The sequence below is a fragment of the Serratia proteamaculans genome (assembly GCF_013337185.1).
Taxonomy (GTDB): domain Bacteria; phylum Pseudomonadota; class Gammaproteobacteria; order Enterobacterales; family Enterobacteriaceae; genus Serratia; species Serratia proteamaculans_D.
This window is the reverse complement of record NZ_SWDE01000001.1, coordinates 859,439-1,320,811: the sequence shown is the minus strand read 5'-3', so window position 1 is coordinate 1,320,811 and position 461,373 is coordinate 859,439. Positions and strand designations below refer to the sequence as shown.

At 54.6% G+C, this 461,373-nt stretch carries 439 protein-coding genes, 7 tRNA genes, 4 pseudogenes and 1 other annotated feature (2 of these 451 only partly in view); of the genes and pseudogenes, 230 read left to right on the top strand and 220 right to left on the bottom strand.

The window, feature by feature from the left end; all coding sequences use genetic code 11:
* The 5 genes from rpsA to lpxK all read left to right on the top strand — a co-directional run.
* On the top strand, positions 1–1,106 hold the 3' portion of the coding sequence (rpsA, locus tag FCL49_RS06205) for a 30S ribosomal protein S1 (RefSeq protein ID WP_012006139.1). The gene continues 574 nt to the left of window position 1, outside the view; 1,106 of the gene's 1,680 nt are visible here — the last part of the coding sequence; its start codon lies off the left edge, out of view; its stop codon occupies positions 1,104–1,106.
* Between the two features lie 62 nt (positions 1,107–1,168).
* Positions 1,169–1,453, top strand: a complete 285-nt coding sequence (gene ihfB, locus FCL49_RS06200) for an integration host factor subunit beta (RefSeq protein ID WP_004942652.1) — start codon at positions 1,169–1,171, stop codon at positions 1,451–1,453.
* Positions 1,454–1,718: 265 nt separating this feature from the next.
* Positions 1,719–3,983 carry a ComEC family protein gene (locus tag FCL49_RS06195; RefSeq protein ID WP_174352837.1) on the top strand — a complete coding sequence of 755 codons (2,265 nt, stop codon included), beginning with the start codon at positions 1,719–1,721 and terminating at the stop codon, positions 3,981–3,983.
* Positions 3,984–4,018: 35 nt separating this feature from the next.
* Positions 4,019–5,767 carry a lipid A ABC transporter ATP-binding protein/permease MsbA gene (gene msbA, locus FCL49_RS06190; RefSeq protein WP_174352836.1) on the top strand — a complete coding sequence of 583 codons (1,749 nt, stop codon included), beginning with the start codon at positions 4,019–4,021 and terminating at the stop codon, positions 5,765–5,767.
* Positions 5,767–6,747, top strand: a complete 981-nt coding sequence (gene lpxK / locus FCL49_RS06185; RefSeq protein WP_174352835.1) for a tetraacyldisaccharide 4'-kinase — start codon at positions 5,767–5,769, stop codon at positions 6,745–6,747. Before msbA ends, lpxK begins: the two co-directional genes overlap by 1 nt.
* A 1-nt stretch (position 6,748) precedes the next feature.
* On the opposite strand, the gene hglS is transcribed toward lpxK, so the two are convergent.
* On the bottom strand, positions 6,749–8,155 hold the full coding sequence (gene hglS, locus FCL49_RS06180; RefSeq protein ID WP_153857309.1) for a 2-oxoadipate dioxygenase/decarboxylase HglS: 1,407 nt from the start codon (positions 8,153–8,155) through the stop codon (positions 6,749–6,751).
* A gap of 527 nt (positions 8,156–8,682) precedes the next feature.
* Between hglS and cspE (FCL49_RS06175) the strand changes: the two genes are divergently transcribed.
* The 6 genes from cspE (FCL49_RS06175) to FCL49_RS06150 all read left to right on the top strand — a co-directional run bounded on the left by cspE (FCL49_RS06175) (position 8,683) and on the right by FCL49_RS06150 (position 12,934).
* On the top strand, positions 8,683–8,892 hold the full coding sequence (gene cspE, locus FCL49_RS06175; protein WP_085116076.1) for a transcription antiterminator/RNA stability regulator CspE: 210 nt from the start codon (positions 8,683–8,685) through the stop codon (positions 8,890–8,892).
* A 221-nt stretch (positions 8,893–9,113) separates the two neighbouring features.
* A complete protein-coding gene (locus tag FCL49_RS06170; protein WP_006320799.1) occupies positions 9,114–9,335 on the top strand; it encodes a cold-shock protein in 222 nt (73 codons plus the stop codon).
* Between the two features lie 110 nt (positions 9,336–9,445).
* Complete coding sequence (locus FCL49_RS06165; RefSeq protein ID WP_174352834.1) at positions 9,446–10,672, top strand: winged helix-turn-helix domain-containing protein; 1,227 nt, start codon at positions 9,446–9,448, stop codon at positions 10,670–10,672.
* A 288-nt stretch (positions 10,673–10,960) separates the two neighbouring features.
* A complete protein-coding gene (locus FCL49_RS06160) occupies positions 10,961–11,143 on the top strand; it encodes a Trm112 family protein (RefSeq protein ID WP_012006145.1) in 183 nt (60 codons plus the stop codon).
* Entirely contained in the window at positions 11,140–11,889 is a 750-nt protein-coding gene (kdsB, locus tag FCL49_RS06155; protein ID WP_174352833.1) for a 3-deoxy-manno-octulosonate cytidylyltransferase, read from the top strand. The genes FCL49_RS06160 and kdsB overlap by 4 nt, the downstream gene beginning before the upstream one ends.
* Positions 11,890–12,037: 148 nt before the next feature.
* The gene (locus tag FCL49_RS06150) at positions 12,038–12,934 is read left to right on the top strand and encodes a YcbJ family phosphotransferase (protein ID WP_174352832.1); all 897 of its coding nucleotides are present in this window, start codon (positions 12,038–12,040) and stop codon (positions 12,932–12,934) included.
* A 6-nt stretch (positions 12,935–12,940) separates the two neighbouring features.
* Here the strand turns inward: FCL49_RS06150 and elyC are convergent, their stop codons facing one another.
* The gene (elyC, locus tag FCL49_RS06145) at positions 12,941–13,714 is read right to left on the bottom strand and encodes an envelope biogenesis factor ElyC (protein ID WP_174353475.1); all 774 of its coding nucleotides are present in this window, start codon (positions 13,712–13,714) and stop codon (positions 12,941–12,943) included.
* 151 nt (positions 13,715–13,865) lie between these two features.
* Here elyC and cmoM point away from each other — a divergent pair, with 151 nt between their 5' ends.
* The 7 genes from cmoM to FCL49_RS06110 all read left to right on the top strand — a co-directional run bounded on the left by cmoM (position 13,866) and on the right by FCL49_RS06110 (position 24,635).
* The gene (cmoM, locus tag FCL49_RS06140; protein WP_174352831.1) at positions 13,866–14,651 is read left to right on the top strand and encodes a tRNA uridine 5-oxyacetic acid(34) methyltransferase CmoM; all 786 of its coding nucleotides are present in this window, start codon (positions 13,866–13,868) and stop codon (positions 14,649–14,651) included.
* Entirely contained in the window at positions 14,648–15,970 is a 1,323-nt protein-coding gene (mukF, locus tag FCL49_RS06135) for a chromosome partition protein MukF (RefSeq protein WP_135315937.1), read from the top strand. Before cmoM ends, mukF begins: the two co-directional genes overlap by 4 nt.
* Complete coding sequence (gene mukE, locus FCL49_RS06130; protein WP_174352830.1) at positions 15,951–16,679, top strand: chromosome partition protein MukE; 729 nt, start codon at positions 15,951–15,953, stop codon at positions 16,677–16,679. The genes mukF and mukE overlap by 20 nt, the downstream gene beginning before the upstream one ends.
* On the top strand, positions 16,676–21,124 hold the full coding sequence (mukB, locus tag FCL49_RS06125) for a chromosome partition protein MukB (protein WP_174352829.1): 4,449 nt from the start codon (positions 16,676–16,678) through the stop codon (positions 21,122–21,124). Before mukE ends, mukB begins: the two co-directional genes overlap by 4 nt.
* 225 nt (positions 21,125–21,349) lie before the next feature.
* Positions 21,350–23,191, top strand: a complete 1,842-nt coding sequence (gene ldtD, locus FCL49_RS06120; RefSeq protein WP_174352828.1) for a L,D-transpeptidase — start codon at positions 21,350–21,352, stop codon at positions 23,189–23,191.
* Positions 23,192–23,372: 181 nt separating this feature from the next.
* Positions 23,373–23,921 carry a YcbK family protein gene (locus FCL49_RS06115; protein WP_020826147.1) on the top strand — a complete coding sequence of 183 codons (549 nt, stop codon included), beginning with the start codon at positions 23,373–23,375 and terminating at the stop codon, positions 23,919–23,921.
* Positions 23,922–23,987: 66 nt separating this feature from the next.
* A complete protein-coding gene (locus tag FCL49_RS06110; protein ID WP_174352827.1) occupies positions 23,988–24,635 on the top strand; it encodes an MBL fold metallo-hydrolase in 648 nt (215 codons plus the stop codon).
* A 68-nt stretch (positions 24,636–24,703) separates the two neighbouring features.
* On the opposite strand, the gene FCL49_RS06105 is transcribed toward FCL49_RS06110, so the two are convergent.
* The 5 genes from FCL49_RS06105 to FCL49_RS06085 form a co-directional block, all read right to left on the bottom strand.
* On the bottom strand, positions 24,704–25,894 hold the full coding sequence (locus FCL49_RS06105; protein WP_174352826.1) for an amino acid aminotransferase: 1,191 nt from the start codon (positions 25,892–25,894) through the stop codon (positions 24,704–24,706).
* A 244-nt stretch (positions 25,895–26,138) separates the two neighbouring features.
* Entirely contained in the window at positions 26,139–27,248 is a 1,110-nt protein-coding gene (ompC, locus tag FCL49_RS06100) for a porin OmpC (protein WP_272931544.1), read from the bottom strand.
* 303 nt (positions 27,249–27,551) lie between these two features.
* Positions 27,552–28,952 carry an asparagine--tRNA ligase gene (asnS, locus tag FCL49_RS06095; protein WP_153857303.1) on the bottom strand — a complete coding sequence of 467 codons (1,401 nt, stop codon included), beginning with the start codon at positions 28,950–28,952 and terminating at the stop codon, positions 27,552–27,554.
* A 227-nt stretch (positions 28,953–29,179) separates the two neighbouring features.
* Positions 29,180–30,385, bottom strand: a complete 1,206-nt coding sequence (pncB, locus tag FCL49_RS06090; protein WP_174352825.1) for a nicotinate phosphoribosyltransferase — start codon at positions 30,383–30,385, stop codon at positions 29,180–29,182.
* Between the two features lie 254 nt (positions 30,386–30,639).
* Positions 30,640–32,340 carry a GGDEF domain-containing protein gene (locus tag FCL49_RS06085; protein WP_174352824.1) on the bottom strand — a complete coding sequence of 567 codons (1,701 nt, stop codon included), beginning with the start codon at positions 32,338–32,340 and terminating at the stop codon, positions 30,640–30,642.
* 447 nt (positions 32,341–32,787) lie between these two features.
* Between FCL49_RS06085 and pepN the strand changes: the two genes are divergently transcribed.
* The gene (gene pepN, locus FCL49_RS06080) at positions 32,788–35,403 is read left to right on the top strand and encodes an aminopeptidase N (RefSeq protein ID WP_174352823.1); all 2,616 of its coding nucleotides are present in this window, start codon (positions 32,788–32,790) and stop codon (positions 35,401–35,403) included.
* A 31-nt stretch (positions 35,404–35,434) separates the two neighbouring features.
* Here the strand turns inward: pepN and ssuB are convergent, their stop codons facing one another.
* Genes ssuB through ssuE form a run of 5 tightly spaced genes read right to left on the bottom strand, consistent with a single transcriptional unit; the run spans position 35,435 to position 39,745 of the window.
* Positions 35,435–36,208, bottom strand: coding sequence for an aliphatic sulfonates ABC transporter ATP-binding protein (gene ssuB, locus FCL49_RS06075; RefSeq protein WP_174352822.1), 774 nt, complete (start codon positions 36,206–36,208; stop codon positions 35,435–35,437).
* Positions 36,205–36,999 (bottom strand): aliphatic sulfonate ABC transporter permease SsuC, encoded by a 795-nt coding sequence (ssuC, locus tag FCL49_RS06070; RefSeq protein WP_174352821.1) that lies wholly within the window; start codon positions 36,997–36,999, stop codon positions 36,205–36,207. The genes ssuB and ssuC overlap by 4 nt, the downstream gene beginning before the upstream one ends.
* A gap of 11 nt (positions 37,000–37,010) precedes the next feature.
* Positions 37,011–38,159: an FMNH2-dependent alkanesulfonate monooxygenase gene (ssuD, locus tag FCL49_RS06065; protein ID WP_135315949.1), complete on the bottom strand. Its 1,149-nt coding sequence runs from the start codon at positions 38,157–38,159 to the stop codon at positions 37,011–37,013.
* Positions 38,160–38,175: 16 nt separating this feature from the next.
* The gene (locus FCL49_RS06060) at positions 38,176–39,141 is read right to left on the bottom strand and encodes a sulfonate ABC transporter substrate-binding protein (protein WP_174352820.1); all 966 of its coding nucleotides are present in this window, start codon (positions 39,139–39,141) and stop codon (positions 38,176–38,178) included.
* Between the two features lie 25 nt (positions 39,142–39,166).
* Positions 39,167–39,745: an NADPH-dependent FMN reductase gene (gene ssuE / locus FCL49_RS06055; RefSeq protein WP_174352819.1), complete on the bottom strand. Its 579-nt coding sequence runs from the start codon at positions 39,743–39,745 to the stop codon at positions 39,167–39,169.
* A 259-nt stretch (positions 39,746–40,004) separates the two neighbouring features.
* Here ssuE and pyrD point away from each other — a divergent pair, with 259 nt between their 5' ends.
* Both pyrD and FCL49_RS06045 read left to right on the top strand, forming a co-directional pair.
* The gene (gene pyrD, locus FCL49_RS06050) at positions 40,005–41,015 is read left to right on the top strand and encodes a quinone-dependent dihydroorotate dehydrogenase (RefSeq protein ID WP_174352818.1); all 1,011 of its coding nucleotides are present in this window, start codon (positions 40,005–40,007) and stop codon (positions 41,013–41,015) included.
* Positions 41,016–41,190: 175 nt separating this feature from the next.
* Positions 41,191–41,739 carry a cell division protein ZapC gene (locus tag FCL49_RS06045; protein WP_012006168.1) on the top strand — a complete coding sequence of 183 codons (549 nt, stop codon included), beginning with the start codon at positions 41,191–41,193 and terminating at the stop codon, positions 41,737–41,739.
* A 5-nt stretch (positions 41,740–41,744) separates the two neighbouring features.
* On the opposite strand, the gene FCL49_RS06040 is transcribed toward FCL49_RS06045, so the two are convergent.
* A complete protein-coding gene (locus tag FCL49_RS06040; protein ID WP_174352817.1) occupies positions 41,745–42,848 on the bottom strand; it encodes a YcbX family protein in 1,104 nt (367 codons plus the stop codon).
* A gap of 103 nt (positions 42,849–42,951) precedes the next feature.
* Between FCL49_RS06040 and rlmKL the strand changes: the two genes are divergently transcribed.
* The 6 genes from rlmKL (at position 42,952) to rmf (ending at position 50,999) form a co-directional block, all read left to right on the top strand.
* The gene (gene rlmKL / locus FCL49_RS06035; protein ID WP_012006170.1) at positions 42,952–45,072 is read left to right on the top strand and encodes a bifunctional 23S rRNA (guanine(2069)-N(7))-methyltransferase RlmK/23S rRNA (guanine(2445)-N(2))-methyltransferase RlmL; all 2,121 of its coding nucleotides are present in this window, start codon (positions 42,952–42,954) and stop codon (positions 45,070–45,072) included.
* Between the two features lie 5 nt (positions 45,073–45,077).
* On the top strand, positions 45,078–46,982 hold the full coding sequence (locus FCL49_RS06030; protein ID WP_174352816.1) for an ABC transporter ATP-binding protein: 1,905 nt from the start codon (positions 45,078–45,080) through the stop codon (positions 46,980–46,982).
* Between the two features lie 74 nt (positions 46,983–47,056).
* Positions 47,057–48,373: a membrane integrity-associated transporter subunit PqiA gene (pqiA, locus tag FCL49_RS06025; RefSeq protein WP_174352815.1), complete on the top strand. Its 1,317-nt coding sequence runs from the start codon at positions 47,057–47,059 to the stop codon at positions 48,371–48,373.
* Positions 48,360–50,003, top strand: a complete 1,644-nt coding sequence (pqiB, locus tag FCL49_RS06020; RefSeq protein WP_174352814.1) for an intermembrane transport protein PqiB — start codon at positions 48,360–48,362, stop codon at positions 50,001–50,003. The genes pqiA and pqiB overlap by 14 nt, the downstream gene beginning before the upstream one ends.
* Positions 50,000–50,557 (top strand): membrane integrity-associated transporter subunit PqiC, encoded by a 558-nt coding sequence (gene pqiC / locus FCL49_RS06015; RefSeq protein WP_099061712.1) that lies wholly within the window; start codon positions 50,000–50,002, stop codon positions 50,555–50,557. Before pqiB ends, pqiC begins: the two co-directional genes overlap by 4 nt.
* A 271-nt stretch (positions 50,558–50,828) precedes the next feature.
* A complete protein-coding gene (rmf, locus tag FCL49_RS06010; protein WP_013812328.1) occupies positions 50,829–50,999 on the top strand; it encodes a ribosome modulation factor in 171 nt (56 codons plus the stop codon).
* Between the two features lie 65 nt (positions 51,000–51,064).
* Here rmf and fabF (FCL49_RS06005) read toward each other — a convergent pair whose 3' ends face one another.
* From fabF (FCL49_RS06005) to FCL49_RS05990, 4 genes are all read right to left on the bottom strand, one after another.
* On the bottom strand, positions 51,065–52,339 hold the full coding sequence (gene fabF, locus FCL49_RS06005) for a beta-ketoacyl-ACP synthase II (RefSeq protein ID WP_174352813.1): 1,275 nt from the start codon (positions 52,337–52,339) through the stop codon (positions 51,065–51,067).
* Positions 52,336–52,863, bottom strand: coding sequence for a winged helix-turn-helix transcriptional regulator (locus FCL49_RS06000; RefSeq protein WP_174352812.1), 528 nt, complete (start codon positions 52,861–52,863; stop codon positions 52,336–52,338). Before FCL49_RS06000 ends, fabF (FCL49_RS06005) begins: the two co-directional genes overlap by 4 nt.
* 115 nt (positions 52,864–52,978) lie before the next feature.
* Entirely contained in the window at positions 52,979–53,497 is a 519-nt protein-coding gene (gene fabA / locus FCL49_RS05995; RefSeq protein WP_037419266.1) for a bifunctional 3-hydroxydecanoyl-ACP dehydratase/trans-2-decenoyl-ACP isomerase, read from the bottom strand.
* A gap of 68 nt (positions 53,498–53,565) precedes the next feature.
* The gene (locus tag FCL49_RS05990; RefSeq protein WP_174352811.1) at positions 53,566–55,317 is read right to left on the bottom strand and encodes an AAA family ATPase; all 1,752 of its coding nucleotides are present in this window, start codon (positions 55,315–55,317) and stop codon (positions 53,566–53,568) included.
* 209 nt (positions 55,318–55,526) lie between these two features.
* Between FCL49_RS05990 and matP the strand changes: the two genes are divergently transcribed.
* Positions 55,527–55,985 (top strand): macrodomain Ter protein MatP, encoded by a 459-nt coding sequence (gene matP / locus FCL49_RS05985; protein WP_174352810.1) that lies wholly within the window; start codon positions 55,527–55,529, stop codon positions 55,983–55,985.
* Between the two features lie 111 nt (positions 55,986–56,096).
* Here matP and ompA read toward each other — a convergent pair whose 3' ends face one another.
* Complete coding sequence (gene ompA, locus FCL49_RS05980) at positions 56,097–57,176, bottom strand: porin OmpA (RefSeq protein ID WP_174352809.1); 1,080 nt, start codon at positions 57,174–57,176, stop codon at positions 56,097–56,099.
* A 358-nt stretch (positions 57,177–57,534) separates the two neighbouring features.
* Positions 57,535–58,041 carry an SOS-induced cell division inhibitor SulA gene (gene sulA / locus FCL49_RS05975; RefSeq protein WP_174352808.1) on the bottom strand — a complete coding sequence of 169 codons (507 nt, stop codon included), beginning with the start codon at positions 58,039–58,041 and terminating at the stop codon, positions 57,535–57,537.
* A 232-nt stretch (positions 58,042–58,273) separates the two neighbouring features.
* Here sulA and FCL49_RS05970 point away from each other — a divergent pair, with 232 nt between their 5' ends.
* A complete protein-coding gene (locus FCL49_RS05970; RefSeq protein WP_174352807.1) occupies positions 58,274–58,933 on the top strand; it encodes a TfoX/Sxy family DNA transformation protein in 660 nt (219 codons plus the stop codon).
* On the opposite strand, the gene yccS is transcribed toward FCL49_RS05970, so the two are convergent.
* Together yccS and FCL49_RS05960 are read right to left on the bottom strand one after the other, a co-directional pair.
* Positions 58,934–61,069 carry a YccS family putative transporter gene (gene yccS / locus FCL49_RS05965; RefSeq protein ID WP_174352806.1) on the bottom strand — a complete coding sequence of 712 codons (2,136 nt, stop codon included), beginning with the start codon at positions 61,067–61,069 and terminating at the stop codon, positions 58,934–58,936.
* 26 nt (positions 61,070–61,095) lie between these two features.
* Positions 61,096–61,548 (bottom strand): YccF domain-containing protein, encoded by a 453-nt coding sequence (locus tag FCL49_RS05960; RefSeq protein ID WP_017892313.1) that lies wholly within the window; start codon positions 61,546–61,548, stop codon positions 61,096–61,098.
* A 165-nt stretch (positions 61,549–61,713) separates the two neighbouring features.
* Here FCL49_RS05960 and helD point away from each other — a divergent pair, with 165 nt between their 5' ends.
* Positions 61,714–63,768, top strand: a complete 2,055-nt coding sequence (gene helD / locus FCL49_RS05955) for a DNA helicase IV (protein ID WP_174352805.1) — start codon at positions 61,714–61,716, stop codon at positions 63,766–63,768.
* Positions 63,769–63,802: 34 nt separating this feature from the next.
* Here the strand turns inward: helD and FCL49_RS05950 are convergent, their stop codons facing one another.
* Positions 63,803–64,261 (bottom strand): methylglyoxal synthase, encoded by a 459-nt coding sequence (locus FCL49_RS05950; RefSeq protein ID WP_135315988.1) that lies wholly within the window; start codon positions 64,259–64,261, stop codon positions 63,803–63,805.
* A 125-nt stretch (positions 64,262–64,386) separates the two neighbouring features.
* Positions 64,387–65,058, bottom strand: a complete 672-nt coding sequence (locus FCL49_RS05945; RefSeq protein ID WP_174353473.1) for a DUF2057 family protein — start codon at positions 65,056–65,058, stop codon at positions 64,387–64,389.
* Between the two features lie 259 nt (positions 65,059–65,317).
* On the opposite strand from FCL49_RS05945, the gene FCL49_RS05940 reads away from it, so the two are divergent.
* Positions 65,318–65,731 (top strand): CoA-binding protein, encoded by a 414-nt coding sequence (locus FCL49_RS05940; RefSeq protein WP_174352804.1) that lies wholly within the window; start codon positions 65,318–65,320, stop codon positions 65,729–65,731.
* Positions 65,732–65,790: 59 nt separating this feature from the next.
* Here the strand turns inward: FCL49_RS05940 and hspQ are convergent, their stop codons facing one another.
* The 4 genes from hspQ to FCL49_RS05920 form a co-directional block, all read right to left on the bottom strand.
* Positions 65,791–66,108, bottom strand: coding sequence for a heat shock protein HspQ (gene hspQ, locus FCL49_RS05935; protein WP_012006190.1), 318 nt, complete (start codon positions 66,106–66,108; stop codon positions 65,791–65,793).
* Between the two features lie 61 nt (positions 66,109–66,169).
* Positions 66,170–67,354 carry a 23S rRNA (cytosine(1962)-C(5))-methyltransferase RlmI gene (gene rlmI, locus FCL49_RS05930; RefSeq protein ID WP_174352803.1) on the bottom strand — a complete coding sequence of 395 codons (1,185 nt, stop codon included), beginning with the start codon at positions 67,352–67,354 and terminating at the stop codon, positions 66,170–66,172.
* A 233-nt stretch (positions 67,355–67,587) separates the two neighbouring features.
* A complete protein-coding gene (locus FCL49_RS05925) occupies positions 67,588–68,703 on the bottom strand; it encodes an acyltransferase family protein (RefSeq protein ID WP_174352802.1) in 1,116 nt (371 codons plus the stop codon).
* 127 nt (positions 68,704–68,830) lie between these two features.
* The gene (locus tag FCL49_RS05920; RefSeq protein WP_174352801.1) at positions 68,831–69,655 is read right to left on the bottom strand and encodes a phytanoyl-CoA dioxygenase family protein; all 825 of its coding nucleotides are present in this window, start codon (positions 69,653–69,655) and stop codon (positions 68,831–68,833) included.
* Between the two features lie 628 nt (positions 69,656–70,283).
* Here FCL49_RS05920 and FCL49_RS05915 point away from each other — a divergent pair.
* Both FCL49_RS05915 and yccX read left to right on the top strand, forming a co-directional pair.
* Positions 70,284–71,252, top strand: coding sequence for an acyltransferase family protein (locus FCL49_RS05915; protein ID WP_174352800.1), 969 nt, complete (start codon positions 70,284–70,286; stop codon positions 71,250–71,252).
* 125 nt (positions 71,253–71,377) lie between these two features.
* Complete coding sequence (gene yccX / locus FCL49_RS05910) at positions 71,378–71,656, top strand: acylphosphatase (protein ID WP_174352799.1); 279 nt, start codon at positions 71,378–71,380, stop codon at positions 71,654–71,656.
* Positions 71,657–71,660: 4 nt separating this feature from the next.
* On the opposite strand, the gene tusE is transcribed toward yccX, so the two are convergent.
* Together tusE and yccA are read right to left on the bottom strand one after the other, a co-directional pair.
* On the bottom strand, positions 71,661–71,990 hold the full coding sequence (gene tusE / locus FCL49_RS05905) for a sulfurtransferase TusE (protein WP_153857275.1): 330 nt from the start codon (positions 71,988–71,990) through the stop codon (positions 71,661–71,663).
* 269 nt (positions 71,991–72,259) lie between these two features.
* Positions 72,260–72,919: an FtsH protease modulator YccA gene (gene yccA, locus FCL49_RS05900; RefSeq protein WP_004942825.1), complete on the bottom strand. Its 660-nt coding sequence runs from the start codon at positions 72,917–72,919 to the stop codon at positions 72,260–72,262.
* A gap of 228 nt (positions 72,920–73,147) precedes the next feature.
* On the opposite strand from yccA, the gene FCL49_RS05895 reads away from it, so the two are divergent.
* Positions 73,148–73,235 (top strand) — tRNA-Ser (locus FCL49_RS05895).
* A gap of 116 nt (positions 73,236–73,351) precedes the next feature.
* Here FCL49_RS05895 and FCL49_RS05890 read toward each other — a convergent pair.
* Positions 73,352–75,346: a BCCT family transporter gene (locus FCL49_RS05890; protein WP_174352798.1), complete on the bottom strand. Its 1,995-nt coding sequence runs from the start codon at positions 75,344–75,346 to the stop codon at positions 73,352–73,354.
* Positions 75,347–75,806: 460 nt separating this feature from the next.
* Here FCL49_RS05890 and FCL49_RS05885 point away from each other — a divergent pair, with 460 nt between their 5' ends.
* A complete protein-coding gene (locus FCL49_RS05885; protein ID WP_012006231.1) occupies positions 75,807–76,022 on the top strand; it encodes a hypothetical protein in 216 nt (71 codons plus the stop codon).
* Positions 76,023–76,126: 104 nt separating this feature from the next.
* On the opposite strand, the gene FCL49_RS05880 is transcribed toward FCL49_RS05885, so the two are convergent.
* The 9 genes from FCL49_RS05880 to FCL49_RS05840 form a co-directional block, all read right to left on the bottom strand.
* Positions 76,127–77,536: a cytochrome c gene (locus tag FCL49_RS05880; RefSeq protein ID WP_174352797.1), complete on the bottom strand. Its 1,410-nt coding sequence runs from the start codon at positions 77,534–77,536 to the stop codon at positions 76,127–76,129.
* Positions 77,533–79,188: a GMC family oxidoreductase gene (locus FCL49_RS05875; RefSeq protein ID WP_174352796.1), complete on the bottom strand. Its 1,656-nt coding sequence runs from the start codon at positions 79,186–79,188 to the stop codon at positions 77,533–77,535. Before FCL49_RS05875 ends, FCL49_RS05880 begins: the two co-directional genes overlap by 4 nt.
* A 15-nt stretch (positions 79,189–79,203) precedes the next feature.
* Entirely contained in the window at positions 79,204–79,764 is a 561-nt protein-coding gene (locus FCL49_RS05870) for a sorbitol dehydrogenase family protein (protein ID WP_174352795.1), read from the bottom strand.
* A 231-nt stretch (positions 79,765–79,995) separates the two neighbouring features.
* Positions 79,996–80,793, bottom strand: a complete 798-nt coding sequence (locus FCL49_RS05865) for a DNA/RNA non-specific endonuclease (RefSeq protein ID WP_012006235.1) — start codon at positions 80,791–80,793, stop codon at positions 79,996–79,998.
* 169 nt (positions 80,794–80,962) lie between these two features.
* A complete protein-coding gene (locus FCL49_RS05860) occupies positions 80,963–82,423 on the bottom strand; it encodes a TrkH family potassium uptake protein (protein ID WP_174352794.1) in 1,461 nt (486 codons plus the stop codon).
* A 137-nt stretch (positions 82,424–82,560) separates the two neighbouring features.
* Complete coding sequence (locus FCL49_RS05855) at positions 82,561–82,872, bottom strand: hypothetical protein (protein ID WP_174353472.1); 312 nt, start codon at positions 82,870–82,872, stop codon at positions 82,561–82,563.
* A gap of 239 nt (positions 82,873–83,111) precedes the next feature.
* Positions 83,112–83,711: an NAD(P)H:quinone oxidoreductase gene (gene wrbA, locus FCL49_RS05850; protein ID WP_135315999.1), complete on the bottom strand. Its 600-nt coding sequence runs from the start codon at positions 83,709–83,711 to the stop codon at positions 83,112–83,114.
* A gap of 137 nt (positions 83,712–83,848) precedes the next feature.
* Complete coding sequence (locus tag FCL49_RS05845; RefSeq protein WP_174352793.1) at positions 83,849–84,322, bottom strand: helix-turn-helix domain-containing protein; 474 nt, start codon at positions 84,320–84,322, stop codon at positions 83,849–83,851.
* A gap of 130 nt (positions 84,323–84,452) precedes the next feature.
* Positions 84,453–85,028, bottom strand: a complete 576-nt coding sequence (locus FCL49_RS05840; protein ID WP_174352792.1) for a helix-turn-helix domain-containing protein — start codon at positions 85,026–85,028, stop codon at positions 84,453–84,455.
* A 67-nt stretch (positions 85,029–85,095) separates the two neighbouring features.
* On the opposite strand from FCL49_RS05840, the gene FCL49_RS05835 reads away from it, so the two are divergent.
* Entirely contained in the window at positions 85,096–86,013 is a 918-nt protein-coding gene (locus tag FCL49_RS05835; protein WP_174352791.1) for a DMT family transporter, read from the top strand.
* A 16-nt stretch (positions 86,014–86,029) separates the two neighbouring features.
* On the opposite strand, the gene rutG is transcribed toward FCL49_RS05835, so the two are convergent.
* From rutG to FCL49_RS05800, 7 genes are read right to left on the bottom strand one after another with little or no spacing between them, the layout of a single operon-like run.
* Positions 86,030–87,349, bottom strand: a complete 1,320-nt coding sequence (rutG, locus tag FCL49_RS05830; RefSeq protein ID WP_174352790.1) for a pyrimidine utilization transport protein G — start codon at positions 87,347–87,349, stop codon at positions 86,030–86,032.
* A 56-nt stretch (positions 87,350–87,405) separates the two neighbouring features.
* Positions 87,406–87,933, bottom strand: coding sequence for an NADH-dependent FMN reductase RutF (gene rutF, locus FCL49_RS05825; RefSeq protein WP_174352789.1), 528 nt, complete (start codon positions 87,931–87,933; stop codon positions 87,406–87,408).
* A 14-nt stretch (positions 87,934–87,947) separates the two neighbouring features.
* Complete coding sequence (rutD, locus tag FCL49_RS05820) at positions 87,948–88,751, bottom strand: pyrimidine utilization protein D (protein WP_174352788.1); 804 nt, start codon at positions 88,749–88,751, stop codon at positions 87,948–87,950.
* Between the two features lie 24 nt (positions 88,752–88,775).
* Positions 88,776–89,162, bottom strand: a complete 387-nt coding sequence (gene rutC, locus FCL49_RS05815; RefSeq protein WP_174352787.1) for a pyrimidine utilization protein C — start codon at positions 89,160–89,162, stop codon at positions 88,776–88,778.
* 48 nt (positions 89,163–89,210) lie between these two features.
* Positions 89,211–89,957: a pyrimidine utilization protein B gene (gene rutB / locus FCL49_RS05810; protein ID WP_174352786.1), complete on the bottom strand. Its 747-nt coding sequence runs from the start codon at positions 89,955–89,957 to the stop codon at positions 89,211–89,213.
* A complete protein-coding gene (gene rutA, locus FCL49_RS05805; RefSeq protein ID WP_174352785.1) occupies positions 89,957–91,057 on the bottom strand; it encodes a pyrimidine utilization protein A in 1,101 nt (366 codons plus the stop codon). Before rutA ends, rutB begins: the two co-directional genes overlap by 1 nt.
* Before the next feature lie 30 nt (positions 91,058–91,087).
* Positions 91,088–91,354, bottom strand: a complete 267-nt coding sequence (locus tag FCL49_RS05800; RefSeq protein ID WP_174352784.1) for a hypothetical protein — start codon at positions 91,352–91,354, stop codon at positions 91,088–91,090.
* On the opposite strand from FCL49_RS05800, the gene rutR reads away from it, so the two are divergent.
* Positions 91,344–92,018, top strand: a complete 675-nt coding sequence (rutR, locus tag FCL49_RS05795; protein ID WP_174352783.1) for an HTH-type transcriptional regulator RutR — start codon at positions 91,344–91,346, stop codon at positions 92,016–92,018. The two genes, FCL49_RS05800 and rutR, sit on opposite strands and share 11 nt — an antisense overlap.
* 42 nt (positions 92,019–92,060) lie before the next feature.
* Here rutR and cycA read toward each other — a convergent pair whose 3' ends face one another.
* From cycA to FCL49_RS05780, 3 genes are all read right to left on the bottom strand, one after another.
* Positions 92,061–93,461 carry a D-serine/D-alanine/glycine transporter gene (gene cycA / locus FCL49_RS05790; RefSeq protein ID WP_174352782.1) on the bottom strand — a complete coding sequence of 467 codons (1,401 nt, stop codon included), beginning with the start codon at positions 93,459–93,461 and terminating at the stop codon, positions 92,061–92,063.
* Between the two features lie 679 nt (positions 93,462–94,140).
* Positions 94,141–95,007: an excinuclease Cho gene (gene cho / locus FCL49_RS05785; protein ID WP_174352781.1), complete on the bottom strand. Its 867-nt coding sequence runs from the start codon at positions 95,005–95,007 to the stop codon at positions 94,141–94,143.
* 125 nt (positions 95,008–95,132) lie between these two features.
* Positions 95,133–95,627 (bottom strand): DedA family protein, encoded by a 495-nt coding sequence (locus FCL49_RS05780; RefSeq protein WP_174352780.1) that lies wholly within the window; start codon positions 95,625–95,627, stop codon positions 95,133–95,135.
* Between the two features lie 154 nt (positions 95,628–95,781).
* On the opposite strand from FCL49_RS05780, the gene FCL49_RS05775 reads away from it, so the two are divergent.
* Positions 95,782–96,081, top strand: coding sequence for a putative quinol monooxygenase (locus FCL49_RS05775; RefSeq protein WP_174352779.1), 300 nt, complete (start codon positions 95,782–95,784; stop codon positions 96,079–96,081).
* A 104-nt stretch (positions 96,082–96,185) separates the two neighbouring features.
* On the opposite strand, the gene FCL49_RS05770 is transcribed toward FCL49_RS05775, so the two are convergent.
* Genes FCL49_RS05770 through FCL49_RS05750 form a run of 5 tightly spaced genes read right to left on the bottom strand, consistent with a single transcriptional unit; the run spans position 96,186 to position 102,047 of the window.
* On the bottom strand, positions 96,186–96,908 hold the full coding sequence (locus FCL49_RS05770) for an enoyl-CoA hydratase-related protein (RefSeq protein ID WP_174352778.1): 723 nt from the start codon (positions 96,906–96,908) through the stop codon (positions 96,186–96,188).
* Positions 96,901–98,073 (bottom strand): MFS transporter, encoded by a 1,173-nt coding sequence (locus FCL49_RS05765; protein ID WP_174352777.1) that lies wholly within the window; start codon positions 98,071–98,073, stop codon positions 96,901–96,903. The genes FCL49_RS05770 and FCL49_RS05765 overlap by 8 nt, the downstream gene beginning before the upstream one ends.
* Complete coding sequence (hemA, locus tag FCL49_RS05760) at positions 98,070–99,281, bottom strand: 5-aminolevulinate synthase (RefSeq protein WP_174352776.1); 1,212 nt, start codon at positions 99,279–99,281, stop codon at positions 98,070–98,072. The genes FCL49_RS05765 and hemA (FCL49_RS05760) overlap by 4 nt, the downstream gene beginning before the upstream one ends.
* A 15-nt stretch (positions 99,282–99,296) precedes the next feature.
* On the bottom strand, positions 99,297–100,508 hold the full coding sequence (locus tag FCL49_RS05755) for an acetyl-CoA C-acyltransferase (protein ID WP_174353471.1): 1,212 nt from the start codon (positions 100,506–100,508) through the stop codon (positions 99,297–99,299).
* Between the two features lie 9 nt (positions 100,509–100,517).
* Positions 100,518–102,047, bottom strand: coding sequence for a 3-hydroxyacyl-CoA dehydrogenase NAD-binding domain-containing protein (locus FCL49_RS05750; protein ID WP_174352775.1), 1,530 nt, complete (start codon positions 102,045–102,047; stop codon positions 100,518–100,520).
* 347 nt (positions 102,048–102,394) lie between these two features.
* Here FCL49_RS05750 and FCL49_RS05745 point away from each other — a divergent pair, with 347 nt between their 5' ends.
* On the top strand, positions 102,395–103,111 hold the full coding sequence (locus FCL49_RS05745; protein WP_174352774.1) for an autoinducer binding domain-containing protein: 717 nt from the start codon (positions 102,395–102,397) through the stop codon (positions 103,109–103,111).
* 177 nt (positions 103,112–103,288) lie between these two features.
* On the top strand, positions 103,289–103,717 hold the full coding sequence (locus FCL49_RS05740; protein ID WP_174352773.1) for a universal stress protein: 429 nt from the start codon (positions 103,289–103,291) through the stop codon (positions 103,715–103,717).
* 46 nt (positions 103,718–103,763) lie between these two features.
* Here the strand turns inward: FCL49_RS05740 and FCL49_RS05735 are convergent, their stop codons facing one another.
* The 5 genes from FCL49_RS05735 to FCL49_RS05715 form a co-directional block, all read right to left on the bottom strand.
* Complete coding sequence (locus FCL49_RS05735) at positions 103,764–104,777, bottom strand: Ldh family oxidoreductase (RefSeq protein ID WP_174352772.1); 1,014 nt, start codon at positions 104,775–104,777, stop codon at positions 103,764–103,766.
* A 12-nt stretch (positions 104,778–104,789) separates the two neighbouring features.
* Positions 104,790–106,355 (bottom strand): APC family permease, encoded by a 1,566-nt coding sequence (locus FCL49_RS05730; protein WP_174352771.1) that lies wholly within the window; start codon positions 106,353–106,355, stop codon positions 104,790–104,792.
* Between the two features lie 44 nt (positions 106,356–106,399).
* Positions 106,400–108,010 (bottom strand): aldehyde dehydrogenase (NADP(+)), encoded by a 1,611-nt coding sequence (locus FCL49_RS05725; RefSeq protein WP_174352770.1) that lies wholly within the window; start codon positions 108,008–108,010, stop codon positions 106,400–106,402.
* A gap of 57 nt (positions 108,011–108,067) precedes the next feature.
* Positions 108,068–108,988, bottom strand: coding sequence for a dihydrodipicolinate synthase family protein (locus FCL49_RS05720; RefSeq protein ID WP_174352769.1), 921 nt, complete (start codon positions 108,986–108,988; stop codon positions 108,068–108,070).
* Between the two features lie 208 nt (positions 108,989–109,196).
* On the bottom strand, positions 109,197–110,042 hold the full coding sequence (locus FCL49_RS05715; protein ID WP_174352768.1) for an AraC family transcriptional regulator: 846 nt from the start codon (positions 110,040–110,042) through the stop codon (positions 109,197–109,199).
* Positions 110,043–110,327: 285 nt separating this feature from the next.
* On the opposite strand from FCL49_RS05715, the gene FCL49_RS05710 reads away from it, so the two are divergent.
* The 4 genes from FCL49_RS05710 to FCL49_RS05695 are packed head-to-tail and all read left to right on the top strand — an operon-like array spanning position 110,328 to position 113,896.
* Complete coding sequence (locus FCL49_RS05710; RefSeq protein WP_174352767.1) at positions 110,328–111,275, top strand: 4-hydroxyproline epimerase; 948 nt, start codon at positions 110,328–110,330, stop codon at positions 111,273–111,275.
* Positions 111,275–112,399: an NAD(P)/FAD-dependent oxidoreductase gene (locus FCL49_RS05705; RefSeq protein ID WP_174352766.1), complete on the top strand. Its 1,125-nt coding sequence runs from the start codon at positions 111,275–111,277 to the stop codon at positions 112,397–112,399. The genes FCL49_RS05710 and FCL49_RS05705 overlap by 1 nt, the downstream gene beginning before the upstream one ends.
* Positions 112,396–112,641: a (2Fe-2S)-binding protein gene (locus FCL49_RS05700; RefSeq protein WP_174352765.1), complete on the top strand. Its 246-nt coding sequence runs from the start codon at positions 112,396–112,398 to the stop codon at positions 112,639–112,641. Before FCL49_RS05705 ends, FCL49_RS05700 begins: the two co-directional genes overlap by 4 nt.
* On the top strand, positions 112,634–113,896 hold the full coding sequence (locus FCL49_RS05695; protein ID WP_174352764.1) for an NAD(P)/FAD-dependent oxidoreductase: 1,263 nt from the start codon (positions 112,634–112,636) through the stop codon (positions 113,894–113,896). The genes FCL49_RS05700 and FCL49_RS05695 overlap by 8 nt, the downstream gene beginning before the upstream one ends.
* Before the next feature lie 260 nt (positions 113,897–114,156).
* Here FCL49_RS05695 and FCL49_RS05690 read toward each other — a convergent pair whose 3' ends face one another.
* On the bottom strand, positions 114,157–114,513 hold the full coding sequence (locus FCL49_RS05690) for a hypothetical protein (protein WP_174352763.1): 357 nt from the start codon (positions 114,511–114,513) through the stop codon (positions 114,157–114,159).
* Between the two features lie 420 nt (positions 114,514–114,933).
* Between FCL49_RS05690 and FCL49_RS05685 the strand changes: the two genes are divergently transcribed.
* Positions 114,934–115,293: a hypothetical protein gene (locus tag FCL49_RS05685; protein WP_174351921.1), complete on the top strand. Its 360-nt coding sequence runs from the start codon at positions 114,934–114,936 to the stop codon at positions 115,291–115,293.
* 230 nt (positions 115,294–115,523) lie between these two features.
* Positions 115,524–115,955 carry a hypothetical protein gene (locus FCL49_RS05680; RefSeq protein ID WP_135316031.1) on the top strand — a complete coding sequence of 144 codons (432 nt, stop codon included), beginning with the start codon at positions 115,524–115,526 and terminating at the stop codon, positions 115,953–115,955.
* A gap of 77 nt (positions 115,956–116,032) precedes the next feature.
* Here the strand turns inward: FCL49_RS05680 and FCL49_RS05675 are convergent, their stop codons facing one another.
* The gene (locus FCL49_RS05675) at positions 116,033–116,257 is read right to left on the bottom strand and encodes a DUF2594 family protein (protein WP_020826235.1); all 225 of its coding nucleotides are present in this window, start codon (positions 116,255–116,257) and stop codon (positions 116,033–116,035) included.
* Between the two features lie 766 nt (positions 116,258–117,023).
* Here FCL49_RS05675 and uvrY point away from each other — a divergent pair.
* The 6 genes from uvrY (at position 117,024) to FCL49_RS05645 (ending at position 120,560) form a co-directional block, all read left to right on the top strand.
* Positions 117,024–117,680 carry a UvrY/SirA/GacA family response regulator transcription factor gene (uvrY, locus tag FCL49_RS05670; RefSeq protein ID WP_012006273.1) on the top strand — a complete coding sequence of 219 codons (657 nt, stop codon included), beginning with the start codon at positions 117,024–117,026 and terminating at the stop codon, positions 117,678–117,680.
* Positions 117,673–119,505, top strand: coding sequence for an excinuclease ABC subunit UvrC (gene uvrC, locus FCL49_RS05665; RefSeq protein WP_174352762.1), 1,833 nt, complete (start codon positions 117,673–117,675; stop codon positions 119,503–119,505). Before uvrY ends, uvrC begins: the two co-directional genes overlap by 8 nt.
* Positions 119,506–119,563: 58 nt before the next feature.
* Entirely contained in the window at positions 119,564–120,112 is a 549-nt protein-coding gene (gene pgsA, locus FCL49_RS05660) for a CDP-diacylglycerol--glycerol-3-phosphate 3-phosphatidyltransferase (RefSeq protein ID WP_174352761.1), read from the top strand.
* Positions 120,113–120,257: 145 nt separating this feature from the next.
* Positions 120,258–120,333: transfer RNA gene (locus FCL49_RS05655), tRNA-Gly, on the top strand.
* A 57-nt stretch (positions 120,334–120,390) separates the two neighbouring features.
* Positions 120,391–120,464, top strand: a tRNA-Cys gene (locus FCL49_RS05650).
* Positions 120,465–120,474: 10 nt separating this feature from the next.
* A tRNA-Leu gene (locus FCL49_RS05645) sits at positions 120,475–120,560 on the top strand.
* A gap of 348 nt (positions 120,561–120,908) precedes the next feature.
* Here the strand turns inward: FCL49_RS05645 and FCL49_RS05640 are convergent.
* On the bottom strand, positions 120,909–121,139 hold the full coding sequence (locus FCL49_RS05640; protein ID WP_174352760.1) for a hypothetical protein: 231 nt from the start codon (positions 121,137–121,139) through the stop codon (positions 120,909–120,911).
* A gap of 216 nt (positions 121,140–121,355) precedes the next feature.
* Entirely contained in the window at positions 121,356–122,498 is a 1,143-nt protein-coding gene (locus FCL49_RS05635; RefSeq protein ID WP_174352759.1) for a MurR/RpiR family transcriptional regulator, read from the bottom strand.
* 403 nt (positions 122,499–122,901) lie between these two features.
* Between FCL49_RS05635 and FCL49_RS05630 the strand changes: the two genes are divergently transcribed.
* From FCL49_RS05630 to eptB, 5 genes are all read left to right on the top strand, one after another.
* Positions 122,902–123,207, top strand: a complete 306-nt coding sequence (locus FCL49_RS05630; protein ID WP_012006280.1) for a PTS sugar transporter subunit IIB — start codon at positions 122,902–122,904, stop codon at positions 123,205–123,207.
* A 111-nt stretch (positions 123,208–123,318) separates the two neighbouring features.
* Positions 123,319–123,645, top strand: coding sequence for a PTS lactose/cellobiose transporter subunit IIA (locus FCL49_RS05625; protein WP_012006281.1), 327 nt, complete (start codon positions 123,319–123,321; stop codon positions 123,643–123,645).
* Positions 123,638–124,939, top strand: a complete 1,302-nt coding sequence (locus FCL49_RS05620) for a 6-phospho-beta-glucosidase (RefSeq protein ID WP_174352758.1) — start codon at positions 123,638–123,640, stop codon at positions 124,937–124,939. The genes FCL49_RS05625 and FCL49_RS05620 overlap by 8 nt, the downstream gene beginning before the upstream one ends.
* A 55-nt stretch (positions 124,940–124,994) precedes the next feature.
* On the top strand, positions 124,995–126,356 hold the full coding sequence (gene celB, locus FCL49_RS05615; protein WP_017892384.1) for a PTS cellobiose transporter subunit IIC: 1,362 nt from the start codon (positions 124,995–124,997) through the stop codon (positions 126,354–126,356).
* A gap of 232 nt (positions 126,357–126,588) precedes the next feature.
* The gene (gene eptB, locus FCL49_RS05610) at positions 126,589–128,241 is read left to right on the top strand and encodes a kdo(2)-lipid A phosphoethanolamine 7''-transferase (protein ID WP_174352757.1); all 1,653 of its coding nucleotides are present in this window, start codon (positions 126,589–126,591) and stop codon (positions 128,239–128,241) included.
* A gap of 301 nt (positions 128,242–128,542) precedes the next feature.
* On the opposite strand, the gene proP is transcribed toward eptB, so the two are convergent.
* The 4 genes from proP to FCL49_RS05590 all read right to left on the bottom strand — a co-directional run bounded on the left by proP (position 128,543) and on the right by FCL49_RS05590 (position 134,937).
* Positions 128,543–130,045 (bottom strand): glycine betaine/L-proline transporter ProP, encoded by a 1,503-nt coding sequence (gene proP / locus FCL49_RS05605; RefSeq protein ID WP_174352756.1) that lies wholly within the window; start codon positions 130,043–130,045, stop codon positions 128,543–128,545.
* Between the two features lie 405 nt (positions 130,046–130,450).
* Positions 130,451–131,815: a TolC family protein gene (locus tag FCL49_RS05600; protein ID WP_174352755.1), complete on the bottom strand. Its 1,365-nt coding sequence runs from the start codon at positions 131,813–131,815 to the stop codon at positions 130,451–130,453.
* 3 nt (positions 131,816–131,818) lie between these two features.
* The gene (locus FCL49_RS05595; RefSeq protein WP_174352754.1) at positions 131,819–133,759 is read right to left on the bottom strand and encodes a MacB family efflux pump subunit; all 1,941 of its coding nucleotides are present in this window, start codon (positions 133,757–133,759) and stop codon (positions 131,819–131,821) included.
* On the bottom strand, positions 133,756–134,937 hold the full coding sequence (locus FCL49_RS05590) for an efflux RND transporter periplasmic adaptor subunit (RefSeq protein WP_174352753.1): 1,182 nt from the start codon (positions 134,935–134,937) through the stop codon (positions 133,756–133,758). The genes FCL49_RS05595 and FCL49_RS05590 overlap by 4 nt, the downstream gene beginning before the upstream one ends.
* Positions 134,938–135,191: 254 nt before the next feature.
* On the opposite strand from FCL49_RS05590, the gene FCL49_RS05585 reads away from it, so the two are divergent.
* The 4 genes from FCL49_RS05585 (at position 135,192) to FCL49_RS24760 (ending at position 136,604) form a co-directional block, all read left to right on the top strand.
* Positions 135,192–135,286: transfer RNA gene (locus FCL49_RS05585), tRNA-OTHER, on the top strand.
* Between the two features lie 187 nt (positions 135,287–135,473).
* Entirely contained in the window at positions 135,474–135,773 is a 300-nt protein-coding gene (locus FCL49_RS05580) for a hypothetical protein (protein WP_174352752.1), read from the top strand.
* Between the two features lie 127 nt (positions 135,774–135,900).
* Positions 135,901–136,404, top strand: a complete 504-nt coding sequence (locus FCL49_RS05575; RefSeq protein WP_174352751.1) for a YlaC family protein — start codon at positions 135,901–135,903, stop codon at positions 136,402–136,404.
* Positions 136,405–136,472: 68 nt separating this feature from the next.
* Positions 136,473–136,604, top strand: coding sequence for a hypothetical protein (locus FCL49_RS24760; RefSeq protein ID WP_017892391.1), 132 nt, complete (start codon positions 136,473–136,475; stop codon positions 136,602–136,604).
* A gap of 82 nt (positions 136,605–136,686) precedes the next feature.
* On the opposite strand, the gene FCL49_RS24755 is transcribed toward FCL49_RS24760, so the two are convergent.
* From FCL49_RS24755 to mdoC, 5 genes are all read right to left on the bottom strand, one after another.
* Positions 136,687–136,815, bottom strand: coding sequence for a hypothetical protein (locus FCL49_RS24755; RefSeq protein ID WP_017892392.1), 129 nt, complete (start codon positions 136,813–136,815; stop codon positions 136,687–136,689).
* Between the two features lie 274 nt (positions 136,816–137,089).
* Positions 137,090–138,811, bottom strand: coding sequence for a potassium/proton antiporter (locus FCL49_RS05570; RefSeq protein ID WP_174352750.1), 1,722 nt, complete (start codon positions 138,809–138,811; stop codon positions 137,090–137,092).
* Positions 138,812–139,096: 285 nt separating this feature from the next.
* Positions 139,097–139,321, bottom strand: a complete 225-nt coding sequence (locus tag FCL49_RS05565; RefSeq protein WP_017892394.1) for a hypothetical protein — start codon at positions 139,319–139,321, stop codon at positions 139,097–139,099.
* A gap of 318 nt (positions 139,322–139,639) precedes the next feature.
* Positions 139,640–140,656 (bottom strand): acyltransferase family protein, encoded by a 1,017-nt coding sequence (locus FCL49_RS05560; protein ID WP_174352749.1) that lies wholly within the window; start codon positions 140,654–140,656, stop codon positions 139,640–139,642.
* 216 nt (positions 140,657–140,872) lie between these two features.
* Positions 140,873–142,003, bottom strand: a complete 1,131-nt coding sequence (gene mdoC, locus FCL49_RS05555) for a glucans biosynthesis protein MdoC (RefSeq protein WP_174352748.1) — start codon at positions 142,001–142,003, stop codon at positions 140,873–140,875.
* A gap of 258 nt (positions 142,004–142,261) precedes the next feature.
* On the opposite strand from mdoC, the gene FCL49_RS05550 reads away from it, so the two are divergent.
* The 3 genes from FCL49_RS05550 to FCL49_RS05540 all read left to right on the top strand — a co-directional run bounded on the left by FCL49_RS05550 (position 142,262) and on the right by FCL49_RS05540 (position 146,792).
* Positions 142,262–143,830, top strand: coding sequence for a glucan biosynthesis protein G (locus tag FCL49_RS05550; protein ID WP_174352747.1), 1,569 nt, complete (start codon positions 142,262–142,264; stop codon positions 143,828–143,830).
* On the top strand, positions 143,823–146,384 hold the full coding sequence (gene mdoH / locus FCL49_RS05545) for a glucans biosynthesis glucosyltransferase MdoH (protein ID WP_174352746.1): 2,562 nt from the start codon (positions 143,823–143,825) through the stop codon (positions 146,382–146,384). Before FCL49_RS05550 ends, mdoH begins: the two co-directional genes overlap by 8 nt.
* A gap of 162 nt (positions 146,385–146,546) precedes the next feature.
* Positions 146,547–146,792 carry a YceK/YidQ family lipoprotein gene (locus tag FCL49_RS05540; RefSeq protein WP_174352745.1) on the top strand — a complete coding sequence of 82 codons (246 nt, stop codon included), beginning with the start codon at positions 146,547–146,549 and terminating at the stop codon, positions 146,790–146,792.
* A gap of 2 nt (positions 146,793–146,794) precedes the next feature.
* On the opposite strand, the gene FCL49_RS05535 is transcribed toward FCL49_RS05540, so the two are convergent.
* Both FCL49_RS05535 and FCL49_RS05530 read right to left on the bottom strand, forming a co-directional pair.
* A complete protein-coding gene (locus FCL49_RS05535; RefSeq protein ID WP_174352744.1) occupies positions 146,795–147,343 on the bottom strand; it encodes a GNAT family N-acetyltransferase in 549 nt (182 codons plus the stop codon).
* A gap of 65 nt (positions 147,344–147,408) precedes the next feature.
* Positions 147,409–147,786, bottom strand: a complete 378-nt coding sequence (locus tag FCL49_RS05530; RefSeq protein WP_174352743.1) for a MysB family protein — start codon at positions 147,784–147,786, stop codon at positions 147,409–147,411.
* Between the two features lie 207 nt (positions 147,787–147,993).
* Here FCL49_RS05530 and leuA point away from each other — a divergent pair, with 207 nt between their 5' ends.
* A complete protein-coding gene (leuA, locus tag FCL49_RS05525) occupies positions 147,994–149,664 on the top strand; it encodes a 2-isopropylmalate synthase (protein WP_174352742.1) in 1,671 nt (556 codons plus the stop codon).
* Here leuA and FCL49_RS05520 read toward each other — a convergent pair.
* On the bottom strand, positions 149,649–150,410 hold the full coding sequence (locus tag FCL49_RS05520) for an AraC family transcriptional regulator (RefSeq protein WP_174352741.1): 762 nt from the start codon (positions 150,408–150,410) through the stop codon (positions 149,649–149,651). The two genes, leuA and FCL49_RS05520, sit on opposite strands and share 16 nt — an antisense overlap.
* 142 nt (positions 150,411–150,552) lie before the next feature.
* On the opposite strand from FCL49_RS05520, the gene FCL49_RS05515 reads away from it, so the two are divergent.
* The 4 genes from FCL49_RS05515 to FCL49_RS05500 are packed head-to-tail and all read left to right on the top strand — an operon-like array spanning position 150,553 to position 152,116.
* Positions 150,553–150,864: an ArsR/SmtB family transcription factor gene (locus FCL49_RS05515; RefSeq protein ID WP_174352740.1), complete on the top strand. Its 312-nt coding sequence runs from the start codon at positions 150,553–150,555 to the stop codon at positions 150,862–150,864.
* Positions 150,861–151,295: a YeeE/YedE family protein gene (locus tag FCL49_RS05510; protein ID WP_174352739.1), complete on the top strand. Its 435-nt coding sequence runs from the start codon at positions 150,861–150,863 to the stop codon at positions 151,293–151,295. Before FCL49_RS05515 ends, FCL49_RS05510 begins: the two co-directional genes overlap by 4 nt.
* 4 nt (positions 151,296–151,299) lie before the next feature.
* Positions 151,300–151,731: a YeeE/YedE family protein gene (locus FCL49_RS05505; RefSeq protein ID WP_174352738.1), complete on the top strand. Its 432-nt coding sequence runs from the start codon at positions 151,300–151,302 to the stop codon at positions 151,729–151,731.
* On the top strand, positions 151,718–152,116 hold the full coding sequence (locus FCL49_RS05500) for a VOC family protein (protein WP_174352737.1): 399 nt from the start codon (positions 151,718–151,720) through the stop codon (positions 152,114–152,116). The genes FCL49_RS05505 and FCL49_RS05500 overlap by 14 nt, the downstream gene beginning before the upstream one ends.
* 49 nt (positions 152,117–152,165) lie before the next feature.
* Here FCL49_RS05500 and FCL49_RS05495 read toward each other — a convergent pair whose 3' ends face one another.
* The 4 genes from FCL49_RS05495 to FCL49_RS05480 all read right to left on the bottom strand — a co-directional run bounded on the left by FCL49_RS05495 (position 152,166) and on the right by FCL49_RS05480 (position 156,939).
* Positions 152,166–153,719: a peptide MFS transporter gene (locus FCL49_RS05495; protein ID WP_174352736.1), complete on the bottom strand. Its 1,554-nt coding sequence runs from the start codon at positions 153,717–153,719 to the stop codon at positions 152,166–152,168.
* A gap of 477 nt (positions 153,720–154,196) precedes the next feature.
* Positions 154,197–155,432 (bottom strand): multidrug efflux MFS transporter MdtG, encoded by a 1,236-nt coding sequence (gene mdtG, locus FCL49_RS05490; protein WP_174352735.1) that lies wholly within the window; start codon positions 155,430–155,432, stop codon positions 154,197–154,199.
* 200 nt (positions 155,433–155,632) lie between these two features.
* Positions 155,633–155,917, bottom strand: a complete 285-nt coding sequence (locus tag FCL49_RS05485) for a YciI family protein (protein WP_174352734.1) — start codon at positions 155,915–155,917, stop codon at positions 155,633–155,635.
* 101 nt (positions 155,918–156,018) lie between these two features.
* A complete protein-coding gene (locus FCL49_RS05480) occupies positions 156,019–156,939 on the bottom strand; it encodes a Kdo(2)-lipid IV(A) acyltransferase (protein ID WP_174352733.1) in 921 nt (306 codons plus the stop codon).
* Between the two features lie 276 nt (positions 156,940–157,215).
* Between FCL49_RS05480 and FCL49_RS05475 the strand changes: the two genes are divergently transcribed.
* The gene (locus FCL49_RS05475) at positions 157,216–157,377 is read left to right on the top strand and encodes a histidine kinase (RefSeq protein WP_174352732.1); all 162 of its coding nucleotides are present in this window, start codon (positions 157,216–157,218) and stop codon (positions 157,375–157,377) included.
* A gap of 18 nt (positions 157,378–157,395) precedes the next feature.
* Here the strand turns inward: FCL49_RS05475 and FCL49_RS05470 are convergent, their stop codons facing one another.
* On the bottom strand, positions 157,396–158,493 hold the full coding sequence (locus FCL49_RS05470) for an NADH:flavin oxidoreductase/NADH oxidase (protein WP_174352731.1): 1,098 nt from the start codon (positions 158,491–158,493) through the stop codon (positions 157,396–157,398).
* A gap of 176 nt (positions 158,494–158,669) precedes the next feature.
* On the opposite strand from FCL49_RS05470, the gene trhO reads away from it, so the two are divergent.
* On the top strand, positions 158,670–159,731 hold the full coding sequence (gene trhO / locus FCL49_RS05465; protein WP_174352730.1) for an oxygen-dependent tRNA uridine(34) hydroxylase TrhO: 1,062 nt from the start codon (positions 158,670–158,672) through the stop codon (positions 159,729–159,731).
* A gap of 53 nt (positions 159,732–159,784) precedes the next feature.
* Here the strand turns inward: trhO and FCL49_RS05460 are convergent, their stop codons facing one another.
* Both FCL49_RS05460 and FCL49_RS05455 read right to left on the bottom strand, forming a co-directional pair.
* Complete coding sequence (locus FCL49_RS05460; RefSeq protein WP_012006312.1) at positions 159,785–160,363, bottom strand: YceI family protein; 579 nt, start codon at positions 160,361–160,363, stop codon at positions 159,785–159,787.
* Between the two features lie 23 nt (positions 160,364–160,386).
* On the bottom strand, positions 160,387–160,941 hold the full coding sequence (locus FCL49_RS05455) for a cytochrome b (RefSeq protein WP_012006313.1): 555 nt from the start codon (positions 160,939–160,941) through the stop codon (positions 160,387–160,389).
* A 424-nt stretch (positions 160,942–161,365) separates the two neighbouring features.
* Between FCL49_RS05455 and FCL49_RS05450 the strand changes: the two genes are divergently transcribed.
* Complete coding sequence (locus FCL49_RS05450; protein ID WP_174352729.1) at positions 161,366–162,418, top strand: AI-2E family transporter; 1,053 nt, start codon at positions 161,366–161,368, stop codon at positions 162,416–162,418.
* 109 nt (positions 162,419–162,527) lie between these two features.
* Here FCL49_RS05450 and FCL49_RS05445 read toward each other — a convergent pair whose 3' ends face one another.
* From FCL49_RS05445 to pyrC, 7 genes are all read right to left on the bottom strand, one after another.
* Complete coding sequence (locus FCL49_RS05445) at positions 162,528–162,644, bottom strand: DUF2770 family protein (RefSeq protein WP_135316076.1); 117 nt, start codon at positions 162,642–162,644, stop codon at positions 162,528–162,530.
* 120 nt (positions 162,645–162,764) lie between these two features.
* The gene (locus FCL49_RS05440; RefSeq protein WP_174352728.1) at positions 162,765–163,391 is read right to left on the bottom strand and encodes a LuxR C-terminal-related transcriptional regulator; all 627 of its coding nucleotides are present in this window, start codon (positions 163,389–163,391) and stop codon (positions 162,765–162,767) included.
* Between the two features lie 226 nt (positions 163,392–163,617).
* Positions 163,618–164,733 (bottom strand): N-methyl-L-tryptophan oxidase, encoded by a 1,116-nt coding sequence (gene solA / locus FCL49_RS05435; protein WP_174352727.1) that lies wholly within the window; start codon positions 164,731–164,733, stop codon positions 163,618–163,620.
* 142 nt (positions 164,734–164,875) lie between these two features.
* Positions 164,876–165,130 (bottom strand): biofilm formation regulator BssS, encoded by a 255-nt coding sequence (gene bssS, locus FCL49_RS05430; protein ID WP_012006318.1) that lies wholly within the window; start codon positions 165,128–165,130, stop codon positions 164,876–164,878.
* A gap of 198 nt (positions 165,131–165,328) precedes the next feature.
* Entirely contained in the window at positions 165,329–165,607 is a 279-nt protein-coding gene (locus FCL49_RS05425; RefSeq protein WP_174352726.1) for a hypothetical protein, read from the bottom strand.
* 137 nt (positions 165,608–165,744) lie between these two features.
* On the bottom strand, positions 165,745–165,984 hold the full coding sequence (gene dinI, locus FCL49_RS05420) for a DNA damage-inducible protein I (RefSeq protein ID WP_153857159.1): 240 nt from the start codon (positions 165,982–165,984) through the stop codon (positions 165,745–165,747).
* Positions 165,985–166,064: 80 nt separating this feature from the next.
* Positions 166,065–167,111 (bottom strand): dihydroorotase, encoded by a 1,047-nt coding sequence (gene pyrC / locus FCL49_RS05415; RefSeq protein ID WP_174352725.1) that lies wholly within the window; start codon positions 167,109–167,111, stop codon positions 166,065–166,067.
* Between the two features lie 224 nt (positions 167,112–167,335).
* Here pyrC and FCL49_RS05410 point away from each other — a divergent pair, with 224 nt between their 5' ends.
* Complete coding sequence (locus FCL49_RS05410; protein ID WP_174352724.1) at positions 167,336–167,623, top strand: putative quinol monooxygenase; 288 nt, start codon at positions 167,336–167,338, stop codon at positions 167,621–167,623.
* A gap of 61 nt (positions 167,624–167,684) precedes the next feature.
* On the opposite strand, the gene rne is transcribed toward FCL49_RS05410, so the two are convergent.
* Entirely contained in the window at positions 167,685–171,074 is a 3,390-nt protein-coding gene (rne, locus tag FCL49_RS05405; RefSeq protein WP_174352723.1) for a ribonuclease E, read from the bottom strand.
* A 552-nt stretch (positions 171,075–171,626) separates the two neighbouring features.
* Here rne and rluC point away from each other — a divergent pair.
* Positions 171,627–172,589 (top strand): 23S rRNA pseudouridine(955/2504/2580) synthase RluC, encoded by a 963-nt coding sequence (gene rluC, locus FCL49_RS05400; protein WP_174352722.1) that lies wholly within the window; start codon positions 171,627–171,629, stop codon positions 172,587–172,589.
* Positions 172,590–172,597: 8 nt separating this feature from the next.
* On the opposite strand, the gene FCL49_RS05395 is transcribed toward rluC, so the two are convergent.
* Positions 172,598–173,179 (bottom strand): Maf family protein, encoded by a 582-nt coding sequence (locus FCL49_RS05395; protein ID WP_174352721.1) that lies wholly within the window; start codon positions 173,177–173,179, stop codon positions 172,598–172,600.
* A gap of 141 nt (positions 173,180–173,320) precedes the next feature.
* Between FCL49_RS05395 and yceD the strand changes: the two genes are divergently transcribed.
* From yceD to ptsG, 14 genes are all read left to right on the top strand, one after another.
* Complete coding sequence (gene yceD / locus FCL49_RS05390) at positions 173,321–173,842, top strand: 23S rRNA accumulation protein YceD (protein WP_012006326.1); 522 nt, start codon at positions 173,321–173,323, stop codon at positions 173,840–173,842.
* 16 nt (positions 173,843–173,858) lie between these two features.
* Positions 173,859–174,026: a 50S ribosomal protein L32 gene (gene rpmF / locus FCL49_RS05385; protein ID WP_012006327.1), complete on the top strand. Its 168-nt coding sequence runs from the start codon at positions 173,859–173,861 to the stop codon at positions 174,024–174,026.
* A gap of 11 nt (positions 174,027–174,037) precedes the next feature.
* The gene (plsX, locus tag FCL49_RS05380; protein ID WP_174352720.1) at positions 174,038–175,072 is read left to right on the top strand and encodes a phosphate acyltransferase PlsX; all 1,035 of its coding nucleotides are present in this window, start codon (positions 174,038–174,040) and stop codon (positions 175,070–175,072) included.
* Positions 175,073–175,078: 6 nt separating this feature from the next.
* Positions 175,079–176,032, top strand: coding sequence for a beta-ketoacyl-ACP synthase III (locus FCL49_RS05375; RefSeq protein ID WP_174352719.1), 954 nt, complete (start codon positions 175,079–175,081; stop codon positions 176,030–176,032).
* A gap of 17 nt (positions 176,033–176,049) precedes the next feature.
* Positions 176,050–176,979, top strand: coding sequence for an ACP S-malonyltransferase (gene fabD / locus FCL49_RS05370; RefSeq protein ID WP_174352718.1), 930 nt, complete (start codon positions 176,050–176,052; stop codon positions 176,977–176,979).
* Positions 176,980–176,990: 11 nt separating this feature from the next.
* Complete coding sequence (fabG, locus tag FCL49_RS05365; RefSeq protein WP_012006331.1) at positions 176,991–177,725, top strand: 3-oxoacyl-ACP reductase FabG; 735 nt, start codon at positions 176,991–176,993, stop codon at positions 177,723–177,725.
* A 154-nt stretch (positions 177,726–177,879) separates the two neighbouring features.
* Entirely contained in the window at positions 177,880–178,116 is a 237-nt protein-coding gene (gene acpP / locus FCL49_RS05360) for an acyl carrier protein (protein ID WP_004719003.1), read from the top strand.
* Between the two features lie 81 nt (positions 178,117–178,197).
* Positions 178,198–179,439 carry a beta-ketoacyl-ACP synthase II gene (fabF, locus tag FCL49_RS05355; protein ID WP_012006332.1) on the top strand — a complete coding sequence of 414 codons (1,242 nt, stop codon included), beginning with the start codon at positions 178,198–178,200 and terminating at the stop codon, positions 179,437–179,439.
* A gap of 175 nt (positions 179,440–179,614) precedes the next feature.
* Entirely contained in the window at positions 179,615–180,412 is a 798-nt protein-coding gene (gene pabC / locus FCL49_RS05350) for an aminodeoxychorismate lyase (protein ID WP_174352717.1), read from the top strand.
* Positions 180,413–180,425: 13 nt separating this feature from the next.
* Positions 180,426–181,451 (top strand): endolytic transglycosylase MltG, encoded by a 1,026-nt coding sequence (gene mltG, locus FCL49_RS05345; protein ID WP_174352716.1) that lies wholly within the window; start codon positions 180,426–180,428, stop codon positions 181,449–181,451.
* A complete protein-coding gene (gene tmk / locus FCL49_RS05340) occupies positions 181,441–182,079 on the top strand; it encodes a dTMP kinase (protein ID WP_174352715.1) in 639 nt (212 codons plus the stop codon). The genes mltG and tmk overlap by 11 nt, the downstream gene beginning before the upstream one ends.
* Complete coding sequence (holB, locus tag FCL49_RS05335; protein WP_174352714.1) at positions 182,079–183,086, top strand: DNA polymerase III subunit delta'; 1,008 nt, start codon at positions 182,079–182,081, stop codon at positions 183,084–183,086. Before tmk ends, holB begins: the two co-directional genes overlap by 1 nt.
* Before the next feature lie 14 nt (positions 183,087–183,100).
* Positions 183,101–183,877 carry a metal-dependent hydrolase gene (locus FCL49_RS05330; protein WP_174352713.1) on the top strand — a complete coding sequence of 259 codons (777 nt, stop codon included), beginning with the start codon at positions 183,101–183,103 and terminating at the stop codon, positions 183,875–183,877.
* A 339-nt stretch (positions 183,878–184,216) separates the two neighbouring features.
* Entirely contained in the window at positions 184,217–185,650 is a 1,434-nt protein-coding gene (ptsG, locus tag FCL49_RS05325; protein ID WP_135316092.1) for a PTS glucose transporter subunit IIBC, read from the top strand.
* Positions 185,651–185,706: 56 nt separating this feature from the next.
* Here ptsG and mntR read toward each other — a convergent pair whose 3' ends face one another.
* Complete coding sequence (gene mntR, locus FCL49_RS05320) at positions 185,707–186,177, bottom strand: manganese-binding transcriptional regulator MntR (RefSeq protein WP_135316093.1); 471 nt, start codon at positions 186,175–186,177, stop codon at positions 185,707–185,709.
* Between the two features lie 228 nt (positions 186,178–186,405).
* Between mntR and FCL49_RS05315 the strand changes: the two genes are divergently transcribed.
* Positions 186,406–187,710 (top strand): Nramp family divalent metal transporter, encoded by a 1,305-nt coding sequence (locus tag FCL49_RS05315; protein WP_174352712.1) that lies wholly within the window; start codon positions 186,406–186,408, stop codon positions 187,708–187,710.
* Between the two features lie 54 nt (positions 187,711–187,764).
* Here FCL49_RS05315 and FCL49_RS05310 read toward each other — a convergent pair whose 3' ends face one another.
* The gene (locus FCL49_RS05310; RefSeq protein WP_174352711.1) at positions 187,765–188,040 is read right to left on the bottom strand and encodes a hypothetical protein; all 276 of its coding nucleotides are present in this window, start codon (positions 188,038–188,040) and stop codon (positions 187,765–187,767) included.
* Positions 188,041–188,332: 292 nt separating this feature from the next.
* Positions 188,333–189,079, bottom strand: a complete 747-nt coding sequence (locus FCL49_RS05305) for an SDR family oxidoreductase (protein ID WP_174352710.1) — start codon at positions 189,077–189,079, stop codon at positions 188,333–188,335.
* 99 nt (positions 189,080–189,178) lie between these two features.
* On the opposite strand from FCL49_RS05305, the gene FCL49_RS05300 reads away from it, so the two are divergent.
* Positions 189,179–189,556 (top strand): winged helix-turn-helix transcriptional regulator, encoded by a 378-nt coding sequence (locus tag FCL49_RS05300; protein ID WP_174352709.1) that lies wholly within the window; start codon positions 189,179–189,181, stop codon positions 189,554–189,556.
* Here the strand turns inward: FCL49_RS05300 and FCL49_RS05295 are convergent.
* Positions 189,553–190,458, bottom strand: coding sequence for an ABC transporter substrate-binding protein (locus FCL49_RS05295; protein ID WP_174352708.1), 906 nt, complete (start codon positions 190,456–190,458; stop codon positions 189,553–189,555). The two genes, FCL49_RS05300 and FCL49_RS05295, sit on opposite strands and share 4 nt — an antisense overlap.
* 254 nt (positions 190,459–190,712) lie before the next feature.
* Here FCL49_RS05295 and hinT point away from each other — a divergent pair, with 254 nt between their 5' ends.
* The 9 genes from hinT to FCL49_RS05250 all read left to right on the top strand — a co-directional run bounded on the left by hinT (position 190,713) and on the right by FCL49_RS05250 (position 197,907).
* Complete coding sequence (gene hinT, locus FCL49_RS05290) at positions 190,713–191,063, top strand: purine nucleoside phosphoramidase (RefSeq protein ID WP_174352707.1); 351 nt, start codon at positions 190,713–190,715, stop codon at positions 191,061–191,063.
* A gap of 12 nt (positions 191,064–191,075) precedes the next feature.
* The gene (locus FCL49_RS05285; protein WP_174352706.1) at positions 191,076–191,465 is read left to right on the top strand and encodes a YcfL family protein; all 390 of its coding nucleotides are present in this window, start codon (positions 191,076–191,078) and stop codon (positions 191,463–191,465) included.
* A 27-nt stretch (positions 191,466–191,492) separates the two neighbouring features.
* Complete coding sequence (lpoB, locus tag FCL49_RS05280; protein WP_174352705.1) at positions 191,493–192,080, top strand: penicillin-binding protein activator LpoB; 588 nt, start codon at positions 191,493–191,495, stop codon at positions 192,078–192,080.
* Positions 192,061–192,930 (top strand): phosphotransferase, encoded by an 870-nt coding sequence (locus FCL49_RS05275; RefSeq protein WP_174352704.1) that lies wholly within the window; start codon positions 192,061–192,063, stop codon positions 192,928–192,930. Before lpoB ends, FCL49_RS05275 begins: the two co-directional genes overlap by 20 nt.
* 31 nt (positions 192,931–192,961) lie before the next feature.
* A complete protein-coding gene (gene nagZ, locus FCL49_RS05270; protein WP_174352703.1) occupies positions 192,962–193,981 on the top strand; it encodes a beta-N-acetylhexosaminidase in 1,020 nt (339 codons plus the stop codon).
* Between the two features lie 72 nt (positions 193,982–194,053).
* On the top strand, positions 194,054–194,596 hold the full coding sequence (gene ycfP, locus FCL49_RS05265; RefSeq protein WP_017892435.1) for an alpha/beta hydrolase YcfP: 543 nt from the start codon (positions 194,054–194,056) through the stop codon (positions 194,594–194,596).
* Between the two features lie 332 nt (positions 194,597–194,928).
* Positions 194,929–196,233 (top strand): NAD(P)/FAD-dependent oxidoreductase, encoded by a 1,305-nt coding sequence (locus tag FCL49_RS05260; RefSeq protein WP_174352702.1) that lies wholly within the window; start codon positions 194,929–194,931, stop codon positions 196,231–196,233.
* Positions 196,234–196,594: 361 nt separating this feature from the next.
* Positions 196,595–197,131 (top strand): glycine zipper 2TM domain-containing protein, encoded by a 537-nt coding sequence (locus FCL49_RS05255; RefSeq protein ID WP_174352701.1) that lies wholly within the window; start codon positions 196,595–196,597, stop codon positions 197,129–197,131.
* A 290-nt stretch (positions 197,132–197,421) separates the two neighbouring features.
* Positions 197,422–197,907 (top strand): RrF2 family transcriptional regulator, encoded by a 486-nt coding sequence (locus tag FCL49_RS05250; RefSeq protein WP_174352700.1) that lies wholly within the window; start codon positions 197,422–197,424, stop codon positions 197,905–197,907.
* A gap of 82 nt (positions 197,908–197,989) precedes the next feature.
* Here FCL49_RS05250 and sdeB read toward each other — a convergent pair whose 3' ends face one another.
* Positions 197,990–201,136, bottom strand: coding sequence for a multidrug efflux RND transporter permease subunit SdeB (sdeB, locus tag FCL49_RS05245; RefSeq protein ID WP_174352699.1), 3,147 nt, complete (start codon positions 201,134–201,136; stop codon positions 197,990–197,992).
* Between the two features lie 23 nt (positions 201,137–201,159).
* Positions 201,160–202,347 carry an efflux RND transporter periplasmic adaptor subunit gene (locus FCL49_RS05240; RefSeq protein ID WP_174352698.1) on the bottom strand — a complete coding sequence of 396 codons (1,188 nt, stop codon included), beginning with the start codon at positions 202,345–202,347 and terminating at the stop codon, positions 201,160–201,162.
* A 295-nt stretch (positions 202,348–202,642) separates the two neighbouring features.
* On the opposite strand from FCL49_RS05240, the gene FCL49_RS05235 reads away from it, so the two are divergent.
* Complete coding sequence (locus FCL49_RS05235) at positions 202,643–202,999, top strand: helix-turn-helix domain-containing protein (protein WP_135316110.1); 357 nt, start codon at positions 202,643–202,645, stop codon at positions 202,997–202,999.
* Positions 203,000–203,224: 225 nt separating this feature from the next.
* On the opposite strand, the gene FCL49_RS05230 is transcribed toward FCL49_RS05235, so the two are convergent.
* Both FCL49_RS05230 and FCL49_RS05225 read right to left on the bottom strand, forming a co-directional pair.
* Positions 203,225–203,314, bottom strand: a tRNA-Ser gene (locus FCL49_RS05230).
* Positions 203,315–203,535: 221 nt separating this feature from the next.
* Positions 203,536–203,625 (bottom strand) — tRNA-Ser (locus tag FCL49_RS05225).
* 411 nt (positions 203,626–204,036) lie between these two features.
* On the opposite strand from FCL49_RS05225, the pseudogene FCL49_RS05220 reads away from it, so the two are divergent.
* The 6 genes and pseudogenes from FCL49_RS05220 (at position 204,037) to FCL49_RS05195 (ending at position 210,997) form a co-directional block, all read left to right on the top strand.
* Positions 204,037–205,540 (top strand): annotated as a pseudogene (locus FCL49_RS05220) (peptide MFS transporter).
* Between the two features lie 126 nt (positions 205,541–205,666).
* A complete protein-coding gene (gene ghrA / locus FCL49_RS05215) occupies positions 205,667–206,608 on the top strand; it encodes a glyoxylate/hydroxypyruvate reductase GhrA (protein ID WP_174352697.1) in 942 nt (313 codons plus the stop codon).
* Positions 206,609–206,694: 86 nt separating this feature from the next.
* Positions 206,695–207,432 (top strand): phosphatase, encoded by a 738-nt coding sequence (locus tag FCL49_RS05210; protein ID WP_174352696.1) that lies wholly within the window; start codon positions 206,695–206,697, stop codon positions 207,430–207,432.
* A 43-nt stretch (positions 207,433–207,475) separates the two neighbouring features.
* Positions 207,476–208,072 (top strand): TorD/DmsD family molecular chaperone, encoded by a 597-nt coding sequence (locus FCL49_RS05205; protein WP_174352695.1) that lies wholly within the window; start codon positions 207,476–207,478, stop codon positions 208,070–208,072.
* A gap of 169 nt (positions 208,073–208,241) precedes the next feature.
* A complete protein-coding gene (locus tag FCL49_RS05200) occupies positions 208,242–208,895 on the top strand; it encodes a tellurite resistance TerB family protein (RefSeq protein WP_012006360.1) in 654 nt (217 codons plus the stop codon).
* Between the two features lie 68 nt (positions 208,896–208,963).
* A complete protein-coding gene (locus FCL49_RS05195; protein WP_174352694.1) occupies positions 208,964–210,997 on the top strand; it encodes a S9 family peptidase in 2,034 nt (677 codons plus the stop codon).
* 33 nt (positions 210,998–211,030) lie between these two features.
* On the opposite strand, the gene exoX is transcribed toward FCL49_RS05195, so the two are convergent.
* Positions 211,031–211,699, bottom strand: coding sequence for an exodeoxyribonuclease X (exoX, locus tag FCL49_RS05190; protein WP_174352693.1), 669 nt, complete (start codon positions 211,697–211,699; stop codon positions 211,031–211,033).
* 437 nt (positions 211,700–212,136) lie between these two features.
* On the opposite strand from exoX, the gene dksA reads away from it, so the two are divergent.
* Positions 212,137–212,562, top strand: a complete 426-nt coding sequence (dksA, locus tag FCL49_RS05185; RefSeq protein WP_135316118.1) for an RNA polymerase-binding protein DksA — start codon at positions 212,137–212,139, stop codon at positions 212,560–212,562.
* A 172-nt stretch (positions 212,563–212,734) separates the two neighbouring features.
* Positions 212,735–213,688 (top strand): prolyl aminopeptidase, encoded by a 954-nt coding sequence (gene pip, locus FCL49_RS05180; RefSeq protein ID WP_174352692.1) that lies wholly within the window; start codon positions 212,735–212,737, stop codon positions 213,686–213,688.
* 31 nt (positions 213,689–213,719) lie between these two features.
* Here pip and FCL49_RS24660 read toward each other — a convergent pair whose 3' ends face one another.
* Positions 213,720–213,950, bottom strand: coding sequence for a DNA polymerase III subunit theta (locus FCL49_RS24660; protein ID WP_012006365.1), 231 nt, complete (start codon positions 213,948–213,950; stop codon positions 213,720–213,722).
* A gap of 374 nt (positions 213,951–214,324) precedes the next feature.
* Between FCL49_RS24660 and ftnA the strand changes: the two genes are divergently transcribed.
* The 4 genes from ftnA (at position 214,325) to FCL49_RS05155 (ending at position 216,845) form a co-directional block, all read left to right on the top strand.
* Positions 214,325–214,837 (top strand): non-heme ferritin, encoded by a 513-nt coding sequence (gene ftnA / locus FCL49_RS05170; protein WP_174352691.1) that lies wholly within the window; start codon positions 214,325–214,327, stop codon positions 214,835–214,837.
* Between the two features lie 328 nt (positions 214,838–215,165).
* On the top strand, positions 215,166–215,549 hold the full coding sequence (yobA, locus tag FCL49_RS05165; RefSeq protein WP_012006367.1) for a CopC domain-containing protein YobA: 384 nt from the start codon (positions 215,166–215,168) through the stop codon (positions 215,547–215,549).
* A gap of 3 nt (positions 215,550–215,552) precedes the next feature.
* Complete coding sequence (copD, locus tag FCL49_RS05160; protein WP_174352690.1) at positions 215,553–216,434, top strand: copper homeostasis membrane protein CopD; 882 nt, start codon at positions 215,553–215,555, stop codon at positions 216,432–216,434.
* Between the two features lie 69 nt (positions 216,435–216,503).
* Positions 216,504–216,845: a YebY family protein gene (locus FCL49_RS05155; RefSeq protein WP_174352689.1), complete on the top strand. Its 342-nt coding sequence runs from the start codon at positions 216,504–216,506 to the stop codon at positions 216,843–216,845.
* A gap of 282 nt (positions 216,846–217,127) precedes the next feature.
* On the opposite strand, the gene FCL49_RS05150 is transcribed toward FCL49_RS05155, so the two are convergent.
* From FCL49_RS05150 to FCL49_RS05140, 3 genes and pseudogenes are all read right to left on the bottom strand, one after another.
* Positions 217,128–218,216: a phage integrase gene (locus tag FCL49_RS05150; RefSeq protein WP_174352688.1), complete on the bottom strand. Its 1,089-nt coding sequence runs from the start codon at positions 218,214–218,216 to the stop codon at positions 217,128–217,130.
* A gap of 11 nt (positions 218,217–218,227) precedes the next feature.
* Positions 218,228–218,359, bottom strand: a pseudogene (locus FCL49_RS05145) (GPW/gp25 family protein); the annotation flags it as partial.
* The gene (locus FCL49_RS05140) at positions 218,356–218,949 is read right to left on the bottom strand and encodes a phage baseplate assembly protein V (RefSeq protein WP_174352686.1); all 594 of its coding nucleotides are present in this window, start codon (positions 218,947–218,949) and stop codon (positions 218,356–218,358) included. The gene FCL49_RS05140 and the pseudogene FCL49_RS05145, both read right to left, overlap by 4 nt.
* A 133-nt stretch (positions 218,950–219,082) precedes the next feature.
* Between FCL49_RS05140 and FCL49_RS05135 the strand changes: the two genes are divergently transcribed.
* On the top strand, positions 219,083–220,003 hold the full coding sequence (locus tag FCL49_RS05135) for a hypothetical protein (RefSeq protein ID WP_174352685.1): 921 nt from the start codon (positions 219,083–219,085) through the stop codon (positions 220,001–220,003).
* 104 nt (positions 220,004–220,107) lie between these two features.
* On the opposite strand, the gene FCL49_RS05130 is transcribed toward FCL49_RS05135, so the two are convergent.
* Genes FCL49_RS05130 through FCL49_RS05100 form a run of 7 tightly spaced genes read right to left on the bottom strand, consistent with a single transcriptional unit; the run spans position 220,108 to position 222,500 of the window.
* Positions 220,108–220,554, bottom strand: a complete 447-nt coding sequence (locus FCL49_RS05130; RefSeq protein ID WP_174352684.1) for a phage virion morphogenesis protein — start codon at positions 220,552–220,554, stop codon at positions 220,108–220,110.
* Positions 220,547–220,924 (bottom strand): DNA adenine methylase, encoded by a 378-nt coding sequence (locus tag FCL49_RS24850; protein WP_174352683.1) that lies wholly within the window; start codon positions 220,922–220,924, stop codon positions 220,547–220,549. Before FCL49_RS24850 ends, FCL49_RS05130 begins: the two co-directional genes overlap by 8 nt.
* A 3-nt stretch (positions 220,925–220,927) precedes the next feature.
* Positions 220,928–221,146: a TraR/DksA family transcriptional regulator gene (locus FCL49_RS05120; RefSeq protein WP_174352682.1), complete on the bottom strand. Its 219-nt coding sequence runs from the start codon at positions 221,144–221,146 to the stop codon at positions 220,928–220,930.
* Positions 221,146–221,319 carry a DUF2732 family protein gene (locus tag FCL49_RS05115; protein WP_174352681.1) on the bottom strand — a complete coding sequence of 58 codons (174 nt, stop codon included), beginning with the start codon at positions 221,317–221,319 and terminating at the stop codon, positions 221,146–221,148. The genes FCL49_RS05120 and FCL49_RS05115 overlap by 1 nt, the downstream gene beginning before the upstream one ends.
* A 27-nt stretch (positions 221,320–221,346) precedes the next feature.
* On the bottom strand, positions 221,347–221,556 hold the full coding sequence (locus tag FCL49_RS05110) for a phage filamentation protein Fil family protein (protein ID WP_174353470.1): 210 nt from the start codon (positions 221,554–221,556) through the stop codon (positions 221,347–221,349).
* Positions 221,557–221,566: 10 nt separating this feature from the next.
* The gene (locus FCL49_RS05105) at positions 221,567–222,076 is read right to left on the bottom strand and encodes a phage regulatory CII family protein (protein WP_060430006.1); all 510 of its coding nucleotides are present in this window, start codon (positions 222,074–222,076) and stop codon (positions 221,567–221,569) included.
* A 31-nt stretch (positions 222,077–222,107) separates the two neighbouring features.
* The gene (locus FCL49_RS05100) at positions 222,108–222,500 is read right to left on the bottom strand and encodes a hypothetical protein (RefSeq protein ID WP_174352680.1); all 393 of its coding nucleotides are present in this window, start codon (positions 222,498–222,500) and stop codon (positions 222,108–222,110) included.
* 115 nt (positions 222,501–222,615) lie between these two features.
* Here FCL49_RS05100 and FCL49_RS05095 point away from each other — a divergent pair, with 115 nt between their 5' ends.
* The 5 genes from FCL49_RS05095 (at position 222,616) to FCL49_RS05075 (ending at position 226,707) form a co-directional block, all read left to right on the top strand.
* Positions 222,616–223,461 (top strand): phage repressor protein CI, encoded by an 846-nt coding sequence (locus tag FCL49_RS05095; RefSeq protein ID WP_174352679.1) that lies wholly within the window; start codon positions 222,616–222,618, stop codon positions 223,459–223,461.
* Positions 223,462–223,467: 6 nt separating this feature from the next.
* The gene (locus tag FCL49_RS05090; RefSeq protein WP_174352678.1) at positions 223,468–223,968 is read left to right on the top strand and encodes a hypothetical protein; all 501 of its coding nucleotides are present in this window, start codon (positions 223,468–223,470) and stop codon (positions 223,966–223,968) included.
* A 225-nt stretch (positions 223,969–224,193) separates the two neighbouring features.
* Positions 224,194–225,102 carry a hypothetical protein gene (locus tag FCL49_RS05085; RefSeq protein WP_174352677.1) on the top strand — a complete coding sequence of 303 codons (909 nt, stop codon included), beginning with the start codon at positions 224,194–224,196 and terminating at the stop codon, positions 225,100–225,102.
* 12 nt (positions 225,103–225,114) lie between these two features.
* A complete protein-coding gene (locus tag FCL49_RS05080; RefSeq protein WP_174352676.1) occupies positions 225,115–225,723 on the top strand; it encodes a hypothetical protein in 609 nt (202 codons plus the stop codon).
* 270 nt (positions 225,724–225,993) lie between these two features.
* A complete protein-coding gene (locus tag FCL49_RS05075) occupies positions 225,994–226,707 on the top strand; it encodes a GNAT family N-acetyltransferase (protein ID WP_174352675.1) in 714 nt (237 codons plus the stop codon).
* 128 nt (positions 226,708–226,835) lie between these two features.
* Here FCL49_RS05075 and FCL49_RS05070 read toward each other — a convergent pair whose 3' ends face one another.
* Entirely contained in the window at positions 226,836–227,336 is a 501-nt protein-coding gene (locus tag FCL49_RS05070) for a DUF4136 domain-containing protein (RefSeq protein ID WP_254611677.1), read from the bottom strand.
* Between the two features lie 201 nt (positions 227,337–227,537).
* Here FCL49_RS05070 and FCL49_RS05065 point away from each other — a divergent pair, with 201 nt between their 5' ends.
* The 3 genes from FCL49_RS05065 to FCL49_RS05055 all read left to right on the top strand — a co-directional run bounded on the left by FCL49_RS05065 (position 227,538) and on the right by FCL49_RS05055 (position 230,094).
* Positions 227,538–227,888, top strand: coding sequence for a DUF4377 domain-containing protein (locus FCL49_RS05065; RefSeq protein ID WP_174352673.1), 351 nt, complete (start codon positions 227,538–227,540; stop codon positions 227,886–227,888).
* Positions 227,889–228,106: 218 nt separating this feature from the next.
* Positions 228,107–229,306 (top strand): enoyl-ACP reductase FabV, encoded by a 1,200-nt coding sequence (gene fabV, locus FCL49_RS05060; RefSeq protein ID WP_174352672.1) that lies wholly within the window; start codon positions 228,107–228,109, stop codon positions 229,304–229,306.
* Positions 229,307–229,737: 431 nt separating this feature from the next.
* Complete coding sequence (locus FCL49_RS05055; protein WP_174352671.1) at positions 229,738–230,094, top strand: hypothetical protein; 357 nt, start codon at positions 229,738–229,740, stop codon at positions 230,092–230,094.
* A gap of 44 nt (positions 230,095–230,138) precedes the next feature.
* Here the strand turns inward: FCL49_RS05055 and FCL49_RS05050 are convergent, their stop codons facing one another.
* On the bottom strand, positions 230,139–231,071 hold the full coding sequence (locus tag FCL49_RS05050) for a LysR family transcriptional regulator (RefSeq protein ID WP_174352670.1): 933 nt from the start codon (positions 231,069–231,071) through the stop codon (positions 230,139–230,141).
* Between the two features lie 117 nt (positions 231,072–231,188).
* On the opposite strand from FCL49_RS05050, the gene FCL49_RS05045 reads away from it, so the two are divergent.
* Together FCL49_RS05045 and FCL49_RS05040 are read left to right on the top strand one after the other, a co-directional pair.
* Positions 231,189–232,286 carry an NAD(P)-dependent alcohol dehydrogenase gene (locus tag FCL49_RS05045; protein ID WP_174352669.1) on the top strand — a complete coding sequence of 366 codons (1,098 nt, stop codon included), beginning with the start codon at positions 231,189–231,191 and terminating at the stop codon, positions 232,284–232,286.
* Positions 232,287–232,305: 19 nt separating this feature from the next.
* Complete coding sequence (locus tag FCL49_RS05040; RefSeq protein ID WP_174352668.1) at positions 232,306–232,854, top strand: nuclear transport factor 2 family protein; 549 nt, start codon at positions 232,306–232,308, stop codon at positions 232,852–232,854.
* Positions 232,855–232,893: 39 nt separating this feature from the next.
* Here the strand turns inward: FCL49_RS05040 and dcuR are convergent, their stop codons facing one another.
* The 3 genes from dcuR to FCL49_RS05025 form a co-directional block, all read right to left on the bottom strand.
* Positions 232,894–233,607: a two-component system response regulator DcuR gene (dcuR, locus tag FCL49_RS05035; protein ID WP_174352667.1), complete on the bottom strand. Its 714-nt coding sequence runs from the start codon at positions 233,605–233,607 to the stop codon at positions 232,894–232,896.
* 3 nt (positions 233,608–233,610) lie between these two features.
* On the bottom strand, positions 233,611–235,212 hold the full coding sequence (locus FCL49_RS05030) for a sensor histidine kinase (RefSeq protein WP_174352666.1): 1,602 nt from the start codon (positions 235,210–235,212) through the stop codon (positions 233,611–233,613).
* A 122-nt stretch (positions 235,213–235,334) separates the two neighbouring features.
* On the bottom strand, positions 235,335–236,177 hold the full coding sequence (locus FCL49_RS05025; RefSeq protein WP_174352665.1) for a class I fructose-bisphosphate aldolase: 843 nt from the start codon (positions 236,175–236,177) through the stop codon (positions 235,335–235,337).
* A 535-nt stretch (positions 236,178–236,712) separates the two neighbouring features.
* On the opposite strand from FCL49_RS05025, the gene FCL49_RS05020 reads away from it, so the two are divergent.
* The 5 genes from FCL49_RS05020 to FCL49_RS05000 all read left to right on the top strand — a co-directional run bounded on the left by FCL49_RS05020 (position 236,713) and on the right by FCL49_RS05000 (position 243,469).
* A complete protein-coding gene (locus FCL49_RS05020; protein WP_174352664.1) occupies positions 236,713–237,642 on the top strand; it encodes a sugar ABC transporter substrate-binding protein in 930 nt (309 codons plus the stop codon).
* Between the two features lie 77 nt (positions 237,643–237,719).
* The gene (locus tag FCL49_RS05015) at positions 237,720–239,204 is read left to right on the top strand and encodes a sugar ABC transporter ATP-binding protein (protein ID WP_174352663.1); all 1,485 of its coding nucleotides are present in this window, start codon (positions 237,720–237,722) and stop codon (positions 239,202–239,204) included.
* A gap of 17 nt (positions 239,205–239,221) precedes the next feature.
* Positions 239,222–240,250: an ABC transporter permease gene (locus FCL49_RS05010; protein ID WP_174352662.1), complete on the top strand. Its 1,029-nt coding sequence runs from the start codon at positions 239,222–239,224 to the stop codon at positions 240,248–240,250.
* Between the two features lie 61 nt (positions 240,251–240,311).
* A complete protein-coding gene (locus tag FCL49_RS05005; RefSeq protein WP_174352661.1) occupies positions 240,312–241,229 on the top strand; it encodes a sugar ABC transporter substrate-binding protein in 918 nt (305 codons plus the stop codon).
* Positions 241,230–241,375: 146 nt separating this feature from the next.
* Positions 241,376–243,469: a right-handed parallel beta-helix repeat-containing protein gene (locus FCL49_RS05000; protein WP_174352660.1), complete on the top strand. Its 2,094-nt coding sequence runs from the start codon at positions 241,376–241,378 to the stop codon at positions 243,467–243,469.
* Positions 243,470–243,529: 60 nt separating this feature from the next.
* On the opposite strand, the gene lhgO is transcribed toward FCL49_RS05000, so the two are convergent.
* The 5 genes from lhgO to FCL49_RS04975 all read right to left on the bottom strand — a co-directional run bounded on the left by lhgO (position 243,530) and on the right by FCL49_RS04975 (position 249,434).
* The gene (gene lhgO / locus FCL49_RS04995) at positions 243,530–244,720 is read right to left on the bottom strand and encodes an L-2-hydroxyglutarate oxidase (protein WP_174352659.1); all 1,191 of its coding nucleotides are present in this window, start codon (positions 244,718–244,720) and stop codon (positions 243,530–243,532) included.
* Positions 244,721–244,722: 2 nt separating this feature from the next.
* A complete protein-coding gene (locus FCL49_RS04990; RefSeq protein WP_174352658.1) occupies positions 244,723–245,439 on the bottom strand; it encodes a FadR/GntR family transcriptional regulator in 717 nt (238 codons plus the stop codon).
* Positions 245,429–247,387, bottom strand: a complete 1,959-nt coding sequence (locus FCL49_RS04985; RefSeq protein WP_174352657.1) for a TRAP transporter permease — start codon at positions 247,385–247,387, stop codon at positions 245,429–245,431. The genes FCL49_RS04990 and FCL49_RS04985 overlap by 11 nt, the downstream gene beginning before the upstream one ends.
* Before the next feature lie 9 nt (positions 247,388–247,396).
* A complete protein-coding gene (locus FCL49_RS04980; protein ID WP_174352656.1) occupies positions 247,397–248,431 on the bottom strand; it encodes a TAXI family TRAP transporter solute-binding subunit in 1,035 nt (344 codons plus the stop codon).
* A 193-nt stretch (positions 248,432–248,624) separates the two neighbouring features.
* The gene (locus tag FCL49_RS04975; protein ID WP_174352655.1) at positions 248,625–249,434 is read right to left on the bottom strand and encodes a MetQ/NlpA family lipoprotein; all 810 of its coding nucleotides are present in this window, start codon (positions 249,432–249,434) and stop codon (positions 248,625–248,627) included.
* A gap of 238 nt (positions 249,435–249,672) precedes the next feature.
* Between FCL49_RS04975 and FCL49_RS04970 the strand changes: the two genes are divergently transcribed.
* The 3 genes from FCL49_RS04970 (at position 249,673) to FCL49_RS04960 (ending at position 252,505) form a co-directional block, all read left to right on the top strand.
* The gene (locus FCL49_RS04970) at positions 249,673–250,191 is read left to right on the top strand and encodes a hypothetical protein (RefSeq protein WP_174352654.1); all 519 of its coding nucleotides are present in this window, start codon (positions 249,673–249,675) and stop codon (positions 250,189–250,191) included.
* A gap of 334 nt (positions 250,192–250,525) precedes the next feature.
* A complete protein-coding gene (locus FCL49_RS04965; protein ID WP_174352653.1) occupies positions 250,526–251,923 on the top strand; it encodes a cytochrome-c peroxidase in 1,398 nt (465 codons plus the stop codon).
* Between the two features lie 156 nt (positions 251,924–252,079).
* Positions 252,080–252,505: a universal stress protein gene (locus FCL49_RS04960; RefSeq protein WP_017892470.1), complete on the top strand. Its 426-nt coding sequence runs from the start codon at positions 252,080–252,082 to the stop codon at positions 252,503–252,505.
* 50 nt (positions 252,506–252,555) lie between these two features.
* Here the strand turns inward: FCL49_RS04960 and ygjK are convergent, their stop codons facing one another.
* Positions 252,556–254,928: an alpha-glucosidase gene (gene ygjK / locus FCL49_RS04955; RefSeq protein ID WP_174352652.1), complete on the bottom strand. Its 2,373-nt coding sequence runs from the start codon at positions 254,926–254,928 to the stop codon at positions 252,556–252,558.
* A gap of 17 nt (positions 254,929–254,945) precedes the next feature.
* Positions 254,946–256,013, bottom strand: coding sequence for a protein YgjJ (gene ygjJ / locus FCL49_RS04950; RefSeq protein WP_174352651.1), 1,068 nt, complete (start codon positions 256,011–256,013; stop codon positions 254,946–254,948).
* A 375-nt stretch (positions 256,014–256,388) separates the two neighbouring features.
* Between ygjJ and ebgR the strand changes: the two genes are divergently transcribed.
* The 7 genes from ebgR to FCL49_RS04915 all read left to right on the top strand — a co-directional run bounded on the left by ebgR (position 256,389) and on the right by FCL49_RS04915 (position 264,125).
* Entirely contained in the window at positions 256,389–257,369 is a 981-nt protein-coding gene (gene ebgR, locus FCL49_RS04945) for a transcriptional regulator EbgR (RefSeq protein ID WP_174352650.1), read from the top strand.
* 188 nt (positions 257,370–257,557) lie between these two features.
* Entirely contained in the window at positions 257,558–260,653 is a 3,096-nt protein-coding gene (gene ebgA / locus FCL49_RS04940) for a beta-galactosidase subunit alpha (RefSeq protein ID WP_174352649.1), read from the top strand.
* A complete protein-coding gene (locus FCL49_RS04935) occupies positions 260,650–261,102 on the top strand; it encodes a beta-galactosidase subunit beta (RefSeq protein WP_174352648.1) in 453 nt (150 codons plus the stop codon). The genes ebgA and FCL49_RS04935 overlap by 4 nt, the downstream gene beginning before the upstream one ends.
* Before the next feature lie 120 nt (positions 261,103–261,222).
* Positions 261,223–262,713 carry an amino acid permease gene (locus FCL49_RS04930; protein ID WP_174352647.1) on the top strand — a complete coding sequence of 497 codons (1,491 nt, stop codon included), beginning with the start codon at positions 261,223–261,225 and terminating at the stop codon, positions 262,711–262,713.
* A gap of 124 nt (positions 262,714–262,837) precedes the next feature.
* Positions 262,838–263,152: an ArsR/SmtB family transcription factor gene (locus FCL49_RS04925; protein WP_174352646.1), complete on the top strand. Its 315-nt coding sequence runs from the start codon at positions 262,838–262,840 to the stop codon at positions 263,150–263,152.
* Positions 263,149–263,487 (top strand): SRPBCC family protein, encoded by a 339-nt coding sequence (locus FCL49_RS04920; protein ID WP_174352645.1) that lies wholly within the window; start codon positions 263,149–263,151, stop codon positions 263,485–263,487. The genes FCL49_RS04925 and FCL49_RS04920 overlap by 4 nt, the downstream gene beginning before the upstream one ends.
* 56 nt (positions 263,488–263,543) lie before the next feature.
* Positions 263,544–264,125 (top strand): ATP-dependent Clp protease proteolytic subunit, encoded by a 582-nt coding sequence (locus FCL49_RS04915; protein WP_217434349.1) that lies wholly within the window; start codon positions 263,544–263,546, stop codon positions 264,123–264,125.
* A 210-nt stretch (positions 264,126–264,335) separates the two neighbouring features.
* Here the strand turns inward: FCL49_RS04915 and asrC are convergent, their stop codons facing one another.
* From asrC to asrA, 3 genes are read right to left on the bottom strand one after another with little or no spacing between them, the layout of a single operon-like run.
* Positions 264,336–265,352, bottom strand: coding sequence for a sulfite reductase subunit C (asrC, locus tag FCL49_RS04910; RefSeq protein ID WP_174352643.1), 1,017 nt, complete (start codon positions 265,350–265,352; stop codon positions 264,336–264,338).
* An 11-nt stretch (positions 265,353–265,363) separates the two neighbouring features.
* Positions 265,364–266,182: an anaerobic sulfite reductase subunit AsrB gene (gene asrB, locus FCL49_RS04905; RefSeq protein ID WP_174352642.1), complete on the bottom strand. Its 819-nt coding sequence runs from the start codon at positions 266,180–266,182 to the stop codon at positions 265,364–265,366.
* The gene (gene asrA / locus FCL49_RS04900) at positions 266,179–267,231 is read right to left on the bottom strand and encodes an anaerobic sulfite reductase subunit AsrA (protein WP_174352641.1); all 1,053 of its coding nucleotides are present in this window, start codon (positions 267,229–267,231) and stop codon (positions 266,179–266,181) included. The genes asrB and asrA overlap by 4 nt, the downstream gene beginning before the upstream one ends.
* 157 nt (positions 267,232–267,388) lie before the next feature.
* Between asrA and FCL49_RS04895 the strand changes: the two are divergent.
* A pseudogene (locus tag FCL49_RS04895) lies at positions 267,389–267,481 on the top strand (ATP-dependent Clp protease proteolytic subunit); the annotation flags it as partial.
* Between the two features lie 70 nt (positions 267,482–267,551).
* Here the strand turns inward: FCL49_RS04895 and FCL49_RS04890 are convergent.
* Positions 267,552–268,088, bottom strand: a complete 537-nt coding sequence (locus tag FCL49_RS04890; protein ID WP_174352640.1) for a dihydrofolate reductase family protein — start codon at positions 268,086–268,088, stop codon at positions 267,552–267,554.
* Positions 268,089–268,212: 124 nt separating this feature from the next.
* The gene (gene ychF / locus FCL49_RS04885) at positions 268,213–269,304 is read right to left on the bottom strand and encodes a redox-regulated ATPase YchF (RefSeq protein ID WP_135316160.1); all 1,092 of its coding nucleotides are present in this window, start codon (positions 269,302–269,304) and stop codon (positions 268,213–268,215) included.
* Between the two features lie 976 nt (positions 269,305–270,280).
* Here ychF and FCL49_RS04880 point away from each other — a divergent pair.
* Positions 270,281–271,810 (top strand): SulP family inorganic anion transporter, encoded by a 1,530-nt coding sequence (locus FCL49_RS04880; RefSeq protein ID WP_174352639.1) that lies wholly within the window; start codon positions 270,281–270,283, stop codon positions 271,808–271,810.
* 39 nt (positions 271,811–271,849) lie between these two features.
* On the opposite strand, the gene pth is transcribed toward FCL49_RS04880, so the two are convergent.
* Positions 271,850–272,440 (bottom strand): aminoacyl-tRNA hydrolase, encoded by a 591-nt coding sequence (gene pth, locus FCL49_RS04875; protein ID WP_174352638.1) that lies wholly within the window; start codon positions 272,438–272,440, stop codon positions 271,850–271,852.
* Positions 272,441–272,753: 313 nt separating this feature from the next.
* Here pth and ychH point away from each other — a divergent pair, with 313 nt between their 5' ends.
* Positions 272,754–273,032, top strand: a complete 279-nt coding sequence (ychH, locus tag FCL49_RS04870) for a stress-induced protein YchH (RefSeq protein WP_174352637.1) — start codon at positions 272,754–272,756, stop codon at positions 273,030–273,032.
* A gap of 186 nt (positions 273,033–273,218) precedes the next feature.
* Here ychH and prs read toward each other — a convergent pair whose 3' ends face one another.
* From prs to lolB, 3 genes are all read right to left on the bottom strand, one after another.
* Positions 273,219–274,166: a ribose-phosphate diphosphokinase gene (prs, locus tag FCL49_RS04865; protein ID WP_012006410.1), complete on the bottom strand. Its 948-nt coding sequence runs from the start codon at positions 274,164–274,166 to the stop codon at positions 273,219–273,221.
* A gap of 169 nt (positions 274,167–274,335) precedes the next feature.
* Entirely contained in the window at positions 274,336–275,202 is an 867-nt protein-coding gene (ispE, locus tag FCL49_RS04860; protein WP_174352636.1) for a 4-(cytidine 5'-diphospho)-2-C-methyl-D-erythritol kinase, read from the bottom strand.
* Entirely contained in the window at positions 275,199–275,822 is a 624-nt protein-coding gene (lolB, locus tag FCL49_RS04855; protein ID WP_174352635.1) for a lipoprotein insertase outer membrane protein LolB, read from the bottom strand. Before lolB ends, ispE begins: the two co-directional genes overlap by 4 nt.
* Before the next feature lie 715 nt (positions 275,823–276,537).
* Between lolB and hemA (FCL49_RS04850) the strand changes: the two genes are divergently transcribed.
* The 6 genes from hemA (FCL49_RS04850) to kdsA are packed head-to-tail and all read left to right on the top strand — an operon-like array spanning position 276,538 to position 281,899.
* Positions 276,538–277,800 (top strand): glutamyl-tRNA reductase, encoded by a 1,263-nt coding sequence (hemA, locus tag FCL49_RS04850; RefSeq protein WP_135316165.1) that lies wholly within the window; start codon positions 276,538–276,540, stop codon positions 277,798–277,800.
* A 33-nt stretch (positions 277,801–277,833) separates the two neighbouring features.
* Positions 277,834–278,919 (top strand): peptide chain release factor 1, encoded by a 1,086-nt coding sequence (gene prfA / locus FCL49_RS04845; RefSeq protein WP_012006414.1) that lies wholly within the window; start codon positions 277,834–277,836, stop codon positions 278,917–278,919.
* Positions 278,919–279,755 (top strand): peptide chain release factor N(5)-glutamine methyltransferase, encoded by an 837-nt coding sequence (prmC, locus tag FCL49_RS04840; protein ID WP_174352634.1) that lies wholly within the window; start codon positions 278,919–278,921, stop codon positions 279,753–279,755. The genes prfA and prmC overlap by 1 nt, the downstream gene beginning before the upstream one ends.
* 51 nt (positions 279,756–279,806) lie before the next feature.
* Positions 279,807–280,205, top strand: coding sequence for a SirB2 family protein (locus FCL49_RS04835; protein WP_174352633.1), 399 nt, complete (start codon positions 279,807–279,809; stop codon positions 280,203–280,205).
* Positions 280,202–281,011 carry an invasion regulator SirB1 gene (gene sirB1, locus FCL49_RS04830; RefSeq protein WP_085116314.1) on the top strand — a complete coding sequence of 270 codons (810 nt, stop codon included), beginning with the start codon at positions 280,202–280,204 and terminating at the stop codon, positions 281,009–281,011. Before FCL49_RS04835 ends, sirB1 begins: the two co-directional genes overlap by 4 nt.
* A 33-nt stretch (positions 281,012–281,044) precedes the next feature.
* Complete coding sequence (kdsA, locus tag FCL49_RS04825) at positions 281,045–281,899, top strand: 3-deoxy-8-phosphooctulonate synthase (RefSeq protein WP_012006418.1); 855 nt, start codon at positions 281,045–281,047, stop codon at positions 281,897–281,899.
* A 48-nt stretch (positions 281,900–281,947) separates the two neighbouring features.
* Here kdsA and dauA read toward each other — a convergent pair whose 3' ends face one another.
* Positions 281,948–283,636 carry a C4-dicarboxylic acid transporter DauA gene (gene dauA / locus FCL49_RS04820; protein ID WP_174352632.1) on the bottom strand — a complete coding sequence of 563 codons (1,689 nt, stop codon included), beginning with the start codon at positions 283,634–283,636 and terminating at the stop codon, positions 281,948–281,950.
* Positions 283,637–283,866: 230 nt separating this feature from the next.
* Positions 283,867–284,352 carry a heme-degrading domain-containing protein gene (locus FCL49_RS04815; RefSeq protein ID WP_174352631.1) on the bottom strand — a complete coding sequence of 162 codons (486 nt, stop codon included), beginning with the start codon at positions 284,350–284,352 and terminating at the stop codon, positions 283,867–283,869.
* 200 nt (positions 284,353–284,552) lie between these two features.
* On the opposite strand from FCL49_RS04815, the gene FCL49_RS04810 reads away from it, so the two are divergent.
* Positions 284,553–285,653, top strand: a complete 1,101-nt coding sequence (locus tag FCL49_RS04810; protein ID WP_174352630.1) for a GGDEF domain-containing protein — start codon at positions 284,553–284,555, stop codon at positions 285,651–285,653.
* A gap of 33 nt (positions 285,654–285,686) precedes the next feature.
* Here the strand turns inward: FCL49_RS04810 and mfd are convergent, their stop codons facing one another.
* Both mfd and FCL49_RS04800 read right to left on the bottom strand, forming a co-directional pair.
* Complete coding sequence (mfd, locus tag FCL49_RS04805) at positions 285,687–289,169, bottom strand: transcription-repair coupling factor (protein WP_174352629.1); 3,483 nt, start codon at positions 289,167–289,169, stop codon at positions 285,687–285,689.
* Positions 289,170–289,320: 151 nt separating this feature from the next.
* Positions 289,321–290,304 carry a threo-3-hydroxy-L-aspartate ammonia-lyase gene (locus tag FCL49_RS04800; RefSeq protein ID WP_174352628.1) on the bottom strand — a complete coding sequence of 328 codons (984 nt, stop codon included), beginning with the start codon at positions 290,302–290,304 and terminating at the stop codon, positions 289,321–289,323.
* Positions 290,305–290,390: 86 nt separating this feature from the next.
* On the opposite strand from FCL49_RS04800, the gene FCL49_RS04795 reads away from it, so the two are divergent.
* The 7 genes from FCL49_RS04795 to FCL49_RS04765 all read left to right on the top strand — a co-directional run bounded on the left by FCL49_RS04795 (position 290,391) and on the right by FCL49_RS04765 (position 296,950).
* Positions 290,391–291,032, top strand: a complete 642-nt coding sequence (locus tag FCL49_RS04795) for a helix-turn-helix transcriptional regulator (protein ID WP_174352627.1) — start codon at positions 290,391–290,393, stop codon at positions 291,030–291,032.
* Between the two features lie 118 nt (positions 291,033–291,150).
* The gene (lolC, locus tag FCL49_RS04790) at positions 291,151–292,353 is read left to right on the top strand and encodes a lipoprotein-releasing ABC transporter permease subunit LolC (protein WP_174352626.1); all 1,203 of its coding nucleotides are present in this window, start codon (positions 291,151–291,153) and stop codon (positions 292,351–292,353) included.
* Positions 292,346–293,050, top strand: a complete 705-nt coding sequence (lolD, locus tag FCL49_RS04785) for a lipoprotein-releasing ABC transporter ATP-binding protein LolD (protein ID WP_135316175.1) — start codon at positions 292,346–292,348, stop codon at positions 293,048–293,050. The genes lolC and lolD overlap by 8 nt, the downstream gene beginning before the upstream one ends.
* A complete protein-coding gene (lolE, locus tag FCL49_RS04780; RefSeq protein WP_174352625.1) occupies positions 293,050–294,297 on the top strand; it encodes a lipoprotein-releasing ABC transporter permease subunit LolE in 1,248 nt (415 codons plus the stop codon). The genes lolD and lolE overlap by 1 nt, the downstream gene beginning before the upstream one ends.
* A 55-nt stretch (positions 294,298–294,352) precedes the next feature.
* Complete coding sequence (gene nagK / locus FCL49_RS04775) at positions 294,353–295,273, top strand: N-acetylglucosamine kinase (protein WP_112362595.1); 921 nt, start codon at positions 294,353–294,355, stop codon at positions 295,271–295,273.
* An 11-nt stretch (positions 295,274–295,284) separates the two neighbouring features.
* Complete coding sequence (gene cobB, locus FCL49_RS04770; RefSeq protein ID WP_174352624.1) at positions 295,285–296,121, top strand: Sir2 family NAD+-dependent deacetylase; 837 nt, start codon at positions 295,285–295,287, stop codon at positions 296,119–296,121.
* Positions 296,122–296,236: 115 nt separating this feature from the next.
* The gene (locus FCL49_RS04765; protein WP_017892496.1) at positions 296,237–296,950 is read left to right on the top strand and encodes a MurR/RpiR family transcriptional regulator; all 714 of its coding nucleotides are present in this window, start codon (positions 296,237–296,239) and stop codon (positions 296,948–296,950) included.
* Between the two features lie 16 nt (positions 296,951–296,966).
* Here the strand turns inward: FCL49_RS04765 and FCL49_RS04760 are convergent, their stop codons facing one another.
* Genes FCL49_RS04760 through FCL49_RS04750 form a run of 3 tightly spaced genes read right to left on the bottom strand, consistent with a single transcriptional unit; the run spans position 296,967 to position 300,191 of the window.
* A complete protein-coding gene (locus tag FCL49_RS04760) occupies positions 296,967–298,352 on the bottom strand; it encodes a glycoside hydrolase (RefSeq protein WP_174352623.1) in 1,386 nt (461 codons plus the stop codon).
* Positions 298,353–298,377: 25 nt separating this feature from the next.
* Complete coding sequence (locus FCL49_RS04755) at positions 298,378–299,937, bottom strand: PTS transporter subunit EIIC (protein WP_174352622.1); 1,560 nt, start codon at positions 299,935–299,937, stop codon at positions 298,378–298,380.
* A gap of 20 nt (positions 299,938–299,957) precedes the next feature.
* A complete protein-coding gene (locus tag FCL49_RS04750; protein WP_174352621.1) occupies positions 299,958–300,191 on the bottom strand; it encodes a hypothetical protein in 234 nt (77 codons plus the stop codon).
* A 107-nt stretch (positions 300,192–300,298) separates the two neighbouring features.
* Between FCL49_RS04750 and pepT the strand changes: the two genes are divergently transcribed.
* A complete protein-coding gene (pepT, locus tag FCL49_RS04745) occupies positions 300,299–301,528 on the top strand; it encodes a peptidase T (protein WP_174352620.1) in 1,230 nt (409 codons plus the stop codon).
* An 85-nt stretch (positions 301,529–301,613) separates the two neighbouring features.
* The gene (locus tag FCL49_RS04740; RefSeq protein WP_174352619.1) at positions 301,614–302,702 is read left to right on the top strand and encodes a malate/lactate/ureidoglycolate dehydrogenase; all 1,089 of its coding nucleotides are present in this window, start codon (positions 301,614–301,616) and stop codon (positions 302,700–302,702) included.
* A gap of 50 nt (positions 302,703–302,752) precedes the next feature.
* Here FCL49_RS04740 and FCL49_RS04735 read toward each other — a convergent pair whose 3' ends face one another.
* The 6 genes from FCL49_RS04735 to FCL49_RS04710 all read right to left on the bottom strand — a co-directional run bounded on the left by FCL49_RS04735 (position 302,753) and on the right by FCL49_RS04710 (position 310,213).
* A complete protein-coding gene (locus FCL49_RS04735; RefSeq protein WP_174352618.1) occupies positions 302,753–303,874 on the bottom strand; it encodes a ribosomal protein uL16 3-hydroxylase in 1,122 nt (373 codons plus the stop codon).
* 84 nt (positions 303,875–303,958) lie between these two features.
* Positions 303,959–305,416 carry a two-component system sensor histidine kinase PhoQ gene (gene phoQ, locus FCL49_RS04730; protein ID WP_174353469.1) on the bottom strand — a complete coding sequence of 486 codons (1,458 nt, stop codon included), beginning with the start codon at positions 305,414–305,416 and terminating at the stop codon, positions 303,959–303,961.
* A gap of 5 nt (positions 305,417–305,421) precedes the next feature.
* Complete coding sequence (gene phoP / locus FCL49_RS04725; protein WP_012006437.1) at positions 305,422–306,093, bottom strand: two-component system response regulator PhoP; 672 nt, start codon at positions 306,091–306,093, stop codon at positions 305,422–305,424.
* A 325-nt stretch (positions 306,094–306,418) separates the two neighbouring features.
* Positions 306,419–307,699, bottom strand: coding sequence for a cytochrome c (locus FCL49_RS04720; RefSeq protein ID WP_174352617.1), 1,281 nt, complete (start codon positions 307,697–307,699; stop codon positions 306,419–306,421).
* A gap of 18 nt (positions 307,700–307,717) precedes the next feature.
* Complete coding sequence (locus FCL49_RS04715; protein WP_174352616.1) at positions 307,718–309,496, bottom strand: GMC family oxidoreductase; 1,779 nt, start codon at positions 309,494–309,496, stop codon at positions 307,718–307,720.
* The gene (locus FCL49_RS04710) at positions 309,497–310,213 is read right to left on the bottom strand and encodes a gluconate 2-dehydrogenase subunit 3 family protein (RefSeq protein ID WP_174352615.1); all 717 of its coding nucleotides are present in this window, start codon (positions 310,211–310,213) and stop codon (positions 309,497–309,499) included.
* Between the two features lie 294 nt (positions 310,214–310,507).
* Between FCL49_RS04710 and FCL49_RS04705 the strand changes: the two genes are divergently transcribed.
* From FCL49_RS04705 to FCL49_RS04695, 3 genes are all read left to right on the top strand, one after another.
* Positions 310,508–312,025 (top strand): PLP-dependent aminotransferase family protein, encoded by a 1,518-nt coding sequence (locus tag FCL49_RS04705; RefSeq protein ID WP_174352614.1) that lies wholly within the window; start codon positions 310,508–310,510, stop codon positions 312,023–312,025.
* A gap of 123 nt (positions 312,026–312,148) precedes the next feature.
* Positions 312,149–312,601 (top strand): GNAT family N-acetyltransferase, encoded by a 453-nt coding sequence (locus FCL49_RS04700; protein ID WP_174352613.1) that lies wholly within the window; start codon positions 312,149–312,151, stop codon positions 312,599–312,601.
* A 20-nt stretch (positions 312,602–312,621) separates the two neighbouring features.
* On the top strand, positions 312,622–313,323 hold the full coding sequence (locus tag FCL49_RS04695) for a GNAT family N-acetyltransferase (RefSeq protein ID WP_174352612.1): 702 nt from the start codon (positions 312,622–312,624) through the stop codon (positions 313,321–313,323).
* Between the two features lie 90 nt (positions 313,324–313,413).
* Here the strand turns inward: FCL49_RS04695 and FCL49_RS04690 are convergent, their stop codons facing one another.
* Positions 313,414–314,343, bottom strand: a complete 930-nt coding sequence (locus FCL49_RS04690) for a hydroxyacid dehydrogenase (protein WP_174352611.1) — start codon at positions 314,341–314,343, stop codon at positions 313,414–313,416.
* Positions 314,343–315,035 (bottom strand): RraA family protein, encoded by a 693-nt coding sequence (locus FCL49_RS04685; RefSeq protein ID WP_174352610.1) that lies wholly within the window; start codon positions 315,033–315,035, stop codon positions 314,343–314,345. The genes FCL49_RS04690 and FCL49_RS04685 overlap by 1 nt, the downstream gene beginning before the upstream one ends.
* A 171-nt stretch (positions 315,036–315,206) precedes the next feature.
* On the opposite strand from FCL49_RS04685, the gene FCL49_RS04680 reads away from it, so the two are divergent.
* Both FCL49_RS04680 and FCL49_RS04675 read left to right on the top strand, forming a co-directional pair.
* Positions 315,207–315,914 carry an IclR family transcriptional regulator gene (locus FCL49_RS04680; protein WP_174352609.1) on the top strand — a complete coding sequence of 236 codons (708 nt, stop codon included), beginning with the start codon at positions 315,207–315,209 and terminating at the stop codon, positions 315,912–315,914.
* 381 nt (positions 315,915–316,295) lie between these two features.
* Positions 316,296–317,636: an MFS transporter gene (locus tag FCL49_RS04675; RefSeq protein WP_174352608.1), complete on the top strand. Its 1,341-nt coding sequence runs from the start codon at positions 316,296–316,298 to the stop codon at positions 317,634–317,636.
* Positions 317,637–317,700: 64 nt separating this feature from the next.
* Here FCL49_RS04675 and purB read toward each other — a convergent pair whose 3' ends face one another.
* The 5 genes from purB to rluE form a co-directional block, all read right to left on the bottom strand.
* Positions 317,701–319,071, bottom strand: a complete 1,371-nt coding sequence (gene purB / locus FCL49_RS04670; RefSeq protein WP_153860803.1) for an adenylosuccinate lyase — start codon at positions 319,069–319,071, stop codon at positions 317,701–317,703.
* Positions 319,072–319,093: 22 nt separating this feature from the next.
* Positions 319,094–319,720 carry a high frequency lysogenization protein HflD gene (hflD, locus tag FCL49_RS04665; RefSeq protein ID WP_012006445.1) on the bottom strand — a complete coding sequence of 209 codons (627 nt, stop codon included), beginning with the start codon at positions 319,718–319,720 and terminating at the stop codon, positions 319,094–319,096.
* A 2-nt stretch (positions 319,721–319,722) separates the two neighbouring features.
* Positions 319,723–320,826 (bottom strand): tRNA 2-thiouridine(34) synthase MnmA, encoded by a 1,104-nt coding sequence (gene mnmA / locus FCL49_RS04660; RefSeq protein WP_174352607.1) that lies wholly within the window; start codon positions 320,824–320,826, stop codon positions 319,723–319,725.
* Positions 320,827–320,921: 95 nt separating this feature from the next.
* On the bottom strand, positions 320,922–321,368 hold the full coding sequence (locus FCL49_RS04655) for an NUDIX hydrolase (protein ID WP_153860800.1): 447 nt from the start codon (positions 321,366–321,368) through the stop codon (positions 320,922–320,924).
* 34 nt (positions 321,369–321,402) lie between these two features.
* Positions 321,403–322,029: a 23S rRNA pseudouridine(2457) synthase RluE gene (gene rluE, locus FCL49_RS04650; protein WP_174352606.1), complete on the bottom strand. Its 627-nt coding sequence runs from the start codon at positions 322,027–322,029 to the stop codon at positions 321,403–321,405.
* 132 nt (positions 322,030–322,161) lie between these two features.
* Here rluE and icd point away from each other — a divergent pair, with 132 nt between their 5' ends.
* Together icd and tolA are read left to right on the top strand one after the other, a co-directional pair.
* Positions 322,162–323,415, top strand: coding sequence for an NADP-dependent isocitrate dehydrogenase (icd, locus tag FCL49_RS04645; protein WP_112348290.1), 1,254 nt, complete (start codon positions 322,162–322,164; stop codon positions 323,413–323,415).
* 88 nt (positions 323,416–323,503) lie between these two features.
* Positions 323,504–323,947 (top strand): cell envelope integrity protein TolA, encoded by a 444-nt coding sequence (gene tolA, locus FCL49_RS04640; RefSeq protein ID WP_174352605.1) that lies wholly within the window; start codon positions 323,504–323,506, stop codon positions 323,945–323,947.
* A 158-nt stretch (positions 323,948–324,105) separates the two neighbouring features.
* Here the strand turns inward: tolA and FCL49_RS04635 are convergent, their stop codons facing one another.
* The 6 genes and pseudogenes from FCL49_RS04635 to FCL49_RS04610 form a co-directional block, all read right to left on the bottom strand.
* Positions 324,106–324,435 carry a DUF1493 family protein gene (locus FCL49_RS04635; RefSeq protein WP_174352604.1) on the bottom strand — a complete coding sequence of 110 codons (330 nt, stop codon included), beginning with the start codon at positions 324,433–324,435 and terminating at the stop codon, positions 324,106–324,108.
* Positions 324,429–324,887 (bottom strand): annotated as a pseudogene (locus FCL49_RS04630) (STM2901 family protein). The gene FCL49_RS04635 and the pseudogene FCL49_RS04630 overlap by 7 nt, the downstream one beginning before the upstream one ends.
* Positions 324,888–325,034: 147 nt before the next feature.
* Entirely contained in the window at positions 325,035–326,156 is a 1,122-nt protein-coding gene (locus tag FCL49_RS04625) for an AI-2E family transporter (RefSeq protein WP_174352603.1), read from the bottom strand.
* Positions 326,157–326,428: 272 nt separating this feature from the next.
* On the bottom strand, positions 326,429–326,647 hold the full coding sequence (locus tag FCL49_RS04620) for a tautomerase family protein (RefSeq protein ID WP_174352602.1): 219 nt from the start codon (positions 326,645–326,647) through the stop codon (positions 326,429–326,431).
* 17 nt (positions 326,648–326,664) lie between these two features.
* Positions 326,665–327,411 (bottom strand): SDR family NAD(P)-dependent oxidoreductase, encoded by a 747-nt coding sequence (locus FCL49_RS04615; RefSeq protein ID WP_174352601.1) that lies wholly within the window; start codon positions 327,409–327,411, stop codon positions 326,665–326,667.
* A 107-nt stretch (positions 327,412–327,518) separates the two neighbouring features.
* Positions 327,519–328,742 carry an MFS transporter gene (locus tag FCL49_RS04610; RefSeq protein WP_174352600.1) on the bottom strand — a complete coding sequence of 408 codons (1,224 nt, stop codon included), beginning with the start codon at positions 328,740–328,742 and terminating at the stop codon, positions 327,519–327,521.
* 215 nt (positions 328,743–328,957) lie between these two features.
* Between FCL49_RS04610 and FCL49_RS04605 the strand changes: the two genes are divergently transcribed.
* From FCL49_RS04605 to FCL49_RS04595, 3 genes are all read left to right on the top strand, one after another.
* The gene (locus tag FCL49_RS04605) at positions 328,958–329,995 is read left to right on the top strand and encodes a LacI family DNA-binding transcriptional regulator (protein ID WP_174353468.1); all 1,038 of its coding nucleotides are present in this window, start codon (positions 328,958–328,960) and stop codon (positions 329,993–329,995) included.
* Between the two features lie 208 nt (positions 329,996–330,203).
* Positions 330,204–331,127 (top strand): TIM barrel protein, encoded by a 924-nt coding sequence (locus FCL49_RS04600; protein ID WP_174353467.1) that lies wholly within the window; start codon positions 330,204–330,206, stop codon positions 331,125–331,127.
* Between the two features lie 14 nt (positions 331,128–331,141).
* Positions 331,142–332,314 carry a Gfo/Idh/MocA family protein gene (locus FCL49_RS04595; protein ID WP_174352599.1) on the top strand — a complete coding sequence of 391 codons (1,173 nt, stop codon included), beginning with the start codon at positions 331,142–331,144 and terminating at the stop codon, positions 332,312–332,314.
* A 33-nt stretch (positions 332,315–332,347) separates the two neighbouring features.
* Here FCL49_RS04595 and aldA read toward each other — a convergent pair whose 3' ends face one another.
* Positions 332,348–333,787, bottom strand: coding sequence for an aldehyde dehydrogenase (gene aldA, locus FCL49_RS04590; protein ID WP_174352598.1), 1,440 nt, complete (start codon positions 333,785–333,787; stop codon positions 332,348–332,350).
* Between the two features lie 303 nt (positions 333,788–334,090).
* Between aldA and rhaT the strand changes: the two genes are divergently transcribed.
* Positions 334,091–335,125 carry an L-rhamnose/proton symporter RhaT gene (rhaT, locus tag FCL49_RS04585; RefSeq protein ID WP_174352597.1) on the top strand — a complete coding sequence of 345 codons (1,035 nt, stop codon included), beginning with the start codon at positions 334,091–334,093 and terminating at the stop codon, positions 335,123–335,125.
* Here rhaT and rhaR read toward each other — a convergent pair whose 3' ends face one another.
* Both rhaR and rhaS read right to left on the bottom strand, forming a co-directional pair.
* Positions 335,126–335,998, bottom strand: coding sequence for an HTH-type transcriptional activator RhaR (rhaR, locus tag FCL49_RS04580; protein WP_174352596.1), 873 nt, complete (start codon positions 335,996–335,998; stop codon positions 335,126–335,128).
* A 6-nt stretch (positions 335,999–336,004) separates the two neighbouring features.
* Positions 336,005–336,835 carry an HTH-type transcriptional activator RhaS gene (gene rhaS, locus FCL49_RS04575; protein WP_174352595.1) on the bottom strand — a complete coding sequence of 277 codons (831 nt, stop codon included), beginning with the start codon at positions 336,833–336,835 and terminating at the stop codon, positions 336,005–336,007.
* A 287-nt stretch (positions 336,836–337,122) separates the two neighbouring features.
* Here rhaS and rhaB point away from each other — a divergent pair, with 287 nt between their 5' ends.
* The 4 genes from rhaB to rhaM are packed head-to-tail and all read left to right on the top strand — an operon-like array spanning position 337,123 to position 341,005.
* A complete protein-coding gene (gene rhaB, locus FCL49_RS04570) occupies positions 337,123–338,595 on the top strand; it encodes a rhamnulokinase (RefSeq protein ID WP_174352594.1) in 1,473 nt (490 codons plus the stop codon).
* Positions 338,592–339,848, top strand: coding sequence for an L-rhamnose isomerase (locus FCL49_RS04565; protein ID WP_174352593.1), 1,257 nt, complete (start codon positions 338,592–338,594; stop codon positions 339,846–339,848). Before rhaB ends, FCL49_RS04565 begins: the two co-directional genes overlap by 4 nt.
* 9 nt (positions 339,849–339,857) lie before the next feature.
* Positions 339,858–340,694: a rhamnulose-1-phosphate aldolase gene (gene rhaD, locus FCL49_RS04560; protein ID WP_174352592.1), complete on the top strand. Its 837-nt coding sequence runs from the start codon at positions 339,858–339,860 to the stop codon at positions 340,692–340,694.
* Positions 340,691–341,005 (top strand): L-rhamnose mutarotase, encoded by a 315-nt coding sequence (rhaM, locus tag FCL49_RS04555; protein WP_174352591.1) that lies wholly within the window; start codon positions 340,691–340,693, stop codon positions 341,003–341,005. Before rhaD ends, rhaM begins: the two co-directional genes overlap by 4 nt.
* 34 nt (positions 341,006–341,039) lie before the next feature.
* Here rhaM and FCL49_RS04550 read toward each other — a convergent pair whose 3' ends face one another.
* Positions 341,040–341,390, bottom strand: a complete 351-nt coding sequence (locus FCL49_RS04550) for a GFA family protein (RefSeq protein WP_174352590.1) — start codon at positions 341,388–341,390, stop codon at positions 341,040–341,042.
* A 174-nt stretch (positions 341,391–341,564) separates the two neighbouring features.
* Between FCL49_RS04550 and FCL49_RS04545 the strand changes: the two genes are divergently transcribed.
* The 4 genes from FCL49_RS04545 (at position 341,565) to FCL49_RS04530 (ending at position 344,775) form a co-directional block, all read left to right on the top strand.
* Positions 341,565–341,774 carry a hypothetical protein gene (locus FCL49_RS04545; protein WP_012006479.1) on the top strand — a complete coding sequence of 70 codons (210 nt, stop codon included), beginning with the start codon at positions 341,565–341,567 and terminating at the stop codon, positions 341,772–341,774.
* 258 nt (positions 341,775–342,032) lie between these two features.
* Positions 342,033–343,064, top strand: coding sequence for an SMP-30/gluconolactonase/LRE family protein (locus FCL49_RS04540; protein ID WP_254611019.1), 1,032 nt, complete (start codon positions 342,033–342,035; stop codon positions 343,062–343,064).
* A gap of 197 nt (positions 343,065–343,261) precedes the next feature.
* On the top strand, positions 343,262–344,005 hold the full coding sequence (locus FCL49_RS04535) for a DUF3658 domain-containing protein (protein ID WP_174352588.1): 744 nt from the start codon (positions 343,262–343,264) through the stop codon (positions 344,003–344,005).
* A 125-nt stretch (positions 344,006–344,130) separates the two neighbouring features.
* Positions 344,131–344,775, top strand: coding sequence for a Qnr family pentapeptide repeat protein (locus FCL49_RS04530; protein WP_174352587.1), 645 nt, complete (start codon positions 344,131–344,133; stop codon positions 344,773–344,775).
* A 35-nt stretch (positions 344,776–344,810) separates the two neighbouring features.
* Here FCL49_RS04530 and FCL49_RS04525 read toward each other — a convergent pair whose 3' ends face one another.
* Positions 344,811–345,209, bottom strand: a complete 399-nt coding sequence (locus FCL49_RS04525) for a hypothetical protein (RefSeq protein WP_174352586.1) — start codon at positions 345,207–345,209, stop codon at positions 344,811–344,813.
* 444 nt (positions 345,210–345,653) lie between these two features.
* On the opposite strand from FCL49_RS04525, the gene cspE (FCL49_RS04520) reads away from it, so the two are divergent.
* Positions 345,654–345,866, top strand: a complete 213-nt coding sequence (gene cspE, locus FCL49_RS04520) for a transcription antiterminator/RNA stability regulator CspE (RefSeq protein ID WP_012006483.1) — start codon at positions 345,654–345,656, stop codon at positions 345,864–345,866.
* A 682-nt stretch (positions 345,867–346,548) separates the two neighbouring features.
* Entirely contained in the window at positions 346,549–347,304 is a 756-nt protein-coding gene (locus FCL49_RS04515) for an SDR family NAD(P)-dependent oxidoreductase (RefSeq protein ID WP_012006485.1), read from the top strand.
* Between the two features lie 46 nt (positions 347,305–347,350).
* On the opposite strand, the gene FCL49_RS04510 is transcribed toward FCL49_RS04515, so the two are convergent.
* The 4 genes from FCL49_RS04510 to puuD are packed head-to-tail and all read right to left on the bottom strand — an operon-like array spanning position 347,351 to position 351,470.
* Entirely contained in the window at positions 347,351–348,631 is a 1,281-nt protein-coding gene (locus tag FCL49_RS04510; protein WP_174352585.1) for an NAD(P)/FAD-dependent oxidoreductase, read from the bottom strand.
* 11 nt (positions 348,632–348,642) lie between these two features.
* Positions 348,643–350,139, bottom strand: a complete 1,497-nt coding sequence (puuC, locus tag FCL49_RS04505; RefSeq protein ID WP_174352584.1) for an aldehyde dehydrogenase PuuC — start codon at positions 350,137–350,139, stop codon at positions 348,643–348,645.
* 15 nt (positions 350,140–350,154) lie between these two features.
* A complete protein-coding gene (gene puuR, locus FCL49_RS04500; protein WP_153860738.1) occupies positions 350,155–350,712 on the bottom strand; it encodes an HTH-type transcriptional regulator PuuR in 558 nt (185 codons plus the stop codon).
* A complete protein-coding gene (puuD, locus tag FCL49_RS04495) occupies positions 350,709–351,470 on the bottom strand; it encodes a gamma-glutamyl-gamma-aminobutyrate hydrolase (protein WP_174352583.1) in 762 nt (253 codons plus the stop codon). Before puuD ends, puuR begins: the two co-directional genes overlap by 4 nt.
* Positions 351,471–351,709: 239 nt before the next feature.
* Here puuD and FCL49_RS04490 point away from each other — a divergent pair, with 239 nt between their 5' ends.
* From FCL49_RS04490 to FCL49_RS04470, 5 genes are all read left to right on the top strand, one after another.
* Entirely contained in the window at positions 351,710–353,128 is a 1,419-nt protein-coding gene (locus FCL49_RS04490; protein WP_012006490.1) for a glutamine synthetase family protein, read from the top strand.
* 317 nt (positions 353,129–353,445) lie between these two features.
* Positions 353,446–354,816: an APC family permease gene (locus tag FCL49_RS04485; RefSeq protein WP_174352582.1), complete on the top strand. Its 1,371-nt coding sequence runs from the start codon at positions 353,446–353,448 to the stop codon at positions 354,814–354,816.
* A gap of 223 nt (positions 354,817–355,039) precedes the next feature.
* Positions 355,040–355,933 carry an aromatic amino acid DMT transporter YddG gene (gene yddG, locus FCL49_RS04480; RefSeq protein ID WP_174352581.1) on the top strand — a complete coding sequence of 298 codons (894 nt, stop codon included), beginning with the start codon at positions 355,040–355,042 and terminating at the stop codon, positions 355,931–355,933.
* Positions 355,934–356,005: 72 nt separating this feature from the next.
* Positions 356,006–356,278 (top strand): hypothetical protein, encoded by a 273-nt coding sequence (locus FCL49_RS04475; protein WP_174352580.1) that lies wholly within the window; start codon positions 356,006–356,008, stop codon positions 356,276–356,278.
* 387 nt (positions 356,279–356,665) lie between these two features.
* On the top strand, positions 356,666–357,547 hold the full coding sequence (locus FCL49_RS04470; RefSeq protein ID WP_135316228.1) for a nucleoside-specific channel-forming protein Tsx: 882 nt from the start codon (positions 356,666–356,668) through the stop codon (positions 357,545–357,547).
* A gap of 55 nt (positions 357,548–357,602) precedes the next feature.
* Here the strand turns inward: FCL49_RS04470 and FCL49_RS04465 are convergent, their stop codons facing one another.
* Entirely contained in the window at positions 357,603–357,782 is a 180-nt protein-coding gene (locus FCL49_RS04465; protein ID WP_017892577.1) for a hypothetical protein, read from the bottom strand.
* Positions 357,783–358,243: 461 nt separating this feature from the next.
* On the opposite strand from FCL49_RS04465, the gene FCL49_RS04460 reads away from it, so the two are divergent.
* Both FCL49_RS04460 and FCL49_RS04455 read left to right on the top strand, forming a co-directional pair.
* Positions 358,244–358,714, top strand: coding sequence for an anti-virulence regulator CigR family protein (locus tag FCL49_RS04460; protein WP_174352579.1), 471 nt, complete (start codon positions 358,244–358,246; stop codon positions 358,712–358,714).
* Positions 358,715–358,829: 115 nt separating this feature from the next.
* Complete coding sequence (locus tag FCL49_RS04455; protein WP_174352578.1) at positions 358,830–359,360, top strand: chorismate mutase; 531 nt, start codon at positions 358,830–358,832, stop codon at positions 359,358–359,360.
* Between the two features lie 9 nt (positions 359,361–359,369).
* Here the strand turns inward: FCL49_RS04455 and FCL49_RS04450 are convergent, their stop codons facing one another.
* The 4 genes from FCL49_RS04450 to hutC all read right to left on the bottom strand — a co-directional run bounded on the left by FCL49_RS04450 (position 359,370) and on the right by hutC (position 364,115).
* Positions 359,370–360,905: a serine hydrolase domain-containing protein gene (locus tag FCL49_RS04450; protein ID WP_174352577.1), complete on the bottom strand. Its 1,536-nt coding sequence runs from the start codon at positions 360,903–360,905 to the stop codon at positions 359,370–359,372.
* 272 nt (positions 360,906–361,177) lie between these two features.
* On the bottom strand, positions 361,178–361,981 hold the full coding sequence (gene hutG / locus FCL49_RS04445; RefSeq protein ID WP_174352576.1) for an N-formylglutamate deformylase: 804 nt from the start codon (positions 361,979–361,981) through the stop codon (positions 361,178–361,180).
* A complete protein-coding gene (hutI, locus tag FCL49_RS04440; protein ID WP_174352575.1) occupies positions 361,978–363,201 on the bottom strand; it encodes an imidazolonepropionase in 1,224 nt (407 codons plus the stop codon). The genes hutG and hutI overlap by 4 nt, the downstream gene beginning before the upstream one ends.
* A 158-nt stretch (positions 363,202–363,359) precedes the next feature.
* Positions 363,360–364,115, bottom strand: a complete 756-nt coding sequence (hutC, locus tag FCL49_RS04435; protein WP_012006500.1) for a histidine utilization repressor — start codon at positions 364,113–364,115, stop codon at positions 363,360–363,362.
* A 177-nt stretch (positions 364,116–364,292) separates the two neighbouring features.
* Here hutC and FCL49_RS04430 point away from each other — a divergent pair, with 177 nt between their 5' ends.
* The 3 genes from FCL49_RS04430 (at position 364,293) to FCL49_RS04420 (ending at position 367,295) form a co-directional block, all read left to right on the top strand.
* Positions 364,293–365,663: a formimidoylglutamate deiminase gene (locus FCL49_RS04430; protein WP_174352574.1), complete on the top strand. Its 1,371-nt coding sequence runs from the start codon at positions 364,293–364,295 to the stop codon at positions 365,661–365,663.
* Entirely contained in the window at positions 365,663–366,226 is a 564-nt protein-coding gene (locus tag FCL49_RS04425; RefSeq protein ID WP_174353466.1) for a HutD/Ves family protein, read from the top strand. Before FCL49_RS04430 ends, FCL49_RS04425 begins: the two co-directional genes overlap by 1 nt.
* A 67-nt stretch (positions 366,227–366,293) precedes the next feature.
* Positions 366,294–367,295, top strand: a complete 1,002-nt coding sequence (locus tag FCL49_RS04420) for a LacI family DNA-binding transcriptional regulator (protein ID WP_174352573.1) — start codon at positions 366,294–366,296, stop codon at positions 367,293–367,295.
* A gap of 52 nt (positions 367,296–367,347) precedes the next feature.
* Here the strand turns inward: FCL49_RS04420 and FCL49_RS04415 are convergent, their stop codons facing one another.
* The 11 genes from FCL49_RS04415 to galB form a co-directional block, all read right to left on the bottom strand.
* Positions 367,348–368,790 carry a glycoside hydrolase family 32 protein gene (locus tag FCL49_RS04415; RefSeq protein WP_174352572.1) on the bottom strand — a complete coding sequence of 481 codons (1,443 nt, stop codon included), beginning with the start codon at positions 368,788–368,790 and terminating at the stop codon, positions 367,348–367,350.
* Positions 368,787–370,046, bottom strand: a complete 1,260-nt coding sequence (locus FCL49_RS04410) for an MFS transporter (protein WP_174352571.1) — start codon at positions 370,044–370,046, stop codon at positions 368,787–368,789. Before FCL49_RS04410 ends, FCL49_RS04415 begins: the two co-directional genes overlap by 4 nt.
* A 173-nt stretch (positions 370,047–370,219) precedes the next feature.
* On the bottom strand, positions 370,220–371,530 hold the full coding sequence (locus tag FCL49_RS04405) for an MFS transporter (protein WP_174352570.1): 1,311 nt from the start codon (positions 371,528–371,530) through the stop codon (positions 370,220–370,222).
* A gap of 130 nt (positions 371,531–371,660) precedes the next feature.
* Positions 371,661–372,959 (bottom strand): c-type cytochrome, encoded by a 1,299-nt coding sequence (locus FCL49_RS04400; protein ID WP_174352569.1) that lies wholly within the window; start codon positions 372,957–372,959, stop codon positions 371,661–371,663.
* Positions 372,956–374,572 carry a GMC family oxidoreductase gene (locus FCL49_RS04395; RefSeq protein WP_174352568.1) on the bottom strand — a complete coding sequence of 539 codons (1,617 nt, stop codon included), beginning with the start codon at positions 374,570–374,572 and terminating at the stop codon, positions 372,956–372,958. The genes FCL49_RS04400 and FCL49_RS04395 overlap by 4 nt, the downstream gene beginning before the upstream one ends.
* Positions 374,565–375,086 (bottom strand): sugar dehydrogenase complex small subunit, encoded by a 522-nt coding sequence (locus FCL49_RS04390; RefSeq protein WP_174352567.1) that lies wholly within the window; start codon positions 375,084–375,086, stop codon positions 374,565–374,567. The genes FCL49_RS04395 and FCL49_RS04390 overlap by 8 nt, the downstream gene beginning before the upstream one ends.
* Positions 375,087–375,120: 34 nt before the next feature.
* Positions 375,121–375,576 carry a GlcG/HbpS family heme-binding protein gene (locus FCL49_RS04385; protein WP_438827226.1) on the bottom strand — a complete coding sequence of 152 codons (456 nt, stop codon included), beginning with the start codon at positions 375,574–375,576 and terminating at the stop codon, positions 375,121–375,123.
* Positions 375,577–375,719: 143 nt separating this feature from the next.
* The gene (locus FCL49_RS04380) at positions 375,720–376,607 is read right to left on the bottom strand and encodes a DUF1932 domain-containing protein (protein WP_174352566.1); all 888 of its coding nucleotides are present in this window, start codon (positions 376,605–376,607) and stop codon (positions 375,720–375,722) included.
* 13 nt (positions 376,608–376,620) lie between these two features.
* Positions 376,621–377,712, bottom strand: a complete 1,092-nt coding sequence (locus FCL49_RS04375) for a 4-oxalomesaconate tautomerase (protein ID WP_174352565.1) — start codon at positions 377,710–377,712, stop codon at positions 376,621–376,623.
* A 1-nt stretch (position 377,713) separates the two neighbouring features.
* Positions 377,714–378,427 (bottom strand): 4-carboxy-4-hydroxy-2-oxoadipate aldolase/oxaloacetate decarboxylase, encoded by a 714-nt coding sequence (locus FCL49_RS04370; RefSeq protein ID WP_174352564.1) that lies wholly within the window; start codon positions 378,425–378,427, stop codon positions 377,714–377,716.
* On the bottom strand, positions 378,424–379,164 hold the full coding sequence (gene galB / locus FCL49_RS04365) for a 4-oxalmesaconate hydratase (protein ID WP_174353464.1): 741 nt from the start codon (positions 379,162–379,164) through the stop codon (positions 378,424–378,426). The genes FCL49_RS04370 and galB overlap by 4 nt, the downstream gene beginning before the upstream one ends.
* Positions 379,165–379,292: 128 nt before the next feature.
* Here galB and FCL49_RS04360 point away from each other — a divergent pair, with 128 nt between their 5' ends.
* Positions 379,293–380,513 (top strand): LysR family transcriptional regulator, encoded by a 1,221-nt coding sequence (locus FCL49_RS04360; RefSeq protein ID WP_174352563.1) that lies wholly within the window; start codon positions 379,293–379,295, stop codon positions 380,511–380,513.
* Here the strand turns inward: FCL49_RS04360 and aroQ are convergent.
* The 9 genes from aroQ to FCL49_RS04315 all read right to left on the bottom strand — a co-directional run bounded on the left by aroQ (position 380,510) and on the right by FCL49_RS04315 (position 391,634).
* A complete protein-coding gene (gene aroQ / locus FCL49_RS04355; RefSeq protein ID WP_174352562.1) occupies positions 380,510–380,938 on the bottom strand; it encodes a type II 3-dehydroquinate dehydratase in 429 nt (142 codons plus the stop codon). The genes FCL49_RS04360 and aroQ overlap by 4 nt on opposite strands.
* Positions 380,939–380,949: 11 nt before the next feature.
* Complete coding sequence (locus FCL49_RS04350; protein WP_174352561.1) at positions 380,950–381,780, bottom strand: amidohydrolase family protein; 831 nt, start codon at positions 381,778–381,780, stop codon at positions 380,950–380,952.
* Positions 381,777–383,039, bottom strand: coding sequence for a gallate dioxygenase (locus FCL49_RS04345; RefSeq protein ID WP_174352560.1), 1,263 nt, complete (start codon positions 383,037–383,039; stop codon positions 381,777–381,779). The genes FCL49_RS04350 and FCL49_RS04345 overlap by 4 nt, the downstream gene beginning before the upstream one ends.
* A 24-nt stretch (positions 383,040–383,063) precedes the next feature.
* Entirely contained in the window at positions 383,064–384,443 is a 1,380-nt protein-coding gene (locus FCL49_RS04340; RefSeq protein WP_174352559.1) for an MFS transporter, read from the bottom strand.
* Between the two features lie 298 nt (positions 384,444–384,741).
* Positions 384,742–386,388 (bottom strand): HAL/PAL/TAL family ammonia-lyase, encoded by a 1,647-nt coding sequence (locus FCL49_RS04335; protein WP_174352558.1) that lies wholly within the window; start codon positions 386,386–386,388, stop codon positions 384,742–384,744.
* 51 nt (positions 386,389–386,439) lie between these two features.
* Positions 386,440–387,783 (bottom strand): MFS transporter, encoded by a 1,344-nt coding sequence (locus FCL49_RS04330; RefSeq protein WP_217434285.1) that lies wholly within the window; start codon positions 387,781–387,783, stop codon positions 386,440–386,442.
* Complete coding sequence (locus tag FCL49_RS04325; protein WP_174352557.1) at positions 387,783–389,435, bottom strand: urocanate hydratase; 1,653 nt, start codon at positions 389,433–389,435, stop codon at positions 387,783–387,785. Before FCL49_RS04325 ends, FCL49_RS04330 begins: the two co-directional genes overlap by 1 nt.
* Positions 389,432–390,523 (bottom strand): DUF917 domain-containing protein, encoded by a 1,092-nt coding sequence (locus FCL49_RS04320; protein WP_174352556.1) that lies wholly within the window; start codon positions 390,521–390,523, stop codon positions 389,432–389,434. Before FCL49_RS04320 ends, FCL49_RS04325 begins: the two co-directional genes overlap by 4 nt.
* A gap of 214 nt (positions 390,524–390,737) precedes the next feature.
* Positions 390,738–391,634, bottom strand: coding sequence for a LysR family transcriptional regulator (locus FCL49_RS04315; RefSeq protein WP_135316253.1), 897 nt, complete (start codon positions 391,632–391,634; stop codon positions 390,738–390,740).
* 174 nt (positions 391,635–391,808) lie between these two features.
* Between FCL49_RS04315 and FCL49_RS04310 the strand changes: the two genes are divergently transcribed.
* Complete coding sequence (locus FCL49_RS04310; RefSeq protein WP_174352555.1) at positions 391,809–393,188, top strand: dihydroorotase; 1,380 nt, start codon at positions 391,809–391,811, stop codon at positions 393,186–393,188.
* Positions 393,185–394,435 (top strand): Zn-dependent hydrolase, encoded by a 1,251-nt coding sequence (locus FCL49_RS04305; protein ID WP_174352554.1) that lies wholly within the window; start codon positions 393,185–393,187, stop codon positions 394,433–394,435. The genes FCL49_RS04310 and FCL49_RS04305 overlap by 4 nt, the downstream gene beginning before the upstream one ends.
* Before the next feature lie 123 nt (positions 394,436–394,558).
* On the opposite strand, the gene pckA is transcribed toward FCL49_RS04305, so the two are convergent.
* Positions 394,559–396,178, bottom strand: coding sequence for a phosphoenolpyruvate carboxykinase (ATP) (gene pckA / locus FCL49_RS04300; protein WP_135316256.1), 1,620 nt, complete (start codon positions 396,176–396,178; stop codon positions 394,559–394,561).
* A 489-nt stretch (positions 396,179–396,667) separates the two neighbouring features.
* Between pckA and FCL49_RS04295 the strand changes: the two genes are divergently transcribed.
* Together FCL49_RS04295 and FCL49_RS04290 are read left to right on the top strand one after the other, a co-directional pair.
* Positions 396,668–398,011, top strand: coding sequence for a 2-hydroxycarboxylate transporter family protein (locus FCL49_RS04295; RefSeq protein WP_174352553.1), 1,344 nt, complete (start codon positions 396,668–396,670; stop codon positions 398,009–398,011).
* A 305-nt stretch (positions 398,012–398,316) separates the two neighbouring features.
* Positions 398,317–399,747, top strand: coding sequence for a serralysin family metalloprotease (locus tag FCL49_RS04290; protein ID WP_174352552.1), 1,431 nt, complete (start codon positions 398,317–398,319; stop codon positions 399,745–399,747).
* Positions 399,748–399,897: 150 nt separating this feature from the next.
* Here the strand turns inward: FCL49_RS04290 and FCL49_RS04285 are convergent, their stop codons facing one another.
* The gene (locus tag FCL49_RS04285; protein ID WP_135316259.1) at positions 399,898–400,107 is read right to left on the bottom strand and encodes a hypothetical protein; all 210 of its coding nucleotides are present in this window, start codon (positions 400,105–400,107) and stop codon (positions 399,898–399,900) included.
* Between the two features lie 165 nt (positions 400,108–400,272).
* Here FCL49_RS04285 and FCL49_RS04280 point away from each other — a divergent pair, with 165 nt between their 5' ends.
* The gene (locus FCL49_RS04280) at positions 400,273–400,443 is read left to right on the top strand and encodes a hypothetical protein (RefSeq protein WP_174351920.1); all 171 of its coding nucleotides are present in this window, start codon (positions 400,273–400,275) and stop codon (positions 400,441–400,443) included.
* Between the two features lie 33 nt (positions 400,444–400,476).
* On the opposite strand, the gene FCL49_RS04275 is transcribed toward FCL49_RS04280, so the two are convergent.
* A complete protein-coding gene (locus tag FCL49_RS04275; RefSeq protein ID WP_017892602.1) occupies positions 400,477–400,614 on the bottom strand; it encodes a hypothetical protein in 138 nt (45 codons plus the stop codon).
* A gap of 18 nt (positions 400,615–400,632) precedes the next feature.
* Complete coding sequence (gene yniD, locus FCL49_RS24645; protein ID WP_012144841.1) at positions 400,633–400,740, bottom strand: small membrane protein YniD; 108 nt, start codon at positions 400,738–400,740, stop codon at positions 400,633–400,635.
* A gap of 329 nt (positions 400,741–401,069) precedes the next feature.
* On the opposite strand from yniD, the gene FCL49_RS04270 reads away from it, so the two are divergent.
* Entirely contained in the window at positions 401,070–401,462 is a 393-nt protein-coding gene (locus FCL49_RS04270) for an ASCH domain-containing protein (RefSeq protein ID WP_012144842.1), read from the top strand.
* 1 nt (position 401,463) lies between these two features.
* Positions 401,464–402,066, top strand: a complete 603-nt coding sequence (locus tag FCL49_RS04265; RefSeq protein WP_174352551.1) for a C39 family peptidase — start codon at positions 401,464–401,466, stop codon at positions 402,064–402,066.
* A gap of 54 nt (positions 402,067–402,120) precedes the next feature.
* Here the strand turns inward: FCL49_RS04265 and FCL49_RS04260 are convergent, their stop codons facing one another.
* The 10 genes from FCL49_RS04260 to yebS all read right to left on the bottom strand — a co-directional run bounded on the left by FCL49_RS04260 (position 402,121) and on the right by yebS (position 414,000).
* Entirely contained in the window at positions 402,121–402,360 is a 240-nt protein-coding gene (locus FCL49_RS04260; protein WP_012144844.1) for a YebV family protein, read from the bottom strand.
* A gap of 137 nt (positions 402,361–402,497) precedes the next feature.
* Positions 402,498–403,430: a Csu type fimbrial protein gene (locus tag FCL49_RS04255; protein WP_153860708.1), complete on the bottom strand. Its 933-nt coding sequence runs from the start codon at positions 403,428–403,430 to the stop codon at positions 402,498–402,500.
* Between the two features lie 18 nt (positions 403,431–403,448).
* Positions 403,449–405,938 (bottom strand): fimbria/pilus outer membrane usher protein, encoded by a 2,490-nt coding sequence (locus FCL49_RS04250; protein ID WP_438827225.1) that lies wholly within the window; start codon positions 405,936–405,938, stop codon positions 403,449–403,451.
* 7 nt (positions 405,939–405,945) lie between these two features.
* Complete coding sequence (locus FCL49_RS04245) at positions 405,946–406,710, bottom strand: fimbrial biogenesis chaperone (RefSeq protein ID WP_174352550.1); 765 nt, start codon at positions 406,708–406,710, stop codon at positions 405,946–405,948.
* Between the two features lie 23 nt (positions 406,711–406,733).
* Positions 406,734–407,282, bottom strand: coding sequence for a Csu type fimbrial protein (locus tag FCL49_RS04240; RefSeq protein ID WP_174352549.1), 549 nt, complete (start codon positions 407,280–407,282; stop codon positions 406,734–406,736).
* A gap of 5 nt (positions 407,283–407,287) precedes the next feature.
* On the bottom strand, positions 407,288–407,791 hold the full coding sequence (locus FCL49_RS04235) for a Csu type fimbrial protein (RefSeq protein ID WP_174352548.1): 504 nt from the start codon (positions 407,789–407,791) through the stop codon (positions 407,288–407,290).
* A 2-nt stretch (positions 407,792–407,793) separates the two neighbouring features.
* The gene (locus tag FCL49_RS04230) at positions 407,794–408,333 is read right to left on the bottom strand and encodes a Csu type fimbrial protein (RefSeq protein ID WP_174352547.1); all 540 of its coding nucleotides are present in this window, start codon (positions 408,331–408,333) and stop codon (positions 407,794–407,796) included.
* Between the two features lie 277 nt (positions 408,334–408,610).
* Positions 408,611–410,047, bottom strand: a complete 1,437-nt coding sequence (rsmF, locus tag FCL49_RS04225; protein WP_174352546.1) for a 16S rRNA (cytosine(1407)-C(5))-methyltransferase RsmF — start codon at positions 410,045–410,047, stop codon at positions 408,611–408,613.
* Between the two features lie 106 nt (positions 410,048–410,153).
* Positions 410,154–412,784: a PqiB family protein gene (locus tag FCL49_RS04220; RefSeq protein WP_174353461.1), complete on the bottom strand. Its 2,631-nt coding sequence runs from the start codon at positions 412,782–412,784 to the stop codon at positions 410,154–410,156.
* Positions 412,753–414,000, bottom strand: a complete 1,248-nt coding sequence (gene yebS, locus FCL49_RS04215; RefSeq protein ID WP_174353460.1) for a membrane integrity lipid transport subunit YebS — start codon at positions 413,998–414,000, stop codon at positions 412,753–412,755. The genes FCL49_RS04220 and yebS overlap by 32 nt, the downstream gene beginning before the upstream one ends.
* A 246-nt stretch (positions 414,001–414,246) precedes the next feature.
* Between yebS and FCL49_RS04210 the strand changes: the two genes are divergently transcribed.
* The 4 genes from FCL49_RS04210 (at position 414,247) to htpX (ending at position 418,773) form a co-directional block, all read left to right on the top strand.
* Positions 414,247–414,744 carry a GAF domain-containing protein gene (locus FCL49_RS04210; protein ID WP_174352545.1) on the top strand — a complete coding sequence of 166 codons (498 nt, stop codon included), beginning with the start codon at positions 414,247–414,249 and terminating at the stop codon, positions 414,742–414,744.
* 95 nt (positions 414,745–414,839) lie between these two features.
* Positions 414,840–415,550, top strand: coding sequence for an RNA chaperone ProQ (gene proQ, locus FCL49_RS04205; protein WP_012144854.1), 711 nt, complete (start codon positions 414,840–414,842; stop codon positions 415,548–415,550).
* Between the two features lie 19 nt (positions 415,551–415,569).
* Positions 415,570–417,606 carry a carboxy terminal-processing peptidase gene (prc, locus tag FCL49_RS04200; protein WP_174352544.1) on the top strand — a complete coding sequence of 679 codons (2,037 nt, stop codon included), beginning with the start codon at positions 415,570–415,572 and terminating at the stop codon, positions 417,604–417,606.
* Between the two features lie 288 nt (positions 417,607–417,894).
* Positions 417,895–418,773: a protease HtpX gene (gene htpX / locus FCL49_RS04195; RefSeq protein ID WP_012144856.1), complete on the top strand. Its 879-nt coding sequence runs from the start codon at positions 417,895–417,897 to the stop codon at positions 418,771–418,773.
* A 48-nt stretch (positions 418,774–418,821) separates the two neighbouring features.
* Here the strand turns inward: htpX and FCL49_RS04190 are convergent, their stop codons facing one another.
* On the bottom strand, positions 418,822–420,216 hold the full coding sequence (locus tag FCL49_RS04190; protein WP_174352543.1) for an MFS transporter: 1,395 nt from the start codon (positions 420,214–420,216) through the stop codon (positions 418,822–418,824).
* 233 nt (positions 420,217–420,449) lie between these two features.
* Here FCL49_RS04190 and kdgR point away from each other — a divergent pair, with 233 nt between their 5' ends.
* Entirely contained in the window at positions 420,450–421,241 is a 792-nt protein-coding gene (gene kdgR / locus FCL49_RS04185; RefSeq protein ID WP_174352542.1) for a DNA-binding transcriptional regulator KdgR, read from the top strand.
* Positions 421,242–421,368: 127 nt separating this feature from the next.
* Here the strand turns inward: kdgR and FCL49_RS04180 are convergent, their stop codons facing one another.
* The 4 genes from FCL49_RS04180 to FCL49_RS04165 form a co-directional block, all read right to left on the bottom strand.
* Positions 421,369–422,760, bottom strand: a complete 1,392-nt coding sequence (locus tag FCL49_RS04180; protein WP_174352541.1) for an L-cystine transporter — start codon at positions 422,758–422,760, stop codon at positions 421,369–421,371.
* A 184-nt stretch (positions 422,761–422,944) separates the two neighbouring features.
* Entirely contained in the window at positions 422,945–423,493 is a 549-nt protein-coding gene (locus FCL49_RS04175) for a metal-dependent hydrolase (RefSeq protein WP_037422530.1), read from the bottom strand.
* 394 nt (positions 423,494–423,887) lie between these two features.
* On the bottom strand, positions 423,888–424,553 hold the full coding sequence (hxpB, locus tag FCL49_RS04170; protein WP_174352540.1) for a hexitol phosphatase HxpB: 666 nt from the start codon (positions 424,551–424,553) through the stop codon (positions 423,888–423,890).
* 65 nt (positions 424,554–424,618) lie between these two features.
* Complete coding sequence (locus FCL49_RS04165; protein WP_174352539.1) at positions 424,619–425,899, bottom strand: HdeD family acid-resistance protein; 1,281 nt, start codon at positions 425,897–425,899, stop codon at positions 424,619–424,621.
* Between the two features lie 195 nt (positions 425,900–426,094).
* On the opposite strand from FCL49_RS04165, the gene FCL49_RS04160 reads away from it, so the two are divergent.
* Positions 426,095–426,655: a YniB family protein gene (locus FCL49_RS04160; protein WP_174352538.1), complete on the top strand. Its 561-nt coding sequence runs from the start codon at positions 426,095–426,097 to the stop codon at positions 426,653–426,655.
* 55 nt (positions 426,656–426,710) lie between these two features.
* Here the strand turns inward: FCL49_RS04160 and FCL49_RS04155 are convergent, their stop codons facing one another.
* Positions 426,711–427,571, bottom strand: a complete 861-nt coding sequence (locus FCL49_RS04155) for a fructosamine kinase family protein (protein WP_174352537.1) — start codon at positions 427,569–427,571, stop codon at positions 426,711–426,713.
* Positions 427,572–427,835: 264 nt separating this feature from the next.
* Between FCL49_RS04155 and FCL49_RS04150 the strand changes: the two genes are divergently transcribed.
* A complete protein-coding gene (locus FCL49_RS04150) occupies positions 427,836–428,285 on the top strand; it encodes a GNAT family N-acetyltransferase (protein WP_174352536.1) in 450 nt (149 codons plus the stop codon).
* Between the two features lie 38 nt (positions 428,286–428,323).
* On the opposite strand, the gene FCL49_RS04145 is transcribed toward FCL49_RS04150, so the two are convergent.
* The 5 genes from FCL49_RS04145 to ghoS all read right to left on the bottom strand — a co-directional run bounded on the left by FCL49_RS04145 (position 428,324) and on the right by ghoS (position 432,306).
* A complete protein-coding gene (locus tag FCL49_RS04145) occupies positions 428,324–429,184 on the bottom strand; it encodes a metal ABC transporter permease (protein WP_174352535.1) in 861 nt (286 codons plus the stop codon).
* Positions 429,184–430,044 (bottom strand): iron/manganese ABC transporter permease subunit YfeC, encoded by an 861-nt coding sequence (yfeC, locus tag FCL49_RS04140; RefSeq protein WP_153860691.1) that lies wholly within the window; start codon positions 430,042–430,044, stop codon positions 429,184–429,186. Before yfeC ends, FCL49_RS04145 begins: the two co-directional genes overlap by 1 nt.
* Positions 430,044–430,934, bottom strand: coding sequence for a manganese/iron ABC transporter ATP-binding protein (locus tag FCL49_RS04135; protein ID WP_012144868.1), 891 nt, complete (start codon positions 430,932–430,934; stop codon positions 430,044–430,046). The genes yfeC and FCL49_RS04135 overlap by 1 nt, the downstream gene beginning before the upstream one ends.
* The gene (locus tag FCL49_RS04130) at positions 430,931–431,875 is read right to left on the bottom strand and encodes a metal ABC transporter substrate-binding protein (RefSeq protein ID WP_254611020.1); all 945 of its coding nucleotides are present in this window, start codon (positions 431,873–431,875) and stop codon (positions 430,931–430,933) included. Before FCL49_RS04130 ends, FCL49_RS04135 begins: the two co-directional genes overlap by 4 nt.
* Before the next feature lie 131 nt (positions 431,876–432,006).
* Positions 432,007–432,306: a type V toxin-antitoxin system endoribonuclease antitoxin GhoS gene (gene ghoS, locus FCL49_RS04125; protein WP_174352534.1), complete on the bottom strand. Its 300-nt coding sequence runs from the start codon at positions 432,304–432,306 to the stop codon at positions 432,007–432,009.
* 109 nt (positions 432,307–432,415) lie between these two features.
* On the opposite strand from ghoS, the gene FCL49_RS04120 reads away from it, so the two are divergent.
* The 6 genes from FCL49_RS04120 to FCL49_RS04095 all read left to right on the top strand — a co-directional run bounded on the left by FCL49_RS04120 (position 432,416) and on the right by FCL49_RS04095 (position 440,059).
* Positions 432,416–433,081: a transglycosylase SLT domain-containing protein gene (locus FCL49_RS04120; RefSeq protein ID WP_174352533.1), complete on the top strand. Its 666-nt coding sequence runs from the start codon at positions 432,416–432,418 to the stop codon at positions 433,079–433,081.
* A 308-nt stretch (positions 433,082–433,389) separates the two neighbouring features.
* On the top strand, positions 433,390–434,115 hold the full coding sequence (locus FCL49_RS04115; protein WP_174352532.1) for a gluconate 2-dehydrogenase subunit 3 family protein: 726 nt from the start codon (positions 433,390–433,392) through the stop codon (positions 434,113–434,115).
* Between the two features lie 2 nt (positions 434,116–434,117).
* On the top strand, positions 434,118–435,899 hold the full coding sequence (locus FCL49_RS04110) for a GMC family oxidoreductase (protein WP_174352531.1): 1,782 nt from the start codon (positions 434,118–434,120) through the stop codon (positions 435,897–435,899).
* 12 nt (positions 435,900–435,911) lie between these two features.
* On the top strand, positions 435,912–437,231 hold the full coding sequence (locus FCL49_RS04105) for a c-type cytochrome (protein ID WP_167796641.1): 1,320 nt from the start codon (positions 435,912–435,914) through the stop codon (positions 437,229–437,231).
* Between the two features lie 260 nt (positions 437,232–437,491).
* Positions 437,492–438,775 (top strand): HAAAP family serine/threonine permease, encoded by a 1,284-nt coding sequence (locus FCL49_RS04100; protein WP_174352530.1) that lies wholly within the window; start codon positions 437,492–437,494, stop codon positions 438,773–438,775.
* Between the two features lie 150 nt (positions 438,776–438,925).
* A complete protein-coding gene (locus FCL49_RS04095; RefSeq protein WP_174352529.1) occupies positions 438,926–440,059 on the top strand; it encodes an ABC transporter substrate-binding protein in 1,134 nt (377 codons plus the stop codon).
* Between the two features lie 35 nt (positions 440,060–440,094).
* Here the strand turns inward: FCL49_RS04095 and FCL49_RS04090 are convergent, their stop codons facing one another.
* The gene (locus FCL49_RS04090) at positions 440,095–440,784 is read right to left on the bottom strand and encodes a MarC family NAAT transporter (protein ID WP_174352528.1); all 690 of its coding nucleotides are present in this window, start codon (positions 440,782–440,784) and stop codon (positions 440,095–440,097) included.
* Positions 440,785–440,911: 127 nt separating this feature from the next.
* On the bottom strand, positions 440,912–441,121 hold the full coding sequence (locus tag FCL49_RS04085) for a hypothetical protein (protein ID WP_254611021.1): 210 nt from the start codon (positions 441,119–441,121) through the stop codon (positions 440,912–440,914).
* 392 nt (positions 441,122–441,513) lie between these two features.
* Here FCL49_RS04085 and thrS point away from each other — a divergent pair, with 392 nt between their 5' ends.
* The 8 genes from thrS (at position 441,514) to ihfA (ending at position 448,741) form a co-directional block, all read left to right on the top strand.
* Positions 441,514–443,442: a threonine--tRNA ligase gene (gene thrS / locus FCL49_RS04080; RefSeq protein WP_174352527.1), complete on the top strand. Its 1,929-nt coding sequence runs from the start codon at positions 441,514–441,516 to the stop codon at positions 443,440–443,442.
* A gap of 3 nt (positions 443,443–443,445) precedes the next feature.
* Positions 443,446–443,997 (top strand): translation initiation factor IF-3, encoded by a 552-nt coding sequence (gene infC, locus FCL49_RS04075; RefSeq protein WP_013812633.1) that lies wholly within the window; start codon positions 443,446–443,448, stop codon positions 443,995–443,997.
* 98 nt (positions 443,998–444,095) lie between these two features.
* Positions 444,096–444,293, top strand: coding sequence for a 50S ribosomal protein L35 (gene rpmI / locus FCL49_RS04070; protein ID WP_135316296.1), 198 nt, complete (start codon positions 444,096–444,098; stop codon positions 444,291–444,293).
* A 44-nt stretch (positions 444,294–444,337) separates the two neighbouring features.
* On the top strand, positions 444,338–444,694 hold the full coding sequence (gene rplT, locus FCL49_RS04065; protein ID WP_004943595.1) for a 50S ribosomal protein L20: 357 nt from the start codon (positions 444,338–444,340) through the stop codon (positions 444,692–444,694).
* Positions 444,695–444,808: 114 nt separating this feature from the next.
* Positions 444,809–444,932 (top strand) — a sequence feature (Phe leader region).
* Positions 444,815–444,859, top strand: a complete 45-nt coding sequence (gene pheM, locus FCL49_RS24570; RefSeq protein WP_197724622.1) for a pheST operon leader peptide PheM — start codon at positions 444,815–444,817, stop codon at positions 444,857–444,859. (Overlaps the previous feature by 45 nt.)
* Before the next feature lie 122 nt (positions 444,933–445,054).
* Complete coding sequence (gene pheS, locus FCL49_RS04055) at positions 445,055–446,038, top strand: phenylalanine--tRNA ligase subunit alpha (RefSeq protein WP_174352526.1); 984 nt, start codon at positions 445,055–445,057, stop codon at positions 446,036–446,038.
* 14 nt (positions 446,039–446,052) lie between these two features.
* Positions 446,053–448,440: a phenylalanine--tRNA ligase subunit beta gene (gene pheT / locus FCL49_RS04050; RefSeq protein ID WP_174352525.1), complete on the top strand. Its 2,388-nt coding sequence runs from the start codon at positions 446,053–446,055 to the stop codon at positions 448,438–448,440.
* A gap of 4 nt (positions 448,441–448,444) precedes the next feature.
* Positions 448,445–448,741, top strand: coding sequence for an integration host factor subunit alpha (ihfA, locus tag FCL49_RS04045; protein ID WP_004943604.1), 297 nt, complete (start codon positions 448,445–448,447; stop codon positions 448,739–448,741).
* A gap of 214 nt (positions 448,742–448,955) precedes the next feature.
* Here the strand turns inward: ihfA and FCL49_RS24745 are convergent, their stop codons facing one another.
* Complete coding sequence (locus FCL49_RS24745) at positions 448,956–449,087, bottom strand: hypothetical protein (protein ID WP_261410430.1); 132 nt, start codon at positions 449,085–449,087, stop codon at positions 448,956–448,958.
* Between the two features lie 231 nt (positions 449,088–449,318).
* Here FCL49_RS24745 and FCL49_RS04040 point away from each other — a divergent pair, with 231 nt between their 5' ends.
* From FCL49_RS04040 to FCL49_RS03980, 13 genes are all read left to right on the top strand, one after another.
* Positions 449,319–449,759, top strand: a complete 441-nt coding sequence (locus FCL49_RS04040) for a DUF2502 domain-containing protein (RefSeq protein ID WP_174352524.1) — start codon at positions 449,319–449,321, stop codon at positions 449,757–449,759.
* A 175-nt stretch (positions 449,760–449,934) separates the two neighbouring features.
* Positions 449,935–450,942, top strand: a complete 1,008-nt coding sequence (gene btuC, locus FCL49_RS04035) for a vitamin B12 ABC transporter permease BtuC (protein WP_174352523.1) — start codon at positions 449,935–449,937, stop codon at positions 450,940–450,942.
* Positions 450,943–450,983: 41 nt separating this feature from the next.
* Complete coding sequence (locus FCL49_RS04030; protein ID WP_174352522.1) at positions 450,984–451,535, top strand: glutathione peroxidase; 552 nt, start codon at positions 450,984–450,986, stop codon at positions 451,533–451,535.
* Positions 451,536–451,560: 25 nt separating this feature from the next.
* On the top strand, positions 451,561–452,316 hold the full coding sequence (gene btuD, locus FCL49_RS04025) for a vitamin B12 ABC transporter ATP-binding protein BtuD (protein WP_174352521.1): 756 nt from the start codon (positions 451,561–451,563) through the stop codon (positions 452,314–452,316).
* A gap of 400 nt (positions 452,317–452,716) precedes the next feature.
* The gene (arnB, locus tag FCL49_RS04020) at positions 452,717–453,871 is read left to right on the top strand and encodes a UDP-4-amino-4-deoxy-L-arabinose aminotransferase (RefSeq protein ID WP_174352520.1); all 1,155 of its coding nucleotides are present in this window, start codon (positions 452,717–452,719) and stop codon (positions 453,869–453,871) included.
* The gene (gene arnC / locus FCL49_RS04015; RefSeq protein WP_135316305.1) at positions 453,858–454,838 is read left to right on the top strand and encodes an undecaprenyl-phosphate 4-deoxy-4-formamido-L-arabinose transferase; all 981 of its coding nucleotides are present in this window, start codon (positions 453,858–453,860) and stop codon (positions 454,836–454,838) included. The genes arnB and arnC overlap by 14 nt, the downstream gene beginning before the upstream one ends.
* Positions 454,838–456,820 carry a bifunctional UDP-4-amino-4-deoxy-L-arabinose formyltransferase/UDP-glucuronic acid oxidase ArnA gene (arnA, locus tag FCL49_RS04010; protein WP_174352519.1) on the top strand — a complete coding sequence of 661 codons (1,983 nt, stop codon included), beginning with the start codon at positions 454,838–454,840 and terminating at the stop codon, positions 456,818–456,820. The genes arnC and arnA overlap by 1 nt, the downstream gene beginning before the upstream one ends.
* Entirely contained in the window at positions 456,817–457,722 is a 906-nt protein-coding gene (gene arnD / locus FCL49_RS04005) for a 4-deoxy-4-formamido-L-arabinose-phosphoundecaprenol deformylase (protein ID WP_174352518.1), read from the top strand. The genes arnA and arnD overlap by 4 nt, the downstream gene beginning before the upstream one ends.
* Positions 457,719–459,386: a lipid IV(A) 4-amino-4-deoxy-L-arabinosyltransferase gene (gene arnT, locus FCL49_RS04000; protein WP_174352517.1), complete on the top strand. Its 1,668-nt coding sequence runs from the start codon at positions 457,719–457,721 to the stop codon at positions 459,384–459,386. Before arnD ends, arnT begins: the two co-directional genes overlap by 4 nt.
* Positions 459,383–459,730 (top strand): 4-amino-4-deoxy-L-arabinose-phosphoundecaprenol flippase subunit ArnE, encoded by a 348-nt coding sequence (arnE, locus tag FCL49_RS03995; RefSeq protein WP_135316309.1) that lies wholly within the window; start codon positions 459,383–459,385, stop codon positions 459,728–459,730. The genes arnT and arnE overlap by 4 nt, the downstream gene beginning before the upstream one ends.
* Positions 459,727–460,116: a 4-amino-4-deoxy-L-arabinose-phosphoundecaprenol flippase subunit ArnF gene (gene arnF, locus FCL49_RS03990; protein ID WP_174352516.1), complete on the top strand. Its 390-nt coding sequence runs from the start codon at positions 459,727–459,729 to the stop codon at positions 460,114–460,116. Before arnE ends, arnF begins: the two co-directional genes overlap by 4 nt.
* Before the next feature lie 176 nt (positions 460,117–460,292).
* Positions 460,293–460,757, top strand: a complete 465-nt coding sequence (locus FCL49_RS03985; protein ID WP_135316311.1) for an NlpC/P60 family protein — start codon at positions 460,293–460,295, stop codon at positions 460,755–460,757.
* Positions 460,758–460,814: 57 nt separating this feature from the next.
* A protein-coding gene (locus FCL49_RS03980; RefSeq protein ID WP_174352515.1) for a lipoate--protein ligase A crosses the window boundary here: on the top strand, positions 460,815–461,373 show its 5' portion. It continues 455 nt past the right edge of the window; 559 of the gene's 1,014 nt are visible here — the first part of the coding sequence; the start codon lies at positions 460,815–460,817; its stop codon lies off the right edge, out of view.

The window sequence follows — 461,373 nt, the reverse complement described above, 5'->3', positions numbered from 1 at the left end:
GCATGGAAGTTAAAGGTATCGTTAAGAACCTCACTGACTACGGTGCATTCGTTGATCTGGGCGGCGTAGACGGCCTGCTGCACATCACTGATATGGCTTGGAAACGCGTTAAGCATCCGAGCGAAATCGTCAACGTTGGCGACGAAATCACTGTTAAAGTGCTGAAGTTCGACCGCGAGCGTACTCGTGTTTCCCTGGGCCTGAAGCAACTGGGCGAAGATCCATGGGTTGCTATCGCGAAACGTTACCCAGAAGGCACCAAGCTGACTGGTCGTGTAACCAACCTGACTGATTACGGCTGCTTCGTAGAAATCGAAGAAGGCGTTGAAGGTCTGGTACACGTTTCTGAAATGGATTGGACCAACAAAAACATCCATCCGTCCAAAGTTGTTAACGTGGGCGATGTAGTGGAAGTTATGGTTCTGGACATCGATGAAGAACGTCGTCGTATCTCCCTGGGTCTGAAGCAGTGCAAAAACAACCCATGGCAGCAGTTTGCAGAAACCCACAACAAGGGCGACCGCGTTGAAGGTAAAATCAAGTCTATCACTGACTTCGGTATCTTCATCGGCCTGGACGGCGGCATCGACGGCCTGGTTCACCTGTCTGACATCTCCTGGAACGTTGCAGGCGAAGAAGCAGTTCGTGAATACAAGAAAGGCGACGAAATCGCAGCGGTTGTTCTGCAAGTTGACGCAGAGCGCGAGCGTATCTCCCTGGGCGTGAAGCAACTGGCTGAAGACCCGTTCAATAACTACCTGTCTATGAACAAGAAAGGTACTATTGTTACTGGTAAAGTCACTGCAGTTGACGCCAAAGGTGCTACAGTTGAATTAGCAGGCGGCGTAGAAGGTTACCTGCGTGCTTCTGAAGCCTCTCGCGACCGCATTGAAGATGCAACTCTGGTTCTGAATGTGGGTGACGACGTTGAAGCTAAATTCACCGGCGTTGACCGTAAGAACCGCGTAGTAAGCCTGTCCGTACGTGCTAAGGACGAAGCTGACGAGAAAGATGCAATCGCTACTGTTAACAGCAGCAGCAAGCAAGAAGAAAGCAACTTCTCTAACGCAATGGCTGAAGCTTTCAAAGCGGCTAAAGGCGAGTAATGACGGGGGGCGGTTTTTGACCGCCCCGATACGGTAGTTTAGCTGCAAAGCTTGGAGGAACTATGACCAAGTCTGAACTTATTGAAAGACTTGCTGGCCAGCAATCTCATGTACCGGCGAAAGCCGTTGAGGATGCAGTGAAAGAGATGCTAGAACATATGGCTGCTACGCTAGCCGATGGTGAGCGCATCGAGATCCGCGGATTCGGCAGTTTTTCTCTTCACTACCGTGCTCCGCGTGTGGGTCGCAACCCGAAAACTGGTGATAAAGTTGAGTTGGACGGCAAGTACGTCCCTCACTTCAAGCCAGGCAAAGAGCTGCGTGACCGCGCCAATATCTATGGCTAGTCGCTGACTACCCATAGAGTTGTTGCTTGTAAAGAAATATAAAACGGTGCCCTAGGGCGCCGTTTTTTTTGTCAATTTTCCCGATGTTTCTGCGTAGTACGCCGCAACATATGTTTAACCCTGGTAACGGCCGCCGCTATTGTGCGGCGACGTTCGCGAACCCTCAGATTGTTAATGGCGAGTTTTGGTCGATAGGTAAACAATCACGTGATGTCGGCTGCCTGGATAGCGGCCTTATATCGGGAGAGTACCTATCAGAACCTCGTTGGATTTGGCGGTAAGTGGGGTGATCTGCGGTATTTTACCGCTGCTTTTCATGCCGCAATTACCCGATGGGCGTATTGCCTTGTTGGTAACCTTACCCGTTTGTCTCTGCCTGTGGGGGAGGGGCTGCGCAGGCCGTTTTATGGCGTGGGGGGCATTGGGTTTTCTTTGGGCGGTATTCACTGCCGGGACCCTGGTGAATCAAATCAACCGTCTGAGCCAGGGCCCGGTGGTGAACGCCGTGGTTCAGGTCAGCAGTATTGCACTGGCTGGCGCGACACGAAAGCAGACGGTTATGCGTATCGAACGGCTCAATGGCCGGTGGCTGGTGCCTTCCATCGCTTTCTCAACCCTCTGGCAGCCCAAAGAGCGGCCCTTGTGTGCCGGGCAACGTTGGCTGTTGAAACTGCGCATGCGGCCGATACACGGCAATCTTAATGAAGGGGGCTTTGACAGCCAGCGCTGGGCGATGTCGCAGCGTCAACCACTGACGGCACAGGTGAAAAGCGCTGCCCTCCTGGATCAAAACTGTGGTTGGCGGCAACGGATTATCACTTATGCCGAAAACAATATTGGCACTCTTCGTTTTAAAGCGGTGCTGCTCGCGTTGGCATTTGGTGAGAGGGCTGCGCTGGAACCGGCGTTACGAACCTTGATGTTGAAAACCGGCATTGCTCACCTGATGGCTATCTCTGGGTTGCATGTGGCGATGGTGGCCATTTTGATTTGGGGCCTGCTGCGGGCGATGCAATTTTTTCTGCCGGCAAAGCTGATTGACTACCGCTTTCCGCTGATTGTCAGTTGGCTCGGCGCGTTAGGCTACGTTTGGTTGGCTGGCGCTCATCCGCCGGCGGTAAGAACGGGCCTGGCGCTGACATTGTGGATGCTGTTACGCATACGCGGCATCCATTGCTCGTCCTGGCAAATTTGGCTGTGGTGCGTTGGCTTAATTCTGGTTTGCGATCCTCTGGCAGTACTATCCGACAGCTTCTGGCTATCGGCCACCGCGGTATTTTGCCTGATTTTCTGGTTCGAATGGGTGCCGCTGAATCCTCGTTTTCGTTCGGGATGGCACTGGGCGCCATTGCGCTGGCTGCATATCCAGCTTGGTATTACGCTGCTACTGGTGCCCATGCAGGCCGGATTGTTTCATGGCCTGACACTTAGCGCCATACCGGCCAATCTGTGGGCGGTGCCTTTGGTTTCGTTGATAACGGTACCGCTGATCCTGCTGGCAGTGGTGGCTGGTATTTCCCCGACGTTGAGTGCGGGACTATGGTGGTTGGCGGATCTTACGTTGGCAGGGGTATTTGCCCCATTACACTATCTGCAGGACGGCTGGGTTGATCTCGGTGCGGCATCTTTGGCTGTCAGTCTTGCCGGCTGGTTACTGGTGATTTTTTGGCGTTTCCACTGGTGGCTGCGTTATGCAACGGCGCTGGCAACTTTGGCACTGTGTTGCGTACTGTGGCGTGAAAGAGAAGCCCAATACCGTTGGCGCGTAGACATGCTTGACGTTGGGCATGGCCTGGCTATGGTGATCGAAAAGAACGGCCGGGCAATATTGTATGACACCGGCCCCCGCTGGGGCACCGGCAGCGCTGCCAGGCGGAATATTTTGCCATTTCTTAACTGGCGAGGATTACCTGTGGAACAAATTATAATCAGCCATGATCATCTGGATCATATCGGTGGTCTTGAAGAGATACAGCGTGCATTTCCGCAAGCGACGGTAAGGAGCCCACGTCTTGATGCCGGCCACTTACCCTGCGTGGCGGGAGAGCGCTGGCAATGGCAATCGCTTCAGTTTCGAGTGCTGTGGCCGCCAAAGGCGGTAAAAATGGCGGGGAATGATGATTCATGCGTCATCCGTATCGATGATGGCAAATACAGTTTGTTGCTGACGGGGGATGCAGAAAAAAGGACGGAGGCACAGTTGGTAAGATATCAACGCCCTTCATTGAGCGCTACAGTGTTACAGGTTCCGCATCATGGCAGTAAAACCTCGTCTACCCCGCCTTTTTTGCGTGCTGTAGCACCGAAAGCGGCAATCGCCTCGGCATCACGTTACAATAAATGGCGATTACCTGCGGTTAAAGTGGTTGCCAGATATCTGGCAAATGACATCATTTGGCACGATACTTCGCGCTCCGGTCAGTTATCCGTACTTTTTTTCGACAACGATTGGCAAATTAATGGCTTTCGTGAACAATTAATGCCCCGTTGGTACCATCAGCGGTTTGGCGTAGAGGGTGATAATGAGTAAAATGGGCCGCTATTTCTTCCGATGCTGGTATTTGCATGATGAATGATAAAGATCTCTCCACCTGGCAGACTTTCCGTCGCCTCTGGCCGATGATCACACCTTTTAAGACCGGGCTGATCGTGGCGGCTATTGCGTTGGTACTGAACGCGGCCAGCGACGCCTTTATGTTGTCTTTGCTTAAACCTTTATTGGATGACGGTTTTGGGAAAACGGAAAGCAGCATTCTGCTGTGGATGCCATTGGCAGTAATTGGCCTGATGGTGGTGCGTGGAGCGACTGGCTTTGTCTCCAGCTACTGCATCTCATGGGTATCCGGCATGGTGGTGATGCATATGCGCCGCCGGCTGTTTGGCCACATGATGAGAATGCCGGTATCGTTCTTCGATCAACAGTCCACCGGTACCTTGCTGTCACGAATCACCTATGATTCCGAACAGGTAGCGTCATCGTCTTCCAGCGCGCTGGTGACCGTGGTGCGTGAAGGGGCGTCGATAATCGCGCTGTTCACCATGATGTTCTACTACAGCTGGCAGCTGTCGGTGATCCTGATCGTTCTGGCTCCGGTTGTGTCTATTGCTATCCGCGTTGTTTCCAAGCGCTTCCGTAATATCAGCAAAAACATGCAGAACACCATGGGGCAGGTGACGACCAGCGCAGAGCAGATGCTCAAAGGCCATAAGGAAGTGCTGATTTTTGGTGGCCAGCAGGTTGAAACCGATCGTTTCAATTCAGTCAGCAACCGCATGCGCCAGCAGGGCATGAAACTGGTTTCTGCATCCTCGATCTCTGACCCTATTATTCAGCTTATCGCTTCGCTGGCGTTGGCCTTTGTGCTGTATGCCGCCAGCTTCCCGAGTGTGATGGCTACCCTGACAGCCGGTACCATCACCGTGGTGTTCTCTTCGATGATCGCCCTGATGCGTCCGCTGAAATCACTGACCAACGTTAATGCCCAGTTCCAGCGTGGGATGGCGGCGTGCCAGACCCTGTTCTCCATCCTGGATATGGAACAGGAAAAAGATACCGGTACCCGTGAGGTCGCACGAGCGAAGGGCGATATCGAATTCCGTAACGTCACTTTCTACTACCCAGGGAAAGAAACGCCTGCGCTGCGTGATATCAATCTGAGTATTTCAGAAGGTAAAACGGTGGCGCTGGTAGGTCGTTCCGGCTCGGGCAAGTCAACCATCGCCAATCTGCTGACCCGTTTTTATGATGTCCAGGAAGGCGAGATCCTGATGGATGGTCACGATCTGCGCGAGTACACATTGGCATCGCTGCGTGATCAGGTGGCGCTGGTTTCGCAAAACGTGCATTTGTTTAACGACACTATTGCCAACAACATCGCTTACGCGCGTGAAGAACGCTATAGCCGCGAAGAGATCGAGAAGGCTGCGCGCATGGCTTATGCCATGGACTTCATTGAAAAAATGGAGAACGGCCTGGATACGGTGATCGGTGAAAACGGGGTGATGCTGTCCGGTGGTCAACGCCAGCGTATCGCTATTGCCCGCGCCTTGTTGCGCGACTGCCCAATACTGATCCTCGATGAAGCCACCTCGGCACTGGACACTGAATCGGAGCGTGCTATTCAGGCGGCGCTGGATGAGTTACAGAAAAACCGTACTTCACTGGTGATTGCGCACCGCCTGTCGACCATTGAGAAGGCTGATGAAATCCTGGTGGTTGAGGATGGCCGTATTGTGGAGCGTGGTGAACATGCGGTATTGATCGAAAAGCAGGGGGCTTATGCCCAGCTCCACCGCATGCAGTTTGGTCAATAATGATCGAGCGCATCTGGTCAGGCAGTTCGTTGGTTTACTTGCTGTTGTTACCGCTGTCCTGGCTGTATGGCCTGGTCAGCGGCCTGATTCGGCTTAGCTACCGTTGCGGCCTGCGTAAAAGCTGGCGCGCACCGGTACCGGTCGTGGTGGTGGGGAATCTGACTGCCGGTGGCAACGGTAAAACCCCGATGGTGATCTGGCTGGTGGAACAGTTGCAGCAACGCGGATACCGGGTGGGCGTGGTTTCTCGTGGTTATGGTGGCAAAGCAGAGGCTTATCCGCTGTTACTTGACGCGAGCACTACCACTCAGCAGGCGGGTGATGAGCCGGTGCTGATTTATCAGCGTACCGCTGCGCCAGTGGCAATTTCACCAAAGCGTTCTGAAGCGGTACAAGCACTGCTTAAACAGCAGCCACTTGATGTGGTGATTACCGATGACGGCCTGCAGCATTACGCTTTACAGCGTGATTTTGAACTGGTGGTGATCGATGGCGTTCGCCGTTTTGGCAATGGGTGGTGGTTGCCGGCAGGGCCAATGCGCGAACGCGCTTCGCGTCTGAACAGTGTTGACGCCCTGATTGCCAACGGGGGAGTGGCGCAGCCCGGTGAAATCGCTATGCGATTGCAGGCGCGCGACGCGGTCAATGTTGCCAGCGGTGAGCGCCGGCCGGCAGTCGAACTGCCACACGTGGTGGCAATGGCCGGTATCGGCCATCCTCCGCGTTTTTTCGCCACGTTAGAAAAACTGGGTGTAGAGGTCGAAAAGGAAGTGGCGTTTGCCGATCATCAGGAATATCAGCATGGCCCATTGGCGGCACTGGTTTCTTCAGAGCAAACGTTGTTGATGACCGAGAAAGACGCGGTTAAATGCCGCGCTTTTGCTCAGCCCAACTGGTGGTATTTACCCGTCGATGCGGTACTTCCCCCCGATCAGGCTGAGCAATTGTTGCAAAGTATTGAAGCCCTGCTGACAAAGTAATTCAGACTGCCAGCGCGTGAAGCCCCAGTGCTTGCGCGCAGGCATCTATCGAACGCTGCTGCGTTTGCTGATATAACGCCAATTCATCGATCACTTCTGCACCCAATGCCAGTTCAAATGCCGCCCTGCTTGAGGCTGCGTTGTACTGAGTGTGCCCGCTGTCGCCCAAATTCGATTGGAAAATGCCTGCGGCACTGACTGGCAGAAAATCTTCATAGACCAGCGGCTGAAAGCGAATGTATTCCTGGGCGATCAGCTGTTCCAGTGTGCTGTGTTGATCCAGGGTTTCCTTGGCCGCCAGCCCACACTCGGTCGGGAAATAGCGGAACCAGGCCAACTGTTGCTCACGCAGGGTGGCGTAATCATCTGGAAACGCCTGGAAATTTTCCGCCAGCAACTGATTGTAGCGGTCAGCATTTTTTTCACTCGGCGGTGCCTGCAATGCGTCGTTGGTAGCCTGTAGCAGGCGATCGTACAGTGCACGGCCTTTGGTTGTCAGCGCGACACCGCGTTGCTCAATCTCGCCGAAGCGCGCAGTGTGGTGCCCGGCAACGGCGCTACCGTCATGTTCAACAAAGTCGACGTTTTCTTCCAGCGCTTTGAAACTGGTCTGGCGCAGCAGAATAGGGCGGCGACGTGGTGGCGGGCCCTCAATCACGGCTTTAGGGGTGATACCTCGGCCGGGCATGGCCATTTGGACACGGTCAATATCGAGAGTGCGTGGCGTCAGATGGTTGATATGCGGGCCTTTAAAGGCCACTACGTCGGCGATCAGACGGTGCTGGTCGTGCAACTGCTGATATTCGGCTGCGCTAACCGTCGCCCGGCTGTGCCAGCGGAAGGTTTCCAGTGCCTGTTCGACAAATTCATCCGCCTGACTGTCGTCCAGTCCGCCCTGAGCTTCTTGCAGTACGATCAGTTCAAGTGCCCGTTCAGTAAATATACGGCGACGAGCCAACAGGCGTTGCGCCAGTTCGCGCAGTTCCGGGTTTTCAATCAGTTCCAGCCGCAATAAAGAGGTGAATACCCGGAATGGACTGATCTGTAGCGCATCCTCATGTTCTGCCCGAAATGCGGTAGAGTGAACCGGAACCCCGGCCACGGCCAGATCGTAATAGCCCACCGGAGACATGCCCATCACGTTAAACAGCCGTCGCAGGGTGGAAAGTTCCTCTGCGGTGCCAACCCGAATGGCCCCGTGGCGCTCCATGGCCAGCCGTTCGACTTCGCCGGTAATTTGTAATTGATGAGCCAATGCGGCATCTTCGCGCAGGACCTGTCGGTTGGTTTCCGCTACCAGTTCGAGTAAATCGCCATACAGAGGTACCTCTTTCTGGTACATATCTGACATGGCGTGGGAGAATCTGGCGCGGATTTCATTCGGTGAGACGAACTGCTGGGCGGTCATGCGCATAGCTCCTTTATTCAGTATAATCTGAAAAATATCATTCTTGGCGGCAAACGTGCTGGTTGAAAGGCCATTCGCCTTGTTTTCACCTCAAGTTTAGCTAGGTCGATTAGGTTTTGTTATAGCCTGGGCAAGCATATTAGATTTTTATGCGTTAGCTCTCATTTGAGCAGCGAATAACGGAAAGTACGGCCGTCCAGAAGGCAACAACGCTAAAGGTTTTAAGTAAAAAAAGATAAATTAATCCATTAATAATCATGGGCATAAAAATAAATATGGCGAAATGGTAAAAACAGGCCAATAAACCTCTTGTGCAAAAGATAGATTTATGAGTAAATGCAAGTCGGCCTGTGATACAGACCTATTTATGTTCGAGTTTAGAATTAAGCAGTTCCTCCAAAAACGTTATCATCTGATTCCGCTTCAAAGACGAACCTTCTAAGTACCTCCCATAAGTAATGTTTCTAAGAACGGCCAAAATTGCCTTATGGCATGTTTTGTATATATATTTAAAAGGTAAATAAGTAATGTCTAAGAAGACGGGTCAAGTGAAGTGGTTCAATGAAAGCAAAGGTTTTGGTTTTATTGAACAGAACGACGGTGGTAAAGATGTATTCGTACACTTCTCCGCAATCGCGACCGACGGTTTCAAAACTTTGGCTGAAGGCCAGCGTGTTGAGTACACCGTAGAAGACAGCCAGCGCGGGCCGGCTGCCGCCAACGTTGTTGCTCTGTAAATAAACAGGGAATAACGTAAAGAGATCTTAATACAACCATGATAAGGCGTTTGCGCCGATTCATTGCGGAAGATATTAAGTTCAACAAGCCCGCCAGAGTGCGGGTTTTTTATTTTTTGCTCACGAGAGGTTTGTTACGAAAAACTTTAGGATGGGCTGGTAGCGTCCAACAATAATAAAAATGACGTTGTTAAGGATGCTCAAGTAAAAGGATATAAGTTATGTTTAAAAATACTGTGTTACAAATGGGCCGTGTGAAATGGTTTGATCAGGCTGCAGGCTATGGTTTTATTTCACCGGTAGATGGTAGCGACGAAATTTATGTAAGCCGTCGTTCTATCGCCAATACTAAAAATAAATCGTTAAACGAAGGTCAGAACGTTGAGTTCTCGATCTATCGCAGCTCCCACGGGCTGTCAGCGGCAGACGTTATCGCGTTCTGACCCACCCCCTTCCTCGCCAGTGCCGGTGCCGCCACCCCAAGCACTGGCGAAGATAAATTCCCCGATATCCACTATTATCAAGCGATTGCTCAATCACTTCGGATGTCAGGATGAACACCCCAGTTATTTCTCTTGCTGCCGCTCGTGCGATCCACCTCGCCGCGCAGGGGCTGCTATCCCCGATGAAACGCAAAGCCAGGCCCGACGACGTGGTTGCCGCCATTACACGTATGGGTTTACTGCAAATCGATACCATCAGCGTGGTCGCACGCAGCCCCTATCTGGTGCTGTTCAGCCGCCTGGGCGACTACCGGCCGGAATGGCTGGAACAGGCACTGGCTGGCCGCCAGCTGTTTGAGTACTGGGCGCACGAGGCCTGCTTTTTACCCATAGAGGATTTTGGCTTGCTGCGTCATCGAATGCTACAGCCGCAAGGCATGGGCTGGAAGTATTCCGAACAGTGGATGCAGGAACATCAGGCGGCAATAGATGCCCTGTTACAACATATTGAAACCGCTGGTCCGGTGCGTTCGGCGGATTTCAGCGCCGAGAAGAAGGGCAACAGCGGCTGGTGGGATTGGAAGCCGGAAAAACGCCATCTCGAAATCCTGTTCACTGCCGGTAAATTGATGGTAGCCGAACGGCGCAATTTCCATCGCGTTTACGATCTGACGGAAAGATTATTACCTGACTGGGATGATAGTCGGGATGTATTATCTGTCGATGATGCACGGCAGGAAATGCTCAGCCGCAGCTGTCGTTTCCTGGGTATCTTCAGAGCCGAATGGCTGGCAGATTACTACCGTTTGAAGCGGGTTGCGCCGAAAGCGCTACTGGCGTCGTTGCAACATCAGGGCGAAGTGCTGCCCGTGAGGATCGACGGTTTGGACGGGGAGTTTTACGTGCACCATTCGCTGGCGGCAGAGCTGCAGCTGGCAGAGCAAGGAGCGTTAAAATCCAGCGTGACCACTTTGCTTTCTCCATTCGACCCGGTGGTTTGGGATCGCCGTCGTGCGTTGGAGCTTTTCAACTTTGATTATCGTTTGGAATGCTACACGCCGAAAGAAAAACGGCAGTATGGTTACTTTACGCTACCGGTGTTGCAACGCGGTGAGTTGATTGGCCGCATCGATGCAAAAATGCATCGTCGTCAGGGCATTTTCGAAATCATCAGTTTCCACCCACAGGCCAAGGTTCGCTTTGGTAAGCAACGTGTGCAGGATATTCGGCAGGCAATCACCCGCAGTGCAAAATGGCACGGTGCGTCACAGGTTGTTTTGGGGGATATTCCGGCGGTGCTGGCCCACGAGTGGGGAACTGGCTGGCAAGTGGAATAACGAACGGCGTTGTCGGCTTGGGTAAAACGAATGTTCAGCGCCGTTCGTTACAAGGGGGGCCTCAGTTGCTGAAGTTGGCAAACAGGGCGATGATTTTATGAAGACGTTTGATCATGAGAATGTCTTTTTGTGACTTGCATCACAAAATTCTACGCCTGCACCGGGGGCAATTCAATCCCTCTGACAGATTAAAATGCAGCGACAACACAGCCGGTGATTAACCTGGCGCATAGCGTTATGCTATCCTCACGCACTTTCCTGACGTTAAATCTCCACCCTGGAGGAAGCATGGATCACCGTTTACTCGAAATCGTCGCCTGCCCGGTCTGCACCGGTAAGCTTTATTTCAATAAAGAAAACCAGGAATTGGTCTGCAAAGTGGATGGCCTGGCCTATCCGTTGCGTGACGGCATTCCCGTGCTGTTGGAAAATGAAGCGCGAGCGCTGTCATTGGATGAGAAACACGCATGAGTTTTATCGCTATTATTCCAGCCCGTTATGCATCAACCCGTTTACCGGGCAAACCGCTGGCCGATATCCACGGCAAGCCGATGGTGCTGCACGTAATGGAGCGCGCACGCGAGTCGGGTGCCAGTCGCGTTATTGTCGCGACCGATCACCCGGCGGTGGCCGAAGCGGTCAAAGCGGCAGGCGGTGAAGTCTGCATGACCCGGGCCGATCACAATTCCGGTACCGAGCGTTTGGCAGAGGTGATCGAGCATTATGGTTTTGCTGATGACGAAATCATCGTTAACGTTCAGGGTGACGAGCCACTGATCCCACCGGTGATTGTGCGTCAGGTAGCTGAAAATCTGGCGGGCAGTCAGGCCGGGATGGCCACCCTGGCGGTGCCGATCGAAAGCGCAGAAGAAGCGTTTAACCCCAATGCGGTCAAAGTGGTGATGGATGCGCAGGGTTATGCGCTCTATTTCTCACGCGCCACCATTCCATGGGATCGCGAACGTTTTGCCCAATCCAAAGAAAGCATCGGTGATAGCCTGTTGCGCCATATAGGTATTTACGCCTATCGCGCCGGTTTTGTTCGCCGTTACGTGACCTGGGCACCAAGCCAATTGGAGCAAATTGAGCTGCTGGAACAGTTGCGGGTGCTGTGGTACGGCGAAAAAATTCACGTGGCGGTTGCCAAGGCAATGCCGACCGTGGGTGTCGATACGCCAGAAGATTTGCAGCGCGTACGCGACAGTATCAAAGGCTGAGCATTGAACGTCGGCGCGTCACGCAACGCGCCGGCGACATAATTTCCCATCTTTATATCCCCATTTTGTTGATCTGCGTTGAAGAATTTTTCTGCTCAGCGTTCGATGATGTCAGCGTCTCTTCTCTTTCTCTTGAGGCTATTCCCTTATGGAGCAGTTACGCGCCGAACTGAGTATTGTGCTGGGTGAATCCATCAGCCGGCTGGAACGCGTCAGCGAACAACCTTATGCCCACATGTATTCACTGTATGACCAACAGGGCCACGCGATCCCGCTGATGGCGAAAAGCTTTGTCTGCCAGGGCATTGCCCAACAGGAGGCTTACAAGTTATCGATGCTGTCGCGTGAAGGGGATATCCGCTTGCCGACGGTGTATGGCGTGGTCTATACCCACCAGGCACCTTATAAAGAAATATTGTTGATCGAGCGCTTGCGTGGCGTATCCGTAGAGGCCCCTACGCGCACGCCGAACCGATGGAATACGCTGATGGAGCAGATTGTCGATGGCGTATTGGCCTGGCACCGCATTGACAGTCACGGTTGCGTGGGCACGGTAGACAGCACCCAGGAGAACGACTGGTTCTGTTGGTATCAACAGCGGGTCGAAGTGCTATGGTCAACCTTGAGTAATCTCAATTCACCGCTGCTGACAATGGATGACCGCCGCTTGTTGTACCGCACCCGTGAAGCATTGACTCATTTTTTTGTCGGCTTCGACGATCCTTGCGTATTGGTGCACGGTAACTTGTCGCTGCGCAGTATGTTGAAAGATCCGAAAAGCGATCAACTTTTGGCGATGCTCAACCCCGGAATGATGCTGTGGGCACCGCGTGAATATGAGTTATTCAGGTTATGTGAAGCGGGAATGCCGAGCCAGTTGCTGTTTTATTATTTGCAACGAGCGCCGGTAGCGGAGTCCTTCCTGATGCGGCGTTGGTTGTATGTGGTATGGGAAGCGGTAGGGCGGTTGATTCATACCGGCAAACTGGAGCGGCAGCCATTTGACTATGCGTCCAAACAACTGCTGCCCTGGATTACCGGTTAACGCCGACTAGTCGACAGATACCTCATCGGACCCTTTCAGCCTTTGCCACAGGCTGCCCAGCGTTTCATACCAGGCCCGTTCGCTGTGGCCGAGGAACATCGCCGACGGCACTACGCGATCCCAGATATTCAATCGTGAACTGATAGCCAACTGATTGGCCGGCGCTGGGATCGGGTGCAGTCCCTTGGCTTCAAAGAAGCGCATGGCGCGCGGTAAATGATTGGCTGAAGTCACCAGAATAAACGGCTGCTGGCCGACCAGCTTCGACACCTGCAATGCCTCCTGCTCGGTATCCAACGGGCGATCCAACAGAACGATATCACCGCGGGGGACTCCCAGACTCTCCGCCACCTGCGCAGCGGTCGCCGCATTACTCAGGGTTTTAGGACTCCCGGCACCGGTGAACACCATTTTCGCTCCTGGGTGGGCGAGATATAAGCGCACACCTTCCGTGACTCGTGGCAGGCTATTGCCGATCAGATTGGAACTGGGTGCCCAATCCGGATTAAAGGTATAGCCGCCGCCCAGCACCACGATATAATTCACCGGGTCATTGCCACGATAGGTGACATACTCCGATTCTATCGGGCGCAGTAACCTGTCGGCCACCGGCTGCAGGCTGAAAAGCAGTAAAAACAGCCAGCTCAGCGTGAAAATGACCTTGCCGCTTTTTTGCCAACGGGTGAACCACAGCAGTAACAGCGCCAGTCCCATCAGCAGCAACAGCGCAGGCAACGGCATTAAAATGGCGCCAATGAACTTTTTCAGGTTAAACAGCATCAAAAATCAGGTCCTTTTGGGCGAAAAAACGACATCCGGGCACAATCAGGCCGCAAGAAGATTCATTCTAAGCCAGTCTGTGCCAAAATAGCAGGTTTGAATGGGCTGGTACTTTGCCCCCAGCCGGATAAGATCAGCGGAGCCGTTGTCCATGCAGGATCGCAATTTTGACGATATTGCTGAAAAGTTTGCGCGTAATATTTACGGCACCACCAAAGGGAAAATCCGCCAGGCGGTAGTTTGGCAGGATCTGACCACGCTGTTGGCCCAGTTGCCGCAGCGGCCGCTGCGCATTCTGGATGCCGGCGGTGGCGAAGGCCATATGGCCTGCCAATTGGCAGAATTAGGACATCAGGTGTTGTTGTGCGATCTTTCTGGTGAGATGATCCAACGCGCCGCGTTGCTGGCTGAGCAGAAAGGTGTGAGCCAGAACATGCAATTCATACAAAGTTCAGCTCAGGATATTGGTCAACACTTGGAACAGCCGGTTGATCTGATATTGTTCCATGCGGTGCTTGAATGGATCGCCGAACCTGAGGCTGCGTTGCAGGCGTTATTTCATTGCCTGCTGCCGGGTGGCGCATTGTCATTGATGTTCTTTAACGCCAATGGCCTCTTGATGCGTAACGTGGTGTTGGGTAATTTCCAACTGGTGAACCCAGAGGTCAGAAGACGCAGAAAGCGTTCGTTGTCGCCGCAGTATCCGCATAGTCCGCCGCAGGTGTACGGCTGGCTGGAACAGTTGGGCATGCGCATCAGCGGGAAAACCGGCGTGCGGGTGTTCCACGACTATCTGCAGAGCAGGCAGTTACAGACACAAAAATTTGAAGAGTTACTGGCGCTTGAACAGCACTATTGCCGGCAGGAGCCGTACGTGAGTTTGGGGCGCTATATTCACGTCATGGCGCATAAACCAAACCTGAAGGACGAACTATGAGTGAATTTTCCCAGACAGTACCCGAACTGGTCGCCTGGGCACGGAAAAATGATTTCTCTATTTCGCTCCCTACGGAGCGTCTCGCGTTTTTGCTTGCCATCGCCACTTTGAACGGCGAGCGGCTGGACGGCGAGATGAGCGAAGGTGAGCTGGTTGATGCATTTCGCCATGTCAGCAAGGGTTTCGAACAGACGCATGAAACGGTGGCCGTGCGCGCCAACAATGCGATTAACGACATGGTGCGCCAGCGCCTGTTAAACCGTTTTATCAGCGAACAGGCGGACGGTAACGCGATTTACCGTCTGACGCCGCTGGGCATCGGTATCACCGATTACTATATCCGTCAGCGCGAATTCTCCACGCTGCGTTTGTCGATGCAGCTGTCAATTGTGGCGCAGGAGCTCAAACGCGCTGCCGACGCCGCCGATGAGGGCGGTGATGATTTCCACTGGCACCGTAACGTGTTTGCACCGCTGAAATATTCGGTGGCGGAAATCTTCGACAGTATCGATTTGACCCAGCGGATTATGGATGAACAACAGCAGGGCGTGAAGGACGACATCGCAGCGCTGCTGAACAAAGACTGGCGTGCGGCGATCTCCAGCTGTGAGATGCTGTTGTCCGAAACCTCGGGTACCCTGCGCGAACTGCAGGATACGCTGGAGGCGGCGGGCGATAAACTGCAGGCCAACCTGTTGCGTATTCAGGATGCCACGCTGGGTGGAGCAGAACTGGGCTTCATCGACAAACTGGTGTTCGACCTGCAAAGCAAGCTTGACCGCATAATCAGTTGGGGCCAGCAGGCGATTGACCTGTGGATTGGCTACGACCGCCACGTGCATAAATTTATCCGTACCGCGATCGACATGGACAAGAACCGGGTATTTGCCCAGCGTTTGCGTCAGTCGGTGCAAAACTATTTCGACAACCCATGGACACTGACCCATGCCAATGCCGACCGTCTGCTGGATATGCGAGACGAAGAACTGGCGTTGCGCAGCGAGGAAGTGACCGGGGAACTGCCGCCGGATCTGGAGTTCGAAGAGTTCAGCGAAATCCGCGAGCAGCTGGCGGCAATGATCGAACAGGCACTGAAGATTTATCAGGAACAACAGATGCCGCTCAATTTAGGGGCGGTAATGCGCGATTATCTGGCGCAATATCCGCGTGCTCGTCATTTCGATGTGGCACGTTTAGTGGTCGACCAGGCAGTGCGCCTTGGTGTGGCTGAAGCAGATTTTTCAGGGTTGCCGGCACAGTGGCAGGCAATCAATGATTACGGAGCCAAGGTCCAGGCCCATGTCATCGACAAATATTGAACAAATAATGCCAGTCAAGCTGGCCAAGGCATTGTCTAACGCGCTGTTCCCGGCGCTGGACAGCCAACTGCGTGCGGGTCGTCACATCGGTATCGATGAACTGGACAACCACGCTTTCTTAATGGATTTCCAGGATGAACTGGAAGAATTCTACACCCGCTACAGCGTAGAGCTGATCCGCGCGCCGGAAGGATTCTTCTACCTGCGTCCACGCTCTACCACGCTGATCCCGCGTTCGGTACTGTCCGAGCTGGATATGATGGTGGGGAAAATTCTGTGCTTTCTGTATCTCAGTCCGGAGCGTCTGGCGCATGAGGGCATTTTCAGCCATCAGGAGCTGTACGACGAACTGCTAAGCCTGGCGGACGAGAGCAAATTGCTGAAGTTCGTTAATCAGCGCTCTACCGGTTCGGATCTTGATCGCCAGAAGCTGCATGAAAAAGTACGTACTTCACTGAACCGCCTGCGTCGTTTGGGCATGGTCTATTTCATGGGCAACGACAGCAGCAAATTCCGTATTACCGAGGCGGTGTTCCGCTTTGGCGCCGATGTACGCAGCGGCGACGATCCGCGTGAAGCGCAGTTGCGTATGATCCGCGACGGCGAAGCAATGCCGGTTGAAAACAGCCTGTTGCTGAATGATGAGAGCGATGCAGAAGACGCGGCGCCTGATACCACACCGGACAGTGCAGAGGATGAACAGGAATGATTGAACGCGGTAAATTTCGCTCGCTGACGTTGGTTAACTGGAACGGCTTCTTTGCCCGCACCTTTGATCTCGATGAGTTGGTGACCACGCTGTCCGGCGGTAACGGGGCAGGGAAATCCACTACCATGGCGGCCTTCGTCACTGCGCTGATCCCCGATTTGACGCTGTTGCACTTTCGTAACACCACTGAAGCCGGCGCCACCAGCGGCTCACGCGACAAAGGCCTGCACGGTAAACTGCGCGCCGGGGTATGTTATTCGACTCTTGACGTGCTCAACTCGCGCCACCAACGTGTGGTCGTTGGTGTTCGTCTGCAGCAGGTCGCCGGCCGTGACCGCAAGGTCGACATCAAGCCGTTCGTGATCCAGGGCCTGCCGACGGCCGTGCAGCCGACGGAGCTTTTGACCCAAACGGTAGGTGAGCGCCAGGCGCGCGTACTGTCGCTGCAGGAACTGAAAGATCGCGTCGAAGAGATGGAAGGGGTGCAGTTCAAGCAGTTTAACTCCATCACCGATTACCACTCACTAATGTTCGATCTGGGCGTGATCCCGAAACGCCTGCGTTCATCGTCCGATCGCAGCAAGTTCTATCGTCTGATTGAAGCCTCGCTGTACGGCGGTATTTCCAGCGCCATCACCCGCTCGCTGCGCGACTACCTGTTGCCGGAAAACAGCGGTGTGCGCAAGGCCTTCCAGGACATGGAAGCGGCGCTGCGTGAAAACCGCATGACGCTGGAAGCGATCCGCGTGACCCAATCCGACCGCGACCTGTTCAAACATTTGATTTCCGAGGCCACCTCTTACGTGGCGGCGGACTACATGCGTCATGCCAATGAGCGGCGCATTCATTTGGACGGGGCACTGGCGCTACGCAGCGATCTGCTGGGCAGTCGCAAACAGTTGGCCGCCGAGCAATTCCGTCATGTTGAAATGGCGCGTGAACTGGCGGAGCAAAGCGGTGCGGAATCCGATCTGGAAACCGATTATCAGGCCGCCAGCGATCACCTGAATCTGGTACAAACGGCGATGCGTCAGCAGGAAAAGATCGAGCGTTATGAAGGCGATCTGGAAGAGCTGACCTACCGACTGGAAGAACAGAATGAAGTGGTTGCGGAGGCCAGCGAACAACAGGCCGAAAACGAAGCGCGTGCCGAGGCCGCCGAACTGGAAGTGGATGAGCTGAAAAGCCAACTCGCCGACTACCAGCAGGCGCTCGACGTGCAGCAGACCCGCGCCATTCAGTATCAGCAGGCGTTGCAAGCGTTGGAACGTGCTCGCGCGTTGTGCCAACTGCCGGAACTGACCGCCGAAAATGCCGAACACTGGCTGGATACTTTCCAGGCGCGTGAGCAGGAAGCCACAGAAGCGCTGCTGATGCTTGAGCAAAAACTGAGCGTGGCCGACGCCGCGCACGGTCAGTTTGAACAGGCTTACCAACTGGTGGGTAAAATCGCCGGCCAGGTCAACCGCAGCGAAGCCTGGCAGTGTGCGCGCGAATTGCTGCGCGACTGGCCATCACAGCAACACCTTGCCGAACGCGTGCAACCCTTGCGTATGCGCCTGAGCGAGCTGGAACAGCGTCTGCGCTCCCAGCAGGACGCCGAGCGTCTGCTGCAGGAGTTCTGTAAACGCCATGGACAGCAGTATCAGCCGGACGAACTTGATGCTCTGCAACAAGAACTGGAAGAGCGTCTGGAATCGCTGTCGCAGGGCGTTAGCGATGCCGGTGAGCGTCGGATGGAAATGCGCCAGGAACTGGAGCAAATTCAGCAACGCATCCGCGAACTGACCACCCGCGCACCTGTCTGGTTGGCCGCGCAGGATGCTCTGAGCCAGCTTGGCGAGCAAAGCGGTGAAGCGCTTGAAAGCAGCCAGCAGGTGACTGAATACATGCAGCAACTGCTGGAGCGCGAACGTGAAACTACCGTTGAGCGTGACGAAGTGGCTGCCGGTAAACGTGCTGTTGAAGCGCAAATTGAACGTCTCAGCCAGCCTGGCGGTGCCGAAGATCAGCGTCTGGTCACGCTGGCCGAACGTTTTGGTGGCGTGCTGCTGTCCGAAATCTACGACGACGTCACCATCGACGATGCACCGTATTTCTCCGCCTTGTACGGCCCGTCGCGCCACGCCATCGTGGTGCCGGATCTGTCGTTGGTGCGTGAGATGCTGGAAGGGTTGGAAGACTGCCCGGAAGATCTCTATCTGATCGAAGGGGATCCGCAGTCGTTCGATGACAGCGTATTCGCCGTCGAAGAACAAGACCGCGCGGTGTTGGTTAAAACTGCCGAGCGCCAGTGGCGTTACTCACGTTACCCGGCAGTGCCGCTGTTTGGCCGTGCCGCACGTGAGAATCGCCTGGAAATATTGCATGCCGAGCGGGAAAAGTTGGCAGAGCGTTATGCCACACTGTCGTTCGACGTGCAGAAAACCCAGCGTTCGCACCAGGCCTTCAGCCGCTTTATCGGTAACCATCTGGCGGTAGCCTTTGACGCCGATCCGGAAGCCGAGATCCGTGGCCTCAATACCCGCCGTGGTGAAATCGAACGTGCGCTGAATAACCATGAAGCGCAGAACCAGCAGCAGCGTCAGCAGTACGATCAGGCGAAAGAGGGCATTTCTGCACTGAACCGTCTGACGCCGCTGGTTTCATTGCTAAACGATGAAACCCTGCAGGATCGGGTGGAAGAAATCCGTGAAGAGCTGGAAGAGGCGCAGGATGCCGCGCGTCATATTCAGCAGCACGGCGTTTCCCTGACCAAGCTGGAGCCGCTGCTGTCGGTACTGCAGAGCGATCCGCAGCAGCATGAGCAGTTGCAGCAGGATTACACTCAGGCGCAGAGCGTGCAGCGTCAGGCCAAGCAGCAGGCGTTTGCCCTGATTGAAGTGGTGCAGCGTCGCGCGCACTTCAGCTATACCGACTCTGCCGGCATGCAAAATGCCAATAACGATCTGAACGACAAGCTGCGCCAGCGTCTGGAACATGCGGAAGCGGAACGTACCCGTGCCCGTGAGCAACTGCGCCAGTATCAGACCCAGTTCACCCAGTACAGCCAGGTGTTGGCATCGCTGAAAAGCTCGTATGACGCCAAGCGCGACATGCTCAAAGAGCTGAGCCAGGAACTGGTAGACATCGGTGTGCAGGCGGATGCCAATGCCGAAGCCCGTGCGCGCACTCGTCGTGATGAATTGCATACGGCCCTGAGCACCAACCGCGCGCGCCGAAACCAACTGGAAAAACAGCTGACCTTCTGCGAAGCGGAAATGGACAGTCTGCAGAAGAAACTGCGCAAGCTGGAGCGCGATTATTATCAACTGCGCGAGCAGGTGGTCACCGCCAAGGCGGGTTGGTGCGCCGTGATGCGCCTGGTGAAAGACAATGGCGTTGAACGTCGTCTGCACCGCCGCGAACTGGCCTATATGGACGGTGACGAGCTGCGCTCAATGTCGGATAAGGCGCTCGGTGCGCTGCGTCTGGCGGTGTCGGATAACGAACACCTGCGCGATGTGCTGCGCCTGTCGGAAGATCCCAAGCGTCCGGAACGCAAGATCCAGTTCTATATTGCGGTCTATCAGCATCTGCGCGAGCGTATTCGTCAGGATATCATCCGTACCGACGATCCGGTTGAAGCCATCGAACAGATGGAGATCGAACTGGGCCGCCTGACCGAAGAGTTGACCGCGCGTGAGCAGAAGCTGGCAATCAGCTCCAAGAGCGTGGCGAACATCATTCGCAAAACCATCCAGCGCGAACAGAACCGTATCCGCATGCTCAACCAGGGCCTGCAGGCGGTTTCCTTCGGACAGGTGAAGAGCGTGCGGTTGAACGTCAACGTGCGTGAAGCGCATGCGACGCTGCTGGACGTGCTTTCCGAACAACAGGAACAGCATCAGGACTTGTTCAACAGCAACCGACTGACCTTCTCGGAAGCCTTGGCCAAGCTGTATCAGCGTCTGAACCCACAGATTGATATGGGGCAGCGTACGCCACAGACCATTGGTGAAGAGCTGCTGGATTATCGCAACTACCTGGAGCTGGAAGTGGAAGTCTTCCGCGGCTCTGATGGTTGGCTGCGTGCAGAGAGTGGCGCGTTATCGACCGGTGAAGCGATCGGTACCGGGATGTCGATTTTGGTCATGGTGGTACAGAGCTGGGAAGAAGAGTCGCGCCGTCTGCGCGGTAAAGATATTTCTCCTTGCCGGCTGTTGTTCCTCGATGAAGCGGCGCGACTGGATGCCAAATCCATCGCTACGCTGTTCGAGCTGTGCGATCGTCTGGAAATGCAGCTGATCATCGCAGCACCGGAAAATATCAGCCCGGAAAAAGGCACGACTTATAAACTGGTGCGTAAAGTGTTCCAGAATCATGAACATGTACACGTAGTAGGGCTGCGCGGTTTTGCCAATGAGCCGCCGGTTCTGGGTGTTACTGCGGCAGAAACGCCGTAAACGCAAAAAAAGCCCGCTAATAATCTGAAAATAGCCGCCCAAGGGTGGCTATTTTTTTGTGCGGGAGGATGATAGTCCTGCTTTTTTCTGCGCTGAAAACCGAGTAGCCTAATGAAATAACAGTTATTCATAGGCACCCAAAGGGCAAAATGGCTTTTCTGTTCGTATACTGAAACTAATAAGTTGTCTTGGTTATATTTTTTGTGAGCATACAGGGGGCAATGGATGTTGCTTAGAAATGGAAACACTGTACGGCGGCTGGCGTTAAGTTGCGCAATCGCATGTGGTCTTGCGTCGTCTTTACCCGTATGGGCAACCGTTCCTGCGTTTCCGGTAGCGTCATCCGGCATGTCAGTGGCGCAAAGCCGTTCGGAAATAGTGGCGGCATTACCGAAAGGTATCACACCCTATTATCTTTCGACGCTGGCTCCTTTGTACGCGGCGAACCGGATGCAATTGATGTGGCAGGATCGCGAAGCGGTTCAGCAATTTCAGCAGCAACTGGCCGAGTTGGCGATGTCCGGCGTACAGCCGCAGTTTACCCAATGGGTGAAGCTGTTGACCAACCCGGCAATTACCGACGTGGCGCGCGATGTGGTGCTGTCTGATGCGATGCTGGGCTATTTGCAGTTCGTTTCGTCCATCGGTGCCAACGGTAATAATTGGCTCTACAGCAATATTCCCTACAAACTCGGTCTGCCGCCCAATACGGTGATTAACCAGTGGCAGCTGGCGGTGCGTCAGGGCAAAACGCTGGCTTATGTCAACAAGCTGGCACCGCAGCACCCGCAATACGTCAAGATGCATCAGGCCCTGCGGGACATGCTGGCCGATGGCCGTCCGTGGCCGCAAATGGCCAATGGTCCAAGCCTGCGCCCCGATCAACTGAGCGATGATATCCCAGCCTTGCGTGAGATCCTGGCGCGTAACGGCATGCTGACGCCTTCTACGGCACCGGTGGAAGCGCAGGATCCCCCTGCGGTTTTGACCGGTTCGCGTAATGAGCCTGACGATGGTGGCCTGTCGGTTGATGAAGAAAAAAGTCGCGAGAGCCAGAGTGCCGTTGTCAGCCCGGCCGCCGCTCCTGTCAAAGATCTGGTCCCAACGCCGCAATCGCCTTTTTCGCAGCAACAGGAAAGCCCGGTTACCGTCACCGATAATCGCTATACCCCCGATCTGGTCGAAGGCGTTAAGCGCTTCCAGAAATGGCAGGGGCTGAGTGCTGACGGCGTGATTGGCGTTCGCACTCGCGAGTGGCTTAACGTAACGCCGCAAATGCGCGCCTCGCTGTTGGCACTGAATATCCAGCGTTTACGGATACTGCCCGGCCATGTTGATACCGGTATTATGGTTAACATTCCCAACTACTCGTTGACCTACTATCAGAACGGCAATGAAGTGCTTTCCTCGCGGGTGATCGTTGGTCGACCTAGCCGCAAGACGCCGTTAATGAGCAGTGCGCTGAATAATGTGGTGGTGAACCCGCCGTGGAACGTACCTACTACGCTGGTGCGTGAAGATATCGTACCGAAGGCGATGCGTGACGGCAGCTACTTCCAGAAGCATGGCTATACCGTGCTTTCGGGCTGGAGCAACGATGCCGAAGTGATTAACCCGGCGATGATCGATTGGAATATGGTGTCGGCCCGCAATTTCCCGTACCGGATCCGTCAATCACCAGGCGCGACCAATTCATTGGGGCGTTTTAAATTCAATATGCCGAGTTCGGACGCTATCTATCTGCACGATACGCCCAACCATAATTTGTTCCAGAAAGACATCCGCGCCTTGAGTTCCGGTTGTGTTCGGGTCAACAAGGCTTCGGATTTGGCGAACATGCTGCTGCAGGATGCCGGCTGGAACAACACTCGTGTTTCTTCCACTCTGAAACAGGGGAATACCACCTTCGTAAATATCCGCCAGCATATTCCGGTTAAATTGTATTATTTAACCGCCTGGGTCTCTGATGATGGAAAGCCACAATTCCGCACAGATATTTACAATTATGATGACACGGTGAGATCGGGCGCACAAATTTTGGCTCAGGCCGAAAAATTAATGCAATAAATGCAGTAATTATAAATAAATAACGGTCAGAATATCGGGCCATGATGCAGGCACTCATTGCGTGAGTGCCTGCAAACCGCGGGACATCACGGGTTGACTCAGCCAGTGTGGGCGGTTATGGTTCGGGCAGTGCGCTGTTTTGTGCATATATTTTGATATTCTTGCCGGGTTTAACAGAAACATGGACAAAATTGATCATCATCGCCGTAAATGGCTGGCGTTAGGTAGCGCCGCCGTAGGCATAGCGCTGCTCCCTGGGCAAGCCTTTGCCAGTCTTTCTACTTCTCGTCCGCGTATTTTGGTTGTAAATAATATGCATACGGGCGAATCGCTTAAAGCCGAATTCTTCGACGGCAAGGGATATAATAAAGACGAGTTAGTCCGTCTTAATCATCTCTTCCGTGATTATCGAGCCAATAAGGTCAAGTCAATCGATCCTCGTCTGTTCGATCATCTCTATCGTCTGCAAGGTCTGTTGGGTACCAACAAGCCGGTGCAGTTGGTTTCAGGTTATCGCTCCCTGGACACCAACAATGAGCTGCGTGAACGCAGTCGCGGTGTGGCCAAACACAGCTACCACACTAAAGGCCAGGCGATGGACTTCCATATCGAAGGCATCCAACTGAGTAATATCCGTAAAGCGGCGTTAAAAATGAGCGCCGGTGGTGTAGGATATTACCCACGTAGCAACTTCGTACACATCGATACCGGCCCGGTGCGGACCTGGTAATCGCTGTGCACCATAAGTGAGTCGCGCCAGCCCGGCAGGGTGTGGCGCCGTTGTCGTTGGAGCCTTATGAAATACCACATTATTCCCGTTACCGCTTTTAGTCAGAACTGCAGCCTGATCTGGTGTGAGAGCACCCAGCAGGCGGCTTTGGTCGATCCCGGCGGTGAACCTGAAAAACTGAAGGCCGAAATAGCCAGGCAGGGCGTAACTGTTACGCAGATCCTGCTGACGCATGGTCATCTCGATCACGTTGGCGCGGCCGCTGAGCTGGCTGAGCATTACCAGGTGCCGATCTACGGCCCGGATAAGAGAGATGCTTTCTGGCTGGACGGGCTGCCTGCGCAGAGCCGCATGTTTGGGCTGGAAGAGTGCGCACCGCTGACGCCTACCCGGTGGCTGGAAGAAGGGGATAGCGTGCAGGTGGGCGAGATGACGCTCAAGGTGCTGCATTGCCCTGGCCATACTCCTGGCCATATCGTGTTTATTAATGAGCGGGCGAGATTGGCGCTGGTGGGCGACGTGCTGTTTAATGGCGGCGTTGGGCGCAGTGATTTCCCACAAGGCGATCACCAGGCGTTAATCAACTCAATCCGCACCAAGCTATTGCCGCAGGGTGATGACATGGCGTTTATTCCAGGTCATGGGCCAATGTCGACCTTCGGTCAGGAACGTGAAACCAACCCGTTCCTGCGTGAAGAGCCGGCCATCTGGTAGGTTATTTCCGGCAGAAATAACTAAGGGGCGCTTTGAGCGCCCCTTTTGCTATGTGTCGCGCGAAGGTTTTACAGCACGGCGACGATGGCTTCGCACAGCGGTGCCATATTGTCCGGTGTCATGCCGGCAACGTTAACGCGACCGGAGTTAACGGCGTAGACGCCAAACTCGTCACGCAGACGCAGCACCTGTTCTTTGGTCAGCCCGCTGAACGAGAACATGCCGTTCTGATTGATGATAAAGCTGAAGTCCTGCTCAGCGCCTTTCTCCTGCAGGGTATTCACGAACAGCTGACGCATACGGTGAATGCGTTGACGCATGTCGGTCAGCTCCTGCTCCCACAGCGCACGTAACGCATCGTCGCCCAGGATGGTTGCCACAATGGCAGCACCGTGTGACGGTGGGTTAGAGTAGTTGGCGCGGATGGCGGCTTTCACCTGGCTGAAGGCGCGGTCGGCGGTTTCTGCATCAGCAGCAACCACCGTGCAGGCACCCACGCGCTCGTTGTAAAGACCGAAATTCTTCGAGTAAGAACTGGCGACGATCAGTTCCTGGTGCTTGGCGGCAAAAATACGCAGGCCCTGGGCATCTTCTTCCAGGCCATTCGCAAAGCCCTGGTACGCGAAGTCGAACAGCGGCAACCAGCCGTTAGCCACAGACAGCTCGGCCAACTGGGCCCACTGCTCTGGCGTTGGGTCGATGCCGGTTGGGTTATGGCAGCAGCCGTGGAACAGCACCACATCGCCGGCCTGAGCCTGTTTCAGGCTGTTTAGCAGACCATCAAAGTCCAGTGCATGATTGGCGGCGTCGTAGTAGGCGTATTCCAACACTTCCAGACCGACCGCACCGAACACGTTGTTGTGGTTCGGCCAGCTTGGGTTGCTGATCCAGATGCGTTTCGCGCTGGTCTGGTTGGCGATGAAGTCAGCTGCTACACGCAGGCCGCCGGTGCCACCAGGAGTTTGTGCGGTGCGCGCACGCTTGTCGGTAATGATTGGGCTTTGTTTGCCGAACAGCAGCTCTTGCGTGCAGTTGGCGAACGCCGGAATACCTTCAATGCCGAGATAGTTTTTGGTGGTCTCATTTTCCAGCAGATACTGTTCAGCTTTTTTAACGCTGGTCAGCACCGGAGTTTTACCGGTTTCATCTTTATAAACGCCAATCCCTAGGTTGATTTTGTTAGGGCGGGCGTCAGCGCGGAAAATGTCGGTCAGACCCAGGATCGGATCGGCAGGTGCAGCAGTGATTTTTTCAAACATGTCAGGTGCTTCCATGGCTCGGAGTTAAGCAGACAGAAGCATCAGGGTAGCGCCAGTTATGCCCTTTGCCAACCGTTTGCGAGAAAAACACCTCGATCTTGTGAAGGACGCATATTCGGCATAAAAAATGAGGGGGAAGGGGGATTTGGCAGGATAAAAAGTTAGGGGAACGCAAAAACAAAAACAGGGCCGAAGCCCTGTTTTTTAACTTGTCCGGCGGTGAACCACCGTTAAGTTTGACAACTTAGAACTGGTAAACCAGGCCTACACCAACGATGTCATCGGTAGCGATGGCATTGGCTTTGGTGAATTCGTTGTCGTCCAGCAGGTTGATTTTATAATCAACATAGGTAGACATGTTTTTGTTGAAGTAGTAAGTGGTACCAACAGAAACATATTTAACCAGGTCGGCATCGCCGCCACCGAAGCTAGAACCGTTCGCGGTACGGCTAGACAGGTTTTTACCTTTAGACTGCAGGTAAGAAACTTCTGGACGCAGACCGAAGTCGAACTGGTACTGTGCAGTCACTTCGAAGTTCTGAGTTTTGTCAGCGATAGTGAAGTCAGATTCGCCGTATGGAGTCATATTACGGGTTTCTGAGTACATGGCTGCCAGGTAAACGTTGTTGGCGTCGTATTTCGCGCCCACAGTCCATGCGTCAGCCTTGTCGCCTTTAGCGGTAGCATTCAGTTTCTGATCGTCTGTACGATTAGAAGATGCATATGCAGCACCGAAGCTTACGCCTTCGCCGATGTCATAAGTAGAAGACAGGCCCCAACCGTCGCCGTTTTGTTTCTTCAGATCACGATCGTCGTTCTGGTTTTTGCCCTGGTACTGAACGGCGAAGTTCAGACCGTCAACCAGACCGAAGAAGTTGTTGTTACGGTAAGTAGCAACGCCGTTGGTACGGCCAGTCATGAAGTTGTCGGTGTAGGTATAAGTATCGCCACCGAACTCTGGCAGCATATCTGTCCAGCCTTCCACGTCGTACAGTACGCCGTAGTTACGGCCGTAGTCGAATGAACCGTAGTCAGCAAATTTCAGACCTGCGAAGCCCAGACGAGTCTTGGTGCCTTCGGTGCCTTGAGATTCAGCGTGGTTAGCCTGAACGTTGTATTCCCACTGGCCGTAACCGGTCAGTTGGTCAGTAATCTGGGTTTCACCTTTGAAGCCGAAACGAACATAGGTCTGATCGCCATCATTACCTTTGTCGTCTGAGAAGTAGTGCAGACCGTCAACTTTACCGTACAGATCCAGTTTGTTGCCGTCTTTGTTGTAGATTTCAGCAGCGTTTGCTGCACCAGCTGCTAACAGAGCCGGGATTACCACTGCAAGAATGTTGCGCTTCATCATTATATTACCCTCATTGGTGTTATTCGGACACCTTTGCCACTGCCGCCAATAATTCTTTTGGAACTATTGTTGATAGATTGGTGTCGTCCTGTGTCTGCACGCAGTGTTCCATTCACTGGCGGGTTAATCTAGAACGAAAATGCTACCAATGTCGCAATGAGGTTTCAAAAAGAAAGTATTTGTAACAAAAAGTAATATTCGGGGAACTTTGTGACGTGGGTCAATATTAAAAAATGCGAAAGGCCAGCAAAGCTGGCCTTGGTTTTGTAACTAAATTAATTAGAAAATGTATTATCTGATTAATTAAAAGGTTGCATTACGTGGCGTCCGCGGGAACGGAATGACATCACGCACGTTTTGCACACCGGTTACATAGGCGATTAAACGCTCAAAACCCAAACCGAAGCCGGCATGAGGTACGGTGCCGTAACGACGCAGATCGCGATACCACCAGTAGTCTTCTTTATTCAGGCCCATGGCTTCCAGACGCTGATCCAGTACGTCCAGACGTTCTTCACGCTGAGCACCGCCGATGATTTCACCAATGCCCGGAGCCAGAACGTCCATTGCGGCAACGGTTTTACCGTCATCGTTCATACGCATATAGAAAGCTTTGATGTCTTTCGGGTAGTTTTTCACCACTACCGGCGCTTTGAAGTGTTTCTCAGCCAGATAACGCTCATGTTCGGAAGACAGGTCGATACCCCAGGAAACCGGATTTTCGAAAGTCTGGCCGGAGGCGATCAGGATTTCTACCGCTTCGGTGTAATCAACCTGAGCAAAATCGGAAGAAACAAAACGCTGCAGGCGGTCGATGGCGTCTTTGTCTACGCGCTCGGCGAAGAACTGCATGTCATCCATACGCTCGTTCAATACGGCCTGGAATACATACTTCAGCATTTTTTCCGCCAACTCGGCGATGTCTTCGAGATCGGCAAACGCCACTTCCGGTTCAATCATCCAAAACTCTGCCAGGTGGCGGCTGGTGTTGGAGTTCTCGGCGCGGAAAGTGGGACCGAAAGTGTAGATTTTCGACAGCGCACAGGCATAGGTCTCGCCGTTCAACTGGCCGGAAACGGTCAGGAAGGCTTCTTTGCCGAAAAAGTCCTGGCTGAAATCGACCGCACCTTTATCGGTACGCGGCAGGTTTTCCAGATCCAGGGTTGAAACGCGGAACATTTCACCGGCGCCTTCGGTATCGGAGGCGGTGATCAGCGGGGTGGAAACCCAGAAGAAGCCGTTCTCGTGATAGAAACGGTGAATGGCCTGTGCCAGCGTATGACGTACGCGGGCAACCGCACCGATCAGATTGGTGCGTGGGCGCAGGTGAGCCACTTCGCGCAGGTATTCAATGCTGTGACGTTTGGCCGCCATCGGATAGGTGTCCGGATCGTCAACCCAGCCAACCACTTTAATCGCGGTTGCCTGCAGTTCGAAACTCTGACCTTCGCCCGGAGATGCCACCACAATGCCGGTGACTTCAATGGAACAGCCGGTGGTCAGATGCAGCACTTCATCCTGATAATTCGGCAGAGAATTATTAACGACGGCCTGTAACGGATCAAAGCAGGAACCGTCATAGACGGCCAGGAAGGAGATACCAGCTTTAGAATCTCTCCGGGTACGCACCCAACCGCGCACGGTGACTTCACTGTCAACCGCAGCACGGCCTTGCAGTACGTCGACTACAGGCACTACGCTCATAGATTTCTCTCTTTAATAATTTGGTTTAGAAATAGCTTATAACCCAAGAATATGGGGATGTTGCTATGTTACTTGGCACGGTGCAGAGCACAAGTAGAAATCGCCGTATCGGCGCAACATTTCTTGGGGCTGGGCGAAAAGGGAGCAACGAGAAGGACTATATAAAGAAGAAAAAGCCGGCGTGAGGTCTTCAGCCGGCTTTTTAGCGTGCATAGGGCAGGGGGAACTTAGCTCGCTTTTTTTACCAGCGGCAGATCGAAGGCTTTGCGTAACGCTTTTACAAAGGCCTGATCCTGACAGATGGTTTTACCTGGGCTATCGGAGAGTTTAGCCACCGGTTTGCCTTTGCATTCGACCAGTTTGATAACGATATTCAACGGTTTAACCCCTGGAATATCACAGGTCAGCCGCGTGCCTATACCGAACACCAGGTTGACGCGCTGGTAAAAGTGGCGATAAAGCGCCAGCGCCTTGTCCAGATCCAGGTTGTCGGAGAACACCAGCGTTTTGCTCATCGGATCAATTCCCAGCTTCTGGAAATGCGCGATGGCTTTTTCGCCCCATTCGAACGGATCGCCCGAGTCATGGCGCAGGCCCTGATAGCGCTGGGCAAACTGCGGGCCGAAATCACGCAGGAAGGCATCCATAGTGATGCAGTCGGTCAATGCGATACCGAGCTGATCGGGGTATTCGTCCAGCCAGGCCTGCAGTGCGGCTCGTTGACTGTTGGCCAACACCGGGCTTATCTGCTGATGCGCCTGGAACCATTCATGGGCCTGGGTACCGACTGGCGCAAGATCAAGCTGGCGTGCCAGATCGTAATTGCTGGTACCCACCAGATAAGGGAATTCGCTTTTCAGCGTGCTGACGATAGCTTGCTGTACAGGCTGGGAAAAACGGCGGCGGGTACCGAAGTCCATCAGCTTGAAGCGAGAAATATCCACATCGCTACTCATGGCTTTAAACTGCGCGAGTTTGTTGCGCAGGTGAGCTACTGCCATATCTGGCGTAACATCCGGTGAGCGGTGACGATGTACCACTTCGCTGATCACCGCCAGTAGCGGGACTTCCCACATGATCACTTCGCGCCACGGGCCGGCAATACGAATATGCAGCTTGCCCTGGCGGTTTTCGATCTGGACCTGTTGCGGATCGTAGCGGAAATCGCGCAGCCAGTTCAGGTAATCCTCACGGAAGAAGGGCAGCCCTGAGAGATAGTTGAACTCAGCGTCTGTCAGCGCCAATTGGCTCATCAGTGCGATTTGCGCACTAATTTCGTCGGCATATTCGCCAAGCAGCTCATCACCACGGCAGCGGAATTCTGCCGCCACGCTGATAGCGGGGTAGCGATGAAACACTGCTTGCTGCATATGAAGCTTGTAGGCATCAGTATCAAGCAGTGATGTCAAAATCGGGGAGGCGTATTGAGTCATAGCGCGTTACTGCATCCTCGTCAGGCGCGTGTCCAAATCCGGATAATCAAAAAAAGTGGGGGGAGTATACCCGGATTATCCTGTTATTGAAGCTGCATCACACCACAATTCATCGGAGCGGGTCGAGGATTAAACGTGCCTTTATGTTGGCTTGCCATCAGGATAGCGGTAGAAAAGTCAGATAAGCCTGTAAGGTGAATGACTTAGGCTAATTAGTCATAAAAATTATAATGTTAATTATTTTAAACAACAATTCAGATAAAACCGGTCGCGGTGTGAATGCCGATCCGGTCCTTGCCGTTATTTTTGCTGAAATAGAGCGCTTCATCCGCTTGTTTGATTGCCATCGGCAACAGCCGGATGTCGCTCACCTGGGCAATGCCGCAACTGGTGGTGAAGCGAACATTTTGCCCATTGGCTATGGTCAGGGTTAATTGGTGGGTGCGTTCGCGTAGCTTGGACATCACTTCGCGTGCATTCTCCAGCGTACAATTTCCGAGGATCACGGCGAATTCTTCACCGCCATAGCGACAGAAAATATCACTGGAGCGGAAGGTGCTCTGCAGCAGTTTACCGAAGGCGACCAACACCAGATCGCCGACATGGTGGCCGTAGCTGTCATTGATATTTTTAAAGTTATCAATATCAATCAGGCAAAAGGCCAGCGGGTAGCTGCTGGCGGCCAGCGATTCACACTCGCGGAAAAATTTGCGCCGATTATAGATGTTGGTCAAGGGGTCAAGAAATGAAGAGGCTTCCAGTTCTTTGATCAGCAAGTGTTTTTCGTTTTCCAGCGTCACTTTTTCCATCTGATACTGTTTGAGCTGTTTAATGGCATCGCTAATAGCCATTAACTCCTGACCGTAGAACACCTCATTGCGATCGATGTTCATATTACCGCGCGACAGCCGCAAAATATTATTATGTGTTTTCGTTAACCAGCGGCTGATATTGGAACAATAAACCAGCGTCGGCAGAAAAATAAACAGTGCGATCAGACCGGCCAGGGAAATCATGCCGTAAATGGCGGTTTGGCTGCCATAGATTTTATGCTGAGAGGCGGTGACCTCCAGCTCAAAACTACGCTGAAAAAGCCGCTGGGACAGCTCGCTGAGGTTTCTCACGTAGTGATAGATAGATTCAGTGGGATAAGCCGTATGGGTATCCACGGCGGTATACAGCCCGGTGGTAATACGGCCGATCTGCCGGGTCGACAGATGCTCGAGGATCTCATTGACCAGCAAGGTGGTCTGCACATCATTATAGGTCAGCTTCATAAATATCAGCCGGGTGCTTAGCGCACTCAATACCCCAGTCAACTGAACGGCTTTCAGATAGGCGCCCTTACGCTCTAGGGGGTTGGTATTGACGTCGATCACCTGATCGACCAGTTCAGTGACCGACATGTTCAGTCGGTTATTTAACCGCACGGCTTCCAGGAATAAAAACGAGTCGGCATCGACCATGCGGTTGTCGTAGCTATAACGGTAATAGCTCTTGCTGGCCTGAGAAATATAGTAGGCGCTATTGATATTAAACAAATTGGCATTGGCGTCCGTAATATGAGAAAGCTGCAGGTTGTCGTTATTCAGCAGTTGTTCCATCAGGCTGAGCATGGAAAGTGCCGCGACTTTTTGCCGAATGCCAAGCTGTTGCGATATTGCACTGTCGATATGCGGCCGAAAACGGGCGATTTTTTCCCGCGCCAATCGATCGGCGTCTTGCCACTGCTGTGGGGTAATTTCAGGATCTATCAGACTCAGACGTTTTAAACGGTGCGCTAATAAAGTGGCTTGAAAAGCTTCGGAAATCTCTTTGGCGCGGGTAATTTTGTACAGGTTAAGCTGGTTGTCGCGATAATCGGTATTGGCCTCGGCCAGCTCATCAGAAATGAACAGGGCGAAAGAGGACATCAGGGCAAAGGTAAAAAAATAGATCAGATATTTTACTTTCATATGCGCCGCGCGTCCTTGAGCCAGATTTGTTAATTATATCATTGTGGCTCCCAGGCTGTCTTGACTATACCCGCCGGGGCGCTACGACCCGCAAAGCGCTACTGATTAAGAGTTGCTTGCCCGCGGGCCCTGAGAAAGTCGTGCTGTTTACCCAGCGACTGACGCTTGGGAAATATAAAACCCTCAAGTTATTTTTTAGCATTAAATGCTGATTTCCATACCGCATCAGGTCAAGGTGCCTGAGTGAGTGGGCAATTCGTCGACAATATTAGGATCCACCTCCGATTTCTCCGCTCTGGTAGCCCGGCATCTCTGGGTTTTTTTTGTAGCTGTGATACAGTTTATTTACAATCAGGCTCATCGAGATTTCTGCTCTTTCCCCACGGCGAAATAACCCCAAGATGAAAGCCTGGCACCTGTAACTCACTGAGACGTCAAAGGGTTTTTATGACACAACAGCCACAGGCGAAGTATCGCCACGATTATCGCGCGCCAGATTACACCATCACTGACATTGACCTGGGTTTTGAGCTGGACGCAGAGACCACTCGTGTCACCGCCGTCAGCAAGATTAAACGCCAGGGCGCAGCCGACGGGGCACTGGTACTGAACGGTGAAGACCTGACGCTGGTGAGTATTGAGATCGACGGCCAGCCATGGACTGCCTATCAGTTGCAGGATAACAAACTGGTTATCGAGCAACTGCCAGCACAATTTACCATGACCATCGTCAATGATATTCACCCGGCGAAAAACACCGCGCTGGAAGGGTTGTACCTGTCCGGTGAGGCGCTGTGTACTCAATGTGAGGCCGAAGGTTTCCGCCACATTACCTATTATCTGGATCGCCCGGACGTACTGGCCCGCTTTAGCACCCGCATTGTGGCTGACAAGGCTCGTTACCCGTTCCTGTTGTCAAACGGTAACCGCGTAGGCCAGGGTGAGCTGGAGGACGGACGTCACTGGGTGCAGTGGCAAGATCCGTTCCCAAAACCTTGTTACCTGTTTGCGCTGGTGGCCGGTGACTTCGACGTGCTGCGCGACAGCTTCACCACTCGCTCCGGGCGTGAAGTAGCGTTGGAGCTGTTCGTTGACCGTGGCAACCTGGATCGCGCCGATTGGGCGATGACCTCGCTGAAGAACTCGATGAAATGGGACGAAACTCGTTTCGGACTGGAATACGATCTCGACATTTATATGATCGTCGCGGTCGACTTCTTCAACATGGGGGCGATGGAGAACAAAGGGTTAAATATTTTTAACTCCAAATACGTGCTGGCAAAAGCCGAAACCGCCACCGACAAAGATTACCTGAATATTGAAGCGGTGATTGGCCACGAATACTTCCACAACTGGACCGGCAACCGCGTGACCTGCCGCGACTGGTTCCAGCTCAGCCTGAAAGAAGGGCTGACGGTGTTCCGCGATCAGGAGTTCAGTTCAGATCTGGGTTCACGTCCGGTTAACCGCATCGATAACGTACGCGTGATGCGTGGTGCACAGTTCGCCGAAGATGCCAGCCCGATGGCGCACGCCATTCGTCCGGACAAAGTGATCGAAATGAACAACTTCTACACCCTGACGGTGTATGAGAAAGGGTCTGAAGTGATCCGCATGCTGCACACGCTGCTGGGTGAAGAGCAATTCCAGAAAGGCATCCAGCTGTATTTCGAGCGTCATGACGGTAGCGCGGCCACCTGCGATGATTTTGTACAGGCGATGGAAGATGCATCCAACGTTGACCTGTCACTGTTCCGCCGCTGGTACAGCCAGTCCGGTACGCCGTTGCTCACCGTGCGCGATGAATACGATGCCGAGCACCAGCAGTATCGCCTGCACGTCAGCCAGAAGACCGAACCGACCGCCGATCAGCCGCAGAAATTGCCACTGCATATTCCGCTGGATATCGAACTGTACGACGCGCAAGGCAATGTGATTGCTCTGCAGAAAGACGGCTCTGCGGTCAATAACGTCTTGAACGTGACCGAAGCGGAGCAGACATTCGTGTTCGACGGTGTGGCGCAAAAGCCGGTACCGTCCCTGTTGCGCGAGTTCTCCGCGCCAGTGAAGCTGGATTATCCGTACAGCGATCAGCAACTGACCTTCCTGATGCAGTATGCGCGCAATGAATTTGCCCGCTGGGATGCGGCGCAGAGCCTGCTGGCCACCTACATCAAACTGAACGTGGCCAAACATCAGCAGAAACAACCGTTGTCGCTGCCACTACACGTTGCTGATGCGTTCCGCGCCGTGCTGTTGGATGAGACGCTGGATCCGGCATTAGCCGCGCAAATCCTGACGTTGCCATCTGAAGGTGAAATTGCCGAACTGTTCGCAACTATCGATCCTGAAGCAATTGCTGCGGTGCATGAAGCGATCGTCCGTTGCCTGGCGAAGGAAATGGCCGACGAGTGGCTGGCGGTTTATAACGCCAATAAAACCGACGGTTACCGGGTGGAGCACGCTGACATTGCCAAGCGTTCGCTGCGCAATGTGTGCCTGGGCTATCTGGCCTTCGGCGATGAAGCGCTGGCCGATCGCCTGGTGTCCGAGCAATATCGTCAGGCAGACAATATGACCGACTCACTGGCGGCGCTGGCGGCGGCCGTAGCGGCACAGTTACCTTGCCGCGATGCGCTGTTAACGGCATTCGATGAGCGTTGGCACCAGGATGGTCTGGTGATGGACAAGTGGTTCGTGCTGCAGGCGACCAGCCCGGCGGCGGACGTGTTGACCAAGGTGCGTAGCTTGCTGAAACACCGTTCATTCAGCCTGAGCAATCCCAACCGTACGCGTTCGTTGATCGGCGGTTTCGCTTCCGCCAACCCGGCGGCATTCCACGCGGCAGACGGCAGTGGTTATCAGTTCCTGGCCGAGATCCTCAGCGATCTGAACCAGCGCAACCCGCAAATTGCCGCACGCCTGATTGAGCCGCTGATCCGCCTGAAACGCTATGATGCTTCACGTCAGGCATTGATGCGCAAAGCGCTTGAGCAGTTGAAGGGGCTGGAGAATCTGTCCGGCGACCTGTTCGAGAAGATCACCAAAGCGCTCGACGCGTAAGTCTGGAAAGGGACGGCATGCCGTCCCTTTTTTAATTCGCTACCCGGCGCGAAGCTTCAGCCAATTGCGGCGGTGACAATACTCGATCCAGCACTTCGGCCTCCAGTTCCGCCAGCCTGGCCGATCCCTTACGGCGTGGACGCGGCAGGTCAATGGTCAAATCCAACCCGATACGCCCTTCCTCAATCAAAATCACCCGATCCGCCAGCGCAATGGCTTCACTGACGTCGTGCGTCACCAGCAGTACGGTAAAACCATGCTGTTGCCATAGCCCTTCAATAAGCCCCTGCATTTCAATCCGCGTTAACGCATCCAGCGCGCCCAATGGCTCATCCAGCAGCAACAGGCGTGGACGGTGGATCAGTGCGCGAGCCAGTGCCACCCGCTGCTTTTGCCCGCCGGACAAGGCTGCCGGCCATTCATTGGCGCGATCGGCCAGCCCAACGGTTTCCAGCGCTTGCAGTGCGTCAGCTCGCCAATCACCCCGCAGGCCGAGGCCGACATTGTCGATCACCTTTTTCCACGGCAGCAGGCGTGCATCCTGAAACATCAGGCGAGTATCGTCCCTGGCACTGGCGAGGGGGGCATTGCCGGTTAATAACGCGCCGCTGCTGGCATTTTCCAGCCCGGCCATCAGACGCAGCAGCGTGCTTTTGCCGCAACCACTGCGGCCAACCACGGCGACGAACTGACCGGCGCTGATACGTAACTGGATATTGTCCAGTACCTTGCGGTTACCGTATTGCTTGGCAATGGATTCCAGCGTGACCGGCGTCCCCTGGGGAATACGTGCGGGAGTCGTCATAGCGCTTCTCCTTGCTTGAGTTGATAGGCCGGATGCCAGCGCAGCCAGACGCGTTCCAGCAATTGGGCGCTGACGTCCGCCAGCTTGCCGAGCAGGGCGTACAACACAATGGCCACCACCACCACGTCGGTCTGCAGGAATTCACGGGCGTTCATCGCCAGGTAGCCAATCCCCGAATTGGCGGAAATGGTTTCGGCGACGATCAGCGTCAGCCACATAAAGCCCAATGCGAAACGCACGCCGACCATGATCGAGGGCAGGGCACCCGGCAAAACCACCTGGGCGAATAACTGGAAACCACTGAGGCCGTAGCTGCGTGCCATTTCAAGCAGGCCCCGATCGATATTCTTGATACCGTGATAGGTATTCAGATAGATAGGGAACAGGGTGCCCAACGCCACCAGAAAAATCTTGGCGGACTCATCAATGCCAAACCACAGGATCACCAGCGGGATTAATGCCAGATGCGGCACGTTACGGATCATCTGTACGGAACTGTCCAGCAAGCGTTCGCCCCAGCGTGACAGACCGGTGATAAAGCCCAGCGCCAGCCCGATGCTGCCGCCGATGCTAAAACCGATCAACGCGCGCCAGCTGCTGATGGTCAGGTGTTGCCACAGTTCGCCGCTCTTGGTCAGCGACCAGAACGCGGTCACTACGGCGCTTGGCGCCGGCAGAATACGGTTCGACAGCCAGCCCGCTTCCACGGATATTTGCCAGACTGCCACCAGCGCTACCGGCAATGCCCAGGGGGCCAGGCGGTGCAAGATTCGTTGTGTGCCGTTTGCCATAGTGCGGCTCCTCAGCTTTGCGATGCTTTTTGTGGAATATAAATATTGGCCACCACTTCGCCCTGTGCTTTGGCGGGTCGGCGTGGCGCGGGCGCCTGGGTTTCCACCAGATCAAGATGCGGGAACAGCAGCTCGCCAACGCGATAGGCTTCTTCCAAATGCGGGTAACCGGACAATATAAAGGTGTCGATGCCCAGATCGGCGTATTCCTGCATACGCGCTGCCACCGTTGGGCCATCGCCAACCAGCGCGGTACCGGCACCGCCGCGTACCAAACCTACCCCAGCCCACAGATTGGGACTGATCTCCAGATGGTCTTTTTTGCCGCCGTGCAATGCCGCCATCCGTTGTTGCCCTACGGAGTCAAACCGGGCGAAGGCCTGCTGGGCATCGGCGATGGTCTTTTCATCCAGATTGGCAATCAGCCGGTCGGCAGCTCGCCAGGCTTCCTCGGTAGTTTCGCGCACGATGACGTGCAGGCGGATACCGAAACGCACCTGGCGACCTTTGGCTGCGGCCTTGGCACGAACCTCGGCAATTTTTTCTTTTACCTGCGCCGGCGGCTCGCCCCAGGTGAGGTACATTTCAACCTGATCGGCTGCCAGATCCTGTGCCGCGGCGGAGGATCCGCCAAAGTAGAGCGGTGGGCGCGGCTGTTGCACCGGCGGGTAAAGCAGTTTTGCGCCCTTTACCTGAATATGTTTACCGTTAAAATCGACGGTTTCTCCTTCCAGCACCTTGCGCCAGATATGGGTGAACTCCGCCGAGGCCTCGTAGCGTTCTTCGTGATTCAGGTGCAGACCTTCCGCCGCCAATTCATCAGGATCGCCGCCGGTGACCAGATTAAACAATGCCCGGCCGTTGGAAAGACGATCCAGCGTCGCCGCCTGGCGAGCCGCCAGAGTGGGCGAAATAATACCGGGGCGCAGGGCGACCAGAAATTTCAGTCGTTGGGTGACGGGGATCAGCGAGGCGGCCACCAGCCAGGAGTCTTCACATGAGCGGCCGGTAGGGATCAGCACGCCACCGAAACCCAGTCGATCGGCAGCCTGGGCGATTTGCTGCAAATAACCGTAATCGACGCTGCGGGCACCTTCCGTGCTGCCAAGATAGTGACCGTCACCGTGGGTGGGTAAAAACCAAAATACGTTCAGGCTCATCGTCAGTTCTCCTAAATTATTGTGCGCTTGGGTGCCAGATGCGTTGCGAAATATCGACTTTCACCGGCACCAGGTGGTTGGCATAAAACAGATCGGCGGTTTGCTGCTGAGCGGCGATGGTGTGTGCGTCCAGCGGTTTGATGGCGGTGGGTGGACGGTGATCCAGATAGGTCGAAATCACTTTCTCCGGCAGGCCCATGGCATTGGCCAGCAGCGTGACGCTTTGCGCACGATCGCTCAGGGTCAGCGCATCGGCCTGGGTCAGCGTATCGAGCACCTGTTGAATAAACGGCCCGTTGGCCTCGGTATAAGTTCGCACCGCCAGATAGAAGGAGCCGGTTTGATTCAGGTCGGTACCGTCACCCAGTACCCGTACGCCGCCCTGCAACAAGGCCGCGGAGTAGTAGGGATCCCAAATCGTCCAGGCATCGACATTGCCCTGCTGGAAAGCGGCGCGGGCATCGGCCGGGGTCAGATAGACAGGCTGAATATCGGTGAACTTCAGCCCGGCTTTTTGCAATGAGCGCAGCAGCAGATTGTGGGAGCTGGAGCCTTTCTGGAAGGCCACCTTGTGGCCCTTTAATTCTGCGACGGTTTTGATCGGGCTGTTCTCCGGCACCAGGATCACTTCTGCCTTGGGTTTTGGCGGCTCTACGCCAACATACAGCAGGTCCGCTCCGGCAGCCTGGGCGAAGATCGGCGGGATATCACCGGTACTGCCCAGATCGATACTGCCGACGTTCAGCGCTTCAAGCATCTGCGGGCCGGCGGGGAATTCGATCCAACTGATTTTGGTATTGGGAAAACGCTGTTCCAGCAGCCGGTGGGTTTTTGCCAGAACCAGACTGACCGATCCTTTTTGGTAGCCAATGCGAAACTGCGCCGGATCCTGTGCGCTGGCGGCATTGATCCATGCCAATGAGATGATGCCCGCCAATGCGCTGGTGCCAAGCCAACGGCCCAATGAAGAAAGTCGTTTCATATTTATTTCCTTATATGCTGTGCCGTCAGGCGGTTTGGCGGGCAAAAAGCGAGGGCGATAGCTTGGCTTTCGGCGGCTTGCGGCGGCCCAATGCCAGATAAAAGCTTTCCAGGGCTTCTTCCAGCCGGACCGTCAGATTTTCGGCCAGGGTGATTTTTTCGCCGTCCAGCACCACCTGACTGTCATCGGCAAATACCCCGTGTAGCACTTCCTGCGCTTTCAGCGCCGCCAGAACGGGCTTGAGGGCGTAGTCCACTGCCAACATATGGCCAATGGAGCCGCCGGTGGCCAGCGGTAATACCACCTTGTGGTCCAGCGCTCGCTCTGGCAGCAGATCCAGCAGGGTCTTCAGCGCGCCGGAAAACGAAGCCTTATACACCGGTGTCGAGACCAGCAGGCCATCGGCCTGCGCCAGTTGCTCGGTAAAGGCTTTGATCGCCGGGCTGTTAAAATTGGCATACAGCAAATCTTCGGCATCAAAATCGTGCAGGGTGTAGGAGATCACCTCCACGCCTTGCTGCTGCAACCAGTTTTTACTCAGAGAAAGCAGTGCTGCCGATCTTGATGGGATGCGAGGGCTGCCGGCCAGTGATATAACGCGCATTACCACTCCTTATAACTAAAAGTTAGGTTTAATCAGAAAATATTCGAGAAGTGTTTTAAACCTATCAGCAATAAGGTGGGTTACTTAAATCTCATTTTTTGATTTTGTTATGCGTAAATGAGGATTGGCGGCGGTTTGAGCCCAGGCTGGGGAAAACGATTGCGTAAAAAACGCTTTTTTTGCTTTTAATCAATTCCAATTGGTCAGGGGATACCGGATAATACGCCCCCGGTTTGCAACCGGGAAATCAGGAGAGTACATGTACTACCCCCTCATCAGAAAAGCGTTGTTCCAGCTCGATCCCGAGCGTGCGCATGAATTGACTTTTCAACAGCTTCGCCGTGTCACCGGCACCCCGTTAGAATTCCTTATTCGTCAGTCTGTGCCGACCAAGCCGGTAAGCTGCATGGGGCTCTCTTTTAAAAACCCATTGGGTTTGGCCGCCGGTCTGGATAAAGACGGCGAGTGTATCGATGCGTTTGGCGCCATGGGCTTTGGTTCTGTCGAAGTCGGCACCGTAACGCCACGCCCGCAGTCGGGCAATGACAAACCGCGTCTGTTCCGCATTGTCGAAGCCGAAGGCCTGATCAACCGCATGGGGTTTAATAACCAGGGTGTGGATAATCTGGTTGAAAACGTTAAGAAATCTCATTTCGGCGGTATTCTGGGGATTAATATCGGCAAGAATAAAGACACCCCGGTTGAGCAAGGAAAAGACGATTATCTAATCTGTATGGATAAAGTTTATCCGTATGCCGGTTATATCGCGATTAACATTTCGTCACCAAATACCCCGGGATTACGATCCTTACAGTATGGTGAGGCTTTGGACGATCTTCTGGCTGCGATTAAAAATAAGCAGCAGGAATTGCATGAGCGTCATCACAAATATGTGCCGGTGGCAGTAAAGATCGCGCCGGATCTTTCTGAAGAAGAATTGATCCAAATAGCCGACAGCCTGGTACGTCATAATATAGATGGCGTGATCGCGACCAATACCACGCTGGATCGTAAATTGATCCAGGGGCTGAATTATTGTGAGCAAATGGGTGGCCTGAGTGGCCGTCCGCTGCAGGCGAGCAGCACCGAAGTGATCCGTCGTCTGTCCCTGGAGCTGCAAGGGCGCTTGCCGATTATCGGTGTTGGCGGAATTGATTCCCTGATGGCGGCGCGGGAAAAAATGGCGGCAGGGGCTTCGCTGGTGCAAATTTATTCCGGATTTATCTTCAAGGGTCCGCGCCTGATTAAAGATATCGTTAACTACATCTAATATTTTTTCTTTCATTTTCCGCCGGGGGTTTATTTCTTCCCCCGGCTCGTCTATATTTTGTCCACTAGCATAAATATCGTTCGCGGAATTATCCGATGTTTAAGCGACTTGAGTGGTGATAAAATCACCTTTTAGGGTAAATATTGCGTGGCATGGGCAGCGAGAAGGATAAGAGATGAAGATAAAACCTGACGATAATTGGCGTTGGTATTTTGACGCTGAACACGATCGGCTAATGCTGGATTTAGCCAATGGGATGATCTTTCGCTCGCGTTTCCCAGCCAAAATGTTAACCCCGGATGCTTTCGATGAATGCTCTTTCTGTGTCGATGACGCCGCACTTTATTTTAATTATGAAGAGCAGTGCAAACAGATAAAGCTTAGCCATGAGCAGCGTGCTGAACTGGTATTAAATGCCCTGGTGGCTTATCGCTTCCTGAAACCGCTGATGCCTAAGAGCTGGCATTTTTCTCAGCAGCATTATCCGTTGCAGCCGAAGAACGGCGAACTGGCGGCGGTGAAAGTGATGGAGAGCGGCATTGAAGCCCGCCTGCTGGTGGTGGAAGCCGGTGACAACGCCAGCCTGTGCCTGCTGGCGCAAAATCAGCTTTCGCTGGCCGGCCGTACCATGGTGCTGGGCGATGCCATCAAAGTGATGCACGATCGCCTTAAACCCTGCGCGCAAGATGAAGCCTCAGCCCCGGCTTACGACAGGGCGATGTAAGGCCATTACGCCAACGTCAGATCGCTTTTGGGAATACAGCTGCAGCAAAGAATGGTGCCATTGTTGGCCACCGCACTTTTCTTCAGCGGTGCCACTTCGCCATTGACCAAAGTAATACGACAGCTTCCGCAAATCCCCGCGCGGCATGAATAAGGCACGCGGAGCCCTTGCTGTTCCAACTGCTCTAGTAATATCTGCTGATTGTTGCCGGTAAACACCGTTCCCGCGTAGTCAATAGTGACGCTCTGCGTACTGTCCTGCGGTGCCTGCACGCTTTCAACCACTTTACCTGCGCCATAAGGGCGTGGCGGCTTGGTGGATAACACTTCAACGGCATCGCCAACGCGGATAATACCGCTGTTGCGTGCCACCATATTCTGGCCAAAATCGACATCGCCATTATCGGCGGTGCGGAATTTCTGCAGGGTACTCAGCGGTTCACCACTTGGATGTTTACGTCCACGTTCGGTGCTGACGGTGGTCAGCACGCAGCGGCTGCAAGGTTTCACCAGATCAAACATCACGTCACCGACGCGGATCACCTGCCAGCCATCTTCGGCCCAGGCGCTGGCACCGGTCACCACCAGATTGGGGCGAAACTGTTCAAGCTTGATGCTGCCGGGGCAGCGCTGTTGCAGGTCGTTGAATGAGGCTTCGTTAATTAACAGGTAGGGATAACCGTCGGCGAAGGACAGGGGAATTTCCGGGTGCTTTTTAACGCGGCGGGTCAGTTCCGGGCCGAGCCAACGCAATTGCACTTCACGCTGGAAATAGCCGCTCAGCCAGCTATTAATTGCCTGCGGTGCAATCAGGGCGGTGAAATGGTTGCCCCAGACTTCGGTCGGCTGCGCTTCGGCGGCGAAATCGCTAAAGCGGATGGCGGCACTTTCTCCGTCCGGCGCGGTCAGGAACAGGCCGTCTGCCAGCAGTGCCGGAGTGAATAACACCATTTGCGGATATTGCCGCGCGGTAATAAAGGTGCCATCCGGCTCGGTGATCATAAAGGTGCGATCGAAAGCCAGGCCGCTACTGGAAACCTGAGCGTGGGAAAGTTGCAAACCTCGAAGCGATTTAACCGGATGAACGTAAAGTTTAGCTAGCGTAATCACCCTGATCCCCGTGCGATTAGTAAATAGAAGGGAGCAACTTTATGACAAGCGGTCTGGATTAGCTATAATGCGCAACAATTTTCTTTTTGGTGATAAGTACGATATGAACTCTCTGTTTGCCAGCACGGCGCGTGGACTGGAAGAACTGTTAAAAAGCGAACTCGAAGCGCTGGGCGCTCACGCCTGTAAAGTGGTACAGGGTGGGGTACATTTTCAGGGTGACGATCGTCTTCTGTACCAAAGCTTGCTGTGGAGCCGCTTGGCCTCACGTATTTTGCTGCCGTTGAATGAATTCCGCGTACACAGCGATCTGGATTTGTACCTGGGCGTACAGGCGATCGACTGGACGAGTATTTTTGGTGTGGATAAAACTTTCGCCGTTCACTTCAGTGGCGTTAACGAAGAGATCCGCAACAGCCAGTATGGCGCACTGAAGGTCAAGGACGCCATTGTCGACAGCTTTACCCGCAAAATTGAACAGCGCCCGACGGTGGCGAAGCAGCAGCCGGACATTCGCGTCAATGTGTTCCTGCAGCGCGATATGGCCAGCGTAGCGCTTGATTTGAGCGGTGAAGGCCTGCACCAGCGTGGCTACCGTGACCTGACCGGCCAGGCACCGCTGAAAGAAAGCCTGGCAGCGGCGATTGTGCAGCGTTCCGGCTGGCAGCCAGGCACGCCGATGCTGGATCCCATGTGTGGTTCGGGCACCCTGTTGATTGAAGCGGCGATGATTGCTTCCGATCGCGCACCTGGCCTGCATCGTCAACACTGGGGCTTTACCGCCTGGAATGGTCACAACGTCGATCTGTGGCGTGAAGTGATCACCGAAGCGCAGGTACGCGCTCGTCGTGGCCTGCAGGAAACCACCTCGCGTTTCTTCGGCTCTGATATCGATCGCCGGGTGATTGAAATGGCGCGCGGTAACGCCCGTCGTGCCGGCGTCGCCGAACTGATTACCTTTAACGTCAACGACGTAGCCAAACTGACCAACCCGCTGCCGGAAGGCCCAACGGGTACCGTAGTCTGCAACCCGCCGTACGGTGAACGTCTGGAAAGCGAACCGGCGCTGATTGCCTTGCATAATATGCTGGGTCGTATCATGAAAAGCGCTTTTGGTGGCTGGCAGTTGTCACTGTTCAGTGCCTCACCGGAGCTGTTGAGCTGTCTGCAACTGCGTGCCGAGCGCCAGTTCAAGGCTAAAAATGGCCCGTTGGACTGCGTGCAGAAAAACTACCAACTGGCAGAAAACCCATTGGGTGCCGGTGGCGTGCAGGTGGCAGAAGATTTTGCCAACCGTCTGCGCAAAAACCTGAAGAAGCTCGACAAGTGGGCCAAACAGCAGGGTATTGAGTGCTACCGCCTGTACGATGCCGACCTGCCGGAATATAACGTGGCGGTGGATCGCTACGGCAGCAAAGTCGTGGTGCAGGAATATGCACCGCCGAAAACCATTGATGCGCAGAAGGCGCGTCAACGTCTGTTCGACGTGATCAACGCCACGCTGGCGGTGCTGGAATTGCCGTCCAACCAGTTGATCCTGAAAACCCGCGAGCGCCAGAAAGGCAAAAACCAGTACGAAAAGCTGGCGCAGAAGGGCGAGTTCCTGCTGGTGGAAGAGTTCAACGCCAAGCTGTGGGTTAACCTGACTGACTATCTCGATACCGGTCTGTTCCTCGACCACCGTATTGCCCGCCGCATGCTGGGTGAGATGAGCAAAGGCAAAGACTTCCTCAACCTGTTCGCCTATACCGGCACCGCTAGCGTGCATGCCGGATTGGGTGGGGCGCGCAGCACCACTACCGTGGATATGTCGCGCACCTATCTGGAATGGGCAGAGAAGAACCTGCGGGTTAACGGCCTGACCGGCAAACAGCACAGATTGATCCACGCGGATTGCCTGTCATGGATGCAAAATGCCGACGAACAATTCGACGTGATCTTTATCGATCCGCCGACCTTCTCCAACTCCAAGCGGATGGAGAACACTTTTGACGTTCAGCGCGATCACCTGGCGCTGATGCAAGATTTGAAACGGTTGCTGCGTCGTAACGGGACCATCATGTTCTCGAACAACAAGCGCGGTTTCCAGATGGATATGGCTGGCCTGAGCGCATTGGGTCTGGAGGCGAAAGAAATTACCGCCCAGACGCAGTCGCAGGACTTTGCCCGTAACCGTCAAATTCATAACTGCTGGCTGCTTACCCATGCCGGCGAAGGAAAATAATTACTATGTCGTTAATTAGCATGTCCGGTGCCTGGCTTTCTTTCAGCGATGCACCCCTTTTAGACAACACCGAAATTCATATTGAAGACAACGAACGCGTTTGTCTGGTTGGGCGCAATGGTGCCGGTAAATCCACGCTGTTGAAGATCCTCGGTAAAGAAATTCCGCTGGATGATGGCCGGGTGATTTATGAGCAGGATCTGATTGTGGCTCGTCTGCAACAGGATCCCCCGCGCAATATCGGCGGAACCGTGTTTGATTTCGTGGCCGAAGGCGTCGCCGAACAGGCGGAACACCTGAAAGCCTACCACGCGATTTCACACCTGGTAGAAACCGACCCAAGCGAAAAAAACCTGACGCGCATGGCGCAGATTATGGAGATCCTCGATCACCAGGGCCTGTGGCAACTCGACAGCCGCATCAGCGAAGTGCTGTTGCAGTTGGGCCTGAACGGGGATGCGGAACTGACCTCGCTCTCTGGCGGCTGGTTGCGTAAAGCGGCGCTGGGCCGTGCGCTGGTTAGTTCTCCGCGCGTACTGTTGCTCGATGAACCGACCAACCACCTGGATATTTCAACCATCGATTGGCTGGAAGGCTTCCTGAAAGAGTTCCAGGGTAGCATCGTGTTCATTTCCCACGACCGTTCCTTTATCCGCAATATGGCGACGCGCATTGTCGATCTCGATCGCGGCAAGCTGGTGTCCTGGCCGGGCAACTATGATTTATACCTGCTGAGCAAAGAAGAAGCGCTGCGGGTAGAAGAGCTGCAAAACGCCGAATTCGACCGCAAGCTGGCGCAGGAAGAAGTGTGGATCCGTCAGGGCATCAAGGCGCGTCGTACCCGTAACGAAGGCCGTGTGCGTGCGCTGAAGGCGTTGCGTAACGAGCGTTCCGAACGCCGTGAAGTGATGGGCACCGCCAAGATGCAGGTGGAAGAAGCCGTTCGCTCCGGCAAAATCGTGTTTGAGATGGAAGACGTTAACTATCAGGTTGGCGGCAAAGTGTTGGTGCGTAATTTCTCCGCCCAGGTGCAGCGTGGCGACAAAATTGCGTTGGTCGGCCCGAACGGCTGCGGTAAAACTACGCTGCTGAAACTGATGCTCAGCCAGTTGAAAGCCGACAGCGGCCGCGTGCACTGCGGGACCAAGCTGGAAGTGGCTTACTTCGACCAGCACCGCGCGGATCTGGATCCGGAGCGCACGGTAATGGACAACCTGGCGGAAGGTAAACAGGAAGTGCTGGTCAACGGCCGTTCCCGTCACGTGTTGGGGTATCTGCAGGACTTCCTGTTCCACCCTAAACGGGCGATGACGCCGGTGAAAGCCTTGTCGGGCGGTGAGCGCAATCGTCTGTTGCTGGCCAAGCTGTTCCTGAAGCCTAGTAACTTATTGATCCTCGATGAACCTACCAATGACCTGGATGTTGAAACACTGGAGTTGCTGGAAGAGCTGATCGACGGCTACCAGGGCACCGTGATGTTGGTAAGCCACGATCGTCAGTTCGTTGATAACTCGGTAACCGAGTGCTGGATCTTCGAAGGCAACGGTGAGATCAGCACCTTCGTCGGCGGTTATTTCGATGCGCACCATCAACGCGCGACGGCAAAACCGATCCGCCAGGTCGCTGCCGATCAGAACAAGCCTGTGGCAGAAAAAAAGGCTGAACAGCCAAAGAAAACAGCAGCTAAACTGAGCTATAACCTGTTACGTGAACTTGAGCAGTTGCCGCAACGCCTTGAACAGCTGGAAGCGGAAATTACGGCGCTGCAGGCGCAAATGAGCGATGCTGATTTCTTCACTCGTCCTCACAGCGAAACGCAACAGGTGCTGACAGCACTGGCCACGGCCGAAGGGGCGCTGGAAGAGGCGTTCGCCCGTTGGGAAGAGTTGGAAGCGATGAAAAACGGCTAACCGTTGAAAATACCGCTCGCGCGCTGCTGCGGGCGGTATTGCCGTACCGGTGAGCAACGTTATTAAGGAGGAATATGGTGTGTTCCCACGAGAATCACGAGCAGCACAGCCATGCAACGCATGCTACACAGCAACAGGACAATCTGATGCTGTGCCCGCAGTGCGACATGCTGGTGGCATTGCCGCCGCTGGCATATGGTTCAAAAGCGGTATGCCCGCGTTGTAAGACTACCCTCAGCTCCCGCTGGGAGGAACCGCGCAAGCGGCCGATCGGCTACGCCCTCAGCGCCTTGTTTATGCTGCTGCTGGCGAATATTTTCCCGTTTATCAATATGCGCGTTGCCGGTCTTGGTAACGAAATCAAACTGATCCAAATCCCGCAGGTGATGGTGGCGGAAGACTACGCCAGCATGGCCACGCTGTTTATGGTGTTTGTCCAACTGATCCCGGCATTCTGTATGCTGGCGATCATTCTACTTTGCGCCAAAGTACCCATCCCCACCGGTTTGAAAGAGTGGATGGCCAAAATGCTGTTCCAGTTTAAAACCTGGTGCATGGTGGAGATTTTCCTGGCCGGGGTACTGGTCAGCTTCGTTAAGCTGATGGCTTATGGTGATATCGGCGTCGGCAGCAGCTTTGTGCCGTACTGCCTGTTTTGCCTGCTACAGGTACGCGCCTTCCAGTGTGTCGATCGCCGCTGGCTGTGGAATGACATTGAACCTGCACCGCAGCTTGATCGTCCGATGGAAGTCGGGCGTACCGGGCTGCGTCAGGGGCTGCGTTCCTGCCAGTGTTGCACGGCCATTTTACCGGCGGAACTGACCTCGTGTCCGCGCTGCCATTCCCGTGGCTATGTGCGTCGCCGGCACAGCCTGCAATGGACGCTGGCGCTGCTGCTCACCTCTATCTTATTGTATATTCCGGCAAACCTGATGCCGATTATGGTCACCGAGGCGCTGGGCAACAAACTGACCTCCACCATCATGGCCGGGGTGATCCTGCTGTGGGGAGAAGGATCTTACCCGGTGGCGATGGTGATCTTCATCGCCAGTATTATGGTGCCTTCGCTAAAAATGTTGGCGATTGGTTGGCTGTGTTGGGATGCCAATGGCACCGGCAAGGCGCGGGCCGACAGCGAGCGAATGCATCTGATTTATGAAGTGGTTGAATTTGTTGGCCGCTGGTCAATGATTGACGTGTTTGTGATTGCCGTGCTTTCGGCATTGGTACGGATGGGACAATTGATGAGCATTTATCCTGACATTGGCGCACTGCTGTTTGCTATGGTGGTGATCCTCACTATGTTTGCAGCCATGACGTTTGATCCCCGGCTAACCTGGGATCGCGTAAACGAAACAATAAAAAAGGAGCCGCAAGGTGACGGAAAATAATCATAGCGTCGCGGACGTTGAGAAGATCAAACGCTGGTCACCAGTGTGGATCATCCCGATTGTCACCGCACTGATCGGCGCCTGGATCCTGTTTTACCATTTCAGCCACCAGGGGCCGGTGGTCACGTTGGTCACCACTACCGCAGAAGGGCTGGAAGCGGGTAAAACCAAAATCAAAAGCCGTAGCGTTGACGTCGGGGTCGTGGAAACGGTGACCCTGAGCGAAGACTTGAGCAAGGTGGTGGTCGAAGCGCGTCTGAATTCCGGCATGGAAAAACTGTTGCGCCAGGATTCTGCCTTCTGGGTTGTGAAGCCGCAGATTGGTCGCGGTGGGGTATCCGGCCTGGGTACGCTGCTTTCCGGTGCCTATATCGAGCTGCAGCCGGGCAATAAAGGCAAGGCAGGCAAGGACTACCAACTGCTGGACGCGCCGCCATTGGCATCGCCAGACGCTAAAGGGCTACGCATTGTGCTGGACAGCGAAAGGTCCGGTCAGTTGAATGCTGGCGATCCGGTACTGTTCCGTGGTTATCGCGTTGGCTCGGTGGAAACCAGTTACTTTGATCCCAAGATGCGCGCCATGCGTTACCAACTGTTTATCTCCGCACCTTACGATCAGTTGGTGACCAGCAACGTACGCTTCTGGAAAGACAGCGGTGTGGCGTTTGATATGTCGGCACAGGGGATGCGGGTGGAAATGGGCTCGCTGGCGACCTTGTTCAGCGGCGGCGTCAGCTTTGACGTGCCGGATGGTTGGGATCGCGGTGAACTGGCGCAACCGAAAGCGGAGTACCACCTGTTCGACAACCAGCGCAGCATTCAGGATTCGCTGTATACCGTGCATAAAGACTACCTGTTGTTCTTCGCTGATTCGGTTCGTGGCCTGCAGGCTGGCGCGCCGGTGGAGTTCCGAGGTATTCGCCTGGGGACCGTTGGTCAGGTACCGTTCTACCAAAAAGGCATGGTTCAGCGGCTGGATACCGACTACCGTATTCCGGTATTGATCCGCATCGAACCGGATCGCTTCCAGAAAGAATTGGGCGGCAACTTCGATATCGAGCGCCATTTGAAAGATGCCGAGTCACGTGGCATGCGCGCTTCGTTGAAATCTGCCAACCTGTTGACGGGGTCGCTGTATGTCGATCTGGACTTCTATCCACAAGTGAAAGCCTGGAATGGGCCGCGAGAGATGTTTGGCTATCCGTTGATGCCAACTACCAGCGGTGGTCTGGCGCAGATCCAGCAGAAACTGATGCAGACGCTGGATAAGATCAACTCGATGCCGCTCAATCCGATGATCAATGAGGCGACTAAAACCCTGGCGGAAAGTCAGAAAACCATGCAGACGACGCAGAAAACCATGCAATCGCTGAATGATATTATCGCCAGCAGAGAGATGAAGGCGCTGCCGCAGGATATGCAGAAAACCTTGCAGGAACTGAACCGCAGCATGAAAGGGTTCCAGCCTGGCTCTCCGGCTTACAACAAGATGGTCGGCGATATGCAACGTCTTGATCAGGTATTGCGTGAACTGCAGCCGGTGCTGCGTACCCTGAACGAAAAGAGCAACGCGCTGGTATTTGAAGCCGCGGGCAGTAACGATCCTCAGCCGAAGAAGGCCAATAAATGATGAAATGGATCCCGGTAGCCCTGGCGCTGTTACTCAGCGCCTGTAGCAGTACTCCACAGAAGACCTACTATCAACTGCCGGCGTTGGGCACGCCGGCACAGGTCAGCGGTAGCACGACGTCGCGCCAGCTTTGGCTGGAGCACGTTAGCGTGGCAGATTACCTGGCGCAGAGCGGGGTGGTTTACCAGACCAATGACGTGCAGTACGTGATTGCCCAGAACAACCTGTGGGCCAGCCCGCTGGATCAACAGTTGCAGCAGACGCTGGTCACTAACCTGAGCAGCGCGCTGCCGGGTTGGGTGGTGTCCTCGCAGCCGATGAGCAGCGAGCAGGATGTGCTCAACGTCACCATCAGTGGTTTCCATGGCCGCTTTGACGGTAAGGCGATCATTCGCGGCGAGTGGGTGCTGAACCATCAGGGCAATCTGACCAAGCGTCCATTCAGCCTGGAGCTTAAACAGGGTGAAGACGGCTACGACGCGTTGGTGCGGACGTTGGCTCAGGGCTGGCAACAAGAAGCCCAGGATATTGCCGCGCAAGCCGGTCGTTTTTAGAAATAATTTGTACTAAATCGGTCTAACCCCTTTCGATGAGAAATATTGGAATTTTTCGTTGGAAGGGGTTTTTATTTGATTTCAATAAGTTAACTTCTTTCCTTCATATCAGCCACTTAGCAAATTCTGCGTGCGTAGCTCACAAATATGACATTGGCGTGAATTTTGCGCATTGATCTTCGCTCCATTTAGCGCTATTGCTTAAACGTGGCTGCACAAAAAGCAGCCATTGTTTTCTTTCCACCAGACCAAAAATTGAGGGAAACGAGGCATGAAGAGACAGAAACGCGATCGTCTGGAAAGGGCGCATTCGAAAGGTTATCAGGCAGGTATTTTAGGACATCCGAAAGATCTTTGTCCTTATAAAACGACTGTGGACAGCCGGTCTCAATGGCTGGGAGGTTGGCGAGAAGCCATGGAAGACAGGGCTGTGACCGCTTAAGCGGCTCCCTGTCAAATAAAAGGAACAACCTCCGCCCAGCGCGGAGGTTTTTGTTTCAGGCAATATTACCCCTGCCAGCGTTTCAGCAAAATACTCGCATTCACACCACCGAAGCCAAAGCCGTTTGACAGCGCATAGTTTATGGCCATGGGTTGCGGTTGGTTCGCGACCAGGTGCAGCCCTTCTGCTGCTGGATCCGGACTTTCCAAATTCAATGTGGCTGGTGCAATCTGATCGCGCAGCGCCAGTGCAGTAAAGATGGTTTCCAGCCCGCCAGCGGCACCGAGCAAATGGCCGGTCGCTGATTTGGTTGAGGTGACCGCTACGCTGCCGTTAGTACCGAACAGATGTTTGATGGCATTAATCTCGCCTAAATCACCCACCGGTGTGGATGTCGCATGCGCGTTCAGGTGCTGAACCTGCTCTGGCGTTACGCCAGCCTGTTTTAGGGCAATCTTCATGGCACGGTAGGCACCGTCACCATCCTCGGCGCCAGAGGTCATATGGTAGGCATCTGCGCTGGTGCCATAACCGACAATTTCAGCCAGCGGCGTTGCTCCACGGGCCAGTGCATGCTCCAGTGTCTCAATCACCAGCATGCCGGCGCCTTCACCCATAACGAAGCCATTGCGTGCGCTGTCAAAAGGTCGTGAAGCGGTGGCTGCAGCTTCTGCAGGCGTTGTGGACATGGCTCGCGCTGCCGCAAAGCCACCCAGGCTAACGGTGTCGATAGCCGCTTCCGTACCGCCACACAGCGCGATATCCGCCTCATCGTTACGGATCATGCGCACAGCATCGCCAATGGCTTGTACCCCTGCGGCACAGGCCGTCACGGGGGCGCCAATCGGGCCCTTGAACTGATGTTTAATCGATACATGGCCAGCGGCCAGATTAACCAGGAACGAAGGGATGGTGAAAGGTGACAGGCGTTTGGCACCACGGCTGTCGGTGGTGCGTACCGCGTGGGCGATAGCCGGGAAACCGCCAATGCCGGATGCGATCACGGTTGCGGTGCGTTCCTGCTTATCTTCAGTGTCTGCCACCCAACCGGCCTGACGGATAGCCTCATCGGCCGCTGCCATGGCGAGCAGGATAAAGCGGTCCATTTTCTTCTGGTCTTTTGGCGCAACCGAAAGGTCGGGATCGAAGCCCGCTTCGGGATCCTGTTCCAAAGTAGGTACCTGACCACCGATTTTTACCTGCAGGTCGGCGACGATCTCTTCTGGCAGCGGACGAATGCCGGACTGGCCGTTCAGCAGACGTTGCCAGATAGCCTCTACGCCGCATCCCAGTGGCGAAACGGCGCCCATGCCGGTAATGACTATACGACGAGTGTTCATAGTGACTCCTTGGATGATTCAGGGGGGAATGCAGAAAGATTCTGCAGCATCAGGGCAGCGCGCTGACGCATGCCGTCGGTCGCCGCCGGCCCTGGCGCTAAAGTAATATTATGCAGCGCAATGGGCTGCTGAGTAATGCTGTCGATCAGCTGTACGCGTATGGGTTGCCCGGTACGACGATCGACCAGTTCGGCACTGATGCCGTCATCGGCCAGGTGGGTGTTCCCCCAATGAAACAGGGCTGCAAGCACCGGGAAAAAATCTTTGCCGCGCTCAGTTAGCAAGTATTGATAGCGTACCGGGCGTGTTTGATAGCGCTGTTTATGCAGTATGCCGCTTTCCACCAGATACTTCAGGCGACGGGTCAATATGGTGGGCGAAAGCCCAAGGCTCTGCTGGAATTCGTCAAACCTGGACAAACCATGAAACGCATCGCGAAGTATCAGGATGCTCCACCATTCCCCGACGCGGTCCAGTGAGCGAGCTACCGGGCATGGCATGTTATCAAAACGAGTTTTTTGCATGGCATACCTCCTGGTTACTACAATTATTGTAGTTACTGTTTAGCCGCTATGGACGCAACGATTAAAAGATAACTAAGGAAATAAACGGCGACCGGGAAGGCCGCCGTGATTGCGGTTAGAACGCCGCAGTGTCCTTGAACAGGCCCACTTTCAGATCGCTGGCGGTGTAAATGACCTGACCGTCGACCAGGACTTCACCATCAGCCACACCCATAATCAGTTTACGGATGATCACACGCTTGAAGTTAATGCGGTAGGTGACTTTCTTCGCGGTTGGCAGAACCTGGCCGGTGAATTTAACTTCACCCACGCCCAGTGCACGACCTTTACCTTCGCCACCCAGCCAGCCGAGGTAGAAACCTACCAACTGCCACATGGCATCCAGACCCAGACAGCCTGGCATCACCGGATCGCCGATAAAGTGGCAACCAAAGAACCATAGGTCCGGATTAATATCCAGTTCCGCTTCCACATAACCCTTGTTGTAGGTACCACCGTCTTCGGTCATTTTGACCACGCGGTCCATCATCAACATGTTACCTGCCGGCAACGGCGGGCCACCAGCGCCAAACAGTTCGCCACGGCCGGATGCTTCGAGGTCTTCTTTCGTATAGGAGTCGCGTTTTTCTACCATGTTCTCAGTAAACCTTATTTTATTGAAGGGCGCAGATTAGCTTACACGTGTACGCTGAACAAGTCCGATCAGCCGTGGTTGAACCAGTTGAGCCAACGAAGTGGCCATGGCCAGCGCCGGCGTTCCTGCGGATTCACCTGTGCTATCCGCTCCTGAATGGCTGCTAACAAGTTCGGTTGCTGTTCATCAGAGTAGGGGTAACCAGTGAGTAATGGCAAGGCTTCCGCAGCGCTATTGACGGCCCACAGGTGGAATTGCCCCTCGCGCACCGCATCGACCACGTCCTGATGCAGACACAGATGGCGCACATTGGTGGCGGGCAGGATAATCCCCTGTTTGCCAGTCAAACCACGACGTTGGCAAACTTCGAAAAAGCCTTCGATCTTCTCGTTAACGCCGCCAATCGGCTGCACATTACCGAATTGGTCGACAGAGCCGGTTACCGCAATCTGCTGGGTGATTGGCTGCAGCGACAGTGCGCTGATGAGTGCGCACAGCTCAGCCAATGAGGCGCTGTCACCGTCCACTTCGCCATAAGACTGTTCAAACACGATCGAGGCGGAGAAGGGCAGCGGTTGGTCCAGCTCGAGTTCGGAAATCAGGAATGCCTGCATAATCATCATGCCCTTGGCATGCAGATTACCGCCAAGCTCGGCCTTGCGCTCAACGTCGGTGAATTCACCATCGCCAAGATGCACGACACAGCTGATACGGGAGGGTTCACCGAAGCTGCGTGGATGGCCAGGGTATTCCAACACCGACAGACCGTTGATCTGGCCGACGACTTCGCCTTCGGTTTCAATCAGGATTTGGCCCAGCTCAATTTCATCCTGCATCCGCTCGGCAAGATAACTTTCACGCCACTCGCGCGCATTCAGCGCGGCTTCAAACGCTTTGGCGGTGATGCTTTCTTCTTCGACGTACAGCGCGGCTTCGGAAAGTTGCTGGCCAAGCCACAGTGGGGACAGCGGCAAGTTGCCCTGATCACCACTGTGACGAACTGCCTGTACCATCAATGGATACCAGGCATCGGCTGCCAGTGGTGGTAGTTGCTGCTCTTCGATGAGGCTATTGACGTAACCGCACCATTGCACCATGTCATCGATTTCGGTGAGTTGCAGGTCTTCTTCGTATTCACCGTAGACTGACTGCTCACTCAGCTCCGGTTCAATATCATGGAAATCGGCAAGGCCGTGACGATCACCTACCACAATCAACCGTAATTCCAGCGGCATGGCAGGAATGGTGATCGGCAATGGGCGTGTTTCATCCGGGGAAACCCAGTGGAACTGACGTTGGGTGATCATCTGCTTCAAACGCAGCCACAGCAGCGGCTGAGCCAGCAGAGAACGCGCAGACAGGATCAGTACACCACCGTTGGCCTGATGCACCAGACCGGGCTGCAGGTTGATTTCATCATTGTGGATCCGGACGCAGCCAAACAGCTGCTCAGGTTCAACCCACTCTTGAAACACGCAGGCACCACCGGCGGCAAAGGGTTCATCACCCTGGCTGGCGGGTTCTACGCTGACCTTGCTGCCCTGGATCACATAGTGACTGCCCTTGAATGCGGTATTCTGCGGCTGCAGTTGTTCAACTGCCTGGGCGATCAGCGCCAGATACTCACGCGTTTCCTGCGCTTTCAACAACATGAAACGCGGTGGTGACTGTGGATGGCAAAACAGCGTCAGTGCGTTTTCCAGCCGAGGCTGAATAGAGGCAAAGGACACGGGGGCCAACTGCGCGGCGGTATCAAATATCGCTTGATAAGGCGTAACGTCCGGCAACAGTGATTGCCATTCAAGTCGGTTATTGGTCAAAGTGTTAGATGCAATCGTCAAAAAGGGAAAGGGCGATTATACAAGAATAACGGCAGCTTGATAGATGCAGAGTTACAGTTGATGTCAGGGAGTTTGACATCGAGCGATGACTGTGCAAAAAACAGTCTAAAACGAGGTGTAATTGCCGGGGAAATTCGGCGTAAAGCTGTTATGCTTAATAAAGTTACGCGGTCACTGAAGAGCTCACGATGAAATATCAGCAACTGGAAAATCTGGAGAGCGGTTGGAAATGGAAGTACCTGGTGAAAAAGCACCGGGAAGGGGAAGCTATTACCCGCCACATTGAAAACAGCGTTGCTCAGGAAGCCGTTGACGAGCTGCTGAAGCTGGAAAATGAGCCGGTAAAAGTGCTGACGTGGATAGGCCACCATATGAATCCGGAACTGGATAACCGGATGAAGCAAACTATCCGCGCACGGCGTAAACGTCATTTTAACGCAGAACACCAACATACGCGTAAAAAATCTATCGATCTGGAGTTTCTGGTTTGGCAGCGTTTGGCCGCGCTGGCCCGTCGCCGTGGAGTAACTCTGTCAGAAACTGTGGTGCAGTTAATCGAAGATGCGGAACGTAAAGAGAAGTACGCCAGCCAAATGTCATCTTTAAAACAGGATTTAAAAGCTATTCTCGGTAAAGACAAAGAGTAAACCTACTAGCCCGCCAGTTCCTGCAATGGAAAGGGCTCTTTGTTGCCAATACCACTTAGTTTAGCCAAAAAAAAACCCCGCATTGCGGGGTTTTTTACTAAGAGTGGTAGCTTAGCCTTGTGGCTGAGTTACAACGTCTTTGATACCTTTAACTTCGATCTCTACGCGACGATCTGGTGCCAGGCAAGCGATCTGTGCTTTGGTAGCACGACCAGCTTTGTAGCCACAGGTGTTGCCAGTGACGGAATCAGCTTCGCCCATACCACGTGCAGAGATTTTGTCTGAAGGGATACCTTTAGATACCAGGTAATCAACAACGCTCTGTGCGCGTTTTTCAGACAGTTTCTGGTTGTACTGGTCAGAACCAACGGCGTCGGTGTAACCCAGAACTACAGCAGAACCATCTTTAGGATCCATTGCGCTCAGCTGAGTGTACAGCTGGTCAAGAGCCTGTTGGCCTTCAGCTTTCAGGGTAGATTTGTTGAAGTTGAACAGCACGTCAGACTTCAGAGTGAAACGCTTGGTTTCAACAACTGGAGCCGGAGCTGGAACTGGTGCTGGAGCAACAACATCATCCTGACCGAAACGGTAAGAAACACCCAGGCTCAGCATGGTGTTGTCTGGACGTGCGCCGACAGTACCTGCATCACCGATGTTGCTAACGAATTGGTAGTCCAGGCGAGTAGCCCAGTTTTTGGTCAGTGCGTATTCAACACCAACTGCTGCCAACGGAGAAACGCCAGTGTCGTGATCGCTCAGACGTTGGCCAGTTGCACCGTAGTTAGCTTTGGAATCTGCACGCCATACCATGCCGCCCAGACGAGTGTAGATGTCCAGATCGTCCATGATTGGGTAGCTCAGTTTAGCGGCCAGTTGAACGCCCTGCGCTTTGAAAGCACCGTTGTTCACGCTGCCTTTGTAAGGCATACGGCCAAGCCAGTCATAGCCCAGCTCGAAGCCCAGGTATTGGTTCGCTTGGTAACCCAGGAACGCGCCAGCACCCAGTTGATCTTTATGGTTCGGACCATTGCCGATACCATTCTCGTAACCGTTGCCGTAGAAACCAGTGTCATGGTACTGGGACCAGCCCAGTTTAGCACCAGTGTACCAGGTATTATCTTTTGGGGCGGCTTGCGCTACGGTAGCGAAACCAGCCAGTGCCACTGCTAATGCGATAGCTGTCTTTTTCATTTTGCGCCTCGTTATCATCCAAATAGGCAATGAGCTTTAAAGCTGTTTTAAGCCCTTGGTTAAATTCCTTCGCCAAGGTTTGAGCCCTCGTTTGTTACTCTGCCAGTTTATCTGGCGTTATAGAGCAACCTTGGCGATGTAAAGTCTACAACGTGGCGCGAAAGTTACAAGTGTGATGTGATAAAGCTCTAAAAAAAAACGCAGAAATATACATATTTACTAACATTAACCGGCAAAAAAACGAGCATTTTAACCTTGGTTTTGGGTCGCGGAACCGCAGCCACACTCGCTTTGTCCCTGATCCCATAAAGGTTCCCTTGCAGGGAGATGAAAATGATGGGAAAAATCCTAAATTTACTTAATGATACAAAGAAGAGTGAATTTTTAGGGTAGAACAGTGTCCGTGAATCGGGTTTATGTCACGTTGAGGACGCATAATGAACCCATAAGCGTTACCTAATTCTGCCGCACGCCTTAATTTTAGACGATCTTCTTCTGTAAGATCGGGCAGCCATCCAAGTACTACACTGTAGTTACCTGTCAGCAGCGCTTTTTCCATCGCTTCAACCGTGTCCAGCGGGTTAATTTGGCTCAGCTGTATCACTTTTCCAACCGGCAAGCCGGACTGTTGTAGCCATAACTTACTCAGTTTTTGCTGTGGCGTCAGCCATAACAACCAACGTGACTGCATTCCCAGTTGTTGCAGCAGAGGTAGCAACAACTGCGCTACTGCGGGCTGATGCTCGTTGTAAACAAGTTCACTGATAAGGCCATTCGCTTTGCCAGCATCGGTGCTCTCTGCAGCATTATTCAGCGCAAAAGAGGTGTGGCTGAAATGGGGTTTGTAGAGTGATTGAGTACGCATAAAGTATCCCGCCCGTAGTGTCACTGTATGTTTATACAGTACATCCAGTTGTGATTAAGATCAACTCAAATCTTCGTAGTACCTCGCATAATTGCGATCATTTTTCATACACCGGACGTTTGTGATTGGCATGACTGCAGATAGTGCGTATTTTTCTAATTACTTGTTCACGTTACTTTTATTTCATTGATGTGGGGAATGATAGATCACTAATCTACACAAGGAGAAGGCTATGAAAGGGACATCAAGTGGAAGGATCGTGCAGGCCAAAGCGTATTTTTACGCATTAGGCGGCATTACTACACGCTCGCAATTTGGCGGTTATGGGCTGCTGGCTGATGGCGTCATGTTCGCTGTGATTGCCGAAGGGGAGCTGTATCTTCGTGCGACGGAAAGCCTGGAGCCAGCTTTTCGCTCTCGCGGCATGGTCAATATGGTGTACTCCAAGCGAGGGGTACCTATTACCATGCGTTATTACTGGGTCGATGAAACGCTGTGGCGCGACAGGAGGGAGCTTGTGGGGTTAGCCTGGCAGGCTATTCGTGAAGCGCGCCGAGAACTTAAGGTTAAAACGGATAATCAGGGGCGGCTGAAAACCTTACCCAACATCGACATCAATATGGAACGGTTACTTTGGCGTGCAGGCATTCGTAATGTTTATGATTTGCGCCTGAATGGCGCCAAACGCAGCTATCTTCGTCTGTTGCAGCAGCAGCGCAATTTAGGATTGCGGGTACTGCTTTCTCTGGGCGGGGCCATTGCCGGTTATCATCATGAGGCTCTACCTTCGGAAATACGCAGTGAGCTGACGCATTGGTTTGAACGTACCATGTCATTGCTTAGTCACGGACATAATCCGGGAGTCCGGGGCCTGATAAAAGGCCCCGGGTGATCAAGCCGATTTGCTGATTTGGGTATTAAGTAGGGTAAGTTCCGGCAGCAGCTCAATGACCAGTCCAATTTGCTGCAACACCAACTGATCTTTGCTTTCCGGTTCCGGCGCAGCGTGCACAATACGTTCAGCCAGGCTTTCCAACGCCTGAGTGATGCGCCGGTCGTCCAGTTCTTCCTGATGCAGGGCGCCATCGACATAACAAACCGCATCATTTAACAGATCCAGCGTAGCAGGGTTGTTCAGACGCTCACGGTGCGCACCCAGCGCAGAGATATAACTCAACAAGGTGTGGTTTAAACACAACAGGCGGAATGCGGCTTCCTGAACCTCTTTATCAGCTTTTGGATCGGCAGACATATTTGATATCACCGAAGCCAGCTCTGCATCACTGTTGTGTGCATCCCGGCGAGCGATACGATAGGGAAGGCCGTTGTCTTTACCCTGATGATATTGCACCAGGATGGCATCCAGATAACGGCAGTTGGCGTCCAGCGTTTTAGTGACGACTGCCGGTAATTGGCGGAACTTCCAGTCTGGCCAGATAAAACTGACTGCCGCCCAGGCGATGGCGCATCCCAAAATCGTGTCATAGACCCGAGGCGCGGCCACCTCAAAACCTTCACCCAGCAAGTTAAAGCACAGCAACACCAGCAGGGTAATAAACATGGTGGCATGTGCGTATTGCACGGTTCGAAAAGCGAAGAACAGAACGCCGCTGATGACGATCAGCACCATCTGGCCTTCCAGCGAGGGCACAAAATAGAGGATCGGCAGGCCGATAAGAATACCGGCCAGCGTGCCGATAATTCGCAGAGCCAGCCTGCGACGCGTGGCGTTGTAATTGGGTTGACAGACAAACAGGCTGGTTAACAGGATCCAATAACCGTGCTGCATGCCGGTAAACTGAATCAAGGCGTAGCCCACGCACAGTACCACTGACATGCGGATGGCATGGCGGAACAAGGCAGACTGAGGTGTTAGATGGCGGCTGATACGCAAGCGAATATCGCTCCAGCCAGTGAGTCGGTCATCCGACAGACTATTCTCTTCCGCCAGGCCACTGGCCAGCGCCTGCTCGGACTCAATATTTGCCAGTTGGGCGTCAATCGCGCGCAAATTTTTCAACAGGTGCCATAACGCCTTGGTCAGTTCACGGTTTTCTGGGGTGATGGTAATGCGAGTCAGAGCTTCTTCAATACGGCCAAAGGTCGGTTCAAAGCGAAGGTTGTGCTGATATTTTTGCCGCAGCAGAATCGACTGAGCCAACTGCTGGCAGGCGCGAGCCTGCATGCTGAGCAAGCGCTGGAAACGAAACAGAATATCACTGTGACGAAACTGTCGACTCAGTGCCTGATATTGAACGTGGGAGGAACTTGCACGCTCATGGATATCCTGGGCAACGAAATAATAATGCAGCGTTCGGCGGGTACCGCGTTGGCCTCGGTCGCCTTTTAATCGGGTCAGTAATGAAACTTTGGCCTGGTTAAGCGTGGTCATCAGCGCGCTGTTGGCCATGGCAACGTCCATCCACGGCAGGTCTGCATCATGCTCGACGTCAGGGTCAAACAGGTTGGCCTTGGCATCCAGGTAACTTGCCAATTGATTGTAACAACGTGCCAGATTTTCCTGCAGAGGTCGGATAGGAAAGATCAGGTGGCCAATCAGCGTCAGCAGGTTGTACCACAGGGCTCCAATGATCAGCAGCGTCGGCTGTTGATACCAGGCGTCATACATTGAGGTGCCGAGCATGGTATAGACCGCGATCAGCAAGGCACCAAACGCAATGGTGGCATAACGTTGCCCCAGGGCACCCAGCAAAATAAAACCGCAGGTCGAAGCGGTGAGACCGAGAGCGAACAGCCACGGATAAGGGAACAGCAGTTCAATGGAGGCGGAAGCTACAAAAAAACACACCAGGGTGATCAACAGATTGCGCAGCCTGCCAGCCAGGCGATCATCCAGATCGGTCAATGCCGCTGCCACCACCCCCAGAGTCAGGGGAATGGTGAGCTTTGGAATGGCTAGCCACCAGGGTACGGCGGCCGCGCCAGCCAGCGCAATGAAGATGCGCAGATCATAAAGCAGATTGCTGTTGTAGGCATAACGGCGTATTGCTGGTGCAAAAGAGAGCACGAAAAACTCCTCAGGCGGAGAAAAAATTAACGCTGCTGATACTGACGTCGGGCATTTTCAGTTCTGGCCTGTTGCGCCATCTCAACAGATACCACACGGCGCCCAACCGGCCACAGGGCAATGGCGGCGATTTTGAAATTGGCTATGCCTACCGGGATGCCGATAATGGTTACACACTGCACAATCCCGGCGGCAATATGCGACAGGCACAGCCACCAGCCGAACAGGATCAGCCAGATAATGTTCAGCAGTGAACCGCTGGCGGAAAGCAGCGCATTGCTTTTTTCCGGGTACAATTCATTAACGTGAATGGCTTCGTTACCGAATGGCAGTAACGATAGCTTGGTGATTTCCCAGCAGGAGCGGGTTAACGGCAGGGTGATGATCAGCACCACGCTAAACACCGTTGCGACCAGCCAGCCGAGGGTGGTGAAAAAGCCGCCTAACACAAAATTAAGAATATTCAGTACAGTACGCATAGTCGTCATTCTGCTCTAATGATGGTCAAACCGCGATGCGGTGCGTTTGCTATCAAAACGCAAAATCTATTCTACCCTTTTTTTAGCGCTAGAGTGCCACTGCTTATCGCAGGTAAACTGGCAGATATCCGTTATTTAATCTCAACATAGTCATGGCGCGACGATATGGAACTTAAAGCGACATCGCTGGGGAAACACCTGGCTCAGCATCCTTATAACCGTGTGCGGTTGCTGCACGCCGGTGTAGAGGTGAGCGGTGAAAAGCATGAATATCTTATTCCTTTCAATCAGTTGATTCATGTCAGGTGTAAGCGGGGCATCGTCTGGGGCGAGCTGGAGTTTGAGCTGCCGGATGAGAAAGTGGTGCGCCTGCATGGAACCGAATGGCAGGAAACCCAACGCTTTTATCATTATCTCCAGCAGGCCTGGCAACAGTGGAGCGCCGAAATGAGCGAGGTCAGCGCCGGCGTGTTGCAGCAACAGGTTGAACATATCCAGCGTATTGAACAGCAGGATAAGTGGTTTAAAAAATCCGAACTGGGCAAGTTACAGCAACAAATCCGCGATTCTTTCGGCGCCTTACCCATGCCGGTGGCGCGGTTGGAGCAATTCGACAATTGTCGGGATGATTATCTGATTTGTCAGCAATGGCTACAGCAGGGGTTGCACAGTGTCGGGCAGCGTAATCAGCAGTGGACCGAACGTATGCTGGAGAGCTACCACGATTTCTTCCAGAACATCGAAACTTCCCCCCTGAACGATTCACAAAGCCGCGCAGTAGTTAATGGCGAAGATTCAGTGTTGGTACTGGCCGGGGCTGGCAGTGGGAAAACCTCGGTGCTGGTGGCGCGAGCTGGTTGGCTGCTGCGTCGTCAGGAGGCTGAACCGGGGCAAATCCTGTTGCTGGCGTTTGGCCGTCAGGCGGCGGAAGAGATGAACGAGCGCATTCAGGAGCGCTTGGGCAGCGTGGCTATTCAGGCCAAAACCTTCCACGCGTTGGCACTGCAGATTATCCAGCAGGGCAACCGCAAGGTTCCGGCGATCAGTAAGCTGGAAACCGACAGTAAGGCTCGAAGAGCTTTGTTGATAACCCATTGGCAGCAGCAATGTGCAGAAAAAAAAGCACAGGCCAAAGGGTGGCGCCAGTGGTTGCTCGAAGAACTGGAATGGGAAGTGCCGGAAGGTGATTTTTGGCAGGATAAACGCCTGGCAGAACGGCTGGCCGGCCGACTGGAACGTTGGCTGGGGTTGATGCGGATGCACGGCGGTAGCCAGGCGGAAATGATCGAACAGGCGGATGAAGAGTTCCGTGACCTGTTTTCAAAACGTATCCGGCTGATGGCACCTTTGCTCAAGGCCTGGAAAGGCGCATTGAAAGAGGAAGGGGCGGTAGACTTCTCCGGCCTGATCCATCAGGCGGTCAATATTCTGGAGAAAGGGCGTTTTGTCAGCCCATGGAAACATATCCTGGTCGATGAGTTTCAGGATATCTCACCGCAACGGGCACAGCTGCTGGCGGCGCTACGCAAACAAAACAAACAGACTTGCCTGTTTGCCGTGGGTGATGACTGGCAGGCCATTTACCGTTTCAGCGGTGCCGAACTGACGCTGACCACTGCGTTTGCCGAGAACTTTGGCGAAGGGGCACAATGTGCGCTCGACACCACTTACCGTTTCAATGAGCGCATCGGTGAGGTGGCAAACCGCTTTGTACAGCAGAACCCGCACCAGTTGAAAAAACCGTTGAACAGCCTGAGTAAAGGCAACAAGAAATCGGTAGTCCTGCTAGCGCATGAACAGCTCGAAAATTTGTTGGATAAGCTGAGTGGCTATGCCAAGCCCGAAGAGCGGATTCTGGTGCTGGCACGCTACCATCATCTGAAGCCGCAAGTGTTGTCAAAAGCGGCAACCCGCTGGCCCAAGTTGACCATCGAGTTTATGACCATTCACGCCAGCAAAGGGCAGCAGGCCGAGTATGTGATTATCGCCGGTTTGCACCAGGGTAACGACGGTTTCCCTGCGGTTGCGCGTGAGTCGATATTAGAAGATGTTCTGTTGCCACAGCCGGAAGATTTCCCGGATGCCGAAGAGCGGCGGCTGCTGTATGTAGCGCTAACTCGCGCCAAGCATCAGGTGTGGTTATTGCAGGACCGCGAGCGTCCGTCGGTGTTCGTTGAGCAACTGCAGGATCTCGGCGTACCGTCGCAGAAAAAACCCTAAACTTAGGGCCTGGCGGCAACCAGGCCTTTTATAGTTACTTCAGACGATCCTGCAAGTAGCGTTGGTAGTCAGGGATGGCGATTTCCACTTCGCTCTTGAACAGCGGGGAGTCAATCAGGAAGTCTGCGGTAGAGCGGTTGGTGGCGACGGGGATATTCCATACGGTCGCCAGGCGCAGCAGAGCTTTCACGTCCGGATCGTGGGGTACCGCGTTCAATGGATCCCAGAAAAAGATCAGCATATCGATTTTGCCTTCGGCAATCAGTGCACCCACCTGCTGGTCGCCCCCCATAGGTCCGCTCAACATACTATGCACCGGAATGCCGCTGGCTTGTTGGATCAGGTTGCCGGTGGTCCCGGTGGCATAAAGTTGGTGTTGTTCCAGCACGGACTTGTTTTCTTCAACCCAAGCCAGCAGGGCTTGTTTACGGTGATCGTGAGCTACCAGCGCAATGTGCTTGCGCGCGGCGATAGTGCGGGTGGTAAATTCCATCTGGATTTCCTTCGCTAATCAGGTGATATGCGACAGATTACTGAAACTGTTTTTCACTGCCTAGCGTTTACACCTGAAAATGCGAAGAAAGCGCGCCTTTAAATAAAAGGCGTCAACAATCTTGCTTAATGCACTGGCTGTTTATTTGCCCAATGAAGAAAACGCTTTTGCGTTTCTTTATCTGCCTGCTGGAACCAGTATTGCAGCATCTGCTCGGAAACGTTTTCACCTTTCAGTGTCACCGTGGGTGAGTTTAACGCTGCGCTCGCCAGCGGTGAGCTGGGCGTAGTAGTGCGAACATGAGTAAACGCCGGTACAGAAGCCGGGTGTTTCTGACTGTTGTAATCCGCCATCAGCTTTTCCAGATCGATGGTAATCGTATTGTCATCGGGACGTAATACGTCATGTTTCATTGCCAACGCATTGCCGCTTTTATCAATCACCTGATAATTAAATGTTTTATCAAATCGCTGACCATCCCGGACATTTTCAATGCGTGGCAGCTCAATGGCGACGGAACTGACATTTTGCGTATTGAAGGTGGTGATCAGGGGTGGTGAAGTATAGACAGTTTGATCGCTTTGGCCTGAACGTACAGACTTGACCACTTTAAACAGTAATTGATGTTGCCCGCCATCCAGCTCCAGGCTGTCAGCGCCTTTTAACAACGAACCTGTCATTTTCTTGCCGTCGACCACCAGCAGGTCGATGTCAGGGGAGAGTTTCAGGGTCGTAGCCACGGCAGGCATGCTGATACTGATGCTAAGCAGCCCCGCAACCATCAGACCAAATTTCATTGTTATCTCCTTATAAGTGGCAACGATATTAGTGTTGAACACGCGACAGATTGTGTCAAAATTTTTCAGCATCCGGATTTGAGTTACAAATATACACATTTATTTTTATTTTGACACTTTTTGACCCACGGATGCTGGCAGTGACAGCATCAGACCGCAAAAGTCGCCAGGAGTTTCCGTGACCCTGGGTTTAGCCGATTTAAGGTCAATGGGTTACACTCGAGATAGGGAAATCACCGTCGAAAATTGGGAGCGAAAGATGCAAGACAACGATATTGCCGACCTGCTGCAACAAGTGAAAACCATTGCACTGGTGGGAGCCAGTGATAATCCGGCGCGGCCGAGTTTTGGCGTGATGGCTTATCTGCTTGCCCAGGGATACAAGGTTACGCCGGTCAGCCCAAAACTGGCGGGGCAAACTTTGCTGGGTCAGCTGGCCTATGCCACGTTGAAAGATATTCCGCATCCGGTGGACATGGTCGACGTGTTCCGTAATTCAGAGGCGGCGTACGGGGTAGCGCAAGAGGCGATTGCGATTGGTGCCAAAGTATTATGGCTGCAAATCGGCGTCATTAATGAACAGGCCGAGGCACTGGCAAACGAGGCGGGGCTGAAGGTGGTGATGGATCGCTGCCCTAAAATCGAAATTCCGCGTCTGGGGCTGGAGCGCTGAAAAAGAGAAGGCCTGGCATTGTGCCAGGCCTTCGTCGTTTGTTTCTCAGGCCTGACGCATCAGTTGCGCAGGCGTGGGGCTTGCAGCTGGTGACGGATAGACTCCGCCAATTCGTCCAGCGAGGGTTGTTCAGGGTGAGCTTCCTGGGCTTCCCCATCCAACTGTGCTTCCGCCAGATAAGTATGCACCGGTTGGCCTTCTTCGTCTTCCATCACCACGTGGTACCAAGGGGCGAAACGTAGATCGGTATTCGCTGCTATTTCATCAGCTTTAGGCTGTTCCATAGAGTATTCAGGGTCGATATCAATCACCACCCCCAAATACCCCAGCAGCTTATGCCGAACCTGTTGTCCGATACCGAATTTGCTGGCAATCATGATGACCTCCTGAGAAACAGTGCTTTGCTCTCTATATGAGGGCAAAACAGCGTATTTCAAGTTACATCACCCGACACGCAAACCCTTTCAAATACAGCCCTTCAGGATAAGTCGCGATAACCGGGTGATCGGCAGCCTGACGATACTGCTCTATAAATTGTACATCACGCCCGGCATCTACAGCGGCATCGGCCAAAATTTTCTGGAATAAATCGGTTGGCATCAGACCGGAACAAGAGAAGCTAAGCAAAATGCCGCCTGGGTTCAGCAACTGCAGCGCCAACATGTTGATATCTTTGTAACCGCGGCAAGCACCGGCCAGTTGGTTCTTGTTTTCGACGAACTTCGGCGGATCCATAATGATCAGGTCGAATTTTTCCCCCTGTGTGCGATAAGCACGTAACAGTTGGAACACGTCATCGCGGACAAATTCGGCTTTGCTCAGGTCTAACTGATTCAGCTCGACGTTCTGTTTGGCAATATCAAGCGCAGCTTGCGATGTATCAACGCTGATCACCTGAGTACAACCGCCCATCAAGGCTGATACGGCGAAGGCACCAGTATAGGAGAAGCAGTTAAGCACGCGGCGGCCGGCGGAATAGTTACGTGCGGCCAAACGGCTGTCGCGCTGGTCGAGGTAAAAACCGGTCTTATGACCTTGCTGAATATCCACCAGCAGTTTCATGCCATGTTCGGTGATAGGCAGCAAAGCAGGGGGAAGATCGCCCACAACCTGGCCCTGGGCTAACGGTAAGCCTTCTTTCTTGCGTACTGCTACGTCGGAGCGGTCGTAAATGGCACATTCCGGGTAACAATGCTGCAAAGCGGTAATCAACGCGGCACGTTGATATTCGGCACCCGCGGACAACAACTGCAACACCAGGAAGTTCTGGAAGCGATCGATAGTGATGCCCGGCATGCCGTCGGATTCACCGGCGATCAGGCGGTAACCGTCCAGCCCATCACGTTTGGCAACCCAATCACGCCAGCTTTGCGCCTGTTGTAAACGGCGGATGAAGAATTCGATGTTAATCTCTTCGTCTGGCTGGAAGGTCCAGACGCGGGCGCGGATTTGCGACTCCGGTGAATAGGCACCGCGTGCCAGCCATTTGCCCTGGGCGTCGTAAATATCGATGGTTTCGCCAGAAAGGGCTTTACCTTCAATACGTTGAACAGCGCCGGAAAACACCCATGGGTGGCGACGGAGTAAGGACTTTTCACGTCCTTTGGCGAGAAATAAGCGCATTTTTAAACTTCTTTATAATCAATATGTTAAATGACTAAGGTCATTTTTAGTCAAAAAGTAAGTTCATAATCATATCTGAATCTCGTCCTATTCACTACCGTGCGGGATTTTACTCGCCGTACTTAGAGGTGTGGGAGTCAGCTTGCTGCACGTCACAAATGTTGATGATTATAGGGATCGCCGAACAAGGGCCCGTGCTGTCACCGATCCATTCACAAAGTTAATTGTACCTGTCACTTAACCAAATTTTGAACTGACATTTCTTCCTTCTTCAACCATAAAGCAATGTTGGCTCCGACACGCATCATTGGCTTTTCAATCAGATAATAGGTAATGAAACCAATAAATATTACACAAATAAACGACGCAATATATCCATAGCTTATAGGGATACCTGTTTTTTTTGCTAAAAATATAACTGGTATGGCGACGATTGGGTGCATTAGGTAAATTGAATAAGATATTTCACCAAGTTTTCCTAATGCATTTGTTAAGAAGTTATCGTAACTAGGATTAATTTTATAAAGTGAGAAAGAAAATAATATGCAGAGAACTGAAATTAAAATTCTGTTAACACCTGAAACCAGGTTTATTTTGTCACCATGTACGGGGTATAAAATGAAAGATAAAGCAGATAAAAATATGATCAATAGTAGTATCGATTTGCTTACATTAAGTTTTGGTGCGTACTTTCCTATCGCTGCACCACACATGAAAAGGAAAAGTTGATTGAATGGATTAATATAAGTTGGCCACTGTTCTGAAAGTGGTAGTGATGAATTCATACCATAAATTGAGAAATAGACTCCTGTCGCAATACTTAAGATGACCACTGTTGGGAATATTAATTTATAACTTGAAGAGATAAAATAGGTAAGGCAGAGTATTGAGTAGAAAACCAACTCATTCCCTATAGACCAGGCCCCGGTAGATAAATAAGCTGTTGGGTCAATAAATCCAAATGAAAGCGTGTAGTTTAAAAAAGCTTTATAGTAAGGGAAGTCAAAATCCTGACCGTTAACGGTTGCTAAAAGCCAGCTAAAAATAATCATTCCGGTAACGGCAATCCAGAATAAAGGGAATATTCTAAATACTCGTTTTACGGCAAAAGCGGCAACGTGTCGAGTCGATGTTATTTTTCCATCATAGATGTAAGCCAGGCTAATACCGCTCAGTATATAAAAAACAGAAACAGCATAGATGCCAAGCTTACCCAATAAGTACTGACTGCCAATAACGTCAACCGATGATCCGGATGACAGGGACCATGAAGTGTAGTGATAAATAACAACTGAAAGCGCCATCAGCCCACGTAAGTAGTCTAACGATTCCACACGATTATTTTTCATTCAAAAACTCGTTTAAATGGCGATCAGCCAATATGAAGAAGACATGGGAATATTGTGAATTAAGTTAATAATTCACCATGAATTTTTCTTTTTAATAAAATTTAAAGAATTAAATAATCGGCCTGATTTACACTTCACCATCAAATGTTAGTGTCATTACACCTTTGCTATTGAGTGAGGTTGATAGCTTTTCAGATAAAACACAAACGTTTCTACCGGACTGTTCAACTTGACGTTTCATATTGGTTTTAGAGAAATCATAAGTGTAAATATTTGATGCGCCAAATGTGAAAAACAGACTGCGTTTGGGCTTTCCGGTTTTAAAACCACAATAAATATCACGTACTTTTCTACCTATATTTGACTTTCCAGTATGATCGCCAAATATACGTCCGAGTTTTAATAATCCACGCTCAACAACATCATACTCTTTTCCTGCATGAGTAATTCTTACGTCAAAAATGACTACGTCACCAGGTTTTGTTGCCAGTGAAATAGCCTCTCCCTCGGTTAGATTATTCTTAAGGTGAGAGCCTACTCGAACAGACATGCCATTGCCGTCGGTTGAATGGTCATTCATATAAACGCCCATTTTGTAAACTCTGCACTCAGGTGTAAAATAAGGCTCCGTGAAATAAGATCCTTTACCATCATCCTTATGCCATCCAAAGCCCATATTATGATGAATGTCAGCGTGTGATGTAAAAACGAACTCCTCTTGTCCAAATGCAGATCTATAGGCCTCCAAAACTTTAGGGTGATCAAAAACCCAAGAAAACTCTGGCTCTTCGACCGCAATATTGGGTTGGGTAAGCCCATATCTGTATGTCACACCTTTACTTTTGAAAAAATTGTCAATGGATTGATTCATTTGATTCATTTCTTCAGGCGTAAAAAGTCCTCTGATGACCACAAAGCCGTCACGTTCTATAGAATCCTTAATTGTGCTCATTATTCACCTCGCTAATAAATTTACATTTGTACATTTTTGTAAACATAATATTTACATAAAATCACATTTTGTAAACATGGCGAACACGGATTAGTCTGCTCTTGAATGATAGAGTCCAGTTTTTGGCATCTGACGGAAAAGACCGATTTTTGAGATGGTGGTGACAGTGCGGCAGGAGAAAAAAAATGGGGAAGAGGGAAGGGTAAGTATCAGTAACGATAAGAAAAATCTTGGTGGCGCCTCTTGACCAGGTTGTTGCTTAACTCCGTTAAATGATGACATTACTTATGGCTTTCTTCAGATTTCCTCCTCAGTGCAGGAAACGACATAATTATCTGATTAATAAAGTTTTTATTTGATGTCTTTTTTTGGTGAGAAAAGCGTCAATACGCAAAAATTAAGAATTATGCCATAGGAGTAACATGAGACTGTTTGGGTGCCATTGCAAAAGACGATTCTGGATCGCTTACCTGCCAACCTACCTGAGGTAACGGATTAATCTGGATTTTGTAAGTTTATTGTGAGTTTTTTGTAATTTTAAGGTTTTTTCGCATTGACAAAAATCGTGTAATCTCCTGTTATTAAGCGCTTTACTACCTTTTTTGTATTTGCTTAGGATGTAGGTTACATGTCAAAAAAAAGAGACTTATCATTCGATTTATTGAAAGGAACTCTTATATTACTCGTGATTATTGGGCATGTGCTGCCTGGCAGTGCTAGTTCAGGTCTACGTGGGGCGATCTATTTTTTCCATATGCCGCTTTTTTTGGGGGTGACGGGCTACTTTATTCGTCGTTATTTTCTTGATGCCGGAGTTGCGAACATATTAAAAAAATACAAATGGCGGATGATTATTCCTTACCTTCTGGCCTTTGTTGTTTATAGTGCATACGACTTATATATGGCAGCTAAGGCTGGTGGGATCAGTGTGAAAACATTGATTGGTTTGGGACTCTACCCTTATTATCACCTGTGGTATATCCCGGCGGTTATTATCTTTGTTTTCTATACATTAATCATCTATCGTAATAATATTTTACTGGGTTTGTTTTTGTTGTTATCTGCCGCACTATCCATTTGGTGGTATTGTTACGCAGATGTTATGGAAGATAAATATGCGCTGTTGAAATTTATTGGGGATAAAAGGTTCTATTACTATTATTCTTTCTTCCTGTTGGGATTTTGCATTTCTGATTGGAGTGTCATGTTTAAACCTTTGTTTTTAATGCCAATAGTTATAGCTTCTGGTATGCTGAGCTACTATGTGGCCAATGAGACTTTGGTTGATGCAATATTGTGGTATACGTTTAATGCATCACTGCTGTGCATGTTGCTAGGCATATGTAAAAGTCTTGACCTGCAGAAAGAAAATTTATTGGTGAAAATAGGGCAGGTTTCACTGCCTATATATCTCTGGCATGTTCTACCAATTATAATTGTAGGTATGGTGTTAGACACAAATTCACCAGCGTTTTATGTCAGCGTAGTTGTTATTATTTCTGCCCTTGTATTTTCTTTCATCGCGCTGCGTGGGAAAAGTCGCTTCCTTGATTCTTATTTTTATGGGGAGCGTTCTAAGTGGTACCCTGAAAAATAATTTTTTGGAATATTAACTAAATGGCTGAATGGACTCAGCCAAATGTAACTCGCCTCGAACCTTCCCCCTTGTCTTTTTCCTATCGACTATAATTATTAATTGAATAAATTTATTAGGGGCCGATTATGGCAGAGGTTTGCATTGCTGCGTATGTCTATGGCGTGGTGCAAGGGGTGGGGTTTCGTTACAACACCCAGCATCAGGCGACGGCGTTGGGGTTAAGCGGCTACGCGCGTAATCTTGATGACGGCAGCGTTGAAGTACTGGCCTGCGGCGAACAACCGCAGGTGGACAAGCTGGTGGAATGGCTGAAAAATGGCGGCCCGCGCAGTGCACGGGTCGATCGCGTGCTGGTGGAGCCGCGAGGCACGGCCGATTATCAGGGCTTCAGCATTCGCTACTAGCATTTCAGATACATTTTACCGGTTTCGGCAGGCCGGCTATCTTGGTTGCCTGCTTGGCCGGGCCTTTGGGGAATAAACGGTAGAGATAACGGCTGTTGCCTTTCTCTTCACCGTATTTCTGTGCCATGGCTTTGACCAGCATGCGGATCGCCGGTGAAGTATTAAATTCCAGGTAAAAGCCCCGTACAAAACGCACCACTTCCCAATGTGCTTCGGTCAGCGTTATTTCTTCCTGTGCGGCCAGCAGGGGGGCCAGGGCTTCATGCCAATCGGCGCTGTTTTTCAGGTAACCCTGAGCGTCAGTTTCAATAATCTGACCTTGATACTCCAACATACTGCCTCGGTAATGGGTAATTCAGAACGGCCGTCAGTTTAGCAAACTTTTGTCGCTGCAAAAACAAAGCCCCGCCGGAGCGGGGCCAGACTGATGACAAACCTCATTCCTGCCCAGAGCGAGTAGAGGTCGATAAATAAAAATCAGGAAAATCAATTTATTGATTTTCGGCTGATCACCACAAAGCAGGAAAAACCACGCTTTTTCCTGCTTTGTCAGCACCCAAAGCCCCGCCGGAGCGGGGCTTTGGGTCTTTCTCAGGTGTTAAATCAGTTGCTGCGCGCGAAGCCCAGAATGCTCAACAGGCTGATGAACATGTTGTACAGCGATACATACAGGCTAACGGTAGCGCGGATGTAGTTGGTCTCGCCGCCGTGGATAATGTTGCTGGTTTCCCACAGGATGGCACCGGCGGAGAACAGAATAAACAGCGCGCTAATGGCCAGATGCAGGGCAGGGATCTGCAGGAACAGGTTGGCGATGACGGCAACCAGCAGCACCACAAAACCGGCCATCATCATTCCGGACAGGAACGACATATCCTTGCGGGTGGTCAGCACATAGGCTGAACAGCAGAAGAACACCACTGCGGTGCCACCCAGCGCCAGCATGATCAGGTCACCGGCTCCGGTATTAATGAACGAACTGAGGATTGGCCCCAGGGCATAGCCCATAAAGCCGGTCAGCGCGAAGGCCGCCAGAATACCGGCCGGGCTGTTTGCCAGCTTATGAGTCAGGAACATCAGCCCATAGAAACCGACCAGCATCAGCAACAGGCCCGGTGCCGGCAGCCCCAGCATGGTGCTGGCGGTAGCGGTAAGCGCCGAGAATGCCAGCGTCAAAGAAAGCAGGAAGTAAGTGTTACGCAGAACCTTATGCGTACTCAGTAACGAGTCGCGTGAGGAGGATGAGACGACAATGCGGTCCATAATGATCTCTCTTATCAGGTCATCACAAAATTAGTGACGATGATAGGCAGCGCAAGCGTTTGATTAAAGTTTGTTTACCAATCTTTACCCTTAGTTATCATTGTTGCAACCTTGAGCCAGAGTTGGCGCTTTATTCAACGCTTACTCGCCAAGTGCTGTTTTTTCGCTCGGTTGAACGGTAATGGGCTTTACAAGCGGATCGGCTATGTTTATAGTTCGGCTCGTTGCGGAGGGGTGGCCGAGTGGCTGAAGGCAACGGTCTTGAAAACCGTCGACGGGAAACCGTTCCAGAGTTCGAATCTCTGCTCCTCCGCCATAAATTATGACCCCGTGCTCTATGAGCGCGGGGTTTTTTGTTATGTGCGGAAAATGGCTTGACCAAGCCTAAAAAAAACCGCCCCGGATGGGGCGGCAGAGTAATAGCGAAAAGAACTAGCGAACCAAATGCAGGAAGTGCAGATGTTTCTCGTACTGGTCGAGAATATCGTGAATGATCTGTTCTTGCGTCCAGCCCATCACATCGTAATCCTGGCCTCCTTCTTTCAGGTGTACCTCACCCCGATAGTATTTATGTTCTTCATCGCGTTCTTCGTCTTTCAAGCCCGCCAGAGCAAAGGCCGGTTGAATGTAGGCCCGCAGGCGAACCTCGTAGACAAAGTTCAGGTCTTCACCCAAATCGACTTCGAAACGGATGCGATCGTCCTGTGTGTCATCAATCGAGGAAGTGGTGTTTTGCTTGGCTAACTCAGCCTCCACCAGTGCCATGGCCGGTTGAACCACCTCACTAACAAACCGTTTTACCTGAGAACGTTTCGGGAAGTAGGCGATATTGCGTAAGCGTCGTTGCCATGAGATCGGGTTGCGTGCGGCCGTCGGTGCAATAGTGGTCATCACCTGGCTGTCACGCTTATAGGCGTCGATACGCAAGGCCTTCAACAGCCCGTAGATAGACACCAGCAATATCATCGAGAACGGCAGGGCACTGGCGATGGTCACGGTTTGCAGCGCGCTCAGCCCACCGGCGAGCAGCAAGGCAATGGCGACCAGGCCCATCATAGCGGCCCAGAAAATCCGCTGCCAGACCGGAGTTTGGTCGGTACCGCCGGAAGCCAGGGTATCGACCACCATCGCCCCTGAGTCCGCTGAGGTGACGAAGAAGACTACGACCATGGCCATAGCGATAAATGACAAGATATTAGAGAACGGGAAATGTTCCAGGAAGTTGAACAACGCCAGCGCCACGTCATTTTGCACCGTGTTAGCCAAATCGCGCGCACCCTCTGCCATGATCAGATTAATGGCGCTGTTACCGAACACGGTCATCCACAGCAGCGTAAAGCCGGCAGGGACGAACAGCACGCCGGTAACGAATTCACGGATGGTACGTCCGCGTGAAACACGGGCGATAAACATGCCGACGAAAGGCGACCATGACAACCACCAGCCCCAATACAGCAGCGTCCAACCGCCCAGCCAGTTACTGGATTTCGGCTCATAGGCATACAGGTTAAAAGTCTTGCTGACGATGTCAGAGAGATAACCGCCGGTATTTTCGACAAAGGATTTTAACAACAGCACCGTCGGGCCGAGCGCAGCCACCAGCACCAGCAGCAACACCGCCAGGCCGAGGTTCAATTCGGACAGAATACGGATGCCTTTATCCAATCCGGAAACTACCGACAGCGTAGCCAACCCGGTGATCACCACGATCAGAACCACCTGCACCGTTGTGTTGATCGGCAAACCAAACAGGTGGTTAAGGCCGGCATTAACCTGCAACACGCCGTAGCCCAGCGAGGTTGCGACACCGAACACGGTACCGATCACCGCAAAAATATCTACCGCGTGGCCAATCGGCCCATAAATGCGATCGCCGATAATGGGGTACAGCGCGGAACGCAGCGTCAACGGCAGGCCGTGGCGATAGCTGAAGAAGGCCAGAATCAGCGCCACGATGGCGTAAATCGCCCAGGCATGCAGGCCCCAGTGGAAGAAGGTTAGGCGCATGGCCTGTTTGGCCGCTTCCACTGTTTCCGGCGTGCCGACTGGGGGGGAAAGGTAATGCATTACGGGTTCGGCGACGCCAAAGAACATCAGGCCAATGCCCATCCCGGCGGAAAACAGCATGGCGAACCATGAAACATAACTAAAGTCTGGCTGGGCGTGATCCGGTCCGAGCTTGATATTGCCGTAACGTGACAAACCCAGATAGGTCACGCTCATCAGGATCAGTGCCACCGCCAGAATATAAAACCAGCTGGCGTTGGTGAAAATACCCTGTTGCAACGCTTTGAATTTGCGGTCGGCCAACTCGGGATACAGGGCGGCAAAGGCCACCAGGACGATGATTAAAGCGGCAGAGATAAAAAATACCGGAGGATTGATATGGCTACGACGTGCCACAATTTCAGTGTCGTTTTGGCTCATAGAATACCTTCTAGCTAGTCCGTTAGGAAATGAGGGGTTAATCCGTTAAAACAGCTCCATAAAAAGTGGGCGAAACTGGCTGCCCGAGAAATCTAACCGGGTGAGTATAGCGAAAAAACGGCGCTATTAACATTTTTTGGTTGAAACGGCTATTTTAAGTGGTTTGGTTAGACGTTTTAGCTATATGAAAACAGAGCCTGTCCGGAAGGGTAATTTGTTCTTTTCGCAGGGAAATAACACAAGCCGTGCCGGCAGTAGCAGCAGGCCGACAAACAGAGTCTCTGATGGGGAGTCGGGGCCGTGCAAGATGCCGGTGGCGGCAAGGTAGAGCAATTGATGATAGAAACGCCTATAACAGCGGCTCTGACCCAGGGGGATCGGTCGTTGACTATTGATCGCGACAATGCAGAGGGTAAAATAGGCAAACGCGATCGCGTTTAACTCTTTCATGGAGATAGAGATGACCTGGTATCAAATAGCCTTGTGGACCATGATCTTTCTGAAGTCCGGTGCGTTTCTGGTGTTCGTTTGGTGGTGGATGTTCAAGCGCGCGACCAAACCTTATGTTCGTCCGCAAGATGTTGTCATTGATGAAACACCGGATGATGAAAATCTGACCATGGAAGAAGTCATGAAGAAACACGGTATCACCCGTGTGGAAAATCAAACTCAATAAAAACGCCCATGCCAAATTCCTCAGGATGAAGGCAGAAACTATCCCTGTGTGACTTGCGGTAAAACCTGCAAGCCGGGGATAGCCCCAGCCTGCAGTCACAGGATTTAACGCCTTTTTCTCCCCACCAGCCAAACCAGAATAAGCAAGACCAGTACTGCAAAGCCGATTGCCGGAGCCATATAAGGCTGCAGACGGGCCAGCAGCGGGATCGGGCCACCTTGCCGCAATACGGCAACGTCCGTGGCGCTGACCTTAACCGCAGGATTGCCGTACTGCTGCAGGACATAATTGCTGATAGCGGCGATCTGCTGGTCGCTCAGCGGATTAACATACGACTGTGGGCCAAAGTTCGGCATCAGTACGTGTTCACCGCTAACCCTTCTCTCAACGCCGAACAAAATCGCCGAAATCAGGTTAGCCGGGTTGCCGGCGCCGGTGGCCGTGTTATTGAACAGCGAAGGGTAAGCCTGGTTTTTACTGCCGCTGCCGTCCGGCTGGTGGCAACTGGCGCAGTTGCCGCTGAACAGAGCGGCACCGTCGGTCAGGGTGTTATTGGCCGTGGCAGGGTGTAGCCCGCGCAACTGAGGCTCAACGTTTGTTGGCTTGCCATAGCTGTCGGCCGCCTGGCTGTCATGGGGGTCCCTGATCGGGGCAGAGCTTTTCAGGTAAACGGCGATGGCCGATAAATCCTCATCGGAAAAATACTGCAGGCTGTTTTCGATAGCTTCCGCCATGCCGCCTGCAGCCTGGTTCTTACCGGCCATCTGGCCAGTTTTCAAATACTGCACCAATTGCTGCTGGCTCCAGCCACCAATACCGCTGATGGGATCTGAGGTGATGTTGGGCGCATACCAACTGCCGACCATACCGCCCGCCAGCGCCTGACTATCGTCTTCAGCCATCAGCAGGTTGCGTGGGGTGTGGCAGGTATCGCAGTGCCCTGGGCCATTGACCAGATAAGCTCCCCGATTCCATTGTTCGCTTTTGCCGGTGTCTGGCGCAAAGCGACCCTCTTTCAGAAACAGCAAGTTCCAGGCCGCCATACTAAAGCGCAGATTAAATGGGAAAGGCAGGTCGGTCAGCGTGTTTTTCTGATCGACAGCTTTCACGCCATGCATAAAGTAGGCATACAGCGCCTTGATGTCCTCATCGCTCAAGCGGGTGTAGGAGGTGTAGGGCATGGCAGGGTAGAGGTGGGTGCCGTCGGCACGGATGCCGTCCCTGACCGCACGGGAAAACTGCTCTTCGCTATAGCCGCCAATGCCATCAATGTTGGACGGGGTGATATTGGTGGCGTAAATCACCCCCATGGGGGAGCTGATGCCATAGCCGCCGGCAAACGGCGTACCGCCCTCCGGTTTGGTATGGCATGCCTGACAGTCGGAGGCGATGGCAAGCTGCTCGCCTTTTTTAATCAACGCCGCGCCGCTCAAATCATCTTCTGCACTCGCCTGCGCGGCGCTACTGCCGAGTAACAGCAGGGACAAAAGCGTCAGCTTTAGCTGTTTCTTCATGATTTCACCGCCAGCTGGCGCGCAATATCATCGGCGGCCTTGATGCCCAATGCGGCCATGGTCAGAGTACTGTTCACCACGCTGGCGGAGGGAATGGCACCGCCGCCCGGCAACCATAGGTTGGCATGGTCATGAGCACGGCAATTGCCGTCCACCACCGAGTCTTCGGGGCTGTGGCCCATAATGGTGCCACCCATAATATGGTTATTGGCGTTCAGGCTGGTGGTGATGTTGAATTCATCGGCATCAAACAGTTGGCCGATGTGTTCCAGCTGTTTATGCGCAGCCTCCGCGCCTTTGCGCACATAGTCGCCGACGTCGTAGTGGATGTCCGGGCAAGGCAGGCCATGAGCATCTTTACGGGTTTTACTCAGGGTCAGGCGGTTGTTGGGGTCTGGTAACGGTTCCAGGCTGATGGATAAATCGACGCCATAGGCGGCGCGCCGACGGATTTCTGCGTCCAACTCTTTGCCGACCAGGCCTTTTTCCAACGCTTTCTGGGTAGCCGGTACCACCCGGTTGATATTGTTGAGGATCATTTTGTTGGCCGAGTAGTCCTTACGGAACTCGCCGTCACGCGGGCCAACCAGACAGCTGCTTTGCGCCGGACCACGCCCCAGCCACAGAGGTTCTTTCGCCAGGAAAGTGCAGTGAAAACCTGAATGGTCCATCATATTGCGCCCCACCTGATCGGAAGCGTTGGCGATGCCGTTCGGATTGCGCTCATTAGCCGCCATCAGCAGCAGGCGTGGGGTTTCTATACCGTTACAGGCCAGCGCGAAAGCCTTGGCCGTGGCCTGGTGAGACTGCTTTTTGTTGTCCAGCCAATGGACTGCCGTCACCTGATTGTGCTCATCGGTATCGATCTTGTAGACCACCGCTTCTGCCAGCACCACCGCGCCTTTCATTTCAGCACGTTCAATATGATGAATGCCGTTGTACATGGCGCCTATCGGGCAAATGGGCTGGCAGTTGTTGTTGCCGCAGCAGGTCGGACGGCCTTTCCACGGGTGGATGCTGCGCCCCTGTGGGATGGGAACGGAGCGGTAACCGTGTGGGTTTACCACCTCGGCAAAACGGATGTCGCCATGTGCCCAGGGCACCATATCCATTGGGTAAGGTTTACTGCGCTCAACCGGGGATTGCTGTTGCGGATCGTTGGGGCCGGCGACGCCAATTTCTTCTTCGGCCCGGCAATAGTAGGGTTCAAGCTCGCCATAGGAAATCGGCCAGTCGCGGCCAACGCCGTACAGCGTTTTCATTTGGAAATCACTGGGCAGGTGGCGCCAGCAGGAGGCGGCCCAGTGCCAGGTGGTGCCGCCGACGGTACGCAGATAACCCTGTTTGAAACTACCGGCGCTCGGGCCGCTTAGCGCCACATAGTTGTTTTCCGGGAAATAGAGCGGCGCGGTGGCGAATTCAGATTGGGGGTAAAGCCCCTGGTAATCTGAACCGGCGCGGTTGTCAAAAGGCATATTGCGCCAGTTTTCCACCGCCTGGCCGCGTTCGATGCGCAGGCCCGCTTCCAGCACCAGCACAGAATAACCCTGGCTGACCAATTGATCGGCCATCATGCCGCCGACGATGCCGGAGCCCACGATCACAATATCGGCCGAGGCGTTGCCATCGGCGGTAAATACAGGTTTTTTCATCAGAAAGCTCTCAGATCACAGGGAAACATTGACGGCAGGCGGGGCTGCGGTCCACCACAGTGGTCCATTGCCACAGTAGGTGGGAACGATTAGCGCGTCGCTGGCGGGGCGATACATCAACGCGTCTTTGTAGGCGATCAGCTGCGCCGTTTGGCCATGGCCGACGGTGCCGGTATACCAGGCGGTGATGATTGCGGTGACCACATCCTGCAAGCCAACCTGAACGGCCTGCTGCTGCAACTGTTTAGCACTCTGGCCCGGTTGCAGCAGGCCGCCGAGTTGCTCAACTTGCGTAGTGAACTGGGCATTCTGATTATGCAGTGCAGTAAATATACGAGCCGACATCCCCTGATCGATATCGTTATGTTCGGTCAACGTCTGGGATATTTTGAAGAAGCGGGCAAATTGCAGCGGGTTGGCCGAGGCAGTTTGCTGTTCAGCCAGACTGAGGAAAGGATAACTGAGCAGCGAGCTTGCCAGCAGGGTTGAAGCCAACCCCAGCAGGACTTCACGCCGACTGAAACCGGTTCCATTTTTGGCTGGTAGCCCACCATCGTCTGATAACAAATTTTCCATGTGTTTTTCTCACAACAGGTGTTAGTGCCGAATAAGGCAAAAGGGAGCGGGTAAAGAGGGATAAAAAATAATCAACAATGGAATAACTCCATTGCTTATGGTTTTGTTTCTAATAATTTGGCGGAATATTAACTTGGCGATAACTTTCCGGCAATAAACTTGCTTAGGTATCCTGACAAAACAGCACGTAAAGAATAAAAAACCCGCCGCAGCGGGTTTCAGGTTTATGCGTTAGCTCTTGCAGCCCATCAGTTCCGGCAGCACGCCCGGCTTGGCCTTCAGCGATGCCTGCACGTCTTCCGGCAGACCCGCCCAGATAATCAGTCCGGTGCGCTTCTCAATTTCGTTAACCGTTACGCGGTACTGACAGAAATCGGCGTTTTTTGGGGTGTTCTGATCAAATAGAAACGCCGCGTAGTGGTTCACTTCCGGGCTGTTATTGATAAAAATCACCTTCCAGTAAGCGCTGGGGATGGTATGTGCTTTTTGGGTGCCCGGCAGTTTACCCATATTGCGCTCGTACAGCGGGCCGGTCACGGTATACACCGAACTGATGTCTGCCCGGTCAATCAGCTTGCGTTCCTGATCTTCCAACCGTGCCCAGGAACCCTGGTTCAGGTCGGCCATCTGCGGGGTGATGTTGGAAAGGTAGTTCAGCGATTCCCAGTCAGAAACCCCGGCCAGCGAGGCCAACGGTGCCTGATGCCCACGGTCGACCTTCAGCGCCGCGTTGGCACCGGTGTAATCCGCCGGGATCAGCGTATCCGCTGGGTTCAGCGCCGGATCGGTCTTCCAGTTGCGCGTTTTGCCACTGGCTGGCGTGTCCTTGGTGATGTGATAAGCCACCCAGTTGGCGAACTTGGTGGTGCTGTTGTTGTTCAGCGTATAGGCGTGGCGAACGATCGACACATTGCTGCTGCCGCCGGTTGGGCAACCGACCGCACAGTTGTCGATCGATTCCAGCGCCTCGGCGGAAGCCTGAGCAGTAAACAGCAGGGCGGCCAGAGCTAACATCTTGTTAAAACGCATATTCATATCCTCAATAAGTTAAAATAATACTGTATGTATTTACAGTAAAGTTAACTTATCGCAATGAAACGAATACAACAATGCAACACATTCACGTTACGAATGTGTCAGCGTTGGTACAGCAAAGTTGAGGAAAAACAGGCTACACGGCGACAGGGCCGCGAAGGTATCAAAAACGCCAAAAAGCGCGTGAGCACAAAATCAGCATAGGGTAAATCTCAAGACGGCCCAGCAGCATGGCCGAGCACATTAGCCATTTGGCCGCATCGCTGAGCGTACCAAATCCGGCGGCGGTTTCACCGAATCCCAATCCCATATTATTGATACAGGCGGCGACGGTAGCGAAAGAAGTGACCAGGTCATAGCCCATCAGGTTCAGCAGCCAGACGAAGAAACAGCTGAAGAAGACATACAGAAAGAAGAAGCTCCAGACCGAACGCAACACGCGATCCTGAATCGGCGCGTTACCAACCTTGATGGTGAAAATGGCGTTGGGATGAACCAGCTGGTTAATCTCATGACGGCTCTGCTTGTACATGATCAGAAAACGCAGTGCCTTGATACCGCCGCAGGTTGAACCGACACAACCACCAAAAAAGCTCGCCGCCAACAGCAGCATAATGGTGTGCGAAGGCATTTTGGCATAGTCGGCGGTGGCCAGCCCGTTATCGGTCATCATCGAACTGGTGAGGAAAAAGCCGTGTACGAAGGAGTCTTTGGCTCCGTACATGCCCGAGCGGTACAGCTCGAAGCAGACAATCGCCACGATAATCGACAGCACCAGCAGGAAAAAGCGTAGCTCCGGGTTGTTAAACAGCGGTTTCAGGCTGCGGCGTCCCACGGCGACGAAATACAGGGTGAAGTTCACCGCCGCCAGAATAGAGAAGATCCCGCCGACCATTTCCACCGCCGAGCTATCGTAATAACCCAGGCTCTCATTACGGGTAGAAAACCCGCCGAGCGAAACGGTGGAAATCCCATGGCAAAGGGCATCAAACCATGGCATGCCCGCAATGCGGAAGGCCACCGTACAGGCCAGTCCCAGGCCGAGATAAATCAGCCACAGGTTTTTTGAGGTGTCGGCCAGCCGCGGGGTCAGGCGTTCTTCCTTGAACGGCCCGGGCATTTCCGATTGATAAAGCTTGGCCCCCCCGATGCCGAGCAACGGCAGCACCGCGACGGCTAATACAATGACACCGAGGCCGCCGATAAAATTGAGCTGGGAGCGGTAGTAGAGGAAAGATTTGGGCAGGCCGGAGACATCATTAAGCACCGAAGCGCCGGTGGTGGTGATGCCGGAAACGCCTTCGAACATCGCGTCCGTCAGGCTGATGTTTAGCGTGTCGTCCATCCATAACGGCAGGGCGCTGACCATCGAAAACAGCAGCCAGAACAGCACAATGATCAGAAAACCGTCCTGCGTGCGCAGTTGTACCTTGGACTGACGGGTACTAAACCAGCCCAAACCGCCGAGCGAACCGGCGATAACCAGCGTATAGAAGAAAGAAAAAACGCTTTTTTCTTTATACAACAACGCCACCAACAGGGGGGGGATCATTGACAGGCTGTAAAGGAACACTAAAAAACTGCAAAGATGAATAACGACCAGGATCTGCTTATTCTTGACCATACTTGCGCCCGGGTTGCCTGTCGGCAATGAGTCAATTTATTCTTTAAGTATATAAAGAATAAGGCAGACGATATAAAAAAAGCGTAAAAATTCATATCGCCTGTGAAAGTTGGCGCGTTTTTTAACCGTGCTGGCGATTATTCCAACAGGTTATTGACCGTGCGACGCACGTATTGTGTCATCTGCGCCAGATCCTCGGGTGACACTGGACCGCCACCGGCATGGACTACCTGCTGTTCAATCTGGGCAATTTCCTGCTCGACCTTATTGGCAATCTGTACCTTGACGATTTTATCCACCGACGAGAGCAAAACCTTCAACACCACTTTCAGCGCCACATTCTCGCAGAACGAATCGTAGTGATGGACCACAGGCGGTGCCGCGGGAGGCTCGGGTGCGCGCGGGGCCATAGCCTTGAAACTGTCTACATTCTCAATAATAAGATCCAGGTCCCTTATTAGTTCATCAAAATCTTTAGACACTGACTTATTTCCCTTCGCTATGCGCAAAAACAGAACGCCCGTCATCAGGGCACAGGGCGGTGATTGACGGGCAGAACGAATTTCGACCGTGACGTTCAGGTAGTGAATGGCAGGCTGAGCGGCATTTTAACCTTGCTGCGGGTTGGCAACAAGATGGGGCCGCAGGAATCAACGACCCCGCAGTGCAGGTAACAGAAGGTTATCGCTTAACTTTTCAGCTTGGCGGTGATTTTCGCCACGTGTTCGCCCTGATAGCGAGCAATGGTCAGTTCTTCCTGGCTCGGCTGGCGTGAACCGTCACCCCCGGCGATGGTGGTTGCGCCATAAGGCGTACCGCCGCGCGTTTGGGAAACGTCAAACAGCTCCGGGGTGGCGTAACCGATCGGCACAATAATAAAGCCATGGTGCGCCAGGGTGGTCCAGGTGGAGGTAATGGTATGTTCCTGCCCGCCGCCGGTACCGGTGGAGGAGAAGACGCTGCCCACTTTGCCGTACAGCGCGCCTGAAGCCCACAGGCCGCCGGTTTGATCGAGGAAGGTGCGCATTTGTCCGGCCATGTTGCCAAAGCGGGTCGGCGTCCCGAAGATAATGCCGTCGTAATCGGCCAATTCCTGTGGGCTGGCCACCGGTGCTTTTTGGTCCTGTTTACCGCCGGCTTTGGCAAAGGCTTCTGCCGGAATGGTTTCCGGCACGCGTTTCAGGGTCACTTCAACGCCACTGACCCGGCGAGCGCCTTCCGCTACCGCCTCCGCCAGGGTTTCAATATGTCCGTACATCGAGTAATAAAGGACCAATATTTTCGCCATGTTCCGTTCTCCGCTTTGGTGATTGAACGATATACCCCCCTAAGCATAGAAGTGAATGCTGAACTTATCTTCGCGGTATTATTTTATTCCAGCCACCTTCAGTCGTGCGCTGGCCCGGTTGGAGGACTGGCTACAGCTTATGGCATGCGCCTGAGTTTTTCTGCCAGGCGTTGTTGTTGCCAGCGACTGAAAACATCACGCAACAGCAGGGTACGTGTGGCACGCATCACCAGCGCGATGCTCATGCCGCCGATGGCCCACAGCGACCACAGATATTGCGGATGGGTAAACCAGTTGATGGCAAACAGCATCAGGCCGATGCAGGCAAACCGTACCGCCATGCTCAACAGCCTGGTTTCCGCTTCTACCTGTCGGCGAATAGCCTGTTCTGCCTGATTGTTGTTGTCACTATTGTCCGGCTGCGCCGGCTGATAAAGATCGCCGATCTGTAGCCCCATGGCTGCGGCAATGGCGGTCAGGGTCTCGAGACTGGCTTGCTCGCCATTTTCAATACGTTGAACCGTGCGGGTACTGAGGCCGGCAATGGTGGCCAATTGCTCTTGTGACCAGCCCTTTTCAAGTCGCAATTGCCTGATGCGGTAGGTTTGCATGCTGTTCTCCAAAATGAACGTTCACTGAGCTCAAGTGTAGGGGCTGCTACCCTCGGCCGCCACGACAGTAGCATGACATGGGGACGACAGAGGGGTGACAGCCCGCTGAAAATGCGGGCTGACGTGGTGACTAGAAGGTGACGTTGCGGATAAAACGTAATGGCAGCTCGCTGCGGTTGGCATAGGCATAGTGCTGATCGCTGTTGAACACCTGGGTTTGTCCGGCCTCCAGCGTCAGGGTTTGCTGTTCCAGTATCAGCGTCAGGCTACCGGCGATCACGTAGATAATTTCGCTCCAGCCTTCGGCATCCGGCACCGAGTCGTAGTGCTCTCCCGGCATTAGCGTCCATTCCCAGAGTTCAACCCGCTGGCGCGCAGGCACGCTGGCGGCGAACAGCGCCTGGCTTGCAGGTTGTACTCCCTGCCAGGCCAATTCACCCACCAAATGGCTGCCGCGCGCTTCGGGCGCCTGGATCAGATCGGTGAAGGCGATATTCAGGGCGTCGGCCAGCTTGTCCAGCACCGCCAAACTAACGTTACGGTCACCGGCCTCAATACCGGCCAGCATGCGGCGGCTGACGTCGGATTTTTCTGCCAACGCCACCTGGCTAAGCCCCGCCTGCTGGCGATAACTGCGCAGGTTGCTGCTCAGATATTGCAGTACCTTGGGAGCTTCATGTTTACCGTTGTTCACTGTATTGCCCATCCGCAGGCTTTACCTCATACTGGCAGGATCTGTGCATTATATTGCACCCAGCAGGAAGGGCAAGCCGGTGTCCGCAGTAAAAAAATCCTTTATTTCCACGTACATTCCCAAGATAAAGCGACAGGAAGCGGTGCTGATTTTCATCACCATGATCTGGGGCGGCACCTTTTTGGCAGTGCATCTTGCCATGCAGGTCAGCGGGCCGTTCTTTTTCGTTGGCTTGCGTTTTGCCGCGGCCACGCTGGTACTGGTGTTGTTTTCGCTGCGCAGTTTGCGTGGGCTGACCTGGTATGAGCTGAAAGCGGGCGTGTTTATCGGCGTTGCCATTATGTTCGGCTACGGTCTGCAAACCGTGGGGCTACAAACCATCAGCAGCAGTCAGTCGGCGTTTATTACCGCCATGTATGTGCCTATGGTGCCGCTGCTGCAATGGTTGGTATTGGGGCGTTTTCCCGGAGTGATGGCCTGGGTCGGCGTGTTACTGGCATTCTCCGGCCTGATGTTACTGGCAGCGCCGAGCAGCAGCGATATGACGCTCAGCCTGGGCGAGATACTGACGCTGATTGGTACCTTGGGCATGGCCGCCGAGATCATTTTGATCGGTGCCTATGCGGGCAAGGTCAATGTCAAGCGGGTGACGGTGGTGCAATTGGCTACCGCCTCAGTGGCCTCGTTCCTGATGATGGTGCCGACCGGTGAGTCGGTACCGCCGTATAGCAGCTACTTGTTGTATAGCGCGATGGGTCTGGGGCTCGCCAGTGCCATCATTCAGGTGACGATGAACTGGGCGCAACGCAGCGTTTCGCCAACGCGTGCCACGGTCATCTATGCCGGTGAGCCGGTCTGGGCCGGGTTGGTCGGGCGTATTGCCGGCGAGCGTTTGCCCGGTGTCGCTCTGTTGGGGTGCGCACTGATCGTGCTGGGGGTGCTGGTTAGCGAACTGCGTATTCGCCGCAAAGAGAAAGCGGCGGCGCTGGCCGAATAAGACCAGCGCCGATTAATTAACGTACGGCACTGTCTGCCAGCGGCAGCGCTTTACGCTTGCGCAGCAGGGCATTAAGGATAATGGCGCCGAAAGTGGCGGTGCCTATCCCGCCCATGGTGAAGTTGCCAATAGTCAGTGCAAAATCGCCCGCACCCAGCACCAGCGTGACGGCAACCATAATCAGGTTGCCGTTATCGCCCAGGTCTACTTTGTTTTGCACCCAGATACGCGCACCGGCGACGGCGATCAGACCGAACACTACCACCGAGGCGCCGCCCAAAACCGGGCCGGGAATGGTGTGGATCAGTGCGCCGAATTTCGGTGAAAACCCCAGCACAATCGCTACCAACGCCGCTGCGACAAACACCAGCGTAGAGTAAATTTTGGTCACCGACATTACGCCGATATTCTCGGCATAGGTGGTCACCCCGGTACCGCCCACCGAGCCGGAGAGCATGGTCGCCAGTCCGTCCCCGACGAAGGCACGGCCGATATAAGGGTCGAGATCGCGACCGGTCATGCCCGCCACCGCTTTGACATGCCCGAGGTTTTCCGCCACCAGAATGATTGCCACCGGGGCAATCAGCAACATGGCGTGCAGGTGAAACACCGGCGTGGTGAACTGGGGCAGGCCGAACCAGGTTGCCTGGCTTAGTGCGCTGTAATCCACCGATTTGCCAAGCCCAAAGCCGTTGGTGGCTATCACGTAAATTAAATAGGCGGCGATCAATCCCACCAGGATCAACAGCCGTTGCATCAGCCCGCGGGTAAATACCGCGACCGAGCCAATACACAAAATAGTGGTCACCGCCATCCAACTGTCAAAGCTGGAAGCTGAAACGCTGCGCACCGCGATAGGTGCCAGGTTAAGGCCAATCGCCATCACTACCGCACCGGTTACCACTGGCGGCATCAGGCGTTCGATCCAACGGGTCCCCACGCTCATCACCACCAGGCCGATCAGCAGGTACACCAGGCCACAGGCGATGATGCCGCCAAGCGCCAGCGCAATATTCGGGTTAGCGCCCTGGCCACTGTAGCCGGTCAGGGTGATCACCAGCCCGACAAACGCCGCGCTGGACCCGAGATAGCTGGGTACCCGGCCGCCAACCACCAGGAAAAACAGCAGCGTGCCGATGCCGGACATCAGAATGGCCAGATTGGCGTCAAAGCCCATCAGCAGCGGCATCAGTACCGTGGCACCAAACATCGCCACCGCATGTTGCAACCCCATCACCAACGTTTGCGCCAGCGAAAGCCGTTCATCGGGCGCAACAATCGAACCGTCCAGACTGCCTTGTTTCATGCGCCATTGGGGAAACCAGGTATTCGCCATCGTTATCTCCAAAATTTCAGGGTGCAGGTGAATGTGTTTGAGCGGTTATGCGCCGATCATTGTTTCAACAGCGAGTGGTAGCGCCGGTCGAAATAGGCCAGGCCGTGGCTGTCGTCATTACGCGTTAGCGCCACTGCCTGGCAGAACAAAATGTCGTGGGTGCCGACGCTGACAATCTGGCTGATCTGGCAGTCGAATGAGACCACCGCCCCGTGCAAAATGGGGGATCCGGTCGCCAACGTAGACCAGCGTGCCGCGGAGAAACGCAGGTCCATCGGGGTTTTGCCGCCGAACAGATTCGACAGCGACTCGTGTTCCGCGGCCAGCGTATTGACGCACAGCGTCTGGTTTTGCTTGAACACCGAATAGACCGACGCGGAGCGGTTCAGGCACACCAACAAGGTTGGCGGCGTGTCGGTGACGCTGCAGACGGCCGAAGCGGTAAAACCGGCTCGGCCGGCAGGGCCATCGGTAGTGATGATATTGACCGCCGATCCCAGGCGTGCCATGGCGTCGCGGAAGTCCTGTTTTTCTACATACGGCGGCGGTAGTGGCGCATCGGCAAGCAGCGTTTGGCTTTGCATATTGTGTCTCCGGGCTAGGGTTGCAGGCGGGCTTGGGCGTTTTGCGTTTTCAACAGCCAACCCAGCAGGATGCGGTTAAAGTGCTCGGTGTTGGTCACGCTCATGGCATGACCCCCGTAGGCCATCTCGGCCAGTTCGCCGTTCGGCAGGCTGGCCGCCAATTGATGCGAGCAGTGGTAGGGCACCAGCAAATCGTCGCGGGAGCACAGCGCCAGGGTTGGCGTGGTAATGTCCGCCAGGTGCGGGCGGAAATCGGTGTTCATCAAGGCATGCAGACGGCGCAGCAGGTTTTCGGTGCCCTGAAAATGCGCGGTCTGATGCTGCAACTCTTCATCCAGCAAACTCTGGTGGTGCGACAGCCAGTCGGCGGGGAACAGGAACAGCGGTTGGGCACGCACGTAGGCTTCCACGCCGCTGTTGAGCAGCAGATCCTGACGTACTTTAAAGCAGCGCTGGGTCTGACTGTCCAACGCCGACCAGCCGTTAACCACCACCAGCTTTTCGACCAGTTGCGGATACGTGAGCGCCAGTTGCAGGCCAATCATGCCGCCGAGTGCATGGCCGACGAAGTAGCAGCGTTCTACATTAAGTGAGCGTAGCAACTGCGCCACCTCATCGGCCATGTCGGCCATGCTGTAGCCATTCGGCACGCTGCCTTTGCTGTGTGCGGTACCGAAGTGATCGTAAACCACCACCCGGAAATGCTCAGTCAGCGCGTTAATCTGCGGTTGCCAAAAACTGCCTGCGCCACCCAGCCCGGCAGACAGCACCAGCGTGGGTGCCAACGGCGTGTCTTTTCCCAAAATCTCAAAATACATGCTCAGTCCTCAGCGGGTAATGACTCAGCGGCCCAGATGGGCCACGGTGGCAATTTCAATCAGGGCGTCCGGTTTTACCAATCCGCACTGAATGCAGTAGCGTGCCGGTTTGTCGCCGGGGAAATATTCGGCATACACCTGATTGATGGCGGCATAGTTTTGCCAGTCGGTGAGGAATATCGAGTTAAAGGTCACGTCGTCCATGCTGCCGCCGGCGGTTTCAATCACGCTTTTGATGGTCTCCAGCACGTGACGGGTTTGCGCCGCCGCGTCACCGACGTGTACCACGTTATTGTTTTTATCGAATGCCAGCGTGCCCGAGACGTAAACCACGCCGTCGGCCAGGGTGCCGGGCACGAAAGGGGCCAGCGGTTTGCCGGTGCCCGGCGGGGTAATAATGGTTTTTGGCATAGTGGCGCTCCTGGTGAAAATTTAATTTTGGTTAAAGGCGAGCAAAACTCATGCCGTCTGGCTGAGCGGGGCGGCGAGCACATCACAGAAACTGTCGACATCCGACACCCAACCAAAGAAGGTTTCGATGTTGTACAGCGCCGCCTGCTGGGCGAACGGCGGCCCGGCCTGGTGGGTGGCGTCGGCCAGCACGACGCCGAAATATTCGAGGAAAAAGCCGTCGCGCAGCGTGGATTCCACACAGACGTTGGTGGCAATGCCGGTAAACACCAGATGATGAATGCCGTAAGAGCGCAGCAGGCTGTCGAGTTGGGTGTTGAAGAAGCCGCTGTAGCGCGGTTTCGGGATCAGAATGTCGCCGGGCTGCGGTTGCAGTTCATCCACCAGATCGTAATCCCAGTCGCCCTTGGCCAGCAGCTTGCCCATCAGTTCCGGGCGTTTACGCATGGTTTTCAGCGCGTTGGATTTATGCCAGTTGGGGGAGCCCTGGCCACCGGCTTCGACGTACTGGTTGTCCCAGCCATTTTGGAAAAAGATCACCTTGATACCGGCGGCACGGGCAGCGCTGATGGCGCGTTTGATGTTGGCGATCACCGGTGCGGTGGCCGAGACATCAAAACCGGCGAGATCCAGATAGCCGCCCTGCGAGGCGTAGGCATTTTGCATATCTACCACAATCAGCGCGGTTTCCTGCGGCGCAAAGGCGATAGCCTCCGGCCGGGCGGGCAGGGTGAGGGTTGCCCCGGCCTGCGGTGACTGGCGGCGCACTACCGTTTGGTTTTCAACAATTTTCATTATGCTACCTCGCGGTTTGCGGCAGTCTGTGGGCAAACGTCGGCGCGACTTTTCATCAGTGGCTGGATGCGCTCGCCGAAGTCTTCCACCCCTGTGACGAAATCATCGAAGGTCAGTAGCACACCTTCGGTGCCGGGGACGGTGGCGATTTCATCCATCATGCGCGCCACGTTGGCGTAGGAGCCGACCAGCGTGCCCATATTGATATTGACGGCGGAGGTGGGATCCGCCATCTGGCGTACGTTGGTGTCGGCACCGGATTTGGTGTCCTTGCCGCTTTGCTCAGTCAGCCAGGCCAGGGCTTCGGTATCGGCCCCCGCTTTATAACTTTCCCACTTGGCGCGGGCGGCTTCGTCGGTTTCATCGGCAATGATCATAAACAGTACGTAGCAGGCCACGCTGCGGCCTTCGCTATCCGCCGCAACTTTTAAGCGTGCTGCGGTTGGCGCAAAGGCGGTCGGCGTGTTGACGCCCTTGCCGAAGCAGAAGTTGTAATCGGCATATTTGGCCGAGAAGGCCATGCCCGCGTCGCTTTGTCCGGCGCAGATCACCTTGATGTCCGCCTGCGGCTGTGGGCTGACGCGACAGTCGTCCATCTGGAAGAACTCGCCTTTGAAATCGGATTTACCGGTGCCCCACAGATCGCGCAGCACATTGACGTACTCCGCCAGATAGTCGTATCGACGGCCGAAGTAATCGTCGCCCGGCCACATGCCCATCTGCTCGTATTCCGGCTTCTGCCAACCCGTCACCACATTCAGGCCAAAACGCCCGTTGGAGATGGAGTCAATAGTGGAGGCCATGCGGGCGACAATTGCCGGGGGCATGGTCAACGTGGCTGCCGTGGCGTAGATCTTGATGCGTGAGGTGACGGCGGCCAGCCCGGCCATCAGGGTGAAGGACTCCAGGTTGTGGTCCCAGAATTCGGTTTTGCCCCCGAAACCGCGCAGTTTGATCATCGACAGAGCGAAATCGAAGTTGTAGTGCTCGGCCTTCTGCACGATGGTTTTGTTGAGTTCAAACGTCGGTTGGTACTGCGGGGCATTGCTGGAAATCAGCCAGCCGTTGTTGCCGATCGGGATAAATACGCCAATTTTCATTTGAACATCTCCGGTTGCTAGTGGAACGGATCATGCGTCGCCTGAATGTTTTCTGCGGGCGGCGCTGGATACGGAGGCTTTTGCAAAGGCGATGCCAGTTTTTAAAATGGCTGATTTATCAATGAATTGTTTTTCTTTCGTGATTTTCATGTTGAGTGAGTGGTCTAAAACAGACCATTTGGTCAAAATGGCATGCACAAAAAACAGGCGCAACTGCTCATTAAAGGTGCAGAAAATCACTCGGAAGGGGTAGGTAAAAGCGTGGGTTTCACCCAGTGGCTTTGTTATGCTGGCCAAAATCTGGTTGTGCCAAGGAGCCGTAGTGAAGCCACAAGCCGTTAAACCCCCTACGCGCCGCTCGCGTGCGGTGGCCGCAAAACGTAGCGCTATCCTGGATGCGGCACTGGAGTTTTTCTCGCTGTACGGTATTCATGGCACCAGTCTGGACCAGGTGGCAGAACGTGCCGACGTGTCCAAAACCAATCTGCTGTATTACTTTCCTTCCAAAGAAGAACTGTATCTGGCGGTGCTGAAAGATATTCTCGACGTCTGGCTGGCGCCGTTGAAGGCGCTGCGCGCCGATCAGGAGCCCCTGCAGGCGATCCGCGAATATATCCGCCTGAAACTGGAGGTATCCCGTCATCACCCGCAGGCATCGCGGCTGTTTTGTCTGGAAATGATCCAGGGCGCACCCTTGTTGAAACAAGAGCTGCAGGGCGGGTTAAAGTCTCTGGTGGACGAGAAGTCCGGGATAATTGAGCGCTGGATCGCCGCAGGCCATATCGCGACGGTCGAGCCGCACCATCTGATTTTTATGCTGTGGGCAACCACTCAGCACTACGCAGATTTTTGGGTGCAGGTGGAGGCGGTGACCGGCAAGACCCTGGACGATGAGGCGTTTTTTCAGCAGACGGTGGAGAACGTGCAGCGGGTGATTATCGAGGGTATTCGGCCGCGCTAAGCGGATGAGAGCAGGGGATAGCGGACTATCCCCCGAGGAGTGTTAAGCGGTTTTCTTTTTGCGCAGGAACACGTAGGACAGACCGAGCACCACAAACCACAGTGGCGTGACGATTAGCGCCTGGCGGGTGTCTTCGCGCAGCGTCAGCAGCACCAGCACAAAGGCGAAGAACGCCATACAGACCCAGCACATCAGCTTGCCGCCTGGCATCTTGTAGATTGATTTCTGGTGCAGCGCAGGGCGTTGCTTACGGTAAACCAGGTACGAACACAGGATAATGGTCCAGACAAACATAAACAGGATCGCCGAGACGGTGGTCACCAGCGTGAAGACCGTCATCACGTTCGGGATCAGGTAAATCAGGACTACCCCACCGAGCAGGCAGATACAGGAGAAGGTCAGGCCGTTAGCCGGTACCGCACGCTTGGAGAGGTGGGCGAACGACTTGGGCGCATCCCCTTCCTGTGCCAGACCAAACAGCATGCGGCTGGTGGAGAACACCCCACTGTTAGCGGAAGAGGTGGCGGAGGTCAGCACCACAAAGTTGATCACGCTGGCCGCAGCAGGCAGGCCAATCAGCACGAACAGTTCTACGAACGGGCTTTTGTCGGCGACCACGGAACTCCATGGCGTGACCGACATAATCACAATCAGGGCGAACACGTAGAACATGATGATGCGGATAGGAATCGAGTTAATCGCGCGCGGCAGCACTTTTTCCGGGTCTTTGGTTTCAGCCGCGGTGGTACCCACCAGCTCAATGCCGACAAAGGCGAACACCGCAATCTGGAAGCCGGCGAAGAAGCCGCTGATGCCTTTCGGGAACATACCGCCATCATTCCACAGGTGCGAGAACGACGCGACGGTACCGGTCGGTGACTGGAACTGCATGGCGATCATCACCAGTCCGGCGATGATCAGCCCGACAATGGCGACGATTTTGATCATCGCGAACCAGAATTCCATCTCACCAAACATCTTCACCGTCGCCAGGTTCAGGCCCAGCAGCAGCAGGATACACAGCAACGAAGCGATCCACTGTGACAGTCCGGGGAACCAGAACTGTGCATAGGCGGTGATCGCCACCACGTCGGCAATACCGGTGACCACCCAGCAGAACCAGTAGGTCCAGCCGGTAAAGAAGCCGGCCCAGGGGCCGAGCAGGTCAGCGGCGAAATCGCTGAAGGATTTATATTCCAGATTGGAGAGCAGCAGCTCGCCCATGGCGCGCATCACGAAGAACAGCATAAAGCCGATAATCATATATACGAAGATGATCGAAGGGCCAGCCAGGCTAATGGTTTTGCCGGAACCCATAAACAAACCCGTACCTATGGCACCGCCGATGGCGATCAGTTGAATATGTCGGTTTGTTAGGTTTCGGCGTAGATGATCTTCTGATTCGGGCGATGCCTCAGCGGCTATTTTAGATTGATCTACCATCTGATGATGTCCTGTTTTACCTGTCATGAGTGAAATAGTGAGCTCTGAAGTGGCTCTTTTTTATACGATTATCCGGTTGTGCCAGATTTAGTAAGGTAGTGCAATAACGCCACCTTTGTGCAACATGTTTACAACATTTATGCGAGGGATAAAAGTCGATTGTTCTTTACACTGCGGAGGCAAATCGGACGTCTTGGGGGCGGAAGATTACTCTGGGTCTGGGCAGATTAACAGCACTAATGCGACTTATCTTGTTGATAAAACAGGGGGTTAAAAACACCGCATGAGAAAAACTAATGGGTGTAAGCGTTTGACATTCGGGGGCCGAGATGAATAAGTCAGCGGCTAGGGCCGCAAGCCGGGGGTGAGCATTCTGGGCACTGTATCAATTGATTACAGAGCTGGGGTATGTAGTATTTATAAATTAAATCAATGTTTTATTGGGTTTTTACCTGCGCGTTTTTTTAAGAATAATACTTAATTGAGACTCGCCCCACAAAAACGGCATCCTCCCAGCGTGAATATTCAGTTAAGTGATCTGACGCAAGCTGAGTCTATCTACCCACCCTTTATCTCGATTCCCATCCGCCAATTCCTGCAAAATTGATAATGGGACTTTTGGCGGGATGAGCCGGTTGGCACAATCGTACCGCAAGGCGTGAACCGGTTTGCGCACTTGCTAGGGCGTATCAATCAAGTGAATGTGCTCTCGGTTTTCATGGAATAGCCGTCGACAAAGAATGCGGTAACAGTCTCTGTCGAATTCATCAGCCGGCAGGCTGAGTTTTTCAGCTGCATGCAGAGAAGGGGCGGTACCGAGGTAGAACCAATTGCTGATGACATGGAAAGCCTTGAGTTGGCCTTGTCGTTCCTCGATGGCGATCCTGCCGGGGAATGGCCAGTGCCGCACCTGGGCCTGCGTCAGGGCCGCAAGCAGTCGGGCTTGGTGCGCTTGTGGGCTCTCTTTGCCGCAGCAGACTCCGGCGCACTTGCCCAATTGGTGGCGAAAACAGGGGCGTCCAGGACGGCCCTTTTCAATATCCAGATACGTCAGGCAGAGCCGTTCCCGATCGGCAATCTCGAGTAGAAAGTCGACGGCCGCCGTACGCCGTAGAAACAGGCCGTACAAGTCCGGCGTTCGCGAGAAGTCCAGCGCGTCACTGTATACGATGCGCGTTTGGGTGTCGTTAACCTGCAGGGCGCAGAGCCGACGAATTTTACGCAGTCGCTTGTTGTAGAGGGGACTTTGCTGTTTCACCAGGGAAGATTCCAGCAGCAGCGCACCAATCTCACCGACCGTCTCGATAAAGGTGATGCGACGGGTGGCGGAAAGCAACCGCGCTTCGCGCGGATTACGCAGGTGAGACTGAACCCGGCGGCGAATGTTGACGCTCTTACCGATGTACAGCGGATGGGCTCGGTTTTCACCGTGAAAGAAATAGACCCCGCAAGTCTGCGGCAAGTTGGCGACCTCTCCGGTCAGATGTTCAGGGTATTGATACATGTGGTCTATCAGGAACTCACGGTTTGTGGTGACGTGGCGCATTATGCCAAAGATAATATTTTCTTATTATAAGCCGCGTCAGCCTATCAGGTAATGCCAAAATTTACGTCAAAGCCTATATCCATCAGAACTGAATCAGTAGAAACCCATTTGCGGGTTTGTTGTTTTCAAAACACCCGGCTAACCAACATCAGGGCCAGCGCCCAAATCCCGGCGGACAGCGCGCTGGCGCAATACACCTGCCTCAGGGGCAAGGCAATGATGCCGGCAACCAACGGCACGCTGTAGCGCATCACCGCCAAAAAACGCGAGATAAACAACAGCGGCATGCCTTTTTTCTGCAGTGCCGCTTGTGCTTTGTGCAGTGGTGCCTGAAATCTGACCGGTAGCCTTTTGAACGATCCCCGGCGGCAGAACAGCGCGCCACAATGGAAGGACAGAACCGAGCCGAGCAGGGCGCCCAGGGTAATGGCCGCCCAGACATGGACGTCGGGGAGCTGGGTTTTACCGGCAACGATGCCCAGCATCAGCGTGACCGACGCAGGCGGCAGCAGTGAGGAAATAAAAATCACTGACTTTCCCAGCGAAAATAAAAAGATAATCAACAACAGGAATTCAGGTTCCGGGCTGTATTTGGCGATAATCTGTGTGAGTTGTTCCATCGGCCACCTTTGAAAATGTCTCCTCTGGTGACCAGTGTCCCATTGGTAACTTCAATAAATGGTAAATTAGGTTTTGTTAGCTGAATAGGTTCATCCTGATGAGATAGCGCGGTTACCCTGATGGTACGCCTGAGATAAAACAAGGAAGGTAACAATGTTAAAAGTGATTGCTGAAGATTTTATCAAGCTCGATTGTGTTGAAACCGTGATGCCGTTGTATCAGGAACTGGTGGAGAAAACCCGGCAGGAGCCGCTTTGCCTCTCCTATGAATTGTTTATTGATCACCAGGATGCCGGGCATTTTATTTTTGTCGAGGAGTGGCCCGATCGCGCCGCACTGGACGCCCATTGCCAGACGGAGCACTTCAGGCGTTTGGTGCCCTTGATTAATCAGCATCAAAGCAAACCCTGTACCTTCCTGTTTATGCAGCCTTTTTCCACCGTGAAAGCCTAATCAGTAAAAAAAGCCCCGCAGAGCGGGGTCAATGGCTTCTCAAACACTGTCTTGTAGTGATTAAAAATCAGACTGCGAATGATTGCCATTCACTAAGAACGTTCTCAAAAGGACTTTACCGCGGCCTGGCGCACCCGTTCTACCCAACTTTGCTGATAGTCAAAGGAAGGGGCTTCATGCCGGTGCAAACCTTGGCGGACGATGGCCTTCACCGCCTGACTTGCCAGCGGATTTTTTTGCGCAATTTGTCGGGCGAGTGTCAGCGCCTCCTCGCGTGCGCTGCCCTCACTGATGCGGGAAATGGCCCCCTGTTGCCAGGCTTCCTGCGCGCTGATGACTCGGCCGGTCAGCAACCAGTCGAGAGCGATGTAGGGGGAGATGCGCGCCGGCAGCCGTGAACATCCGCCCTGCGCGGCAATCAATCCCAATCCGGTTTCCGGGAAACTGAACTGTGCATCGCGGCTGGCGACGATCAGGTCGCAGGCCAGCGCTATCTCGAAGCCGCCGCCGAAGGCGATGCCCTCCACGGCGGCAATAATCACCTTGGTAAGCTGGGCATGCACCAGGCCGCCAAATCCCCCCGGTTCGACCACCGGCAGTTCGCCCTGCTGGAAGGCCTTAACGTCCATGCCGGCGGAAAACACCTGCGGCAGGCCGGTCAGCACTATCACCCGAACGGCATCATCCTGTTCGGCCCGTTGCAGATAACCCTGGATCAGCTGCGCCATCGCCAGATTGATGGCATTCTTTTTTTCCGGCCGGTTCAGGACGATCACCGCAATGCCGTCATTTTGCTCATACAGCACCGGGAGCGGCAGGTCACTCATTGGCTTTTTCTCCCTGGAAGAACACCAACGTCAGCAGCAGGGCGATAGCCCCCAGCGGCAGCGAGAACAAGGGGAGATAAAAGGCTGGCAGCGCATACAGCGTCAGGCCTCCCAGCATGCCACCCGCCGCGATACCGGCATACAGCACCGAGCTGTTGAGTGAAACGGTCAGTGCGCCAAAGCGTTTGGACAGCGACAACAGGTGGTGCTGGATTGGCACCAGATACATCCAGCCGGTAATGCCCCAGACCAGAAAAATCGCCAGTACCCACCAGGGGGAACTGACGTAAAAGGCCAGCAGGAACAGCGAAACGGTTTGCACCGATACCGAAAACAGCAGCACAAACTTGCTGCCGAAGGTATCGGTCAACAGGCCGGAAACGAAGTTACCAATGACGGCGCCAATACCGAACACCAGCAACGCGATCGGTAAAATAGCCTCCGGGCCAAACTGGGTGTTTTTCAGCAATACGCTCACGTAGCTGTAAACGATATGCTCGGAGCAGACGGCGAAAAAGGTGATCAGCAAGGTGGTCAGTACCGCTTTTTGTCGCAGCGGAGCAAGTCGCTCTTTCAGCGTGTGTTTACCCGGTGCCGCGATGGTGCTCAGCGCCAGCGAAAGCCCCAACAGTGAGACCGCGCCCAACAGGGCGATCAGCAAAAAGATCTCCCGCCAGCCGATCAACTTTGCCAGGAAGGTGCCGAAGGGAATACCGAGGGCAATAGCCAGGGTCATGCCGCCGTAAACGATAGATATCGCCAGCCCGCGACGCTTTTCTGCGACCAGCCCAACCGCAGCCGCCGCGGCCTGCGGCGTATAGCAAGCTGCGCCCAGCGCCGCCAGCACCCGCCCGGCAGACATTTGCAAAAAACTGTCGGCATAGGCGCAGACCAGATTACCGGCGATAAATAACACCAGGGCCAACTGCAAAATATGTTTGCGATTGAGGTTACCCAGCAGCCAGGCGGTCAGCGGGGCAAACAGCATATAGGCCAGGGCAAATACCGAGATTAACTGCCCCGCTTGCGCGGGGCTGACGGCAAAGGTGCCGGAAATCTCGTCGAGGATGCCGGCGACAATAAACGCGTCGGTTCCGATGGCAAAGGTGCCGGTCGCCATCAGACACAGCGTAAGAAAATGGCCGTTATAGTCCGTCAACTTCATCCTGCTCTCCGTAACTGATTAGCGTCCCAGACTTTGCTTAACGCCGCCAGGAAATATTCCACGTCTTCATGAGTATGAGCAGAGGTCGGCGTAACGCGCAAACGCTCACTACCGGCCGGTACCGTTGGGGCGTTCACCGGCTGCACGTAAATATCGTACTCATCAAGCAGTTGCTTGCTGATGTGCTTGTTGCGGTGTGGATCGCCGACCAGTACCGGCAGGATGTGGCTGTCCTGCGAGACCAGCGGAATGCCGGCGTCGCGCAGGCCGGATTTCAAGTGGTCGATAATCGCCAGCAGGTGCTTGCGCTGGGTGTCATGCTCCAGGTTGTATTTGAAGCTGGCCAGCGCGGCCGCCACCACAGGAGCCGGGGACGAGGTGCTGAAGACAAACGCCGGTGACCAGCTACGCACCGCTTCAACCACTGCGCGGGGGGCGGCGATGTAGCCACCGGCAGCTCCGTAAGATTTGCCAAAACCGCCCTGGATAATGGTGATCTTGTCCAACAGGCCAAGTTGTTCGGCATAGCCCAACCCACGATGACCGTAAACGCCGGCGGAGTGGATCTCGTCCAGGTAGGTCAGCGCCTGATATTGCTCCGCCAGTTCCACAATTTGTGCCAGCGGCGCAAAGTCACCGTCCATCGAATACAGCGACTCGAAGGCGATCAGCTTGGGCCGATGCGGATCGGCGGCCTGCAGTAGTTCGGCCAGATGGGCCACGTCATTGTGGCGGAAGATTTTTTTCTCCGCCTTGCTGTAACGGATGCCGTAAATCATCGAGGCGTGGTTCAGCTCATCGGAAAACACAATCAGATCGGGAATGGCATCGCACAGGGTGGACAAGGTGGCGTCATTGGCACCGAAACCGGTGGTGAACAGCAGCGCCGACTCTTTGCCGTAGGCGCTGGCTAACAGGGTTTCCAGCTCAGTGTGGTAGACAGAAGTGCCGGAAATGCTGCGTGCGCCGCAGGTGCCCAGCCCGACGCGGTTCACCGCTTCAGTCGTGGCCAGGATAACTTTAGGGTGATGGCTCATGGCCAGATAGTCATTGGAACACCAGACGTTCAGACGGCGTTCACCGTTCTGACCATGGCTGGTGGCCCAGGGTTTATCCAGCACGCTGCGTTCCAGATTGAGGAACTCACGGAAGCGGCCCTGTTTTTTGGTTTCGGCCAGTTTTTCTTCAAGAATGTTCAATACGCTCATTCGGAATTCCTTGTATTAGAGGGCTTTAATGACCAATGAAACACCCTGGCCGACACCGACACACATTGTCACCAGCGCATGCTTTAATTGCCGGGTATGCAGCTCCAGCGCGCTGGAAAGCACCAGTCGCGCGCCGGACATGCCCAGCGGATGCCCGAGGGCGATGGCTCCGCCGTTGGGATTGACCCGGGTATCCTTGAAGTCGATACGCCAGCTTTGTAGCGTCGCCAACACCTGGGCGGCGAACGCCTCATTAATTTCAATCACGTCAAAATCGTTCAGGGTAAAGCCGGTTCGTGCCAGCAGCCGATCGGTGGCGGCGATCGGCCCAATCCCCATCAGCGACGGGGCGACACCGGCGCTGGCGCTGTGACCAATCTCCGCCAACGGCTGCAGCGATTTGCGTTTCACGTAGCGGCCGCTGGCCAGCAACAGCACCGCAGCGCCGTCATTAATACCGGAGGCGTTACCGGCGGTGACCGAGCCGTCGGGGGTAAAGGCCGGTTTCAGCGCCTGCAATTTTTGCAACGTGGTCTGACGCGGGAACTCATCCTGTTCGAAGGTTTTGCGGGTTTTACGGTCGGCCTGTACCTCAAGCGGCGTTATCTCTCGGGCCAAGCGGCCATTTTCGATCGCCCGCCAGGCCTTCTGCTGCGAGGCCAGTGCAAAAGCATCCTGATCTTCACGGGATATCCGATACTGCTGTGCGACGTTCTCCGCCGTTATGCCCAGCGGATCGCTGCCATAGCGCTGTGCCAACTGCGGATTGATAAAGCGCCAGCCCAGGGTGGTGTCGTAGAGTTTGACCCCCTTGTCGAAAGGCGTTTCACTTTTACCCATCACGTAGGGCGCGCGGCTCATGCTCTCCACACCACCGGCCAAGACCAGATCGCTCAGGCCGCTTTTTATTTTTGCGCTGGCGTAGATCACCGCATCCAGCCCGGAGGCACACAAGCGGTTAAGGGTAATCGCCGGCACGCCCTGATCCAGGCCGGAGAGCAGGGCTGCCATCCGGGCTACGTTACGGTTGTCTTCTCCGGCCTGATTGGCGCAGCCAAGGATCACTTCATCAATATCCGGTTCGGTTTCAGGATGTCGTTGCAGCAGCGCCCGGATAATCGAGGCCGCCATATCGTCCGGACGGGTTAACGCCAGGCTACCGCCATAGGCGCCAATGGCCGTGCGCGTGCCGTCGATCAGATAGACTCCATCGTCTTTAATCGTCATCATTTTTCCTTAGGGCGCGACGGCCAGCTCTGGCCGGGTAGTATTGAGCAAAGAGTAATGCGGGTAGTAGCGGGCGGAATGCAGCAGTTGCGCCATATTGTCCAGCGTCGACTTCACGTTTTTTTGCCCAAGCTGTGCCAGCCAGCTAAAGATGCCATCGGCATAGTTAACCCCGGCCACCGCGGCGGTATCGATATCCGCCCGGCTGCAAACCCCGCTCTCCACCATAATCACTGACTCATTGATCAGGCTGCTCAGGACGCGGGCGACAATCAGGCCCGGGGAGTCTTTAATAAACTCCACCTGTGGGATCAACGTTTGCAGCAGCGTCAGAAATAGCGCTTTATTGGCCGTGCTGGCGTCCTGGCTGTGGGCAGCCACCAGATAGGCGGTATCGGCGTAATTGAGCGCGGCGTCTATCACGAAGGTATCGAGTTCGGTCAATTCAGCCAGCAGATTGGCCGTGCGACCATCGGTGATTTTGACGGCCATGGCGTCATTTACCTGGATAAAGCGGCCCAGCTTTGGCCGTTCCGGCTGGCGATTAATCTGCAGCCCTGGCCAGAGCGCTAAAGCGCGCTGTTGCAACAGGTCGAACAGGCTATGTTCACCATAAAAATGCAGTGAGGTCAGCGTACCGCTGCCTGCATCGGCGGTGCTGGGCTCGACGGAAGAGGGGGTAAAAAAGGATCGGCCGTTTTTCTTCCCCAGCAGCCCGGCATCCACCAGCGAACGTTGCAAATGGCCGGGGGTATAGCGGGGGTCGTACTGCATGTCCTGCCAAATCTGGCTGCTGACCTGATAGTTAATATCCTGGCCGATAAAATCGGTCAGCTCCAAAGGCCCCATGCGAAAGTGGCCACCGGCCTTGAGCGCACGGTCGATCTGCGGTGCCAGCGCCACGTTCTCTTCCAACAGCCGGAACCCTTCCAGATAAAAAGGTCGCGCCATCCGGTTGACGATAAAGCCCGGTGTGGCTTTGCAGACCACAAACTGTTTGCCAATCGCCGTCACCAGCTGCTGACAACGCAGGCTGGTGGCCCGGCTGGTAAAGTAGGACGGAATAATTTCGATCAGTTTCATCAGCGGGGCCGGATTAAAGAAGTGCAGGCCGATAAAACGGGCGTTATTTTCGACGCCTGCCGCCAGCTTATTCAATGACAGCGAGGAGGTATTGGTGGCGATAATCGCCTCTTTTTTCACCGTGGCGGCAATCGCCGCGAGGATCTCATGCTTGGTTACCTCATGTTCCGCGATGGTTTCAATCACCAGATCGCTGTCGGCGATAGCGTCGAAAACGGGAGAGAAAACCAGATTGGCCAATATCTCACCTTTTTTCTGCGGGCTTATTTTCCCGCCGTCTATTTTCTTATCCAGGTCGCGGAGAATATAGTCCCTGGCCTGATTCAGATTATTACCGCTACGATTATAAAGCAGGGTTCGTATGCCGTTTTGCGCCAGAAGATAGGCAATACCTCTGCCCATGGTTCCGGCACCAATAACAGCGACCGAATGGATTGCCGAATTATTCTCTGCCATAAAACTCCCCGTGAGTATTTTTCTGCCTTGCGAAATTCGCAAATGCTTATTATTTATTTGGCTTTTAAAAGCACCCGATGCCTATGGCGAAGGTAAGGGGCATAGCTGTCAGTGTCTAACGGTAGAAGTGACAGGTTTACAATAAATCGGCTTTGTGTTATTCGCGTAATTTCCGCTATTAATACAATTTAAAGGTGTTATTTATTAATATCCAAGCGGGCATAGCTGTTTTTGATATAGGCATGGTACTTTTTATACTATGAAACGGCTGTTGCCGCTCCAGCCCCTCCACTATAGTTAACCTTACTTATCGATAACCCGGTGCGGCCTTCTGGAGAATCTGTTTTATGGACACCCACCTTCAGCCTTTGATGGATGCCTTACTGACCAGTCTGCCAGACCGCGAGGCTTTTTTAAGCCAACTGGCACCTTGTGCCCAGGCGTTGGGATTTGAATACTTTTCTTATACGGTTTTTTCCTGCTACCCGGCCAGCCGCCCCAAAATGCTGATAGAGGGCAATTTCCCCGAATCCTACCTGGAGGACTACCGCAAGCTGCGGGTCTACCTGCAGGATCCGGTGATTGAGCAGGCCCATCACTCCACGCTGCAATTTTACTGGGATGAACATTTCTACCAGGACAAGCCAGAGCTGTGGTGGCGTATGGCCCAGTTTGGTATTCGCGAAGGCTGGTCGCAGTCGGTCAAAGATTGCTATGGCCGGCTGGGCATTCTCACCTTTGCCGGAAAAAATATTCCCGTTCAGTCGCCGCAGGCCAGTGCGCGTAACGAAACCTTCTTTCTGTGGTTGGCGCAGATGGTTCATAAAACGCTGCGTGAAGCATTAATATCGGTAAACGACGAGGCGATCAAAGATGTGCTGACGCTGCGCGAAAAGGATATTTTGCGCTGGTGCAGCGAAGGTAAAACCTCAGAGGAAACCGCTCTTCTAATGGGGCTGAGTGAACGGACGGTGAATTTCCACATTGGCAATTCGATTAAAAAACTGTCGGTGGCCAATAAAACCGCCGCCACGGCGAAGGCGGTGTATTTACAGCTTATTTAACCGCGTTTGAAATAGTTAATCGGCTAGCCGTTGGGAATGTGATGTTTATATTTTGTTAAATAAGGAATTATCCTGGTCAGTATTTACCGCCGATCACAAAAGCGCGAGAAAGCAGTTCACCCTTATCCTTCTCGGCAGTACCCTGTAGGCACCAAGGTTGCATAGAAGGGATGTGATATGTACAAGACCATATTAGTGCCGATAGATATTGAAGAAGATCTGTTGACCGAGCATGCGCTGGAGCATGTTGAGTACCTGGCGAAAATATCCGGCGCCAAAGTGCATTTCTTCCATGCGCTGCCGGATGCTTCGGCATTCGTTACCGCTTATTCTTTCGGTATCAAGGAATTCGAGAATCAGGCGGAAGTGAAAGCGGTAGATAAGCTCAAGAAGATCATGTCGGAAATCGACATTCCCCTGGATCGCCTGGATTACACCATCAGCTTTGGTTCGCCGCGCGATGAGGTCCTGCAGTTGGCGGAGGAGATCAAGGCCGATCTGATCATCATCGGCTCGCGTCGCCCGAGTGTAAAAACCTACCTGCTGGGTTCCAACGCCGCGGCCATTGTGCGCCACGCCAATATCTCGGTAATGGTGGTCAGGTAATCCCGTTAAATCAGGCCCGCAATATTGCATTGCGGGCCTGATTCGTTCATCGGCAGAGTGCCACAATCTCGTCATACAGCGTCTGCGGCAAGCTAATGCCGTGCTGCTCACTGTACTGTCGACGTTCAAAACGCCGTTCCCCCGGAATACGCGCCCCTTGTTCGCTCATATCCGCGAATAAGGCTTCCGCCCTGGCCAAATGCGCCGCTTTGTCCGCCCCCAGAAAACGATCGGGATCCATCGCGATAATCAGCTCACCGCCGTAAGGTGAGGAGCCGGTCTGGCCATCGTAGGCCAGCGACTCCTTACTGGTCATATCGCCAATCAACGGCCCGGCGATCAGCTCCACCATCGCTGCCAGCGCCGACCCCTTATGCCCGCCAAAGGTCAGCATCGCCCCCTGCAACACGCTGGCCGCATCGGTGGAAGGTTCCCCTTGTTGATCGATGCCCCAACCCGGCGGCAGCGGCGTACCGGCACGGCGATGCAGCTCGATTTCGCCGCGTGCCGCCGCGCTGGTGGCCATATCGAAAATAAAGGGCGGTCGCTGCGGACGCGGCCAGCCGAAGGCTATCGGATTGGTACCAAACAGCGGCCGGGTTCCTCCTGCCGGCGTGACCCAGGCATGGCTGGGGGTACAGGCCAGTGCCACCAACCCCTGATCGGTCAGGGGTTCGATATCGGCCCACAGCGCCGAGTAATGCACACAGTGGTTAATCGCCAGTGCAGCTATGCCGTTGGTGCGTACCTTGTCGATAAACGCCGGCAGCGCGGTACGGTAGGCCAGCAGCGAAAAAGCCTCGTGAGCGTCCACCCGCAAGATAGCCGGGGCTTGATCGACAACTGTCGGGAGCGCATCGGCGGATACCTTGCCGGCCAGCAGCGAACGCACGCAGCCAAGCACCCGGTACAAACCGTGCGAGGCGCAGCCGTCGCGTTCACCGGCCGTCACATTTTGCGCGACGGCATCTGCATGTTCGGTGCTGAAACCGTTGCTGCGCAATGCGCGCAATGCTAGTTCATAGGCTTCTTTCAGCGTCAGATTCTGGGTTTGCGTCATTACATATCTCCTTTACTCTTCCTCATCACCGGCAAAATTCGCCTGAGGTAAACAGGTATAGGCGCCCCAGTAGTAGATCGCCAATGCAATGACCGCTACGGTGAGGGTGTCCCACGGGTGGCCAATGGCATTAATGCCACCAAAACTGCCGAGATAGGACGCGATAATAATCAGCGCATAAAAGGCTATCAGCCACAGCGACGACCAAATCTGTTGCTTCAGACTGACCGCGTGGGTTGGCACCTTGTTTTTGAACAGGATATAGACCACGAACATCAGGATCTGCAGACCCAGCAGCCAGGAAACGGTGTTCCAGCCGGACCAATAGACAATCAGCGCAGAAATGATAAATGACACCGGACCGAGTACGCAGAAGCCGCGCACGAAGAAGGGGCGCGGCAGATCCGGTGCATTGCGGCGCAGACCGGCAGCCGTCACCGGCGCAATGGCGTAGCTCAGCACCAGCGCGGCAGACACCACGCCGATCAGCTTCTCCCAGGAGGGGAAAGGCAGCGTCCAGAAGATTGACAGCGCAAAGGTCAGCCACAGTGCCGGGCGTGGAATGCCTGACTCACCGTCGACGCGGGTAAAGATTTTAAAGAAAGTGCCGGCACGAGCCCAGCCGTACACCACGCGCGGCGTGGCGTTCATGTAAATATTGCCGGTGCCGCTCGGTGAGATAATGGCATCGCTTACCACCAAAAACGCCAGCCAGCCCATCCCCAGGGTGATGGCGATATCACGGTAAGGCAGTGAGAATTGCTGACTAATACCGGCCCAGCCGCCGCTCAGCATCTCACTGGGAATACTGCCGAGGAAGGCCACCTGCAGCAGCACATAAATGATGGTGGAGAGCACCACCGACAGGATCAACGCGATAGGAATAGTGCGCTGGGGATTTTGCACCTCGCTGGCGACCGAGATAATTGGCGTCAGACCCAGATAGGCAAAAATAATGCCCCCGGCGGAAATGGCTGCTTCCACCCCGGCGGAGCCAAAGGGCGCAAACCCCTGGCTGTGCAGGTTTTCGGGTTTGAAGAAGCTGAACAGCACCACAATCACCAGCAGCGGTACCACAAATTTAATCACGCTGATCAGATTGTTGGATTTGGCAAAGGTTTTGACGCTGTAGTAATTCAGGGCGAAGAAAAAGCACAGCAGCAGCAGTTGGACCAGCCAGCCGATCAGCGTCGGGTTACCGGAACCAGGCTGGCTCAGAAAGGGAAACCAGGCGGCGGCGTACTGGCGGGCCGCGACGATCTCAATCGATATCAGGCTGGAGAAGGCGATAAGGGTAATAAACCCCAGCAGATAACCCATCAGTTCGCCGTGGGAAAATACCGGGTAGCGGATAATGCCGCCCGCACGGGGCAGTGCCGCACCCAGCTCACAGTAGACAATGCCCAGCAGCAGCACGGCCAAACCGCCGATCAGCCAGGAGTAGATGCCGGCGGGGCCGGCAATGGAGGAGACGTGGCTGGCGGCGAACAGCCAGCCGGAACCAAAGATTGCGCCCAGGCCGATAAACGTCAAATCGGTGAGCGTAAGCTGCTTCTTGAATTTGCCTTGGGTTGTCATGGGTTTACCCTTTTGTTATTAGGTGGCATGCAGATGCGGCCGGGCTAGTTGTTGGCAGGTGAGGGGATCGGATCTCGGGTGTAAATACCGTTAACCAGCCTTAGCAGGCCCAGTGGATTACCGTCTTGTAACGCTGGCGGCAACAATGCGGCCGGGTAATTTTGCAAACAAACCGGGCGCAGGAAGCGTTCGATCGCCAGGGTACCGACCGAGCTGCCGCGTGCATCGCTGGTGGCCGGATAAGGGCCGCCGTGTACCATGGCATCGCACACTTCGACCCCGGTCGGGTAGCCGTTGAACAGCACCCGACCGGCCTTGCGGGTCAGCAGCTGCGCCAGCGGTGCGGCATCGTCCAGATCCTCTGGATCGGTCAACAGCGTGGCGGTCAGTTGGCCTTGCAGGCTTTCCAGTGCGGCGGTCAGTTGCTGGTGATTTTCCACCGCAATCAAAATGGCTACCGGGCCAAACACTTCCTCCTGCAGCAAAGGATTGCCGCCGAGCAGTAAGCAGATATCGGCCTGATACAGTTGCGGTGCGGCCAAATAGGGCTGCTGCTCGCGGCTGCCGGCCAGATGACGAATGCCCTCTTGCTGCTCCAGCTCCGCCAGACCACGGCGATAATGTGCCAGTGTGCCGGCATTCAACATTGCCTGAGGGGGGGCAGCGTCCAATTTTGTACTTAGCTCACGAGTAAATTGGCTGAATGCCTCGCCGCGTATACCAATGATCAACCCCGGCTTGGTGCAGAACTGGCCGCAACCCAGAGTGAAAGAGGCCAGTAGGTCGCTTGCAATCTGCTGGCCACGTTGGGCTAACGCCCGTGGCATGATGACCAGCGGGTTGATGCTCGACATCTCGGCAAAGACCGGGATCGGCTGCGGACGGCGCATCGCCAGATCGAACAAGGCTCTGCCGCCGCGCAGCGAGCCGGTAAAGCCGACCGCCTGAATGGCCGGATGCTGAACCAGATCCGCGCCGATGCGGTTGCCGTAAATCATGTTGAACACCCCGGCCGGGATCTGTTGCTGCTCTCTGGCCCGTTCAATCGCCTGTGCGGTCAGCTCGGCGGTGATCATATGGCCGCTGTGCGCTTTGAATACCACCGGGCAGCCTGCGGCCAGGGCGGCGGCGGTATCACCGCCGGCGGTGGAGAAGGCCAATGGGAAATTGCTGGCACCAAACACGGCGACTGGCCCGAGGGCGGTGCGGTATTGGCGTAGATCCGGACGTGGCAGCGGTGCTCGCTGCGGCAAGGCGCAGTCTATGCGTACACCATGTACATCGCCACGACGTAACAGGCTGGCAAATAACCGCATCTGGCCACTGGTTCTGGCGCGTTCGCCGCTCAATCGGGCCAATGGCAGGGCGGTTTCCTGCATGGCGAAGTTGAAGAATTCTTCATCCAGTGCATCCAACTGTTCGGCAATCGCCTCAAGAAAGTCGGCCCGACGTTCGGCGCTGAGCTGTGAATAGGCGGTGAATGCCTGTGCGGCGGCATCGGCGGCGGCGGCGGTTTCTGCGATGCTGGCCGAGAAAAAACGGTGGCCGGTCGGCTGGCCGTTATCGGCACGCAGGCTGACCAGTTCGGCCTCACCGCTGGCGCGGCGTTGGCCGCCGATAAACTGTTGACCACGGATGGTATAAGCGTTGGACATGGGTTCCCCCGATTGGCTGGTGTTCAGGCCCGGCAGGCGGCCGGGCGAGGGTGGCAATTACAGGCCGACGTCCGGCAATTCTGGGCGGTTTGCCAGTGCTTTTTTAACCACGGCGGTGACTTCGGCCAGAGTATCGCCTTGTAACGCCAGGCGCGGCGGGCGAGTGATTGAACTGCCACGGCCGACCAACTCTTCACACAGCTTGATGCACTGCACCAGATCCGGACGCGCGTCCAGATGCAGCAACGGCATAAACCAGCTATACAGCGCCAGCGCTTCCTCAAAGCGTTTTTGCTTCGCCAGACGGAACAGCGTTTCCCCTTCTCGCGGGAAGGCGTTGGACATGCCGGAGATCCAGCCTTCGGCACCGACGGCGATACTTTCCAGCACCACGTCATCGAGCCCGGCGAACAGCACAAAGCGATCGCCCACTTCGTTACGCAGGTCGATAAAGCGGCGGGTGTCGCCGGAAGAGTCTTTGAAACAGACAATGTTTTCGCAATCGACCAATGACGTCAGGATGTCGGGCGTCACGTCGTTTTTGTAAATTGGCGGGTTGTTGTAGACCATGATCGGCAGATCGGTGGCACCGGCAACGCTGCGAAAGTGGGCGGCAGTTTCATGGGGTTTGGCAGAGTAGACCAGCGCGGGCATGACCATGATGCCGTCGACGCCGACCTTTTGCGCTTCACGCGCCATGTCACGCGCAAAGGCAGTAGTGAATTCCGCAATACCGGCAATCACTGGTACTTTGCCCTGTGCCGCATCGCGTGCCACTTCAATCACCGACAATTTTTCCTGAACGGTCATCGAGGTGTTTTCGCCCACGGTGCCACACACCACCAGGCCAGAAACGCCGTCTTTGACCAGGTTTTTGATCACCGTATGGGTGGCATCGAGATCCAGAGAGAAATCGCTACGAAACTGAGTGCTGACCGCCGGGAACACGCCGCTCCAGCTAATGGCTTTATGGCTCATAGTGTTTATCCTGTCGTCCAAGTTTGTTAATCAATGGTGAATTATTGGTAAAATCCAATCACAGATTGACCTGTATTGTCCGCAGGGGCTTGACGGTTTTCTCCGAATGCCATGACGAAATTGGCACAGTGGCGCAGAGTATCAGGCAAGCAAAAAACGGGCCGTCAAAGCGCCGAAAATAAACTGTTTGATAAAATAAATCAGTGGGTTATGAATTGATGCTAATGCGGAAGTCACGTGGCGTGGAGCCGGTCATGGCTTTGAATTGGCGGCTGAATGCGCTGTGATCGGTGTAACCGCACTGCAGGGCAATGTCGGTTATGGGTAAATCGCCGGCCAGCAGTTCGGTGGCTTTTTCCAGCCGCACCTTGTGGATCATTTGCCGTGGCGTGAGGTGGAAAATACGTTTGCAGTAGCGCTCGATCTGCGCCACGGAAAGGGCGGTGAGGGCGGTTAATTCCTCCAGGGCAATCGGTCGGGCATAGTGCTGACGGATATAGACGTCGATCGCCGCCAGCCGCTGATAGGCAGGATGATTGGCTTTGGCCTCCTGCAGATCGTGCGAGATGCCCGCCATACCGATGATCTTGCCCCGAACGTCATAGAGCGCCAGTTTTTGTGTCAGGCACCAACCGGTCTCTCGCCCACTGTACAGGTGCATTTCCAGTTGGTCCTGAATCAAGGCTCCCTGCTGCAGTACCCGCAGATCCTGTTCGGTATAACCCGAGCCAAGCTGGGTCGGGAACACCTCCGCCGAGGTTTTTCCCAGCAGCGGCGTGACGGTTTTAAAACCGCAGCGCTTGGCCAGCGTCAGGTTGGCCAGCAGGTAACGCGCTTGCAGATCCTTGATAAAAAACACCACGTTGGGAATAGCATTGAGCAGCGGTGCGATCAGAGCCAGAGAGTTGAGCAGATCATGCAGGGTATTCGGACGCTGTTGTGCCAGGCCATCGCACCAGCGTGACAGTTGTTCAACGGCAAAAATGTCTTCTTCCGGTTCCTCGATAACCGGACGGGAAGCCGTAACAAGCTGATGATCCTGGGCTAATCGCATGGCAATACCTTTTCCCGCTGGGTGACACAGAATCTGAGATGGCCGGACCGGCCGTTTGGCAAGCGCCTCATCAATATTAACTTTCTTATAACTTTTCAAGCGTAGCTGCCAATTATGCGGATCACCGCATACTTTTGTTCACTGGGTTGTACCGACCCGACTAATCCCTGTCAGAGGGATTGTGCTGATTTCGGCATTTGCCACGCCGAAATGCATCAAGCCGCCGTCAGCAGATTCGGTCAGTCTAGCTCCATCGGTAACATTTCATTAACCCAGGAGACTCCGATGGCACTTTCTTCGCATTTTACCGCGCTGCGGGCGATCGATTCCCATACCGCCGGGGAACCCACCCGACTGATTGTCGAAGGCTTCCCCGATTTGGGTACCGGCAGTATGGCGGAGCGCAAGGCGCTGTTTGCTCAACGGTACGACGACTGGCGCAGCGCCATCATTCTGGAGCCTCGCGGTAACGACGTGCTGGTGGGAGCCTTACTGTGTCAGCCCTGCTCACCGCAGGCCGCCGCCGGAGTGATTTTCTTCAACAACAGCGGCTATTTGGGCATGTGTGGCCACGGCACCATAGGTCTGGTGGCCTCGCTGGCCTACCTGGGACGAATCGGCGTCGGTGAACACCTGATCGAAACCCCGGTGGGTACGGTGAACGCCACCTTGCATCAGGATGGTAGCGTGACGGTGGAAAACGTACCGGCCTATCGTTATCGCCGACAGGTCAGGGTTGAGGTCAGCGGCTACGGGCCGGTGGTGGGTGATATCGCCTGGGGCGGTAACTGGTTTTTTCTGATCGGCGAACATCATCTGGCGATCAATACTCAAAATCTGGATGCGCTCACCGCCTTTAGCTGGGCGGTACGCCAGGCGCTTGAGGGCGCAGGGATATATGGCGAAGACGGCGGCGTTATCGACCATATCGAGCTGTTTGCGGCCGACCCGCAGGCCGATAGCCGCAACTTTGTGCTGTGCCCCGGCAAGGCTTACGATCGCTCACCCTGTGGCACCGGCACCAGCGCCAAACTGGCCTGTCTGGCGGCCGACGGCAAATTGCAGCCGGGTGAGATCTGGCACCAGGCGAGCGTGATTGGCAGTCGCTTCAGCGGCTATTACCAGCGCAACGGCGATCGCGTGACTCCCTTTATTCGTGGGCAAGCTTACGTTTGCGCTGACAGCCAACTGCTGCTGGATGAGCGCGATCCCTTCGTTTGGGGGATCCGCTGATGGTAGCCGGCAGGCAGGCGGAGGCGATTGTGGTGGGGGCCGGCATTATCGGCGCTGCCTGCGCCTGGCGGCTGGCGCAGCAAGGATTACAAGTTTTGCTGGTGGACAACCAGCGTGCCGGGGCGACGGCGGCCGGTATGGGGCATCTGGTGTGCATGGATGATAATCCTGCTGAACTGGCTTTAAGCGCCTATTCATTGCAACTGTGGCGCAGTCTGGTGGAAAGAATGCCGGAAAACTGTGCCTGGCGCGGCTGCGGTACGCTGTGGCTGGCGGAGCGGGACGACGAAATGGCGATTGCCGAAGGTAAACTGCAACGCATGGCGGAGTACGGTGTGATCAGCCAAGCACTGAACGCCGCGCAGGTGACTGCCCTTGAACCCATGCTGCGGCCAGGGCTGGCCGGTGGTTTACGCGTGCCGGGTGATGGCATCGTTTATGCGCCAAACGTTGCCCGCTGGTTAGTGGCTGACGCCGGCCCCGCGGTCAGGGTGATTGCGGGTGAAGTTACCGCGCTGGAACAGCAGGCGCTGGTGCTGACCAGCGGCGAACGTTTAACCGCACCGGTAGTGGTGCTGGCCTGTGGTTTACAGGCCGACAGGTTACTGGAGCAACCCTTGCTACGCGCCAAGAAAGGGCATCTGGCGATCACCGATCGCTACCCGCAACGGGTGCATCATCAATTGGTTGAACTGGGTTATGGTGCCAGCGCGCACGCCAGCGACGGGACTTCGGTGGCGTTTAACGTTCAGGCGCGGCCAACCGGCCAGCTGTTGATCGGCTCCTCCCGCCAGTTTGACGCCCCAGACAGCGACATCGACATGCCGTTACTGGCCGCCATGCTGGCACGTGCTGGCACCTTTCTTCCTGCACTGGCGCAGATGAACATTATCCGCTGCTGGACTGGCTTGCGTGCCGCGTCCTCCGACGGTTTACCGCTGCTCGGGCCACATCCCCAGCATCGCTGGCTGTGGCTGGCATTGGGGCACGAGGGGCTGGGGGTTACCACCGCGCTGGGCAGCGCCGCGTTGATTGCCGCGCAGATCCATAATCATCGACCGGCGATTGACGATACCCCTTATCTGGCCGCACGAATGTTCCCTAAAGAGGCGTTGCTGGTATGAAACAAAATCGACTGACGTTGACCCTCAACGGTGAAAGTCTCTGCGTACCCGAAGGGCTCAGCGTAGCCGCAGCGCTCGGACTGGATAGCTGCCGTATATCGGTCAATGGGCAGCCCCGCACCGCGTTTTGCGGCATGGGCATCTGCCAGGAGTGCCGGGTTACGGTGAATGGCCTGCGGCGGCTGGCGTGCCAGACGTTGTGCCAGCCAGGAATGCGTATTGAGAGGACCGAAAATGAGTGATCTTGCGTGCGATGTGCTGATTATTGGTGCGGGCCCGGCAGGGTTGGCGGCAGCCCGTGCTGCGGCGCAGAGTGGACAGTCTGTGTTGGTGCTCGACGATAACCTGCGTCCCGGCGGGCAGATCTGGCGCGACGGGCCGAACGTGGCGTTGCCGACTCTGGCGCAGCAATACCGGCAGGCGGTGGGGGCGCTGAATAATGTGACGCTGCTTAACGGCGTGAAGATTATCGCCCAGTGCGGGCCGCAGAAAATTCTCTATGAAGATGAGACGGGGAGCGGGGTGGTTGATTATCAGGCGCTGATCCTGTGTTGTGGTGCCCGTGAACTTTTGTTGCCTTTTCCCGGTTGGACCCTGCCCGGAGTGACCGGTGCCGGTGGGCTGCAGGCGCAGATTAAGCAGGGGTTGTCTATTAAAGGGGAAAGGGTGGCGATTGCCGGTAGTGGGCCATTGCTGTTGGCCGTTGCTGCCAGCGTAGTCAAAGCAGGTGGCGAAGTGGTGATGCTGGCGGAACAGGCCCCCGCTGCACGGCTGGCTGCTTTTGCCGCAGGATTGTGGCGCTGGCCGCTGAAGTTACGTCAGTCCTTTAGCCTGTTCAATCGGCATTATTGTCCTGACAGCTATGTATTGGAGGCGTCAGGCGATCAGCGGCTGACGGCGATTCGGATGCAAAAAGGGGCTCGCGAGGTAACGTTAGATTGCGATCGTCTGGCCTGTGGGTTTGGGTTGGTGGCGAATATCGAATTGGCGATGTTGTTGGGGTGTGCAATTGAGGATAACGCGGTTGCCGTGAACCCTCACCAGCAAACCAGTCAGCCGCAGATTTATGCCGCCGGTGAATGTACCGGGATCGGCGGCAGCGAGTTGGCGCTGGCTGAGGGGGCGATTGCCGGTTACGCTGCTACCGGAAACCTGATCCAGGCACAGGCATTAACGGCGCAACGTGATAAGTGGCGGCGATTTGCTTGTGCGGTAGCGCGAACCTTTGTGCTTAACCCGGTGCTGAAAACGCTGGCGACACCGGAAACGCTATTGTGTCGTTGTGAGGATGTACCGCTGCATCAGTTAAGTGGATCAGCCGATTGGACGGCAGCCAAGTTGAGCAGCCGCTGTGGCATGGGCGCTTGCCAGGGCAAGATCTGTGCGACGGCGGCGCGTCATCTGTTCGACTGGCCACTGCCCGCCCCACGGATCCCCCTGACGCCAGCCAGGCTGGCCACCCTGGCACGGTTGGAACGTAGCGAGAGCGACGGATAAGCCTGCTACACTCAGACATAGTGACCAGAAAGATCGGGCGGACAACGGATGACAAATGCACTGATTACACTGGGGCTGTGCCTGCTGCTGATACCGCTGCTACTGTGGTTGATTGGGCGGGCATTATCGGCCGCAAAAGATAAAAAACCGGAACACAATAAAGCCAGGCCCAGGACCGGCATGCCGCACGGTGATGATGAATAATCCCCGGCGGCAAGCTGTGTCAGTTGAGCCAAGTGCCAGCCTCGACAACGCTGAGATTACTGTGGCCAGTAATGGGTTTTCTCATGCCAGCCTTTGCCATACATACAAGCTTCGATAGTCGCCGTTCGTGCCCCTTCATTGCGATCGTTTTGCACCGTTTTAAACGACGGTTGTTTATCGTAACGGTAGCCTTTCGGGCAGTCTTTTTTGTCTTTCTCGCAGCTGTGGTATTGGTTCTCGTAGCTAAACTCAAAGTCACGTACCACATCGGGAGGGAATCGCTCGTATCCCCGCCCCTTGCATTCGGCATACTCCGCCTCGCGGGTGGCGTTGCCGGCGCCGGCCCTTTCCCATTGGGTGCAGGCGGTCAATGTTGCTAATGGTAATAAAATCAAAATTCTATACTTCTTCATGGTATCCCTGACTCTTCCTTTCGTCCTGTACGCACACGCTAAGAATCTTCCTAGACGAGGTGGGGCGTGAGTGTAATAAACTGCGGTCAAAATTGGAAATGATAATAGTTATTGTTTAGAAAAGGTTGAGGTGAGACTGGCGGCAATGAAGGAAGTGCGGAGCTTGCTGACAAGTAGAATAATACTTATTGGTTATCATATTCGTGCTAAGTTTCTTCTGTGTCTGTTTTCAGATTATTTATTAAGATATTTACCTAAGGATTTATTCTTATTATTGGCTGCATAAGGATATTTATACTTTGGGGAGTTAAGGTAAGGATGTTTATATTGATTTTTATAAATGCTCACAATTAAAACCATTATTGAATATGTCGGTAATGAGATTGCAATTCAGGTGTAAATTTTTTAGATTCAGGATCGATGAATGATAGTCATGATGATGAAGAGATTAAAGGGAGTTATATTTTGGAAAATAAACCTGAAATACCTAAAGATAGTGGTGATTTACCTTCACTATCAGAGGATTGTGATAGGTTGAGAAACCTTTCTGATGTCGGTGATTCATTGGGTTATGGTCGTACTCGCTTCTATCAATGGTGCCGTGGACGCGGTTTTCTTACTCTTATGAATGCACCCTCTACGGAGATGATTAACGCCGGTTATATGGTGACCACAGTGTCCGAGAACGGTTATTCGCGGGTCTATGTGACTGAAAATGGCTTTAACTATGTGGCCAGCGCCTTTCGCGAGGACATCCAAAAACGCATGGTTAAGCTTTAAAAAATCATAAAAATCTTATTCATTTCAATATACTAACCACGGAATCTTCTTATAGCTGCCGACTGTCTTGCCTGGCAAGCAATAGGGTCGGCACAGGTAAGGCTTTTCCCTGCCTGATTTTTCTCAGCTCACTGGAAGTTATCCTATTTTTCTATGGGTGATGCCCCGGCGCTACTGTCAGTGGCCATTCTCTTGCTAGTATGAAGACTGGTTTATTTCAGGAGTTCAGGATGAAGCATTGCGCCGCGTTACTTGTTACAACCGTGCTGTTGTCTGGCTGTGCCACTCAGGCCGTTCCATTGCAGCAGGCTGAATCACCGCCGCCCAGCCGGTTGATGCTTTATCAGAATGTGCCACAAACGCCGTTTGCCACCATAGTGGTAGTGCGCGACAGCGGGATGCTGGCGGGAAGTTGTCGAACCGGGGTTTATATCAACGGCGAGTTTGCCGCATCGCTGGCATCGAAAGAGAAGGCCGAGTTCCGGGTGCCGGTAGGCAATAACGAAATCAGTATTGGGCAGGATATGATCGAAAACAGCCTGTGTATCTGGCGTGATACCAGCGGACGGTTGCCAATGACGCTACGTGCCGGTGAGAGTCGTTATTTCCGCGTTGCGGGCGATATGCAGCGTGGCTTTGTACTGCAGGCCGGTAAGCCTTAAGTCTGGCGGGGTGCAGTCAGCACCCTTCCCGCAGAGGGAACGGGCCCGCGATGACGGCAGGCCGGAAGGGCGACAGATTATTGACGGTAAGCGTGCTTAATCTGTTGGATGCTGTTTTTAAAAATTTCGGCCTGGGTCGGGTCTTCAATCTGCGCAATAAAGCGCTCCATGTTGATAATGACTTTCCCGGCATCGGCCTGGCCGATCGATTTCAGGATCAGCGTCAGCGTGGCTTTGAGGCAGGCAACTTCTGTTGCCAGCGTTTCCGGGTTTGCAGACGTAGTGAAATCAACGTTGCTCATTTTCTCTCCTGATTTATGAGGCCGAAGCCTGAAACAAAGTGCATTTTGATGCACACCCACACCGATTTCATTTCACTCGGACCTGCAGATGCGTATTTAACTGGGCGCGGAGTATAGCATAGCATGCAGATATCCATCTGCACTGATAGCGCTGTCTCGGTGCCCGTACCATTAGCTGGGGTCAGTTCCAGGGTTTAAGCGACTTCACATTATAGTGCATACTCACTATTGATGAATTAATCGGCTTGCTGAACAATACCGCCAAGTTATTTTTTTTGAGTTAATAAGTATTTGTCTGCCCGGTTATTGTTAACTTGTTCCGGTTATTTAAATGACCAACATTAGCTTCTCGCCTGACGTTGGCCTGGCATGGATTGAATAATTTCTTTTGCAATGAATTTCACCCTGTGAGATAAAGGTAATCTTGTTATTTTGTTTTGTTTCAATGAATTACAATCCAGTCCTGTTGGTGTTAATATTATTTGTGTTGCGATTGCTTACACTGATTTTACCTGCGGTTTAGGTTAGACGCACTATCATGAGACCAGAAGCCCGCATGGTAATATTCACATCGTCGGCTTTTTATCGGCAAACACCGGCTTTATCGGGCTGCGCTGGGTGACTAAAATTCAAAAATCTGGCCCATTGCGCAAAGTTAATCGGGAGTAAGTATTAATCTGTGTTCATTCTTGGCTGAAAAACAAGTAATATCTCTGCCTATAACAGAGGCTGATTGCGTTACTCCCTTCTTTTTGGAGATTTTTCCTTGATTAGCGTTCTTCTTGTTGATGACCACGAACTGGTGCGCGCAGGGATACGACGCATTCTTGAAGATATCAAAGGTATAAAAGTTGTCGGGGAGGCCCAGTGCGGTGAAGATGCCGTGAAATGGTGCCGTGGCAATGCTGTAGATATCGTTCTTATGGATATGAACATGCCGGGTATTGGCGGGCTGGAAGCCACGCGCAAGATTGTACGCTATGCGCCCGACGTTAAAGTCATCATGCTGACTATTCATACCGAAAATCCATTGCCGGCCAAGGTGATGCAGGCGGGTGCTGCAGGCTATCTGAGCAAGGGCGCAGCACCACAGGATGTGGTTAATGCGATTCGTGCCGTGCAGGCCGGGCAGCGTTATATTGCGTCCGATATTGCCCAGCAGATGGCATTGAGCCAGTTGGAGCCACAGACGGAAACGCCGTTTAGCTGTCTGTCTGAGCGCGAGCTGCAGATTATGCTGATGATCACCAAAGGCAAAAAGGTCAACGAGATCTCAGAACAACTGAGTCTCAGCCCTAAAACGGTGAACAGTTATCGTTACCGCATGTTCAGCAAGCTGAATATCAGCGGTGATGTTGAATTGACACACCTGGCTATCCGACACGGATTGTTCAATGCGGAGACGTTGTTAAGCAGTGAGTGACCGTTTTGATGCCAAAGCATTTCTAAGCACCGTAACCAGCCAGCCTGGCGTCTACCGAATGTACGACGCTACTGGCACGGTTATCTACGTCGGTAAAGCTAAAGATCTGAAAAAACGCCTCGCCAGTTACTTCCGCCAGCAGGTGGGGAGTCGTAAAACTGAGACGCTGGTTAAAAATATCGCGCAAATAGACGTTACTGTTACACACACCGAAACAGAAGCGCTATTACTGGAGCATAACTACATAAAGTTATACCAGCCGCGATATAATGTTCTTTTGCGAGACGATAAATCTTATCCGCTGATCTTCCTCAGTGCGGACAGCCACCCGCGGCTGGCCGTGCATCGTGGTGCCAAACATGCCAAGGGGGAATACTTCGGCCCATTCCCTAATTCCTATGCCGTGCGTGAGACGCTGGCGCTGCTGCAGAAACTGTTCCCGATACGTCAGTGCGAGAACAGCGTATACCGCAACCGCTCGCGCCCTTGTTTGCAGTACCAGATTGGCCGTTGCCTGGGGCCTTGTGTCGCCGGGCTGGTGAGTGAAGATGAATATCGTCAGCAGGTGGAGTATGTGCGCCTGTTCCTGTCCGGCAAGGATCAACAGGTTCTGCATCAGTTGATCGAACGGATGGAAAACGCCAGCAAGGCTTTGAACTTCGAAGAGGCAGCGCGGATTCGGGATCAAATCCAGGCGGTACGCAGGGTGACTGAACGTCAGTTTGTATCCGGTAACAGCGACGATCTGGACGTGATCGGCGTGGCATTCGAGGCCGGTATGGCCTGTCTGCATGTCCTGTTTATTCGCCAGGGCAAAGTGTTGGGCAGCCGCAGCTACTTCCCCAAAGTACCGGGCGGCACCGATATGAGCGAAGTGGTGCAGACGTTTGTCGGTCAGTTCTATTTACAGGGCAGCCAGATGCGCACCTTGCCGGCGGAAATTCTGTTGGATTTCACTTTGCCGGAAAAAGACCTGCTGGCCGAGTCGCTGTCTGAACTGGCCGGTCGCAAAATCCAGATCCAGAGTAAACCGCGAGGAGACCGTGCACGCTACCTTAAACTGGCACGTACCAATGCAGCGACCGCTCTGACCACCAAGCTTTCCCAGCAGTCGACCATTCATCAGCGGCTGGCCGAACTAACCAAGGTGTTGGATCTTTCCGAGATTAACCGCATGGAATGTTTCGACATCAGCCATACCATGGGTGAGCAAACCGTCGCTTCCTGCGTGGTGTTTGACGCTAATGGGCCGCTGCGTTCCGAGTATCGGCGCTATAATATCAGCGGTATTACCCCAGGGGATGACTATGCGGCGATGGCGCAAGTGTTGAAACGCCGCTATGGTAAGGCTCTGGAAGAGAAAAAAATCCCCGACGTTATCTTTATTGATGGCGGTAAAGGGCAGCTTGGTATGGCGATTGAAGTGTTTAACTCGCTGAACGTGAGCTGGGATAAAAACAAACCCCTGCTGATTGGCATCGCCAAAGGCGCTGACCGTAAAGCCGGGTTGGAAACACTGTTCTTTGTACCTGAAGGTGAGGGGATTGCTTTGCCGTCGGATTCACCGGCGTTGCATCTGATCCAGCATATCCGCGATGATTCGCATAACCACGCGATCACCGGGCATCGGCAGAGAAGGGCAAAAGTAAGAAATACCAGCGCGTTGGAACTGATCGACGGCGTTGGACCAAAAAGGCGACAGGTGCTGTTGAAGTATATGGGTGGACTTCAACCATTATTGAACGCCAGCGTTGAGGAAATTGCAAAAGTGCCGGGTATTTCACAAGCATTGGCAGAAAAGATCTACAATGCATTGAAACACTGAGGGCAATGTAGCAACATACTCTTAATTCCCACTCCAGCCAGATAGTTACCCTAGCATTATGCAATTGAATATACCGACTTGGCTTACTCTGTTTCGCGTAGTTCTGATCCCATTCTTTGTTCTGGCATTTTATCTGCCGTTCACCTGGGCTCCGATGGTTTGCGCCGTCATCTTTGTGTTTGCTGCCATAACCGACTGGTTTGATGGTTTCCTCGCCCGTCGCTGGAAGCAAACTACCCGATTTGGGGCCTTCCTCGACCCGGTCGCGGACAAGGTGATGGTGGCGGTGGCACTGGTGCTGGTGGCGGAACACTACCACGTCTGGTGGATTACTCTGCCGGCGGCGACCATGATTGCTCGTGAAATTATCATCTCGTCACTGCGTGAGTGGATGGCGGAGATTGGTAAGCGCAGCAGCGTAGCGGTGTCCTGGATTGGTAAAGTAAAAACCATGGCGCAAATGATGTCGCTGGTCGGCCTGCTATGGCGCCCGGACCGCTCCGTTGAGTATGTGTCCTTTGGTTTGTTGTACATCGCGGCGGTGCTGACTTTCTGGTCAATGTTCCAATATTTGAACGCTGCCCGCAAAGATTTGCTGGAACCCTGATCAAAGCGCTGCAAAAATCGTCAAACAAACGTAATGAGCCAACAATTTTATTGACTCATTACGTCAGGTAAGTAGAATGCATCGCATCAGACGGCAGCAGTGATTTGCCGAAAGATAGCAAAAAAATCAGTAAGTTCTGATTAATGCGGGAATAGCTCAGTTGGTAGAGCACGACCTTGCCAAGGTCGGGGTCGCGAGTTCGAGTCTCGTTTCCCGCTCCAAATTTGATAAAGCTGGTGTTTTACGAGCTTTAGCCTGAAAAAGGCAAACAGAATTTAGGCGCGTTAACAAAGCGGTTATGTAGCGGATTGCAAATCCGTCTAGTCCGGTTCGACTCCGGAACGCGCCTCCAATTTTCCCGAGCCCGGGTGGTGAAATCGGTAGACACAAGGGATTTAAAATCCCTCGGCTTATGGCTGTGCGGGTTCAAGTCCCGCCCCGGGTACCAGGAAAATAAATTCAAGAATAACAAGCAATAAGTAGTAATGTCGTGACCGCCGGAAGGCGGTTTTTTTGTTTCTGGCCTCCGCTAAACCATGCCTGCCTGTTATCCTCTTATTTTATTCGCGCACAAATAATTTACTGTCACCCAAACGACACCAATCATTCTGGCCTGGCGTAATACCCGGCGATTGAGCCGGGGTTGTTCTTATCTATCTCTCCTGAAAGACTTGGTCGCACTAGTGAATACCAAACGGCGGTGCTAGATCAGCGTTATAGTTCGCTACCCACATCAGGGCCACGACGGCGGCGATAGAGATGATGGCGCATAGATCCGATTTTCGCATGCAGTTCCTTAGCGGCCGGTGATACCAATGACTTCGATTGCCGCTCTGTGCAGCTTTTGGCAATGGCCATCGGGTTGTGTTTCGATCTCTTTGATCAGATAGGCGAGAATGCTTTGTTTGCTGATGGGCTTGTTGGCGGAGAGCACCTGAATAACGCCCTTGCCGAGCAGGCTGTAAATTTGTTCACGGTACGTCTCGATATCTTTATCGTTGAGACCGTAAAGGGAGTAATCGATCATGGAATTTTACCGCTGATGAAATTTAAAGTGCCAGCCGAAGCTGGCAGAGAAGCCATATAAAAATTAAAGTTGTGCAAATTTCACTTAGGTCACTACCTAAGTGGGATGTTAACGATAACGTAGTAAGAATATTCCCATCAATAGGGAGTGGTCATCTGGATGGCTAATTAGGAAAAACCTCAGGTGTTAGCCATAGTTAAGGCTTGTTCTGTGGATTTAATCTTCCGCTTGCGCACCGAGGCTTTCTGGCAGCAATTGCGCCAGCAACAGATCCAGAGTCAGCATCAGCCCGTAGCGTGCGGCACTGCCACCGCTCAGGGGCAAGACCTTATCTGCCAGGGATGCCAGCGTGCTGGCTGCCGGGGTCAACGCGATACGATAAGCGCCAGTGGCACCGGCCAACCTGGCGGCGTTGAGCAAATCGGTATTTTCCCCACTCAGTGATAGCAGTATCACGCACTGTTGCGTACTCAGGGTGGAGGCGGTCATGCGCATCAGTGCCGCATCCTGACAGGCAAAAGCGGGATAGCCCAAACCCACCAGGCGTTGTTGCAGCTCGTTAACGTACAGCGCCATGCTGTTTACGCCAAAAATATGCACGCTTTTACACTGGCTTATCTGTTGGCTGGCGTCGATTAATGCTGAATGTTCAACCTGTTGTAGCTGCTGATGCAGCGTGGTTTCCACGTCGTTGACGCGTTGCAGCCACAAACGAGGTGGCCCATTGGGCGTCGTTTGGGCAGTCAAATAGCGTGATCCACTGACGCTGGCCTGCGCCAGCTTCATGCGCAGATCGCGAATATCATCACAACCTATGGTTTTGGCGAAACGGGTGATGGTTGCCGGGCTGACCCCTGCCTGACTGGCCAGCAGCTCGATCGTAGCGGAAGAGGCAAAGGCGATATCGTCCAAAATGGTCTGTGCAACCTTGGCTTCCTGCTGGCTGAGTTGGTTTTGCCGCGCGCGGATCTGATAGACGATGTCGCCGATATCTTCACAACCGATGGATTTGGCGAAGCGGCTCAAAGTCGTTGGGCTGACGCCGGGCAGTTTGCCGATACCGGCGGCGGAGGCGAAAGCGATATCCATGCCGCCCAGTACCGGTTGCGCCACGGCTGCCGGCGGGTTTACCGGTACAGGCTGAGTGCGCATCAACGAGATAAAGTCGTTAAGATCCTGACAACCAAGAGATTGGGCAAAATGCGTGACGATCTCGGTACTGACGCCGGCCCGTTCCGCCAACTGTTCAATAGTCGCAGTTGAAGTGAATCCGGGATTGTCCAGGATGGTCCGGGCGACTTTCGCCTCCTGACGGTTGAACGGATCCTGACGGAACTGAATGTGGTAAACGAGATCCATAACTGCAGTGTCCCTTCTGTTATGCCAACCGATGCCCGAAGCTTCAAACTAGCCTGTTTTTCGCACGCTATAAAGCCCTGATTGGCAGAATAAACCAATGAAAATAATTTTCAACGCGTCCTGTTGGAAAACACGATGCCCATCTCAGTGTTTATTAATTGTGTTTTTATCTTATTGTATTTAAACAATTAAAAATTTTAACCGCTATTTTAAAACCAATAATTAGATCGCCGATCACAGTGTTGAAAAAAATTTTCATGATATTTTTATGTTAACCAATTGTTTTTAAATGATTAAGTAAAAATCATAATAAAATCGTATGGATCTAAGGTATTTACAAGCGTGTTACAGAGCTGTTTTATATTTGAACAGCCGTGGTGGCTAACAACCGGGACACTGAAAAATGCAAACAATCGTCTTATGCTGTGCCGCAGGAATGTCGACCAGCATGTTGGTACAAAAAATGAAGAACGAAGCGCAAAAACGGGCGCTGGATATCGAGATCGAAGCCGTTCCGGTGGCAGACTTTGAACGCATCCTGGGGCGGGCAGACATCGTCCTGTTGGGGCCGCAGGTGAAATATGAACATGCGCGGCTGGCCGAACTGGCGGCACCATTGGGCAAAGCCGTGGCGGTTATCGACATGATGGATTACGGCACCATGCGCGGCGATAAGGTGCTGGACAAGGCACTTAGCCTGCTGGCCTGATAACACTCTGGGGACGCCGTTCCCCATATTCATTTATTTATTGATTTACCACGGGTTGTTTTATTAACCCGCGGTGGGATCGCCGTGTCTGGAATCAGGCCGGGGGAGGTAATGATGGATTTGGAAACTAGCGTGATGGAATTGCTGGTTCATGCCGGTAGTGCGCGTAGCTCGCTGCTTTCTGCATTGCAGTTGGCTCGCCGTGGTGAATTTGAAGCCGCCAGCGCCAGGCTGGAAGAGGCGAAAGCCGGTATTGGCCGGGCGCATGGCATGCAGACGGAACTGATTGGCATGGATGAAGGCTGTGGAAAGGTACCGGTCAGTTTAATTCTGGTGCACGCGCAGGATCATTTGATGAATGCGATGCTGATCCAGGATCTGGCCACTGACATGATCGAACTTTATCGTCGTTTACCCCAGGGGGCAGGCAATGACTAAAATCACCGTAATAGGCGGGGGCAGTAGCTACACGCCGGAATTGGTCGAAGGATTGATCGCGCATTATCAGGATGTGCCGTTAACCGAGCTGGCGCTGGTCGATGTGGAGTCCGGCCGTGAGAAAGTGAGCATCATTGCCGAGCTGACCAAAAGAATGCTTAAGCGCAATGGGCTGGAGCAGGTGGTGGTTTCGGTACATTTCACGCTGGAGCCGGCCATTCGCGGTGCCAGCTTTGTACTGACTCAACTGCGGGTGGGGCAACTGGCAGCCCGCGCCGCCGATGAGCGTCTGGGGCTGAAATACCAGCGTCTGGGCCAGGAAACCACCGGTGTTGGCGGTTTTGCCAAGGCGTTGCGCACCATTCCAGTGATGCTGGAGGTGGCACGCGTGGTAGAGGCGGTGGCGCCGGATGCCTGGATTATCAACTTCACTAACCCGGCGGGGATCGTCACCGAAGCCGTCTCGCGTTACAGCAAGGCAAAGATTATTGGTTTGTGCAACGTGCCGATCACCATGCATCACATGATCGCCGATATGCTGAAAGCGCCGCACGACCAGGTAGATCTGCGGTTTGCCGGGCTGAACCATATGGTGTGGGTGCATCAGGTGACACAAAGCGGTAAGGATGTGACCGCCAAAGTGCTGGAGATGTTAAGCAATGGCGAAACGTTGTCGATGAACAACATCAAAGACCTGCCGTGGCCTCCGGCATTTCTGCAGGCACTGGGGGCCATTCCTTGTCCGTATCACCGCTATTTTTATCAGACCGCCGGCATGCTGGAAGAAGAGCTGGAAGCGGCTGCGGCACAGGGCACCCGTGCCGAGCAGGTGATGAAGGTAGAAGCTGAGTTATTCGCCTTATATGCCGATCCGACGCTGGATAAAAAACCTGAGCAACTGAGTTTCCGCGGCGGTGCTTTCTATTCTGAGGTAGCGGTCGAATTGATCCGCGCGATCCACAATAACAGCGGCAAGGTACTGGTGGTGAATACTCGCAATAACGGTGCCATTCAGGGCTTGCCTGATGATGCGGTGATTGAAACCAACTGTGTGATTGATGCACAGGGTGCGCATCCGCTGAGCTTCGGCCCGTTGCCACTGGCCATGAACGGGTTGACTCAACAGGTTAAAGATTTTGAACGCCTGACTATAGAGGCGGCGGTACATGGCGATCGTCAGGGTGCTTTGTTGGCGCTGGTGGTTAACCCGCTGATTGGCGGTGTCGGCATTGCGCAGCCCTTGCTGGACGAGGTGTTGAGCCTGAATCAGGCCTATCTGCCGCAGTTTAATTAAGTCGATATTCCATAATAACAATCACGACGGCCGGCTTTGCCGGGCAGGGGGGATGATGGCGGGTTTAAATAGCATTCTGGAACGTTACGTGTTGCCGACGGCGTTAAAAATTGCCGGGCAAAAACATATTCTGTCGGTGCGAGACGGCATAATTCTCAACATGCCGTTTATGTTAATTGGGTCATTTTTCCTGATCTTCGCTTACTTACCGATCCCCAGCTACGCCAATCTGATGGGCGAGGTATTCGGCGCTGCGTGGCGAGATAAATTGCTGTACCCGGTCAAGGCGACCTACGACATCATGGCGATAATCTCCAGCTTTGGCATTGCCTACCGGCTGGCGGAGAAATACCGTGGGATGGATCCGCTCAGTACCGGTGCGGTTTCGCTGGTGGCGTTTATCATGACCATTCCCCAGCATACGCTGTTTGCCCCGGTGAAAGGGGCCGCGGAGCAAATTGTTAAAGGTGTGCTGCCGATGAATTTTATCGGTAGCCAGGGGCTGTTTGTGGCGATCGTAGTGGCGCTGTTATCGACGGAAATCTACCGTTTCGTGCATAACCGCAATCTGGTGATCAACATGCCGGAAGGGGTGCCGCCGGCGGTAGCCAAATCCTTCCTGGCGCTGATCCCGGGGTTCTGCGTGCTGGCAGTGATTTTGCTGCTGCGTTTGATTGTTGAGGCTACGCCGTTTGGCGATATCAACACCATGATCGCCACGCTTATCGGCATCCCGATGCATCACGTGGGGGGAACGCTGCCGGGGATGATTTTCTCGGTCATTCTGATAGGCCTGCTATGGACGCTGGGGCTGCATGGCGACGCCATTGTACTGGTGTTTATTCAACCGGTGTGGCTGGCGAATATGTCAGAAAACCTGGTGGCGTTTCAGACCAATCAGCCGATCCCGCACATCATTACCCAGCAATTTTACGATTTGTGGATTGCCCCCGGCGGGACGGGCGCCCTGTTGGGGCTGGTGATCTTTATGCTGTTACGCAGCCGTAGCGCGCAGATGAAACAGTTGGGGAAAATCGCCGCGCCGGGCTGTCTGTTCAACATCAGTGAACCCATGGTGTTCGGGATCCCGCTGGTGATGAACCCGTACTTCTTCCTGCCGTTTATTCTGACCCCGGTGGTGCTGGTGATCGTGACCTACAGTGCGATGGCTACCGGGCTGGTAACACCTCCGGTGGGTATTGCCCTGCCGTTCACCACGCCGATTTTCATTAGTGGCTATCTGGCTACCGGCGGTCATATTTCAGGAACGGTGATCCAGGTGGTTAATTTGTTGATTTCCATGGCGATTTACTATCCGTTCTTCCGCGCCTGGGATAAGCAAAAATACCGTGAGGAAAATCAGGCGGCGATGCCAGTACAAAACGCCGTGGCGGATGAGCAACCGCAGACGCCATAAAATGGACTATTCCAGTAACGGTGGGCGGATGCTGCCGTTACTGGAAGCTAAGCTGAAAAATCGCCACACATGAATTGTTACACTATAACAGCATTAATTTCAGCCACCGCAGCAACGCCCGCCTAAATTGCCTGTCAGATAACCATTCCAGCAGCAGGAGAGAGAAAACTCTCAACAATAACCTGTATCTGGCAAGGGTTATGAATTCACTTTGGCAAGAATGGTATCAATAATGCAGAAGTTCCGACGTTGGACCCAGTTGCAGGTCTCTTTCTTTATCGCTTTTTATCTCGGTGTGTTGCTCAATATCCCCATATTTTACCGCCGTTATCAGCAACTTCATTATGACAACGCCTTGTCGATCGGCATTGAGGTGCTCGCAGCCTTCTGCCTGGTGTGTTTTATCACGCTACTGATCTCGTTTTTGGGGCGCAGGTTGTTCCGTGTTTTGGCATCGTTATTGGTGCTGAGTTCGGTGGCCGCCAGCTACTACATGGTGTTATTCCACGTGGATATTGGCTACGGCATTCTGGCGGCGGTGATGACCACTGACGTTGACTTGTCCAGGGAGTCGGTGGGCTGGCATTTTGCCGTGTGGGTGGTGTTGGTGAGCCTGTTGCCGATGCTGTTTATATGGCTGGCCCCGATGCACGAAGCTGCATATCAGAAAGGCAACGGTTGGGCGTGGTGCAAGAAGGGCGGCATTATGCTGACTGCCGCACTGCTGTGCTGGTTACCCCTGAAGCTAATGGGCCAGGTACAGGATCGTCACGATCGGGAAAGTAATCAGTTGATGGCCAGCTATGGTGGAGTGGTGGCCGGCAGTTATTCGCCGTCCAACTGGCTCTCTGCCTTGGGGTTGTTTACCTACAGCTCATACAGCCAGGCAGAAGACAGCCATAATCTGTTTGACCCCGCGGCGCACTTTACCTATCAACCGCCAAAAGACGTGAATGATTTGTACGTGGTGTTTGTGATTGGTGAGAGCGCCAGACGCGACCACATGGGCATTTATGGCTACCAGCGCGACAACACGCCTAATCTGGATAAGGAAAGCAACCTTGCGGTGCTGCAGGGCTATTCCTGCGATACCTCAACCAAGCTCTCGTTACGTTGCATGTTCGTGCGTGAAGGCGGCGCGTCAGAAGCACCGGAGCGGACCCTAAAGGAAATGAACGTATTTTCCGTGCTGAAAAAACAGGGTTTTTCCTCTGAACTGTTTTCAATGCAGAGCGAGGCCTGGTTTTATAACAAAACCCAGGCGGATGATTATGCGCTGAGAGAAAGTATTCAGGCGGAAAAACGTAATGCCGGTAAACCTGTGGATGATATTGCGTTGATTGACGAGTTAAAGGATTCGTTAGACCGTCACCCGCAGGGCAAGCATTTGGTGATCCTGCATACCAAGGGCTCGCACTATATGTACACTGAACGTTATCCTCGTGCTTTTGCCCGCTACCAGCCGGAATGCCAGGGTATTGACGACACTTGCTCTACGCAATCCATGGTTAACTCTTACGACAACAGCCTGCTGTATACCGATTACGTCCTTGAGCAGGTTTTCAACCAGTTGCGTAATCGTAATGCCATCGTGTTTTATGCTTCGGATCACGGCGAGTCGATCTCGGAAAATATGCATTTTCACGGTACCCCGCGTGATCATGCACCGCAGGCGCAGCGTACCATTCCCATTATGGTCTGGGCATCTGACAAGTTTCTTAGCCAGCCTGACCATAAGGCGGCATTCAATCAGTTAAAAGCGTTGCAGCAGGCGAAAACGCCGGTCTTCCACGAGAAACTGTTTGACAGTATTCTGGGTTGTATCGGTTATACCTCGCCGGACGGGGGGATAGTGAAACAGCATAACTGGTGCCAGGTTAACTAAACCAGCAGCAGTGCCATCAGCCGCCGCAAGGCGGTTTTTTTTGGCTTGGCCGGGCGGGTAACAGGCTAGCGAAGGCTTTCTATCCAATGGAAGACACGCGCCAGACTGTGGGTGATATCACCAATGTTAAACATTGCGCCTATCCATACGGCAATCATGAGCGCTACTCCAATCACAATTGGCAAATCCATTTTACTCATTGGTGGAAACCTCGTTGAATAACTCATTGGCTCAGTGTAACAAACCAGCGTAAAAGTCCAATAAAAAGCCACCCGAAGGTGGCTGATTGGCAGAGCGGTATTTAGTCCAGTTTTGGGTGCTGGTCGACCAACGTCTGTTTTTTCTTTTCCAGCTCGGCGATCTGCTCATTGATATCTTCGACTTTCTGTTCGATGTTGTCGTAGTTCTCCTGCAGCAGCTCTTTGGCTTCCGAGCGGTCCGAAGCGGCCGGGGTAGCGCCACGCAGCGGTTTATTGGCGGTTTCCTTCATGTACAGGCCGGTGGCGAGACCGATCACCGCTACTATCATCAGGTAGTAAGCCGGCATATACAGGTTTCCGGACGACTCGACCAACCAGGCGGCCACCGTTGGGGTTGCACCGGCAACCAGTACCGAAATATTGAATGAAATTGCCAAGGCGCTGTAACGAATGTGCGTTGGGAACATCGCCGGCAGAATCGAAGCCATCACGCCGGTGAAGCAGTTTAACAGCACCGCCAGGACTAACAGTCCGACGAAAATCAAACCAATCACATTACTGTTGATCAAAATAAAGCACGGGATCGCCAGTGCCAGCAGGCCGATGCTGCCGCCAATGATAAACGGCTTACGGCCAATACGGTCACTGGTCATGCCGATTACCGGCTGCACGAACAGCATGCCGATCATCACGGCGATAATAATCAGAACGCCGTGATCTTCCGAGTAGTGCAGGTTATGCGACAGGTAACTCGGCATGTAGGTCAGCAACATGTAATAGGTCACGTTGGTCGAAATCACGATACCGACGCACACCAACAGGCTTCTCCAGTGTTTGGCCGCGATCTCTTTGAACGAAGTCCTTGGCGGGTTTTCGATAGCGTTGCGGTCTTCCTTCTCCATTTTTTCCACGTGCTGCTGGAATGCCGGAGTTTCTTCCAGCGCATGGCGCAGGTACAGACCAATCAGGCCCAACGGCGCGGCGATGAAGAATGGAATACGCCAGCCCCAGTCGAGGAAGTTAACTTCCCCAACAATGCTGGAAATCAGCACTACAACACCGGCACCCAGTACGAAGCCGGCAATCGAGCCAAAATCAAGCCAACTGCCCATAAAGCCACGCTTGCGGTCTGGGGAGTATTCGGCGACGAAGATTGCCGCGCCGGAGTATTCACCACCGACCGAGAAGCCCTGCGCCAATTTTGCCACCAGCAGCAGCACCGGAGCCCAAATACCAATCGAAGCGTAAGAGGGGATCAGCCCGATACAGAAGGTGCTCACCGCCATGATAATGATGGTGATGGAGAGGACTTTTTGACGACCGAATTTATCGCCCATCGCACCAAAGAAGATGCCGCCTAACGGACGAACCAGGAAGGGAACGGAAAAGGTTGCCAGTGCGGCAATCATCTGTACGCCGGGAGTGGCGCCAGGGAAAAATACTTGTCCGAGGGCGTAGGCCACGAAGCCATAAACACCAAAGTCGAACCATTCCATCGCGTTGCCCAATGCTGCCGCGGTGATAGCCTTTTTCAACTTGCTGTCGTCGATAATGGTGATGTCATTAATATGCATCGGCTTATGACGTTTTTTTCTTAACTTCATATAATCATCCCTTAATCAATTTTAGTCGTACGTGAATTCGCGATCCTTCTGCCCAGTTATCAGTTTGGTTAATCTATGTGCTATGCGCAGAGACCAGCCATTGCCATTTTTTGTGTGATGCGAATCACGTAATGTTTCAATTTTCACCGGGAATATGTCATTTAGGTGACTAATTATTTTGCATCTATAGCTTAACGTTATATCTTGCGGCGATCAAATTTAGCAGTTTATCTAATGAATTTGCACCGATTTAGCGCATAAATAGATTAACTATTGTGCATGTTGATGGTTTTTTGTCTGGTGGGGGGGTGGGTTAAGTATAGGAAGAACTGCGGTAAAAACCGGCAAAATTAATGCGTTCTGCGGCTGAAAAAAAGCCTGGCGCAGACGCCAGGCTGGGGGGGATTATTGAGTTGAGCCGCCGAATTCCAGGTAGAGTTGTGCCAGGTTTTGATATTGGCTAAAACGGTTTTCATCCAGCGCCTGTTCTGCCAGCCTGCGGCGGTTTTGTGCATCCAGCCAGAAGTTGATTGGGACGGCGCCTTGCCGGTAGCGGCTTTCATTCAGGCGTTCAGATTTGCGTGCCAACGCCAACGAGGCCTGCAAATGTTTTTCCTGAGCTATCAATTGGCTACGCAACGACAAGGCATCGTCCACATCGGCCATGGCTTTATACAGCGCCTGCTTGAATTCCAGTACCTGCAGCTCATAGTCACTGCGGGCAATTTTGATATCAACATCCATCTGCCGCCATTCAAGGAACGGCAGCGACAACCCCGCCCCCACCGAGGCCAACGGGTTGCGCAAAAATTCGAGCAAGGCGGTACTGCTGGCACCCAATGAACCGGTCAGGCTGAACGCCGGATAGTACTCTGTTCGTTTCACATCGACGTTGGCCAGCGCTTCACGCAACCGCAGTTCTTTGGCGCTGATATCCGGCCGATGGCGCAGCACGTTGACCGGGATACCGGCATTGATTTGCGGCAGCGGGCCGCTGGGCAAGCGGGCGGGTTCGACCAGAGCCTTGCCCGGTGGCGCACCCAGTAACACCGTTTGTTCGTTCAACGCTTGCTGACGTTCACGCAACAGCGCCAGATGGCTGCTCTCCTGATTGATCAGATTCTGCTCGGCATCCACCACGTCCAGTGAAGAGATGCTGCCGGCACGGTAGCGGGCATTGACCAACTGTAAGGTCTGCCGGGAGTAAGCGATATTTTGCTGACTGACGCCGATCCGTTGATTGATAAAACCGAGGCGCCAGTAATTTTTGCTGGCGTTGGCGAGCAATGCCAAGCGCGCACTTTGCAAATCTTGTTGGGTTGCCTGACTGGCCCATTCTGCGGCGTCGCGCTGTCGTGCCAGTTTGCCCCACAGATCGACCTCATAGCTGACGCCGAGGTTGGCGCTGCTGTTTTTATTCCAGGGGGATGAATCGGAAAGGGGCCTGCTGGCGCCGGTATTGAGCGTTGCGTTTACGCTGGGAGCGGTGCCGATGTCGACCCGTTGGGCCGCCAACTGGGCGCGATAGACGCGCAACGCGGCGGCGGCCAGATCGTTATTAGCCAGCATGACCTGCTGTAGCCAGTGGTCTAGCTGAGGATCGTGGAAGTCCCGCCAGGAAAAAGGGACTGACGTAGCGGCATCGGCACCGGGCTGCCATTGGGTCGGATAGTCTACCTTCGGAGGCTGATATTCGCTTTTCAACGCATTACCGCAGCCGGTGCTGAGCAGGGCGGCGAGGCATAACGCCAGGGGGGATAAAATTTTCATAAGTTACTCGCTGGCCAGTGAAATGACCGGATCCATCCGCGCCGCTTTGCGGGCCGGGAGATAACCGAAGATCATGCCGATCAGAGTGGAGCAGCAGAAGGCCACGGCGGCGGCCTGCCAGGAATAGATGGCGGTGAGCATACCGCCCGCCAGCAGGGTAAACAGCGAGCCGGCGGCGAAAGACAGTAAAATGCCCAGTACGCCACCGATCAGGCAGACCAGCACCGCCTCGATCATAAATTGCTGCATAATGTCGCTGCGACGTGCGCCGACGGCCATACGCACACCGATTTCATGCGTCCGTTCGGTCACCGAGACCAGCATGATGTTCATCACGCCGAGGCTGCCGATGATCAGGGAAATTGAGGCCACCATCAGGATCAGCAGGCTGAGAGTCATCGAAGTTCGTTCGATCGACTTACGGAATTTATCGAGGTTGAACAACATAAAGTCTTTAACGCCGTGACGCTGGGTCAGCAACTGGTTAATGGCGGCGACAGCGGCTTCGTTGGCAACGTCATCTTTCAACCTTACGCTGATGCTGCTCAGCTTGGTTTGACCCACCATGCGGTACATGACGGTGGTATAGGGCATCCACACTCTGATGCGGTTGGGGGCCGAGTCCTGGTTACTTTGCACCACGCCAATTACCCGGGCCGGTACGGCGCCAAGAAACACGATCTGGCCCAGTGGCTCTACGCCGAAATCACCGAACAACGACTGACGTGCGTTTTCGTCAATGATTACTTCCTGCAGGGCGTTGCGGTCATCCTGGAAATTGCGACCTTGCAGCAGAGTGAGGCCGTTAACGCGTAAATAATCGCGTCCAACACCAGTGATCGACGCGTTGGCCGATTTACTGCGAAAATGGATACTGTCTGAGGCCGTGACCTCAGGGCTGACGCTATCGACAAAACTTTGGCGGGCCAGCGCGTCGGCATCCGCCGGTACCAGAGTGCGGATGCTGTCGATGGCATCATCAAAGAAATCACGGCCGGGGTAGATGCTGACCACGTTGGTACCCAGGCTTTTAATACTCTCCAGCGTGCGCTGTTTGGCACCTTCACCCAGCGCGACCACCGTCACCACCGCAGCAATACCGAAAATGATGCCGGTCATGGTCAATGCGGTACGCAAGCGATGGGCATTCATGGCCTTCAGCGCCATCTGTAACGATTCGCGAGTGCGATCGAGCAGGCTCTGCCAGTAGCCTTGAGCAATCGGCGGGGTCTTTTTCATCACCGGCAGAGGACGCGCGGATTTACGGCCACTGTCGGCGACGATCTCGCCGTCCTGCAATTCGATGATGCGCTGTGCGTGCTGCGCCACCTTCATATCGTGAGTGACGATCACTACCGTATGGCCGCGTTGATTAAGTTCGCTGAGGATCTCGAGCACTTCCTGACCCGATCGGGTGTCCAGGGCGCCGGTGGGCTCATCTGCCAGGATGATTTCAGCCCCGTTGATTAACGAACGAGCGATACTGACGCGCTGTTGCTGACCGCCGGAGAGCTGACCGGGCTTATGGTGTTCACGGCCTTCCAGCCCCAGCCGGGCCAACAGCTGTGCCGCACGCAGTCGGCGTTGGTCTCGCTGGCTGTTGGCGTAAATCGCAGGGATCTCGACGTTGCCCAGCGCGCTGATATCCGGCATCAGATGATAACGCTGAAAGATAAAACCGATATGTTCGCGACGTAGCCTGGCCAGTTGATCCGGCGATAAATGAGCCGCGTTTTGGCCGTTGATGTAATAGTCACCCTGGTCCGGCACGTCCAGACAGCCAATGATGTTCATCAGCGTGGATTTGCCGGAGCCGGAAGCGCCAATGATAGCGACCAACTCCCCGGCAGCGATGCTCAGGTTAATGTTTTTCAGGACGGTCAGCGGCTGGCTGCTGTTGGTGTAGGTGCGGCCGATACCTTTCAGCTCAATGATAGTGTTCACAGTGAGAGGCCTTCCTCGCCCGGCCTGGTGCTTTCCTGCACCAGCACCACGTTTTCACCGGCCTTCAATCCGGACAGGATTTGAATATCGACGTTATTGGTAATGCCGGTTTTCACCTCGCGCATTTCCAACCGGTTGTCCCCGGTCAGCACCTGCACCTGTTGTTTATTATCTGCAGTTTTATGTACCGCCTGGATCGGCACCAGCAGCGCGTTTTTCGCTTCACCGAGCAGCAATGAAACCTGAGCCGTCATGGCAATCCGCAACCGGTTATCCGGGTTTGGGACGTCCAGCAATGCGTTGTAATACACCGAAGCATTGGAGCTACCGGAGCCGGAGGACGAACTGCCACCGGAGATAGAATCGTCTTTCATCACTGATTCTGGTGCCAGCTCGACGGTGCGCAGCGTGGCGTCGTAACGTTTATCGGGTTCGGAGAAAATGGTGAAGTAGGCTTTTTGCCCCTGTGAAACGCGGGTAATGTCGGCCTCGGATATCTGCGCCTTGATGGTCATTACGTCCAACTGCGCCAGTTTGACGATGGTGGGGGCGCTCTGGTTGGCGTTCACCGTTTGGCCTTGTTGAGTAATCACCGCAATGACGATGCCGTCCATCGGTGCCAGAATTCGGGTGTAACTCAGGTCGACCTTTTTCTTGTCTACCTCAATCTGTGCCTGCACGATGCGAGCATTCAACGCGATCAGTTCGGCGCGGGTGGCGGCGAGCGTGGCCTCAGCCGTTTCAAAATCTTCGCGGGAGCCGGCTTCATCACTCAGCATGCGCTTCTGGCGTTTAAAGCGAGACTCGGCCTGTTTCAACAGTGCCTGTTTGGCCTGCAAATCCGCCTTGGCGACGTTCAGCGCGGCTTCGGCGTTGCGCAGATCGTTGCGTTGCGGCAGATCGTCGATGTCGGCAATAGGTTGGCCTTTGGTGACCTTGTCGCCAAGTTTGACCTTCAGGGATTTGACCTGGCCGGAAACCTGCGCCCCGACGTTGACCCGCTCTATTGCATCAAGTTTGCCGGTGGCCAGTACGGCGTTTTCAATATCGCCCAGACGAGCCGGTGCGGTCACCGAAGCGGTTTGCGGGGGGCTTTGTAAAAAGAATGCCACCAGGGCAAGTATGACCAGCAGAGCGCCGATCAGGATAAACGCCAGGCGGCGCGGAGTGACTTTCATAGTGTTATCCATAACAGAAAACGATGATCCCAGAAGGCGCTATAGTGGCATCCAGCGCTTTAACTAACAATAAACACGCCGCAGACGGTCATATAAAAGTTTCAATGGTTAACTATCGCTAAACGAAAGCAATCGTCTATCTGCGTGCGAAATAGTCAAAAATATGAGATTCCTCTGCAAATGCAGCGGTTTGTAGTTCGATAGCTTGAATCCATAACATTAATATGGATAATACCTCCCCGAAGCGAAGGAATGCGCTATTAACTCAGTTGGCAGAGTGGTTGGTTTTAAAATGCTTTTTTGGCTACAAAATTGATAGACGCGGGTTCGAGTCCTGCATAGCGCGCCAGCTTCCTTTTGTGAACCGTTACCGTAAAGTGCACCCGGGTTGATTTGCACTATCGGCTCCTTGTTGGGTTTTTCGGGTGTGCTTTGCCGTAACCGTTTCTCTTCCTTTCTTTATGTTTTCTTCCGTTCCAGCGATCTTTGCTAAACTGTAATCAGGCAGGTATGCTGCCCGGCAACAGGAGATCGCCATGTCAGAGTCCGATCAACTGCAGGAATTAATGCAACGCGTAGCGATACTTGAAGCCAGAGAAAAGTCGCTGACCGCCGCCTCCAACGCCTATCAGGCGATTATCACCACCATGCTCGGCAATCTGGATAAGCAGGATCGCGATAAGATTATTGCGATGATCGACCAGGCGCATGAGCTGGCCTATGCTCGTGCCATTCAGCGCGGCAACGAGCCGCAAAAGCAAAAAATCAAACAGGCTGACGATATCGCTCAGCGGATGTTTATGTTTGCCCAAGGCAAAAATTCCCTGCAACGTTAGCCCTTAGAGGTATAACAGTTACCCATTTAAAATTGCTTAACTGATCTACCTGCGCAAACTGTACTTGTGTTAGTTTGAGGAATGATTATTGATAGCAATAATGTCCCCCTGGCATAAGGTTGTAGCGATGGACGCGATTAAAAGCATCTTGGTAAAAGAAATCGAGCGGATCAATCGGCAGGAAGGGCGCGATGGCAAACTGCGCTTTAACAGTGAATTTGCCCGCGATCACCGTTACCTGTGTCTCGCCATGTTTGCCGGCTATTTTGCCGTGATCGCCGTGATGTATCAGGTCCCCTATATGGGGTTCATTTCCTTCCTGGCTTTCACTGCCTTCGTGTTGTTCATGTTCGCCATGCTGCTGATTGAAATCAAACCGGTGTATCGCTTTGAGGACATCGGCGTGCTGGATCTGCGCGTATGCTATAACGGCGAGTGGTATTTCACTCGCGCACTGTCACCGCAGTCGGTGAAGGCGTTGTTGGATGAGCCCTCAATAGCAGCAGCGATGAAAGCGCGTATGCAGGAAATCATCGCCAATAAAGGTGAAATCGATTTCTATGACGTTTACGATCTGGCGTATTCAAAGAAGCCACAGGATGAACAGCCACAGGTGGCGGTGCTCAACTGAAGGGTTTGCGGCTGAAGAGTTGTCGATTATACTCACGCATTGAAGCCAGTTAAGCGTGAGGATTTACCATGAGTGATGATATTTTCGATTTTGATATCGATGCCGAATTGGCGCAGGCAGAAGAGAAAGCGGCGCAGAAAGCAAAAGAACTGCCAGAAATCCTTGAGGATGAGGCAGATTGCGAAGGCTGCAAGATTTGATCTTGCCATCGCCAATAAAAAAACCGCTGCGGCGGTTTTTTTATGCCCGAGTTCGGGTGGGTTGTGCTCGCTAGGTTGATGGTTAATCCAGCACAAAACCCCAAATCAGTAACGCTGCCACGGTAATCAGGCAGAGTGCGGAGACGGTAATCAGTATCTTGCCCAGAATGTCTTTTTCTTGTTGCTGCTGTGCCACGTTAAAATTATCCAATTAAGAGCCTGTGGACCAAATCGGCGATACTCAGATCAAGCACAATGACCGTCAGTGCAATCCCCAGCATGGCCGATAGAAATCGAGTTTTACTGTTCAAATCAATACCCATCACTGCTACGCAGCGTTCCCAGAGTAAAGGTTAAAACGTCGGGGCTAAACGCCCGGTTTTGATAATCACAGAGTTTAAGAACCTTTCAGGGTCTATAAGTTCCGTCTGTTTTGAGGCGGTCGCTGCGGGTGTTGTCACACAGCGACCGGTATTGAGGAAGGATCAGTCAGTTACAATTCTTACGCCGATTTTACTGATGGCATTGCCATCCATCTCGGCGATGGTCCAGGTCAGACCGTCCCATTCTACCTGGTCACCTACCACGGGTTCGCCGCCAATCAGTTTAATGACGAATTGACCCAGTGTTTGCTCTTCGTCCACACCTTCTTGCAGGTTAAGCCCATACAGCTGTGAAATATCGCTCAGGCGTGCATCTGATTGCAGGATAAAGTCGCCGAAGAAACGCTCATCCATAGTGACTACCGGCGCCTGGCTAAACAGTTTGCCCAGCACTGGCAGATCATGCTCGTGGCCGATAACGCACAGGATGTCATCTTCGCGCAACCGCGTGCTGCCGCTAGGGTGCAACAACTCTTTGCCACGGAACAGTGCGGCAATACGCGTGCCGGGTGGCATTTTCAATTCACGCAGTGCAGCACCCACACACCAGTTTTCCGACGAGAGTTGATAAACAAACTGTTCCCACTGGTTTTCCGGGTGTACGTCCAACCCGACTCGCGAAATAGGTGCCAGGGCTGGCGGCACTATAACCTTGGCTTTCTTCGCGGCGAACGACAGTGTCGTGCCTTGCAACAACAGTGAAACCAGCACCACAAAGAAGGCTACGTTGAAGAACAACTGTGCGTTTGGCAATCCGGCCATCATCGGGAAAACGGCCAAAATGACCGGCACGGCGCCGCGCAGACCGACCCAGGAAATAAAGCTGCGTTCACGCAGGGTAAAGCTGCGAAACGGCAGTAACCCGATAAACACTGAAAGCGGTCGGGCGAACAGGATCATCCATAACGACAGCAGCAGGGCAGGGATGGCAATAGGTAACAGCTCGTGTGGATTAAGCAGCAGGCCCAGCACCAGGAACATGCCGATCTGGCTCAGCCAGGCCAGGCCGTCAAAGGTTTGGACAATACCGTGCCGGTTACGGATTGGACGATTGCCCAGAGTCAGCCCGCACAGGTACACCGCCAGTATGCCGCTGCCATCCAGCGCAGTGGTCAGCGCAAAAATCAAAATGCCGCCGCTGACGGCCAGCAGTGGGTAGAGACCTTCGGCCAGTTTGATATGGTTGATCAAGGTCAGCAGCAGCCAGCCGCCGCCGAGCCCAAAGACAATGCCCATACCAAACTGCTGCAACAGGTGGATGGGGAACATCCAGCTCAGCGTGGTTTCGCCGGCGGAGATCATCGCAATCAGGGTGATGGTAAGAAACACCGCCATCGGATCGTTGCTGCCGGATTCAATCTCCAGCGTGGCACTGACGCGATCGTTAAGGCCTTTGCCGCCGAGCAGTGAAAATACCGCCGCGGCATCGGTAGAGCCGATAATGGCGCCAATCAGCATGCCCTGTAGCAGGTCGAGGTTGAACAACCAGGCGGCAGCCAGCCCCGTCAGCCCGGCGGTGATCACCACGCCGACGGTGGCGAGGGAAAGTGCCGGCCAAAGTGCCACGCGAAATGAACTGACGCGGGTGCGCATGCCGCCATCGAGCAGGATCACGGCCAGTGCCAGGTTACTGACCAGATAGGCCACCGGGTAATTACTGAAAACGATACCGCCCGGACCATCAACTCCCGCCAGCATGCCGATAGCGAGGAAGATCACCAGAATGGGAATACCCAGGCGTGAAGAAAATGAACTGAGAAGAATACTTGCTCCCACCAACACGGCACCGATGATGAACAAACTGTTAATGGTGCTGGCATCCAAAATAACGTTCTCCTGCAGGCTGGGGGAAAGGCGTTGCGCGCGGGCGCAGATACCCCATGATGATAGCCTGTTTTTTAGGTAAAACGCCAAGGGTGATTCGAAAACAGTTTGGCATTTATTGTCATTTAAGAGAGAAAGTGTGAGGAAGTGGGGAGAAAACGATGAACTTCTCGCTTTTATCTATAGTTATCAGCTTGCTGTGGTTCTATGCGAGCAATAAATGGCGGGAAGGAAAAACCATTAAGCCCCCGTGAGGAGGCTTAATGGTTTGCAGGCGTGGTGTCATTAATGATCGAGTGATTGCAAAGCCCGCTTGATCAGCTCGGCAGCCAGTTTTCGTTCTGACTCTGAAATACCATCAAGGTTAAGGCTGGAAAGCTCGGTGACCAGAATGCTGCGGTCCTTGCCGCTGATTGATGCATCCAGTGCGGAAAGCAACCGACCAAGAATTTTCAGCAGGGTGGCGTTTTCTGGTACGGCTTCCGGAGCCGAAGTGTCTTTATCAGTCATTAAAAATCCTCTCTGTCGTGACGGAAGGGAGATACTGCAAACATTGTCGCAATTGATAACGACAACGTCGTCCCTCAGGGTTCATTGAGCCCAATCGCTACCGTAAGGCAGGGATGTGGATTTCCACTTATGCATTGCAGTTATAACAACTAGCGGCAATATGCTCCAGCATAACTTTGCCTTAACTTTCGCCACTGGGGTGAGCAATGTGTGCTCTATATCCCGTGTTACAGCTGTGGCTGGCAGTGATGAAGGCGGCGGAAATGTGTTTTTGGTAGCTAAAACTGAGGTGGAGGCGGCCGGAGCCGCCTCGGATGTTCAGAGGGTTTTTTCTTTGGGTTGTGCCCGGTGGAAACTCGGACGTTCCAGCAGAAAATTGAGGTGCAGCCGTTGAATCAAATAGTAAGCAACCATCGGTGCGATGAGACCGAACAAGGTGCCGGCGATAATATGAGCTGACCAGTTATTAACATGCAGAAACTTGGTCAACACTATACGCAGCCCACTGGCGGCCAAGATGTGCATCAGGTAGATCACCATGCTTAACTCACCGAGTCGTTTCAGCCAGGTTATATCTGCCTTCGCCAACAAAACGGACAGGCAAATGATAAAGGTGATGGCGACTACAGCCAGGATCATGGAATACAGACCTGCATCGGTATAGGTCAGACCAAGATAGTCATGGAAACTCCATTCAAGCAGCACAAAGGCGAACATGGCCACCAGACTGGAAGTCATACTGATTCTGGCAATAGTCGCCGAGTAACGAATGGCCAAAGCACCGAGCAGAAAGAAAATCATAAAACTGGTGATATAACCAAAGTGGAAAGCCTTGGTAAGACTGTCCTGGTATACGTATAACCCGGCGCTGATGATGATCAGCGTAGGCAGGATATAGTTGAATTTATTTTTGTTATACAGCAGGGTCGCAAGGACAAACACCATAAACAGGGCATACAAGAACCAGAATTGTGCCCGTGGATGAGTAAACAACGCCAGCATGTCGTTCAGACTGGCCGAGTTGTTGGTATAGCGAGATAACACAACCTCGACGGTGCCTTGCAGTAATGACCAAATGATATAGGGGTATACGATGGTATCAATTTTACTGAGGATGAAACGACCTTTCCCCTTTCTCTCTAATGACTGAACAAAAAACAAGCCTGAGAGGAAAAAGAACAATGGCATATGAAAACTGTAGATAACGCTGTCAGTCAGTTGGTAAAACGATTCTGAAAGGTGAATACCCGCACTGTATAAACCGCGATTAACGTGGCCAAAGACCACCAAAATGATACCGATTCCCTTCGCATAGTCGACCCATGCTTCTCTCATATGATTACCCAGCCCAAGAAAAAACAAAAAAACTTACAAATCTGCATAATGAGCGTAACAGGCGATTGCCGTTTTGCAATGTGATGGCGGGAATAGGACGATTATTAGGAATATGCTCAATGTGTGAGGATGCGTAAAACATTCAAAAAGTTAACGAAGACGAATTTGCTGGCACCAGGAGATGAGGCATCACCCTGCGAGGGCGATGCCAATTGGTTATTGCGGTTTTCCGGAGAACAGGAAGCGGAGTAGTGGGACGCGTTTGTGCAACTCATATAAGGCGAAGGCACAGGAGAAGACAAACACCAAACCCAGCAGGAAACCCAGCAGGTTATTGTTGATATGTGGCGTCACAAACGCGCCATATATCAGGGTCAGTGGATGGTGCACCAGATATATAAACAGCGAGGCGTTGACCAGATAAGTGATTCGTGGCGAGTGATAATTCAGCAGGGTATGTCCGAATGAGAAAACCACGTTGGCCATCAGGATCCCCAGCAGGGTTTTGATCAGCACTTCCAGTTCAAACATATAGCTACTGTGGGCCAGATACTTCTGATTCAGCATGTAGGCAACGAACAGCAGCAGTGAACCGAGCAGCGACCAGACGGAGGGTTTGAGGAAAATCTCTTTCAACCACACATACTTGAAGGCGTAAGCGCCAAGGATGAAGAACGGCAGGTAGAACATCGTCTCCATGACCACGAAATTGAACAGGCCATTGGAGAGTAAATATGGAGCAAAAATTAAAATAATACGGTGCCCGGCCGAATAGCATAAAGCATAAATAAGAAAGAACAGTGAGATATTTCCTAATCCAGTCATTTTATTTATTGGATAGGGTGGGGCATTACTTTTAATTGCCTTGATTTTTTTGAACAGATAAAAACAAAGGGTAGTCAGTAAGGACAGGGTTAATAAAAACCACAGGTGAGAAACCAGTTCCCAAACTGTTACATTTATTTTCTGATAGAGCGAAAAATTTTCCCAGCCGTTTAATTTATCGGTGAAGTATTTCAGCATGAAAAACTGTGGCACCGTTATTAACGGGATCGAACTCAGCAGCGGGATGGCCACCCGCTCCAGCCTTACCTTCAACCACTTATGGCGTTCATAACGCTCATAGAGCAGGTATGAGAAGTAGCCGGAAATCACAAAGAACACCTGCATGCGGAAGGCATGGATGAAGTCGTTCAGCACTGTCAGCGAGAAGGAAGGTGTAGCACTGTTCACCGCCCAGGCATGGCTGGAATAGATCAGGGACAGATGAAAAGGGATGCCGAGCAGCATCAAATAAGCCCGGATCGAATCGAGGAAAAACTCGCGTTGGTTGCTGCCTTTAGTCATAGTTTACCGCTGATGATTTTATCGAATGGTCATTAACACGCTTAATAAGTCGGCAATGGTTAAATCGAACCTCAAACCCTACTATAGCGTTTCACATTTTTCCATAGCGTCTTGTTGCGGGGCTTGCTACGCTGGTGTTTAGTCAGCTGCTTAAACAATGAGCCATAAACATGAACCATCCATTTATCATGTTGTCGGAAAGCTGAATAATCCATTAATATGGATTTAAATGATTTGAGCACACGAATAGGGGGGGATGTGCTAGTTAATATATTATCCAAGAAACCACGCGCCGCGAGCGTACGTTGGTTAGGTGCGACCGTATTGTTCACGCTGTTGACTTCGCCGGCATGGGCTTTTTCTATTGATGATGTGGCCAAGCAGGCGCAGGATCTGGCAGGGAAAGGCTTCGAGGCGCCGAAAAGCAACCTTCCTTCTCAATTCCGTGAGATGAAATTCGCGGACTATCAGCAAATTCAGTTCAATCACGATAAAGCCTATTGGAGCAAGCTGAAAACCCCATTCAAGCTTGAGTTTTATCATCAGGGGATGTACTTCGACACGCCGGTGAAAATCAACGAGGTCACCTCGACCACCGTCAAGCAGATCAAGTACAACCCGGACTACTTCAATTTTGGTTCGGTCAAGCACGATCCGGAATCGGTAAAAAATCTCGGCTTTGCCGGTTTCAAGGTGATTTATCCGATCAACAGTGCGGATAAGAACGACGAAATTATGAGCCTGCTGGGCGCGAGCTACTTCCGCGTGGTAGGTAAAGGACAGGTGTACGGGATTTCAGCCCGTGGCCTGGCTATTGATACCGCCTTGCCGTCCGGCGAAGAGTTCCCGCGTTTCCGCGAGTTCTGGGTTGAACGTCCGAAGCAGGGCGACAAGCATTTGGTCATTTATGCGCTGCTGGACTCACCGCGTGCTACCGGGGCTTACCGTTTTGTGGTCTATCCGGGCCGCGATACCACGGTGGACGTTGAGTCTAAAGTGTTCCTGCGCGACAAGGTCGGCAAACTGGGTATGGCACCGTTGACCAGCATGTACCTGTTCGGGCCGAACCAACCTTCGCCGACGCAGAACTACCGCCCGGCGCTGCATGATTCCAATGGTCTGTCTATCCATGCCGGTAACGGCGAGTGGATCTGGCGTCCGCTGAATAATCCTAAGCATCTGTCTGTCAGCACCTATCAGGTCGAGAACCCTAAAGGTTTCGGTCTGCTGCAGCGCGGCCGCAACTTCAAGGATTATGAAGATCTGGACGATCGTTACGATCTGCGCCCAAGCGCCTGGATTGAGCCGCGTGGCGACTGGGGCAAAGGTAAGGTTGAGCTGGTGGAAATCCCAACGGCGGATGAAACCAATGACAATATCGTTGCTTTCTGGACTCCGGACGTGTTGCCGGATGCCAAAACGCCGCTGGCGCTGAACTATCGCCTGCACTTCACCCGTGACGAAGACAAGTTGCATTCACAGGATATTGCCTACGTCAGCCAGACCATGCGTTCTACCGGCGACGTGAAGCAGTCAAACCTGATCCGCGAGCCAGACGGCAGCGTGGCATTCCTGGTTGATTTCGTCGGACCGGTACTGAAAGGCCTGGATGGCGCTACGCCGGTTGCCGCTCAGGTGAGCATCGGTGATAACGGTGAGATGGTAGAAAACAATGTCCGCTATAATCCAGTGACCAAAGGCTGGCGCCTGACGCTGCGTCTGAAAGTGAAAGACGACAAGAAGCCGGTAGAAATGCGCGCAGCGCTGGTCAATGGTGATAAGACCCTGTCGGAAACCTGGAGCTATCAGCTACCTGCCAATGAATAAGCCTACTCAACTTGCCCAGGATTATCTTGCGGCAATGCCTCTGACCGCTGAGCGGTCGGAGGCGCTTAAACCCGAGCCGGGAGCGGATGACGCCAAGGCACTGGAGGCGCTGCATCGCAAGATGGGCGCCGCCGATGCCAACGTTGATACGCTGTCGGCGGATGACGTGGCGCTGGCCTCGGTCAAGGCGCGTATCGAAAGCGCCTGGCCGGATGCGGTCAGTGACGACGATTTTGACAATGACGTGGAAGGCCGCAGTATTTTGAAGGCCACGCCACCGATTAAACGTACCAGCATGTTCCCTGAAGCCTGGCGCACCAACCCGGTGGCGCGCTTCTGGGATTCCCTGCTGGGGCGTTCGCCGCACAACCGCCATGCTTCCAAAGAGGAAGCCGCCGCGGAAAACCGCTGGCGTGTGGTCGGTTCAATGCGTCGTTATGTGCTGCTGGTGTTGATGCTGGTGCAGACCGGTATCGCCACCTGGTACATGAAAACCATTTTGCCGTATCAGGGCTGGGCGCTGATCGACCCGATGGCGATGCTGGACCAGGATCTGATGCAGTCGGTGCTGCAACTGCTGCCTTACGTACTGCAAACCGGCATTCTGATCCTGTTCGCCATTCTGTTCTGTTGGGTATCGGCCGGTTTCTGGACTGCGCTGATGGGCTTCCTGCAGCTGCTGATCGGCAAAGACAAATACAGTATCTCTTCCACTATCAAGGGCGATGAGCCAATCAATCCGGCGCACCGCACCGCGTTGATCATGCCTATCTGTAACGAAGACGTCGAACGGGTGTTCGCCGGCTTGCGTGCGACCTATGAGTCGGTTGCCGCCACCGGTCAGCTGGAGCATTTCGATATCTACGTGCTGAGTGACAGTTACGACCCGGATATCTGCATGGCGGAACAGAAGGCCTGGATGGAACTGTGCCGTGATGTAGATGGCCATGGTCGTATCTTCTATCGCCGTCGCCGTCGCCGTGTGAAACGTAAAAGCGGCAACATCGACGACTTCTGCCGTCGCTGGGGTGGTGAGTACAGCTATATGGTGATCCTGGATGCCGATAGCGTGATGAGCGGCGAGTGTCTCACCGGTCTGGTGCGCCTGATGGAAGCCAACCCGAACGCCGGTATCATTCAGTCTGCGCCGAAAGCTTCGGGTATGGATACGCTGTATGCCCGTGTGCAACAGTTTGCCACCCGGGTCTACGGGCCGCTGTTTACCGCTGGCCTGCACTTCTGGCAGTTGGGTGAGTCGCACTACTGGGGTCACAACGCGATTATCCGCGTGAAGCCGTTTATCGAGCACTGTGCACTGGCACCGCTGCCGGGTGAAGGCTCCTTTGCCGGTTCCATCTTGTCGCATGACTTTGTGGAAGCCGCGCTGATGCGTCGTGCCGGTTGGGGCGTGTGGATTGCTTATGATCTGCCGGGCAGCTACGAAGAATTGCCGCCGAACCTGCTGGATGAGCTGAAGCGTGACCGTCGCTGGTGCCACGGTAACCTGATGAACTTCCGTCTGTTCCTGGTTAAGGGCATGCACCCGGTGCACCGTGCGGTGTTCCTGACCGGCGTGATGTCCTATCTGTCGGCACCGCTGTGGTTTATGTTCCTGGCGTTGTCCACCGCGTTGCAGGTGGTGCATACCCTGATGGAGCCGCAGTACTTCCTGCAGCCGCGTCAGCTGTTCCCGGTCTGGCCGCAGTGGCGTCCTGAACTGGCAATAGCGCTGTTCTCTACCACTCTGGTGCTGTTGTTCCTGCCCAAGCTGCTCAGTATCGTGCTGATCTGGGCGAAGGGCGCCAAAGAATACGGCGGTGGCGTGCGTCTGTTCCTGTCGATGCTGTTGGAAATGCTGTTCTCGGTGCTGTTGGCTCCGGTACGCATGTTGTTCCACACGGTGTTTGTGGTCAGCGCCTTCCTCGGTTGGGAAGTGGTGTGGAATTCTCCGCAGCGTGACGATGATGACACGCCATGGAGCGAAGCCTTTAAGCGCCATGGTTCACAGATGCTGCTCGGTCTGGTCTGGGCGGGGGGGATGGCCTGGCTGGATCTGCGCTTCCTGTGGTGGTTGTCGCCAATCGTCTTCTCGCTGATCCTGTCACCGATCGTTTCGTCTCTGTCGAGCCGTGCGACGCTGGGGATCAAGAGCAAGCGCGCCAAACTGTTCCTGATCCCGGAAGAGTATTCTCCTCCGCGTGAACTGCTGGCGACCGAAGAGTATCTGCAGCTTAACCGTGAACGTGCACTGGCCAATGGCTTTATGCACGCCGTGGTTAACCCGTCGTTCAATGCTTTGGCGGCTGCGCTGGCGACCGCGCGTCACCATCTGCGCGGTGCTATCGAGCGCAATCGTGAAGAGCGGGTGAATGAGGCGTTGCAACTGGGGCCGGAGAAATTGGTGAAGGGCAAACGCCTGGAACTGTTGAGCGATCCCGTTGCCTTGTCGCGCCTGCATCAGCGTGTTTGGTTGTTGCCGGAAGGTGCAGCCTGGCGTGAGCATTATCAGCAACTGCCACACAATGAACGGGCTCATCCGCAAGGTCAGCGCTAAGCGTTGATTGGGTAGCCCAAACGGGGAATGCGCACAGCGTGTTCCCCGTTTTTTTTGGCTATTCGCTTACGCAATGCTGACGATCTGCAAGGAAAAAACTATGCTAACATTCGCGCCGGGCGTTGTTTACTTTCAGAACAACCAGGGCTAAGAGTCAATTTGGTGAATCTCTCTTCTTTTTTTCGGCTGGCATTATTGGCAACAGGCGTGACGCTGTTAACCGGCTGCGGCAGTATTATCAGCCGCACAGTACCGGGTGCCGGCCACGGCCATCAATACTACCCGGGTGTGCAATGGGATCTGCGCGATACCCCCTGGCGCTATGTCACGGTGATCGATGTACCGCTGTCGATGGTGGTGGATACTTTTATGCTGCCGTTTGATGCACAGCACGGGCCTTACGAGTAAGTCTATTCCCGGGTGGCAAACACCAACAGCTGGTACCCCTGTGGGCCGCAGTGGAAGGGCGCCAACACCGTCATCTTTAATCCTTGCTGGTGGGCAGCCAGTGAATGCGGGTTACTGTCGTCAATAAACAGAGCGCCAACGTCGAACTTCTCCCGTGTATGCGTTTTAACGGCGGCGAACAACTGCTTCAGCACGCCTTTGCCGCGCCAGGCAGAGTCCAGGCATACCGGCCCGTACATAAATACCCGTTGTTCACTCAAAGGTTTCCCGTTGAATGACTCGCCGGCCAGCTTTTCCAGCATCGCGTCCACTACCGGCGGGCGCGGCTGGGCGTCCGTGGTCATCAGGCAAACAAAGCCGGCCAACGCCTGGTCTTCAACCGCCACCAGAATACCGAGGCCCTGATTAATGTGGGCCAACTGAGCTTCGTTCATGCTGGAAACAATAAAACCCTGACGCTTCTGGCTGTCGCTTAAATTGGCGGGGGTATTTTGTGTTTGCAACTGCAGAATGGCGGGGTAATCCTCGGGGCGTGCCTGACGGATAATCATACTGCCTCTCTGAAAATGATGGGGAGTTTATGGGCGGGATTTTACTCGCTCCCGCCCGCTATCATTCAACGTTCATCCCACTCGTCGGCGGCGGTCTGGCCCTCTTCGGTATCCAACGGCGGATCGAGTTGGAAATCACCTTCTTCCCACTCGTGCAGCGTGTTTTCTTCTATCCATTCGGCGCTAATTTCGATTTCGTCATAATCACCGTCAAAAATAGCCTGGGCCGCCGCACCGCTGCGTAGTGTCAGGCATTCGACCGACTCGCCTTCTTGCTCAAAAAACTCGGCCTGCCACATGATATCACCATCCAGCATCACGTATTTTTGCAGATTGAATTGTTGCACCGTCGGCGGCTGATCGTCGCTACCGCTCTCAGCGGATTCAATAAACTCCTCGCGCGCCGCTTCAATAGCTTCTTCCAGGGTTGCATACAGGCTCATAGTCGTCTCCAGTAGTGAGGGTAACGAAAGAATTTTGGCAAGGCCAAAGTGTCATGACTAAGGCCAAAATTAATTGTTACTGCACTGGCGCAAGATGCAAATTTTTTTGTTGTCCGTTTCGCGACGATGGTTGTCTGCCAGCCGCGAGCAAGCTATCTCCCGGTGGGAAATAATAAGGCATCGCTTATGACAGCCCAGGAGAGTGCCATGTTAACCAACCCTTCAATCAAATATCGTCCGTTCCCACCGGTGGCATTGCCGGAGCGTCAGTGGCCAGGTCGCACTTTGCAGCAGGCACCGCGCTGGTGCTCCAGCGATCTGCGTGATGGCAATCAGGCGCTGGCGGAGCCGATGGATAACGCCCGCAAACGGCAGTTCTATCAACTGCTGTTGCAGTGCGGGTTCAAAGAGATTGAGGTGGCCTTTCCTTCGGCGTCACAAACCGACTTTGATTTTGTCCGCTCGTTGATCGATGAACAGTTGATCCCGGATGACGTCAGCATTCAGGTATTGACCCAGTCACGTGACGATCTGATTGATCGCACCTTTGAGGCTCTGCAAGGTGCCCCAAGGGCTATTGTGCATTTGTATAACGCCACCGCACCGATGTTCCGTGACATTGTCTTCAAACAGGACAAGGCGGCGACGGTGGCGCTGGCGGTCAATGGCGCGCTGCGCATTCGTCAGCAGTGCGAGCAGCAGCCGGAAACCGCCTGGACTTTCGAGTATTCGCCGGAAACCTTCTGCTTTACCGAGCTGGAGTTCGCCCTGGAAATTTGCGAAGCGGTGGCGGATGTCTGGCAGCCAGGCCCAGGGCGACCGATGATCATCAACCTGCCGGCGACGGTGGAGGTCAGTACGCCGAACGTTTATGCCGATCAGATTGAATGGTTTTGTCGGCGCTTCAGTCAGCGAAATCGGGTGACCATCAGCGTGCATCCGCATAACGATCGCGGTACCGGGGTCGCCTGCGCCGAACTGGCGATGCTGGCCGGTGCCGATCGGGTGGAAGGTTGTCTGTTCGGCAACGGTGAGCGCACCGGCAATGTCGATCTGGTGACGCTGGCACTCAATCTGTACACCCAGGGTATAGCGCCGGGGCTGGACTTCAGCCAGTTGAAGCAGGTGGTTGAGATGGTCGAGCAGTGCAACCAACTGCCGGTACACCCGCGTCATCCTTATGCCGGTGAACTGGTTTTCACCGCTTTTTCCGGCTCGCATCAGGATGCAATCAAAAAGGGCTTCGCCGCCCAGCAGCAGCGACAGGACGGTTTGTGGCAGGTGCCTTATCTGCCGCTCGATCCGGCGGACGTCGGTTGCAGTTATGAAGCGGTGATCCGGGTTAACAGCCAGTCAGGAAAAAGCGGAGCGGCCTGGCTGCTGGAACAGAACCATGGCTTGTCGTTACCACGTGGGCTGCAGATTGATTTCAGTAAGGTGGTGCAACAGGCCACCGACGGCAGCGGCAAAGAGATGACCACGGCAGAGCTGTGGCGGCTGTTTCGCCTCAGTTATGGGCTGGTTGAGCAGCCGCGCCTGCAATTGCTGAGCTACCAGACCGAGAGTCACAGCGTCGAAGCCTATAGCTTTAGCGCTCGTGTGTTGTTCGATGGGCAACAGCAGCGGCTGTTGGGGGTAGGGAACGGGCTGTTATCCAGCGCGGTAGATGCACTGCGCCAGCGCTTTGGTCTGAACTTGGCGATAGAGGACTACCACGAGCATACGCTGGGGCATCAGAGCCAAAGTCGCGCCGTGGCCTATATTCGCTGTACGCAGGCGCATGGCGAGGCAGCTTACGGCGTGGGTATCGACGTCGATTCTGCCAGCGCCTCGTTGCAGGCCCTGTTCAACGTTGCCGCGCGTTATTTGGCGAAGTAAGCACTGGGTGCAACGCCCAGCAGGCGACGGAACATGGCGCTGAAAGCACTGGGGCTGTCGTAACCCAGGTCCAGCGCCACTTCCAGCACCGAATGCCCGGCGGCCAGGGCGTTCAATGCCGCCAGCAAACGGGCGCGGCGCACCCAGTCACCAAAGCGCAGCCCGGTCTCACGCTGAAAGCGCCGTGACAGCGTGCGGCCGCTAACGCTGATATAACCGGCTGCCTGCTCTAATTCCCAGGAATGGGCCAGCGATTGCTGAATATGCCGACACAGTGTCAGCAGGGCCTCAGTACGCGGCTCAGGTAAATTCAGCGGCAAAATAGGCAGCACGCGCAGCTCATCCAGGATCAACTCCATTATTCGCTCTTCACGTCCCCCTGTGGGGTAATCAGCCGTGATATCCATCGCGCAGATAATCAACTCACGCAGTAACGGGGAGACCTGTACCACTTCACAGCAGGCCGGCAGATCGGCACGCGCCAGCGGATCGACCAACAGCGCTCTTGCCGCCACCTTGCCGGTGATGCGCAGGCTGTGTTCAACCCTGGCCGGTAGCCAGACGCCGCGTCCGGGGGGGACCACCCAACTTCCCTGACGGGTATTGACCTGCACCACGCCGCTAAGGCTATGAATCAGTTGTGCGCAGTCATGGTAATGAGGTGGCTCGAAGTCGCCGTGCTGATAATCTTTGGCAATCGGCACAATCGACCGGTTGGCGGGCACAGCGTCATGGAAAAGCAGCATTGTTCGGGGCATCCCCTGTTTGCGGAAAAGTCATAACGGCAGCATGCCATGCTGAAACCTTTCGTACCAGCCTATGGTGCGGTGGGGAAATATAGTTTATAAATATACAATATATTATTTAGTAAACTGTTTGAGGGGCGCGATGGATATCGACAGCATGCGACAGGCAGCGGCGCAGGCCGGAGCATTACTGCGGACGCTGGGCAATGAGGATCGCTTACTGCTGCTGTGTCAGCTCAGCCAGGGCGAAATGTCGGTGGGGGAATTGGCGCAAGCGTTGGAAATTCGTCAGCCGACGCTTTCACAGCAACTGGGCGTATTACGCCAGGAAGGGCTGGTATCTACACGGCGTGATGGCAAGCAAATTTACTACGCGGTCAGCGACGAAAAGGCATTGGCGATACTTAACACCTTGTACCAACTCTATTGCCCACAACCGGGAGAGACACCATGACCATTGACTGGCTGCATTTTACGCCGTTATCAGCCCTGGCCGGCGGCGGCATTATTGGCGTTGCGGTGGTACTGCTGCTGGTGTTTAACGGCCGTATCGCCGGTATTAGCGGCATTATCGGCGGTCTGTTGACACCCCAGGGTAAAGAGAAAGCCTGGCGAGTCGCATTTCTTGTTGGGTTATTGGCTTCGCCCTGGCTGTATGGTATTGCCGCACCCTTACCGACCATGGCGGTGAGCGGCAGCAGCCAGTGGCTGATACTGGCCGGATTGTTGGTGGGGGTGGGGACCCGGTTGGGGGGCGGTTGCACCAGCGGCCATGGGGTTTGCGGTACGGCAAGACTGGCACCGCGTTCGCTGGCGGCCACGGCGGTATTTATGCTGTTGGGTTTTGCCACGGTATGGGCAGTCCGTCACTGGGTGGGAGGTTAACCGCATGTTCAGATACCTGTTTGCTTTGCTGAGTGGCGCCATTTTTGGCCTCGGTCTGATCGTTGCAGGGATGGCCAATCCGGCCAAGGTTTTGGCGTTTCTCGATATTACCGGCTACTGGGATCCCTCATTGGCTCTGGTGATGGTGGGCGCCATTGCGGTAGCCGCCCCGGCGTTTTACTGGGCACGCAGGCGACAGCGTACCTTGCTGGGGGAAGAGATGCAGATCCCAGCCAACCGCCGCCTCGATGGCCGTTTGCTGGCAGGCAGCGCGCTGTTTGGTATTGGTTGGGGCATGGCGGGTATTTGCCCCGGGCCGGCCTGGGTACTGGCCGGGGCCGGGTCTTCGGCCGGCTGGCAGTTCGTGGCGGCCATGCTGGTGGGCATGGCGCTGTATGAAATCATCATGATGCGGAGAAATAATGCCAATAGCTAATGCGGTGCTGCGCATTGCGCGCCCAACCGATCGCCTGCAAGAAATTGCGGCTATGTACTGCCAGGGGTTGGGATTTGAACGCTTGGGCGAGTTTGACGATCATCAGGGGTTTGACGGCGTGATGGTCGGGCACCCGCAGCACGGTTATCACCTGGAATTTACCCACCATCGTGGCGTGAAAGTGGGACAGGCACCGACGCAAGACAATTTGCTGGTATTTTACTTGCCGGATGAAAAGGATTGGCTGATGGGATGTCAGCGCATGCTGGCCGCCGGTTTTCGACACGTTGCTGCCTACAACCCTTATTGGGATACCAGTGGACAGACGTTCGAAGATCTGGACGGTTACCGGGTGGTGCTGCAACAGCGGGCGTGGGAAGCATAAAAAAAGCCAGCGCACCGGGCGCTGGCTGAAGGGTTAAGCGAAACGGTTATCAGGCGTTGGTAGCCGGTTTCTGCGCGCTTTTACCCTGAGTGTTTTCCATCATCCGGCGGATCGGGACGATCAGCAGGATCAGTACCGCAGCACAGATCAGCAGCGCAATCGAGCAGCGTGCGAACAGGTCAGGCAGCATGTCCAACTGGTCGGCCTTCACATGGCCACCAATCAGACCGGCCGCCAGGTTACCCAGTGCGCTGGCGCAGAACCACAGGCCCATCATCTGGCCACGCATTCTTTCCGGTGCCAGCAGGGTCATGGTTGCCAGCCCAATCGGGCTGAGGCACAGTTCGCCCAGCGTCAGCATCAGAATGCTGCCCACCAGCCAAAACGGAGAGACGCCTGCGCCACCGTTGCTCAGCACGTTCTGTGCGGCCAGCATCATCAGGCCAAAGCCCGCAGCGGCAAACAAAATACCGATAACAAACTTGGTGATGCTGCTCAGGCGGATTTTGTTGCGCGCCAGTGCCGGCCATGCCCAGCTAAATACCGGTGCCAGCAGGATGATGAACAGGGCGTTGATGGACTGGAACCACACCGCCGGGATCTCGAAGTCGCCCATCATACGGTTGGTATAGTCGTTGGCGAACAGGTTGAACGAGGTTGGTTTCTGTTCGAAGGCTGACCAGAAGAAGGCCGCGGACACCAGCAGGATAAAGCAGACCAACAGGCGGGCGCGCTCTTTACGACTCAGGCCGGCAAACACAAACAGGTAAATGAAGTACAGGGTTACCGAGGCCGCGATCACGTAAACCAGCATGCTGGCCACGGCGACCGGGTTAATCACAATGATGCCCTGGGCAATCAGGGTGATAACCACCGCCACGCCGACCGCCAGCGCAATCAGCCAGGCACCGACACCGTTTTTCTTGGCGACCGGGCTGTTCCAGGTGGAATCCAGACCCACTTCGCTGTCATAGCGTTTCATCGCCGGTACGGCAAACACCCGGAAGATCACCAATGCCACCAACATGCCGATACCACCGATGCCGAAGCCCCAGTGCCAGCCGTGGGAACGAATCAACCAGCCGGAGATCAGCGGGGCGATAAACGAACCCATGTTGATGCCCATATAGAACAGCGAGAAGCCACCGTCACGGCGGTTGTCGCCTTTCTTGTACAGTGTACCGACCATCACCGAAATACAGGTTTTGAACAGGCCGGAACCCAGCACGATAAACATCAGGCCGATAAAGAACAGGTTGTTGCCCATAAAGGCGGACAGCGCGATCGACAGGTGGCCGAGGGCGATCAGAATCGAGCCGTACCAGACCGCTTTCTGCTGGCCCAGCCAGTTATCGGCCAACCAGCCGCCCGGCAGGGCCGCCAGATACATGCTGCCGGCAAAAATACCGACAATTGCCGAGGCATTCTCACGTGCCAGGCCCATGCCGCCGTCGTAGACCGTTGCGGCCATAAACAGGATCAGTAATGGGCGAATGCCGTAAAACGAGAACCGCTCCCACATTTCGGTAAAGAACAGGGATCCCAGCGGATAAGGGTGGCCGAAGAAGGTCCGGCTTTCTTGGTTATTAACAGAGGATTGCATAACGTCTTCCCAATAAAATGCGCCGCATTTATGCAGCTTATACTGTGGTATGTATGTGTATTTAAGGAAGGTGATCCAGCCAGTGGCAGATTACCCGACAAAACCGCAGCCGCAGCGCCCGTTAACCGTGGAAAACGCGTCGGCCTTTTTTCACTTGGCCAATGGTTTACATTGGGCGTGATATTATTTAACCATTTGATAACTGGATGGTGGTTTTGTCTAGTCCCTGTATCCCATTTTTTAGATGAAAAGTCGACAAACATCTCCTTTCCTGGTTTTTATGTTGGTTGAGAAAGGAATGTTATTGACAGGTGGTTTATTGCGCTAAAAGTTAATAACTTTTTTAAAAACAATCAATTGAACTAAGATTTTTCTGATGAGGGCTGGTAAGGCGGCGGTGAAAGGTATCAATACTAAAAGTAGGGTAAACGGGCCGCCGACCCATTTAAGTGAAGGAAGTGGTGATAAAGACGGCTATTACTCTTCCTGCAGGGTGTCTTCTCTCATTCGTTTCGGGCGACGTTGCAAACACCACCAGGAATAAACGGCGTTGAACAGCACCACCAGAGCGGTGACGCAGAATACCGCACGGAAGCCATAACTGGCGGAGACGGCGGCCCCCATTAATGGGCCACTGACGTTGCCGATATCGCGGAACGATTGGTTATAGCTGAAGATCCGCCCGGCGACCTGATTGGTGCAGTTGTAGATCAGCAAGGTTTGTACCGCCGGCAGCAGTGCGCCGTCCGCCGCGCCAAGCAAGAAGCGCAGTACGCCGAGTTGCCACGGGGTTTGCACGAAAGCCATCGGGATCAGCAACAGCACCGATACGATCAGCATAAATACCAGAATACGCTCCGGGCCGATCCTGTCGCCCAGTTTGCCCAGCCGTGGCGCACTCATTAGCGCGGCAACGCCCGGCACTGAAGCGATCAGACCGCTGACAAAGGCCAGATTATGAATGTTACCGGCCAAATCACGGACGTACAGCGTCAGGATCGGCGCAATGGATCCGGTGGCAATTTGAATAATCATGGTGGTAACAAACAGGCTGAGGATCAGCTTGGGGCTTTTTAGCGCCGCGAAAACCTGACGGGCGTGCAGCATGTCCTTTTTCTGCACCGGGATGAACTGTTCTTTGACATACAGCAGCGTCAGAACAAAGCAGGCCAGCAGCACAGCGGCGGTAATGTAGAACACTGGCCGCAGGCCATACTGGTCCGCTAGCAGGCCGCCAATCAGCGGCCCAATCAATGCACCACTGACACCGCCGGTGGACAGGGTACCCAGTGCCCAACCGCTACGATTGCGCGGCACCTGTGTGGCAATCAGTGCATTGGCGTTGGGGATAAAACCGCCGAGCAGACCCAGTACTGCGCGTAGAGCCAAAAACTGCCAAATATTCTGCGCCATCCCCATCAACAGCATCACTATCGACATGCCCAAAGCCGATCGCAACAGCATCAATTTACGCCCGCGGCGATCGGCCAGCCCGCCCCAGAACGGAGAGGCAATCGCAGAGAACAGGAAGGTAATGCTGAATACCAGACCAGACCACATATTCAGCGCCTGGTGGCCGGTTACGCCGAGGGTTTCTACATACAGCGGCAGGAAAGGCATGATCAGACTGAAGGCGGCACCGGTGAGAAAACACCCCAGCCAGGCGACGAAGAGGTTGCGTTTCCAGTTGATGAATTCGGGTGCCGGAGCCATAAGTTCCTGTTGCGTAAGGTAGAGGGCTTTGCTCGCATGAGCAGTCGGTCGGGCAAAGCAAAAAAGTTAGCTTGGTAAGTATGCGCTTAATTATAGGTGGCATCAATTGATGTGGGGGGAGATATATCGGAAATGAAATAAAGTTTTAAAAATAGAATATTGGAAGTATTCCGCGCTGTACGCGCGGAAAAAAGGCGAATTTAAAGCCCGGCAAGCAGTTCAAAACCACTGGCGGTGGTGGAGAGGGCGACATCGGTAATTTCATAGTGGGCTACGGCGTTGAAAGGATCTTGCCCCACAATGACATCCAGCTGTGCACGCTCGATACCTTTTACCAGGACAACACCACCGGTGCGCGGGTTCTTACGGCCGGAGGCAATGAAGGTACCGTCCTGGAAATATTTTTTCAGCCAGGCGATGTGCCCCTCAAGGTGGCTATCGACTTCTTCTATCGGGCGGTGGTAGGTCAGGTTAACGATATACATGGCAGCTCCAGAATTAACGACGAAGGCCTTACCATCCCACCGTTACTACCGATTCTCAAGATCTGCGGAATAAAAAACCCGCCGTGCGGCGGGTTAGTGGGTCAATACAGTGAAGGTTCGCCTTCCGGGCGGGTCTTGAAGCGGCGGTGCAGCCACATGTACTGATCCGGCGCCATCAGAATTTCCTTCTCCACCACCTTATTCATAAAGGCGGCGGCCGCGAGCTCATTATCCAGCGGGAAGTTTTCCACCGCCGGCTGCATAATCAGCTCATACCCTTTGGCATCCGGCAGACGGCGCGGGGTAAAGGGAATAATGGCCGGCTTGCCCATTCTGACCAATATGTAGCTGCCGGTGGTGGTGGCGGCTTTCTCTACGGCGAACAGTGGGGCGAACACGCTGCTGCGTGGGCCATAGTCATGATCCGGGGCGTACCAGATGATGTCCCCCTGCTTTAGCGCGCGGATCATGCCTTTTACGTCCTTACGATCCAGCATCGATTTGTTGGAACGCATGCGGCCCCAGGTCTGCAGCCAGTCCATCAGCTTGTTGTCATGCGGCCGATAAACGCCGATGCCCGGATTATGAATGCCAAAGATACGGGCACCCAGTTCCAGCGTCAGGAAATGCAGACCGATCAGCAAAACCCCCTGATGGTTGTCTCGTGCCTTCTGAATATGTTCCAGCCCGCTGACCTGGAACCAGCGTTCGATACGCCAGTTTGGCCAAAACCATGCCATACCGGTTTCAAACAGCCCCATACCGACGGATTCAAAATTTTGCACCACCAACGCATCGCGTTCGGCTTGCGGCATGTCCGGGAAGCACAGCACCAGATTACGTTGGGCTATTGCCACGCGGCGCTTGAGAAATCGCATGGAAAAACGACCCAGCGAGGTGCCGAGGCGATAAATAATCGGATAAGGCAGCAAGACCAACAGGTAAAGCAAACCGATGCCGATCCAGGTAAGCCAGTAACGCGGATGCAGTAAAGAACGATTAAAAGAAGGAACTTGAGTCATGTGTTCTCAGCTTAGAAGCAGTCATTTAATGATAATAACAGAGTTCTCGAATGGTCTCTCCTGCGGAGGAATTTTGACCAGACGTTTATTTTCTGCCGTTTATAACCGGCTATTGTGGCATTTTTATCGCAGAACGTGAAAAGGCACCGCATTAAAACATCATTTTTAATGATGAACGGATATAAGTTGGTGGGAAATTAAGCCAAATGGCTCTAAAGGATAAAATCCGTACTCGACAGACGCGTATTATCTCGCGCAATTTGTTAGGGAGATCTTATGTTGGCTAGATGGTTGAGTGCGGGATTGTTGGTCAGCGGAGCACTGCTGGGCAGTCTGGGGGCGCATCTGCAGTTTAATCCGTTGCTGCTGGTGGCGGGTATCGCCCTGGCCGCGGGAACGGTGATTTCCGGTTTTACCGAATGCCGGGGCGGGCGCTGAGCATCCGCCCCGGTAGCTTTAGCCGTTTTTAAACAAGCCTTTCAATACGTGCGGTTCAGAGCGCCAATATTGCGGTGGTGCGCTGACTTTCTCACCCAGTTTCGCCGCGGCGTGCCATGGCCAGCGTGGGTTGTAAAGGATACCGCGTGCCAGCGCCACCATATCGGCCTGGCCGGTGGCGACAATGGCTTCCGCCTGTTCCGGCTCGGTAATCAACCCGACCGCAATAGTCGGCAGCCCGCTTTCCCGCTTGATGGTTTCGGCAAAGGGGACCTGATAATTAGGCCCCACCGGGATCTTCTGCAAAGGGGAAAGGCCGCCGCTGGAAACGTGAATATAGTCACAACCCAGCTCTTTCAGTGCTTTTGCCAGCGTAACAGACTGCTGTTCATCCCAGCCACCTTCGACCCAGTCACTGGCGGAAATACGTACGCCGAGCGCTTTGTGCGCCGGAAATACGGCACGGACTTCGGTGAAAATCTCCAGCAGCAGGCGCATGCGGTTTTGCAATGAGCCGCCGTATTGGTCGTTACGCTGATTGGCCAGTGGTGAAAGGAACTGATGCAACAGGTAGCCGTGTGCGCCATGCAGCTCAATTAATTCAAAACCCAGCCGGTCGGCGCGTTTTGCCGCGTCAACAAACTGCGCTTTCAGTTGTTCAATCTGTGCCAGACTCATTGCCGCAGGAGGCTCATCCTGCTGTGCGAAAGGAACGGTGGAGGCTGATAGCGTCTGCCAGCCCCCGTTGGCGGCATTAAGTTGACCACCGCCCGCCCAGGGCACCGCGCAGGAGGCTTTGCGCCCGGCATGCGCAAGCTGGATACCCAGTGGCATGGTGGCGTGTTTTTTGACCGCCTGCACTACCTCGCCCAGCGCCTGTTCGGTTGTTTCGTCCCACAGACCGAGATCGCTGGGCGTAATACGGCCTTCGGGGGCGACCGAGGCGGCTTCGACAATCAATAGACCGGCACCGGACAAGGACAAATGCCCAAGGTGCAGGGTATGCCATTCGGTGGCTTTGCCGTGGTCGGCGGAATATTGGCACATAGGTGCGATAATAATACGGTTGGGTAAACTCAGTTTTCCCAGCGTTATCGGGGTAAATAGCTGACTCATGACGTCCTCCAGATCCGTGGCAAATAGGGGATAAGCTCCCACTAGGAGTATCGGGATTTGTGAGCAGCGTCAAGTTGCCAGCGCTTCACATCATCGGGTATTATGTGCGCCGCGCGTGGGCCGGTGGCCGGCGCGTGTTCAAATCAGTCACCTCACGAAAGACAGGAAAGTACACCATGCCAGTGTTACATAACCGAATTTCTAATGAGGAACTGAAGGCGCGCATGTTGGCGGAAACCGAGCCGCGCACCACAGTTTCTTTTTATAAATACTTCACCATCGAAGATCCCAAAGCGTTTCGCGACAGCCTGTACGTTCAGTTCGACAAGCTGAAGGTGTTCGGCCGCATTTATGTGGCGAAAGAGGGCATCAACGCGCAAATCAGCGTGCCGCAGAATAAATTCGAGGCGTTCAAAGCCGCACTCTTTGCCTCGCATCCGGCGCTGGACCAGGTTCGTTTGAATATTGCCCTGGAAGACGATGGAAAATCCTTCTGGGTGCTGCGCCTGAAAGTGCGTGAACGCATCGTTGCCGACGGCCTCGATGATGAGAGTTTCAACCCGGCGAATGTCGGTGAGTATCTGCAAGCCGATCGCGTTAATCAGATGATTGACGATCCGGACACGCTGTTTGTCGATATGCGTAACCATTACGAATATGAAGTCGGCCACTTTGAAAACGCTATCGAAGTGCCGTCAGACACCTTCCGCGATCAACTGCCCATGGCGGTTGAGATGCTGCAGGACAATAAAGACAAAAATATTGTCATGTACTGCACCGGCGGGATCCGCTGTGAAAAAGCCAGTGCTTATATGTTGCATAACGGCTTCAAGAACGTCTATCACGTGGAAGGCGGCATTATCGAGTATGCGCGTAAGGCAAAAGAGCAGGGGTTGCCGCTGAAGTTTGTCGGCAAAAACTTTGTGTTTGACGAGCGTATGGGTGAGCGAATTTCTGACGATGTGATCGCCAATTGTCATCAGTGCGGTGCGCCTTGTGATACTCACACCAACTGCCTGAATGACGGCTGTCATCTGCTGTTTATTCAGTGCCCGAGCTGTGCGGCCAAATTTGAAGGTTGCTGCAGTGAGATCTGCCGCGAAGAGCTGAAACTGCCGCGTGAAGAACAACGCGCGCGCCGAGCCGGCCGTGAAAATGGCATCAAGATTTTCAATAAGTCGAAAGGGTTATTGCAGACCACGATGCACATCCCGGCACCGGAAGATTCGTCAAACTGAGTCGTTGATAAGCGCGGCAGCCTTGCCGCGCTTTATTTATTTCTTCGCGGGAATTACTTCGCGCGAACGCCTTCCACAGAAATAATCAGCTCCACGTCCTGCGATGCCGGGCCGAGATCGGTGGTGATGCCAAAGTCTTTCAACTTGATTTTACCATTGGCTTCAAAGCCGGCGCGGTAGCCACCCCACGGGTCATTACCCTGGCCGATCAGCTTGGCGTCCAGCGTGACAGGTTTGGTCACGCCGTTCAGCGTCAGGTTACCGACCACCGCATAACCTTCGCCGTTCTTTTTCACTTCGGTAGATTCAAACTTGGCCTGCTTGTTCTTTTCTACGTTCAGGAACTCGGCGCTGCGCAGGTGTTTGTCACGCTCAGCGTGGTTGGTGTCGACACTGGCGGTGTTGATCGTGACGTTAACCTTGTCCTTGGACGGATCTTTTTCGTCGAAGGTGAAGCCGCCGTCAAAATCCTTGAAGGTGCCGTACAGCCAGCTGTAACCCAGGTGCTGGATGCGGAACTCGATAAAGGCGTGCTGCCCCTGCTTGTCAATCTTGTAGTCGGCAGCCAGCGCGGAACCGGCGCTCAGCAGCATTGCGCCTGCGGTCAGGCCCAGTACGGTTTTCTTCAACATAGCAATCTCCATAAATCCAAAGGTTAATCGGCGCTGCTACCCAGCATCCGTTTCAAAGTAACATCACGATCAACAAAGTGATGTTTAAGCGCAGCCAGACCGTGCAGTACGGAAAGCACTACCACGACCCAGGCCAGGTAAAGATGAATGGTACCGGCCGTATCGGCCTGTTCCGCCATACCGGTGACGGTAGCGGGAATGTCGAACCAGCCAAAAACGCTGATCGGTTGACCGTCAGCGGTAGAGATCAGATAACCGCTGATTAGAATGCTGAATAGCACGACATATAACGCCAGATGGGCGAGGATCGCGCTGACGCGAGTAAAACGACCGTAGCTGGCCAAAGGTTTGGGCGGCGGTGAAACGAAACGCCAAATGACCCGGACCACCATAACGATAAACAGCAGTGTCCCAATGCTTTTATGAATCTCCGGTGCCTGGTGATACCAGACATCGTAGTATCCCAGTGTGACCATCCACAGGCCCAGAGCAAACATGCCGTACACCGTCAGTGCAACCAGCCAGTGGATCAGCACTGAAATATGACCAAAACGGTTAGCGGTATTTTTCCACAGCATCCTGTTTCCTTACTTTCCTCATTATCCGGCTGCAATAATTAAACTTTAAGAAACATAAAATCAATAATAAATTTAACTATGTTACTTCTTAATAATATTAATCAGTGAATTTGGTCGAGATTGCGTTAAGTTAATCAGTGAAATCGTTGGAGTGATTACTGTGCAGACATATTATTTTTATGTTGTGAATTGAAAATAAAGAGATTTATATATTATTGTCAGCTTATGTCATGTTACGTAAGTGCCGTGAGTTTTTTTAACTAATAAACCCTAGTCAAGATTGTCGATTATTTCCAGCCAGGATTTGGCAAAACGAGGATTTTAATTCGCGGAGTAATACCTCTGCGGCCTGAGGGGAGAGTTTGCTAACATAACACTCATCTGATGGCCCCTTGGGCCTGCGCTATTAACGCAAAGGAAATGTATGGGCCGAACCTTGTTGACCGATCGCAGTCTGCGCCTGGCAATTATGCTGGCAATGTTGGTGATTATTCTTGCTGGCGTTAAAGCTGCGGTGGATGTTGTGGTGCCGTTTTTACTGGCGTTGTTCCTCGCGATGGTGCTGAATCCGTTGGTGGTGCAGCTCGAACGCTGGCGGATACCCCGAGTGTTGGGCGTAAGCCTGCTGGTGGTGGTCGTGGTGGTATTGCTGATGCTGTTTGTCGGAGTGTTGGGGGCATCTTTAAACGAATTTGCTCGTTCATTACCGCAGTATCGCGGTTTGATGCTGGAAAAATTGAGCGAATTGCAGCACTACGCCGACCGCTTCAAAATTACCATTTCCACCGAGGCTATGTTGCAGTATGTCGATCCCAGCGCGGCGATGAACCTGATCACTCGCCTGTTGAGTCGGTTTTCCGGCGCGATGACCAATATCTTTCTGTTGCTGATGACCGTGGTATTTATGTTGTTTGAAGTGCAGCTATTGCCTTACAAATTGCAGCAGGCGTTGGATAAGCCAAGTGAAGGTATTGCCAACATTCAACGCGCACTGGACGGCGTCACCCGTTATCTGCTGATCAAAACGGCGATCAGTTTGGCGACCGGGATTATCGTATGGGCCTTCCTTGCGGTTGTTGACGTGCGCTTTGCCTTTATCTGGGGGCTGCTGGCGTTCCTGCTGAATTATATTCCCAATATTGGCTCGGTGATCGCCGCCGTTCCGCCGCTGATTCAGGCGCTGTTGTTTAATGGATTTGGCGATGCTGTGGTCGTGGCCGCAGGCTTTATCACCATCAATTTGGTGATTGGCAATATGCTGGAGCCGCGAGTGATGGGGCGCGGGCTGGGGCTATCGACGCTGGTGGTGTTCCTGTCATTGATCTTCTGGGGTTGGCTGATGGGGCCGGTGGGGATGTTGCTGTCGGTTCCCCTGACCATTATTACCCGCATCGCGCTGGAGACCACCGAAGGGGGACATAAACTGGCGGTGATCCTCGGTGATGGTCAGCCGAGCAAACCGACGACTCCGGAGTAAAGTAAACTTTTCCCTGACTTGTCACGACACCAAGGCGTCCATCGCCAGGGACCTGTTCCGGAAAGCCAAAACGGTTAAAGCACCAGCGGGGAAATGTGGGTTGCATGAGTTAAGGCATAAAGAAGAAATAGACGTCCAGCGCTAACAACACCAGCCACAGGCAGAGATACAGCACCAGATGTTCGCGTACGTTGTTGACGATCGCCGACAGTATTTTGTTTAGCATTCTCAGCAGCCAAAAGATAGGGACTGGCAGAGTATAGATTTTTGTGGACGGCGTTAATACTGCCGATAGAGCAAAGCGTGTGGATAGGCCAATTTCACCGCTAAAATCAGCCTACTTTGATCATACCGCCAGTAGGGACAGTGACATCGGGCTGGCAGGAACGCTTGGCGGGTAGAAGTACCGCAGCACGTTATACAGCGAATAAAATTCCAGCCGGTTGCGGGCGTTGATTTTCTCTGTGATATGACGCTTGTGAACATAGACGGTGTGTGAGCTGATTTGCAGCTTTTTCGCTATGCGGTAATTGGGCATTTCCGCCATCCAGTGCTTCATTACCGTCAGTTCCTGCGGGCTGAACAGCGAATGTTCAACGCTGCAATCCATTAGTGATACCGGTTTTTCCCGCATCATGCGTAATGTCACCGGCAGCGTGGCTTTATTGAACAGGAAAGCATGGTCGGCGATACGCATTGGCGCTTCGCTATAGGGATATGGGGTGTCCAGGTAAATAAACAGCAATGCTGACGGGGTGGCTTCAATAAAAGCCTGTAACTGGGCATCATCTTCACTATGACGGCAATGTTTGGTCAGGTTGACCAGGATATGACTGGGTCGGTAGTGCTCCAGCAGGGGAGTCGCCTGTTCCAGGCTGTGGCAACATTTTACCTGGGCGAAAACATTGTCCGTAAAATAGTTATCGATCCCGACCCGAGTGAAGCAGCATTCGTCCACGACAAGCAGTTTCATGGTGACGTCCTTGTGGTTCGAAGAATTAGCAGGGGCATATCAGCTGTAAAATAGAACTTACACCACAGGGGATCAATTCGGAAATCCGGATACTTACGCCAGAAATTTCCGTTGAAATATTTTTTACTATAGATTTCAGAACACTATGATGGTTTCGTTATGTAACTAAAAGGCTAAACCGCAGCCCGCGCGAGTTGGCGGCTGCGATTTAGTCAGCAAGACGGGGTTAATCAAAGCGTTTCAGTGAGAAAGGAGTTATGTCCACAGGAGGGGTTTTATCTTCAGCAAACAGTGCGGCGATTTCACCTAACACACTGGCAAACTTGAAACCATGGCCGCTCAGGCCGCTGATGACCATTAAGCGATCGCACTCAGGCAGGGTATCGATAATGAAATCTTCATCGGGACTCATATCATAACTGCATGCTTCGCCGTGTAAACATACCCCTACACCCGGTAAGAATTGGCGCAGGAAATGGAAAACTTCGGTTCCATCGCTGGTGAAGCTGCCAAAAGGCTTGCGCTGCTCCGGTGTCTCTATGGGTTGGCCACCATCGTGTTTACCCACTTTCAGGCCGTCATTATCGGCAGGAAAGCCGTAATAATGGTTGCCGTCCTGTGCTTCGACGGTAAATGCCGGGAAACGGTTGTTGACGCTGTAACGGCCATCCGCCTGGTGCCAGGAAAAAACCTTGCGCAGTGGCGCGATCGGCAACTGTGGCAGCAGGGCTTTAACCCAGGTCCCGGCGGTGACCACGGCTTTACGCCCCTGAAAGCGGCCTTCTGGCGTGATCACTTCCACACCGCCGTCAATCGGCTGGACGGCGCTAACCGGGCAATTAAACAACTGGCCACAGCCGGCATCTTTAGCCAGCTTGATGAAGCTGGCAACGGCCTGTTCCGAGCGCAGGAACCCGGCGTCAGGTTCAAACACCCCCACGTAGCCTTCCGGTGCGTTGAATTCCGGCCAGCGCTGGTTAATCTGTTCTGCGCTAAGGTTTTGCGTATTGAGGCGGAATTTTTGCGCGCTGTATTGGGCGTTGTTGATAAATTCAGAGTCCTGCGGCCCCATATTCAGAACGCCACAGTCCTGGAACAGTTCTTCGCCGGTTTGTTTAATCAGGGCGTTCCATAAGGCCTGGGAGCGCAGGATCAGCGGCACATACTTTTCGCCTTCACCGTAAGCATGGCGGATGATGCGGGTATCGCCGTGGTGGCTGCCGTTACGGTGTGGGGGCATGGCGCTGTCGATCATTAATACTTTCAGGCCGGCTCGTGTCGCATAGTAACCTGCCGCCGCGCCTACCGAACCGCTGCCCACAACAATTAAGTCATATTCCACGTGCCATACCCTCTCTGTTATACGTTGCTATTTCGTTATGATAAAAGGTTGGAAGCCGCAATGCACCCGTTGTGCCGCTCGCAGACAAAGAAAAAGGCGCCAGAGATAATCGCTGGCGCCTTAGGCATTTTGGTACAGTGAATTAGTGCTTTTTACGATCAAGGTCCTGGTAATCCGTTGCTTCAATCTTGGCGATGCCGGCTTCTAAGATATTGATTAATTGACGTGCGACATCTGTGGTTAGCCAAAGCGTTCTGTCTACTTGGGCATCTTCGGGTGTCTGATCTCGTGAAGACAGGTAATGAAGGCGTATCATCATGGCGTCATAAGCATCGACAGTACTGATATCCCAACCAACAAGCGGGTGTGTCTGAATTACTTCATCATTTCTGTCCATAAAGACCCCTTATTGAGTAGTGACTACCGTGAGTGACTAACGAGGATCAATGCGGCTCATCATCATGTGAGCAATTACAGTATACGCATCTGGCTACCGTGGTGGAGAGTTTCCTGCTTTCTTTTGCAAAATAATTATTTATTTGAGTGATTATTCGACATGTCGGCACGCAAAATCATGAGAACTGAGACATTACATTCATTCAACATCAGGGGGGAGTGGAACACTGTGCAATCGCTTTTCCAGCTCAAGGGCCAGATGGGCAAAGTGCTGCTGGGTTTCGGCATCACGATTTTGATTTTGCGATTCCAGCTTCAAACTGTGAATTAACAATTGATTGGCCTTGTCATCCAGACCAAAAGCCAGATAGGAAAATGCCACTTCCAGCACGCTCAAACGTCGTTTTTGGTCGGCAATCAGCGCCAGCAGTTCGCCAAAAGTCATCGCTTCTTCGGTTTTTATCTTGTCCGGGGCCATCTTGAATACCTCCTGTTAAAGCATTCAGTACAGACCAGATAAGGCTTTTCTTCCAGCAGAAAATTAAACCGCGTTGTGCCGGGTTTCAAATACAAAAAAGCCGGAGAGCGACCCCCGGCAAAAACTACATTGCAGTATTATTCTGCGCTAAACCAATCGTCGGCACTTTCCCAGGTTTCCTGGAGAATGTCCGCGATCAGATCTTTATCTGTTTTCAGGCCGCCCAGTACAGAAAGCCCATTGGACCCGGCATAACGGACCTGAACCACAGTGTCTGGAAACAGGCGGTTTACCCGCTTGCTCAACTCACCGGTCAGGGCTTCGATGGCCCCTGACGGTAGCGGTTTGGTTTTATCTATAGTGACTTCAACACGCATAATTGCCCCCGAAGCGATTTACTGGATATTTATACAGTTAACCATGCGCGGGGGCAAGAGGCTGGATTAAAAAAAGATAATTATGCTTTTACCGACCAGCTCAGACTCTCTCCGGCCAGGAATGGAATGACCGTTTCGCTGCCCATGGCGATCTCTTCCGGCTGAGTCGTCGCTACGCGTTGCAGCTCGATGAAATCGGTATTGACCGGCAGGCCATAAAAACGCGGGCCGTTCAACGAGCAGAAGGCTTCCAGATGCTCCAGCGCACCGAGTTGCTCGAACACGCTGGCGTAAGCCGGGATCGCGTTGGGGGCGTTGAATACGCCGGCACAGCCGCAGCTTGATTCCTTGCGATGTTTGGCATGGGGTGCGGAGTCGGTGCCGAGGAAGAAGCGATCCGAACCGCTGGCAACGGCTTTGCGCAGTGCGTCCTGGTGAATATTGCGTTTCAGGATTGGCAGGCAGAACAGGTGCGGACGGATGCCGCCAACCAGCATGTGGTTGCGGTTAAACATCAGGTGCTGCGGGGTGATGGTAGCGCCAAGGAAACGATTGCCTTCCTGCACGTATTGAGCCGCTTCTTTGGTGGTGATGTGCTCGAAGACGATTTTCAGTTCAGGGAACTGTTGGCGAATCGGCTCCATAACCTGCTCAATAAAGCGAGCCTCGCGATCGAAAATATCAACGGCGGCATCGGTCATTTCACCGTGAATCAACAGTGGCATGCCGATTTTCTGCATTTGCTCGAACAGCGGGTAAATGCCTTTCACATCGCTGACGCCGTGGCTGGAATTGGTAGTGGCATTGGCCGGGTACAGCTTGGCGGCGGTGAACACGCCTTGCTCAAACCCGTTGACCAGCTCGGCTGCATCCAGTGAATTGGTCAGGTAACAGGTCATCAGCGGGGTGAAATCATGCCCCTGAGGAACCGCTGCCAGAATACGGTCACGATAAGCGCAAGCCGCGGTGACGGTAGTAATTGGCGGAGCCAGATTCGGCATCACAATCGCCCGGCCAAAGACCTGACTGGTATAGGGTAATACCGTTTTCAGCATGTCGTCATCGCGCAGATGGATGTGCCAGTCGTCAGGGCGGCGAATTTTTAGGGCTTGAGGTTGTGCGGTCATGTTGCAAGGCTCCGGCGGTTAGAAACGGGTCTACGTAAAAGCGAATAATGGGGGTTATTCACGCCGGGGTGTAAGGATAAGCGTAAAGCGCTCGCGATGCATCTGTTTGTTCACGGCAAGTTGAAATCAATTGGCTATCGGGGGCATAGTGACAGGGATTTGAATGATACCTGCGTCATAACTATCAGGTTATCAATGTTAATCATGTGGAATGGGAGAGAAAAATGGAAGTACGTGTTATTGCCACCTTACAGGCTAAACCCGAGTTTGTGTCCGCCGTCAGCGATGTGGTGCATGCGATTATCGATCCAAGCCGCCAGGAGCTGGGTAACCTGCAATATGATCTGCATCGCGATCTGGAAAAGCCGGGCACCTTCGTATTCTTTGAGCGTTGGGCAAGCCCTGAGGCACTGGAAAAACACAATGCCACCGAGCATTTCAAGCATTTCGTCAGCCAGTTAGAGGGCAAGCTGGACTCGCTGGATATCAAACAGTTAAAGAAAATAGCCTGAGCCGATTTTAGGCAATAAAAAACCCGCCAGGTGGCGGGTTTTTTTATCGGAGCAGATTAACTTAATCGTTAACCGGCTGCGGTTTGGTTGCCGGTGCGGTGGCCTGGTTAGCTGCCGCATGACCCCCCGCAGAACCTTTGCCTTCGAAGTTGAAGGAAGGGCGCTGCCAATCGCTTTGCTGCTGTTGTTCCGGTACATAGTCCGGCGCAGGAGCCTTGGTCATTGGCGCAGTGGCGATGTGTTTATACAGCACATCTTGCACCGGCGCTGGCTGCTGTTGCACAACCGGCGCTTTTTCTTCGACCACTACCGGGGAAGCAACTTCCTGCACTGGTGCGGCTTCAACGACGGGCTCAACGAACACCGGAGCGGGTTCAGTGACAGTTTCTTCCGCAACGGTTGCTGCCGGAACGACTGGCGTTTCTTCAACCACTGGGGCAGGTTCAACCACTGGGGCAGGTTCAACCACTGGGGCTTCTTCTACCACCGGTGCCGCTTCAACCACCGCGGTTTCTTCTACCACTGCAGGCGCTTCAGCCATCGGTGCCGCTGGGGTTTCCTCTGCCTGGGCAGCGATGACCGGCTCAGCGGCTTCAACAACCGGTTGGGCTGGTTCTTCTGCCGGAGTCACAACTTCTGGCTCACTCACTGGCGCAACAACGGCTTGGGCAATAACCGGAGCGGCTACGCTGACGGCTTCTGGTGCCATGACGTTGTCGGCGGCGATCTCAACAGCTTCAGTCTGAACCTCTGCTTCTTCAATCACTTGCACGGCTTGTGTGACAGGGTAACTCACCCATACCTTGCCGGAAGCCATTTCTGGAGAGGCGAAAGCCCCTGCCAGCGGCATTGGCGACTGGGTAGGGTAACGCTCGTCACGGTAACGACGACGACGTTGACCGCTAACACGCAGGTGGCGCGGAGAACGACGTGAACGGCGTGGCATGCCATTTTCGCCATTAGCGCGGTTGTCCTGTGCATCATCTTCGGCCGGTGCCTCAAGGGTTTCCGGCAGCAGTTTAACACTGTCTTCAACCTGGACAGGCTTCACGTCCTGGGCTTTCTCTACCGGTGCTTTTGGCGCCAGCAATTCTTCCGCTGCACGATGCAGTTCTTCTTCCGCAGACAGCACGCGAACTTTCTGCGACAGAGGACGACGCTGACGGCGCTGCATGTTCTGCATCTGACGTTCTTCGAGATCTTCGTCAACGCTGGCGTTGGCAGGGGTTGCGGTTTCTACGCTTTCCAGCGCGGCCACTTCCTGCTGAGCCTGACGTTTCTCTTCCTGACGACGACGCTGGCGATCGGCACGTTGGTCACGGCGCTGTTGCTGCTCTTCGCGCTGTGCCTTGGCGGCTTCTTCAGACAGCGGCTCTTCGGTTACGGCAGCAGTGGCTTGTGGCGCATTGCGGCGGTTACGACGCTGTTCATCACGCACTTCACGTGTTTCACGGCCTTCACGGTTGTCGCGAGGTTCGCGATTTTCACGCGGCTCACGATTATCACGACCTTCACCGCGCTCTTTACGCTCGCCACGTTCTCCGCGATCGCCACGCTCACCACGTTCTCCGCGCTCACCACGATCTTTACGACCGGTGCCCTGACGACGTTGACCACGACGATCCTGACGGCGGTTTTCACCGTTGCCTTCAGACTTCGGCGCCTCAACTACAGGCTTGGCTTCGACAACCGGTTGTTCTTCACCGGCAAACAGCGCTTTCAGACCACCGAACAGACGGCCCAACAGGCCCGGCTTGGCAGCGGCTGGCGCGGCTTGTTTGGTCGCAGTAGCGGCGACGGTAGCTTGAGCCACAACAGGTTCTTCTGCAGGTGGTGGGGCGTCTGCAGCCAGAGAGAATGAAGCCAGTGCCGGTTGCTCCGGACGCTTGCGCTCCATCGGTGCATCTTCCAGCGGCTGGGCCATCTCTTCTTCGTGCAGTTTCGGCAACAGGTAGCTCAGGGTTGGTGTTTCTTCGCCCTTACGCACGCGCAGTACCGAGTAGTGCGGGGTTTGCATTTGATCGTTCGGCACGATGATCGCTTTCACGCCACCCTGACGTTTTTCGATCGCGCTCACCGATTCACGCTTTTCGTTCAGCAGGTAAGAGGCAACCTGGACTGGCACGATGGCGTGAACTTCTTTGGTATTTTCTTTCAGCGCTTCTTCTTCGATCAGACGAAGAATGGAAAGTGCCAGCGATTCGTTATCACGGATGGTGCCAGTGCCGTTACAGCGCGGGCAGACGTGATGGCTGGATTCACCCAGTGATGGGCTGAGGCGCTGACGCGACATCTCAAGCAGGCCGAAACGTGAAATGCGACCGATTTGGATACGTGCGCGGTCCTGACGAACGGCGTCACGCAGACGGTTTTCCACTTCACGTTGATGGCGAACCGGGGTCATATCGATAAAGTCGATAACGATCAGGCCGCCAAGGTCACGCAGGCGCAGCTGGCGAGCGATCTCGTCCGCCGCTTCCAGGTTGGTGTTGAACGCAGTCTCTTCGATATCGCCGCCGCGGGTTGCTCGCGCGGAGTTGATGTCAATCGCGGTCAGCGCTTCGGTGGAGTCGATAACGATCGAACCGCCGGAAGGCAGGCGAACTTCACGCTGGAAAGCGGATTCAATTTGGGATTCGATTTGATAGTGGCTGAACAGAGGGATTTCGCCGCTGTACAGTTTAATCTTACTGCTGAAATCCGGACGGCCCAGGGCAGCGATGTGCTCTTTGGCCAGATCGAGAACTTTTGGATTGTCGATCAGGATTTCGCCGATGTCCGGGCGCAGATAGTCGCGGAATGCACGCACGATAACGTTGCTTTCCTGATGGATCAGGAATGGCGCAGCGCGGCCTTCAGCGGCTTTTTTAATCGCTTCCCAGTGCTTCAGGCGGAATGACAGATCCCACTGCAGCGCATCGGCAGATTTGCCCACGCCCGCGGTGCGAACAATCAGACCCATGCCATCTGGCAGTTGCAGGGAAGAAAGTGCTTCTTTCAGTTCGGTGCGGTCGTCACCCTCAATGCGGCGTGAAATACCACCTGCACGTGGGTTGTTCGGCATCAGCACCAGATAACTGCCGGCCAGGCTGATGAAGGTGGTCAAGGCTGCGCCTTTGTTACCACGTTCTTCTTTATCAACCTGAACGATCACTTCCTGGCCTTCGCGCAGCACATCTTTGATGTTTGGGCGACCATGAGAAGAGTAGTTACTTGGGAAATATTCGCGAGAGATTTCTTTAAGAGGGAGGAAACCATGTCGTTCGGCGCCGTAATCAACGAACGCTGCTTCAAGACTTGGTTCTATACGAGTGATTTTGCCTTTGTAAATATTCGCTTTTTTCTGTTCATGACCCGGACTTTCAATATCCAAATCATACAGCCGCTGTCCATCTACCAAGGCAACACGCAACTCTTCCTGCTGAGTTGCGTTAATCAACATTCTTTTCATCTTAACTTACTCGTTATTTTTACATTATCGACAAAGCTGCGGGCAAAATAACCTCATGGCCGGATTAAAACCGAAAACCCCGTGTCTTCTCGCAAAGCCGTCAACCTCACGGTTGTCGCCTGCATAGGGGCGCATTATCTCGGTAAGCCTGTATTTCTTTGTGAAAAACAGCACTTTTACTAGGGGAATAGCCTCTGATTTACGTCGACAGATCTGATTCCGTTTGCCGGCCAAGCTGCAACCCGCAGCCCGCTAATTGTTTGATTTCACATTACGTCTTACGCCATTGCTGCGTTTTTGTGCCATCAGACAAATTTTATAATTCCACAGTTTTCCCTGTTTAACGAGAATCAACGTGGAAAGTAAACGCATTATTCCACTGCTGATACTGTTATAGCAAGGTGACTTTTCCTTAACTGCGGAAGAAATCGCAAACGTTCAAACCGGCTTGCTGCCTTATTGTCCGCTGGAATTTCGCCTGCAGTCAGAGAGACAGTTAAGCACATAAAAAGAAGTGGCGCTATTTACGCGCTCTATTTAGAATCCTGCCCCATGAAAACGAACATTCCTGCAGTACAACTAATCACGATTTCTGACGACGAAGCCGGTCAGCGAATCGACAACTTTCTGCTTGCCCGCCTGAAAGGCGTGCCGAAGAGCATGATTTATCGCATCGTGCGCAAGGGCGAGGTGCGCGTTAATAAAGGACGTATCAAGGCGGAGTACAAGCTGGCGCCCGGTGATGTGGTGCGTGTGCCGCCGGTGCGTGTTGCCGAGCGTGAAGACGCGCCGGTCTCGGCCAAATTGGATAAAGTGGCCGCGTTGGCCAATTGCATCCTGTATGAAGACGATCACCTGCTGTTGCTGAATAAACCTTCCGGCACGGCGGTGCATGGCGGTAGCGGCCTGAGCTTTGGCGTTATCGAAGCCCTGCGCGCGTTGCGCCCGGAAGCCCGCTTCCTGGAGTTGGTTCACCGTTTGGACCGCGATACCTCGGGCGTGCTGCTGGTGGCGAAAAAACGTTCTGCGCTGCGCTCCCTGCATGAGCAACTTCGCATGAAAGGGATGCAGAAGGATTATTTGGCGCTGGTGCGCGGTGAGTGGCAGTCGCATTGCAAAGCGGTGCAGGCACCGTTGCTGAAAAACATTCTGCAGAGCGGTGAACGCATCGTGCGCGTCAGCAGCGAAGGCAAGCCATCGGAAACCCGCTTCAAGGTGGAAGAGCGTTTTGAGCATGCGACGCTGGTCAAGGCCAGCCCGATCACCGGGCGTACTCACCAGATCCGCGTTCACGCACTGCACGCCGGCCATCCAATAGCCTTTGACGATCGTTATGGCGATCGTGAGTTCGATCGCCAATTGGCGGGGACCGGGCTCAAACGTTTGTTCCTGCACGCAGCGGCATTGCGGTTCGAACATCCGGGCACCGGCGAAACCATGCGTATCGAAGCACCGATGGACGCAGAATTGCGCCACTGCCTGCAGGTATTGCGCAAGCAGTCCAAACCGCAGTAAACCGTATTTTATGCCAGCGGGTTGATGCCTTCAGCCCGCAGCATCTCCAGTAGCGCGATCAGCGGCAGGCCGATCAACGCATTCGGATCCCGTCCCTCCAGTTTTTCGAACAGCGCAATACCCAAACCTTCACTTTTAAAGCTGCCTGCACAGTTGAGCGGTTGCTCAAGGCGAATATAGGCGGCGATTTCAGCGTCACTCAGCGCGCGGAAATGCACGTGGAAGGGTTCGCAAAGCACCTGCAGGTGTCGGCTATGGCTGTTGTATAACGCCAGGCCGGTATAAAAAGTGACCCTTTGGCCGCTGGCCTGGCGTAATTGCGCGCGGGCATTTTCTTCGGTGTGTGGTTTCCCGGTGATTTTATCGTCGATCACGCAGACCTGATCGGAGCCGATAATCAGGTGATCGGGGTAGGCGGCGGCCAATGCCTGGGCCTTTGCCGTTGCCAATCGCAGCACCAGCGCTTCGGCGCTTTCCCCGGCCAGTGGGGCTTCATCGACCTGCGGAGCATCGCAGATAAAAGGCAGATGCAGTTTTTCCAATAGCATCTTGCGGTAGGTCGAGGTGGAGGCAAGCAGGAGTCTTTGCATAATTTTTTTCGTAAACCGTAGCGTAAATAGAGTAGGCATTTTAAACTGTCCGCCGCTGAGGAAGCGAATATTGGTGAAAGGTGCCGTTTTACGGCCTTTTTCTTTGACTCTAAGTCGTTACAAAGTTAATATGCGCGCCCTATGCAAAAGGTAAAATTACCCTTGACCATTGATGCGGTACGTACCGCTCAGAAACGCCTGGACTATGTTGGTTCCTATGCGCCTGAGCAGGTTACACGTGTCGCCGCCTCTGTGGTCAGTGTGGACAGTGATGTTGAGGTCTCGTTATCCTTTGATATTGATAACCAGCGCCTCGCGGTGATAACAGGGCATGCGGACGTCCAGGTAATGCTGATGTGCCAACGCTGTGGAGTTCCGTTTGAACATCATGTTCACACAACATATTGTTTTAGCCCGGTCGTCAATGATGAGCAGGCTGAGGCATTACCGGGAGCGTACGAGCCGATCGAAGTCGATGAGTTTGGCGAAGTCGATCTGCTGGCAATGATTGAAGACGAAATTATTCTTTCACTGCCTGTCGTCCCGGTACATGAATCTGAACACTGTGAAGTGTCCGAAGCGGATATGGTGTTTGGCAAACTGCCTGAAGAGGCGGAGAAACCAAATCCATTTGCCGTATTAGCCAGTTTAAAGCGTAAGTAATCAAGGAGTAAGGTCCATGGCCGTACAACAAAATAAACCAACCCGTTCCAAGCGTGGCATGCGTCGTTCACACGATGCTCTGACCACCGCCACTTTGTCTGTTGATAAAGCATCTGGCGAGACTCACCTGCGTCACCATATCACTGCCGACGGTTTCTACCGCGGTCGCAAGGTTATCGGCTAAGTAGCGATACCTTGACTCGTCTAACCCTGGCGTTAGATGCAATGGGCGGGGACTTCGGTCCCTGCGTCACAGTGCCTGCTTCATTGCAGGCACTGGCCTCTAATTTACAGCTTCATCTTCTGCTGGTCGGCAATCCCGACACCCTCTCTCCCTTACTTGCCAAAGCCGATCCGGTTCTTCTGGAACGTTTGCAAGTTGTGCCCGCTGAATCTGTGATTGCCGGCGACGCCAAACCCTCACAAGCGATACGCGCCAGCCGCGGTTCTTCCATGCGCATTGCGCTGGAACTGACTAAAAACGGTGATGCGCAAGGTTGTGTCAGCGCAGGGAATACCGGTGCGTTGATGGGCTTGGCGAAAATGCTGATCAAGCCGCTGGGCGGTATTGAACGGCCGGCGCTGATGACGGTGATCCCGAATCAGCTGGGGGGCAAAACCGTGGTGCTGGATCTGGGCGCCAACGTCGAATGCGACAGTACCATGCTGGTGCAGTTCGCGGTGATGGGAGCGGTGATGGCCGAAGAGGTGGTGGGGATTGCGCAACCTCGCGTGGCGCTGCTGAATATTGGTGAAGAAGAAACCAAAGGCCTGGATAATATCCGCGAAGCGGCCGCCGTGCTAAAAAATACTCCGGCAATCAACTATATTGGTTACCTGGAAGGCAACGATCTTCTCACCGGTAAAACCGATGTGTTGGTCTGCGACGGCTTTGTGGGTAACGTCACCCTGAAGACCATGGAAGGGGTGGTAAGAGTATTTTTATCGCTGCTGAAATCATCCGGAGACGGTGGCAAGCAGGCGTGGTGGTTAAAATTGTTGGGCCGTTGGTTGCAAAAACGGGTGGTAAAGCGGTTCGGCCACCTGAACCCCGACCAGTATAATGGCGCATGTCTGTTAGGATTGCGCAGCACCGTAATCAAGAGCCACGGCGCTGCAAACCCACACGCGTTTGCAGTGGCAATCGAACAGGCTGTGCAGGCGGTGCAGCGGCAAGTCCCTGACAGGATTGCTGCGCGCCTTGAAGCTGTATTACCTAAGAGTGACTGATCGTACATGTATACAAAGATTCTCGGTACGGGGAGTTATTTACCCGTACAAGTGCGCACCAACGCTGACCTTGAAAAAATGGTGGAGACCTCTGACGAGTGGATCGTCTCACGTACGGGTATCCGTGAACGCCGTATTGCCGCCGCTGATGAAACAGTCGCGACGATGGGCTTCCATGCTGCTGAAAAAGCGCTGGAAATGGCAGGTGTGGCTAAAGAAGACATCGGGCTGATCGTTGTGGCTACCACCACCTCGAGCCACGCATTCCCAAGTTCTGCCTGCCAGGTGCAGCAGATGCTGGGCATTAAAGACTGCGCGGCATTCGATCTGGCTGCGGCCTGTGCCGGTTTCACCTATGCGTTGAGCGTCGCCGATCAGTATGTTAAAAACGGCGCGGTGAAGCATGCTCTGGTGATCGGCGCAGACGTGTTGTCACGCACGCTGGATCCGGAAGATCGCGGCACTATCATTCTGTTTGGTGATGGCGCAGGCGCGGTGCTGTTGGGGGCTTCTGAAGAGCCGGGCATTTTGTCGACCCATCTGCACGCCGACGGCAGCTACGGTGGTTTGTTGACCTTGCCGTTCAAGGATCGTCAGGATCAGGACAAGCCGGCCTATGTCACCATGGCGGGTAATGAAGTCTTCAAGGTTGCGGTTACCGAACTGGCTCACATCGTTGATGAAACGCTGCAGGCCAATAATCTGGACCGCAGCGCGCTGGACTGGCTGGTGCCGCACCAGGCCAATTTGCGCATTATCAGCGCGACGGCGAAAAAATTGGGTATGGGGCTGGATAAAGTGGTAGTGACGCTCGATCGTCACGGTAATACCTCTGCCGCCTCGGTCCCTGCAGCGCTCGACGAAGCGGTGCGTGATGGGCGAATTCAACGCGGCCAACTGGTGCTGCTGGAAGCCTTTGGCGGCGGCTTTACCTGGGGCTCGGCGCTGGTTCGTTTCTGATATAACAGGAAGAAAAAATGACGCAATTTGCTTTTGTTTTTCCAGGCCAGGGGTCACAGACTCTGGGCATGCTGGCCGATTTGGCCGCTCAATATCCGATCGTTGAAGCGACCTTCAGCGAAGCCTCTTCCGTCCTGGGTTACGACCTGTGGCAACTGGTGCAGCAAGGGCCGGCGGAAGAACTGAACAAAACCTGGCAGACGCAGCCGGCATTGCTGGCCGCTTCCGTAGCGATTTTCCGCGTCTGGCAGCAGCAGGGCGGTAAAATGCCTGCCATCATGGCTGGCCATAGCCTGGGTGAATACTCGGCATTGGTGTGCGCGGGCGTGCTGGATTTCCAGGCGGCAATCCGTCTGGTTGAGCTGCGCGGCAAACTGATGCAGGAAGCGGTGCCGGAAGGCACTGGCGCGATGTCCGCCATTATCGGCCTGGACAACGCAGCCATTGCCAAGGCTTGTGAAGAGTCTGCCCAGGGGCAGGTTGTTTCACCGGTGAACTTCAATTCACCGGGCCAGGTGGTGATCGCCGGTAACAAAGAAGCGGTTGAACGTGCAGGTGCGGCCTGTAAAGCCGCTGGCGCCAAGCGTGCGTTGCCGTTGCCGGTGAGCGTGCCTTCGCACTGCGCACTGATGAAACCGGCTGCAGACAAGCTGGCGGTGGCGTTGCAGGAGATTACCTTCAACGCACCGCAGGTCTCAGTGGTGAATAACGTCGACGTGCGTACTGAAACCGATCCAGAAGCGATCCGCAGTGCTCTGGTGCGCCAGTTGTACAGCCCGGTACGTTGGACCGAAAGCGTAGAGTTTATGGCGGCACAGGGCGTTACCTTGCTGCTAGAGGTTGGTCCGGGTAAAGTTCTGACCGGTCTGACTAAACGTATTGTTGACACCCTGACGGCGGCGGCGGTTAATGACGCAGCCAGCCTGACAGCGGCGCTTGAACAATAAAGAGGAAAACAATGAGCTTCGAAGGTAAAGTTGTTCTGGTCACCGGCGCCAGCCGGGGTATTGGCCGGGCTATTGCAGAAACGTTTGTGGCACGTGGCGCCAAAGTTATCGGCACCGCCACCAGTGAAAGCGGCGCTGAGGCTATCAGCAGCTACCTGGGTGCAAGCGGCAAAGGGTTTGCGTTGAATGTGGTCGATGCTCAATCTATCGACAGCGTTCTGGCATCTATTCGTGCTGAATTTGGCGAAATCGACATTTTAGTGAATAATGCCGGTATTACGCGTGATAACCTCCTGATGCGTATGAAGGACGACGAGTGGCAGGATATCCTGAACACCAATCTGACTTCCGTATTCCGTCTGTCAAAAGCGGTAATGCGAGCTATGATGAAAAAGCGGTTTGGCCGTATCATCACCATCGGTTCCGTAGTTGGTACCATGGGGAACGCAGGGCAGGCTAATTACGCGGCGGCTAAAGCCGGTCTGATTGGTTTTAGTAAGTCTTTGGCACGCGAAGTTGCTTCGCGTGGCATTACGGTCAACGTCGTGGCACCTGGCTTTATTGAGACGGACATGACACGGGCGTTGACAGATGATCAGCGTGCAGGCATTTTGTCATCAGTTCCAGCCAATCGGCTGGGGGATGCTAAAGAAATCGCCAGCGCTGTTGCATTTTTAGCCTCTGATGAGGCTGGCTACATCACCGGTGAAACGTTACATGTCAATGGCGGCATGTACATGATTTAAAAAATGCGAAAACTATTTGCGTTATTTGGGGTAAAAACCGCAGAATAGCGTAAAATCGTGGTTTGACCAGCCGGGATTTAGTTGCATCTTTTTCAACATTTTATACACTACGAAAACCATCGCGAAAGCGAGTTTTGATAGGAAATTTAAGAGTATGAGCACTATCGAAGAACGCGTTAAGAAAATCATTGTTGAGCAATTGGGTGTTAAACAGGAAGAAGTTTTAAATAACGCTTCTTTCGTTGAAGATCTGGGTGCTGATTCTCTTGACACCGTTGAGCTGGTAATGGCTCTGGAAGAAGAGTTCGACACAGAGATTCCAGACGAAGAAGCTGAGAAAATCACTACTGTTCAGGCAGCTATTGATTTCATCAACGCCAGCCAGCAGTAAGAGAACATATCTAGGCGGTCACTCGACCGCCTAAGTTTTTTCTATCCCTAGTGTCATATTTTCCCTCCTTGGAGGACAAACGTGTCTAAGCGTCGAGTAGTTGTGACCGGACTGGGCATGTTGTCTCCTGTCGGCAATACGGTAGAGTCCACATGGACAGCTCTTCTTGCCGGTCAGAGTGGCATCAGCCTGATCGACCATTTCGATACCGCAGCCTATGCGACCAAGTTTGCTGGCCTGGTAAAGAATTTTAATTCAGAGGATTTCATCTCACGCAAAGATGCGCGCAAGATGGACGCCTTTATTCAATACGGTATCGCTGCCGGCATGCAAGCCATGCAGGATGCACAATTGGATATCACCGAGGCTAACGCCAGCCGCATTGGTGCCGCTATCGGCTCCGGCATCGGCGGCCTGGGTTTGATTGAAGAGAACCACAGTTCACTGGTTAACGGTGGCCCACGGAAAATCAGTCCGTTCTTTGTGCCGTCAACCATCGTAAACATGATTGCAGGCCACCTGACCATCATGTACGGCATGCGTGGCCCGAGCATTTCGATCGCCACCGCCTGTACTTCAGGTGTGCATAACATTGGCCATGCCGCGCGTATCATTGCTTACAATGATGCCGACGTGATGCTGGCCGGTGGGGCAGAGAAAGCCAGTACTCCGTTGGGTGTCGGCGGCTTCGGCGCAGCACGCGCGTTGTCGACCCGTAACGAAGATCCTCAAGCGGCCAGCCGCCCATGGGACAAAGACCGTGACGGTTTTGTTCTGGGTGACGGTGCCGGCATGATGGTGCTGGAAGAGTACGAACACGCCAAGAAACGCGGCGCCAAGATTTATGCTGAAGTCGTCGGCTTTGGGATGAGCAGCGATGCTTATCACATGACGTCTCCTCCTGAGAATGGGGCGGGCGCAGCGCTGGCGATGGAAAATGCATTGCTTGATGCCGGTGTGACTACGTCACAAATTGGTTATATCAATGCGCACGGCACCTCAACGCCGGCGGGTGACAAAGCCGAAACTCAAGCGGTGAAGTCGGTATTTGGCAGCGATGCACAACGCGTGATGGTCAGCTCGACCAAATCGATGACCGGCCACCTGTTGGGTGCTGCAGGCGCGATCGAGTCTATCTTCACCGTATTGGCATTGCGTGACCAGGCCGTTCCGCCAACCATTAATCTGGATAATCCGGATGAAGGTTGCGATTTGGACTTTGTACCACACGAAGCACGCCAGGTGAGTGATATGCAGTACACGCTGTGTAACTCCTTCGGCTTCGGCGGCACCAACGGTTCACTGATCTTCCGCAAGGTGTAATGCCTCTGCTGGCAGACGGTAAAAAAGCCCGGTTTTTTTAAACCGGGCTTTTTTTATGGCGCGACCGCGACTCGGAAAGCTCTGCTTGTCGGCTCTGTGGGCAAACGGCAAGCTGCTGCTAACGGCACCGGCGCCTGTTATTCTGTAGTGATACCAAAGCGGTCAGGGGGAGTCTATGTACTGGATTAATGGGCATCAACACGATGCGCTAGCGCCAAGCGATCGCGGCTTGCAGTTTGGTGACGGCTGTTTCACTACCGCCCGGGTGACCGAGGGGAAAATAGACCTGCTGTCCTGGCATATCGAGCGGCTACAGTTGGCAGCGCAGCGGCTGATGCTGCCGCCTTGCGACTGGAACGTTTTAGAAGATGAAATGGTGCGCGCGGCAGAATCTATCCCTTTGGGCGTGGTCAAAGCGATACTGACACGCGGCAGCGGTGGCAGGGGGTACAGTCCGCAAGGGTGTGAGGCCCCCACGCGCATAGTCTCTCGTAGCACCTATCCCATGCACTATCTGCCATGGCGAGAGCAGGGCATCAGCCTGACGCTCAGCCCGGTAGCGCTGGGGCGCAATCCCCTGTTGGCTGGGTTGAAGCATTTGAATCGTTTGGAGCAGGTGTTGATCCGCACGCATCTTGACCAGACAACCGCCGACGAGGCGCTGGTGCTTGACACTGCCGGTATGCTGGTGGAATGCTGTGCGGCTAATTTGTTCTGGCGTAAGGGAAAAGCGGTATTTACGCCAGATTTGAGCCAGGCAGGCGTGGCTGGGTTGATGCGTCGCCGGGTTATTGAGCTGCTGGCGGGCAGTGAATACTCGCTGCATTGCGTCAGCGAACCTCTCGAGACGCTGGCCGATGCTGAAGAAGTGCTGGTGAGCAATGCGTTAATGCCGTTGCTGCCGGTCAATACTGCGCAATCATGGCGTTACCCTTCACGCCAACTTTATGATTTTTTGCGCCCACACTGTTAACGATGGCTGATTGATGAAGAAAAGAAAGCTGAAGTTCGTTTCTATTATTGTTGTTCTGGTATTGGGCCTGCTGTTTTGGGGCTACCAGAAGGTTGAACGCTTCGCGGATACGCCATTGGCGATCCAGCAGGAAGCCATTTTCAAACTGCCGGCGGGTACCGGTCGGGTAGCGCTGGAAGGGCTGCTGGTGCGGGACAAACTGATCCACAATGGCCAGTGGTTCCCATGGCTGTTGCGCCTGGAGCCGGAATTGGCCGAGTTTAAGGCCGGAACCTATCGCTTTACGCCGGGCATGACGGTGCGTCAAATGCTCAAACTGTTGGCCAGCGGTAAGGAAGCCCAATTCAGCGCTCGCTTTATTGAAGGCTCCCGCCTGCGTGACTGGCTGCTGGTGTTGCAACAGTCGAAATACCTCAAACATACCTTGGCCGGTAAAAGCGAAGCGGAAATTGCCGAGGCGCTGGGCCTGCCGGAAGGCACCAACCCGGAAGGGCGCCTGTACCCGGATACCTATCTGTACACCGCAGGCATGACCGATATGGCGCTGTTGAAACGCGCCCACCTGCGTATGATCAAAGCGCTGGAGAGCGCCTGGCAGGGCCGAGAGGCCAGCCTGCCGTACAAAACGCCGGAAGAGTTGCTGACCATGGCCTCAATCATTGAGAAAGAGACTGCGGTGCCGGAAGAACGTACCAAAGTGGCTTCGGTATTCATTAATCGCCTGCGTATTGGCATGCGTTTGCAGACCGACCCGACGGTGATCTACGGCATGGGCGAGGCTTATAATGGCAACATTACCCGCAAGGATTTGGAAACGCCGACGCCGTACAACACCTACGTGATTAATGGTCTGCCGCCAACGCCGATTGCCATGCCGAGCCAGGCTTCGCTGGAAGCCGCTGCCAATCCGGCGAAGACACCTTATTTGTACTTTGTTGCCGACGGTAAGGGCGGGCATCAATTTACCACTAACCTGGCCAGCCATAATCAGGCGGTGCGCGCCTATCGCCAGGCGTTAAAGGAAAAGAATGAAAAGTAAATTCGTGGTTATCGAAGGGCTGGAAGGTGCGGGCAAAACGACTGCACGCGATACCGTAGTCGACGTACTGCGCGAGCACGGCATCAACGACATTTCCTTCACCCGTGAACCGGGCGGCACGCCGCTGGCGGAAAAACTGCGCGACCTGTTCAAACGCGGCGTGGATGGCGAACTGCCGACCATCAAGGCCGAGGTTCTGATGCTGTATGCGGCCCGTGTGCAGTTGGTGGAAACGGTGATCAAACCGGCGTTGGCACGTGGTGCCTGGGTGGTGGGCGATCGGCATGACCTGTCTTCTCAAGCCTACCAGGGCGGTGGCCGGGGTGTGGATCAACAACTGATGGCCTCGCTACGTGACACGGTATTAGGGGATTTTCGTCCTGATCTGACGCTTTACCTGGATTTGCCGCCGATAGTGGGGCTGCAGCGTGCCCGAGCACGGGGCGAACTGGATCGTATCGAACAGGAAGCACTGCCATTCTTTGAACGGACCCGCGCGCGTTATCTGGAATTAGCGGCGCAAGATTCGTCCATCATCACCGTAGATGCTTCTCAATCGCTTGAGCAGGTGACGGCGGCGATTCGCCGTTGCGTCAGCCAATGGTTACAGCAGCAGGAAGGCGCGTAATGAACTGGTACCCGTGGCTGAATACCCCTTACCGGCAGTTGGTCGGGCAATATGCTACCGGGCGCGGTCATCACGCACTGTTATTGCATGCTGCTGCCGGCCATGGCGAGGATGCGCTGGCCTATGGCCTGAGCCGTTGGCTGATCTGCCAACGTCGCAACGGTGAGAAAAGCTGCGGTGAATGCCATAGCTGCCGGTTGATGCTGGCGGGAAATCACCCGGATTATCACGTGCTGACGCCGGAAAAAGGCAAAAGCAGCCTGGGGGTGGAACCCATCCGCCAGCTGATTGAGATCCTTTATTCTCATGCGCAGCAGGGCGGTGCCAAGGTGATTTGGCTGCCACAGGCGGAGTTGCTGACCGAGGCTGCCGCCAATGCCCTGTTGAAAACGTTGGAAGAGCCGCCGGAAAAAACCTATTTCCTGCTGAGCTGCCGGGAGCCTTCACGCCTGTTGGCGACGTTGCGTAGCCGTTGCTTGTACTGGCATCTCGCCAGTCCGGACGAACAGCTCAGTCTGCAATGGCTGAATCGGCAGACGCCAGGTAATCAGATCGATCTCCTGACCGCCTTGCGCCTGCATGACGGCGCGCCGTTGGCCGCAGAGCAGTTGCTCCAGCCGGAACGTTGGCAACAGCGTAGCGCGCTGTGTGCGGCCCTGAGTGCCGCTTTGCCGCAGCACGACATGTTGTCGCTGTTGCCGGTATTGAATCACGAAGACGTCGCTGAGCGGCTACACTGGCTATGTTCGTTGTTGATGGACGCCATGAAGTGGCAGCAGGGTGCCGCCAGCTTTGTTCTGAACCAGGATCAGCAGCCGCTGGTGCATCAGCTGGCCAGCCGTCTGAGCAGCACGTCGCTGCAGCAAGCCGTGCAGCAATGGCTGCATTGTCGCCATCAGTTGCTCAGCGTCGTCGGCGTTAACCGCGAACTGCTGCTGACCGAACAGTTACTTGGCTGGGAGCAGTTGCTCGGCGCTACCGGCTATTCTCACCCTCATTCGCTGTAAAAGAGTTAAATATTATGTTGTTAGTAGATTCTCATTGTCACCTTGACGGCCTGGATTACCAAACGCTGCATCAAAATGTGGATGATGCTTTGGCGAAGGCCAAGGCGCGCGATGTCGGTTACGTGCTGGCGGTAGCCACCACTTTGCCGGGCTATCAGGCGATGACGCAATTGATAGGCCAACGCGATGACGTGGCTTTCTCCTGCGGGGTGCATCCGCTTAATCTGGACGGTGGCTACGACTATGCAGAACTGCGCCGTTTGGCGGCAGCAGAGCAGGTGGTGGCACTGGGTGAAACCGGGCTGGACTATTTCTATCAGAAAGACAACCTTGAGCTACAGCAAGCGTCGTTCCGTGAACACATCCGTATCGGTCGCGATCTGAACAAGCCGGTGATCGTGCATACCCGCGATGCACGGGAAGACACACTGGCTATTCTGCGTGAAGAAAATGCCCAGGACTGTGGCGGTGTGCTGCACTGCTTCACCGAAGATTGCGCTACCGCAGAGGCGTTGCTGGATCTGGGGTTCTATATTTCTTTCTCCGGTATCCTGACCTTCCGCAATGCAGAGCAACTGCGTGAAGTGGCACGCTATGTGCCGCTGGATCGTATTCTGGTGGAAACCGACTCACCGTATCTGGCCCCGGTGCCGCATCGCGGCAAAGAAAACCAACCTGCCTATGTGCGCGATGTGGCTGAATACATGGCGGTATTGAAGGGCGTGAGCCTGGAAACGCTGGCCGAAGCCACCACCGCCAACTTTTCACGCTTATTTCACATCGAACTCTAATCTTTGACCTAGGCTATAGCTGTGGTTAACGAAATCCGAATTTTTTTTAAGCTCGTAATTAATCGCCGAAACGGGTAATGTTCCCACCCGTTTTTCGGGCGAGGTGCGGGCGTTTTTTGCTCATTTTTACCAAAAAATAGGCGATATAAGAAAAATTCCCGGTTTTGTTCAGCGAAACGTGACTGTCATCAAACATTGCGCAGCCTATTTATTTTACTCTGCGTAATAATTCAAGGGGTGCTCAGACACCCTGAATTGCAGGGGTTTTTTCTCCCCCCCTTGCAACGCGAAGAATCGCGAAAAGTAGCAAAGCACTATTACTCAGGAGCACACTCAACTATGTTCAAGAACGCATTTGCAAACCTGCAAAAAGTAGGTAAGTCGCTAATGCTGCCGGTATCCGTATTGCCTATCGCAGGTATCCTGCTGGGCGTCGGTTCCGCCAACTTTAGCTGGCTACCGGCGGTAGTCTCACACGTGATGGCGGAAGCCGGCGGTTCCGTTTTCGCCAACATGCCGCTGATTTTTGCCATCGGTGTTGCCCTGGGCTTCACCAATAACGACGGTGTCTCCGCGTTAGCTGCGGTAGTGGCTTACGGCATCATGGTGAAAACCATGGCGGTGGTTGCACCGCTAGTGCTGCACCTGCCGGCTGAAGAAATTGCGGCCAAACACCTGGCGGATACCGGTGTGCTCGGGGGGATTATCTCCGGCTCCATCGCTGCCTATATGTTTAACCGCTTCTTCCGCATCCAGTTGCCGGAATATCTGGGCTTCTTTGCCGGTAAGCGCTTTGTGCCGATTATCTCCGGCCTGGCGGCAATCGTTCTGGGCGTAGTGCTTTCCTTTATCTGGCCTCCAATCGGTACGGCTATCCAGACCTTCTCCCAATGGGCGGCTTATCAGAACCCGGTAGTGGCGTTTGGTATCTACGGCGTGGTTGAACGTGCGCTGGTGCCGTTCGGTCTGCACCATATCTGGAACGTGCCGTTCCAAATGCAGATTGGTGAATACACCAACGCTGCGGGCCAGGTGTTCCACGGCGATATCCCTCGTTATATGGCGGGTGACCCAACTGCGGGTAAACTGTCCGGTGGCTTCCTGTTCAAAATGTACGGTCTGCCTGCTGCTGCGATTGCCATCTGGCACTCAGCCAAGCCGGAAAACCGCGCTAAAGTCGGCGGTATCATGATCTCCGCTGCGTTGACCTCGTTCCTGACCGGTATCACCGAGCCGATCGAGTTCTCCTTCATGTTCGTTGCGCCGATCCTGTACGCAATCCACGCCATCCTGGCTGGCCTGGCGTTCCCGATCTGTATCCTGTTGGGGATGCGTGACGGCACCAGCTTCTCACACGGTCTGATCGACTTTATCGTCCTGAGCGGCAACAGCAGCAAAATCTGGCTGTTCCCAATCGTCGGTATCATCTACGGTCTGGTGTACTACACCATCTTCCGCGTGCTGATTGCCAAGCTGGATCTGAAAACCCCAGGGCGTGAAGACACGGTTTCTGAGCAGGTTGCGCAGGGCGGTTCTGAAATGTCTGCGGCGCTGGTTCAGGCTTTTGGCGGTAAAGACAACATCACCAACCTGGATGCCTGTATCACCCGTCTGCGCGTTAGCGTGGCGGACGTGAGCAAGGTTGACCAGGCTGGCCTGAAAAAACTGGGTGCTGCCGGCGTCGTTGTCGCAGGCTCGGGCGTTCAGGCTATCTTTGGTACCAAATCTGACAACCTGAAAACGGATATGGACGAATACATCCGTAATCATTAATTCAGGCAGGGGAGTTTTGAGGGAGGCGAAAGCCTCCCTTTTTTATTGGCGAGGATTTATTTTACTGCGTGCTTTTGCAGATACTGTTCAAACACCGCCAGGGTGTCGTTAGAAATGTGATGTTCAATCCCTTCGCTGTCCAGCTCCGCCGTTTCATTTGATACGCCAAGGCACACCAGCAGATCGACCACAATCCGGTGGCGACGCCGTACCTTCTGCGCCAGTTGTTCACCTTCTTCGGTCAGAAAAACTCCCCGGTAAGGGCGTGACTCTACCAAGCCAGCGCTTTTAAGTCGGGCGATGTTCTTGATCGCAGTCGGGTGCGAAACGCCGAAGCGTTTGGCGATATCCGTGGTTCTGGCTTCGCGAGTGGTGACCAGCAGGTCGGCAATCAGCTCAACATAATCCTCTATCAGCGCATTGGATTGCGCCTCACGAGCGCGGGTGAAGCGCAGGGCATGTTCAGCCTCGTCCGGCATTTCAGCCACCACGGGGCGTTCTGCGTCGTCTGGTGCGCTTGTTGCCATAGTCTGAGACGTCCTTTAAACGATAAACCAGTAAGTTGCAGGTTAATGCAGTTCCGCCATACGTTAGTCCAAAGGCGACGCATTATCAATTCGGCTGGCGTATTCGATGACAATAAGAAATATTTGTACACAAAGGCAGTGAATCTTCCATTTTGCATAAAGTGTAGCCGATGCTACATTGCTGTGAGTGTTGGGTGAAAAATAACCAGAAAAAGATTGAGGGTAAACATGCGTGATGCGGCAACCAGCACATCGTTAACCGAACGAACCAATACGGCAATTGGTAACGCACTTGCCGGGCGCAAGCGTGGAGCATTCACGCCGCTACTGTTCGCCGGCCCTGCCGTGATTGCCTCTATTGCTTATATGGACCCGGGTAATTTCGCCACCAATATTCAGGCCGGTTCGAAATACGGCTACAGCCTGTTATGGGTGGTGGTGATGGCTAACCTGATCGCCATGCTGTTTCAGGCGCTGTCGGCCAAGCTGGGCATCGTTACCAACCGCAATCTGGCGGAGATGTGCCGCGATCAATTTTCTCGCCCGGTGGTCATTGGCATGTGGCTGCTCAGTGAGGTGGCGGCAATGGCTACCGATCTGGCGGAGTTTCTCGGCGGTGCGATAGCGCTGGCGTTACTGTTCCATATGCCGCTGCTGCCAGGAATGGGGGTGACGGCGGTGATCACCTATGCCTTGCTGATGGTGGAGAAGAAAGGTTTCCGTCCGGTAGAACTGATGATCGGCGGTCTGGTCGCGGTGATTGCCCTGTGTTATCTGGTCGAGATGTTTATCGTGCCGGTCGATTGGGCGGCAGCGGGCATGGGCATGGTCACGCCGCAATTGCCGGATGCACAGGCGCTGACCATTGCCGTCGGTATCATTGGTGCCACCGTGATGCCGCATGCCATCTTCCTGCACTCGGGCCTGACCCAACACCGTGCGCCGGCCAGTGACAGCGGCGAGCGGCGCAAACTGCTGCGTTTTTCCAATATTGAAGTGGTGATAGCACTGTCTATCGCCGGGCTGGTGAATATCGCCATGGTGATTATGGCCTCCAGCGCCTTCCATGCCGGTAATAGCGATGTGGCTGAGATCGGTACCGCTTACCATACGCTGACGCCACTGTTTGGTGCCGCTGCTGCAGGTATCTTCCTGATGTCGTTGATTGCCTCCGGTATTTCAAGCTCGGTGGTGGGCACCATGGCGGGCCAGATGATCATGCAGGGGTTTGTCGGTTTCCGCATTCCGGTCTGGGTACGCCGCATGGTGACCATGATCCCGGCGTTCATCGTGGTTGCGTTAGGGGTGAATGCCACTGATGCACTGGTTTACAGCCAGGTGGTACTGAGCCTGGCACTGCCGGCACCGATGATTGCTCTGGTGATGTTCACCCGCCGTCGCGACATTATGGGCGAATTTGTCAATAGCCGCCTGACCAGCCTGGTGTCAATCATCGGGACGGTGATTATTCTTTTACTCAATATGGTGTTATTGCTGCAGACCTTCGGTGTAGCCATTCCCGGTCTGGCCTGACCGACAAGCCGTGCAGTCTCGCTGTCACGGCTTGTCGCTTCGCTATCACTTCCGTTAAGGCGTTGTGTTCGGTGCCGGGTTCTGACCTTGGGTCAGCGCTTTTTCGTCGCTGGAAATGCTGCCGGTATTTGCTGCCCATACGCCTTCCTGCGTCTTGGTCACTTTTTGATGGGTGGCATTCAGATTTTGGCCGACGGCGGCAATATGATTGGATTCCACACCGCCGGTATTTTCTCCCCAGGGGATGGTCTGATCGTTGGCCTGGGCGATGCCGCCCAAAGCCAGTGGTATCAGTAGCAGCGCGACATTAATCAGGTTTTTTACTCTCATCGTCTTAATCTCCACTTATGCCCATGACTCCCGGTTGGGTGAGACATGGCGTTATCAGGAAAATACAACGAGGGGGAGGGATAGCTAGGGTCAGTCGGGTTCTGGCTGGCGATAAGGGATCCACAATTCGCCCTGTTTGATCAGTTTAGGCAGTGCTGCCAGCCAGAGTAGTCGCGGTAATGTAAGCTGACCCCATAATTGCTTACGGGGTATGTGAGATTGTTGCAAATGAAATAATTAACACCCTTGGAATGATATTTAAGGGAGAAACCCAGGGTATTTACCGACGCAGTTACAAATTCCCCACGCCACCGTCGATCAACAACTCACTGCCCACCATAAAGGCGGACTCATCAGACGCCAAAAACACCGCCGCCTTTGCCAATTCCAGCGCCGTGCCCATGCGGCCGATCGGTACCAGCGCGCGGATCTCATCGCGTAACGCTTGCTCATCGGCATCCTTCAACCCGAGCTTGCCCAACGCCGGGGTTTCTGTCGGGCCGGGGCTGAGGCCGTTAACCCGGATACCGCGCGGGTGCAGTTCACCGGACAGCGTTCTGGCCAGCGACAGCAGGCCGGCTTTGCTGGCGGCGTAAACGTTGCTTAATGGCAGGCCGATATGTGCGCTGACCGAGCCGCACAAAATAATCGACGCCGGATTGGCCAACAGTGGCAACAGTGACTGGATCAGAAAGAACGGCCCCTTGAGATTGATGTCCATCAGACGCTGATAGCTCTGCTCATCCCATTCCTGTAACGGGTGATGGGTGACATCGCCAGCGTTGATGTACAGCACATCGAGACGTGGCCAATGGCTGGCTAACTGCTGCGCCAAACTACGCTGCTCAGCAATATCCCCGGCATCGCTGCGCAACAGCAACACGTTGTCCAGAGCTTCACCCGCCGCGTCGAGGCCACTTTGGCTGCGGCCGGTGATCGCCACGGTGGCGCCCTCAGCAATAAACTGACGCGCAGTTTCCAGACCAATGCCGCTGGTGCCGCCGGTGATCAACGCATACTTACCTTTAAGTCGTGACATAACCCACTCCCGTTTGTTGTCGATGTAGGCATTATTTGCGCTATAGTACCTTTTGCATAGTAGGCACCTTTTGGATACTAAAGGACAAGGTGGGATGAAATGACCAATGCAGGGCGTTCGACAGCGGAAAAAAATTTAGCGGCGTTACCGGCAGCGGGCGAACCTTGCCCAATGGTGGGCTTCGTGAATCTGGTGGCGGGGAAATGGGCGATTCCGATCCTCTACCGACTGATACTGATCGATAGCCCGGTGCGTTTCAGCGAACTACAGCGTGCCGTGGCACCGATCGCCCAGAAAGAGCTGACGCGTCAACTGCGGCAGTTTGAGCAGCGCGGCCTGGTCACGCGACAGGTGTTCCCGGAAGTCCCGCCGCGTGTTGAATACCAGATTACGCCACTGGGCAAAACGCTGCGCCCAACGCTCGACTCGTTGGCCAACTGGATGCGCGCACACGCACCACAGTTGATAGAGGACTAGTCGCCAATACCCGGCGGGTTGATGGTGGAGCGCGAGACCTTCTCATCCTGTTCGCCCCAACGGTCCAGCACCTGGCCATACTCGCCGCTGGCGATCACCCCATTGATGGCGGCATTGATGGCCGCAACCAGACCGTTATCTTTTTTGGTGGTCACTGCCACATACGCCACGTTCGGTCCAATCCCGACCATTTTGGTTTTGCCGGTCAGTGCCGCCTTGTAGGCACCGGTAGAGTGGGGGCCGAAGAATGCGTCGGTGCGTCCAGACTGAATGCTCAGGTTAGCGGCAGCATCGTCGGTGACATAAATCGGCTGCACGGGTGCCAGGCCGTTGGCGCGGTTCTGTTTATCCCAGCCAAGCAGGATATTTTCCTGATTGGTCCCCGAGCCGACAATAACCCGCAGCCCGGCAATGTCCGCAGGTTGGTTGATGGAGGTGATTTTGCTGGTGGATTTCACATAAAAACCCAGCGTATCCACGCGGTAGGTGGCGAAATCAAACCTGGTCTTACGCAACTTGGTGACGGCAATATTGAAAATGGCGGCATCGTACTTGCCCGAGCTGATCCCTAGTGGCCAGTCTTCCCAGGAGGTGGGCACCAGATTCAGTTCCAGCCCCAGGCTGTCCGCCACAAGTTGTGCTATATCTGGGTCGCTGCCAATCAGCGTTTTATTATCTTCGGCAAACAGCGCCAGTGGCGGAGAATTTTCAGAGGCCACCGCGACGGTCAGCTTGCCTGGTATGGCAAAAACGTAATTAGCCGGGATCAGGGCCACCGCGGCTGGGTTTTTCGCGGCACGCAAATGTTGCCGATTAGCCTGCAGGTCAATAATGCTTTTGGTTTCAGCCGCTACATGGCCGCACAGCAGCAGCGCGCTAAGTACCAGGGTTTTGCATCGCATGTTGTTACCTATCCGTTTTTAATCATAGGGTTACTATTGGCGGCGGCAACAGGCAAGTAAAGCAACAATAGTGAATAACCAAAGTGAAAAAAATCAGATGAATGCCGCTGGGCAACGCTGATAGCGGCACGATTACCCTGACCGGTTGTCTGATTCTGCATCACTCAACGCGGAAAGTGCGCAATCAGGTTGAAAGCAGTAGAATTTGTCACTCATACTGCGTACAGCTTATTTTCTTCTACAAGGAACGCCAGATGGCCGAAGAAACGATTTTCAGTAAAATTATCCGCCGCGAAATTCCTGCTGATGTGGTTTACCAGGATGAACTGGTCACCGCTTTCCGTGATATTTCACCTCAGGCTCCGACCCATATTCTGATCGTACCCAATGTGCTGATCCCCACCATCAATGACGTCACCGTTGAGCACGAAGCCGCTCTGGGCCGCATGATCACCGCCGCCGCCAAAATTGCCGAGCAGGAAGGTATCGCTGAAGACGGCTACCGCCTGATTATCAATTGCAACCGTCATGGCGGCCAGGAGGTCTATCATATTCATATGCATTTGGTCGGTGGCCGCTCATTGGGGCCGCTGCTGTCACGCTAATCGAGGAAAATAATGCGCTATAGCAAAACCCTGCGTTGTCTGATGGCGCTGACGTTACCCGCCATCATACTGATGGGCTGTAGTAGCCCGCGTGGCATTGCGGTTAACGACCGCCAGACGGTAGTGATGGATTCGCCGGTGCTGACCGCGGGCATTCTGGCCGATAATCCGTCGATTTCCAACGCTTCCGGGCGGGTGATGGCGACTTCGGAACTCAGCAACAGCCAACCAACGCCGGTCACGGTGCACTATCGCTTCTACTGGTATGACGATCAGGGGCTGGATATCCGGCCTTTTGAAGCGCCGCGCACCATTACTATTGCGCCAAATTCAGACGCCACCATTTACTCGCTCAATGGCAACCTCGATGCCAAGCGCGTGCGTCTGTATCTATTCTTGTAAACTCTTGGTTCATTGAGAGAGGGATTAATGAAAAAGTATCTATTTGTCGCGCTGGCCGCGTTGGTGTTAACCGGTTGTCTGTCTCGCCCGCCGGAGCCGGAACAACCGCAACCGCCGGTGACCGTTGAGCCGGTGACGCCGCCGGTGACCGAAGAACCGCAGCCACCGGTGACTGAACCTGTCCCGCAACCGCCAAAGATCCAGCAGCTCGATTGGCTGAGCAGCGTACAGCCGCTGGTCAATCAGATGCTGAAAGCTGATGGCGTTAATCCGGGCAGCGTGCTGCTGCTCGACAGCGTGAAGAACAACACCAACGGTGCGTTGCAGACCGCGAAAGCGACCTCCGCACTGCACAAGGCTTTGGCATCAAATAAAACCTTCTCCATCGTGCCGGAAGCGCAGTTGGCCACCGCCAAACAGACGCTGGGCCTGTCGGCGGATGACAGCCTGGGCTCACGTAGCAAGGCGATTGGTCTGGCGCGTATCGTCAGCGCGCAGTACGTGCTGTACAGCGACGTCAGTGGTGATGTGAAGTCACCTACGCTGGATATGCAATTGATGCTGGTGCAAAGCGGTGAAATCGTCTGGTCAGGCAATGGCGCCGTTACACACTGAAGCCGCACTGCGAAGACTGATTGAGCGCGAACTGCCGGCGGTGAAAACCGCCGGTTGTCGTTTCAGTCCGGTACAGGGACTGACCGGTGAAAGCTGGCGGATTGAAGGCGAGGGCGTGCAGCTATTGGCTCGCCAGCAAAGCGCAGAAAAAAGCGCGTTGGGCGTCAGTCGTCGGCGTGAGGCGCGGGTGTTGTGTCGTGTCGGTAAGGACATCGGGCCGCAAGTTTTAGCGCAGAATAATCAGTGGATTATCTTGCAATGGCTCACTGGTGACGTTGTCACTGCGGCGGGTTTTGCCCGGCTGAATGAAGGCGGCAATCTGGCTGAGTTGATGGCCGGTTTACATCAACGGCCGCCCAGTGGCTACCCGCTGAGCCTGCATCGGCAGTTTACTCGCTACTGGCAGCAGCTGGATCCCCGACGCCTGACACCTGCCTGGTTAAAGCTGCATCAGCGTTTTCTGCGTCGTCGTCCCCCAACGCCACTAAAACTGGCCCCCCTGCATATGGATATTCATCCGGGCAATCTGATCGCACAGGGTCAAGGCTTGCGGCTGATTGACTGGGAGTATGCGGCCGACGGGGATATCGCGCTGGATATCGCCGCACTGTTTCGCGGCAATGCCTGGTCGTCAGCCGATCAACAGCAATTTTTAGGGCATTATGCTCGCATCGGCTACTCAAATTTACCCTTGCTGAGCGCACAGGTGCAGCGCTGGTTACCGTGGGTAGATTACCTGATGCTGTTATGGTTTGAAGTGCGCTGGCAACAAACCGGCGATCCCGAATTTTTGCGCTGGGGCGCAGTGTTGCACCGGCGTTTTTGTTTAACATCCCCATGTTCTGAATAAATAGTGAAGTGAGGTGGCCGTGGGCCCAGTAATGTTAGATGTCGCCAGCTATGAGCTGGACGCAGAAGAACGTGAGATCCTGAAACACCCGCTGGTGGGCGGCCTGATCTTGTTCACCCGCAATTTCCACGATGCGCAACAGCTGCGTGAGCTGGTACGCCAAATCCGCGAGGCTTCTCACCATCGGCTGGTGGTGGCGGTGGATCAGGAAGGCGGCCGCGTGCAGCGCTTCCGCGAAGGTTTCACCCGTCTGCCGGCGGCGCAGTCATTCGCCGCATTAAACGAAGCGCATGAGGGCGGGCGTCTGGCACAGGAAGCCGGTTGGTTGATGGCGGCGGAAATGATCGCGCAGGATATCGATATCAGCTTCGCACCGGTGCTGGATATTGGCCACGTCAGCGCGGCGATTGGCGAGCGCTCGTTCCACAGCGATCCGCAGCAGGCGTTGGTGATGGCCGAGCGTTTCATTCTGGGCATGCACAGCGCCGGGATGAAAACCACCGGCAAGCATTTCCCTGGCCACGGTGCCGTCAGTGCGGATTCGCACAAGGAAACCCCTCGCGATCCGCGTCCGTTGGCTGAGATCCGCGAACATGATATGGCGATCTTCCGCGAATTGATCAACCGTCAACTGCTGGACGCCGTGATGCCGGCGCACGTCATCTATACTGAAGCAGACCCACGTCCGGCCAGCGGCTCGCCTTACTGGCTAAAACAGATCCTGCGCCAGGAATTGGGCTTTGACGGCGTTATCTTCTCGGACGATCTGTCGATGGAAGGGGCGGCGATTATGGGCAGTTATGCCGAGCGCGGGCAGGCAGCATTGGATGCGGGCTGCGACATGATCCTGGTATGCAATAACCGCGCAGGGGCGGTCAGCGTGCTGGATAACCTGTCCCCGGTCAAAGCAGAGCGGGTGAAGCAGTTATATCATCGCGGTCAGTTCACCCGTCAGGAGCTGCGCGATTCTGCGCGCTGGCAGCAGGCGCATAAAGAGCTGAATGCGCTCAGCGAACGCTGGGAAGAGCACAAGCAGCGTAATGCAGGGTGAACCCAGGACGTCGTAGTGCGGCGTAAATGATGAGGGCTGCGGCGCGGCCCTCCGTTTGTTGCGAGGATCCAGATGATTATCTATTTACATGGCTTTGATTCCACCAGTCCCGGCAATCATGAAAAGGTATTACAGCTACAGTTTATCGATCCTGACGTACGCTTTATCAGTTACAGCACCTTGCACCCACGCCATGACATGCAGCATTTGTTGAAAGAAGTGGACAAGGCGGTTCAGCAGGGAGGCGACAAACATTCGCTGATCTGCGGGGTGGGCCTCGGGGGTTTTTGGGCCGAACGTATCGGCTTTCTGTGCGGTATCCGCCAGGTGATCTTCAACCCCAATTTGTCTCCTGAACAACATATGCAAGGCAAAATCGACCGGCCGGAGGAGTATCGCGATATCGCCACCAAGTGTGTGGAGGACTTCCGTGAGAAAAACCGCGATCGCTGTCTGGCGGTGCTTTCCCGCCACGACGAGGTGCTGGACAGCCAGCTCAGTGCTGAACTGTTGCACAAGTACTATGAAATTGTCTGGGATGAACAGCAGACCCACAAGTTCAAAAACCTGTCGCCACATCTGCAACGCATCAAGGCATTCAAGACTCTGCCTTAACAGTTTCATAACGCCCGACAGCGCCGCAATGATTGTTCTGAACAGACAAAAATTGCGGCATTTCTTTGCCTGAAAGCCCCGTTTTTCCCGTTGAGGGACAAAATTTAAAACTGTGATCTCGCGCTAACTATTTGAATCACAATCCTCAAAATTTCGCTTCGTCCAGGCTTTAACCAAAAAAGTTTGATGTACATCAATTTTGGTATGACCAAATAACCCCACATGCTATTCTGACTTCAGATAGCAGGTTTATTTTAAGCGAACCCTATGTATTCTAAGGATATTATTTATTTACCCTTAGGCAACAATTGGTTCACATTTAGGGGGTTATTTTGACAACGCCAAAGAAAAAAATCGTCATTGTCGGCGGTGGTGCCGGTGGTCTGGAACTGGCGACCAGCCTGGGCCATAAACTCGGTCGTAAGCACAAAGCAGAAATCACGCTGGTAGACCGCAATCACAGCCATCTGTGGAAACCCTTGCTGCATGAAGTAGCAACCGGCTCCCTTGATGATGGCGTCGACGCGCTGAGCTATCTGGCACACGCGCGCAATCACTCTTTCAGCTTCCAGTTGGGCTCGCTGACCAACATTAATCGCGAAACGCAAACCCTGCAGTTGGCGCAAATCTGCGACGAGCACGGTGCTGAACTGGTTCCTGCACGCGAGCTGCCTTACGACATCCTGGTGATGGCGCTGGGGAGCACCTCGAACGATTTCGGTACTGCCGGCGTGAAAGATCACTGTATCTTCCTGGACAACCCCCACCAGGCACGTCGTTTCCACAACGAAATGCTGAACCTGTTCCTCAAATTCTCTGCACAGCCGGGGCAAAAAGAGCGGGTGAATATCGCCATCGTCGGCGGTGGTGCCACCGGGGTGGAACTGTCCGCAGAGTTGCATAACGCGGTGAAGCAACTGCACAGCTATGGTTTTGAAGGCCTGGACAACAGCGCACTGAACGTGACGCTGGTCGAAGCGGGTGAGCGTATTCTGCCTGCGTTGCCACCGCGTATTTCCGCCGCTGCGCATCAGGAACTGAACAAACTGGGCGTGCGCGTATTGACTAACACCATGGTCACTAGCGCGGATGCCAAGGGTCTGAACACCAAGGGCGGCGAATTTATCGATGCCGATCTGATGGTGTGGGCGGCCGGTATCAAGGCGCCGGACTTTATGAAGGACATCGCCGGGCTGGAAACCAACCGTATTAATCAGCTGGTGGTGGAACCTACGCTGCAGACCACGCGCGATCCGAATATTTTCGCTATCGGTGACTGCGCTTCCTGTCCGAAAGAGGGCGGTGGTTTTGTGCCTCCACGTGCGCAGTCGGCGCACCAGATGGCATCACGCTGCTTCACCAACATTCTGGCGCTGATGAACGGTCAGACGCTGAAGCCTTACGTGTACAAAGACCATGGTTCGCTGGTGTCTCTGTCCCGTTTCAGCACCGTTGGCAGCCTGATGGGCAACCTGATGCGTGGTTCTATGATGGTCGAAGGCCGCATTGCACGCTTCGTCTACATCTCGCTGTACCGTATGCACCAGGTGGCTTTACACGGTTATATTAAAACCGGCCTGATGATGCTGGTTGGCGGCATCAACCGGGTGATCCGCCCGCGGTTGAAAATGCACTAACAGTTGCCGATCTTGACCCACCCACGCCGGTTCGCCCGCGTGGGTTTTTTTATGCCGGTCCCCCGTGCGATAGGGCCGTTACGGGCTGATTGTTCAGCACAATGTCCCGTGGTTATGGGTAAAAGTCTTAAGATTCCTCCTAAACACTGGGGGTAAGGGCGATTTCCAGCATCTTTGGTCACATTGTCTTATTGCGAGGTTCTGGAACATTGTGCAGACTTTATCTTGTTTACAGACGGCGCGTCGCGCACGCCGTAAACCGGAATACCACGTGCCGCCAATGCGCAAAATAATAAGCGCGGTGCAATGTCGGTAAAATCCCCGGTACAAATGCGTGGTAACACTTTCAGGAGGATTTCCTGTGAACAAGTCAATGTTAGCCGGTGTGGGTATTGGTATTGCAGCTGCTCTGGGTATTGCTGCGGTGGCCAGTCTTGATGTTTTTTCTTCCGGTCCGCAATACGCGCAGGTCATTGCCGCAACGCCGATCAAAGAAACCATCAAAACACCGCGTCAGGAATGTCGCAATGTGACCGTCACTCATCGTGCGCCAGTGCAGGATGAGAACCGCATTGCCGGTTCGGTTCTGGGTGCAGTAGCCGGTGGCGTTATTGGCCATCAGTTCGGTGGTGGTCGTGGTCGTGATGTGGCGACGGTGGTGGGTGCCTTGGGCGGCGGTTATGCCGGTAACCAGGTGCAGGGTGCGATGCAGAATAACGACAGCACCACCAGCACGCAGCAGCGTTGCAGAACGGTTTACGACAAATCACAGAAAATGCTGGGTTACGACGTGACCTATAAGATTGGCACTCAGCAGGGCAAGATCCGCATGGATCACGATCCCGGCACCCAGATCCCGCTGGATAAAAGCGGCCAACTGGTGCTGAACAAAGCCTAATCAACAGACAAGAATTAAACCCGCGGACAGTGTTAGTTCTGATCGTTTAACCCAGTTAAGCGAGCGGCATTAATATTGACGCGGGTTTCTGCATTCTTAATCCCCGCCGTTTACCCACAGGCCAGTTCTGACGCGATTTCCGACCTAATGTATCCGTGCGATTTATCCGGGCATACCTTCAATAGTGCAACAGTGTTTGTTATATTATTGTGCAGTTGAGTAGGTGTGATGGTGTCATCTCGCACCGGCCCAGTTCAGGTATTTGGTCTCCCGGAGACAGAGATAAAAACATGTTAGATTTTCGCTTTCCGACTGCAATGCAAATGGTACTTAGCGTGGCCGTGGCTGAGAAGCTGGGCGTGCGTTCGACCAGTGCGGTGCTTGCCGCCGGTCTGGAAGCCAACCCGAGTTTTATCCGCAAGCTGATGGTGCCCCTGACCAAAAATGGCATCATTGTTTCTACCCTGGGCCGTAACGGTTCGATTCACCTGGGCCGCCCGGCGGAGCAGATCACCCTGCGGGATATCTATCTGGCCGTTATTGATGATAAACGCATCTGGGCCGCCCGACCGGAAGGGCCGGCGCGTTGCCTGGTCAGTGCCAACGCCTGCTGGTATTTCAAGTCGGTGGTAAACGAGGCAGAAGAGGCATCGCTGAACGTACTGGCGGGCTACACGGTGGCGGATTCCCTGGCCGAGTTGGAGCGGGGCGATAAGCGAGCCTGCGCGGCCTATGCAATGCAAGACGAGAAAGACGAAGAGACAGCAGAAAAATAGTCTGCGATAGATACGGCATAAAGAATAAGACAAAGAAAAGCCCGGTTTAAAACCGGGCTTTTTTATGGCTGTGGCAGATGAATTATTCTGCTACGGGTTGCCGCGTTTTACGTGTCACCATACGGCGCAGAGTAACGTAGAACACCGGGGTCAGGAACAGCCCGAACAGTGTGACCCCCAGCATGCCGGAAAATACCGTGATGCCGGTGACGCCGCGTACTTCGGCACCGGCGCCGTGTCCGAGGATCAATGGAATAGTCCCGGCGATAAAGGCGATGGAGGTCATTACAATTGGCCGCAGTCGCAGACGACAGGCTTCCAGTGCCGCTTCCATAATGCTTTTGCCCTGTAGCTCCAGTTCACGGGCGAACTCGACGATCAAAATGGCGTTCTTACAGGCCAGGCCCATCAATACCACCAGTCCCACCTGCACGAACACGTTGTTGTCACCGCCGGTCAGCCAGACCCCGAACAGTGCCGACAGCATGGTCATCGGCACGATCAGGATCACTGCCAATGGCAGCGTCCAGCTTTCGTACAAGGCTGCCAGTGCCAGGAAGGCCAGCAGCACCGCCACCGGGAACACGATAATGGCCGCATTGCCCTGGGTGGACTGCTGATAGCTCAGATCGGTCCACTGAATGTTCATGCCGTTCGGCAACAGCTTGTTGGCCATCACCGTCAGTTCACTCATGGCTTGTGACGATGAAAGTATTCGCGGATCGGCATCACCAATCAGATCTGCCGCCGGGAAACCGTTGTAGCGGATCACCGGATCCGGGCCGTACGTGGTGCTGATGCTGACCATGCTGCCAATCGGCACCATTTCCCCCTTATCATTGCGGGTGCGCAAGTTGGCGATGTCCTCCACGCTGTCGCGGAATTGACCGTCGGCTTGAGCCATCACCTTCCAGGTGCGGCCATAGCGGTTGAAGTCATTGATATAAGACGAACCGAGATAGGTCTGCAAGGTGCTGAACAGGGCATTGAGCGGCACCCCTTGCGCCTTGGCCTTGTCGCGGTCAATCTTCGCGTCCAGCTGCGGTACGTTGGCCTGATAGGACGAGATCGGGAACCCCATGCCCGGTGTTTGCATGATCGCGCCCGACATGGTGTTGATTGCTGTTTGCAGCGCGCCATAGCCCAGACCGGCACGGTCCTGAATATACAGGGAGTAACCGGAACCCTGGCCGATACCGAGGATAGGCGGTGGCATAATCGAGAACGCAAACCCTTCCTGGATCTGTGAAATCTTGGCGTTAATCTCGGCATTGATCTGCGCCGCGCTGCGGGTACGGGTGCTTAATGACTCCAGCGCAAAGAACACGGTGCCGGTGTTGGGCGTATTGGTAAACTGCAATGCATTCAGCCCAGGGAAGGAGACCGCATCCGTCACCCCGTCGACGCTCAGGCCGATGGCGCTCATTTTGCGGATCACCGCATCGGTACGCTCCAGCGACGCGCCCTCCGGCATTTTCACGCCGCCAATCAAATAAAGCTTGTCCTGAGTCGGGATGAATCCACCGGGCACGGTTTTAAACATCACCCCGGCGGCGCACAGCAGCAGCACATACACCACGAATACAGCGCCGCGTTTGCCCAGCGCCCGGGAAACCCCACGTTGATAACGTTGTGAGCTGCTGGCAAAGAAGCGGTTAAACGGACGGAACAGCCAGCCGAACAAGCGATCAATCAGGCGTGATGGCATGTCTTTTGGCGCGCCATGCGGTTTCAACAGCAACGCCGCCAATGCCGGTGACAGGGTCAACGAGTTGATAGCCGAGATCACGGTCGAAATGGCGATGGTCACGGCGAACTGCTTATAAAACTGGCCGGTGACGCCGGACAGAAACGCCATCGGCACGAACACCGCGCACAGCACGACGGCGATGGCGATAATCGGGCCGGACACTTCACGCATTGCCTGGTGCGCCGCTGCCAGCGGTGACAGCCCCTCTTCGATATTACGCTCGACGTTCTCCACCACCACAATGGCATCATCGACCACGATACCAATGGCCAGCACCAGCCCGAACAGGCTCAGCGTGTTGAGCGAAAAGCCCAGCAAATAGAGCGCCGCAAAGGTACCGACGATTGAGATTGGCACGGCCAGCAGGGGAATGATCGACGCACGCCAGGTTTGCAGAAACAGAATGACCACCAGTACCACCAGCAGCACCGCTTCAAGCAGGGTATCTACCACCGAGCGGATCGAATCGCGCACGAATACCGTCGGATCGTACGGGGACTGCCAGCTCATGCCGTCCGGAAAGCGGGTCGACAACTCGGCCATTTTGGCCCGCACCGCGTTGGACAGCTCGATAGCATTGGCGCCCGGAGCCTGGAAGATACCAATCCCTACTGCGTCCTTATTATTGAGCTGGGCACGCAGCGCGTAGCTGCCGGAGCCCATTTCAATGCGTGCGATGTCGCGCAGGCGAACGACTTCGCCGTTGTCGCCGCTCTTGAGGATAATATTGCCGAACTCTTCCTCGGTCTGCAGGCGACCCTGCGCATTGATCGACAGCAGATAATCGCTGCGGGTCGGCATCGGTTCTGCACCCAATTGCCCGGCAGAAACCTGTACGTTCTGCTCCTGCATGGCAGAGACCACATCAGAGGCGGTCAGCCCGCGTGAGGCCACCTTGTTCGGATCGAGCCAAATACGCATGGCGTATTCACCGGCACCGAAAATCTGTACCTGGCCGATACCGGGCAGGCGGGCCAGCTCATCCTTGACCTTCAAAGTGGCGTAGTTGCGCAGGTAGAGCGAATCGTATTTACCGGAAGGGGAAACCAGATGGACCACCAGCGTCAGGGCCGGGGATTGCTTCTGGGTCGTTACCCCTTGCCGCCGCACGTCCTCAGGCAGACGTGCTTCGGCCTGCGCCACGCGGTTTTGTACCTGCACCTGTGCCTGATCGGGGTCTGTTCCTGGGCGGAAGGTGACGGTGGTGACCAGCACGCCGTCAGAACCGGCCACCGACTTCATGTACATCATGTTTTCGACGCCGTTGATCGCCTCTTCCAGCGGGGTTGCCACCGTTTCAGCGATCTCTTTCGGGTTAGCGCCGGGGTATTGGGCACGTACCTGCACGCTGGGCGGCACCACGTCCGGATATTCGCTGATCGGCAGCAGCGGAATGGCAATAACACCGCCGACAAAAATCAGAATCGACAGTACCGCGGCAAATATCGGCCGGTCGATGAAAAAACGGGAAAAGTCCATGGATCAGGATCCTTTGCTGGGGCTTAGTTAAGCGCGGAGGCGTCGGCGTTGATCGCCACGTTTTTGGCAGCGACCGGCATACCCGGCATAAACACTTTTTGCATGCCGTCGACGATTACCCGGTCACCTGCAGCCAGCCCCTTCTGTACAATGCGTAGCCCGCCAGCCACCCGGCCCACTTCGATATCGCGTCGTTGCGCCTTGCCGTCCTTATCGACGATATAAACAAACTTGCGATCCTGATCGGTCATTACCGATTTATCGTTGATCAACATGGCATTGAACTCGGCACTGCCGGGCATCTGCACCCGGGCGAATAGCCCTGGAGTGAAGCGGCGTTCAGCGTTTTCCAGCAGGGCGCGCATGCGAATAGTGCCGGTACCGGCGTTCAGCTGGTTGTCGGTAAAATCAACAATGCCCTGATGCGGGTAGCCGTCTTCGCCAACCAGCCCGACCTTCACTGGCAGTTTTGTCGTGCGACGCCCATCATTTTGGTAACGCAGAAAAGTGGCTTCATCGACGTCGAAATAGACGTAAACCTTATCGAGTGACACCAGCGTGGTGAGTACGCTGGCACTGTCGCCGGTGGTCACCAGGTTACCGGCGGTGATCATTGCGCGGCTGGCGCGCCCGTCAATCGGTGCAATCACCCGGGTAAAATCGAGGTTCAGTTGCGCCAGGTCGAACTGGGCCTGAGCCGCCATTACGTTGCTCTGTGCCTGCGCGGCAGTGGAGCGGCGTTGTTCCCACACCTCGGTCGATATCGCCTGGCTGCCGATCAGTTTCTCGGTACGGCCGGATTCGCTGCGGGCCAGTGCCGCCTGATTGCGTGCCCGCACCAGTTCGGCCTGTGCCTGCTCACGAGCCGCCCGGTAGGTACGATCGTCAATGGTGAACAGCACCTGGCCTTTTTTCACTTCATCGCCTTCGGTGTAATTCACTTTATCGATATAGCCGGAAACCCGTGGCCGTAGCTGGACGCTTTGCACCGCCTCGATGCGACCGTTAAAAGCGTCCCATTGGCTGATGGGTTTTATCACCACGTCGGCGGTGCTGACAGCCGGGGGCGGGGGAGCCGCATTTTGAGCGACGCTGTTGTCACACCCGGCCAGCAGAGCGACCAGCAACGCGACGGCAGAGAGGCGTGTGCTGATACCGATGCCGCTTTGGCGACGGTGTGAATGGAACAATGAGTTTGGCTGGCTTGGCATTATTTTTCTTTCCAGTAGTAAGCGCGATCTGGCGATACACCCGGCCCTGTTATCCGGGTAACTTCCCTGGCCTGTGACCGGCGGCAGAGCGGTTGCACCGGTCATCGGCGCAACGGTTAGGTTTTGAAACACATTGTTGTCACATTAATGTATCAATATCGGTTACATTAATTGGCTGGATTATAGAAGTGCCTCTCTGTTAAATGCAATAATAAAAATTGCATTTAATGCGAAACTGCTGCAACGTAATGGCATCGGGCAGCGGAACTACCTGCCAAGTCATGGGAGCGTCAGCATGAACAGCACGGGTTTTATTACTGATTTGATTGAGTGGATTGATAACAATCTGGAAGAGAAGCTGGATATCAACACCGTGGCGGGCCGCGCGGGGTATTCCAAGTGGCACCTGCAGCGAATGTTTAAACGCCAGACCGGCTACGCGCTGGGCGAGTATATTCGCATGCAAAAGCTGAGGGTCTCGGCAGAGCGTCTGGCCAACAGCGGCGAACCGATCGTCAGCGTGGCGATCTCACTCGGCTTTGACTCGCAGCAGTCCTTCAATCGCAGTTTTAAACGACACTATGGTCAAACCCCGGGCGACTGGCGCCGTGCCGTGATGCAACCCTCTATGGCGGTTGGTCGCACGCACTGAAGCGGATAGCAGACAACAAAAAAGCCTGAACTTGCGTTCAGGCTTTCTCGTAAAATAGGGCGGTGAGGGAGGGCTTGATTCGCTGCGCTCACTCTACGGGCCCCCTTTGGCGGCCCAAAACGCCTGCGTTTTGTCAAACCCTGTCGAGGGTTCTTACCCCATCCCGGTCGGTATGACATGCAAAAAAAAAGTCTGGAGGTTAATCCAGACTTTCTCTTTAAAATATGGCGGTGAGGGAGGGGTTCGAACCCTCGATACACTTACGCGTATACACACTTTCCAGGCGTGCTCCTTCAGCCACTCAGACACCTCACCGTATTTTGTCGTTGCGTGCTCACTGCTGCAACGGGGCGCTACTATAGGGAGAGCGAGCGATCCGGTCAAGCAGAATTTCTGCGTTTCGGCGCGTCCGCTTAAGCCGTGTTCGCTTTGCTGAAAACTGCGGCGAACGGCAAGGGTGGGGGCCCGCACCCGAATTCCCTGTTTCGCAGACAACAAAAAAGCCTGAACTTGCGTTCAGGCTTTCTCGTGGAATATGGCGGTGAGAGAGGGGTTCGAACCCTCGATACACTTACGCGTATACACACTTTCCAGGCGTGCTCCTTCAGCCACTCAGACACCTCACCGTTTTACTTCATCGCTAACGCTTTGCGCTGTCGACGGGCGCTAATGTAGGAGAATCTGATCCCAGCGTCAACCCTCTTGTGACATAACCATGACTGTTTAGCTAAAGTTGCAGCAATTTGCTGATTTCCCGAGCGATCGGCCGTCATGTCGCATCAATTGATGGGGGAGACATGGCGTAAAATTATATAGCAGGCTAATATTTGAACGCTTCAGTATGTATTAGCTCAATATATCAGCAAGAGTGAAGTCTGCAGTGCTGTTATATGCATTAATACTGGATTATTAGTCATATGTATCGCTAAATGGAAGGGTGCTGGCGCGGGGTTTTGGCAAGGATCTTCACACCACCGCGCAGGTTGCCGGGCAACGACCCGGCGATAAGCAGACAGGGATTGATCTAACAAATAATAATGCAGCAGAGGTTCACTTTGACTTCGACAGATTCCACACCGACGGCGCCACAGCGCCATGCCATTCCCCCGGGGGCCGGGGCACTGTTCTTTATCCAAATCTTCGCCACGCTGGGTTTTGCCGTGCTGTACTCGACGTTGGTACTGTACGCCACCAAGCGTTTGGGCTTCAGCGAAACTAACGCTAACGCCATGATGGGCGTATTCGGGGCGTTCAACTACGGCTTGCATATGTTTGGCGGCTATCTGGGTGGGCGCTTCCTCAGTAACCGCAACCTGTTCGTTCTGGGTATGGTACTGCAGGTGATCGGCTGCGCGTTGATCGCCGTTGCCGGGGTTTGGGGTCTTTACTGGGGCCTGGCGATGTTCCTGACCGGCAGTGGGCTGAACGTCACCTGCATTAATATGATGTTGACCCAGCGTTTTAAGCCGGACGACGATCGGCGCGAATCAGCCTTCCTGTGGAACTATGCCGGGATGAACCTGGGGTTCTTTGTCGGTTTTACCGTCGCCGGCTATTTCCAACTGACCGAAAACTATCGCGCGCTGTTCCTGTTCGCCACTTTGGGCAACGCGGCGGCGATCATCGTCGCCGTCAGCCGTTGGCGTATTCTGGCCGATCTCAACACACCATTGCATGACGCCAGCCGTAGAGAATATCGCTGGCGCATGCTGGTCGGGTTAGCGGTATTGGTGGTGTTGGTGCCGATTATCCGCGTAATGCTGACCCATGCGGAGTTCAGCGGTTATTTCGTTATTGGCCTTGGCGTGCTGATTTTCCTGATGCTGTGTGTGGTCACACTGCGTCATCATCCACGTGACGAACGCCGCCGGATGACGGCTTACCTTATCTTGTCGCTGGGCTCATTGGTGTTTTGGGCGCTGTATCAGTTGGCGCCGATGGGGCTGATGCTGTTCTCCGAGCACAATATCAACCTGAACGTCTACGGTATTCAGGTGGCACCGCAGTGGATCCAGAACATCAATACGCTGGTGATCGTGGTTGGTGGGCCGCTGATGGCCTGGTGGTTCAATCGCCTGCGCGCCCGTGGCTGCAAAATCGACATTCCCATGCAGTTCTCCGGTTCGTTGTTTTGTATCGGGCTGGGTATGCTGGTACTGCCGTTGGGTATCAGCCTGGCCGGCGGTGACGGGCTGGTGGCGTTTAAATGGATTGCCATCAGTTATGTGCTGCAGAGCATCGGTGAACTGATGATTTCCCCAATCGGCTACGCGATGATCGGCAAACTGGCTCCCCCCCCGCTATCAGGGAGTGATGATGGGTTGCTGGATGATGGTCACCGGCGTCGCTTCGGTATTGGCGGGCTACGTCTCGGGCCTGATGCCGGAAAACAGCGGCAGTACTCCGGTGTTGACCAACCCCGGTTACAGCGAAGTGTTCAGCGTGCTGGGCTGGGGAGCCGCAGGCGTTGGCGTGGTGATGCTGATTTTGATCCCGTTGCTGCGCCGTCTTATCAGGCACGACACCCCTGTCGCCGCCTGATATCCCGCAGCATAAAAACAGCCCCACTGGTCGGGGCTGTTTTCGTTTTGGGCTTTAACGCTTGCATCTGTCGGCGAATCGCGGAAGTCTGGATGGAAACAGATAAAAACAGACGGAGTTGCGAAGATGAACATCATTTTTTACCACCCCTTCTTTAATGCCGGGGAATGGCTGACAGGCCTGTCACAGCGCTTGCCGCAAGCGCAGGTTCGTGCCTGGCAACCGGGCGATGATCGTCCGGCAGATTACGCGCTGGTGTGGCGGCCACCCCATGAGATGTTGGCTAACCGTGGTCAATTGAAAGGCGTGTTTGCCCTCGGCGCCGGCGTCGACGCTATCCTGGAGCAAGAACGTGCCTACCCGGGTACCCTGCCGGCAGGGGTGCCGTTGCTGCGCCTTGAAGATACCGGCATGGCGCAACAGATGCAGGAATATGCACTGAGTTATGTGCTGCGCTATTTCCGCCGTTTTGATGAATACCAATTGTTGCAACAGCAGCAGGAGTGGCGGCCGCTCGATCCCCATCTGCAGGAAAACTTCACTATTGGCATTCTCGGCGCCGGGGTGTTGGGCAAAAGCGTGGCGCAAAAGCTGACGGCGTTTGGTTTTAACGTGCGTTGCTGGAGCCGTAGCCCCAAACAAATCGACGGCGTGCAGAGCTTTGCCGGAGCCGAACAGCGCGCCGCGTTTCTCGATGGGGTGCAATTGCTGATCAATCTGCTGCCCAATACGCCGGAAACCGCCGGGATCCTCAATCAGCCACTGTTCGCGCATTTGGCGCCGGGAGCTTACCTGATCAACCTGGCACGCGGTGCGCATCTGGTTGAGGACGATTTATTGCAGGCGCTGGAGCAAGGCCAGCTTGCCGCCGCCACGCTGGACGTGTTCGTCACCGAGCCGCTGCCGCAGGCGCATCCATTCTGGCGTCATCCGCGTGTCACCATTACCCCGCATATTGCTGCCATCACCTTGCCGGAAGCGGCAATGGATCAGATAGCGGCGAACATTCTCGCGCTTGAGGCCGGACAAACACCGGCCGGCGTAGTGGATGTGCAGCGCGGTTACTGATCTTCCGGTGATGCACCTGCTAAGCTAAATAAATAATAAACCGCGCCTGCCGCCGTACTCTGGCAGGCCGCTCAGAAGGAGAAGCAATGTACCCCGTTGATTTACATATGCACACCGTCGCCAGCACCCACGCTTACAGCACGTTGCATGATTACATCGTCGAAGCCCGGCAAAAGGGCATCAAACTTTTCGCCATCACCGACCACGGCCCGGATATGGCCGATGCACCGCATTATTGGCATTTTATGAATATGCACGTGTGGCCGCGTCTGGTGGACGGCGTGGGCATCCTGCGCGGCATCGAGGCCAACATCAAAAACCGGCAGGGTGATATCGACTGCACCGGTCCGATGCTGGATAAAATCGACGTGATTATTGCCGGTTTCCACGAGCCGGTGTTTGCACCACAGGACAAGGCCGCCAATACCGAAGCGATGATCGCGGCGATGGCGCAGGGGGACGTACACATTATCAGCCACCCCGGTAACCCAAGATACCCGATTGATATTGCCGCGGTTGCTGCTGCGGCGGCGAAGTATGAAGTGGCGCTGGAACTGAATAACTCGTCGTTCACCCATTCGCGCAAGGGCAGCGAAGAAAACTGCCGTGCGATTGCTGCGGCTGTACGTGATGCCGGCGGCTGGCTGGCGCTGGGCTCGGATTCACATATTGCCTTCTCACTCGGCGGTTTTGAACACTGCGAGCGCATTATTGCCGAAGTGGAGTTCCCGCAGGAACGCATCCTTAATGTTAGCCCTCGGCGCCTGCTGGACTTTCTCGAACGGCGCGGTAAGCCGGCGATTGCGGAACTGGCCGATTTGTGACATCGTCCCGGCAAATTTTTTCCGTATTGTATAAGGCATTATCATGAATGAGTTTTCTGTTGTTTGCCGCGTGCTGGGTACGCTGTTTTATCGTCAGCCGCAAGATCCGTTGCTGGTGCCGCTGTTTACGTTGATCAAAGAAGGCAAACTGCGACAGCACTGGCCGCTGGAGCAGGATGACCTGTTGGTGCGTCTGCAGCAGGGTTGCGATGTCAACCAGCTGTCCAGTGATTTCAACGCGATGTTTGTCGGCAGTGAGTGCAGCGTGTCACCATTCCGCTCTGCCTATGTTGAAGGGGCGACAGAAGCGGAAGTCCGTACTTTCCTGCAACAGCGGGGGATGCCATTAAGCGAAGCGCCGGCCGATCACTTCGGCTCACTGCTGCTGGCCGCCTCCTGGCTGGAAGATCAGGCGCAGGAAGACGAAGCCCAGGCGCAGATCACCTTGTTTGACGACTATTTGCTGCCCTGGTGCGGCCGTTTCCTTGGTAAAGTGGAAGCTCATGCCACTACCGGTTTTTACCGCACCCTGTCGCTGTTGGCTCGCGAGTCCATTCAGGCGATGCGTGACGAACTGGCGGAGTACGAACAAGACGAAGAACAGCCGGGCGAAGAGGGCGAAGAGGGCGAACAGCCTTAATGCCTTGCCGGCCGGTTTGCGCCTGACGGCGGAGCCGGCCACTTTCCCCGCTACACAGGTTTTCATCCCCCATACGTAAATTGACAAATAATCCCCTAATCTGACGGTTCACCGGCAGCTTGGCCAATCTGTGCCTGCGCGCTTCGTTTCCTTCGGCAAAGGGTAAATTATGAAAAATAACTGGATGCAGCAGATCCAATCCATGATTGGGCAAAAGGCCGGTTCAATCGGCGGGTCGGAAGGCATCGGCAAACTGCTGGCCCCGACCGCACTGGGTGGCCTGGTGGGCGTCTTGCTGGCGAACAAGTCATCACGCAAATTGGTAGGTAAATTCGGCAAGAACGCGTTGATTATCGGCGGCAGCGCGGCGGTGGGCGCGGTGTTGTGGAACAAGTACAAGCAGCGAGTGAAAGAAACTCATCAGGATGAGCCACAGTTCGGTCTGCAAACCACGCCGGTAGATTTACGCGCCAAACGGCTGGTGCAGGCGCTGGTGTTTGCCGCCAAGAGCGATGGTCATATCGATGCGGAAGAAAAACGCGCTATCGACCACAGCCTGGAACAACTGCAGGTAGGAGAGGAAGCGCAAAAATGGGTGCAAGAGGCCATCGATCAGCCACTGAACCCGGATCTGATTGCCCAGAGCGTGAAGAATGAAGACGAAGCGTTAGAAGTTTATTATCTGAGCTGCATGGTGATCGACGTCGATCACTTTATGGAGCGGGGTTATCTCGACGCGCTGGCGCAGTCGTTGAAGATCCCGGCGGACGTTAAGCAGGGCATCGAAAACGACGTGAACGAGAAAAAGCGCGAGCTGGCATAGCGCCGCTTGGCAAGCCGGGGGGAATCGTGTCACTCTTGCCTTAATCAAGGTAAGCGGATGATTTAGCAATGATGACACCCCCTAAGGCAGAAAAACGTCCTTATCCCATCACTACCCACGGCGACACGCGTGTAGATGACTATTATTGGCTGCGCGACGACGAGCGCGCAGACCCTCAGGTGCTGGACTATCTGCAGGCGGAGAACGCCTTTACCGACGCAGTGTTGAAACCGCAACAGGCGCTGCGCGAAACGCTGTATGAAGAGATGGTGGCGCGTATTCCCCAGCAGGAACATTCAGTGCCTTACGTCCGGCACGGTTACCGCTATCAGACGCGCTTCGAACCGGGCAATGAATACGCGATTTACGTCCGTCAGCCGCAGGCCGAGAGCGAGCATTGGGACACCCTGATCGACGGTAACCAACGTGCCGAGCAGCGTGAGTTTTATACCCTGGGCGGGCTGGAAGTCAGCCCTGACAACCAAAAGCTGGCGGTCGCGGAGGATTTCCTTTCCCGTCGCCAGTACGACATTCGTTTCAAAAACCTCAGCGACGATAGCTGGACTGACGAAGTGCTGGAAAACACCTCCGGCAGCTTTGAATGGGCCAACGACTCGGCCACCGTGTATTACGTACGCAAACATGCCAAAACGCTGCTGCCTTATCAGGTCTATCGCCACGTGGTGGGCACCGATCCGCAGCTCGATGAGCTGATCTACGAAGAAAAAGATGACACCTTCTACGTCGGCTTGGAAAAGACCACTTCCGATCGTTTTATTCTGATCCACCTGAGCAGCACCACCACCTCGGAAATCCTGCTGCTGGACGCCGATCGCGCCGACAGCAAGCCGCAGATGTTTGTGCCGCGTCGTAAAGATCATGAATACGGTATCGATCACTATCACCAGCATTTCTATATCCGTTCCAACAAGGACGGCAAGAACTTCGGCCTCTACCAGAGTGAGCAGGCGGATGAGGCGCAGTGGCAGACGCTGATCGCTCCACGCATCGAGGTGATGCTGGAGGGCTTTAGCCTGTTCCGTGACTGGCTGGTGGTGGAAGAGCGCAGCGAAGGTCTGACCCAACTGCGACAGATCCACTGGCAGAGCGGCGAAGTGAAGCGCATTGCCTTCGACGATCCCACCTACACCACCTGGCTGGCGTACAATCCGGAACCGGAAACCGAGCTGTTGCGCTATGGCTATTCTTCGATGACCACGCCGACCACGCTGTATGAGCTTAATCTCGACAGCGGTGAGCGCGTGATGCTCAAGCAGCAGGAAGTGAAAAACTTCACCCCGGAAAATTACCGCAGCGAGCGGGTATGGGTGAAGGCTCGCGATGGCGTCGAAGTCCCGGTTTCGCTGGTCTACCGCCACGATAGCTTCACGCGCGGTACTAACCCGCTGATGGTATATGGCTACGGATCCTACGGCAGCAGCATGGATCCGGCCTTCAGCGCCAGTCGCTTAAGCCTGTTGGATCGCGGTTTTGTGTTTGTGCTGGCACACATTCGCGGCGGCGGCGAGCTGGGGCAACTGTGGTATGAAGACGGCAAACTGTTCAAAAAGCAAAACACCTTCAACGATTTCATCGACGTAACCGAAGCGTTAATCGCCCAGGGTTACGGTGATGCCAAACGGGTGTTTGCCATGGGCGGCAGCGCCGGTGGCCTGCTGATGGGCGCGGTGATTAATCAGGCACCCAAGTTGTTCAACGGCATTGTGGCGCAGGTGCCCTTTGTTGACGTGGTCACCACCATGCTCGACGAGTCAATTCCACTGACTACCGGCGAGTACGACGAATGGGGCAACCCGAACGAACAGGCGTATTACGACTACATTTTGCAATACAGCCCGTACGATCAGGTTAAGGCGCAGGATTACCCGCATATGCTGGTCACTACCGGCCTGCATGACTCTCAGGTGCAGTATTGGGAGCCGGCCAAATGGGTGGCCAAGCTGCGTGAGCTGAAGACCGACGATCGCAAGCTGTTGTTGTATACCGATATGGATTCCGGTCACGGCGGCAAGTCCGGACGTTTCAAAGCTTATGAAGATATCGCGCTGGAGTACGCCTTTATTCTGGCGCTGGCGGAGTAACCTTCAGGCGGGCGGCTGGCGCTGCCCGCTTTTTCAACCAATCAGATAGTATTTCAGCGTGTGCTTCATGTCCGGACTGAGGTCTTCAATAGATTTCAGCATCCAGCGCAAATAGCCGGGATCTTCCTGCGCGACGCGATCAATTTCCTGTCCACGATACTTACCGAACTTGAACTTCTTCAGCAGTACTGGCTGGTCAGTGATTTGCGCCATCTGTTCCGGCGTCCAACCTGAATCCTTGATGATGCGTTGCAACAGCGCGGCGGTCACGTAGCAGTCGTATAACGCCCGGTGTGGGTAAAGCGTGGTGTCCTGCGGCAGTTGAACATCGAGATTCAGCGCATAGCGCAGATATTGGTTGCCGTATTTGATGTCCGGGTACAGGTTGCGCGCCAGTTTCATGGTGCATATCCAGGCGCCGCGCATTTCGGGTAACACGCCGCGATCGAATGCCGCATTATGCGCGACATAGTAGGGACTGCCCTGATAGCGACCGATAGCAACCGCAATGCGTGGTTTCCCTTCGACCATCTGCTCGGTGATATGGTGAATGGCCATGGCCTCAATGCCAATAGGGCGGTCGGGGCTGATTAAATCGCTCATTGGGTTGGCGATTTGTCCGTCGATCAGATCAACAGAAGCCACCTCTACCACGCCGCCTTCCAGCCCGCAGGTTTCAGTGTCTATTACGCGTAAATTCATGGTTTCCTCAGAGTGGCTGTACAGGTTTAGCTTAACCGGCAGGCCTGCGCCTGCCAACCGCTGAAAGGTGGAGCATTATTTCAGGCAACAAAAAACCCGCCTTGGCGGGTTTAATTACGGTTAGAAGTTCGCTTACTCGCCGGTCGACTGGCCTTTCTTCGCGCGTTTGCCTGCACGTTTTTCTGCAGGGGTTTTCAACGGCTTCTTCTTCGCATTTTTTTTGCTATCCATTCCCTTACTCATGATGGCCTCTCAGTTACCTATGGTTGGGTGGGTTGCTCAGCCATTAACCCCCTTACGCCTGTCGGATGCAAGCAGGAAAGCGAGTGGTTTTGTTAGTCGATTGTTTATAGGTGCAATTTTGTTTTCGTATGCATGGCTGCTTAATTATTATGATATGTTATAATATAACAATTAAGTAATAACCGGAGAGCGCAATGAACGTTGTGACCTTACTAAACCAACAGCAGCTCCTGGCCATGCCGGAGTCTGATTACATGAACCCGGCGCAGCGGGCTTTCTTCCGCCAGCGCTTGCTGGACGAGCAACAAAAGCTGTTGCAGCACATTGATGCGTTGAAGAGGGATATTGATGGCGGCGAGGTGTCCGGCGACGAAGCGGACAAAGCCGCCCGCGAAGAGGACCTGCGATTGCTTTTCCGCCAGTTGGATCGCGAAAGCCGTCTGTTGCCGAAAATCAGCGCGGCGCTGACGCGATTACATAACGGCGAATACGGCTATTGCCGTGAAAGCGGTGAGCCTATTGGACTGGCGCGGCTGTTGCTGCGGCCGACGGCGGAGCTAAGCATTGAAGCCAAAACCGCTCAGGAAATGCGAGAGCCACATCTGCGTAAACGGGGCTAAGTTCACGGCTGGCTACTCGTGGCCAGCCGGTATTTTGCCGTCAGTTCGTATTCATTTTAAGCAAACGCACCCTAACTTGTTGGGGAGGGCAGGAGTTTTCAGGTTTTACCGTTGACCAAATGAGTGGCTTCGGCTTTTATGAGGGTATGACCCACTCAGAGACGGAAGCGCCATGGAACAATTACGAGGTTTGTACCCGCCGTTAGCAGCATATGACAGCGGTTGGCTGGACACTGGAGATGGCCACCGGATCTACTGGGAGCTGAGCGGCAACCCTGACGGTAAGCCGGCGGTGTTTATTCACGGCGGGCCGGGCGGTGGTATTTCCCCTTATCATCGCCAACTGTTCGACCCGCAGCGTTATAAGGTGTTGCTGTTCGATCAGCGTGGCTGTGGCCGTTCCAAGCCGCACGCCAGTCTGGACAACAACACTACCTGGCATCTGGTGCAGGACATTGAACGGCTGCGCGAAATGGCCGGTGTCGATCAGTGGCTGGTGTTTGGTGGTTCCTGGGGCTCGACGTTAGCGTTAGCCTACGCGCAAACCCACCCGCAACGCGTCAGTGAAATGGTGCTGCGCGGTATTTTTACTCTGCGTAAGCAGGAGCTGCATTGGTACTATCAGGACGGTGCCTCGCGCTTCTTCCCGGAAAAATGGGAGCGCGTCTTGTCGATTCTTTCAGAGGAAGAGCGTAAGGACGTCATTGCGTCTTATCGCCAGCGCCTGACCTCAACGGATCTGCAGGTGCAGCTTGAGGCAGCCAAGCTGTGGAGCGTGTGGGAAGGGGAGACGGTTACCTTGCTGCCAAGCAGCGAGTCGGCTTCTTTTGGTGAGGATGATTTCGCGCTGGCGTTTGCCCGCATAGAAAACCACTATTTCACACATCTGGGCTTCCTGGAGAGCGATGACCAACTGCTGCGCAATGTTCCGCTGATCCGCCATATTCCGGCGGTGATTGTCCATGGTCGCTACGATATGGCTTGCCAGGTGCAAAACGCCTGGGATCTGGCGAAGGCCTGGCCGGAGGCGGAACTGCATATCGTCGAGGGGGCCGGGCACTCGTTTGACGAACCGGGTATCCTGCATCAGCTGATGCTGGCCACCGACAGGTTTGCCGCAAAGTGACATTAAGCCCGCCATCTCGGCGGGCTTTTTACTATTTGGACTTCGGCTCGTACGGCAGGCGTGAAAACTTGTGTGATTCGACGCGGTAATGCGCCACGCGCTCGCGGAAATAATCACGCAGGTGCGCCGGCTGTTCACGCTCAACCATTTCCGGGATCACCGGCATGTTGTAGCGTTCTTTGAACGCCACGCCGGAAGCCGCGAGATCAACGTTCACTTTGTCCATCTCTTCTTTGGAAAGCTCTGCCAGATTGTAACCCACCGTATTCTCCTTACTGTTACCGCATTGGATCAGCGCAGAAGGTAATGCACCCGGCGGCGCTTGGCAAGCCTGAAGCGCAGAAGGGGAGTTAAGTACAAAGAATGGCAGGCGGTATGAAGGGTTATTTATTACACTGATGGCAATGTAATCTATTTATTATTTTAAATAAGAATGATTCGCCTTTTGATTAAATATAAAGATGTAAATGGTTATCATAATAATTTAAATGAATAATTTGTGTTTTTAATAAGATGCTGATTTTTAAGTGATTAAAAATTAAATGGGTAATGATGTGAATCAAGTGTATTTATTTTGTTTTCACCAAGGCATAATGCGGAAAATTAAGTTGATACCTGCAAAATAAAGGAATGATTATGCTGACGCCAGAAATGACCAAGAAGCTGAATGAGCAACTGAACCTGGAGTTTTACTCTGCCAACCTGTACCTGCAAATGAGCGCATGGTGTAGCGATAAAGGCTTTGAAGGGGCTGCCTCATTCCTTAAAGAGCATTCTCAGGAAGAGATGCAGCACATGCAACGCCTGTTCGAATACCTGAGCGATACCGGTTCCCTGCCTCTGCTGGGCAGCATCGCTGCACCGCCGGTTGAATTTGCCTCCCTGGCGGATGTGTTCCAGCAGACTTACGAACATGAGCAACTGATTACCCGTCAGATCAACGAACTGGCGCATGCTGCCATGACTGCCCACGATTACTCTACCTTCAACTTCCTGCAGTGGTATGTTGCCGAGCAGCACGAAGAAGAGAAGCTGTTCAAATCCGTGCTGGATAAACTGGCGCTGGTGGGTAACAGCGGTAATGCACTGTTCTTCATTGATAAAGATCTGAAGAAAATGGGTGCAGCCGGCGAGAACGGTAACGGCTAGGTTTAATTACCCTTGTTGAAAACCGCGTATCGGCTTTGCCCGGTGCGCGGTTTTTTTATGACCTGAGTTTATCGCGGTTATACAGCGATATGTGCTACCAGATCGCAAAATGCCAGCGTTCTGCTCGACTTGCATAATGACACTCGTTATCATTTGACCCGATACGCTACAGGGATGGTAGAGAGTTAAAACAGTGGGTTACTGGTTAATCCCTTCTTCTGTTTACCCGTGGCGCAATCATCTGCGGTGGGTTGGGCTGCTGATACATCGTCCTGGCGGTTAGCCTTAACCCTTATCACCCTCGATTATTGCTGTAAGGGATATCACTGTGATTGGTAAAATTCGTTCTTCTTATCGCCTGCTTTCCACTATTTTCGTGCTGTTTGTTGGGCTTTCTTCACAGCAGGCTCTGGCGCATGCTCATTTGAAAGTTGAAACACCGGCGGCAGATGCCAGCGTTAGCCCGGCACCAAAAGTGCTGACGCTTAACTTCTCCGAAGGTATCGAGCCTAACTTTAGCGGCATTAAAATCACCGGGCCAGACAACGCCGAAGTGAAAACCGGCAAGTTGCAGCTTGATGCGAACAACAATACCCAGGTCAATCTGCCTATCGAAGGCGATCTGGCCGCAGGAAAATATAACGTCAGCTGGCATGTGGTTTCGGTCGACGGTCATAAAACCAAAGGCCAGTACAGCTTCACCGTAAACTAACTCATGAGTCTGGCGACCCTGTTTGTCCTGTGTCGCTTTGTGCACTTTGCGGCGGTGATGCTGATGTTTGGCTCCAGCCTGTTCACCGCCTTATTGTCGCCACAGCGCCTTTCCCCGTATCTCACCCGTGATGTGCGTCCTTTACTGGTCTCCTGTACCTGGCTCGCCGGGCTTTCTGCCGTGGCGCTGCTGGCTATTCAGGCCGGACAGATGGGCGACGGCTGGGCTGACACCTGGCGACTGGAGGTGTGGTGGGCGGTACTGGGCACCACCTTCGGTGAAGTCTGGCGCTGGCACCTGGGCATTTCATTATTGGCGTTGCTGAGCCTGTTGCTGGCAGAACCGCGCCGCACGCAGCTTTTGGCACTGCTTTCCACATTGTTGCTGGTCAGCATGGCGTTTATTGGCCATGCGGCGATGCATGAAGGGGCACTGGGCGTAGCGCATCGTTTTAACCACGCGCTGCACCTGCTGGCAGCCGGTTACTGGTTTGGCAGCCTGCTGCCGTTGCTGGTTTGCCTGCGTTATCTGGCTCAACCGCAAAGCCGCAGCGACGCGGTCACCACGCTGATACGCTTTTCGCGTTGGGGCCACCTGGCGGTAGCGCTGGTGTTGTTGACCGGCGTGATCAACAGTTTGATTATTCTCGGTAGCTGGCCGCTGGACGTTGATTCACCTTACCAGCGCCTGCTGCTGTTCAAAACCGCACTGGTGGCGCTGATGGTGATGGTGGCGTTGGCCAACCGTTACGCTATCGTCCCGGCGATGAGCAGTATGCCGCAGTTGGCCCAGCGCGGGCTGGTGCTGGCCTGCTGGATTGAAGTTGGGTTGGGCGCGGGCGTGCTGCTGCTGGTCAGTTTATTTGCAACTTATGCGCCGGTGTAACATTGCGGCTTGCCGGATGCCCCCAAACTGCGGGAAAATTGAATCAAATAGCAACCTTAAGGCCACAACATGAAATCGGCATTACTTGGCATAACGCTGCTGGCAACCGCGACCGGTGCGCTGGCGGCAGATCAACTGGTGAATATCACCAAGCTGGAATACGGCAAACAATGGGCGTTCACCAAAGAAGAGGTGACGTTGCAGTGCCGCAGCGGCGGCGCACTGTTCGTACTCAACAACAGCACGCTGATGCAGTACCCGCTCAACGAAGCCGCAGAGGCGCAGGTGAAAGCAGGGCAGCAGCGCGCCCAGCCGCTGGACGTGATCCTGCTGGACGACGCTGCTAATCCCGGTCATAAAATGAGTGTTGAGCCGTACCGCGAACGCGCCGAAAAGCTGTGCGCTAACTAATCGCTTATCCCACAATGGCTTAGCTTGGGGGAACCGGTGATGGAAAATTACGCTGAATTAATTTCTTCATGAAACTATCACTCGCCGTGTGGCTGGCTGGCAAAAATAGCGCGGTAAGCTACTCTTAAAGTGCACGGCTGAACAAGCTTTGCACAAAATGCCAACTTTTAGCGCACGGCTCTCTCCCAAGAGCCATTTCCCTAGACCGAATATAGGAATCGTATTCGGTCTTTTTTTGTTTGTTATTTTAAAACAGTCACTTACAAGCAAAACAACCACTTATCACGCCTCCTGTTCTACCGTATTACACCCTTTTTCTTCCTCTGTCGCCACTTTGCCGCCACTGTCCTTGTACGTCTGTGTCAGTGGGTTGAGCGCTATTGCCTCCTCTAAATGGTCTGGCGCGAAATGGGCGTAGCGCATCGTTACCCTGATATCTGAGTGCCCAAGGATGCGCTGCAAGACTATGATATTCCCCCCACCCATCATGAAGTGGCTAGCAAAGGTATGGCGGAGCACATGCGTCATTTGTCCTTCTGGCAAGGTTATATTCGCCAGTCGCAGAACTCGATAAAATTGCTTGTAGCAAGGATCAAACTCCTTTTCATCCAGTATTGTGAGCTCGTCATATAATTCTTTCGAGATGGGGACCGTTCTGTTTTTCTTCCCTTTGGTGTTGGTATACGTGATTTTATATTTTGATATCTGCGATGGCCTTAGTTTTGCGGCCTCATTCCATCTGGCGCCAGTTGATAGGCATATCTTTACGATGAGTGTTAGCTCTTGGTTGCCATGAGCATGGCAGGCGTTTATCAGTGCTTTTATTTTCTCATTGTTCAGCCATGCCATTTCCTTTTCTGGCTGATCGAACTCCCTGATATTTTCCAAGGGGTTTGGCAAAGACCATTCCCCCAATCTTTTTAATTCGTTGAATACAGCCCGCATAAAAGCTTGTTCACAGTTAACCGTTCCCGTGCTGACCTTCCTTGTTTCAAGACTGGTGCTATAGCCGTTATCGATTTCTCCGCGCAACCGCTGATCGCGATAATGGGCCCAATCCCGTGGGGTAATCTCCGACGCTACCGGATCACCCATGCCGTTACAGATAATGACCAATTTGCCAAGTCGGCCTTTTTTGTCATTTAGCGAGCAGCCATGCAACCTGTACCACAGATCGTTCAACTCGCTAAGTTTTCGCTTATCTTCCTTATCGCCCAGCCAAGGCTTGGCCTTTGCCTGGTCGAGCTGATAGCTCTCGAAGGCGAGTGCCTCCCCCTTGGTGGCGAATTGCTTACGGGTACGCTTGCCGCCCCTCCCGTTGTGATAGAACTCGCACAGCCACTTGCCGGTGCTCAATTTTCTTACGGTCATACTCGTAGATCCAGTGAGCCGAACGGGCGCCGGGTGATCCTGCTGCCGATTGGAGTCAGCAAAATTTTGCTGATTGATTGACGAATGTGATCGATATCTTCGACGGCGCGGCCGCTGTTGGTGTTCATGCCTTGATACATCATTTGACCGGTCCTCCCGATGTCCCGCCGCCTGTTTCTACACCACTGTGCATATGCTCATCAACGACGACGCCATTAGATGTGAGTTGGCCGCCGCTGTGGGTGATGTCGCCTGTCATCGTCCCGCCATCAGTGACTGATAGTTGTGCCGTTTCCAGCAATTGAGTGCAGGTGACTTTTGGGGTTTCCAGCCTGATCCCCGTCGTCGCCTTAAATATTGCTGATTTCACACCCTCCACGGTCAGGGCACTGGCCTCGGGGTCATAACTGAACCTGGCGCCGTCGGGGAACTCAGCAACCAAGGCGCCTTCCGAATCCGAGGGGGCGGGGTGGGCGTCCGAAAAAATGGCTGGCAGGACAAATGCGGTTGTCAGTTCACCGGCCATGCTCAAGATCAGTACCTGCTCCCCGATTGACGGTGCCCACCATGTGCGCGCGCTGCCTGCGCGCATGGTCAGCCATTTGAGCGGCGCGGTTTCAAGCCCGCCGGTTTGCACGCGGCATAGGCCGTTCTCTGCATCGACCTCGGAAATGGTTCCGATTCGGATCAGATTGGTCAGCAGGCGCAGGAGTTCTGAAAGTTGTGTATTCATTGGCACAGCCTGCCATGTGCATGCGCTAAGCTTCATGTTGCGGTCGTTGTGTAGTGGCTGGCACAATGTAGGGAATTATTTGTAACTTTACTGTGGAATAACTTTCTCTAACCTAGTTTACGAAGGTACGGACGTGACTAAAAAAAACAATGGATTACCACAAGTTTCTGAGCTACAGAGCAATATAAGCACGATCTCCATTACCATGATTGTGGGAGGTGTAAAAAAAGACATTCTCGGATTTAAAATAAAAAACAATGGGGATGTAATGATGTTACTTCGACATGCTCAGTCCTATCGTGAGGCTGGGACTGGAGCTGGTATAAAAAAACTCCCTCGGATTAAGCAGCAACGGTATACACTTCATCAAAGTTTACAGAGCAAGGAACAAATAAATGTTATAAAGCAAACGTTATCTGTCAAAGGCCATCCAGATAAAAATACATATTTATTTACACCAGTTATAAAAAATAAGTCTGGTTTTGTTCCGATATTTAGTCGAAGACTTCCGGCATTAAATACTGATCAGTATGATTATAACGAAACACAAAAAATAAAAGAAGAATGTTTAGGTGAGTTTGATGCGAATAAATCTATGCTTTTTCTTTCTGTGTTCGTAGGTGCCCCCGAGCTAGAGGTGCCTACAGATGAATATTATGCAAATATACATAGCGTAGTTATCGGTGGGTTCAGAATCTTATTTGTATGGTGTTACATGATGTTACCATCCCACCCTTCAGGTTTTTTATCCCATAAAATAACCCAAAAAAATCCAGACGGAACTGTCGGCGGTCAGGTTCCCGGACTGAATATGGAGGCTGCAGTGGCTGTAGCATTATACGATTTCTATTCCTCCATTGAAGAACTAGGAAAAACATTGCATGTAACAAATAATCTCCCCATAAACTTCGCTGAAAAGTCTATAGAGTTGACAGGTTTTGTTAAAAATCCATTGGATGAAAGTATAGAGATTAAGACAATTAAAAATGTTATGCAGGTGTCTCAAGAGCATCGACGTCTCTATGAGACATATACATCTATTCGGATTAATTAATTATAGTATGTGGTGTCTGGCACAAGGGGCCGATATCGAGCAAAGCGATTTGTGTCTATGTTTGCCGGCATGGCTAGCACAGCCGAAAACGACTGTGCTGCAGGTTATTTGCTGAGGTGGTCAATCAGGATGTCGCCGACGGCGGTGATGGCTGGATCATTCAGGCCAAATAATTGGCGGGCGTCGTATTTCACGGTTGGGCCCCGCTTACTCACTTTGTCGCGCAGCCCGTAATGGTGCACGCGTGCAATGCGCATAACGCCGCCGGCAAAGTAAACGGCGGCTTCGTCTGCCGTAGTTGCTGTTTTCATAAAGCGAGTAGTCTGCAGTTTGCTAAACATTTTCCTGCGTATCCGCCCCTTTTTGCTGCGGCCTTGCGGTTTTCGCTCGGTGTAGGGGGTTCCGTCCGGGTTGCGTTGCTGGCTGATCTGCAGGCGCTGGCGTCGGCGCAATTCATTAGCCCACTGGCGAGTTAGTTTTTTCCTCTCTGCTGGAGACAGTTGTGAGGCGAGGGCGGCTAGCCAGTCTTCAATCTGAATAAAGTCACTCATTGGGTGCCCACTGATCGGCGTAAGGTGGTTCCGGCTCAGGGATGGCCTCTACAACCATTTGGCCGCCTGCCTCTTTCACGATCACGCGCTCTGTTAGCTTCAGGTTTATGCTGATGTCGCAGGTGGTGTTATTCAGAATATCCACCTCAAACGTGAAGCCCTTATCTCTGCTGTCTGGGTTATGGAAGTTAATAAGGTCGCCGTTGATATCGGCAAGCAGGTAGGAATCGAAGTCGGTGTTCAGGAAAACGGTAGCGGAGCCCACAAACGGCTCCACCAGGCGGCGGCCTGGTGCGGTTGGCAGGTGTTGGCGCAGGGTGTCCATAATGCGGCGCTTGCCGCCCACCCATTTCAACGCGGAATTCAGCATAAACTACCCTCGGTAGTGGCGTGATTTTGTTTCGTGAAGCTCCTGGCAACTGGCGCAGCGGGCAACACCAGGAACGGCAAGGCGGCGTGCCTCAGGGATCTGTGCGTCGCACTCTTCACAAAGAAAGGCGGAAGGGGCGGCCGGTTTCCGGCGCGCCTGTTCGATTTGAGCAGCCAGGATCAGTTGCTGGCGTTCCTGCTCAATGTCCATTGCGTCGGCCATTAGTGCAGCTCCATCGCCTGGTTTTGGATGAATTCGGCTTCGTGGCGCAGCAGCTCCACGGCATCGCGCAGGCTCAGATCCTTGGCGATAATGGAGTTGGCCAGATTCTCCAGCTTGGTGGACATCACTGCGGCCTGGTTCTTGCGCTCATCCATGCGGGCGCGCTTCAGCATTTCGTCCAACTGGTAGGTGGCCTGGTGTCAGCGGCACAGTACGCGTAGTTTCAGTAAAAGCCATTTTGCCGCCTTACTGGCGATTGACAGCCGCGGGGCGGTAGTCAGTTGAGCCAGCAGTTCTTTCTGGTCTTGCGCCGGGCACCAGCGCCGGCCGTTCTGCAGTTGTATCCAACCGTGGCCAAAATGGCGGGATTGGCTTTGCTGCTTGAGCAGGGGAGCAATAGAAATTGGCATCATGTTCACCTCAACTCATGCCCAGTGACGCGCCAACGGCGGTGATGGCATCAACGGTGGAGGCCATTGTCGGGTTGGCATGGATGCGCGATTGGATGGCAAGGCCTGCCAAAGTCATGTAACGAATGCCGGCATTAACGCTTTCGCGTATCGCACCGCGGCGTGCGGCGGTCATGGCGCCATCTGCAACTGCCTCGGCAGCGACCTTGCCGATTTCGGAGGTGGCATTCAGCACATACGCCGCGACTTTGCCGCTGGAGAGTTCATTGATCGGTACGCACGGCTGGCAGTGCAGCTGCGCCAGCATCCCATCGATCAGCGTCGGGTCTTCGGTTAGGTCGGTCAGCGTCAGCAATTCCTCAACCGTCAGGCGGTGCGGCTGGTCTGGATTCAACTTGTTACGCAGCACCTGCGCCGACATGCCAGCATCAGCGCTCAACTGCTTGATGTTGTGCTTTGTCGCGAAGCGGCGGCAGGCTTCTTCGTAGTGCGCCTGTTTAGAGACTTGATAATCAAACATGGTTTAGCCCTTCAAAATTCGAATAATCGAATTAACCGCGGATGTAGCGGCATTTGATCGCAACCTGGCGGTTTTTCTCACGCCACGCTTCGAGATTGATCAGGGCGTTACCGTGCTTGGTCATCGTGACCTCTTCGATCTCGCCGGTCTTCCGGTTCTTTCGATTTTGCTTCACGGTAGTTGTAGGGGTTGGCGCCAGCAGCACAACGCCGTTAGCAATCCACTTCTCCAGCACGCATGCGCTGATGCCGTTAACGGCAATGAAGTCCTCTTTGGACATGGTTGGGGAGGTGTGCATAGCAACTGCGCGCTGCACTGCTTCCAGAATGGCGCCGCTCAGACCAGGCAGAAGAATGTTTGCAATCTGCGTGGGTGAAAAAGGCGTAGCGGGTGCGGTCTGGGGGTTTGCAATATCATGAGACATAACGCAATATCTCCGGTTAGTGATTTGTGTTCTACGGTGTTACATGTGGTGTGTATCTATCGTAGATCCGTTTTTTGTATCTGTAAATACGAAAATCGAATTTAAGGTTGTCTTGATGCGTATAGAAAATGCTGTGGCGTCAGAGGTTTTAGAAAGAATCCTTTCTTCTTATGGGTTTACTATGCAGAAGGAGCTTGCTGAAAAACTGGAAATTTCCAGCAGTAACGTGGGCGGATGGCTATTGCGAGGGCAAGTTCCAGGCACGGTTATAGTGCGGTGCGCTCTGGATACAGGCGCGGATGTTACTTGGTTAGTAACCGGTAAATTTGCAAATTCGAATTTAGAAGTTGGCAAATCCACACTTCACGGTAAGGCCCTGTATGAAAAAATCCAAGCTGCAGGGGGTAAGCCTGTACTGCGAAGGATGTTAGATGCGTACGGGTTTCGAACTCAAAAAGAACTCGGAGACTTTTTGGACATTTCCACCGCAACAATCAGCACTTGGGTCAGGCGTGAATATTTCCCCGGCGATGCGGTTGTGGCGTGTGCTTTAGATACTGGAGTATCGCTACTATGGCTGGCCACTGGGCAAGGTAATCCTGGTAATCCAGACGCTGTGTCATATGAGCCTCTTTTCGTAGCTCTTCGCAGAGTTACGATCACGTCTGGAAGGTTAACCGAGGAAGGGCACTGGGTAGCTGATCCATCATTTATCCCTGAAAATGAAAAGTCGCTACGTTTTGTAGAACGAGGAAGTGATGCTTGGTTAATAGCTTTCGACAGGAATACCATTGGCAATGGTAAGTGGTTACTTAATATCGATGGTGTTCACGATATTTACTCTGTATCCCGAATCCCAGGGAATAAGATAAAGGTGTCAGGTGCCTCATCAGAGTTTGAATGTTTTGCTGCTGATGTTGAATGTATTGGTGAAGTGATAAAAACAATTTCAAGCAATTAAGGCTAAATGATGAGAGATAATCGAAATATTGAACGGTTGGCATTTGATTTTTTCAAGCGCTTTTCAACGGCCGAATATGCATTGAAAGTGTCTGGGTTTTATAAAAAAAGGAATCGCCATTTTTATGATGCTGATGCAGACTGGGATAGTTTCGCCAATGAACAAAGTACTATTGATATAGTCAGTGATGTCAATTTAAGAAACTCTGTTAGATTTATTTTGGATAACCCACCGAAAAAGCAAGTCATAACTATGGGGGTTATTGATTGGGCAGAAATAACTCCTGAGAACATGACTGACTGTCAGCGTTTGTTTATTTACATTAGAAGAATAAGAAACAATCTATTTCATGGTGGGAAATTTGGGAATGGTCAATGGTTCGAACCACAACGGAGTAGGCAGTTAATGGAGGCTGCAATTGAAATCATTAACGAATCAATGATTGCTTCGCAAATAGTTAGAGATGCGTACCAACTTGCCGCTAGATTGCCTGATGAGAATGAATAGCATGTCTATGGATGTATGCTTACATGGATTTTTTAATGAGTTCATCTCATTTAAATCGCGCCATCACCATTTTTTTATTGAGTTTTTTAAGTGATTGTTGGTTACATTATGAATGTAACAGGGTAGAACAAAAAAATTTTTTTTAGTAAACTACATCATAATCTTTTTTGCATGGGGTGCTTACCATGCTAACTATAATCAATTGTATTATTTAAAGGATGGGAAATGTACTCACTGGCGCCATATTTTATTCGATGCTATGACAAAAATAATGAATCAAAAAATGTAGAGGAAAGATATGATTTTTTGAACAGAATAGGTCAGTATGACATTTATAAATTATTGGAGGATTTTATTTCTTTGCATAAAGATTTTAAAAAAATCTCTGATAGCAAAGAAACATATAAATTTCATAACGTAAAGAAAAAACCTAAGGAGAGGGTTATCTCCGGGTGGATGAGTTTAGGTCACTATGGTATCAAAAATGATATAATCAACACTGATGATAATCAATTGGCCTTCTCGAAAGAAGAAAATCACGCGGATGTCAAAAATTATTACTTTCAATTTTATTTTCCTTTAGAGTCAAGGAAAGGTGTCTGCCTCTTATATGCATATAAAAAAGATGGGATAAAGTCATTATTCCAAAAGGAATTCTCAAAATTCTTTACTGGAAAAACCAATAAAAATATACAGATCAATCCACTGACTTATGATAAGGCTGTAATTCCATGGTTGGAGGCAGAGACTAAAGAATTGAGGGTAATTGGCTTTACGGCACCGAAATCTCTAGAAGATAGTATTTCTTCTCTTGGTGATATTGATGGTGAATATGTATTGAAACCGAAGAAAAATGGTACATTTGGGAAGTTCAAGAATTTTAGGAAAAAAGATACAGACCAAGCAAAGTTGGTTGAACTATTAAGTGAAGAGGCATCTCAGGTCAAAGTTAAGGTTGTTATGGGGGGAGGTACTAAGACATTTAGTGTTGGGAAGTCTGAAAGAAGCACGATGTGTCAGATAGAAATAGATTTGGACGTGGTTAGTGTGGTTGCTGGCAATCCTGATTTTGATTCCTTAGATGGGTGGGCGTCTGGTATAGTGTCTGACATAAGAAAGGAAATTGGCATATAACGGGAGGTATACATGAGCAATAAAATAAATATATTGTGCATAGTAACAGCTCACTTCAACACGCTGAGGGATATTGGAAGTAATAAAATATCCAAATCAGATTGCGTTACTTTTGTTATTTTACCGATTTTAATTTCTGTTTTTTCGGCTTATAATAATTTTAATTTAAATAAAGACCTTGATTCTCTCTTAGTTAACTTTGGTGCTATATTCACGGCTCTATTATTATCAGTTATTGTCTTGATTTATGATCAGGAAAATAGAACGATAGAAAAAGTCAGAGACAACTCTGAAAGTATTGGGGTTGTAACCAACAGAAAATTATCTTTGTTGAAAGAGCTATATCACAATATCTCTTATGCTATCTTATGCTCACTGATATTAGTTGTGTTGACATTCATTCACTCTACTCTTGATCCTATAACTCCAAAGGTTTTGGAAGAAAGTCTGGTGGTTGTTGATTATAAGATATGGAAATTAAATTTAGATTTTAGTTTTATTTTCACATGGGCAACCAAGATTATAACCCCACTTATAATATTAGTAACCACTAATATTGTCTTGACTATTATAATGATTGTCAAAAGATTATATCTTATCCTCATTAATAACTCTAATTAGCACTACTAGGTGCGTAGCCAATTTGTAGCCATTTATCAAGGCTCCGCACCATAAATCACTGAATATTATCGGTTTTTAATAAAATGTATCGTATTCGGTCTTTTTTTGTGTGTTTGATTTATAAGTGTTTATTTAAAGAAATAGAACCTCGATATTAGACCTTTCACGAGCATCACGTATTCTTTTCCCTCTTTATTTAAGCCTATTGTTGGGTCTGTACTGCATCTTGTATGCTGGCCTTAACAGAATTTCGCAGAAGGTGAATGCTCGTTGGATACGAATAAATATGGTCAATCTGTAGGCTTTCCCTTGCCTGAATGGCAGCCCGCGACATTTCCGAGATTGAGTGAGTTAAACGGACAGTACTGCAAACTTTCTTCCCTTGAAATCGGTCATTGCGAAGCGCTTTTCGATGCATTTTCATTAGCAACAGATGACCGAGACTGGACCTGGCTTGGTGCCGAACAACCTGCCTGTCTGCAGGAAATGATGCTTTGGATTAAAGACAAAATTAACGACAGTAGTTTGGTCGCCTGGACCGTGGCAGAGATGACAAGTGGCCGCCCGGTTGGCGTTGTCTGCTATAGCTGCATCGATACCGTTAACGGCGCACTGGAAATAGGGCATGTTACCTGGTCACCATTGATGCAACGAACCACCATGGGTACAGAGGCCATACAACTGCTACTCAAAAATGCTTTTTCTTTGGGCTACCGTCGGGTTGCATGGCGTTGTGATTCACTGAATGTGGCGTCAAGAAAGGCTGCTGAAAGGCTGGGGTTTTCGTTTGAAGGACGTTTTCGTCAGGCGATGACTCGTAAACAACGTAACCGCGATACGGACTGGTTATCAGTTATCGATATCGAATGGCCAATTGTAGACAGGGCTCTTTCAGGTTGGCTTTCACCCGATAACTTCACAGAAGGTGGAACTCAAAAGTGCAATCTTGAAGCATTTTTCAAAATAGCAGCAGTAGCGGAATGAAGTAACTCCATGTGCTGGCAAGTCGACCAGAGAGCACTGCGCTTTTAAGGGTAAAGATCCTGAATTTATAAGCTGCATTAAGCCCTATTTACCGAAATAGGGCTGTCGCTCTGGTCAATGCAAAACCATCAGTTATTTGCTGGGCCAGCCTTAAAGGTGTAAGTGGCAAACAGCGCGGTTACCGCCTGCTGAATTTGGGTTTGGCTGGCCGGTGTACCATCTGAGTTCAGCGTATTACTGGCGGTTCCACGCCAGACCAGCTGTTTTTTCTTGCTGTCCACCAGGTCAACCGTTAGGGTGCCTTCGGTATAGCTCCATACGGTTTGATTATAACCGCCCCAGCCTGCATAACCTCGGCGGCCAACCGGAACCGGGGCATCATTCACCTGCACTTTGTTCTGTTTCATTGCGCTGCTGTACACCAACAGGTCAGGCGTTGCGCTGGCCTTATAACCGCGCTGTTCCATCTGTTGTTTAATTGCCGATTGAATGTACTTGCCTGTAAGCGTCTGGTATTGCCCGCTGGTCTCGGTGGCAAAACCGTAGGTGTGATATTGGGTGAAGTTAGCGCTGTGATCATAATCACTGGTCACCTGCGGCTGGCTGGCACAGCCTGATAATAAAGCCATCGAACTCGCGATGAAAATATAAGGAAGTGAACGCATGGAAAACCCCTTTAGGATTATTGATTTCATAAAGTTAGACGCAGAAGCTGTGGTTGGCAAATGGCGACCGTACTCACTCTATTCAGAATTCTGAACAGGCTGCTGGCCCCGGTAGCCGTAGCTTTGTTACTATCACCCTACCTAAAGACTTAATGGTACATTACATTGAAAATCAAAGCGTTGTTATTTGTTGCCTTGGCCGGTCTGGCCGGCTGCAGCCAGGAGGGAGCGACAGTGAGTCAACCGGTGAATAAAGACGGAAACCATACGGAAGTGTTGTTGGTGAACAGCGCTCTGGCAAATTGTACGGGCGTTGCCCCAATGAAGTGCATGCAGGTGCGTCATTCCGCGCAAGAACCGTGGGGATTGTTCTATACCGGGATTGAAGGTTTTACTTTTGAACCGGGCTACAACTACCGCCTGAAAGTGCAGGTGACGGAGGTGGAAAATCCGCCGGCCGATGCTTCTTCACTGCGTTATACGTTGATTGAACAGCTGGAAAAGAATAAAGCCTAAGTGGTTTTATCGGGCCGGGCGCACAACCGCCTGGCCTTGAAACTCCCCCAGATTCCTCGTTCCTGTCCCCATGAATCCTGTAGCGGTAACAAGATTTTCACCGGGACAACTGGTCTGTTCACTGCACTTGTTGCGATTCTGCCACGCACCCAGCTTAAGTATATTGAGAAAATCAGGTATATTGTCCTTCGGTTTTTAGCTACCAAGAAAAAATTACTATGATTATCAAACCTAAAATTCGTGGTTTTATCTGCACTACCGCTCATCCGGCAGGTTGTGAAGCCAATGTCCGTGAGCAAATTGCCTACGTTAAGTCACGTGGCGAACTGAAAAACGGTCCGAAAAAAGTGCTGGTGATCGGTGCTTCCACCGGTTACGGCCTGGCGTCACGTATCAATGCCGCATTCGGCAGTGGTGCAGCCACCATCGGCGTATTTTTTGAAAAGCCGGGCAGCGAAGCCAAAACCGGTTCTGCCGGCTGGTACAACTCTGCTGGTTTTGACAAGGCAGCTAAAGAAGAAGGCCTGTACGCGAAAAGCGTTAACGGCGATGCGTTCTCCAACGAATGCCGCCAAACGGTTATCGACCTGATCAAACAGGATCTGGGCCAGATTGACATGGTAGTTTACTCGCTGGCCTCGCCAGTGCGTAAAATGCCGGAAACCGGTGAAGTAGTGCGCTCTGCACTGAAACCTATCGGCGAACCGTACAAATCCGTGGCGCTCGATACCAACAAAGACGTGCTGGTTGAAGCCGTGGTTGAGCCGGCCAACGAGCAAGAAATTGCTGATACCGTCAAAGTGATGGGCGGCCAGGACTGGCAGCTGTGGATGGACGCACTGGAAGAAGCCGGCGTGCTGGCGGACAATGTGCAGGCAGTGGCTTACTCCTATATCGGTACCGATCTGACCTGGCCAATCTACTGGCACGGTACGCTGGGCAAGGCAAAAGAAGATTTGGATCGCGCGGCTCTGGCCATCGATCAGAAACTGAAGGCCAAAGGTGGCGCGGCTTACGTTGCCGTGCTGAAGTCGGTGGTGACTCAGGCTTCTTCCGCTATTCCGGTAATGCCGTTGTACATCTCTATCGTCTTCAAAATCATGAAGGCTCAGGGGATCCACGAAGGTTGCATCGAGCAAATCCAGCGTCTGTTCGCCACCAAACTGTACAGTGGCACGGCACCGGATACCGATGAGAAGCACCGTCTGCGTCTGGACGACTGGGAACTGCGCGACGACGTGCAGAACACCTGCCGTGAAATCTGGGCACAGATCAACGATAACAACATCAATGAACTGACTGATTACCAGGGCTATAAGGCCGAGTTCCTGCGTCTGTTCGGTTTTGGTCTGCAAGGCGTTGATTACGAAGCCGACCTCAGCGGTGAAGTTAAGTTTGATGTGGTTGAGTTAGTCTAAACCCGTCGGGCAATGAAAGAAGGCCGGGAGAGATCCTGGCCTTTTTTAGTTCTATCATCCGGTTTATTCCTGGTCGAATTATTTCCCATCTTTTCGAAACATAATCCAGTTTGTCGCGGTGCTCTCGCGGTAGAATGTGAATTAATAAACTAAAAAAAGTAATTTTTTATTTACTGCCATTAACCGTTAAGTTTATTTTAAAAGAGAACATACAGCTGATAAACCATGGGTGGGTTGCGGACATTAGATCGTTAAACGGCTAAGCATATTAATTACACCTATTATTAACCTCAGTAATTTCTATTCTATTAATATTGGGTGTTTACCCGTCGACCTGTATTTCATCTGAGTGCTGTTGATTAAATAAACAATGGAACCCTCGTTAATTTAATTAGGGTAAGCCGCTTTGCGGGCTTTAATGGAGTGTATTAATGAAACGTATCTTTCTTGCCTGCGTGGCGCAGTGCTATTGCTTCTCTGCATTGGCGTCGGTTGATTTGCAGTACCACGCCGAACCGCCGCTGGATAATAAAGTCTCAGAAAGTTATCAGCAGAAGCGCAGCGTGCTGAAACATAAGATCTGGAGCGCAGAGGCCCTTGCGCAGGCTAATGAGGAAGCGCTTAAGCAGGAACAACAGCATGCGGCTGCCGAACTGGCAAACCGACGGCAGCATAATAGCCTGAATGGCCATTATCGCTGTGGTAAACATAAGCAACAACACGGCAAACCCTGTTTTCCATCGGGTGGGGCAATGGATATTCCTGTCTATAAGAAGCGCCATCGCTGACGCTCTCCATCTGTATTACAGGCAGGGAACCCCGCTGTTCGACGCTATTTTACCGCGCCTTTCAGCAGCAGCGGCGGTACCTGTATTGCCAGGAAATCCACCAGTGCGCGTACCGAAGGCAGCATGCCACGCCGGGTCGGAAACACGGCGTGCATAATTAGCGGGGCGCAGGCCCATTGCGGTAACACGCGCACCAATTCGCCCTGTAGCAGCGCCTGATGGCAGGTGATATCCGGTAGCAGCGCGATACCCAGGTGCTGATAAAGCGCACTGCGGACGATACCCCATTCGCTGCACATCAGCCGCGGGCGCACGCGCACCGCTCTTTTTTCCCCTTCTGGGCCTTCCAGATCCCAGGTTTGTTGTTCGCCCACGTCGACCAAGGTGAGCAGATCGTGAGTGCTCAACTGCTGCGGATCGGTCAAGGGCGGGTGCTGCGCCAGATATTGCGGCGAAGCGACCAGGATACGCACGCTTTGGCCCAGCTCACGGGCAATCATGCCTTCACTCATATCTTTGCGCTGGCGCAGACGCAGCGCCACATCAATTTTGTCGGTCACTGGATCAAAGCGGTTGTCGTTCGCCAACAGCTGTACCTGAATGCCGGGGTTCTCCGCCATAAAGGCGGGCAGGCAGGGGGAAAGCAACACATCGGCCGCCAGTTTTGGGCAACTGACGCGCACTAGCCCGGAAGGCTCTGCCCGGCTTTGATCAATCAGCTCCTGGGCGATCTCGGCCTCGTTGATCGCTATCTGCGCATGGCGCAACAGCAGCGAACCGGTCTCCGTCAGCTTGACCCGCCGGGTTGTGCGCTGGAACAGCAGCACGCCAAGACGATTCTCCAGCGCCAACACGCGGGCGCTCAGTTTGGATTTTGGTATATCCAGCGCCCGGCTGGCGGCGGAGAACCCGCCGTACTGGGCCACCTGGGCAAAATAATAGAGGTCGTTCAGGTCTTTCAATATGCCTTTCTGCATTCTTATTGTCCTTAATTAGAGAACAGTGAATCAGAGTATGGCATCTTTTTGCGCCTAATAGTGCATCTTATACTGCCCCACATCGAAGCAACGGTATCAGGCTCAGTGGGAGAGACGATGGAAATTACAGCAGCAGTTAGTGATAAGGCGACGGAGGGATTCTCCCTCAAGCAGTTGCAACTTGGCGAACCCCGTGCCGATGAAGTGTTGGTAAAACTGGTGGCGACCGGCCTGTGTCATACCGATATTGCGGCCCATAAAGGCATTATCCCGATGCCGGCACCGGTGGTCCTTGGTCACGAAGGGGCCGGGGTGGTGGTGCGGGTAGGCGCCGGGGTCAGTAAGGTGGCGCCTGGCGATCATGTGGTGCTGTCACTGGCCTCTTGCGGCACCTGTGACAAGTGCAGCATCGGCATGCCGACCTATTGTCGTCAACATGTGCCACTGAACTGGCTGGCCCAGCGCAGTGATGGTTCGGTCAGTCTGCATGACGCCGGGGGCGACGTGCACAGTCACTTCTTCGGCCAATCCTCTTTCGCGCAATACGCGGTGGTCAATGCCAGCAGTATAGTGCCGATCGATAAGACCATCCCGCTGGAGTTCCTCGGGCCGTTGGCTTGCGGGCTAATGACCGGTGCGGGGGCCGTGATTAATACTCTGCAGGCACCAACGGGTTCCACGCTGGTGGTGTTTGGCCTCGGTGCGGTGGGGCTGGCGGCGGTGATGGCGGCGCGGGTAGTGGGCTGTGGTCAAATTGTCGCCGTGGACATCAAGGAGAACCGTCTGGCGTTGGCCAAAGAACTGGGTGCCACTGTGGTGATCAACTCAAAAACGGCAGACGTCGCTGAAGTGATCCAGCAACTGACCGGCGGTCGCGGTGCGGATTATAGCGTTGAGGCCGCCGGGCATGCCGGTGTCATGGCTGATGCGGTGCGAGTGCTGGCGGAAAATGGCAAATGCGTACTGACCGGCGTGGTGCCGCAGGGCGAATCCTTGCCGCTCGACATCATGCACCTGATACGTGGACGGGCAGTGCAGGGCTCCATTATGGGCGATGCGGCACCGGCGGTGTTTATCCCGATGTTGGCACAGCTGTTCCAACAGGGGCGGTTCCCGATCGATCGCCTGATCCGTTTTTATGCGATGAAAGACATCAACCAGGCGATGGCGGATTCACAATCCGGCGAAACCATTAAAGCCGTTATCCGTATGTAATCCTTATAAGGTAAATAACATGAAAAAACTTTTTACAGCGGCCCTGCTGGGGCTGATGGGTACGGCTGCGTCCGTGCAGGCCAACGACCATATTATCGAAAAACAGGGGCTGTATTATTTGCAGCCAGGCTATGACGTTAATGATGTCGCCGAGTTTTACTGGCGTAGCCTGAATGGCTGGTCGGAAAAACCGGACAATGTGGCGAAATACTTTACGCCGCAGGGGGTGTTTGAACTGCCTTATGCGCCGGTAGAAGATTTCAGCTTCTTCGCCACGGCCTCCAAGGGGCGTGAAAATATGACCCGTTACTTTACCGGCATGAGCGAATACCTCGGCGATCTGAAATATGCCGACTGGAAGGGCTGGAGAAAAGTGGTGACGGCGGAACCTGGCGTGTTTGTGTTTGAATACACCAGCAGCGGTAAGATCAAACAAAGCGGCGGCGATTATAATCAGCAGTTTATTGCCATCGTGACCATCAACGATGGGCAGATTGCCAGCGCCCGCGAATATTGGAACCCGTATGTGGCGCTGCGTGATTTTGGTCTGATCCGTAAAACGCAATAACAATCCGTAGATGCCCCCGGTTCACTCCGGGGGCATCGGCTAACGGCAGTACTCTTTCAGCATGGCGATGGCATCCGGCTTTAGCTGATAAAGATAGACCGGCCTGCCGGTGGTGCCATACAGAATACGGGTGCCGAGAATGCCGCTTTCCGCCAAATAGATCAGATATTTTCGGCAAGAAACGCGGGAAATCCCGATGGCATTAGCCAGGTTATCGGTCGAAAACTCCCCATCGTGCTGTTGTTCAATCCATTCGCACACCGTACTTAGCGTGATGCTGGTCAGCCCCTTCGGCAGCTTTTTCCCTTCGGTGCTGCTTGGCTGGCGGCGTAACAGGCTGTCCACATCTCCCTGCGAGAATTCGCGCTGCGCCAGAATTTGCGACTGTTGCTGATAGTTATTCAACGCCTCTTTGAAACGCCCAAACTGGAAAGGTTTGATCAGGTAATCCACCACGCCGTAGTGCAGGGCGCGTTGCACCGTATCCACGTCGCTGGCGGAAGAGATGATGATGACGTCGGTTTTTTCACCTAATTCGCGCAGGCCGGGCAGCAAGTCCAGCCCGTTTTCCTGCTGCATATAGATATCCAGCAGTACCAGATCGATACTGACTTCGGCGTCGGCCAGCAGTGCGCGTGCCTGTGCCAGGGTGGCGACCGTAGCCAGGCAGTGAAAACCGCTCACCTGGCTCAGGTAGTATTTGTTTAACTCCGCCACCATCGGGTCGTCGTCGATAATCAATACGTTAATCATGGTTCAGCCCTTGGCCTGATAGGGAATATGTACAAAGAATTGGGTCAGCTCACCCGGTTCAGATTCGAAATCAATGCTGCCGCCCAGTTTTTCCAGACTGCTGCGGATCAACGCCAGCCCGATACCGCGCCCCGGCCCTTTGGTTGAAACACCCTGTTCAAAGATACGTGCGCCGAGAGCCGGATCGATACCGGGACCGTCATCGCTGACTATACAGTGTAAGTGATTCTCATTGTGATGAAAGCTCAGGTTGATCTCGTGCCCTTCGACGCCATCGATAGCGTCAATGGCGTTGTCAATCAGGTTACCCAGCACGCTGATCAGCACGTGAGTGGTTTCTGCGTCGTCGGTCTCTGGCAGCAGGCTGGATTCATCAATGATCAGCTCGATACCGGCTTCATGGGCGCGGCTGATCTTGCCAATAAAAAAGCCAGCAACTTCCGGCGACTGGATTTTCCGCAACAGCGCGCCGATCTCTTCCTGATAGGTGCTGGCGGTGTTGATGATGTAGTTTTCCAACTGCTGGTAGGCCTTCATGTGCAGCATGCCGAGGATCACATGCAGCTTGTTCATAAACTCATGTGACTGGACGCGCAGCGCGTCGGCATAGTGCGCCATGCCGCTCAGGCGCTGTACCAACTGGCTGATTTCGGTTTTATCGCGGAAGGTGGCGATGGCACCAATCACCTGGCCCTTGACGATCACCGGCACGGTATTGGTCAGCAGTTCGCTGCCGTTAAAGCTGATCTGCTGGTCACGTAGCGGTTGACCGCTTTCCAGCACTTCTGCCAGATGCAGCTGTGTCGGCCAGTGTTTGCTGGCGGACTCCAACAGCAGGTTTTCGAAAGGCCCATTTTGGCGCAACAGACGTTTGGCCTCATCGTTAACAATGGTGATGCGTGACTGGTTATCGACCGCAATCACGCCTTCTTTAATCGATTGCAGCATGGCGTTGCGCTGCTCAAACAGATTGGATATTTCGTAAGGTTCAAAACCGAGCATGATGCGCTTCAGGGCTTTCACCAAAAAGAAGATGCCGAGCGTGCCGACCAGTGCGGCGAAGGCCAGCGTCCAGTAGATGATCCAGCGGCTTTCGCCCACCACCCGTTGAACGGTGTCGAGCGCAATACCCAGTGCCACCACGCCAATTTGCCGCCGTTCGCTGTCGTAAACCGGGGCAAATACCCGCAGTGAAGGGGCTAACGCGCCTCGATTAATGGCGCTGTTGGTTTCACCGCGTAGCGCGGGTTCCAAATCGTCCCCGATAAAATGTTGGCCGATCAACCAGGGTTTGGGGTGTGAGTAGCGGATGCCTTTCATGTCCACCACCACCACAAACAGTAATTCATTTTTTTGGCGTACCTGCTCGGCAAAGCGCTGGACTGCGCCACTGTGATCTTCACGCTGCAGGCCATCAATGACATTCCCGGAGAGCGCCAGCGTTTCGGCAATGGCCATCGCTTTTTGGCGTTGCTGATCTTGTCCCTGGTGATTCATCTGCACGAAAAACAGCGCATATACCACCAATAGCACCGAAGCGATGATGGCAGACACCATCAGCGTGAGCGTGGTGCTGAGCTTCAGCGGTATCCGTTGTTTTGGCATGGCGGTTCTCCGAATGGGCCTGTCAGGATAATAGCGGGGAATGGAACGCGGGGTAGCGACCGGCAGCAGGTTATAACATGCTGCCGCCGGGTGAGGGATTATTTTAATTACAAAAGCGGCTGTCAGGGTTGATGGTAGATTTCCAGCCCCTGCTGACCGCTGGCACCCTGATGAATGATGGCCATTAACGCGCTGACCACTTTCGATGGGTTGCTGTGTTGATAGACATTGCGGCCATACACCATACCGGATGCCCCCTGGGCCATCAGTGCGGCGGATTTTTCCAGTACCGCACCCAGTTCGCCTTTACCGCCGCCGCGCACCAGCGTTGGGCAACGCGCCGCCTCCACAATGCGGTGAAAGTCTTCCACTCGTTCGGTCGGGTCGGCCTTGATGATATCGGCGCCCAGTTCACGGGCTAACCGGACCAACGGCACCATTTTTTCTACGTCACCGAGCGAACCATAGGCAGCGCCCTGGCCGGCTGGGGCCATCACTAGCGGCTCGATCATCAGCGGCATGGCGTAGCGATCGCAGGCATGACGCAGGCGGCCGATATTCTCGACACACTGGCGGAAAATGCCCGGCTCATCGGGGATCAGGTACAGGTTAACCACCACTGCCGCCGCATCCATCTGCAGTGCGGCGAGGATCGGCGCTTCCGGATTATGCAGCACCGCCCACATTTCACGGTGGCGTGCGGCGTTATAAGCATTGCCGACGTCGGTGCGCATCACCAGTGCCGGTTTATCGCGCTGGGTTGCGCGTTGCAATAAATCCGCCTGGCCATAATTGACCTGAATGGCATCGGGGCTGGCAACGATCAGGCTGTTAATGACTCGTTCGATATCCTCCAGGCCAATTAAAAAATCCGGTTCATTGGCGATACCGTGATCAATCGCCACGTCGAGGCATTTGCCGTTATTAAACAGCCGGTTCATCCGTACCTTACTGCTGAGCTGCATGTCTGATCCTCCTGAAAATACACGTCCATTCAGTATTGTCGAGTAACGCCGTGGATGAAACAGCGGATCCGCAAACTGCGTGCTCGCTCGCACATTTACCAAGAATGTACAGCATCGTTTTTCATCGTTACGGGAGCCTTTTGTTTGCCAAACGCACTTATGTCACGAACGCGATGGTGGCTTTTGCGCCATTTGTTAGATCCGTGTCATGTTTTTGTTACTTGGCCATTCCAAAACGCATGTTTCGCTTGTTTGAGTTAAAAAGTTTCAATAATCTCAATTTTGAAATAAACATTTGATAACGACATTGAGGCTTCAATGCCCAGATAGATTGTTTATTTTAAAGTGTTGTTTTTAATGTTATTTGAGACATTGGTCAAAGTTTTACACACCAACTGAATACGGGGAAAAAGCGATAAATCTGCCGTATCAAAGGGATAGCACCGACCGGATTGTTGTTTGAATGTAAAAAATATTTTTCATTAGCTGTCAAATCAACAGGCCTCTTCACTCTAACGATTAAAGGGTACAGAACATGAAGCTGAAGAAACTGATCGTCACCTCGGTATTGATGTGCATGTTGCCGGCCAGCGTGTTGGCAAAAGACATCAAAATCGGCGTTTCCATGGCTTATTTCGATGACAATTTTCTCACCATCCTGCGCCAGTCAATGCAGAACAAAATGAAGCAGGACGGCAACGTCAGCGGCCAATTTGAAGATGCGAAAGGGGATGTCGCCCAGCAGATCCAACAGATCGAGAACTTTGTCAGCCAGGGCGTCGACGCCATTATCCTCAACCCGGTCGATACCCAGGGTGTGAAACCGATGATCAAACTGGCGGAAGACGCCAAGATCCCGTTGGTGTTCGTTAACCGCCGTCCGGAAGTCAAGCTGCCGGCAGGTATGGCCTACGTAGGTTCAGACTCCAAACTGGCCGGCAAATTGCAGATGGAGGAGTTGGCCAAGCTGATGAACGGCAAGGGCAATGTGATGATCCTGATGGGGGAGCTGTCCAGCGAGGCGACCCGTGACCGGACCCGCGGCGTGGAGGAGGTGGCGGCCAAGTATCCCGACATCAAAATCCTCGACAAGCAAACTGCCAAGTTTGCCCGTAAAGAGGCCGTTGACGTCACCACCGACTGGGTGCTGACCGGCCAGAAGATTGATGCTATCGCCTCCAACAACGACGAAATGGCGATTGGCGCGATCCTGGCGCTGAAACAGGCGAAGAAAAGTGGCGTATTGGTGGCCGGCGTTGACGGGACCCCGGACGCACTGGAATACATCAAGAAGGGCGATCTGGCCGTGAGCGTATTCCAGGATGCCAAAGGGCAGGGTGAGGGCGCGGTGCAAACCGCCATTCAACTGGTAAAAGGCGAGAAGGTGGAAAGTAACGTACTGATCCCGTATCAGCTGATCACCAAGGCCAACTATCAGGAATTTGCCGACAAGAACAGAAAATAAGCGTTAAGGCAGCGCGGTAATATCCCTGCCGTATTTATCCGGCAGGGATGCATTAACGAACGGCGGAGGTTATCGGTATGTATCCTTATGTTCTTGAGGCTGAAGGCATCAGTAAGCAGTTTCCCGGCGTGAAGGCGTTGGATAAAGTCTCAATTAAAATCAAACCAGGCAGCGTACACGCATTAATGGGAGAAAACGGCGCGGGTAAGTCCACGCTGATGAAATGTTTAATCGGTATTTATCACCCCGATGAAGGCACCATTAAAATAAAAGGCCAACCGGTGACCTTCAGCGACACGCTGCAGGCGCTGCATTCGGGGATTTCCATGATTCACCAGGAACTTAACCTGGTGCCTTATATGACGGTGGCTGAAAACATTTGGCTGGGGCGTGAGCCGGCAAAGCTGGGCTTTGTGAATCATGACCAACTGAACAAACAGACCGGCGAGCTGCTGGCGCGGCTGAACATTAAACTCAAACCTGAGACGCTGGTGGGTGAACTGAGCATTGCCAGCCAACAAATGGTGGAGATTGCCAAGGCGGTTTCCTATAACGCAGATGTGCTGATCATGGATGAACCCACCTCGGCGTTGACCGAAGGTGAAGTTGTGCACCTGTTCGCCATCATTCGCGAACTGCGCGAACAGGGTAAGGGCATTATTTATATCAGCCACAAGATGGACGAGATTTTTGCCATTACCGATGAAGTGAGTATTTTCCGCGACGGTACCTTTATTGCCTGCGACAAGACGGAAAATCTGACCAAACAGTCGCTGATCACCATGATGGTGGGCCGTGAGCTGACCCAGATGTTCCCCAAATTCAACAACAATATCGGCGAGGAAGTGCTGCGTGTCGAAGGGCTACGGCGTGCCGACTGGTTTCACGATATCTCGTTCAACGTTAAGCGTGGCGAGATCCTCGGCGTCGCCGGGCTGGTGGGTGCCGGCCGCAGCGAGGTGATGGAAAGCCTGTTCGGCATGCATCCGGCGGACGGCGGCCACATCTTCATTGAGGGCCAGGCGGCCAAGGTTGATTCTCCTTCCCGGGCGATTGAACTCGGGCTGGCATTTCTTACCGAAGACCGCAAAAAATCCGGGTTGTTTTTGGTGCTGTCGGTGGTCGAGAACATGAGCATCGTCAACCTGTCGGAGTACATCGGCAAAAACGGCTTCGTCAGCCACGTGCAAATGGCCAAGGACTGCATGGAGCAGATCAAAAAGCTCAACATCAAGACCCCGACCATGGACCAAATCATCAATAACCTGAGCGGCGGTAATCAGCAAAAGGTACTTATTGCCCGCTGGCTGCTGGCCCAGCCCAAAATACTGATCCTCGATGAGCCAACGCGCGGCATTGACGTGGGGGCGAAGGCGGAGATCTACCGCCTGATCAGCGAGCTGGCGAACCGTGGCGTCGCCATTATTTTGGTGTCATCGGAGTTACCGGAAATCCTGGGCATGAGCGACCGGGTGATGGTGATGCACGGCGGTCGTATTACCGGAATTTTGGATAAAGAAGAAGCGAATCAGGAAAAAATCCTGGCGCTGGCCTCTGAATAACGCAAAGGTGAATCCCCATGAGTAATGTAAAAATCGAAAAGCCACTTACGGGTAAAGCGCCGCTGTTCGCTGGCCTGAGTGGCAAAATGCCGAAAGACACCGGCATCTTTATCGTGATGCTCGGCATTGCGCTGGTGTTTGAAATCCTGGGCTGGTACATCCGCGACCAGTCCTTCCTGATGAACCCGAACCGCCTGCTGCTGATTGTGCTGCAGGTGGCGATTATCGGCATCATCGCGGTGGGTGTGACCCAGGTTATTATCACCACCGGTATCGACCTTTCCTCCGGCTCGCTGATCGCCTTAACCGCGGTGGTGGCTGCCAGCCTGGCGCAAACCTCGGACAGTATTTCACCGATGTACCCGGCGTTACTCGACCTGCCGGCGGCGATCCCTATCGGCGCGGGGATCGGGGTGGGCATTATTTGCGGCTTCATCAACGGCTTCCTGATTACCCGTACCGGTATCCCACCTTTTATCGCGACTTTGGGCATGATGGTATCGGCTCGCGGCCTGGCGCAGTACTACACCCAGGGCAACCCGGTCAGCTTCCTGTCCGATGGCTTTACCTCTATCGGCCAGGGTGCGATGCCGGTGATTATCTTCCTGGTGGTTGCGGTGATCTTCCACGTTGCACTGAAACACACCCGTTACGGTAAATACATCTACGCCATCGGCGGCAACATGACGTCGGCCAGGGTGTCCGGTATTAACGTCAATAAATACCTGGTGACGGTCTATACCATCGCCGGGGGCCTGGCTGGGCTGGCGGGTGTGGTATTGGCGGCGCGTGTCAGCAGCGGTCAGTCGAGCATGGGGATGTCTTACGAACTGGATGCCATCGCCGCAGCGGTGATCGGCGGCAGTAGCCTGATGGGCGGCGTAGGGCGTATTACCGGCACGCTGATTGGCGCGGTGATCCTTGGGCTGATTAAAAGCGGCTTCACCTTTATCGGTGTGGACTCCTACATTCAGGACATCATCAAAGGCGTGATTATCGTCGCCGCCGTATCTATCGATATGCACCGTAACCGTAAAAAACACTGATTGCCGTGAATTTCCGCCGGTGCATTTTGCCCGGCGGTTTTTTTTACCCTGGGGAATCATCATGAAATATTTAAAAAGAATCGTGCTGGTGGCGGCGCTCGGCTGTTCTACCTCGGTGCTGGCGGAAACCATCGGCGTGTCGATGGCCTACTTTGACCAGAACTTCCTGACCATCATTCGTCATTCGATCGACAAAGAAGCCAAGGCGCGCGGTATCAGCGTGCAGTTCGAGGACGCGCGTGGCGACGTAGGCCGCCAGGCCGATCAGGTGCAGAATTTTATCAGCGCCGGAGTGGACGCGATTATTGTCGATCCGGTCAACTCGGCCGGCACGCCTGCCATCACCAAAATGGTGACTAAAGCGGATATTCCGCTGGTGTATGTGAACCGCACGCCGGGCGACAGCAAACTGCCTTCCGGCGTGGTGTTTGTCGGCTCCGACGAGAAGCAGTCCGGCACCTTGCAGATGGAAGAACTGGCGCGGCTGGCCAATTATCAGGGCAACGTGGCGGTGATGATCGGTAATCTGACCGACGCCGGTGCACTGCAACGCACCAAAGATGTCGAGCAGGTGGTGGCGAAGTACCCGAAAATGAAGGTAGTGCAAAAGCAGAGCGCCAACTACTCGCGCAGCGAAGGGATGGATCTGATGCTCAATTGGATCACCAACGGTGAGTCTATCGATATCGTCGCCGCCAATAACGATGAGATGGCGATTGGTGCGATCATGGCATTGCAACAGGCCGGTAAGCAGGGCAGCAAGGTGCTGGTTGGCGGCATCGACGCCACGCCGGACGGCCTGAAGGCGTTGTCTTCCGGCAAGATGCAGGTGACGGTATTCCAGGATGCCGTTGGTCAGGGCAAAGCCTCGGTTGACGTGGCGCAGCGTATGATCAAAGGCGAAAAGCTGGATCCTTACTACTGGATCCCGTTTGAACTGGTGACCCCGGCCAATATGCAAAAGTACGCGGCAAAATAGCCAGGGTTTTCCAGCTTGGTAATGGCGCTGCTTAGGCAGCGCTTTTTTTTGGTTTTTTGTTGTGCCATCGGCTGGCAGGTTTTATGGGTAACTGTGTTTATATACAGTTCTCTGGCGGCAATCATGCCGTTACGAGGAGATGTACCATGACCGATACCTGCATAGATATTGCTGCTCTGGCTCAGCAAACGGCCCCTACCGGCACCTTGATGACGGTGACCGCCTTTGATGCTTCGCGATTAAGTAAACAAATTCGCAGTACGCTGGGGGGCGGTACCTTCGTTTCGATCGCTGCCAGCGGGGTTGCTATTGATGGATGTATCTATGTTTCTCAGCCTGCCAGTTCACCCTACTGCTGGATGCGGGTACTGGATGCGGATTCTGTACTAAATCCGGAGATATTCGGCGCGGTGGGGGATGGTATTGCCAACGATTACCCGGCGCTTAAAAATCTCTTCCATTACGCGGGTGCTATCGCTACCGCACAGACACCGCAAAAAATGGTGCTCGAAGGTCGTTATCGTCTGGCGGATATTGATGCCGGCCCCCCCTTTGTCCCGCTTGATGCGCCTGGCTTTTGTGCCATTAGTGGCGACGGGCAACTCTATCTTGACAGTGACAAGACGACGCTGACGATGGTGCAGTTTGTTAATAAAACGGATTTTTCCTTCAGCGGCCTGACGTTGAGCCGCAAAGGCAGTGACCCGACGCGTCTGTGGTCAAAGCAGGCGACAGCGTTATTTATTGATGGTGGTCAGCGTTTTCGTTTGTACGATCTCGACCTGTTTATGCATACCGATGCCATCAGTATCCGACAGTCGGAGAGTTTTGAGGTTTACCGCAATAAGTGTCATGAGCTGGGCGAAGAAGGAATTGCGGTGCGCGGCAGCCGCCGTTGGGTGCTGCGTGACAACGAAATTTATCATCATAATGGCGATGGGATATTGTTGAAGACTTCTTCAACCCCCAGTTTTGACGGCAAGATCCTCAATAATCGGTTGTACGATGCTATTGGTTCGCCCAATACCGCTCAAGGCCATCGTGGTGGAGGGATTACCCTCAACGATGAAAATGGCGGTTCAACGACTTTTTTCCAGAATTTACTGGTTCAGGGTAACTCTCTCACCAACCTCTCTTACGGTATTGCATTCACCAATATCGAAGATTGGGAAGTGGCGGATAACTTTGTCGATGGTATCGATCGTTTTGGCATTATTGTCGACAGTGAACTGAGTAATAATCCGCAAAAGAATCCGATCCGGCGTAGTAAATGTGTAGGCAATACGGTGCGCAACACAGTCCAAAACGGTATCAGTTTCACTACGTTGGGTGAGATTAATGTTGAGTCTGCGTTGATAGCCAATAACCAGGTGGATACCTGCGGTACCAGCCCAACGGCCGAGTATCCTGGCATTTCCGCCACCCGTGCGGCCATTACCGGCAACCGGGTGTTGAACTGCAAGATCGGGCTCTCCGCGAGTGATTGCGTGACCAGCGGTAACTTTTTCGAGGGTTCTACGTTCACTAGCGCCGGTTCCGGCAGTAATTACATCAAATTAGGCACCGGCGGCAGTTTTGTCGGTAACCGAGTAACGGACACCAATCAGGGCCATATTCGCCTGTCGAACCCCGGCAGCTTTGTGTTTGCCGATAACATTGTGCAACTTAAGTCTTCTTTTGCCGGATTGTATTTTATCGGTACTGACTATGGACCAAACACAGTTATCGGTAAAAACGTGTTTGATACTGCCTTTGTGCCGGTAACCAGGTTTGAAATTGGTGCCACCAGTATTCGTCGGATCCAGATGGATGCTTGCGCCTATGGTCGCCGGGAATTCCGTTATGACAGCCAAATGCCGACAGACATCGATGCTCGGGCAGGAGACGAGGTATATAACTTTAGGGCTGTGCCGGGGGAGGCGCGTAAATATAGCTGCGTAATAGGGGGGGCTAACCCCGAGTGGTTGAGCGGCGACTTTGTCGATTTAATCGTTAAGTCAACGTCCCAGGATATAACGCTGGCGCCGGGGGCGAGTCTGGATATTGATGCGCAACTGGCGACGGTGCTGCCCACTTTTGTCGCTAACGGGGTGAAGTTCAACCAGAATCCAAAACGGGTAAAAAGTACAGTGTGCGTCACTGAGGCTGGCACGGTGACCTTTACGTTGACCAATCCGACGGCCAACCCGGTAAATCTGCCGGGGTTGCAGTTGACCACGCGTTGCAATAACGGTGTCTAAATCATCAGGCGCTGCTTGCAGCGCCATTACTTTTCTCCGGATGGCAAAGGTCTATAACCATCACAGCGCAGAAAGATGCAGCCGCACGATCTCACGGCCGATCTCCAGCGAGGCGGTTGCCGCCGGGGAGGGGGCATTACAAACGTGCAGCGAGCGGCGGCCCTTCACAAAATGGAAGTCATCCACCAGTTTGCCATCGGCGGTCAGTGCCTGAGCACGAACGCCGGCCGGACCGGGCTGAATATCCTCCGGTTGCAGTTCGGGGATCAAGCGGCGTGCATTTTCGGTGAAGCGTTGACGCGAGAGGGAACGCCGGACCTCTGCCAATCCTTCCCCCAGATAGTTGCCGGCAATTTTCCAGAACCCACGATAGCCGAGTACTTCGCCCAGATCGCGCAGGCTGAAATCACATTTGCGGTAGCCTTCACGTTTGAATGCCAATACCGCATTCGGGCCAACGTCGCGTTTGCCGTTATACATGCGAGTAAAATGCACGCCGAGGAACGGAAAGTCCGGGTTGGGCACCGGGTAGATCAGGTGATTCACCAAATAGTTTTTCTCGTCGTTCAGCACGTAATATTCCCCACGGAACGGCACGATCTTCATGCCGGTCTGGTAACCGGCCAGGGCGGCGATGCGGTCACTGAACAGTCCGGCGCAGTTAACCAGCCATTTGGCCTGATACTGAGTGTGCTGCGTGTGAATGCTGACGACATCGCTGCTTTCGCTGATGCCCTCGACCTGTTGTCCGTAATGGATCTCGCCACCGCGTTGCTCAATGATCTCCGCCAGCTTTGCCGCCACCTGGCTGTAATTGACGATACCGGCGTCCGGCACCAGCAACGCCTCAATCCCATTGACGTGCGGCTCGCGCTCCCTGAGCTGTGCCTGCGACAACCGGCTGACGGCCAAGCCATTTTGCAGTCCACGCTGGTAGATGTTTTCCAGTAGCGCCAGTTCCTTCAACTGGGTAGCAACAATCACCTTACCGCACTGATCGTGATAGAGGCCGTGTTCGCGGCAGAAGGCGAACATGCTTTGGTTGCCCAGTTTCGCCAGCCGCGCCTTCAGGCTGCCGGGAGCGTAGTAAATGCCGGAATGGACTACGTTGCTGTTATGACCGCTCTGATGCGCCGCCGGGCCGCTCTCTTTTTCCAGTATCAGGATGCTCAGCGCCGGGTTGGCCTCCTGTAACGCATTGGCGACGCCCTGCCCGACCAGACCGGCACCAATAATGATCACGTCATGCATGATTACCCTAACTCCTCATTATCCAGGCGGCGCAATTTACCGCGTACGTTGCTGAGATGATTTTGCATGGCGGCCGTGGCAGCCGCCGGGTCGCGGGCTTTGATGGCCAGCAACACCCGTTGGTGTTCGTCAATCACCCGTTGGCGCTCGGCCTGCCGCCCCAGATTCTTGCTGAGTGAATACACCAGCACGCCCAGATACAGCTCGTGCATGTTATCCAGGATCTGAACGAAAAACGGATTGTGCGAGGCCTGCATGATGGCCCGGTGGAACAGGTAATCCTGTCGATGGCCAATCAAACCGTCATCAAGAGTGCAGCGTTTGAAATCATTAAACGCTTGCTCAATCGCCAGCAAATCCTCGTCGGTATGGCGTTCGGCGGCCATGCGTGCGGCCTGTTGTTCAATCACCTCTCTCATTTCCAGCAGCGCTTCCACTTCGTCGGGGTCGGCAATTTCCATCACCAGCGGCTGGTATTGGCTCAGTAATGAGTGCTGTTCTACCCGGTGACCGCCCCCCTGACGCGAAGAGACAATCCCGCTGACTTCAAGTATGCCAAGCGCCTCGCGGACCGGCACCCGGCTGACGCCGAAGGCTTCCGCCAGCGTATTTTCCGACGGCAACTTTTCCCCGACCGGGAAGGTGCCGTCGCTGATGCCTGCTTTTAACTGCGCCAGCACCTGATGTGAGGCCTTCTGGCGCGTGACTTTATTGACCATTCAGCGCCCCCTGCGCAGTGCTTCGTCTGAATCGAAACAGATGTACCGATGCTGCGGTGATAATCAGTGCCGCACCGCCCAGATCGGTCAGCAGGCCCGGTTTAATCAACAGGATAGCCGCTATGGTGAACAATACCCGCTCCAGCCAGTGGGTTTTCATCATCCAGAAATTGGCGCTGGCGATCGACAGTGCGTAAATCCCTACCAGCGCACTGATCACCATATGGATCACCGACAGCGTGTTGAGGTCGTCACCCTGCATCAACAGCATCGGGTTATAGACCAGAATAAACGGGATGATAAAGCCCGGCAGTGCCAGCCGTACCGCGTCCCATGAGGTTTGCATCGGATCGGCGCGGGCAATACTGGCGGCGGTATAGCTGGCCAACGCGACCGGCGGGGTGATGTTGGACAGGGCACCAAACCAGAACACAAAGAAGTGTGCCGCCAGCGGCATGACACCGGCCTTGATCAGAATTGGCGAAACGGTAACCGCCACCACAATGTACAAGGCGGTCGAGGGCAGGCCCATGCTCAGCACGATACACACCAGCATCACTACCAGCAGGATCATCCACAGGGTGTTGTTGGTCATGGCGACAATATTGAAGGCCAGCGTCGAGCCGATGCCGGTCATGGTGACTACGCAGATAATCACCCCGATGGCGGCGCAGGCCACCGTCACCTGGATGGAACCGCGTGCGGCTTCATTCAGTGCCTCGGCGATTTTCTTCGGCGTCATGCGCACCGAAGTATCTGGGGCTAACCAACTGGCGACGATGATCGAAATAATGCCGAGGAACCCGGCGTAGATCGGTGTTTTACCCAGCAGCAGGGTACCGATAACGATGATCAGCGGCAGCAACAGCAGCCCACGCGCTTTCAATACCGCCTTCACTTTAGGGATGTTTTCTTTGCTGATGCCTTTCAGACCCTGCTTTTTGGCCTCCAGATCGATGGCAATAATCAGCGCCGCGTAGTACAGCAGTGCCGGGATGATGGCGGCAATCACTATGGTGGTGTAAGAAATACCGAGGAACCCGGCCATGATAAAGGCCGCCGCGCCCATAATCGGCGGCATGATCATCCCACCGGTGGAGGCGGTGGCTTCGACCGCACCGGCAAAGCGTGCCGACAGGCCGATGCTTTTCATCAGCGGAATGGTAAAGGTGCCGGTGGTGGCGACGTTGGCCACCGCGCTGCCGCTCAGGGAGCCGGTCAATGCCGAAGAGATCACCGCGACCTGCGCCGGGCCACCGCGACGCCGACCGGCGATCGCCAGTGCCAGATCGTTAAACAGCGCGGTGGCGCCGCTGACGCTGAGAAATGCGCCAAACAGGATAAACACCACGATGGCGGTGGACGCGGTGGAAAGAGTGATGCCGAAGATCCCTTCGCTGGTCATAAACAGCCGGTACAGCAGGCGCTCGAACGAAAAGCCGCCGTGGCCGAAAATGCCCATAAAGTATTGTCCGAACAAGGCATAAACCATCGCGAAGGTCGCCAGGCCGGGGATGAAGTAGCCGGTGGTGCGGCGTGCGGCCTCAAACAGTACGCCGATGCCGATCACCGCCATCACATAGTCGGTGGTATTGGGAATACTTTTGCGTACTACGTGCAAATCCAGATAGCTGGCGTAGAAATAGCCGTAGCTGACCAGCGTCAGGATGATAAACAGGTAGTCCCAGCGGTTGAACTTGCTGGTGGCGTAGCGGCGTGAAAACGGGAACAAAATAAAGCCCAGGATCAAGATGCCACTGAGGAAGGTGGTGTTGCGGTAGAACTCCTGAGTATTCGACAGCGCGTTGGCGTAAATGGCATAGACGGAAATGGCGATCGCCAGCAGGGTGGCCAATTGCAAATAGATACCGCTCAGCGGTCGGCTACCGGCTCCGGCTTCCTTATCCAGCTCGCCGGCATCTTGGGGTGACAGGTTGTTGGTGTTCATACGGCCTCCTTAGCGATTGGCGGTCAGCGTCGCCGCTTCCGGGGGGATCAGATAGTCGGGCACGCTGACACCGGCCTCCAGATAATACTTGTAGGCGCCGATATGCAGCGGCACCGAAACCCCTTTCAGCGCGTTCTCCAGCGAAATGTATTTGGCGGCGCTATGTACCTGGTGCACTTCCGGCAGGTTTTCAAACATCGTTTTGGTCAGGTCATACACCAGCTTTTCATCCAGTCCATTCAGGGCTACCAGAATATTGGGCTGGGCGATGGTGGCGACCGCTTTGCTCTGCCGTGGATAGGTATCGGCTTTGATATCAAAGCGGAACCAGGAATTGGCGATGGCGTTGATGCTGGCCAGTTGTTCATCGGTGACGTTGAGAATGCGTGAAGGCACGCCGCTGGCATACATGTCGGTGACTGCCGCTGCCGGTACCCCGGCGGGCAAGGCCCCCCCGTCGAGCCGACCGTCGCGCATGGCGGACACCGTATCGCCGTAACCCAGGTATTCCGCCGTCAGTGATTTCTTGCTCAGGTTAACCCCCTGCAAAATGATCAGCGTCGACTGTTCGGTACCGCTGGCCTGGGGGCCGACCGAGAAGCGGGTGCCGGCGATATCGTTCAGCGTGCCGTCTTTCACCTTGTTTTCCAGCATCACAAAATGTTCTACGTTGGGCCACAGCATGGAGATCGAACGCAGGTGGCTATAGGCACGGCCTTCAAAATTACGGACGCCTTCATAGGCCTCGACGGCGATCAGGCTTTGCAGGATAGCCAGTTGCGCCTCGTTCTTTTGCAGCAGGTCGATATTTTCGATCGATCCGGCGGAGGACTGTCCGCTGACCTGGATACCGTCCTGTTTAAGCCGGTTGCTCCAGACGTTGGCCAGGCCGACGCCCATCGGGTAGTAGGTTCCACCGGTAGAGGCCGTGGCTACCGAAAGGAAGGTCTTGTCGGCATTTTCCACTTTGCCGGCGACCGCCAGTGCGGCAACGGCGACCATCGCCCCCGCAGTTAGTAACAGTTTGATTTTTCTATTTTTCATTATTTCCATCCGAGGTGTTTGAAACAAATAGAAAACATTTACGCAAACTTGTATACAACATTGCAGCTTTTTTCACCTAGTGTGCATTGCTTGATTTGTGATCTGTGTGGGTGAAAAACGAGCGGAAATATCGCGGGGGGATGAGGAGCGGAGGGAGAAACCCCGTGACGGTTGCCACGGGGTGAATTACGAATTACCAGCCTTTAACCGCGTCGCCCTTGTAGATTTCAGCGGCGCTGGCGGCGACCTCATCGGTCTGGTAGGCCTTGACCAGGTTTTTCACGTTCTCGTTGTTTTGGTTATCCACCCGACTGGCGAAAATATTGACGTACGGCGAGTGCTTGTCTTCGACAAACAATCCGTCTCTGCCTGGTGTCAGCCCAATTTGGCTGGAGTAGTTGGTGTTGATAATCGCCAGTGCGATTTGTTTGTCGTCCAGCGCACGCGGTAACTGTGGCGCTTCAATCTCAACGATTTTCAACTTCTTCGGGTTGCTGACAATATCCAATGAGGTCGGCAGCAGTCCGACGCCGTCCTTCAGCCCGATCAGTCCCTGTTTTTGCAACAGCAGCAGTGAACGGCCAAGGTTGGTTGGGTCGTTCGGCACCGCGACCTGCGCGCCGTCGGGCAGTTGGCTGAGGGAAGAGATCTTTTTCGAGTAACCGGCAATCGGGTAAACGAAGGTGTTGCCCACCGCCACCAGTTTGTAGCCACGCTCCTGAACCTGCTTGTCCAGATAAGGCTTATGCTGGAAGGCGTTGATATCCAGATCGCCGTTATTCAGCGCTTCGTTGGGCAACACGTAATCAGTGAATGTCACCACTTCCACATCCAGGTCGTACTTTTGCTTGGCGACTTTTTGCACCACCGCCCACAAAGACTGATCGATGCCGGCACTGATACCGACTTTGATGTGGTGGTTGTCTTGCGCGGTCGGGCCGCAGGCGGTCAGCAGCAGGGTGCCGATCACGGCCAGCGTGGTGGCGAGATTTTTCAATGTCATTTCCCAGAGTCCTTGTCAAAATAGCCTGCTGGTTATTGCAGGCTGAATAGTGGCAGTGACTGTAGATAATCCTCTGGCTAAAATAAAATACTGATTCACTATGATTAATAGCGATTTGCTATGAGCAACATCCTCCCTGTTTGTGCCCTGATACTCACTTTGTTTTGACGCAGGTTCCGCCCCCTTATTATGATGGCGGAAAGCCCGACAGGGGCGCGAATAGTCAAAGGAAAATAACATGCAATTTAACATCTGGCGCAAGGCGCTGCTGCCATTGGTGGTTTTGACTTGTGTATCAGCAACTCAGGTGCAGGCGGCGGATGCGGTGGTGGAACCAATCCCTAAAACGCTGCTGGGCAACTGGCACGTCAGCAAGATCCTGCCGACGCAAACCGTCGGTTGCTGGGACGAGCAACAGGCCAAAAGCCTGATCGGCGGCAAAATCAGTTACAAGGCCGACGGTTTCAGCTGGAATGGCACCGAGTTGAAAAATGAAGGCGCCACCCTCAGCACGGTCGAGGCGCAGGAGTTTGTCGAAGACAATTCCGGCAGCAGTTCTTATATCGACTTCCCGATGCTGGGCATCAGCACGCCGGCGGTAGAACGGGTGATGATCCAGCATGCCGATACGCCGATCAAAGGCATCACCGATCAGGGCACCGACGGCGTTCCGGGAGACAATGTGCTGCAAAAAGACGCCAACACGCTGATCCTGTCGGTGTGCAACGTTTGGTTTGAAGTTCAACGCGTGCGTTGAACCCCCGGTGGCGCTCGCTATTGCACGCGAGCGCTGCCTGCAGTAATCTCGCCGTGCAAATAACATTTTTATTTTCTTCTGCTCGTTTTAATTTTTAATAATAATTCAAATACTCATTAATTCAGTGAATGTCTGAAGGTTTAATTGTTGCTGATTTAATCTAATCGGTTATTTATCTGGAAGCTTGCAACGCCTAATTGATAGACCAATGCTATTACAGCTATAGGTAATGGCTGTGGGATTTATTGATTGTCGTCAAAAGTATTACTCGCCCTCTGTTTAATATTATTTGACGACGTTTATTTGGTCGGCAATGTCTCATAAGGAAAGAGAAATGAAAAAGGTCACCCGTATTGCGGCGATTTCCATTGCAGCTGTTGCGTTGGTTTATTTCGCTTTGGCCGGCTATGTCTGGCATCTCGATACCCAGCGTATTCAGAATGGCTCGGTACTGCGTTCCACAGCGGAACAGAATAACCAGGTGCTTGGGTTGCTAAGAGAAAAGGGCTGCGATTATTGCCATACCCCGTCGGCTTCGCTTCCGTTCTATGCCTCTGTTCCCATCGCCAAACAGTTGATGGAATACGATATTCGTCTGGGTTACTCCTCCTTCAACCTGGAGCCCGTGCGCAGCGCCCTGATTAAAGATAGGCCGCAGGCACAAAACGACCTGAATAAAATTGAGTGGGTAATGCAGCACCAAACCATGCCACCCACCCGCTATGTGGCATTGCATTGGGCTGGGCAGATCAATCCCACTGAACGGGAAATCTTTCTCACCTGGATAGCTCAGCAACGTGCGCGTTATTACGCCAGTGCCGATACCGCAGAATCCCATCGCAATGAACCCGTTCAACCGATCCCCAAAACATTGCCGGTTGATGGGCGAAAGGTGGCATTGGGTTTTCGGCTTTATCACGATCCACGCCTGTCTGGGGATAACACTATTTCCTGTGCTCACTGTCATTCGTTGAACACCGGTGGGGTAGATGGAAGAAAAACCTCAATCGGGGTTGGCGGCGCGGTGGGGCCAATTAACGCGCCAACGGTGTTTAATTCGGTGTTCAATAGTGAACAATTCTGGGATGGCCGTGCGCCGACCCTACAGGCACAGGCCGGTGGGCCACCATTAAACCCGATAGAAATGGCCTCCAAATCCTGGGATGAAATCATCAATAAACTCGACAAAGATCCGCGGCTGACCCGCGACTTTGCTGCGGTCTATCCACAAGGGCTCAGCGGCGAGAATATTACCGATGCCATCGCCGAATTTGAAAAAACCTTAATCACCCCGAATGCACCTTTCGATAATTGGCTGCGCGGTGATGAAAACGCCATGACGATGCAGCAAAAACGCGGCTATCAATTATTTAAAGACAACAAATGCGCCACCTGCCATGCAGGGATCATTTTAGGCGGCCGCTCTTTTGAGCCTTTGGGGCTGAAGCGTGATTTTGATTTTGGCGAAATCACCCCAGCAGATATTGGGCGTATGAACGTCACCAGTGACGTGCGTGACAGGTTACGCCAGAAGGTGCCAGGCTTGCGCAATGTGGCTCAGACCGCGCCTTATTTTCATCGTGGTGATGTTGCTACGCTGGATCAGGCGGTAAAACTGATGTTGCGCTATCAGGTGGGTAGCGAACTGCCACAGCAGGATGTCGACGATATTGTCGCCTTCCTCGAAAGCCTGAACGGGGTCTATACCCCGTACCGGCAGAATGCAGAATAAGAACAATATCTTTTCATCAGGCCCCGGCCACGGGGCTATTTAGCCTGATATCCTCGTCCGATCGCCGCATTTCTGAACTAAAATTAACCATAATGCTATAACGCTAATGTTATCGCAGAAGCTGGGGTCTCTACTGAATCAATGACAGGAGGCGCTATGTGTTATCAACATATTGTTATCGCCACCGACCTGAGTGATGACGGCAAACGGCTGGTGGAAAAAGGCGCGCGCTTGGCCGCTGCGCTGCAGGCTAAACTTTCCCTTATTTACGTGGATATTTACTACGATACCTACCATGCCGCGATTGGTTTCTCGGAGAAGAGTTACGACGGGGGTTCTTTTGAAGACAAGATCAAAAAAGAGCTGGAGCCGCTGACCCAAAACGTGAATTACCCGATCAACGAGGTGATTATTGGACGCGGTGATTTCACCGAGCAATTGCAAAATGCGGTGGTGGATAAAAGCATCGATCTGGTGATCTTCGGCCATCACCATGACCTGTGGAACAAGCTGTTTTCCTCTACCCAGCATGCGATCAATCAGTTGAATGTTGACGTACTGGTGGTCCCGATTAAATCCTAGCCCGAGCGAAAACCCTGCCAGTTGGGCGGCCTGGCAGGGTAACGGCGAGATTACCGGGTGAAAAAGTCGTTATACAGCATATAAAGGTGAGCTGCGCTCCAGGAGAAATTCGGTGCGCCCTGTTGCATACCGGTCAGCGGATTATAGTTTTCGCGGATCGGCCCATCGGTGACCAGACCGTCGGCGTGGTTGAAGAAGGCCTGTGCCATGGCGACGGCGTCGGCACGGTAGCCGTAGCTTTCCATACCTTTTAGCCCGAAATACAACTGATCTACCCAGACTCGTCCACGCCAGTAAATATCTGCGCCAAACGCCGGGTTGGTGAGTGCCGCCGTACCGAGTGGGACGTAGGTATTGAACTCACGCGAGTCCTTCATCACCTTCACCACCGCATCGGCATGTTGCTGGCTGGCGGCACCATTAAACAACGGCGACCAGCCTTCAGGCCCTTTGCCACGTTCGACAATGGGTTTGCCGGCACAGCCATTGGGCAGGGGTTTAGCTTCAATGCGAATGTCGTAGAAGAAGCCACTGGATGGATCGAACATGCAGCTATTGATGTAATCCGCCAGTTTATCGGCCTTGTTGCGGAAGGTGGCGGCATCGGCGCTGTGGCCCAGAATATCGGCCATCTTGGCCAGGTATTTGTTGTCGCTGTACATGTAGCTGGCTTGATCCACCGACTCCTGCAGCAAGGAATACCCGAGCAGAGTGCCGTCTGCCGCACGGTTTTCCGCAAATTTCACCTGCCAGTCCTGCCGTTTTCCACCTTGTGCCAGATAGCGGGCCAGCTGATCCGGGTCGATAAAGCCAAAGGCAGCGGCATCATCACGGCCCGATTCCCAGGAGGCGGCCACCTGGGCCGGAATTTCGATGCTGTCATAGCGCCCGGAGGCGACCACCCGATCGTAGTTGTTCAACCCGGCGAGCGTTTTCTCCTGCTGCCCGCGTTTAACGGTGAACAGCATGCGGCCATCTGGCGTATTGTGCGCCTTGTCCCGTGTCGCGCCATATTCCGGCACGCCGTTGCCGTTATGGTCGCGGTTATGCAGCCACCAGTTGTGGTAGGCGACCAGCTTCGGATACATCTCGGCCAGCCACTGTTTATCGCCGGTGGTGTTATACACCTCCATTACCGCCCAAGCCGCCAGGCTGGGTTTGGTATTACGTTCATTCCAGTTGCTGCCGTCACCGCCGCGTTCCGGGCTGGGGTTGTAGGCGATCAGATCCGGGATAAAACCGGCATCCCATGGGCGCAGGGGATCATCCGGCTGGATTTGGAAGGCGAACACCGCGCGGATATTATCCTTGGCGACGTCAGGATTAAAATGCGCCATGGCGTAGGCCTGTTTCCAGGTATCCCAGGGCCAGGTCTGGTTGCCGGAGAACCAGCGCCCGGTCACCGAAGGCGTCACCGAATCAAACTTCATCGCCCCGGCCGCGCCGCGCCAGTTACCATTCAAGGTTTCTATCGCTTTCACCGCCACGCGCTCCTGCGCTTGAGTGGCATGTGGGTTGCTGAGCCCTTTGTTGAGATAGTTTTCCCAGCGTTGCGCGGAAGCCTTCATATACTGCTGAGGGTTGGCGAGGATAGTGGCAATCTTGGCCTGTTCCTGCTGCACTTCAGCGGCAGTCAGCAGGTGAGAGTAGGTGGTGTAGAGGGTGGTGGAACCTTTGATATTGGCTTTGGCGGTGAACTGATGGCCGTTCACCGTCGTTTGCAGCGGCAGTGATTTATGAATTTGATATTCAGACTGGCCGGAGGTCATCAGTTGCGAAGAGGCCCGCACTTTACCAAAGGTGACCCGCAGGCCGTCCGCCGTCGGCAGTATGTGCCGCGTGTAGCCCGGGAATGCCTGCTCGATGGTCTCAGGTGACTGCGGCTTCTGCTCTTTGGCGTAGTATTTTTCCAGCAGTGCACCGTCCCACACCAGCTCCAGCGGTGTATCGGTGATGATTTGGGTTTCCAGCAGCGAGGTGCGCGCGGTAGCGAAACGCAGCGTCAGATTGACCTGGATCCCCGGCGCGCTGAGTTGCTGGATAAGCGCCCCCGGGATGCTGTAGGCCGTCATGCTGAAGTTTACTTTCTCCCCGTTCTTATACAGGCTCAGCCGATCAAAGTTGTCGGCCATAAAGTTGATGTATTCTTCGGTAAGGAGCGCTGGGCCGGGGAAGCCGCCGATACCTTCCGGGCCGTCTGGCAGCAAGTGGCCATGCCAGGCTCCCAGGTCAAAGAACGGGTTAAAACGCTGGTGTTCATCAAAATCGTAATCGAGCATGTAGTGTGGCGCACCGCTGCGATTGATCACGTTTTTATAGGCGTCTGCCCGTAGTGCGGTCTCATTCGCCGGGTGAGAAGAGCAGCCTGATAGTGTCAGTGTGATAGCCACGGCCAAAGGCGGCAGTTTATTCATCATATTCATTAGATTTGCCCTGTCGGTTACCAATAAAAATACTGCATCAGAAACACCGAGTTGCTGGCGTCGGTGCTGTCGTTGGTCATATAGAATTTACTGTCCAGCGCGGTGGCGAATTTGCCGCCGCCATACTCGTACCAGATACCGGCCTGCGCGTAAGACGTGGCGGTGTCCGGCGCATTGTCCAGCCGGTGGCGGGCGTAGCTGTAGGCGGCCGAGAAATACAGCCCTTTGGTGGCTTCAACCATGGCGCTTAACATCAAGCCCGACTCGGTGCCCGGGTGGCGGCCGTCGCCCTTGCCGGTGTGGTGCCAGACGCGGCCGGCCAGGTTTTTGCCTTTTAGCCCCAGCAGGTACAGTTGCCCCATGCCGTCGGTGATTTCCAGGCCGTTTAATAACGTCAGATCGGGTTGCAAATCGTATTGGGTGTAGCCGTTAACCATGGCACGGTAGGTATATTTGTCCGAGTAGCGGTCATATTTGCCGAAGTGCAGTAACGCCTTGCTTTCGTCGATACGGCTTTCCGGTGCGGCGGTGACGCTGTAGCGGAATTTCCCGGTCAGATTCTGCAGCTTGGCGGCATAGGAGAGATCCCGGGTGTTGGGGATCACATAGCCATACTCCGGGGTAAAGTCGGCCCACCATTGCAAATCGTCCAGTGAGGAGTCGTTGCGTAGGCTGAGCATCATTTCGGTGCCGTCATCGGTGCGATAGCCGCCGTAAAAACGGTTGATGCCGCCTTCAAATCCCCCCCAACTGTGGTCTGGCACCCAGGCATTGCCCTGGCTATCCGCTTGCACCGTCCAGCCTTCGCCGTAGATCAGGCCGAACCAGTGGCCGTGCTTGATCTCCAGCCCGCCTTCGATATAGGTGCCGTCGCTGTATTTGTGTTGGTGTTCACCGTTGAGATAGACGCTGCCACCCATGCCCAGCTCACCGTAAAAGCGCAGGGCGGTAGCGGCGGAGGTTGTCAGTTCGGGGGGCGGCAGCTCGTTATGTTCCGCCGGCACCACGGACTCCTGTGCCGACAGTTTTAGCGGTAAAATCAGCAGTAAAGCGGGTAAAAATTTATTATTAGCTATTATTTTCATTTGGACACGCATCTGTTTTGGGACAATGGACGATCGGCACGACATAACACCTTCCAATTCAATCCATTAACACCAAGTGGGTCGACCCCATTTCCCTGGGAGGAGGTAAAAAAACCGTCTTAAGCAGAACGGTAAAGCGGCAGTTATATTAGTAAAATATTTAGTAAAAAATATCGCAAAATCAGTAAATCGTTAACTTGATCACAAAGGGTGAAATCGGTATCTTCGCTACTGAGCATTGCGAACCGTCGGCAAGCGCCGTGCAGGCTGCGATAAGGAGGTTTCCGACGGATAAAAGGGGGGATGGAGCATCAGGGCGTATACCTTGCTGAGCTGTCCCGGTAAGCTAGCGTTTTGTCTATCGATTGAGACTCTATGGCCACACTGAAGGAAATCGCAGAAGCTGCGAACGTGTCTGTTGCTACCGTTTCGCGAGTGCTGAATGACGACCCCACTCTGAGCGTGAAAGCGCAAACCCGGCAAAAAATTCTGGAAGCCGCGGAGCGTCTCGAATACAAGGTTCAGCCTTCAAAACGTCACAGCGGGCACCGGTTGACGTTTGCCGCGTTGTTCACCTATAAGCAGGGCATCGAGATTAACGATCCTTACTACCTGGCGATGCGCTATGGCATTGAAACTCAATGTGAAAAGCTGGGTATTTCACTGGTGGCCTGCTACGACTTCAACGGTGAAAAAGCGCTGCCTGCGGCGGATGGTCTGCTGGTTATCGGTCGCCCGCAGCCGCTGCTGCATGAGCAACTCAGCCAACAAAAAGTGCCGGTGGTGTTCCTTGACGGTGTGGTTGAAGATCCGCAGTTCGACTGCGTCAATGTTGATTTGTACAAGATCAGCCAGAAGGTGATCGACTATTTCATCGGGCGCGGTTATTCACGCATTGGGTTTATCGGCGGGCGTGACGATCCGGCCTTTGCCGATCAGCGCGAGCAGGCATTTGTCGAGTATGGCCGGTTGAAAAACGTGGTACAGCCGCAGGATATTTACATCGGTGATTTCAGCAGCCAGGCGGGTTACCAGTGCGCCAGACAAATGCTGGAGGACAGCACCGATTATCCTCCGGCGCTGTTGGTGGCAACCGACTCTATCGCCATCGGCGTATTGCGCGCGCTGCACGAAAAGGGCATCCAGGTCCCCGGGCAGATTGCGCTGATCAGTGTGAACGATATTCCCACCGCGCGGTTTATTTTCCCTGCCTTATCAACGGTTCGCATTCCATCAGAAACCCTGGGCGCTCAGGCTGTCAACCTGTTGATGGAGCGCATTCGCGATGAGCGAACCATTCCTTTATCGATCTTTGTTCCCAGTTCGCTCCAGTTGCGCGACACCACGCTAGCCTGATTAATCTTCCCTGTGCGGCATGCCGATGGCGGCTGCACAGAGAGGCTCGCCAGAGTAAAAATTAACGTCATGATTAAAAGCGATATTTAATATTTTTTGTGATCCCGTCGGCATTGGGTAAATATGATCTGTAGTTTTTACTAAATATTTACTATCGTTCTCCCATTGAAGCTGTCGGGAGACGTGACGTGAATAATTGGGAAAACATAGAAAAGCAGTCGGAGAATCGCTTGCCGGCGCGGGCGAGTTTCTTCAGCTACGCGGATGCCAGGCAGGCACTGAGTTTTGATCGCAACGAAAGTTTGGGCTTCCAGTTGCTGAGCGGGCGCTGGCAGTTTCGTTACTTTGAGCACCCAGAGCTGGTGCCGCAGGCGTTTTACCGCCAGCCGATGGCGGAATGGGGCGAAATCACCGTGCCGGGCATGTGGCAGATGGAAGGGCACGGTCAACTGCAATATACCGACGAAGGTTACCCATTCCCGATCGACGTGCCTTATGTGCCAACCAGCAATCCTACCGGGGCTTACCAGCGTCTTTTTACACTCGATGACGAGTGGCTGGCTCAACAGGTCATCATCAAATTTGACGGGGTGGAGACCTATTTTGAGGTTTACCTCAATGGTCACTACGTCGGCTTCAGTAAAGGCAGCCGGCTGACCGCCGAGTTTGATCTCAGCGACTACCTGCAAGCGGGGAACAACCTGCTGTCCGTTCGCGTGCTGCAATGGGCCGATTCTACCTATATCGAAGATCAGGACATGTGGTGGATGGCCGGTATTTTCCGCGATGTTTATCTGATCGGTCAGCAGCGTACGCATATTCATGACCTCACTGTGATCACCACCTTCGACGAGCAGTATTGCGATGCGTTGCTGGCGATAGACGTCGGGTTACAGCATCTGGGGCAAGGCGTGGCTGGCGGTTATCGTCTGCAGGCGCAGCTCTTTGACGGTGAAGCCTGCGTCGGTGAGCAGTGGGCGAACGAACTCAGCATTGGAGCGGGTGCCACCTGCCGGTTTGAGATCCCGGTCAGCCAGCCCAGGCAGTGGAATGCGGAAGATCCCTATCTGTATCAACTGCTGCTCAGCCTGCACGACGGCGATGGCAAGCTGTTATCGGTGGTTCCGCAGCGGGTGGGGTTCCGCGAAATCAGCGTGCGTGACGGATTATTCCACATCAACGGGCGCTACCTGAAACTGCACGGCGTTAACCGCCATGACCACGATCATCGCAAAGGTCGGGCGGTTGATATGGCGCGGGTTGAGCGCGACATCGTGCTGATGAAACAGCACAACATCAACTCGGTGCGTACCGCCCATTATCCGAACGATCCGCGTTTTTACGAGCTGTGCGATATCTACGGCCTGTTTGTGATGGCGGAAACCGATCTGGAAAGCCACGGGTTTGCCAACGTTGGCGATATCAGCCGCATTACCGACGATCCGCGCTGGGAAAACGCCTACGTCGAACGCATTGAGCGCCACGTGAAGGCGCAGAAAAACCATCCTTCGATCATTATCTGGTCACTGGGCAACGAGTCCGGCTATGGCTGCAACATTCGCGCCATGGCCAAACGCTGTAAGGCGCTCGATGCCACCCGACTGGTACATTACGAAGAAGACCGGGATGCGGAAGTGGTCGATGTGATCAGCACCATGTATTCCCGCGTGGCGATGATGAATGCGTTCGGTGAATATCCTCATCCTAAACCCCGGATCCTGTGTGAATACGCTCATGCGATGGGGAATGGGCCTGGCGGGCTGTTCGAATATCAGTCGGTGTTTAACCGCCATGCCAGCCTGCAAGGACATTACATTTGGGAATGGTGCGATCACGGTTTGCTCAGCCATGACCCGCAGGGGCGTGAACGTTATCAGTACGGCGGCGATTACGGCGATTACCCGAATAACTATAACTTCTGCATGGATGGCCTGATCTACCCGGATCAGCGTCCAGGCCCTGGCCTGCGTGAATACAAACAGGTGCTGTGTCCGGTCGAGGTGAGTGGCGTGGCCGACGGCATGCCAGTATTACGGATCAAAAACCGTTATTGGTTCAGCTCGCTGGCCGATATTACGCTGAAGATCAGCGTTAAGGCCGTTGGTCGGCAACTGGCCGGCTATGACATTAAGCTGCCGCACCTACAGCCGGGTGAGTCCGAAGAGGTCCATTTACCTGCACTGGCACTGGGTGCAGAAGAAACCTTCATCGACGTCGAAGTGTATAAAGACAGCGCTACCCGTTACAGCGAAAGCGGAGATCTGCTGGGGCAGTATCAACATCGGTTACAGCCCGCCACCGCGTTACTGACCCCACCACCGGTGTGCAACTCTGTTTCTGCGCTGCAGTGCGCTGATGAAAACCATCAAATGATTGTCAGCGGCGATAACTTCAGTCTGACCTTCTCGCGCCTGAGTGGTGAACTGCAGTCGTGGAAAGTGGCTGGGGATGAGGTGGTGGGCCGCGCACCGCACCTGACCTTCTTCAAGCCGGTGATCGACAACCATAAGCAGGAGTATGAGGGCATTTGGTTGCCGAACCATCTGCAGATCATGCAGCAGCATTTCCGCAGCCTGCACTGGGAACGGCAGGGGGATGACGTGGTGATTGAAGTCAGCACCCTGATTGCCCCGCCGGTATTTGATTTTGGCATGCGTTGCCGTTACCGCTGGCAGATCTCTCCGCAGGGCCATGTCAGCCTGGATCTGTCTGGCGTGCCTTACGGCGATTTCCAGCAGGTGATCCCGAAGATTGGCCTGGATTTCGGCCTCAGCCGCCGCTTTGAACAGGTGGAATACTACGGACGTGGGCCGGGGGAAAACTATCAGGATAGCTGTCAGGCCAACCTGATCGGCCACTATCAGCAGCGGGTTGGCGAGCTGTTTGAGCACTATCCGTTCCCGCAGGATAACGGCAATCGCCAAGAGGTGCGTTGGCTGAGTCTGCAAGACGCCAAAGGGCACGGGATTTTTATCCAGCCGCGGCGGCCGATCAATTTCAGCCTGTGGCCATACAGTGCCGAGATGTTGCACCAGGCGCAGCATATTAACGAACTGCAAGAAAGCGACTACCTGACATTAAACCTCGACGATCAAGTTTTGGGGCTGGGCTCCAACTCCTGGGGCTCGGAGGTGCTGGATTCCTATCGGGTTTATCTGTCGCCGTTCAGCTACGGCTTTACGCTGGTGCCGTTTAACCAGCAAGAAACCGAGGCGGCTACGCTGGCCGGCTATCGTTTCGCACCGGCCATGAATAACGCTCAGTCAGAAGAGGCGAAATTATGATTATTTTCGAATCATTAGCGGAGTTTCAGCTTATTTACCGCGCCGGTAAAAAATGGCAACGCTGCATGGAGGCCATCAATAATATTGAACGCATTGAGCCCGATGTCTTTTATTCGGTTGGCGACTCGCTGGTTTACCGGCTGGCGTCCGGGCCGGGTCAACAACATGGCTGGCTGGAGGGGAATCGCCGCTATTTTGATCTGCACTATTACCTTGCCGGCCAGGAAACCATTGAGATTGCCGACAAGTGCGAGCTGACTTCGGTGGTGGCTTATCAGGATGAGACCGACCGCGAGTTTTTCAGCGGGCAGGGCGAGCCACACCGGGTGGGGCAAGGCAATGTGGTTATCTTTGAGAACCACCAGGCTTATCGTTTTAAAGAAAGTCACCAGGTAAAAAAAGTCATTTTAAAAGTGACGGTAGAAGACAGCTATTTCCTTAATAAATAGTGAAAGTCTCTTATTAAAAATAAGCCCCATCGCTTTCAGGTTGCCGCCGGCAAGGCTGCAGCTTGAAAGACCAGGGGAAATAAACCGATTAAGTACCCTACAATATTTCGGAGAGTGTCTATGGCTGTGTCGAATAGAAATACTATCGGCAAGTTCGGCCTGCTGGCGATGACGTTCGCGGCAGTGTTCAGCTTTAATAACGTAATAAACAATAATATTCAGCTTGGTATTGCCTCCGCCCCGGTGTTCCTGGTGGCGACCATCATCTATTTTATTCCGTTCTGCCTGATCATTGCCGAGTTCGTTTCGCTAAATAAAAACTCCGAAGCCGGGGTATACGCCTGGGTGAAAAGCGCCCTGGGCGGGCGTTGGGCGTTTATGACCGCCTATACCTATTGGTTTGTGAACCTGTTCTTCTTCACCGCGCTGCTGCCGAGGGTTATCGCCTACGCCTCTTACGCGTTTTTGGGCTATGACTACGTCTTCACGCCGTTAACCACCGCGATCATCAGTATCTTCCTGTTTGCGTTCTCGACCTATATCTCCAACAGCGGCGCCAAGCTGTTGGGCCCAATGACCTCGGTCACTTCTTCGTTGATGCTGTTGCTGACGTTCTCCTACATCATCCTGGCCGGTGCGGCGGTGATCGGCGGCATCGAACCGGCGAACCCGATCACGGTGGAAGCCATCACCCCCAACTTTAACTGGGCCTTCCTCGGTATCACCGCTTGGATTTTCCAGGCGGCGGGCGGGGCCGAATCTGTGGCGGTGTATGTCAATGACGTGAAGGGCGGCAGCCGCTCGTTTGTCAAAGTGATCATCCTTTCCGGACTGGTGATCGGCGTGCTGTATTCGGTGTCTTCTTTGCTGCTCAACGTGTTCGTAAGCCGCGCCGATTTGCACTTTACCGGTGGTACGGTACAGGTGTTTGAAGGGCTGTCGGCGCACTTTGGCCTGCCGGCGGTGCTGATGAACCGTTTCGTCGGCCTGATTTCCTTTACCGCCATGTTTGGCTCATTGCTGATGTGGACCGCCGCACCAGTAAAAATCTTCTTCACCGAGATCCCCAAAGGCATCTTTGGCGAGAAAACCATCCGCCTGAACAAGCATGGCGTGCCGACCCGCGCGGCCTGGTTGCAGTTCTTTATCGTCATTCCACTGATGCTGATCCCGACGCTGGGCTCTGACAGCGTGCAGGACTTGATGAATACGCTGATTAATATGACCGCCGCTGCATCGATGTTGCCGCCGCTGTTCATCATGCTGGCCTACCTGAACCTGCGTTTGAAGTACGACCGGGTACAGCGTGACTTCAAGATGGGGTCCCGGCTGCAGGGCATCGCGATTGTCAGCACGCTTATCGTTATTTTTGCCGTGGGTTTTGTCGCCTCAACCTTCCCGACCGGTGCCAGCATTATGACCATTGTGTTTTATAACGTTGGTGGGCTGGTGATCTTCCTCGGTTATGCCTGGTGGAAGTACAACCGATACTCGAAGACCCTGGATGCTCAGGCCCGTTATGACGAAGACACACCCTTAGCCAGAATCGTACTTGAAGCGCAGGATGGCAAAAAGAACCTCGCCGGCGATCTGAGCTGCACCACCTTGTGATCCATTATCGATAAAACTCGCCCCTCGGCGCCCGCTGAGGGGTTTTAAATGGCGGCTCGGATAAGCGCCACTCTCATTCCCCGATAAACTTGCGCATTAGATAAGTGATGACTAATGTTTAGTCATGAATGAAAATGACATCTTCAAGGCGCTGGCGGATCCTACTCGTCGTACCATCTTCGAGAAACTGGCGGCTGGCGGCATGAATGCCAGTGCGCTGCGTGAAGGTATGCCGATCAGCCAATCGGCCATGTCCCAGCATCTGGCGGTATTGCGCCAGGCGGGCCTGGTGTGCGAGGCGCGACAAGGACGTTTTGTTAATTATCAGGTGAACCCGCAGGGCCTGGCATTGATTGCTCAATGGCTGGACAAGTACCGTGCCTTCTGGCCGGAGCGCATCAATCAGCTGAATATTTTGCTAAAGGATATGGATCAATGAACCAGACCGACGCTAATCCACAGCCGCTAGTGCTGGAATATTCACTTGATGCGCCGCCCGAAAAAGTCTGGCGGGCGATTGGCATTCCGGCATTGCGCGAACAATGGTTGCCAACCCGCGTATTGGCCGATGTCGAACCGGTGGCGGTGACGCCGGGCGAAGAAATCAGTTACCGGATGCGCGATGATCGGCCGCCGTTCCTTGAAAGCACCGTAACCTTGCAAATTTTGCCCACCGCCGCTGGCGGCAGCCTGTTACGCGTCATCCACCGGCTGGACGATACCTGGCTGACGGCGGCGAACGACAGCGGACGGCACCTGATGCGCGCGGCCTGACGGCCAATCTTTCCCATTCCACATCTGAAAACAGGAGTTCACCCGTGCGTGAATCGATGCTGCTCGTCCCTATGGTGGTTGAACAGACCAGCCAGGGCGAACGTTCTTTCGACATTTATTCGAGATTGCTGCGTGACCGCATCGTTTTCCTGAACGGAGAGGTCAACGATCAGATTGCCGAAATGCTGTGCGCCCAGTTGCTGTTTTTGGAAGCCGAAAATCCGGAGAAACCGATCCATCTGTATATCAACTCGCCGGGCGGGGTGATCACCAGCGGCTTTGCCATCTATGACACCATGAATTACATCAATGCGCCGGTGCATACCCTGTGTATGGGTACTGCGCGTTCGATGGGTTCCTTCCTGCTGATGGCCGGGGAAGCAGGCCACCGCATGGCGCTGCCCAATGCCAGCCTGCATGTGCATCAGCCGCTGGGCGGTTTTCAAGGCCAGGCATCGGATATTCTGATCCACGCCGAAGAGATGAAACGCACCAAGCACAGCGTAATTACGCTATACGCCAAACATTGTGGCCGCAGCTATGAAGAGGTCGAGCGAGCACTCGACCGCGACCATTTTATGAGTGCCGATGAGGCGGTGGAGTGGGGGCTGGTGGATAAGGTGCTGCGGGGACGGTGACAAAGTATCGTCATATTATCCGACAGGCTCAGTGAAGAATACGTGTGTAGTGATCATTGAATGCTCCCTGTTTATACGTAGTAAATTATTGCTTTGCATGGGCTAAAATCAACGTCACCTGTGAATACTAAAAACCACGGCATGTCGTGGTTTTTAGTGTTTAATACACAAGCCAACGCTTAAATACGTCTCAATTTATTGTCGGGAAAGCTACTGTCCAGCGGCTGGTTTTACGTGAATACCCGCGACATACTCGTCTTCCGCCCAGTAGATCCTTTCAGCAACATGAGCGCCAGGGTTAAGCTTCAGATCTTTCAGAACGCTCTCTTTAAAGTGCATATAGCCGCCTTTGTCGATCAAATGTCCCATGTGCAAATAAATTGGCTTGCCGCCCAGCATCTCTTTTTCAAACTCAAAAATATTGGGTATCAACTGAGTGATAACCTCTTCCGTTACCCAATTGAGGAAGATCTTGCCGATACGCGGTGTTTTCTTACTGGTGCGGCCGCCGAGACGAACCTGAAACAGTGGCTCCGGTTCACGCTGCCAGGCCAGCGTCGGACAGGCCAACACACATTCACCGCAGCCGATACAGAGGGATTTTTCTTTCACCGCTTTGCCATTCTTCAGGCTCAGGCAGTTGACCGCGTAGTGACTACAGCTTTTCACGCAGGCTCCACAGCCAATGCAGCGATCGGCGTTAAAGCGTATCCTGGCGATACCGATAATACCGATATCGGCCATGTATGCCTTCGCGCAATCATTGGGGCAGCCTGTCAACACCACTTTCAGGTGATAGCGGCTCGGATAAACCAGTTTCTCCAGGCGTTGTGCCAGCCCTGTACTATCGGTATTGGCTTTCTGGCAGATGCGGCTGCCCTGACAGGCGACGATATTTCGGCCGCCAATGGTCAGGTAACCTGCTTTCGTATCCTCAACGTTGACATCGCACAACCCTATTTCAATGTCGCGAATAAAGGGTTCCAGCGCCGCATTAACCTTATCAATATCTTCGTAGCGAATGCCGGGCATCGCCAGTTTCTGTCGGGTCGTCAGGTGGATCTGGCCGTTTCCCCAGGTTTCTGCAATGTTCTGCGCAACGGAAAGCAGATGGGCAGGGAGAATACCGCCTGGAATACGCACGCTGATCATCGCTTCTCCGCGGACTTTTGATAGCCGGTATTCGTTAAGCGCTCGCAGTTTGATGATATCAATATCTATACTCATGGTAGCGCTCCTTAGTCAGCAAAGGCTTGGGCCTGGGCATAGTTGAACACTGGGCCATCGACGCAGACGTATACTTCACCCATCCGGCAATGTCCGCATTTGCCTACCGAACAGGCCATCCGGCGCTCGTAATCGACCCAAATTTGTTCAGGGCTTAAACCACGGCTTCTCAGCATCTGAACCGTGAATTTGATCATGATGGGCGGACCCACCACAATGGCTTGGGTCAACTCCGGATTTGGGATTGCCAGCGTTTCCAGATGCTCGGTCACACGCCCGACACGGTGGAGTTCGTCTTTTTCCCCTTCATCCAGGGTCAGAATCAGGTTGTGGACATCGCGCCATTGCATCATTTCTTGTTTATAGAGCACGCTGTCACGGTTTTTGTAGCCAAGGATCATATCCAGATTGGCTATCTCAGATGGATTCTCACTGAAGTAGCGCAGTATTCCTTTTACTGGCGCTACACCGGTGCCACCAGCGACTACCAGCAGGGGTTTATTGCGCAACGCTTCAAGAGGATAACCCTTCCCATAGCTGCCGCGTAGCCACAGGTTATCGCCGACCTTTAGTTGAAACAGAGCGCTGGTCACTTTCCCGACGTTACGGATCAGCAGGTCGATCCAGCCGTCACCGCAGTCAGAAACGGAAATCGGTGCTTCGCCGATTAACGGCAGAGAAACCTCAACGAACTGGCCGAGCTGGGTTGGAAAGTGGGTGGCAACGCGGAAATTCCATTCCAGAGCGGTGTGTTTATCGATATCGATAATCTTATAAGCGGTGGGCTGTAGAGCATGCTCAGACTTATGACTGGTACATTGATGGCTCATACACTCTCCTCCTGCGCCAGGGCCTGCTGAACGGCATCGGTCATTTTGTTGATGATCAGCGAGAATTTTATGTACTGCGGGCAGCGGTCGTCGCAACGTCCGCAGCCGACGCACATGTGTTCTGTCCCCTGGGCGCGAGCTTTGTAATCGTTGACTTTGTGTAGCGCACGGTAGCGCAGACGGTTACCTGGCTGTGGACGAAAACCGTGACCACCGGCCATATTGCTAAAGTCAGGCACCAGGCAACTGCTCCATTGGCGACGGCGCTCACCGCGCTGGGGATTCTCTTCGTAAGCGAGATCAAAAACGCTGTAGCAGGAACAGGTAGGGCAACCCGTAGTGCAGCGTCCGCAACTGATACAGCGGGAATCGTAAGTTTGCCAAAGTGGATGCTCGGTAACTATTTTGCGGATTTTTTGCGGGTCGTCACAAACGCTGTCCGGTGTACGCACTTGCTCCCGGTTTTGCTCGACAAAGCTCGGCGTATAGTCGCACTGAGCACCAAGATCGGCAAAGAATGGCAACAGGTCGGCGTCTTTCACGCTTATTTTTGCCCCATACTCACTAAAACGCACCGCTGCCGACCAGGTGTCGGTACGATTGCTGCCCATCGAGACACAGAAGCAGTTTTCGAATGATTCCTCGCACTCAATTAGCACGAAACGAATCTTATCGCGCAACCTTTGGTAGCTGTAATCGGCATTGCCACCGTTTCGTAAATACATATAATCCAGGCGGGATATTGCGTTGATATCACAGGCTCGGGCAAATATCAGCAATGGCGTCGTGTTAATATCAGCAATCTGAATGGTTTCTTTATCAAAATAAAATAGCGTCTCGGTAATAGGCAAAATAACTGCTTTGGGTGACATATGTGACTTTTCTTTCCATACGATGTCTTCCCAGTTATTTACCTTTTGATAAATAACGTTTTCAGTATCAGCAAAACGGCCACCACGATATTCAGAGCTTGGGGCATATACCCGCCATGTCGTGCTCAACCGAAGCATAAGCTGGCTGAGCTCATCTGGCTTTAATTTTAAGTTCATAACACTCTCACAAAATGTTAAAAATTATGAATAATATTTTTAATAAATTACAATAAGATCCCTACAGACAAGATATACTTATATGGTGAAAGGTTTTAATTCAAAAAAAGAGTGAGGCCTACCAGAAATAGTAATAAATAAAAGCGGTGACTAATATGAAGAAGCCGAACGCGCACTCGACCGCGACCATTTTATGAGTGCCAACGAAGCGGTGGAGTGGGGGTTGGTGGATTCGGTGCTGCGGGGACGGCGACAAGACAGGCTCAGCGCAGAGTCCTGGATGTCATCCCGCGTCGGGGGTCGGGCGTCCGCGTGGGGATTTATTGGGTCAACAGATAGTGGGATTGAACCAGGCCGGAAGGGAAGCTTCGGCTGGACAGTAATTTGAAATCGGCATCTTGAGGCATCGCACCGAACAACGTTCTTCCTGAACCCAATAGCACTGGCACCGTAGTGATTACCATATCGGTGACCAGGTTTTCACGCAGGAAAGACTGTATCAGTTGCCCGCCATCGAGATAGACCCGACGGATGCTCTGTTCATCCAATTGTTCAATCAGGTGCTTTGGTGTGAGGGCTGAGAATTGTACTTTACCCTTCAGGGGCAGGGGAACCGGCTCATTGACCAGCTGTTTGGACAGTACCACGACGGGAAGGTCATAAGGCCAGGAGTCAAAGCTGAGAACTTTTTCATAAGTCCCTCGGCCCATCACGATCATGTCTTTATCAGCGATAAAGGCGTCGAAACCATGGTCTTCGCTTGGATCATCGCGTTGCAATAGCCACTCGATGTCGCCATCTCGCCGCGCGATATAACCATCCAGACTGGTAGCGATAAAAACGTGTGTCGTGACCATTGAAGGCTCCTTATTTATAAGCTGTAAATTATTGTCCTGGAGGACAGCAAAATCAACAACACGCGTTAAAACAAAAAATCCACGCCAAGGCGTGGATTTTAGAGTTTGCTGCAGAAGACGAGGTTTAGACGTTAAACAAGAAGTTCATCACGTCGCCATCTTTGACGATGTAGTCTTTACCTTCTGAACGCATTTTACCTGCCTCTTTAGCGCCTTGCTCACCCTTGTAGGTGATGAAGTCGTCAAAAGCGATGGTTTGCGCGCGGATAAAGCCTTTCTCGAAGTCGGTGTGGATCTTGCCGGCGGCCTGCGGTGCGGTAGCGCCAACCGGGATGGTCCAGGCACGAACTTCTTTTACGCCAGCGGTGAAATAGGTCTGCAGGTTCAGCAATTCGTAACCAGCGCGGATCACGCGGTTCAGACCCGGTTCTTCCAGACCCAGCTCGGCCATAAACTCGGCGCGGTCTTCGTCTTCCAGCTCGGCGATGTCGGATTCAACTGCAGCGCACACGGCAACCACTACTGAGCCTTCGGCCGCAGCGATTTCGCGCACTTTGTCCAGGTATGGATTGTTCTCATAGCCGTCTTCGTTGACGTTGGCGATGTACATGGTTGGCTTCAGCGTCAGGAAGCTCAGGTAGCGGATCGCTGCACGGTCTTCATCAGTCAAGTCCAGCGCACGCAGCATGCCGGCGTTTTCCAGCTGTGGCAGGCATTTTTCCAGCGCGGCCAGTTCGGCTTTTGCGTCTTTGTCGCCGCCTTTGGCTTTCTTCTGTACGCGGTGGATAGCGCGTTCGCAGGTGTCCAGGTCAGACAGTGCCAGCTCGGTGTTGATCACTTCGATGTCGTCAGCCGGGTCAACCTTGTTGTTCACGTGGATGATGTTGTCGTTTTCGAAGCAGCGCACCACGTGGCCGATAGCTTCGGTTTCACGGATGTTGGTCAGGAACTGGTTGCCCAGGCCTTCGCCTTTGGACGCGCCTTTCACCAGGCCGGCGATGTCGACGAATTCCATGGTGGTTGGCAGGATGCGTTGGGGTTTGACGATCTCGGCCAACTGGTCCAGACGCGAATCGGGCATCGGCACCACACCGGTATTAGGTTCAATGGTGCAGAACGGGAAGTTGGCTGCTTCGATACCCGCTTTGGTCAACGCGTTGAACAGGGTGGATTTGCCTACGTTAGGCAGGCCGACGATACCGCATTTGAATCCCATGTTGTTATCACCTTAAATATCTTAACTATCAGCCGGTTAGGTTTAACCTACTGCATAAAGGACGAAATAATGGCGCCATTATACACGTAATGACTGTTTTTCTCGATCTGGCTGTGTGTTGTGAGCAAATAGGCGCTGAGAACGGTTTTTGGGGGTGTAATTAGCTTTGTTTTTAAACGTTTCTTATCCATTGCTGGGTTGAATACTTCATGGGGTACCATCAATTTCGGGGGGGGGGGTATTACTCAGTTAAGAGATATTATAAATAAAATGACTCTTAACTTTGTAACTCTTCTTTCTTAATTTCATAAAACAGTTAAGTAAAATTTAATATTCTATTTTTGAGTATGATTTGGCAATTTTTTCTGATTGTTTTGCCTGTTTTTTTAAGTTAGGGTTTGAAGTGGATTTCTATGTTATTGATTGATTAATGGAGGTATTTACCACATGAATGGATTCTATGTTTTTATATTGCCTGTATTATTGTTATTGGTTTCACTTGCTTCTTTTATTATTCACTCGAGGAGTATCAGAAGAAGAAGGTTATTATCCAGGCATCGTTTAAGATGCTCGGGATGTAGCAGGAAGCCGGTACTCCATGCCAAGAATAAAAAACTATTATTGTCTCAATCTACGGCTCAGCCTCTTTAAATTTAGCCCTACAGCCAGGCTCGGTGAATTGACTGTATTCTACTCGCTCGTTAAGTGCAGCCTGTTGCATAGAGGGAGAAGCCATAGCCGTTTTCTCGATCTGGCTGTGTGCTGCGGGCAAATGCAGCCGCAAAGCCGGTTTTTGATTGAGATTTGGATCACATTTACACATACTGACACTTCTGATTAACCTACAGGAAACGCGCCGGATGCACTTCTTGCCCAGTCCACCCTGAGTTGCCCCCCTCCTGAGGTTTACCGCGCCATGCGGCTCTGTTTCCCGTGCTGCGGGAATGTTTTTTTATCTGTCAGAAGTGAATAATCCATGTTTGACCTGAACAATTTCAGGCTGTCGACCGTCAAGAACGAGGTGCTGGCGGGCTTTGTGGTGGCAGTTTCGATGATCCCCGAAGCGGTCGGCTTTTCTTTGGTCGCCGGGCTTTCTCCGATCGTCGGGCTACACACGGCTTTTATTATCGGTCTGGTGACCGCCCTGTTTGGCGGCAAACCGGGCATGGTGTCGGGCGCGGCCGGTTCGATAGTGGTGGTGCTGATGAGCCTGGCGGCGCAACACGGCATGGCCTATGTGTTATGGGCGACGATTTTCGCTGGGGTGATCCAAATCCTGATCGGTGTTTTCCGGTTGGGTAAATTTATTCGACTGGTGCCGCTGCCGGCGATCCACGGCTTTGTGAATGGTTTGGCGATCGTCATTATGCTGGCGCAGTTGCATATGATTGCCGGGCAGGGGCTGCTGATGTACGGGCTGGTGGCGCTGGCGATCCTGGTCGTAGTGCTGTTCCCGCGACTGACCCGGGTGATCCCGGCTTCGTTGGCGGCTCTGATTGTGGTTTCCGCGCTGGCGATTGGCTTTAACCTGCATACCTTACGGGTCGGTGACCTGGCCGATATCTCCGGCGCCTTGCCGCATTTCAGCCTGCCGATGGCCCCGTTCAGCCTGGAAATGCTGAAAGTGGTGCTGCCATATGCGCTAGTGATCGCCCTGGTGGGATTGATTGAGTCACTGCTGACCATGACGGTACTCGACGAAATGGGTGGCAAGAAGGGCAACGGCAACCGTGAAAGCATCGCTCAGGGGGCGGGCAACGCCATTTGCGGCCTGTTTGGCTGCTTTGCCGGCTGCGCGATGATTGGCCAGTCGATTATCAACTTCACCTCGGGTGGGCGCGGACGTATTTCCGGCGTCGTCGGCGCGATACTGTTGATCCTGTTTGTGGTCAGCCTGTCAGGCTATATCGGCCTGCTGCCGGTGGCGGCGCTGGCCGGGGTGATGCTGGTGGTGTGTTACAACACCTTTGAGTGGAGTTCACTGCGCCGCCTGCGTCGGATGCCGAAGGCGGATGCGTTGGTGATGCTGCTGGTCACGGTGATCACTATCTTTACCGATTTGGCGATGGCGGTGATCAGCGGGGTGATTATCTCGGCGCTGGTATTTGCCTGGCAGCAGGCGCGTATTCGTGTGCGTCAGCATCGGGTAGAGGGCGAGGTCGCAGTGTATCAACTGGACGGTCCGCTGTTCTTTGGTTCTACCGCGGCCTTTGCCGAACTGTTCGAGCCGAAAAACGATCCGCAAAACGTGGTGCTGGATTTTGCCGGTACCCGGGTGATGGATTCCAGTGGGGTAGAAGCAATTGATAAGCTGACGGCACGTTATCTGGCGGCGGGAAAAACCATTCGCTTGCGCCACCTGAGCGGCGACTGCGTGCGTTTGTTAAAGCAGGCCGGCCCGTTTTGCAGCCATGAACTGGACGATCCGCAATATTACGTGGCGGAAGAAGGCTATCAGACCGATGACACTAACGTCGGTGAGGAAACCTTCAAGCTGAGAACCTAAGCGGGTCGGCAGCGGGCGTGATGTCCGCTGCCATCACAATCAGGCCTGCGCCTTAAAGCTGTGCAGGCGACGAACGGTTTTTTCCAAACCGTCTGTCAGCAAGATCTCTGTGCAACGCGCGGCTTCATCAATCGCTTCATCAATCATTTTTTGCTCGCTGACCGGCGGCTTGCCGAGCACGAAACCCACCACCTTGTTTTTATCGCCCGGATGACCAATGCCAATGCGCAAGCGATAGAAGTTCGGGTTATTGCCGAACTTGCTCTGAATATCCTTCAGCCCGTTGTGCCCGCCGTTGCCGCCACCCAGTTTGATTTTTGCAACACCGGGCGGAATATCCAGCTCGTCGTGCGCGACCAGAATTTCGTCCGGCTCAATGCGGTAGAAATTGGCCATCGCCAGTACGGCTTTGCCACTGAGGTTCATAAAGGTGGTGGGCACCAGCAGCCGCACGTCATTACCGGCCAAATTCAGTCGGGCGGTGTAGCCGTAGAATTTGCTCTCTTCCTTCAACTGCTGGTTATGGCGCTGGGCCAGTAAATCGACGTACCAGGCTCCGGCGTTGTGTCGCGTCTGGGCATACTCAGCGCCCGGATTCGCCAGGCCAACTATCAATTTAATACTGCTCACTGGGAGATTCGCTATGATCGGGATAATGGAAAGGGCATTAGTCTACCTGCCTGCGCGCCGAATGACAAAATCCTGATGCCGTGCATGGCGTTGGTGGGCTGATATCATCAACGCGGTGAGTGATTCATTAGCGGAATCATTCAATTTGTTAACTAATTAGTTGCTTAAAGTAAAGTTTTGTCATGCTTTCTTTACCATTTGTGATCGCCTACGCAATCACCTTGTCGGGCCAGGGTCTATACTTAACTTATCAAAGTGGGTTAACGATTTACTGAGTTATCCCGGTTGGCTAATGGCACTATGGAGGTGGCATATGAAACGTAGAAACGTACACAAAATGGGTAACTTTTTTATGGGGCTGGGGCTGGTAGTGATGGTCGTCGGCGTTGGATACAACATTCTTGCTGAAGTATCGCAGTTTAATTTACCGCAGTTTTTCGCCCATGGCGCCATCATGAGTATCTTCATCGGCGCGTTGCTATGGCTGGTCGGTGCGCGTATCGGGGGGCGTGAGCAGGTGGCGGATCGTTACTGGTGGATAAAACATTTTGATAAACGGTGCCGAAACGATAATCATCGCTCGTCACATTGATTAAAAAAACAAAAGGGAGCAGGTGTAACGGCAAAGGAGATCTGCCGCGTATTCAGGTCTAAGGTCATGTTCGACTACCCGTAGAAAACCCGTTGCTGCTGATGCACCAACGGGTTTTTCTTTTTCTGCTAACGGGCAATCAATCGATCCGGCACGGCAGGGCCGCCGCACCGAAAAGAATTCTGATTAATGCTCGAACATCGCAGAAATTGACTCTTCATTGCTGATACGACGGATGGCTTCAGCCAGCATGCCGGACAGCGTCAGAGTACGCACGTTTTTCAGTGCCTTGATTTCTGCAGACAACGGAATGGTGTCGCACACGATCACTTCATCAATTACCGAGTTCCTGATGTTTTCCACAGCATTACCGGAGAAGATCGGGTGAGTCGCGTAGGCAAATACGCGCTTGGCACCACGTTCTTTCAAGGCTTCAGCTGCTTTACACAAGGTACCACCGGTGTCGATCATATCGTCAACCAGCACGCAGTCACGGCCTGCCACGTCACCAATGATGTGCATCACCTGGGAAACGTTCGCACGTGGGCGGCGTTTATCGATGATAGCCATATCGGTATCGTTCAGCAGTTTGGCGATAGCGCGGGCGCGCACTACGCCGCCGATGTCCGGGGAAACCACGATTGGGTTCTCCAGATTCTGTTGCAGCATGTCTTCGAGCAGGATCGGGCTACCGAACACGTTATCTACCGGGACATCAAAGAAGCCCTGGATCTGTTCAGCGTGCAGATCTACCGTCAAGACGCGGTCAACCCCAACGCTGGAGAGGAAGTCGGCGACAACTTTGGCGGTGATTGGCACACGAGCAGAACGCACGCGGCGATCCTGGCGGGCATAGCCGAAATAAGGGATAACAGCAGTAATACGACCTGCGGAGGCGCGACGCAGGGCATCTACCATAACAACCAGTTCCATCAGGTTATCGTTGGTAGGAGCACAGGTGGACTGGATGATGAAAATATCACCGCCGCGTACATTTTCGTTGATTTGCACGCTCACTTCGCCGTCGCTAAAACGACCTACTGCGGCGTCACCAAGGCTGGTGTACAAACGGTTGGCAATACGTTGTGCTAGTTCCGGGGTGGCGTTACCAGCAAAAAGCTTCATATCAGGCACGAGAAGAACCTCAGGCATGCGTCCAGAGAAGATATTGTCATTCGGCCTCGCTAAGGGGCAGTTAGCGACGCCGGCGCAATATCATACGGGTGTGTAAAAAAATTTGAAACCGCAGCGGCGCAGGGATGACAGGGCCAGGTGTGAGCGACTCTGCGCAGCGAAACGAGAACTACGGTTCAATCTGCCCGGAACGAATGCGATGTAGTGGAGAGACGTTAACGCCACGCGCTACAAAACCACGTATCCACTCCGGGGCTTGATTTAACACCTGACGGGCGGCGGTTTCTGTGTCGAATTCAGCAAACACACAAGCACCTGTGCCAGTCAGGCGTGACGGCGCGTATTCTAACAGCCAAGAAACAAGCTGTTCAACCTCGCGAAAACGTTTTCTTGCTATTGGTTCGCAATCATTTGCGTAAGTTGCCTGCAACAGCACATTTAATGGGCGAACCGGGGTATCTCTTTTTAAATCTGCATCGCCAAAAATAACCGGAGTCGGGATGCTGACGCCCGGATGGGCCACCAGATACCACTTTTCCTGCGGATGGGCAGGTTGTAAACGTTCACCAATGCCCTCTGCAAAGGCGGCATGGCCGCGAACGAACACCGGAACATCGGCACCGAGGGCCAGCCCCAGTTCCGCCAACTGCTCGTCGCTCAAGCCGCAGCGCCACAGATCATTGAGCGCCACTAACACCGTGGCGGCGTTGGAAGAGCCGCCGCCCAGCCCGCCACCCATCGGCAGACGTTTATCGATGCTGATGTCGGCACCGCGCGGGGCGGTATTCAGCCCGTGACGATCGCAATGCTGTTGCAGCAAACGGGCGGCGCGGACGATCAGGTTTTGCTCAGCCGGCACGCCGGCCACCGGGGTCAGCAGATGGATGCTGTCATCCTGGCGTACGTCGATGGTCAGCGTGTCGCCGTAATCCAGAAACTGGAACAGCGTCTGCAGCAGGTGGTAGCCATCTTCACGTTGGCCGGTAATGTACAAAAACAAATTGAGTTTAGCTGGCGATGGCCATTGACGAATCATTTAAGCGTCCAATCGTCCATTTTCAGTTTGATGCGCTGGTCACCCTGTTTCAGTTCCAGGCGGCTCGGCAACTGTGGCTTGAGGCTGTTGTTGTAGTCCTGATAATCCACGGTCCAGGTCTGGCTACCTTGTTGGTAGGTCAGCGCGTTCAGGCGATATTGGTCATCGAGCTTGAAGTCGCTGGCTTCACCCGGCAGGCCGAGCATCCACTGACGCAGGTTGTCCAGCGGAATGGCCATGCCGGTCAGCTTGCGGATCATCTCTTCGGCATTGTCGCTGACGTAGCGTTTTCCCTGGTTGTCCGTCAACTGCACCACGTTTTTCTGTACGTTGAGGTCAAGCTCGGTACTGCCAAGCGGATTGGTCAGCAGCAGGCGATAACGGTCCGGCGAATACTGTTGCCAGAAGAAGCGGGCGTAGACTTTTTTCTGGTCTGACAGGTAGGCGAAAGAGCCACGGGTCTGATACTGACTCAGTTGTTGCACCGCTTGTTCGTGGGCACGCCACTGCGGCGACGTCGGGCTGGTGGCCGGGCCGGTCGGCTTGGTGGTAGTACAGGCAGCCAGCACCAGGCTGGCCAGCGGGATCAGGCGGAGCAAACTAACTTTGCGGATTGGCATAACTTTCTCTTGTCCTTTTGTCCTTGCGGGCACGCACAGCGAAACCTGAGTATCGGTATTTACGCTAGCGGGGCAACGCCGGCTCGTCAATTTTTTGCTGCATCGCGTTGAAACTTCCCGGCTTTGTCACCGCTCTCGGGCACGGGGCCAGGTGCGGTCTTCGCTGATAAGATTAACACAATCGCTCGAGCGTGCGCTCTGGGCGCAAGAATATCTCTGGGGCCGGGTGTTGCTGCCGTTGGCGTTTAGTTGATGTTGCGTTCTGTAGTATTGCCAGAGTCTATCGCCGTGGGGAGATCCGAAGATTATGAAGCTTGCAGTTCGAATCGTTATTTCGCTGTTATGTTTTGCGGGCTCGGCATTTTTTTACCTGCAGGCGAAGCATGTTTATTGCCAACAGGTGTCCTTCATTTTGGATCCCACCTTTCGTTGCGGCACTTTGGGCTGGTAAATGCCGGATATTTGATCGCTATCCCCAACTCAGGTTGGTCAGTTTTACTCAATACTGTGCGGAATATCGCAGACTGCACTAAAATTCAGTATGTTATGTCGTCAAATTATTCTTTATCTTGCTGTATTTATTGCTAATCACTCATTGATGCTGTCTATTTCAGCGATTGGACGGAAGATGCGGTTGTGCCTTTTATTGATCCCGCGCATCAAGTAGAATGCCGTTCAACGAGAACCCGTACCAAAAGAAGTATTACTCGAAGCAATGACCCTGCTGGCGTTAGGTATAAATCACAAAACCGCTCCGGTTTCTCTGCGTGAAAGGGTGACCTTCTCCCCAGAGTCTATCGAACAGGCGCTAACCAGCTTGCTCCAACAACCGTTGGTGCAGGGCGGTGTCGTGTTGTCTACCTGCAACCGCACCGAGCTGTATCTTAGCGTGGAGCAACAGGAACATATTCACGAACAGCTGGTCTCCTGGCTGTGTGAGTACCACCAACTGCGCCCGGAAGAAGTGAGTAAAAGCCTATACTGGCATCACGGCAACGAAGCCGTCAGCCACCTGATGCGCGTGGCCAGCGGGTTGGATTCACTGGTACTGGGCGAACCGCAAATTCTCGGGCAGGTGAAGAAAGCCTTTGCCGAATCTCAACGCGGGCAGTCACTGTCTGGTGAGCTTGAGCGTCTGTTCCAAAAATCCTTCTCTGTCGCCAAACGCGTACGTACCGAAACTGAAATCGGTGCCAGTGCGGTATCCGTGGCCTTTGCCGCCTGTACCCTGGCGCGCCAGATATTCGAATCCCTTGCCGAACTGAATGTCCTGTTGGTGGGCGCCGGTGAAACCATTGAACTGGTGGCACGTCATCTGCGCGAGCATAAAGTACGGCATATGATTATTGCCAACCGTACCCGCGAGCGCGCCCAACTGTTGGCGGACGAAGTCGGCGCAGAAGTGATCACCTTGCCGGAAATCGACGAACGCCTGGCGGATGCCGACATTATTATCAGTTCTACCGCCAGCCCGCTGCCGATCATCGGTAAAGGGATGGTGGAGCGAGCGCTGAAAGCGCGTCGCAACCAGCCCATGCTGCTGGTGGATATTGCCGTACCGCGCGATATCGAACCGGAAGTGGGTAAGCTGGCCAACGCCTATCTATACAGCGTGGACGATCTGCACGCCATCATTCAGAGCAACCTGGCGCAGCGCAAGGCCGCGGCGGTGCAGGCTGAGTCGATTGTCCAGCAGGAAAGCATCAACTTTATGGCCTGGTTGCGCTCGCAGGGCGCAGTGGAAACCATCCGTGACTACCGTTCCCAGGCCGATCAGATCCGTGCGGAAATGGAAGCCAAAGCCCTGGCCGCTATTGCGCAGGGCGCGGACGTGGAGCAGGTTATCCACGAACTGGCTCACCGGCTGACCAACCGTCTTATTCATGCCCCTACCAAATCCCTCCAACAGGCCGCCGGCGATGGCGACGTGGAGCGGTTGCAATTATTACGCGACAGCCTCGGGCTGGATCAGCATTAGTTTTCTCTTTATTAACAGGGTTTAATACCACGCATGAAGCCTTCTATTGTTGCCAAACTGGAAGCGTTACAAGAGCGCCATGAAGAAGTGCAGGCGCTGCTCGGCGATGCCGGCGTTATTGCCGAGCAGGATCGGTTCCGTGCGCTGTCGCGCGAATATGCACAGTTGACCGATGTCAGCCGCTGTTTCCTTGAATGGCGTAAGGTGCAAGACGATCTGGCTACCGCAGAAATGATGCTGGATGACCCGGAAATGCGCGAAATGGCGCAGGAAGAGTTGAAAGACGCCAAGGCGGCGACGGAAGAGCTGGAGCAGCAATTACAAGTGCTGCTGTTGCCGAAAGATCCGGATGATGAGCGCGATTGCTTCCTGGAAGTGCGTGCCGGTACCGGCGGCGACGAAGCGGCGATTTTTGCCGGCGATCTGTTCCGTATGTACAGCCGCTATGCCGAAACGCGTCGCTGGCGCGTCGAGATCATGAGCGCCAACGAAGGCGAGCACGGCGGCTATAAAGAAGTGATTGCCAAGGTATCTGGCGACGGCGTTTTCGGCCAGCTGAAGTTTGAGTCTGGCGGCCACCGCGTGCAGCGCGTGCCGGAAACCGAGTCGCAGGGGCGTATTCATACCTCCGCCTGTACCGTGGCGGTGATGCCGGCGGTACCGGAAGCCGAACTGCCGGAGATCAATGCCGGCGATCTGAAAATCGATACCTTCCGTTCCTCCGGTGCCGGTGGCCAGCACGTTAACACCACCGACTCGGCGATCCGTATCACCCACTTGCCGACCGGCATTGTGGTGGAGTGTCAGGACGAACGTTCACAGCACAAAAACAAAGCCAAGGCGATGTCGGTGTTGGGGGCGCGTATCCGCGCTGCCGAAATGGCGAAACGCCAGCAGGCCGAGGCATCAACCCGTCGTAATCTGTTAGGCACCGGCGACCGTTCCGATCGCAACCGCACCTACAACTTCCCGCAGGGGCGCGTGACCGACCATCGCATCAACCTGACTTTGTACCGTCTGGATGAAGTGATGGAAGGCAAGCTGGACATGCTTATCCAACCTATTGTGCAGGAATATCAGGCCGACCAGCTCGCCGCGCTGTCCGCTGAGCCCGAGTAATGGATTATCAATCCTGGCTGAAGGCGGCAGTTGCCCGGTTGACGCAAAGTGACAGTGCCCGACGTGACGCGGAGATCCTGCTGGGTTTCGTGACCGGCCGGGCCAGAACCTTTCTGATGGCATTTGGCGAAACTTTGCTGACGCAACAACAGCAAGAACAGTTGGAAAGGTTACTGGTGCGCCGTGAACGTGGCGAGCCGGTGGCTTATCTGATTGGTGAACGCGAGTTTTGGTCGCTGCCGCTGTCAGTCTCACCGGCTACCCTGATCCCGCGTCCGGACACCGAATGCCTGGTGGAACTGGCGCTGGAGCGCCTGCCGTCATCCGCTTGCAACATCCTCGATCTCGGCACCGGCACCGGTGCCATTGCGCTGGCGCTGGCCAGCGAACGCCCGAACTGCACGGTGACCGGCGTTGATTTACAGCCTGAAGCCGTAGCGCTGGCGCAGCATAATGCGCAGAAGCTGGCGATCGGCAACGCACAATTTCTTCAGGGCAGTTGGTTTGCGCCGCTGGCCGGCCAAACTTTCGCCCTGATCGCCAGTAATCCTCCGTACATCGACGCCGCCGACCCGCATCTGGCGCAGGGCGACGTACGTTTTGAACCCAGCAGCGCGCTGGTCGCGCAGCAGCACGGGTTGGCGGATTTGTCCGCTATTGTGCAGCAGGCACCGCAGTATCTGTTGCCACAGGGCTGGCTGTTGCTGGAGCACGGTTGGCAACAGGGCGAGAGCGTGCGCGCATTGCTGCAGGCCGCCGGTTTTATTTCGATCGCTACCCGCCGTGACTACGGTGATAACGATCGCGTGACTTTTGGCCAATGGCCGCAGCAGTAACTGAGAACTAACAAAAACAAAGCACACAGCGAATAAACAAAAGGAAGCAATATGGCAGTCTACTCAGCGTTAAAACATTTGCACCTGTTGACAGTCACCATCAGCATTGTCTTGTTTGTGTTGCGATTTTTCTGGAAATGGCGAGACTCGGCGATGATGAACAAGCGCTGGGTGAAGATAACGCCGCACATAAATGATACGGTACTGTTCGTCAGTGGTATCGCGTTGGTGGTGATGTTCAAGTTTTACCCGCTGCTGGGTATGGACTCGTGGCTGACCGAGAAGCTGTTTGGCGTTATTATCTATATCCTGCTTGGCTACGTCGCATTGGGCAAGAAGACCAAAAACCAGAACCTGCGCACCCTGGCGTTTGTGCTGGCGCTGGGCTGTCTGTACCTGATAATTAAACTTGCCACGACGAAAATACCGTTTCTGATGGGATACTTATGAGTAGCATTGCTGATTTTGAATTTAACACCGCGCTGCTGAGCGCGGGCGTGATCCTGGTTTCGCAGTCCGTGCGGCGTGATTTCCCCACCGCCGAAGTCGAACGTAAGCTGCAGCAGCTGGTCGACGACGCACGTGCGGCGATGCCGAAGGATCTCAGCCAGGAACAGCAACTGGACGCACTCATTGAACTGTTCTTCAAAACCTGGGGTTTTGGCGGTGCCGGCGGCGTGTATCGTCTGTCCGACGCGATTTGGCTCGACAAGGTGCTGGAAGGGCGCCAGGGCACGCCGGTTTCCCTCGGCACCATTTTCCTGCACATTGCCGCGCATCTGGATTTACCGCTGTTGCCGGTGATTTTCCCCACCCAGCTGATCCTGCGGGCAGACTGGCTGGATGAAGAGATGTGGCTGATCAACCCGTTGAACGGTGAGACGCTAAACGAGCATCAACTGGAAGTGTGGATCAAGGGCAACCTGGGTCTGGGCGCCGAGTTGGAAGATGACGATCTCGATGAGTCAGAAAACGTCATGGTGGTGCGTAAGATGCTTGATACGCTGAAGGCCGCCCTGATGGAAGAAAAACAGATGGAAATGGCGTTGCGCGCCAGCGAAACGGTGCTGTGCTTCGATCCGGATGACCCGTACGAAATCCGTGACCGTGGGCTGATTTACGCCCAGTTGGAGTGCAACCATATTGCTATTTCGGATCTCAATTATTTTGTCGAACAGTGTCCTGAAGATCCGGTCAGCGAAGTGATCAAAGTACAGATCCACTCGATTGAACCGAAACAGGTCACGCTGCATTAATTCATTTGATTTAACATCAACAAAGGCGAAAGCATGAAACAGAAAGTGGTTAGCATTGGTGACATCAACGTAGCGAACGATCTGCCGTTTGTGCTGTTTGGCGGTATGAACGTGCTGGAATCGCGCGATTTGGCGATGCGCATTTGCGAACACTACGTCACCGTGACGCAAAAACTGGGCATCCCTTACGTTTTTAAAGCCTCTTTTGATAAAGCCAACCGTTCTTCCATCCACTCGTATCGTGGTCCGGGCCTGGAAGAAGGGATGAAGATCTTCGAAGAAATCAAAAAGACCTTCGGCGTGAAAACCATCACCGACGTGCATGAAGCCTCACAGGCGCAGCCGGTGTCCGAAGTGGTTGACGTGATCCAGCTGCCGGCATTCCTGGCTCGCCAAACCGATCTGGTAGAAGCGATGGCGAAAACCGGTGCGGTGATCAACGTCAAGAAACCCCAGTTCGTCAGCCCGGGCCAAATGGGCAATATCGTCGACAAGTTCAAGGAAGGCGGTAACGATCAGGTGATCTTGTGCGATCGCGGCAGCAACTTTGGTTACGATAATCTGGTGGTCGACATGCTGGGTATCAACGTGATGAAGAATGCCACTGGTGGTCATCCGGTGATCTTCGACGTGACCCACGCCCTGCAGACCCGTGACCCGTTCGGCGCCGCATCCGGCGGCCGTCGTGCGCAGGTTGCCGAACTGGCACGTGCCGGTATGGCGGTTGGCCTGGCTGGGCTGTTTATTGAAGCGCACCCAGAGCCGAACAGCGCCAAGTGTGATGGCCCGTCCGCGTTGCCGCTGGACAAGCTGGAGCCGTTCCTGGTGCAGATGAAAGCCATCGACGATCTGGTGAAGAGCTTCCCAGAGCTCGATACCAGCAACTAAGCTGGTTTTCTCTCAGTAAAAAGCCCGACTCGTCGGGCTTTTTGTTTTTCAGGTGTTTAACGCTGTCAGCGCCTCGGGTAGCGTTGCGTAGAAATGCAGTTTCCCCTCAATCGGCTGTACTCGCGCTCGTGCCAGCGTTTTCAACGGCTGGAACGGCATATCGGTGATCGCCAATTGCTTGCCGGGCGGCAGGGCTTCAATAAAGCGCTGCAGGGCATCCAGGCCACCGGCGTCCAGCACCGGTACCGCATCCCACTGCAAGACAATCACGTCATAACTTTCACTGCGCACCAGCAACTCGTTAAAAATGCGTTCGGCGGCGGCGAAGAATAATGGACCGTTCACCCGTAGCACCAGGCGGCCATTTTCGGCGCTCAGTTCGCTCAAGCGTGTCATACGCGCAATGCGGCGCATAAACAGCAGCGAAGCCAGCACTATGCCTACGGTAATGGCAATCACCATATCAAACAGCACCGTCAGCGACAGGCACAGCAGCATCACCAGAATGTCGTCCTTCGGTGCCCGCCGCAGCAGATAAACCACCTTATGGGCTTCACTCATATTCCAGGCGACCATCAGCAGCAGCGACGCCATTGCCGCCAGCGGTAGCCAGGACAGCCACGGCGCCAGCACCAGCAGCGCCAACAGCACCAGCAACGCATGAATAATGGCAGATACCGGCGAAGTGGCCCCGGCGCGCACGTTGGCTGCGGAACGCGCAATGGCGGCAGTGGCGGTAATGCCGCCAAAGAATGGAGCGATAATATTGCCTGCTCCCTGGCCGATAAGCTCGGTATTGGAATTGTGCTTCTTGCCGGTCATGCCGTCCAACACCACGGCACACAGCAGGGATTCAATCGCACCCAGCATGGCCATGGAGAATGCCGCCGGTAGCAGGGCGGAAATTGTCTGCCAGCTCAGCGCCATCGGCTTGCCGTCACCGGCCGGCAGATCCCACGGCAGCATCAACTGCGGCAAAATGGGAGGAATGCCCTGGCCCTGGGTACCGTCGGCCAGCAGGTAGCTGAAGCGGGAACCGATGGTGGCCACCGGGTGGTCAAACAGCGCCAGAATGCCCATCACCGCCGTGCCTGCCATCAACGCCGGTAAATGGCCCGGTACCCGCAGGCCAAGCTTCGGCCAAAATATCAGGATCAACAGGGTCACCGCGCCGATCAGCGTATCGCCGATATCCAGCGTTGGCAGCGCCTGCAGCAGGGCGTAAACCTTGCCCACATAGTGTTCCGGCACCGCCGTCAGTTGCAGACCGAAGAAGTCCTTCACCTGCATGGTGGCGATGGTAATGGCAATACCGGAGGTGAAGCCCAGCGTCACCGACAGGGGAATATATTCAATCAACCGGCCGAAACGTGCCAACCCCATGAGCACCAAAAACAGCCCGGAAAGCAGGGTGGCGATCAACAGGCCCGAGAGGCCGAACTGCTGTGAAACCGGATACAGGATCACCACGAAGGCGGCGGTAGGCCCGGAAACGCTATAGCGCGAACCGCCGCTAATGGCGATCACAATCCCGGCGACCGCTGACGTGTAAAGGCCATATTGAGGGGGAACGCCGCTGGCAATCGCCAGCGCCATCGCCAGCGGGATGGCAATGATGCCGACGGTGACGCCGGCGATGGCGTCTTTTAGCAGGCGTTGCAGGGAATAGGGATCTCGCCAACAGGCATCAATCAGGGCGCTGAACGGCCGAATGCCGTTAATTTCATGCGTTTTCATCTGAGGTGTTAACCAAGTCTATAAAAGAGAACGGAATGGCGGGCCGGTTGCGGTCCGTCTCGAATAGCTGACAGACACCATACGCCAGTTGTGGCGGTGATTCCTAGATATACATCAATGCGCTGCGGGAAAATGAAAGTAGACTCTTTCAAAACGGCAATCAATATCAGATGGCAGGCTGGTCGCGACTCTGGCGGCCAGCCTTAAGAGAATAGCGTGGGTTTTATCGCTTAATGTACTGCCGGCAGGGATAAGCCGAGAAAGTGCGCCAGGGTGCTGACCAGCAGATTGTGGTCTTCCAACTGCGGCGAGCCGGAAATGCTGATGGTGCCGATGCAACCCAGTCCGGCTAAATTAATTGGAAAGGCACCGCCGTGCGCCGAGTAGTCACGCACGCTGAGTCCATAGCGCTCTTCCAGGGTTGATTGGCGTTGTTGCAGGCGCAGGCCGATAGCATAAGAACTTTTGTGGAAGTGATTTACCACGTTGCGTTTACGCCGCACCCAGTCTGCAATATCAGGCGTGGTGCCGGGCATGGCATAATAAAACAGTGTCTGCCCCGCAAGCTGGATCTCGATGGCGATGGAAAGGCGGCCTTGTTCTGCGGCAGATTTCAGCGCCGATCCCAGTTCCCAGGCGGTATTATGGTCAAAGTGACTGAAGGTCAACGTCGCTTCCTGTTGGGTCAGCGCTTGCAAATCATCATCGATATTCATGGTTGTCGCTCCTCTCTAGGTGTCTGACAGACTATCCTGAACCGGGCTGGTGGGATAGATACCTTGGAAATAACATAGAACTGCTAATCTATTATTAATCTGAGTAATATGTTCCATGCCGGAATGGATGAGACAGGGATTGGTGCTCAAAATTTATTGCTTAATCACCCTGTATTTTCCGCGGAGCATAGCGAATATATATGACTTACGTTGCGTCAATTCCCACTCTTTATAGCGACGCTTGCATCACCTACGCCACGCTGTCGGTCAGCTATTTTGCCCTCAGCAAGAATGCTCCTTTTTCCTATCAGTCCGAAGGATGGAAACGCCTGCTTTTTGGCCTGCTGGCCGGACTGGCGATACTGTTTCTGAATCAGGATCGGCTGGAGTTGATCGATAACGTCCATTACAGCTTCGTGATGATCCCAATGATATTGGTGACCTTTTTTGGCGGTGCGCTCAGTGGAATGGCGTGCTATCTGATGTTGTTGGTGGTGAGTGGCGGGTTTACCGTCGATAACCTGTTTATCGGCTCGATCATCATTCCGTTGCTGCTGTCACGGGTCTGGTTGAAAAAATCGAACCGGGTGTTTTATCTGACCATAGGTCTGATTGCGTTATACCGCATTCTGGTAGTCTGGTTTTTGGTCGATATTCGTACCCTGTGGCTGGATGCGTTGCTGTATCAGGCCATTTCCGCCCTGTGCCTGGCGATTTGCTACCATGCGCTGAACTTCAAAGAGAGGCATATCCACGCCTATTTTTCAATGCGCGATAAGGCCACCACCGACAGCCTGACTCATCTTAGTAACCGTGCCAGCGTCGACTATCGCCTGATGTTGCAACATGCAGAGCGGCGTCCCTGCGGGTTGATGATCCTCGATCTGGATAATTTCAAACGTATCAATGACACCTATGGCCATTTGGCCGGGGATCTGTTGCTGACCCAGATGGGACAGTTGTTGCAAAACAGCGTGCGCAGCGAAGATTTTGTCGGTCGCTATGGTGGTGAGGAGTTTATGGTGATCACCGCCAGCTATGATCCGAAAATTATCGGCGGGGTAGCGGAACGCATTCGCCGCAGCGTGGAGACAACGGTATTTTTGCTCGATGAAGGCCACGAGACCCAGATCACCGTTTCTATCGGTGCCTCACTGTATTTGCCCGGAATGGCGGTAGATAAAGCGATAGAGATGACGGACGAAGCGCTATACCAAGCCAAACGTGAGGGGAAAAACCGGGTAGTTTGCAGCCGATTGATGCCGTTTTCACCGCTGGGGGCCGGCTTTCGGCCGCAGTAACCCCTCCTGATGGAATCAGAAGGGGCTATTGGCTCAGGCTGCCAGCGTATGCTCGCGGAATGCGCTCAGCAGCTCTTCGGTAAACTTCAGGCGTTTCTGGCGATCGGTCAGATCCAGCATAAACTTCAGCTTGCTCGGCCCGTCCAGGCGATAGACCTGCGGATTGCTTTGCAACAGCCCAATTAAATAGCCTGGGTCGACCCTGTTTTTTTCGCCAAACTCTATAAATCCACCGCGTTCATTACCTTCGATACGCTTGATGCCCAGTAACTGCGCATGTTGACGCAGCGCCGCGCTTTGCAGCAGGTTACGCGCCGGATCCGGCAGCAGGCCAAAGCGGTCAATCAGCTCCACCTTCAACTCTTCGAGTTCACCGTCGTTTTTCGCGCTGGCGATGCGCTTATAGAACGACAGGCGAGTATTGACGTCTGGAATGTAATCGTCCGGCAGCAGGGCGGGCATGCGCAGCTCCACTTCGGTCTGGTTGCTGGTGAGATCTTCCAGCGAAGGCTCGCGTCCGTTTTTAAGTGCGTCGACTGCGCTTTCCAGCAGTTCCATATACAGCGAGAAACCGACGGTGGTCATCTGGCCGCTCTGGTCTTCACCGAGCAGTTCGCCTGCGCCGCGGATCTCCAGATCGTGGGTGGCCAGGGCAAAGCCGGCACCCAGGTCTTCCAGTGATGCTATGGCTTCCAGACGTTTATGGGCGTCGGTGCTCATGGCTTTCGGGGGCGGCGTCAGCAGATAGGCGTAGGCCTGATGGTGCGAACGCCCGACGCGGCCACGTAGCTGATGCAGCTGCGCCAGCCCGAAGCGATCGGCACGCTCGATGATAATGGTATTGGCGCTGGGAATGTCGATGCCGGTTTCAATAATGGTGGTGCAGACCAGTACGTTAAAGCGCTGGTGGTGGAAATCGTTCATCACCCGTTCCAGATCGCGTTCACGCATTTGGCCGTGGCCGATGGCAATACGCGCTTCCGGCACCAACTCCGCCAGTTTTGCTGCGGCTTTTTCGATGTTTTCAACGTCGTTGTACAGGTAGTAAACCTGGCCGCCGCGCAGCACTTCACGCAGGATCGCCTCACGTACCACCAGGCTGTCGTACTCGCGGACAAAGGTTTTTACCGCCAGGCGACGGGCCGGTGGAGTGGCAATAATCGACAGGTCGCGCATGCCGCTCATGGCCATATTCAGGGTACGCGGGATCGGCGTCGCGGTCAGCGTCAGAATATCCACATCGGCACGCATTGCCTTGATGCGTTCTTTGTGGCGCACGCCGAATCGGTGTTCTTCATCGACAATCAGCAGCCCCAGATCTTTCCAGCGCAGATCGCTCTGCAGCAGTTTGTGGGTACCGATGATGATATCTACTTTGCCGTCGACGGCATCGTCCATCACCTGTTGCTGTTCCTTGGCACTGCGGAAGCGCGACATCATCTCAATGCGGATCGGCCAGGTGGCGAAGCGATCGCGGAAGTTGTCGAAATGCTGCTGCGCCAGCAGGGTGGTTGGTACCAGTACCGCGACCTGTTTGCCGTTCTCCACCGCCAGGAAGGCGGCACGCATCGCCACTTCGGTTTTGCCGAATCCGACGTCACCACACACCAGACGGTCCATGGCCAGTGGCTGGCACATGTCACTCAGCACGGCGTTAATCGCCTGCTCCTGGTCCGGGGTGGTCTCAAACGGGAAGGCCTGACAGAACAGTTGATACTGCTCGCGGTCATGTTTAAAGGCGAAGCCGGTTTTGGCGGCGCGTTGGGCGTAAATATCCAGCAGTTCTGCCGCCACGTCGCGCACCCGCTCGGCGGCTTTTTGCCGTGCACGCGACCAGGCATCACCGCCCAGTTTGTGCAGCGGTGCGTTTTCGTCGGCACCGCCGGCATAACGGCTGATCAGATGCAGCGACGAGACCGGGACGTAGAGTTTATCTTCACCGGCGTAGGACAGGATCAGGTACTCGGCCTTGATGCCACCGGCTTCCAGCGTGGTCAGGCCAACGTAACGGCCAACGCCGTGTTCCAGATGCACCACCGGCTGGCCGGGGTGCAATTCTGCCAGATTGCGGATCAGAACATCGGTATTGATGGTGCGACGATTGTCTTGCCGACGGCGACTGACGCGTTCACCGAGCAGATCGCTTTCGCAGATCAAGGCCCGGTTGCGCATGCCGTCAAGGAAACCGCGCTCGGAGGCGCCGACCATCATGTAGCGGCCCGCCAATTCGGCCTGATCGAGATGCTGGATCAGTGAAGGACGGAGTTTGATGCGGCCGAGCAGATCCTGCAGCGTTTCGCGACGCCCCTCGCTTTCGACCGAGAAAATAATGCTGCCATCGAAGCTTTCAATAAAGTGACGCAGGCTGTCCAGTGGCGCTTTCTGCTGGGCTTGTACCGCCAGATCCGGCAGCGTGCGGTAATCCAGATTGGTGTTACCGGCTTTGGCAGGCAGCTCTTCGGTTTTCAGCGCCATGCGTGGCCAGGCTTTCAGTTCACCAAACAGCGCATCAACCCGTAGCCACAGGCTGTCCGGTGCCAGCAGCGGCCGCATAGGATCGACGCGGCGGCTCTCATAGCGTTGGTTGACGTCCTGCCAGAAGCGTTCGGCGGCGCTCTCCAGATTACCGGTATTGACGATCAGCGTGTTGTCCGGCAGGTAACTGAACAACGAAGGCAGCGGTTGGCTGAAAAACAGCGGCTGCCAGTATTCGATACCGGCCGGCCAGGTGCCTTTGCTGACCTGCTGATAAATATGTTCGGCGTCGCGACGCACCTCAAACTGCTCACGCCACTGACTGCGGAACAGCTCGATGGCATTTTTGTCGGTTGGAAATTCATGGGCCGGCAGCAGGTTGATGGCATCGACTTCGCTGAGCGTGCGCTGGTTGTCGACATCAAAGGTGCGCAGGCTGTCGATCTCGTCATCGAAGAAATCGATGCGGTAAGGTTCTTCGCTGCCCATAGGGAACAGATCAAGCAGCGCACCGCGGGTGGCAAATTCGCCATGTTCCATCACCTGGTCAACGCTGCGGTAGCCGGCCTGCTCCAGTTGAGCGCGCAACTTGTCGCGCGACAGGCGCTGGCCTTTTTTCATCACCAGCGCGTGGCCGTGCAGAAATTCGTGTGGGCAAACGCGCTGCATCAGGGTGTTGACCGGCAAAATGATCACGCCGCGCACCATGGTCGGCAGATGGTACAGGCTCGACAGACGGGCCGAGATAATTTCCTGATGCGGTGAGAAGCTATCGTAGGGCAGGGTTTCCCAGTCGGACAGCGTGGTGACCATTTGATCGGTAAATTGCTGAATTTCGTCGCGCAGACGCAGGGCATTTTGCATGTCCGGGGCGATCAGCATCACCGGCCCGTTGTGACGTTCGACAATCTCGGCGCATTCCACGGCACAGGCCGAGCCGGTCAGTTGCCCCAACTGGCGCAAATCGCCCGCGCGCTCAGGCAGGGAATAACGGGAGGATGAAGAAGAAGCAGAACGGTTACGGTTATCGGAGATGCTCATGAAGGTATCTTTAATCAATGTGTTAAATTTCGCCCTGGCACAAATCACGCTGCGCCTTTACCCGGTAATACTAGCCCACTGGGCAGTAAACTGACATAGGTAAAAGCGCTATGCGGCGGTCTATTGGCGTATGTTTAACCTCCAGATGGCGTTATTCCTGCGCCGCCATGGCGAGATAGTCGGCGATTTTATCGACGTCAACGTTGCCGCCGCTGACGATCACCCCGACCTTTTTGCCGCGCAAATCGAGCAGCGAATTCATCGCCGCCGCTGCGGCCAGGCAACCTGTCGGTTCGACCACCATTTTCATCCGCTCCATAAAGAAGCGCATCTGCCGACATAACTGCGGGTCGCTGACCGTCAGGATATCCTCGACGTACTGCTGAATGATTGGGAAGGTCAGCGAACCCACCTGTTGAGTCTGTGCGCCGTCGGCGATGGTTTTTGGTAGCGGGATCTGTACCGGCCGGCCACTGCGAAATGCCTGCTGCACATCGTTGCCCGCCTGTGGTTCCACGCCGAACACCCTACAGCCCGGCGACCAGTGGTGCGCGGCGACCCCGCTGCCGGCCAGCAAGCCACCGCCGCCGGTGCAAACCAGCAACACATCCAAAGGGCCGACTTCCTCAATCAGTTCTTTGGTGGCCGTGCCCTGACCGGCGATCACCTGCGGGTAATCGTAAGGGGGGATCATGGTCAGACCCTGTTCGGCCGCCAGCCGTTGAGTAATGGCTTCGCGGTCTTCGCTGTGGCGCTGATAAATCACTACGTTGGCACCGTAACCGCGCGTTGCCGCCAATTTGGCCGCAGGGGCGTCGTGCGGCATCACTATGGTTACGTTAACTCCCAGTTCCTTCGCCGCCAACGCCATGGCCTGCGCGTGGTTGCCGGAAGAGAAGGCAATCACCCCGGCCTTGCGCTGCGCATCACTCAATTGAGCAATCGAGTTGTATGCGCCGCGGAACTTGAAGGCACCGACGCGCTGGAAATTCTCACATTTAAAGAAAAGTTGCGCGCCGCTAAGGCGATCGGCCTGCTGCGAGGTCATGACCGGCGTACGGATGGCATGTCCGGCCAGAATTTCTGCGGCGGTAGAGATATCGGCGGCGGTGATACAGTGGGGCGTTGAACTCATGGCGACCTCGCGCTGGTGAAAGGGTGATTGATTACCCGGAAATTTTAATTTACTCTTTGTTAAGTTATTGTCAAATGGTTAAGTTAATGAGCGATCTCAGGCAGGAAAATGCGCTGTTACTGCGCGAAGCGGAAAAAATTGTCCAGGCGCTGGGCGTGATGTTTGCCCCCAGTTGTGAAGTGGTGCTGCACGATCTGACCCAGCCGGAGAGTGCTATCGTCGCCATCGCCAATAATCTGTCTAACCGCAACATTGGTGACGCCGCCAGCGAAATGGGGCTGGAACGTATTGCCTCGCCGGATTTTCCTGACGTGGTGCAAAACTATGCCAATGCCTTCCCGGACGGCCGCCCGGCCAAAAGCACTTCAATAGGTCTGCGCAACAGTCAGGGCGTTTTTGTGGCCGCGATTTGTCTTAATCTGGACGTCTCGATTTTCAACAGTGCCACCGCTATTTTGCAGCAGTTAACCGCCGTGGTGCAGAGCACGCCGCAGCCGGTTGCCGAAGGTGTACGCTCGCTGTCGGACATCGCCTCGGTGATCAACAACTTTGCGGCTTCGCATGCCACCGCTCCGCGTGCGCTCTCTTCCGAGCAACGTTTTCAGGCTCTCCAACTGTTAAAGCAGCAGGGCTATCTGCAACTGCGCGGCGCAGCCACCATGGCGGCGGAAGCCCTGGGTATTTCGCGGGTGTCGGTTTACAACCTGTTAAAGCGTGACGCCGGGTGACGTGCTGCCGTTAGCAGGATCAGCGGAATAAAAGGCGTCAGGGTGGTTCCCTAAACGGGGTATAGCCTTTATTATCCTTGATCACTTTCGCTTAAGCTACGGCAACAAAACGGATTTCATGTATCAACCTGTCGCGTTATTCATTGGCCTGCGTTACATGCGCGGGCGGGCTTCAGACCGCTTCGGGCGGTTTGTTTCCTGGCTTTCCACCATCGGCATTACGCTGGGGGTGATGGCGTTGGTTACCGTCTTGTCGGTGATGAACGGTTTTGAAAAGGATCTGGAGAACAATATCCTCGGCCTGATGCCGCAGGCGTTGATCACCAGCCCGCAGGGGTCAATCAACCCGCAACAAATCCCGGCATCGGCGGTGCAGGGCTTGCAGGGTGTCAGCCGCGTTGCGCCCTTGACTACCGGTGACGTGGTGCTGCAAAGCGCCCGCAGCGTAGCGGTGGGGGTGATGCTGGGGGTGAACCCGGACGAAGCCGATCCGCTGACGCCGTTTCTGGTGAACGTCAAACAGCAACAGCTGCAGCCGGGCCAATACAACATCATCATCGGCGAACAGTTAGCCGGGCAGCTTGGCGTTAAACGTGGCGATCCGCTGCGGGTGATGGTGCCGAGCGCCAGCCAGTTCACACCGATGGGTCGCATTCCGATCCAGCGTCTGTTTACCGTGATTGGCACCTTCCATGCCAATAGTGAAGTAGACGGTACCCAGATGCTGGTCAATCAGCAGGACGCTTCGCGCCTGCTGCGCTATCCGGCCGGTAATATCACCGGTTGGCGCCTGTTCCTGCAGCAGCCGCTGACGGTCGATACCCTCAGCCAACAGAAATTGCCGCAGGGTACCGAATGGAAAGACTGGCGCGAACGCAAGGGCGAGCTGTTCCAGGCGGTACGTATGGAGAAGAACATGATGGGGCTGTTGCTTAGCCTGATCGTGGCGGTGGCGGCATTTAACATTATTACTTCCCTTGGCCTGCTGGTAATGGAAAAGCAGGGCGAAGTGGCTATTTTGCAAACCCAGGGCCTGACGCGTCGACAGGTGATGGCGGTGTTTATGGTACAGGGTGCCAGCGCCGGTATTATCGGTTCGCTGCTCGGCACGCTGCTCGGGGTGTTGCTGGCCAGCAATCTTAATAACCTGATGCCGATCCTCGGCGCATTGATTGACGGCGCATCGCTGCCGGTGGCGGTTGATCCGCTGCAGGTGACGGTCATTGCCGTAGCGGCGATGGCGGTTTCCCTGTTGTCCACGCTTTACCCTTCATGGCGCGCTGCCGCCGTACAACCCGCTGAGGCTTTACGTTATGAGTAACCATCTTTTGTTGCAGTGCGACAACCTGTGCAAGACGTATCAGGAAGGCAACCTGCATACCGACGTACTGCGTAATGTCAGCTTTGCCATGCAGCCGGGCGAGATGATGGCGATTGTCGGTAGCTCGGGCTCCGGGAAAAGTACTCTGTTGCACCTGTTGGGCGGGCTGGATTCACCGACCTCCGGCGAGGTGATTTACAAGGGCCAGTCGCTCAATACGTTGTCCTCGGCGGCCAAGGCCGAACTGCGCAACCGCCAGCTTGGTTTTATCTACCAGTTCCATCACCTGTTGCCGGACTTTACCGCACTGGAAAACGCCGCCATGCCACTGTTGATTGGCGGCATGAAACCGGCGCAGGCGCAGGAAAAGGCGCTGGAAATGCTGACCGCGGTCGGGCTGGAAAAACGCAGCAAGCACCGGCCTTCAGAACTGTCCGGCGGTGAACGTCAGCGCGTGGCGATTGCCCGTGCGCTGGTGAATAATCCGTCGCTGGTTTTGGCGGATGAACCCACCGGCAACCTGGATAAACGCACCGCCGACAGCATCTTTGATCTGCTCGGTGAACTGAATGTGCGCCAGGGCACCGCGTTCCTGGTGGTGACCCATGACCTGCAATTGGCCAAGCGCCTCAGTCGCCAGTTGGAAATGGCTGACGGCCATCTGCAGGCCCAGTTGACCCTGTTGGGGGCTGAGTAATGGCAGGCGCGTCACTTTCCTTTCTGACGGCCCTGCGTTTCAGCCGTGGGCGCAAGCGTGGCGGTATGGTGTCACTGATTTCGGTGATTTCCACCATCGGTATTGCGCTGGGCGTGGCGGTGCTGATCGTCGGCCTGAGTGCCATGAACGGTTTTGAGCGCGAACTGAAAAACCGCATTCTGGCGGTGGTGCCACACGGTGAAATCGAACCGGTGAAACAGCCATTCAAAGACTGGTCGTCGATTCTGCAACGGGTGGAAAAGGTGCCCGGCATTGTGGCTGCCGCCCCCTATATCAACTTTACCGGCCTGATGGAAAATGGCGCGCAGCTGCGTGCGGTTGGCGTCAAAGGCGTTGATCCTCAGCAGGAAAATCAGCTGAGCGCCTTGCCGAAATACGTGCAGGGCGACGCCTGGGCCAACTTCAAAAGCGGTGAGCAGCAGGTGATCCTTGGCAAGGGCGTTGCCGATGCCCTTGGCGTCAAGCAGGGCAGCTATGTGACGGTGATGATCCCCAACAGCGATCCGCAAATGAAGCTGTTGCAACCGAAACGTATTCGTCTGCACGTGACCGGTATTTTGCAACTTAGCGGACAGCTTGATCACAGCCTGGCGATGGTGCCGTTGGCCGATGCCCAGCAGTATCTGGATATGGGCGACAGCGTGACCGGCATTGCCATCAAGGTGAACGACGTATTTGCCGCCAACAAACTGGTGCGTGACGCCGGCGAGGTCACCAACTCCTACGTTTACATCAAGAGCTGGATTGGCACCTACGGCTATATGTACCGCGATATCCAGATGATCCGCGCCATCATGTATCTGGCGATGGTGCTGGTGATCGGGGTTGCCTGCTTTAATATCGTTTCTACGCTGGTGATGGCGGTGAAGGACAAGAGTGGCGATATCGCCGTGCTGCGCACCCTGGGTGCCAAAGACGGGTTTATCCGCGCCATATTTATTTGGTACGGCCTGTTGGCCGGGCTGGTGGGCAGCGTCAGCGGCGTGGTGGTCGGGGTGATCGCCTCGCTGCAACTGACCAATATCATCAAAGGGCTGGAAAAGCTGATGGGGCACTCATTCCTGTCGGGAGATATTTACTTCATCGACTTCCTGCCTTCCGAGCTGCACTGGCTGGACGTGGTGATTGTATTGGTGACCGCGCTGGTACTCAGCCTGTTGGCTAGCTGGTATCCGGCCAGGCGCGCCAGCCGTATCGATCCGGCACGAGTGTTGAGCGGACAATAATCAAAATCAGGGGAGGCAGAGATGCCGCCCCATTTTTTTAGCCTGAGGGTGGGTTATGTACTACGGTTTCGATATGGGCGGCACCAAGATTGAGCTGGGCGTATTCGACGCAGACCTGCAGCGCATTTGGCAAAAAAGAGTGCCGACGCCGCGTGAAGATTATCAGCAACTGCTGGCGACACTGCGCGATCTGACCTTTGAAGCCGATGCGTTTTGCGGCCAGAAGGGCATGGTCGGCATCGGCATTCCGGGTCTGCCCAACGATGACGACGGCACCGTGTTCACCGCCAACGTGCCGGCGGCGATGGGGCAGAAGTTGCCGCATGACCTGGCTGAACTGATTGGTCGTGAAGTGCGTATTGATAATGACGCCAACTGCTTTGCGCTTTCGGAAGCCTGGGACGAAGAGTTCCGACACTATCCAACGGTATTGGGCATTATTCTCGGCACCGGGGTTGGCGGCGGGTTGATCGTTGATGGCAAGGTGGTCTCCGGGCGCAATTATATCGCCGGTGAATTCGGCCACTTCCGCCTGCCGGTAGATGCCCTTGAGGTGCTGGGCCGTGATATACCTCGCGTTCCCTGTGGCTGCGGTCATCAGGGTTGCATCGAAAATTACATTTCCGGCCGCGGTTTTGAGTGGATGTACGCCCACTTTTACCAGCAGCACTTGCCTGCGCAGCAGATCATTGCGCATTATCAGTCGGGTGAGCCGCAGGCCGTGGCTCACGTCGAACGTTTTATGGACGTGCTGGCGATATGTCTGGGTAATCTGCTGACCATCATCGATCCCCATCTGGTGGTGATTGGCGGTGGTTTGTCGAACTTTGAAGCGATCTACCAGGAATTACCGCAGCGTTTGCCGGCACATCTGTTGCGCGTGGCCAAGTTGCCACGGATTGAAAAGGCGCGCTACGGCGACGCCGGTGGGGTGCGCGGAGCCGCGTTCCTCAATTTGGTCAACAGGGAAAAGTAAGGAGAGAGTTAATGCACACTCGCCATCGGCTGTGTCAGTTTCGCAAGAGTAAGCATGTGCTGCATCAGCGCTTTCGTTCGCGGATTTTTCATCGCGATACCATGGCGGCCGCCGAGCTGAAAAAGCCGTTTGTCGTGGTGTTGACCGGGGCCGGGATCTCGGCTGAGTCGGGTATTCGCACCTTTCGCGCTGCCGACGGGCTGTGGGAAGAACACCGGGTGGAGGACGTTGCCACACCGGAAGGCTATCAGCGCGATCCGCAGCTGGTTCAGGCGTTTTACAATGAGCGTCGCCGCCAACTGCAGTCGGCAGAGATTGCGCCTAATGCCGCGCACCGTGCCCTGGCCGATCTGGAAGCCTGGCTGGGAGATAACTTCCTGCTGGTGACGCAGAATATCGATAATCTGCACGAACGTGCCGGCAGCACCCGGGTGCTGCATATGCACGGCGAACTGCTGAAAGTGCGCTGTACCAGTTCCGGGCAGGTATTTGACTGGCCGGAAGATCTCAGCGTCGAGGATCGCTGCCATTGCTGCCAGTTCCCGGCACCGCTGCGGCCGCACATAGTATGGTTCGGCGAAATGCCGCTGGGCATGGATGAAATCTATCAGGCACTGGCCAAGGCAGACTTTTTCGTTGCTATTGGCACCTCAGGCCACGTTTATCCGGCCGCCGGTTTTGTGCATGAGGCCCGCTTGGGCGGGGCGCACACCATGGAGCTGAATCTGGAACCCAGCCAGGTCGAGAGCCAGTTTGATGAAAAACACTATGGCCAGGCCAGCGCCGTGGTACCGCGCTTTGTGCATAAATTTCTGGTCGGCAAGGTAGCACGAGCGGATCAGCCTTAAGTTTGACCCCAGGGGAAAGTTTTTTCTCCCTGGGGTTATACACCCGCCGCTCCACGAGTTGTCCATCCAGAAAATACCCAGCTTCTTTCGTCATAATAGCGCCAACGGGGTGACGGTGAACTTCAAACAGGTATTCAGTCAGGCAGATCTGAGCAAAACGGATCTGGCTATTCTCAACTGTATTCTCGATAACCCCGATGCCTGCATCGACGAGGGCATTCGTGCGCTGTCCGCCCGTTGTTATAGCTCGCCGTCAACGGTTGTGCGGCTGGCCAAAAAGTTGGGATTTCGCGGCTATCTGGAGCTGGTGTATTTTATCAAATTCAATCTGGCCATGGCACCGGCCTATCTGGCTGAAAAGTCGGCCCCCGTGGCGGTTAGCGTGCAGCAGCAGGCGCAGTTCCTCGATCTGCTCGACGAGGGCAAAATTCTGATCCACGGTAGCGGTTTCTCGCAGCTGGTGGCGCAGTACATGTACAACAAGTTTATGACTCTGGGCATCGACAGCTATCTGTCGCTGTGGCCGGACTTCGATATTCTCGATCGGGAGACGCGTTTTCGTTTCAATATGGTGATCGTGATTTCAAAATCGGGCAATAGTGGTTCGGCATTGAACTGGAGCGAGGCGGTGAAGCGTAACGATATCCGGCTGGCGGCGTTCTGTGGCGACGGTGACAGCCCGCTGGCGCAGCAGGCCGATATGAGTTTTATCTACGAAGATCGCCAAAAATATGACCATGATATCTATTATCCCAACCCGTTCTTTGGTCACTGTTTGCTGGGGTTTGAAAACCTGATCAAAGCCTGGTTTGAACGGCGCAGCCGCTGAGGCCGCGCCGCCGGGATTAACGCCAATGTTCGGCATATTGCCGATGGGCCTGCAGGTACTCCTCCACCAGCGTTTTCGCCAGCGAGTAGGAATTCACCAGCGGGTGCACCATCAAAGCTTTGATGGCCTTTTTACGGTTACCTTCCAGAATCGCTTCTACTGCCAGCCTTTCGTACTCTTTCACCCGGGCGATCAGGTTTTTCTGCGTATCGGGAATATCGCGCATTTTCACCGGATGAATGCCCGCACTGCTCAGTTCACAGCTGATTTCAATCACGTCCTCAGGATGCAGGAAGTCCAGCGTGTCGTTGTTTTGCATCGATACCACCACGCGTTTTTGCTGGCCACTGCTCACCGCCTCCAGAATATCGATCGCTACGCCGGCGTAGCCGCCGCTGTCCGGTTGTTCGATAAACTGTTGCAGCGTCAGCATGGCACGCTCTTTCACCTTGCCCTGGCTGGACTCGCGCTGCATGTACGAGTTTTCGCGCGTCAGATAATGGCTGAAATAGAGGCTGAAGGCTTTATCCAGTTGGTTTGGGATGTCCAGCTCGGCCAAGTCTGCCAACATCTGCCGGTTGATCTGCGCAATTTGCTCGCCGCGGGTTTCACCGGCGCTGACGATAGCGGCGATCGCTTGTTCGCGGTAGTAGTAGTAATACAGATACTCGTTGAGCATCAGGTTATCGGAGAGTTCGACCAGCTCGGGTGAGAAGTATTTCATGCAGGTGTCGCGGTACAGGCGTGGGTCCGCCAGCAACCGTTCGGTTACCGGTTCGCCGTTGACCCTGGCATTGCGGAACCAGGACAGGTGATTCAGGCCAAAGCAGTCGATACTCAATTCACTCTCGCGGCAACCCAACAGCTCGGCCAGTTCGCGAATAAACTCGCTGGGCGCGTCACAGATGCCGTACACCTGGCGTTTAAAGCCCGATTTGATGATAGCTTCGGTCACCATGCCGGAAGGGTTGGTGAAGTTGAATAGCACTGCGCCTGGCGACGACAGCTGTTCGATCATTCGGCAGTAATCGATAATCGCCGGGATTGAACGCATCGCCATGGCGAAGCCGCCGGCACCGGTGGTTTCCTGCCCCAGAACCTGATGGTCGAGCGCGATGCGTTCATCATAAATACGGCCTTCTTCGCCGCCGATACGCAGGGTGGTGATGATATAGTCTGCACCGCTCAGTGCCTGATGCGCATCGCTGGTCAGGCTGAAGGCGATATCGCTGCGAATACGCTGGAATACCCCCTGAGCGATGGCACCGTATACGGCCAGTTTATGTTGATCGGTGTCCATAAACACCACTTCAGTGACGCCGATACGGTGGGCATTGTAGGCGATAGATTTGGCCAGGAACGGCGAACGCACACCGCCGCCGCCCAGAACGGTTAATTTCATTTAATATCTCCCAAATTAATAAATGTCAGAGTGCTGCTAAATACTTCTCGACCTGGTTTTTGACCTTGCCAACGGTGACACCATAAATAACCTGCACCTCGCGCCTATTTTTCACCACGCCTTTGGCTCCGGTACTTTTTAATGCCGCTTCATCTACCAGTTGCATGTCTTTTAATTCAACCCTGAGCCGGGTGAAACAGTTGTCGACGGAAATAATATTGTCTTTGCCGCCTAGCGCTCGAATAATGATCCCACTCAATTCATTAGGCGCATTTTTACTATTTTGATACTCAAGTTTTGAATAAAGTTTGACCTCGTCGTCATCCTCGCGGCCCGGCGTTTTTAAATTAAGCTTCAGCACCAGCGTTTTGAATACCAGGTAATAGACGGCGAACTGAATCAGGCCGATCACCACGTACAGCGGCCAGCGAGTGAGGGCCACCGGCAACGGCAGGTTATACACCAGGAACTCAATCAGGCCGCTGGCGCCCCAGGGCCGCACCTCGAACAGGTTGCAGGCTACCTGTGACAGCGCAGTCAGCACCGCATGGATCACCCACAGCAGCGGCGAAATGAACAGGAAGGTGAACTCGATCGGTTCGGTGATGCCCACCAGAATCGAGGTGGTGATGGCCGGGATCAGGATAGCCTTGGCCAGCATTTTCTTTTCCGGTTTGGCGGTGTGATAAAAAGCCAGCGCCGCGCCTGACAGGCCAAAGATGGTCACCATACCCTGCTGCGAGAAGCGTAGCGCTTCATTCATCAACGGCGAGATACTCGGGTCACGCATATAGGCCAGGAAAATCGCCTGAGAGCCAGAAACGGTGTGGCCATCCTGCACGATCGAACCGCCGATGCTGGTGAGCTGGAACGGAGACCAGATGAAGTGGTGCAGCCCGGTGGGAATCAGGAATTTCTCGAAGAAACCGTAAACGAATACGCCAAGCGAACCGGAGCTTTTCATAAAGCCGGTCAGCGAGATCAGGCCGTGTGAGATAGCCGGCCACAGATAGCTGAAGGCGATGGCATACAGCACAATCACCGGCGTCATGGCGATCAGCACCAGTTTGGAGCCGCCATAAACCGATAACACGCCATTGAGTTCAACGTTGCACAGGCGGTTATGCACCCAGGCGATAGTCATGCCGAGGATCAGGCCAAGAAATATGCCCATATCCACCACGGTGAAACCCAGCAGTTCGGTTTGCCCGGTGCCGTAAAATTCGCCGTTGATTTTTTGCGCTACGTGGCCGCTAAGCTGCAGATAAGACGAGTTGGCGCCGAGGAACATGATAAAGCACATTACCGCCACCAATGCGGCCTCGCTCTTTTTATCCCTGGCTAATCCATAGGTAATACCGATACAGAATATCAACCCGAGATTACCAAATAATGGCCAGAAGGTATCGCCGAGCATTTTCCCCACATGGAAAATCCCGGAGTTTTCATTTACCAAGGTGGCATTGGTAAGAATAGAACTTAACGCCAGGATTAAACCAATAACCGGCAAAAAGAATATCGGGCCCATCATGGCTTTGGAAAAAAGCTGCAGCTTGCTTAAGATATTATCGATAATACCTTTCATGTCAGTTCCTTTTTTATATTTTAATGGATAACGACGTTGACGATAAAGCTCCCTGGGATGGCGAAAAAGAAAGGGGCAAACTCTGCCTTGGCTAAGTTATAGGAGGAAAGATTCGGTGATGCAATTAGTGGGCGGAAATAGGCACCGGTGGTCAGTGGCTGACAACCGGTACCCGTCGTGAAGAGGATCACACAACAGAGGCCGTGGCGGACGATGACTTCGGGCGTGGCGACCTGGGCAATGCGGAAAATCATCACAAGGTTTAATGATTTCCGTTAAATCTGGCTAAAAATGACCTGTCGCAATATTTGATCCGGATCGGTTCCGCATAATGAAACGCGATATTCTGAGGGCGGATACCATGGATAAACTACTAGATCGTTTTTTTAACTACGTCTCATTCGACACGCAATCCAAAGCGAACGTCAAACATGTGCCGAGTACCGACGGGCAAATGAAGCTGGCGCGCGCGTTGCAGCAAGAAATGATTGAACTGGGGTTTGAACGGGTGTCGCTCAGCGAGCATGGCTGCGTGATGGGCACTTTACCGGGCAACGTTGCCTGGCCCGTACCGGCCATCGGGTTTATTTCCCACCTGGATACTTCACCGGATTTTTCCGGCAAACACGTTAACCCGCAGATCGTCGAAAGTTACCGCGGCGGCGATATTGCATTGGGCATTGGCGATGAGGTGTTATCTCCGGTGATGTTCCCGATCCTGCACCAGATGCTGGGGCAGACGTTGATCACCACCGACGGCAAAACGCTGCTCGGTGCCGATGACAAGGCAGGCATTGCCGAAATTCTGACTGCCATGGTGCGCTTGCAGCAGGGCAAAATCCCTCACGGCGATATTCGCGTGGCCTTTACGCCGGACGAAGAAGTGGGCAAGGGCGCACGGTTTTTTGACGTTGACCAATTCAACGCCGAGTGGGCCTATACCGTGGATGGCGGTGGTGTCGGTGAACTGGAATGCGAGAACTTCAATGCGGCGTCGGTGACGGTGAAAATTGTCGGCAATAATGTTCACCCTGGGAGCGCTAAAGGGGTGATGGTGAATGCCCTGTCACTGGCAACCCGTATTCAGCAGGCGTTACCGGCGGATGAAACCCCGGAAACCACCGCCGGTTATCAGGGTTTTTATCATCTCAGCAGCCTCAAGGGCAGCGTTGAGCGCGCAGAGATGCACTATATTCTGCGTGATTTCGAGCGTGAGGGTTTTGAGGCCCGCAAACGTCGGATGTTTGAGGTTGCCCAGCAGGTGGGCAAAGGCCTGCCGCGGGATTGTTATATCGAAGTGACGATTGAAGACAGTTACTACAACATGCGCGAACAGGTGGCAGAGCATCCCCATGTGATTGCGCTGGCGCAACAGGCGATGCGTGATTGTGATATTGAGCCTGTGATGAAGCCGATCCGCGGCGGCACCGACGGCGCTCAGTTATCGTTTCGCGGCCTGCCTTGTCCGAATCTGTTTACCGGCGGTTATAACTATCATTGCAAGCATGAGTTTGTTTCCCTTGAAGGGATGGAACAGGCGGTGGCCGTGATTATGCGCATCGCTGCGCTGACGGCAGAACACGCCAAATAGCCCCGATTGTGATTATTATAATTGCTTGCCGCAACAATGATTTGCTCCTAGTGTAGAACATATTTTCCGCACAAGGAGCCGTATCATGAGCAGTGAACACCGTATCGATCGCCAATGCCTTGAGCAGTTTGTGCAGGCCATTTGGCGCCATGCCGGCAGTAGCGAGCGAGAGGCCGGGCTAGTGGCCGAACATCTGGTTCAGGCCAATCTGGCCGGGCACGACTCCCACGGTGTCGGCATGATCCCGAGCTATATGGCGTCGCTGGCGCAGGGGCATTTACAGCTTAACGTTCATGCCCAGGTGGTACGTGACGCCGGTGCGGTCCTGACGATTGACGGTGGTCAGGGGTTCGGCCAGGTGGTCGCCAGTGAGGCGATGGAGAAAGGCATCGAGCGCGCCGGGCAACTGGGGCTGGCGGCGGTGGCATTAAATAACTCGCACCATATCGGCCGTATTGGCCACTGGGCTGAACAGTGTGCACGCGCCGGTTTTATCTCCATTCACTTCGTCAATGTCGTGGGCGATCCTATGGTGGCCCCCTTTGGCGGCAGCGATCGTCGCTTTGGTACCAACCCCTTCTGCGTTATTTTCCCCCGTACCGGTAAAAAGCCGCTGCTGCTGGATTTCGCCACCAGTGGCATCGCCTATGGTAAAACCCGCGTGGCTTACAACAAAGGTTTGAACGTCGCGCCAGGCTATCTGATTGACCAGCATGGACAACCCACTCTCGAACCCAAGGTGATGCACGAGCAGCCGTTTGGCTCGCTGCTGCCCTTTGGAGCGCATAAAGGTTATGCGTTGGCCGCCCTGTGCGAGATCCTTGGCGGCGCACTGTCGGGCGGACGAACTACCCATAGTGCTACGCTGAAATCCAACAGCGACGCCATTTTCAACTGTATGACCACCATTATCCTTAACCCAGAGGCCTTTGCTGCACCCGAGATGCAAAGTGAGGCTGAGGCGTTTATTGACTGGGTGAAAGCCTCGCCGCCAAGTGACGGTCGGCCGATTGAGGTGCCGGGGGAGTGGGAAGAGGCGAATCGCGAGCAACGCTTGCAGCAGGGGATCCCGATAGATGCCAATACCTGGCAGCAGATTTGCGAGGCAGCCAGGCAGGCGGGTATGCCGGACGAGGAGCTTGATGCTTACCTGACGCAGGCGCTGCGAGCATAAAAAAAGGCCACTCGCCTGGGGCGAATGGCCTTATTGGAATGACTTCAGTTTCAGTCTTTAAAATACCAGTAGCCGTTGTTGATCAGTGCGGTCAGCAGCGCCAGGAACGACGGGTCGTCTACCGCGTCACCCAACTGGGTGGCATTAACGCTGAAGTTCTGGCACATGGCATCGACAGCCTGCAGATGCTCGGTATCCATCAGTTCGCCGTTCACAAAGCACTGGTCACCCACACGCAGTACGCGCAGGCCACCCAGACGTTGTAATGGCTCGCCCTGCTGTAGCAGTTCGTAGATTTCGCCTGCCTGATAAGGTGGCTCCGGCGGCGCGGCATCCAGCTCGTGGCGGGTCTGGGAGATAAACTCGCCGAACCACTGTTGGAAGTGTTCCGGTTGCTCAACCAGACTCAGCATCATCTGGCGCAGGGCATCGACTTCCTGCGGCAGCACTTGCGCCGGATGCTCACGCAGCTGAATGTCCGGATCGCTGTAACGTTTGCTGCCCAGTTCGCGCGCCAGCACGTGGTCGGCAAAGCCGCTGATCAGTTCACGCCCGTTCGGCGCGCGGAAGCCCACCGAGTAATTCAGCGCGTTTTCCAGCGCGTAGCCTTCATGCGGGAAGCCCGGCGGAATATACAGAATATCGCCCGGTTCCATTTCTTCATCGATAATGGCGTCGAAAGGTTCAACCTGCAGCAGGTCCGGGTGCGGGCAGTGCTGCTTCATCGGCACTTTTTCGCCCACGCGCCAGCGACGGCGCCCGGTACCCTGAATGATAAACACGTCGTACTGATCGAAATGCGGGCCAACACCGCCGCCCGGCACCGAGAACGAAATCATCAGATCGTCCATCCGCCAGTCCGACAGTGGGCGGAACGGACGCATCAGCGCGCTGGAAGGCTCATGCCAGTGATCAACCGCCTGTACCAGCAGCGACCAGTTGTTCTCGCCAAGGTGGTCAAAACTTTCGAAAGGACCGTGCGCCACCTGCCAGCGGCCGTCCTGGTGGCTAACCAAACGGCTGTCCACTTCGTTTTCCATCGCCAGCCCAGCCAGCTCATCCGGGGAGATCGGATCGATAAAGTTTTTGAAGCCACGCTTCAGAATCACCGGACGCTTTTGCCAATAACGTTGCAAAAAATCGTTCCAGTCCAGATCTAATTGATAATCCATGTTCTATTCCAGGATAGAGGAGTGAGCCTGAGTGCGATTATAACGGAAGTTTGGCCCCGTGGATCGGGGCCTGAGCAACAGAATTTACTCGTTATGGTGGGAGTCGTGCTGACGAGCGAAAGTGACCTGCATACGTGCACCGCCCAGCGGGCTGTCACTGATGGTAATGGAGCCGTCGTACTGCTCGATAATCTCCGCCGCTACCGATAATCCCAAGCCCTGACCGGGGCGCAATGTGTCTACCCGTTGGCCGCGCTGGAAGATCAACTCGCGTTTGCTTTCCGGAATGCCCGGACCATCGTCATCGATGACGACGGTGAGGTATTTATCGGAGTGGAGGGAGGTGATTTCCACGAACTCCAGACAGTACTTGCAGGCGTTTTCCAGTACGTTGCCCATCACTTCCATAAAGTCGTTTTTTTCACCCATAAAGGTGACTTCCGGCGAGATATCCAGCGTGATCACCACGCCTTTACGCTGATATACCTTGTTCAGCGCTACCGTCAGGCTGTCCAGCAGGGCCGGTACCGAATGGATCTCGCGGGTCAGCACCGTTTGCCCCGAGTTGATGCTGGCGCGGTGCAGGTAATAGCCAATTTGCTGAGAGATACGCCCGATCTGCTCCAGCATGATCGGTTCGACTTCCTCGATGGTGGTTTGCTTGCCGGTACGCAGTGAGCGCAAGGTGGTTTGCAGTACGGCCAATGGGGTTTTCAGACTGTGGGTCAGATCGGAAAGTGTGGTGCGGTATTTGGTATAGCGCTGGCGTTCGTTGCGAACCAGAATATTCAGATTGCGTACCAGTCCGCGCAGTTCGCTGGGCGGGTTCTCGTCGAGCTGTTCCCGTTCACCGTTTTCCAGCTCGCCGACCTGATTCACCAACGCCTGGATCGGTCGCAGGCTCCAATAGGCCGCCAGCCACAGCAGGGGCACCACCAACAGCAGGTTGGCCAGCAGCACATAGCTGAACCATTCCCAGACTACGTCTGAACGCTGAAGTTCTTGCGGGATAGTGTCGACCACCACGATGCTTAGCGCCGGCAATCTTGCGGTCGCCGCGTAGGTATTGACCGCCACGGAGTGGGTCAGCGCATTCTGGTCGTTGTCGTCATAGTCTTTGAGCTGATCCTGCGCCTTGGGGTTGTTACCCAGGACTTCGCTACTGATACGGGTATCGGTATCAATTTCGTAGAAACCGGACTCTTCCAGCCACTCTTTGTTGATCCGTTTTTCCAGTTCCGGTACCTGACGCTGGCTCCACAGCAGCTTGCCTTTATCGTCGTAAATAAACACCAGGGTAGGGAAGTTGAGATCGATATCGGGCGGAATGGCAATGGTGAGTTTGTTGTCTTTCCATTGGGCCAGGCTGAAGAACAGGTTGCTTTCACCGCGCAGCAGGCGGAAGGCAGTTTTGTCGAAGCTGACGATATAACCCACTACCGCCACCAGGCCATAGGACAGCGACAGCGCCAGGATCACCCCGGCGGTTGCCATCAAAAAGCGGGCGCGTAGGGAAAAAGGCTTTTTATTTTTGTTGAACATCATGTTCACTTCGCATCAAAACGATAGCCCTGGCCACGAACCGTGGTGATCACTTCCTGTGGGTATTCGGCCTGCACCTTTTTACGCAAACGGCCCATCAGTACGTCGATGGTGTGGCTTTCGCGCAGTTCGGCATCCGGATACAGCTGCAACATCAGCGAGTCTTTACTGACCACTTTACCGGCGTTGCGGATTAAGGTTTCGATAATGGTGTATTCAAACGCGGTCAGTTTGATTTGCTGTTCGTTGACGCTCAGCTCACGGCGCGAAAGGTCGATTTGGAACGGCGGCAAGACGATCACCTGGGAAGCCAGGCCGCTGTTACGGCGCATCAACGCCTGCATGCGGGCAATCACTTCTTCCAAATGAAACGGCTTGGTGACGTAGTCATCGGCACCGGCTTCCAGCACCGCTACCTTGTCTTGCCAGCTTTCACGGGCGGTCAGCACCAGGATCGGTAATTTCATTTGGTGGGCACGCCAGCGGCGGATCAGGCTCAGGCCGTCTTCGCCCGGCAGGCCGAGATCGACAATCGCGATGTCCGGCGCATGCTCCTGCAGGAAATAATCGGCTTCCTTGGCATCTTCTGCCGCATCAACCTGGTGGCCCATTTCACGCATCTGTACGGAGAGGTGGTGGCGCAGTAAACCATTATCTTCAACAACCAGTACTCGCATGGCGGACTCCTGTAAATCTGCGGGTGAACATCCTGTCACCCACGCTGTAAAGGTAACACGCTCGGCAGCGTGTGAGGGATAGCGTGCAACAACCTTGGTCATCCGAACGTGATATTGACGTTATGGTAGGTATAACCGGCATTTACCGCAAGGGACGCAGAGCCTTGGCAGGAAATAAGCGCTATCGATTTTTGGTGCGCGGTCATTATCGGCAACGTCCAATAAACGTTGGATAAACAATGCCCATGAGAAGTTAAACCAAACTTAAACGAGAAGGGCTGTGAGAACAAGACAGGAGCCCAATTGTCTGGGCCCCTGGCAGGTTTTAAGGTTGCTGCGGTTGGGTGACGCTGTTTTTGCGGATTTCCTGTACCTGAGCGGCGGTGACCGCCGGTGCATCATTGCCCCAGCTGCTGCGCACAAAGGTGGCGAGTTGGGCAATCTGTTCGTCGTTCAGACGCCAGCCAAAGTCCGGCATGGTCAGCCCGGTTGGCGCGTCGACGGTTACCGGCGTACGGGAACCCTTGAGGATAATGCTGATTAGCGAGGACGGGTCGTCGCTTAACAGCGCCGGGTTATGCGCCAACTGTGGGAAGGTATCGCGATAGCCCTGACCGTCGCTGCGGTGGCAGGCGGCGCAGTTATCCAGATAGGTCTGGGCACCGGGTTGGCTGACGTTGCCGTTTAGCAGCATTTTGGCCGTCCCTCCGCCTTGTACCTGCGAATTTTCCTTACTGACGGCCGGTAATGATTGCAGATAAGCGGCGATGGCGCGCAAATCGGCATCACTCAGGTGCTGAGTGCTATCTTGCACAACATCAATCATTGAACCGAAAGCGGAAAATCGCCGGTTATGGCCGCTCTTCAGGAAGCGGGTGATATCTTCCGCGCTCCACTTGCCCAGCCCGCTCACGGCGTCCGCCCGCAGGTTGGCAGCATGCCAGCCTTCCAGTGTGCCACCCGTCAGATAGGCGTCGTCACTCTGGCTGAGCGCTTTTTCCTGGAAACCGATACCGCGTGGCGTATGGCAAGAACCGCAGTGGCCCAGGCCCTGAACCAGATAGGCGCCGCGATTCCAGTCGAGGCTTTTTGTCACATCCGGCCGATATGCGCCGTCCTCCCGGAAGGCCAGATTCCACAAGGCCAGCGGCCAGCGAATACTCAGCGGCCAAGGGATATCGCTGTCCTTATTTTGCTGAACCACGGGTTTAACCTGCCGGGTGAAATACAGGTAGAGGTCGCGTATGTCGCCATCATTGATTTTGGCGAACGAAGGATAGGGCATCGCGGGGTAGAGCCGGGTGCCGTTGCGGGCGACGCCTTTACGCAAGGCATCGCTGAATTCCTGCAGACTGTATTCGCCGATGCCGGTTTGTTTATCCGGCGTGATGTTGGTGGAATAGATAGCCCCGACCGGGGTGGTCATTTTCAGCCCGCCGGCAAAGGGCTGGCCGCCGGGGCCGGTATGGCAGGCGGCGCAATCACCGGCGCGTGCCAGATATTCCCCATGTTGCAGCCGTGCCGCCAGTTGCGGGTCGTCGGTCGCCTGCACCGTGGTGGCGCCCAGCATCAACAGCGCCAGCAGCGAGGGGGTAAGTCCTTTCATGTGAAACTCCTTATGCTATCAGGCCTGAACCAGCGGACCGGGATTCTTCAGGTATTGGGTGCGGATCGCCTCTGCCGAGTAGTAGGCCAAGGCGCCGACAATGCCGGTGGGGTTATAGGCCAGGTTCTGCGGGAAGGCACAGGCACCGGTGACAAACACGTTGGGCACGTCCCAGCACTGCAGGTATTTATTCACCACGCTGGTGGCCGGGTTATCGCCGGTAATGGCCCCGCCGGTGGTATGGGTCGACTGATAAGGCCGTACGTCGTAATGATCGCCGGCTTTCATCACCGATACCGACATCTGTTTTGGTTTCATCACCTTGGCGATATCCACCATTTTGCTGGTGATGTGCTGGGTCATTTTGATCTCGTTGTCTTTCCAGTCAAAAGTCATGCGTAACAGCGGCAGGCCGTAGCCATCCTTGTAAGTAGGATCCAAATCCAGATAGCAATCGCGGTACGGCATTACCGAGCCTTCGGAGCCTAAGCTCATGCTGTGCAGATAGTTATCCTTGATACCCTGTTTCCAGCCGCTGCCCCAGCCAGGCGTGCCCGGTGGCAGCGTCATTTGTTGCAGCGGTCGGCCGCCGGTGCGGGTGGCGGAGATATAGGCGCCGCCGATAAACCCCAGGCCGCTATGATCAAAGTTTTCGCCGTTCATATCGTCGATCACCATGCCGGCCGCGCCCGCGCCGATAAACGGGTTGAAGTGGGTATCCTTATCGTAAAACAGCGAAATACCGCTGTTCATCTGGTAGGCGTAATTCTTGCCGACCACGCCTTCGCCGGTCACCGGGTTGTAAGGTTTACCAATGCCGGACAGCAACAGCAGGCGGACGTTATGCAACTGGAAGGCGCTGAGGATCACCAGATCGGCCGGTTGTTCCACTTCTTGCCCCTGGGCGTTGATATAGGTCACGCCGGTGGCTTTCTTGCCGCTGCTGTCCAGATTCACTTTGATCACCTGCGACTGGGTGCGCAGCTCAAAGTTTTTACGCTTGGTCAGCACCGGCAGGATGGTGCTCTGCGGCGAGGCCTTGGAATACATAAAGCAGCCAAAACGTTCGCAGTAACCGCAGTAGTTGCAGGGGCCGAGCTGTACGCCATAGGGGTTGGTGTAGGGGACGGAGCAGTTGGCGGCGGGCACGTTGAAGGGGTGATAGCCCAAGGATTCGGCCGCGGTACCAAACAGTGAACCGGAATAAAGCGACTTAAGCGATGGCGTGGGATACTCGTTGTTACGCACCCCTTCAAACGGATTACCGCCCTTGATGATTTGTCCGCGCAGATTGCCGGCTTTACCCGCGGTACCACAAACCTTTTCGAACTTGTCGAAGTAGGGTTCCAGTTCCTGATAGCTCAACGGATAGTCCTGCAGCGTCATGCCTTCCGGGATCCACTTGGCACCGTATTTTTCATTAAGGGTGGTGTGCAGCTTCAAATCGGATGGCAAAGCGCGCCAATGCATACCGTTCCAGTGTACGCCGGCACCGCCAACGCCATTGCCTGGCAAAAAGGAGCCCAGTTGGCGGTAGGGCACGGCGAAATCTGCCGGAGTGTGGCGCACGGTGACCGTTTCGTTGGCCATTGCCTGCATCAGTTTCATGCGAATGCCGTAGGTCAGTTCGTCGGCGATGCGCGGATAGGCGAAGTCCGGGTAGGTATCGCGTTGTTCGCCACGCTCCAGCGCCAACACGCTCAAACCGCTTTCGGTCAATTCCATCCCCATGATGGCGCCGGTCCAGCCAAATCCGACGATCACCACGTCTACCGGTGGCTTTTTAATTGCGCTCATTTATGCATTCCTTTTGCTTGAGATACTGACCGGCCCGAGGGGATAAGGCTGATTGGGGCGATTGGCCCAGTCGGTGTAATCCGCACGTGCGCCGGGGAAACCGATCATTTTCCATGACGCCAACGTCTGGTTACCGCCATGCACCGGATCGGCCAGATAGCCCTCTTTGGTGTTGGTCAGTAACTGGTCGAAAAACGCCTTGCCGGGCAGGTCTTCAGAATCCAGCTGGCCGTGTTCCAGCGCCGCCAGCAGTTGTTCCTGCTCGGCATGCTCGAGATCGGCAAACGCTTTTTGGAACTGTTGCTGACAGTGCGCATTGACTTCGTGAATGCCGATTCGGTAGGTTTCGCGCGGCGTCAGCTTGGACTGATAACCCAGTTGCGGCGCTGAGGGGACGAACGGCGGGTGCATATACCACAGGCCGCCGTGGCCATAGGGGGTTTCCATTTGTCGGTCGATAAACACCGGGACGCCCTGATCGACCGCACCGGGGCCATTATCGTCGGTGGGGATCAGCCGATCGCAAGCCGCCAGCAGAAAGCGCCATTCGTCGGCGTTGAAATAGACCGGAACATAGTGATCCGCAACGCCGGCAGCGGGGGCTGCCTTGGCATCCAGTGCCAGAATGCTGCTACCGGCGGCGGCCAGCGGGATTAATGCCAGGGTCTTTTTGAGAAAGTTACGCCGGGGCGGCGTAGAGTTGTGCTGTTGTGACATAATTCCACCTTGAACATGCTTCACAATAAATGCCCGCGCAGGCAATACAGACCTACGCCGCTGCTATCCAGCAGCGGTAAACAGGCAGGGATGGGTAATAAAAAGTAGATAACCATATTAGTAGCAAGCTACTGGTATGGTTGTATTAGTTTAGGGCTGGCGCTCTGAATGAAACAATGGATGATCTGTTTCAAAACATTTTGTTCACATCTAGATTGATATAGATCAATTAACCAACATCTCCTCCGTGGGTTTATCCGCCAGCGGTACGGAAGATCTTTGAGCCGGAATAGCATGAAACACAGCGGTGACAGCCAGCAGGACGTTTCGCCAGATGCGATACAGGCGAGCTTTATTCAGCATTTACGACAAGGAATGACGCGTAAGGCTGCGCTGCATCTGACAATCAAACAGCAGGTGACGGCGGGCGAGCTGAGCTATCTGGCAAAGCTGCCGCCCAGCCGGGTGCTGGCGGCTCGATTGGCGGTTTCACGCGATACCGTCGAACAGACCTATGCTCAACTGGAAGCGGAGGGCTATATTGCCCGTGCCGTTGGGCGCGGTAGCTTTGTCAGCTACCAGCAAGACACCCTGATCGGTCGTGAACTGCTGGCGACTGACAACCCCGACCAGGCCCTGCTGGTGGAGCGGGAACTGAGTGCGCATGGCCGTTCCTTGCTGATTGCCGCCCATGCTCCACATACCCGCCGCAGCGGCTCATTGACGCCCTCACTGCCCGATTTGCGGCTGTTCCCCATCGACAGCTGGCTGCATTTGGAAAGGCAGGCGGTGCGGCAGGGGGCCGAACGTCTGCTGGGTTATGCCGATCCTCAGGGTTTGGAGGAGTTAAGGGAGGAAATCATTGAGTATCTGCGGCGCGAAAGGGGGGTTAAAGCCGGCACCGAACAGGTGATCGTGGTGACCAGTTCTCAGCAGGCGCTCTCGCTGTGTACTCAGGTGCTGTTTAATCCCGGCGATCGGGTATTTGTGGAAGAGCCCGGTTACCAGGGCGCGAAAAAGCTGGTTCAGTCTGCGGGATTAATCGCCCAGCCGATTGGGGTGGATCCCTGTGGTATGGATATTGATGCGTTAATAAAGACCGAAGAGGGCGGACGGGGTATTTATATTACGCCTTCCCACCATTATCCACTGGGACATTCACTCAGTATTGAACGAAGATTAAAACTGTTGGCATGGGCACAGCGTGAAAAAGCCTGGATCCTCGAAGATGATTACGATTCCGAATTCAATTATAACGGCCTGACTACCGCAGCGTTGCAGGGGCTGGATCAACATCAGCGAACTTTATATATAGGTACTTTCAGCAAAAGCCTGTTTCCAGGATTGCGCATTGGTTTTCTTATTGTTCCGCCGCAGTTAATTAAACCCATGGTGGCCGCCAAACAATTCCAGGATGGATATACTTCGGCATTGCCGCAAATGACGTTATTTAAATTTATCAATGAAGATTTCTATGCCGAACATTTAAGAAATATGCGCAAGATCTATCAGGCCCGGCTGGAGATTTTGCATGCGGCGGTGCATCAGTATCTTGCCGCCTGGACTCAACCACGGTTACCGCAGGGCGGGCTGCAATTGGTTTGCCCGTTGCAGGACGCGGCTACCGAGCGGCGGTTGATTCAGGCCGCCGCAGCGCAAGACATGAGGGTCTACGGGTTGATTGATTTTTATACTCACCCGCCAAGTGAAGGGGCGTTGGTATTTGGCTTTGCAGCCTATGCACCCGACGAGATTGTAAGATTTATCAAAAAATTATCATGCATTTTTGATTCGTTACCTATGCCAGACTAAAGGCAGTCAGGTCGCTCAAATTGGTCTGCTCGTTGTTATTAATTGGTCTGTGTTCAGGCTGCGTTGACCGGTGTATCCTGTTGGTATTACGTTACTTTTTCTTAGAAAAACCCGTGAGGCACCATGCATCCAGTAAACAGTGAAGTAGTAGTACGCAGAATAAAAAACGATGATAAATCACAATGGTTGGATCTTTGGCAGGGATATCTTCATTTTTATCGGGCAGATATTTCAGAGCAGGTTACCCATCATACCTTCGAACGTTTATGTGAAGAGTCACAGGTTTATGGCCTGGTGGCGGAAGATAAAGACGGCAAGCTGTTGGGATTGATGAATCTGATATTCCACCCTTCAACCTGGAGCACCGTCGGTTATTGCTATATTGAAGATCTCTATGTTTCACCGCTGGCACGCGGCAAGAAAGTATCTGAAAAATTATTTGAGCAGGCCTATCGGGTAGCGGATGAAAAGGGCTGTGACCGGGTTTATTGGGCGACGCAGGAATATAATGCGCCCGCCCGTTCGCTGTACGATAAAATAGGTAAAAGAACTTCGTTTATTATTTACGAACGTTAACTTCAGGCTGCGGAGGCTTTATGGTGATCAATCAATTCGGCCAGCCGGTGGGGGAGCCATTAGCCGATTGGCAGGCGGCGAAGCGGCCCTGCGGTGAAACCCTGAACGGGAATTTTTGCCATCTGGAATCGCTTGAGCCACAGCGCGACCATGCCGCGTTGTTCAGGGCTTTCCAGCAGGCACCCGATGGCCGCGACTGGACCTATTTATCGATAGAACGGCCGGAAAGCCTTGCTGCCATGCTGCAGCATCTGACAACCTTGCAGGCGAACCCCACGTTGGTGAACCTGACGGTGTTTGACCGCGCAAGCCAGAGTCCGGTCGGGACGGTTGCCTACATGCGTATCGACGAAAGCAATGGCGTGGCGGAGATTGGCCATGTCAGTTGGTCACCCGCGATGAAGCAGCGCTCGAGCGCCACCGAAGCGATTTATCTGATGTTGCGGCACCTGTTTGAGGACTTGGGGTATCGCCGCTGTGAATGGAAGTGCGACAGCCATAACGCACCATCCAAACAGGCGGCGGCGAGATTCGGCTTCAAGCATGAGGGCACTTTCAGATATGCGCTGATCACCAAGTGCCGCAGTCGTGATACCGACTGGTTTGCCATTACCGCCGACCGCTGGCCGACAATCAGGGCCGGGTTTGAGCAATGGCTGAACGTCGACAACTTTGACCAACAAGGGCAGCAGAAAAAACGGCTGCAGGATTTAATGGGATAAAAGCAGGCAACAGGTCTAATGTTTGTCAGTTAAGTTTTTGAGCAAGCCGCAATCGGTAAGGTTGCGGCTTTTTTATGGCTTTTTAGCGTATCAATTCGTTGTCTCACTTATTACGTCGAGCACATTTTTCGCTGCTACAGTAGCCATTTTTATATAGGAGGCGTCACTGACACCGGCGATATGCGGCGAAACAAGGACATTGTCCATTTGCTGCCAACGATGGGGGGCAGTCAGAGGTTCGGTAGTAAAACTGTCCAGTGCGGCACTGCTGATAGTGCCATCCTGCAGTGCCTGGACTAACGCATTTTCATCAATCAGGCCGCCTCGTGCGGTGTTCACCAGAATGGTGCCGGGCTTACAAAGCGACAGTGCCTTATGGTTGATCATCTGCCGGTTCTGATCGGTTAACGGGCAATGCAGCGAAATGACGTCGGCGCACTGCAGCAACTGGTTGAAGCCGACGGACTTACACTCTTCCGGGAAGGTTTTTGCCCAGGGATCATACGCAATAACCTGCATCCCTATCGCACGACCAATGGCGGCGACCCGTTGGCCAATGGCACCAAGCCCGATAAGCCCCAGGATGCGTCCTTCCAGTTCAACAGACTTATGCGTGGCCTTGTCCCAGTGACCTTGTTTCAGGCGATGGTCAAGAAGTCGCACGGATTTGGCGCAGGCCAGAATCATTGCCCAGGTATGTTCAGCCACGGCTGCGGCATTGGCTCCAGGTGCAGAGCAGACACGAATCTGACGTTCCGCAGCGGCGGCCTGATCTATGACGTCAATACCGCTGCCATGTTTCGATATCACCCGCAGTGCCGGAGATGCATCCATAATGCGGGCACTGATTTTGCCGTAACGCACGATAATGGCCAGGGGCTGATGCTTTTCGCACAGAGCGATAAGTACCTCTTCCGTTGGTGCGCTGCCGGCAAAGACAATCTGGTAATCGGCTAACATCACCAGTGCTTCACTAGCCAGATCGCTACCCGTTACCAGAATGCAGGGGGAATTTTTCATCACAGACTCTCCTCGGGGTTCAGCATACCTACCGCCCGTAGCGATTTTTCCAGCCAGGGGGCACGTACATCCCCCTCTTTAATTGCAACAATACGACGGTTTTCTCCGTCAAGCTTCTGTTGTGCCAACTCTAATAATGCCGCTACTTCTTCACGCGGTAGCACCACTATGCCATCCATATCCCCAATGATCAGATCGCCTGGATTGATCGCCACGCCTGCGACAGAAACCGGATGATTCACTCTGCCAGCGATCGCTTTGGTTGGGCCTGCTGGGTTCAGGCCGGCAGCAAATACCGGGAAATGGCCACGGCTAAGCGCATCTGCATCGCGCACAGCACCGTCAATAATGATCCCTGCAATACCTGAAGCGGCTGCCTGAGTTGACATGATTTCACCAATCAGCGCGGCGCTTAGATCACCCTTACCATCCACCACAATGACATCACCTGGTTGGGCAATCGCCAGGGCGGCATGGATGGCAAGGTTATCACCAGGGCGCACCTCCACCGTCACGGCCGGACCTGCGACTTTCATTTGTGATGATATCGGTTTAATGCGCCCGTGCATCGTCCCGCGTCTTCCGGCGACATCAGCCAGAATCGCCGCCTGATATTCTGCTGCCTGCCGGACCTGTTCTGCCGGGACTCGGGTGAAAGTGTGATTGATCATTGGGGTGCCATAGACAGACATAAGTATTCCTCGGTTGTTTTATCAGGTACAATCTTGTTGCATTTGATAAAACAAATATATCGGCGTTAATTTGCTTGTAGCCAGTGTTAATATTTCTTTTTTATGTAAACAAGATGTGAATCACAATTTGTAGGGTAAACTCTGCCCCGGTATACACATGGAGAGAACAAGATGGGAAACGAGGGTGTCATCGCCGTAGAAAAGGCCTTAGCGCTATTGGATTGCTTCAAACCTGGGGAAGAATCACTGTCACTGACCACACTTTCCCAATTGTCTGGCTACCATAAAACCACGGTTTATCGCCTGATGAATTCACTTGTGCGCATGAATTATGTGGTACGCCTCGAGAATGGTAACTACACCCTTGGCTCTCGTTTGCTCTATCTTGGCAAATTGTATGAACAGTCTTTTCATCTCTCGAGCATTGTTCAGCCTGAACTGCATGCCCTTGCAGTGGCTACGCAAGAAAGTGCGTCCTGGTATGTGATTGAAAACGGCCAGCGGCTATGCCTGTTTCGTGCCGAGTCTTCCGAGGGGTTGCGTGAAACCCGCCTTCCAGGCAGCTATTTGCCATTGGATAACTCCGCTATTGGTCAGGTTTTGCGTCATTGGGGGATGAATGAACCCCTGGTCAATGCCGCCGAGGATTTACCGCTATACACGTCAGGCGTGCGAGATCCGCATACCGCCGCATTCTGCCTGCCAGTATTTGCCGAAAATGAAAAACTGGTGGCCGCATTAGCCTTGACCGGGCCCTCATCACGTCTGACGCTTGCACGTAAAGAAGAGGATATTGGCAAGATAATGAAGGAAACTGCGTTAAAATTGTCAATAAATCTCGGTGCGCGCAGAAGTATTTGCGAAAGGTTTTTTGCCTGAATTTCAGTTAGTTGTGCTAATCCTCCCTAGGCTTTATCGAAGTATCCTGTAAAAACACTTCCAATGCGACGATGCCAAATCCCAGAACGGGATTGGCATCCTGCCTCTTTACCGCGATCTAACAGCATGCCGATCTCAAACCAGCCATAACGCAGTGACGTCCTGTGAGCGCGAGAATTGGAATGTATTCATCCAACGGATATCACGCAATTCGACCCCATTTGTTCGTTTTTTGTGACAGATTACACAATGTCATAACATTGGCGCTCGCTAAGTGCACATTTGCATGGATACTAATTGTACATTGCACACGGTGATTTTACAGGGTAAAACAAAATCTACCGGTTAACGATAAAACGATGAACATCCGGTGAGGAAAACATGACTGAAAATATGCAAAATGCTGCAACCCTTTCTGATATTGAGCAGCAAACCGTCAAACGGGTGGCCTGGCGGATATTGCCTTTTTTAATCGTCAGTTACCTGATTGCCATTATCGATCGCGGTAATATCGGGATGGCGGCACTACAGATGAATCAGGATTTGGGCCTGACAAAAGCCGTATTTGGCTTCGCCAGCAGTCTATTTTTTGTCGGTTATTTTCTGTTTGAAGTGCCCAGTAATCTGATTATGCAAAAAGTGGGCGCCAAGATTTGGATTGCACGCATCATGATAAGCTGGGGAATTATCTCACTTTGCACGGCTTTCGTGAGCAGCGAGAAAATGCTGTATTTATTGCGTTTTTTACTTGGTTCGGCAGAGGCGGGTTTTTTTCCGGGCGTGATCCTCTATCTGACCTACTGGATCCCTGGGAAATACCGTGCACGTATAATAGCGACCTTTATGGTGGCCATTCCTGCGGCTAACTTTATCGGTTCACCGATTTCCGGCGCGATCCTGTCAATGGATGGTTGGTTAGGCTTACGCGGCTGGCACTGGTTGTTCATACTCGAAGGTATTCCTGCCGTATTACTGGGTATTGCCGCATTCTTTCTACTGAGCAATCACCCCAAAGACGCTACCTGGCTGACCGAACCACAGAGAACCTGGCTCACCAATACGCTCGCCAGTGAAAATAAAAGCCGTAGAAATATCGGTCACATCTCGCTTTGGCAGCTTTTACGTCACAAACATATCTGGGTTATGGCATTGATTTGTTCTGGCGCTTCGGCGGCAGGTTCAACCCTCAGCGTCTGGTCACCCCAGTTGTTGAAATCCTTTGGGCTGGATAATTTTACTATCGGGTTGGTCAACGCTATCCCTTATGGGCTGGCTTCGGTGTTAATGATTGTTTGGGGACGTAGTTCAGACAGAACCGGTGAACGTCGTTGGCATACGGCGATGGCATTGTTTCTGATTGCCGGTGGGGTAGCGGCAGCCTTTATCACTGGTTCTCTGACGGGCAGCGTAATAATACTGTCGATGATGCTGGTCGGTGCCTATTCAATGAAAGGACCATTCTGGGCATTGGCGTCCGGCTGGTTATCCTCTTCTACTGCGGCGGCGGGCCTGGCCGCGATTGGGGCGATGTCCAACCTGATTGGCGGGGGAATAATGGTGAATGTGTATGGGATTATCGATCAAAAAACCGGTAGCCACACATTGGCGATGCTACCTTTGGCCGCCCTTTGTGCCGTAAGTGGCATTGCGGTTGCCTTGATGGGGAGAAAACAGTCACAAAAGATTGAGGCTGAACCCAGAATATCGCCTGTCAGCAAATGAAACATCCAGGGGCATTTCAGCCCCTGGAAGTTAATACCGCGTTCGCAATTTCACCGTAGGGCGATTACTTCAGTTCATCGACCATGGTCGCTGCGCGGCCAATGTAATTAGCCGGGGTCATGGCTTTCAGACGCGTTTTCTCTTCTTCCGGCAGCGCCAGGCTATCGATAAACGTCTGCATACCGGCAGCATCGACACGCTTGCCGCGAGTCAGCTCTTTCAGCTTCTCGTACGGCTTTTCGATACCGTAACGGCGCATGACGGTCTGGATCGGCTCGGCCAACACTTCCCAGTTGTGATCCAGTTCGTCCAGCAGGTGCGCCTGGTTCACTTCCAGCTTGCTGATGCCTTTCATGGTCGCCTGGTAGGCGATCAACGCATAACCCAGGCCGACGCCCAGGTTACGCAGCACGGTGGAGTCGGTCAGGTCGCGCTGCCAGCGGGACACCGGCAGTTTGCTGGCCAGATGGCCCAGTACCGCGTTTGACAGGCCCAGGTTGCCTTCGGAGTTTTCGAAGTCGATTGGGTTAACCTTGTGCGGCATGGTAGAAGAACCGATTTCACCGGCGATGGTTTTCTGCTTGAAGTGATTCAGGGCGATGTAGCCCCAGATATCACGGTCGAAGTCGATCAGGATGGTGTTGAAACGCGCTACGCAGTCAAACAGCTCGGCGATATAGTCGTGCGGCTCGATCTGAGTGGTGTACGGGTTCCAGATAATGCCCAGCGAGGTAACAAACTCTTCGCTGAACACATGCCAGTCCACTTCAGGGTAAGCGACGATGTGGGCGTTGTAGTTGCCAACCGCGCCGTTGATTTTACCCATGATTTCCACGCGCTCAAGCTGACGGAACTGACGCTCCATGCGGTAGGCGACGTTGGCGAATTCTTTACCGACGGTGGACGGGGTGGCCGGTTGGCCATGGGTACGAGACAGCAGCGGAATATCGCGGTATTCCAGCGCCAGGCCCTTGATCGAATCGATGATTTTACGCCAGTACGGCAGCACCACATCCTGACGTGCCGTTTGCAGCATCAGCGCGTGCGACAGGTTGTTGATGTCTTCGGAGGTACAGGCAAAGTGGATAAACTCGGATACCGCCTGCAGGGCAGGGACCGCTTCCACTTTTTCCTTCAGGAAATACTCAACCGCTTTCACATCGTGGTTGGTGGTGCGTTCGATAGTCTTGATGCGTTGCGCGTCTTCTTCACTGAACTCTGCGACGATCTTATCGAGGAAAGCGTTTGCGTCGGCGTCAAAAGCCGGAACTTCCCTGATTTCTGCGCAGGCGGCCAGTTTTTGCAGCCAACGTACTTCAACCTGCACACGGAATTTCAGCAGACCGTACTCGCTGAAAATGGTGCGCAGTGCGCTGACTTTATCACCGTAGCGTCCATCAACGGGGGAAACGGCGGTCAGTGAGGATAATTCCATCGGTAGCAACTCCTGGGATCTATTAACAATGAGCAACGATATTTTGCGCCTGTTTAAACAGACGATTACGGGAAAACATTAACTGCAGGCGGCTACCGCCAACCTGTTGCCACAGCACGGCGGCACGGATGCCCGCCAGCAGTGCGGCGCGAACCTTGGCCTGCACCTGCGGGTTTTGCAGGATAGCCGGTGAACCTGTCACCTGAATGCGCGGCCCGAGCGGGCTGACGACGTCGACATAGATGCCGGCCAGCGCGCTGATAATGGTGTCTGATTCCAGATCAAAATGCGCCAATTGGCGTTCAAGCTGGCCGAGACGTTCGCCAAGCTGGTTCATTGCCTGTTTGTTGGCGTTGAGTTTACGCTCCAGCACCATCAGGCTGATGGTGTAGCGGGTCAGCTCGGCGGCCAGGCCTTTATTGTTGGCATTGAGCACGCCCATCAGCGTCTCAAGGCCCATTTTCAAATTGCGTTCTTCACCGCCGAACACCGCCAGCGTGGAAGGGGGATCCATCTGCAGCAGGCTGCTTAGCGAGGTATGAAAGGCTTCGCGATCGCATTGGCCTTCGTGCGCCAACTGCTGGACCAGACGCGCAGTCTGGCTGATCCCGGCCATCGCCAGCGTAATGTCATAATAGTTCTTCGCCACGATTACTCCTGTAAACGCTGTTCGATAATGCCGCCGCCGAGGCAGATTTCATCCTGATAGAACACGGCTGACTGACCTGGGGTAACGGCGGCGACCGGCTCGTCGAAACGCACTTCAATGCGTTGTTCGTCAAGCGGGGTGACGGTGCAGGGAATATCCTGCTGGCGATAACGGGTTTTCACCGTACAGCGGAACGGCCCACTCAGCGGCAGGCGATCGACCCAATGCAATTGCTGCGCGATCAGCCCGACCGACATCAGGCGCGGATGTTCATGCCCCTGCGCGACCACCAGCACGTTGTTGGCGACGTCTTTGTCCACCACGTACCATGGATCTTCGCTGCTGTCTTTCATGCCGCCGATGCCCAGCCCTTTGCGCTGGCCCAGAGTGTGGTACATCAGGCCCTGGTGTTCACCGACGGTCTGGCCGTCGACGCTAACAATCGGGCCTGGCTGTGCAGGCAGATAACGGCCGAGGAAGTCGCGGAATTTGCGTTCGCCGATAAAGCAGATACCGGTGGAGTCTTTTTTCTTGGCGGTCACCAGGTCAAGCTGTTCAGCGATGCGGCGCACCTCTGGTTTTTCCAGCTCACCGACCGGGAACAGGCTTTGTGCGACCTGCTCGTGGCTCAGGGTGTAGAGGAAATAGCTCTGGTCTTTGTTGCCGTCGACACCGCGCAGCAGACGGCTTTTGCCGTCAACGTCCTGGCGACGCACGTAGTGGCCGGTGGCGATAAAATCCGCCCCCAGATCTTCTGCGGCGAATTCCAGGAAGGCTTTGAATTTGATTTCTTTATTGCACAGGATGTCCGGGTTTGGCGTGCGGCCGGCCTTGTATTCTTCCAGGAACAGTTCAAACACGTTGTCCCAGTACTCTGCCGCGAAATTCACCGTGTGCAGTTCGATGCCGAGTTTGTCGCATACCGCTTGTGCATCGGCCAAATCGGTCGCTGCGGAGCAGTACTCTTCATCATCGTCTTCTTCCCAGTTCTTCATAAACAGCCCAGCGACCTGATAGCCCTGTTGCTGTAACAGATAGGCAGTAACGGAAGAGTCGACGCCGCCGGACATACCGACGATTACTTTTTTCTGGCTGTTGTCTGACATGGGGATCTCGCGAACTTGAACACTAACCGTGCTGATAAAAAACAAGCGCAGGATTTTACCACGTTGCCCTCGTCGGCGCACGGCACTTATTCATCTCAGAACGGCCAGTTATAGCTGCTGACCAGCGACAGCGGGTAGCGTTCCGGCTGCTGGTAACAACGAATGCTTTCGGCGACCAGAGCGGAGCGCAGGTTAGGCGCCTGCAAAATCTCTTCGGCGCTCAGCCACAAACAACGGTCGATGTCACTGTCGTGCGGCTCGGTCGGCAATTGCTGTTCCAGCTCAATGACAAAGCAAAAGCGCAGAAACGGCGTGTTGTCCGGTGCGATCCACTGGTGCAGCTTGAGGAACGACTGCGGCGTGGCGCGAATGCCGGTTTCTTCCCACAGCTCGCGTTCGGCAGCCTGTACCAGCGTTTCATCGGCCTCGAGGTGGCCGGCCGGCTGGTTCCAGAGTGCCTTGCTGTTAATGGTCTCTTCGACGATTAAAAACTTGCCGGCGGCGTGAACCACGCAGGCAACGGTAACGTGCGGTTTAAACATGGCGGCCCCTTACAGCGACGGATTGACGGGCGGATTAAAGCGAATCAAGGCATTTCCATTCACCGGGTTGCAGTTCTCCCAATGAAATATTACCCATACTGTAGCGAATCAGTCGCAGGGTAGGGAAGCCGATATGTGCAGTCATGCGACGTACCTGGCGGTTTCTTCCTTCATACAGGGTGACTTTCAGCCAGGCCGTGGGGATTGACTTGCGTTCGCGGATTGGCGGATTGCGCGGCCACAGCCACTGCGGTTCGGCGACCAACTCCACGCCGGCCGGCAGTGTCGGACCATCCTTGAGCGTGACGCCGTTGCGTAAAGAGACTAAATCGCCGTCCTGCGGTGCGCCTTCTACCTGCACGTAATAGACTTTGCCGGTGCGTTTGCCCGGCTGCGTGAGCTGTGCCTGCAGCTTGCCGTCATTGGTTAACACCAATAATCCTTCGCTGTCGCGATCCAGTCGCCCGGCGGCGTAAACATCAGGAAACGGAATGAATTCTTTCAGCGTGGTACGGCCGGCCTCATCGGTAAATTGCGGCAGCACATCGAAGGGCTTGTTGAATAACACCACGCGACGCGGCCCCTGTGCGATAGCGGGTTTGGCGGAGGCAGGCGAGCTGAATCGTTTAACTTTGTGATTTCTAACAGGGAATTTTTTCATAACAGTTGAGATTACGGATGATAGGCGCATTATAACCGAATCCGTTTCGGATTGGCGCGGACAGAAAATTCCAGTAGTATCTACACGCATCTTACAAAGCATTAACAAAAATTGCGCTTGAAGGAGAGGTTGATGGAAAGCAAAGTAGTTGTTCCGGCAGAAGGTAAAAAGATTACGGTCGATGCCCAGGGTAAACTGGTTGTTCCGAATAACCCGATCATTCCGTTTATCGAAGGCGACGGTATTGGCGTCGACGTTACCCCTGCTATGATTCACGTGGTTGATGCAGCAGTAAAAAAAGCCTACCACGGCGAACGTAAAATCTCCTGGATGGAAATCTACACCGGCGAAAAATCCACTCACGTTTACGGGAAAGACGTGTGGCTGCCGGAAGAAACCCTGGATCTGATCCGTGACTATCGCGTTGCCATTAAAGGCCCGCTGACTACCCCAGTCGGTGGCGGTATTCGCTCCCTGAACGTGGCCCTGCGCCAGCAACTGGACCTCTACGTGTGTCTGCGTCCGGTGCGTTACTACCAGGGCACCCCAAGCCCGGTTAAACACCCAGAACTGACCGACATGGTGATCTTCCGCGAAAACGCCGAAGACATCTATGCGGGTATCGAATGGAAAGCCGGTTCTGCCGAAGCAGACAAAGTGATCAAATTCCTGCGCGACGAAATGGGCGTGAAGAAAATCCGCTTCCCAGAGCAATGCGGTATCGGTGTGAAGCCATGCTCTGAAGAAGGGACCAAACGTCTGGTTCGTGCAGCGATCGAATACGCTATCACCAACGACCGTGACTCTGTGACCCTGGTTCACAAAGGCAACATCATGAAGTTCACCGAAGGTGCCTTCAAGGATTGGGGCTACGAACTGGCGCGTGAAGAGTTCGGCGGTGAGCTGATCGACGGCGGCCCATGGCTGAAAATCAAGAACCCGAACACCGGTAAAGAGATCGTGGTTAAAGACGTGATCGCCGATGCCTTCCTGCAGCAAATCCTGCTGCGTCCGGCTGAATACGACGTGATCGCCTGTATGAACCTGAACGGTGACTACATCTCCGACGCCCTGGCTGCACAGGTTGGCGGTATCGGTATCGCACCTGGCGCCAACATCGGTTCCGATTGCGCACTGTTCGAAGCGACCCACGGCACCGCACCTAAGTATGCCGGTCAGGATAAAGTGAACCCAGGTTCCATCATCCTGTCTGCAGAAATGATGCTGCGTCACATGGGCTGGTTCGAAGCGGCTGACCTGATTGTTAAAGGCATGGAAGGCGCAATCGCTGCCAAGACCGTGACCTATGACTTCGAACGCCTGATGGAAGGCGCTAAGCTGCTGAAATGTTCAGAGTTTGGCGACGCTATCGTTAAACACATGTAATGGTGTTTTAGAGTTAAATGATAACGGGAGCCTGATGGTTCCCGTTTTTTATTGTTCTTTCCAGTGACTATTCTAAAAGAAGGGAATCATGAATAGGGTTCATTTAGGATTTAAAAAAAACCTGCCGGCATTAATGCTTATTGTCGTCTCACTATGGCTGACAGGCTGTACCAAGACGAACGCTGTGGCTAACGCTGGGCCCTCTGCGGAGGGTGTCGATGATCTTTTTGCTGCCCTTGACGGCAAGGCAACTCCTGCAGCAGGGGATGAGGTTAGCAACTATGCCAGGCAGGTACGCGCTGCGATTCAGAGCCATTTCTATGATGCCAACGCCTATGCCGGCAAGCAATGTACTATCAGAATGAAGCTTGCCCCGGATGGGATGCTTTTGGCTGTCCGCTCTGAAGGTGGTGATCCTGCGCTTTGCCGGGCTGCTATAACGGCAATCACAAATACCCGTTTCCCCAAGCCGCCGTCACAAGCGGTTTACGGTGCTTTTAAAAATCCCGTACTGGAATTTCGTCCTCAGTAGTTGAATGACAAAACTATCGTTAAAGCATGTAATTGTGTTTAAGCATTTGAACAACAACGGGAGCCGCAGGGCTCCCGTTGTTTGTAGCCATCAGCCGGCATTCTTCCGCGGTCAGGTCTCGCGCTTGGGCAGGCAAAAGAGGGCGCGAGGGAGATCGGCTATTTATACAGCCACCGGCCAGCTTTGGCAGATTCGATAAGCATATAGATGGTGAGATCTGGAACTATTGGAATCACTTTTTTCTTAAACGGGTTAAAAAGAGTGCTTAGCGGTGGGTCTGGTGGATAGTATGTTTCGATAGAAAAACTATTCCTATCAATATCAAATTCGTTAAAGAAAGCGTTCATTAACGCCTCTGCTTCATCATCTTCCAGATTCAGATCCGTGTCTAAATCCGTTTCAGGGGTCAGCTCTTTTTTCTTAAAAAGATAAATCCCATCATGACGACGTATCAGGTCATAAACGCGTTGCTCGATATCCCCTACCATAGCTTATCGTTCCCCCTGCCAATACTGTTGTACTTGGTAACTGACTTGAACGAAATCTCTGTTACGTCCTTTGCAAGGATAATCCAGCCAACTACAGGAACGGCCCGACCTACGAATGACCCTATTTTCGCTGTCATACGTAGTTTCATGGTTGAGGGCGGCTAGCCACCAATAACAGTTGGCAGTTTTGCCCCTAAGGGAAATTTTGCCGAACCAAATACTTTGCGTGCACCACGGGAGGCATAAGATGTGTCTCTGATAGCTCCGGCTGGTTTCCTACGTGTAGGGGAGACATTGAGGCCAGAGAGTACGGCAACAATAGCGCCAAAGTCATCTATCCCTAATTGTTCGGCCACCTGTTCACAGAACACCATGAAAAATAATTCACCAGCGCTCAAGTTGGCTCGGCCTGCATAGAAGTAGGTTCCACCCAATTCTTCAACCGTATCCATAAGCGTTCCTGGTCAAATCTATGTACGCAAAGTAACCCAAGACTAGTCAAAAGTGCAATCGTATCCGTCCTATTTGAACAACAACGGGAGCCGAAGGGCTCCCGTTGTTTACTGCCGTTTTACAGCTACCCCGACAGGGGCAATGTTTCAATCCGCCTTGGTGGCATCAGGGTGATTCTTGCCTTCCTCGATAAAATCTTCATCAATCTCATCGGTGGTTTCGGCACTGTCGCGGCCGGAAAGAATATTCCAGCAGGCGATGAACAGGGCAGCAATTAGCGGGCCGATGACGAAACCATTAATGCCGTAAATCTCCATACCACCCAGGGTTGAAATCAGGATCAGATAATCCGGCATCTTGGTATCTTTACCCACAAGCAGCGGGCGAAGGATATTGTCGACCAAACCGATGATCACCACGAAGAAGCCCACCAGGAACAGGCCTTTCCACAGCATTCCCGTAGCGAAGAAATAGATGGCGGCGGGTACCCAGATAATCGCGGAACCCACGGCGGGGATGATGGACAGGAACGCCATTAATGCGGCCCACAGCAGGCTGCCCTCGATACCGGTGATGTAAAACGCCAGGCCGCCGAGTGCACCTTGCACTATTGCAACCACTACCGTGCCTTTTACCGTCGCGCGGGAAACCGCGGCGAATTTCACAAACAGATGATGTTTAACGTGCTCGGATAACGGTAAGGCTTCGAGCGACAGGTTAACCAGATAAGGGCCGTCCTTCAGCAGGAAGAACAGCAGATAGAGCATTACGCCAAAACCAACGGCAAAGTTGAAGGTGCCCTTACCGATCAGGAACACGCTACCGGCAAGATATTGCCCACCCTGCAATGCCACCTGTGAAAGTTTCTTTTGTATTTCAGCCGCGTTGTCGAGGTTATGCTCGGTAAGGAAATGGCGAGCCCAGCCAGGCAGCAGCCGCAGGGTATCGGCCAGAACTGCCGGGAATTGGGCGTTATTACCCTGTAACTTGGTGTAGACGACGTTAAGCTCAATCGCCAATGAAGACGCAATAATCGCCAGGGGCGTAAATACGATCAGACAGATTACTGCGACCGTCAAAAGCGACACCAGGCCGTTTCTCTCCCCCAGATACTGTTTAAGTTTTTGTTTCACCGGGTGGAAGATCACCGCCAGAATGATCGCCCACAGAACGGACGAATAATAGGGACCCAATACGTCCAGAAAAGCAGCGGTAACTATGAAAAGGATCAGAATAAAGAATCCCTTTGAAATACCCTTAGACATCATACCCGTCCCTCTGATGATAGATTTCTCCGCCCATGCCGATATTCAATGGCATTGACACTTCTTGAAGATTAAACCCTATCATCACAAACGCGTAACAGGTAGTGGATTTTATAGATGAACGATTAATGAAATTTATTAGTTATCATCTATTCAGCGGGGGGAGTTGAGCGGGAGATGCAGGCTTATTGCAGCAAAATCCCCCAGTCTGACAAACCCGTCGCCCTTTCGGATGAACCTCGGATTAATAACAGACCAGGGGAATTGAGGTTGTTTTATCGTTGACCCGAGTTTCGTTCTTTAGTGCGCAGGGCGGTGACGCTTTCGCCGCCGATGCCCCAGTTGTCGGTGGCAACTTCGTCAATCACCACAAAGGTGGCGTTGCGTGGCTTGTTCAGTACGCGCTCCAGCAACTCGGTGACGCCTTCAATTAACTGGCGCTTGTTCTCGGCGGTCACCCCTTCGTCGGTGACTTTAATATTTACATAGGGCATTTGCAGGTTCTCCTTAATTACCAGACGCCGGCGGTAGTGCCGCCGTCTACGGCAACGATGGTGCCGGTGACAAAGCTTGAGTCAGTCAGGTACAGCACCGCATCGACAATATCCTGCGGCTGACCAATGCGTTGGGTCGGTGCCATCTGTTTCATAAACTTCAGGCTTTGTTCGTCCGGGTTGCTCATGGTCAATGGAGTGGCGATGATGCCGGGTGCCACGGCGTTGACCATCACATTATGCGGTGCCATTTCCAGCGCCAGCCCACGAGTGGCCTGGTTCAGCCCACCCTTGACCATAATCGGCAGCAGGGCCGGGACTTTGCTGATGGGCTGCATGGCGATGGCGGCAGTAATGGTGACGATATGGCCGCTACCCTTGGGTGCCATGTGACGGGCGGCGGCCTGTGAGGGATAGAAGAAACCTTTCAGGTTGGTCGCCAGCATCGCGTCGACATCATCCTCCGTATACTCGGTCATCGGTTTGGACAGGAAGATCCCCGCGTTATTGATCAGAATATCGACCTGTCCAAAGTTTTTCTCTGCCTGTTCGAACAGGCGGGTTGCGGTTTGCGGCAGGGCGATATCACCGGGAACCAACAGCAGGTTTTCTGGATTACCGAGCTGGCTTGCCGCTGACTGTAAACGTTCCAGCGAGCGAGCGTTTCCTACGACATTGTAGCCACGCGCCAGGTAAGCCTGCGCAATAGCGAACCCCAAGCCGCTGGAGGCGCCGGTAACAATTACTGTTTTTACTCTGTTCATTATCTGTTCTCTGGATAGCCATTATTTGCGTTGCTGAAACGATAATGCCTGGCGATGAAGAGAGAAATGGGGTCAGAGTCATTTGATTTTATACATGGTGTAATGAGTCAGGCGTTTCCTGGCGGATTCTTGGCTCTGGATGTCAGCGTTAACGCCAATAGACTCCCCAGCAGCGCTGCGGCCAACACCAGAACGGAGGGCGCGGTCCACCCGGCATAGGCCACCAGAGTGCTCAAGACAATGGGGCCGATCACCTGGCCAAGATAAATGCCCTGCATCACCAGGCCGAGACTCAGGGGAATCAGCGTCGGCTCAGGTGCGGCCGCCGGGGTGGCAGCCAGAATGGTGGCGGGCAGCATGCCGCCGATACCGCTAAACAGCAAACACAGTGGGACCAGCATGGAATTCGGTGTGGCCGAAAGAAAGACGCTGGCTCCGGCAAGCCCCATCAGCGTGCTGGCAATGGCGAGCAGGGTACGGGCACGCAGACCCCGCGACAGCAATACTCCGGCGAAGAGATTACCGAGAATATTGACCGCAATCACTGCCGCACTGACGCCGCCAGCCGCGACCAGCGTCAGCCCGATACGCTGCATCAGGAATATCGGCAGAAAGGCCATCACGGCGAAAAACTGCAGGTTATAGGTGGTGAAGATCAGAGCCAGTAGCAGCGGTTGCCGGGCGCGAATGATGCTGAGCAGTGCCTGACTTAGCTTGAGTGTTGTCGCGGTTGCAGTGCTTAACACGCTGCGTGGCGTGGTGAATGGCAGTAACAGCGCTGCCAGCAGGGTCAGGATGCCACCGGCGATCCAACTCTGTTGCCAGTCGGCGAAATGTGGGCCGAAGAACAGGGAGATCGCCATGCCCGCCGGCATAAAGGTGCTCCAGATGCTGAACACCAGATTACGTTGTTGCGGCGCCACCACCCGGGTCAGCACGGTCGGTGCAGCCACCACCACAATGACAAAGCCGATCCCTTCGATAACGCGGGTGACGATCAGCCCGGTGAAGTCGTGTTGAGTCGCTCCGGCAAAGCTGGCCAAGCTGACAATCACCAGGCCCAGACTCAACAAGCGTCGGTCGCCCCAGCGGCGCACCAGCTGTCCGGCGGCGATGCCCCCGAACACGCCGATAAACGGAAAGGCGGAAATAATCCAGCTCAGCGACTCCAGGGACCGGCCAAACTCGCGCTGCAGTTCCGGCAGGGCAATGTTCGCCTTACCCACGTGCAGCGCAACGGCAATACCGGCGAACACTACATTGGCAATCGCCAGCCACTGAGTGGTAGGGGATGACGCTGAAGCCATGGCGTCGGGCTTGTTCGCAGTCATGATGTTCTCCAGGGAGATAAAAACCAGACTATGCGTTATGTCGAAATTATCGACAGTTCAATTGTGGCTCTATTTGCCGCAAGAACCGTACATTTCGAGCTTTATTGCTGAGCGCATTACGCCATTAACGCGCCCGATCACACAAAAACGGCAGGCTGATTTCTTTCGGCGGCTGGGACATGATAGTTTTTATCAAAATCATGAGGGAAACGATGATGGCAGGCAAGAAAACCACCCTGGCCGCCATTGCCAGAGAGGCACATGTTGGCATCGCGACGGTTGATCGGGTAATAAACCAGCGTGCGACGGTACGACCGGACACGGCACGCAGGGTGATTGCGGCGGCGCACAAATTAGGTTTCGCACTAGAGAAATCGCATCAACTGTTTCAGGCGGTGGGCCAACCAGCCGCACGGATTAAAATGGGCTTTATCCTGCTGCGCAAGGAACATTCGTTCTACGCACAACTGGCGGATAGCCTGCTGGAACAGGCCGCACCCTATTACGATCCTGAGCACCCGCCACAGTTCATGTTTCATGACATCAGCGCAGTCAGCGACACCGCCGCCGCCATCACGCAGCTAAGCCAAAGTGTGGATGTGATCGGCGTGCTGGGGCTGGATAACCCGATGATCCGCTTTGCGGTGGAAGAAGCTACCCGGCAGGGGGTAAAGGTGTTTACCTTGCTGTCGGATTTATCGGTACACAGCCGCGCCGGTTATATCGGCTGGGATAACCAGCAGGCAGGCCGTACCGCCGGCTGGGCGGTGGAGCGCCTGTGCCATCGGCAGGGCGATGTCGGGGTCATCATCGGCGATAACCGTTTTTTGTGTCAGGAAACCTGCGAAATCAGCTTCCGCTCTTACCTGCGCGAGCACCTGAGCGGTCAGCGGGTGCTTGAGCCGGTACGCAGTCATGAACAGACCGAAAGTGCCAGGCAAGTCACTCAAACCTTGCTGGAGCAGCATCCCAATCTTGTGGCTCTGTATGCACCCTGCGGGGGTGTGGAAGGGATTATCGCTGCGCTGCGGGAAAGCGGCAGACAGCATCAGGTGATGCTGATTTGCCATGGTCCGGTAGCAGGAGGGGAAATGGCATTGATCGACGGCACGCTGGATCTGATGCTCCGGCATCGTATTGCCGAATTTGCGGCGTCAGTCATCAGCACTTTTGTCGCCGCCACTGTTGGTGGCTCCTCCGGTTTTAGTCACACCATTAACCGCTTTGATCTGATCACCAAAGAAAACCTCTGACAGTCGGCTCCCTCTGGCGGAGCCGTTTTCCATTACAAACATCCCAATCTCCCAGCGGCACCTGCCTGTCTGGTTTTGATAAAAAACCATCATTTAAACTATCAAAATTAACGCGATCGCCATCAAAAAATGAAAGTTTCATCATTGTCGGTTTCGAAACGTTTATTTAATACTGACGTCACATCGACTTCGACCAGGAATAAAAATGATGAGTTTGCCGATTGCCAATGCGCCCTGTAGTTGGGGTGTGGATGACCCTAAAAACCCGTATCTTCCGCCTTATACCCAAGTGCTACAGGAGGCGAGCGCTGCCGGCTATCGCAGCATCGAGCTGGGACCCTGGGGCTACCTGCCCACCGATGCCGCTATTTTGGGCGACGAATTACAGCGGCACGGACTGTCGCTGGTGGCCGGCACTATTTTCGACGATCTGGTCAGCGAACAAAACTTCAGTTATCTCATTGAGCTGACACATAACATTTGCCGCAACCTGTCGCAGACTGCCAGGGCGCAGCCTATCAACGCCGGTAATTTCTCGCCGCCATATCTGGTGATTATTGATTTCGGTAATCCGCAGCGGGCCAAATTCGCCGGGCAGCCTTCGCGGGCACCGCGACTTGCCCAGGCGGACTGGCAGCGGATGATTGGCCATATCCAGACTCTTGGCAAAATTGCCTGGCAGGAATATGGCGTTCGGCCGGTGATACATCCACATGCCGGTGGCTGCATCGAATTCGCCGATGAAATTGAGCAACTGGTCGAGCAAATTCCACACCAAACCGCCGGGCTGTGTCTCGACACCGGTCATTTGTATTACTCGGGCATGGACCCGGCCACCTGGATTGATCGCTATTTTGCGCGTATCGATTACCTGCATTTCAAGGACGTTAACCCGCAGGTATTCCAGCAGGTGCTGGCGAGTGGGCTGGATTTCTTCAGCGCCTGTGAACAGGGGGTGATGTGCCCCTTGGGTAAGGGGGCGATCGATTACCCGGCGGTACGAGAATTATTAATGACCCGTGGTTATCAGGGTTGGATCACCATTGAGCAGGAGCGCGACCCGCGTCATGCACAGGGCAGCCTGAGTGACGTAACGGAAAGCCTCAACTATTTACGAACCCTCGGTTTTTAATCAGGAGAAACGTGATGATCAACGGCATTAAACCTTTGGACCGATCCCTGCGCTGGGGCATGGTAGGCGGCGGCGGAACCAGTCAGATTGGCTATATTCATCGTTCTGCGGCACTGCGCGATGGCACTTTCTCCCTGTTGGCCGGGGCGTTTGATATGGACGCGCAGCGCGGGCGTCTTTTTGGACAGAGCCTGGGGGTGGCAGCGGAGCGCTGTTACCCGGATTACGCCACGCTATTTCGCGAAGAGGCCGCCAGAGTAGACGGCATCGAGGCGGTTTCCATTGCCACCCCCAACAATACCCACTTTGCCATCTGCCAGACGGCGTTAGAGGCCGGCCTGCACGTAGTGTGTGAGAAACCGCTGTGTTTCACCGCTGAAGAAGCGCAAGCGTTGGTCGAACTGAGCCAAAAACAGCATAAAATTATCGGGGTTACCTACGGCTATGCCGGACACCAGTTGATCCTTCAGGCCCGACAGATGATCGCCGCCGACCTGCTGGGTGAGATACGCATTATCAACATGCAGTTCGCGCATGGGTTCCATGCGACTGCGGTGGAGCTGGAGAACCCCAGCACCCGCTGGCGGGTGGACCCCCGCTTTGTCGGCCCCAGCTACGTATTGGGCGATTTGGCGACCCATCCTTTGTTCCTGGCAGAAACCATGGTGCCGCAGCTAAAGATCAAGCGCCTGATGTGCAGCCGTCAGAGCTTTGTCAAAACCCGGGCACCATTGGAAGACAATGCCTACGTGCTGATGGAGTACGACAATGGTGCCGTTGGCTCCCTGTGGTGCTCGGCGGTCAACAGTGGTTCGATGCACGGGCAGAAGGTGCGAATTGTCGGCGAGAAGGCCAGTCTGGAGTGGTGGGACGAGCAGCCAAACCAACTGCGATTTGAAGTGCAGGGCGAACCGGTTCGCATTCTGGAGCGTGGTATGTCCTATCTGGATCCTATTGCACTGGCGGACGATCGGATTGGTGGTGGTCATTCCGAAGGGTTGTTTGAAGCCTGGTCGAATCTGTACCGGCGCTTTGCCCTGGCGATGGATGCGACCGATCGGCGGGATCAGACGTTTCTGGCCGACTTTTGGTACCCCGACGTCCATGCCGGGACGATGGGGGTGCGTTGGGTTGAAAACTGTGTGCGTTCCGCCGATGCCGGCGCCAGCTGGGTGGAGTTTCGCTAAGGCCCCATGCAGGGACCTGGTTACAGGCTTTAATCACTGAAACTGCAGATAGGCGACCTGCGTTTGCAGATATTCCTCCAATCCGTGGCGGCCATCGGCGCCGCCAATACCGGACTTGCGCCAACCGGCATGGAACCCTTGCATCGCTTCAAAGCTTTCACGGTTGACGTAGGTTTCGCCGAACTTTAATTGTTTGATTGCCATCATCGCTACGTTGAGGTCACGGGTGAAAACAGACGAAGTGAGGCCATATTCGCTGTCGTTAGCCATAGAAATCGCCTGCGCAAAGCTGTCGAAGCAGCAGACCGGCAGCACCGGGCCGAAAATTTCCTGGTGCATGATCTCCATCTCTTGCTGCACGTCGCAGAGCAGGGTGGGAGGGAAAAAGTACCCGCTGCGGGCCTCGCGCTTGCCGCCCATCACCAACGTTGCGCCCTGGCTTAGCGCCCGCGCCACTTTATCTTCCACTCGTTGAACTGCCTCGGCGCTGATCAACGGCCCCATATCCAGCCCGGCTTGTTGCTCAGGGTTGCCAAAGGTGACCTGACGGAAAGCCTTGGTCAGCCTGGCAATAAACTGCGGATAAATCTCCCGCTGCACGTAAACGCGTTCGGTGCAGTTACACACCTGCCCACTGTTGATGATGCGTGAGCTGACGATGGCTTTGACCGCCAGGTCGAGATCGGCGTCGGCCATCACAATTGCCGGGGCCTTGCCACCCAACTCCAGCGATACCCTGGTGACGTTATCTGCCGCAGCGTGCAGCGTGGCGATACCGGCCCCGACGCTGCCGGTCAGGCTGACCATGCCCACCTTCGGGTTGGCCGCCAACGCCTGACCCAGCTCCGGCCCGTAGCCGGTCACCAGGTTAAACACGCCCGGCGGCAGGCCAATCTCATCGGCGATTTCGGCAAACAGCAATGCATTACCTGGCGTCAGTTCGCTGGGTTTGATCACGATGGTATTGCCGGTCACCAACGCCGGGGCGGCCTTGCGCGCAATCAGGAAGAACGGGAAGTTCCACGGCAGGATGCCAACCACCACGCCGATGGCTTTTTTGAACAGGAAGATGTTTTCATTCGGCCGGTCGCTTTGGATAATCTCACCCTCATAGCGGCGCGCCCACTCGGCCATGTAGTCGAGGTAGTCGGCGGTAAACAACACTTCCACTTTAGCCAATTCAGGCGTTTTACCGCCTTCAGTGACGATCAACTTCGTCAGCTCCGGCTCTCTGCGGCGTATGCCTTCGGCCAACCGATGTAGCCACCGGCCGCGTTCAACCGCGGGTAGCGCCTCCCAACCAGGCTGTGCGGCTTCTGCGGCGTCAATGGCCAGCCTGGCCTCATCCGCACCGCCTTGCGGGATTTGCATGATCGTTTGCTCGGTGGCCGGGTTGATGACATCAATCCAGCGCCCAGTGTTGTGGGCAATAAATTCACCGTTTATATACATCCGTTTTTGGTTTTGGGTCATGGCAGGGCTCCACAGGATTATTATTAATGCCTTGTTATGGTAATGACATTCCTGTGTTAAAAACCTTTGCCTCACTGCCAGCCTCGTCGTCAGAATGGCAGCCAGAGCATGCTCTTCAGGCTGCGGCCTGTCACCGGTATAGCCTCGCGATGAATTTGTGATCCCGGTCAGTGATACCTCTGGTTTTTTGCCAGCTTCCGTCAGAACTGGCAGTCAGGCTAAGGTTGCGCGCCGGACAATATTCATAGACTCCTTCACGCCTGTTTTTTGTCCTCATCACAAGCAACGAAGGAATCAAAAATAATGAATAATGCTGTCATGTTGGGAATCCTGTGGCATCTGGTGGGCGCCGCCAGCGCCGCCTGTTTTTATGCCCCATTCAAAAAAGTGCGCCGCTGGTCATGGGAAACCATGTGGTCGATCGGTGGCCTGATGTCGTGGTTGATCCTGCCCTGGGCGGTGAGCTATGTGCTGCTGCCGGATTTTTGGCGTTATTACAGCTCTTTCAGCCTGTCGACCCTGCTACCGGTGTTCCTGTTTGGCGCCATGTGGGGCATTGGTAACATCAACTATGGCCTGACCATGCGCTATCTGGGCATGTCGATGGGAATTGGCATCGCCATTGGCATCACGCTGGTGGTAGGCACTCTGATGACACCGCTATTACAGGGGCGCTTTGTGGCGTTGTTCAGTTCCGCCGGGGGGCAGTTGACTCTGCTTGGGGTGGCGATTGCCTTGCTCGGCGTGATCATAGTTTCGTGGGCCGGAGTGCTGAAAGAGCGGGCGATGGGCATTCGTGCTGAAGAGTTCAACCTGCGGAAAGGGCTGCTGTTGGCGGTGATGTGCGGCATCTTCTCCGCCGGTATGTCGTTTGCCATGGACGCCGCCAAACCTATGCATCAGGCCGCAGCGGATTTGGGGATCGATCCGCTGTATGTCGCGCTGCCGAGCTACGTGGTGATCATGGGGGGCGGGGCATTGGTTAACCTGGCCTACTGTTTTATCCGTCTGGCGGTCAAAACGGATCTGTCCGTCAGGGCCGATTTCTCGCAGGCCAAATCGCTGCTGGTGGCCAACGTGCTGTTCTCGTTACTCGGCGGCACCATGTGGTATCTGCAATTCTTCTTTTATGCCTGGGGCCACGCCAACATTCCCGCGCAGTATGACTTTATCAGTTGGATGCTGCACATGAGCTTCTATGTGCTGTGCGGCGGTCTGGTGGGGCTGTTGCTCAGAGAGTGGAAAAACGCCGGTCGGCGCCCGGTCAGCGTATTGTGCATCGGCTGTCTGACGATCATTCTGGCTGCCAATGTTGTCGGCTTGGGCATGGCGGGGTGATCAGCGTTTTACCCCGGCGGCAGGGCGTTCGGTGCGTTTAAAGCGCTGACGCCAGGCGCTGGGGGTGATGCCGGTTTCACGAGTGAACACCACAGAAAAATAGTTGCTGTCTTCAAAGCCACAGCGGGCGGCCACTTCGCCGATCAGTTCATCACTGCCGCGCAGCAGGGACTTGGCCCGGCAGAGTTGCAACTGGCGCAGGTAATGGCTGATGGTCATGCCGGTCTGCTGGCGGAACAGCTGCTTCAGGCTGCGTTCTGCCAGTTGATGGTGCCGGCAGAACGCCTCCAGTTCAAAACGTGCGCCGCTGTCGCCCTGAACGGCCGCCATCAGCAGGTCCAGCTGTTCGCCTTCCGGCAGTTGGTCGTCCTGGCCGACGGCATAGCGATGGCGACGCAGGATCAGCACCAATTGTAGAAACAGCGCCTCGGTGAGCTGGATCGACAGCAGGTCGGTTTTACGGCTTTCGAGCGCCAACTGCTGGATCACGCTGCGTGCCAGTGCCATACCCCGGGTGGTGAGACGCCAGTGAGACTGGTGCTGAGCGTTATCCGGTGGCAGCAGTTCCGCCCAGCCGATCGCCAGTCGAAAGCGTTCCGGGCAGTAGAGAACATTGTCCAGCACCAGGTCGTTGACCGATTCATAACTGTGGCAGTCAGGGGCGCGGATATAAAACATATCCCCGCAGGTCACCCGCCAGGGCTGATCGTTCAGGACATGCATGCCGTTGCCGCGCCAGACAATCACGATTTCACTGAACTCATGAGTGTGCGGCGGAAATGACGATTGGGGCGCACGATCGGCCACCGCCACCGGCATCAGTGTCGACGGCAGATAATCCTCTTTGATCAACAGAAGGGGGCTTTTCACCATGGCACCTCAGGTTAAGAAATCGTTCTGCCGTAGAGTACGGGGGGAATAGCCGAACTCGCGTTTGAAAAGCGTGGAAAAGTGATTGCTGTCACCAAATCCGCATTGGTAAGCGATATCGGTGATGCGCGTTTCATCCTGCCGCAGCATTTGCCGTGCCTGCAACAGCCGCAGCCGGTTGAGGTAACGCTGCGGCGTGTTGCCGGTCTGCTTTTTCATCTGGCGATGCAGGGTGCGCAAGGGCAGGGAAAAACGATCGGCCAACTCATCCCATTTGATCTCATCACTGTAGTTTTCCGCCAGCCAGTCCAATAGCCGCCGCAGACGGCCTTCCTGATCGTCCACAGAGGCAGCGATACAGCCTTGTCGTAGCAGCACCAGCAATTGCATAAACAGCAACTCCTGCTGTGCCAAATGTTCCAGGCTGAATACCGCAGGGGTCTGCTCCAGCCGCTGAATAATGACTTGTACCTGTGCCAGCAGCTTATGGTTGATACGCCAGTGCGGCTGCGATTGTTCATTGCCCGCCTGCGGCAGCAGTTGCTCCAGCCCGGCGAGAAAGCGGAAGGCATTGGGGCCGCGGTACAGCACGTTGGTCAGATGAAGATTTTCGGTTTGCTCGTAAAGATGCCGATCGCTGTCGCGGATAAAACAGACACAGCCGCTGCACAGCGTTTGCGGCCGACCGTTCAGCACGTGGGTACCGGCGCCCTGTTCCACAATCACGATTTCGTGAAAATCATGATGATGTTCAGGAAAGCTCGACTGCGGCTCCCGGGGTTCAATCGCGACCGGGTAGGGGCTTGAAGCGAAAAAATCACTGCCGTGCAGGATAGCCATCTTTCGATCTCCGTTAACCAATTTGTAACAGATACTAAAGGAGGCGTCGGGTGGTCGCCTTTAATTTGCAACGCAAAAAGCTGTCATACGACGTTCATTTATCAAGAAAGGTGCGGAAAAGTGCCAAAGTGCGCGCAGCGTCACAGGCGGTAAAAAAACAAAATGTGAGCTGTATCGCGTAAATCTTTGCCGTATTGCCAGCCCGCCTGATGGGCTGGCAGTGGTGATAAGGTGCCGTTTATCTGGGGTTTTAGACTGATGCCATCGATTCATCAGGAAGCCACCCCATGACCACTCGCAATATTGTCTCCATCGATCTTGGTGCCTCCAGCGGCCGTGTGATGCTGGGGCGCTATCAATCCGACGACCGGACAATCAGCCTGCAGGAAATCAGCCGCTTCAGTAATCATCTGGTGTCGAATGACGGCCACGACTGCTGGGATATCGACGGGCTGGAGCACGCCATACGTCAGGGGTTGCAGCAGTTGGACCAGCAGGGCGTCACGCCGGACAGCATCGGTATCGATACCTGGGGCGTGGATTATCTGCTGCTCGATAGCCAGGGGCGGCGCGTCGGGCTACCGGTCGCCTACCGCGACGCTCGCACTCACGGGCTGATGCAACAGGCGCAGCACGAGTTGGGGGCGCAATGGCTGTATCAGCGCACCGGCATCCAGTTCTTGCCTTTTAATACCCTTTACCAACTGCGTGCCTTTAGCCAGCGCCATTCTGAATTGCTGGCCAGCGTCGCCCATGCCTTGTTGATCCCGGATTACCTGCATTATCGGCTTACCGGGCAATTGAACTGGGAATACACCAACGCCACCACCAGCCAATTGCTGAATATTCACAGCGGCGACTGGGACTCGGAACTGCTGACCTGGGCCGGTGCCAAAGCGGCCTGGTTCGGTCGTCCGACCCCGCCGGGCAACACCCTCGGCCATTGGCGGACGGCCAGTGGGGCGCAAGTGCCGGTGATTGCGGTGGCCACTCATGACACCGCCAGCGCCGTACTGGCAACGCCGCTACGAAGTCAACATGCCGCCTACCTCAGCTCTGGTACCTGGTCGTTGATGGGCTTTGAGAGCCAGCATCCTTACATTGGCGCGGCGGCGCTGGCGGCCAATATCACCAACGAGGGCGGCGTGGAAGGGCGGTATCGGGTGTTGAAAAACATCATGGGCCTGTGGCTGCTACAACGGGTGTGCGAGGAACTGAATGTGACCGACCTGTGCCAACTGGTTGAACAGGCGGCGGCGCAGCCGGGCTGCCGATCGCTAATCAACCCCAACCACCCGCGCTTTATCAACCCGACATCGATGGTGCAAGAGATCCGGCAGGCCTGCGTGGAGCAGGGAATGCCGACACCGCAAACGCCCCCGGCGCTGGCGCGCTGTATTTTCGACAGCCTGGCGCTGCTGTATAGGCAGGTGCTGGGCGAATTACAGGCTCTGCGCGAGCACCCCTTCAGCCATCTGCATATCGTCGGTGGGGGTAGCCAGAATCCGTTACTCAACCAGCTTTGTGCCGACGCCTGCGGTATCCCGTTGTCGGCCGGGCCAGTCGAAGCCTCTACGCTGGGCAATATCGGCAGCCAATTGATCGCGCTGGGTGAGGTGGCAGATGTCGCCGCTTTCCGGCAATTGGTGGCCGACAACTTCCCGCAACAGACTTTTTCACCGCAGCCGTTCGAGGCCTTTACGGCCAACTGGCGGCGGTTTCAGACGCTTAATCCCGCGACCAAGGAGCTTTGCTTATGACCCGACTTATTGAACAGGCGTATGAGTTCGCCAAAACGCGTTTTGAGGATCTCGGCATCGACGTCGAGCAGGCGTTGGCGCAATTGGATGCCATCCCGATCTCAATGCACTGCTGGCAGGGCGATGACGTACGCGGTTTTGAAAATCCGCAGGGGGCGCTGACCGGCGGTATTCAGGCCACCGGCAATTATCCGGGCCGGGCAACCAACGCCAACCAGTTGCGCGCCGACCTGCAGCGGGCCATGTCGCTGATCCCAGGACCAAAGCGGGTGAACCTGCATGCGATCTATCTGGAAAGCGAGGTACCGGTGGAGCGTAACGCCATTGAACCGGCGCATTTTAGCCACTGGGTGGAATGGGCCAGGGCGCAGGGGCTGGGGCTGGATTTTAACCCGAGCTGTTTTTCACACCCTTTGAGCAGTGACGGCTTCACTTTGGCCCATGCCGATCCGGCGATTCGGCGCTTTTGGATTGAACATTGCCAGGCCAGCCGCCGGGTTTCGGCCTATTTCGGCGAACAGCTTGGCACGCCGTCGGTGATGAATATTTGGGTGCCGGATGGCATGAAAGACCTCACCGTCGATCGAATGGCGCCGCGCCAACGCCTGCTAAGCGCGCTGGATGAGGTGATTAGCCAACCGCTGGATCCCCGCCACCATATCGACGCGGTGGAAAGCAAACTGTTCGGTATTGGCGCAGAAAGCTACACCGTCGGCTCCAACGAGTTTTATCTGGGTTATGCCACCAGCCGCCAGGTAGCGCTGACGCTGGATGCCGGACATTTCCACCCGACCGAGGTGATTTCCGACAAAATTTCTACCGCCATGCTGTTCGTGCCGCGTCTGTTGCTGCACGTCAGCCGTCCGGTGCGCTGGGACAGCGACCACGTGGTGCTGCTGGATGACGAAACCCAGGCCATCGCCCACGAAATTGTGCGTCACGGTCTGTTCGACAAGGTGCATATCGGCCTCGATTTCTTTGATGCCTCAATCAACCGCATCGCTGCCTGGGTGATCGGCACGCGCAATGCCCGCAAGGCACTGCTGCGCGCGTTGTTGGAGCCGGTGGAATTACTGCGTCGTCTGGAAAATGACGGCGACTACACCGCGCGGTTGGCGATGCTGGAAGAGCAGAAATCGCTGCCGTGGCAGGCAATTTGGGAGATGTACTGCCTGCGCCATGAGGTGCCCGCCGATGCCGGCTGGCTGGGCGAAGTTCGCCAATACGAAAAACAAATTCTCAATCAACGTTAAGGGTGCCGTATGCAACAACTTCTTTCTTCATGGTTTGTTCAGGGCATGGTGAAAGCCACCGCGGATATGTGGCTGAAAGGCTGGGATGAGCGCAACGGCGGTAACGTCAGCCTGCGCCTGCTGGATGAAGAGGTGCAGCCGTACGCGGCGGATTTTTATCCGCAACCGCGCCGTGTCGAACTGAGCCAACCGGCGGTGGAACTGGCCAACTGTTGGTTCCTGGTGACCGGCTCCGGCAAGTTTTTCCGCAATGTACAGCTCGATCCGGCCGACAGCCTGGTATTGCTGCGCATTAGCGAAGATGGCCACGCCTACAGTATTCACTGGGGGTTGACCAACGGCGGCTTGCCGACGTCGGAGCTGGCCTCGCACTTGCAGTCACACTGCGTGCGCAAAACCCTGACCGACGGGCGTGACCGGGTGATTATGCACTGCCACGCCACCAACCTGATCGCCCTGAGCTACGTGCTGGAGCTGGACTCGGCGAGTTTCACCCGCATGCTGTGGGAAGGGAGTACCGAATGCCTGGTGGTGTTCCCGGACGGCGTGGGTATTGTGCCCTGGATGGTGCCGGGTACCGACGGCATTGGTGAGCAAACCTCGCAGCAGATGGGTTCGCACTCGTTGGTTCTGTGGCCGTTCCACGGTATTTTCGCCAGCGGCCCTTCTTTGGACGAGGCCTTTGGGTTGATCGACACCGCGGAAAAATCGGCTCAGGTGTTGGTGAAGGTGCTGTCGATGAACGGCATGAAGCAAACCATCAGTAAAGCGCAGTTGATCGCGCTCGGTGAACGCTTCGAGGTTAAGCCCTGGGCGGCGGCGCTGAATGTGGTGCGTGAGCTATGATCCGCAAGGCGTTTGTCATGCAGATACACCCCGATGCACATCAGGAATATCAGCGTCGCCATACGTCAATCTGGCCGGAGTTGGCGCAAACCTTAAAGCAATATGGGGCGCATCACTACAGTATCTTCCTTGATAGCGGCCGCAACCTGCTGTTCGCGGTGGTGGAGATTGAGTCAGAAGCACGCTGGCAGGCCGTCGCCGCTACCGAGGTATGTCAACGCTGGTGGTTGTCGATGCGTGAACTGATGCCCAGCCATGCCGATAACAGCCCGGTGAGCGAGGCGTTAACCGAAGTGTTTTATCTGGAGTAGTACGCAGGCGGGGGATATCCCGCCTGATTGCCATTCAGGCGCTGGCGCCGTCAAACGGGTGGATTTTCAAGGAGTCCAGTGCCAATTCCGGCACGCAACGAAGATTGACGGCGCACATGGCCGCACCGTCCGGGCCTTTTCCGTAGGCAAAAGCCTCAGTACCGCAGGTCTGGCAGAACTGGTGCTGAATGATGTGTTTGTTAAAGGTATAACCGCGAATTTGGTCTTCCCCGCTGTTCAGCACAAAACTGTCGATCGGGAAAAACGCCAGCAGCATGCCTTTACGGCGACAGATTGAACAGTTGCAACTTAGAGCCTCATGGGGCAGATCGGCGTTCACCGTAAAGGTGACGGCGCCGCAGTGACAACTACCTTGAAATGACATAATGGGCTACCTGCTGAAAACCTCAGTTCGCCCAATTATAGTTCACTTATTCACCATGTTGATTTGCCCAGGGCATACATCGCCGCAGAGAATGTGGATTCTGTGGCTCGATCCATTAGAAATATCTTTAAATTCTGTTAAGTTAGCCACTAGCCTAATCACAAGGAGAGAACGATGTTAGAGCAATACTATCCGACGACGATGAGCTCCAAACCGATCACGGATGAGCAGCATAAAAGACTGGTGGCGGTGCAAGCGGCGCTGGAACTGATCAAGGCCACGCTGTCTGATACCAACGACGGTAACGGCGTGGATTTTCAGCTGAAAGCTGCTGAAAAACACATTGGCCCGATGGCTGATGCCATCCAGGAAGCGCTGAAATAAATCCTGCCAGCGATAATCAACCGCCCAAGGGCGGTTTTTTTGTGCCGTTTTGCTGGCGAACCCCGTTGAGCAACCCACCGCACGATTGCTGCGATTTTTTCATTAGCGTATTGCCTTTTTTCCTACTAGTGCTGTTTTCAGCCCCAACCTACTATGCAGATCCGGTTAATTACCAGGTTTCCCGTCATGTTCCAGAACACCGTATCATCAGCTTTAGCGCTGCGCCTTGGTGGGATTACGCTGCTGGTCAGCTTCGTCTTGTTCTTTGCAGCTGCCGCGCCGGCCCAGGGCCAGGGCCAGGGCCAGGGCCAGGGCCAGGGCCAGGTTATCACCTTTGTCCCCGATGTCGCTGGGGGATATCCCGAGAGCATTGCCTGGAATGAACGTGCCGGGGCGTTTCTGGTTTCGTCGCTGCGCGGCGGGCAGATTGGCCTGGTTTATGAGGATGGGCGTTACAGGCGTTTCGCCGCCAGTCGTTCACAAATCACCACTTCCGGTATTGTCGTTGACGCAGCGCGCAACCGCGTGCTGGTCTGCAACGAAGATGTAGGCATTGCGCTCAAATCTTCACCCGGTATGCGCAATCGTGTCGCTCAGGTGCTTGAGTTTGATCTCAACACCGGTGCACTGCAGCATGTCTATGATTTCTCGCCGTTGAGCAAAGGACCGACGCTCGCCAACGATCTGGCCATCGATGCGCAAGGCAATGTCTACGTTACCGATAGCTTTCAACCACAGATTTATAAAATCGACCAGACAACCAAGGCGGTTTCGATACTGGTGCGTTCCGAACGCCTGATGCCCGTCACGACCACTGCGGCGTCGGGGGCAAAACCCTATCTCAACGGCATTGTTTACCACCCGGACGGCTATCTGATCGCCGGGGACTATTCCCGTGGTCTGTTGTGGAAGGTGGCGCTGGATGGAACGCACGCGCTAAGCGAAATCAAGCTGCCACAGCGTCTGAAAGGGCCCGACGGGTTACGTCTCAAAAGCCCTGACACCCTGGTGGTGGTACAGTCTTTCCCTGGCGCCGGGCGGGGCATGTCGGGGGATGTGACGCTGCTTTCTTCATCCGACGGCTGGACTAGCGCCCGTATTACCGCGGTTGCCACTCCGCCGGGATTGGATGGACCCACTGCGGCGGCCGTCAAGGATGGCGAGGTTTGGGTCGTCAATTCACGTTATCCTCGTCTCTTTGCCGATACGGCCAATGCTGATAGCACGCGCGAGTTTAGCATCGTCAAGGTGGCGTTTAGCGATGGCCAGAATGTCGCCGGGTCGCCATGAAAAGCACATTGGCCCGATGGCTGATGCGATCCAGGAAGCGCTGAAATAAATTCCGCCAGCGATAATTAACCGCCCAAGGGCGGTTTTTTTGTGCCATCCGGGCAGGTAAATTCGGATTTTTTGTCTAGAGAGCCTGTGGAAAAGTTGGCAAAATTCACCTCAGGATTATTTTAGGGAACAGGCGGAGGAGAGCATTGATGAAGGATGTGCATATAGCACTTTCGGGCGGTTGCGTACGGTTGGCTTACCCGGGAGAGAACGTTCTGGATTTCACCGATAACCTGTCATTTGGGCCGCTGTGCGCACTGGATGACGAGCCGGGTCTGCAAGCCCGGGCCCGCTGGTTTCAAGATTTACATCAATCTGTTCACGCCCCCGAATGGGACACTTCCCCCCAGCGCCTGATGGCGATGGACAACCTGAAAATGCAACTGGCCGCGGTCACTGGGCAGGTAACCCTGTGGATTGGTGACAATCCCGATGAGCAATTGATGTTGCGGGCGCTGTTACCTTTGCTGGGGGAACGCTCAGTGTTTGTGGTCAATGTCACCGAACTTGTCGGCTGTGATATCACGGGGTACTGCCCGATTGAAACGCTTGAATCTTTGTGGATCCGGCGACGTGAGTTGACATCCGAAGATAAAGTAATGCTCATCGCCGATTGGCATCGCCTGTTGCAGGACAATGCACCGGTACGGATCTTTGCTCAGGGTGAGATTCAGGGAAAAACCCAGGATTTCCACGATACGCTATTGTTGCAGCATTGCCCGAACGACTATACCCAAGGTTCCAGAGTGGTGGGCAACGCGATGGCGAACTCACCCTACCGAGTCGGCGATACTTTTCTGAATTTCCGTCTGTACGCGTTGATTGAACAGGGCGTATTGCAGGCACAGGCTGGCGGGGTCAACATGAACCGCCTGCAGGTGCGGCAGGCTTAACCCGACTCATTCGTGTGGTGGTTTTTGTGCGGTGAAGCGGAAAAAATCGGGCAAAACGTTTTTCACCGGCCAGCAGATCTGCTTATAATGCCTCACTGACTGTATAAATAAACAGGTGTGGTGCGATGACGCTGAAGTTGGATGGTGAAAAGATTGCTCGTAACCGGTTTACCGGCGAAAAAATTGAAAACGGCAGCTTTATCAACTGCGATTTTTCGGGCACCGACCTGACGGGGACCGAATTTATCGACTGTCAGTTTTACGATCGCGAGAGCCAACAGGGCGGTAATTTCAGCCGTGCGCTGTTGAAGGATGCCAGTTTCAAAAACTGTGACCTGTCGATGGCGGACTTCAGAAACGCCAGTGCGTTAGGGATCGAAATCCGTGAGTGCCGAGCGCAGGGTGCAGATTTTCGCGGCTCCAGCTTTATGAATATGATCACCCCCCGCACCTGGTTTTGCAGCGCATACATCACCAAAAGCAACCTGAGCTATGCCAATTTTTCGAAAGTGGTGCTGGAAAAGTGTGAGCTGTGGGAAAACCGCTGGAACAGCGCGCAAATCCTCGGTGCGACATTTAGCGGTTCGGATCTGTCCGGTGGCGAGTTTGCGTCGTTTGATTGGCGTGCCGCCAACTTTACCCATTGTGATTTGACCAACTCGGAACTGGGTGAGCTGGATCTGCGCAGCACCGATCTGCAGGGCGTGAAGCTGGACAGCGACCAGGTGTTTCAGATAATGGAGCGGCTGGGTATTGCGGTCATTGGCTAAGCGTGACTGGCGCTCCTGCTTCTGTAGCGCCTGATTTACAAGCCAGCGGAGGGTAAGGATTTAATCACTTTATCGGCATCTATCGGCATTTTCCGTACCGTTACCGGAAGGGTGAAGCCGGATTGTTTGGCAAAATGACGTGCATCGTCGTTTATCGGTACCACAAATATCGCCAGGTTATCGTTAGCTTGCATAACACCCTCCGGTTCCAACAACGCGAATAGCGGGGTGGGGTGAGAGCCAGGCAACAAGCATGCGGACAGCCAAAAACCGCTATTACTGGTGTATTGACAGTGAGCTTTGTCGTTCGCAATCTGGGAAATTTGCTTTTCAAGCAATGCGTTAGCATTTTTCACAAAGCTTGGTGGGGTTGGCTGACACCCTGTCAGGCTGGCGATAAAGGCTGCACTGGCCATTATTTTATTATAATTCATAACTATCCTGTCACAATCACACAAGTCATTATCCGATAGATCACAATTGCGATCCTAGCAATTTGGCGATGCCGGTGTCGAGAACTTATTGATTTGTCAGGTTTATGTTAAGGTTTCATTACAATAAAACATCAACACAATAACAAAATGTGTGCCGATGCCAGCGGTACAGTGATTGAAGATACATGGCGTAATACGGATGTGGGGGAAGGGACATGATTTTAAATAACGCTTGCTTAAATAAATCCCTCGTGTATAAATAGCGTCATCGGTTTGTAGTACAGACCTTATGAAAGCAGTTTTAGTAAAGCAGTTCTCAGTATTAGTGATATCCCATAGATACCTCTTCTTCCGCGAATTTCCTTCTCTAGTGCCCAAGTAAGTTTCCAATAAAAACAGACCTCAATCGCCTTATGGCGTCTCAAAAATATAAAGGAAATATCTATGTCTACTAAAATGACTGGTTTGGTAAAATGGTTTGATGCAGGTAAAGGTTTTGGCTTTATCTCCCCGGCAGACGGCAGCAAAGACGTGTTCGTACACTTCTCCGCTATCCAGAGCAATGATTTCAAAACGCTTGATGAAGGTCAGCGCGTTGAATTCACTATCGAAAACGGTCAGAAGGGTCCTTCTGCCGGCAACGTAGTAGTTTTATAATTTATAGGTAGTGTTTTATTTCTTACGATAGCGAAGAAGGTGTAAACCGGAGCAGCTAAGAAATAAAAGAATTACCTGAATAAACTCCGGGATTACCCGGAGTTTATCTAAAATTAATAATGCTTGGTGTATTTCAATAACCCTATTTTTCAAAAATTATAGTTATTGGCAACAGCAAAAGAGATTGGCGTCGTAATAATAATAACGGCCGCGATTGAGTCTATTTTTCTGTTGTGAAAAAGTTGTGCTTAGGCTGCGTAAGGTTGGAGTGTTGGACGGACGCTTACGCCATAACATGACAGTCGGGAAAGTGACCGACAAACATTGATGACCCTGGCCTGTGCCGGGGTTTTTTTATGCCTGCGAGCCGCTAAACGACGCTGCTGCCGGCATTCCTATAATCGCTGCTTATCGGTAAACGGCGATATAGGGCAGTCACTGAACTTATTGAATGCTGATAGTACGGTCGGTAAATAGTTACATTAATGAATTTTATCAGTTTCATCAAAGGGTTGGCCTAATTCCGATAAAGCCTGTCCTGACACATTGAATTTGCAGTGAATACCTCTTTTTGATTAGTAAACCGCACGTTTTGACTGTCCCTCGGTGTCCATGAGTTTTATCCTCGGACTCAATCAGCATTTGTATGATTTATAAAATACATTCACATGGAGGAGTTCTTATGCGTTTCGACAATAAAGTGGTCATCATCACCGGGGCAGGCAATGGGATGGGGGAAGCGGCGGCACGCCGGTTTTCCGCTGAGGGCGCTACCGTGGTGCTGGCAGACTGGGCGAAAGAGGCGGTAGACAAAGTGGCGGCCTCGCTGCCGAAAGGCAAGGCACTGGCGGTGCATATCGACGTTTCTGACCATGTCGCGGTTGAGAAAATGATGAATGAAGTGGCGGAAAAACTGGGCCGCATCGACGTGCTGTTGAACAATGCCGGCGTACACGTGGCGGGCAGCGTGCTGGAAACCAGCGTGGCTGACTGGCGTCGCATCGCCGGGGTCGATATCGATGGCGTGGTGTTTTGTTCCAAGTTTGCCATGCCCTATCTACTGAAAACCAAAGGCTGCATCGTGAACACCGCTTCGGTTTCTGGCCTGGGCGGCGACTGGGGCGCGGCATACTACTGTGCGGCCAAAGGGGCAGTGGTAAACCTGACGCGCGCCATGGCGCTCGACCACGGTGGTGACGGCGTGCGGGTGAACTCGGTGTGCCCGAGCCTGGTAAAAACCAATATGACCAACGGCTGGCCGCAGGAAATTCGCGACAAATTCAACGAACGCATTGCTTTGGGCCGAGCGGCAGAGCCGGAAGAAGTCGCCGCGGTGATGGCGTTCCTGGCCAGTGACGACGCCAGCTTTATCAACGGTGCCAATATCCCGGTGGATGGCGGGGCGACCGCCTCAGACGGCCAACCGAAGATTGTTTAAGCATTAATCAACAGGCCCGGCGAAGCTAAACACCGGGCCTGCTCTGTTACACCCCGATCCGATCGCGCAGGGTGTAGTAGGCCGCGCCAATGGCGGTAAACGGGATTTGCAGGTTGCGACCGCCGAAGAACGGCAGGTGCGGCAGCTTGGCAAAGGCATCGAAGCGTTCCGCATCGCCCTGCATTAACTCGGCAATCAATTTACCCGCCAGATGGGTACAGGTCACGCCGTGGCCGCTGTAGCCCTGCATGTAATAGACGTTATTTTCCAGTCGGCCGAACTGCGGCATGCGCGACAGCGTCAGCAGGAAATTGCCGGTCCAGCGGTAGTCGATATTCACCCCTTTCAACTGCGGGAAGGTTTTCAGCAGTTTCGGGCGGATCAGATTGTCGATATCATCCGGATCGCGGGCACCGTACACCACGCCACCGCCGTACAGCAGGCGGTTATCACCGGTAATGCGGTAATAATCCAGCAGATAGTTACAGTCTTCGACGCAGTAATTCTGTGGGATCAGCGACTGCGCCACTTCCGGCGCCAGCGGCTCGGTGGCCACCACCTGGGTGCCGCACGGCATGCTGCGTTTGGCCAGTCTTGGCTCCAGCTTATCGCCCAGATAAGCGTTACCGGCCACGATCACATAGCGTGCCTTCACCTGACCCTTGGCGGTACTGACGATAGCCGGTTCGCCGTGGCGGATGTTGGTCACGGCCGACTGTTCGAAGATCCGCCCGCCCTGCAGGCGAATGGCTTCGGCTTCCCCGAGAGCCAGATTCAATGGATGAATATGACCACCGCTATGATCCAGCAGCGCGCCGACGTAACGATCGCTGTTGACCTCTTGACGAATGCGCCCGGCGTCCAGCAGTTCAAGTTGAGTATTGCCGTAGCGTTCCCAGTTCTGTTTCTGCTCGATCAACGCATGGTATTGCCGGTTGTTCAGGGCGGCGAAGATGCCGCCGGGGCGATAGTCACATTCGATGGCGTACCTTTGGATACGGCTGCGAATGATCTCTGCGCCCTCAAACATCATACTGCCGAGAACGCGGGCGCTTTCTGCCCCATAGCGTTGTTCAATCACGTCAATATCGCGGCTGTAAGAGTTGACCAGTTGGCCGCCATTACGGCCGCTGGCACCGAAACCGATGCGCGCAGATTCCAGCAGCACCACGTCATAGCCGGCTTCCACCAGAAACAGTGCAGAAGACAGACCGGTATAGCCACCGCCGACGATGCAGACGTCGCATTCGATAGAGTCATTTAACTGTGGGTAGGGCGCGTGGCTGTTGGCCGAGGCCGCATAATAGCTTTTTACATGTTCAGTCATGATATCTGCCCTTATTCCAGCGAAATCCAGGTGGTTTTCAGTTCGGTGAATTTTTCCAGCGCGTGCAGCGATTTGTCGCGACCGTTGCCGCTTTGCTTGTAGCCGCCGAAGGGCACCGTCATATCGCCGTCATTGTAGTTATTGACGAACACCGTACCGGCTTTTAACTGGCGTGCCAGTCGGTGGGCGCGGGACAGGTCACGCGTCCAGATGGCGGCGCCCAGACCGTAGTCGCTGTCGTTGGCCAACTGCATCGCCTGTTGTTCACCGCTAAAACTGGTGACCGCCAATACCGGGCCGAAAATCTCGTCGCGCGCCACGCTCATGCGGTTATCCACCTGGGTCAGAATGGTCGGGCCGAGGTAACCGACATGGCCGTTCTGCGGATGTTCGCGGCCGTCGAGGAACAGGTCGGCACCCTGGCTCAGGCCCTGTTCGATGTAGTCAGCCACTTTCTCGCAGTGGCCCTGATCGATCAGCGTGCCCATCACCGTAGCCGGATCGAGCGGATCGCCCGGAGTGAAGGCTGCCGCATGTCGCCGCAGCGCCTGTAAGAACTCTTGCTGAATATTTTCTTCCACCAGCAGTCGGGTGCCGGCAATGCACACCTGTCCCTGATTATAGAAGATACCGGCGGCGGCACTCTGCGCGGCCTTGTCCAGATCCGGGCAGTCGGCAAAGATGATATTGGCGCTCTTGCCGCCGGCTTCCAGCCACACCCGCTTCATATTGGACTGGCCGGCGTAGATCATCAGTTGTTTGGCGACCTGGGTGGATCCGGTGAAGGTCAGGGCGTCGACGTCGTTGTGCAGCGCCAATGCCTTGCCGGCATCGTGACCGTAGCCTGGGACAATATTCAACACGCCGTCCGGCAGACCGGCCAGTTGAGCGAGCTTGCCCAGATAGATGGCGGTCAACGGGGATTTTTCAGAGGGTTTCAGGATCACGCTGTTGCCGGTGGCCAGCGCCGGGCCGAGTTTCCAGCAGGCCAATAACAGCGGGAAGTTCCACGGCACGATGGCACCAACCACGCCGATAGGCTCGCGTTCAATCAGCGCCAGCGAATCGCCGCCGGTGGGGGCGATTTCGCCATAAACCTTGTCGACCGCTTCGGCATACCAGCGCAGGCAGCGAATGGCACCCGGTACGTCGTCGCGCAGGCTGTGGCGGATCGGCTTGCCGGTATCCAGCGTTTCCAGCAGCGCCAGCTCTTCATGGTGTTGTTCCATCAATTCTGCCAACTTCAGCAAAGTGGCCTTGCGCTGCGCCGGAGCCGCTCTGGACCAGTCACCGCGCTCAAATACTTCACGCGCGGCACTGACCGCCAAATCGATATCGACGCTGCTGCCCCGGGCAACCTGGGTCAACTCGCGTTGCCCGGCAGGATCCTCCACGGCAAAGGTTTGGCCTTCGGCGGCCTGCTGATAGCGGCCATTGATAAACAGTCGGTTCTCAATTTTCAGGGCTTGCGCCCGGTGTTGCCAATACTGCAAATGATGGAAGTCCATACCTTGCTCCGTTGATCAGAATGTCGTCGGCGTATGGGCGCTGATAATCCGGCAAATCCGCGCCGACGTGTTGCTGAAACTGTGGGGAATGCCGGTGTTGATGGCGTAGCTCTGGCCAGCCGACAGGTGATAGGCCTGCCCGTTGACCTGTAATAACACTTCGCCTTCCAGCAGGGTGCCGATCTCTTCCCCCTGATGCTTGATACGTTCGCCGGTGGTGGTACCCGGTTCATAAGTTTCGATCATCATCGCCAGGGTGCGATTAGGATCGCCGTTGTGGATCAATTTCATCGATACCCCCTGGCTGCCAATCTCAATCAGATCCTGGCTGTCGATAACAATCTGTGGTTCATCCGGTATTTCCGGTTCGGCGAAAAACGCCGACAGTGACAGCCCGTACACCGTCAGCAGCTTTTGCAGGGTACTGATGGCCGGGCTGACCTTGTCCTGCTCGATGGTGCTGATGGCGCTATGGGTTAATCCAGACAGTTCGGCCGCGCGGCGCTGTGACAATCCCAGTTGCTGGCGGATTTGCGACAGGCGTTTTCCCGGTGCCAAGCTGACATCGCTCATGGGCGTTTTTCCTTTTGATAGTTCCGGCAGGCGCTAATAAACCCCTCAAACAGCAGGCGTGACAGGGCGTATTCTTCACTGTTCCATTCCGGGTGCCATTGCACACCCAGCGCAAAAGGTTGGTCGCGCAGGCTGATGGCTTCCACCAAGCCATCGGCGGCGTGGGCCTCGATACGTACGCCAGGGCCAAGGGTTTTTGCGCCCTGACCATGCAGTGAGTTGACCCAGAATCGGTTGCAATCCGGTATCAGTTGCGTGAGTAAGCCGCCCTCCTGAACGATGACTTCGTGGGCGGGGGCGTATTGTTGTTCCAGCGGCAGGTCGTGATCTTCGCGATGCTCGAGCAGTTCGGGTAATTCAAACAGCCGACGGTGCAGGGTGCCCTGGCTGGCGACCACCATTTCTTGCATGCCGCGGCAAATGGCGAAAAGGGGAATGCGCCTGTCGAGCGAGTGGCGGATCAGTGCCAGGCTCAATTCATCTCGCCCAGGATCGGCGTCAGGCTCATCGCCGTTTTCACCATAAAGGTGCGGCTGCACATTACTGGGGCTGCCCGGCAGCAGGATCCCGTCAAGGCGCTCCAGCAATTCTTCCAGCAATTTCGGCTCCGCCAGCGCGTGTGGCAGGGCGATTGGCAACCCTCCTGCAGCGATGACGGCATTTAGGTACTTTTCTTGCAAGGTCTGAGTGAGGTGCCCGTTTAACCTATACCTGCACATCACTACGCCGACCACCGGTCTGTTAAATATATTGCCCATGCTATCCCCTTGGTATGTTCGAAATTATGAACGATAAGCTTCTCCACTGCCGTTTTCGTTCAATATTTTATAAATCTAGCAGTCAAATGGGCAATATTCAAACTCAAAGTAACACTTGCAAAACAATTTTGTTGCATCTATGTTTCATTGGTGGACATTATATTGAGCAAGATGGTCAAAAAACATCGACGGCAATAAGTGTGAGAACCACAGACAAAAACATACATGGCGGGTGAATCATGCAGACCAACATAGTAGAAGTGGAAAACTTTGTTCAGCATCATGAAGAAAAGCGAAGTAGCGCGTTCCAGCGTGAAGTGAAGAACTACCTGGAGCGTTATCCATTAACTCAGCACGTTGACGTTCTGCTGACCGACCTTAACGGCAGCTTCCGCGGCAAACGTATCCCGGTCGCTGGGTTGAGCAAGCTGGAGAAGGGCTGTTACTTCCCGGCGTCGGTGTTTGCAATGGATATTCTCGGTAACGTGGTTGAAGAGGCCGGACTGGGGCAGGAGCTGGGTGAACCGGACCATATCTGCGTGCCGGTTCTGGGCACCCTGACGCCGTCGGCGGCGGATCCGCAATATATCGGCCAGGTGTTGCTCACCATGCTCGATGAAGATGGTACTCCCTTTGACGTTGAACCGCGCAATGTGCTGAACCGAGTGTGGCAGCGTTTGCGTCAGCGCGGGCTATCCCCCGTAGTAGCGGTAGAGTTGGAGTTCTATCTCATCGATCGCCAGCGCGATTCGGAAGGCTATCTGCAGCCGCCGTGTGCGCCGGGCACCCAGGAGCGCAACACCCAAAGCCAGGTGTACTCGGTCGATAATCTTAACCACTTTGCCGACGTACTGAGCGAGATTGACGAACTGGCGCGTATGCAGGGCCTGCCGGCCGACGGTGCGGTGGCGGAAGCCTCACCCGGCCAGTTTGAAGTCAACCTGCATCATACCGACAACGTTCTGCAGGCCTGCGACCATGCGCTGGCGTTAAAACGCCTGATCCGTATGGTGGCGGAAAACCACAACATGCAGGCCACCTTTATGGCCAAGCCCTATGAAGAACACGCCGGTAGCGGTATGCACGTTCATATCAGCATGCTGGACCGGCAGGGCAACAACGTACTGGCCGATGACGACGGTGAAGACTCCGCACTGCTAAAGCAGGCGCTGGCCGGGATGATTGCCCTGATGCCTTCTTCTATTGCGTTGCTGGCACCGAACGTTAACGCCTATCGTCGTTTCCAGCCGGGCATGTACGTGCCGACCCAGGCGTCCTGGGGGCATAACAACCGTACCGTGGCGCTGCGCATTCCCTGCGGCGATCGCGACAGTCATCGCGTGGAGTATCGCGTAGCCGGTGCTGATGCCAACCCTTATCTGGTCATGGCGACCATTCTGGCAGGCATTGTCTACGGCCTGGAAACCACGCTGCCGTTGCAAGAGCCAGTGACCGGCAACGGGCTGGAGCAGGAGGGGCTGCCGTTCCCAATCCGCCAAAGCGATGCGCTGTATGAATTTGAGCATCAGCCGGTGCTGAATGCCCTGCTGGGCGAAAGGTTCAGCCATGTCTACCTGGCTTGTAAAACCGATGAGCTGGTGCAGTTTGAGCGCCTGATCACCGAAACCGAAATCGAGTGGATGCTGAAAAACGCCTGACCCGCTCGACGCCAATCCTACCGCGCGCGTATGGCGCATTCCGCCGGCTATCCTGTGGCCTGCGATGCTGCGCGCTGCGGTAAAGCATTGCTTCCACTTTGGCGTACAGGACGCCGGCGAGGAAATAACCATGACAGCCATAACTGTTTCATCCGTCTGCGCAGGTATCTGCCTGTGCCGCAGTGAATACGGGCCAGCCGCTGGCCGAGTTTTATTGTCTTTAAATCGTACCTCCCGCCGCCTGAGCAGCAGTTTCCCCGCGGCCTCTCTGAATGACGTTAAACGGTTACCAGCAGAGGACAACGAGGGGAAGAGCCATGACGACTAATGTGACTGACGTTAATGAGGCGGCCAAGCCGCAACTGCGTAAAAGCCTGAAGTTGTGGCAGGTGGTAATGATGGGCCTGGCCTATCTGACGCCAATGACGGTGTTCGACACCTTTGGGATTGTCTCCGGCCTGACCGACGGCCACGTACCGGCCTCCTATATACTGGCGTTGGCCGGCGTGCTGTTTACCGCCATCAGCTATGGCAAGCTGGTGCGCCAGTTCCCGACCGCCGGTTCGGCCTACACCTATGCGCAGAAAGCCATTAATCCGCACGTCGGTTTTTTGGTGGGCTGGTCTTCGCTGCTCGATTATCTGTTCCTGCCGATGATCAATACCCTGTTGGCGAAGATATACCTGACGGCGTTGTTCCCTGAAGTGCCGCCGTGGATATGGGTAGTGGGTTTTGTGATTATCATTACCGCCATCAACCTGAAAAGCGTCAATCTGGTGGCCAACTTCAATACCCTGTTCGTACTGGCCCAGGTGGCGATCATCGTGGTGTTTATCTACCTGGTGGTGCGTGGCTTGCACAACGGTGAAGGGCTGGGGACGGTGTGGAGCCTGCAACCCTTTGTCAGCGAAAATGCGCATTTACTGCCGATTATCACCGGCGCCACCATTTTGTGTTTCTCGTTCCTCGGCTTTGATGCGGTAACCACACTGTGCGAAGAAACGCCCGATGCCGCCCGGGTGATCCCGCGCGCTATCTTCCTGACCGCGCTGTATGGCGGGGTGATCTTCATCAGCGTGTCATTCTTTATCCAACTGTTTTTCCCTTCCATTCAGCGCTTTCATCAGCCGGATGCGGCACTGCCGGAAATTGCGCTGTACGTGGGCGGCAAGTTGTTCCAGTCGATTTTCCTGTGTGTCACCTTTATCAACACCCTGGCCTCGGGCCTGGCGTCGCATGCCAGCGTTTCACGGCTGTTGTATGTGATGGGGCGCGATAACGTGTTCCCGGAAAAATATTTCGGCTATATCCACCCGAAATGGCGCACGCCATCACTCAACGTGTTGCTGGTGGGGCTGGTGGCCCTGTCCGCGCTGTCGTTCGACCTGGTCACGGCGACCGCCTTGATCAACTTCGGTGCGCTGGTGGCTTTCACCTTCGTTAACCTGTCGGTGGTCAGTCATTTCTATATTCGCGAGGGGCGGAACAAGAGCTGGAAGGATCGCTTCAACTACCTGTTCCTGCCATTGGTCGGGGCGTTAACGGTTGGCGTGTTGTGGTTAAACCTGGAAAAAAGTTCGCTGACCATGGGACTGATCTGGGCGGTTATGGGCTTTGGTTACCTGGCGTATCTCACCCGGCGTTTCCGCCAGCCGCCACCGCAGCTGGAAAGACAACCGCAGCAATAAGGCTATTGATAAACCCACGCAAGAGATAAATCGGTAGGGGTCGAACATGTTCGACCCGATTTAAGCTATTGATTATGTTATAGGGCGCAGCGTGCAGCGCCCCTACCATGAAACCTCGGCACATTTTGTCAGCAGTCTGAGGCGGGTTTTCCCGCCTTTCTTTTTTGTCCGTCGGACAGTAGAGTGAAAATACTGAGAAAAAATAACCGATTGGGTCACCTCCATGTCTTCACTCCCCGTTTCGTATAAAGCCACTTTGCTCGGTCTGCTGGCAATCCTGCTGTGGAGCAGCGTGGTTGGCCTGATCCGCAGCGTCAGCGAAGGGCTGGGGCCGATTGGCGGTGCTGCGATGATCTACAGCGTCAGCGCGGTTTTTCTGCTGCTGGCGCTACGGCTACCCAATCTTCGCCATTTTCCGCGCGCCTACCTGATCCTCGGCAGTCTGCTGTTTGTCAGCTATGAGATCTGCCTGTCGCTGTCGCTGGGCTATGCCAACACCCGCCTGCAGGCCATCGAAGTAGGGATGATCAACTACCTCTGGCCCTGTTTCACCGTACTGATGGCGCTGGTGTTTAACGGACAAAAGGCCAAATGGTGGCTACTGCCCGGACTCTTACTGTCGTTGTTCGGTATCGGTTGGATCATGAGTGGTGAGGGCGGCTGGTCGCCGGCGCAAATGCTGGCAAACGTACGCAGTAATCCATTGAGTTATTCGCTGGCCTTTGGTGGCGCGATCATTTGGGCGTTATATTGCAACCTGACCAAGAGAATTGCCCAGGGCCATAACGGCGTGGTGCTGTTTATTACCCTGACCGCCGTTGCGCTGTGGGTGAAATACGCCTTTAGCCACGAAAGCGGCATGCAGTTCACCCTGCCGGTGACCCTGACGTTACTCTGTGCCGGCATGGCGATGGGGGCGGGGTACGCGGCGTGGAACGTGGGTATTTTGCACGGCAATATGACGCTGTTGGCGACGGTGTCTTACTTTACCCCGGTGCTGTCGGCGGTATTTGCCGCACTGGTATTGAATACCACACTGACCGCCAGTTTCTGGCAGGGCGTGGTGATGGTGACTCTGGGATCGTTAATCTGTTGGCGGGCAACCCGAGGAAACTAACGGAAATGATCCGCCGGTTGCCCAATGTTGAACTAGAATCTAACTAGCAGACAAACATGAAGGAACATAAAAATGAGAGACGATATCCAATTCATTCAGCAGCCAGAGATTGACGGTGGAAGTTATATGCGCGGTGATACCGTGCGCCTGACTACTGCCAATCTGCGCCATGAATATCAGCTTGATGTCAGCATTCTGCGCCGGGAAGACAAGCTGATTTATGGTTCGGTGATCGCCGCCGCGCCGAAGGTGGATATCCCGCCCAAGGAGTGGGAGATCCAGCCGGGGCAAGAGGTGGTGTTCCGTAAGGAAAATATCGCCAAGGCGATACCTTCAATTAGCTGAATCCTGGCAAGAGTTCCTCCGTTTTCCTCAGCAGTATTCCCAAGAAAAGCCGGTGCTAAAAACGCCGGCTTTTTCATTTCTGCGACAGACCCGGTAACTTTTTTGTGCTGAGCACAATTGGCACAGAAACTGCTTTAAAAATCACCGTGCATGACAAAAATCACAGCGATCGTGAATTTTCATGAAACATAATTTGACAAATGTGAACGCAATCGATTACCTATTCGCAAAATGCATAACTGGATCACAGATTCTTACACCCAGTGATTTCTATAATGCGCGCGTCGCCGAAGAAGTTTGTAAGCGGAGGCAACGCCAGGTGTCGTCAGACTCATTGTCATCTTTTCTAACGGGCAGGAAATGGCCCTTTAAGCATGTGGTAATAAAATGAAAAAAATAGCTCTCGCAGCAGGTATCCTGCTCGCAGCGTCATACAGCGCATCTTCAATGGCTGATAGCAAAGACAGCCAATACGTCTCGGATTGGTGGCACCAGAGCGTTAACGTGGTGGGCAGCTACCACACTCGTTTCGGACCTCAGTTGAACAACGATGTTTACCTGGAGTACGAAGCCTTCGCTAAAAAAGATTGGTTTGATTTCTATGGCTACGTCGATGTGCCTAAATTCTTCGGCGTAGGCAACACCCCGGACCGCGGTATCTGGGACAAGGGCTCACCGATGTTTATGGAGATCGAACCTCGTTTCTCTATCGACAAATTGACCGGTACCGATCTGAGCTTTGGTCCATTTAAAGAATGGTACTTCGCCAACAACTACATCTATGACCTGGGCCACGACACCGACGGCCGTCAGAACACCTGGTACATGGGTCTGGGCACCGATATCGAGACCGGCCTGCCGATGAGCCTGTCGATGAACATCTATGCCAAATACCAGTGGGAAAACTACCAGGCTGCCAACGAAAACAGCTGGGATGGTTACCGCTTCAAGGTGAAATACTTTGTGCCGCTGACCCAACTGTGGGGCGGCAATCTGAGCTACATCGGCTTTACCAACTTTGACTTTGGTTCCGATCTGGGCAAAGACAGCAACTGGACCGACGGCACTGGCAAACAGGTTCGCACCAGCAACTCGATCGCTTCCAGCCATATTCTGGCGCTGAACTACGATCACTGGCACTACTCCTTCGTGGCGCGTTATTTCCATAACGGTGGCCAATGGCAGGATGGGGCAGATATTGGTACTCCACAGGGTCCAATCAAATCTACCGGCTGGGGTTACTACCTGGTCGCCGGTTATAACTTCTGATTTTCCGTGGTATCAGAAACAGAAAACCCCGCTTTGGCGGGGTTTTTTTTCGTCATCACTGCGCTTGTTCACCGGGTAAATGTCGCACCGGCATAAATAATCGTCCTTTGATTACATGGCATTCATTATCAATCCAACTGATGATTTGTTCACGGCTCACGCCTTCGGATTGCGCGTAGCGGTGAAGATCGCCATTAAAGTGCTGCGTGATATATTCCATGAGGGTCATTTGCATGTCTTTTGCTCCTGAACGCCCACCCGTCGCCAACTGGCTACCGCGGGAGGTTAAGGTTTCTCAGACGCTGAATTTAAAGTATTGGCAACCAAATCTCAACAAAAAGCACTGTCTTGGTGCATCTGATGTCGATTTATCGGTAAAAAGATTCCCGCACGGAAAGGCGGGAAGTATTCGGTAATATCACACTGAGTGATAAAAAAATGATTTGAGGTGCTACGAAAAAGAGCTCGCTAACTCTTTTTTGTGACTTAGCCAAACTACGGCAAGGCTTATTTCGCTGCAAGAAAAATCTTAGCTAAAAATTCGGTTTTATCGAATTGTTTTGCGCTGGAATAATATTTTGCAATATCGCCTGACAAGGGCCTCTGGATGGGATCACACTCTCAGAGTTTTCCGTATGCTTTATGCGGGAAATTAGGCTTATAGTTACGTTAATAACCCGTGCAGGAAGTGACATTATGAGTAAACGTCGTACTACTCTCACAGTGCTGGCGCTGATTGTTTCGATGGGCCTGTCATCCGCCCCGGCATTGGCCGATAAAGGGGGCAACGGTAACGGTCATGGCAACAATGGCAATCATGGCAACAACGGTAATCATGGTAATAACGGCAATCATGGTAATAAAGCCAAGGGCAACGAGAGCGACCAGGGGCTGGTTTCCGTCAGCATTTCCCGCGATCGTGCACGTTCACTGGCACGAAACTATGGTTTGACCGGCTACAGTTCCTTGCCGCCGGGTATTGCTAAAAATCTGGCGCGCGGTAAGCCGCTGCCTCCGGGCATCGCCAAGAAAATGGTGCCGTCATCGATGCTGCACGATCTGCCTTACTATCCGGGTTACGAATGGCGTATTGCCGGTGACGACCTGGTGCTGGTCGCTTTGAGTACCGCCCTGGTGGCCTCGGTGATCAACGGCGTGTTTAACTAAGGTTACGCTCTTCGTTTTAAAGCCTCGCCTCGGCGAGGCTTTTTTATTTGCCTGAAGAGCAGAGAACGTGGTGAACTCTTTTCCTGGTTATTTTCGGGAAGATAAGGGAATTGTCATGTTCAGGACGTTATTGATTGCCTGCTGTCTGGTCAGCTTTTCAGCGCTGGCGGACGGTGGTGCGGCGCTCGGCGAGCTGGTTAATCAGCGGTTGGCTTATATGAAGGACGTTGCCGGTTACAAGGCCCAGCAGCATTTGCCGATCGAGGATTTGGCACAGGAATCTAAAGTGTTGGCCAGCACGCAAGCCGAGGCAGAACGCCTGGGGTTGGATCCGCTTTCGGTGCGGCCATTTATCATGGCGCAAATGGATGCCGCCAAGGCAATTCAGTACCGTTTCCGCGCAGACTGGCTGGCACAACCGGAAAGTGACTGGCAGCCGCGTCCGCTCGATAGTGTACGGCCACAAATAGCGGAACTCAGCAGCCGCATTTTACAGCGGCTGGCGCAGCAGTTGAAAGCCGGCCCGCTGACCGAGGCCGCCCGTAACAATTTCATTCATGCTCTAACGCAGACCAATCTCAGTGAGGCCGACAAGCAGCGGCTGTTTAGCGCCTTGCTGGCCGTTAGGGCCGGTAAAACGGGGTGACCACCTGAATCAGTCGCCAGTGGCACCGCTACGCTGAAAGGTCAGCACCCGGCTGCGATTGGCGATCAAGTCTACGCTGTAACCGCGAAAATACAGGCAAAAACGTTTCTGCCACGGGCCGTCACTGCTTTCGACCAGCATGCGGCCCTGACCCAGTGAGCTGATAGTGCCGTGCTGTGCTGCGGGGCCAACGCCGATGTGTACCTGGTCACCGCAAATTTCAAAGGCGGTGCGGTATTGCGGGTGATACCACAAGCCCTGCACATGTTTCAGGCACTCGCGGTTGGCCGTGACCGGCAGGAAACGGCGCTCCACGTGGCAGACTTGCCCCTCAACCGCTTCACCGGTCCATTTCAGCCGTATCGGCATATGGGCGGAAAGCGAGACCGCGTAGCCGTCATCGGCCTGATACAGCGGTTCATCGCTCCCCATATAGGCGACATTGCCGTCTTTCACTTCCAGCCAGTAGGGATCGGCCACCGTGGTGTAAATGCCATCGGGAATGGTGTTGCTGCGTTGCGGCAGTGTTTCGCCCAGCAAAGCGGCCATCACCTGTAATGCCATGCCGAAACTGTCGCAGTCCTCACGGTTAGCCACCAGCGCGATGCCGGCTTGTCGATCGGGCGCCAGCAGGAAGTAGGTTTTGTAACCGGCGTGGGAACCGCCGTGCCCCAGCAGACGATGTTTGCCGAGTGGGGTTTGCGCCAGCCCCAAGCCGTAAGCGCTGAGTTGACCCTGATTGAGATGACGTGGGGCGCTCAGTTGCGCCAGCACGCCGCGACCCGGCCCCCGATTGGCCAGCAGCGTTTGCAACCAGCGGGTGAGGGCATTGGCGCTGCCGGTCAGACTGCCGGAGGCGGAGAGATGCAGGCCGGCGCTGGCCAGTTGCCAGCCCTGTTTTGAACGCCAGTAACCGGGGGTTAACCCCGGCACCACGTCAAACCAGCTCTCTGGCGCCCGTAGTTGCACTTTTAGCGGCTGGGCGATGTGTTGCTGCACCAGTTGGTCAAAGTCATACCCCTTGGCTTGCAGCGCCGCCTCAACCAACCGGTAGCCGGTATTGGTATAGGTTATTTCGCTGCCGGCCGGATAGTTCAGCCCGCCAAGCCCCTGAAGGAACTGCATCACCGGTTGCGCTTCGCTGCGGGCATGTACCGAGATGCCCAGCAAACCGAGAGTTTCACGCACGTCAGGCAGCCCACTGGTCATGTCCAGCGCCTGGCCGACGGTAACGTCCGCCAGCGGGGCCTGTAGCTCAGGCAGCAAGTCGCCAAGCCGGTCATCCAGACTCAGGGCGTTGTCGGTGGCATTGAGCGCCAGCGCGGCAAAAATATGTTTGGTCACCGACGCGTAACGCACCACGCTGTCGGCGGTAAAAGGGGTGTTTTGTGCCAGGTCAGCCAGACCGGCGCTGGCGCACGCCTGAGTCTGCGCGGCGTCGAACAGGGTAATGGCGCCGCCGGGTTCGCCGTCGTGCTGCCAATCCGCCAGCAGCCGCTCGGCGACTGCCTGTGCGGCGCGCCAGTTTAGTGGGATTTCAGACATACATCGCCTCCAGAGTGAGTTCCTGATTTGTGCCTCAGCGGGCTTTTCGCCAGATTGTCGCGTACCGCGAAATCCGTGGGCCGCTGTTTTGTGCGCTGTTCCGACCAGATTGAGGCATTTTTCGTCAAAACTGCGATGCAGTACGCAAATCGAAATGACAGCAGAAAAGAAGGCAAGATGTATGCCACAAAATTAGCGGACTAATGAGGGTATTTCGGCAGGCGTGGCGATGACGGGGCGGTGGCTCTGCCCCGTATCGGGAACAAACGGATCTAGCGGGACTGGCCGCCCCAGGAAAGCAGGCTGTCGATCATTTGTTTCAGCAGGCGTTGCAGGGAAGCGGCACGCTGCGGATCAAAGGCAAAGGGGTACTGTTCGGACATGTAGTTCACCTGCGCCAATTCCAGCTGGATCGCGTGCTGCTGCTGGTGCGGCTGACCATAAGCGCGGGTGATATAACCGCCCTTGAAGCGGCCATTAAGCACGTGGGTGAACTGCTGCTGTTGTTCACAGCAGGCAACCAGACGGTCACTTAGCGCCGGGGCGCAGCTTTCGCCGCCGTTGGTGCCCAGATTGAGATCCGGCAGTTTACCGTCGAATAAACGTGGGATCACCGAGGCAATAGAGTGGGCGTCAAACAGCAGCGCGTAGCCGTGTTTAGCCTTTAACCGCGCCAGTTCGTCTTGCAGTTGCTGGTGGTACGGCTGCCAGATCTGCTGCAGATAGCCGGCCCGTTCCTGGTCAGAAGGTGCTTTGCCGGGCAGAAAGCTCGGGCGGCCGTCAAACAGTACGTCCGGATACAGGCCGGTGGTGGCGGTGGTATACAGCGGCTTATCGTCCGCCGGGCGGTTCAGGTCAATGACAAAGCGCGAGTAATTGCCGACCAGCACGCTGGCTCCCATCGTACGGGCAAAGTCATATAACTGCGGGATATGCCAGTCGGTGTCGGGCAGCGGCCGTGCATCCTCGGTTAAACCGGCCTCAACCGCCGGAGTGAGCCGGGTTCCGGCGTGGGGAATGCTGATCAGCAGCGGCAGGCTGCCGGCGTGGAAATCAAAAGGATCGCTAATGGTCATTGACGTATTTCTCCTCGGAAAATCACCGTGCAGGGCAGTTGTCCACCCAACCAATAAGCCAGTTCAGCCGGTCGCGACAGCGGCCAGTGTATAAAGTCGGCCACCTTGCCGGTTTCCAGCGTACCGTGGCTCGCCTGTAGGCCGAGCGCTTTCGCCGCGTGGGTCGTTACGCCCGCCAGGGCTTCTTCCGGCGTCAGGCGGAACAGCGTGCAGGCCATGTTGATCATCAGGCGCAGCGACAGTGCCGGAGAGGTGCCAGGGTTGGCGTCGCTGGCTATTGCCATCGCCACGTTGTGTTTACGGAATAAATCAATCGGTGGGCATTGGGTTTCGCGCAGCAGGTAGTAAGCGCCCGGCAGCAGCACCGCAACGGTACCGGCGTCGCCCATAGCCCGGGCATCCTGTTCGGTGGCATATTCAAGATGATCGGCGGAAAGCGCATGGTGCTGCGCCGCCAATTCGCTGCCTCCCAGAGCGGAAAGCTGTTCGGCGTGCAGTTTCACCGGCAGTCCGGCGGCTTCTGCGGCGGCAAACACTCGCGCCACCTGTGCCGGTGAGAACGCCAGATGTTCACAAAAGGCGTCAACCGCGTCAGCCAGCCCGGCGGCGGCAGCCTGAGGAATAATGGTGTTGCATACCAAATCGATATAGTCGTCGGCCCGGTTGGCATATTCCGGCGGCAGTGCGTGCGCCGCCAGGCAGGTGGTTTTCACCTCTACCGGCAGCAGTTCGCCCAGTCGACGCGCCACGCGCAGCATTTTCAGTTCGCTTTCCGGCGTCAGTCCATAACCGGATTTGATCTCCACGCAGGTCACGCCTTCCGCCAGCAGAGGGCGTAGCCGGAACAACGCCTGTTCCAGCAGCCGTTCTTCGTCGGCATCGCGGGTGGCCTTTACCGTGGAGATGATGCCGCCGCCCTGAGCGGCGATCTCGGCATAGCTCACGCCGTTCAGGCGTTGTTCGAACTCTGCGCTGCGGTTGCCGCCGAACACCAGGTGGGTATGGCAGTCGACAAAGCCCGGCGTGATGATGCCGCCGTCGAATTTTACCCTTTCATCAGCGGTCAGCGTTGCCGGCAGCTCCGCATATTCACCCAGCCAGACGATTTTGCCGTCACGCACGGCGATCGCGCCGTTGCTGAGGGTGTGATACTTGCCGTCGCGCATGGTGACGATGTCGGCCCCGTGCCACAGGCTGTCGCAATGGATCTCAGAAGTCATGGCTTTTCTCCGCCGGAGCCTTGGCTCCCACATGGTTGTATATACAATTAAAAACAACCTAGCGCATTCATCGAGTTGTCACAAGAGGCGGGATAAAAATTTGTTATCGGGATGTGATCGTTGTGGAAGGGCGGGTGCCAAAGCAGCACCCGCAGGGCTCAGACTTCGCTGGTGAAACGGCCAAACAGCTGATAGCGGCTGCCGGGGTACAGCAGGCGTGCCGAGGTCACGACGGTTTTGCCGGACCAGGTGCGGCGATGGATCAACAGGCCGGGTTCGTGGTCTTCCAGTTGCAGCAGTTCGCGCTCCTGGTGGGTTGGCACCACGGCTTCCACGATGTGCTCGCCTGCGGTCAGCGGAGCGGCTTGCGTCAGATAAATATAGGGTGTGACACGGTCGAAATCCTGCAGCATGTAGTCGGGGGCTATCAGAGGATTGACGCAGCGGTCTTCCACCTGCACCGGCAGGTCGTTTTCATAATGCACGATTTGCGAATAAAACAGCTGTTGGCCGGGTTGAATGCCCAGCGCCAGCGCTTCTTCTTCACTGGCTGGCCGGGCCTTTAACTGCAGGATCTTGCTGCTGTGGCGGTGGCCACGGGCGGCGATTTCGTCGGCGATGTTATGCACTTCCAGCAGGGCGGTGTGCGCTTTGGCTTCGGCGACAAAGGTCCCCACGCCCTGCATGCGGATCAGGAAACCTTCGGTGGTCAGTTCGCGCAGCGCACGGTTGATGGTCATGCGACTGACGCCAAGCTCGGCCACCAGTTCACTTTCCGAGGGCACGCGTTGGTGCGGTAGCCAGTGGCCGGCACGGATTTGGTTTACGATCGCCTGCTTGACCCGTTGATAGATCGGGGCGGGGGTATCGCTCATGGCAGCAGCCAGTTGCAGCACGGTCTGTTGATCAACCAAGACGTTAACCTCGTCAAATAAAAAAATAATAACACCAGTTTACTGTTGGTGTCGGCGTATGTATATGTATATACAACTAAGGGCCGGTTCGCCACAGCAATGCGATGGGCCAGTGCATTTTTCGGATGCGCGATTATCGCGCGTTATTAGTCTTTACACTAACAGTGGAATTCTGCCATGCCTGCTTATTTTGCCTCACGCGCTCTGCTTCCTGAAGGCTGGGCGCATAACGTTCGGCTGGACGTTAATGCGCAAGGTCACCTCACCCAGGTGACTGCCGATGCCGATCCTGAAGGCTGCACCCGACTGCACGGCGACGTAGTGCCGGGGATGCCGAACCTTCACTCTCACGCCTTTCAGCGTGCGATGGCCGGGCTGGCGGAGGTGGCGGGCAATCCGCAGGACAGTTTCTGGACCTGGCGCGATCTGATGTATCGTCTGGTACAGCGGCTGACGCCGGAGCAGGTCGAGGTGATCGCCCGCCAACTGTATATCGAAATGCTGAAAGGGGGATACACCCAGGTGGCGGAGTTCCACTATCTGCATCACGGTGCCGACGGCAATCCTTATGCCGATCGCGGCGAAATGACCGGGCGGCTCAGCCAGGCGGCGGCGCAGGCGGGTATAGGTATGACGCTGTTGCCGGTGTTGTACAGCTACGCCGGGTTTGGCGGCCAGCCCGCCCAGCCAGGGCAAAAACGTTTTATTCAGAATGCAGACGGCTATCTGGAACAACAGCAGGTGATCGCGCGGCAGTTGGTGGATCAGCCCCTGCAGAACCAGGGCTTGTGTTTCCACTCGCTGCGTGCGGTGGAACTGGGCCAGATGCGGCAGATCCTGGCGGCATCCGACCAAGCCCTGCCGGTGCATATCCATATCGCCGAGCAGCAAAAAGAGGTCAACGACTGCCTGGCCTGGAGCGGTCGCCGTCCGGTAGCCTGGTTGTATGAGCACCTGCCGGTGGATAGCCGCTGGTGTCTGGTGCACGCGACCCATCTTGATCGCGACGAGCTCGAGCAGTTGGCGCGCAGCAAGGCGGTGGCGGGCCTGTGCCTGACCACCGAAGCCAATCTGGGCGACGGTATTTTCCCCGGTGACGCCTATCTGCAGCATCAGGGCCGTTGGGGCATTGGTTCCGACAGCCATGTGTCGCTCAACGTGGTAGAGGAGCTGCGCTGGTTCGAATACGGGCAGCGCCTGCGTGACCAGCGGCGTAACCGCCTGACCACGCCGGAGCAGCCTGCGGTGGCTGACGTGCTTTACCAGCAAGCTCTGCAGGGTGGGGCGCAGGCCTGTGGCGCACCGATCGGTCGTTTGCAAAGCGGCTACCGTGCCGACTGGCTGGTGCTGGACGGTGACGATCCTTACCTGGCCGCCGCGCCGGATGCCTCCGTTCTCAATCGCTGGTTATTCGCCGGGGGTAAAGAACAAATTCGCGACGTGTTTGTCGGCGGTCGTCAGGTCATTGACCAGGGGCGCCACGCATTGCAACAACAGAGCAGCGCAGAGTTCCTGCAGGTGCTGAAAACCTTTCAGCAGGAGGCATGATGAGCCTGACGCGTTTTGATTTTGCTGCGCTGCCGGTCACGCCGTGGCGCAATGGCGGCGGGGAAACCCGCGAGATTGCCTGCTGGCCGCCGGGGGCTCAGGACTTTGACTGGCGCGCCAGCATCGCCACCATCGCGCAGGACGGTCCGTTTTCGGCGTTCAACGGTATAGATCGCTCTATCACGTTGCTGGAAGGTGACGGTGTCCACCTGTTCAGCGAAGGGCAGATTGATCATCAGCTGTCACAGGTCGGCGAACCGTTCGCTTTCTCCGGCGATGTGGCGCTGCAGGCGACCCTATTGGGGGGCAGCAGTCAGGATTTCAACATCATGACCCGGCGCGGGCGCTGGGCGGCCAAAGTGCAACGCGTAACGGCGGCGACCACGCTGCCGGTGCAACATGCGGGCGTGTTATACGTGTTACAGGGAAGTTGGCTGCTGAGTGACGGTGTCACGCTGGCGGAACGTGAAGGCGGCTGGTGGGCGGCAGGTGAGCACGTCGGTTCACTGACGCCGCTGGCGGAGGATAGCGTTATTCTGTGGGCCGACATCACACCCGGTTAAAGCGGGCTAGAGTCCGGCGCTAAGTTGTGGGATTATCTGGTTTTCTATCCGACACAGAGAAGGGCGCATGGCCTCGCTGAAAGACGTTGCCAAACTTGCCGGGGTATCGTTAATGACGGTATCCCGCGCCATCAACGAGCCCGACAAGCTGCGGCCGGACACCTACCAACGCGTTAAGCTGGCGATTGACCAACTCGATTACGTGCCCGACCTCGCGGCGCGGCGTATTCGCGGTGACAGCAGCCGGGTGCAAACGCTCGGCGTGCTGGCGCTGGATACTGCGACCACTCCTTTCTCGGTGGACATGATCCTGTCGATTGAAAAAACCGCGCGTGAACACGGCTGGAACAGCTTTGTCGTCAACTTGTTCGCCGATGACAGCGCGGAGCACACCATCGATCTGCTGCTGGCGCATCGGCCGGACGGGGTGATCTTCACCACCATGGGGCTGCGGCAGGTGAGCCTGCCTGCCAAATTGCTGGATAAAAAGCTGGTGCTGGCCAACTGCGTCAGCCCGGAACATGCGGTTGCCAGCTACATTCCCGATGATGAGCAGGGGCAGTACGATGCCATGCGCACACTGATCGCCAAAGGGTATCGTGCGCCGTTGTGTATTCACCTGCCGGAGAACACCCTGGCGGCCGGATTGCGCCGCCGTGGACTGGAACGAGCCTGGCGTGAAGCCGGTGGCGACGTTGAGCAGTTGCGGCAATATCATCTTGATCTGACCGACGGTGACGAGCATTACCGCGACAGCGTGGAACTGCTGCAACGACACTTCTCGCCGGGGCAGCGTGATTGCGATGTGGTGGTGTGCGGCAACGATCGGGTGGCGTTTATCGTCTATCAGGTGCTGTTGGCGCAGGGCTGGAAAATCCCCCAGCAGGTCGGGGTGCTGGGCTATGACAATATGGTTGGCATCGGCCAACTGTTCCTGCCGCCGCTGACCACGGTACAGCTGCCGCACTACGAACTGGGCCGTCAGGCGGCGCTGCACCTGATTAATCAACTGGATCACCGGGAGACGCGAAAAGTGGCGTGCCCGCTGTTGCTGCGCGAGTCACTGTGACTCCGGGAGCGATGGGGCGCAGCATGCGGCGCCCCTGCCATTAACCGGACGGTCAGTCCCAGATACTCTCCAGCTCCCAGCCCTGTGATGCAGCAAACTGCGCCTGTCCACTTTCGGCAAACAGGCTAACGCCGCGTTGACCGTCGGCCGGGTAGATACGGCTGGTCAGACAGGCCACGCCCTGATTGACGAACACCTCCAGCGATGAACGATCAATAAAGACTCGCAGCGACAGTTCGTCCCCCTGCGGCAAAGGTACGCTGCGACAGCCGCACAGCCCTGGCTCCTCACTAAAACGCTCCAACACCAAACGGTGGGCCTGATTGTCGACGTACAGCCTTGCCGCGTTGCCGATGGCGATGCCATAGCGTTCGGCATCGCTGTTGGTCAGGTTCAGCGTCAATATCAATTCTTGCACTTCGCCGTCCAGAGCTTGCCTTTGGTTGGTCAATGTAACCGCAGCAAACGACTGTGGCTGACTGCGCAACGCCGTCAGTTCCCGTGCCGGGTTCATCAGCACATTGCCATCGGTTGCCAGCGTCAATTCGCGCGGCAGGGTAAGTGCACCGGCCCAGCCGTGCGCTTTGCTCGGCATCGGGGATTCCCACATATCCATCCAGGCGAACAGCATGCGGCGGCCATCGGCGGCGGTGAAGCTTTGCGGCGCATAGAAATCGTGTCCGCTGTCCAGTTCGCTGAAGGGCTGCGTAATGCCGAAGTCCTCGCCCGGTTGCCAGTGGCCGAGTAAGTAGCCGCTCTGGAAGCGGTTGCGATTGCGGTAACCCTGGGCCGCCAGCCCCTGAGGTGAAAACAACAGAACCTGTTTTTCGCCCAGCGGGAAGAAGTCCGGACACTCCCACATAAAGCCCTGACTCAGCGTCTGCGCGCCGCTCAGCACGCGGTCGAACTGCCAGTTGCGCAGGTCGCTGGAGCGATAAAGACGCGCCTGTCCCAGCCCGTTCTCTTTGGCTCCGACCACCATCCACCAAAGGTCATCGGCTCGCCAGACTTTAGGGTCACGAAAGTGCTCAATACCTTCCGGCGGCAACAGCACCGGCCCGTGTTTAACAAAGTGGATCCCATCCTCGCTGGTGGCCAGGCACTGTACCTCGCGCACCTGGTCATCATCGCCTGCTTTGCCCAGCCAGACGTGGCCGGTATAGAGCAGCGTCAGAACGCCGTTATCATCCACCGCGCAGCCGGAGAAACAGCCGTCTTTGTCATAGTCGTCGCCGGGGGCCAGAGCGATCGGTTGGTGCTGCCAGTGCGCCAGATCCCGGCTGGTGGCATGGCCCCAATGCATCGGCCCCCAGTTCTGGTCGTAGGGGTGGTGTTGGTAGAACGCGTGATAAACGCCATTAATACACACCAGGCCGTTGGGATCGTTGATCCAGCCGGCGGCCGGGGCCAGATGAAAGCGCGGGTAGTAGAGATCCTGACGCTGAGCGCGCAGGGCTTCGACCGCATGATCGGCTTGAGCTAAGGCATTTTTCATTGGGTTGGCTCACTTGATTTTAACGTGGATTGAAATTGAGGCGCACTGGCGACGGTCTCGCCGCGCAGCAGGAAGCAGGAAATCAGCGTGGTTCCGGCCACCGCGCAACCCATCAGCAAATAGGTGTCGGCAAAGCCGATGCGGTCGTAACCATAACCGGCCAGCGGTGCCAGAAAACCGGCGACAATTTGGCTGATAAACTGGAAGCCCACCAGGTACAGCGTGGAGGACAGGCGGCTGTCGAAGCGGGTGGTGATGTACTTGAACATCGCCACCAGCAGGATGGGCAATTCCACGGCGTGCAGCAGTTTCATGGCGGAAATCATCAGTGCGCCGCTGGCAAAGCCGGAACCGACCATGCGCAGCGCCATCACGCTGCTGGCCAACAACAGGCTTTGCTTGATGCCAATGCGGTTGACCAGCAGCGGGGCCAGGAACATGCCGCCGGCTTCCAGAAACACCTGCAGCGAATTAAGGAAACCGTACATGCGGTTGCCTTCCTCATGGGTGGGGAACTGCGAGGCGAAATACACCGGGAACTGTTGGTCAAACACGCCGTAGATGCTGGTGCCGAGAACGAACACCACCAGTGCCCAGAACCCCGGCAGGCGCAGCAGCGCCAGTGCATCCTGCAACTTCAGGTTTTCCGGCTTGCCGTATTCCAGACCGGCCATGGCGTTGGGTTTCAACTCACGCACTTGCCACAGCAACAGCAGGAACACCGCCGCCGAGGCCGAGGCGATCCAGAAGTTGATATTGGGGTCGATATTGTAGTTAAAGCCGGCAAAGAAGGTTGCGCTGGCCCAGCCCAATGACCCCCACATGCGCGCCCGGCCGAATTCGAAACCGACGATGCGGCTGACTCGTTCGGTATAGGATTCCAACGCACCAATACCGGCATTGAAAGCCAGGCTGACAAACACGCCGCCCACCAGTGCACCGACCACCAGATTGGTCTGTAGCAGCGGGGCGTAGACGTAGATAAAGAACGGGCCGGTGAGCAACAGCAGCACGCCGACAAACAGCAGCAGGTGCTTACGCAGCCCAAGCTTGTCCTGAATAAAGCCGTACAGCGGTTGGGCGCACAGCGCCATGATCGACATTGCCGCGAAGATCAGCCCGGTTTCTGTTCCTTTCAGGCCGATTTTCTGGTTCAGCCAGATAGAGATCAGTGAAAAGCTGGACGACCAGGTAAAGAAGAAGAAAAACAACAGGCCGCTGAGGAGCACATAATATTTTTTTGTTTCGCGGTTCATGTGGAATGCCCTGATGGATGAAATTGGCTCTATTGTTAACGTTAACTTTGCGCCAGATAAAGCCATCAAAGTGAGGGATTGCGATGTTAATCACAAAAGTTAACGTTAACATTTTACGGGTGTGATCAAAATCACCGTAGGGAATACAGGGCGCGCAGGGCGCCCGACAGGGTTTAGCCTTCGTTAAGCGAACGCAGATGATCGTCGCGGCGCAGGGTCATCAGCGCGAACAGGCTGACCACTGAGGTCGCTACCACGTAGTAGGCCGGGATATCGAGGTTGCCGGTCTGCTTGATAAGCCCGGTGATGATTAACCCGGCGGAGCCTGAGAACACCGCATTGGACAGTGAGTAGGCCAGCCCCAGCCCGGTATAACGCACCTGGGTGGGGAACATTTCTGCCAGCATGGCCGGGCCGGGACCGGCCAGCAAGCCGACCACCGCACCGGCAATCATCACCGCGATACCTTTGGTCAGCAGTGAACTTTGCGGGTCCTGCAACAGGTGCAGCAGCGGGAAGGTAAACAGAATAACCGCCACCACCGCCGTTAGCATTACCGTTTTGCGTCCCAGCTTATCGCTGAGGATACCGGCAGGCAAAATAGTCAGAGCGAAACCGATGTTGGCCAGCACCGTGGCGACCAGTGCCTGCTGGAAGGTGGCATGCAGCGAGGTTTGCAGGTAGGAGGGCATGACGACCAAAAAGGTGTAACCGGCGGCAGACCAGCCCATCATGCGACCAATGCCCAAAGCAATGGTTTTTGCTACGCCGCTCAGTTTTACTGCCGGTGGCTGCGTCGTCGAGCTACGGTTTTGCTGGGCCTGGGTAAAGGTGGGCGTTTCCTGCAGTTTCAACCGCAGCCACAATGCCACCGCGCCCATTGGCAGTGCCAGCAGGAAGGGAATGCGCCAGCCCCAGTCGTGCAGCTGTTCCGGCGTCAATAACGCGGCCAACAACGCCACCAACCCGGCACCGGCCAGCAGCCCGAACGCGACGGTCAGCGATTGCCAGGCACCGAACAGGCCGCGCTTCCCCTTGGGCGCGAACTCGGTCATCAGCGACACCGCACCGCCAAACTCACCGCCGGCAAACAGCCCCTGGAACATGCGCAACAGGGTCAGCAGCAGCGGGGCGGCGACGCCAATAGAGGCATAGGTGGGCATCACGCCGATCAGCGCCGTGGCTACCGTCATCAGCAGCAATACCGCGATCAGCGTCGGTCGGCGACCAATGCGATCGCCGATGCGACCGAAAATCACCGCGCCGATCGGCCGACAGAAGAAAGCCAGCGCAAAGGCGGCGTAGGTCAGGATCAGGCTGGTGATTTCGCTTTCGCCCTGCAGGCTGAAGAAGTTGGCGGCGATCACGGTGGCGAGAAAACCGTAAACGCCGAATTCATACCACTCGATAAAGTTGCCGACCGATCCGGCCAGTAATGCCTGCCGCGACTGACGTGCGTCAATCACCGTCGTTTGTGAACTCATCCCCATACCCCTGTGTTTGAATTATTGTCAGTCAGTTCTAAATTCTTATGACAAAACAATCAATTATTTTCAGCGGGAACTGTGAGGGGGGATCACCAGGGTAAGAACGGCATTACCCTGGTGGGGGGGATCAGGGTTTGTCGCCCTGCAAAACCGTCGGCGGCTGGGGGAGTCCGGCGTCGGCGCGCAGTTTCTGCACCTGTTCGGCACTGACGTTGGCGGCGGCCGGGTTACCGAACTGCTTGCTGACGTAGTTGCTCAACTGGGCAATCTGCGAGTCGCTGAGTTCGCTGGCGAATGACGGCATCAGGATCTCCCCTTGCTGCATGTCACGGTGCACGCCGCCCAGGATCGCTGAAACCAGATTATTTCCCTCGGCCGCGCCGGTGCTGCCATGGTTAAACAGCGATGGATAGGCGTGGAACCCTTTGCCGATGCCACCCCCCTCCGCACCGTGGCAGGTGGCGCAGTTGCCGTTAAACAGCGCGGCACCGTCCTGCGGGGAATTACCGTCACCGCGTCGGTCAAGATAATCCTGCGTGGCGTTGCCCCAGCTGTCTCGTGGCCGGCTTTGCTGCTCATCGGCGATGGCCGGAACGCTGCGCAGATAAACCGCGATCGCCTGCAGATCCGTCTCCGGCAGGTACTGCAAACTGTGTTCGACCGCCTCGGCCATTGGACCCGACGCCGACGCACGGCCAGGTGCATTGCCGGTTTTCAGGTAACCGACCAGATCCTGCTGTGACCAGTTGCCGATGCCGGCGTTTTTGTCTGGCGTGATGTTATAGGCAGTCCAGGCTCCGAGATCGCCACCGGCGAAGGCTTTGCCGTTGTCCATGCCCATGGTGAGGTTCCGTGGGGTATGGCAGGTGCCGCAGTGGGCCAGGGCTTCGACCAGATAACGCCCCTGATTCCACTGGGCACTCTGTGCCGGATCGGGTTTTAACTCACCCTGGTCAAAGTTGAACCATTTCCAGAAATGCATTCCCCAGCGCTGGTTGAACGGGAAGGAGAGATCGGTTTTCGGTGTGGCCTGTTTTACCGCCGGCAGTGACAGCAGATAAGCCTTGATCGCCAGCACATCGTCGCGGGTCATTTTGGTGAAGGCATCGTAAGGCATGGCCGGGTATAGCTGACCACCATCTTTGCCGACACCCTCACGCACCGCCGCAACAAATTCATCGTCGCTCCAGTTACCGATGCCGAACTGTTTATCGGCGGAAATATTGGTGCCATAAATCACGCCGAACGGAGTATTAACCGGATAGCCACCGCCAAACGCCGGGCCGCCCGGCGCAGTATGGCAGGCGGTACAGTCGGCGGCGCGCGCCAGATATTCGCCGCGTTTGATCAGTTCTGCGCCATTAGGCTGTGCCCACAGAGGGCTACTGAACAGCAGCGGCAGCAACGCCAGTAAGGTTTTTTTCACGCCATGCCTCCTTTCAGGCTGTCCAACACCCGGTCGGCCATGTGCAGCGCCAGCGCCACACCGGTCAGGGTTGAGTTAACGGTCGAAGCCGAGGGCATCACGCCGGTACCGGCGATAAACAGATTAGGGTGATCGTGGCTGCGGCAGTCGCCGTCCACCACCGAGTCGCTGCCGCTGCGGCCCATGATCATGGTGCCGGTGATATGCTGGTTGTTGTCATACAGGCCACGTTTGCTGTAAATCGCTTCGCTACCGCCCATTTGCTTGACGATACGCTGAAAGTCGAGCATGGACTGGTCATAGCCGCGGTGAACATACTCCGGGAATTTGTAGTACACCTCCAGTTTGGGAATGCCCCAGGCATCCTTTTCGGTTTGACTCAGCTGAACGCGGTTTTCCGGTTCCGGCAGCATTTCCAGCAGGCACTTCAGCTGTATATAGCGCTCGGACTGGAAGGCCAGCTTGTCGTTCAGCGCTTTGCCGTAGTAACCCTGGCGGATCAGTCTTTCGGTCAGATAGCGCACCGGTGAGGTATTGGACACGTCAACACGCAGCGCTGAGCGTTCCGCCCGGAAGGCACCATCACGCAGGTTATTGATGCTGCCTGGGCGCATTGGCCCGCGGCCAAACCAGACCGGTTCATCAGCGTAGAACTCCACCGAACTGCCGGGGTGGTCCATCAGGTTGCGGCCCACCATGCCGGAGCCGTTGGCGATGCCGTTCGGGTAGCGTTCGCTGGTGGAAATCAGCAGGATTTTTGGGCTTTCGATACCGTTGGCGGTGAGCACGAAGCATTTGCCGGTGACGCGATGGCTGGCCTTGTTGCGGTCGAGATAGTGCACCGCCACGATCTGTCCCTGTTCATTTGCCTCAATACGATGAACCACGGCATTGGCAATAATTCGCGCGCCGGCTGCCAGGGCTTTACGCGCCGAAATACCGCCGTGATACTGCGCGTCGATCGGGCAAACCGGCATGCAGTTATTGTTGCCACAGCAGGCCGGACGGCCGTCATAAGGTACGCTGTTGCGCGCCTGCGGGCCGATGCCCACCTGGTAACCCAGCCCGGCGATGCGCTGTTTAAGGCGTTCAAAACCGTAAGGCAGAGGGATGCCGGGCAGCGGGTAGGGGCGTGAGCGCGGCGAGTCCAGTTCGCTGTCGCCGGACACCCCCATCTGGTACTCCGCTTCGCAATAATAAGGTTCCAACTGTTCATAACTGATTGGCCAGTCGCGGCCGACGCCGTACAGGGTTTTTATCCGCATGTCGTTTGGCAGCAGACGAAAAGCCTGCCCGGCCCAGTGCCAGGTGGTACCGCCGACGCCGCGTAAATATTGGGCGCGGTACGGATCCGGGCCTTTCTGGATCAAATAGTTATTGTCCGTCGGGATAAATTTCGGCTGTGGTGCCCAGGGTTCGGGTGGGTAGGGTTCGGTGAAGTCACCTTTGAACGGCGAGTTGCGAAACAGCTCGACGGCCTCATCGCGTTTGATTTCCGGCCCGGACTCCAGCATCAACACCGAAGCTCCGGCCTGCACCATTTTCAATGCCGCCAACGAACCGGCGATACCGGCGCCGATCACCACGACATCGGCATTTAATGAATCAGACATGCGCCGTCTCCTTACGCGGGGGATGAGTCCAAAAGTTGGGTTCGCCAGGGCAATAGCTTGGCGGCATCAGCGAGTTGCGCACCCGTTGATAACTGATGATATTTTCAAAAGCGATACAGATTGGCCTGGCCGGATCGCCGATCACGCCGAGATACCAGCCGCCGATGAGTGACTGGTACAGCGCAGCGAGGGGGGCAGGCTGGCTCTGAATCAGCGCGTGGAAGTCTTCGCCGGCCAGGTCGGCATGCTGCGCCATCAAAGCGGCCAGCACGTCAAGCTGCTGCTCAAGCTGTGGAAACAGAGGCTGCAGCGCGACATAAAGTCGCTGCGCCAGGTGCGGATCCGGCAGTGGAATGTCGGTCAGCAGGCGCGAAATAGCCAGAAAGTTGTCTGGCATAGTGCCAGGTTGCGACTGAGCCAATGCGGCGCGGCCCAGCAGGTTTTGGCCGACAACGCCAACCGCCCACAGGCTCGCCGAAGCCAGCACCAGCCGGCGGCGTGAAATTGAAATCATAATCAGTTCCTCGAGCGGGAAGGCCAGGCTGGGCTTATTTCAGCGTCCCGGCGGCGGTTTGGGACGCCAGGTTGTCAATCTCCTGCTTCGGCGTACTGACACCGACAGCACCAACAACTTCGCCGTTCAGCGTCAGTGGATAACCGCCGCCCAGCGCCACCACGTGCGGAATGCTCAGTACGGTGGTTTCACCGTTTTGCAGCCGCTGCATAAATTTCAACGTGGGGGCACGATACAGTGCAGAGGTCCGCGCTTTACCGATGGAGGCATCGACGCAGCCCAACGGGGAACCGTCGAAACGCTGGAAGGCCAGCAACGTGCCACTGCTGTCGACCACTGCCACGCAGCCGAAGCTGTTTTGCGATTTCAGGGTTGACTGCACGCTGGCGATCACCTGATTTGCCTGGGCGTTATTGAGTTGTGCGGCGGATGCCGTGCCGGCTAATGCCATCAGGGCCAGAGCGCCAAAGGAAGAGGAGAGATATTTCATCGCATTGTTTTCCAGTGAAAAGAGGGCGTTGTAGCCCCCAAATGGGTAGATGATTAGCTTGCTATGAATCATTTGGTACAAAATACGCCGTTATGAGATTGTTAACAATATTCGGCTGGTGAAATATTTTGGTTTTTTTGATGTTAATCACCGGTGGGGTAAATTTTGCCCAATGCGGTTTGCCAAACGAAAGGCGTCAGTTCCGAATAGGCCAGTCTCTGGGCGCTCATGGCGTCCACCAGGCCCTGCTGGCTGGCGACGGTCGCCAGGCTTTGGTGTGGCTCAATGCCAACGTCCCGCAGCGTTTGCACCACTTCGCGCATCTCCTCGGCACGGCGCTTGCCGTGTTCCGCAATCCGGCTGATCAGGTAGTGGGGCAACTGCTGGTCCCAACCCAGTGACGGGAAGCTGGCGTGCAGGGAATCGAGTACCGGCTGTTCGACACCGTAACGCTGGGCGGCGAGCAGGCATTCGGTGGTCAGGGCTTCCAGCCCCTTGATCATGACGCTGCGACACATTTTGATTGCCGAGGCTTCCCCGATGTGAGAGCTGTAGACCTGGCTGTTGAACCCCAGGGCGTTGAGCTGGGCGCTAACCGGCATGGCATCCTTTCCGCCCAGCAGCAGGGGCGTTTTCAAACGCTTGGGCGGAACCGGGGCCATCACCGCAACCTCCACGTAAACCGCGCCGCTGGCGCTGATTGCCTCGGCGGCGGCGCGTTTGGTATTGGGAGCCGCAGAATTGAGATCGAGAAAGGTTTGGCCCGGATGCAGCAACGGCGCGCACTGCTGCGCAACCCGTAGCGTATTGGCGGCAGTGACGGCGGAAAACACCAGCGTTGCACCTTCCAGCGCCTGTGGCAGCGTCGCGGCGAAGTGAGCCCCACAGGCCGCCGCTTTCTCTGCCATTGCCAATGAGGCTTGTGGGTCAAAAGCACTGACGGTAATGTTTTGCGCGCGCAGCTCCTGCGCCAGAATGCCGCCGACTTCACCAAAGCCGATTAACGCTACCGAGGGGAGAGCTAAGCTCATGGATGCTCCTTGGTTATTGAGGCCATACCGCGCCGGGAATACAGACTTCACCGCTAAAAATCAGCCGTGCACTGCGCAGTAAACCGGCACCGAGTAGCGAGGCCGCGCCGCTTTGGGTTGGATCGCGCTGGAGCAACACGCTGAACTCGCCGCTGGGGTGTTCAACGCTAAGACGCAGCTCTGCGCCATCGCTGACCTGGGCCAGACCCTCGGTGACGCTGCCGGGGATCAGGCAGGCGGTGGCAACGCTAACCGCGCCCAGAACGCCGATAGAGGCATGGCAACGGTGCGGAATGAAGGTACGGCTGCTGAGGGTGCCACCGTGACGGGCTTCGGCAATCAGGGTCATTTTGGGCACCGTGCGCCGGCTGACATCACCGAGGTTCATTTTTGGCCCGGCCTGCAGGCGGATGCTCTCCAGACGGGCTTTCAGTTCTTGATCGGCATCCAGTTGTTCGCGGGTTTCATAGCCACTGCGGCCAACATCCGCCGCACGCAGTAACACCACCGGCATACCGTTGTCGATACAGGTCACCGCCACGCCGTCAAAGCTGTCCTGCGGATTGCCTGTTGGCAGCAACGAGCCGCAGCTGGAACCGGCAATATCGCTGAAGGTCAGCACGATTTCCGCTGCGCGGCCAGGTACGCCATCAATTGCCAGCTCCCCGTCGTATTGCACTTCACCTTCGGGCGTGGCGATGCGGGCCAGAGCAATCTGCCCGGTGTTCTGCATGAAGATCCGCACTTCGGTTGACGTCGGGCCGGGCTTAACCAATCCGCGTTCGATGGCGAACGGAGCTACCGCCGCCAGGATATTGCCGCAGTTCTGGCCATAGTCCACCTGCGGTTGGTCAACGCTGACCTGGGCGAACAGGTAGTCGACATCGGCGTCGTCACGCTGTGAGCGGTTTACGATCGCCACCTTGCTGGTCAGCGGATCACCGCCGCCGAGGCCATCAATCTGCCGCAGGTCAGGGGAACCCATCACCGCCAGCAGGACTTTATCGCGTTGGTTCGGGTCGGCGGGTAAATCCCCGGCGAGAAAGAAAGCCCCTTTGGAAGTACCACCGCGCATCAGTAAACAGGGGATCCGGCGTTGGCGCATGTCAATCCTCCAGCAGATCCAGTGAGTCGTAATATTTCAGGCCTTTTTCCGCCAGCCGTGGGCGCATCTGGTAGATATCCAGCCCCAGTTCGCCACCGGCCATGCGCAGGCGTTTACTCTCTTCCAGCTCGGCACGCTGACGGCTGGCTGCCAGCACCTGTTCTGCCTCGGTTTGTCGCACCACCACAACGCCGTCGTCATCAGCGATCATCGCATCGCCGGGATAAATCAGTTGTCCGGCGCAAATCAACGGGACGTTGACTGAACCCAACGTCTCTTTCACCGTGCCCTGGGCATACACCGCCCGTGACCAGACCGGAAAGCCCATTTCCCGCAGGGTGCGAGTATCACGCACGCCGAGGTCGGCGATCAGGCCGCGCACGCCGCGCGCTTTCAGTGAAGTGGCCAGCAGATCGCCGAAGTAGCCGTCACCGCACGGGGAAGTGGGGGCGACCACCAGAATGTCGCCGGGGCGACACTGTTCAACCGCCACGTGAAACATCCAGTTATCACCGGGGGCGACCAACACCGTCACCGCGCTGCCGGCAATTCCGCGATCCTGCTGGATGGGGCGGATGGCCGGGTCCAGCAGACCTTTGCGGCCTTGCGCCTCATGCACCGTGGCTACGCCAAATTCGGCCAGGGCATCCAGTGTGTTGGCGTTTGCCCGTGGAATATTGCGGATCACCACGCCTTTTTTACCGATCAGGCTCATGCCAGTTCTCCCGTCACGCGCGGGAAGATGCTTTGGTAGCCTTCGCCGTAAACGATATTTTTGCTACTGGTGATGCCGACGTTGCGTTTGGCCTGCACGCCGCGCTGCTGGGCGACGCGGGTGTAGTATTCCCACAGGTGCTCCTGACCGGCCATACACTGGATAGCCTGGTATTTTTTGTCCCAGACTTCGGTGATATCCAACAGCACGTCCGGCTTCCATTCGCATTGTTCCGGCTGATGCGGTTCGAACAGGTACACCGGTGGCGCGCCGACGATGGTTTCACCTGGGCGATAGCCTTCCGCCTGGGCGATGATGCGGGCTTCCTGAGTCAGGTGGCTGGCCAGCGGGTGATCGTAGTTGTACGGATCTTTTTGCGAATGGGTCAGCACAAAGTGCGGCTGTACTTTTCGGAACACGTCGGCCAGGCGGAACAGCGCCTCCTTATCGGCCCGTAGCGGATAGTCACCCATATCAAAGAATTCGATGCTGGCACCCAGGATCTCGGCGGCGGCGTGGGCCTCCTCGCGACGGGAGGCTTTCACTTTGTCCTCGGTCATCTGGCCTTTACGCCACAGCTTGGCGGACTCTCCTCGCTCGCCAAACGACAGGCAAACTACGTGGACCTGATAGCCAAGTTGGGTATGCAGGGCAATCGCGCCGCCGGCACGCCAGACAAAATCGGCAGAATGAGCGCTGACTACCAGGGCGGTTTTGTTTGAAGTTACTGAGTTCATCATCGGATTCCTTGGGTCGGTGTAATGACTTCATGCTGTCAGTTCTGACGGAGGACGGATAATTCATTTGATTGCAGCAGGTATGCGTTTTATTTATATTGCCAACCACGGGCAAAGGAGAGAATGCGATGGACTATGATGAGAGTCTGCTGACAAACCTGATGCAAATCAGGGCATTCAGTCAGGTAGTGACCCAGGGCAGCGTCTCACGCGCAGCCGATGAGCTATTCCGAACCCAGTCAGCAATCACCCGCTCAATCCGTGATTTGGAGCAGCAACTGGCGGCACCCTTGTTTGAACGCCATGCCAGCGGCATGCTGCTGACCGACTTTGGTAAATGCGTACTGCCGCGCGCGCGGCGGGCGATTGATGAATTGCACCAGATACCGGCGCTGCTAAAGCGCTTACAGGGCAAGGGGGGGCAGACGCGCGGCGATCCCGAACCCTTGTACCTGTTCAATGTGCGACGACTGCAGATTTTCGTCTGCCTGTGTGAAACCCGGCATATGCAAACCGTCGCCACGCTGCTCGGACTTAGCCAGCCGGCGATCAGCGCCGCGCTCAAGGTGCTGGAAAACGGTACCGGGGTGCCGTTGCTGGAACGCACGCCACAGGGGATGGTGCCGTCGCTGGCCGGCCGTGAAATCGAAGCCAACGTTCGCCGTGCGCTGAATGAACTGCAGCATATTCCGGCCGATATTGCTGCCCGCCGCGGGGTGCTGGAGGGGCGGGTACGGGTGGGAGCATTGCCGTTGGGACGTACCCGGCTGTTGCCACAGGCCATTATCCAACTGACCTCCCGTTATCCGGGGGTCAGCGTGGTAACCAACGAAAGTGCCTTTGAGGCCCTGGTCACCGAGCTGCGTTCCGGGGATATCGATTTTATTTTTGGTGCGCTGCGCGCCAGCGATTACGCTGCCGACGTGTACAGTGAAACGTTGTTTACCGAGGAGATGGTACTGCTGGCTCGTCGCGGCCATCCGCTGGCGGTCCCGGGGTTAAGGCCCGAACAGTTGAGAACGGCGCGCTGGGTATTGCCACGCTCTGCCACTCCGGCGCGGCGCCTGCTGGACGGCTGCTTCCTGGCGATGAATATCCCGGCACCCAGTCCGGTGGTGGAAACCGGTGATTTGGCGTTGGTGAGAGGCTTGCTGCTCAATTCAGACATGCTGGCGGCGGTATCCGCCCACCAGTTGGAATATGAGCTGGCTTCCGGCGAACTGGTTCAACTGTCAATGGCGCTGCCTGATACCGGACGCGCCATTGGCCTGATCTGCCGTACGGGCAGCCTTCATTCCCCGGCGGCGCAAGCATTGATCGCCTGCTTGCGTGAGGTCTGTATGGACTAAAGCTGTGCCGCTTGCATCAGCGCGTAACGGTATCCCTGAATGCCAAAGCCGCAAATCACGCCGTTGGCCACGTCGGACAGATAGGAATGATGGCGAAACGGCTCACGCTTGTGCACGTTGGTGATATGTACCTCGAACAACGGCAAGGCCACTGCCGTGACGGCGTCACGTATTGCCACCGAGGTGTGCGTCCAGGCAGCCGGATTGATCACCAGCGCATCTGCCTTGCCCCGCGTTTGCTGGATCCAGTCAATCATTTCACCTTCATGGTTGGTTTGGCGAAACTCTAGTCGACATTCCAGTTCGGCGGCGGTGCTGCGACACAGCTGTTCGATGGTCGCCAGCGTGTCGGTGCCGTAGGTCTCAGGCTCACGGGTGCCTAACAGGTTAAGGTTTGGGCCATTGAGCACGTAAATGGTTTTCATCTTTACTCCGATCATTCGCTAAAACCAAACAGCCGCTGCGGCGTCTGCCATAAAATTTGCCGACGCGTTTGTGCGTCGGGGAACATCTGTTCGGCCAGCATCAGCAGCGTACCCATATCCATGCGTTCGGTGGCGCGCAGGAAAGGCCAGTCCGATCCCCACATGCATTTCTCACCGCCATAGGCCGCCAGCAGCGCCAACAGGTAAGGCTGAGCGTCGCTGAACGGGTAGTGCCGGCGTGAAAACTTGGCCAGACCGGAAAGCTTGACGTAAGTGTGCTCACGCTGTGCCAGTGACAACAGGGCCTGAAACGCCGGTTGTTGAAGACCCGCGCTGACGTCCGGCCGACCCGAATGGTCGAACAGCAGCCGGGTGCGGGTGCGTGCCAGCAGCGGCATCAGCGCCGGTAACTGGTCGTCCTGCACCTGGATTTGCGCGAACATTTCCAGTTCTGCCAGTTGCCCCATTAGCCGATCCAACTGCAAGAAAGGTTCGACGCCGAGCATCGCCACGTTAAGCGCGATGCCGACCACGCCCTGTGACTGCAATTCGGCAAGCGTTTGGCTGTCCACCTCACGCGGCACAACGGCAATCCCTTTGTGACGGCCTTCGCCAGCGGCCAGTGCCGCCAGCAGGTAGCGGTTATCGGTGTTGTAAGCCGACGTAGGGCCGACAATCAACGAGTGGCGTATACCGTAGGCCTGCATCACCGCGCGATAATGTTCCAGGGTCGCCAACTCGTGGCCCTGTGGGTTGTAGCAACTTTCCGACGCGTAGGGAAAGCGCTGTGGATCGAAAATATGGTGGTGACAGTCAATTTTCGGTTGGTCAAAAATAGTCATTTTGGCGCTTTCCCCGCGACGGAATACAACACCTGCTGATTACGGGTTTGCTGGAATTCTTCCAGCGTCTGGCCACGCATCGCCGAGTAGATATGCAGGTTGGATACCCCAACCACCGCCCCGAGCTTTTCCAACAGGAAGAAACTGACGCCATAATGGATCAGTCCGCGCCAGTCGAGTTCGCGCAACAGTTGTTGTTCCTCAGGGGTGAGCTGTGCTTCGTCGAACAGCGCCTGCTGGGCGTTATTGAAACGTTCGCGCCAGGCCGGCTGGATCAGCCGGTGCAGGAAACGGTTGATACGGATGGCTTTCAGGCTGCGCGCATGGGTAAAGGGATAGGTACCCGGCAGTTTCTCAACCCCCGCCAGTTGCAGGTTGATTTTGTCGCGCTGGCGCTGATGGACATCTACCGGTGCCTCACGCGCCTGATTTTCCAGGATCAGCGTGGCGATACCGGTCATGGAGGGCAGATAGTAGGCCTGATGCAGTTTTTCGACGTTGGCCGACAGCGCACCGCGCATAATCAGCCACATGATCACCTCCGCGCCCTCCAGCCCACCCAGGGTGGCATACTCCGCCAGCGTGATTTCGGTCAGGCGCTGCGGATCATTAACCAGCAGGTCGACAAACTGCTCGTCCCACTGCGGGTTATTAAAACCGCAACGTTCGCCATGCACCTGATGCGAGACACCGCCGGTGGCTACCACCGCGACGCGCAAGTCTTCCGGGAAGCTTTCGATCGCCCGGCGCAGCGCCTGACCGAGCTTGTAGCAGCGGCGGGCGGAAGGGATCGGGAACTGCAGCACCCCGACCTGCAGCGGCACCACCTGCATTGGCCAGCCGTTCTGCCACGGCAGCAGGGCGGACAGTGGGGAGAATAACCCATGGTCGAGAGGTTTATCCTGGAAGAACGACATATCAAACTCGTCGGCCATCAGGCTGGCACCGATATGTTGCGACAGCGCCGCATGGCCTCGAATCGGCGGTAAATCACGCGGGCCGCCGCCTTCGTCGGCCACCGCGTAGCTGTCGTCAATGCCGAGCACGAATGCCGAATAGTGATCGAAGAAAAACGAGGTCACGTGATCGTTGAAGACATACAGCAACACGTCCGGTTTTTTCTCTTCCAGCCATTGCTGCATTGGGGCGAAACCGTCAAAAATCGGTGCCCAGGCCGTTTCGTTCTGCTTGTTGTGGTCTACTGCAAAACCGATGGTTGGGGTGTGTGACACCGCCAGTCCGCCAATGATCTTAGCCATCGTCTACCTCTGTATTAATAAGAATTACCGGTTATTCATGGTGCGTGACAACGCAGGCAGATCGGTAATATCGATGCCTTTAACCATTTCAGCCGGATGTGCCTTTTGATGATTAATGATAGTGATCGCCGCCAGTAACGCCGGGATCGCCAGGATGATGAAAATGCTGGTGGCTCCGGGGAAAATACCCAGCAATACGCCGCCCATTGACGAACTGATAATGGCGCCGCTGCGGCCGATGCCGTGCATCCAGCTGACGCCGGTGGCCCGCATTTCGGTGGGGTAGAATGCCGGTGAGAATGCCTGCAGACCGGTTTGCGCTCCGTTGATACAGATGCCGCTAACAAAGACCAACACCGCCAGCGGCGTTGGGCCAAAGCCCCAGATACCCTGTGACAGCAGGCAGAACATGCCCATCAGATAAAACAGTCCGATCACCCGTTTGGCGACGAAGCGGTCCATCAGGTAACCCACCAGCAGGCCACCCAGGGTGCCGCCCAGTTGGAACAGACCGGCGATTATCGCCGCCCGCTCCAGTGAGAAACCGGCGCCGCGCACGATGGTCGGCAGCCAACCGTTGAGCAGGTAAATCACGAACAGCCCCATAAAATAGGTCAGCCACAGCACCAGAGTGCCCCTGGCGTAACCATGACTGAACAGTTGGAGTACGCGGGCTTTCTTTGGGATCACAGGGGTTTTCAGTATGAAGGTGGTTCCGGCGCTGAACACGCCGCCGGCGCGGCGCAGGATTTGGGCAATCTTGTCCTTGTGGTGGTTGCGTACCACCATATACAGCGTCGATTCCGGCAGGATCCAGACCAGCAGTGGCAGCAGCACCAGCGGCATGATACCGCCGAAGAACAGCACCGCTTTCCAGCCGTAGTGCGGCAGCATACCGGCGGCGATAAACCCGCCGGCACCGGACCCGATATTAAAGCCGCTGTACATCAGGGTGATCATCAGGCCGCGGCGGCGCTCGGGCATATACTCTGACACCAGCGTGACACAGTTGGGCATCACCGCGCCCAAGCCCAGGCCGGTAAGGAAACGCAGCAGGGCCATTTCCAGCGGGGTGCGGGCGAAGGTGCTCAGCAGGCTGAACAATGCAAAGCATAGAATGGATAGCAGCAGTACCTTCTTGCGGCCAAAACGGTCGGAATAGGGGCCGGCGATCAGCGCTCCCAAAGCGACGCCAAACATCGCAGCCCCGAGGATGGGGCCCATTTCGGCACGCGAAATCCCCCAGTCTTCAATCAGTGCAGGGGCAATAAAACCCATCACCGCGGCGTCATAACCATCAAACATGATGATCACGAAACACAGAATTAATACCAGCCACTGATAGCCGGAAATGGGGCGGGAATCAATCCACGCTTTGACGTCGACAATGTTGCGGTTGCTCATCGGGTACGCTCTCTGTTTTTTTTATTAATATGTGATCGGATTAAAACTTTGGTTGCAGGCCGGAAACGTATTGAATGAGCGTCAGTGGGCATTGTCAGAATATTTATATCATTTATTTTATAGAAAACAGCTAATTGTGTGATTTCTGGCTGACGGCTCAGTTACCACGTTAGGGACTGTGGCTGCCGGTGTCTGCCGGAAAATGATTAACGAGGTATGAGTTTTGTTTATTTGAAGCAAAAATACGCAGGGCACCGTGGAGCGCCCTGCGTTCAGAATGGGAGAGGAAAATCAGGGACTATTTGCCGTATTGGCGCAACACCTGCTCTGCGGCGGCGAAGTCGGGTGCCAGTGGGCGGTCGGTTTCGATAAACGGCACCTGCTGGCGTACCGCCGCGTAGAGTGCCGCTGTCGGCGCGGAGAGGGTAAAGCCGTTGTGTCGCTGCTGGCGCAAATCCACCGCCTGGGCGTCGTGCACCAGCAGGATACCCAGCAGTTGATAGGCGTTATCCACCTGCTGCTGAACGCGCTCAACCACCGACGGGGCGTTAGTGGCAATATCTTCGATATCACCGGCCACCGGGAAGTAATCAAGCGACACCGGCATCGCCAGCTCTTTATTGCGCATTGCCAGCATCATCACCGGTTTCTCCATCGCACCAAAGGCATGCACGGTATGATCGGTGCCAAGGAAACGGGTCAGGCCGGTAAACGCCGGGTTATTCAGTTTCACCACCTGCTGGGCGCTGGCCAGTGAATTGTGTGCCAGTGCCAGCCCCAACTGCTCGAAGGCCAGCACCCAGGGCAGTGGCTCAAAATTGGCGCTTGGCAGTACGGCCCCCTGAAGGTTGCCTTCACTGACGTAGCCGACGGCTTCCTGGGGGCTTTGTGATGGCGGTGTGACCCCCAGCGCCACGCCTGGGTTATCGTCGGAGCTGTTCAACTGCACCAGCAACTGGTCATAGGCCGATTGATAGCTGCGCTGCAATTCCGCTAACAAATAGACGCCGGAGCGGAAGCTGAGCGGATCCTGCAGTGGGCGACTGTCGTCGTGCTGCCACAGGCTGGAACCGACCAGCAGTTCGCGCAGGTTTTTCCCCATTGCCGCGACTTCCGGATAGGGCCGCAGCGCCAGGGTATTGGCCAGAAACGGCGAGACGTTGCCGTTCAGTGCCTGCAAACTCAGTGCATAGGTCAGGGTATTGACCTGCATCAGATGGGCCAGCGAATCCAGCGCCAGTGCGCCACTGGCGGCGGAATAGGCATTGGAGCTGAGGATCGCCAGTGCGTCTTTGGCGTAGGGCGTGATGGCCGGCGTTTTGCTGCTCTGCAGCGCCGCCATGGCGGCCATTTTGTTGCCCTGGTAATACACCTCGCCTTCGCCTAGCATCGCCAGCCCGACATGGCTGATTACTGTGATATCGCCTTCACCCACCGAACCGCCCGCCGGGATCACCGGGGTAATCCCTTTGTTGAGGAAAGCGACATAGGCGTCGACAATCGCCGGTTGAACACCGCCGCCACCGCTCAGCAAGCCATTGAGCCGGGTGACCAGGGTGGCACGTGCCATGCGGATGCTCATGGGTTCACCGATACCGCCTGAGTGGGCATGCAGCAGGCCGACGTTGAATTTTTTCGACGCCTCAATGACCTCTTGCGTCAGCTTGCCATGTACGTCGACCATAGGCCGGTCTTTATTTAACCCAACGCCGACCGTAAGGCCATAGATTTTCAAGCCATTTTTCGCTGCCTCGATCAGAACCTGATGTGACAATGTCACGCGTTTTATGGCGGCAGGGGCGACGGCCACCGCTTCGCCATCGGCGACGTTGGCGATCATCTGTGGGGTAATCGAGTGGCCGTCGAGCGTGACGGTGGCCAATCCAAGCTGGCTGTAACCGAACGTCAGCGCAGCAAGCAGCGATAAGGCGAATTTTCCTGGCATGATAAATGACCCCTTATTATTGATTATTATGATGTTTTTATGACGCGGTGTTCAGGGCTGTCGCGCCGGGTGGCGGGCGATCAAATACAGGGTGAATAATGCCAGCAGGCTGGCGATCATCACGTACCAGGCCGGTGCGAAACGGGTACCGGTATTCTGGGTCAGCCAGGTGAGGATCGCCGGGGCAAAGCCGCCGAACACCGTCACCGCCAGGTTATAGGACACCGACATGCCGCTGGCTCGCACCTGGGTGGGAAAGAGTTCAGACAACGCTGCAGGTGCCACGCCGACGAACAGCGACACCAGCATGCAAAACAGCGTTTGCACCAGGATCAGCATCGCGGTGGTGTGGTAGGCATCAAGCAACAGCAACAGTGGGTAACTGGCCACCAACAGCAACAGCGCTCCGGCCCGCAAGATTTTCAGGGTGCCAATACGGTCCGACCAGGTCCCGGCCGCCACGCAGCACACCACCATAAAGCAGTTGCCGATCAGCGCAGCCAAAAACGCCTGGTGGCTCTCAAAGTGCATCACTCGTTGAACATAGATCGGCATATAAATAATCAGCGCATAAATGCTTACAGCCCACAGGATAGACAACCCGGTGCCGAGCAGTACCGCGCGGCGGTGAGTGCGGAACAATAGCAATAACGGCATTTCCGGCGTGTGTGGTTCCCGCTTTTGCCGTGCCTGTTCTTCGGCAAACAGCGGCGTTTCTTCCAGCGTTTTACGCATCCACAGGCCAATCGGCGCGATCGACAGGCCTATGATAAATGGGATGCGCCATCCCCAGTCACCGACCTGTTCGTGGCTGAGCGTCAGGGTGACCGCCGTTGCCACCAGCGCGCCGAGGATATTGGAGATACCCATGCTGGCCTGTAGCCAGGAAGCGTATTGGCCTTTCTGGTGCGCCGGGGCGTGTTCGATCAAAAATGCCGCTGCGCCGCCCACTTCGCCACCGGCGGAAAAGCCCTGCAGCACCCGGCCACACAGGATCAGCAGCGGCGCACCGATACCGATTGCGCTGTACGGCGGCGCAAAGGCAATGATGGCGGTGCCGACCGCCATGGTCATGATGGTGAGCGTCAGGGCCGCCTTACGGCCGACCCGGTCACCATAAGCGCCGATCACCAAAGCGCCGAGCGGGCGAATAACAAAGCCGAGACCGAAGGCCAGGAAGGCTTCAAACAGTTGGGTGCCCGCATCGTTCTGGTGGAAGAAGTTCTGCGCGATATACACCGCGAAGAAGGCGTATACCGAAAAGTCATACCATTCCAGCGCGTTGCCGATAGAAGCGGCAGCAATCGCTTTGCGCCCGCTGCTTTTACGTGGCGTGACGGCCGAATCGGCGACCAGCAGGGGGGCGATGGGCGGAACCGTGCTTTTATTCATCATTATTCTCCGCGAGGTAGTGAGATATAGGGCAAGGACTTGTCAGCGATCTCGTCCAGCGACTCCTGATAACCGGCATCGGCGTAACGCATTACGCCGGTGCTGGTGTCGTTGGTCATCGACAGTTGCAGGCGTTGTGCCGCCGCCTCACTGCCGTCGGCGATGGTGGTAACGCCGGAGCTGGTCATATAACCGCTATAACCGCCGCCGCCGGAGTGGATCGCCACCAGATCGGCCATTGAGGCGCAGTTGACCAGCGCGTTGAGCAGCGGCCAGTCGGCGATCGCATCGGAGCCGTCCTTCATTTTTTCGGTCATGATATTCGGATGGGTCATCGCCCCGGCATCGAGGTGATCGCGGGTAAAGGCTATCGGGCCGGACAGGCGGCCGTCTGCCACCATGCGGTTGACTTCCAGCGCCAGCTCGGTGCGTTCACCGTGGCCGAGCCAGGCGATACGCGCCGGTAAGCCTTCAAAGGGCACATGCTGACGCGCCAGGGTGATCCAGTTGCTGACGATACGGTTGTCGGCAAAGCGCTCGAGCAAGTAGTCATCGATAACCCGAATATCGTCACTGTTGTTGGACAGGGCGATCCAGCGGAACGGGCCGATAGCGCGGCAGAACAGCGGCCGCAGGAAGGCCTCGGTGAAAATAGGGATCTCGAAGGCGCGCTCAACACCGCCCTGATGGGCGTGAGTGCGGATCAGATTGCCGTTGTCGAACACCACCGCCCCGCGATCCATAAAACCGAGCATTGCCTGCACATGCTGAACGATAGAGCGGCGACTGGCGTCCATCAGCGCATTGATGTCTTCCTCGCGCTGTTTGGCCACCTGTTCCGGGCTGTAACCGGCGGGAACGTAGCCGTACACCAGGTCATGCGCCGCGGTCTGGTCGGTCACGATATCCGGGATCACGCCGCGCGCCAGGATCGCCGGGTAGACTTCGGCGGCATTGCCCAGCAACGCGACGGAAAGGGCTTGTTTACGCTGTTGAGCGCTGGCGATCATCATTAGTGCCTGGTCGAGATCGGCCGCCTGGTGTTGCAAAAATCCGTTTTTCAGCCGTTTGTCGATGCTGGCCTGATTGACCTCGATGGTCAGAATTGCCGCGTTGGCCAGGGTGCCTGCCAGCGGCTGAGCGCCACCCATGCCACCCAGACCGGCGGTAAGGATAAAGCGCCCGCGCAGATCGTTGTCGAAATGCCGCTCGGCAATGCGCGAGAAGATTTCATAGGTGCCCTGGATCACCCCTTGCGAACCGATATATTGCCAGTCTCCGGCGGTCAGGCCGCCCCAGCAGATCAGGTTCTCTTTTTCCCAGCGGTAGAAGTTTTCCGCCTTCGCCCATTGGCCGACCATATTGCAGTTGGCCATGATCACCAGCGGGGCGTTGGCGTGGGTTTGCAGCAGGCCAATCGGCTTGCCGGACTGCACCAGCAGGGTCTGGTCTTCACGCATGGTTTTTAACGCGTGAACGATGGCATCGTGTGACGGCCAGTCGCGCGCCGCACGGCCCAGCGCGGCGTACACCACCAGTTCATCCGGGTTTTCACCGACCGCCAGCACGTTTTCCAGCAGGCGCAGCAGCGCCTCTTGCCGCCAGCCAAGGCAGCGCAGCTGGCTGCCAGAGGTCACCTCAAAGGTTCTTTTCATGCGGCATCTCCTGCCGGCAGGTAACTGCGCAAATCGATCCCCAGGGTTTTCTCCACCGGAGGATAGACCGCCGGATCGGTCACCGATGACGAGAGGGGGAACTGCGAGTGATGCATATGGAAAATCACCACTTCCATGCCGGGCTTCAGTTGCCCGGCGCTGATCGGGTTGCCGGCGTTGTCGAGCGTGGTGATCACGTCCGGGTAGCTGGCGATCCGTTCACCGTGTGCATCTTCCACCGCCATATGTTCGTTCATGATATGGATGCGGCGCAGATCCTTACCCTGACCAATGGTCACGATGCCGACGTCAAACGCCTCTTCGGTATAACGCAGGCTGTTGGTAGCCACCACGCCACTGCCAATAATCTGGCCCCCGGTATGACGGCAAATGGTATCAACCACGCCGTTGCCCCGCGCTGCCAGAATGCTTTCACCCAATGAGATCGCCTGGCTGATGCCCCCCAGTGCCGCGTGTTGACGCACATAGGCGGCCGGTATCGGGTTGCGACAGCTGGCGATAAAGCCGCCGGACATGTCGGCCGCCTTGCGCAGTACCGGCGACACTTTGGCCGTGGCGCCTTTCACCACCAGTTCGATATAGGCATTATTGGCGCGGTTGCCGCCGACGGCGGCCTGGATCATCGGCTGCGGGCTGGAAGCCAGGCCGATGGAGCCCATATCGCCGGTCGGATGGGCGCGCAGATCGCCGACTGCATCGACTACCTTGCAACCGAGCACGGCGGCAGGCAGCCAGCCGTTGAGGGTGCTGGACATGCCGTTCTGGCCGACTATCAGCCCGGCGATCGGGGCGCCCAGCTGTTGCTGCACCAGTTGCACCGCCTTGACGTAGTCGACGCCGAGCATCTGCCAGTCGGTCAGGCCGCCGGGGGCCCCAATGGCTGCTGCGGTGGCTATCCAGGCGTCATCGGCCAATTCGTCGAGGCTGACCAGCTCCGGGCGGCCGATAGTGACCGCCAGTCGGCCCAGTTCCAGGCCGTGGGCTACCCAACCGCCACCGCCGCAGGCAAATACCGAACCGCCTTTTACCGCGGCTTCCACATCATTAAGTGTTAAAACACGCCCCATGGTCTGTGCTCCTGAAAGTATCGGTGAGATTGCGCTTGAATGAATAATCTATGAATAGTTGCGCTACCGGAATTCGATACTAGGGGGCGGTCTGGTAAAATGTCGCATTACTTTTTATCACCTGCGTATAACAAAATGTTAACCCATGGAGCAGGTGAATGAGTTATAGCGTCATCACGCCGGAGAGCGGCGCCACAGAGAGCGGTAAAACCGCTTAGCGCGACCAGTGGATCTGCACCGACTCCAGGGTGGCGATAAACGCCTGGGCCAGGCGTGACAGGGGCTCGTACATACCATGCACGATGCTGATAGGCGTTTTGGCGGTGGGTTCTATCGGCCGGAAAACCACTTTGGTCCACACTGGGCCATTGGCGGTGATTTCGTCGATCAGCGCGATACCCACCCCAGCCTGTACCAGCGCACAGGCCACGTGGATCTGCTGCACCTCAACGGTAGGGCGCAGGATCATATCGGCGTCATCCAGCAGCTTGCGCACCAGTTGACCAATCGGGATCTCGGTGCCGTAGCCGATAAAGGGTTGGTCGATTAAATCCTCGATGCTAATCACATTTTTGGCGGTCAGCGGGTGAGTGGCAGGCAGCGCCACCACCAGCCGGTTTTCGTATAGCTGGCGCGAATGCACATTCGGATGGCCTTCATGCAGAAAGGCCACACCCAGTTCGACCTGTTGCGTCAGTACCGCCTGCAACAACACGTCCGGGATCATGGTGTGCAGGATCACCCGTGCCTCGGGCAACTGTGCATGGAACCTGGCAATGGCGCTGGGGATCAGGCCCTGGCCCAGGCTCGGGCTGCAGGCGATGCGCAGGTGGCCCATACGGTTTTGGATCAAATCTTCGGCCACTTCGTTAACCCGCTGCACCCCCTGATACACCGAGTTGACCTCGACAAACAGATGGCGCGCCTCGGGCGTTGGGTACAGCCGCCCCTTGATACGTTCAAACAAGGTCAGGCCTAACCGTTGCTCGGTATAGGCGATCAATCTTGATACCGCGGGTTGCGACACATGCAGTAGTTTGGCGGCGCCGCTGATGGAACCGGTCAGCATGATGGCGCGGAACACTTCGATTTGCTTGAGGTTTAAACGCACATGCCCTCCACAATGGTTAACATTTTGTTATGCATGAGTGATAAACAAGCATAAGACAGAATAGACAGCCTCACCCTACACTGGCCTTGGTATCGGCACAACCGGCCGATTGAAAAGCTGATAACCCTGCATGTTTATGCAGTTGTTGGGCGAATTGAAATAAGGGGAGGCGTTATGAATTTGAGTCAACGGCCAGAGCTGGTGGTCAGGGGCAACCTGGTGGATGCCGAGCGGATGACGCCTGACGGCTGGCTGGCGATCGCCGGCGGTAAAATCATTGGCAGCGGCAGCGGGCAGGCCCCCGAGGCGGCACAGGTGCTCGACGCCAGCGGCAAGTGGATCCTGCCGGGTGTGATTGACGGGCAGGTGCATTCGGGTAGCCAGGCCAACCAGGAAGGCCTGGGCTGGGCATCGCGGGCGGCAGCGGCGGGCGGCATTACGGTGATGGTCGATATGCCTTATGACGATCCGCAGCCGGTGGCCTGCCGCGCCCTGCTGGAGGCCAAAATTGCCGAGGTAGAGCGTGACTGTCATGTCGACGTGGCGCTGTTTGGCACCCTGAACTCCACCTACGGCTTTGACGCCGCTGCGGGTCTGATCGAGGGCGGGGTCTGCGCCTTCAAGTTCTCTACCTTTGAAGCCACGCCGGGCCGCTTCCCGCGGGTAGATGAAGACGATCTGATGCACGCCTTCCAACTGATCGCCCCGACCGGGCTGGCCTGCGCGGTACACAACCAGATGCAGGAACTGACGCGCAAGAATATCCAGCGGATGACCGAAGCGGGTGATACCGGTTGGGATGCATTTATGCGCGCCCACACGCCGCTGATCGAAAATTTGGCGACGGCGTTGATCTATGAGATGGGGGCAGAAAGCGGTGCGCGTGCCCATGCGGTTCACGTTTCCACCTCACGCGGTTTCGAACTGTACCGGATGTATCAGCAAGCCGGCTATCCGGTCAGCATTGAGACCTGCGTGCAATATCTGATGCTGAACCACGAACAGCACACGCGCCAGTTTGGTGCCAAGACCAAGCACTACCCGCCGATCCGCCCGAAAGCGGAAACCGAATTGCTGTGGAGCCATATTGCGCAGGGCAACTGCACTTTTGTTTCTTCCGACCACGTCAGCTGGGGGCTGGAACGCAAAGGGGACGCCAACGTGTTCAAAAATGCCTCCGGCGGACCGGGGCTGGAGACGTTGTTACCGGCCCTATGGACCGGGTGCGAGCAACATGGCATCGCACCGACTACCGTGGCGCAACTGCTGTGTCGCAATCCGGCACGCCATTTTTTGCTCGACGATCGCAAAGGGAGCTTTGATATCGGCATGGATGCCGACTTCGTTATTTTGAAGCCTGAACATTACCGCTTTGACCCGGCCAATAGCCTGTCGGCGGTGAAGTGGAGCGCCTTTGAGGGGATGGAGTTCAGCGTGCGGGTGGAAACCACCTATTGTCGCGGCCAGGCGGTATTCGCCAACGGCCAGATTGTTAATTCGCCGGGTGCCGGCCAGTTTCTGCGCCCGCATGCCGCTCAAGGGGAAGGCCAATGACCGAATTAATTAATAGTGAGCGTTTGTGGGCCAGGGTTAATCATCTGGCGCAGATGACACTGCCGGAGGTGCCCTGGACGCGTCGTGCCTTTACGCCGTTGTTCAGCGAAGCGCGTCTGTGGCTGGCGGAGCAAATGAAGCAGGCCGGGCTGACGGTGACGCTGGACGAGGGGGGCAATCTGATCGGCCGCCGCGCCGGGCTGCGCCAGGATTTGGCCCCGATTGTTACCGGTTCGCATTGCGATACCGTGGTCGGCGGCGGCCGCTTTGATGGCATTATCGGCGTGTTGGCGGGGATTGAGATCGCCCACAGCCTGCATCAGCAGGCGATCAGTTTGCAGCATCCGTTTGAGGTGATCGATTTTCTGTCCGAGGAGCCGAGCGATTACGGCATTTCCTGCGTCGGCAGCCGGGCGCTTTGTGGTGAACTGGACAGTGGCATGCTGGCGGCGAAGAACGCGCAGGGTGAAACGTTGGCGCAGGCGATGACGCGAATCGGCGCTCAGCCGGAAAAACTGAACCAGCCACTGCGCTTGCCCGGTGGCACCGCCGCTTACGTTGAGTTGCATATCGAACAGGGGCCGGTACTGGAGCGTCAGCAATTGCCGATTGGCGTGGTGACGCACATTGTCGGCATTCGCCGGGTCTTGGTAACGGTGATTGGCCAGCCGGATCACTCCGGTACCACGCCAATGGATATTCGTCGCGACGCGCTGGTGGGTGCGGCGCAGGTGATCGAGCAGGCGCATGCGGCAGCCTCGCAGCAGAGCGGTAATCCGCACTATGTGGTGGCGACCGTGGGCCGTATTGCCATGACGCCCAATGTGCCTAATGCGGTGCCGGGCCGGGTGGAACTGATGCTTGAGGTGCGTAGCGACAGTCAGCAGGTGCTGGACAGTTTCCCTGAATTGTTGCTGGAAACCTGTTTGCCACGCTTGCAGAGTCTGGGGTTACAGGTGGAGTTGCAGCATGTCAGTCGGGCACGGCCCACGGCCTGTGCGGAAAGGGTGATGCAGGCGATCGACGCTGCGGCGCAATCGCTCGGGCTGGCCAGCCGTCGTTTGCCAAGCGGTGCCGGGCATGACGCGGTGTATATGGCACCCACCGGGCCGGTAGGAATGGTGTTTATACCCTGTCTGAACGGGCGCAGCCATTGCCCGGAAGAGTCGATTACCGAGCAACAGTTGGCTGACGGTGCCAGGGTGCTGGCACAGGCGCTGATCAATCTGGATCAGCAACTGGCGTAAAAAGGGGGCCGATTGGCCCCTTGAGTGCTGAAACCTGCCGTAGGGGACGAACATGTTCGTCCCAATACGCAAGTGGGCGCAGCATGCGGCGCCCCTACCATTTAACCATCAGCTCTTGCAGCCTTAAAGTTTAGGGCCGGCGCTGACCAGCTTTTCACCCGCCGGTGTCACGGTGTATTTGGCAAAGTTATCGATAAAGCGCTGTGCCAGATCCTGAGCTTTCTCCTGCCACAGTGATTCGTCCGCATAAGTTTTACGCGGGTCGAGGATGGAAGGGTCAACTCCTGGCAGCGCGGTCGGGACTTCCAGGCCAAAGATAGGCAGGGTGAAGGTCTCGGCGTGTTCAATCTCACCGTTCAAAATGGCGTCGATGATGCCGCGCGTGTCCTTGATGGAAATACGCTTGCCGCTGCCGTTCCAACCGGTATTCACCAGATAGGCCTGGGCTCCGGCCGCTTCCATTCGTTTCACCAGCACTTCGGCGTACTGCGTCGGGTGCAGCGTCAGGAACGCGGCGCCGAAACAGGCGGAGAAGGTGGGCGTTGGCGTGGTAATGCCGCGTTCTGTACCGGCCAGCTTGGCGGTAAAGCCGGACAGGAAGTGGTACTGAGTCTGTTCTGGCGTCAGGCGGGATACCGGAGGCAACACCCCGAAGGCATCGGCGGTCAGGAAAATGATTTTCTTAGCATGGCCGGCCTTGGACACTGGCTTGACGATGTTTTCGATATGTTCAATCGGGTAGGAGACGCGGGTGTTTTCAGTCTTGCTGGCATCATCGAAATCTATGCTGCCGTCGGCCAGCACCTGCACGTTTTCCAGCAGCGCGTTGCGACGGATGGCCTGATAGATCTCGGGTTCGGCCTGTGGCGACAGCTTGATGGTTTTGGCGTAGCAGCCGCCTTCAAAGTTGAACACGCCGTCATGATCCCAGCCGTGTTCGTCATCGCCGATCAACTGACGCTTGGGATCGGTGGAGAGGGTGGTTTTACCGGTGCCGGACAGGCCAAAGAACACCGCCACGTCACCCTGTTCGCCGACGTTGGCTGAACAGTGCATCGAGGCGATTCCCTGCAACGGCAGCAGGTAGTTCATGATTGAGAACAGGCCCTTCTTCATTTCGCCGCCGTACCAGGTGCCGCCGATCAACTGGATACGCTCGGTCAGGTTAAAGGCAACGAAGTTTTCTGAATGCAGCCCCTGCTGTTGCCAGTCCGGGTTGGTGCATTTGGCCCCATTCATCACTACGAAGTCCGGTTCGAAATTCTGCAGTTCTTCATCCGTCGGGCGGATAAACATGTTTTTGACAAAGTGCGCCTGCCAGGCCACCTCGGTGATGAAACGCACCTTCAGGCGGGTGTCGGCATTGGCGCCGCAGAAGGCGTCCACCACAAACAGGCGCTTGCCGGAAAGCTGGTTACCCACCAGCGTTTTCAGATGCTGCCAGACTTCTGGCGACAGCGGCTGGTTGTCGTTTTTTCCGGTGCCGTTATCGGACCACCAGACGGTATCGCGCGTGGTGTCGTCACGCACAATGTATTTATCTTTCGGTGAACGGCCGGTGAATTCACCGGTATCGACGTTGACCGCTCCCAGGCGGGTCAGCGTACCGCGCTCCAGTGCCGGCAGGTCGGCACGGGTTTCTTCGGTAAACAGCTGCTCGTAGCTTGGATTATGGACGATTTCGGTAGCCTGATGGATGCCGTAACGGGCCAGTGTTTGTGGGGTAATCGCGATTGAAGACATATCCTACTTCCTTATTAGTTCTATGCCTGCAGACTTTCGGCCTGTCGCGCTGTTGCGACAATCTGAAAGCCATGGAGCATATATTATTGCCTGTTTTCTGCACGGTGCCGCGCACAGAAGCAGGTTCGGGTACAGCTGACCGGATTCAGCTAATTACCGCTCCGGTTCTCATTAATAAACGCACGGATTTTTACTTCCATCTATAGCATAGCAGCGAATTTACGCCTGATTATTTTAATTACAAAATGCTGACGATAATTAATTAAAACCAACATCTGTGGGGGCTCACAATATTGAATTAATAAGGCGCCATTTTGTTTTGTATTTTTATTTTTTATCATATCTTCTGGGCTGTCCACTATTTTAATCATTATAAAAAATCAAATTTTACATCGTGTCTATGATAATGATTTGAGTTAACTCCTTAAATTATTTCATATGTCTTTAGACGAGCCGCTCCACACTGAACACTGGTCAGCAGGGTGAATAATGAAACAGATAAATGCAGAAATTGCCTGTGAGAAAGAGACGTTGCAGCCTGATTCATCAGGATTAATTAACCAATTCCGGCAAATGAATATCGGTGCTGTGCCAGTGGCGTTGTTTATCACTATTTGTGCCATTGTCACCGTGTCGGCTTATGCCAATTTTTTACCCAAGAATATGATTGGCGGCCTGGCGGTGATTATGACGCTGGGTTTTGCATTGGCGCATTTGGGCAAAAGTATCCCGGTGTTGCGTGATATCGGTGGCCCGGCCATCCTGTGTCTGATGGTGCCTTCGGTGCTGGTCTACTTTAATTTCTTCCAGCCGAACGTGATGGGCACCGTCCATCTGCTGATGAAAGACGCCAACCTGCTGTATTTTGTTATCGCCAGCCTGGTAGTCGGCAGCATTCTCGGCATGAACCGGGTGATCCTGATCCAGGGCATGATCCGTATGTTCGTGCCTTTGGTGGTCGGCACGGTGACGGCGGTGGTGACCGGGTTGCTGGTGGGTAAACTGTTTGGCTTTACCTTCTACCACACCTTCTTCTTTATCATTGTGCCGATTATCGGTGGTGGTATCGGCGAAGGCATATTGCCGCTGTCGCTGGCTTATTCGGCCATTCTGGGATCGACGCCGGATGTGTACGTGGCGCAACTGGCACCGGCGGCGGTACTGGGCAATATCTTCGCCATCGTGGCGGCGGGGGTGTTGGCTCGTCTGGGGATGAAGCGCAAGGCGTTAAGCGGTGACGGCATGCTGATCCGTTCGGCGCAGGACAACGCGGTGTTTGCTATCAAAGAAAGCACTGGCAACGTTGATTTCCAGCTGATGGGCGGCGGACTGCTGGTGATCTGCGCGTTCTTTATCGTTGGCGGGTTGTTCGAACACATCGTCCATATTCCCGGTCCGGTGCTGATGATTCTGTTTGCGGTGCTGTGCAAATATTGCCGGGTGATCCCAACCTCAATGGAAACCGGTGCGCACAGTTTTTATAAGTTTGTTTCAACCGCGCTGGTGTGGCCGCTGATGATTGGCCTGGGCATGCTGTACGTACCGCTGGAAAGCGTGGTGGCAGTGTTCTCGGTAGGCTATGTGGTGGTCTGTGGTTCGGTGGTGCTGTCGATGGGGCTGGTGAGCTTCCTGATTGCGCCTTACCTGAAGATGTACCCGGTTGAAGCGGCCATCGTCACCTGCTGCCACAGTGGGTTAGGTGGGACTGGCGACGTGGCGATCCTTTCCGCCTCCAACCGTATGGGGTTGATGCCGTTCGCGCAAATCGCCACCCGCATCGGCGGTGCGTCCACCGTGATTGGCGCCACGCTATTGTTGGGGTGGTTAATCTGAGGCCGGATTAAATTATGGATGCCGGGGTGAATTACCCCGGTTTTTTATTTTGCTGCTGGCTAATAATAAGCACTCAAACAGGTTTGAAATCGACGGGATTATTTTTTATCAGATAATTCTGTATTTTAATCAAAAGTGGCTATTCTTTTATTTAAGGGATTATCGTTCTCATTAAGAGTGCTCATGGAGGGCGCCAGCCGCATTACCGAAATCCCCGTATTTATCCAGCACCGGACCACGGCCATTAAGGCCATCCGTCAGTGATGCCTTCGGCACATTGAAATGACAAATATGGAGATACAGGTATGTCATCAAATAATCAATCGGTTAACGCCTCCGCTGAAGCTATCGGCGTATTGGCCCTGCAGGGCGCTTATAAACCCGATAGCGATCCGCTGCTGAACGTGATTCATCCCTCAAAAAGCTTTGAGAATGCGGGGCTGGAACTGATCCGCGGCGATCGGAGCTGGCACGACAAAGGCGTGACCGACATCGCGGTTAACCTGAGTTACAGTTTCTGGCAACAGGCACCGGGCAATATGTCGAGCATGGCAATCAGTGGGTTCAGCAGCTTTAATCAGCAGCAGCGCGAGCAGGCGAAACTCTCACTGCAATCCTGGTCAGATGTTGCCAATATCACCTTTACCGAAACCAGCGATACCCAAAACGCCAATATCAAATTTGGCCTGTTCGATGTCAGCTCGCGTGGTTCTTATGCCTTCGCTTATAACCCGGATACTTCTGCCTCGGTGGCGGGGCAGACCTGGTATAACGCCAAAAGTAATGTGTTCGCCAATAACCTGATTAACGAAAACGAATATGGCCGTCAGACGTTAACTCATGAAATTGGCCACGCGCTGGGGTTGCAGCACCCTGGGGACTACAATGCTGCACCGGGCGTTAGCATCACCTACACCAAAGATGCGACCTACTTTGAGGACAGCCGCGCCCACAGCGTGATGAGTTATTTCAGCGAGAGCAGCACGGGCCAGGATTTTCAGGGCGCTTACTCTTCCGCTCCCTTGTTAAATGACATTACGGCCATCCAGCATTTCTACGGTGCCAACATGAGCACCCGCAGCGGGGATACGGTTTACGGTTTTAATTCCAACACCGATCGCGATTTCCTCACCGCCACCCATGCGCAGGACAAAATCGTGTTTAGCGCCTGGGATGCCGGTGGCACCGATACCTTCGATTTCTCCGGCTTTAACCAAAATCAGCGAATTAACCTCAACGAAAAATCGTTCTCCGACGTCGGTGGGCTGAAGGGTAACGTTTCTATTGCTGCCGGTGTGACTATCGAAAATGCTTTTGGTGGCGCGGGCAATGATGTGATCATCGGCAACGACACCAATAATATTTTGCTGGGCGGCGCCGGGGACGATATTTTGTACGGTGGCGGCGAGTCGGATCATCTGTTTGGTAATGGGGGCAAAGACACCTTCGTTTATTTCGCTGCCAACGAGTCACGTGCTGATGCGCCGGACTGGATCGTCGATTTTGTCAGTGGTGAAGATAAAATTGATCTGTCGCTGTTTAACACCGGCAGCAATAATGGCATCGAATTTGTCAGTCAGTTCAGCGGCAAGGCTGGTGAGGCAATGCTGAGCTACGACGCGCAGGCGCACGTCAGCGATTTAGCCATCAATCTGGGCGGCGGGTTTGACGCTAGCGATTTTCTGGTGAAAGTGGTGGGGCAGCCGCTGGAAACCAGTGATTTCGTGCTGGCCTGAGGTTAGATAGCAATAAAAATTCGGTATTTTGAGGAAAACCCGACAATTCCTATTAATTCCGTCATGTTAGCCTGACATAATTGCGTACAGAAGGCCGGGCTTGCATACCTCGGGCTTCTGCTGAATCGCCAACCTTCTTCGGTTGGCGATTCATTTTCCATCTTTCAGCATGTTGATCGCGGCACCAATCAGGATCCGCCGTTCAATATCGTGACAGTCGGCCAGTTGCCGCGCCAGGTGCTTCGCCAACGTTTCTACCGATAAAACCTCGCCGCGATGGCGTAATTGCATCACGCTGTCGCCGATCAAGCGTGCCACTTCATCCCACACCGGTTTTATCTCCTGCTCCGAGAACATCATCGCTTACCTCGGCTGGCTGATTTTTGGTCAATGTAGCAGTTGAGCCAGGGGTTCGCCACCGCACCGATCGCACAATATTAAAACAGGAAGCATAAAAAATAAGCCATCAGTATTTCTTCTGGTTTTTTCACCCAATACTGACAGTGTTGAATCTGTGGAGGGTGAATGATGAAACTGATCGAGCAACTGGCTGAGTACCATCGCCGGAGTCAGCCGGCAGAAGTGCCACATTGGCTGTGTCGTCTGTGGTTGCCGCAAGGGGAGGCGCGGATTGCCTATTTGCGTGAGCTGCTGGAGCCGGAAACCAAACAGCCCGCAGAGCGGGAACGGGGATAAGGTGGTGTGAGCCAGTGTCCGGCCGGACTGGCATTACTCAAGAATATCTTCGATCTCTTCAAGTACCTGATGACCCAGCTCAGTGGTGATCATCAAAATACCGCAGACCAAAATCACCAGTGCCAGCAGCAGTAAGGCGATCTGTACTCCGTTGCCGTTTCGTTTTGCCATCTGTTTTGCTCCCTGCCATTAGCCAAAGACTATCGCCGCCCAGCGCAATAACAGCAGGGCGAGACAGATCAGCAACAGTATCAAAAACATCTTCCAGTGTTTGGTACGCATGCGTTTGGTTGCCAATGTGACCTCCTGTTTTGCCGATCAGCTGAAATACCAGACGGCGATAATAAAGATAGCAATCACCACCGCTGCCAGCACCTTTAACAAGGCGCTGAAAGTGTCATCGGAATTTTGGTCGTCATGCTTCATTTTGCCGCCTGGCTGATAGCCATGGAGTGAATTGCGTTCACAGTATGCCTGTTGTCCCGACATAGGCACAGGGATTTACCGTAAATTGCCTGTAAAGCTGCGGGATTAGAAGATTGAGAGTGAATTCGGCAGGTGCAGGCAGCGGGGAATACGTTGTACTATTCTGTCTGCACAATGATTCATTCAATAAAGGTATGGCAATGGCGAACGAAATTCCGAAGAAATATGAAAACACCGAACGTTGGGCGTTTGGCAACACCGAGCAACAGGCCGATGAAGTGGTCAAACTGATCCTCAACGGCACCAAAACGGCCACCTGCGCCAATCTTGACGGTGAAGGCATCCCACTGGCCGGTGATGTGTTTGTGGTGGTTGATGGTAAAGGCAACCCGGTGTGTGCGGTAGAGCTGACGTCGGTCGAGATGAAAACCTACGATCAGGTTGATGAAGCCCATGCTTTTGCAGAAGGCGAGGGTGACCGTTCCCTGGCCTACTGGCGCAAAGAGCTGCAGAGCTTCTTCGAGGAATATGAGCTGTTCTCACCGGATATGACGCTGGTGCTGATGAATTTCAAAGTGGCAGAGACTTTCTGATTTGACCTCCTCTGTCCCTTACGTCTGCCAATGGGCGACGCCCGAGCTGGCGGCCGCGCTGATTGCCGGTCGAGCGACGCTGGCGGATGATGCCAACTGGGCGCTCAGTGGCGCACGCGATCGGGCGGAATATATCGAGTGGGCCAATCACGTCTGTGGCATGGCCTGCCTGAAAATGGTACTTAGCCACCGCGACGGGGATGCTCCGTCACTGCTGGAGCTGGCTCGCCGCAGTCTGCCCTACGGCGCTTACGTACGTGAAGGTGAGCGTATCAAGGGGCTGATTTACGCGCCATTTGTCGACTATGTGCGTGAGCAGTTTGCACTGGAGGCCGAGGTGCGGGTCGGTGTTGAGGTAGAAGCGTTGCCGCAGTTACTGGCGCAGCGGCGTTATTTTATCGCCTCGGTGCATCCCGGCATTCGCCGGCCCGAGCAGACGCCGCCGCAGCGGGGTGGCCATCTGGTGTTGGTTACCGCCGTTGAGGGCGATGGTGTGACCTTTCACAATCCTTCCGGTGACAGCCCGGCTACGCGCCAACAGGTGACCTTGCCGCTGAGCAGCTTTGGTCGTTTCTTCGCCGGCCGTGGTATTGCTATCACATAAAAAAACGCGCCGTGCTCCTGAGGGGACACAGCGCGTTCTTCAGTTTTTCATCTTTCATTCTAATCGCATCACCCAGGCATCGCTTTGCCGATCGTAATGCTGCTTATACAACAGCGATTGCTTGCCATCGAGTATCGCCGGAATGCTGGTGTGCTCATCCCAACCGTCTAACTGCATGCACAGATCGGGATCCGACTTGCAAGGGATCGCCAGCGTGCTGGCCTGCTCGGGCGAGGAGGACAAATGTGCATCATCGACCTCGAAACTGCCTATTTTTACCACGGTTTTGCCCATTGGAACTCCTTGCTTGATGTTCTGGTATGAGGTGTGACCAGTTGAGGCCGTCATCATCAGCATAGCCAAATGAGCAAAAAATGCCACATAAAAAACACAAGCTGGCAACATTAACACTCCGCGGCTAGCGGCCGGGCTTAATACTCCACCACAAAACTGATGTTGTCCTGATAGGTGCCGACCGGTACTTCGGTTTGCGCCGGGTTGATTTGCGCCAGGTAAGGAATGCTTTGTGCCAGCCCGGTACCCGCTCCGGCTTGCTTGTTGGTGCTGTTCCACACCGTGGTGCTGTTGGGCAGGTAAATTTGGTACTGCATATAGTTGCTGGTGCCGTTTTTCATACGCCGCCAGCCGGTCACCGGGTTATTGCCGTCGGTAAAGTAGGTGTTGTAGCCCTCGGTTTTGGTGCAGGTGAGGGTGATGCTCTGGTTCACCGGGTTAAACTGCCCGACCAGTGCCATGCTGCCAAAGTTGACGTTCTGCGCGGTGCCGAACAGGCAGTCTTTGGTGAGCGTCAGACTTATCGTCACGGTACTGGGTTTATTGGTGCCATCCCACCAAATGCACAACCCAATCAAGCCCAGGCCGCAAATATGGTAGTTCCATACCAGATTGACCGTATCGGTATAGGTACCGGAGCGGACGTTAGCCCCGGCGGTGGTCTTGATATACAGCGGAAAGTTGACGTTGGGGGAAATAAGGATCAGCGTCAGCAGGTTCAACGAACTGTAATCGATGGTTTGCCCGACGCTGTAGGGATATTGGTAATTCGCATCGGGGTAAATCAGGTAGGGAATGGTATCCCCGGAACCGTCGGTGTTGGCCAGCGCCATGTTGTGGGTGGTTGAGTTAATCTTTACCGTCACGGTATTTTGCGTCAGCAGTGACAGGCCAAGGCCGCTGCAGTTGAGTCCGGCAGTGCCCTGCGCGCTAAGCGAGCCATTATAAACCGCGAAAGTACTGCTGCCTGGCAAGGTGACGCTGCCGTTGGCGGTAACGCAGTCGGCCAGCGCCTGTCGGCCGATGAGCAGCAGCAGCGCCAGTAATAACGCCTTGGATCCACTAATCATATTTTTCTCCATCATCAATTACTGGCAAACAATGGGCCCGATACTTTGGACACCCTGGGTTTTGGTCAGGCTAAATTGCGCCTGACAGGGGGCGCTGCCGTCGGCCGGAATGACGCTCAGCCGGTTTTGCCGCTGTACCGGATCCACATAGACCATGCCATCCCAGCCGACATAGCTTTGCTGCTTGCTACCGATAACCGCCACTTCGCTGCCGTTGGCCAGCGGTTTCCCCTGGGCATCGACCAGTTTGACATCGGCGGCGGAGATTTGCTGGACAGGAAAATCGACCAGGAAGCCGCTGTGATCGCGGATCGCCACGGTTTTCTCTACGTTGGGAACCGCCACGTCCGCCGGCAGATTAAGCGGATCGATTTGGAATTTGGCGTGGTAATAGGAGGTGACGGTCGGCACCAGCAGATAGCCTTTGGCGTTGGTCACGCCGATTAACTGATTTTCATAGCGTACCGGAATGTCCGGGTAGCCGTCGGTAGAGATCAGCGCAAAAGCATCGTTGATGGTGTTGGTGGCGTACAGATCGCCTTGCATCGCCACCAGCGAACCACTGACTTCGCCCCAGCGGGTGTAATCATCGCTGTTGCCGTACATCCCGCCGCGGGCTTCGAGCAGTCGGGTGCGCCAGGTGATATCGGCCTGGCTGTAGCTTTCACTGCTTTGCCCGTCGGCATAGGCCAGGTTCCAGCCCAAACCGCCATCGGTCGGTGCGGCGCGGCTGTAGCTGACGCGTTGGTTCCAGCGGTTATTATTGTCACGTGAGGCGCTGACGCTGGCGGTCCCCCAACTGTCGAACGGGATAGACAGTTGCAGTTGGGCACTGTAGCCGCTGCTGCCGATTTCACGGTTTACTGACGCATACAGGCTGGTATTGCGCCACAGTGAAATGCTGTAAGAGAAGTTAACCAGGCGAGTGCGCTGGCCAATGGCATCACGTACATCGAAATACCCCGCGCCGATGCTCCCGAATCGGTTCAGACCAATACTGCCGGTCAGTTGATCGGTACGGCGGCTCAGGCGATAGTCGCTTTTATACACCGAAATATCGCCAAAGCCCGCACTGCGCAGGATACGCTGGGCATTCAGGCTGTAATAGCGGTTGCTGTAGGTGTAGCCGATGCTGCTCTGATCGCCATGGTTGGTGCTGTACTGATAGACCGGCTGCGTGTCGGGCTGAGGGATGGGTTGACCGGTCAGCGGATCGTAGTAGTTGCGTTGCTGCGAAGGCTGATAATCGTTAAAAGCATTGTCGCCGGCCTGACTGTAGCTGTAAGAAGCATTGAATACCCCCCACTGACCAACCCGAATATTGGCGCCTGCGCCGCCCACCGCCAACTCGGCGGCTCCTTCGGCACGGCCTTCCAGGGTTAACCAATCCGTGACGCCGTAACGCCCGCTGCCGCTGGCCACCCACTGCCCATAATCGGCTGAGCTAATACCATAATTGCGCCGTAGCGCTCCGCTGGACAGGCTGAAATCGCTCATGCCGGCCTGCAACAGATTGCTGGCGACATAAAACGGCACCACGGTACTGACTTGCCGGCCCAGCGCATCGGTAGTCACCACCGTGGCCTGCCCGGCGCCGTTAATGTAGGGCACGGTATTGAGGGTAAAAGGGCCAGGGTTAACGCTGGTGCTGCTGTTTTTATAGCTGTTGATATACAGATCGACGCTGCTGGGCAGTGCCGCCTGGCCGGAAAACTGCGGCAGCGGATAGGTAATCAGATCCGGGCGTGAGGCAAAATTTCGCGCCAGCTGAACGCCGCCAATACGCACCGAGCTGCTCCAGGTCAGGGCGCCGGTGGCGAGATCGCCGGCGGTATAGCTGAGCAGGCGTTCGTCATCGTTATAGCGCCACTGGCTGTCGTAGCGGATATAGCGGTTGTCCTGGTCACTGTTGGCAGTGGTGTTAAAGCTGCCGCGGAAAATACCGGTGTTGGACACTACGCCAAAGCCGTCGAACAGCCGCTGTTCACTCCAGGCGGAAAGATAGCCTGGCTGGCCGTTGGCGCTGCTTTGACTGGCGTAAAGATCGTAATTGAACAGCAGACCGAGGCTGCTTTGTGCCGGCAGGCGATCCAGCGGGTTTTGAGCGTTGAATTTCTGATTGGGCAACCAGTCGTTGGGGACGTTGATCATCAGCTGCTGGGTGTCGCCACTGTAGGTGACGTCCACTTTCTCCAATTGGTCGACCGCAATTTCTTTCGCCTGTTTATCCGCCACCGGCAGGCCGGCATCGAGCAACTGCTGCGGCGTAAGATAATAGTGGCCGCCTCGGTAGTTCACCGGCACCACTTTGCCGGTCTGACGACCATTGACCACCGGCTCCAGATACAAGGTGGTATCAGGCATGCTGATGGCGCTGGGCGGCGGCGGTAAATCATCGGCGTAAGCATACGGCAGCCACGGCGTGGCCACTGCGCAGAGTATGGCGAAGGCTAACGGTTTGAGCCCGAACCCGTTATGCCGGGGTGACGGCACCCTGATTAACTGCATTGGATACTCAATAAGCAGGCAGGGTTACTGGTTGCTTATTGTCGTTAACCGTGGCTTTCAGTTGGCCGCTGCTGAAACTGCCTGATGCCGGCAGGGCAAAGCGCATTTGTGAGCCGGGCAACACGTAACCCATAAGGCCGGCATTGAGCGTCTTCCCCTGCATGGTCACTTTGGATATGCGCGCGTGAACTATGCCCTGGTTGCGCACCTCCAGCCAGCGCTGGCTGCTTTGCTGCAACAGGCGGTAGCTGAGCTGCGGTTGGCTGGCGGTGGCATAATCGCGCGGTTTTTCCGAGTCCTGCTTGGTCCAGACGCCTTTACCGCTGACAAACAGCGGTACCGAATAGCGCATCTGGAATTTCAACCCCATTTGCGCGCCGTCAGGTGTGGATTGGCTGCCTGAATCTTTCACCGGGACTTCATCAATCAGAATGCGGTAGGCACGCTCCTGACCGGCGGGCGGAGGAGTTTGTTTAACCAGTCGGATCAGTTGGCGTTTGCCTGGGGCAATAGAGGCCACCGGCGGGCTGGCGATCACTTCGCTCTGGTTGCTGTAATCGTCTTTGCCGGCGGTTTGTTTCCAGCCGAGTACGCGAACTTGCATATAGACCGGTTTAGTGTCGCGGTTTTCCAGCCACAGCGCCGTCGCGGGCTGTTGATCTTCAATTACCGGGTCAATGGGCCAAATCAGGATCGAGGCGGCGGCCAGCGCCTGTTGTTGGCCGACAATCATCAGCGCTGCCGTCAATGGCAGTCGGAAGGGTATACGCATGGCTAAATCCTTATTTCAAAATACTAATAAGTGACCGTCAGTAAGACCGTATCGCTGTAAGTGCCACTGGTGGGCAGGGTACTGGTCGAGAACAAACGGGCATAAACTTTTATTTCCTGGGTGCTGCCGGTCGCGGCGACGATCTCAGTGCTGCCGCCGTTGGTGCCATCGCCCCAAATGGTGGAATAATTGCTGTCCTGGTAGAGCTGGTAAATCAGGGTTTCCGGGGTCAGGGTATTTTTTAATTTGCGTCCGGCGGAGATGGAGCCGGTAACGTTGTTACCGATACCCAGCGCCAGCGTGACGCTCAGGCCAGGATTACAGCGAAACAGCACGGAGCCGGCCCCGGAACTGGAAACAATGCTGATATTGCTGGCTAACGAAGAGACCTGACCAAAGCTGAGGTTGCCGAAAGTGGTGACATCGCTGCTGCCGCTACCCAGGATGCAACCTTTAACCACCGTCGCGTTGACGGTCATTGCCTGGGTCTTTTGCTGATCGTTGACGCCGGTGTCGCCCAGTACTGGCGGCGTTATCATCCAGAGCAGTAAACCACTGCTTAAAATACGCATTGCCATTACCAATTGATGGTGACCTGCACGGTATCGGTGTAGCTGCCGATCGGCGGGGTGGATTGCACCGGGATCATGCCGTACACCGGTAACCAGTTATCCTGACCGTTGGCGGTTTGCGACACCCCGGTCAGGTTATCCCAGATGGTGCTGTGCGAACTGTTGGTATACAGGTTGTAGTTCACCTGCTGGCCGGCGGCACTTTTCAGATAGCGGGCAGCGGTGTTGCCGCTTTGTCCCCCGTTAAGCAGGACATTGTAGCTGGTGCCATTGTTGCACTTGACGCGAATGGCCCCGGCGTTTTGCTGGCCGGCTACGCTGACGCTGGTCGTGAGGAAATAGACCGTACCGAAGTCCAGTGAGCCAAAGCTGACATTGCCACCCGAGCTGCTGCCGGCTTCGCATGCCTTCAACAAGGTGGCGCTGACGCCAATGGTGGCGGTTTTGCTATCGGCATTTACCGCCAGACTTAACACCAGCAATCCACAGCCCAAAACACCCTGCCGCACTGTTACCAGGTTACCGTCATGGTCACCGTATCGTTGTAGGTATCAGGATCTGGCGTGGTAGCGGCCGCCGGGACGCGGCCATAGACAATCAAGGGTACTGCGGCGCCGGTACCGGTGCCGGTCAGAGCGTTGGCACCGCTGGCCCAGGCGGTAGCGCGGGCCTGATCCTGGTAGAGGTTGTACTTGATCAAGGCACCCGCCGTACTGGCCATTTGGCGCTGGTTACCGGCACCTACGTGCAACCCGTTGTTTAACGCCACGGTGTAGGCGGTTCCTGTGGTACAGGTCAGCGACAGGGTACCTGCACCGCCGGAACCGGTTGCGCTGGCGTCGATAATGTTGGACAGGGAAGAGTAGGTGCCGAAGCTAATGGCGCCAAAGTCGTTGACGCTACCCGTGCTGTCACCGCCGCCGACTACGCAGCCTGCGCCGATGGTTAAGGTTACTCCGAGATTACCCTGAATAGTGCCTGCTGCGTTGGCTGCGCCACTTGCGCACAGCAAGGTGGCTGCCGAGGTCAATGCCATCAGAATTTTTTTCATGTCTTTTTCCTTGCCGTGTTAAAGGTGAGCCCCAAAAGACGCCATCCAGAAAAGGATAAACGCATTAATTTATTTACAGTTTAATTAATAGAATAAGAAGCCGGAATTGTCTTGGTGAAAGGCTGAAAATTTTCTTTATTTTGAAAGGCGTCGTTATCTTCTCAAGGGAAGGGACGAGAATACCCAGCGGGTAAAATGATTAGAATAATAATATTCTCCTGTCGGAATATTATTAGCGGTATTAACTGGCCGGAATTTTCCGGCCAGAGACAGGGGATTACTGGTGGAAATCCAACACGCCGTCACGAACCAGTTCGCGCGGCAGGTTGTTTTTGATCCGGCTGCCAATGCGTTTGGCGATGCCCAACGGTTGTTGCTGATAGGTGACAATACACTCATCGGTCTGCGGCGGTGGCTCTGGGTATAAATCCCGGCCGTGGAACCACTCTTGCGCCAGTGTGGCATCCAGTTCAAAACGCTGTTTGCCATCCGCCACCGCCAATGCGATAACCGCTTCGTGCTGCCAGCGGTAGCCTTTGGTGAATCGTTCGGCCAATTTCAGCCCGATACGCGAGAAACGTATTTTATTAACCAGCGCTTCCAGCTCGGCAGGGAACAGCCAGATTTCTTTATCGCGAGCCCACAGACGGCTGGTTTCATCCCAGACCAGGCCGGAAGCCGCTGCAGCCTGAGCTACCTCGGCCGAATCCTTGCCGGATAGCGGGGTGAACGGGAATTTGCCCAGCTTATAGCTTGGTTTCGCCAGTGGGGCCACAGAGTGGTGCTTGCGCAAGCGTGCCACGAAGAAGCCTTCGCTGTCGTAGATTTGCGGGAACACGTGCAGAAAGCCTTCGGCCGTTAACGCCTGTTTAGCTCCGGGGAACAAGTCACCCAGCGGTTCAATGCTGACCGCATCGCCGTAGGTTGCCAACAGCCCGTTGACGATTTGCTGGTTTTCCTGCGCGTTGAGCGTGCAGGTGGAGTAGACCAATACGCCGCCTGGGGCCAGAGCATGGAAGGCACTGTCGATCAGCTCACGCTGGGTGTCGGCGATGGCGGCGACGCTGGCCGGCGACCAGTTGCTCATGGCGTCCGGATCTTTACGCACCACGCCTTCACCGGAGCAGGGGGCATCGAGCAAAATGGCGTCGAAGCTTTCCGGCAACGCCGCACCGAATACCCGGCCGTCAAAGTGGGTCAGGGCCACATTCTTTACGCCGCAGCGGCTGATGTTGGCGTGCAACACCTTGACCCGACTGGCAGAGTATTCATTGGCAACAATCCCCCCCTGGTTGTTCATCAATGCCGCTATCTGGGTAGTTTTGGAACCCGGTGCCGCGGCGACGTCCAGCACCCGGCGCGGCGCTTCGGCCCCGGCGAACAGTGCACTGACCGGCAGCATTGAGCTGGCTTCCTGAATGTAAAACAGGCCGCTCAGGTGTTCTGCCGCGCTGCCCAGCCGCAGTTCTTCGTCCTTGCGTTCGATCCAAAAGCCTTCCGCACACCAGGGGATGGGCTCCAGCTGCCAGTCATAGTCCTGCACCAGCGTTTGAAAATCGGCAACGCTGATCTTCAGGGTATTGACCCGCAGGCTGCGGCGCAGTGGGCGTTGGCAGGCGGCAATGAAATCGTCCATCGACAGGTCGGCGGGCATGATGGCGCGCGTCGCGTCAAGAAAGGCGGGCGGCAAAAAAACGCAGGCAGGTTTGGCCACGGGGTGAGCTCTCTGGCAGCAATCAAAATAAATAAGGGCAGGAGTTTACCATAAACCGAAAAAAGTAGGGGCCCGGCATTGCCGAGCCCCTTAGAGGGTTGGGAATTTACTCTTTAGGGATGGCGGTACCCCATTCACGCCAGTCTTTGGGCTCTTCCGCATTCAGCATAAAGTGCTTTTGCGGCGTTGACTTCGGTGCCAGCGGAATACTCGGCGGAGTGGCGAAAGCAATGCCACCGCGAATGAACTGCTGGAAGGTCCCGCTCTTGATGACTCCACCGGTCAGACCGAACTGCAGGTTGTAGCCGGAAGCCAGCCAGAACACGCTGTTGTTACGCACCAGATACTGGTACTTCTTGCTGATACGCAGCGCGACGTGGATGCGATCGGACATGGCGCCCAAATAGAAGCCTGTTACCGTACCCACCTCTACGCCACGGAACAGTACCGGTGTACCAATCTGCAGCGAGCCGGTTTCGGCCGCGTCGAGGATCACGCTCAGGCCGTCCTGGTAGCGCGAGTCGGTAATCGTGGCCTCTTGCAGTTCAAAGTTGCGCAGCTCGCGTCCACGGCCTGGCTCTACGTTAATGTAGGGTTGCAGCAGGGTGTCGAGGTTGCTGACCCCGGCGGCGGAAATCTCCGGCGATACTATGGAGAACCGGCTGCCAAGGCGGGCGAAGGTCTGCACGTATTCCGGGTACAGCACCGCCTTGACCAACACTTCATTACGCTCTGGTGCCAATTTTAGCGAGTCTACCTGGCCGATATCGATACCGAGATAACGCAGTGGCATGCCTGGCGACAGCTTGCTGGCGTCGTAGGTCTTCAGGATTATCTGGCTGCCGACCGCGCGGGCGGCGGTTTCTGTGGCGTACAACACGCGTTTGGCGCCTTTGCTCAGCGTCACGCCCTGCAAATTATCGAAACTGATGGCCCCTTTTAGCGCCCGGTTGAGCGGTGAAGCCTGCACCGTCAGACCGCTGCCGTTGAGTTGTACCTTGGCACCGCCCTCGGCCCAGAAGATGCTTTCATTGGTCAGCAGCTTGCGGTATTCCGGGCTGATATAAACATCGACTTCAAATTCGTTGGCCTTTGGACGCACGTTAACAATCTCGCCCACCTGGAATTTACGGTACAGCACCACCGAACCGGCCTGCACGTCCGGCAGGCTGACGGCGGTCAGCGTCAGGGTTGGCGCAGGGCTGTTGCCGATGATCCCTGCCTCGGCCTTTTCACTATTGCCATACAGCGGATACTGTCCAACTGGCTCGCCCTTGCTGCCGGGGATGATACGCACGCCGCCGTCCAGCCACTCCTGCGCGCTGGCTCCCAGCACTTCCATGCCGTCCAGGCCCAGTTTGACGTCGACGCGGCTGTTGACCACGAACTTGCTGTCTTTGTGCAGCAGGCGGCGATATTGAGCGTCGACGGCGGCGGTAAATACCACGCCGTTGTCCGTCAGGGCGCGACTCATCACCTGACCGACCTTAACGCCGTGCACCACCAGCGGCTGGCCAACGTCGATTCCGTAGCTTTGCGGTGCGTTCAGCGTCACGGTCAGCACGCCAGGTTGTTGCAGCAGGGTTTCGCTGCTGTCCAGCACGTTGAAATGCTGTTGCGGTTCACCCTCGCCCGGTACCAGTTCCAGCGTATTGCCGGTTAGCAACTGGCTGAGTTTGGCGTCGTTAAGGCTCAGGCGTGGGCTGCGCATGACAATTCGCGTGCCGCTGCGCATTAAATCCACCACCGACGGGTCGATGGTCAGTTCACCGGTGACCTTACTGTCCTGTTGCAGCGTCAGTTTGGTCAGAGTACCCACCTGCAATCCCTGATAAATCAGTGGCGTGCGGTTTTCACTCAGGTTATTGCCGCTCGGCAGATCCAGAGTAATGTTCACGCCGCGCTGGCTGTGCGCCAGATCCGGATACAGGGTATAGCTTTGATCGGCCTTGGCCTGCTGACCGTCAAGCGGTGAGTCAAAGGCGATGGCGCCGTTGACCAGAGCGGCCAGGCTCTCCATCTGCACCGAGGCGCCCGCCAGGCTGAAATCACCCTTGAAGCCCGAGACGTTCCAAAAACGGCTGCTGCCCTTCACCAGATTGGCAAAGCGGCGGTCGATCAGGACATCGATAGTGACGCCTTTGTTGCCTTCGGCAATGGTGTAGTCATATACCTTACCTACGGGGATCTTGCGGTAATACACCAGCGAACCGGTGTTGAGCGAGCCGAGATCGTCAGCATGCAGATGAATCATCAGCTCACCGGTGTTGAGCCGGTATTTGGGCTGGGTATCGAGTGCGGTGAAGTGGGTCTTCGGCTGCCCGCTGCCTGGCATCATGCCAATGTAGTTACCGCCCACCAGCGCATCCAGGCCGGATACGCCCGCCAGCGAGGCTTTTGGCGTCACCAGCCAAAACTGGGTGCCGTCGCGCAGCGAGTCTTCCAGGTCGCTCTTGATGCTGACTTCGACCACAATGCTGCGCAGATCCTTGCTCAGGCTGATGCTCTGTACGGTGCCCACTTCCACCCCCTGATAACGTACCGGAGTACGCCCGGCGACAATGCCCGCCGCGGACTGGAAATCAATGGTCACCGTGGTACCGCGTTCCTGGAAGTTGTTATAGACCAGCCACCCGGCGATCAGCAGGGCAATAAACGGCAGTAACCAGAATGGCGAAATACGGCGCTTGTTTTTGACCCGCGCTTCAGTCGGTGTATTCGGCGTTTCCTGTTGCATGTGCATCCCAAATCAATCGGCTATCCAGCCACTCTACGGCAAGAATAGTTAAAATAACCGCAGACCCAAAATAAAAGGCTGCCGGCCCCATAGTAAAAGATAACAATTGGTCGCGATTCACCAGCGACATCATTAACGAAATAACAAACAGATCGAGCATCGACCAACGGCCGATCCAGGTGACCAGGCGCAGCAGGCGAATACGCGTTCTCAGGCTGTGCGAGGTCTTGAAATGAATGCTGAACAGTAAGGTGATCAGCACAATGACCTTGGTAAAGGGCACCAGTACGCTGGCAATGAACACGATGGCGGCGATCGGCACATTGCCTGAAGTCGCCAACGAAACCACTCCGGAGAAGATGGTGTCTTCCATTCGTGCGCCATTGGCGTAAATGATGGAGATCGGCATCAGGTTGGCCGGGATCAATAAAATCATCGCCGCAATCAGCGCCGCCCAGGTTTTTTGCAGGCTATAGGGCTGCCGGTGACACATCGGAATATGACAGCGCGGACAACGCCCACGTTGGTCAGGATAGCCGGTGAAATGGCAGGACAGGCAGATATGCAGTGCCGTTGGCAGGCCTTTCGGTTGTTCCTGCGGATAATAGCGTTCCCACAGTTGCTCCAGATTGACGTGGATCAGCGTCAGGATGCTGAGCAGGGTGAGCGCCAGGTAAGCGATCAGCGCGCTGCCGGCCTGGATATCGGCGTATTCCTTCACTTTGATGGTCGCCACCGCCATGCCGATCAGGTAAATATCGAGCATCACCCATTCTTTCAACCGATCGAGCATCAGCAGCACCGGCCGCAGGTTCATGCCCAGTGCGTGGCCGAAACGCAGGTACAGCAGCGACAACGCCAGCGTCAGCGGGGCGCCAATAGTGCAAAACGCCACCATGCTGGCGGTGAGAGGATCCCCCTGGTGGCTCATCTGCCAGATGCCTTCCAGCAGGCTGGCGTCAATACGCACCCCCAGCAGACGGATGCTGATCAGCGGCTCGCTGAAAGCAAAGGGCATCAATAGCAGCATGGTGACCGCCATGGCGGTCAGCCGGGTCATCGACCAGTCACGGCCACTGACCACCTTGGCATCGCAGCGCGGGCAGTAGGCCGCCTGTTTGCCGCTCAGTGGCGGCAACACAAACAGCAGGTCGCATTCGCAACAGCGCTGGTGGCGTGCTTTGGATAGCGGGCCGGTGATCGCGTGTATTTTCATCATGACAAAAAACTGCCCCAGAGCTCGCCGTATCGATTAGCGTAGCTGAAAAATAAATCTGTCCGTGCCTTACAGGGCCAAGCAGCGGGCGGCAAAACAGGGTTTCTGAGCGGCAAACATACCTTGCCCGGTAGGGTTTTGTGAAGCAACAGATGATTAACCTTGTGGCTATACGCATTTAATGCTTATTTTATAGGGCTTAAGACTTGGGCTAGTGGCCTTCTTCACTGTATTAATGGTTAACACATGACAAAAGAACAATTCTACGCGGAATTAAAACGTGATTTGTGCGCGCTTCTCGACGGGGAAACCAACTTTATCGCTGCGTTGTCCAACGCCAGTGCGCTGATCAACGAGCGCCTTGACGACGTCAACTGGGTCGGCTTTTACCTGATGGACGGCGCTCAACTGGTGCTGGGTCCATTCCAGGGGAAAATCGCCTGTGTGCGTATTCCGGTTGGCAAAGGTGTGTGTGGCAGCGCGGTGGCAGAAAATCGCGTGCAGCGCGTTGGCGATGTCCATGAGTTCCCAGGTCATATCGCCTGTGACGCGGCCAGTAATGCAGAAATTGTGCTGCCGCTCAACGTTGGCGGTCAGATTATCGGCGTTCTCGATATCGACAGCACAGTTTATCAACGTTTCGACGAACAGGACGAAAGGGGCCTGGAAGCAGTGGTGGCGGGGCTTTGCGCGCAGCTGGAACAGTGTGATAGTGCGAAATATGTCACTGTAACGGCAAGTTGATCTACGGTTAACGTGGCATTTACCGATGGCGTCATTATAATGACGCCTGTTCATGCCTGCGCTGGTTGGCAAACCCGTTGTAATCAGGAAATTTCATGGAAAATCAACCTAAGTTGAACTCTAGTAAAGAAGTCATTGCTTTTCTTGCCGAGCGTTTTCCGCTCTGCTTTAGCGCCGAGGGCGAAGCTCGCCCGTTGAAAATCGGTATTTTTCAGGATCTGGTCGAGCGTGTTCAGGGGGAAGAAAACCTAAGCAAAACGCAATTGCGTTCTGCACTGCGCCTGTACACCTCAAGCTGGCGTTACCTGTACGGCGTCAAAGTTGGCGCTCAACGCGTTGATTTGGACGGCAACCCGTGCGGTGAGCTGGAACAGCAGCATGTCGATCATGCCCGTCAACAGCTTGAAGAAGCAAAAGCGCGAGTTCAGGCACAGCGTGCCGAGCAAAACGCCAAAAAACGTGAAGCTGCCGGTGAATCAGCCGCTGCGGAACCTCGTCGTCCACGTCCAGCCGGTAAAAAACCTGCTGCACGTCGTGAAGGCGGAGCCGCTCCGGAGAACCGCAAGCCGCGCCCACAAACTCGCCCACAGCCCGCTCGCCAACCTCGTGAAGTCAAAGAGGAAAGCCAGCAGCGTCGTGTGCCAGTCACGGATATCTCTAAACTGCAAATTGGCCAGGAAATCAAAGTCAGAGCAGGCCAGAGTGCGATGGATGCAACCGTACTTGAAATCGCCAAAGATGGCGTACGTGTGCAGCTCTCTTCCGGTCTGGCGATGATTGTGCGCGCAGAACACTTGCAGTTCTGATACGGAGGCCAACCAAGGCATGAACAAATTTGTCAGATTAACAGCAGTCGCGGGTCTGTTGTGGGCGGGTGTCAGTTACGGAGCGGAACCAGCCAACATCCGCATCGATCAACTGCCTCAGCTGCAGCAGGAACCGCAACATGCAACGGTGAGTGAGCGCGTAACTTCGCGCTTCACTCGCTCTCATTACCGCCAGTTTGCCCTCGACGCGGACTTTTCAGGCAAGATCTTCGATCGTTACCTGAATATGCTGGACTACAGCCATAACGTGCTGCTGGCCTCCGACGTGGCGCAATTCGCCAACAAGCGTAATCAGCTGGGCGAAGAGCTGAAAAGCGGTAAGCTGGACACGCCATACGCGCTGTACAATCTGGCGCAGAAACGCCGTTTTGAGCGTTACACCTATGCTTTGTCGCTGCTGGAAAAGCCAATGAGCTTCACCGGCAACGACACTATCGATCTCGACCGCAGCAAAGCGCCGTGGCCGAAAGACAAGGCCGAACTGGACGCACTGTGGAACGCGAAAGTCAAATATGACGAGCTGAACCTCAAGCTGACCGGCAAGACCGACAAGGAAATCCGTGAAACGCTGACCAAGCGCTATCAGTTTGCTATCAAGCGGCTGACGCAAAGCAACAGCGAAGACGTTTTCCAGCTGGCGATGAATGCCTTTGCGCATGAAATCGACCCGCATACCAACTATCTCTCCCCACGTAATACCGAACAGTTCAACACCGAGATGAGCCTTTCCCTGGAAGGTATCGGTGCGGTATTGCAGATGGATGACGATTACACCCTGATCAACTCCATGGTGCCGGGTGGCCCGGCGGCGAAGAGCAAGGCGATCACCGTGGGTGACCGTATTGTCGGTGTTGGTCAGGCGGGAAAACCGATGGTCGATGTGATCGGCTGGCGTCTGGACGACGTGGTTTCCCTGATTAAAGGGCCGAAGGGCAGCAAGGTGCGCCTGGAGATCCTGCCGGCCGGCAAGGGTACTAAAACCCGAGTGGTCACCTTGACCCGTGAGCGTATCCGTCTGGAAGACCGCGCGGTGAAAATGACCATCAAGACCGTCGGTAAAGAGAAGGTCGCGGTGATGGATATCCCGGGCTTCTACGTGGGTCTGACCGATGATGTGAAAGTTCAGCTGCAGAAGATGGCCAAGCAGAACGTCAAGAGCCTGATCATCGACCTGCGCACCAACGGCGGCGGTGCACTGACAGAAGCGGTATCGCTGTCAGGCCTGTTCATTCCGAGCGGCCCGGTAGTCCAGGTGCGTGACAACAACGGTAAAGTGCGTGAAGACGCGGACACCGACGGCGTGACCTATTACAAGGGGCCGCTGGTGGTGCTGGTTGACCGTTTCAGCGCCTCGGCTTCCGAGATCTTTGCCGCGGCAATGCAGGACTATGGTCGCGCGCTGATTGTCGGTGAACCGACCTTCGGTAAAGGTACCGTGCAACAGTACCGCTCGCTGAACCGTATTTACGATCAGATGCTGCGTCCGGAATGGCCGGCATTGGGTTCGGTGCAATACACCATTCAGAAGTTCTACCGCGTTAACGGCGGCAGTACCCAACGTAAGGGTGTTACCCCGGATATTCTGATGCCGAGCGGCGTCGATCCGGCGGAAACCGGTGAAGCGTTTGAAGATAACGCCATGCCGTGGGACAGCATCAATGCAGCGACCTACACCAAAACCGGTGATATGAAGCCGTTTGAACCTGAACTGCTCAAGGATCATGAACAGCGTATCGCCAAGGATCCGGAGTTCCAGTACATCGCGCAGGATATCGCTCATTACAAGGCACTGAAGGACAAGCGTAACATCGTCTCACTCAACCTGGTTCAGCGCGAGAAAGAGAACCACGATGATGACGCTACCCGCCTGCAACGTGTTAATGATCGTCTGCAGCGCGCCGGTAAAAAGCCGCTGAAGGCTCTGGAAGATTTGCCGAAGGATTACCAGGAACCTGACCCATACCTGGATGAAACCGTGCATATCGCACTGGATCTGGCGCATCTTGATCAGGCGCAGCCAGCGGCAGCGAAATAACGCAGCCGAGTACCAGCAAATGAAAAGCGCACCTTCGGGTGCGTTTTTTTATGGGCGCGCCTAAGGCATTGAATAGCCCACATCGTTAATTTTACGCAAAAAAATACCGACCGTTTTGCGCAACAGTCGTTTACAATTTGAAAAGTATTGCCTGAGCGCCGTTTTTGTAAAGTTTCGTATTTTTAGTAGGTTAATGGCGTGCAACTCTTGAAACTGTGACGAATGCCCATACCATCTAGGGTATCCGAGGCAGCGTTTTGTTAACATTTATGAGGAAGTAAACATTTTATGATGCGTATAGCTCTGTTCCTGCTCACCAACCTGGCGGTGATGTTGGTTTTCGGGCTGGTGCTCAGCCTGACAGGAATCCAATCCAGTAGCGTTCAGGGCCTGATGATCATGGCCGGTCTGTTTGGTTTCGGCGGCTCGTTTGTCTCACTGCTGATGTCCAAATGGATGGCGCTGCGCTCCGTCGGCGGGGAAGTGATTGAACAGCCGCGTAACGAGACCGAAAACTGGCTGCTGGAAACGGTACGCCGTCAGTCGCAGCAGGCAGGCATTGCCATGCCGCAGGTGGCTATTTATCACGCACCGGACATCAACGCCTTCGCCACCGGTGCGCGCCGTAATGCGTCACTGGTTGCCGTCAGCACCGGCTTGCTGCAAAGCATGAGCCGCGATGAGGCGGAAGCGGTTATTGCTCACGAAATCAGCCACGTTGCCAATGGTGATATGGTCACCATGACGCTGATTCAGGGCATCGTGAACACCTTCGTGATCTTCATCTCTCGTCTGATCGCACAGGCCGCCGCCGGCTTCCTGGGCAACCGTGACGGCGAAGGGGAAGGCAACGGCAACCCGATGATCTATTTCGGCGTGTCGATGGTTCTGGAGCTGGTATTCGGCATCCTGGCCAGCATTATCACCATGTGGTTCTCACGTCATCGTGAGTTCTATGCCGACGCAGGCTCCGCCAAACTGGTGGGCCGCGAGAAGATGATCGCCGCACTGCAACGGCTGAAAACCAGCTATGAGCCGCAGGAAGCGGGCAACATGATGGCGTTCTGCATCAACGGCAAGTCCAAGTCGTTCAGCGAACTGTTCATGTCGCACCCGCCGCTCGATAAACGTATCGAAGCGCTGCGTTCAGGTCAGTATCTGAAGTAACCTTCAGAAAGTAAAAAACCCCGGCTCGCCGGGGTTTTTTTATGTCCGTTATTTGGCTTGCTGACTGCTTGGCTCCGGTTGCGCGCGCGGTTGGGTAATGCGCAGGCTGCTGACCGCTGCCGCCAATGTGGCGAAGGTACCGGCCAGAATCAATGAGGCATGAGTGCCGGAAGTGGGGAACAGGTTGAACATTAATGCCACCAGCGCGGCTCCCGAGGTCTGTCCCAATAGGCGGGCGGTGCCCAGCATGCCGCTGGCACCCCCGCTGCGGTTGCGCGGGGCGGCGGAAATAATGGTGTGGTTATTCGGTGACTGAAACAGCCCAAAACCGGCACCGCACAGCACCATGCGCCAGATGATATCCAGGTCTGAAGGGTTTTGCGGCAGCAGGGCCAACAGGAACAGGCCCAGTGCAAACACCGCCAGACCGATACAGCCTAATAACCCGGCATGAATACGCTCAACCAGGCGTCCTGCAAGCGGTGCCATGACGATAATCGCCAAAGGCCATGGCGTCAGCAGCAACCCGGTGGCGACCTCGTCACGGCCCAAGGTGCTTTGCAGAAAGAACGGCAACGAGACCATCGCCAACATCTGGGCGGCGAATGAACAAATCGAAGTGCCCATCGACAGTGCAAAAATAGGGATGCGCAGCAAGTCCACCGGCAGCAGTGGGAATTCCTGTCGCAGTTGGCGGCGAACAAAGAAGAAGCCAATCACCAGCAGCGCGGCGATTTCGCTGAATATCAGCGTCAGGCTTTGGCCCTGGGCAAAGCCGCTGATGGCGGTGATCAGCAGCCCGAAGGTCAGGGCATTCATTACCGCGCTGGTTGGATCAAAGCGCTGATTAGTGCTTTTTTGGCTGTTGCCGGGCAGATACTTCATCCCCAGCAACAACGCGACGATACCAATCGGCAGGTTAATCGCAAACAGCCATTGCCAGGAGGCAACCGACAGGATCGCCGCCGCTACCGTCGGCCCGGCTGCTGAGGAAAAGGCGACAATCAGTGAATTGATCCCCATACCGCGGCCGAGAAACCGTTGCGGATAGATAATGCGGATCAACGCGGTGTTGACGCTCATGATCGCGGCGGCGCCAAAGCCTTGCAGCACGCGGGCAATGGTCAGCGTCGTCAGCGAGTCGGACAGGGCGCAGAACAGCGAGGTAATGCTGAACACCAACAGACCGGCCTGATAGATGCGACGATAACCAATCAGGTCACCGAGCGAGGCCAACGACAGCAGCGAAATGGTGATCGCCAACTGGTAGGCATTAACCACCCAGATGGAGCTGGCCGGGCTGGCATTCAGATCGCGCGCGATGGTCGGCAGTGCCACGTTGGCAATCGCTCCATCGAGCACCGAAACGGTGATGCCCAGGGCAATGGCGAGGATGGCCCCATAGCGTTGTGGGACGGGCAGGCCGTCAGTACAAGAACGCATGTTGATCTCGAGGGTATTAATTCGGGGGAGTATTACCATGCTAATCATATTCGTCTGCGATTGCATCCACAGATTCCCGCTCAATTGTAATAACCGATGAGAGCTAAGCGCTCAATTCGTTCCTTCTCAGGCATTTATCCCCAGGGCAGATTGCGTGCTTTCCGCGGTACCGCGTATACTGAAACTCGTGTTCAAATTTCTTAAAACAGAAAATGCCGGGTAGGATATTGACTATGGTTAACGCAGACTCAGATAAACAACCGGATGCGGTTTCATCCGTGCTGAAGGTATTTGGTATCTTGCAGGCGCTGGGCGAAGAACGTGAGATTGGCATAACCGAGCTTTCCCAGCGGGTGATGATGTCCAAGAGCACCGTCTACCGTTTTCTGCAGACCATGAAGTCATTGGGCTATGTTTCGCAGGAGGGCGAGTCGGAGAAATACGCGCTCACGCTCAAGCTGTTTGAACTGGGAGCCAAGTCGCTGCAAAGCGTCGATCTGATCCGCAGCGCCGATATCCAGATGCGCGAGCTGTCGAACCACACCCGCGAAGCTATTCACCTCGGGGCGCTGGATGAAGACAGTATTGTCTATATCCATAAAATCGACGCCATGTATAACCTGCGTATGTATTCGCGCATTGGTCGTCGCAACCCGCTGCACAGCACGGCGATCGGTAAAGTGCTGTTAGCCTGGCGTGACCGAGATGAAGTGGCGCAAATCCTGTCAAAAATTGAGTTTATCCGCAGCACCCCGAACACTCTGACCGATGCCGCGGCGTTGATGTCGTTGCTGGAGCAGGTGCGTGAGCAGGGGGTGGGCGAAGACATCGAAGAGCAGGAAGAAGGGTTGCGCTGCATTGCGGTGCCGGTGTTTGACCGCTTTGGCGTGGTCACCGCCGGCCTGAGCATCTCCTTCCCGTCCATTCGCTACTCGGAAGAGGCCAAAGCCGATTACGTCAAACGTCTGCATAGCGCCGCCCGCAACATTTCCGAGCAAATGGGTTACCACGACTATCCTTTCTGATCCCATCGATTGCCATCAAGGCGCTGCCATTCACCGGTAGCGCCTTTTTTGTTTTAGATTTAGCGGCTTTTCAGACGTAAAAAAACCGGGGCCTGCTTCAGCCCCGGTTTTTTAATGCCGACGAAATTTACTGGTGAGCCAGTTCCACTTCGTCTTCGCTGTCCATAATGGACTTGTCAGTCTGTTTCATCAGTTGGCTGGTGACGGTACCGGCGGTCATGGAACCGCTAACGTTCAGCGCGGTACGGCCCATGTCGATCAGCGGTTCAACCGAAATCAGCAGGGCGACCAGCGTGACCGGCAGGCCCAGTGCCGGCAGCACAATCAGCGCGGCGAAGGTTGCGCCGCCACCCACACCGGCAACACCGGCGGAGCTGATGGTGACGATACCCACCAGCGTGGCGATCCACAGCGGATCCAGCGGGTTGATACCAACGGTAGGGGCCACCATCACCGCCAGCATCGCCGGGTAGAGACCGGCACAACCGTTCTGGCCGATTGTTGCGCCGAACGACGCCGAGAAGCTGGCGATCGATTCAGGTATACCCAGACGACGGGTTTGTGCTTCCACATTCAGCGGAATGCTGGCGGCGCTGGAGCGGCTGGTAAAGGCAAAGGTGATCACCGGCCAGACTTTGCGGAAGAACTTCGCCGGGTTAACGCCGGTGAAGGCCAGCAGCACCGCGTGCACGCCAAACATGATGGCCAGGCCGAGGTAAGAGGCCACCACGAAGCTGCCGAGTTTGACGATGTCGTGGATGTTGGAACCGGCCACCACTTTGGTCATTAACGCCAGGACGCCGTACGGGGTCAGTTTCATGACCAGACGCACCAGCTTCATCACCCAGGCTTGCAGGGTGTCGATAGCGACCAGTACGCGTTGGCCTTTTTCTTTATCGTCTTTCAGCAACTGCAGCGAAGCCACACCCAGGAAGGCGGCGAAGATCACCACGCTGATGATCGAAGTTGGACTGGCGCCGGTCAGATCGGCAAACGGGTTTTTCGGCACAAACGACAGCACCAGTTGCGGTACGGTCAGGTCAGCTACCTTACCGACGTAGTTGCTCTGAATAGCCGCCATGCGCGCGCTTTCCTGCGTGCCCTGCACCAGACCTTCTGCGGTAAGACCGAACAGGTTGGTGACCAGCACGCCCACCAGTGCAGCGATCATCGTGGTGAACAGCAGGGTGCCTATCGTCAGGAAGCTGATTTTTCCCAATGAAGAGGCGTTGTGCAGCTTGGCGACGGCGCTCAGGATCGAGGCGAACACCAGCGGCATAACAATCATTTGCAGCAGTTGCACATAGCCGTTGCCGACAATGTTGAACCAGCTGATGGACTCTTTCAGTACCGGGTTATCGGAGCCGTAAACCAGTTGTAGTGCCAGACCGAACACCACACCCATTGCCAGACCGACCAGTACCTTTTTCGCCAGGCTCCATTGCTTATGGCGGGTTTGCGCCAACAGCAAAAGGAGGGCGACAAAAATCACCACGTTAATAACCAGCGGAAGATTCATCCCCAATGTCTCCAATTATTTTTTCTTATATAAAAATGGCTATGCACCAAGGCCTAGCGATACTAAATATCGTAACAGTTTGCGTAACGGCTCACTTATATCCAAATGGAATTTGATATAACTTTGTTGGCTGATTTGTTTAATTAATAACCCTTCCGGATATTAAATGGCCGTTTTTATGTGATCACAGTCTGATATTTTTTATTTGTTCAAAATAGGACTGCACAGGAATGGTGCAACCGCCTTGCCAGTAGATAGCGAAAGCGACCAGACACAGGCACAGAGCGCGCTCGAGTTGGTTGCCTTTCTGAGAATTTAGCAACGGCAGGCGAAAACGCCAGCGACAGGGCCAAAGCAAGGGCACGCCGGCGGGGGTGAGCATATCTGCCAACAGGTGACTGAAGTAACCGATAATCATCGCATGCAGAACATCCGGCGGGATCGGCCAACTGCGTGGGACATCAAGCTGGAACAGTGCCATGCCGCCGGCGATCGCCAACAGGCTATGAGTAAAACCACGATGGCCGAAGGCACGGGAGATTGGAATGGCGATCCAGCGCAGGCGCTGACCCAACACCGATTTGGGGTGATCGATATCCGGCAGCAACGAAGTCAGCAGCGCAGCGGGGATAATATGCCACCAGTCGCCGGTAGCCAGCTCTGGTGTCACCTCGGCCTTCTTGGCGAAAATCGCGCAAGCGACAGAGAAAATAAGATGTCCTTCCGCGGTCATACTGCAGTTCCAGCTGATAAACTGTTAATTTATCCAGTATATGGGAAAATTCCCAGTAGTGGAAGCAGTTACCCTGTAACCAATTGTTTATTTTATACGGTTTTACAACGGCTTGTTATGGTCAATGCTAAAGGGTTATGTGTTTTTGATCCGGCAAGGCTGATGGAGGAAGAAAGCTCCGGGCGACAGGATCAGGTTGCGTGGCAGTGACAGCCTGTACCGATCGCCCGGCGCTTTCTTATCGCCCTAGCATAGAGAGAGCGGCAGACTAACTCAATATAAATGAAATAACGTTTTATTTATTTTATGACGCAATGCGCGATTTTGAAATTAAGCGCTGATGGGGCTTGAAGGGGGGAGTCATGGCACCGGGAGCAGACCGATGCCGTGAAGATTACGCCAGGTGATCAGGTGTCAGCTGTTCCAGCGTTTCGAGCTTATGGTCGGCCAATGCCCAGCGCGGATCGTCGCGATATTCGTGCGCCGGGATAACAATCGAACGCATTCTGGCGGCCTTGGTGGCTATCATGCCGTTGAATGAGTCTTCCAGAGTGATACAGCGCAGTGGATCACTGCCGAGGCGCTCGGCGGCAATCAGATACACTTCGGGGTGTGGCTTGCTGTAAGGCAGATATTCGGCGGAAACCAATTGGTCAAAGTAGCCTTCAAGGCCAAACATCTGCAGCACCTGCTGTTGCATGTGCAGCGGCGAAGCGGAGGCCAGGCCGATATTCAGATCCAGACTGCGGCACAGTTCCAGCGCCTGGTGTACGCCCGGCAACAGCGGTTGTTTTTCACGTACCAGCTCAATGGCGCGTTCGATAATCCGCGCTGAGACTTCCTCTTGCGAAACCCCTTGCCACGGCATGGCCTGGTACCACATTTTCACCACCAGATCGATGCGCAGACCCAGGGTATCCGGTAACTTGTGACGATCGGACAAATCCAGCCCCAGTGCGCCAAAGATATCCAGTTCCGCCTGTAGCCACAGGGGTTCTGAATCGATCAATAAACCATCCATATCAAAAATAGCGGTTTCAATGCGTTGCGAATAGGCCATTAGCGGTTAACTCCTTGCCGGCGCCGGTGAATGTGGCAAACACTTTATCATCGCTGACGGTGAGACTAAAACTTTTGCCTGCGAGGCTGAGCCCGGCCAAAACGCAGGATACGCCACACTTCCCGCAGCTTTAACCACCAGCGCTGATGTTGGCGCTCGGTGACCTGCTGTAGCATGCGCGCATAGTCCAGCACCAACCCCGGTGTCCAGGTCATGCTTTCGCCACGGCTGCGCAACACCGCCAGCATCCACAGGTTGGGATCGAGCACCAGCAACAGAAAACGGCGCCACAGATGCTTATCGCCCAGTACGCCTTCCAGCGCGCTGTCGAGTGCCCGAATCACGGTGGTGGAACAGTTGCGACGGGTCAGGTTATAGGTGGTGTCCTGCTGATAGCGTTGCCAGAAAGCGCGCAGCGCTGTCGGGTTATAGCGGTGAAACTGGATTTTTTTATCCGGTGGACACCAGGTCGCTACCTCTTGTTGCAGGCTCGGCAAAAAACGCCCGTCGACGTTGTTCTGTTCGCCGGAATGCAGCAACTGGCGAAAATCCTGTGCGGAGTGGCTGATATCGTTAAGCGGATAGTGGCTAATATATACATCCGGATCCAGCGCCAGAGCAGCATGACCGGTGGAGATATTACCGCCACCGTCGACTGCGGCGATGTAACGATCGACGATATAACGTCGGCGCGCGTCTTTTGCCGAACCTATTGGCGTCCAGACGTACAGGCTGAGCGGGGTAGTGTCATGCGTCCATTGGGGAGCGGACTGATCTTGATTCTGATTCAGAGAAAAGCTCTCCAGTCGTCGTGCAATACGCAGCAGCGCCCAACCGGAAAGCAGGATCATCACGCCGAGGCAAAAGGGCACCGTCATGCGGTGTGGTGCCGGCCAGCCAATAAAAATCATCAGCGAAAGCAGAATTTCACCGCTGCCCGCCAGCGCTACCGGCTTCCAGCGGCTGTGCTGGATCACCGTGGAGGAGGCGATACGTACTGCGCCGTCAAGCAACAGCGCGCTGCCAAATACCAGCGTGGCGACGATATTATCGTCTGCGGGCACGTCGAGAGTCAAAAAAGCCATAAAGATAAAGCCCAGGCCTTTCAACAGTACCGGTCTGCTGGCGGAAGAACCTATTACCAGCGCGGCGGAAATAGCCACCAGCCCCTCCAGTGCCAATATGACGGCCAAGGCATCTAACGCCAGCACCGAACGACCATCCTGCAGAATGTCGAACAGCATCAGCATGCCCACGCAAATCCACAACCAGCCGAACAGCATCAGCAGGCGGCGCTGGCCGTGCAGCGCCTGTGCACCCAACAATAAGATAATCAGCCGGATCATGGTGGCCCCTGTCTAAACGGATTGATTTAACTATATAACTATTTAATGGTAACGCGCGGATGTCGTTAAGCTGTTGATTTCGGATAATCCCGGCTACGCTTGTAGCACAGTCACAGTGAAGAAAACGGTGGGCGAGTTTCAGTAACTACAGGTAGACTTAGCCAATTACGGTTACGTCGCTTACAAGGGGAACACATGACGTATCAACAGGCTGGGCGCATCGCCATTATCAAACGTATTCTGGGCTGGGTGGTTTTTATCCCTGCGTTGCTTTCAACGTTGATCTCAATGTTGATGTTTGTTTATCAGCACAGCGAAAAGACTAAAGGCATCAATGCGGTAATGCTGGATTTTGTCCACGTGATGGTCGATATGGTGCGCTTCAATACGCCGTTCCTGAATATCTTCTGGTATAACTCGCCGGTCCCGGACGTCGAAAAAAGCCTGTTCAGCGGCGCTAATTTCATGTTTATCGTGATTTATATTCTGATTTTTGTCGGGCTGGCGCTGCAGGCTTCAGGTGCGCGCATGTCACGCCAGGTGAAATTTATTCGCGAAGGCCTGGAAGACCAGATGATCCTCGAGCAGGCCAAGGGCGGCGAGGGGCACACCCGTGCGCAGTTGGAAGAACGTATTACGTTGCCGCACCACACCATTTTTCTGCAATACTTCCCGCTGTACATTTTACCGGTGGTGATCGCGGTGATCGCCTGGTTTGTCATCAAGCTGCTCGGCCAACTGGCCGGCTCGGCTTGAGGTGAGAGAGAGTTGAAATCAAGGCGCTGGGTTCAGCGCCTTGATTTTATCGCGGCTAGGAATGCAGTAGTGCTTCCACCGCGCGTTGGGCCTTGACCAGATGCTGGCCACCAAACAGATTGCTGCGGTTGAGCAGGTAATACAGCTGATACAGCGGCTGACGTTCGATAAATCCATTCTCCAGGGGCCAGACGCTCTGGTAACCGTCATAAATCTGCGGCGGCAGCTCCGGATACAGCGGCAGCATCGCCAAATCGCACTCTCTGTCGCCCCAATAGCAGGCCGGATCAAACAGCAAGGGGCCGTTGGCGGTTAAAGCGCAGTTGGCCGGCCATAAATCGCCATGTAACAGTGAAGGCTGCGGCTGATGGTGCTGCAGGCGGAGATACACCGCGTCAACAATCTCATCAATATCCCCGAAGGTCATGCCTTTCTCTGCCGCCATCTGCAACTGCCAGCCAATACGCTGCTCGGCAAAAAACTCTGACCAGCGGCGCTGCCAGGCATTGGGTTGCGGGGTGGTGGACAAATCGTTGTCGAAGTCGAGACCGAACTGTGGCTGTTCGCTCCATTTGTGCAGATGAGCCAGTTGTTGGCCAAGACAGTAGGCGCCGTGGGCATCAAAGGGTTTCAGGGGTTGGTATTCCAGCAGCAGGAAGCTGTAGTCGCGATCGCTGCCGACGCCGTAAACCTGCGGAACCCGCACCGTTTTACTGCGGGCAAGTAACTCCAACTGGTCGGCCTCGGCGGTAAAAATGGGCAACAGTTCCCGGGCATCGCATTTGACAAACACCTGGTGGTCACCGTAACTCACACGCCATGCCGGGTGAATATCGCCCCCGGGCAGTTCGGTTCTTTCGCGGATTTCTGCGCTGCCAAGATGTTCACTTAACAGACGGCTAACGGCTTGCCACATGGTACACCCCCTCTGTGTTGCCTGCGAATTCATTAGGTTAGCGTCTTTAGCCTGAAGAAAACACGACCTGGCGCACAGCTGGCACCAACAACTGGCGATTTTCTCGCCACTCGTGTTTGCTCAAAGTATATACGCTATTGATTAATTTAAGTACGGCGCATGTTGCAACTTGCTGGGGGGAGAGCGATGTTTATCAGGCCAGCTGCGGCTGAGGCAAGGGGGCGTTTTTATCATGTCTTTTATTATCAATGAGATGAGAAATTAATGGATCAAAACCAGCAGTGGCAGCGCGGTGAATACCGGATCAACAGCGATAAAAGTGAATTAAATGTCGCCTTTACCCACGCGTTTTTGACCACCTCGACCTGGGCGAGTGGCATTTCGCTGGCGACGGTGCAGCTGTCCATCGACAACAGCCTGTGTTTTGGTTTGTATCACCGGCAACAGCAGATGGGTTTTGCCCGTCTGGTGACGGATTACACCACTTTCGGCTACCTGTGCGATGTATTTGTCTCTCCGGATTATCAGGGGCAGGGGTTAGCGCGTTGGCTGATGGATTGCACGTTGGAACACCCTGTGTTGCAACGGCTACGACGAATTATGCTGGTGACCGGTACCGCGCCGTGGCTGTATCAAAAAGTGGGTTATGAAGCGGTGAATCGTGAGGATTTTGTCTGGCACATTGTCCGGCCGGATATTTATCGGCAGCAGTAAAACCAGGCGGCGGTGCTCATTGGGCACCGCCGCCGGTTTCAAGACTTGGCGTTGATTAAGCTCTTTTCGTGACGTTGTAACGGCCTGAACTTGCTGTAGAGCAGGGCGACCACAAACAGCATCGCCTGGACGATCACAATGCAGGGGCCGGTGGCCCCGTCGATGTGGAAGCTGATCAAGGTGCCGAGCACGCAGGAGAATACCGATACCACCGTGGCGACCATCAGCATGCGATCAAAGCTGCGGCACAGCATAAAGGCAATAATGCCCGGTGCGATCAGCATCGCAATCACCAGAATCACCCCGACCGCCTGCAGCGAAGCGACAATGGTCAGCGCCAACAGGCACAATAACCCGTAGTGCAACAGCTTCACCGGCAGGCCAATCACCCTGGCATGGTTGGGATCGAAACAGTAGAGCATCAGATCCTTGCGTTTGAGCAGCACCACCAACAGGGTAATACCGGCCATCAGCAGCGTCTGTTTCAGTTCGGCATCGGTAATACCCAGCATATTGCCGAACAGAATGTGGCTCAGATGCTGATCGGTATCGACGCGTGAAAACAACACCAGCCCAAAGGCGAACATGCCGGAGAACACGATGCCCATCACCGTATCCTCTTTCACCCGACTGTTTTCTTTCAGGTATCCGGTGGCGACCGCACAGAAAATACCGGAGAAAAACGCGCCGATCACCACCGGGATACCGAGCACAAACGCCAGCACAATGCCGGGCAGCACCGCATGCGAAATGGCATCGCCCATCAGTGACCAGCCCTTGAGTACCAGATAACAGGACAGCACCGCACAGACCACGCCGGTGACGATAGCGGCCAGGATCGCCCGCTGCATAAACGGATAGGCGAAGGGTTCGCTGAGCAGTTGATACAGAGTTTCCATCAGTGGCCTCCGGTCTGTTCACGCGCTACGCGGCGTTTGGATGCCAGCAGACCGTGCTTGGGGGCGAAGAAAAAGGCAGCCAGGAACACCAGCGTCTGCAGGGTCACGATCACCCCACCGGTTGCGCCGTCGAGGAAGAAGCTCAGGTAGGCCCCGAAGCCGCTGGTCAATGCGCCGATCGCGATGGCAATGATCACCAGCCGACTGAAACGGTCGGTCAGCAGATAGGCGGTTGCCCCCGGCGTGATGACCATGGCGATCACCAAAATCGCGCCGACGGTTTGTAATGCCGCTACGGTACAGGCGCTGAGCAGGGTGAAGAACAGGATCTTCAGCCGCAGCGGCGACAGTCCGATCGACACTGCGTGGTTTTCGTCAAAGAACACCGCCAGCAGATCTTTCCACACCAGGCACAGGATCAGCAGCGATACGCCGATGATAATCTCGACCTGCAACACGTCTTCATCGGCAATACCGAGAATATTGCCGAAGATAATCGACTGCACGTTAACCGAGGTGGGATTGAGCGAAACGATCAGCAGGCCGACGGCGAAGAAGGTGGAAAAGATAAAGCCGATAATCGCGTCTTCACGCAGGCGAGTGACGTGGCGGACCAGCGTCATGGCCAGTGCGGCCAGCATGCCGGTAAAGAAGGCACCGGCGGCGTAGGGCAGGCCCAGCGCATAGGCACCGGCAACACCAGGCACCACCGAGTGCGACAGCGCGTCTCCCATCAGCGACCAGCCTTTCAGCATCAGGTAGGCCGACAGGAACGCGCAGGCGGCGCCGACGATGGCGCTGACCCAGATAGCCTTGACCATGTAGTTGTAACTGAAGGGTTGCAGCAGAAGTTCCAGCATCAGGGTTGTTTCTCCTTTGGCTGGCTTTGCGCCGGCGGGTCACTCTTGGTATGGCCGTAGAACACCGCCGGGCGCTCGTCATCGGTCAACACCGTCAGGGTGCGCGGGTCGTTGTCGTCGTGCAGGTCCGGGCCGGACAGGTTGATATGGCGCAGTACGCCGCCGAATGCCTGTTCCAGGTTGCTTTGGGTAAAGGTAGTTTCAGTCGGCCCTGCGGCCAGCACCGTACGGTTAATCAGGATCACCCGATCGCAAAACTCTGGCACGCTGCCCAGATTATGGGTGGAAACCAGGATCAGGTGGCCTTCATCGCGCAACGCGCGCAGCAGATCAATAATGGCATTCTCGGTTTTGACGTCGACGCCGGTAAAGGGCTCGTCCAGCAGCAGAACGGTGCCTTGCTGAGCCAGCGCCCGCGCCAGAAAGACGCGTTTTTTCTGCCCGCCGGAAAGTTCGCCGATCTGACGGGTGCGCAGTTCGCTCAGGCCAACGCGCTCCAGCGCCTTATCGACCCGCAACCGGTCTTCCTTTGAAGGAATACGCAGGAAGTTCATCTTGCCGTAGCGGCCCATCATCACTACGTCTTCCACCAACACCGGGAAATTCCAGTCAACCTCTTCGGTTTGCGGGACGTAGGCAATCACGTTTTTCTTCAGCGCCTGCGCGACCGGCTGCTCGTTGAGCTGTACACGGCCGCTGGTGGGTCTGACCAGCCCCATAATGCTTTTGAACAGGGTCGACTTACCGCTGCCGTTGACGCCAACCAGCGCGCAGATGGCACCGCCGCTCAGGGTGAAACTGGCGTTGTGGATCGCGGTATGGCCGTTGTTGTAGGTGACGGTAACGTCGTCCACGCTCAATTCAGGGCGGACAAAAACCTCGGTGGTCATTGATCAAATCCTTTGGCAATGGTTTGTACGGTGACATTGAGCAGGTCGATATAAGTTGGCACCGGGCCACCCTCAGCAGACAGTGAATCGACATACAGCACGCCGCCGTATTTTGCGCCGGTCTCTTTGGCGACCTGTTTGGCCGGCTTGTCGGAAATGGTACTTTCGCTGAAGACCACCGGGATGTGGTTGGCACGCACGGCGTCGATCACCCGGCGAACCTGCTGCGGTGAGCCTTGCTCATCGGCGTTGATTGGCCACAGATAGACTTCTTTCAACTGATAGTCTTTTGCCAGATAGCTGAAGGCACCTTCACTGGTCACCAACCAACGCTGGGCTGCTGGGATGCGTGCCAGACGTTCGCGCAGCGGTGCGTCCAATGCGGCAATTTTGGCGGCATAGGCTTTGGCATTGCGGTTATAGGTTTCAGCATTGGCCGGGTCGTGTTGCACCAGTGCCTTACGGATGTTTTCGATATATACCAGCGCGTTGCTGGCAGACATCCAGGCGTGCGGATTCGGGTTGCCGTTATAAGGGCCTTCGCGGATCGGCAGTGGGGTGATGCCTTCGGTGACTACCGCGGCAGGCACCTGTTTGATGTTCTCAAAAAAACGCTGGAACCAGCGTTCCAGATTCATGCCGTTCCACAGGATCAGGTCGGCGTGCTGTGCCTTGACGATATCGCGCGGCGTTGGCTGATAATCATGGATTTCCGCGCCCGGCTTGGTGATTGACTCCACCACGGCGGCGTCACCGGCCACGTTCTGGGCGATATCCTGAATGATGGTAAAGGTGGTCACCACGCGCAGCTTTTTTTCCGCCAACGCGGCATGGCTGGCGAGGCCGGCGGTCAATAACAGGCACAGCAGGGCGACAGGGCGGAAAATGCCTCTGGACTGACTAATGGCTAGGCGGGGAAAAGCGCGTTGTTTCATAAACATGATGACGTCTCCAAGCTCAAATGAAAATGATTATCAATATCAATTAGAGCAAAGTCAAGCGTCACCTGCCGGCGAACTGCCGGTTATTTACTCAATGGAAAAAATAATACCGCCCGGTGAGTTATAGCATTTTATGTATCAGTATGTAACCGCTTAACATAGGCGTCGTAGGTGACAATTTCGACCTCAGGAATTTTACCCAGCGCCACCTGCCCAAGCTTCTGTGCCAGTAGCTGCACATCCTGTTGATCCAGTGGGGTTATCAGCGCAAAGCTGTTGCTGCCCAGCTCATGTGGAACGCCATTTTCGTCTGCCACCGACGTGACAAATCCCTGAAGGGTTAATTGTCCTGTCAGCTTGGCCAAATCAGCTAATCCTTCTTCCTGATAGCGAAAAGTCACCACAAAACACGTTGTTGCAGATTGACTCATAAATCACCTCTTGGTATACGAGTAGCTTGAGATTAGACCAAAAAAAGCGTACAGGCGTCCTTACAAGTTGTATATGCTACGCAACTCATTGAAAGGAGTGAGGGATTCTGTGAAAACAAAAATAGGTTGCCTGACGGCAATTTTGCTTTTGTCGGGTTGTGCCAAAGACCCCCAAACAGCAAACAATATTTCAGGCAGTGGCACATCGCGTGGTGGTTGGTTAAAGGCTCCCCCGCAGGCTCCAGTTAACCGTACGGGGACACCGGTAGCCTATAACGATTACATTCGTCAGGCCGCTAACAGCTATGGCGTTGACGAAACGCTGATTAAAGCGATTATTCAGGTAGAGTCCGGGTTTAACCCGAATGCAGTCAGTACCTCGAACGCAGTGGGATTAATGCAGCTGAAACCTTCAACCGCCGGGCGTGACGCCTATCGTCTTAAAGGAAGAAGCGGGCAACCAAGCTCGCGTGAGTTGAAGGATCCGGCGGTTAATATTGATCTGGGAACGGCCTATATCAATATTCTTCAAAGCCAGCAGCTAGCCGGGATCAACGATCCACAAACATTACGTTACGCCACCATCGTTTCTTATGTGAATGGGGCAGGCGCCATGCTGCGTACCTTCTCGTCGGACAAGCGTGTGGCGGTGAATCGCATTAACCAGATGAGTCCGGATGAGTTCTACCAACACATCCAGAAAAAGCATCCGGCCCCGCAAGCGCCACGCTATTTATGGAAGGTCACCACCGCCTACCAGGCAATGTCGCCCTAGTTCAGATTTGTTTGCTAAATCGGCCCCTTAATGGGGCCGGTTTTTTATTGGCGCAGGGTCAAAGCGCGATGCAGCTCCCATTTTTCGTTATTTCCCATCCTGTTACCTAAAAAACCGCACGAATAGTTAATTTTACATTAACCTGCAAATCTTTACGTTCATTCAATAAGTTACCGGTAACATTGTGGCGTTCGCTCACATTCTGAGCTTCAATAAATATACAAATAAGTAACAATTTATGTTTAAAACCCGCATCGACCGCAAGGTTGAGGTTAAATAGTTGTGATTATCTTTGGATGGAATGTGATATGTCGGACGATAAAACTAACAATTCACGGCGCGATTTCCTGCTGAAATCGATGACTTTAATCCCCGCAGCGGTGATTGGCGGCAGCGGCGTTAGCGCGCTGACAGCCTCAATACCGGCGGTCGCGGCAACAGACACCCCAAAACAAAGCGACTACCAGCCTACGTTCTTTACCCCGGAAGAATGGGCCTTCGTCAAGGCGGCAGTGGCACGCCTGATCCCGGCCGACGATCGTGGCCCTGGCGCGCTGGAAGCCGGCGTGCCGGAGTTTATCGATCGTCAGATGAATACCCCGTACGCCACCGGATCCATCTGGTATATGCAGGGGCCGTTTAACCCGGATGTTCCGAAGGAAATGGGTTATCAACTGCCGCTGGTGCCGAAACAGATCTACAACCTGGGTATCGCTGATGCCGATGCCTACTGCAAGAAAACCGCCGGTAAAGTTTTTGCCGAGCTGGACGCCGCACAGCAGGACACGCTGTTGCAGAAATTTGAGTCCGGCGAAGCCGAGTTTGCGCAGTTGCCTGCCAAGCTGTTCTTCTCCTATTTGTTGCAAAACACCCGCGAAGGTTTCTTCAGCGATCCGATCCATGGCGGCAATAAAGACATGGTCGGTTGGAAGCTGATTAATTTTCCGGGCGCGCGCGCCGACTTTATGGACTGGGTTGAACGAGGGGAACGTTATCCCTTACCCCCGGTATCAATTCGTGGGGAGAGGGGGTAACAATGGCAACGGTAATGAAAAAAGTAGACGCGGTGATCGTCGGCTTCGGCTGGGTGGGCGCCATTATGGCCAAAGAACTGACCGAGGCCGGGCTCAACGTGGTGGCGCTGGAGCGCGGCCCGATGCGCGATACCTACCCGGACGGTTCCTACCCGCAGGTGATCGACGAACTGACCTATAACATTCGCCGCAAGCTGTTCCAGGACTTGTCAAAAAGCACCGTGACCATTCGTCACAATACCAGCCAGACGGCGGTGCCTTACCGCCAGTTGGCGGCGTTCCTGCCGGGTACCGGCGTGGGTGGCGCAGGCCTGCACTGGTCTGGCGTGCATTTCCGTATCGATCCTATCGAACTGCGCATGCGTAGCCACTACGAAGAACGTTATGGCAAAAGCTTCATCCCGAAGGACATGACCATTCAGGACTTCGGTGTCACCTATGACGAGCTGGAGCCTTTCTTCGACAAGGCGGAGAAAGTGTTCGGCACCTCCGGCACCGCCTGGACCGTCAAGGGCCAGAAAATGGCACCGAAGGGCGGTAACCCCTTTGCGGCGGACCGTTCCGACAACTTCCCGTTGCCGGCGCAGAAGAATACTTTCTCTGCGCAAATGTTTGAGAAAGCGGCGCGGGATGTGGGCTATCACCCTTATAACCTGCCTTCTGCCAACACTTCGGATTCTTACACCAATCCGTACGGCGCGCAGATGGGGCCGTGCAACTTCTGCGGTTTCTGCAGTGGTTACGCCTGCTATATGTATTCCAAGGCCTCGCCGAACGTCAATATTCTGCCGGCATTGCGCATGGAGAAACGCTTCGAGCTGCGCACTAACGCCAACGTGCTGAAGGTGAACCTGACCGACGATAAATCTCGCGCAACCAGCGTGAATTATATCGACGCGCAGGGCCGTGAAGTTGAACAACCGGCCGAGCTGGTGATCCTGGGCGCGTTCCAGTTCCACAACGTTCACCTGATGCTGCTGTCCGGCATCGGCAAACCTTACGATCCGGTGACCGGCGAAGGCGTGGTTGGGCGTAACTTTGCTTACCAAAACCTGACCACCATCAAGGCGTTTTTCGACAAGGACGTGTTTACCAACCCGTTCATCGGCGCTGGTGGTAATGGTGTGGGTGTGGACGACTTCAACGCCGACAACTTTGACCATGCCGAAGCCGGCTTCGTTGGCGGTTCGCCGTTCTGGGTCAACCAGGCGGGTACCAAACCGATCTCCGGCTTGCCAACCCCTCCGGGCACCCCGGCCTGGGGCAGTCAATGGAAAGCGGCGGTGGCCGATGCCTATACCCATCATGTCTCGATGGATGCCCACGGCGCGCACCAGTCCTATCGCAGCAACTATCTGGATCTCGATCCTACCTACAAGAACGTGTTCGGCCAGCCGCTGCTGCGCATGACCTTCGACTGGCAGGAAAACGACATCAAGATGGCGCAATTTATGTACGACAAAATGGCACCGATCGCCAAGGCCATGAACCCGAAACTGATTTCTGGCAGCCCGAAAAATGCCAACAGCCATTTCGATACCACCAGCTACCAAACCACCCATATGAACGGCGGTGCGGTGATGGGCGAAGATCCGAAGACCAGCGCGGTGAACCGCTATTTGCAAAGCTGGGACGTCCATAACGTGTTCTCGATCGGCGCGTCGGCTTTTCCGCAGGGGCTGGGTTACAACCCGACCGGCACCGTGGCCGCGTTGGCTTACTGGTCTGCCCGCGCTATTCGCGAGCAGTATCTGAAAAACCCAGGCCCTTTGGTGCAGGCATAAGGACGGCGACTGATGAAAGCATTTGTTCCCGCACTGGTTCTCAGTGCACTGAGTTTCTCCGTCTGGGCGCAGGACGCCACGGTCAGCAGCGAGTTGATCAAACGCGGCGAGTATCTGGCGCGTGCCGGTGACTGCGTGGCCTGCCACACCAACGGCAAAAGCGGTAAAGAGTTTGCCGGGGGGCTGGCGATGGAGACGCCGATCGGCACCATTTATTCCACCAATATCTCACCGGACAAGAAAACCGGCATTGGTGATTACAGCTTCGAAGACTTCGACAATGCGGTACGTAAGGGCGTCGCCAAAAACGGTAGCACCCTGTACCCGGCGATGCCTTATCCGTCGTTCGCGCTGGTGAAAGAGGACGACATGCGCGCCATGTATGCCTACTTCATGCACGGCGTACCGGCGGTGGAGCAGGCCAACAAGGATTCCGATATTCCCTGGCCGCTGTCAATGCGCTGGCCGCTGAGTATCTGGCGCGGCATGTTTGCGCCATCACCGGCGGACTTTGTGGCTGACACCAAGGCCGACCCGGTGATTGAGCGGGGTCGCTATCTGGTGGAAGGGCTGGGTCACTGCGGTGCCTGCCATACGCCACGCAGCATTACCATGCAGGAAAAAGCGCTGAGCAATAACGACGGTGACAACTATCTGTCCGGCAGCAATGCGCCGATCGACGGGTGGGTGGCATCCAGTCTGCGCGGTGACAACAAGGATGGGCTGGGTACCTGGAGCGAGGCCGAACTGACCGAGTTCCTGAAAACCGGGCGTAACGATAAGTCCATCGTGTTTGGCGGTATGAGCGACGTGGTTGAACACAGCCTGCAGTATCTCAGCGATGAGGATCTGACGGCGATTTCGCGTTACCTGAAAACGTTGCCGCCGAAAGACGGCAAACAACAGGCCGCACCGGTAGAAGACAGCGTAGCCAAGGATCTGTGGCGCGGTGACGACAGCAAGCCCGGAGCGGCGTTGTACGTCGATAACTGTGCTGCCTGCCACCGTACCGACGGCGTGGGTTACAAGCGTGCCTTCCCGGCGCTGAAGGGCAACCCGGTGGTGCAGACCGAAGATGCGACCTCGTTGATCCACATCGTGCTGACCGGTAACACCACGCCGGCGGTGAAGGGGGCGGTATCCAATATCACCATGCCACCGTTTGGCTGGCGCCTGAACGACCAGCAGGTAGCGGAAGTGGTTAACTTCATTCGTTCCAGCTGGGGTAACAGCGCCAAGCCGGTCAGCGCCTCAGACGTGGCCAGCGTGCGCAAAGACCAAAAGGACATGGGCAGCGCCGCCGTACCGGAACATCCGGACGCCAACAAGTAAGTCATCCTCCCAGGGCCTCGTTAGAGGCCCTAGTTTTTTGTGCTGCGTAGTCGGTTTTTACAGCGATTATTGTTCGCCAAATAGCCACTCAACCAGTGAGAGATAGACCTGGGCAACGTTTTTAATTATCCTTTGCCGTCCTTTTACCAGGCATAAGAATGAAATTCTGAGTTAACTAACTGATTATTATTAAAAATTCGCGGAGAGGGATATCCCGTTAGGCGCAATCGTTGTCGCTGCAGATTAAGGTAAGCTTTCCTATGAGTACGATTTCTCCCGATTCAGGCACGCTGGCTGCCGCCCAGCCGGGCAAATGGAACAAGACGGATACCGTCTGGATGTTTGGTCTCTATGCCACTGCGGTGGGGGCAGGTACGTTGTTTCTGCCGATCAACGCCGGCTTAAACGGCCCACTGGTGCTGTTGCTGATGGCACTGTTTGCCTTCCCACTGACCTATTTACCGCATCGCGCACTGAGCCGCTTTGTGCTTTCCGGCTCCAGCCGTGACGGCAATATCCATGATGTGGTGGTCGAGCACTTTGGCGTGCTGGCCGGTAAAATCATCATGGTGCTGTACCTGATGGCGTTCTTCCCGATCGTGCTGGTGTACAGCATTTCGATCACCAACGCGCTGGACAGCTTCCTGACGCATCAGTTTCACCTGACGTCGCCACCCCGTATCTGGCTGAGCCTGGCGGTGGTAGTGGTGCTGAATCTGGTGCTGCTGCGTGGTAAAGACGGCATCGTATCGGCGATGGGTATACTGGTATTTCCACTGCTGGTATTTTTGATGGGCATTTCGCTGTACCTGATGCCGACCTGGCAAACCGCCAACTTTGTCAGTGGCCTGGCGAACACTCAGTTCAGTAGCCCGGATTTGTGGCATTCATTGTGGTTGGCGGTGCCGGTCATGGTGTTTTCCTTTAGCCATGCGCCGATTATTTCGTCCTTTGCCTCGACCCAAAAGAGCCTGTATGGCGAACTGGCTGAACGCCGCTGCGCGCGGATCATGCGCTACAGCTACGTGCTGATCTGCGTCACGGTGCTGTTCTTTGTCTTCAGTTGCGTACTGAGCCTGTCCCACGAGGATATGCAGCAGGCGAAAGATCAAAACATTACCGTACTGACCACGCTGGCGAACAAATTCTCGAACCCGCTGATTGCCTATTTGGGGCCGATGATGGCGATGCTGGCGATGGCCAAGTCCTACCTGGGCACCTCACTGGGGGTGACCGAAGGGGCGACCAGCCTGATTGACGGCCTGACGCGAGCAGTCGGCAAGCCGCTAAGCTCGCGCATTACGCACCGTATTTCTGCCGTGTTGCTGTTTCTGCTGACCTGGGCGGCGACGGTCTGGAACCCGAGTGCGTTGCACATTATTGAAACCATCAGCGGCCCATTGATCGCGGCGATCCTGTTTATTTTGCCGATGTATGCGGTGCGTAAGGTACCTGCCATGCGTCGTTATCGCGCGCTGAGCAATGTATTCGTGCTGGTGATGGGGCTGATTGCGCTGTCGGCGCTGATTTACGGCCTGATTTAACCTGACTGGTGCGCCGATTCCGGCGCACCACCTTGTTGCTGTTCACATCTTTTTTCAATTAAACGAAAACTCGCCCGGCGCCAGCTTTGATAATGGGAGCAATTCTCATTATTATTTCTGAATTGATTTTCAACGCTAAGGAGTTTTTACGTGCACCGTCGAATAACCCTACTGGCTTTGGCCTGTGCCTGTGGTCTGTCTACTCAGGTGATGGCGACCACTTATCCACTCACCCTGACCGATACCGCCGGTCAAACCCTGACGATTAAACAAGAGCCGAAACGCATTGTGGTGCAGGATGGGCGCGATATTCTGACGTTGGCGTTGCTCGATCGCGCCGATCCCTTTAGCCGGCTGGTAGCGTGGAACAACCTGCTGAAGAAGAGCGATGGCGAGACCTGGAAAATTCTGCAAAGCAAGTGGCCAGAAGCCAGGAACATTATCGATATGGGGTTTAGCGACAAGGGCGAGATTAACCTGGAAAGCGTGATCGCCAAACACCCTGATCTGATGGTGGCGCAGCTACGCTCTAAACCTTCTCTGAGCCAGACGGGTGTACTCGACAAGCTGCAAGCGCTGAATATTCCGGTGTTGTTTATCGATACCATGCTGAAACCGGTGGAGAACACCCCGAAAAGCATTACCTTGCTGGGTGAAACCCTGAACCGTGAAAGTGAAGCGAAACAGTACACCGACTTTTATCAGCAGCACTATCAGAGCATCCTCGATAAAACCAAAACGGTAGAGCCAAAGCCGTTGGTGTTTATTGAAGCCAAAGCCGGTCTGAACGGGCTGGAGTCTTGCTGTTTCACCCATGCTCATGTCGGCTGGGGTGGGATGATTGAGGCGGTAGGCGCACGCAATGTGGGTTCGGAACTGTTACCGGGCGCGACGGGCGACGTCTCGCTTGAGAAAGTGATCAGCATGAAGCCGGATGCCTATATTGTCTCCGGCTCCCAATGGGCCAGCAAAACCAACGCCGCGGTGCCTTTTGGTTATGGTGTGACGCAACAGCAGGTGGATGCTGCGTTCAACGCAATGAAACAGCGCCCAGGTTTTGCCCAGCTTTCGGCGGTAAAAGACGGTCGCTTCTATGGCATCTATCACAATTTCTACAATCACCCGTACAATATCGTTGGGCTGGAGTATTTGGCGAAGTTTATCTATCCGAACCAGTTCCAGGATTTGGATCCGGCGAAAACCTACAGTGAGATCCTCAGTCGTTTTACTGAAGTGCCGGAAGGTCAGGGTATTTTAGGCGCGCAGGCACCTGCAGGTAAGTAAGTGAAACGGGCGCGGTTTGCGCCCGTATTTATGGCTCAGGCAACGGCTGGGGTATAGGTGGAGATGATCTCCAATATGCCGTTGATAATAAATTGCACCCCCATACACACCAGCAGGAAGCCCATCAGGCGTGAGATCGCCTCAATGCCACTTTGCCCCACCAGTCGCATGATAGCGCCAGAGCTGCGCAGGCAACCCCATAAAATCAGGGCTACCGTCAGGAAAATGGCCACTGGCGCGACCAGCAGCACCCAGTGCGCGAACCCCAGGGTGTTCTCTTTGACGCTCGATGCGGAGCTGATGATCATCGCAATGGTTCCCGGACCGGCGGTGCTGGGCATCGCCAGTGGCACAAAGGCGATATTGGCCGAGGTTTTCTTGCGCAGCTCATTGCTTTTGCTTTCAACCTCTGGAGCCTCGTCCGCACTTTGCTGTGGGAACAACATGCGAAAGCCAATAAACGCCACAATCAGCCCACCGGCGATCCGCAAGCCGGGAATAGAGATACCGAAGGTGTTCATGACCAACTGGCCGGCATAGAACGCCACCGTCATGATAAAGAACACATAGACCGAGGCCATCAGCGATTGCTGGTTGCGCTCTTCGCGCGTCATATTGCCCGAAAGCCCGAGCAACAGTGCGACCGTGGTGAGTGGGTTGGCCAGCGGCAGCAGTAGCACCAAACCCAGTCCAATGGCCTGGAATAACTGCAGAATACTCGTCATGGGGCAGACTTCCTGTTTTCAGTAAATGTTGTGACGCAGAATAAAGTCATACCCTAACTTGCCGCGTGTTCAGCGGCAACAATAGGGAAGTGACCTGTAAATATAAAGGAATGGAGTTTGCAGCTCATTATCCCTGAGTGCTGGAGGGGGTCAGCTCGGGAAGCGCGTCAGTGTTGGCATCATCGTCATTCACACAATCACTGGTTATCTCCTGCGTATCTTCACACTCGATGGGCGGTTCGTTAACCGCAATGGCTCTCGGGTGGCGGTCTGCCCCCAGGTGTAACAATGCAAAAATAGCCACCAGCACGATGCAGACGCCAACGAGTAACTTCAATAACCGGTTCATGATGCGGGATGCTGTCTCAACTCTGCCGTTAGTGGCATCAGAATAGCGGGAGCGGGGCATGTTCGCCATAGCTGATTTTTGTCCTGTGATTGCTCGCCCGCTGCGAATAAATTTTTGACTGCTGATGCCCAAACAGGGTGAGTGTTAAGCATTGTCTGGGCGTTTAACAAACTGCGGGTAGATGGCGCGCTAATCATAGTGTTACACTGCCGGTTCCGTTATGGCGTAACAACATAGTACATTTTAAATCGTGTACATATGAGTGTACATATCTGGCAAAGTAAAGTCGGATAGCGCTGATAACATCATGTATTTAAACGATATCGTATTTCTTCATGTGATCTGTCGTGTGGGTCACCACTGTAGATAAGGAATTATTAATGCCTGTTATTACTCTTCCTGACGGCAGTCAGCGTCATTTCGCAAACCCTGTTTCCCCCCTGGATGTTGCCCTTGATATCGGCCCTGGCCTGGCGAAAGCCTGTATTGCCGGTCGTGTAAACGGTGAATTGGTTGATGCCGGCGATCTGATCGAATCAGATGCGCAACTGGCGATCATCACCATCAAGGACGCCGAAGGCCTGGAAATCATGCGCCACTCCTGTGCGCACCTGCTGGGCCATGCGATCAAACAACTGTGGCCAGACACCAAAATGGCGATCGGTCCAGTGATCGACAATGGTTTCTATTATGACGTTGATATTGACCGTACCCTGACACAGGAAGACCTGGATCTGCTTGAAAAGCGGATGCATGAGTTGGCCGACAAAGATTACGACGTCATCAAGAAAAAGGTTAGCTGGCAAGAAGCTCGCGACACCTTTGCCGCGCGTGGTGAAAACTACAAAGTGGCGATTCTGGATGAGAACATCAGCCATGACGACCGTCCTGGCCTGTATCACCATGAAGAATATGTCGACATGTGCCGCGGTCCGCACGTGCCGAACATGCGTTTCTGTCATCATTTCAAATTGCAGAAAACTTCGGGCGCTTACTGGCGTGGCGACAGCAAAAATAAAATGCTGCAACGCATCTACGGTACTGCCTGGGCAGACAAGAAACAGCTGAATGCCTACCTGCAGCGTCTGGAAGAAGCCGCCAAGCGTGACCACCGCAAGATCGGTAAGCAGCTTGACCTGTACCATATGCAGGAAGAAGCACCGGGCATGGTGTTCTGGCACAACGATGGCTGGACTATTTTCCGCGAGCTGGAAGCCTTTGTGCGCATGAAGCTCAAGGAATACCAGTATCAGGAAGTGAAAGGGCCATTTATGATGGACCGTGTGCTGTGGGAAAAAACCGGCCACTGGGAAAACTATAAAGACGCCATGTTCACCACCTCGTCGGAAAACCGCGAGTATTGCATCAAGCCGATGAACTGCCCGGGTCACGTGCAGATCTTCAACCAGGGCCTGAAGTCTTATCGTGATTTGCCGCTGCGTATGGGCGAGTTCGGCAGTTGCCACCGTAATGAACCTTCGGGTTCTCTGCATGGCCTGATGCGCGTGCGTGGTTTCACCCAGGATGACGCCCATATCTTCTGTACTGAAGAGCAGGTGCGTGCCGAAGTGAACGAATGCATCAGAATGGTCTATGATGTCTACGGCACCTTTGGCTTCGACAAGATTGCGGTAAAACTTTCTACTCGTCCTGAGAAGCGCATTGGTACTGACGATATGTGGACTCGTGCGGAAGAGGATCTGGCCGCTGCGCTGACTGAAAACGGGATTCCGTTTGAATATCAGCCGGGTGAGGGAGCCTTCTACGGACCTAAAATTGAATTTACTCTGCATGATTGTTTGGATCGTGCATGGCAATGTGGTACCGTGCAGCTCGATTTCTTCTTACCGGGTCGTTTAGGCGCATCGTATGTTGGCGAAAACAACGATCGCGTGGTCCCGGTAATGATTCACCGTGCTATTTTGGGCTCCATGGAGCGTTTCATCGGTATCCTTACCGAAGAATACGCAGGGTTCTACCCAACCTGGATTGCTCCGGTACAGGTGGTGGTGATGAATATCACCGACAGCCAGTCTGATTATGTCCAGCAATTGACCAAAAAATTGCAGGAAGCAGGTATTCGCGTTAAAGCGGACTTGAGAAATGAGAAGATTGGCTTTAAAATTCGCGAACATACTTTACGACGGGTTCCTTACATGTTGGTGTGCGGTGATAAAGAGGTCGAATCAGGCAAAGTTGCCGTTCGCACCCGCCGTGGCAAAGACCTGGGAAGCCTGGACGTAAATGAAGTCGTAGACAAGCTGCTAAAAGAGATTCGCAGCCGTAGTCTTCATCAACTGGAGGAATAAAGTATTAAAGGCGGAAAACGAGTTCAACCGGCGCGTCCTAATCGCATTAACAGAGAAATTCGCGCGCAAGAAGTTCGCCTAACCGGCGTCGATGGCGAGCAGATTGGTATTGTCAGTCTGAATGAAGCTCTTGAAAAAGCTGAGGAAGCGGGCGTTGATTTAGTAGAAATCAGCCCAAATGCCGAACCGCCAGTTTGTCGAATCATGGATTACGGCAAATTCCTCTACGAGAAGAGCAAGTCGACAAAAGAACAGAAGAAGAAGCAAAAAGTTATTCAGGTCAAGGAAATCAAATTCCGTCCTGGTACCGATGATGGCGACTATCAGGTAAAACTACGCAACCTGATTCGCTTTCTGGAAGATGGCGATAAAGCCAAAATCACCCTGCGTTTCCGTGGGCGTGAGATGGCGCACCAACAGATCGGTATGGAAGTGCTTAACCGCGTCCGTAAAGACCTGTGTGAAGATTCTGATTTGGCCATTGTCGAATCCTTCCCTACGAGGATCGAAGGCCGTCAGATGATCATGGTGCTCGCACCGAAGAAGAGGCAGTAAGGCCTCCAAGTAATAAAACCCACGCAGCGCTTGCGTTGTGTGGGTTTTATTCGCCTAACTGATTCGTTGTTTAACAATGCGAAGTGGATTTAATTAAAATGCCAAAGATTAAAACTGTACGTGGTGCAGCCAAGCGCTTCAAAAAAACCGGCAGCGGTGGTTTTAAGCGCAAGCATGCTAACCTGCGTCATATTCTGACCAAAAAAGCAACCAAGCGTAAACGTCACCTGCGTCCGAAAGGCATGGTGTCACAAAACGATCTTGGCCTGGTTACTGCGTGCCTTCCGTACGCATAAGCCATTTTTTTTTGAATCTAGAATAAGACTTTAGGAGAGAGCATATGGCTCGCGTAAAACGTGGTGTAATTGCACGCGCACGTCACAAGAAAATTTTAAAACAAGCGAAAGGTTACTACGGTGCCCGTTCGCGCGTTTATCGTGTTGCCTTCCAGGCAGTAATCAAAGCAGGCCAGTATGCTTACCGTGACCGTCGTCAACGTAAGCGTCAGTTCCGTCAGCTGTGGATTGCACGTATCAACGCAGCTGCTCGTGTGAACGGCCTGTCTTACAGCAAATTCATTAACGGCTTGAAAAAAGCTTCTATTGAAATTGACCGTAAGATCCTGGCTGACATCGCAGTCTTCGATAAAGTGGCCTTTGGCGCACTGGTCGAGAAAGCGAAAGCAGCCCTGGCGTAAGTCAGTTATTAAAGAGGGGGCTTGCTCCCTCTTTAATCTTTGTTTTTCAGCGACTAATACTGGCTTTTATTGACCGCCGCTGTATCTCTGGTGGACAATCATCGACAAGGTAACGCAATCATGAACTCTGTTATTTTTCGTTTCTTTTTTTACTTTAGCGCCTGATTTCTGGAGGCTTCGGCGTAAGAGAAGAAACGAAAAGTAGCGCCTAAGCCTCCCCTGCGGAGGCTTTTTTGTTTTTGGCCATCTCCAGTCATTGCCGGGCTATAACTTAAAATGCTTTGGAGTTGAGTCAAAGGCGTGTTCGAATAATAGATAACAATTACTTAGAGCCATATCGGCCAGAGGAAGAGGAAAGCAATGCCACATCTCGCAGAGCTGGTTGCCAATGCCAAGGCAGCCGTAGAAGATGCCCAGGATGTTGCCGCGTTAGATTTGGTACGCGTCGAATATTTAGGCAAGAAAGGCCATTTTACCTTACAGATGCAATCGCTGCGTGACGTGCCGGCAGAAGACCGCCCGGCGGCCGGAGCGGTGATCAACCAGGCAAAACAGGCGGTGCAGGAAGCGCTGAACGCGCGTAAAAATACGCTGGAATCTGCTGCGTTGAATGAGCGTCTGGCAGCAGAAACCATCGACGTTTCCCTGCCGGGCCGTCGTATGGAAAACGGTGGGCTGCATCCGGTGACCCGCACCATCGACCGTATCGAAGCCTTCTTCGGCGAACTGGGCTTCTCCGTAGAGACCGGGCCTGAGATTGAAGACGACTATCATAACTTCGATGCGCTTAATATTCCGGGTCACCACCCGGCGCGTGCCGATCACGATACCTTCTGGTTCGATGCTACGCGTTTATTGCGCACCCAAACTTCTGGCGTGCAGATCCGCACCATGAAGGAGCAGCAGCCGCCAATCCGCATTATTGCGCCGGGTCGTGTTTACCGTAATGACTACGATCAGACGCACACCCCGATGTTCCATCAGATGGAAGGCCTGATTGTCGACAAGGACATCAGCTTCACCAACCTGAAGGGCACGCTGCATGATTTCCTGAATAACTTCTTTGAAGAAGATTTGCAGGTTCGTTTCCGTCCTTCTTACTTCCCGTTTACCGAACCTTCCGCTGAAGTGGATGTGATGGGCAAAAACGGCAAGTGGCTGGAAGTTCTGGGCTGCGGCATGGTTCACCCGAACGTGCTGCGCAACGTAGGCATCGATCCGGAAGTTTATTCCGGCTTCGCTTTCGGTATGGGTATGGAGCGTCTGACGATGCTGCGTTACGGCGTTACCGACCTGCGTGCGTTCTTCGAAAACGATCTGCGCTTCCTCAAACAGTTTAAGTAAGGCGGGAATATTACATGAAATTCAGTGAACTCTGGTTGCGTGAGTGGGTAAACCCGGCCATCAGCAGCGAAGCATTATCCGATCAGATTACCATGGCCGGCCTGGAAGTGGACGGCGTGGAGCCGGTAGCCGGTGCCTTTAATGGCGTAGTTGTGGGCCATGTCGTTGAGTGCGGTCAGCACCCGAACGCCGACAAACTGCGCGTGACCAAGATTAACGTGGGCGGCGACCGCTTGCTGGATATCGTCTGTGGTGCACCAAATTGCCGCACAGGCCTGAAGGTAGCGGTTGCTACCGTGGGCGCGGTGCTGCCAGGCGATTTCAAAATCAAAGCCGCCAAACTGCGCGGTGAGCCTTCGGAAGGGATGCTGTGCTCGTTCTCCGAGCTGGGTATTACCGACGATCACGACGGTATCATTGAGTTGCCGGAAGACGCGCCGATTGGCACCGATATCCGTGAATATCTGAAGCTGGATGACAACGCGATCGAAATCAGCGTAACGCCGAACCGCGCCGACTGCCTGGGCATTATTGGCGTGGCGCGCGATGTGGGTGTATTGAACCAGGTTGCCCTGACCGAACCGGACATGAGCCCGGTTGCTGCCACCATTAACGATACGCTGCCGATCCGCGTAGATGCGCCACAGGCATGCCCGCGTTACCTTGGCCGCGTAGTGAAAGGCATCGACGTCAAGGCCGCCAGCCCGTTGTGGATGCGCGAGAAGCTGCGTCGCTGCGGCATTCGTTCTATTGATGCGGTAGTGGATGTTACCAACTACGTGCTGTTGGAACTGGGGCAGCCAATGCATGCCTTCGACCTGAGCCGCATTGAAGGCGGTATTGTGGTGCGTATGGCCAACGTTGGAGAACCTCTGACGTTGCTGGACGGTACCGAAGCCAAACTGACTGCCGATACCTTGGTGATTGCCGATCACCAGAAAGCCCTGGCGATGGGCGGCATCTTCGGTGGTGAACACTCAGGGGTGAATGAAACCACCCAGGACGTGCTGCTGGAATGTGCGTTCTTCAACCCGCTGGCCATTACCGGCCGCGCACGCCGTCAGGGTCTGCACACTGATGCTTCTCATCGTTACGAGCGCGGTGTTGATCCTGCGCTGCAGTACAAAGCGATGGAGCGTGCGACTCGTCTGCTGATTGATATCTGTGGTGGTCAGGCCGGTCCGGTTATTGATGTGACCACCGAAAGTGAATTGCCGAAGCGCGCTACCATTACTTTGCGTCGTGAAAAGCTGGATCGCCTGATTGGCCACGTGGTGCCAAGCGAGCAGGTCAGTGACATCTTGCGTCGTCTGGGTTGCCAGGTGACCGAGCAGGGCGATAACTGGCTGGCGGTTGCGCCGAGCTGGCGTTTCGATATGGAAATCGAAGAAGACCTGGTGGAAGAAGTGGCGCGTGTTTACGGCTACAACAACATTCCTGACGTACCGGTCCGCGCTGACCTGATCATGACCAAGCACCGCGAAGCAGATCTGACGCTCAAGCGCGTGAAGACCATGCTGGTCGATCACGGTTACCAGGAAGCGATCACCTATAGCTTTGTTGATCCTAAAGTACAGGCCTTGCTGCACCCGGGCGAAGAAGTGCTGATCCTGCCAAGCCCAATCTCGGTAGAGATGTCCGCCATGCGTCTGTCGCTGTGGACCGGTTTGCTGTCCGCGGTGGTTTATAACCAGAATCGCCAGCAGACGCGTCTGCGCCTGTTTGAAAGCGGCCTGCGCTTTGTCCCTGATACTGCGGCAAATCTGGGTATCCGTCAGGACGTCATGCTGGCAGGGGTCATTGCGGGCCATACGCATGAAGAACATTGGGATCTGGCGCGTAAGCCGGTCGACTTCTATGATTTAAAAGGCGATCTGGAGTCTGTGCTGGAACTGACCGGTAAATTATCCGAAATTCAGTTCAAGGCAGAGGCTAATCCGGCCTTGCACCCAGGGCAAAGCGCAGCGATTTATTTCCAGGGTGAACGTGTAGGTTTCATCGGTGTGGTTCATCCGGAACTTGAACGTAAACTGGATCTTAACGGCCGCACAGTGGTGTTTGAACTGGAGTGGGACAAGGTCGCAAGCCGCGCCGTGCCTCAGGCGCGGGAGATTTCTCGCTTCCCGGCAAACCGTCGTGATATCGCCGTTGTGGTGGCTGAAAACGTCCCCGCAGAAGATATTTTGGCAGAGTGTAAGAAAGTTGGCGCAAATCAGGTAGTTGGCGTAAACTTGTTTGATGTGTACCGTGGCAAGGGCGTGGCAGAGGGTTATAAGAGCCTGGCTATCAGTCTGGTATTGCAGGATACCGCTCGTACACTGGAAGAAGAGGAGATAGCCGTTACCGTTGCAAAATGTGTAGAGGCTCTAAAACAGCGATTCCAAGCATCCTTGAGGGATTGAACCTATGGCGCTTACTAAAGCTGAAATGTCAGAACACCTGTTTGAAAAGCTTGGGCTTAGCAAACGGGATGCCAAAGACCTGGTAGAACTGTTTTTCGAAGAGGTTCGTCGTGCTCTTGAGAACGGTGAGCAGGTTAAACTGTCAGGTTTTGGCAATTTTGATTTGCGTGACAAGAACCAACGTCCGGGGCGTAACCCGAAGACCGGCGAAGACATTCCGATTACGGCGCGTCGCGTGGTCACTTTCCGTCCAGGGCAAAAGCTGAAAAGTCGGGTAGAGAACGCAAGCCCGAAAGAGTAAGTTGCATGAAACCAAAAAAGGCCGCTTTGCGGCCTTTTTCTTTTTTAGAGGGAAATTTCGGTTTATTCTTAGACTGCAAAAAACAAATATTCCCATTCAATAATATTCACGTCATTTTTTAAAATTAAAATAATCTATTGCTTGCGGATTATTCTTATATTTATTTTGTATTCTGATGGGGTGGAAATAAATCAGGGGCCGAAGCCCCTGGGGATTAATAGTGATTGTAGTAGTGGCCCGATCCGCCACCGCCACGGTGGCCACCACCGTGAGGCCCGAAACAGCAGGCGCTAAGCGCCGTACTCAGTACCGCAACGGTCAATAGCAGTCCAATGCGTTTAATCATAATAGTGTCTCTCTGGTGGGTGTTGGCTTTATTATAAATAGCGTCGGACATTTGGTATGTCAGCTATTCGTTAACGGTTGTTAGCGGCTATTTTATTCAAATAATAAAAATAGAATGTATGGAATCTGTAAGGGAGATGAAAACGATCTGAAAATAGGCATTGGTGAGATAGGCGCGAAATAAGCACACTGATATAACCCCCTCAGCAAGAAAATAAAGTCGGAGCGTACAATGAAAAAGATCCTGTTGCTGGTGTGTTTACCGCTGCTGCTGCCGGTGGCTGCGCAGGCGGATGTCTCTATCGATATCAACGTGCCGGGGGTTGCGGTGCATCTGGGGGATCAGGACCATCGCGGCTACTATTGGGATGGCTATGACTGGCGTCCGCCGCAATGGTGGCATGAGCACCAGGGGCGTGGTAGGGGTGAACGCAATAATCGGGGTATGTATTGGGATGGTGGCCGCTGGCAATCCTCGCCGCCGCGTGGTTACGATCATCGTGGCCCTGACCGGGGCGGTAACCCGTTCCACGGTGAGCGCGATAATCGTAACGACGGTGACCACCATGACAATGGTAACCATCATGACAACGGCGATCGCGACAATGGCCGTGGTAATGACAATGGCCACGGTAAACCTTACCCGCAAAACGATAACGACCCTCGTCGCTAATTGATTCAACGGCGGCTGATTTTGCCATCACTTACGGGTGACTGGCAGGATTAGCTGCTGTTTTCCTGCGATTCACCTGATGCAATGCTTTCCCTTCAGGCACTAACCCCCTAATATTTGACCCAGACGTCAATTATTCGGCCGCCTCCGCGGCCAGCAGGGAATCGCCACGCCTATGTCAGCCAGCCAGACCTTTACCTTATTGCTGCACAAACAACGCCATCGCGATAAACGCCAATTGTTGCTGCTAACGCTGGGTGTTGCCGTGGCCTTTGTTTTCAGCCTCAGCGCGGGCGACGTTTGGCTTTGGCCCTCACAGTGGGCGGGCGAAGCCGCGCAGCTGTTTGTCTGGCAATTACGCCTGCCGCGTGCGCTGGCAGTGATGTTGGTGGGGGCCAGCCTGGCGGTCGCCGGGGCGGTGATGCAGTCGCTGTTTGAAAACCCGCTGGCCGAACCGGGTTTGCTGGGCGTCGCCAACGGGGCCGGGGTGGCATTGGTGTTAACGGTGCTGCTGGGCAATGGCCTGTTGCCGGTAGCTTTTATGAGCCTGAGCGCCATTGCCGGCGCGTTGATCATGACCTTCCTGCTGCTGAGTTTTGCCCGCCGAAAACGTCTGACCAATGCACGCTTACTGCTGGTGGGGGTTGCCTTGGGCATAGTGTGTAGCGCGGTGATGACCTGGGCGGTATATTTTAGTTCCAGCCTGGACCTGCGTCAGCTGATGTATTGGATGATGGGCGGTTTTGGCGGTGTCGACTGGCGGCAGAAATGGCTGGTGGTGGCGTTGTTACCGGTGCTGCTTTGGCTGTGTTGCCAGGGCAAGGCGCTGAACTTTATGGCTCTGGGCGAGGTACAGGCATGTCAGCTCGGGCTTTCCCTGCACCTGTGGCGTAATCTACTGGTACTGGCCATCGGCTGGCTGGTGGGCGTCAGTGTAGCATTGGCCGGGGTGATTGGCTTTGTCGGACTGGTGATACCGCATATGCTGCGTCTCAGCGGCCTGACCAATCAGCGATATTTATTGCCGGGCTGCGCACTGGCGGGTGCCGGTGTGTTGCTGGCGGCCGATGTGGTGGCGCGTATTACGCTGCTGTCGGCTGAATTACCCATCGGCGTGGTAACCGCCACGCTGGGGGCACCGCTATTTATCTGGTTACTGACCCGGGTAAAAAGCTTAAGGTAGTTTCTCTGTTCACCTGCAAGTAAAACAAGAGGATAAGCTCCATGACTCAAGCGATTTATGACATTCCGCTGAACACTATCGAAAATCAATCCACCACGCTGGGCAAATATAAAGGCAGCGTGTTGCTGGTGGTTAATGTGGCTTCGGAATGTGGCCTGACCAAGCAATATGCCGGGCTGGAAGCCCTGTACGAAACCTACCGTGACCAGGGGTTTGAGGTATTGGGCTTCCCATCCAACGAGTTCCTCGGACAGGAGCCTGGCAGCAACGAAGAGATCCTGGCGTTTTGCCGTGGCACCTTTGGCGTTGAGTTCCCGATGTTTGCCAAGCTTGAAGTGAACAGCGAAAACCGCCATCCGTTGTACCAGGCATTGATTGCTGCCGAACCGCAGGCCGTGGCGCCGCAGGACAGTGGATTCCTGGAGCGCATGAGCAGTAAAGGCCGGGCACCGAAGCAAACCGGGGACATTCTGTGGAATTTTGAGAAATTCCTGATCGGACGTGATGGCAAGGTGATCCAACGTTTCTCCCCGGACATGACACCGGAAGATCCTGCGTTGGTGGCCGCCGTCAAACAGGCGTTGGCCGAGTAATATAAAGAAGGAGCGATAATTCATAATGCTGCAACTCAGTCAGGTTGGGGTAGAAGGGCGTCTGGCCCCGTTTTCAGCACAGGTCGATGCTGGGTTGCAGTTTCACCTTATTGGTCCGAACGGTGCCGGCAAAAGTACACTGCTGGCTTGCCTGGCGGGCATACTGCCCGGCACGGGGGAGATCCTGCTGGCAGGCCAACCGCTGGCGGGTTATCAGGGCAATGAGCTGGCTCTGCGCCGTGCTTATTTAAGCCAGCAACAGCCACCGGTGGCGCTGATGCCGGTATTCCAGTATCTGGAACTGCACCGGCCTGCAGGGAGCACGGAACAGGCGCTGGAGAGCACCATTGTTTATCTGTGCCAGCGTTTAAAATTGATGGACAAGCTGCCGCGTATGCTGACTCAGTTGTCCGGCGGTGAATGGCAGCGGGTGCGGTTGGCCGCGGTATTGCTGCAGGTTTGGCCGACGGTCAATCCTCATAGCCAACTTTTGCTGCTGGATGAACCGACCAATAGTCTGGACGTAGCGCAGAAGGTGGCGCTGGATCGGTTGCTGCGTGAGTTTTGTCAGAGTGGGCGCAGCGCGTTGGTTTGCGCGCACGACCTTAATCATACCTTGCAGCAGGCCGATCGGGTCTGGTTGCTGCATGCCGGGCGTCTTGTCGCGCAGGGCACCACGCGGGAAGTGATGGAGCCGGTGCTGCTTTCACAGATCTATGACGTGGATTTTCACCTGCAGGCAGTCGGCGATCAACGCTGGATTATGACCAAAACGGCATAATGCGTTAGTGCATTGAAAATGCGACTTAAACGGAAAATAAACGGACCTGATATAAATAGCCGGGTAACGACCGGCTTTATTTTGCCACCGCTCTAAAAATTACCTCATCAATCTTGAAAACCGTCGCTGACGTGCTACGATGATTAAGTTCAAACAAAATAATTAAATAATTACATATAACTATAACTAATTGATTATCAAATCAATTTAATTTAATGATGATGGCCCCCGCAGATCAGATAGCTAGCTGATAATAAATCGCATCTTAAGGTTTAGTTAAGCTTGCGGCCGTACATTGGCAGTTAATCCACCAGGAACGATTCTCTCTGGCGTTTAATATTCGTTAAATAAAAGAGATCTACAGTGTCATTAAAGCAGTTTGATACGTTTGGGGTTAACTATGGATCAATTTTTACCTTTCTCACGCCCGGCGATTGGCGATGAAGAGATCGCGGCGGTAGAAAAGGTACTGCGCTCAGGTTGGATCACCACCGGGCCGCAAAATCAGCAGTTGGAAAGTGAGTTCTGTGCCACCTTTGGCTGCAAACACGCCATTGCCGTCTGTTCCGCTACTGCGGGTATGCACATCACCCTGATGGCGCTAAACATTGGCCCAGGCGATGAAGTTATCACCCCTTCACAGACCTGGGTTTCTACCCTCAACATGATTGAATTGCTCGGCGCGACGCCGGTGATGATTGACGTTGACCGCGATACGCTGATGGTCAGCGCCAGTGATGTTGAAGCCGCCATTACGACAAAAACCAAAGCCATTGTCCCGGTGCACTACGCCGGCGCACCACTGCAGATGGATGCATTGCGTGAAGTGGCTAAACGTCACAACCTTCCTCTGATTGAAGACGCCGCCCATGCGGTGGGTGCCCGTTACAACGGTGAGTGGGTAGGGGCTCGCGGCACGGCAATATTCTCATTCCACGCGATTAAAAACCTGACCTGTGCCGAAGGCGGCCTGATCGCCACCGACGACGACGAACTGGCGGATCGCCTGCGCTGCCTGAAGTTCCACGGCCTGGCCGTTGATGCTTTTGACCGCCAGCAACTGGGGCGCAAGCCACAGGCCGAAGTGGTCGAGCCTGGTTATAAATACAATCTTTCCGATATCCACGCCGCCATCGCCGTGGTGCAGTTGGCCCGCTTGCCGCAGCTTAATGCTCGCCGCAAGGCGCTGGCACAACGTTATCTCACCGCACTGGAAGGTTCGCCTTTCCTGCCGCTGGGGCTCCCTGATTATCCGCACGACCATGCCTGGCATCTGTTTATGGTGCGTGTTGATGCTGATCGCTGCGGTATCGATCGCGATCAGTTAATGGAACGTCTGAAGGAAGTGGGTATCGGTACCGGCCTGCATTTCCGCGCCGCCCACACCCAGAAATTTTACCGTGAACGCTATCCGCAGCTGTCCTTGCCCAATACCGAATGGAACTCGGCACGTCTGTGCACCTTGCCGTTATTCCCTGATATGACCGACGCCGATGTTGATCGCGTGGTTAAAGCCTTGTCTTCTGTTGTGGAGTCGTTACGTGTCTCGCGTTGAACCGATAAAAAAAGTTTCGGTGGTGATCCCGGTCTATAACGAGCAGGAAAGTTTGCCTGCCTTGCTCGAACGTACCACCGCCGCCTGTAAACAACTGACCCAAGCTTATGAAATTATCCTGGTCGATGACGGCAGCAGCGACAATTCTGCCGATATGCTGACCGCCGCGGCTGAACAGCCGGGCAGCTGTGTGATTGCCGTGTTGCTCAACCGTAACTATGGCCAACATTCAGCCATCATGGCCGGTTTCAATCAGGTCAGTGGCGATCTGGTGATTACGCTGGATGCCGATTTGCAAAACCCGCCGGAAGAGATCCCTCGTTTGGTGAAAGTGGCGGAAGAAGGTTACGACGTGGTGGGCACCGTGCGTGCCAACCGTCAGGATTCCTGGTTCCGTAAAAGCGCCTCACGCATCATCAATATGATGATCCAACGTGCCACCGGTAAATCGATGGGGGATTACGGCTGCATGTTGCGCGCCTATCGCCGCCATATTATCGAGGCGATGTTGAACTGCCACGAGCGCAGTACCTTTATCCCCATTCTGGCGAATACTTTTGCCCGTCGCACCACTGAAATTGAAGTGCTGCATGCCGAGCGCGAGTTTGGCGATTCCAAATACAGCCTGATGAAGCTGATTAACCTGATGTATGACCTGATCACCTGTCTGACCACAACACCGCTGCGTTTGCTCAGCGTGGTGGGCAGTGTGGTGGCGCTGTCAGGTTTTGTGCTGGCGGTACTGTTGATCGCCCTGCGCTTGATTATGGGGCCTGAATGGTCGGGCGGCGGGGTGTTCACCCTGTTTGCCGTGTTATTTACCTTTATCGGCGCCCAGTTTGTCGGCATGGGCCTGTTGGGAGAGTACATCGGTCGCATCTATACCGACGTTCGTGCTCGTCCACGTTATTTTGTTCAGAAAGTGGTCGGTGAGCAGCCGAACCACAATACTCAGGAAGAAGAATAATGAAAGCTATCGTATTTGCTTACCATGATATTGGCTGCGCGGGTCTGAAAGCGCTGACTGACGCGGGCTATGATGTTCAGGCGGTATTCACCCATACCGACGATCCTGGTGAGAACAACTTTTTCTCCTCCGTTGCCCGTGTGGGTGCCGAATTGGAGTTGCCGGTTTATGCGCCGGAAGACGTTAACCACCCGCTGTGGATTGAACGTATCCGCGAGATGCAGCCTGAGATTATTTTCTCATTCTATTACCGCAATATGCTGAGCGAACAGCTGCTGTCACTGGCGCCAAAAGGCGGCTTCAATCTGCATGGCTCACTGCTGCCGCATTACCGTGGTCGCGCACCGGTAAACTGGGCGCTGGTCAACGGTGAAACCGAAACCGGTGCCACGCTGCACAAAATGGTTAAGCGTCCGGATGCCGGTGATATTGTTGGCCAACAAAAAGTGGCGATTGCCGCTGAAGATACCGCGCTGACGCTGCACAAAAAAGTGCTGGAAGCGGCACAGACGCTGCTGAAAGAGCAACTGCCGAAGCTGAAAAACGGGACCGCCTCATTCACCAAGCAAAACGAAGCTGAAGCCAGCTATTTTGGTCGTCGCACTGCGGCAGACGGTGAAATTCTGTGGCATAAATCCGCGCAGGAAATCAACAACCTGATCCGCGCCGTGACCGAGCCTTACCCTGGTGCTTTCAGCTACCTTGGCCAGCGTAAACTGATTGTCTGGCGTGCCCGCGTGCTGGATACCCAGCACGATAAGCAGCCGGGTACCGTGCTCAGTACCTCTCCGCTGATCATTGCCTGCGGTGAAGGTGCGCTGGAAATTGTGGCCGGCCAAAACGAATCGGGCCTGTACGTGCAAGGCACTCGTCTGGCGCAGGAAATGGGTATCGTCACCGATGTCCGTCTGGCCGCGAAACCTAACGCAGTAATGAAGCGCAGAACCCGCGTGCTGATCCTTGGCGTTAACGGTTTTATCGGTAACCACCTGACCGAACGTCTGCTGCGTGATGACCGCTACGATATCTACGGTCTGGATATCGGTTCTGACGCCATCAGCCGTTTCCTGGATAATCCGCGTTTCCACTTCGTGGAAGGGGATATCAGCATCCATTCCGAGTGGATCGAGTACCACATCAAGAAATGTGACGTGGTTCTGCCGCTGGTGGCGATTGCTACGCCGATTGAATACACCCGTAACCCACTGCGCGTATTCGAGCTGGATTTCGAAGAAAACCTGAAAATCGTCCGCGACTGCGTGAAATACAACAAGCGCATTATCTTCCCGTCCACCTCCGAGGTGTACGGCATGTGTGACGACAAGGAATTTGACGAAGACCACTCACGCCTGATTGTTGGCCCGATCAACAAACAGCGCTGGATTTACTCGGTATCCAAGCAGTTGCTGGACCGAGTGATCTGGGCCTACGGCGCCAAAGAAGGCTTGAAGTTCACTCTGTTCCGTCCATTTAACTGGATGGGGCCACGTCTGGATAACCTGGATGCCGCGCGTATCGGTTCTTCCCGTGCCATTACCCAGCTGATCCTCAACCTGGTGGAAGGCTCGCCAATTAAATTGATGGACGGCGGCGCGCAAAAACGTTGCTTCACCGACATCAATGACGGTATCGAAGCGCTGTTCCGTATTATCGAAAACCGTGATGGCCTGTGCGACGGCCAGATCGTTAACATCGGTAACCCGACCAACGAAGCCAGCATCCGCGAATTGGCAGAAATGCTGCTCGAAAGCTTCAATAACCATCCGTTGCGCGATCGTTTCCCGCCGTTTGCCGGCTTCAAGGACGTTGAAAGCAGCAGCTATTATGGTAAAGGTTATCAGGACGTTGAGCACCGCACGCCGAGCATCAAGAATGCCCGCCGTTTGCTCGATTGGCAGCCAACCATCGCCATGCAGCAAACCGTCGCTGATACGTTGGATTACTTCCTGCGTACTACCGTTCAGGAAGGTGACGGTGCATGAAGAAAGTCGGTCTGCGAGTTGACGTAGATACCTTCAGCGGCACCCGGGAAGGGGTGCCGAAGTTGCTGGAGCTATTCGACAAATACAATATACAGGCCAGTTTTTTCTTCAGCGTTGGACCGGACAATATGGGGCGCCATCTGTGGCGCCTTTTGCGTCCGAAATTCCTGTGGAAAATGCTGCGCTCTAATGCTGCATCACTGTACGGCTGGGATATTTTGCTGGCAGGCACGGCCTGGCCGGGGCGTAATATTGCCCGAGCCCTGGGGCCGTTGATGAAATTGACCGCACAGGCTGGACATGAAGTGGGGCTGCATGCCTGGGATCACCAGGGTTGGCAGGCCAAAGTTGGCCGTTGGTCAGAAGCGCAACTGATGCAGCAGGTTCAGCTCGGTGTCGATGCGCTGGCCAACAGCATCGGTCAGCCGGTCAAATGTTCGGCGGTTGCCGGTTGGCGTGCCGATACGCGGGTGCTGGAAGTGAAGCAGCGCTTTGGTTTTCACTACAACAGCGACTGCCGTGGCACCCATCCCTTCCGTCCGGTATTAAGCGATGGTCGGGTGGGAACCGTACAGATCCCGGTCACGTTGCCCACCTTTGATGAGGTGATTGGCAGTGAAGTGAGTATGTCTGACTTCAACGATTACATTCTGCGGGCGATTGAAAACGATCGCGGTGTGCCGGTGTATACCATTCATACAGAAGTGGAGGGCATGTCACAGGCCGCGATGTTTGAGCAGTTACTGCAGCGGGCGCAACGGCAGGGCATAGAATTCTGTCCGTTAAGCGCACTGTTGCCGCAAGATTTGGCGTCATTGCCATTGGGCCGCGTCGAGCGCGCTCCTTTCCCTGGCCGCGAAGGTTGGCTGGGTTGTCAAACCGATGTGAAGGACGATTCATGAAGGCGCTAAAAGGATCATGGGCCATTTTGTTGGCCATTTTTTTTGCTCTGGTTTACCTGATTCCGCTCAACGGTCGCCTGCTTTGGCAACCGGACGAAACCCGCTACGCCGAGATTAGCCGCGAAATGCTGCAACGCGGCGACTGGGTAGTGCCACATTTGCTTGGCCTGCGTTATTTTGAAAAACCGGTGGCCGGCTACTGGTTCAATAACATCAGCCAATGGTTGTTTGGCGATACCAACTTTGCGGTGCGCTTTGGTTCGGTATTCAGTACCGGCATGACTGCGTTGCTGGTCTTTGCACTGGCGATGCTGATGTGGCGCAATGCGCGCCGCGCCAGCCTGGCGACGTTGATTTTCCTGTCGATGGTGCTGGTATTCAGTATCGGTACCTACAGCGTGTTGGACCCGATGATTTCCCTGTGGCTGGCTGCTGCGATGGTCAGTTATTATCTGACGCTGAAAGCGACCACGGCCAAAGGCAAGCTGGGTGGCTACGTGCTGTTGGGGCTGGCCTGCGGCATGGGCTTTATGACCAAGGGCTTCCTGGCACTGGCGGTGCCGGTGATCGCGGTGATCCCGATTGTCATTCAACAACGGCGAATTAAAGATCTGCTGATCTACGGCCCGGTGGCTATCGTGGTGGCAGTGTTGCTGAGCTTGCCTTGGGCGCTGGCCATTGCACAACGTGAGCCGGATTTCTGGAACTACTTCTTCTGGGTGGAGCATATTCAACGTTTCGCCGAGGACAATGCACAACATAAAGCCCCGTTCTGGTATTACATCCCGATTTTGATGGCGGCGGTGTTGCCCTGGTTGGCGTTGCTGCCGGGATCCTTGCTCAAGGGCTGGCGGGAGCGTGTTCAGCGCCCGGAGCTGTTCTTCCTGCTTAGCTGGGTGATGATGCCGTTGATCTTCTTCAGCATCGCCAAGGGCAAGCTGCCGACCTATATTCTGCCGTGCATGGCACCCCTGGCGTTGCTGATGGCGGCCTATGCCGAAGATTGCGTGGCGGCATTGCGCAGCAAGGTATTCAAGGTTAACGCCGTATTAAACGGATTGTTCGGATTAATCGGCATCCTGGCGCTGGTGGTTCTGGGCTCAGGACTGTTACCTAAAGTGCATTTGTTTACCGCGCAGGAGTGGCCGAAAATTGTTATCGGCATTATCGCCTTTGCCGGCTGGTTGTTGTTTGCCGTGGTGTCGGTGCGTAACCATGCACAACGCTGGAGCTGGGCAGCGGCTTGCCCAGTGTTGCTGTGCCTGTTGATTGGTTACGCCATTCCACAACAGGTGACGGACTCCAAGCTGCCGCAAAACTTCGCCCGGGTGAATATGGCTGAGTTAAGCCACAGTCGCTATGTACTGACCGACAGCGTTGGCGTGGCGGCAGGTTTGGCCTGGGAGCTGAAGCGCAGCGACGTATTGATGTTTAACCAGAAGGGAGAGATTTCTTATGGTTTGGAGTATCCGGATGCGCGCAGCAATTTCATCAGCGAAAGTGATTTCCCGCAGTGGTTGGCTCAGGCGCGCAAGCAGGGTGACGTCTCACTGGTGTTGCAGTTGTCGCGAGGGGAAAGCATTGATCAGCAAAACCTGCCGAAAGCCGATAAGGTCGAAGTGATGAACCGTCTGGCGTTGTTCTGGTACCAACAGCAGCCATGATAGTCGGCTATTTGTTGGTGGTCGTGGTCAGTCTGCTCACCTGTGGTGGGCAGCTGTGCCAGAAACAGGCCGCTCTGAGCTGGCAGTTACCTCCCGAAGTCAGAAGGGGGGTAACGCTGCGCTGGCTGGCGCTGGCCGTTTTGCTGCTGGGACTGGGCATGGCGGTGTGGCTTAACGTATTGCAACGTTTGCCGCTCAGCCTGGCCTATCCGACGCTTAGCCTGAATTTTGTTCTGGTGACGCTGGCCGCCCGCTGGCTGTTTAATGAGCCCACGACCGCACGCCATTGGTACGGAGTGGCTTCAATCATGCTGGGGATCCTGCTGATGAGTATCAATCCATGAGGGGCTATGCCTGGGGCGCGGCCAGCGTGCTGCTAGTCACGCTGGCACAATTGCTGATGAAGTGGGGCATGGCGCAGATCCCATTGATGTCATTTGCCGACGTCACACTGAACCTGTTTATTCAGTACTGGTTGCCATTACTGACGGTCAGCGGTGGTATTTTCGGCTATGCGCTGTCCATGTTGTGCTGGTTCTTCGCGTTGCACCATTTGCCACTCAACCGTGCTTATCCGCTGTTGAGTGTAAGTTATGCGCTGGTCTATCTGGCGGCGGTGATCCTGCCGTGGTTTAACGAATCTGCCACGCTGCTGAAAACCTTGGGCACGCTGTTTATCCTGTTTGGCGTGTGGCTGATTAACAGTCAGACCCAGGTAAAAACGTCCTAATAGCACAAAAATCGGCACCAATTCGATTATCTCCTTCATCATGCTTGCCTTTTTCCCTCGCTGGGGGATAAATTAGCCCAAAATAGCGCTTTCCTTAGCTGGTGCCGGCTTTGCCTCGCAGGCGGAATGCTTTAGCAGGTGGCATGAAGCGGCAATCTGTTCAATGAAGGGATATTATGCGGATGCGTATTTGGTTTTTATTAGCCAGTTTGATTCTTGCCGGTTGCAGCAGCCATGCACCGCCGCCGAGCGGCAGACTGGCCGATTCGATAGTGGTTGTCGCTCAGTTAAACGAACAGCTGCGTCAATGGTACGGTGCCCCTTATCGCTATGGCGGGTTAGACCGCGGTGGCGTCGACTGCTCCGGGTTTGTTTATCGCACCTTCAGCGATCGTTTCGATATGCAATTGCCGCGCTCTACTGAGGCACAAACCTCGCTGGGAACCAAGGTTTCACGCGATGAGCTGATGCCCGGCGATCTGGTGTTTTTCAAAACCGGTGGCGGTGAGAATGGTTTGCATGTGGGCATTTATGACACCAACGATCAGTTTATCCATGCCTCAACCAGCCGCGGCGTGATGCGTTCCTCGCTGAACAACGTCTACTGGAAGAAGGTCTACTGGCAGGCGCGGCGCATTTAGTCTTAACCCTTTGATTTGGTGTATCATGGCGGCATCACATTCTTAACGGTGACTGCCATGAGTAACTTACGCCTGCTGATTTCCGATTCCTACGATCCCTGGTTCAATCTGGCTGTGGAAGAGTGCATCTTCCGCGAAATGACTACGCAGAAAATTCTGTTCCTGTGGCGCAATGCCGAAACCGTGGTCATTGGCCAGTCACAAAACCCCTGGAAAGAGTGCAACACCCGCCGCATGGAGCAGGACGGTATTCGTCTGGCACGCCGCAGCAGCGGCGGTGGTGCGGTATTCCACGATTTGGGCAATAGCTGTTTTACCTTTATGGCGGGTAAACCCGGTTACGATAAAACCGTCTCTACCGGCATCATTCTGCAGGCTCTGGCTCAGTTGGGCATCACGGCCAGCGCATCGGGGCGCAATGATCTGGTGATTGATACCGCAGAGGGCGTGCGTAAAATCTCCGGCTCGGCCTACCGGGAAACTCAGGATCGTGGGTTCCACCATGGCACCTTGTTGCTGAACGCGGATCTCAATCGCCTGGCCGATTACCTTAATCCTGACCCTAAAAAATTGCAGGCCAAGGGCATCACCTCGGTACGTTCTCGCGTGGCCAATC

Coding starts and splice junctions, on each gene's coding strand:
- FCL49_RS05305 (WP_174352710.1), bottom strand. CDS start 189,079: ATGTCACGACTTAAAGGTAAGTATGCGTTGATCACCGGCGGCACCAGC.
- yceD (WP_012006326.1), top strand. CDS start 173,321: ATGCAAAAGGTAAAATTACCCTTGACCATTGATGCGGTACGTACCGCT.
- mltG (WP_174352716.1), top strand. CDS start 180,426: ATGAAGAAAAGAAAGCTGAAGTTCGTTTCTATTATTGTTGTTCTGGTA.
- FCL49_RS04625 (WP_174352603.1), bottom strand. CDS start 326,156: ATGATGTCTAAGGGTATTTCAAAGGGATTCTTTATTCTGATCCTTTTC.
- FCL49_RS04310 (WP_174352555.1), top strand. CDS start 391,809: ATGAATTTGAGTCAACGGCCAGAGCTGGTGGTCAGGGGCAACCTGGTG.
- FCL49_RS04635 (WP_174352604.1), bottom strand. CDS start 324,435: ATGGTAGGGGATATCGAGCAACGCGTTTATGACCTGATACGTCGTCAT.
- proP (WP_174352756.1), bottom strand. CDS start 130,045: ATGAAGTTAAGAAAAAAACGTCATAAGCCGATGCATATTAATGACATC.
- FCL49_RS06160 (WP_012006145.1), top strand. CDS start 10,961: ATGGATCACCGTTTACTCGAAATCGTCGCCTGCCCGGTCTGCACCGGT.
- FCL49_RS04110 (WP_174352531.1), top strand. CDS start 434,118: ATGGCAACGGTAATGAAAAAAGTAGACGCGGTGATCGTCGGCTTCGGC.
- FCL49_RS04890 (WP_174352640.1), bottom strand. CDS start 268,088: ATGGTCACGACACACGTTTTTATCGCTACCAGTCTGGATGGTTATATC.
- mdoC (WP_174352748.1), bottom strand. CDS start 142,003: ATGACTAAAGGCAGCAACCAACGCGAGTTTTTCCTCGATTCGATCCGG.
- ssuE (WP_174352819.1), bottom strand. CDS start 39,745: ATGCGCGTTATATCACTGGCCGGCAGCCCTCGCATCCCATCAAGATCG.
- FCL49_RS05080 (WP_174352676.1), top strand. CDS start 225,115: ATGAGCAATAAAATAAATATATTGTGCATAGTAACAGCTCACTTCAAC.
- FCL49_RS04160 (WP_174352538.1), top strand. CDS start 426,095: ATGACGTATCAACAGGCTGGGCGCATCGCCATTATCAAACGTATTCTG.
- FCL49_RS04190 (WP_174352543.1), bottom strand. CDS start 420,216: ATGCGTTCTTGTACTGACGGCCTGCCCGTCCCACAACGCTATGGGGCC.
- FCL49_RS04335 (WP_174352558.1), bottom strand. CDS start 386,388: ATGCCAGGAAAATTCGCCTTATCGCTGCTTGCTGCGCTGACGTTCGGT.
- FCL49_RS05885 (WP_012006231.1), top strand. CDS start 75,807: ATGACCTGGTATCAAATAGCCTTGTGGACCATGATCTTTCTGAAGTCC.
- FCL49_RS05105 (WP_060430006.1), bottom strand. CDS start 222,076: ATGTTTGATTATCAAGTCTCTAAACAGGCGCACTACGAAGAAGCCTGC.
- trhO (WP_174352730.1), top strand. CDS start 158,670: ATGCCAGTGTTACATAACCGAATTTCTAATGAGGAACTGAAGGCGCGC.
- FCL49_RS05505 (WP_174352738.1), top strand. CDS start 151,300: ATGTTCAGATACCTGTTTGCTTTGCTGAGTGGCGCCATTTTTGGCCTC.
- FCL49_RS05010 (WP_174352662.1), top strand. CDS start 239,222: ATGAGTAATGTAAAAATCGAAAAGCCACTTACGGGTAAAGCGCCGCTG.
- yccX (WP_174352799.1), top strand. CDS start 71,378: ATGGCAGAGGTTTGCATTGCTGCGTATGTCTATGGCGTGGTGCAAGGG.
- FCL49_RS05205 (WP_174352695.1), top strand. CDS start 207,476: ATGAATGAGTTTTCTGTTGTTTGCCGCGTGCTGGGTACGCTGTTTTAT.
- arnB (WP_174352520.1), top strand. CDS start 452,717: ATGGATCAATTTTTACCTTTCTCACGCCCGGCGATTGGCGATGAAGAG.
- FCL49_RS05520 (WP_174352741.1), bottom strand. CDS start 150,410: ATGCTGCTTTTCCATGACGCTGTGCCCGCCAACCGGTCGATTGTGCCG.
- hspQ (WP_012006190.1), bottom strand. CDS start 66,108: ATGATTGCCAGCAAATTCGGTATCGGACAACAGGTTCGGCATAAGCTG.
- pepN (WP_174352823.1), top strand. CDS start 32,788: ATGACACAACAGCCACAGGCGAAGTATCGCCACGATTATCGCGCGCCA.
- arnF (WP_174352516.1), top strand. CDS start 459,727: ATGAGGGGCTATGCCTGGGGCGCGGCCAGCGTGCTGCTAGTCACGCTG.
- FCL49_RS05745 (WP_174352774.1), top strand. CDS start 102,395: ATGGACACCCACCTTCAGCCTTTGATGGATGCCTTACTGACCAGTCTG.
- FCL49_RS05140 (WP_174352686.1), bottom strand. CDS start 218,949: ATGAATACACAACTTTCAGAACTCCTGCGCCTGCTGACCAATCTGATC.
- FCL49_RS04165 (WP_174352539.1), bottom strand. CDS start 425,899: ATGATCCGGCTGATTATCTTATTGTTGGGTGCACAGGCGCTGCACGGC.
- dcuR (WP_174352667.1), bottom strand. CDS start 233,607: ATGATTAACGTATTGATTATCGACGACGACCCGATGGTGGCGGAGTTA.
- hutG (WP_174352576.1), bottom strand. CDS start 361,981: ATGACCATTAGCGATCCTTTTGATTTCCACGCCGGCAGCCTGCCGCTG.
- FCL49_RS05110 (WP_174353470.1), bottom strand. CDS start 221,556: ATGCCAATTTCTATTGCTCCCCTGCTCAAGCAGCAAAGCCAATCCCGC.
- FCL49_RS05925 (WP_174352802.1), bottom strand. CDS start 68,703: ATGAAAAATAATCGTGTGGAATCGTTAGACTACTTACGTGGGCTGATG.
- arnE (WP_135316309.1), top strand. CDS start 459,383: ATGATAGTCGGCTATTTGTTGGTGGTCGTGGTCAGTCTGCTCACCTGT.
- FCL49_RS05920 (WP_174352801.1), bottom strand. CDS start 69,655: ATGAGCACAATTAAGGATTCTATAGAACGTGACGGCTTTGTGGTCATC.
- FCL49_RS04155 (WP_174352537.1), bottom strand. CDS start 427,571: ATGTGGCAAGCCGTTAGCCGTCTGTTAAGTGAACATCTTGGCAGCGCA.
- rutB (WP_174352786.1), bottom strand. CDS start 89,957: ATGAAAATTGTTGAAAACCAAACGGTAGTGCGCCGCCAGTCACCGCAG.
- FCL49_RS04760 (WP_174352623.1), bottom strand. CDS start 298,352: ATGAAATTAACCGTTCTGGGCGGCGGCGGTGTGCGTTCGCCGTTCCTG.
- lolC (WP_174352626.1), top strand. CDS start 291,151: ATGTATCAACCTGTCGCGTTATTCATTGGCCTGCGTTACATGCGCGGG.
- FCL49_RS05870 (WP_174352795.1), bottom strand. CDS start 79,764: ATGGAAAATTTGTTATCAGACGATGGTGGGCTACCAGCCAAAAATGGA.
- FCL49_RS05875 (WP_174352796.1), bottom strand. CDS start 79,188: ATGAAAAAACCTGTATTTACCGCCGATGGCAACGCCTCGGCCGATATT.
- rmf (WP_013812328.1), top strand. CDS start 50,829: ATGAAGAGACAGAAACGCGATCGTCTGGAAAGGGCGCATTCGAAAGGT.
- pyrD (WP_174352818.1), top strand. CDS start 40,005: ATGTACTACCCCCTCATCAGAAAAGCGTTGTTCCAGCTCGATCCCGAG.
- arnA (WP_174352519.1), top strand. CDS start 454,838: ATGAAAGCTATCGTATTTGCTTACCATGATATTGGCTGCGCGGGTCTG.
- hglS (WP_153857309.1), bottom strand. CDS start 8,155: ATGACCGCCCAGCAGTTCGTCTCACCGAATGAAATCCGCGCCAGATTC.
- copD (WP_174352690.1), top strand. CDS start 215,553: ATGAGTCTGGCGACCCTGTTTGTCCTGTGTCGCTTTGTGCACTTTGCG.
- FCL49_RS05535 (WP_174352744.1), bottom strand. CDS start 147,343: ATGATTATCCGTCAGGCACGCCCCGAGGATTACCCCGCCATTCTGCAG.
- leuA (WP_174352742.1), top strand. CDS start 147,994: ATGTTAACCAACCCTTCAATCAAATATCGTCCGTTCCCACCGGTGGCA.
- FCL49_RS06085 (WP_174352824.1), bottom strand. CDS start 32,340: ATGAAAGTAAAATATCTGATCTATTTTTTTACCTTTGCCCTGATGTCC.
- FCL49_RS04375 (WP_174352565.1), bottom strand. CDS start 377,712: ATGCGCCAACGCCGGATCCCCTGTTTACTGATGCGCGGTGGTACTTCC.
- FCL49_RS05475 (WP_174352732.1), top strand. CDS start 157,216: ATGTTGGCTAGATGGTTGAGTGCGGGATTGTTGGTCAGCGGAGCACTG.
- FCL49_RS04655 (WP_153860800.1), bottom strand. CDS start 321,368: ATGTTTAAACCGCACGTTACCGTTGCCTGCGTGGTTCACGCCGCCGGC.
- FCL49_RS04410 (WP_174352571.1), bottom strand. CDS start 370,046: ATGAACCGCGAAACAAAAAAATATTATGTGCTCCTCAGCGGCCTGTTG.
- FCL49_RS04460 (WP_174352579.1), top strand. CDS start 358,244: ATGAGTAAACGTCGTACTACTCTCACAGTGCTGGCGCTGATTGTTTCG.
- prc (WP_174352544.1), top strand. CDS start 415,570: ATGAACAAATTTGTCAGATTAACAGCAGTCGCGGGTCTGTTGTGGGCG.
- rutD (WP_174352788.1), bottom strand. CDS start 88,751: ATGTATTTTGAGATTTTGGGAAAAGACACGCCGTTGGCACCCACGCTG.
- thrS (WP_174352527.1), top strand. CDS start 441,514: ATGCCTGTTATTACTCTTCCTGACGGCAGTCAGCGTCATTTCGCAAAC.
- FCL49_RS04550 (WP_174352590.1), bottom strand. CDS start 341,390: ATGTCATTTCAAGGTAGTTGTCACTGCGGCGCCGTCACCTTTACGGTG.
- FCL49_RS04350 (WP_174352561.1), bottom strand. CDS start 381,780: ATGACTATTTTTGACCAACCGAAAATTGACTGTCACCACCATATTTTC.
- FCL49_RS04325 (WP_174352557.1), bottom strand. CDS start 389,435: ATGAAAAGAACCTTTGAGGTGACCTCTGGCAGCCAGCTGCGCTGCCTT.
- FCL49_RS04565 (WP_174352593.1), top strand. CDS start 338,592: ATGACCCGACTTATTGAACAGGCGTATGAGTTCGCCAAAACGCGTTTT.
- FCL49_RS04795 (WP_174352627.1), top strand. CDS start 290,391: ATGAGCGATCTCAGGCAGGAAAATGCGCTGTTACTGCGCGAAGCGGAA.
- FCL49_RS04815 (WP_174352631.1), bottom strand. CDS start 284,352: ATGAATATCGATGATGATTTGCAAGCGCTGACCCAACAGGAAGCGACG.
- prfA (WP_012006414.1), top strand. CDS start 277,834: ATGAAGCCTTCTATTGTTGCCAAACTGGAAGCGTTACAAGAGCGCCAT.
- FCL49_RS04405 (WP_174352570.1), bottom strand. CDS start 371,530: ATGAGTTCACAAACGACGGTGATTGACGCACGTCAGTCGCGGCAGGCA.
- FCL49_RS05940 (WP_174352804.1), top strand. CDS start 65,318: ATGCAAGACAACGATATTGCCGACCTGCTGCAACAAGTGAAAACCATT.
- icd (WP_112348290.1), top strand. CDS start 322,162: ATGGAAAGCAAAGTAGTTGTTCCGGCAGAAGGTAAAAAGATTACGGTC.
- FCL49_RS04740 (WP_174352619.1), top strand. CDS start 301,614: ATGAGCAGTGAACACCGTATCGATCGCCAATGCCTTGAGCAGTTTGTG.
- FCL49_RS05315 (WP_174352712.1), top strand. CDS start 186,406: ATGCGTGATGCGGCAACCAGCACATCGTTAACCGAACGAACCAATACG.
- rluC (WP_174352722.1), top strand. CDS start 171,627: ATGAAAACGAACATTCCTGCAGTACAACTAATCACGATTTCTGACGAC.
- FCL49_RS05890 (WP_174352798.1), bottom strand. CDS start 75,346: ATGAGCCAAAACGACACTGAAATTGTGGCACGTCGTAGCCATATCAAT.
- ebgR (WP_174352650.1), top strand. CDS start 256,389: ATGGCCACACTGAAGGAAATCGCAGAAGCTGCGAACGTGTCTGTTGCT.
- FCL49_RS05450 (WP_174352729.1), top strand. CDS start 161,366: ATGGGCCGAACCTTGTTGACCGATCGCAGTCTGCGCCTGGCAATTATG.
- FCL49_RS04395 (WP_174352568.1), bottom strand. CDS start 374,572: ATGTCTGATTCATTAAATGCCGATGTCGTGGTGATCGGCGCCGGTATC.
- FCL49_RS04340 (WP_174352559.1), bottom strand. CDS start 384,443: ATGAGCAACCGCAACATTGTCGACGTCAAAGCGTGGATTGATTCCCGC.
- FCL49_RS04465 (WP_017892577.1), bottom strand. CDS start 357,782: ATGCAAATGACCCTCATGGAATATATCACGCAGCACTTTAATGGCGAT.
- FCL49_RS05865 (WP_012006235.1), bottom strand. CDS start 80,793: ATGCGTTTTAACAAGATGTTAGCTCTGGCCGCCCTGCTGTTTACTGCT.
- ychH (WP_174352637.1), top strand. CDS start 272,754: ATGAAACGTAGAAACGTACACAAAATGGGTAACTTTTTTATGGGGCTG.
- FCL49_RS06165 (WP_174352834.1), top strand. CDS start 9,446: ATGAACACCCCAGTTATTTCTCTTGCTGCCGCTCGTGCGATCCACCTC.
- FCL49_RS05150 (WP_174352688.1), bottom strand. CDS start 218,216: ATGACCGTAAGAAAATTGAGCACCGGCAAGTGGCTGTGCGAGTTCTAT.
- FCL49_RS04240 (WP_174352549.1), bottom strand. CDS start 407,282: ATGCGTATTTTAAGCAGTGGTTTACTGCTCTGGATGATAACGCCGCCA.
- FCL49_RS05640 (WP_174352760.1), bottom strand. CDS start 121,139: ATGATCGATTACTCCCTTTACGGTCTCAACGATAAAGATATCGAGACG.
- FCL49_RS05755 (WP_174353471.1), bottom strand. CDS start 100,508: ATGACGATTAAAGACGATGGAGTCTATCTGATCGACGGCACGCGCACG.
- cho (WP_174352781.1), bottom strand. CDS start 95,007: ATGCGCCACGTCACCACAAACCGTGAGTTCCTGATAGACCACATGTAT.
- FCL49_RS05690 (WP_174352763.1), bottom strand. CDS start 114,513: ATGAAGAAGTATAGAATTTTGATTTTATTACCATTAGCAACATTGACC.
- FCL49_RS04370 (WP_174352564.1), bottom strand. CDS start 378,427: ATGAGCCTGATCGGTAAAAAAGGCGTGGTGATCCGCAATATTCCACGG.
- tmk (WP_174352715.1), top strand. CDS start 181,441: ATGAAAAGTAAATTCGTGGTTATCGAAGGGCTGGAAGGTGCGGGCAAA.
- FCL49_RS05700 (WP_174352765.1), top strand. CDS start 112,396: ATGAAACAAAATCGACTGACGTTGACCCTCAACGGTGAAAGTCTCTGC.
- FCL49_RS05580 (WP_174352752.1), top strand. CDS start 135,474: ATGTCAGAGTCCGATCAACTGCAGGAATTAATGCAACGCGTAGCGATA.
- sulA (WP_174352808.1), bottom strand. CDS start 58,041: ATGCGTACTCAATCACTCTACAAACCCCATTTCAGCCACACCTCTTTT.
- FCL49_RS06170 (WP_006320799.1), top strand. CDS start 9,114: ATGTTTAAAAATACTGTGTTACAAATGGGCCGTGTGAAATGGTTTGAT.
- yebS (WP_174353460.1), bottom strand. CDS start 414,000: ATGAAAATACACGCGATCACCGGCCCGCTATCCAAAGCACGCCACCAG.
- lpoB (WP_174352705.1), top strand. CDS start 191,493: ATGAAAAAGTATCTATTTGTCGCGCTGGCCGCGTTGGTGTTAACCGGT.
- FCL49_RS05395 (WP_174352721.1), bottom strand. CDS start 173,179: ATGCAAAGACTCCTGCTTGCCTCCACCTCGACCTACCGCAAGATGCTA.
- FCL49_RS05705 (WP_174352766.1), top strand. CDS start 111,275: ATGGTAGCCGGCAGGCAGGCGGAGGCGATTGTGGTGGGGGCCGGCATT.
- fabA (WP_037419266.1), bottom strand. CDS start 53,497: ATGGTAGAAAAACGCGACTCCTATACGAAAGAAGACCTCGAAGCATCC.
- rlmI (WP_174352803.1), bottom strand. CDS start 67,354: ATGCGCTTATTTCTCGCCAAAGGACGTGAAAAGTCCTTACTCCGTCGC.
- FCL49_RS04680 (WP_174352609.1), top strand. CDS start 315,207: ATGGGAAACGAGGGTGTCATCGCCGTAGAAAAGGCCTTAGCGCTATTG.
- rutF (WP_174352789.1), bottom strand. CDS start 87,933: ATGCAAAGCCAAACGCTGCTTGCCGATGCGCCACTACCGCCGCCGTAT.
- ihfB (WP_004942652.1), top strand. CDS start 1,169: ATGACCAAGTCTGAACTTATTGAAAGACTTGCTGGCCAGCAATCTCAT.
- ssuD (WP_135315949.1), bottom strand. CDS start 38,159: ATGAGCCTGAACGTATTTTGGTTTTTACCCACCCACGGTGACGGTCAC.
- FCL49_RS05005 (WP_174352661.1), top strand. CDS start 240,312: ATGAAATATTTAAAAAGAATCGTGCTGGTGGCGGCGCTCGGCTGTTCT.
- FCL49_RS05055 (WP_174352671.1), top strand. CDS start 229,738: ATGAAACGTATCTTTCTTGCCTGCGTGGCGCAGTGCTATTGCTTCTCT.
- dksA (WP_135316118.1), top strand. CDS start 212,137: ATGAACGTTGTGACCTTACTAAACCAACAGCAGCTCCTGGCCATGCCG.
- rhaB (WP_174352594.1), top strand. CDS start 337,123: ATGACCACTCGCAATATTGTCTCCATCGATCTTGGTGCCTCCAGCGGC.
- FCL49_RS05840 (WP_174352792.1), bottom strand. CDS start 85,028: ATGGGCAATACAGTGAACAACGGTAAACATGAAGCTCCCAAGGTACTG.
- mukF (WP_135315937.1), top strand. CDS start 14,648: ATGAGTGAATTTTCCCAGACAGTACCCGAACTGGTCGCCTGGGCACGG.
- FCL49_RS05765 (WP_174352777.1), bottom strand. CDS start 98,073: ATGAAGTTGACGGACTATAACGGCCATTTTCTTACGCTGTGTCTGATG.
- arnD (WP_174352518.1), top strand. CDS start 456,817: ATGAAGAAAGTCGGTCTGCGAGTTGACGTAGATACCTTCAGCGGCACC.
- FCL49_RS04385 (WP_438827226.1), bottom strand. CDS start 375,576: ATGAAATATCTCTCCTCTTCCTTTGGCGCTCTGGCCCTGATGGCATTA.
- FCL49_RS04705 (WP_174352614.1), top strand. CDS start 310,508: ATGAAACACAGCGGTGACAGCCAGCAGGACGTTTCGCCAGATGCGATA.
- FCL49_RS05050 (WP_174352670.1), bottom strand. CDS start 231,071: ATGCAGAAAGGCATATTGAAAGACCTGAACGACCTCTATTATTTTGCC.
- FCL49_RS05090 (WP_174352678.1), top strand. CDS start 223,468: ATGATGAGAGATAATCGAAATATTGAACGGTTGGCATTTGATTTTTTC.
- FCL49_RS05310 (WP_174352711.1), bottom strand. CDS start 188,040: ATGAGAGTAAAAAACCTGATTAATGTCGCGCTGCTACTGATACCACTG.
- lolB (WP_174352635.1), bottom strand. CDS start 275,822: ATGCCAATCCGCAAAGTTAGTTTGCTCCGCCTGATCCCGCTGGCCAGC.
- ftnA (WP_174352691.1), top strand. CDS start 214,325: ATGCTGACGCCAGAAATGACCAAGAAGCTGAATGAGCAACTGAACCTG.
- yccA (WP_004942825.1), bottom strand. CDS start 72,919: ATGGACCGCATTGTCGTCTCATCCTCCTCACGCGACTCGTTACTGAGT.
- sdeB (WP_174352699.1), bottom strand. CDS start 201,136: ATGGACTTTTCCCGTTTTTTCATCGACCGGCCGATATTTGCCGCGGTA.
- rpmI (WP_135316296.1), top strand. CDS start 444,096: ATGCCAAAGATTAAAACTGTACGTGGTGCAGCCAAGCGCTTCAAAAAA.
- FCL49_RS04415 (WP_174352572.1), bottom strand. CDS start 368,790: ATGAAAAATGCCTTAGCTCAAGCCGATCATGCGGTCGAAGCCCTGCGC.
- ycfP (WP_017892435.1), top strand. CDS start 194,054: ATGATTATCTATTTACATGGCTTTGATTCCACCAGTCCCGGCAATCAT.
- ychF (WP_135316160.1), bottom strand. CDS start 269,304: ATGGGATTCAAATGCGGTATCGTCGGCCTGCCTAACGTAGGCAAATCC.
- FCL49_RS05250 (WP_174352700.1), top strand. CDS start 197,422: ATGTTAGATTTTCGCTTTCCGACTGCAATGCAAATGGTACTTAGCGTG.
- nagZ (WP_174352703.1), top strand. CDS start 192,962: ATGTTAGATGTCGCCAGCTATGAGCTGGACGCAGAAGAACGTGAGATC.
- rhaD (WP_174352592.1), top strand. CDS start 339,858: ATGCAACAACTTCTTTCTTCATGGTTTGTTCAGGGCATGGTGAAAGCC.
- mukB (WP_174352829.1), top strand. CDS start 16,676: ATGATTGAACGCGGTAAATTTCGCTCGCTGACGTTGGTTAACTGGAAC.
- asrA (WP_174352641.1), bottom strand. CDS start 267,231: ATGAACTTAAAATTAAAGCCAGATGAGCTCAGCCAGCTTATGCTTCGG.
- FCL49_RS04285 (WP_135316259.1), bottom strand. CDS start 400,107: ATGATGTTCTCGGAGCAGGAGATAAAACCGGTGTGGGATGAAGTGGCA.
- FCL49_RS04695 (WP_174352612.1), top strand. CDS start 312,622: ATGGTGATCAATCAATTCGGCCAGCCGGTGGGGGAGCCATTAGCCGAT.
- pyrC (WP_174352725.1), bottom strand. CDS start 167,111: ATGACCGCACAACCTCAAGCCCTAAAAATTCGCCGCCCTGACGACTGG.
- FCL49_RS05720 (WP_174352769.1), bottom strand. CDS start 108,988: ATGAGCCATAAAGCCATTAGCTGGAGCGGCGTGTTCCCGGCGGTCAGC.
- ygjJ (WP_174352651.1), bottom strand. CDS start 256,013: ATGAAAATAATAGCTAATAATAAATTTTTACCCGCTTTACTGCTGATT.
- FCL49_RS05970 (WP_174352807.1), top strand. CDS start 58,274: ATGAAAGGGACATCAAGTGGAAGGATCGTGCAGGCCAAAGCGTATTTT.
- FCL49_RS04345 (WP_174352560.1), bottom strand. CDS start 383,039: ATGGCTAAGATCATTGGCGGACTGGCGGTGTCACACACCCCAACCATC.
- FCL49_RS06030 (WP_174352816.1), top strand. CDS start 45,078: ATGTCGTTAATTAGCATGTCCGGTGCCTGGCTTTCTTTCAGCGATGCA.
- mnmA (WP_174352607.1), bottom strand. CDS start 320,826: ATGTCAGACAACAGCCAGAAAAAAGTAATCGTCGGTATGTCCGGCGGC.
- FCL49_RS05410 (WP_174352724.1), top strand. CDS start 167,336: ATGGAAGTACGTGTTATTGCCACCTTACAGGCTAAACCCGAGTTTGTG.
- hemA (WP_135316165.1), top strand. CDS start 276,538: ATGACCCTGCTGGCGTTAGGTATAAATCACAAAACCGCTCCGGTTTCT.
- FCL49_RS05625 (WP_012006281.1), top strand. CDS start 123,319: ATGATGGATTTGGAAACTAGCGTGATGGAATTGCTGGTTCATGCCGGT.
- puuC (WP_174352584.1), bottom strand. CDS start 350,139: ATGGACTTCCATCATTTGCAGTATTGGCAACACCGGGCGCAAGCCCTG.
- FCL49_RS04750 (WP_174352621.1), bottom strand. CDS start 300,191: ATGATTTTCCGCATTGCCCAGGTCGCCACGCCCGAAGTCATCGTCCGC.
- FCL49_RS05675 (WP_020826235.1), bottom strand. CDS start 116,257: ATGAGCAACGTTGATTTCACTACGTCTGCAAACCCGGAAACGCTGGCA.
- lolE (WP_174352625.1), top strand. CDS start 293,050: ATGGCAGGCGCGTCACTTTCCTTTCTGACGGCCCTGCGTTTCAGCCGT.
- puuR (WP_153860738.1), bottom strand. CDS start 350,712: ATGAGCGATGTCAGCTTGGCACCGGGAAAACGCCTGTCGCAAATCCGC.
- FCL49_RS04450 (WP_174352577.1), bottom strand. CDS start 360,905: ATGTCTGAAATCCCACTAAACTGGCGCGCCGCACAGGCAGTCGCCGAG.
- FCL49_RS05600 (WP_174352755.1), bottom strand. CDS start 131,815: ATGAAAATTTTATCCCCCCTGGCGTTATGCCTCGCCGCCCTGCTCAGC.
- rhaS (WP_174352595.1), bottom strand. CDS start 336,835: ATGGCTATCCTGCACGGCAGTGATTTTTTCGCTTCAAGCCCCTACCCG.
- FCL49_RS04985 (WP_174352657.1), bottom strand. CDS start 247,387: ATGAACACCAACAACCTGTCACCCCAAGATGCCGGCGAGCTGGATAAG.
- mdtG (WP_174352735.1), bottom strand. CDS start 155,432: ATGGCTCCGGCACCCGAATTCATCAACTGGAAACGCAACCTCTTCGTC.
- FCL49_RS04525 (WP_174352586.1), bottom strand. CDS start 345,209: ATGAATTATAATAAAATAATGGCCAGTGCAGCCTTTATCGCCAGCCTG.
- FCL49_RS04990 (WP_174352658.1), bottom strand. CDS start 245,439: ATGGTCAATAAAGTCACGCGCCAGAAGGCCTCACATCAGGTGCTGGCG.
- FCL49_RS04040 (WP_174352524.1), top strand. CDS start 449,319: ATGAAAAAGATCCTGTTGCTGGTGTGTTTACCGCTGCTGCTGCCGGTG.
- FCL49_RS04530 (WP_174352587.1), top strand. CDS start 344,131: ATGACGCTGAAGTTGGATGGTGAAAAGATTGCTCGTAACCGGTTTACC.
- FCL49_RS05070 (WP_254611677.1), bottom strand. CDS start 227,336: ATGGCTTTATTATCAGGCTGTGCCAGCCAGCCGCAGGTGACCAGTGAT.
- rutA (WP_174352785.1), bottom strand. CDS start 91,057: ATGAAAATTGGCGTATTTATCCCGATCGGCAACAACGGCTGGCTGATT.
- holB (WP_174352714.1), top strand. CDS start 182,079: ATGAACTGGTACCCGTGGCTGAATACCCCTTACCGGCAGTTGGTCGGG.
- lolD (WP_135316175.1), top strand. CDS start 292,346: ATGAGTAACCATCTTTTGTTGCAGTGCGACAACCTGTGCAAGACGTAT.
- FCL49_RS05560 (WP_174352749.1), bottom strand. CDS start 140,656: ATGAGAGAAGCATGGGTCGACTATGCGAAGGGAATCGGTATCATTTTG.
- FCL49_RS05445 (WP_135316076.1), bottom strand. CDS start 162,644: ATGCTAAACAAAATACTGTCGGCGATCGTCAACAACGTACGCGAACAT.
- FCL49_RS04935 (WP_174352648.1), top strand. CDS start 260,650: ATGATTATTTTCGAATCATTAGCGGAGTTTCAGCTTATTTACCGCGCC.
- hutI (WP_174352575.1), bottom strand. CDS start 363,201: ATGACTTCTGAGATCCATTGCGACAGCCTGTGGCACGGGGCCGACATC.
- FCL49_RS04270 (WP_012144842.1), top strand. CDS start 401,070: ATGGCGAACGAAATTCCGAAGAAATATGAAAACACCGAACGTTGGGCG.
- dauA (WP_174352632.1), bottom strand. CDS start 283,636: ATGAAAACGCATGAAATTAACGGCATTCGGCCGTTCAGCGCCCTGATT.
- FCL49_RS04755 (WP_174352622.1), bottom strand. CDS start 299,937: ATGAAAGGTATTATCGATAATATCTTAAGCAAGCTGCAGCTTTTTTCC.
- FCL49_RS04230 (WP_174352547.1), bottom strand. CDS start 408,333: ATGAAAAAAATTCTGATGGCATTGACCTCGGCAGCCACCTTGCTGTGC.
- FCL49_RS04915 (WP_217434349.1), top strand. CDS start 263,544: ATGCTGCTCGTCCCTATGGTGGTTGAACAGACCAGCCAGGGCGAACGT.
- FCL49_RS04880 (WP_174352639.1), top strand. CDS start 270,281: ATGTTTGACCTGAACAATTTCAGGCTGTCGACCGTCAAGAACGAGGTG.
- mfd (WP_174352629.1), bottom strand. CDS start 289,169: ATGAGCATCTCCGATAACCGTAACCGTTCTGCTTCTTCTTCATCCTCC.
- tolA (WP_174352605.1), top strand. CDS start 323,504: ATGAATAGGGTTCATTTAGGATTTAAAAAAAACCTGCCGGCATTAATG.
- ihfA (WP_004943604.1), top strand. CDS start 448,445: ATGGCGCTTACTAAAGCTGAAATGTCAGAACACCTGTTTGAAAAGCTT.
- ssuB (WP_174352822.1), bottom strand. CDS start 36,208: ATGACGACTCCCGCACGTATTCCCCAGGGGACGCCGGTCACGCTGGAA.
- FCL49_RS04090 (WP_174352528.1), bottom strand. CDS start 440,784: ATGACGAGTATTCTGCAGTTATTCCAGGCCATTGGACTGGGTTTGGTG.
- FCL49_RS06045 (WP_012006168.1), top strand. CDS start 41,191: ATGAAGATAAAACCTGACGATAATTGGCGTTGGTATTTTGACGCTGAA.
- FCL49_RS04290 (WP_174352552.1), top strand. CDS start 398,317: ATGTCATCAAATAATCAATCGGTTAACGCCTCCGCTGAAGCTATCGGC.
- FCL49_RS04920 (WP_174352645.1), top strand. CDS start 263,149: ATGAACCAGACCGACGCTAATCCACAGCCGCTAGTGCTGGAATATTCA.
- FCL49_RS05565 (WP_017892394.1), bottom strand. CDS start 139,321: ATGACTGATAAAGACACTTCGGCTCCGGAAGCCGTACCAGAAAACGCC.
- FCL49_RS04610 (WP_174352600.1), bottom strand. CDS start 328,742: ATGACTGCGAACAAGCCCGACGCCATGGCTTCAGCGTCATCCCCTACC.
- FCL49_RS05330 (WP_174352713.1), top strand. CDS start 183,101: ATGTTGTTAGTAGATTCTCATTGTCACCTTGACGGCCTGGATTACCAA.
- FCL49_RS04620 (WP_174352602.1), bottom strand. CDS start 326,647: ATGCCCTATGTAAATATTAAAGTCACCGACGAAGGGGTGACCGCCGAG.
- purB (WP_153860803.1), bottom strand. CDS start 319,071: ATGGAATTATCCTCACTGACCGCCGTTTCCCCCGTTGATGGACGCTAC.
- btuC (WP_174352523.1), top strand. CDS start 449,935: ATGTCAGCCAGCCAGACCTTTACCTTATTGCTGCACAAACAACGCCAT.
- FCL49_RS04180 (WP_174352541.1), bottom strand. CDS start 422,760: ATGAATCTTCCGCTGGTTATTAACGTGGTGATTTTTGTCGCCCTCCTT.
- pckA (WP_135316256.1), bottom strand. CDS start 396,178: ATGTCTTCAATCGCGATTACCCCACAAACACTGGCCCGTTACGGCATC.
- rlmKL (WP_012006170.1), top strand. CDS start 42,952: ATGAACTCTCTGTTTGCCAGCACGGCGCGTGGACTGGAAGAACTGTTA.
- FCL49_RS04515 (WP_012006485.1), top strand. CDS start 346,549: ATGCGTTTCGACAATAAAGTGGTCATCATCACCGGGGCAGGCAATGGG.
- FCL49_RS04115 (WP_174352532.1), top strand. CDS start 433,390: ATGTCGGACGATAAAACTAACAATTCACGGCGCGATTTCCTGCTGAAA.
- FCL49_RS05635 (WP_174352759.1), bottom strand. CDS start 122,498: ATGGATCTCGTTTACCACATTCAGTTCCGTCAGGATCCGTTCAACCGT.
- FCL49_RS05915 (WP_174352800.1), top strand. CDS start 70,284: ATGTCAAAAAAAAGAGACTTATCATTCGATTTATTGAAAGGAACTCTT.
- FCL49_RS04135 (WP_012144868.1), bottom strand. CDS start 430,934: ATGACCACCGAGGTTTTTGTCCGCCCTGAATTGAGCGTGGACGACGTT.
- FCL49_RS05200 (WP_012006360.1), top strand. CDS start 208,242: ATGAAAAATAACTGGATGCAGCAGATCCAATCCATGATTGGGCAAAAG.
- dinI (WP_153857159.1), bottom strand. CDS start 165,984: ATGCGTGTTGAAGTCACTATAGATAAAACCAAACCGCTACCGTCAGGG.
- FCL49_RS04685 (WP_174352610.1), bottom strand. CDS start 315,035: ATGTCTGTCTATGGCACCCCAATGATCAATCACACTTTCACCCGAGTC.
- FCL49_RS04800 (WP_174352628.1), bottom strand. CDS start 290,304: ATGAGTTCAACGCCCCACTGTATCACCGCCGCCGATATCTCTACCGCC.
- helD (WP_174352805.1), top strand. CDS start 61,714: ATGGAACTTAAAGCGACATCGCTGGGGAAACACCTGGCTCAGCATCCT.
- rpmF (WP_012006327.1), top strand. CDS start 173,859: ATGGCCGTACAACAAAATAAACCAACCCGTTCCAAGCGTGGCATGCGT.
- FCL49_RS04925 (WP_174352646.1), top strand. CDS start 262,838: ATGAATGAAAATGACATCTTCAAGGCGCTGGCGGATCCTACTCGTCGT.
- FCL49_RS05470 (WP_174352731.1), bottom strand. CDS start 158,493: ATGAGTCAGCTATTTACCCCGATAACGCTGGGAAAACTGAGTTTACCC.
- FCL49_RS04690 (WP_174352611.1), bottom strand. CDS start 314,343: ATGAAAAATTCCCCCTGCATTCTGGTAACGGGTAGCGATCTGGCTAGT.
- FCL49_RS05115 (WP_174352681.1), bottom strand. CDS start 221,319: ATGCTGAAGCGCGCCCGCATGGATGAGCGCAAGAACCAGGCCGCAGTG.
- FCL49_RS04380 (WP_174352566.1), bottom strand. CDS start 376,607: ATGAGCTTAGCTCTCCCCTCGGTAGCGTTAATCGGCTTTGGTGAAGTC.
- FCL49_RS04615 (WP_174352601.1), bottom strand. CDS start 327,411: ATGAACAGAGTAAAAACAGTAATTGTTACCGGCGCCTCCAGCGGCTTG.
- mukE (WP_174352830.1), top strand. CDS start 15,951: ATGTCATCGACAAATATTGAACAAATAATGCCAGTCAAGCTGGCCAAG.
- FCL49_RS05045 (WP_174352669.1), top strand. CDS start 231,189: ATGGAAATTACAGCAGCAGTTAGTGATAAGGCGACGGAGGGATTCTCC.
- FCL49_RS04710 (WP_174352615.1), bottom strand. CDS start 310,213: ATGTCACAACAGCACAACTCTACGCCGCCCCGGCGTAACTTTCTCAAA.
- FCL49_RS04675 (WP_174352608.1), top strand. CDS start 316,296: ATGACTGAAAATATGCAAAATGCTGCAACCCTTTCTGATATTGAGCAG.
- FCL49_RS24760 (WP_017892391.1), top strand. CDS start 136,473: ATGAGTGATGATATTTTCGATTTTGATATCGATGCCGAATTGGCGCAG.
- galB (WP_174353464.1), bottom strand. CDS start 379,164: ATGAACTCAGTAACTTCAAACAAAACCGCCCTGGTAGTCAGCGCTCAT.
- FCL49_RS04210 (WP_174352545.1), top strand. CDS start 414,247: ATGACAAAAGAACAATTCTACGCGGAATTAAAACGTGATTTGTGCGCG.
- FCL49_RS05285 (WP_174352706.1), top strand. CDS start 191,076: ATGCGCTATAGCAAAACCCTGCGTTGTCTGATGGCGCTGACGTTACCC.
- FCL49_RS05300 (WP_174352709.1), top strand. CDS start 189,179: ATGACCAATGCAGGGCGTTCGACAGCGGAAAAAAATTTAGCGGCGTTA.
- FCL49_RS05210 (WP_174352696.1), top strand. CDS start 206,695: ATGTACCCCGTTGATTTACATATGCACACCGTCGCCAGCACCCACGCT.
- pncB (WP_174352825.1), bottom strand. CDS start 30,385: ATGACTCAATACGCCTCCCCGATTTTGACATCACTGCTTGATACTGAT.
- FCL49_RS04245 (WP_174352550.1), bottom strand. CDS start 406,710: ATGCGTATACCCTTCCGACTGCCATTGACGGCAGCGCTGATGATTGTC.
- FCL49_RS05750 (WP_174352775.1), bottom strand. CDS start 102,047: ATGGCAGAGAATAATTCGGCAATCCATTCGGTCGCTGTTATTGGTGCC.
- FCL49_RS04965 (WP_174352653.1), top strand. CDS start 250,526: ATGAAAAAGGTCACCCGTATTGCGGCGATTTCCATTGCAGCTGTTGCG.
- FCL49_RS04425 (WP_174353466.1), top strand. CDS start 365,663: ATGAGCCTGACGCGTTTTGATTTTGCTGCGCTGCCGGTCACGCCGTGG.
- nagK (WP_112362595.1), top strand. CDS start 294,353: ATGTACTACGGTTTCGATATGGGCGGCACCAAGATTGAGCTGGGCGTA.
- mdoH (WP_174352746.1), top strand. CDS start 143,823: ATGAATAAGCCTACTCAACTTGCCCAGGATTATCTTGCGGCAATGCCT.
- FCL49_RS05040 (WP_174352668.1), top strand. CDS start 232,306: ATGAAAAAACTTTTTACAGCGGCCCTGCTGGGGCTGATGGGTACGGCT.
- rutR (WP_174352783.1), top strand. CDS start 91,344: ATGCTGGCCAAAATCTGGTTGTGCCAAGGAGCCGTAGTGAAGCCACAA.
- FCL49_RS05500 (WP_174352737.1), top strand. CDS start 151,718: ATGCCAATAGCTAATGCGGTGCTGCGCATTGCGCGCCCAACCGATCGC.
- msbA (WP_174352836.1), top strand. CDS start 4,019: ATGATGAATGATAAAGATCTCTCCACCTGGCAGACTTTCCGTCGCCTC.
- FCL49_RS04545 (WP_012006479.1), top strand. CDS start 341,565: ATGTTAGAGCAATACTATCCGACGACGATGAGCTCCAAACCGATCACG.
- FCL49_RS04275 (WP_017892602.1), bottom strand. CDS start 400,614: ATGGCAAAACGAAACGGCAACGGAGTACAGATCGCCTTACTGCTGCTG.
- tusE (WP_153857275.1), bottom strand. CDS start 71,990: ATGTTGGAGTATCAAGGTCAGATTATTGAAACTGACGCTCAGGGTTAC.
- FCL49_RS05155 (WP_174352689.1), top strand. CDS start 216,504: ATGAAATCGGCATTACTTGGCATAACGCTGCTGGCAACCGCGACCGGT.
- prmC (WP_174352634.1), top strand. CDS start 278,919: ATGGATTATCAATCCTGGCTGAAGGCGGCAGTTGCCCGGTTGACGCAA.
- FCL49_RS04510 (WP_174352585.1), bottom strand. CDS start 348,631: ATGACTGAACATGTAAAAAGCTATTATGCGGCCTCGGCCAACAGCCAC.
- kdsB (WP_174352833.1), top strand. CDS start 11,140: ATGAGTTTTATCGCTATTATTCCAGCCCGTTATGCATCAACCCGTTTA.
- fabD (WP_174352718.1), top strand. CDS start 176,050: ATGACGCAATTTGCTTTTGTTTTTCCAGGCCAGGGGTCACAGACTCTG.
- yddG (WP_174352581.1), top strand. CDS start 355,040: ATGTCTTCACTCCCCGTTTCGTATAAAGCCACTTTGCTCGGTCTGCTG.
- FCL49_RS05015 (WP_174352663.1), top strand. CDS start 237,720: ATGTATCCTTATGTTCTTGAGGCTGAAGGCATCAGTAAGCAGTTTCCC.
- FCL49_RS05030 (WP_174352666.1), bottom strand. CDS start 235,212: ATGCCAAAACAACGGATACCGCTGAAGCTCAGCACCACGCTCACGCTG.
- rutG (WP_174352790.1), bottom strand. CDS start 87,349: ATGGCGAATACCTGGTTTCCCCAATGGCGCATGAAACAAGGCAGTCTG.
- htpX (WP_012144856.1), top strand. CDS start 417,895: ATGATGCGTATAGCTCTGTTCCTGCTCACCAACCTGGCGGTGATGTTG.
- FCL49_RS05095 (WP_174352679.1), top strand. CDS start 222,616: ATGCGTATAGAAAATGCTGTGGCGTCAGAGGTTTTAGAAAGAATCCTT.
- FCL49_RS05510 (WP_174352739.1), top strand. CDS start 150,861: ATGACCATTGACTGGCTGCATTTTACGCCGTTATCAGCCCTGGCCGGC.
- FCL49_RS04105 (WP_167796641.1), top strand. CDS start 435,912: ATGAAAGCATTTGTTCCCGCACTGGTTCTCAGTGCACTGAGTTTCTCC.
- FCL49_RS05695 (WP_174352764.1), top strand. CDS start 112,634: ATGAGTGATCTTGCGTGCGATGTGCTGATTATTGGTGCGGGCCCGGCA.
- FCL49_RS04475 (WP_174352580.1), top strand. CDS start 356,006: ATGAGAGACGATATCCAATTCATTCAGCAGCCAGAGATTGACGGTGGA.
- hxpB (WP_174352540.1), bottom strand. CDS start 424,553: ATGGCCTATTCGCAACGCATTGAAACCGCTATTTTTGATATGGATGGT.
- FCL49_RS04715 (WP_174352616.1), bottom strand. CDS start 309,496: ATGAGCGCAATTAAAAAGCCACCGGTAGACGTGGTGATCGTCGGATTT.
- FCL49_RS04970 (WP_174352654.1), top strand. CDS start 249,673: ATGCAATTTAACATCTGGCGCAAGGCGCTGCTGCCATTGGTGGTTTTG.
- FCL49_RS05515 (WP_174352740.1), top strand. CDS start 150,553: ATGGATATCGACAGCATGCGACAGGCAGCGGCGCAGGCCGGAGCATTA.
- FCL49_RS05630 (WP_012006280.1), top strand. CDS start 122,902: ATGCAAACAATCGTCTTATGCTGTGCCGCAGGAATGTCGACCAGCATG.
- FCL49_RS04700 (WP_174352613.1), top strand. CDS start 312,149: ATGCATCCAGTAAACAGTGAAGTAGTAGTACGCAGAATAAAAAACGAT.
- FCL49_RS05440 (WP_174352728.1), bottom strand. CDS start 163,391: ATGAAACTGCTTGTCGTGGACGAATGCTGCTTCACTCGGGTCGGGATC.
- FCL49_RS24850 (WP_174352683.1), bottom strand. CDS start 220,924: ATGCTGAATTCCGCGTTGAAATGGGTGGGCGGCAAGCGCCGCATTATG.
- elyC (WP_174353475.1), bottom strand. CDS start 13,714: ATGCTGTTTAACCTGAAAAAGTTCATTGGCGCCATTTTAATGCCGTTG.
- FCL49_RS04280 (WP_174351920.1), top strand. CDS start 400,273: ATGATGAAACTGATCGAGCAACTGGCTGAGTACCATCGCCGGAGTCAG.
- rhaR (WP_174352596.1), bottom strand. CDS start 335,998: ATGGTGAAAAGCCCCCTTCTGTTGATCAAAGAGGATTATCTGCCGTCG.
- pip (WP_174352692.1), top strand. CDS start 212,735: ATGGAACAATTACGAGGTTTGTACCCGCCGTTAGCAGCATATGACAGC.
- FCL49_RS04600 (WP_174353467.1), top strand. CDS start 330,204: ATGAGTTTGCCGATTGCCAATGCGCCCTGTAGTTGGGGTGTGGATGAC.
- FCL49_RS06115 (WP_020826147.1), top strand. CDS start 23,373: ATGGACAAAATTGATCATCATCGCCGTAAATGGCTGGCGTTAGGTAGC.
- lpxK (WP_174352835.1), top strand. CDS start 5,767: ATGATCGAGCGCATCTGGTCAGGCAGTTCGTTGGTTTACTTGCTGTTG.
- FCL49_RS04975 (WP_174352655.1), bottom strand. CDS start 249,434: ATGACATTGAAAAATCTCGCCACCACGCTGGCCGTGATCGGCACCCTG.
- rhaT (WP_174352597.1), top strand. CDS start 334,091: ATGAATAATGCTGTCATGTTGGGAATCCTGTGGCATCTGGTGGGCGCC.
- rhaM (WP_174352591.1), top strand. CDS start 340,691: ATGATCCGCAAGGCGTTTGTCATGCAGATACACCCCGATGCACATCAG.
- FCL49_RS05425 (WP_174352726.1), bottom strand. CDS start 165,607: ATGGCCCCGGACAAGATAAAAACCGAAGAAGCGATGACTTTTGGCGAA.
- puuD (WP_174352583.1), bottom strand. CDS start 351,470: ATGGGCAATATATTTAACAGACCGGTGGTCGGCGTAGTGATGTGCAGG.
- pgsA (WP_174352761.1), top strand. CDS start 119,564: ATGCAATTGAATATACCGACTTGGCTTACTCTGTTTCGCGTAGTTCTG.
- FCL49_RS05780 (WP_174352780.1), bottom strand. CDS start 95,627: ATGGAACAACTCACACAGATTATCGCCAAATACAGCCCGGAACCTGAA.
- FCL49_RS05100 (WP_174352680.1), bottom strand. CDS start 222,500: ATGTCTCATGATATTGCAAACCCCCAGACCGCACCCGCTACGCCTTTT.
- FCL49_RS05460 (WP_012006312.1), bottom strand. CDS start 160,363: ATGTTGAAGAAAACCGTACTGGGCCTGACCGCAGGCGCAATGCTGCTG.
- bssS (WP_012006318.1), bottom strand. CDS start 165,130: ATGGACAGAAATGATGAAGTAATTCAGACACACCCGCTTGTTGGTTGG.
- FCL49_RS05485 (WP_174352734.1), bottom strand. CDS start 155,917: ATGTATATCGTTAACCTGACCTACCACCGCCCGATAGAAGAAGTCGAT.
- FCL49_RS04430 (WP_174352574.1), top strand. CDS start 364,293: ATGCCTGCTTATTTTGCCTCACGCGCTCTGCTTCCTGAAGGCTGGGCG.
- pheT (WP_174352525.1), top strand. CDS start 446,053: ATGAAATTCAGTGAACTCTGGTTGCGTGAGTGGGTAAACCCGGCCATC.
- FCL49_RS04360 (WP_174352563.1), top strand. CDS start 379,293: ATGGACTATGATGAGAGTCTGCTGACAAACCTGATGCAAATCAGGGCA.
- FCL49_RS05195 (WP_174352694.1), top strand. CDS start 208,964: ATGATGACACCCCCTAAGGCAGAAAAACGTCCTTATCCCATCACTACC.
- FCL49_RS05725 (WP_174352770.1), bottom strand. CDS start 108,010: ATGTCCAACGCTTATACCATCCGTGGTCAACAGTTTATCGGCGGCCAA.
- FCL49_RS05020 (WP_174352664.1), top strand. CDS start 236,713: ATGAAGCTGAAGAAACTGATCGTCACCTCGGTATTGATGTGCATGTTG.
- FCL49_RS04470 (WP_135316228.1), top strand. CDS start 356,666: ATGAAAAAAATAGCTCTCGCAGCAGGTATCCTGCTCGCAGCGTCATAC.
- FCL49_RS05620 (WP_174352758.1), top strand. CDS start 123,638: ATGACTAAAATCACCGTAATAGGCGGGGGCAGTAGCTACACGCCGGAA.
- FCL49_RS04490 (WP_012006490.1), top strand. CDS start 351,710: ATGCAGACCAACATAGTAGAAGTGGAAAACTTTGTTCAGCATCATGAA.
- cycA (WP_174352782.1), bottom strand. CDS start 93,461: ATGGTAGATCAATCTAAAATAGCCGCTGAGGCATCGCCCGAATCAGAA.
- FCL49_RS04420 (WP_174352573.1), top strand. CDS start 366,294: ATGGCCTCGCTGAAAGACGTTGCCAAACTTGCCGGGGTATCGTTAATG.
- ldtD (WP_174352828.1), top strand. CDS start 21,350: ATGTTGCTTAGAAATGGAAACACTGTACGGCGGCTGGCGTTAAGTTGC.
- rluE (WP_174352606.1), bottom strand. CDS start 322,029: ATGAAAAAATTCCCTGTTAGAAATCACAAAGTTAAACGATTCAGCTCG.
- FCL49_RS05715 (WP_174352768.1), bottom strand. CDS start 110,042: ATGCGATTAGCCCAGGATCATCAGCTTGTTACGGCTTCCCGTCCGGTT.
- FCL49_RS05860 (WP_174352794.1), bottom strand. CDS start 82,423: ATGGTCAAGAATAAGCAGATCCTGGTCGTTATTCATCTTTGCAGTTTT.
- FCL49_RS04605 (WP_174353468.1), top strand. CDS start 328,958: ATGGCAGGCAAGAAAACCACCCTGGCCGCCATTGCCAGAGAGGCACAT.
- hinT (WP_174352707.1), top strand. CDS start 190,713: ATGGCCGAAGAAACGATTTTCAGTAAAATTATCCGCCGCGAAATTCCT.
- FCL49_RS05770 (WP_174352778.1), bottom strand. CDS start 96,908: ATGAGTGACCTGCCGCTCCCGGTGCTGTATGAGCAAAATGACGGCATT.
- FCL49_RS04150 (WP_174352536.1), top strand. CDS start 427,836: ATGGATCAAAACCAGCAGTGGCAGCGCGGTGAATACCGGATCAACAGC.
- FCL49_RS04720 (WP_174352617.1), bottom strand. CDS start 307,699: ATGAAAGGACTTACCCCCTCGCTGCTGGCGCTGTTGATGCTGGGCGCC.
- FCL49_RS04260 (WP_012144844.1), bottom strand. CDS start 402,360: ATGGGCAAAACCGTGGTAAAAATAGGCAGTTTCGAGGTCGATGATGCA.
- rplT (WP_004943595.1), top strand. CDS start 444,338: ATGGCTCGCGTAAAACGTGGTGTAATTGCACGCGCACGTCACAAGAAA.
- fabF (WP_174352813.1), bottom strand. CDS start 52,339: ATGAACACTCGTCGTATAGTCATTACCGGCATGGGCGCCGTTTCGCCA.
- lhgO (WP_174352659.1), bottom strand. CDS start 244,720: ATGCATGACGTGATCATTATTGGTGCCGGTCTGGTCGGGCAGGGCGTC.
- FCL49_RS04595 (WP_174352599.1), top strand. CDS start 331,142: ATGATCAACGGCATTAAACCTTTGGACCGATCCCTGCGCTGGGGCATG.
- FCL49_RS05375 (WP_174352719.1), top strand. CDS start 175,079: ATGTATACAAAGATTCTCGGTACGGGGAGTTATTTACCCGTACAAGTG.
- pqiC (WP_099061712.1), top strand. CDS start 50,000: ATGATGAAATGGATCCCGGTAGCCCTGGCGCTGTTACTCAGCGCCTGT.
- FCL49_RS04835 (WP_174352633.1), top strand. CDS start 279,807: ATGGCAGTCTACTCAGCGTTAAAACATTTGCACCTGTTGACAGTCACC.
- kdgR (WP_174352542.1), top strand. CDS start 420,450: ATGGTTAACGCAGACTCAGATAAACAACCGGATGCGGTTTCATCCGTG.
- mntR (WP_135316093.1), bottom strand. CDS start 186,177: ATGGCAACAAGCGCACCAGACGACGCAGAACGCCCCGTGGTGGCTGAA.
- FCL49_RS06110 (WP_174352827.1), top strand. CDS start 23,988: ATGAAATACCACATTATTCCCGTTACCGCTTTTAGTCAGAACTGCAGC.
- FCL49_RS04030 (WP_174352522.1), top strand. CDS start 450,984: ATGACTCAAGCGATTTATGACATTCCGCTGAACACTATCGAAAATCAA.
- FCL49_RS05530 (WP_174352743.1), bottom strand. CDS start 147,786: ATGAGCCTGTATGCAACCCTGGAAGAAGCTATTGAAGCGGCGCGCGAG.
- kdsA (WP_012006418.1), top strand. CDS start 281,045: ATGAAACAGAAAGTGGTTAGCATTGGTGACATCAACGTAGCGAACGAT.
- cspE (WP_012006483.1), top strand. CDS start 345,654: ATGTCTACTAAAATGACTGGTTTGGTAAAATGGTTTGATGCAGGTAAA.
- proQ (WP_012144854.1), top strand. CDS start 414,840: ATGGAAAATCAACCTAAGTTGAACTCTAGTAAAGAAGTCATTGCTTTT.
- wrbA (WP_135315999.1), bottom strand. CDS start 83,711: ATGGCGAAAATATTGGTCCTTTATTACTCGATGTACGGACATATTGAA.
- FCL49_RS04145 (WP_174352535.1), bottom strand. CDS start 429,184: ATGGAAACTCTGTATCAACTGCTCAGCGAACCCTTCGCCTATCCGTTT.
- FCL49_RS24745 (WP_261410430.1), bottom strand. CDS start 449,087: ATGATTAAACGCATTGGACTGCTATTGACCGTTGCGGTACTGAGTACG.
- FCL49_RS04250 (WP_438827225.1), bottom strand. CDS start 405,938: ATGCAGTTAATCAGGGTGCCGTCACCCCGGCATAACGGGTTCGGGCTC.
- matP (WP_174352810.1), top strand. CDS start 55,527: ATGAAATATCAGCAACTGGAAAATCTGGAGAGCGGTTGGAAATGGAAG.
- ygjK (WP_174352652.1), bottom strand. CDS start 254,928: ATGAATATGATGAATAAACTGCCGCCTTTGGCCGTGGCTATCACACTG.
- fabG (WP_012006331.1), top strand. CDS start 176,991: ATGAGCTTCGAAGGTAAAGTTGTTCTGGTCACCGGCGCCAGCCGGGGT.
- rutC (WP_174352787.1), bottom strand. CDS start 89,162: ATGCCAAAAACCATTATTACCCCGCCGGGCACCGGCAAACCGCTGGCC.
- cspE (WP_085116076.1), top strand. CDS start 8,683: ATGTCTAAGAAGACGGGTCAAGTGAAGTGGTTCAATGAAAGCAAAGGT.
- ghoS (WP_174352534.1), bottom strand. CDS start 432,306: ATGAGTCAATCTGCAACAACGTGTTTTGTGGTGACTTTTCGCTATCAG.
- FCL49_RS05025 (WP_174352665.1), bottom strand. CDS start 236,177: ATGCAGCTCAGCAGTAAGGTACGGATGAACCGGCTGTTTAATAACGGC.
- FCL49_RS05685 (WP_174351921.1), top strand. CDS start 114,934: ATGAATGATAGTCATGATGATGAAGAGATTAAAGGGAGTTATATTTTG.
- FCL49_RS04305 (WP_174352554.1), top strand. CDS start 393,185: ATGACCGAATTAATTAATAGTGAGCGTTTGTGGGCCAGGGTTAATCAT.
- FCL49_RS06060 (WP_174352820.1), bottom strand. CDS start 39,141: ATGAAACGACTTTCTTCATTGGGCCGTTGGCTTGGCACCAGCGCATTG.
- asnS (WP_153857303.1), bottom strand. CDS start 28,952: ATGAGCGTAGTGCCTGTAGTCGACGTACTGCAAGGCCGTGCTGCGGTT.
- btuD (WP_174352521.1), top strand. CDS start 451,561: ATGCTGCAACTCAGTCAGGTTGGGGTAGAAGGGCGTCTGGCCCCGTTT.
- FCL49_RS04255 (WP_153860708.1), bottom strand. CDS start 403,430: ATGATTAGTGGATCCAAGGCGTTATTACTGGCGCTGCTGCTGCTCATC.
- FCL49_RS05130 (WP_174352684.1), bottom strand. CDS start 220,554: ATGAGTGACTTTATTCAGATTGAAGACTGGCTAGCCGCCCTCGCCTCA.
- FCL49_RS04810 (WP_174352630.1), top strand. CDS start 284,553: ATGACTTACGTTGCGTCAATTCCCACTCTTTATAGCGACGCTTGCATC.
- aldA (WP_174352598.1), bottom strand. CDS start 333,787: ATGACCCAAAACCAAAAACGGATGTATATAAACGGTGAATTTATTGCC.
- FCL49_RS04930 (WP_174352647.1), top strand. CDS start 261,223: ATGGCTGTGTCGAATAGAAATACTATCGGCAAGTTCGGCCTGCTGGCG.
- FCL49_RS05880 (WP_174352797.1), bottom strand. CDS start 77,536: ATGAAGAAACAGCTAAAGCTGACGCTTTTGTCCCTGCTGTTACTCGGC.
- cmoM (WP_174352831.1), top strand. CDS start 13,866: ATGCAGGATCGCAATTTTGACGATATTGCTGAAAAGTTTGCGCGTAAT.
- acpP (WP_004719003.1), top strand. CDS start 177,880: ATGAGCACTATCGAAGAACGCGTTAAGAAAATCATTGTTGAGCAATTG.
- eptB (WP_174352757.1), top strand. CDS start 126,589: ATGCAGAAGTTCCGACGTTGGACCCAGTTGCAGGTCTCTTTCTTTATC.
- fabV (WP_174352672.1), top strand. CDS start 228,107: ATGATTATCAAACCTAAAATTCGTGGTTTTATCTGCACTACCGCTCAT.
- FCL49_RS05735 (WP_174352772.1), bottom strand. CDS start 104,777: ATGACGCAAACCCAGAATCTGACGCTGAAAGAAGCCTATGAACTAGCA.
- FCL49_RS04390 (WP_174352567.1), bottom strand. CDS start 375,086: ATGATTTCAATTTCACGCCGCCGGCTGGTGCTGGCTTCGGCGAGCCTG.
- FCL49_RS04735 (WP_174352618.1), bottom strand. CDS start 303,874: ATGGATTATCAATTAGATCTGGACTGGAACGATTTTTTGCAACGTTAT.
- FCL49_RS05000 (WP_174352660.1), top strand. CDS start 241,376: ATGACCGATACCTGCATAGATATTGCTGCTCTGGCTCAGCAAACGGCC.
- FCL49_RS05295 (WP_174352708.1), bottom strand. CDS start 190,458: ATGCGATGCAAAACCCTGGTACTTAGCGCGCTGCTGCTGTGCGGCCAT.
- FCL49_RS05235 (WP_135316110.1), top strand. CDS start 202,643: ATGAACAGCACGGGTTTTATTACTGATTTGATTGAGTGGATTGATAAC.
- FCL49_RS05240 (WP_174352698.1), bottom strand. CDS start 202,347: ATGCCAAGCCAGCCAAACTCATTGTTCCATTCACACCGTCGCCAAAGC.
- pqiA (WP_174352815.1), top strand. CDS start 47,057: ATGGTGTGTTCCCACGAGAATCACGAGCAGCACAGCCATGCAACGCAT.
- FCL49_RS04295 (WP_174352553.1), top strand. CDS start 396,668: ATGAAACAGATAAATGCAGAAATTGCCTGTGAGAAAGAGACGTTGCAG.
- FCL49_RS04960 (WP_017892470.1), top strand. CDS start 252,080: ATGTGTTATCAACATATTGTTATCGCCACCGACCTGAGTGATGACGGC.
- sirB1 (WP_085116314.1), top strand. CDS start 280,202: ATGAGTAGCATTGCTGATTTTGAATTTAACACCGCGCTGCTGAGCGCG.
- ssuC (WP_174352821.1), bottom strand. CDS start 36,999: ATGGCAAACGGCACACAACGAATCTTGCACCGCCTGGCCCCCTGGGCA.
- FCL49_RS04100 (WP_174352530.1), top strand. CDS start 437,492: ATGAGTACGATTTCTCCCGATTCAGGCACGCTGGCTGCCGCCCAGCCG.
- asrC (WP_174352643.1), bottom strand. CDS start 265,352: ATGAGTATAGATATTGATATCATCAAACTGCGAGCGCTTAACGAATAC.
- aroQ (WP_174352562.1), bottom strand. CDS start 380,938: ATGAAAACCATTTACGTGCTCAATGGCCCAAACCTTAACCTGTTAGGC.
- FCL49_RS04535 (WP_174352588.1), top strand. CDS start 343,262: ATGAAGGATGTGCATATAGCACTTTCGGGCGGTTGCGTACGGTTGGCT.
- FCL49_RS04485 (WP_174352582.1), top strand. CDS start 353,446: ATGACGACTAATGTGACTGACGTTAATGAGGCGGCCAAGCCGCAACTG.
- phoQ (WP_174353469.1), bottom strand. CDS start 305,416: ATGTTCAACAAAAATAAAAAGCCTTTTTCCCTACGCGCCCGCTTTTTG.
- ompC (WP_272931544.1), bottom strand. CDS start 27,248: ATGATGAAGCGCAACATTCTTGCAGTGGTAATCCCGGCTCTGTTAGCA.
- FCL49_RS05480 (WP_174352733.1), bottom strand. CDS start 156,939: ATGACTCAAGTTCCTTCTTTTAATCGTTCTTTACTGCATCCGCGTTAC.
- FCL49_RS05845 (WP_174352793.1), bottom strand. CDS start 84,322: ATGCAAACCTACCGCATCAGGCAATTGCGACTTGAAAAGGGCTGGTCA.
- FCL49_RS04330 (WP_217434285.1), bottom strand. CDS start 387,783: ATGATGAATAAAAGCACGGTTCCGCCCATCGCCCCCCTGCTGGTCGCC.
- FCL49_RS05945 (WP_174353473.1), bottom strand. CDS start 65,058: ATGAAATTTGGTCTGATGGTTGCGGGGCTGCTTAGCATCAGTATCAGC.
- ompA (WP_174352809.1), bottom strand. CDS start 57,176: ATGAAAAAGACAGCTATCGCATTAGCAGTGGCACTGGCTGGTTTCGCT.
- celB (WP_017892384.1), top strand. CDS start 124,995: ATGGCGGGTTTAAATAGCATTCTGGAACGTTACGTGTTGCCGACGGCG.
- FCL49_RS05710 (WP_174352767.1), top strand. CDS start 110,328: ATGGCACTTTCTTCGCATTTTACCGCGCTGCGGGCGATCGATTCCCAT.
- cobB (WP_174352624.1), top strand. CDS start 295,285: ATGCACACTCGCCATCGGCTGTGTCAGTTTCGCAAGAGTAAGCATGTG.
- exoX (WP_174352693.1), bottom strand. CDS start 211,699: ATGAATTTACGCGTAATAGACACTGAAACCTGCGGGCTGGAAGGCGGC.
- FCL49_RS05455 (WP_012006313.1), bottom strand. CDS start 160,941: ATGCTGTGGAAAAATACCGCTAACCGTTTTGGTCATATTTCAGTGCTG.
- FCL49_RS04220 (WP_174353461.1), bottom strand. CDS start 412,784: ATGCAACAGGAAACGCCGAATACACCGACTGAAGCGCGGGTCAAAAAC.
- FCL49_RS05730 (WP_174352771.1), bottom strand. CDS start 106,355: ATGACAACCCAAGGCAAATTCAAGAAGCAGCTTACGCTCACCGATTTG.
- FCL49_RS05275 (WP_174352704.1), top strand. CDS start 192,061: ATGGCGCCGTTACACACTGAAGCCGCACTGCGAAGACTGATTGAGCGC.
- FCL49_RS05775 (WP_174352779.1), top strand. CDS start 95,782: ATGTTAAAAGTGATTGCTGAAGATTTTATCAAGCTCGATTGTGTTGAA.
- FCL49_RS05950 (WP_135315988.1), bottom strand. CDS start 64,261: ATGGAATTTACCACCCGCACTATCGCCGCGCGCAAGCACATTGCGCTG.
- FCL49_RS05085 (WP_174352677.1), top strand. CDS start 224,194: ATGTACTCACTGGCGCCATATTTTATTCGATGCTATGACAAAAATAAT.
- FCL49_RS06000 (WP_174352812.1), bottom strand. CDS start 52,863: ATGCAAAAAACTCGTTTTGATAACATGCCATGCCCGGTAGCTCGCTCA.
- asrB (WP_174352642.1), bottom strand. CDS start 266,182: ATGAGCCATCAATGTACCAGTCATAAGTCTGAGCATGCTCTACAGCCC.
- pepT (WP_174352620.1), top strand. CDS start 300,299: ATGGATAAACTACTAGATCGTTTTTTTAACTACGTCTCATTCGACACG.
- FCL49_RS04130 (WP_254611020.1), bottom strand. CDS start 431,875: ATGTTTATGAAACAACGCGCTTTTCCCCGCCTAGCCATTAGTCAGTCC.
- hemA (WP_174352776.1), bottom strand. CDS start 99,281: ATGAGCGTATTGAACATTCTTGAAGAAAAACTGGCCGAAACCAAAAAA.
- FCL49_RS03985 (WP_135316311.1), top strand. CDS start 460,293: ATGCGGATGCGTATTTGGTTTTTATTAGCCAGTTTGATTCTTGCCGGT.
- ghrA (WP_174352697.1), top strand. CDS start 205,667: ATGAACATCATTTTTTACCACCCCTTCTTTAATGCCGGGGAATGGCTG.
- yfeC (WP_153860691.1), bottom strand. CDS start 430,044: ATGCTGGAACTTCTGCTGCAACCCTTCAGTTACAACTACATGGTCAAG.
- rne (WP_174352723.1), bottom strand. CDS start 171,074: ATGAAAAGAATGTTGATTAACGCAACTCAGCAGGAAGAGTTGCGTGTT.
- pheS (WP_174352526.1), top strand. CDS start 445,055: ATGCCACATCTCGCAGAGCTGGTTGCCAATGCCAAGGCAGCCGTAGAA.
- FCL49_RS05495 (WP_174352736.1), bottom strand. CDS start 153,719: ATGCAATCCTCTGTTAATAACCAAGAAAGCCGGACCTTCTTCGGCCAC.
- FCL49_RS06105 (WP_174352826.1), bottom strand. CDS start 25,894: ATGTTTGAAAAAATCACTGCTGCACCTGCCGATCCGATCCTGGGTCTG.
- FCL49_RS04175 (WP_037422530.1), bottom strand. CDS start 423,493: ATGACCGCGGAAGGACATCTTATTTTCTCTGTCGCTTGCGCGATTTTC.
- FCL49_RS05575 (WP_174352751.1), top strand. CDS start 135,901: ATGGACGCGATTAAAAGCATCTTGGTAAAAGAAATCGAGCGGATCAAT.
- ispE (WP_174352636.1), bottom strand. CDS start 275,202: ATGATTCGTCAATGGCCATCGCCAGCTAAACTCAATTTGTTTTTGTAC.
- FCL49_RS04320 (WP_174352556.1), bottom strand. CDS start 390,523: ATGGGGCGTGTTTTAACACTTAATGATGTGGAAGCCGCGGTAAAAGGC.
- phoP (WP_012006437.1), bottom strand. CDS start 306,093: ATGCGAGTACTGGTTGTTGAAGATAATGGTTTACTGCGCCACCACCTC.
- pabC (WP_174352717.1), top strand. CDS start 179,615: ATGTACTGGATTAATGGGCATCAACACGATGCGCTAGCGCCAAGCGAT.
- arnT (WP_174352517.1), top strand. CDS start 457,719: ATGAAGGCGCTAAAAGGATCATGGGCCATTTTGTTGGCCATTTTTTTT.
- FCL49_RS04980 (WP_174352656.1), bottom strand. CDS start 248,431: ATGAAAAATAGAAAAATCAAACTGTTACTAACTGCGGGGGCGATGGTC.
- FCL49_RS04455 (WP_174352578.1), top strand. CDS start 358,830: ATGTTCAGGACGTTATTGATTGCCTGCTGTCTGGTCAGCTTTTCAGCG.
- FCL49_RS06150 (WP_174352832.1), top strand. CDS start 12,038: ATGGAGCAGTTACGCGCCGAACTGAGTATTGTGCTGGGTGAATCCATC.
- FCL49_RS05680 (WP_135316031.1), top strand. CDS start 115,524: ATGAAGCATTGCGCCGCGTTACTTGTTACAACCGTGCTGTTGTCTGGC.
- FCL49_RS05960 (WP_017892313.1), bottom strand. CDS start 61,548: ATGCGTACTGTACTGAATATTCTTAATTTTGTGTTAGGCGGCTTTTTC.
- FCL49_RS05590 (WP_174352753.1), bottom strand. CDS start 134,937: ATGAAAGTCACTCCGCGCCGCCTGGCGTTTATCCTGATCGGCGCTCTG.
- FCL49_RS05120 (WP_174352682.1), bottom strand. CDS start 221,146: ATGGCCGACGCAATGGACATTGAGCAGGAACGCCAGCAACTGATCCTG.
- ptsG (WP_135316092.1), top strand. CDS start 184,217: ATGTTCAAGAACGCATTTGCAAACCTGCAAAAAGTAGGTAAGTCGCTA.
- FCL49_RS05740 (WP_174352773.1), top strand. CDS start 103,289: ATGTACAAGACCATATTAGTGCCGATAGATATTGAAGAAGATCTGTTG.